Source organism: Pseudomonas sp. B21-048 (genome assembly GCF_024748615.1).
Taxonomy (GTDB): Bacteria; Pseudomonadota; Gammaproteobacteria; order Pseudomonadales; family Pseudomonadaceae; genus Aquipseudomonas.
In genome coordinates this window covers 3435762-3886794 of the sequence record NZ_CP087168.1, presented here as the reverse complement: position 1 = coordinate 3886794, position 451033 = coordinate 3435762, and the positions used below count along the sequence as shown (strand labels likewise).

Annotated in this window: 423 protein-coding genes, 12 tRNA genes and 22 pseudogenes (1 of these 457 running past the window's edge); 246 read left to right on the top strand and 211 right to left on the bottom strand. The window is 58.5% G+C overall.

Annotated features, from left to right (window positions below):
* The 13 genes from cobO to LOY56_RS18200 all read left to right on the top strand — a co-directional run.
* Positions 1 to 146: the 3' end of a cob(I)yrinic acid a,c-diamide adenosyltransferase gene (gene cobO, locus LOY56_RS18260; RefSeq protein WP_008071512.1), read on the top strand. Its footprint begins 466 nt before the window's first position; 146 of the gene's 612 nt are visible here — the last part of the coding sequence; its start codon lies beyond the left edge, outside the window; its stop codon occupies positions 144 to 146.
* Between the two features lie 10 nt (positions 147 to 156).
* A complete protein-coding gene (locus tag LOY56_RS18255) occupies positions 157 to 1482 on the top strand; it encodes a cobyrinate a,c-diamide synthase (protein WP_258616229.1) in 1326 nt (441 codons plus the stop codon).
* Positions 1479 to 2129, top strand: a complete 651-nt coding sequence (bluB, locus tag LOY56_RS18250) for a 5,6-dimethylbenzimidazole synthase (protein WP_258616228.1) — start codon at positions 1479 to 1481, stop codon at positions 2127 to 2129. The genes LOY56_RS18255 and bluB overlap by 4 nt, the downstream gene beginning before the upstream one ends.
* The gene (gene cbiB / locus LOY56_RS18245; protein ID WP_258616226.1) at positions 2126 to 3034 is read left to right on the top strand and encodes an adenosylcobinamide-phosphate synthase CbiB; all 909 of its coding nucleotides are present in this window, start codon (positions 2126 to 2128) and stop codon (positions 3032 to 3034) included. Before bluB ends, cbiB begins: the two co-directional genes overlap by 4 nt.
* Positions 3027 to 4019, top strand: coding sequence for a threonine-phosphate decarboxylase CobD (gene cobD / locus LOY56_RS18240; RefSeq protein ID WP_258616225.1), 993 nt, complete (start codon positions 3027 to 3029; stop codon positions 4017 to 4019). The genes cbiB and cobD overlap by 8 nt, the downstream gene beginning before the upstream one ends.
* An 8-nt stretch (positions 4020 to 4027) precedes the next feature.
* Entirely contained in the window at positions 4028 to 5488 is a 1461-nt protein-coding gene (locus LOY56_RS18235; protein WP_408980392.1) for a cobyric acid synthase, read from the top strand.
* Positions 5489 to 5650: 162 nt separating this feature from the next.
* Positions 5651 to 6172 (top strand): bifunctional adenosylcobinamide kinase/adenosylcobinamide-phosphate guanylyltransferase, encoded by a 522-nt coding sequence (gene cobU, locus LOY56_RS18230; protein WP_258616222.1) that lies wholly within the window; start codon positions 5651 to 5653, stop codon positions 6170 to 6172.
* Positions 6169 to 7224, top strand: coding sequence for a nicotinate-nucleotide--dimethylbenzimidazole phosphoribosyltransferase (gene cobT / locus LOY56_RS18225; protein ID WP_258616214.1), 1056 nt, complete (start codon positions 6169 to 6171; stop codon positions 7222 to 7224). The genes cobU and cobT overlap by 4 nt, the downstream gene beginning before the upstream one ends.
* Positions 7221 to 7796, top strand: a complete 576-nt coding sequence (cobC, locus tag LOY56_RS18220; RefSeq protein WP_258616213.1) for an alpha-ribazole phosphatase family protein — start codon at positions 7221 to 7223, stop codon at positions 7794 to 7796. Before cobT ends, cobC begins: the two co-directional genes overlap by 4 nt.
* 2 nt (positions 7797 to 7798) lie before the next feature.
* Entirely contained in the window at positions 7799 to 8536 is a 738-nt protein-coding gene (locus tag LOY56_RS18215; RefSeq protein WP_258616210.1) for an adenosylcobinamide-GDP ribazoletransferase, read from the top strand.
* 50 nt (positions 8537 to 8586) lie between these two features.
* On the top strand, positions 8587 to 8991 hold the full coding sequence (locus tag LOY56_RS18210; RefSeq protein ID WP_048394362.1) for a MarR family winged helix-turn-helix transcriptional regulator: 405 nt from the start codon (positions 8587 to 8589) through the stop codon (positions 8989 to 8991).
* 53 nt (positions 8992 to 9044) lie between these two features.
* Positions 9045 to 10253, top strand: coding sequence for an MFS transporter (locus LOY56_RS18205; RefSeq protein WP_258616209.1), 1209 nt, complete (start codon positions 9045 to 9047; stop codon positions 10251 to 10253).
* A complete protein-coding gene (locus LOY56_RS18200; RefSeq protein WP_007898919.1) occupies positions 10250 to 10372 on the top strand; it encodes a hypothetical protein in 123 nt (40 codons plus the stop codon). The genes LOY56_RS18205 and LOY56_RS18200 overlap by 4 nt, the downstream gene beginning before the upstream one ends.
* Positions 10373 to 10500: 128 nt before the next feature.
* Here the strand turns inward: LOY56_RS18200 and LOY56_RS18195 are convergent, their stop codons facing one another.
* The 3 genes from LOY56_RS18195 to LOY56_RS18185 form a co-directional block, all read right to left on the bottom strand.
* A complete protein-coding gene (locus LOY56_RS18195) occupies positions 10501 to 11772 on the bottom strand; it encodes an OmpP1/FadL family transporter (RefSeq protein ID WP_258616206.1) in 1272 nt (423 codons plus the stop codon).
* A 147-nt stretch (positions 11773 to 11919) separates the two neighbouring features.
* Positions 11920 to 12402, bottom strand: a complete 483-nt coding sequence (locus tag LOY56_RS18190) for a hypothetical protein (RefSeq protein ID WP_258616202.1) — start codon at positions 12400 to 12402, stop codon at positions 11920 to 11922.
* 275 nt (positions 12403 to 12677) lie between these two features.
* Entirely contained in the window at positions 12678 to 12902 is a 225-nt protein-coding gene (locus LOY56_RS18185) for a hypothetical protein (protein ID WP_007898912.1), read from the bottom strand.
* A 981-nt stretch (positions 12903 to 13883) separates the two neighbouring features.
* Here LOY56_RS18185 and LOY56_RS18180 point away from each other — a divergent pair.
* Positions 13884 to 14207: a sel1 repeat family protein gene (locus LOY56_RS18180; protein WP_258616201.1), complete on the top strand. Its 324-nt coding sequence runs from the start codon at positions 13884 to 13886 to the stop codon at positions 14205 to 14207.
* Between the two features lie 175 nt (positions 14208 to 14382).
* Positions 14383 to 15747 carry a DNA recombination protein RmuC gene (gene rmuC, locus LOY56_RS18175; RefSeq protein ID WP_258622766.1) on the top strand — a complete coding sequence of 455 codons (1365 nt, stop codon included), beginning with the start codon at positions 14383 to 14385 and terminating at the stop codon, positions 15745 to 15747.
* A 120-nt stretch (positions 15748 to 15867) separates the two neighbouring features.
* Here the strand turns inward: rmuC and LOY56_RS18170 are convergent, their stop codons facing one another.
* Positions 15868 to 19338: a PAS domain-containing hybrid sensor histidine kinase/response regulator gene (locus LOY56_RS18170; RefSeq protein ID WP_258616199.1), complete on the bottom strand. Its 3471-nt coding sequence runs from the start codon at positions 19336 to 19338 to the stop codon at positions 15868 to 15870.
* A gap of 173 nt (positions 19339 to 19511) precedes the next feature.
* Complete coding sequence (locus tag LOY56_RS18165; RefSeq protein WP_258616198.1) at positions 19512 to 20051, bottom strand: TetR/AcrR family transcriptional regulator; 540 nt, start codon at positions 20049 to 20051, stop codon at positions 19512 to 19514.
* A gap of 91 nt (positions 20052 to 20142) precedes the next feature.
* On the opposite strand from LOY56_RS18165, the gene LOY56_RS18160 reads away from it, so the two are divergent.
* The 4 genes and pseudogenes from LOY56_RS18160 (at position 20143) to LOY56_RS18145 (ending at position 24712) form a co-directional block, all read left to right on the top strand.
* Positions 20143 to 21336 carry an MFS transporter gene (locus tag LOY56_RS18160; RefSeq protein ID WP_258616196.1) on the top strand — a complete coding sequence of 398 codons (1194 nt, stop codon included), beginning with the start codon at positions 20143 to 20145 and terminating at the stop codon, positions 21334 to 21336.
* Positions 21337 to 21378: 42 nt separating this feature from the next.
* Positions 21379 to 21456 (top strand): annotated as a pseudogene (locus tag LOY56_RS18155) (cupin); the annotation flags it as partial.
* Positions 21457 to 21561: 105 nt separating this feature from the next.
* The gene (locus LOY56_RS18150; RefSeq protein WP_258616195.1) at positions 21562 to 22713 is read left to right on the top strand and encodes a TDT family transporter; all 1152 of its coding nucleotides are present in this window, start codon (positions 21562 to 21564) and stop codon (positions 22711 to 22713) included.
* 123 nt (positions 22714 to 22836) lie between these two features.
* Positions 22837 to 24712, top strand: a pseudogene (locus LOY56_RS18145) (MFS transporter).
* Between the two features lie 110 nt (positions 24713 to 24822).
* Here LOY56_RS18145 and codA read toward each other — a convergent pair.
* The 4 genes and pseudogenes from codA to queD form a co-directional block, all read right to left on the bottom strand.
* Positions 24823 to 26070: a cytosine deaminase gene (codA, locus tag LOY56_RS18140; protein ID WP_258616194.1), complete on the bottom strand. Its 1248-nt coding sequence runs from the start codon at positions 26068 to 26070 to the stop codon at positions 24823 to 24825.
* A 13-nt stretch (positions 26071 to 26083) separates the two neighbouring features.
* Positions 26084 to 26233: pseudogene (locus LOY56_RS18135) on the bottom strand (cytosine permease); the annotation flags it as partial.
* A gap of 179 nt (positions 26234 to 26412) precedes the next feature.
* Positions 26413 to 27243, bottom strand: coding sequence for an alpha/beta fold hydrolase (locus LOY56_RS18130; protein ID WP_258616192.1), 831 nt, complete (start codon positions 27241 to 27243; stop codon positions 26413 to 26415).
* Positions 27244 to 27504: 261 nt separating this feature from the next.
* Positions 27505 to 27861: a 6-carboxytetrahydropterin synthase QueD gene (gene queD / locus LOY56_RS18125; protein ID WP_017736453.1), complete on the bottom strand. Its 357-nt coding sequence runs from the start codon at positions 27859 to 27861 to the stop codon at positions 27505 to 27507.
* Between the two features lie 293 nt (positions 27862 to 28154).
* On the opposite strand from queD, the gene LOY56_RS18120 reads away from it, so the two are divergent.
* From LOY56_RS18120 to LOY56_RS18090, 8 genes and pseudogenes are all read left to right on the top strand, one after another.
* A complete protein-coding gene (locus tag LOY56_RS18120; RefSeq protein WP_258616188.1) occupies positions 28155 to 28460 on the top strand; it encodes a PepSY domain-containing protein in 306 nt (101 codons plus the stop codon).
* A 38-nt stretch (positions 28461 to 28498) separates the two neighbouring features.
* Positions 28499 to 28780 (top strand): PepSY domain-containing protein, encoded by a 282-nt coding sequence (locus LOY56_RS18115; protein ID WP_408980344.1) that lies wholly within the window; start codon positions 28499 to 28501, stop codon positions 28778 to 28780.
* 3 nt (positions 28781 to 28783) lie between these two features.
* Positions 28784 to 29452 carry a response regulator transcription factor gene (locus LOY56_RS18110; RefSeq protein WP_258616182.1) on the top strand — a complete coding sequence of 223 codons (669 nt, stop codon included), beginning with the start codon at positions 28784 to 28786 and terminating at the stop codon, positions 29450 to 29452.
* Positions 29449 to 30762, top strand: a complete 1314-nt coding sequence (locus tag LOY56_RS18105; RefSeq protein WP_258616177.1) for a sensor histidine kinase — start codon at positions 29449 to 29451, stop codon at positions 30760 to 30762. Before LOY56_RS18110 ends, LOY56_RS18105 begins: the two co-directional genes overlap by 4 nt.
* A 204-nt stretch (positions 30763 to 30966) precedes the next feature.
* Complete coding sequence (locus LOY56_RS18100; RefSeq protein ID WP_258622765.1) at positions 30967 to 32283, top strand: Na+/H+ antiporter family protein; 1317 nt, start codon at positions 30967 to 30969, stop codon at positions 32281 to 32283.
* Positions 32284 to 32353: 70 nt separating this feature from the next.
* Positions 32354 to 33172 (top strand): annotated as a pseudogene (locus tag LOY56_RS27060) (cache domain-containing protein); the annotation flags it as partial.
* Positions 33173 to 33208: 36 nt separating this feature from the next.
* On the top strand, positions 33209 to 34030 hold the full coding sequence (locus LOY56_RS27055; RefSeq protein ID WP_408980391.1) for a methyl-accepting chemotaxis protein: 822 nt from the start codon (positions 33209 to 33211) through the stop codon (positions 34028 to 34030).
* A gap of 96 nt (positions 34031 to 34126) precedes the next feature.
* Positions 34127 to 34285 (top strand): metallothionein, encoded by a 159-nt coding sequence (locus LOY56_RS18090; RefSeq protein WP_258616173.1) that lies wholly within the window; start codon positions 34127 to 34129, stop codon positions 34283 to 34285.
* A 69-nt stretch (positions 34286 to 34354) separates the two neighbouring features.
* On the opposite strand, the gene LOY56_RS18085 is transcribed toward LOY56_RS18090, so the two are convergent.
* Positions 34355 to 34582, bottom strand: coding sequence for a DUF6555 family protein (locus LOY56_RS18085; protein WP_258616172.1), 228 nt, complete (start codon positions 34580 to 34582; stop codon positions 34355 to 34357).
* Between the two features lie 270 nt (positions 34583 to 34852).
* On the opposite strand from LOY56_RS18085, the gene selD reads away from it, so the two are divergent.
* Together selD and mnmH are read left to right on the top strand one after the other, a co-directional pair.
* Positions 34853 to 35887, top strand: a complete 1035-nt coding sequence (selD, locus tag LOY56_RS18080) for a selenide, water dikinase SelD (protein WP_258616171.1) — start codon at positions 34853 to 34855, stop codon at positions 35885 to 35887.
* Positions 35887 to 36990, top strand: coding sequence for a tRNA 2-selenouridine(34) synthase MnmH (gene mnmH / locus LOY56_RS18075; protein ID WP_258616170.1), 1104 nt, complete (start codon positions 35887 to 35889; stop codon positions 36988 to 36990). Before selD ends, mnmH begins: the two co-directional genes overlap by 1 nt.
* 55 nt (positions 36991 to 37045) lie before the next feature.
* Here mnmH and LOY56_RS18070 read toward each other — a convergent pair whose 3' ends face one another.
* Positions 37046 to 37720: a histidine phosphatase family protein gene (locus tag LOY56_RS18070; protein ID WP_258616168.1), complete on the bottom strand. Its 675-nt coding sequence runs from the start codon at positions 37718 to 37720 to the stop codon at positions 37046 to 37048.
* A gap of 314 nt (positions 37721 to 38034) precedes the next feature.
* Here LOY56_RS18070 and LOY56_RS18065 point away from each other — a divergent pair, with 314 nt between their 5' ends.
* Positions 38035 to 38742, top strand: coding sequence for a glutathione binding-like protein (locus LOY56_RS18065; RefSeq protein WP_258616165.1), 708 nt, complete (start codon positions 38035 to 38037; stop codon positions 38740 to 38742).
* A gap of 152 nt (positions 38743 to 38894) precedes the next feature.
* On the top strand, positions 38895 to 39869 hold the full coding sequence (gene hemB, locus LOY56_RS18060; protein ID WP_258616162.1) for a porphobilinogen synthase: 975 nt from the start codon (positions 38895 to 38897) through the stop codon (positions 39867 to 39869).
* Positions 39870 to 40008: 139 nt separating this feature from the next.
* On the opposite strand, the gene LOY56_RS18055 is transcribed toward hemB, so the two are convergent.
* Entirely contained in the window at positions 40009 to 41538 is a 1530-nt protein-coding gene (locus LOY56_RS18055; protein WP_258616159.1) for an FAD-dependent monooxygenase, read from the bottom strand.
* 192 nt (positions 41539 to 41730) lie between these two features.
* Here LOY56_RS18055 and LOY56_RS18050 point away from each other — a divergent pair, with 192 nt between their 5' ends.
* Together LOY56_RS18050 and LOY56_RS18045 are read left to right on the top strand one after the other, a co-directional pair.
* Positions 41731 to 42825, top strand: a complete 1095-nt coding sequence (locus tag LOY56_RS18050) for a DUF1615 domain-containing protein (protein ID WP_258616158.1) — start codon at positions 41731 to 41733, stop codon at positions 42823 to 42825.
* Between the two features lie 121 nt (positions 42826 to 42946).
* Positions 42947 to 43567, top strand: a complete 621-nt coding sequence (locus LOY56_RS18045) for a glutathione S-transferase (protein ID WP_258616155.1) — start codon at positions 42947 to 42949, stop codon at positions 43565 to 43567.
* An 18-nt stretch (positions 43568 to 43585) separates the two neighbouring features.
* On the opposite strand, the gene LOY56_RS18040 is transcribed toward LOY56_RS18045, so the two are convergent.
* Entirely contained in the window at positions 43586 to 44026 is a 441-nt protein-coding gene (locus tag LOY56_RS18040; RefSeq protein ID WP_258616152.1) for a CBS domain-containing protein, read from the bottom strand.
* Between the two features lie 403 nt (positions 44027 to 44429).
* Here LOY56_RS18040 and truA point away from each other — a divergent pair, with 403 nt between their 5' ends.
* The 12 genes from truA to LOY56_RS17980 all read left to right on the top strand — a co-directional run bounded on the left by truA (position 44430) and on the right by LOY56_RS17980 (position 53872).
* Complete coding sequence (gene truA, locus LOY56_RS18035; RefSeq protein WP_258622764.1) at positions 44430 to 45254, top strand: tRNA pseudouridine(38-40) synthase TruA; 825 nt, start codon at positions 44430 to 44432, stop codon at positions 45252 to 45254.
* Between the two features lie 63 nt (positions 45255 to 45317).
* Positions 45318 to 45941, top strand: coding sequence for a phosphoribosylanthranilate isomerase (locus LOY56_RS18030; protein WP_258616151.1), 624 nt, complete (start codon positions 45318 to 45320; stop codon positions 45939 to 45941).
* 232 nt (positions 45942 to 46173) lie between these two features.
* Positions 46174 to 47094 carry an acetyl-CoA carboxylase, carboxyltransferase subunit beta gene (accD, locus tag LOY56_RS18025; RefSeq protein WP_056744405.1) on the top strand — a complete coding sequence of 307 codons (921 nt, stop codon included), beginning with the start codon at positions 46174 to 46176 and terminating at the stop codon, positions 47092 to 47094.
* Positions 47091 to 48398: a bifunctional tetrahydrofolate synthase/dihydrofolate synthase gene (folC, locus tag LOY56_RS18020; protein ID WP_258616148.1), complete on the top strand. Its 1308-nt coding sequence runs from the start codon at positions 47091 to 47093 to the stop codon at positions 48396 to 48398. The genes accD and folC overlap by 4 nt, the downstream gene beginning before the upstream one ends.
* Positions 48382 to 49044, top strand: coding sequence for an SPOR domain-containing protein (locus LOY56_RS18015; protein ID WP_258616147.1), 663 nt, complete (start codon positions 48382 to 48384; stop codon positions 49042 to 49044). Before folC ends, LOY56_RS18015 begins: the two co-directional genes overlap by 17 nt.
* A gap of 98 nt (positions 49045 to 49142) precedes the next feature.
* Positions 49143 to 49703: a CvpA family protein gene (locus tag LOY56_RS18010; protein WP_258616145.1), complete on the top strand. Its 561-nt coding sequence runs from the start codon at positions 49143 to 49145 to the stop codon at positions 49701 to 49703.
* Positions 49704 to 49744: 41 nt separating this feature from the next.
* Positions 49745 to 51250 (top strand): amidophosphoribosyltransferase, encoded by a 1506-nt coding sequence (purF, locus tag LOY56_RS18005; protein ID WP_007905939.1) that lies wholly within the window; start codon positions 49745 to 49747, stop codon positions 51248 to 51250.
* Positions 51251 to 51329: 79 nt separating this feature from the next.
* A complete protein-coding gene (locus LOY56_RS18000; protein ID WP_258616138.1) occupies positions 51330 to 52541 on the top strand; it encodes an O-succinylhomoserine sulfhydrylase in 1212 nt (403 codons plus the stop codon).
* Positions 52538 to 53314, top strand: coding sequence for an SDR family oxidoreductase (locus tag LOY56_RS17995; protein ID WP_258616136.1), 777 nt, complete (start codon positions 52538 to 52540; stop codon positions 53312 to 53314). The genes LOY56_RS18000 and LOY56_RS17995 overlap by 4 nt, the downstream gene beginning before the upstream one ends.
* 181 nt (positions 53315 to 53495) lie before the next feature.
* Positions 53496 to 53571 (top strand) — tRNA-Val (locus LOY56_RS17990).
* A 55-nt stretch (positions 53572 to 53626) separates the two neighbouring features.
* A tRNA-Asp gene (locus tag LOY56_RS17985) sits at positions 53627 to 53703 on the top strand.
* Positions 53704 to 53795: 92 nt separating this feature from the next.
* Positions 53796 to 53872 (top strand) — tRNA-Asp (locus LOY56_RS17980).
* Between the two features lie 240 nt (positions 53873 to 54112).
* Here LOY56_RS17980 and LOY56_RS17975 read toward each other — a convergent pair.
* Entirely contained in the window at positions 54113 to 55396 is a 1284-nt protein-coding gene (locus LOY56_RS17975) for an FAD-binding oxidoreductase (RefSeq protein WP_258616133.1), read from the bottom strand.
* A 183-nt stretch (positions 55397 to 55579) separates the two neighbouring features.
* Between LOY56_RS17975 and LOY56_RS17970 the strand changes: the two genes are divergently transcribed.
* Positions 55580 to 55656 (top strand) — tRNA-Val (locus LOY56_RS17970).
* 319 nt (positions 55657 to 55975) lie between these two features.
* Here the strand turns inward: LOY56_RS17970 and pbpG are convergent.
* Together pbpG and folD are read right to left on the bottom strand one after the other, a co-directional pair.
* Complete coding sequence (gene pbpG, locus LOY56_RS17965; RefSeq protein WP_258616132.1) at positions 55976 to 56914, bottom strand: D-alanyl-D-alanine endopeptidase; 939 nt, start codon at positions 56912 to 56914, stop codon at positions 55976 to 55978.
* Positions 56915 to 57148: 234 nt separating this feature from the next.
* Positions 57149 to 58003: a bifunctional methylenetetrahydrofolate dehydrogenase/methenyltetrahydrofolate cyclohydrolase FolD gene (gene folD, locus LOY56_RS17960; protein ID WP_258616131.1), complete on the bottom strand. Its 855-nt coding sequence runs from the start codon at positions 58001 to 58003 to the stop codon at positions 57149 to 57151.
* A gap of 278 nt (positions 58004 to 58281) precedes the next feature.
* Between folD and LOY56_RS17955 the strand changes: the two genes are divergently transcribed.
* The 3 genes from LOY56_RS17955 (at position 58282) to LOY56_RS17945 (ending at position 58614) form a co-directional block, all read left to right on the top strand.
* Positions 58282 to 58358: transfer RNA gene (locus LOY56_RS17955), tRNA-Arg, on the top strand.
* Positions 58359 to 58399: 41 nt separating this feature from the next.
* A tRNA-His gene (locus tag LOY56_RS17950) sits at positions 58400 to 58475 on the top strand.
* Between the two features lie 54 nt (positions 58476 to 58529).
* Positions 58530 to 58614, top strand: a tRNA-Leu gene (locus LOY56_RS17945).
* Positions 58615 to 58624: 10 nt separating this feature from the next.
* Here LOY56_RS17945 and LOY56_RS17940 read toward each other — a convergent pair.
* Positions 58625 to 59041, bottom strand: a complete 417-nt coding sequence (locus LOY56_RS17940) for a hypothetical protein (RefSeq protein ID WP_258616130.1) — start codon at positions 59039 to 59041, stop codon at positions 58625 to 58627.
* Here LOY56_RS17940 and tig point away from each other — a divergent pair.
* From tig to LOY56_RS17900, 8 genes are all read left to right on the top strand, one after another.
* Positions 59040 to 60350 carry a trigger factor gene (gene tig, locus LOY56_RS17935; protein WP_258616129.1) on the top strand — a complete coding sequence of 437 codons (1311 nt, stop codon included), beginning with the start codon at positions 59040 to 59042 and terminating at the stop codon, positions 60348 to 60350. The genes LOY56_RS17940 and tig overlap by 2 nt on opposite strands.
* A 93-nt stretch (positions 60351 to 60443) precedes the next feature.
* Positions 60444 to 61079: an ATP-dependent Clp endopeptidase proteolytic subunit ClpP gene (gene clpP, locus LOY56_RS17930; RefSeq protein ID WP_258616128.1), complete on the top strand. Its 636-nt coding sequence runs from the start codon at positions 60444 to 60446 to the stop codon at positions 61077 to 61079.
* Positions 61080 to 61191: 112 nt separating this feature from the next.
* Entirely contained in the window at positions 61192 to 62475 is a 1284-nt protein-coding gene (gene clpX / locus LOY56_RS17925) for an ATP-dependent Clp protease ATP-binding subunit ClpX (RefSeq protein WP_007901798.1), read from the top strand.
* 265 nt (positions 62476 to 62740) lie between these two features.
* Positions 62741 to 65137, top strand: coding sequence for an endopeptidase La (lon, locus tag LOY56_RS17920; RefSeq protein ID WP_258616125.1), 2397 nt, complete (start codon positions 62741 to 62743; stop codon positions 65135 to 65137).
* Between the two features lie 150 nt (positions 65138 to 65287).
* Entirely contained in the window at positions 65288 to 65560 is a 273-nt protein-coding gene (locus tag LOY56_RS17915; RefSeq protein WP_002552737.1) for an HU family DNA-binding protein, read from the top strand.
* A gap of 53 nt (positions 65561 to 65613) precedes the next feature.
* Positions 65614 to 65690 (top strand) — tRNA-Asp (locus LOY56_RS17910).
* 102 nt (positions 65691 to 65792) lie between these two features.
* Complete coding sequence (locus LOY56_RS17905; RefSeq protein ID WP_258616124.1) at positions 65793 to 67664, top strand: SurA N-terminal domain-containing protein; 1872 nt, start codon at positions 65793 to 65795, stop codon at positions 67662 to 67664.
* A gap of 185 nt (positions 67665 to 67849) precedes the next feature.
* Positions 67850 to 68683, top strand: coding sequence for a DUF2242 domain-containing protein (locus LOY56_RS17900; RefSeq protein WP_258616120.1), 834 nt, complete (start codon positions 67850 to 67852; stop codon positions 68681 to 68683).
* A gap of 347 nt (positions 68684 to 69030) precedes the next feature.
* On the opposite strand, the gene LOY56_RS17895 is transcribed toward LOY56_RS17900, so the two are convergent.
* Both LOY56_RS17895 and LOY56_RS17890 read right to left on the bottom strand, forming a co-directional pair.
* Positions 69031 to 70071: an AraC family transcriptional regulator gene (locus LOY56_RS17895; RefSeq protein ID WP_258616119.1), complete on the bottom strand. Its 1041-nt coding sequence runs from the start codon at positions 70069 to 70071 to the stop codon at positions 69031 to 69033.
* A 3-nt stretch (positions 70072 to 70074) separates the two neighbouring features.
* On the bottom strand, positions 70075 to 71205 hold the full coding sequence (locus LOY56_RS17890; protein WP_258616118.1) for a carbon-nitrogen hydrolase family protein: 1131 nt from the start codon (positions 71203 to 71205) through the stop codon (positions 70075 to 70077).
* A gap of 209 nt (positions 71206 to 71414) precedes the next feature.
* Between LOY56_RS17890 and LOY56_RS17885 the strand changes: the two genes are divergently transcribed.
* Both LOY56_RS17885 and LOY56_RS17880 read left to right on the top strand, forming a co-directional pair.
* Complete coding sequence (locus tag LOY56_RS17885) at positions 71415 to 73454, top strand: FAD-dependent oxidoreductase (protein WP_258616116.1); 2040 nt, start codon at positions 71415 to 71417, stop codon at positions 73452 to 73454.
* A 173-nt stretch (positions 73455 to 73627) separates the two neighbouring features.
* On the top strand, positions 73628 to 74554 hold the full coding sequence (locus tag LOY56_RS17880; RefSeq protein ID WP_258616113.1) for a 1-aminocyclopropane-1-carboxylate deaminase/D-cysteine desulfhydrase: 927 nt from the start codon (positions 73628 to 73630) through the stop codon (positions 74552 to 74554).
* A gap of 24 nt (positions 74555 to 74578) precedes the next feature.
* Here the strand turns inward: LOY56_RS17880 and LOY56_RS17875 are convergent, their stop codons facing one another.
* Positions 74579 to 75127, bottom strand: a complete 549-nt coding sequence (locus LOY56_RS17875) for a cytochrome b (RefSeq protein ID WP_258616111.1) — start codon at positions 75125 to 75127, stop codon at positions 74579 to 74581.
* A 180-nt stretch (positions 75128 to 75307) separates the two neighbouring features.
* Positions 75308 to 76732 carry a type VI secretion system Vgr family protein gene (locus LOY56_RS17870; protein WP_258616109.1) on the bottom strand — a complete coding sequence of 475 codons (1425 nt, stop codon included), beginning with the start codon at positions 76730 to 76732 and terminating at the stop codon, positions 75308 to 75310.
* Between the two features lie 232 nt (positions 76733 to 76964).
* Between LOY56_RS17870 and LOY56_RS17865 the strand changes: the two genes are divergently transcribed.
* On the top strand, positions 76965 to 77669 hold the full coding sequence (locus LOY56_RS17865; RefSeq protein WP_258616106.1) for a YebC/PmpR family DNA-binding transcriptional regulator: 705 nt from the start codon (positions 76965 to 76967) through the stop codon (positions 77667 to 77669).
* Positions 77670 to 77741: 72 nt separating this feature from the next.
* On the opposite strand, the gene LOY56_RS17860 is transcribed toward LOY56_RS17865, so the two are convergent.
* The 3 genes from LOY56_RS17860 to rdgC all read right to left on the bottom strand — a co-directional run bounded on the left by LOY56_RS17860 (position 77742) and on the right by rdgC (position 80714).
* A complete protein-coding gene (locus LOY56_RS17860; RefSeq protein ID WP_258616105.1) occupies positions 77742 to 79046 on the bottom strand; it encodes a leucine-rich repeat-containing protein kinase family protein in 1305 nt (434 codons plus the stop codon).
* Positions 79047 to 79241: 195 nt separating this feature from the next.
* On the bottom strand, positions 79242 to 79556 hold the full coding sequence (sugE, locus tag LOY56_RS17855; RefSeq protein ID WP_258616100.1) for a quaternary ammonium compound efflux SMR transporter SugE: 315 nt from the start codon (positions 79554 to 79556) through the stop codon (positions 79242 to 79244).
* A gap of 237 nt (positions 79557 to 79793) precedes the next feature.
* Complete coding sequence (gene rdgC, locus LOY56_RS17850; protein WP_258616096.1) at positions 79794 to 80714, bottom strand: recombination-associated protein RdgC; 921 nt, start codon at positions 80712 to 80714, stop codon at positions 79794 to 79796.
* A 159-nt stretch (positions 80715 to 80873) separates the two neighbouring features.
* Between rdgC and LOY56_RS17845 the strand changes: the two genes are divergently transcribed.
* The 4 genes from LOY56_RS17845 to LOY56_RS17830 all read left to right on the top strand — a co-directional run bounded on the left by LOY56_RS17845 (position 80874) and on the right by LOY56_RS17830 (position 81403).
* Positions 80874 to 80949: transfer RNA gene (locus LOY56_RS17845), tRNA-Val, on the top strand.
* Between the two features lie 18 nt (positions 80950 to 80967).
* Positions 80968 to 81044: transfer RNA gene (locus tag LOY56_RS17840), tRNA-Asp, on the top strand.
* A 187-nt stretch (positions 81045 to 81231) separates the two neighbouring features.
* Positions 81232 to 81307: transfer RNA gene (locus tag LOY56_RS17835), tRNA-Val, on the top strand.
* Positions 81308 to 81326: 19 nt separating this feature from the next.
* Positions 81327 to 81403: transfer RNA gene (locus tag LOY56_RS17830), tRNA-Asp, on the top strand.
* Positions 81404 to 81548: 145 nt separating this feature from the next.
* Here LOY56_RS17830 and LOY56_RS17825 read toward each other — a convergent pair.
* Together LOY56_RS17825 and LOY56_RS17820 are read right to left on the bottom strand one after the other, a co-directional pair.
* Positions 81549 to 82685 carry a catalase family protein gene (locus LOY56_RS17825; protein WP_258616092.1) on the bottom strand — a complete coding sequence of 379 codons (1137 nt, stop codon included), beginning with the start codon at positions 82683 to 82685 and terminating at the stop codon, positions 81549 to 81551.
* A gap of 3 nt (positions 82686 to 82688) precedes the next feature.
* Positions 82689 to 84521: a cytochrome c gene (locus LOY56_RS17820; RefSeq protein ID WP_258616088.1), complete on the bottom strand. Its 1833-nt coding sequence runs from the start codon at positions 84519 to 84521 to the stop codon at positions 82689 to 82691.
* A 269-nt stretch (positions 84522 to 84790) separates the two neighbouring features.
* Between LOY56_RS17820 and LOY56_RS17815 the strand changes: the two genes are divergently transcribed.
* The 6 genes from LOY56_RS17815 to LOY56_RS17790 all read left to right on the top strand — a co-directional run bounded on the left by LOY56_RS17815 (position 84791) and on the right by LOY56_RS17790 (position 88275).
* Positions 84791 to 85504, top strand: coding sequence for an FKBP-type peptidyl-prolyl cis-trans isomerase (locus LOY56_RS17815; RefSeq protein ID WP_258616085.1), 714 nt, complete (start codon positions 84791 to 84793; stop codon positions 85502 to 85504).
* A gap of 295 nt (positions 85505 to 85799) precedes the next feature.
* Positions 85800 to 86255: a YkvA family protein gene (locus tag LOY56_RS17810; RefSeq protein WP_258616082.1), complete on the top strand. Its 456-nt coding sequence runs from the start codon at positions 85800 to 85802 to the stop codon at positions 86253 to 86255.
* Positions 86256 to 86366: 111 nt separating this feature from the next.
* Positions 86367 to 86708, top strand: coding sequence for a helix-turn-helix domain-containing protein (locus tag LOY56_RS17805; protein WP_258616081.1), 342 nt, complete (start codon positions 86367 to 86369; stop codon positions 86706 to 86708).
* On the top strand, positions 86705 to 87076 hold the full coding sequence (locus LOY56_RS17800) for a hypothetical protein (protein ID WP_007898892.1): 372 nt from the start codon (positions 86705 to 86707) through the stop codon (positions 87074 to 87076). Before LOY56_RS17805 ends, LOY56_RS17800 begins: the two co-directional genes overlap by 4 nt.
* Positions 87077 to 87484, top strand: a complete 408-nt coding sequence (locus LOY56_RS17795) for a sel1 repeat family protein (RefSeq protein ID WP_258616079.1) — start codon at positions 87077 to 87079, stop codon at positions 87482 to 87484.
* Between the two features lie 71 nt (positions 87485 to 87555).
* The gene (locus LOY56_RS17790; protein WP_258616078.1) at positions 87556 to 88275 is read left to right on the top strand and encodes a hypothetical protein; all 720 of its coding nucleotides are present in this window, start codon (positions 87556 to 87558) and stop codon (positions 88273 to 88275) included.
* Positions 88276 to 88459: 184 nt separating this feature from the next.
* Here the strand turns inward: LOY56_RS17790 and LOY56_RS17785 are convergent.
* Both LOY56_RS17785 and LOY56_RS17780 read right to left on the bottom strand, forming a co-directional pair.
* Positions 88460 to 88981 (bottom strand): annotated as a pseudogene (locus tag LOY56_RS17785) (EAL domain-containing protein); the annotation flags it as partial.
* 131 nt (positions 88982 to 89112) lie between these two features.
* Positions 89113 to 91194: a carboxy terminal-processing peptidase gene (locus tag LOY56_RS17780; protein ID WP_258616077.1), complete on the bottom strand. Its 2082-nt coding sequence runs from the start codon at positions 91192 to 91194 to the stop codon at positions 89113 to 89115.
* 138 nt (positions 91195 to 91332) lie between these two features.
* Here LOY56_RS17780 and LOY56_RS17775 point away from each other — a divergent pair, with 138 nt between their 5' ends.
* The gene (locus tag LOY56_RS17775; protein ID WP_258616075.1) at positions 91333 to 92295 is read left to right on the top strand and encodes a zinc-binding dehydrogenase; all 963 of its coding nucleotides are present in this window, start codon (positions 91333 to 91335) and stop codon (positions 92293 to 92295) included.
* A 110-nt stretch (positions 92296 to 92405) separates the two neighbouring features.
* Here LOY56_RS17775 and LOY56_RS17770 read toward each other — a convergent pair whose 3' ends face one another.
* The 6 genes from LOY56_RS17770 to LOY56_RS17745 all read right to left on the bottom strand — a co-directional run bounded on the left by LOY56_RS17770 (position 92406) and on the right by LOY56_RS17745 (position 97774).
* Entirely contained in the window at positions 92406 to 93059 is a 654-nt protein-coding gene (locus LOY56_RS17770) for an HAD family phosphatase (RefSeq protein WP_258616073.1), read from the bottom strand.
* Positions 93060 to 93093: 34 nt separating this feature from the next.
* A complete protein-coding gene (locus LOY56_RS17765) occupies positions 93094 to 94098 on the bottom strand; it encodes an ABC transporter ATP-binding protein (RefSeq protein ID WP_258616070.1) in 1005 nt (334 codons plus the stop codon).
* Positions 94095 to 94895, bottom strand: coding sequence for an ABC transporter permease (locus LOY56_RS17760; protein ID WP_258616068.1), 801 nt, complete (start codon positions 94893 to 94895; stop codon positions 94095 to 94097). The genes LOY56_RS17765 and LOY56_RS17760 overlap by 4 nt, the downstream gene beginning before the upstream one ends.
* Positions 94882 to 95718, bottom strand: coding sequence for an ABC transporter permease subunit (locus LOY56_RS17755; protein WP_258622754.1), 837 nt, complete (start codon positions 95716 to 95718; stop codon positions 94882 to 94884). The genes LOY56_RS17760 and LOY56_RS17755 overlap by 14 nt, the downstream gene beginning before the upstream one ends.
* 5 nt (positions 95719 to 95723) lie before the next feature.
* The gene (locus tag LOY56_RS17750; protein WP_258616065.1) at positions 95724 to 96530 is read right to left on the bottom strand and encodes an alkaline phosphatase family protein; all 807 of its coding nucleotides are present in this window, start codon (positions 96528 to 96530) and stop codon (positions 95724 to 95726) included.
* Between the two features lie 179 nt (positions 96531 to 96709).
* Entirely contained in the window at positions 96710 to 97774 is a 1065-nt protein-coding gene (locus LOY56_RS17745; RefSeq protein ID WP_258616063.1) for an ABC transporter substrate-binding protein, read from the bottom strand.
* A gap of 349 nt (positions 97775 to 98123) precedes the next feature.
* Between LOY56_RS17745 and LOY56_RS17740 the strand changes: the two genes are divergently transcribed.
* Positions 98124 to 98837: a UTRA domain-containing protein gene (locus tag LOY56_RS17740; protein WP_258616060.1), complete on the top strand. Its 714-nt coding sequence runs from the start codon at positions 98124 to 98126 to the stop codon at positions 98835 to 98837.
* 28 nt (positions 98838 to 98865) lie between these two features.
* Here the strand turns inward: LOY56_RS17740 and LOY56_RS17735 are convergent, their stop codons facing one another.
* The 7 genes from LOY56_RS17735 to minC form a co-directional block, all read right to left on the bottom strand.
* Positions 98866 to 99042, bottom strand: a complete 177-nt coding sequence (locus LOY56_RS17735; RefSeq protein WP_258616058.1) for a hypothetical protein — start codon at positions 99040 to 99042, stop codon at positions 98866 to 98868.
* 127 nt (positions 99043 to 99169) lie between these two features.
* Positions 99170 to 100459, bottom strand: coding sequence for a M18 family aminopeptidase (locus LOY56_RS17730; protein ID WP_258616055.1), 1290 nt, complete (start codon positions 100457 to 100459; stop codon positions 99170 to 99172).
* Positions 100460 to 100535: 76 nt separating this feature from the next.
* Positions 100536 to 101642: a hypothetical protein gene (locus LOY56_RS17725; protein ID WP_258616054.1), complete on the bottom strand. Its 1107-nt coding sequence runs from the start codon at positions 101640 to 101642 to the stop codon at positions 100536 to 100538.
* 44 nt (positions 101643 to 101686) lie between these two features.
* Positions 101687 to 102322 (bottom strand): RluA family pseudouridine synthase, encoded by a 636-nt coding sequence (locus tag LOY56_RS17720; protein ID WP_258616053.1) that lies wholly within the window; start codon positions 102320 to 102322, stop codon positions 101687 to 101689.
* Positions 102323 to 102504: 182 nt separating this feature from the next.
* The gene (minE, locus tag LOY56_RS17715; protein WP_223487640.1) at positions 102505 to 102759 is read right to left on the bottom strand and encodes a cell division topological specificity factor MinE; all 255 of its coding nucleotides are present in this window, start codon (positions 102757 to 102759) and stop codon (positions 102505 to 102507) included.
* Positions 102759 to 103571: a septum site-determining protein MinD gene (minD, locus tag LOY56_RS17710; RefSeq protein ID WP_258616048.1), complete on the bottom strand. Its 813-nt coding sequence runs from the start codon at positions 103569 to 103571 to the stop codon at positions 102759 to 102761. The genes minE and minD overlap by 1 nt, the downstream gene beginning before the upstream one ends.
* Before the next feature lie 200 nt (positions 103572 to 103771).
* Positions 103772 to 104509, bottom strand: coding sequence for a septum site-determining protein MinC (gene minC, locus LOY56_RS17705; RefSeq protein WP_258616046.1), 738 nt, complete (start codon positions 104507 to 104509; stop codon positions 103772 to 103774).
* Between the two features lie 118 nt (positions 104510 to 104627).
* Between minC and LOY56_RS17700 the strand changes: the two genes are divergently transcribed.
* Entirely contained in the window at positions 104628 to 105560 is a 933-nt protein-coding gene (locus LOY56_RS17700; protein ID WP_258616045.1) for a lipid A biosynthesis lauroyl acyltransferase, read from the top strand.
* Positions 105561 to 105595: 35 nt separating this feature from the next.
* Positions 105596 to 106768 carry a patatin-like phospholipase family protein gene (locus tag LOY56_RS17695; RefSeq protein ID WP_258616043.1) on the top strand — a complete coding sequence of 391 codons (1173 nt, stop codon included), beginning with the start codon at positions 105596 to 105598 and terminating at the stop codon, positions 106766 to 106768.
* A gap of 118 nt (positions 106769 to 106886) precedes the next feature.
* Here LOY56_RS17695 and LOY56_RS17690 read toward each other — a convergent pair whose 3' ends face one another.
* The 6 genes from LOY56_RS17690 to puuE all read right to left on the bottom strand — a co-directional run bounded on the left by LOY56_RS17690 (position 106887) and on the right by puuE (position 112560).
* On the bottom strand, positions 106887 to 107672 hold the full coding sequence (locus tag LOY56_RS17690; RefSeq protein WP_258616042.1) for an outer membrane protein OmpK: 786 nt from the start codon (positions 107670 to 107672) through the stop codon (positions 106887 to 106889).
* 368 nt (positions 107673 to 108040) lie between these two features.
* On the bottom strand, positions 108041 to 109339 hold the full coding sequence (locus LOY56_RS17685; RefSeq protein WP_258616041.1) for a urate hydroxylase PuuD: 1299 nt from the start codon (positions 109337 to 109339) through the stop codon (positions 108041 to 108043).
* Positions 109340 to 109390: 51 nt separating this feature from the next.
* Complete coding sequence (locus tag LOY56_RS17680) at positions 109391 to 109894, bottom strand: ureidoglycolate lyase (RefSeq protein ID WP_258616040.1); 504 nt, start codon at positions 109892 to 109894, stop codon at positions 109391 to 109393.
* Between the two features lie 135 nt (positions 109895 to 110029).
* Positions 110030 to 111025 (bottom strand): allantoicase, encoded by a 996-nt coding sequence (gene alc, locus LOY56_RS17675; protein WP_030131652.1) that lies wholly within the window; start codon positions 111023 to 111025, stop codon positions 110030 to 110032.
* Between the two features lie 96 nt (positions 111026 to 111121).
* Positions 111122 to 111637, bottom strand: coding sequence for a 2-oxo-4-hydroxy-4-carboxy-5-ureidoimidazoline decarboxylase (gene uraD, locus LOY56_RS17670; protein ID WP_258616037.1), 516 nt, complete (start codon positions 111635 to 111637; stop codon positions 111122 to 111124).
* A complete protein-coding gene (puuE, locus tag LOY56_RS17665; RefSeq protein WP_258616035.1) occupies positions 111634 to 112560 on the bottom strand; it encodes an allantoinase PuuE in 927 nt (308 codons plus the stop codon). Before puuE ends, uraD begins: the two co-directional genes overlap by 4 nt.
* 435 nt (positions 112561 to 112995) lie before the next feature.
* Here puuE and uraH point away from each other — a divergent pair, with 435 nt between their 5' ends.
* A complete protein-coding gene (gene uraH / locus LOY56_RS17660) occupies positions 112996 to 113349 on the top strand; it encodes a hydroxyisourate hydrolase (protein ID WP_258616032.1) in 354 nt (117 codons plus the stop codon).
* A 187-nt stretch (positions 113350 to 113536) separates the two neighbouring features.
* On the opposite strand, the gene LOY56_RS17655 is transcribed toward uraH, so the two are convergent.
* Together LOY56_RS17655 and LOY56_RS17650 are read right to left on the bottom strand one after the other, a co-directional pair.
* Positions 113537 to 114163, bottom strand: coding sequence for a LysE family translocator (locus tag LOY56_RS17655; protein ID WP_095051883.1), 627 nt, complete (start codon positions 114161 to 114163; stop codon positions 113537 to 113539).
* Positions 114164 to 114242: 79 nt separating this feature from the next.
* Positions 114243 to 115592, bottom strand: coding sequence for an NCS2 family permease (locus LOY56_RS17650; RefSeq protein ID WP_408980343.1), 1350 nt, complete (start codon positions 115590 to 115592; stop codon positions 114243 to 114245).
* A gap of 270 nt (positions 115593 to 115862) precedes the next feature.
* Between LOY56_RS17650 and LOY56_RS17645 the strand changes: the two are divergent.
* A pseudogene (locus LOY56_RS17645) lies at positions 115863 to 116045 on the top strand (PLP-dependent aminotransferase family protein); the annotation flags it as partial.
* Positions 116046 to 116263: 218 nt separating this feature from the next.
* Here LOY56_RS17645 and LOY56_RS17640 read toward each other — a convergent pair.
* From LOY56_RS17640 to LOY56_RS17630, 3 genes are all read right to left on the bottom strand, one after another.
* A complete protein-coding gene (locus LOY56_RS17640; protein WP_048394407.1) occupies positions 116264 to 116635 on the bottom strand; it encodes a glutathione S-transferase N-terminal domain-containing protein in 372 nt (123 codons plus the stop codon).
* 101 nt (positions 116636 to 116736) lie between these two features.
* A complete protein-coding gene (gene folE / locus LOY56_RS17635) occupies positions 116737 to 117282 on the bottom strand; it encodes a GTP cyclohydrolase I FolE (RefSeq protein WP_123496264.1) in 546 nt (181 codons plus the stop codon).
* Between the two features lie 22 nt (positions 117283 to 117304).
* Complete coding sequence (locus LOY56_RS17630) at positions 117305 to 118081, bottom strand: site-specific integrase (protein ID WP_258616023.1); 777 nt, start codon at positions 118079 to 118081, stop codon at positions 117305 to 117307.
* On the opposite strand from LOY56_RS17630, the pseudogene LOY56_RS17625 reads away from it, so the two are divergent.
* Positions 118077 to 118519: pseudogene (locus LOY56_RS17625) on the top strand (glycoside hydrolase family 19 protein); the annotation flags it as partial. The gene LOY56_RS17630 and the pseudogene LOY56_RS17625 sit on opposite strands and share 5 nt — an antisense overlap.
* Positions 118520 to 118867: 348 nt before the next feature.
* Here LOY56_RS17625 and LOY56_RS17620 read toward each other — a convergent pair.
* From LOY56_RS17620 to LOY56_RS17610, 3 genes and pseudogenes are all read right to left on the bottom strand, one after another.
* Positions 118868 to 119083, bottom strand: coding sequence for a hypothetical protein (locus tag LOY56_RS17620; protein WP_258616022.1), 216 nt, complete (start codon positions 119081 to 119083; stop codon positions 118868 to 118870).
* 199 nt (positions 119084 to 119282) lie between these two features.
* Entirely contained in the window at positions 119283 to 119702 is a 420-nt protein-coding gene (locus LOY56_RS17615) for a trypco2 family protein (RefSeq protein ID WP_258622743.1), read from the bottom strand.
* Between the two features lie 93 nt (positions 119703 to 119795).
* Positions 119796 to 120012: pseudogene (locus LOY56_RS17610) on the bottom strand (hypothetical protein).
* Positions 120013 to 120230: 218 nt separating this feature from the next.
* On the opposite strand from LOY56_RS17610, the gene LOY56_RS17605 reads away from it, so the two are divergent.
* The 3 genes from LOY56_RS17605 to LOY56_RS17595 all read left to right on the top strand — a co-directional run bounded on the left by LOY56_RS17605 (position 120231) and on the right by LOY56_RS17595 (position 123466).
* Positions 120231 to 120716 carry an ATP-binding protein gene (locus tag LOY56_RS17605; RefSeq protein ID WP_258616018.1) on the top strand — a complete coding sequence of 162 codons (486 nt, stop codon included), beginning with the start codon at positions 120231 to 120233 and terminating at the stop codon, positions 120714 to 120716.
* Positions 120717 to 120843: 127 nt separating this feature from the next.
* Positions 120844 to 122217 carry a transposase gene (locus LOY56_RS17600; RefSeq protein WP_258615697.1) on the top strand — a complete coding sequence of 458 codons (1374 nt, stop codon included), beginning with the start codon at positions 120844 to 120846 and terminating at the stop codon, positions 122215 to 122217.
* 322 nt (positions 122218 to 122539) lie between these two features.
* Positions 122540 to 123466 (top strand): transporter, encoded by a 927-nt coding sequence (locus tag LOY56_RS17595; RefSeq protein WP_258616017.1) that lies wholly within the window; start codon positions 122540 to 122542, stop codon positions 123464 to 123466.
* 100 nt (positions 123467 to 123566) lie between these two features.
* Here LOY56_RS17595 and LOY56_RS17590 read toward each other — a convergent pair whose 3' ends face one another.
* Positions 123567 to 124265, bottom strand: coding sequence for a potassium channel family protein (locus LOY56_RS17590; RefSeq protein ID WP_258622742.1), 699 nt, complete (start codon positions 124263 to 124265; stop codon positions 123567 to 123569).
* An 891-nt stretch (positions 124266 to 125156) separates the two neighbouring features.
* On the opposite strand from LOY56_RS17590, the gene LOY56_RS17585 reads away from it, so the two are divergent.
* The 3 genes from LOY56_RS17585 to LOY56_RS17575 all read left to right on the top strand — a co-directional run bounded on the left by LOY56_RS17585 (position 125157) and on the right by LOY56_RS17575 (position 129810).
* A complete protein-coding gene (locus LOY56_RS17585; RefSeq protein ID WP_258616016.1) occupies positions 125157 to 125615 on the top strand; it encodes a hemerythrin domain-containing protein in 459 nt (152 codons plus the stop codon).
* A gap of 596 nt (positions 125616 to 126211) precedes the next feature.
* Positions 126212 to 128794 carry an EAL domain-containing protein gene (locus tag LOY56_RS17580; RefSeq protein WP_258616015.1) on the top strand — a complete coding sequence of 861 codons (2583 nt, stop codon included), beginning with the start codon at positions 126212 to 126214 and terminating at the stop codon, positions 128792 to 128794.
* Between the two features lie 251 nt (positions 128795 to 129045).
* Positions 129046 to 129810 (top strand): tetratricopeptide repeat protein, encoded by a 765-nt coding sequence (locus LOY56_RS17575; protein ID WP_258622740.1) that lies wholly within the window; start codon positions 129046 to 129048, stop codon positions 129808 to 129810.
* Between the two features lie 92 nt (positions 129811 to 129902).
* On the opposite strand, the gene LOY56_RS17570 is transcribed toward LOY56_RS17575, so the two are convergent.
* Positions 129903 to 130526, bottom strand: coding sequence for a glutathione S-transferase family protein (locus LOY56_RS17570; protein WP_095053261.1), 624 nt, complete (start codon positions 130524 to 130526; stop codon positions 129903 to 129905).
* Between the two features lie 156 nt (positions 130527 to 130682).
* Between LOY56_RS17570 and LOY56_RS17565 the strand changes: the two genes are divergently transcribed.
* Entirely contained in the window at positions 130683 to 132122 is a 1440-nt protein-coding gene (locus LOY56_RS17565) for an IS1182 family transposase (protein WP_258616014.1), read from the top strand.
* A gap of 199 nt (positions 132123 to 132321) precedes the next feature.
* On the opposite strand, the gene LOY56_RS17560 is transcribed toward LOY56_RS17565, so the two are convergent.
* Positions 132322 to 133209 (bottom strand): LysR substrate-binding domain-containing protein, encoded by an 888-nt coding sequence (locus tag LOY56_RS17560; protein ID WP_258616011.1) that lies wholly within the window; start codon positions 133207 to 133209, stop codon positions 132322 to 132324.
* A gap of 125 nt (positions 133210 to 133334) precedes the next feature.
* On the opposite strand from LOY56_RS17560, the gene LOY56_RS17555 reads away from it, so the two are divergent.
* On the top strand, positions 133335 to 133844 hold the full coding sequence (locus tag LOY56_RS17555; RefSeq protein WP_258616010.1) for a sugar ABC transporter: 510 nt from the start codon (positions 133335 to 133337) through the stop codon (positions 133842 to 133844).
* Positions 133841 to 134695: an MBL fold metallo-hydrolase gene (locus tag LOY56_RS17550; RefSeq protein WP_258616008.1), complete on the top strand. Its 855-nt coding sequence runs from the start codon at positions 133841 to 133843 to the stop codon at positions 134693 to 134695. Before LOY56_RS17555 ends, LOY56_RS17550 begins: the two co-directional genes overlap by 4 nt.
* Before the next feature lie 310 nt (positions 134696 to 135005).
* Here the strand turns inward: LOY56_RS17550 and LOY56_RS17545 are convergent, their stop codons facing one another.
* Both LOY56_RS17545 and LOY56_RS17540 read right to left on the bottom strand, forming a co-directional pair.
* Positions 135006 to 135572, bottom strand: coding sequence for a TetR/AcrR family transcriptional regulator (locus LOY56_RS17545; protein WP_258616007.1), 567 nt, complete (start codon positions 135570 to 135572; stop codon positions 135006 to 135008).
* A 106-nt stretch (positions 135573 to 135678) separates the two neighbouring features.
* Positions 135679 to 136626, bottom strand: a complete 948-nt coding sequence (locus LOY56_RS17540; RefSeq protein ID WP_258616003.1) for an AraC family transcriptional regulator — start codon at positions 136624 to 136626, stop codon at positions 135679 to 135681.
* Between the two features lie 190 nt (positions 136627 to 136816).
* Here LOY56_RS17540 and LOY56_RS17535 point away from each other — a divergent pair, with 190 nt between their 5' ends.
* Positions 136817 to 137860 (top strand): NADP-dependent oxidoreductase, encoded by a 1044-nt coding sequence (locus LOY56_RS17535; RefSeq protein ID WP_258615999.1) that lies wholly within the window; start codon positions 136817 to 136819, stop codon positions 137858 to 137860.
* Between the two features lie 36 nt (positions 137861 to 137896).
* On the opposite strand, the gene LOY56_RS17530 is transcribed toward LOY56_RS17535, so the two are convergent.
* On the bottom strand, positions 137897 to 138064 hold the full coding sequence (locus LOY56_RS17530; RefSeq protein WP_258615997.1) for a hypothetical protein: 168 nt from the start codon (positions 138062 to 138064) through the stop codon (positions 137897 to 137899).
* 468 nt (positions 138065 to 138532) lie between these two features.
* On the opposite strand from LOY56_RS17530, the gene LOY56_RS17525 reads away from it, so the two are divergent.
* Complete coding sequence (locus tag LOY56_RS17525; protein ID WP_258622739.1) at positions 138533 to 139180, top strand: glutathione S-transferase family protein; 648 nt, start codon at positions 138533 to 138535, stop codon at positions 139178 to 139180.
* A gap of 1080 nt (positions 139181 to 140260) precedes the next feature.
* Here LOY56_RS17525 and LOY56_RS17520 read toward each other — a convergent pair.
* From LOY56_RS17520 to LOY56_RS17510, 3 genes are all read right to left on the bottom strand, one after another.
* Positions 140261 to 140818 carry a Smr/MutS family protein gene (locus tag LOY56_RS17520; protein ID WP_258615992.1) on the bottom strand — a complete coding sequence of 186 codons (558 nt, stop codon included), beginning with the start codon at positions 140816 to 140818 and terminating at the stop codon, positions 140261 to 140263.
* Between the two features lie 75 nt (positions 140819 to 140893).
* Entirely contained in the window at positions 140894 to 141214 is a 321-nt protein-coding gene (locus tag LOY56_RS17515; protein WP_258615991.1) for a hypothetical protein, read from the bottom strand.
* A gap of 131 nt (positions 141215 to 141345) precedes the next feature.
* Positions 141346 to 141936 carry a cysteine hydrolase family protein gene (locus tag LOY56_RS17510; protein WP_007898815.1) on the bottom strand — a complete coding sequence of 197 codons (591 nt, stop codon included), beginning with the start codon at positions 141934 to 141936 and terminating at the stop codon, positions 141346 to 141348.
* Positions 141937 to 142175: 239 nt separating this feature from the next.
* On the opposite strand from LOY56_RS17510, the gene prmB reads away from it, so the two are divergent.
* Positions 142176 to 143084 carry a 50S ribosomal protein L3 N(5)-glutamine methyltransferase gene (gene prmB, locus LOY56_RS17505; protein WP_258615990.1) on the top strand — a complete coding sequence of 303 codons (909 nt, stop codon included), beginning with the start codon at positions 142176 to 142178 and terminating at the stop codon, positions 143082 to 143084.
* 160 nt (positions 143085 to 143244) lie between these two features.
* Here the strand turns inward: prmB and LOY56_RS17500 are convergent, their stop codons facing one another.
* A complete protein-coding gene (locus LOY56_RS17500; RefSeq protein WP_258615988.1) occupies positions 143245 to 144036 on the bottom strand; it encodes a hypothetical protein in 792 nt (263 codons plus the stop codon).
* Positions 144037 to 144135: 99 nt separating this feature from the next.
* The gene (locus LOY56_RS17495) at positions 144136 to 145134 is read right to left on the bottom strand and encodes an alpha/beta hydrolase (RefSeq protein ID WP_258615985.1); all 999 of its coding nucleotides are present in this window, start codon (positions 145132 to 145134) and stop codon (positions 144136 to 144138) included.
* Between the two features lie 85 nt (positions 145135 to 145219).
* On the opposite strand from LOY56_RS17495, the gene aroC reads away from it, so the two are divergent.
* From aroC to mtnC, 5 genes are read left to right on the top strand one after another with little or no spacing between them, the layout of a single operon-like run.
* A complete protein-coding gene (gene aroC / locus LOY56_RS17490; protein WP_258615984.1) occupies positions 145220 to 146311 on the top strand; it encodes a chorismate synthase in 1092 nt (363 codons plus the stop codon).
* Positions 146312 to 146339: 28 nt separating this feature from the next.
* Positions 146340 to 147491 carry an MFS transporter gene (locus LOY56_RS17485; protein ID WP_258615983.1) on the top strand — a complete coding sequence of 384 codons (1152 nt, stop codon included), beginning with the start codon at positions 146340 to 146342 and terminating at the stop codon, positions 147489 to 147491.
* On the top strand, positions 147488 to 148114 hold the full coding sequence (locus tag LOY56_RS17480) for a methylthioribulose 1-phosphate dehydratase (RefSeq protein WP_258615981.1): 627 nt from the start codon (positions 147488 to 147490) through the stop codon (positions 148112 to 148114). Before LOY56_RS17485 ends, LOY56_RS17480 begins: the two co-directional genes overlap by 4 nt.
* A gap of 20 nt (positions 148115 to 148134) precedes the next feature.
* Positions 148135 to 148680: an acireductone dioxygenase gene (locus tag LOY56_RS17475; RefSeq protein WP_258615977.1), complete on the top strand. Its 546-nt coding sequence runs from the start codon at positions 148135 to 148137 to the stop codon at positions 148678 to 148680.
* Positions 148681 to 148684: 4 nt separating this feature from the next.
* A complete protein-coding gene (gene mtnC / locus LOY56_RS17470; RefSeq protein ID WP_258615976.1) occupies positions 148685 to 149368 on the top strand; it encodes an acireductone synthase in 684 nt (227 codons plus the stop codon).
* Between the two features lie 105 nt (positions 149369 to 149473).
* On the opposite strand, the gene LOY56_RS17465 is transcribed toward mtnC, so the two are convergent.
* A complete protein-coding gene (locus tag LOY56_RS17465) occupies positions 149474 to 149752 on the bottom strand; it encodes a DUF3509 domain-containing protein (protein WP_007898807.1) in 279 nt (92 codons plus the stop codon).
* 351 nt (positions 149753 to 150103) lie between these two features.
* Between LOY56_RS17465 and LOY56_RS17460 the strand changes: the two genes are divergently transcribed.
* The 10 genes from LOY56_RS17460 (at position 150104) to LOY56_RS17415 (ending at position 159183) form a co-directional block, all read left to right on the top strand.
* A complete protein-coding gene (locus tag LOY56_RS17460; protein WP_258615973.1) occupies positions 150104 to 151942 on the top strand; it encodes a long-chain-acyl-CoA synthetase in 1839 nt (612 codons plus the stop codon).
* Positions 151943 to 152054: 112 nt separating this feature from the next.
* Positions 152055 to 152573, top strand: a complete 519-nt coding sequence (locus tag LOY56_RS17455) for an ankyrin repeat domain-containing protein (protein WP_258615972.1) — start codon at positions 152055 to 152057, stop codon at positions 152571 to 152573.
* 134 nt (positions 152574 to 152707) lie between these two features.
* On the top strand, positions 152708 to 153238 hold the full coding sequence (locus tag LOY56_RS17450; protein WP_258615970.1) for a hypothetical protein: 531 nt from the start codon (positions 152708 to 152710) through the stop codon (positions 153236 to 153238).
* Positions 153239 to 153321: 83 nt separating this feature from the next.
* Complete coding sequence (locus LOY56_RS17445) at positions 153322 to 153513, top strand: PLDc N-terminal domain-containing protein (protein ID WP_007902193.1); 192 nt, start codon at positions 153322 to 153324, stop codon at positions 153511 to 153513.
* A gap of 264 nt (positions 153514 to 153777) precedes the next feature.
* Entirely contained in the window at positions 153778 to 154653 is an 876-nt protein-coding gene (gene speE, locus LOY56_RS17440; protein ID WP_258615969.1) for a polyamine aminopropyltransferase, read from the top strand.
* A gap of 155 nt (positions 154654 to 154808) precedes the next feature.
* On the top strand, positions 154809 to 155042 hold the full coding sequence (locus LOY56_RS17435) for a hypothetical protein (protein ID WP_038979787.1): 234 nt from the start codon (positions 154809 to 154811) through the stop codon (positions 155040 to 155042).
* A 215-nt stretch (positions 155043 to 155257) separates the two neighbouring features.
* A complete protein-coding gene (locus LOY56_RS17430) occupies positions 155258 to 155599 on the top strand; it encodes a ribonuclease E inhibitor RraB (protein WP_008005633.1) in 342 nt (113 codons plus the stop codon).
* A 405-nt stretch (positions 155600 to 156004) separates the two neighbouring features.
* Positions 156005 to 157414 carry a circularly permuted type 2 ATP-grasp protein gene (locus LOY56_RS17425; RefSeq protein WP_258615967.1) on the top strand — a complete coding sequence of 470 codons (1410 nt, stop codon included), beginning with the start codon at positions 156005 to 156007 and terminating at the stop codon, positions 157412 to 157414.
* Between the two features lie 12 nt (positions 157415 to 157426).
* A complete protein-coding gene (locus LOY56_RS17420) occupies positions 157427 to 158377 on the top strand; it encodes an alpha-E domain-containing protein (protein ID WP_010456611.1) in 951 nt (316 codons plus the stop codon).
* Positions 158374 to 159183, top strand: a complete 810-nt coding sequence (locus LOY56_RS17415; RefSeq protein WP_258615966.1) for a transglutaminase family protein — start codon at positions 158374 to 158376, stop codon at positions 159181 to 159183. Before LOY56_RS17420 ends, LOY56_RS17415 begins: the two co-directional genes overlap by 4 nt.
* A gap of 125 nt (positions 159184 to 159308) precedes the next feature.
* Here the strand turns inward: LOY56_RS17415 and LOY56_RS17410 are convergent, their stop codons facing one another.
* Positions 159309 to 160130: a cytochrome c gene (locus LOY56_RS17410; RefSeq protein WP_258615965.1), complete on the bottom strand. Its 822-nt coding sequence runs from the start codon at positions 160128 to 160130 to the stop codon at positions 159309 to 159311.
* Between the two features lie 653 nt (positions 160131 to 160783).
* On the opposite strand from LOY56_RS17410, the gene LOY56_RS17405 reads away from it, so the two are divergent.
* From LOY56_RS17405 to LOY56_RS17390, 4 genes are all read left to right on the top strand, one after another.
* The gene (locus LOY56_RS17405; protein WP_258615964.1) at positions 160784 to 161989 is read left to right on the top strand and encodes an acetyl-CoA C-acetyltransferase; all 1206 of its coding nucleotides are present in this window, start codon (positions 160784 to 160786) and stop codon (positions 161987 to 161989) included.
* Positions 161990 to 162012: 23 nt separating this feature from the next.
* Positions 162013 to 164157 carry a 3-hydroxyacyl-CoA dehydrogenase NAD-binding domain-containing protein gene (locus LOY56_RS17400; protein WP_258615963.1) on the top strand — a complete coding sequence of 715 codons (2145 nt, stop codon included), beginning with the start codon at positions 162013 to 162015 and terminating at the stop codon, positions 164155 to 164157.
* A gap of 96 nt (positions 164158 to 164253) precedes the next feature.
* A complete protein-coding gene (locus LOY56_RS17395; protein WP_258615962.1) occupies positions 164254 to 164988 on the top strand; it encodes an amidotransferase in 735 nt (244 codons plus the stop codon).
* Positions 164989 to 165080: 92 nt separating this feature from the next.
* On the top strand, positions 165081 to 166331 hold the full coding sequence (locus LOY56_RS17390) for an IS256 family transposase (protein ID WP_258615961.1): 1251 nt from the start codon (positions 165081 to 165083) through the stop codon (positions 166329 to 166331).
* A 52-nt stretch (positions 166332 to 166383) separates the two neighbouring features.
* Here the strand turns inward: LOY56_RS17390 and LOY56_RS17385 are convergent, their stop codons facing one another.
* Together LOY56_RS17385 and LOY56_RS17380 are read right to left on the bottom strand one after the other, a co-directional pair.
* On the bottom strand, positions 166384 to 167355 hold the full coding sequence (locus LOY56_RS17385; protein WP_258615960.1) for a magnesium and cobalt transport protein CorA: 972 nt from the start codon (positions 167353 to 167355) through the stop codon (positions 166384 to 166386).
* 453 nt (positions 167356 to 167808) lie between these two features.
* Positions 167809 to 168150, bottom strand: coding sequence for a DUF3077 domain-containing protein (locus LOY56_RS17380; RefSeq protein WP_258615959.1), 342 nt, complete (start codon positions 168148 to 168150; stop codon positions 167809 to 167811).
* Positions 168151 to 168280: 130 nt separating this feature from the next.
* On the opposite strand from LOY56_RS17380, the gene LOY56_RS17375 reads away from it, so the two are divergent.
* Positions 168281 to 168946, top strand: coding sequence for a LexA family transcriptional regulator (locus LOY56_RS17375; protein ID WP_258615958.1), 666 nt, complete (start codon positions 168281 to 168283; stop codon positions 168944 to 168946).
* Between the two features lie 39 nt (positions 168947 to 168985).
* On the opposite strand, the gene LOY56_RS17370 is transcribed toward LOY56_RS17375, so the two are convergent.
* From LOY56_RS17370 to LOY56_RS17355, 4 genes are all read right to left on the bottom strand, one after another.
* Entirely contained in the window at positions 168986 to 170941 is a 1956-nt protein-coding gene (locus LOY56_RS17370; protein ID WP_258615957.1) for an acetyl/propionyl/methylcrotonyl-CoA carboxylase subunit alpha, read from the bottom strand.
* On the bottom strand, positions 170941 to 171756 hold the full coding sequence (locus tag LOY56_RS17365) for a gamma-carboxygeranoyl-CoA hydratase (RefSeq protein WP_258615955.1): 816 nt from the start codon (positions 171754 to 171756) through the stop codon (positions 170941 to 170943). The genes LOY56_RS17370 and LOY56_RS17365 overlap by 1 nt, the downstream gene beginning before the upstream one ends.
* Positions 171757 to 171883: 127 nt before the next feature.
* A complete protein-coding gene (locus LOY56_RS17360; protein ID WP_258615952.1) occupies positions 171884 to 173491 on the bottom strand; it encodes a carboxyl transferase domain-containing protein in 1608 nt (535 codons plus the stop codon).
* Between the two features lie 12 nt (positions 173492 to 173503).
* Positions 173504 to 174667 (bottom strand): isovaleryl-CoA dehydrogenase, encoded by a 1164-nt coding sequence (locus LOY56_RS17355; protein WP_258615950.1) that lies wholly within the window; start codon positions 174665 to 174667, stop codon positions 173504 to 173506.
* A 215-nt stretch (positions 174668 to 174882) separates the two neighbouring features.
* Here LOY56_RS17355 and LOY56_RS17350 point away from each other — a divergent pair, with 215 nt between their 5' ends.
* Positions 174883 to 176577, top strand: coding sequence for an AMP-binding protein (locus tag LOY56_RS17350; protein ID WP_258615947.1), 1695 nt, complete (start codon positions 174883 to 174885; stop codon positions 176575 to 176577).
* A 647-nt stretch (positions 176578 to 177224) separates the two neighbouring features.
* On the opposite strand, the gene LOY56_RS17345 is transcribed toward LOY56_RS17350, so the two are convergent.
* The 3 genes from LOY56_RS17345 to LOY56_RS17335 all read right to left on the bottom strand — a co-directional run bounded on the left by LOY56_RS17345 (position 177225) and on the right by LOY56_RS17335 (position 179738).
* The gene (locus LOY56_RS17345) at positions 177225 to 178124 is read right to left on the bottom strand and encodes a hydroxymethylglutaryl-CoA lyase (protein WP_258615946.1); all 900 of its coding nucleotides are present in this window, start codon (positions 178122 to 178124) and stop codon (positions 177225 to 177227) included.
* A gap of 191 nt (positions 178125 to 178315) precedes the next feature.
* Entirely contained in the window at positions 178316 to 178714 is a 399-nt protein-coding gene (locus tag LOY56_RS17340) for a MerR family DNA-binding transcriptional regulator (protein ID WP_258615943.1), read from the bottom strand.
* Between the two features lie 88 nt (positions 178715 to 178802).
* On the bottom strand, positions 178803 to 179738 hold the full coding sequence (locus LOY56_RS17335; RefSeq protein ID WP_258615940.1) for a LysR family transcriptional regulator: 936 nt from the start codon (positions 179736 to 179738) through the stop codon (positions 178803 to 178805).
* Positions 179739 to 179915: 177 nt separating this feature from the next.
* On the opposite strand from LOY56_RS17335, the gene LOY56_RS17330 reads away from it, so the two are divergent.
* Positions 179916 to 181145: an acyl-CoA dehydrogenase gene (locus LOY56_RS17330; protein ID WP_258615939.1), complete on the top strand. Its 1230-nt coding sequence runs from the start codon at positions 179916 to 179918 to the stop codon at positions 181143 to 181145.
* 184 nt (positions 181146 to 181329) lie between these two features.
* Here LOY56_RS17330 and LOY56_RS17325 read toward each other — a convergent pair whose 3' ends face one another.
* Both LOY56_RS17325 and xthA read right to left on the bottom strand, forming a co-directional pair.
* Positions 181330 to 182670 (bottom strand): phosphate ABC transporter substrate-binding/OmpA family protein, encoded by a 1341-nt coding sequence (locus LOY56_RS17325; RefSeq protein ID WP_258615938.1) that lies wholly within the window; start codon positions 182668 to 182670, stop codon positions 181330 to 181332.
* 192 nt (positions 182671 to 182862) lie between these two features.
* A complete protein-coding gene (xthA, locus tag LOY56_RS17320) occupies positions 182863 to 183675 on the bottom strand; it encodes an exodeoxyribonuclease III (protein ID WP_258615937.1) in 813 nt (270 codons plus the stop codon).
* Positions 183676 to 183977: 302 nt separating this feature from the next.
* Between xthA and LOY56_RS17315 the strand changes: the two genes are divergently transcribed.
* From LOY56_RS17315 to LOY56_RS17285, 7 genes are all read left to right on the top strand, one after another.
* A complete protein-coding gene (locus tag LOY56_RS17315) occupies positions 183978 to 184628 on the top strand; it encodes an N-acetyltransferase (RefSeq protein WP_258615935.1) in 651 nt (216 codons plus the stop codon).
* A 64-nt stretch (positions 184629 to 184692) separates the two neighbouring features.
* Positions 184693 to 186420, top strand: a complete 1728-nt coding sequence (locus tag LOY56_RS17310) for an autotransporter assembly complex family protein (RefSeq protein WP_258615933.1) — start codon at positions 184693 to 184695, stop codon at positions 186418 to 186420.
* A complete protein-coding gene (locus tag LOY56_RS17305; RefSeq protein ID WP_258615930.1) occupies positions 186417 to 190085 on the top strand; it encodes a translocation/assembly module TamB domain-containing protein in 3669 nt (1222 codons plus the stop codon). Before LOY56_RS17310 ends, LOY56_RS17305 begins: the two co-directional genes overlap by 4 nt.
* A 239-nt stretch (positions 190086 to 190324) precedes the next feature.
* Complete coding sequence (locus tag LOY56_RS17300; RefSeq protein WP_258615929.1) at positions 190325 to 190804, top strand: MarR family winged helix-turn-helix transcriptional regulator; 480 nt, start codon at positions 190325 to 190327, stop codon at positions 190802 to 190804.
* A complete protein-coding gene (locus LOY56_RS17295) occupies positions 190794 to 192263 on the top strand; it encodes an efflux transporter outer membrane subunit (RefSeq protein WP_258615927.1) in 1470 nt (489 codons plus the stop codon). Before LOY56_RS17300 ends, LOY56_RS17295 begins: the two co-directional genes overlap by 11 nt.
* A 15-nt stretch (positions 192264 to 192278) precedes the next feature.
* Positions 192279 to 193496, top strand: a complete 1218-nt coding sequence (locus LOY56_RS17290; RefSeq protein ID WP_258615925.1) for an HlyD family efflux transporter periplasmic adaptor subunit — start codon at positions 192279 to 192281, stop codon at positions 193494 to 193496.
* Between the two features lie 189 nt (positions 193497 to 193685).
* On the top strand, positions 193686 to 195215 hold the full coding sequence (locus LOY56_RS17285) for a DHA2 family efflux MFS transporter permease subunit (RefSeq protein WP_258615923.1): 1530 nt from the start codon (positions 193686 to 193688) through the stop codon (positions 195213 to 195215).
* 135 nt (positions 195216 to 195350) lie between these two features.
* On the opposite strand, the gene lpxH is transcribed toward LOY56_RS17285, so the two are convergent.
* Both lpxH and LOY56_RS17275 read right to left on the bottom strand, forming a co-directional pair.
* Positions 195351 to 196094, bottom strand: coding sequence for a UDP-2,3-diacylglucosamine diphosphatase (gene lpxH / locus LOY56_RS17280; protein WP_258615921.1), 744 nt, complete (start codon positions 196092 to 196094; stop codon positions 195351 to 195353).
* Positions 196091 to 196594 (bottom strand): peptidylprolyl isomerase, encoded by a 504-nt coding sequence (locus tag LOY56_RS17275; protein ID WP_258615919.1) that lies wholly within the window; start codon positions 196592 to 196594, stop codon positions 196091 to 196093. Before LOY56_RS17275 ends, lpxH begins: the two co-directional genes overlap by 4 nt.
* A 279-nt stretch (positions 196595 to 196873) precedes the next feature.
* Here LOY56_RS17275 and LOY56_RS17270 point away from each other — a divergent pair, with 279 nt between their 5' ends.
* Positions 196874 to 198571: a glutamine--tRNA ligase/YqeY domain fusion protein gene (locus tag LOY56_RS17270; RefSeq protein ID WP_258615918.1), complete on the top strand. Its 1698-nt coding sequence runs from the start codon at positions 196874 to 196876 to the stop codon at positions 198569 to 198571.
* 24 nt (positions 198572 to 198595) lie between these two features.
* Positions 198596 to 199978: a cysteine--tRNA ligase gene (cysS, locus tag LOY56_RS17265; RefSeq protein ID WP_258615911.1), complete on the top strand. Its 1383-nt coding sequence runs from the start codon at positions 198596 to 198598 to the stop codon at positions 199976 to 199978.
* A gap of 221 nt (positions 199979 to 200199) precedes the next feature.
* Here cysS and LOY56_RS17260 read toward each other — a convergent pair whose 3' ends face one another.
* A complete protein-coding gene (locus LOY56_RS17260; protein WP_258615909.1) occupies positions 200200 to 202077 on the bottom strand; it encodes a sigma-54-dependent Fis family transcriptional regulator in 1878 nt (625 codons plus the stop codon).
* Positions 202078 to 202449: 372 nt separating this feature from the next.
* Between LOY56_RS17260 and LOY56_RS17255 the strand changes: the two genes are divergently transcribed.
* From LOY56_RS17255 to LOY56_RS17230, 6 genes are read left to right on the top strand one after another with little or no spacing between them, the layout of a single operon-like run.
* Complete coding sequence (locus LOY56_RS17255; protein ID WP_258615907.1) at positions 202450 to 203544, top strand: ABC transporter ATP-binding protein; 1095 nt, start codon at positions 202450 to 202452, stop codon at positions 203542 to 203544.
* On the top strand, positions 203544 to 204641 hold the full coding sequence (locus LOY56_RS17250; RefSeq protein WP_201060932.1) for an ABC transporter ATP-binding protein: 1098 nt from the start codon (positions 203544 to 203546) through the stop codon (positions 204639 to 204641). Before LOY56_RS17255 ends, LOY56_RS17250 begins: the two co-directional genes overlap by 1 nt.
* Entirely contained in the window at positions 204638 to 205504 is an 867-nt protein-coding gene (locus LOY56_RS17245) for a carbohydrate ABC transporter permease (RefSeq protein ID WP_258615904.1), read from the top strand. The genes LOY56_RS17250 and LOY56_RS17245 overlap by 4 nt, the downstream gene beginning before the upstream one ends.
* Before the next feature lie 8 nt (positions 205505 to 205512).
* Positions 205513 to 206313, top strand: coding sequence for a carbohydrate ABC transporter permease (locus tag LOY56_RS17240; protein WP_007896138.1), 801 nt, complete (start codon positions 205513 to 205515; stop codon positions 206311 to 206313).
* A 10-nt stretch (positions 206314 to 206323) separates the two neighbouring features.
* The gene (locus LOY56_RS17235) at positions 206324 to 206596 is read left to right on the top strand and encodes a DUF2160 domain-containing protein (RefSeq protein WP_258622733.1); all 273 of its coding nucleotides are present in this window, start codon (positions 206324 to 206326) and stop codon (positions 206594 to 206596) included.
* A gap of 47 nt (positions 206597 to 206643) precedes the next feature.
* A complete protein-coding gene (locus LOY56_RS17230; RefSeq protein WP_258615903.1) occupies positions 206644 to 208386 on the top strand; it encodes an ABC transporter substrate-binding protein in 1743 nt (580 codons plus the stop codon).
* A 177-nt stretch (positions 208387 to 208563) separates the two neighbouring features.
* Here the strand turns inward: LOY56_RS17230 and LOY56_RS17225 are convergent, their stop codons facing one another.
* From LOY56_RS17225 to LOY56_RS17105, 25 genes are all read right to left on the bottom strand, one after another.
* Complete coding sequence (locus tag LOY56_RS17225) at positions 208564 to 208878, bottom strand: DNA-binding transcriptional regulator (RefSeq protein ID WP_030130910.1); 315 nt, start codon at positions 208876 to 208878, stop codon at positions 208564 to 208566.
* Positions 208868 to 209218, bottom strand: a complete 351-nt coding sequence (locus LOY56_RS17220; protein ID WP_258622731.1) for a type II toxin-antitoxin system RelE/ParE family toxin — start codon at positions 209216 to 209218, stop codon at positions 208868 to 208870. The genes LOY56_RS17225 and LOY56_RS17220 overlap by 11 nt, the downstream gene beginning before the upstream one ends.
* Before the next feature lie 355 nt (positions 209219 to 209573).
* Complete coding sequence (gene nuoN, locus LOY56_RS17215; RefSeq protein WP_008014910.1) at positions 209574 to 211037, bottom strand: NADH-quinone oxidoreductase subunit NuoN; 1464 nt, start codon at positions 211035 to 211037, stop codon at positions 209574 to 209576.
* Between the two features lie 7 nt (positions 211038 to 211044).
* Positions 211045 to 212577 carry an NADH-quinone oxidoreductase subunit M gene (gene nuoM / locus LOY56_RS17210; protein ID WP_258615901.1) on the bottom strand — a complete coding sequence of 511 codons (1533 nt, stop codon included), beginning with the start codon at positions 212575 to 212577 and terminating at the stop codon, positions 211045 to 211047.
* 39 nt (positions 212578 to 212616) lie between these two features.
* A complete protein-coding gene (gene nuoL / locus LOY56_RS17205; protein WP_258615900.1) occupies positions 212617 to 214470 on the bottom strand; it encodes an NADH-quinone oxidoreductase subunit L in 1854 nt (617 codons plus the stop codon).
* Complete coding sequence (nuoK, locus tag LOY56_RS17200) at positions 214467 to 214775, bottom strand: NADH-quinone oxidoreductase subunit NuoK (protein WP_007946416.1); 309 nt, start codon at positions 214773 to 214775, stop codon at positions 214467 to 214469. Before nuoK ends, nuoL begins: the two co-directional genes overlap by 4 nt.
* A gap of 2 nt (positions 214776 to 214777) precedes the next feature.
* Positions 214778 to 215281: an NADH-quinone oxidoreductase subunit J gene (gene nuoJ / locus LOY56_RS17195; RefSeq protein ID WP_007905076.1), complete on the bottom strand. Its 504-nt coding sequence runs from the start codon at positions 215279 to 215281 to the stop codon at positions 214778 to 214780.
* A gap of 9 nt (positions 215282 to 215290) precedes the next feature.
* Positions 215291 to 215836, bottom strand: a complete 546-nt coding sequence (gene nuoI / locus LOY56_RS17190) for an NADH-quinone oxidoreductase subunit NuoI (protein WP_198044941.1) — start codon at positions 215834 to 215836, stop codon at positions 215291 to 215293.
* Positions 215837 to 215848: 12 nt separating this feature from the next.
* The gene (nuoH, locus tag LOY56_RS17185; RefSeq protein ID WP_258615899.1) at positions 215849 to 216856 is read right to left on the bottom strand and encodes an NADH-quinone oxidoreductase subunit NuoH; all 1008 of its coding nucleotides are present in this window, start codon (positions 216854 to 216856) and stop codon (positions 215849 to 215851) included.
* Complete coding sequence (gene nuoG, locus LOY56_RS17180; RefSeq protein WP_258615898.1) at positions 216853 to 219567, bottom strand: NADH-quinone oxidoreductase subunit NuoG; 2715 nt, start codon at positions 219565 to 219567, stop codon at positions 216853 to 216855. Before nuoG ends, nuoH begins: the two co-directional genes overlap by 4 nt.
* Positions 219568 to 219705: 138 nt before the next feature.
* Positions 219706 to 221061, bottom strand: coding sequence for an NADH-quinone oxidoreductase subunit NuoF (nuoF, locus tag LOY56_RS17175; protein WP_258615896.1), 1356 nt, complete (start codon positions 221059 to 221061; stop codon positions 219706 to 219708).
* Entirely contained in the window at positions 221058 to 221555 is a 498-nt protein-coding gene (nuoE, locus tag LOY56_RS17170) for an NADH-quinone oxidoreductase subunit NuoE (RefSeq protein ID WP_030130919.1), read from the bottom strand. The genes nuoF and nuoE overlap by 4 nt, the downstream gene beginning before the upstream one ends.
* A gap of 2 nt (positions 221556 to 221557) precedes the next feature.
* On the bottom strand, positions 221558 to 223342 hold the full coding sequence (gene nuoC / locus LOY56_RS17165) for an NADH-quinone oxidoreductase subunit C/D (RefSeq protein ID WP_258615894.1): 1785 nt from the start codon (positions 223340 to 223342) through the stop codon (positions 221558 to 221560).
* Between the two features lie 72 nt (positions 223343 to 223414).
* Positions 223415 to 224089 (bottom strand): NADH-quinone oxidoreductase subunit B family protein, encoded by a 675-nt coding sequence (locus LOY56_RS17160; protein ID WP_258615892.1) that lies wholly within the window; start codon positions 224087 to 224089, stop codon positions 223415 to 223417.
* A gap of 10 nt (positions 224090 to 224099) precedes the next feature.
* On the bottom strand, positions 224100 to 224513 hold the full coding sequence (locus tag LOY56_RS17155) for an NADH-quinone oxidoreductase subunit A (protein WP_007905050.1): 414 nt from the start codon (positions 224511 to 224513) through the stop codon (positions 224100 to 224102).
* A 567-nt stretch (positions 224514 to 225080) separates the two neighbouring features.
* Positions 225081 to 226406 (bottom strand): isocitrate lyase, encoded by a 1326-nt coding sequence (aceA, locus tag LOY56_RS17150; protein WP_095053167.1) that lies wholly within the window; start codon positions 226404 to 226406, stop codon positions 225081 to 225083.
* Positions 226407 to 226920: 514 nt separating this feature from the next.
* A complete protein-coding gene (locus tag LOY56_RS17145) occupies positions 226921 to 227682 on the bottom strand; it encodes a secretin N-terminal domain-containing protein (RefSeq protein ID WP_258615890.1) in 762 nt (253 codons plus the stop codon).
* A gap of 133 nt (positions 227683 to 227815) precedes the next feature.
* Complete coding sequence (locus LOY56_RS17140; protein WP_007905044.1) at positions 227816 to 228241, bottom strand: GNAT family N-acetyltransferase; 426 nt, start codon at positions 228239 to 228241, stop codon at positions 227816 to 227818.
* The gene (locus tag LOY56_RS17135) at positions 228234 to 229403 is read right to left on the bottom strand and encodes a cupin domain-containing protein (protein ID WP_258615888.1); all 1170 of its coding nucleotides are present in this window, start codon (positions 229401 to 229403) and stop codon (positions 228234 to 228236) included. Before LOY56_RS17135 ends, LOY56_RS17140 begins: the two co-directional genes overlap by 8 nt.
* 86 nt (positions 229404 to 229489) lie before the next feature.
* Positions 229490 to 230860 carry an adenylosuccinate lyase gene (purB, locus tag LOY56_RS17130; RefSeq protein ID WP_123493780.1) on the bottom strand — a complete coding sequence of 457 codons (1371 nt, stop codon included), beginning with the start codon at positions 230858 to 230860 and terminating at the stop codon, positions 229490 to 229492.
* 127 nt (positions 230861 to 230987) lie between these two features.
* The gene (gene hflD / locus LOY56_RS17125; RefSeq protein ID WP_258615886.1) at positions 230988 to 231611 is read right to left on the bottom strand and encodes a high frequency lysogenization protein HflD; all 624 of its coding nucleotides are present in this window, start codon (positions 231609 to 231611) and stop codon (positions 230988 to 230990) included.
* The gene (gene mnmA / locus LOY56_RS17120; RefSeq protein WP_258615884.1) at positions 231608 to 232741 is read right to left on the bottom strand and encodes a tRNA 2-thiouridine(34) synthase MnmA; all 1134 of its coding nucleotides are present in this window, start codon (positions 232739 to 232741) and stop codon (positions 231608 to 231610) included. Before mnmA ends, hflD begins: the two co-directional genes overlap by 4 nt.
* A gap of 59 nt (positions 232742 to 232800) precedes the next feature.
* A complete protein-coding gene (locus LOY56_RS17115; RefSeq protein ID WP_258615881.1) occupies positions 232801 to 233247 on the bottom strand; it encodes an NUDIX hydrolase in 447 nt (148 codons plus the stop codon).
* A 215-nt stretch (positions 233248 to 233462) separates the two neighbouring features.
* Positions 233463 to 235688, bottom strand: a complete 2226-nt coding sequence (locus LOY56_RS17110; protein ID WP_258615879.1) for an NADP-dependent isocitrate dehydrogenase — start codon at positions 235686 to 235688, stop codon at positions 233463 to 233465.
* Between the two features lie 266 nt (positions 235689 to 235954).
* Complete coding sequence (locus tag LOY56_RS17105) at positions 235955 to 236182, bottom strand: hypothetical protein (protein ID WP_258615876.1); 228 nt, start codon at positions 236180 to 236182, stop codon at positions 235955 to 235957.
* On the opposite strand from LOY56_RS17105, the gene icd reads away from it, so the two are divergent.
* Positions 236181 to 237437: an NADP-dependent isocitrate dehydrogenase gene (icd, locus tag LOY56_RS17100; protein WP_007905029.1), complete on the top strand. Its 1257-nt coding sequence runs from the start codon at positions 236181 to 236183 to the stop codon at positions 237435 to 237437. The genes LOY56_RS17105 and icd overlap by 2 nt on opposite strands.
* 73 nt (positions 237438 to 237510) lie before the next feature.
* Here icd and LOY56_RS17095 read toward each other — a convergent pair whose 3' ends face one another.
* Entirely contained in the window at positions 237511 to 237792 is a 282-nt protein-coding gene (locus LOY56_RS17095; RefSeq protein WP_258615863.1) for a cold shock domain-containing protein, read from the bottom strand.
* A gap of 224 nt (positions 237793 to 238016) precedes the next feature.
* Here LOY56_RS17095 and clpS point away from each other — a divergent pair, with 224 nt between their 5' ends.
* Positions 238017 to 238400: an ATP-dependent Clp protease adapter ClpS gene (clpS, locus tag LOY56_RS17090; protein WP_258615861.1), complete on the top strand. Its 384-nt coding sequence runs from the start codon at positions 238017 to 238019 to the stop codon at positions 238398 to 238400.
* Positions 238401 to 238430: 30 nt separating this feature from the next.
* A complete protein-coding gene (clpA, locus tag LOY56_RS17085; protein ID WP_038982525.1) occupies positions 238431 to 240701 on the top strand; it encodes an ATP-dependent Clp protease ATP-binding subunit ClpA in 2271 nt (756 codons plus the stop codon).
* Between the two features lie 226 nt (positions 240702 to 240927).
* On the opposite strand, the gene infA is transcribed toward clpA, so the two are convergent.
* The 4 genes from infA to trxB all read right to left on the bottom strand — a co-directional run bounded on the left by infA (position 240928) and on the right by trxB (position 243750).
* Positions 240928 to 241146, bottom strand: coding sequence for a translation initiation factor IF-1 (infA, locus tag LOY56_RS17080; RefSeq protein WP_002553999.1), 219 nt, complete (start codon positions 241144 to 241146; stop codon positions 240928 to 240930).
* 100 nt (positions 241147 to 241246) lie between these two features.
* A complete protein-coding gene (locus LOY56_RS17075; protein WP_258615858.1) occupies positions 241247 to 241954 on the bottom strand; it encodes an arginyltransferase in 708 nt (235 codons plus the stop codon).
* Positions 241955 to 242041: 87 nt separating this feature from the next.
* Positions 242042 to 242722 carry a leucyl/phenylalanyl-tRNA--protein transferase gene (aat, locus tag LOY56_RS17070; RefSeq protein WP_258615857.1) on the bottom strand — a complete coding sequence of 227 codons (681 nt, stop codon included), beginning with the start codon at positions 242720 to 242722 and terminating at the stop codon, positions 242042 to 242044.
* Between the two features lie 68 nt (positions 242723 to 242790).
* Complete coding sequence (gene trxB / locus LOY56_RS17065; RefSeq protein WP_258615856.1) at positions 242791 to 243750, bottom strand: thioredoxin-disulfide reductase; 960 nt, start codon at positions 243748 to 243750, stop codon at positions 242791 to 242793.
* 306 nt (positions 243751 to 244056) lie between these two features.
* Between trxB and LOY56_RS17060 the strand changes: the two genes are divergently transcribed.
* The 6 genes from LOY56_RS17060 (at position 244057) to cysG (ending at position 251608) form a co-directional block, all read left to right on the top strand.
* On the top strand, positions 244057 to 246462 hold the full coding sequence (locus LOY56_RS17060; RefSeq protein WP_258615853.1) for a DNA translocase FtsK: 2406 nt from the start codon (positions 244057 to 244059) through the stop codon (positions 246460 to 246462).
* Positions 246463 to 246530: 68 nt separating this feature from the next.
* On the top strand, positions 246531 to 247154 hold the full coding sequence (gene lolA, locus LOY56_RS17055) for an outer membrane lipoprotein chaperone LolA (RefSeq protein WP_258615851.1): 624 nt from the start codon (positions 246531 to 246533) through the stop codon (positions 247152 to 247154).
* Positions 247155 to 247220: 66 nt separating this feature from the next.
* Entirely contained in the window at positions 247221 to 248543 is a 1323-nt protein-coding gene (locus LOY56_RS17050; RefSeq protein WP_258615848.1) for a replication-associated recombination protein A, read from the top strand.
* A complete protein-coding gene (crcB, locus tag LOY56_RS17045) occupies positions 248543 to 248917 on the top strand; it encodes a fluoride efflux transporter CrcB (RefSeq protein WP_258615847.1) in 375 nt (124 codons plus the stop codon). Before LOY56_RS17050 ends, crcB begins: the two co-directional genes overlap by 1 nt.
* A 15-nt stretch (positions 248918 to 248932) precedes the next feature.
* A complete protein-coding gene (gene serS, locus LOY56_RS17040; RefSeq protein ID WP_050682726.1) occupies positions 248933 to 250213 on the top strand; it encodes a serine--tRNA ligase in 1281 nt (426 codons plus the stop codon).
* Positions 250214 to 251608: a siroheme synthase CysG gene (gene cysG, locus LOY56_RS17035; protein WP_258615844.1), complete on the top strand. Its 1395-nt coding sequence runs from the start codon at positions 250214 to 250216 to the stop codon at positions 251606 to 251608.
* Between the two features lie 127 nt (positions 251609 to 251735).
* On the opposite strand, the gene LOY56_RS17030 is transcribed toward cysG, so the two are convergent.
* From LOY56_RS17030 to LOY56_RS16990, 9 genes are all read right to left on the bottom strand, one after another.
* Entirely contained in the window at positions 251736 to 252734 is a 999-nt protein-coding gene (locus tag LOY56_RS17030; protein WP_258615841.1) for a glutathione S-transferase family protein, read from the bottom strand.
* Positions 252735 to 252824: 90 nt separating this feature from the next.
* Positions 252825 to 253826, bottom strand: a complete 1002-nt coding sequence (locus LOY56_RS17025) for a glycosyl transferase family protein (protein ID WP_258615839.1) — start codon at positions 253824 to 253826, stop codon at positions 252825 to 252827.
* Positions 253823 to 254158 carry a TusE/DsrC/DsvC family sulfur relay protein gene (locus tag LOY56_RS17020; RefSeq protein ID WP_095053183.1) on the bottom strand — a complete coding sequence of 112 codons (336 nt, stop codon included), beginning with the start codon at positions 254156 to 254158 and terminating at the stop codon, positions 253823 to 253825. Before LOY56_RS17020 ends, LOY56_RS17025 begins: the two co-directional genes overlap by 4 nt.
* Positions 254155 to 254448, bottom strand: a complete 294-nt coding sequence (tusB, locus tag LOY56_RS17015) for a sulfurtransferase complex subunit TusB (protein ID WP_258615836.1) — start codon at positions 254446 to 254448, stop codon at positions 254155 to 254157. Before tusB ends, LOY56_RS17020 begins: the two co-directional genes overlap by 4 nt.
* Positions 254448 to 254810, bottom strand: a complete 363-nt coding sequence (gene tusC / locus LOY56_RS17010; protein ID WP_258615834.1) for a sulfurtransferase complex subunit TusC — start codon at positions 254808 to 254810, stop codon at positions 254448 to 254450. Before tusC ends, tusB begins: the two co-directional genes overlap by 1 nt.
* 1 nt (position 254811) lies before the next feature.
* A complete protein-coding gene (tusD, locus tag LOY56_RS17005; RefSeq protein ID WP_064621317.1) occupies positions 254812 to 255204 on the bottom strand; it encodes a sulfurtransferase complex subunit TusD in 393 nt (130 codons plus the stop codon).
* Between the two features lie 201 nt (positions 255205 to 255405).
* Positions 255406 to 256110 (bottom strand): YoaK family protein, encoded by a 705-nt coding sequence (locus LOY56_RS17000; RefSeq protein ID WP_258615831.1) that lies wholly within the window; start codon positions 256108 to 256110, stop codon positions 255406 to 255408.
* A 34-nt stretch (positions 256111 to 256144) separates the two neighbouring features.
* Entirely contained in the window at positions 256145 to 256474 is a 330-nt protein-coding gene (locus LOY56_RS16995; protein ID WP_258615830.1) for a DUF6388 family protein, read from the bottom strand.
* A 2-nt stretch (positions 256475 to 256476) separates the two neighbouring features.
* Entirely contained in the window at positions 256477 to 256731 is a 255-nt protein-coding gene (locus tag LOY56_RS16990; protein WP_258615828.1) for a hypothetical protein, read from the bottom strand.
* 160 nt (positions 256732 to 256891) lie between these two features.
* Here LOY56_RS16990 and LOY56_RS16985 point away from each other — a divergent pair, with 160 nt between their 5' ends.
* Complete coding sequence (locus LOY56_RS16985; protein ID WP_258615826.1) at positions 256892 to 257242, top strand: hypothetical protein; 351 nt, start codon at positions 256892 to 256894, stop codon at positions 257240 to 257242.
* A gap of 75 nt (positions 257243 to 257317) precedes the next feature.
* Here LOY56_RS16985 and LOY56_RS16980 read toward each other — a convergent pair.
* Positions 257318 to 257747 (bottom strand): annotated as a pseudogene (locus LOY56_RS16980) (GNAT family N-acetyltransferase).
* Between the two features lie 146 nt (positions 257748 to 257893).
* On the opposite strand from LOY56_RS16980, the gene LOY56_RS16975 reads away from it, so the two are divergent.
* The 6 genes and pseudogenes from LOY56_RS16975 to LOY56_RS16950 all read left to right on the top strand — a co-directional run bounded on the left by LOY56_RS16975 (position 257894) and on the right by LOY56_RS16950 (position 261580).
* Entirely contained in the window at positions 257894 to 258331 is a 438-nt protein-coding gene (locus LOY56_RS16975; RefSeq protein WP_258615823.1) for a hemerythrin domain-containing protein, read from the top strand.
* Between the two features lie 203 nt (positions 258332 to 258534).
* A pseudogene (locus LOY56_RS16970) lies at positions 258535 to 259007 on the top strand (hypothetical protein).
* Between the two features lie 12 nt (positions 259008 to 259019).
* A complete protein-coding gene (locus LOY56_RS16965; protein ID WP_253472245.1) occupies positions 259020 to 259262 on the top strand; it encodes a hypothetical protein in 243 nt (80 codons plus the stop codon).
* Between the two features lie 243 nt (positions 259263 to 259505).
* Positions 259506 to 260099 carry an NUDIX domain-containing protein gene (locus LOY56_RS16960; protein WP_258615822.1) on the top strand — a complete coding sequence of 198 codons (594 nt, stop codon included), beginning with the start codon at positions 259506 to 259508 and terminating at the stop codon, positions 260097 to 260099.
* 117 nt (positions 260100 to 260216) lie between these two features.
* Positions 260217 to 260756 (top strand): kinase inhibitor, encoded by a 540-nt coding sequence (locus LOY56_RS16955; RefSeq protein ID WP_258615821.1) that lies wholly within the window; start codon positions 260217 to 260219, stop codon positions 260754 to 260756.
* 5 nt (positions 260757 to 260761) lie between these two features.
* Entirely contained in the window at positions 260762 to 261580 is an 819-nt protein-coding gene (locus LOY56_RS16950) for a helix-turn-helix transcriptional regulator (RefSeq protein ID WP_258615819.1), read from the top strand.
* An 18-nt stretch (positions 261581 to 261598) separates the two neighbouring features.
* Here LOY56_RS16950 and LOY56_RS16945 read toward each other — a convergent pair whose 3' ends face one another.
* Positions 261599 to 262117 carry a methylated-DNA--[protein]-cysteine S-methyltransferase gene (locus LOY56_RS16945; protein ID WP_258615818.1) on the bottom strand — a complete coding sequence of 173 codons (519 nt, stop codon included), beginning with the start codon at positions 262115 to 262117 and terminating at the stop codon, positions 261599 to 261601.
* A 152-nt stretch (positions 262118 to 262269) separates the two neighbouring features.
* Here LOY56_RS16945 and ggt point away from each other — a divergent pair, with 152 nt between their 5' ends.
* Both ggt and LOY56_RS16935 read left to right on the top strand, forming a co-directional pair.
* Positions 262270 to 263997, top strand: coding sequence for a gamma-glutamyltransferase (gene ggt, locus LOY56_RS16940; protein ID WP_258615817.1), 1728 nt, complete (start codon positions 262270 to 262272; stop codon positions 263995 to 263997).
* 136 nt (positions 263998 to 264133) lie between these two features.
* Positions 264134 to 264667 (top strand): cysteine hydrolase family protein, encoded by a 534-nt coding sequence (locus tag LOY56_RS16935; protein WP_258615816.1) that lies wholly within the window; start codon positions 264134 to 264136, stop codon positions 264665 to 264667.
* Here the strand turns inward: LOY56_RS16935 and LOY56_RS16930 are convergent.
* The gene (locus LOY56_RS16930; protein ID WP_258615815.1) at positions 264657 to 264815 is read right to left on the bottom strand and encodes an MbcA/ParS/Xre antitoxin family protein; all 159 of its coding nucleotides are present in this window, start codon (positions 264813 to 264815) and stop codon (positions 264657 to 264659) included. The two genes, LOY56_RS16935 and LOY56_RS16930, sit on opposite strands and share 11 nt — an antisense overlap.
* 187 nt (positions 264816 to 265002) lie before the next feature.
* Complete coding sequence (locus LOY56_RS16925; protein WP_258615814.1) at positions 265003 to 265362, bottom strand: DUF6124 family protein; 360 nt, start codon at positions 265360 to 265362, stop codon at positions 265003 to 265005.
* Between the two features lie 467 nt (positions 265363 to 265829).
* Here LOY56_RS16925 and LOY56_RS16920 point away from each other — a divergent pair, with 467 nt between their 5' ends.
* A complete protein-coding gene (locus LOY56_RS16920) occupies positions 265830 to 266012 on the top strand; it encodes a hypothetical protein (RefSeq protein ID WP_258615813.1) in 183 nt (60 codons plus the stop codon).
* Between the two features lie 348 nt (positions 266013 to 266360).
* Positions 266361 to 267014 (top strand): peroxiredoxin, encoded by a 654-nt coding sequence (locus tag LOY56_RS16915; RefSeq protein WP_038982589.1) that lies wholly within the window; start codon positions 266361 to 266363, stop codon positions 267012 to 267014.
* A 188-nt stretch (positions 267015 to 267202) separates the two neighbouring features.
* On the opposite strand, the gene LOY56_RS16910 is transcribed toward LOY56_RS16915, so the two are convergent.
* Positions 267203 to 268063, bottom strand: coding sequence for a CAP domain-containing protein (locus LOY56_RS16910; RefSeq protein WP_258615812.1), 861 nt, complete (start codon positions 268061 to 268063; stop codon positions 267203 to 267205).
* 251 nt (positions 268064 to 268314) lie between these two features.
* Between LOY56_RS16910 and LOY56_RS16905 the strand changes: the two genes are divergently transcribed.
* The 3 genes from LOY56_RS16905 (at position 268315) to LOY56_RS16895 (ending at position 270636) form a co-directional block, all read left to right on the top strand.
* A complete protein-coding gene (locus LOY56_RS16905) occupies positions 268315 to 269127 on the top strand; it encodes an AraC family transcriptional regulator (protein WP_258615811.1) in 813 nt (270 codons plus the stop codon).
* Positions 269128 to 269223: 96 nt separating this feature from the next.
* Positions 269224 to 269610: a cupin domain-containing protein gene (locus LOY56_RS16900; protein ID WP_258615810.1), complete on the top strand. Its 387-nt coding sequence runs from the start codon at positions 269224 to 269226 to the stop codon at positions 269608 to 269610.
* A 204-nt stretch (positions 269611 to 269814) separates the two neighbouring features.
* Positions 269815 to 270636: a MinD/ParA family protein gene (locus LOY56_RS16895; protein ID WP_258615808.1), complete on the top strand. Its 822-nt coding sequence runs from the start codon at positions 269815 to 269817 to the stop codon at positions 270634 to 270636.
* Between the two features lie 58 nt (positions 270637 to 270694).
* Here the strand turns inward: LOY56_RS16895 and LOY56_RS16890 are convergent, their stop codons facing one another.
* Both LOY56_RS16890 and LOY56_RS16885 read right to left on the bottom strand, forming a co-directional pair.
* Positions 270695 to 271180, bottom strand: coding sequence for an adenosine-specific kinase (locus LOY56_RS16890; protein WP_258615806.1), 486 nt, complete (start codon positions 271178 to 271180; stop codon positions 270695 to 270697).
* 222 nt (positions 271181 to 271402) lie between these two features.
* Positions 271403 to 271987, bottom strand: coding sequence for a thioesterase family protein (locus LOY56_RS16885; RefSeq protein ID WP_258615799.1), 585 nt, complete (start codon positions 271985 to 271987; stop codon positions 271403 to 271405).
* Positions 271988 to 272098: 111 nt separating this feature from the next.
* On the opposite strand from LOY56_RS16885, the gene LOY56_RS16880 reads away from it, so the two are divergent.
* The 4 genes from LOY56_RS16880 to LOY56_RS16865 all read left to right on the top strand — a co-directional run bounded on the left by LOY56_RS16880 (position 272099) and on the right by LOY56_RS16865 (position 274811).
* A complete protein-coding gene (locus tag LOY56_RS16880; RefSeq protein WP_258615797.1) occupies positions 272099 to 273064 on the top strand; it encodes a GlxA family transcriptional regulator in 966 nt (321 codons plus the stop codon).
* A 110-nt stretch (positions 273065 to 273174) separates the two neighbouring features.
* Positions 273175 to 273807, top strand: a complete 633-nt coding sequence (gene yfcF / locus LOY56_RS16875; RefSeq protein WP_258615795.1) for a glutathione transferase — start codon at positions 273175 to 273177, stop codon at positions 273805 to 273807.
* Positions 273808 to 273961: 154 nt separating this feature from the next.
* The gene (locus tag LOY56_RS16870) at positions 273962 to 274351 is read left to right on the top strand and encodes a cytochrome c family protein (RefSeq protein WP_258615793.1); all 390 of its coding nucleotides are present in this window, start codon (positions 273962 to 273964) and stop codon (positions 274349 to 274351) included.
* Between the two features lie 124 nt (positions 274352 to 274475).
* The gene (locus LOY56_RS16865) at positions 274476 to 274811 is read left to right on the top strand and encodes a hypothetical protein (RefSeq protein WP_258615792.1); all 336 of its coding nucleotides are present in this window, start codon (positions 274476 to 274478) and stop codon (positions 274809 to 274811) included.
* A gap of 186 nt (positions 274812 to 274997) precedes the next feature.
* On the opposite strand, the gene LOY56_RS16860 is transcribed toward LOY56_RS16865, so the two are convergent.
* The 3 genes and pseudogenes from LOY56_RS16860 to LOY56_RS16850 all read right to left on the bottom strand — a co-directional run bounded on the left by LOY56_RS16860 (position 274998) and on the right by LOY56_RS16850 (position 276768).
* Entirely contained in the window at positions 274998 to 275303 is a 306-nt protein-coding gene (locus tag LOY56_RS16860; RefSeq protein WP_258615788.1) for a panthothenate synthetase, read from the bottom strand.
* A 176-nt stretch (positions 275304 to 275479) separates the two neighbouring features.
* A complete protein-coding gene (locus LOY56_RS16855) occupies positions 275480 to 275869 on the bottom strand; it encodes a VOC family protein (protein WP_258615787.1) in 390 nt (129 codons plus the stop codon).
* Between the two features lie 337 nt (positions 275870 to 276206).
* A pseudogene (locus tag LOY56_RS16850) lies at positions 276207 to 276768 on the bottom strand (YSC84-related protein).
* A 417-nt stretch (positions 276769 to 277185) separates the two neighbouring features.
* Between LOY56_RS16850 and LOY56_RS16845 the strand changes: the two are divergent.
* Positions 277186 to 278058 (top strand): DNA/RNA non-specific endonuclease, encoded by an 873-nt coding sequence (locus LOY56_RS16845; RefSeq protein WP_258615784.1) that lies wholly within the window; start codon positions 277186 to 277188, stop codon positions 278056 to 278058.
* Between the two features lie 88 nt (positions 278059 to 278146).
* Here LOY56_RS16845 and LOY56_RS16840 read toward each other — a convergent pair whose 3' ends face one another.
* The 9 genes from LOY56_RS16840 to bcsQ are packed head-to-tail and all read right to left on the bottom strand — an operon-like array spanning position 278147 to position 292858.
* Positions 278147 to 279328, bottom strand: coding sequence for an alginate O-acetyltransferase AlgX-related protein (locus LOY56_RS16840; protein ID WP_258615780.1), 1182 nt, complete (start codon positions 279326 to 279328; stop codon positions 278147 to 278149).
* Positions 279328 to 280737 carry an MBOAT family protein gene (locus tag LOY56_RS16835; protein WP_258615779.1) on the bottom strand — a complete coding sequence of 470 codons (1410 nt, stop codon included), beginning with the start codon at positions 280735 to 280737 and terminating at the stop codon, positions 279328 to 279330. The genes LOY56_RS16840 and LOY56_RS16835 overlap by 1 nt, the downstream gene beginning before the upstream one ends.
* Positions 280738 to 280755: 18 nt before the next feature.
* A complete protein-coding gene (locus LOY56_RS16830) occupies positions 280756 to 281430 on the bottom strand; it encodes an alginate O-acetyltransferase AlgF (RefSeq protein WP_258615778.1) in 675 nt (224 codons plus the stop codon).
* A complete protein-coding gene (locus LOY56_RS16825) occupies positions 281427 to 282095 on the bottom strand; it encodes an SGNH/GDSL hydrolase family protein (protein WP_258615777.1) in 669 nt (222 codons plus the stop codon). The genes LOY56_RS16830 and LOY56_RS16825 overlap by 4 nt, the downstream gene beginning before the upstream one ends.
* A gap of 16 nt (positions 282096 to 282111) precedes the next feature.
* Positions 282112 to 285975 (bottom strand): cellulose biosynthesis protein BcsC, encoded by a 3864-nt coding sequence (locus tag LOY56_RS16820; protein WP_258615775.1) that lies wholly within the window; start codon positions 285973 to 285975, stop codon positions 282112 to 282114.
* Positions 285951 to 287165: a cellulose synthase complex periplasmic endoglucanase BcsZ gene (bcsZ, locus tag LOY56_RS16815; protein WP_258615774.1), complete on the bottom strand. Its 1215-nt coding sequence runs from the start codon at positions 287163 to 287165 to the stop codon at positions 285951 to 285953. The genes LOY56_RS16820 and bcsZ overlap by 25 nt, the downstream gene beginning before the upstream one ends.
* 7 nt (positions 287166 to 287172) lie before the next feature.
* On the bottom strand, positions 287173 to 289437 hold the full coding sequence (bcsB, locus tag LOY56_RS16810; RefSeq protein ID WP_258622728.1) for a cellulose biosynthesis cyclic di-GMP-binding regulatory protein BcsB: 2265 nt from the start codon (positions 289435 to 289437) through the stop codon (positions 287173 to 287175).
* 20 nt (positions 289438 to 289457) lie between these two features.
* Positions 289458 to 291695, bottom strand: coding sequence for a UDP-forming cellulose synthase catalytic subunit (bcsA, locus tag LOY56_RS16805; RefSeq protein WP_258615772.1), 2238 nt, complete (start codon positions 291693 to 291695; stop codon positions 289458 to 289460).
* Complete coding sequence (gene bcsQ / locus LOY56_RS16800; RefSeq protein ID WP_258615771.1) at positions 291692 to 292858, bottom strand: cellulose biosynthesis protein BcsQ; 1167 nt, start codon at positions 292856 to 292858, stop codon at positions 291692 to 291694. The genes bcsA and bcsQ overlap by 4 nt, the downstream gene beginning before the upstream one ends.
* 566 nt (positions 292859 to 293424) lie before the next feature.
* Here bcsQ and LOY56_RS16795 point away from each other — a divergent pair.
* The 4 genes and pseudogenes from LOY56_RS16795 (at position 293425) to LOY56_RS16780 (ending at position 296084) form a co-directional block, all read left to right on the top strand.
* Entirely contained in the window at positions 293425 to 294120 is a 696-nt protein-coding gene (locus LOY56_RS16795; RefSeq protein WP_309474863.1) for a tRNA (adenine(22)-N(1))-methyltransferase TrmK, read from the top strand.
* Positions 294121 to 294275: 155 nt separating this feature from the next.
* Positions 294276 to 294869, top strand: coding sequence for a DUF4157 domain-containing protein (locus tag LOY56_RS16790; protein WP_258615770.1), 594 nt, complete (start codon positions 294276 to 294278; stop codon positions 294867 to 294869).
* 105 nt (positions 294870 to 294974) lie between these two features.
* Positions 294975 to 295589 (top strand): annotated as a pseudogene (locus LOY56_RS16785) (saccharopine dehydrogenase); the annotation flags it as partial.
* A 3-nt stretch (positions 295590 to 295592) separates the two neighbouring features.
* Positions 295593 to 296084, top strand: a complete 492-nt coding sequence (locus LOY56_RS16780) for a DUF2269 domain-containing protein (protein ID WP_258615769.1) — start codon at positions 295593 to 295595, stop codon at positions 296082 to 296084.
* Positions 296085 to 296123: 39 nt separating this feature from the next.
* Here the strand turns inward: LOY56_RS16780 and LOY56_RS16775 are convergent, their stop codons facing one another.
* Both LOY56_RS16775 and LOY56_RS16770 read right to left on the bottom strand, forming a co-directional pair.
* Positions 296124 to 296291: a DoxX-like family protein gene (locus tag LOY56_RS16775; RefSeq protein WP_408980342.1), complete on the bottom strand. Its 168-nt coding sequence runs from the start codon at positions 296289 to 296291 to the stop codon at positions 296124 to 296126.
* A 207-nt stretch (positions 296292 to 296498) separates the two neighbouring features.
* Entirely contained in the window at positions 296499 to 297395 is an 897-nt protein-coding gene (locus tag LOY56_RS16770; protein ID WP_258615768.1) for an NmrA family NAD(P)-binding protein, read from the bottom strand.
* An 80-nt stretch (positions 297396 to 297475) separates the two neighbouring features.
* Between LOY56_RS16770 and LOY56_RS16765 the strand changes: the two genes are divergently transcribed.
* Positions 297476 to 298396, top strand: coding sequence for a LysR family transcriptional regulator (locus LOY56_RS16765; protein WP_258622724.1), 921 nt, complete (start codon positions 297476 to 297478; stop codon positions 298394 to 298396).
* A 12-nt stretch (positions 298397 to 298408) separates the two neighbouring features.
* Here LOY56_RS16765 and LOY56_RS16760 read toward each other — a convergent pair.
* A pseudogene (locus LOY56_RS16760) lies at positions 298409 to 298586 on the bottom strand (DUF3363 domain-containing protein); the annotation flags it as partial.
* A gap of 381 nt (positions 298587 to 298967) precedes the next feature.
* Positions 298968 to 300405: pseudogene (locus LOY56_RS16755) on the bottom strand (IS1182 family transposase).
* A 178-nt stretch (positions 300406 to 300583) separates the two neighbouring features.
* Between LOY56_RS16755 and LOY56_RS16750 the strand changes: the two are divergent.
* The 3 genes from LOY56_RS16750 to LOY56_RS16740 all read left to right on the top strand — a co-directional run bounded on the left by LOY56_RS16750 (position 300584) and on the right by LOY56_RS16740 (position 303224).
* Positions 300584 to 300979, top strand: coding sequence for a GFA family protein (locus LOY56_RS16750; protein ID WP_258615765.1), 396 nt, complete (start codon positions 300584 to 300586; stop codon positions 300977 to 300979).
* A 31-nt stretch (positions 300980 to 301010) separates the two neighbouring features.
* Positions 301011 to 302165 carry a winged helix-turn-helix domain-containing protein gene (locus LOY56_RS16745; protein WP_258615762.1) on the top strand — a complete coding sequence of 385 codons (1155 nt, stop codon included), beginning with the start codon at positions 301011 to 301013 and terminating at the stop codon, positions 302163 to 302165.
* 378 nt (positions 302166 to 302543) lie between these two features.
* Entirely contained in the window at positions 302544 to 303224 is a 681-nt protein-coding gene (locus LOY56_RS16740) for an EcsC family protein (protein WP_258615760.1), read from the top strand.
* A 200-nt stretch (positions 303225 to 303424) separates the two neighbouring features.
* On the opposite strand, the gene LOY56_RS16735 is transcribed toward LOY56_RS16740, so the two are convergent.
* Together LOY56_RS16735 and LOY56_RS16730 are read right to left on the bottom strand one after the other, a co-directional pair.
* Complete coding sequence (locus LOY56_RS16735; protein ID WP_258622723.1) at positions 303425 to 303847, bottom strand: MAPEG family protein; 423 nt, start codon at positions 303845 to 303847, stop codon at positions 303425 to 303427.
* An 80-nt stretch (positions 303848 to 303927) separates the two neighbouring features.
* Positions 303928 to 304881 carry a diiron oxygenase gene (locus LOY56_RS16730; protein ID WP_258615758.1) on the bottom strand — a complete coding sequence of 318 codons (954 nt, stop codon included), beginning with the start codon at positions 304879 to 304881 and terminating at the stop codon, positions 303928 to 303930.
* Between the two features lie 198 nt (positions 304882 to 305079).
* Between LOY56_RS16730 and LOY56_RS16725 the strand changes: the two genes are divergently transcribed.
* A complete protein-coding gene (locus LOY56_RS16725) occupies positions 305080 to 306036 on the top strand; it encodes an AraC family transcriptional regulator (RefSeq protein WP_258615757.1) in 957 nt (318 codons plus the stop codon).
* A 163-nt stretch (positions 306037 to 306199) separates the two neighbouring features.
* Here the strand turns inward: LOY56_RS16725 and LOY56_RS16720 are convergent, their stop codons facing one another.
* Together LOY56_RS16720 and LOY56_RS16715 are read right to left on the bottom strand one after the other, a co-directional pair.
* Entirely contained in the window at positions 306200 to 306520 is a 321-nt protein-coding gene (locus tag LOY56_RS16720) for an isochorismate lyase (RefSeq protein WP_258615754.1), read from the bottom strand.
* 94 nt (positions 306521 to 306614) lie between these two features.
* Positions 306615 to 307133, bottom strand: a complete 519-nt coding sequence (locus tag LOY56_RS16715; RefSeq protein WP_258615753.1) for a hypothetical protein — start codon at positions 307131 to 307133, stop codon at positions 306615 to 306617.
* Between the two features lie 265 nt (positions 307134 to 307398).
* Here LOY56_RS16715 and LOY56_RS16710 point away from each other — a divergent pair, with 265 nt between their 5' ends.
* Positions 307399 to 308757 (top strand): MATE family efflux transporter, encoded by a 1359-nt coding sequence (locus LOY56_RS16710; protein WP_258615751.1) that lies wholly within the window; start codon positions 307399 to 307401, stop codon positions 308755 to 308757.
* Positions 308758 to 308773: 16 nt separating this feature from the next.
* Here the strand turns inward: LOY56_RS16710 and LOY56_RS16705 are convergent, their stop codons facing one another.
* From LOY56_RS16705 to LOY56_RS16695, 3 genes and pseudogenes are all read right to left on the bottom strand, one after another.
* Positions 308774 to 309523 (bottom strand): SDR family oxidoreductase, encoded by a 750-nt coding sequence (locus LOY56_RS16705; RefSeq protein WP_258615749.1) that lies wholly within the window; start codon positions 309521 to 309523, stop codon positions 308774 to 308776.
* 231 nt (positions 309524 to 309754) lie between these two features.
* Positions 309755 to 311548 carry an alpha/beta fold hydrolase gene (locus LOY56_RS16700; RefSeq protein ID WP_258615746.1) on the bottom strand — a complete coding sequence of 598 codons (1794 nt, stop codon included), beginning with the start codon at positions 311546 to 311548 and terminating at the stop codon, positions 309755 to 309757.
* 153 nt (positions 311549 to 311701) lie between these two features.
* A pseudogene (locus tag LOY56_RS16695) lies at positions 311702 to 311868 on the bottom strand (NAD-dependent epimerase/dehydratase family protein); the annotation flags it as partial.
* A 352-nt stretch (positions 311869 to 312220) separates the two neighbouring features.
* Between LOY56_RS16695 and LOY56_RS16690 the strand changes: the two are divergent.
* The 6 genes from LOY56_RS16690 to LOY56_RS16665 are packed head-to-tail and all read left to right on the top strand — an operon-like array spanning position 312221 to position 322406.
* Positions 312221 to 313012 carry a YfaP family protein gene (locus LOY56_RS16690; RefSeq protein WP_008008415.1) on the top strand — a complete coding sequence of 264 codons (792 nt, stop codon included), beginning with the start codon at positions 312221 to 312223 and terminating at the stop codon, positions 313010 to 313012.
* Positions 313013 to 313047: 35 nt separating this feature from the next.
* On the top strand, positions 313048 to 314760 hold the full coding sequence (locus tag LOY56_RS16685; protein WP_258615744.1) for a DUF2138 domain-containing protein: 1713 nt from the start codon (positions 313048 to 313050) through the stop codon (positions 314758 to 314760).
* Complete coding sequence (locus tag LOY56_RS16680; protein ID WP_408980341.1) at positions 314757 to 315395, top strand: DUF1175 domain-containing protein; 639 nt, start codon at positions 314757 to 314759, stop codon at positions 315393 to 315395. Before LOY56_RS16685 ends, LOY56_RS16680 begins: the two co-directional genes overlap by 4 nt.
* Complete coding sequence (locus LOY56_RS16675; protein ID WP_258622722.1) at positions 315392 to 319966, top strand: alpha-2-macroglobulin; 4575 nt, start codon at positions 315392 to 315394, stop codon at positions 319964 to 319966. Before LOY56_RS16680 ends, LOY56_RS16675 begins: the two co-directional genes overlap by 4 nt.
* Position 319967: 1 nt before the next feature.
* Positions 319968 to 321587 (top strand): DUF2300 domain-containing protein, encoded by a 1620-nt coding sequence (locus tag LOY56_RS16670; protein ID WP_258615741.1) that lies wholly within the window; start codon positions 319968 to 319970, stop codon positions 321585 to 321587.
* A gap of 3 nt (positions 321588 to 321590) precedes the next feature.
* On the top strand, positions 321591 to 322406 hold the full coding sequence (locus tag LOY56_RS16665) for a YfaP family protein (RefSeq protein WP_258615739.1): 816 nt from the start codon (positions 321591 to 321593) through the stop codon (positions 322404 to 322406).
* A 495-nt stretch (positions 322407 to 322901) separates the two neighbouring features.
* On the opposite strand, the gene LOY56_RS16660 is transcribed toward LOY56_RS16665, so the two are convergent.
* Complete coding sequence (locus tag LOY56_RS16660; RefSeq protein WP_258615735.1) at positions 322902 to 323513, bottom strand: TetR/AcrR family transcriptional regulator; 612 nt, start codon at positions 323511 to 323513, stop codon at positions 322902 to 322904.
* 85 nt (positions 323514 to 323598) lie between these two features.
* On the opposite strand from LOY56_RS16660, the gene LOY56_RS16655 reads away from it, so the two are divergent.
* On the top strand, positions 323599 to 323946 hold the full coding sequence (locus tag LOY56_RS16655) for a darcynin family protein (RefSeq protein WP_258615733.1): 348 nt from the start codon (positions 323599 to 323601) through the stop codon (positions 323944 to 323946).
* 180 nt (positions 323947 to 324126) lie between these two features.
* Complete coding sequence (locus LOY56_RS16650) at positions 324127 to 325086, top strand: IS5 family transposase (protein ID WP_258615731.1); 960 nt, start codon at positions 324127 to 324129, stop codon at positions 325084 to 325086.
* 147 nt (positions 325087 to 325233) lie between these two features.
* Here LOY56_RS16650 and LOY56_RS16645 read toward each other — a convergent pair whose 3' ends face one another.
* The 6 genes from LOY56_RS16645 to LOY56_RS16620 form a co-directional block, all read right to left on the bottom strand.
* Positions 325234 to 326172 (bottom strand): SdiA-regulated domain-containing protein, encoded by a 939-nt coding sequence (locus tag LOY56_RS16645; protein WP_258615730.1) that lies wholly within the window; start codon positions 326170 to 326172, stop codon positions 325234 to 325236.
* Complete coding sequence (locus tag LOY56_RS16640) at positions 326169 to 327689, bottom strand: glycosyltransferase family 39 protein (protein ID WP_258615728.1); 1521 nt, start codon at positions 327687 to 327689, stop codon at positions 326169 to 326171. The genes LOY56_RS16645 and LOY56_RS16640 overlap by 4 nt, the downstream gene beginning before the upstream one ends.
* Positions 327690 to 327692: 3 nt before the next feature.
* Complete coding sequence (locus tag LOY56_RS16635; protein WP_205889716.1) at positions 327693 to 327971, bottom strand: lipid-A-disaccharide synthase N-terminal domain-containing protein; 279 nt, start codon at positions 327969 to 327971, stop codon at positions 327693 to 327695.
* A complete protein-coding gene (locus tag LOY56_RS16630; RefSeq protein ID WP_258615722.1) occupies positions 327968 to 328708 on the bottom strand; it encodes a glycosyltransferase family 2 protein in 741 nt (246 codons plus the stop codon). Before LOY56_RS16630 ends, LOY56_RS16635 begins: the two co-directional genes overlap by 4 nt.
* A 49-nt stretch (positions 328709 to 328757) precedes the next feature.
* Complete coding sequence (locus tag LOY56_RS16625) at positions 328758 to 329735, bottom strand: NAD-dependent epimerase (RefSeq protein ID WP_258615720.1); 978 nt, start codon at positions 329733 to 329735, stop codon at positions 328758 to 328760.
* Positions 329736 to 329977: 242 nt separating this feature from the next.
* A complete protein-coding gene (locus tag LOY56_RS16620) occupies positions 329978 to 330766 on the bottom strand; it encodes an alpha/beta hydrolase (RefSeq protein ID WP_408980390.1) in 789 nt (262 codons plus the stop codon).
* A 316-nt stretch (positions 330767 to 331082) separates the two neighbouring features.
* Between LOY56_RS16620 and LOY56_RS16615 the strand changes: the two genes are divergently transcribed.
* A complete protein-coding gene (locus tag LOY56_RS16615) occupies positions 331083 to 331901 on the top strand; it encodes an aldo/keto reductase (protein WP_309474888.1) in 819 nt (272 codons plus the stop codon).
* Positions 331902 to 331927: 26 nt separating this feature from the next.
* Here the strand turns inward: LOY56_RS16615 and LOY56_RS16610 are convergent, their stop codons facing one another.
* From LOY56_RS16610 to LOY56_RS16595, 4 genes are all read right to left on the bottom strand, one after another.
* Positions 331928 to 333748, bottom strand: a complete 1821-nt coding sequence (locus tag LOY56_RS16610) for a HAMP domain-containing histidine kinase (protein WP_258615716.1) — start codon at positions 333746 to 333748, stop codon at positions 331928 to 331930.
* 184 nt (positions 333749 to 333932) lie between these two features.
* Positions 333933 to 335759 (bottom strand): ATP-dependent zinc metalloprotease FtsH, encoded by a 1827-nt coding sequence (gene ftsH, locus LOY56_RS16605; RefSeq protein WP_258615711.1) that lies wholly within the window; start codon positions 335757 to 335759, stop codon positions 333933 to 333935.
* A gap of 195 nt (positions 335760 to 335954) precedes the next feature.
* Entirely contained in the window at positions 335955 to 336500 is a 546-nt protein-coding gene (locus LOY56_RS16600; protein WP_258615709.1) for an Hsp20/alpha crystallin family protein, read from the bottom strand.
* A gap of 135 nt (positions 336501 to 336635) precedes the next feature.
* Entirely contained in the window at positions 336636 to 337532 is an 897-nt protein-coding gene (locus LOY56_RS16595; protein WP_258615708.1) for a DMT family transporter, read from the bottom strand.
* Between the two features lie 87 nt (positions 337533 to 337619).
* Here LOY56_RS16595 and LOY56_RS16590 point away from each other — a divergent pair, with 87 nt between their 5' ends.
* The 7 genes from LOY56_RS16590 (at position 337620) to LOY56_RS16560 (ending at position 344972) form a co-directional block, all read left to right on the top strand.
* Positions 337620 to 338951: a PLP-dependent aminotransferase family protein gene (locus LOY56_RS16590; protein WP_258615706.1), complete on the top strand. Its 1332-nt coding sequence runs from the start codon at positions 337620 to 337622 to the stop codon at positions 338949 to 338951.
* Positions 338952 to 339134: 183 nt separating this feature from the next.
* Positions 339135 to 339704 (top strand): YceI family protein, encoded by a 570-nt coding sequence (locus LOY56_RS16585; protein ID WP_258615705.1) that lies wholly within the window; start codon positions 339135 to 339137, stop codon positions 339702 to 339704.
* Positions 339705 to 339780: 76 nt separating this feature from the next.
* On the top strand, positions 339781 to 340491 hold the full coding sequence (locus tag LOY56_RS16580; RefSeq protein WP_258615704.1) for a GNAT family N-acetyltransferase: 711 nt from the start codon (positions 339781 to 339783) through the stop codon (positions 340489 to 340491).
* 318 nt (positions 340492 to 340809) lie between these two features.
* Entirely contained in the window at positions 340810 to 342444 is a 1635-nt protein-coding gene (mqo, locus tag LOY56_RS16575; protein WP_258615703.1) for a malate dehydrogenase (quinone), read from the top strand.
* Between the two features lie 554 nt (positions 342445 to 342998).
* A complete protein-coding gene (locus LOY56_RS16570) occupies positions 342999 to 343724 on the top strand; it encodes a formyltransferase family protein (protein WP_258615702.1) in 726 nt (241 codons plus the stop codon).
* Positions 343725 to 343981: 257 nt separating this feature from the next.
* A complete protein-coding gene (locus LOY56_RS16565; protein ID WP_258615701.1) occupies positions 343982 to 344311 on the top strand; it encodes a DHCW motif cupin fold protein in 330 nt (109 codons plus the stop codon).
* A 91-nt stretch (positions 344312 to 344402) separates the two neighbouring features.
* Positions 344403 to 344972, top strand: a complete 570-nt coding sequence (locus LOY56_RS16560) for a DJ-1/PfpI family protein (RefSeq protein WP_258615699.1) — start codon at positions 344403 to 344405, stop codon at positions 344970 to 344972.
* A gap of 218 nt (positions 344973 to 345190) precedes the next feature.
* Here the strand turns inward: LOY56_RS16560 and LOY56_RS16555 are convergent, their stop codons facing one another.
* The 6 genes and pseudogenes from LOY56_RS16555 to LOY56_RS16530 form a co-directional block, all read right to left on the bottom strand.
* Positions 345191 to 346564 carry a transposase gene (locus LOY56_RS16555; protein WP_258615697.1) on the bottom strand — a complete coding sequence of 458 codons (1374 nt, stop codon included), beginning with the start codon at positions 346562 to 346564 and terminating at the stop codon, positions 345191 to 345193.
* A gap of 192 nt (positions 346565 to 346756) precedes the next feature.
* Complete coding sequence (gene fabV, locus LOY56_RS16550) at positions 346757 to 347953, bottom strand: enoyl-ACP reductase FabV (RefSeq protein WP_258615696.1); 1197 nt, start codon at positions 347951 to 347953, stop codon at positions 346757 to 346759.
* Positions 347954 to 348165: 212 nt separating this feature from the next.
* Positions 348166 to 348345: pseudogene (locus tag LOY56_RS16545) on the bottom strand (integrase); the annotation flags it as partial.
* Positions 348345 to 349238, bottom strand: a pseudogene (locus LOY56_RS16540) (IS1182 family transposase); the annotation flags it as partial. The pseudogenes LOY56_RS16540 and LOY56_RS16545, both read right to left, overlap by 1 nt.
* Positions 349239 to 349719: 481 nt before the next feature.
* Positions 349720 to 350772 carry an alpha/beta fold hydrolase gene (locus LOY56_RS16535; protein ID WP_258615695.1) on the bottom strand — a complete coding sequence of 351 codons (1053 nt, stop codon included), beginning with the start codon at positions 350770 to 350772 and terminating at the stop codon, positions 349720 to 349722.
* A 526-nt stretch (positions 350773 to 351298) separates the two neighbouring features.
* Positions 351299 to 352621 (bottom strand): PLP-dependent aminotransferase family protein, encoded by a 1323-nt coding sequence (locus LOY56_RS16530; RefSeq protein ID WP_258615693.1) that lies wholly within the window; start codon positions 352619 to 352621, stop codon positions 351299 to 351301.
* 128 nt (positions 352622 to 352749) lie between these two features.
* Between LOY56_RS16530 and LOY56_RS16525 the strand changes: the two genes are divergently transcribed.
* Positions 352750 to 353160: a VOC family protein gene (locus tag LOY56_RS16525; RefSeq protein WP_258615691.1), complete on the top strand. Its 411-nt coding sequence runs from the start codon at positions 352750 to 352752 to the stop codon at positions 353158 to 353160.
* Positions 353154 to 353783 (top strand): LysE family translocator, encoded by a 630-nt coding sequence (locus LOY56_RS16520; RefSeq protein WP_258615688.1) that lies wholly within the window; start codon positions 353154 to 353156, stop codon positions 353781 to 353783. Before LOY56_RS16525 ends, LOY56_RS16520 begins: the two co-directional genes overlap by 7 nt.
* Before the next feature lie 181 nt (positions 353784 to 353964).
* On the opposite strand, the gene LOY56_RS16515 is transcribed toward LOY56_RS16520, so the two are convergent.
* Entirely contained in the window at positions 353965 to 355554 is a 1590-nt protein-coding gene (locus tag LOY56_RS16515; protein ID WP_258615686.1) for a winged helix-turn-helix domain-containing protein, read from the bottom strand.
* Positions 355555 to 355798: 244 nt separating this feature from the next.
* Here LOY56_RS16515 and LOY56_RS16510 point away from each other — a divergent pair, with 244 nt between their 5' ends.
* From LOY56_RS16510 to LOY56_RS16495, 4 genes are all read left to right on the top strand, one after another.
* The gene (locus LOY56_RS16510; protein ID WP_258615684.1) at positions 355799 to 356551 is read left to right on the top strand and encodes an SDR family oxidoreductase; all 753 of its coding nucleotides are present in this window, start codon (positions 355799 to 355801) and stop codon (positions 356549 to 356551) included.
* A 43-nt stretch (positions 356552 to 356594) separates the two neighbouring features.
* Positions 356595 to 357008, top strand: a complete 414-nt coding sequence (locus LOY56_RS16505; protein WP_258615683.1) for a cupin domain-containing protein — start codon at positions 356595 to 356597, stop codon at positions 357006 to 357008.
* A gap of 99 nt (positions 357009 to 357107) precedes the next feature.
* The gene (locus tag LOY56_RS16500; protein WP_258615681.1) at positions 357108 to 358205 is read left to right on the top strand and encodes an HlyD family secretion protein; all 1098 of its coding nucleotides are present in this window, start codon (positions 357108 to 357110) and stop codon (positions 358203 to 358205) included.
* Positions 358202 to 359797, top strand: a complete 1596-nt coding sequence (locus LOY56_RS16495) for a DHA2 family efflux MFS transporter permease subunit (RefSeq protein ID WP_258615680.1) — start codon at positions 358202 to 358204, stop codon at positions 359795 to 359797. The genes LOY56_RS16500 and LOY56_RS16495 overlap by 4 nt, the downstream gene beginning before the upstream one ends.
* A gap of 380 nt (positions 359798 to 360177) precedes the next feature.
* Here LOY56_RS16495 and aceE read toward each other — a convergent pair whose 3' ends face one another.
* Positions 360178 to 362847: a pyruvate dehydrogenase (acetyl-transferring), homodimeric type gene (aceE, locus tag LOY56_RS16490; protein WP_258615679.1), complete on the bottom strand. Its 2670-nt coding sequence runs from the start codon at positions 362845 to 362847 to the stop codon at positions 360178 to 360180.
* Between the two features lie 172 nt (positions 362848 to 363019).
* Here aceE and LOY56_RS16485 point away from each other — a divergent pair, with 172 nt between their 5' ends.
* A complete protein-coding gene (locus tag LOY56_RS16485) occupies positions 363020 to 363472 on the top strand; it encodes a MarR family winged helix-turn-helix transcriptional regulator (RefSeq protein WP_258615677.1) in 453 nt (150 codons plus the stop codon).
* Positions 363473 to 363483: 11 nt separating this feature from the next.
* Here the strand turns inward: LOY56_RS16485 and LOY56_RS16480 are convergent, their stop codons facing one another.
* Positions 363484 to 364587 (bottom strand): transketolase-like TK C-terminal-containing protein, encoded by a 1104-nt coding sequence (locus tag LOY56_RS16480; RefSeq protein ID WP_258615675.1) that lies wholly within the window; start codon positions 364585 to 364587, stop codon positions 363484 to 363486.
* A 98-nt stretch (positions 364588 to 364685) separates the two neighbouring features.
* On the opposite strand from LOY56_RS16480, the gene LOY56_RS16475 reads away from it, so the two are divergent.
* Positions 364686 to 365324: a glutathione S-transferase family protein gene (locus LOY56_RS16475; RefSeq protein ID WP_258615673.1), complete on the top strand. Its 639-nt coding sequence runs from the start codon at positions 364686 to 364688 to the stop codon at positions 365322 to 365324.
* 232 nt (positions 365325 to 365556) lie between these two features.
* On the top strand, positions 365557 to 366285 hold the full coding sequence (locus LOY56_RS16470; RefSeq protein ID WP_258615672.1) for a LuxR family transcriptional regulator: 729 nt from the start codon (positions 365557 to 365559) through the stop codon (positions 366283 to 366285).
* Between the two features lie 19 nt (positions 366286 to 366304).
* Here LOY56_RS16470 and LOY56_RS16465 read toward each other — a convergent pair whose 3' ends face one another.
* Complete coding sequence (locus LOY56_RS16465; RefSeq protein WP_258615671.1) at positions 366305 to 366934, bottom strand: acyl-homoserine-lactone synthase; 630 nt, start codon at positions 366932 to 366934, stop codon at positions 366305 to 366307.
* A 243-nt stretch (positions 366935 to 367177) separates the two neighbouring features.
* On the opposite strand from LOY56_RS16465, the gene LOY56_RS16460 reads away from it, so the two are divergent.
* The 8 genes and pseudogenes from LOY56_RS16460 to LOY56_RS16425 all read left to right on the top strand — a co-directional run bounded on the left by LOY56_RS16460 (position 367178) and on the right by LOY56_RS16425 (position 371938).
* Complete coding sequence (locus LOY56_RS16460; protein ID WP_258615670.1) at positions 367178 to 368353, top strand: aminotransferase class I/II-fold pyridoxal phosphate-dependent enzyme; 1176 nt, start codon at positions 367178 to 367180, stop codon at positions 368351 to 368353.
* Positions 368346 to 368864 carry a DUF6190 family protein gene (locus tag LOY56_RS16455; RefSeq protein WP_258615669.1) on the top strand — a complete coding sequence of 173 codons (519 nt, stop codon included), beginning with the start codon at positions 368346 to 368348 and terminating at the stop codon, positions 368862 to 368864. The genes LOY56_RS16460 and LOY56_RS16455 overlap by 8 nt, the downstream gene beginning before the upstream one ends.
* Positions 368854 to 369657, top strand: a complete 804-nt coding sequence (locus tag LOY56_RS16450; RefSeq protein WP_258615668.1) for a dihydrodipicolinate synthase family protein — start codon at positions 368854 to 368856, stop codon at positions 369655 to 369657. The genes LOY56_RS16455 and LOY56_RS16450 overlap by 11 nt, the downstream gene beginning before the upstream one ends.
* Positions 369654 to 370511 (top strand): iron-containing redox enzyme family protein, encoded by an 858-nt coding sequence (locus LOY56_RS16445; RefSeq protein ID WP_258615667.1) that lies wholly within the window; start codon positions 369654 to 369656, stop codon positions 370509 to 370511. The genes LOY56_RS16450 and LOY56_RS16445 overlap by 4 nt, the downstream gene beginning before the upstream one ends.
* The gene (locus LOY56_RS16440; protein WP_309474862.1) at positions 370495 to 370731 is read left to right on the top strand and encodes a Rieske 2Fe-2S domain-containing protein; all 237 of its coding nucleotides are present in this window, start codon (positions 370495 to 370497) and stop codon (positions 370729 to 370731) included. The genes LOY56_RS16445 and LOY56_RS16440 overlap by 17 nt, the downstream gene beginning before the upstream one ends.
* Positions 370732 to 370906: 175 nt before the next feature.
* Positions 370907 to 371093, top strand: a pseudogene (locus LOY56_RS16435) (IS5/IS1182 family transposase); the annotation flags it as partial.
* A 32-nt stretch (positions 371094 to 371125) separates the two neighbouring features.
* Positions 371126 to 371244, top strand: a pseudogene (locus tag LOY56_RS16430) (tautomerase family protein); the annotation flags it as partial.
* A 37-nt stretch (positions 371245 to 371281) separates the two neighbouring features.
* Positions 371282 to 371938 carry a VOC family protein gene (locus LOY56_RS16425; protein ID WP_258615664.1) on the top strand — a complete coding sequence of 219 codons (657 nt, stop codon included), beginning with the start codon at positions 371282 to 371284 and terminating at the stop codon, positions 371936 to 371938.
* A 17-nt stretch (positions 371939 to 371955) separates the two neighbouring features.
* On the opposite strand, the gene LOY56_RS16420 is transcribed toward LOY56_RS16425, so the two are convergent.
* Positions 371956 to 372447 (bottom strand): DUF2867 domain-containing protein, encoded by a 492-nt coding sequence (locus tag LOY56_RS16420; RefSeq protein ID WP_258622717.1) that lies wholly within the window; start codon positions 372445 to 372447, stop codon positions 371956 to 371958.
* Positions 372448 to 373016: 569 nt separating this feature from the next.
* Positions 373017 to 375305 carry a catalase/peroxidase HPI gene (katG, locus tag LOY56_RS16415; protein WP_258615663.1) on the bottom strand — a complete coding sequence of 763 codons (2289 nt, stop codon included), beginning with the start codon at positions 375303 to 375305 and terminating at the stop codon, positions 373017 to 373019.
* A gap of 453 nt (positions 375306 to 375758) precedes the next feature.
* On the opposite strand from katG, the gene LOY56_RS16410 reads away from it, so the two are divergent.
* Both LOY56_RS16410 and LOY56_RS16405 read left to right on the top strand, forming a co-directional pair.
* On the top strand, positions 375759 to 376130 hold the full coding sequence (locus tag LOY56_RS16410) for a hypothetical protein (protein WP_258615661.1): 372 nt from the start codon (positions 375759 to 375761) through the stop codon (positions 376128 to 376130).
* Positions 376131 to 376133: 3 nt separating this feature from the next.
* Complete coding sequence (locus LOY56_RS16405) at positions 376134 to 376310, top strand: DUF1289 domain-containing protein (RefSeq protein ID WP_038982653.1); 177 nt, start codon at positions 376134 to 376136, stop codon at positions 376308 to 376310.
* 19 nt (positions 376311 to 376329) lie between these two features.
* Here the strand turns inward: LOY56_RS16405 and LOY56_RS16400 are convergent, their stop codons facing one another.
* Positions 376330 to 377223, bottom strand: a complete 894-nt coding sequence (locus LOY56_RS16400) for a LysR family transcriptional regulator (protein ID WP_258615657.1) — start codon at positions 377221 to 377223, stop codon at positions 376330 to 376332.
* 128 nt (positions 377224 to 377351) lie between these two features.
* On the opposite strand from LOY56_RS16400, the gene LOY56_RS16395 reads away from it, so the two are divergent.
* The 3 genes from LOY56_RS16395 to LOY56_RS16385 all read left to right on the top strand — a co-directional run bounded on the left by LOY56_RS16395 (position 377352) and on the right by LOY56_RS16385 (position 380792).
* A complete protein-coding gene (locus tag LOY56_RS16395) occupies positions 377352 to 378773 on the top strand; it encodes an MFS transporter (RefSeq protein WP_258615656.1) in 1422 nt (473 codons plus the stop codon).
* A gap of 84 nt (positions 378774 to 378857) precedes the next feature.
* Positions 378858 to 379832 (top strand): quinone oxidoreductase, encoded by a 975-nt coding sequence (locus LOY56_RS16390; protein ID WP_258615648.1) that lies wholly within the window; start codon positions 378858 to 378860, stop codon positions 379830 to 379832.
* Between the two features lie 30 nt (positions 379833 to 379862).
* Positions 379863 to 380792, top strand: a complete 930-nt coding sequence (locus tag LOY56_RS16385) for a LysR family transcriptional regulator (protein WP_258615645.1) — start codon at positions 379863 to 379865, stop codon at positions 380790 to 380792.
* A 181-nt stretch (positions 380793 to 380973) separates the two neighbouring features.
* Here the strand turns inward: LOY56_RS16385 and LOY56_RS16380 are convergent, their stop codons facing one another.
* The 5 genes and pseudogenes from LOY56_RS16380 to LOY56_RS16360 form a co-directional block, all read right to left on the bottom strand.
* Complete coding sequence (locus LOY56_RS16380; RefSeq protein WP_258615644.1) at positions 380974 to 382437, bottom strand: GDL motif peptide-associated radical SAM/SPASM maturase; 1464 nt, start codon at positions 382435 to 382437, stop codon at positions 380974 to 380976.
* A 275-nt stretch (positions 382438 to 382712) separates the two neighbouring features.
* Positions 382713 to 383294, bottom strand: coding sequence for a DUF1842 domain-containing protein (locus tag LOY56_RS16375; protein WP_258615642.1), 582 nt, complete (start codon positions 383292 to 383294; stop codon positions 382713 to 382715).
* 54 nt (positions 383295 to 383348) lie between these two features.
* Positions 383349 to 383993, bottom strand: coding sequence for a DUF1842 domain-containing protein (locus tag LOY56_RS16370; protein ID WP_258615640.1), 645 nt, complete (start codon positions 383991 to 383993; stop codon positions 383349 to 383351).
* 41 nt (positions 383994 to 384034) lie between these two features.
* Positions 384035 to 384223, bottom strand: a complete 189-nt coding sequence (locus tag LOY56_RS16365) for a DUF1843 domain-containing protein (RefSeq protein ID WP_038982645.1) — start codon at positions 384221 to 384223, stop codon at positions 384035 to 384037.
* Between the two features lie 318 nt (positions 384224 to 384541).
* Positions 384542 to 384795, bottom strand: a pseudogene (locus tag LOY56_RS16360) (dienelactone hydrolase family protein); the annotation flags it as partial.
* A gap of 540 nt (positions 384796 to 385335) precedes the next feature.
* On the opposite strand from LOY56_RS16360, the gene LOY56_RS16355 reads away from it, so the two are divergent.
* The 3 genes and pseudogenes from LOY56_RS16355 to LOY56_RS16345 all read left to right on the top strand — a co-directional run.
* Positions 385336 to 385998: a DUF1906 domain-containing protein gene (locus tag LOY56_RS16355; RefSeq protein ID WP_258615635.1), complete on the top strand. Its 663-nt coding sequence runs from the start codon at positions 385336 to 385338 to the stop codon at positions 385996 to 385998.
* 372 nt (positions 385999 to 386370) lie between these two features.
* Positions 386371 to 390948: a hypothetical protein gene (locus LOY56_RS16350; protein WP_258615632.1), complete on the top strand. Its 4578-nt coding sequence runs from the start codon at positions 386371 to 386373 to the stop codon at positions 390946 to 390948.
* A 71-nt stretch (positions 390949 to 391019) separates the two neighbouring features.
* Positions 391020 to 391138: pseudogene (locus tag LOY56_RS16345) on the top strand (IS5/IS1182 family transposase); the annotation flags it as partial.
* 88 nt (positions 391139 to 391226) lie between these two features.
* Here LOY56_RS16345 and LOY56_RS16340 read toward each other — a convergent pair.
* The 6 genes from LOY56_RS16340 to LOY56_RS16315 all read right to left on the bottom strand — a co-directional run bounded on the left by LOY56_RS16340 (position 391227) and on the right by LOY56_RS16315 (position 399542).
* Entirely contained in the window at positions 391227 to 392792 is a 1566-nt protein-coding gene (locus LOY56_RS16340) for an amino acid permease (protein WP_258615628.1), read from the bottom strand.
* A gap of 105 nt (positions 392793 to 392897) precedes the next feature.
* Entirely contained in the window at positions 392898 to 394058 is a 1161-nt protein-coding gene (locus LOY56_RS16335; RefSeq protein ID WP_258615626.1) for an iron-containing alcohol dehydrogenase, read from the bottom strand.
* Positions 394059 to 394061: 3 nt separating this feature from the next.
* Entirely contained in the window at positions 394062 to 395453 is a 1392-nt protein-coding gene (locus tag LOY56_RS16330) for an aldehyde dehydrogenase family protein (RefSeq protein WP_258615624.1), read from the bottom strand.
* A gap of 9 nt (positions 395454 to 395462) precedes the next feature.
* Entirely contained in the window at positions 395463 to 396836 is a 1374-nt protein-coding gene (locus tag LOY56_RS16325; RefSeq protein WP_258615622.1) for a glutamine synthetase family protein, read from the bottom strand.
* A gap of 204 nt (positions 396837 to 397040) precedes the next feature.
* Positions 397041 to 398798, bottom strand: coding sequence for an L-lactate permease (locus tag LOY56_RS16320; RefSeq protein ID WP_258615621.1), 1758 nt, complete (start codon positions 398796 to 398798; stop codon positions 397041 to 397043).
* 102 nt (positions 398799 to 398900) lie between these two features.
* Positions 398901 to 399542 carry a TetR/AcrR family transcriptional regulator gene (locus tag LOY56_RS16315; protein WP_258615620.1) on the bottom strand — a complete coding sequence of 214 codons (642 nt, stop codon included), beginning with the start codon at positions 399540 to 399542 and terminating at the stop codon, positions 398901 to 398903.
* 100 nt (positions 399543 to 399642) lie between these two features.
* Between LOY56_RS16315 and LOY56_RS16310 the strand changes: the two genes are divergently transcribed.
* Positions 399643 to 400296 carry an NAD(P)H-dependent oxidoreductase gene (locus tag LOY56_RS16310; protein WP_258615618.1) on the top strand — a complete coding sequence of 218 codons (654 nt, stop codon included), beginning with the start codon at positions 399643 to 399645 and terminating at the stop codon, positions 400294 to 400296.
* Between the two features lie 283 nt (positions 400297 to 400579).
* Here LOY56_RS16310 and LOY56_RS16305 read toward each other — a convergent pair whose 3' ends face one another.
* The gene (locus LOY56_RS16305; protein WP_258615617.1) at positions 400580 to 401518 is read right to left on the bottom strand and encodes a class I SAM-dependent methyltransferase; all 939 of its coding nucleotides are present in this window, start codon (positions 401516 to 401518) and stop codon (positions 400580 to 400582) included.
* Between the two features lie 201 nt (positions 401519 to 401719).
* On the opposite strand from LOY56_RS16305, the gene LOY56_RS16300 reads away from it, so the two are divergent.
* Together LOY56_RS16300 and LOY56_RS16295 are read left to right on the top strand one after the other, a co-directional pair.
* Positions 401720 to 402133, top strand: coding sequence for a response regulator (locus LOY56_RS16300; RefSeq protein ID WP_258615616.1), 414 nt, complete (start codon positions 401720 to 401722; stop codon positions 402131 to 402133).
* A 52-nt stretch (positions 402134 to 402185) separates the two neighbouring features.
* Positions 402186 to 402854: an HAD-IA family hydrolase gene (locus LOY56_RS16295; RefSeq protein WP_258615614.1), complete on the top strand. Its 669-nt coding sequence runs from the start codon at positions 402186 to 402188 to the stop codon at positions 402852 to 402854.
* Between the two features lie 9 nt (positions 402855 to 402863).
* On the opposite strand, the gene LOY56_RS16290 is transcribed toward LOY56_RS16295, so the two are convergent.
* Positions 402864 to 403523, bottom strand: a complete 660-nt coding sequence (locus LOY56_RS16290; protein ID WP_258615613.1) for an isoprenylcysteine carboxylmethyltransferase family protein — start codon at positions 403521 to 403523, stop codon at positions 402864 to 402866.
* 234 nt (positions 403524 to 403757) lie between these two features.
* Here LOY56_RS16290 and LOY56_RS16285 point away from each other — a divergent pair, with 234 nt between their 5' ends.
* Positions 403758 to 404690 carry a pyridoxal-phosphate dependent enzyme gene (locus LOY56_RS16285; protein ID WP_258615610.1) on the top strand — a complete coding sequence of 311 codons (933 nt, stop codon included), beginning with the start codon at positions 403758 to 403760 and terminating at the stop codon, positions 404688 to 404690.
* 63 nt (positions 404691 to 404753) lie between these two features.
* Here the strand turns inward: LOY56_RS16285 and LOY56_RS16280 are convergent, their stop codons facing one another.
* The gene (locus LOY56_RS16280; protein ID WP_258615608.1) at positions 404754 to 405050 is read right to left on the bottom strand and encodes a DUF2388 domain-containing protein; all 297 of its coding nucleotides are present in this window, start codon (positions 405048 to 405050) and stop codon (positions 404754 to 404756) included.
* Between the two features lie 325 nt (positions 405051 to 405375).
* Between LOY56_RS16280 and LOY56_RS16275 the strand changes: the two genes are divergently transcribed.
* Complete coding sequence (locus tag LOY56_RS16275; protein WP_258615606.1) at positions 405376 to 405882, top strand: DinB family protein; 507 nt, start codon at positions 405376 to 405378, stop codon at positions 405880 to 405882.
* A gap of 46 nt (positions 405883 to 405928) precedes the next feature.
* On the opposite strand, the gene LOY56_RS16270 is transcribed toward LOY56_RS16275, so the two are convergent.
* Both LOY56_RS16270 and LOY56_RS16265 read right to left on the bottom strand, forming a co-directional pair.
* Positions 405929 to 407338, bottom strand: a complete 1410-nt coding sequence (locus LOY56_RS16270; protein ID WP_258615605.1) for a HAMP domain-containing sensor histidine kinase — start codon at positions 407336 to 407338, stop codon at positions 405929 to 405931.
* Positions 407316 to 407999: a response regulator transcription factor gene (locus LOY56_RS16265; protein WP_048397077.1), complete on the bottom strand. Its 684-nt coding sequence runs from the start codon at positions 407997 to 407999 to the stop codon at positions 407316 to 407318. Before LOY56_RS16265 ends, LOY56_RS16270 begins: the two co-directional genes overlap by 23 nt.
* Before the next feature lie 161 nt (positions 408000 to 408160).
* Between LOY56_RS16265 and LOY56_RS16260 the strand changes: the two genes are divergently transcribed.
* The 4 genes and pseudogenes from LOY56_RS16260 to LOY56_RS16245 form a co-directional block, all read left to right on the top strand.
* Positions 408161 to 408484 carry a hypothetical protein gene (locus LOY56_RS16260; protein ID WP_408980389.1) on the top strand — a complete coding sequence of 108 codons (324 nt, stop codon included), beginning with the start codon at positions 408161 to 408163 and terminating at the stop codon, positions 408482 to 408484.
* Positions 408485 to 408689: 205 nt separating this feature from the next.
* Positions 408690 to 409640, top strand: a complete 951-nt coding sequence (locus LOY56_RS16255; protein ID WP_258615601.1) for a hypothetical protein — start codon at positions 408690 to 408692, stop codon at positions 409638 to 409640.
* Positions 409641 to 410167: 527 nt separating this feature from the next.
* Positions 410168 to 410572 carry a TraR/DksA family transcriptional regulator gene (locus tag LOY56_RS16250; protein ID WP_007907888.1) on the top strand — a complete coding sequence of 135 codons (405 nt, stop codon included), beginning with the start codon at positions 410168 to 410170 and terminating at the stop codon, positions 410570 to 410572.
* Positions 410573 to 410720: 148 nt separating this feature from the next.
* A pseudogene (locus LOY56_RS16245) lies at positions 410721 to 410939 on the top strand (methyl-accepting chemotaxis protein); the annotation flags it as partial.
* Between the two features lie 30 nt (positions 410940 to 410969).
* On the opposite strand, the gene LOY56_RS16240 reads toward LOY56_RS16245, so the two are convergent.
* On the bottom strand, positions 410970 to 411209 hold the full coding sequence (locus LOY56_RS16240; protein WP_258615600.1) for a DUF2789 domain-containing protein: 240 nt from the start codon (positions 411207 to 411209) through the stop codon (positions 410970 to 410972).
* A 283-nt stretch (positions 411210 to 411492) separates the two neighbouring features.
* Here LOY56_RS16240 and LOY56_RS16235 point away from each other — a divergent pair, with 283 nt between their 5' ends.
* Both LOY56_RS16235 and LOY56_RS16230 read left to right on the top strand, forming a co-directional pair.
* Positions 411493 to 412125, top strand: coding sequence for a hypothetical protein (locus tag LOY56_RS16235; protein WP_258615597.1), 633 nt, complete (start codon positions 411493 to 411495; stop codon positions 412123 to 412125).
* Complete coding sequence (locus LOY56_RS16230; protein ID WP_258615595.1) at positions 412118 to 412696, top strand: hypothetical protein; 579 nt, start codon at positions 412118 to 412120, stop codon at positions 412694 to 412696. The genes LOY56_RS16235 and LOY56_RS16230 overlap by 8 nt, the downstream gene beginning before the upstream one ends.
* Positions 412697 to 412851: 155 nt before the next feature.
* Here LOY56_RS16230 and LOY56_RS16225 read toward each other — a convergent pair whose 3' ends face one another.
* Positions 412852 to 413082, bottom strand: coding sequence for a hypothetical protein (locus LOY56_RS16225; protein WP_258622716.1), 231 nt, complete (start codon positions 413080 to 413082; stop codon positions 412852 to 412854).
* Between the two features lie 126 nt (positions 413083 to 413208).
* Complete coding sequence (locus LOY56_RS16220; RefSeq protein ID WP_258622714.1) at positions 413209 to 413472, bottom strand: hypothetical protein; 264 nt, start codon at positions 413470 to 413472, stop codon at positions 413209 to 413211.
* Positions 413473 to 413870: 398 nt separating this feature from the next.
* On the opposite strand from LOY56_RS16220, the gene LOY56_RS16215 reads away from it, so the two are divergent.
* The 4 genes from LOY56_RS16215 to LOY56_RS16200 all read left to right on the top strand — a co-directional run bounded on the left by LOY56_RS16215 (position 413871) and on the right by LOY56_RS16200 (position 416318).
* Positions 413871 to 414341 carry a hypothetical protein gene (locus LOY56_RS16215; RefSeq protein WP_007907879.1) on the top strand — a complete coding sequence of 157 codons (471 nt, stop codon included), beginning with the start codon at positions 413871 to 413873 and terminating at the stop codon, positions 414339 to 414341.
* Complete coding sequence (locus LOY56_RS16210; RefSeq protein WP_258615591.1) at positions 414341 to 414544, top strand: hypothetical protein; 204 nt, start codon at positions 414341 to 414343, stop codon at positions 414542 to 414544. The genes LOY56_RS16215 and LOY56_RS16210 overlap by 1 nt, the downstream gene beginning before the upstream one ends.
* 119 nt (positions 414545 to 414663) lie before the next feature.
* On the top strand, positions 414664 to 415680 hold the full coding sequence (locus LOY56_RS16205; RefSeq protein ID WP_258615588.1) for an ABC transporter substrate-binding protein: 1017 nt from the start codon (positions 414664 to 414666) through the stop codon (positions 415678 to 415680).
* A 200-nt stretch (positions 415681 to 415880) separates the two neighbouring features.
* Complete coding sequence (locus LOY56_RS16200) at positions 415881 to 416318, top strand: DUF3995 domain-containing protein (RefSeq protein ID WP_048397043.1); 438 nt, start codon at positions 415881 to 415883, stop codon at positions 416316 to 416318.
* A gap of 202 nt (positions 416319 to 416520) precedes the next feature.
* Here LOY56_RS16200 and LOY56_RS16195 read toward each other — a convergent pair whose 3' ends face one another.
* From LOY56_RS16195 to LOY56_RS16165, 7 genes are all read right to left on the bottom strand, one after another.
* A complete protein-coding gene (locus LOY56_RS16195) occupies positions 416521 to 416883 on the bottom strand; it encodes a Na+/H+ antiporter subunit G (RefSeq protein WP_258615584.1) in 363 nt (120 codons plus the stop codon).
* Positions 416880 to 417158, bottom strand: a complete 279-nt coding sequence (locus LOY56_RS16190) for a K+/H+ antiporter subunit F (protein WP_258615582.1) — start codon at positions 417156 to 417158, stop codon at positions 416880 to 416882. The genes LOY56_RS16195 and LOY56_RS16190 overlap by 4 nt, the downstream gene beginning before the upstream one ends.
* Complete coding sequence (locus LOY56_RS16185) at positions 417155 to 417643, bottom strand: Na+/H+ antiporter subunit E (protein WP_258615581.1); 489 nt, start codon at positions 417641 to 417643, stop codon at positions 417155 to 417157. The genes LOY56_RS16190 and LOY56_RS16185 overlap by 4 nt, the downstream gene beginning before the upstream one ends.
* The gene (locus LOY56_RS16180; protein WP_258615579.1) at positions 417640 to 419325 is read right to left on the bottom strand and encodes a monovalent cation/H+ antiporter subunit D; all 1686 of its coding nucleotides are present in this window, start codon (positions 419323 to 419325) and stop codon (positions 417640 to 417642) included. Before LOY56_RS16180 ends, LOY56_RS16185 begins: the two co-directional genes overlap by 4 nt.
* A complete protein-coding gene (locus LOY56_RS16175; RefSeq protein WP_008029186.1) occupies positions 419322 to 419666 on the bottom strand; it encodes a Na+/H+ antiporter subunit C in 345 nt (114 codons plus the stop codon). The genes LOY56_RS16180 and LOY56_RS16175 overlap by 4 nt, the downstream gene beginning before the upstream one ends.
* Positions 419666 to 422596 carry a monovalent cation/H+ antiporter subunit A gene (locus LOY56_RS16170; protein ID WP_258615577.1) on the bottom strand — a complete coding sequence of 977 codons (2931 nt, stop codon included), beginning with the start codon at positions 422594 to 422596 and terminating at the stop codon, positions 419666 to 419668. The genes LOY56_RS16175 and LOY56_RS16170 overlap by 1 nt, the downstream gene beginning before the upstream one ends.
* A gap of 238 nt (positions 422597 to 422834) precedes the next feature.
* Complete coding sequence (locus LOY56_RS16165) at positions 422835 to 423842, bottom strand: DMT family transporter (protein WP_258622712.1); 1008 nt, start codon at positions 423840 to 423842, stop codon at positions 422835 to 422837.
* Between the two features lie 15 nt (positions 423843 to 423857).
* On the opposite strand from LOY56_RS16165, the gene LOY56_RS16160 reads away from it, so the two are divergent.
* The 3 genes from LOY56_RS16160 to LOY56_RS16150 all read left to right on the top strand — a co-directional run bounded on the left by LOY56_RS16160 (position 423858) and on the right by LOY56_RS16150 (position 426689).
* Positions 423858 to 424421 carry a helix-turn-helix domain-containing protein gene (locus LOY56_RS16160; RefSeq protein ID WP_258615575.1) on the top strand — a complete coding sequence of 188 codons (564 nt, stop codon included), beginning with the start codon at positions 423858 to 423860 and terminating at the stop codon, positions 424419 to 424421.
* A gap of 45 nt (positions 424422 to 424466) precedes the next feature.
* Entirely contained in the window at positions 424467 to 425888 is a 1422-nt protein-coding gene (locus LOY56_RS16155) for an FAD/NAD(P)-binding protein (RefSeq protein WP_258615572.1), read from the top strand.
* A gap of 441 nt (positions 425889 to 426329) precedes the next feature.
* Positions 426330 to 426689, top strand: coding sequence for a DUF6124 family protein (locus tag LOY56_RS16150; RefSeq protein ID WP_258615570.1), 360 nt, complete (start codon positions 426330 to 426332; stop codon positions 426687 to 426689).
* Positions 426690 to 426885: 196 nt separating this feature from the next.
* On the opposite strand, the gene ppnN is transcribed toward LOY56_RS16150, so the two are convergent.
* Positions 426886 to 428259: a nucleotide 5'-monophosphate nucleosidase PpnN gene (gene ppnN, locus LOY56_RS16145; RefSeq protein WP_258615569.1), complete on the bottom strand. Its 1374-nt coding sequence runs from the start codon at positions 428257 to 428259 to the stop codon at positions 426886 to 426888.
* 213 nt (positions 428260 to 428472) lie between these two features.
* Between ppnN and LOY56_RS16140 the strand changes: the two genes are divergently transcribed.
* Entirely contained in the window at positions 428473 to 429000 is a 528-nt protein-coding gene (locus LOY56_RS16140; RefSeq protein WP_258615567.1) for a DUF3087 domain-containing protein, read from the top strand.
* Positions 429001 to 429149: 149 nt separating this feature from the next.
* Entirely contained in the window at positions 429150 to 430727 is a 1578-nt protein-coding gene (locus LOY56_RS16135; RefSeq protein WP_258615565.1) for a sensor domain-containing diguanylate cyclase, read from the top strand.
* Positions 430728 to 430742: 15 nt separating this feature from the next.
* Here LOY56_RS16135 and LOY56_RS16130 read toward each other — a convergent pair whose 3' ends face one another.
* Both LOY56_RS16130 and dapA read right to left on the bottom strand, forming a co-directional pair.
* Complete coding sequence (locus LOY56_RS16130; RefSeq protein WP_258615562.1) at positions 430743 to 431129, bottom strand: DUF2784 domain-containing protein; 387 nt, start codon at positions 431127 to 431129, stop codon at positions 430743 to 430745.
* A gap of 60 nt (positions 431130 to 431189) precedes the next feature.
* Positions 431190 to 432065, bottom strand: coding sequence for a 4-hydroxy-tetrahydrodipicolinate synthase (dapA, locus tag LOY56_RS16125; protein WP_258615560.1), 876 nt, complete (start codon positions 432063 to 432065; stop codon positions 431190 to 431192).
* 393 nt (positions 432066 to 432458) lie between these two features.
* On the opposite strand from dapA, the gene LOY56_RS16120 reads away from it, so the two are divergent.
* The 4 genes from LOY56_RS16120 to LOY56_RS16105 all read left to right on the top strand — a co-directional run bounded on the left by LOY56_RS16120 (position 432459) and on the right by LOY56_RS16105 (position 434814).
* Positions 432459 to 433157: an AzlC family ABC transporter permease gene (locus LOY56_RS16120; RefSeq protein WP_258615558.1), complete on the top strand. Its 699-nt coding sequence runs from the start codon at positions 432459 to 432461 to the stop codon at positions 433155 to 433157.
* Complete coding sequence (locus tag LOY56_RS16115) at positions 433157 to 433468, top strand: AzlD domain-containing protein (protein ID WP_198537178.1); 312 nt, start codon at positions 433157 to 433159, stop codon at positions 433466 to 433468. The genes LOY56_RS16120 and LOY56_RS16115 overlap by 1 nt, the downstream gene beginning before the upstream one ends.
* 68 nt (positions 433469 to 433536) lie before the next feature.
* On the top strand, positions 433537 to 433695 hold the full coding sequence (locus LOY56_RS16110) for a hypothetical protein (RefSeq protein ID WP_007895518.1): 159 nt from the start codon (positions 433537 to 433539) through the stop codon (positions 433693 to 433695).
* Between the two features lie 219 nt (positions 433696 to 433914).
* A complete protein-coding gene (locus tag LOY56_RS16105; RefSeq protein WP_258615557.1) occupies positions 433915 to 434814 on the top strand; it encodes a polysaccharide deacetylase family protein in 900 nt (299 codons plus the stop codon).
* On the opposite strand, the gene LOY56_RS16100 is transcribed toward LOY56_RS16105, so the two are convergent.
* Complete coding sequence (locus LOY56_RS16100) at positions 434808 to 435710, bottom strand: LysR family transcriptional regulator (RefSeq protein WP_258615555.1); 903 nt, start codon at positions 435708 to 435710, stop codon at positions 434808 to 434810. The genes LOY56_RS16105 and LOY56_RS16100 overlap by 7 nt on opposite strands.
* Positions 435711 to 435837: 127 nt before the next feature.
* On the opposite strand from LOY56_RS16100, the gene LOY56_RS16095 reads away from it, so the two are divergent.
* The 8 genes from LOY56_RS16095 (at position 435838) to LOY56_RS16060 (ending at position 443277) form a co-directional block, all read left to right on the top strand.
* Positions 435838 to 436998 (top strand): muconate cycloisomerase family protein, encoded by a 1161-nt coding sequence (locus LOY56_RS16095; RefSeq protein WP_258615553.1) that lies wholly within the window; start codon positions 435838 to 435840, stop codon positions 436996 to 436998.
* A 10-nt stretch (positions 436999 to 437008) separates the two neighbouring features.
* Positions 437009 to 437299 carry a muconolactone Delta-isomerase gene (gene catC / locus LOY56_RS16090; RefSeq protein ID WP_007895545.1) on the top strand — a complete coding sequence of 97 codons (291 nt, stop codon included), beginning with the start codon at positions 437009 to 437011 and terminating at the stop codon, positions 437297 to 437299.
* Between the two features lie 55 nt (positions 437300 to 437354).
* On the top strand, positions 437355 to 438284 hold the full coding sequence (gene catA, locus LOY56_RS16085; protein ID WP_258615550.1) for a catechol 1,2-dioxygenase: 930 nt from the start codon (positions 437355 to 437357) through the stop codon (positions 438282 to 438284).
* A 119-nt stretch (positions 438285 to 438403) separates the two neighbouring features.
* Positions 438404 to 439363, top strand: coding sequence for an AraC family transcriptional regulator (locus LOY56_RS16080; RefSeq protein WP_309474861.1), 960 nt, complete (start codon positions 438404 to 438406; stop codon positions 439361 to 439363).
* Positions 439364 to 439605: 242 nt separating this feature from the next.
* On the top strand, positions 439606 to 440970 hold the full coding sequence (benA, locus tag LOY56_RS16075; RefSeq protein WP_258615549.1) for a benzoate 1,2-dioxygenase large subunit: 1365 nt from the start codon (positions 439606 to 439608) through the stop codon (positions 440968 to 440970).
* Positions 440967 to 441455 carry a benzoate 1,2-dioxygenase small subunit gene (gene benB / locus LOY56_RS16070; protein WP_258615547.1) on the top strand — a complete coding sequence of 163 codons (489 nt, stop codon included), beginning with the start codon at positions 440967 to 440969 and terminating at the stop codon, positions 441453 to 441455. The genes benA and benB overlap by 4 nt, the downstream gene beginning before the upstream one ends.
* 10 nt (positions 441456 to 441465) lie before the next feature.
* On the top strand, positions 441466 to 442479 hold the full coding sequence (gene benC, locus LOY56_RS16065) for a benzoate 1,2-dioxygenase electron transfer component BenC (protein ID WP_258615544.1): 1014 nt from the start codon (positions 441466 to 441468) through the stop codon (positions 442477 to 442479).
* Positions 442480 to 442503: 24 nt separating this feature from the next.
* Complete coding sequence (locus tag LOY56_RS16060; protein WP_258615541.1) at positions 442504 to 443277, top strand: 1,6-dihydroxycyclohexa-2,4-diene-1-carboxylate dehydrogenase; 774 nt, start codon at positions 442504 to 442506, stop codon at positions 443275 to 443277.
* Between the two features lie 42 nt (positions 443278 to 443319).
* Here LOY56_RS16060 and LOY56_RS16055 read toward each other — a convergent pair whose 3' ends face one another.
* Positions 443320 to 443682, bottom strand: a complete 363-nt coding sequence (locus LOY56_RS16055) for an NUDIX hydrolase (RefSeq protein ID WP_258615540.1) — start codon at positions 443680 to 443682, stop codon at positions 443320 to 443322.
* A 219-nt stretch (positions 443683 to 443901) separates the two neighbouring features.
* On the opposite strand from LOY56_RS16055, the gene LOY56_RS16050 reads away from it, so the two are divergent.
* Positions 443902 to 444120: an SPOR domain-containing protein gene (locus LOY56_RS16050; RefSeq protein ID WP_258615538.1), complete on the top strand. Its 219-nt coding sequence runs from the start codon at positions 443902 to 443904 to the stop codon at positions 444118 to 444120.
* Positions 444121 to 444196: 76 nt separating this feature from the next.
* On the opposite strand, the gene osmE is transcribed toward LOY56_RS16050, so the two are convergent.
* Both osmE and LOY56_RS16040 read right to left on the bottom strand, forming a co-directional pair.
* A complete protein-coding gene (gene osmE / locus LOY56_RS16045; RefSeq protein ID WP_258615536.1) occupies positions 444197 to 444559 on the bottom strand; it encodes an osmotically-inducible lipoprotein OsmE in 363 nt (120 codons plus the stop codon).
* 11 nt (positions 444560 to 444570) lie between these two features.
* On the bottom strand, positions 444571 to 444810 hold the full coding sequence (locus tag LOY56_RS16040) for a hypothetical protein (protein ID WP_258615535.1): 240 nt from the start codon (positions 444808 to 444810) through the stop codon (positions 444571 to 444573).
* A gap of 91 nt (positions 444811 to 444901) precedes the next feature.
* On the opposite strand from LOY56_RS16040, the gene LOY56_RS16035 reads away from it, so the two are divergent.
* The 4 genes from LOY56_RS16035 to LOY56_RS16020 all read left to right on the top strand — a co-directional run bounded on the left by LOY56_RS16035 (position 444902) and on the right by LOY56_RS16020 (position 447216).
* Entirely contained in the window at positions 444902 to 446128 is a 1227-nt protein-coding gene (locus LOY56_RS16035; protein ID WP_258615533.1) for an RtcB family protein, read from the top strand.
* 99 nt (positions 446129 to 446227) lie between these two features.
* On the top strand, positions 446228 to 446464 hold the full coding sequence (locus tag LOY56_RS16030; RefSeq protein ID WP_258615528.1) for a hypothetical protein: 237 nt from the start codon (positions 446228 to 446230) through the stop codon (positions 446462 to 446464).
* 75 nt (positions 446465 to 446539) lie between these two features.
* On the top strand, positions 446540 to 446875 hold the full coding sequence (locus LOY56_RS16025) for a hypothetical protein (protein ID WP_258615526.1): 336 nt from the start codon (positions 446540 to 446542) through the stop codon (positions 446873 to 446875).
* Between the two features lie 110 nt (positions 446876 to 446985).
* Positions 446986 to 447216, top strand: coding sequence for a hypothetical protein (locus LOY56_RS16020; RefSeq protein ID WP_258615518.1), 231 nt, complete (start codon positions 446986 to 446988; stop codon positions 447214 to 447216).
* 243 nt (positions 447217 to 447459) lie between these two features.
* Here the strand turns inward: LOY56_RS16020 and LOY56_RS16015 are convergent, their stop codons facing one another.
* Positions 447460 to 447654 (bottom strand): hypothetical protein, encoded by a 195-nt coding sequence (locus LOY56_RS16015; RefSeq protein WP_258615516.1) that lies wholly within the window; start codon positions 447652 to 447654, stop codon positions 447460 to 447462.
* Positions 447655 to 447843: 189 nt separating this feature from the next.
* On the opposite strand from LOY56_RS16015, the gene LOY56_RS16010 reads away from it, so the two are divergent.
* The 3 genes from LOY56_RS16010 to LOY56_RS16000 all read left to right on the top strand — a co-directional run bounded on the left by LOY56_RS16010 (position 447844) and on the right by LOY56_RS16000 (position 449001).
* Complete coding sequence (locus LOY56_RS16010) at positions 447844 to 448038, top strand: hypothetical protein (RefSeq protein ID WP_258615514.1); 195 nt, start codon at positions 447844 to 447846, stop codon at positions 448036 to 448038.
* Positions 448039 to 448158: 120 nt separating this feature from the next.
* Complete coding sequence (locus LOY56_RS16005; protein WP_258615513.1) at positions 448159 to 448464, top strand: hypothetical protein; 306 nt, start codon at positions 448159 to 448161, stop codon at positions 448462 to 448464.
* Between the two features lie 282 nt (positions 448465 to 448746).
* A complete protein-coding gene (locus LOY56_RS16000; protein WP_258615511.1) occupies positions 448747 to 449001 on the top strand; it encodes a hypothetical protein in 255 nt (84 codons plus the stop codon).
* Between the two features lie 147 nt (positions 449002 to 449148).
* Here LOY56_RS16000 and LOY56_RS15995 read toward each other — a convergent pair whose 3' ends face one another.
* Together LOY56_RS15995 and LOY56_RS15990 are read right to left on the bottom strand one after the other, a co-directional pair.
* Entirely contained in the window at positions 449149 to 449565 is a 417-nt protein-coding gene (locus tag LOY56_RS15995) for a CBS domain-containing protein (protein WP_258615509.1), read from the bottom strand.
* Between the two features lie 154 nt (positions 449566 to 449719).
* Positions 449720 to 450412: an SOS response-associated peptidase family protein gene (locus LOY56_RS15990; RefSeq protein WP_258615507.1), complete on the bottom strand. Its 693-nt coding sequence runs from the start codon at positions 450410 to 450412 to the stop codon at positions 449720 to 449722.
* 177 nt (positions 450413 to 450589) lie between these two features.
* Here LOY56_RS15990 and LOY56_RS15985 point away from each other — a divergent pair, with 177 nt between their 5' ends.
* Entirely contained in the window at positions 450590 to 451033 is a 444-nt protein-coding gene (locus LOY56_RS15985) for a CopD family copper resistance protein (protein ID WP_258615505.1), read from the top strand.

Below are 451033 nucleotides of genomic sequence, written 5' to 3'. Positions count from 1 at the left end.
CCCGTCCGCCGATGCAGCACGTGGTGGTCACCGGTCGTGGCGCCAAACCAGAGATGATCGAGCTGGCCGACACCGTCACTGAAATGGGCATGATCAAGCACGCCTTCCAGGCCGGAATCAAAGCGCAAAAAGGCGTCGAGTTGTGAGCTGCACTTTATGAATAGCCATCGTCAATGCCCGGCGGTACTGATCGCCGCGCCGGCCTCCGGTCAGGGCAAGACCACCGTCACCGCCGCGCTCGCTCGTTTGCATCGTAATCAGGGGCGCAAGGTTCGCGTGTTCAAATGCGGCCCGGATTTTCTCGACCCGATGATTCTCGAGCGCGCCAGCGGTGCACCGGTTTATCAACTTGACATGTGGATGGTCGGCGAGCAGGAAAGTCGGCGTCTATTGTGGGAGGCCGCGGGCGAAGCCGATCTGATCCTCATCGAAGGCGTCATGGGACTGTTCGACGGTACGCCGTCCAGTGCCGATCTGGCGCGGCACTTCGGTGTGCCGGTGCTCGGCGTGATCGACGGCACCGCGATGGCGCAGACGTTTGGCGCGCTGGCCCTGGGCCTTGCGCGTTATCAGCCGGATTTACCGTTTGCCGGTGTGTTGGCCAACCGGGTCGGCACTGTGCGCCATGCGCAGTTGCTCGAAGGCAGCCTGACTGAAGGCTTGCGCTGGTACGGCGCCTTGTCCCGGGAGACCGGGATCGAATTGCCGAGTCGGCATCTCGGCCTGGTTCAGGCCAGCGAGCTGAACGACCTGGATCTGCGCCTTGATGCGGCGGCCGATTCACTGGCCAGCAGTTGCGATGTAACCCTACCGCCGGCTGTGGAATTCGCCGCGCCTGAAATGATCGCCGCCGAACCGTTGCTGGCCGGTGTGCGGATTGCCGTGGCCCGAGACGAAGCTTTCGCGTTTACCTACGGCGCGAGCCTGGATCTGCTGCGGGCCATGGGCGCCGAATTGTCTTTCTTCTCGCCGATCCGCGACACTGAATTGCCGGAGGCAGACAGTCTTTATCTGCCCGGCGGTTACCCCGAATTGCACCATGTGGCGTTGTCACAAAACACGCCGATGCTGACCGCGATCCGTGCTCATCACGCAGCGGGCAAACCGTTGCTGGCCGAGTGTGGCGGCATGCTGTATCTGCTGGATTCCTTGACCGATGTCGAGGGTACTCGCGCTGAACTGGTTGGCTTGCTGGCCGGTGATGCGGTGATGCAGAAGCGTCTTGCCGCGTTGGCGTTGCAGGCGGTCGAATTGCCGGAAGGTTTGTTGCGTGGGCACACGTATCATCACTCGTTGACCAGCACTGAACTTGAGCCGATTGCTCGAGGTTTGAGCCCCAATGGCGGGCGAGGGGCTGAGGCGGTTTATCGGGAAGGGCGGATGACGGCCTCTTATGTGCATTTTTATTTTCCGTCCAATCCATCGGCGATTGCTGCGCTGTTTGTGCCTGACCGTGAAGCCGCCATCGCGAGCAGGCCATGACCGACAACACATTCAGTGATGCCGAACGCGCAGCCGTCTACCGAGCCATCGCCGAACGTCGCGACATGCGTCACTTCAGTGGCGGCTCGGTCGAGCCCGAGTTATTGAGGCGTCTGCTCGAAGCCGCGCATCAGGCCCCGAGTGTTGGCCTGATGCAGCCTTGGCGTTTTATCCGCATCAGCGACCGGGCACTGCGCGGCAAGATTCAGCAACTGGTGGAAGAGGAACGCATCCGCACCGCCGAAGCCCTCGGCGAACGCTCCGACGAATTCATGAAGCTCAAGGTCGAAGGCATCAACGACTGCGCCGAGGTGCTGGTTGCCGCGCTGATGGACGATCGCGAGCGACATATCTTCGGCCGTCGTACATTGCCGGAAATGGACATGGCCTCGCTGTCTTGCGCCATCCAGAACCTTTGGCTGGCGTCCCGCGCCGAAGGCCTGGGCATGGGTTGGGTATCATTGTTCGAGCCACAAGCGCTGGCGGACTTGCTGGGTTTGCCGGCCGGGGCCAAACCTTTGGCCATTCTTTGCCTGGGGCCGGTCGAGGCGTTCTATCCGGCGCCGATGTTGGTACTCGAAGGCTGGGCGCAAGTGCGCCCACTCAGCGAGTTGCTGTATGAAAATTATTGGGGAGTGAGTCAATGAGTGTGGCGTTGTTGAGTGTCGCCGCGGTCGCGCTGGATGCGCTGCTGGGTGAGCCCAAACGCTGGCATCCGCTGGTGGCGTTCGGTCGTTTTGCCGATCGCATCGAACAACGTTTCAACTCCGCTGGCCGTGGCTGGCGCAGTCACGGGGTTACGGCCTGGGTGATGGCGGTCGTGCCGCTGACCTTGCTGGCCACAGCGCTTTCCTGGGCGCCTTACGTTGGCTGGATCGTCGAGATTCTCGTGCTCTATTGCGCCCTCGGTATGCGCAGCCTCGGTGAGCACGTCGAGCCGGTGGCCAAGGCCCTGCGCAGCGATGATCTGATCGAGGCGCGCAAACGCGTCGGCTATCTGGTCAGCCGTCAGACCAGCGAGCTGGATGAAACCGAAGTCGCCCGCGCCGCCACCGAATCGGTGCTGGAGAACGGCAGCGATGCGGTGTTCGCTGCGCTGTTCTGGTTTGCCGTGGCGGGGGCGCCCGGCGTGGTGCTCTATCGTCTGAGCAACACCCTCGATGCGATGTGGGGTTATCGCAACGAACGCTTCGAGCGTTTCGGTTGGGCCGCGGCGAAGATTGATGATGTTCTGAACTACATGCCCGCACGCCTGGTGGCGTTGACCTACGCGCTGCTGGGCAAAACCCGACTGGCGCTGAAGTGCTGGCGTACCCAGGGCCCGACCTGGGACAGCCCGAATGCCGGGCCGGTGATGGCGGCCGGTGCCGGTGCGCTGGGCGTCGAGTTAGGCGGGGCGGCGATTTATCACGGTGAACTGCATCAGCGTCCGCAGTTGGGCGAAGGCGTGCCGGCGGATGCCGATTCTATCGACCGTGGCTGGCAATTGGTCCAGCGCGGGGTATGGTTATGGCTGCTGATTCTTTGCGTGGGGGCTGAGTTCTATGCTTGAGCACGGTGGTCGCTTGCGCAAGGCGGCGCTTGAATATGGCATTGCCGAAGCCGATTGGCTCGACCTGTCCAGTGGCCTGGCGCCTTGGCCATTCCCGGTCCCGGACATCCCGCTGCGGGCTTGGGCGCGGTTGCCGGAAACCGATGACGGGCTGGAGCAGGCTGCCTGCGACTATTACGGTGCGGTCCAAGTGTTGCCGGTGGCCGGCTCGCAAATGGCGATCCAGTTGCTGCCACGTTTGCGCCGGGCCGGCAAGGTCGGCGTGCTGTCGCCGTGTTACGCCGAACACGCCGAAGCCTGGCGTCGCAACGGTTACATCGTGCGTGAAGTGCTGGAGTCGGAAGTCGATTTCTTTCTCGACAGTCTCGACGTGCTGGTGGTGGTCAACCCCAACAATCCCACGGGGTTGAGCCTGACCCCGGCTCGCCTGCTGGATTGGCATTCGCGGCTGGCTCAGCGCGGTGGCTGGCTGGTGGTGGATGAGGCATTCATGGACAACACCCCGCATTTGAGTCTGGCGCCGTTCACCCATCAGATCGGCTTGATCGTGCTGCGCTCCTTTGGCAAATTTTTCGGCCTGGCCGGGGTGCGGCTGGGGTTTGTGCTGGCCGAGCGCAAGTTGCTCAAGCTGCTGGCCGAACAGGTCGGACCTTGGGCGGTCAGCGGACCGACCCGCGTGCTCGGCCAGGCGTGCTTGACGGATACCGAGGGGCACACGCGACAGCGCATTCGTACTGACGAGGCCGGCGAGCGTCTGGCGTTGCTGCTTGAACAGTATGGTTTCAAACCTCAGGGCGGCTGCGCGTTGTTCCAATGGCTGATTACCGAGCGTGCCGAAGCGCTGCATGAATTCATGGCCCGGCGCGGCATTCTGCTGCGGTTGTTCACCCACAACAGCAGCCTGCGGTTTGGCTTGCCCGCCGATGAAGCGGATTGGCTGCGTCTCGAGCAAGCGCTTGAAGCCTGTGTTAAGGAAGCGCAATGACTACGTTGATGGTGCAAGGCGCGACTTTGATGGTGCAAGGCACCACGTCCGACGCCGGTAAAAGCACGCTGGTGACGGCGCTGTGTCGCTGGGTCACGCGTCAGGGTGTGAGCGTCGTGCCGTTCAAGCCGCAGAACATGGCCCTCAACAGTGCGGTGACTGCCGACGGTGGCGAGATTGGCCGTGCTCAAGCGGTGCAGGCCCAGGCCGCTCGCCTCGAGCCGCACACCGACATGAACCCGGTGCTGCTCAAGCCCAATAGCGATACTGGCGCTCAAGTGATCATTCATGGGCGAGCGGTCACCACCATGAATGCCGTCGCCTATCACGACTACAAAGCCATCGCCATGCAGGCGGTACTGGCTTCCCACGAACGGCTGAGCGCAGCGTATCCGGTGGTGATGGTCGAAGGGGCGGGTTCGCCGGCCGAGATCAACCTGCGCGCCGGCGACATCGCCAACATGGGGTTTGCTGAGGCGGTGGATTGCCCGGTCGTGCTGATTGCCGACATCAATCGCGGTGGAGTTTTCGCGCATTTGGTCGGTACGCTGGAGCTGCTGTCGCCCAGCGAACAGGCACGGGTCAAAGGCTTCATCATCAACCGTTTTCGCGGCGACATCGCCTTGCTGCAACCAGGCCTCGATTGGCTGGAGGCGCGCACCGGCAAACCGGTGATCGGCGTTTTGCCGTATGTGATGGACCTGCATCTTGAGGCCGAGGACGGTCTCGATCAGCGTCAGACCGACAAGGCCGATCAAGTGCTCAGCGTGGTGGTGCCGGTACTGCCGCGCATCAGCAACCACACCGATTTCGATCCGCTGCGCCTGCATCCGCAAGTGAATCTGCAATTTATCGGTCCCGGCCAGACGATTCCGTCGGCCGATCTGATCATTCTTCCCGGCTCGAAAAGCGTGCGCAGCGACCTCGCGTATCTGCGGGCCAACGGCTGGGACGCGGCCATCTCGCGGCATTTGCGCTACGGCGGAAAAGTGCTGGGGATCTGCGGCGGTCTGCAAATGCTCGGCGAGCAGGTGCACGACCCGCTGGGCCTCGAAGGCGCGCCGGGTTCCAGTGCCGGTTTGGGCTTGCTGGCGTTCGAAACGCAGCTCGAAGAAGAGAAGCAGTTGCGCAATGTGCGTGGGCGCCTGTCGCTGGAGGATGCGGAGGTCAGCGGCTATGAAATTCATGCCGGCGTGACCACTGGGGCGGCGCTGGAAAACGCCGCGGTGCAGCTCGACGATGGTCGCTGCGATGGCGCGCAAAGTGTCGATGGGCAGATTTTCGGCACGTATCTGCATGGGCTGTTCGAGTCACCGGCGGCATGCAGTGCGCTGTTGCGCTGGGCCGGGTTGCAGGATGTGCAGGAGGTCGATTACCACGCCTTGCGCGAGCGCGATATCGAACGGCTGGCGGATCTGGTGGAGAAGCATCTGGATACCGGGTTGTTGCGGGAGCTCTGTGGGTTTTGAGGTGGCTGCACGGGCCCCATCGCGGGCAAGCCCGCTCCCACAGGTTTCGTGGGTGGACAAAAATCTGTGAACAGCCTCGATCCTTGTGGGAGCGGCGATGCGGCGATCCGACTTGCCCGCGATGAGGCCCGTCCCGACACCAAAGATTTTAAGGAATAGACCATGCTGCAACTGATCCTCGGCGGCGCCCGCTCCGGCAAAAGTCGCCTGGCTGAAAAACTGGCCTCAGACAGTCAACTCCAAGTCACCTACATCGCCACCAGCCAACCCCTGGACGGCGAAATGAACGAACGGGTGGCCCATCATCGCGCCCGTCGTCCAGTCGAATGGGCGTTGATCGAAGAACCGCTGGAACTGGCCCGCGTGCTGCGCGAAAACGCCCGTGCCGATCGTTGCTTGCTGGTGGATTGCCTCACGCTGTGGCTGACCAATCTGCTGATGCTAGACGATGCCGAGCGCTTGTCAGCCGAACGTGAAGTTTTGCTGGACTGCCTGGCATCGTTGCCGGGTGAGATCATTTTTGTCAGCAACGAGACCGGGATGGGTGTCGTACCGCTGGGCGAATTGACTCGCCGCTATGTCGATGAAGCCGGTTGGCTGCATCAAGCCTTGGCCGAGCGCTGTCAGCGAGTCGTCCTGACCGTCGCCGGCCTGCCCCTGACTTTGAAAGGAACTGCGTTATGACTCACTCCTGGTGGCTGAACCCATGCAAGCCAATCGACGCGCAAGCGGTCGAACAGGCGCAGGCGCGTCAACAGCAACTGACCAAGCCTGCCGGCTCGCTCGGCCGGCTCGAATCGGTGGCGGTGCAATTGGCCGGGTTGCAGGGGCAGGTCAAGCCGACGCTCGATCAGCTATGGATCGCGATTTTTGCCGGTGACCATGGTGTGGTCGCCGAAGGCGTGTCGGCGTTTCCGCAGGAGGTCACCGGGCAGATGCTGCACAACTTTGTCAGCGGCGGCGCGGCGATCAGCGTGTTGGCGCGGCAGTTGGGTGCTTCTCTTGAAGTGGTCGACCTCGGCACCGTCACGCCGTCGTTGAATCTGCCGGGTGTGCGTCACCTGAACATCGGCCCGGGCACGGCGAATTTCGTCCATGGGCCGGCGATGACTCAGGCTCAGGGTGAGCTCGCCTTGGAGGCCGGCCGCGACAGTGTGCAGCGCGCCATCGCGGCCGGCGCGCAGTTGTTCATCGGTGGCGAAATGGGCATCGGCAACACCACTTCGGCCAGCGCGTTGGCCTGTGCGTTGCTCGATTGCCCGGTGGTGCATCTGGCCGGGCCGGGTACCGGATTGAACGCGGCGGGTGTCAGCCATAAAGCCGAGGTCATCGAACGCGCCTTGGCGTTGCATGGCGCTCAACGTAGCGATGCGCTGCAGACCTTGTTCAACCTCGGCGGTTTCGAAATCGCTGCGCTGGTCGGCGCGTACCTGGCCTGTGCTCAGGAAGGTGTCGCGGTGTTGGTCGACGGGTTTATTTGCAGTGTCGCCGCGTTGGTGGCGGTGCGTTTGAATCCTGCCTGTCGTGAGTGGTTGTTGTTCGGTCATCGTGGCGCCGAGCCGGGTCATCGCCATGTGCTCGAAACCCTGAACGCTGAACCGTTGCTGGACCTCGGCTTGCGGTTGGGTGAGGGCAGTGGTGCGGCATTGGCCGTGCCATTGTTGCGTCTGGCCTGCGACCTGCACGGGCAGATGGCGACGTTCGCCGAAGCCGCGGTGGCGGATCGCCCGGCATGACTTTGCGCCTGGACCTGTTGCGCCACGGCGAAACCGAACTCGGCGGCGGTTTGCGCGGCAGCCTCGACGATGCGCTGACCGGCAAGGGCTGGGAGCAGATGCGCGCTGCGGTGATCGAGCAGGGGCCCTGGGATCGACTGGTCAGTTCGCCGTTGCAGCGTTGCGCGCGCTTTGCTGAAGAACTGGGGACGCAACTGGGTTTGCCGGTGCAGCTGGATAAGGATCTGCAAGAGCTACACTTTGGCGCCTGGGAAGGGCAGAGCGCGGCGGCGTTGATGGAAACCAGCGCCGAGGCGTTGGGCTTGTTCTGGGCCGATCCTTATTTGTTCACGCCGCCAGACGGTGAGCCGGTGGCGGACTTTTCTGCGCGAGTGCTGGCGGCCATCGAACGGCTGCACGCGGCCTATGCGGGTGAACGAATCTTGCTGATCAGCCATGGCGGCGTCATGCGTTTGTTGCTGGCTCAAGCACGCGGATTGCCACGCGAGCAGTTGCTCAGCGTTGAGGTCGGCCATGGCGCGCTGTTCTCGCTGTCGGTCGAGTCCGGTGTCTTGTTAAGGGAAGCGATTTGACCATGTTGCCGTTCTGGATCGCCCTGCAATTTTTGAGCAGCCTGCCGATTCGTCTGCCGGGCATGCCGGCGCCCGAGGAGCTGGGTCGGTCGCTGCTGTTTTATCCGCTGGTCGGTTTGCTGTTCGGCGCGATTCTGTGGGGGCTGAACTGGCTATTGCTGGGCACGCCATTATTGCTTCACGCCGCACTGCTGCTCTGTGTTTGGGTGGTACTCAGCGGCGCGTTGCATCTGGATGGTCTGGCCGATAGCGCCGATGCTTGGCTCGGTGGCTACGGCGACCGTGAACGCACCCTGACCATCATGAAAGACCCACGTAGCGGGCCGATCGCCGTGGTGACGCTGGTGCTGGTATTGCTGCTCAAGTTCGCCGCATTGCTGGCGCTGATCGAGCAGCAGCACAGCGTGGCCCTGATTATCGTTCCATTGATTAGCCGTAGCGCATTACTGGGATTATTCCTCACCACGCCTTATGTGCGTCCGGGTGGACTGGGGCAGGCGCTGGCCGATCATCTGCCGCGTTTAGCCGGCAAACAGGTGTTGGTGATCAGTGCGGTGGCTTGCGTGTTGATGGCTGGCCTCAGCGGCATAGGGGCGCTTGCGTTGGCGACCGCGCTGTTTGTCTGGTTGCGGCAAGTGATGGTGCGGCGATTGGGCGGGACAACCGGCGATACGGCGGGGGCATTGTTGGAATTGCTGGAGGTGGCGGTGCTAGTGGGGCTTGCACTGCTCCTACGGTAATATGTTTCAAAAAATTTGCTTTCATTTAACCGCGGGTATATACACGCATCATGCTTCCTTCTCAATGTTTGTGTACCAACCTGCGCCGCGCCGCTCGGGGCGTCAGCAGGCATTATGACGGCGCCCTCGACGGCTTCGGGATCAACGTTGCCCAGTATTCTCTGCTGTGCAATCTGCAGCGTCTGGATCAGCCGAGCATCTCGTCTCTGGCCGAGGCCATGGGCCTGGATCGCAGCACCCTTGGGCGCAATCTGCGGGTGTTGGAGGGCGAAGGCCTGGTGACGCTGGTCGAAGGCGAGGATATGCGCAACCGTATTGTCCTGCTCACCGAGACCGGGCGCGAACGTCTGGCAGCGGCCTTGCCGGCTTGGGAAGCGGCGCAGCAGCGGTTGATTGACCGTCTGGGTGCCGAGAAGCGTGAGACCTTGCTGAAACTGCTGGATGAACTGGCCTGAGGCCAGTTTTTTCGGTCTTTAAGCGGGTATATACCCGCTAACGGAGAACAAGAATGACATCAATGTGGCGTACATGCGGTTGGGTGCTGTTGGGCAGTGCGCTGATTCTGGCGTTGTCCCTGGGCGTGCGACACGGCTTCGGGCTGTTTCTGGCGCCCATGAGTGCCGAATTCGGCTGGGGCCGCGAAGTGTTTGCCTTCGCCATTGCCCTGCAGAATCTGATCTGGGGTCTGGCGCAGCCGTTCACCGGTGCGCTGGCCGACCGCTTTGGCGCCGCGAAAGTGGTGTTGATCGGTGGTGTTCTGTACGCCTTGGGTCTGGTGTTCATGGGGCTGTCCGATTCGGCGGTGACCTTGTCCTTGAGCGCCGGGGTGTTGATCGGCATCGGCCTGTCCGGCACCTCGTTTTCGGTCATCCTCGGTGTGGTTGGCCGTGCCGTGCCGCCGGAAAAACGCAGCATAGGCATGGGCATCGCCAGCGCGGCCGGTTCTTTCGGTCAATTCGCCATGTTGCCCGGTACGCTGGGGCTGATCGGCTGGCTTGGCTGGTCCGCGGCATTGCTGGTGTTGGGCCTGGTGGTGGCGCTGATCGTGCCGTTGGTGAGCATGCTCAAGGATAAGCCGCTGCCGGTTCTGGGGCACGAGCAAACCCTCTCTGAAGCGCTACGCGAAGCTTGTTCTCATTCAGGTTTCTGGCTGTTGGCGTTCGGTTTTTTTGTCTGCGGTTTTCAAGTGGTGTTCATTGGCGTGCATCTGCCGGCCTATCTGGTGGACCAACACTTGCCGGCCACTGTCGGCACCACGGTGCTGGCGCTGATCGGGCTGTTCAATATCTTCGGCACCTACACAGCAGGCTGGCTCGGCGGGCGGATGTCCAAACCGCGCCTGCTCACTGCTCTGTATCTGTTGCGGGCGGTGGTGATTGTGCTGTTCCTCTGGGCGCCGGTCACTCAGGTCACGGCTTATTTGTTCGGCATGGCCATGGGCTTTCTCTGGTTGTCGACGGTGCCCTTGACCAACGGCACGGTGGCGACCTTGTTCGGTGTGCGAAATTTGTCCATGCTCGGTGGGATCGTTTTCCTCTTCCACCAGCTCGGCTCGTTCCTCGGCGGCTGGTTGGGCGGGGTGGTGTATGACCGAACCGGGCGTTACGACTTGATCTGGCAGGTAGCTATTCTCTTGAGTCTGGTGGCCGCAGCCCTGAACTGGCCGGTGCGCGAGCAGCCGGTGGCACGTCTGCAAACCCGGATGAGTGCAGCATGAACAGTCTCTGGCCGCGGATGGCTGTCATCGCCATCGGCGTACTGCTGCTGGCCTTGGCGTGGTGGGGCTGGCATCAGGGAGGCCTGGCATTGATGCAGTTGGGCATGGGTGCTTGCTAGCGGTGCAGAGACTGCCAAAGCCCTCGCGTCGAAACCCTGATTGGCAGCCACTAAAAAGCCCCGCCTCTGTACAAGAGAGCGGGGCTTTTCGATTCAGGCGGCGAGCGAGTCAAGCTCGCCGCGAGCCATCAGAAACGATAGGTCGCGCCTACACCGAAACCGTTCGCCCAGTTTTCATACTTGGCGTTGTAAGTCTGGCCACGGTTGTTGCTGTTGTTGACCTTGACCGACTCTTCGCGCAGGTACGAATACGCAAGGTCGATAGTCAGGTCGTCGGTCGGGCTCCAGCCGGCGCCCAGGCTGAAAATCTTGCGATCGCCCGTCGGGATACGTGGGGAACGGTTGACGTTGTTGGTGGGAGCCTGGTCGAAGGACAGGCCGGTACGCAATACCCATTCCTTGTTCAGCTGGTAGGACGCGCCAATGGCGTGAGCCCAGGTGTCGTGCCAATTCTGCTCTTCGGTGATGGTGCCGAACTGGCCATTCAGGAGGCGTGGAACACCTTTGTTGTCGACGGAGATTTCTTTCAGGCGGCTCCAGCGCGTCCAGGTGCTGCCTGCGTAAAGCGTCCACTTGTCATCCAGTTGATGAGTGAGCGAGAGGTCGACCGACTCGGGCGTGGTCAGGTCCAGTGAGGCGTCGTACTTCTGGCTTGGGTTCTGGCCCACTGCCGCGAGAGCGTTGTAGTTCACCTTGGTGTCGCCTTCGAGCTTGTATTTCACTTTCGAGTGGTAGGTCAGGCCGACGCGGGTGCTGTCGGTGGCTTGAACCAGGATGCCGATGTTGTAGCCCAGTGCGGTGTCGTCGCCCTTGATCTTGACCTTGCCGTCCGGCGCGGCCTGGGTGATCGACAGGTTCGATTCCAGGGTGCCGGTAATGCGGTTGATGGTCGGACCGAAGCCGATCGACACCTTGTCGTTGAAGGCATAGCTGACGGTCGGTTGCAAGGTCATGACTTTCACCTCGCTCTTGCTGCCGAAATAACGGCCGGCAAAGCCGTTCTCGTAGTCGGTCACCAGCCCGAACGGGGCGTACATGCCAACGCCGAATGCCCAATGCTCATCGATTGGCTTGACGTAATAGCCCATTGGTACGGCAACGAGGGGAACCATGTCGCCATCGTTGCTGCCGCTGTTGGGTCTGGAGCTCGCGTCGCTGATGTCGGTATGTGCGTCAAGCAGTGCGACGCCGCCAGTTACCTGTTCGCGCTTGAGGCGAGACATGCCGGCAGGGTTGCCAAAAATGGTGCTTGCATCGTCGGCAGAGGAGGATCGCCCGGCAAAACCTGTACCCATACCGCTGATGCTTTGTTCGTTGATGGCAAAGCCACTTGCAAAGAGTTGAGTGGATGCCAAGGCAACGGCGAGGCTAAGGGTGGTTTTGAGCATTACTTTTTTCATTATTAGAACTCCTGGTGATCACCGGGGCGAAAATTACCAACATTTTTGTCCGGGCGCTATAGCCTGTTTCGCTTGAGTTAGAGCGGTTTTGTAGGACAATCCGACCAGAATCGCTACCTGTTGTGCGATATTCGAAAAACGGGTGGATCAGCAGGCGAGTTGATTCAATGACGACACGCAGGTTTGCCAGGCGCAGGTAAAATCTCGCAAACGTCCTTGGGGCTGAAAGGTCTGGCGCCAGATTCGGGCCATTCCCAGCAAGTCATCGGAAGCGGGGAGGGGCGTGTTCTGCTCTTCTACCAGCAGCCAGGCGATGGCGGTGGCGTAACGCAGGTTCACGGTCAATTCCAGGTGCGGGCCGCTGAGAAAAGCATGCTGGCTGGCCAAGCCGCGTACCAGGCTCGCCCGATCCGGGTCCAGGGCCAGGTAATGATCCCAAAGGGCTTGGTGGCGGGGTTCGGCGATTCGGTACAGGCCATGTCCACGACGGTCATGCAGGGCCGAACCAAGGGCAGACTGACTGGCGGCGATGCCCAGTAGCAGGGATTCGGCGGTCGCGCTGTGGCGTCCGAGGTAGATCAATGTCGGACGAATCACATAACGGCACAGTTCGCTGGCAGCGATACCCATAATGCCCTCGAATCTTGAAGTGATCGGCGATACCTGAAGGGGGCCTTGGCAGCAGTGGATCGATTCAGGCTCGCCGGAAGCGGATCAAGCCGCTTGAGTTGAAGTGTAGTGTCATAATTTTGCTGTAAAGGACTGTTTTTAAAATATTTCCAGCTTCGAGTTATAACCGTTATATCGGTTGGTGCTTAGCCGAATGCCATGAAATGAGAAATAACGGGCAATAAAAAGCCCCGCTTTTCAGCAGGGCTTTTGAGGTTTTCAGTCTTTCTGGCGTCTCAGGCAACCAGTGCCTGGCGAGTACGCTCGATCACAGCCTGCAGCGGTTCTGCGCTGGAGTATTGGTCGGGGTACAGGCGTTCGCTGTGACGAGCGATGCCGTGTTCGTTGACCAGCGTGAAGCTGAAGCAGCCTTTGCGAGCGGCCATGATCAGGCAGTTCATTGGAGCAAAAGCGTTGGTTAGGGTGCGAATGGCATCCTGGGTGTGGATTTGAGTGGACATAATGGGTGTTCCTACAAGCGACACGGATAAGAACCGTGCAAAGTTAAAACGTTCCAGTGACGACGACCACCATTGGTCGAACGAAGAACCCGACTGGAACAAAGCAGCCAGTTTGAAGCGCTGATAAGTTGGCGCGCTTGGGCTGGCAGGTAGGTACTTAGGAGGGCAGGCAACACATCAAGGGCAAAGGTTCTGGGCCCGGGGTGAAGATCCTGATCAATTTGCAGGCTGGTTCGGTCAGAGTAAGTGAGCTTGGCAACACCCTTTGCTTTCGATTCAAAGGCTGTGTTGGCGCAAGATTTACCTGGAAACCATCGAGGTGGTCGATCCCGTTTTTGTCGGTGGAGGCTTCTCTCAGAGAAGGCTGACCGGAGGATTTATTCGACCAGAATTGACTTTCAGCTTGGTACTAACGCCGCGGATACTAACGGATTGAAAGGCCGAAGGGAAGTCGATATGTAAAAAAAGGCAGAAGTGCCCGTCGACAAGTTTCGAGTGACCTCACGTAAGAGCAGACTAATGCCCCGTAATAGCGCGGTACCCCGACCAATGATCCACGACAAGGACAGAGCCAGGATCAATCGGTAATGCGGGTTGCCCGGGTTTTCCCCCGGATGTGACCGAAAAAAGCGCCGAAAAAGCGCACCGATATAACCGTCTCGTAGAGACTTGTGCACATAAGTTGCGCGGGCTGTCATCCCACTGTCATCCGCGTCTCAATGGGAGTGGGTGCCTGTAACGAAAATTTAAGTCAATGAAAAACATCGCTTTTTTTTACTGGTGAAAAAATCGTCAGTTTGACTGCGAGCCCCATTCCATAGGGCTTTGCGCGAGTTCAAAGGAGGTTGTCCACTGAGTTATCCACAGCTTCTGTGGATTGTCCCAAGCGCTTGCTCTAGGACGGGCGTGCAGGCTTTTTCGACTTTACCCGTACGAAAAAAGAGTAGAGTGGCGCGCCTTCCGATCTGCCCACAGTGCTTTATGAAGTTTCGTTCAGTATCAGCCTCTACTGCCTCGCCCCCCTCCAGTATTAACCCTCCCAAACGTTTTTCGATGCGCGTGGCCGAGTGGCTACTGGACAGCCCGCGCCTGGGTGAAAACACCAACGTCAAACACTTCGCCGGACGCTTGCTCAAGCAGCCTGCCCGTGAAGGTATCGTGGCTGCGCAAAGCCGTCTCGGGCAGCTGATGTGTCGCGAATGCGGGAACACCCGGGATCGCCGCATTGGCCAGGAGCTGTTGCGTCAGGCTGCACGTGCGGGCGACCGACGCGCGCAACAGGAACTCGGCCGGACCGAAGACTGAGCTGTCCAAGACCTGACGCCTTGGTTAACCTTCACGCCTTATTTAATCGGCAGGAGTGGCTATGGCTATGGACTTGACCAGCGCATTGCTGGGGCTGGCGGGCGCTGGGCTGCCGTTACTGGTATTGGCCTGGCAACTTCAGCGGCGGGCGAGCGCGGGACAGGCCAAGCGGGCGCTGCTGGAAGAGCGCCTCGCCATTGCCCTGCTGACGCAAGACGGTTTGAATGCTCAGCTTGACACTTGCCGTGATGAAGTCGCTGACCTGAGTCAGGCCAACGCCGCCAAACAGGCCGATCTGGCCGCCGTGCGTCGTGAAGTCGAGCTGCTCCAGATCGAACGCGACGATGCCCGCGACGCGGCCCACGCCTGGAATATTGAACGCGCCGGCAAAGAGGCTGAGTTGCGTCGCCTCGACGCTCAGGCCGCTTCCCTTAACGCCGAGCTGCGAGAGCAGCAGGAAGGCCATCAGCAGCGCCTCAACGACCTGCAAGGCTCGCGAGACGAGCTGCGCGCACAATTCGCCGAGCTGGCGGGCAAGATCTTCGACGAGCGTGAGCAGCGTTTTGCCGAAACCAGTCAGCAGCGTTTGGGGCAGTTGCTCGATCCGTTGAAAGAGCGCATCCAGTCGTTCGAAAAACGCGTCGAGGAAAGTTATCAGGCTGAAGCCCGCGAGCGCTTTTCCCTGGCCAAGGAACTGGAACGGCTGCAACAACTGAACCTGCGCCTGAGCGACGAAGCCACCAACCTGACGCGGGCCTTGAAAGGACAGAAAACCCAAGGTAACTGGGGCGAACTGATTCTCGAGCGGGTGCTTGAGCATGCGGGGCTGGAGAAGGGCCGTGAGTACCAGACCCAGGTCAATCTCAAGGGGCCGGACGGTGAGCGTTTTCAGCCGGATGTGATTATTTACCTGCCCGGCGACAAGCAGGTCGTGGTCGATTCCAAGGTCAGCCTCACGGCCTATCAGCAATATGTAGCGGCCGAGGACGATGCCATCGGCCAGATCGCCATCAAGCAGCACGTGCTGTCCCTGCGCACTCACGTCAAAGGCTTGGCCGGCAAGGATTACAAGCGGCTCGACGGCTTGCACAGTCTGGATTTCGTTCTGCTTTTCGTCCCGATCGAAGCGGCGTTTTCTGCGGCGTTGCAGGCTGAGCCGACGCTGTTTCAGGAGGCATTCGACCGCAATATCGTGATCGTCAGCCCAACCACGTTGCTGGCCACTTTGCGGGTTATCGACAGCCTGTGGAAGCAGGAGCGCCAGAGCCAGAACGCCCGGGAAATCGCCGAGCGCGCCGGTTGGCTGTACGACAAGTTCGTGTTGTTTATTCAGGATCTGGACGAGGTCGGCAACCGCCTGCAGCAACTGGACAAGGCCTACAGCGCTGCACGCAATAAGCTGACAGAAGGCCGTGGCAACCTGGTCAGTCGTAGCGAGCAGCTCAAACTGCTTGGGGCACGGGCCAGCAAGAATTTGCCGGCTGAGCTGCTGGAGCGAGCGATGACGGATGTCGATGGCTTGGCCGAATTGCCCGAATAAATTCAAAAGATCAAAAGATCGCAGCCTTCGCCAGCTCCTACGTTGACCGCGTGTAAACCCGATCCTGAGCTGCCGAAGGCTGCGATCTTTTCGAAGGCAACACAAACCTCAATCATCACCCTACAACGGCAAATGCCGACTCAACAACGCCCGCAACGCCGCCGGTTTCACCGGTTTGGCCAGATAATCCAGGCCCGCCGCATGCACCTGGGCTACTGTCTCCGGCCGTCTATCGGCACTGATCACCACTCCTGGCACCGGCTCGCCCAGCTGCGTGCGCAGCCATGCCATCAACTCGGTTCCGGTCTCGCCATCGTCCAGATGGTAATCCACCAGCGCCAATTGCGGACGCACCCCGTCGCCAAGCAGCGTCGCGCATTCCTCGCGGTTGCGCGCGGTCCAGACCTGGCAACCCCAGCGCGTGAGCAAACTGTTCATGCCGATCAGGATGCTGTCTTCGTTATCGATACATAGCACCTGCGCGCCGCTGAGCACATGGCCATTGAGTTCGGCGGTTTTGGCCTGCATCGTGGCTTGTACCCGAGCCAGCGGCACGCTGACACTGAACACGCTGCCGCGACCCGGCCAGGAGCGCACGCGCAAGGTGTGGCCCAATACGCGACACAGCCCGTCGGCGATCGCCAGGCCCAGACCCAGGCCTTTCTCGGCCCGGGTCTGGTGGCTGTCGAGGCGTTTGAACTCTTCGAAAATTATCTGTTGTTTGTCTTCCGGAATGCCCGGCCCGCGGTCCCAGACCTCCAGGCACAGCTCGCCATTGCGTCGCCGAACACCGAGCAACACCGGCCCTTTGGCGTAGCGGAAGGCATTGGTCAGGAAGTTCTGCAGAATCCGTCGCAGCAGTTTGATGTCGCTGTCGACGCGTAACGCGCTACCCCTGACGCGGAATTTCAGCCCCTGTTCTTGAGCCAGTGCCTTGAACTCGGCACCCAGTGTATGGAACAACGCATTGAGCTCGAAGGGCTTGCGATCAGGGTTGATCTTGCCGTTTTCCAGGCGGGAAATGTCCAGCAGGTCGCTGATCAGGTCTTCGGCCGAGCGTAGCGAACTGTCCAGGTGGTGAACCAGTTTTTGCGCCTCACTGGATAAGCTGTCCTCCTGGTGGGAGAGGGCGGCAGAGAACAATCGCGCAGCATTCAGCGGTTGCATCAAGTCATGGCTGACGGCGGCCAGAAAACGGGTTTTCGACTGGTTGGCCGATTCGGCGGTGCCTTTGGCTTCGGTCAGGGCAATGTTGAGTTGCGACAATTCGTGGGTCCGTTCGATGACCCGTTGCTCGAGGCCTTCGTTCGCTTCGGTCAGTGCCTGCTCGGCCTCGCGGAACGCGGTGATGTCGGTGAAACTCATGACAAAACCGCCGCCGGGCATCGGGTTACCGATCAGCTCGATCACTTGTCCATTGGGGAACAATCGTTCGGAGGTATGGGCGCGGCCCTGACGCATCCAGTGCAGACGACGGGCGACATGCACTTCGGCTTCGCCGGGGCCGCACAGACCGCGCTCGGCGTTGTAGCGAATGATGTCGGCAATCGGCCGGCCAACGCTGATCAAACCGTCGGGGTAGTTGAATAACTCAAGGTAGCGCCGGTTCCAGGCCACCAGTTTCAGCGACTGGTCGATCACGCTGATACCCTGGGTAATGTTTTCGATGGCGCCTTGCAGCAGGGCGCGGTTGAACTGCAGCACTTCCGAGGTTTCATCGGCAATCCGCACGACATCCTCTAGTTGCATCTCCCGACCTTCAATGGCGGCTTTTACCACCGCTCGGGTAGAAGAGGCGCCGAGCACACCGGCCAGCAAGCGTTCGGTATGGGCGATCCATTCGCTGTCGGCGTTCTGGTTCAGGTTGAAGCCTTTGCCCTCACGGTAGGCGAAACGGATGAAGCTCTGACGAGCGCGTTCTTCGCCGACAAAACGGGCGGCCAGTTCCAGCAAATCGTTGATTTGTACCGCCAGCATTGAACGGGCGTTGGGGCGGGCGCTGATTTCCTGGCCAATGAAGCGGCCGGCCTGCCAGTGCTCCGAAACCCGCGTGCGCGACAGCACCGAAACCCAGGCGAACAAGGTGAAGTTGCCCGCCAGGGACAGCACCACGCCTTGAGTCAGCGGCGTGATCGGCAGGTTCAACGGGTTGCCTTGCAGCCATGCCAGGCCCGGAAAACTGCTCAGAGGCAAGCCGAGACTATTGGCGGCGATCGGCAACACAAGGGTGTAGAACCACAGGAACGTGCCGGCGGCCAGTCCGGCGAACACCCCGCGACGGTTAGCCTGTTTCCAATACAGCGCGCCGAGCATGGCCGGGGCCAGTTGGGTCACGGCGGCGAAGGCGATCTGGCCGATGGTCGCCAGGCTCGCGGTCGAACCCAGCAGTCGATAACTGACGTAGGCCAGCAGCAGAATGATCACGATGCTCAGCCGGCGCACCGACAGCATCCACTGGCGGAACACTTCGAACGGCCGCTCGGCGTTGTTACGCCGCAGTAACCAGGGCAGCAGCAGGTCGTTGGAAAGCATGGTCGACAGTGCCACACTGGCCACGATCACCATCCCGGTAGCTGCCGAAGCCCCGCCGATAAACGCCAGCATCGCCAGAGCCGGGTGAGATTCGGCCAGGGGAAGGCTGATGACGAATGAGTCCGGCAACACCGAACTGGGCAGCAACATCTGACCGGCCAGCGCGATCGGCACGACAAACAATGCCGCCAGTGCCAGATAGGCCGGGAACACCCACTTGGCCAGGCGCAGGTCCTGGGGATCGATGTTTTCCACCACGGTCACGTGGAACTGCCGGGGCAGGCAGATGATCGCCATCATTGCTACACCGGTCTGCACCACCATTGACGGCCAGTTGATGGTTTCTTTCCAGTACGCTTCGAGGCGGGGGGCGAGCATGGCCTGATCGAACAGGTCGTCGAAACCGTCATACAAGCCATAGGTCACGTACGCGCCCACGGCGAGAAAAGCGAACAGCTTGACCAGCGACTCAAAGGCAATGGCCAGCACCATGCCGCGGTGGTGTTCGGTGGCGTCGAGGTTGCGGGTACCGAAAACGATGGTGAACAGTGCCAGCACCAGGGACACGATCAGAGCCGTGTCTTGCGCGCGCGTGCCCATGGCGTCGGCACCGGCGCCGATCAGCAGGTTCACGCCCAGCACGATACCCTTGAGTTGCAAGGCGATGTAGGGCAACACGCCGACCAGACAGATCAGCGCCACCACCACCGCCAGCGACTGGGATTTGCCGTAGCGGGCGGCGATGAAGTCGGCGATCGAGGTGATGCTCTCCTGTTTGCTGATCATCACCATTTTTTGCAGGACCCACGGCGCGCATACCAGCAGCAGGATCGGCCCGAGGTAGATCGGCAAGAATGACCAGAGTTGTTCGGCCGCCTGGCCCACGGCGCCAAAGAACGTCCAGCTAGTGCAATAAACGGCCAGCGACAGGCTGTACACCCAGGCACGCACCCGTGGCGGCAACGGCGTGCTGCGACGGTCGCCGTAAAAGGCGATAGCGAACAGGATGGCCATATAGGCCAGGGCGACGGTGGCGATCAACCCGATGGACAGCGACATGGGAACTCCAGACAAAAAGACATCCGGGACTCCGCCCGATCAGGACAGTCTCGCATGGCCGCTTGAGTTAGTCAGTGTCGACCAAGGTCGTGACGTGGTGGGGTGTCGCAGGTTGAGAGACCGCCAGATCGTTGGTGTCTGTGCGGCCTTTGCGAGCCTGCTCGCGATGGCGGTTACTGACTCAACGCAATATCAATCAACCGATGCAACTCTTCAACCTCCAGCGCCTTCGCCGCAAACAGGAGGCGAAACACCGTCGGCGCCACCACCATATTGATCAGCCGATCGACACTCGGCTTCGGCTGCCCGGGGTAGCGATCCAGAATCGTCTGCAATTGCCCGCCAATGATCATCACGCAATAGCCCGGCGTGGCGCTGGATTGCACGTCGCGCATCATGTTGCGCCCGGGCTCGGAACTCATTTCGTCCAGATACTGCTCCGCCCAGGCCCGCACATCACCGCGCAGGCTGCCGGTGTTGGCCGGTTCGCTGTCGGGGCGCATGCGGGCGAGGGCGACGTCGGCCAGTAGCGCCGACAGATCACCCCAGCGCCGGTAAATGGTCGACGGCGTTACCCCGGCCCGAGCAGCGATTTGCGGCACAGTCACGCTCGCGCGATCTTGTTCTTCGAGGAGCGCGCGGACTGCCAAATGAATCGACTCTTGCACCCTGGCGCTGCGGCCACCAGGACGTAAACCTTCTTTAATAGCCATACGGCGGACCTTAACACAAAGAATTTGCTTTAAGCGTTTACCAGTAGCACACTCCGCAAAAGCAAAAAATTAGCTTTTGCGGAGTGTGCTTATGTCCCGTCTAACGTCAAACCGTTCCAGCCTGTGGTTTCTGGCGCTCACCTTACTCAGTTTTCTCGCCGCTTCCACCGCGCCAACGCCGTTGTATCACTTGTATCAAGAACACCTGCAGTTCTCGGCAGCGACCCTGACCCTGATTTTCGGCGTTTACGCCCTCAGCTTGCTGGCGGCGTTGCTCTCGGTCGGTTCGCTTTCGGATTATCTGGGGCGCAAACCGGTGATTTTTACCGCCGTTTTGCTGAACATGCTGGCGATGTTGCTGTTCATCAACGCCGACAGCGTCGCCTGGCTGATCAGTGCGCGGGTCCTGCAGGGTTTTGCCACGGGCATGGCCACCGCCGTTTTAAGTGCGGCGCTGCTGGACACCGACCGTCAGCAAGGGCCAATGGTCAATAGCGTCGCGCCGTTGCTGGGCATGGCGCTGGGTGCGATGGGTTGCGGCGTATTGGCCGAGTTTGCGCCGCTGCCGCTGCAACTGACCTATTGGGTGCTGTTCGCGCTGTTTGTGATGCAAGCGCTGTACGTCTGGCGCCTGCCGGAAAGCGTCACCCGACAACCGGGCGCCTGGGCCTCGTTGCGCCCGACCTTGCATGTGCCGATTCAGGCGCGGCGTACGTTGTGGCGGGTGCTGCCGATAGATCTGGCGGTGTGGGCGCTCGGTGGTTTTTTCGCTTCCCTGGCGCCGTCTCTGGTGCGGACCGCCACTGGGTCCACCTCGAATCTGATTGGCGGGGCTACGGTGGCCGTATTGACGGTGACCGGTGCATTGATGATCTACACCTTGCGCAATCGGCCGGCCGACAAAGTCTTACTGTTGGGCGCGAGCCTGCTGCCTGCGGGCGTTGCGCTGATTCTGCTGGCGGTACACAGTGCCAGCCTGCCATTGTTTTTCTTCGGCACCCTGGTGGCGGGCGGCGGGTTTGGCGCGGGCTTCCTGGGTGCCCTGCGAAGCATCGTGCCGCTGGCCTTGCCTCATGAGCGGGCGGGTTTGATGTCGGCGTTTTATGTGCTCAGTTACCTGGCTTTCTGCTTGCCGTCGTTGCTGGCTGGCAGTCTGACGCGCACCTTTGGACTGGTGGCAACCACCGATGGTTATGGTGCAGTGCTGATCATCCTGTCGCTTGGTGCGCTGTTCGGGTTGATGCGTGAGCGGTCCGTCGAAGTCTGTAACGTCGATGTTCGATGACCGTTAGCCTTGGCAGCGCCATTCAAATCGACGGACCGACCGTCAGTGGGCACCGAGCATGTAGCTCATCCCCTCGGTGTGGCGCGGATATTGGTGATCGAGACCGAAGGCAGCGTCTGAGGCTATATCTGCAAAACAGATAACAGATAGTTATATTACCCGTTATATCGATATTCGATTCGGATCTACCATGAGCTCCACCTCACGAGAGGACAGGAGTTCACCATGACCTGCACCCATAGCGTTAAACCCGGTATCAAACCGCTCAGTCATTTGCAGCACCCTCGAGAGGCCATCCGCCAGTTCACCCCAAACTGGTTCGCGGCGACCATGGGCACGGGTGTATTGGCGCTGGCGCTTGCGCAATTGCCGGTGTCGAATCCCGGTCTGCATGCGTTTGCCGAAGCCCTGTGGCTATTCAACATCGCTTTGTTTGTGTTGTTCACGGCCCTGTATGCCGCGCGGTGGGTCATGTTCTTCGGCGAGGCGCGACGGATTTTCGGCCATTCCACGGTTTCGATGTTTTTCGGCACCATTCCCATGGGCCTTGCGACCCTCATCAATGGTTTTCTGCTGTTCGGTCTGCCGCGCTGGGGCGACGGTGTGATCCATGTCGCTGAAGTGCTGTGGTGGCTGGACGTGGCGATGTCGCTGGCCTGCGGCGTATTGATTCCCTACATGATGTTCACCCGCCAGGAGCACAGCATTGACCAGATGACCGCCGTCTGGCTGTTGCCGGTGGTGGCGGCGGAAGTGGCGGCGGCCAGCGGTGGCTTGCTGGCGCCGCATTTGGTCGATGCTCATTCACAACGGGTAGTGTTGGTGACCAGCTACGCGCTCTGGGCCTTTTCTCTACCTGTCGCGTTCAGCATTCTGACCATTCTGTTGTTGCGCATGGCATTGCATAAATTGCCCCACGAAAACATGGCCGCCTCGAGCTGGCTGGCCCTCGGTCCCATCGGAACCGGCGCATTGGGTATGTTGTTGTTGGGTGCCGACGCGCCGGCGATCTTCACCGCCAACGGTCTGCCGGGTATCGGTGAGATCGCCGCGGGGCTTGGGTTGGTGGCCGGCATCACGCTGTGGGGCTTCGGGCTCTGGTGGATGCTGATAGCGTTGTTGATCACCGTGCGTTACTTGCGCGCCGGTATCCCGTTCAACCTCGGCTGGTGGGGCTTCACGTTCCCGCTGGGGGTCTACTCCCTGGCTACGCTGAAACTGGCCAGCACCTTGAACCTGACGTTTTTCAGTGTCTTTGGTTGCGTGTTGGTGGCAATGCTGGCGGTGATGTGGCTGATAGTCGCCAAACGGACAGTGCAGGGCGCATGGCGAGGTGAGCTGTTTGTCTCGCCGTGCATCGCAGGATTAAAGAAATAACCGGCAAAGATTAGGTAATCTGTGGGCTGGATCGACGTTGGACATTCCAATAACAGTATCCACGTCACTCTTTACCTAAAAGCAGCTACCCACTCTCTACCCAACATCAGGGACACATGGAAGATGAGTCACCCCTCTCAGTTCACCTTGCTTCGCACTCGGCGCTTCCTGCCGTTTTTTGTCACGCAGTCACTCGGGGCGTTCAACGACAACATCTTCAAGCAGTCGCTGATTCTTGCCATTCTGTACAAGCTGACTATCGAGGGTGACCGTTCGATCTGGGTCAATTTGTGTGCGTTGCTGTTTATCCTGCCGTTCTTCCTGTTCTCGGCCCTGGCCGGGCAGTTCGGGGAAAAGTTCGCCAAGGACGCGCTGATCCGTCTGATCAAGCTCGGGGAAATCGTCATCATGTCGGTGGGCGCGGTCGGTTTCATGTTCGATCACCTGTCGCTGATGCTGCTGGCGCTGTTTGCCATGGGCACCCACTCGGCGCTGTTCGGGCCGGTGAAGTACTCGATCCTGCCGCAGGCGTTGCGCGAAGAGGAGCTGGTGGGCGGCAATGGTCTGGTGGAAATGGGTACCTTCCTGGCGATTCTCGCCGGGACGATTGGTGCCGGGATCATGATGTCCACCAGCAACTACGCTCCGGTCGTGTCCACGGCAATCATCGGTATCGCGGTGCTCGGTTACCTGGCCAGCCGCAGCATTCCCCGGGCCGCGGCGGCATCGCCGCAAATGCGCCTGAACTGGAACATCTTCAGCCAGTCCTGGGCCACCTTGAAGCTGGGCTTGGGGCAAACCCCTGCGGTATCGCGTTCGATCGTCGGCAACTCATGGTTCTGGTTTGTCGGGGCGATTTATCTGACGCAAATCCCGGCCTATGCCAAGGAATGGATGCACGGCGACGAGACGGTGGTGACGCTGATTCTTACGGTGTTCTCGGTCGGTATCGCACTGGGTTCGATGCTCTGCGAGAAACTCTCCGGGCGCAAAGTCGAGATCGGTTTGGTGCCGTTCGGCTCATTCGGTCTGACGGTGTTTGGACTGTTGCTGTGGTGGCATTCCGGCGGAATTCCGGACAGTGTTGCCGGCCATGGCTGGATCGAAGTCCTTGGATTCGGTCACGCCTGGTTGGTGTTGATCGACATTCTTGGGCTTGGGATCTTCGGCGGTTTTTTACATCGTGCCTCTGTATGCGCTGATCCAGTCGCGTACCGTCGAGAACGAGCGTGCGCGGGTGATTGCCGCCAACAATATCCTGAATGCCCTGTTCATGGTGGTGTCGGCGATTGTGTCGATCGTCTTGTTGAGCCTCGCCGAGCTGTCGATCCCGCAGCTGTTCCTGGTGGTGTCGCTGCTGAACATTGGCGTCAACGCCTATATCTTCAAGATCGTCCCCGAGTTCAGCATGCGTTTCATGATCTGGCTGCTTGGCCATTCCATGTACCGTGTCGAGCATCGCAATCTGCAGCTGATTCCCGATGAGGGTGCGGCACTGCTGGTTTGCAACCATGTCTCGTTCGTCGACGCGTTGCTGATTGGCGGTGCAGTGCGTCGGCCGATTCGCTTTGTGATGTATTACAAAATCTACAACCTGCCGGTGCTGAACTTCATCTTCCGCACGGCGGGGACGATTCCGATCGCCGGGCGTCAGGAAGACATTCAGATTTACGAAAAAGCCTTCACCCGCATCGCCCAATATTTGAAGGACGGCGAGTTGGTGTGCATCTTCCCCGAAGGTAAGTTGACTGCTGATGGCGAGATCAATGAATTCAAGGGCGGGCTGACACGGATTCTCGAAGAAACGCCGGTGCCGGTGATTCCGCTGGCGTTGCAGGGGTTGTGGGGGAGTTTCTTCAGCCGTGATCCGGACAAGGGCGTGTTTCGCAGGCTGTGGTCGCGGGTGACCCTGGTGGCGGGGCCGGCAGTGGCCGTTGAAGTGGCTGAACCGGCAACATTGCAAGGGTTAGTGGGGGATTTACGTGGGGCTGTCAGGTAGTGACGCACGACTTCGCTTCAGCGTCTGCTGAGCTGTTCAACCACCGGATGCGGCAAACCGCTCGTCCGGTGGGTGTGGGAGGAGCAAGCCCGTTGCCTCCAACCTGAACTTCAGCCCAGATCGCTGCTGAACGCCACTACCGGCATCTGCCGCTTCATCAATACCTTGCCGCCGCGAATCGAATACAGCGGCAAACCCTGGCTGCGGATCACCTCGTAATCGCTGTCCGCCGACAGAATCAACAGATTCGCCGGTCGCCCTTGTTCCAGCCCATATCGATCGCCCAACGCCATAGCTTTGGCACTGTTTTCAGTAATCAGATCCAGTGCACTTTGCAGATTGCGATAACCGAGCATATGGCAGATGTGCAACCCAGCCTCGAGCACCCGCAGAATGTTGCCGTTACCCAGCGGATACCACGGGTCGACAATCGAATCCTGGCCGAAACACACGTTCATCCCGGCTTCGAGCAACTCATTGACTCGGGTCACGCCACGGCGTTTCGGGAAGGTATCGAAGCGTCCTTGCAGGTGAATGCTTTCGGTAGGGCAGGAGACAAAGCTGATCCCCGAATGCCCGAGCAGCCGAAAGAGTTTGGCGCAGTAGGCGTTGTCGTACGAACCCATCGCCGTGGTGTGGCTAGCGGTAACGCGTGAACCCATGTCGCGGCTGCGGGCCTCTTCGGCCAGCACTTCAAGGAAGCGTGAGTGTGGGTCGTCGGTTTCGTCGCAATGCACGTCCACCAGGCAACCGGTGCGCTCGGCCAGGTCCATGAGGAACTTCACCGAACTGACGCCCTGATCCCGGGTGTATTCGAAATGCGGAATCCCCCCGACCACATCGGCGCCCAGGCGGATCGCTTCTTCCATCAGCTCCCGACCGTTGCGGTACGACTCGATGCCTTCCTGAGGGAACGCGACGATTTGCAGGTCGATCAGGTGGCGGCTTTCCTCGCGGACTTCGAGCATTGCCTTGAGCGCCGTCAGTTCCGGGTCCGTGACGTCGACGTGGGTGCGCACATGCTGAATGCCATGGGCGGCGAGGGTCTGGATGGTCTTCTTGGCGCGAGTCTTGGTGTCTTCCTGGGTGATGGTCGCCTTGCGCTCGCCCCAGCACTCGATGCCTTCGAACAGCGTGCCGCTCATGTTCCAGCGCGGCTCGCCGGCGGTCAGGGTGGCGTCGAGGTGAATGTGCGGCTCGACGAAGGGCGGCACCACCAGATTGCCGCCGGCGTCCAGGTCATCAGGCCCCAGGGACGGTGCTTCGGTTTGCCGGGCGATGCTGTGAATCAGGCCGTTCTCAAGGTGCAACTCATGCAGGCCTTCTTGGTTGCGCAGCCGGGCGTTGATGATGTGCATCAGGCGAATCCTTTTAGAGATCTTGGAGTGGTGCGTCGGCGGTACGGGCACCCAGTACCCCGGTCAATAGCACATACGTTAGCGCGGCAGCGGCAATCCCTACCAGCGGCGCGACCCACGGCGAGCTGAAGGCGGCGACTGTGCCGACCGCATATGCACATAAGCGTGCCCGGATCGTTCTGCGGCATGTGGCGTTCCTTGTTGAATGGACGACGCGGGGATGTTGCAGTGCTCGTGCCAATAGCGCGAGGGTGTTGTTATTTATAGTCGAGCAGGCGGATTTGGCCCGAGGAGGGACACGAAAGCGGTGCGCGTGAAGGAACACATGGAATACGGTTTTTTTCAGGGGGATTCGTGCTGCGGCAAAAACCGCAACAGCGCCGCCACAATCGCCTCCGGCGCATCCTCCTGAACCAGATGCCCGGCATTGGCAATGACATGAAACTGCGCTCCCGCAATCATCTGATGCAGCGCCCGGCCGCGCTCAATGGGAATCCACTGATCGTCTTCCCCCCAAAGAATCTGCACCGGGCAGCGAACCGTCGGGTACAGCGCTTCGACCTCGCGGGTAAAGCGTTCATCCATCTGTGCAATCTGCCGATAGAACGCCGCTTGCCCCGGATCCCCCAGCCAAGGCTGCACATAGGGCGCCAGTTCATGATCGAGAATCTCGCGCTTGATCGCGCCACGAATATAGGCAGGCACTATCGCCTGCTGAATGTAATCGGGCAGCCCACTGAACGCCGCTTCATGCTGATGCACGTGCTGCACGAACGGCGATCCCCAGGGCGACAGTGCCACTGGATCGATCAGCGTCAGGCTGCGGTAATCCTTGCCATTGAGCAGGTGCGCGCGCAACGTGGTGGCACCGCCGAAATCGTGGGCCACCACGTCTGGCCGCTCCAGGCCCCAGTGCTCCAGCAATTGCGCCAACAGTTGGTTTTGTACGCCCAGCGACACATCGCCGTCTGGCTGAGTGGATTGCCCGTAACCCAGCAGATCGAAGTAGTGCACCCGGTGCGTGGTGATGAAGTGCGGCGCAATCCGGTGCCACACATAAGAAGAGAAGGGTGTGCCGTGCACGAACACCAGCGGCGGGCCGTCGCCACGTACGGCGTAGCGAACGGAGTGCCCATTGAAGCGATAGGTCTGAGCCAGCGGCCAGTCAGCCATGGATGCGTCCTCTTGGCGTGTGCGAGCCAAAAAGCATAGGCATAAAAAAACAGCCATTGAAGGCTGTTTCTTTATTCTCTGACGAAACGCAGTTTCCCTGTGGGAGCCCTGTGGCGAGGGAGCTTGCTCCCGTTGGACCGGTCCGCGCTCGGGCGAAGCAGTCCCCTCTTTTTGGGGATAAGGGGGGCGCTTCGCGGCCCAGCGGGAGCAAGCTCCCTCGCCACAGGTCGCTCCCACAGGGATTTACATCTTTAGATCGGTTTACTCACCGCGATAAATGCAACCGCTGGTGCAGGTCTCATGGATACGAATCGCGCTGAGTTCCGGCAGCAGGGGCTTCAGTTCGGTCCAGATCCACTTGGCCAGCACTTCGCTGGTCGGGTTTTCCAGGCCGGGAATGTCGTTCAGATAATTGTGGTCCAGGCGCTCGTAGAGCGGTTTGAAAATCGCCTTGATTTCCGAGAAGTCGCGAATCCAGCCCGTATGCGGATCGAGGTCGCCGCTCAGGTGAATCGCTACTTTGAACGAATGTCCGTGCAGGCGACCGCACTTGTGGCCGTCTGGCACGTGGGGCAGGCGGTGGGCGGATTCGAAGGTAAATTCTTTGAAGATTTCCACAGTGATGTTCAGCTCTGTCAGGTGGCGATCGCCGCGGCGATGTGGGCAGGCGGGGAGTTTACCAGAGCGCCGGGCAAAACACTGACTAAAGGGTCAGCAAGCGCTCGCCGAGGCGACCATTGGCGGCCAGTTTGATGTGGTTGCGGTATACCGGTCTCGATGTCTGGCAGCTCAATCTGTAGGCGCAGTGATGTCACATTGCAACTGCTGATGATGGCAATTCAGTTTCAGTTAAGTTCGAATGACTAAGGTGACCCCCCGTAGCAACACATAAGAAAATACGGAGCCACCCCATGAAAATCCTGACTGCCCTCACCGCATTCCTCATCAGCCTGAGCGCCAGTATCGCCCACGCGCGCGACCTGGGTCCCGACGAAGCCCTGAGACTGCGCGACGCTGGTACCATTGTGTCGTTCGAGACGCTCAACGCCGCTGCATTGGCTAAACACCCCGGCGCCAAAATCACCGCAACCGAGCTTGCACAAGAGTACGGCAAGTACCTCTATCAGGTGGAACTGCGCGACCCGCAAGGCACGGAGTGGGACCTGGAACTGGACGCTGTCAGCGCGCAGGTTCTCAAGGATCATCAGGATACGTAATGAAGGTGTTTGGTTTAAATCGACGCGCCAGCAGTCGAATGGCGCTGGCGCTCCTGGCTTTTTGCTCGGTGGTCATGGCTCGCGACCTGGATCAGGACGAGGCCCTGCGCCTGCGCCAACAAGGTGTGATCCTGCCGCTGGAGCAACTCATGCAGCAAGCGCTGGGCCACTATCCCGGAGCCAAATTGCTGGAAGCCGAGCTTGAGGAAAAACACGACGTCTACATTTATGAAGTCGAACTGCTGACCGCCGAGGGCGTGGTGCGCGAGCTGGACGTCGATGCCACCACCGGCCGTTTACTGAAAGACAAGGAAGATTGACCGATGCGTTTACTCCTGGTGGAAGATCATGTGCCGCTGGCCGACGAGTTGATGGCCGGCCTCAACCGACAGGGTTATGTCGTGGACTGGCTGGCTGACGGCCGCGATGCGGTGTACCAGGGCAGCAGCGAGCCCTATGACCTGATCATCCTCGACCTCGGTCTGCCGGGTTTGCCGGGGCTCGAGGTGCTGGCGCAATGGCGGGCCGGCGGCTTGGCCACGCCGGTGCTGATCCTCACCGCGCGCGGTTCCTGGGCCGAGCGGATCGAAGGCCTCAAGGCCGGCGCCGACGATTACCTGACCAAACCGTTTCACCCCGAAGAGCTGCACTTGCGAATCCAGGCATTGTTACGCCGCTCCCATGGTCAGGCCAATCAGCCGACGCTCAAGGCCGCCGGTTTACATCTGGATGAAAGTCGCCAGTGCGTAATCCGCGACGGCGCCGATATCCAGCTCACCGCCGCCGAATTCCGCCTGCTGCGCTACTTCATGCTGCATCCCGAACAGATCCTTTCCAAAAGCCACCTCGCCGAACACCTCTACGACGGTGAAACCGAACGTGATTCCAATGTGCTGGAAGTCCATGTCAACCACCTGCGACGCAAGCTCGGCCGCAGCGTGATCGAAACCCGTCGCGGTCAGGGTTACCTGTTCGGCGGGCAAGCCCAGTGAGGTCGATCCAGCGCCGCTTGAGCCTGGGCCTGATCAGCGTGATGGTGGTCGTTGGCCTGGTGCTGGCGCAAACCAGTTTATGGCTATTCGAAATGGGATTGCAGCGCTACCTGGAAGCGGGGCTGCGCAACGACAGTGAAAACCTGCTGGTGGCGCTGGTGCGTGGGCCGCAGGGGGTGCAACTGGATGAGCGGCACTTGTCGCCAGCCTATAAACGACCGTTTTCCGGGCATTACTTTCGCATCGACTTTGCTGATAGCCATTGGCGTTCCCGCTCGTTATGGGATCAGGAGCTGCCGCTGCTAGGACACCCTGGTCTGCATAGCAATCTGCAATTGGGGCCGGAAGGGCAGCAGTTGCTGGTATTGCGTTCGGACTATCGTCGGCTGGGCCAGGCGATTTCCATTAGCGTCGCCCAGGACTACACCTCGGTACGCGAGAGCTTCCGGCGTATGCAACAGATCGGTCTGGGCCTGGGTTTGGCCGGGTTGCTGCTGATTCTGCTGTTGCAACGGCTCACCGTGCGTCGCGCCTTGCGCCCGCTGGAAAAGGCCCGCGAGCAAATCGCTCAGTTGCAGCAGGGCCAACGCTCGCAACTCGACGAAGAGGTGCCGGTGGAGCTGGAGCCGCTGGTGGCGCAGATCAACCATTTGCTGGCCCACACTGAAGACAGCCTCAAACGCTCGCGCAATGCCTTGGGCAATCTCGGCCATGCGTTGAAAACTCCGTTGGCGGTGTTGTTGAGCCTGGCTTGCAGCGAACAACTCGATGCTCACCCGCAGCTGCGTAAAGTCATGCAGGCGCAACTGGAACAGATTCAGCAACGGCTCAATCGCGAACTCAACCGGGCTCGATTGTCCGGCGATGCGCTGCCGGGGGCGCTGTTTGATTGCGATGCCGAGCTGCCTGGGTTACTGGCCACCTTGAACATGATTCACGGCGAACACCTCGACCTGAGCTACCGCGCGCCGGCCGGTTTGCAACTGCCATGGGATCGCGAAGATCTGCTGGAGTTGCTGGGCAATCTACTGGACAACGCCTGCAAATGGGCAGATGTCGAGGTTCGGTTGAGCGTGGTCGAAACAGCAGAAAGGTTTGAGTTGAGTGTGGAAGACGATGGCCCCGGAATTCCCGAAGACCAGCGCGCTCAGGTGTTCAGTCGTGGCACACGGCTCGATGAACAGACGGATGGGCATGGCTTGGGATTGGGCATCGTGCGCGACATCGTCGACACATGGGGCGGGGTGTTGAAGTTGCAGGAAAGCGAGTGGGGCGGCTTGAAGGTATTGATCGAATTGCCCAAGCGCTGACACCTGTCTGAAGCAAGCCGATTACCGCGTGGGAGCGAGCAGGCTCGCTCCCACGCGGGATCTTCAGTGGACGGCCGTTCACTTTGACAAGGAGACGATGCTGCGGCAAAGTGCGCGCCCTCTGATAAACCCCTTTCTTTAATCCGCTGGCGGCTCATGCAGGCTGCCGGCCGGACTCATTCCGTATGCCTTGAGGTAACGATGATTAATGCAGTAATTGCCGCGGTCGGCATCATGCTGATACTGAGCCTGTCCCGCGTGCATGTGGTAATCGCGCTGATTGTCGGCGCGCTGGTGGGCGGTCTGACCGGTGGCCTGGGTATCGACGCGACCCTTAAAGCGTTCAACAGCGGCCTCGGCGGCGGTGCGACCGTTGCGTTGTCTTACGCCTTGCTCGGCGCGTTCGCCGTGGCCATCGCCAAGTCCGGCCTGGCCCATGCGCTGGCCGACAAAGCCCTGGCCCTGGTCGATCGCCAGCACGCCAACGGTGGCGGCAATGTCAAATGGCTGCTGATCGGCCTGCTGTGGGTGGTCGCCATCGCCTCCCAGAACATTTTGCCGATTCATATCGCCTTTATCCCGTTGCTGGTGCCGCCATTGTTATATGTGCTGACCAAACTTCAGCTGGACCGTCGATTGATCGCCTGTGTCATTACGTTCGGTCTGATCACGCCGTATATGTTCCTGCCGGTGGGCTTCGGCAACATCTTCCTCAATGAAATCCTGCTGGCCAACGTCGCCCGTAGTGGCGTGGACATCAGTGGCATCAATGTCACCCATGCCATGGGCATTCCGGCACTGGGCATGGTGTTTGGCCTGGCGGCGGCGTTTATCAGCTACCGCAAGAAGCGTGTTTATGACCTCGAGAAAATCGAAAAAGTCGAACAGGTCGCGGTGCAGTACAACCCGATGAGCCTGATGATCGCCGGCCTGGCCATTGCCGTCGCATTCATTGTTCAGTTGCTGTTGGACTCGATGATTATCGGGGCGCTGGTGGGCTTCCTGATCTTTTCGGTGTCGGGCATCGTCAAATGGCGCGACACCGATGATCTGTTCACCGAAGGCATGAAGATGATGGCGATGATCGGCTTCATCATGATCGCCGCATCCGGGTTTGCCGAAGTCATGAAAGCCACCGGCCATGTGCAGACGCTGGTGGAGTCCTCGGCCTCGTGGATCAACCACAGTAAAGGCATTGGTGCGCTGTTGATGCTGCTGGTCGGATTGTTGGTGACCATGGGTATCGGCTCGTCGTTTTCCACGGTGCCGATTCTGGCGGCGATTTTCGTGCCGTTGTGCGTGCAACTGGGCTTCAGCCCGATCGCCATCGTGTGCATCGTCGGTACCGCCGGCGCGTTGGGTGACGCCGGGTCCCCCGCGTCGGACTCGACCTTGGGCCCGACCTCCGGTCTGAATATCGACGGCCAGCATCACCACATCTGGGACACCGTGGTCCCGACCTTCCTGCACTACAACCTGCCGCTGCTGGCGTTTGGCTGGGTGGCGGCGATGGTTCTTTGATGTTCAACTTTTGATCCGGCGTGCCGTTAAAGCCTTTAACCACGCCAATAAAACCAAAAGAGTGAACGTCATGAGCCTGAAGGCTAAAGTCCTGTCCCTTGCCGTCCTCCCGGTGTTGCTCTTTGCGCTGGTCATCAGCCTGACCACACTGTTCATTCTGCAAGAGCAGGCCCGCAAGGAAGTCGAGGAAACCCGTCAGCGACTGCTCAGCGATGCCAAGGCGACCCTGCAAAGTTATGTTGCTGTGGCCATGACCACGATCAAACCGCTCTACGACGCAGCCGCCCCCGGCGATGATGCGGCGCGGGCGCAGGTGATCAAGTTGTTGTCGAGCATCACCTACGGCAAGGACGGCTACTTCTTCGGCTACGACTCCAATACCGTGCGCCTGTTCAAGGCCAGCAGCCCCGAAGGCGTGGGCCAGAGCTTCAAGGACAACCGCGACCCGAACGGCGTCTACGTCAACCGCGATCTGGTGAAAGTCGCCAAGGACGGTACTCACTACCTGCAATACAGCTCGCCGCTGCCCGGCAACACCCAAGTGCTGGTGCCCAAACTCGGCTACACCGAATACCTGTCCAAGTGGGACATGGCGGTCGGCACCTCGATCAATCTCGACGGCATCGAAGCTCAAGTGGCGCTGGTTGAGGTCAAGGTCCAGGAACGCATGCAAGGCGTGGTGCTGAGCATTGTCGGGATTGCGGGGGTGGTGCTGCTGCTGATCGCCGCGGCCGGGATGTTGCTGGCCAACACCATTTTGCGTCCGCTGAACCTGATGAAAGCCAACCTCGATGACATCGCGGCGGGCGAGGGCGACCTGACCCGACGTCTGACCATCACCAGCCAGGATGAACTCGGCGAACTGGCCGGCTCGTTCAACCGTTTCGTCGACAAGATCCACGGCCTGGTGCGGCAGATCACTGAAATGACTTCGCAACTGACCGGGCTGGTGAATCAGGTGTCTGATCAGGCCCAGCGCTCGGATCAGGCCATGGAGCGCCAGCGTCACGAAACCGATCAGGTGGCCACGGCGATCAACGAAATGTCGGCGGCGGCCCAGGAAGTGGCCAAAAGTGCACAAAACGCGGCGGTCGCTGCCCAGCAGACCGACGAAGAAGGCCAGGCCGCCAAGCGCGTGGTGGCTGGCAGTATCGTGAAGATTCATGCATTGGTGAATGACATTCGCAGCAGCGGCGCGTCTCTCGACAGCCTGCAAAAAGACGTGTCGTCGATTGTCAGCGTGCTCGGGGTGATCCGTTCGATTGCCGAGCAGACCAACCTTCTGGCGCTCAATGCCGCCATTGAAGCAGCTCGCGCGGGTGAGGCCGGGCGTGGGTTTGCGGTGGTCGCCGACGAAGTGCGGGCATTGGCCAGTCGCACGCAAATCAGCACCCAGGAAATCCAGAGCATGATCGACCGCTTGCAGGCCGGCACTCAATCGGCCGTCGAGGCCATGCGCCGCTCCAGCGAGGCCGGCGACGGCACGTCGGCCCAGGCCAACGAGGCGGGGGCGTCTCTGGACGCCATGGCCCAGCTGATCGGCACCATCAACTCGATGAACGCCCAGATCGCCAGCGCCGCCGAGGAGCAAACCGCCGTGGCCGAAGAGATCAACCGCAGCGTGCATCAAATTGCCGTGGCCGTAGACAGCGTCGCCGACGAAACCCAGCTCGGCGCCCAGACCTCGCGCAGCCTGGCCGATCTGGGTCGGCGCCTGGGGCAACTGGTCGGGCAATTTCGTATTTGATGTCGTGAGCGGGGCAGGACTGATTCCAACTCCTACACTGGTATTACGGTGCGCCCCCGTCGCACCCGGACGACCCTAACCACGGAGTTCAGACTTATGAATGACGGTACCTGCGACTGCCCGAAATGCAACTGTAAGCTGGGTGAACACCCCATCGTGCGCCACGGCAAGCACTTTTGCTGTGAAGCCTGCGCCAAGCACCACGAACACGGCGAAGAATGCGCCACCAAAGGCTGCAAGTGTGCTAAACACTGACCGTTCAGCCAAAAAGTGGAGCCTTCCAGGCTCCACTTCGATTTGAGTCTTTCCCCTCCTTTTTGACGCTCAACTGGCCGGTCGCCAGGTCACATTCTCGATGCCGAATTTTTCCGCCAGCGGTTTGCTGGTCTTTTGCACCTGCTCACGACCAAAGCGCGGGATCCGGCCGACACCGGCGTCGCAACTTGCCCAGTGCCAAGCCTCTGCATTGTTCATTTTGTCCAGACGGATAATGAAAGACTTGGGCTGGCCATGAAGGGTGTATTCAATAACGAAAAGTTTTGCATTGTTCATAAAGCCAGTATTCCTCCCTGTAGTTATAGAGGGATCGCGAGGCTCGGGGAAAATTCAGTCGAATTGTCGGACGGTGACAGTGACTGGCGACAGCCGGACGCCTCGTAATCATAGAGCCTTCCCGGCCCCCAATGATCCTAGCTTAAGGCCCAAGGTGCGCCGGCGGAACCGTCACAGTCCGTCTCTATGTTGAATACTTCGGCCCTATCGCGAGTAGGCTCGCTCCGTTGCTGTAGAATCCTCGGCATTGACTTCACAAGGTGCCCCCCGATGAGCGAGCCGATTCGTCTGACCCAGTACAGCCACGGCGCAGGTTGTGGCTGCAAGATTTCGCCCCAGGTGCTGGAGGTAATTCTGGCCGGCAGCGGTGCGCAGAACCTGGACCCGAAACTCTGGGTCGGCAACGCCTCGCGCGATGACGCGGCGGTGTATGCCATCGACGAAGAGCGTGGCGTAGTATCGACCACCGACTTTTTCATGCCGATCGTCGACGATCCGTTCGACTTCGGTCGCATAGCCGCCACCAACGCCATCAGCGATATCTACGCCATGGGCGGCGATCCGTTGATGGCGATTGCGATCCTCGGCTGGCCGGTCAATGTGCTGGCGCCGGAGATTGCCCGGGAAGTGATTCGCGGCGGGCGTTCGGTCTGCGATGAAGCGGGGATCCCACTGGCTGGCGGCCATTCCATCGACGCGCCAGAACCGATCTTCGGCCTGGCCGTGACCGGGCTGGTGGAAAAGCGCCACATGAAGCGCAACGACACCGCCACCGCCGGTTGCTTGCTGTATCTCACCAAGCCCTTGGGCATCGGCATCTTCACCACGGCCGAGAAGAAGGGCAAGTTGCGCCATGCCGACATTGGCCTGGCGCGCGACTGGATGTGCACCCTGAACAAACCCGGCAGCCGTTTCGGCAAACTCGACGGCGTGACCGCGATGACCGACGTCACCGGTTTTGGCCTGCTCGGGCACTTGGTGGAAATGGCCGACGGCAGCAACGTGACCGCCCGCATCGAATATGACCGGGTGCCGCGCCTGCCGGGTGTCGAGTACTATCTTGATCAGGGCTGTGTGCCGGGCGGCACGCTGCGCAATTTTGACAGTTACGCCAACAAGGTTGGCCGGCTCCAGGAGTTGCATAAACGCGTGCTCTGCGACCCGCAGACCAGCGGCGGCCTGCTGATTGCTGTCACCCCTGAAGGTAACGAACAATTCCTCAAAATAGCCGCCGAACTCGGCCTGAGCCTTGAGCCGATCGGCGAACTGGTTGAGCGACAGACCAACGCGGTAGAGGTGTTTTGATGTCCATCGACTTCACCGATTACCGCGACATCTTTCTCAACGATCGGCCGATGATGGATACCCGCGCGCCGGTCGAATTCCTCAAGGGCTCATTCCCCGGCGTGGTCAACCTGCCGCTGATGAATGACCTCGAGCGGCAACGGATCGGCACTTGCTACAAGCAGCAAGGTCAGCAAGCGGCCATCACGCTGGGGCATCAATTGGTGTCTGGCGAGATCAAGGCCGAGCGCATCCAGGCCTGGGCCGATTTTGCCCGGGCGCATCCAGATGGCTATTTATATTGTTTTCGCGGCGGGCTACGTTCGCAGATCGTTCAGCAGTGGCTGAAGGACGAAGCGGGTATCGACTATCCGCGGGTCGGTGGCGGCTACAAGGCCATGCGCACCTTTTTGCTCGACACGCTCGATCAGGCCATTGCCCAGTGCGATTTCGTTTTGCTGGGTGGCATGACCGGCACCGGCAAGACCGAGGTGCTCACGCAATTGAACAACGGGCTGGACCTTGAAGGCCACGCCCATCATCGCGGCTCCAGTTTCGGCAAGCGCGCCACCGGCCAGCCCTCCAACATCGACTTTGAAAATCGCTTGGCCGTGGACGTGCTGAAGAAGCGCGCCCGCGGTATCGAACAGTTCGTGCTGGAAGACGAGAGCCGCGCGATTGGCAGTTGCGCCTTGCCGCTGCCGCTGTATCAGGGCATGCAGCAATTTTCGATGGTCTGGCTGGAAGACAGCCTGGAAGGGCGGGTCGAGCGGATCCTGCGTGATTACGTGGTGGACTTGTGCGCCGAGTTCATCGAAGTGCATGGCGATGAAGGCTTCGCGCTGTTTTCCGAACGTTTGCTGGCGAGTTTGAACAATGTCCAGAAACGGTTGGGTGGCGAACGTCATCAGCGGATGTTGATTTTGATGGAAGCCGCGCTGGCAGAACAGGCGAATAGCGGCGCGGTGGATTTGCACCGGGACTGGATCGAAGGGTTGCTGCGTGAGTATTACGACCCGATGTATGCGTTTCAGCGGGAGAAAAAGGGGACGCGGATCGAGTTTGTCGGGGAGCGGGGGGCGGTGCTCGAATATCTGAGAGCGCGAGGTAACCAGCGGGGTTAGGTGGCGGGTTTACTGGCCTCTTGCCCGCGAAGAGGCCTGACAGCCGCCCGACCGCTTACGTCGGACAGCTCTCCCGACCGTTATCCAACCCTTGCTTGTAGCTGTGGCTCTGCAGGCTGGCCTTGCCGTTGTGCCAGGTCAGCGTGAGCACGTACAGCGAGTCGTAGTCGCTCGATTCCCAGTCATCGGTGATGTTCTGTTTTTTGCCGACGGCTTCCCCGGCGACCTTGTTGATCAGTTCGGGTAAGTAACCATGGGACCAGGCCGTATAGATGACCGAGTTGTGATACTTGTCATGGAGCAGTTCATCCGCCAGATTGCTGGTGTCGTTAGCCGAGAAGTTGATGTTCACCGGCAAACCAAGCTTGATCGCGCTGGGACTGATGGTCATCAGGGGGCGGATGTAACTATAGGAATTATCCAGTTCGCCTTCCTCGACATTGCGCGTCGGGTTGGCGGCAAACACGTAGTTGGCCTTGCCGAATTTTTCCGGCAACAAGGTGGCCAGGTCAATGGCGCGGTTCAGTCCCTGACAATTGAGCTGACCCAGGCCGCCGGCGGGTTTTTCCGCGTGGCGCAGGAACACCAGCGTCTGGGTGCCGTCCGCCGGTTGGGCGCGGCTGTCACTGGACTCCAGCGACAAAAACAAGGCGCTGACCGCCAGCAGAGAGGGCAGGAAGACATAAGCACGATGTTTGAAGCGTTGGGCGAATTTCAATGGATTCATCATCGAATAGGTCTCTCCAGCGTATTCGGTTAAGGCTGACAAGCTTTCACACTGCGAGCGCCCGGCATCGAGTGTTTTCCATGTCGTTGCTCCGGTCCGTTTTCTAAAGGGCAATGCTCAGAGTCCTCTGAAGCCCTTTGGTTCGATCCGTGCCTGGAACTTTAGCCACCCTTGAACGGATTGGAGGAAAGGTTATCGACAAGATGTTGCGGATTTATGGACGAGGCATATTTCCTGTTACCCGGCTTCCTCGTAGGCGCAGCCTTCGGCAGCTCTACATTATGATCTTCGCTTCGATTTTTCCGTGGATGCCCCTTATGACCGATTTGTCTGCATTCCCCATCACCCGAAAATGGCCGGCACAGTACCCGGAGTGGATCCAGCTCTATTCCTTGCCAACGCCCAATGGCGTCAAGGTTTCGATCATGCTCGAGGAAATCGGGCTGCCCTACGAGCCGCATCGTGTGAGCTTCGACACCCATGATCAGTTATCCCCTGAATTTCTGTCGCTGAACCCCAATAACAAGATCCCGGCAATCCTCGACCCCCACGGTCCAGGGGACCAACCGCTGGCGTTGTTCGAGTCCGGGGCGATTCTGATTTACCTCGCCGACAAGAGCGGGCAACTGCTGGCGCAGGAATCGGCGGCGCGTTATGAGACCCTTCAATGGCTGATGTTTCAGATGGGCGGTATCGGTCCGATGTTCGGCCAGCTCGGTTTCTTCAACAAATTCGCTGGCAAGGACTACGAAGACAAGCGTCCCCGTGATCGCTACGTCGACGAAAGCAAGCGCTTGCTTAACGTCCTCGATGGCCGTCTGCAAGGGCGCGACTGGATCATGGGTGAACGCTATACCATCGCCGACATCGCGACCTTTCCATGGGTACGCAACCTGATTGGCTTCTACGAGGCCGGCGACCTGGTCGGTATCCAGAATTTCCCCAACGTCACCCGCGTACTGGAACGTTTCCTGGCAAGACCTGCGGTGATTCGCGGGTTGGAAATCCCCAAGCAACCTCTTTGAGCTATCCCACAGGGTTCTGTGCTGGATGCGGTGATTGTTACCAGTGCGGTAATGCAGCCTTGAGCGATCGAGGTTTGTGCCCAGCGCCGCACTGGGCATAAGCTTCGCCCCCTACGACTATTCTCTCATCCGCCGTTTTTTCAGGAAGACCCATGCCCAGTCAGTTCCCCGAAGCACGTCCACGCCGTCTGCGCCGCAATGCGAGCCTGCGCAGCCTGTTCCAGGAAACCGAGTTCAGCTTGAACGACCTGGTGCTGCCGATTTTCGTCGAGGAAGAAATCGACGATTTCGTGCCGATCAAGAGCATGCCCGGAGTGATGCGCATTCCCGAGTCGAAGCTGGCCGGCGAGATCGAGCGTTACGCTCGGGCCGGGATCAAGTCGGTGATGACGTTTGGCGTGTCCCATCATCTGGACAACAGCGGCAGCGACACCTGGAGCGACAATGGTCTGGTGTCGCGCATGTCGCGCATCGCCAAGGATGCCGTGCCGGACATGATCGTGATGTCCGACACCTGTTTCTGCGAGTACACCGACCACGGCCATTGCGGTGTATTGCACCACCACGAAGTCGACAATGACCAGACCTTGATCAACCTCGGCAAACAAGCCGTAGCGGCTGCTCGGGCTGGCGCCGATGTGATTGCACCGTCGGCGGCCATGGACGGGCAGGTCCAGGCCATTCGCCGGGCGCTCGATGAAGCGGGCTTCAGCCAGACCGCGATCATGGCCTATTCGACCAAATTCGCTTCGGCACTTTATGGCCCGTTCCGCGAGGCCGGCGGCAGTGCGCTGAAGGGCGACCGAAAAAGCTATCAGATGAACCCGATGAACCGCCGCGAAGCCGTGCGTGAATCTCTGATGGACGAGCAGGAAGGCGCCGACGCGTTGATGGTCAAACCGGCCGGCGCCTACTTGGACATCATCCGTGACATCCGCGAAGCCTCGCGTTTGCCGCTGTCGGCGTATCAGGTGAGTGGCGAGTACGCGATGATCAAATTCGCCGCCCAGGCTGGGGCAATCGATGAAGACCGAGTGGTACGTGAGAGCCTGGGGGCGATCAAGCGGGCCGGGGCGGATTTGATCTTCACCTACTTCGCGATGGACCTGGCCCTGGCCGGGATCTAACTGTTTTGAAAGATCGTTCCCATGCTACGCGTGGGAACGCCTCCTGTGACGCTCTGCGTCACGCTTGTTGGGACGCGGAGCGTCCCTGGCTGCATTCCCACGCAGAGCGTGGGAACGATCAGTCTCGGTAATCGTGGGTTCAGCCGAAGAACGGCCGAATCTCACGGTCCCGGAAATACCGCTCGATCACCTTCGGATCGGCGCTGTAGTCGGCAATCGCCACGTACGTATCCGGCCGCAGCAGGTAAAACCCGTTGCGCGCCAGCCCGACTGCTTCAAACACAGGCCGCCAGTCGAACACCTGCACCGGCAGGTGATGCTCGGTGCACCAGGCGATCATCTCGTCGCTGGTGTCGCCGTATACATGCACCTGCCAGGTCAGGTCCTTCAGCGATTCGAAATTGTCCCCTTCAGCGTCGTGGGCCCAGGGCAGACGATCACCGCCGTGAACATGGCCCGCAACCCCTTCGCTCAACGGCATGCCGCGATAGTTGAGGGTGGTCTGCGACACCGTGCGAAACATGAACTCCCTAACCGGTTCCAGCGAGATCATTTTCGGCATCAAAAAAGGTGCCACGCGCATACGCACTATGTCGGCAATTGGCCCATCGGCCGTAACGAAACTGAAGACCCGATCAGTGGTGGCTACCAGGCGCCGGGCAAAGGCGATGCGTTCGGTTTCATAACTGTCGAGCAGTTTGGGCGTGGCGCCGCCGCTCAACACTGTTGCGAGTTTCCAGGCCAGATTGATCGCATCGCCAATCCCGGTGTTCATGCCTTGGCCACCTGCCGGGCTGTGGACATGGGCAGCGTCACCCAATAGAAACGCGCGCCCTGTGCGAAAGTGATCCGCAACCCGGTGATGCACGTGGTAGGTCGAGAACCAGTTCACCTGATCTATCCGCAGCTTTAAATTCTCAATGGCCCGGCTGCTGACGTCTTCAAACTGGAGGGTTTCGGCGCGGTCGGCACGCTCGTCGCGAACCGTGCCGATCAGTCGGGCGCGACCTTCGCTGGACAAGGGGAAAACGGCGAGGAAGTCAGCTTCGTCGAGGTCTACATGCAGTTCACCGTTGAACGTGGGGCCGCGAGCCTGCACATCCGCCACGTAGAAAATCTGCTGGTAGGTGCCGCCCGGAAAACCGGTGTCCAGCGTCTTGCGCACAATCGACCGGGCGCCGTCGCAACCGGCGAGGTAACAGGCCTGGCAGGTTTCCTGCTGGCCATCAGGCAAGCGCAGTATCGCCGTGATGCCGTCGCCGGTTTCCTCGAAGCTCTGCAGTTCGGTGTCGCGCTCCACCGTAATACCGAAAGCCTCCAAACGTTCGATCAGCAGGCGTTCGTGCTCGTCTTGCGGATAGATTTCCAGAAACGCATAGGGCGTCAGACCCTCGCCGATGGTACTCAGTGGCAGGCGTGCGACCGGTTGGCCCTTGACCCAGAAATTCGCTGCGGCCACTTTATGGCCGTTTTGTACAACGGCGGCGCTGAGGTCGAGCTGGCGATACAATTCAAGCGTTCGAGCCTGCACTGCCAGTGCGCGCGAGGTGGTGCCGGGGGCCGACGTCTTGTCGATAATCCGCACCGCAATCCCCAGTTTGCTCAGCCACAGCGCCAGGACCAGCCCGGTTGGGCCAGCACCGATGATCAGCACATCGCTACGGTTCATGAGCCTGTTCCCTCCTGGGTGTCTGGATCAAGTATGGTTCAACCGGGATGCACCGGCCGCCCGGCTGCCCAACGGAAAACGTGGCTTGAGCACTACGGGGCGGGGGAACAGTCCGCGACCGTCACAGTCATAGCCTGCGCCATGCCATTGATCGTATGGTTAACCTGGCTCAACGGATTTTGATGGAGCACCATGCAAGCCAATCGATTGATCATGAGCCTCGCGGCGTTGTTGCTCCTGGCCGGTTGCGGTACCCAGCGCACTCAGGAACCGCCGGCCCGCAAGGCTGCCGAGGTCAAGGCAGAGATCCTGCGTCTGCTCCCGGCCAAGACAGTCGACCGTCAGGGTTGGGCCACGGATATTTACGCGGCGTTTACCGCGCAGAATGTTTCGCCGACCACACAAAACCTGTGTTCGGTACTCGCGGTCACTGAGCAGGAATCGACGTTTCAGGTTGATCCACCGGTGCCGGGCCTGGGCAAGATCGCCCGGGACGAGATTGACCGCCGCGCCGCCAAGGCTCACATCCCCAGCCTGTTGGTGAGCGGTGCCTTGCAGGTGAATTCACCCAATGGCAAAAGTTACAGCGATCGACTGAATGCCGCGCGCAGTGAAAAAGAACTCAGCGCGATGTTCGATGACTTCATCGGCATGGTGCCCATGGGGCGGACGCTGTTCGATGGTTTCAACCCAGTGCACACCGGTGGGCCGATGCAGGTCAGCATCGACTTCGCCGAGCAGCAGGCGCGCAATTATCCCTATCCGGTGGATGGCTCGATTCGCCGCGAAGTGTTCACGCGCCGTGGTGGCCTGTATTTCGGTATTGCCCACTTGCTCGGTTATCCGGTGAGCTACAAGCAACCGCTGTATCGCTTCGCTGATTACAACGCCGGTTGGTACGCCAGCCGCAATGCGGCATTTCAGAACGCGGTAAGTCGTGCGACGGGCATTGCACTGATGCTGGATGGCGATCTGGTGCGCCACGGCTCGATCATGCCTGACACCACAGAATTGGCGGTGCGCACGCTCGGCAAGCGATTGGACATGCGTAACCCGACCATTCGCGATCAACTGGAGGAGGGTAACAGTCTCGAATTCGAGGACACCAAGCTGTATCGGCGCGTGTTCGCCTTGGCCGAGCAGGCTGAAGGCCGGCCATTACCCCGTGCGGTGTTGCCAGGGATTGTGCTGCAAAGCCCGAAAATCACTCGCAAACTCACTACGGCGTGGTTCGCCAAGCGAGTCGATGAGCGTTATCAGCGCTGTATGAAGCGCGCGGGGATGTGACCGAGCCAGAAGGGGAGGTGTGGAAGCGGTGTACAAGCCTTGACTGACTGGCGCTGATAAGAGATTCGAACGCAATCTTCGGCAACTGCTACAAAGAAAGGGTCGCAGAGGAGATTTAGTCATGTATCAGCTCTATGGGCATCAAAACTCGGGTGCGGCCGCCATCGAAGCGGCGTTGGAACTGTGCGAGGTTCCTTATCGCTTCATCGATGTTTCATCGTCCCAGGAGTCGGTGCAGGCGTTGGAGAAGCTCAACCCGCTCAAGCAGATTCCCACCCTGCAATTGCCCGATGGCGGTGTACTCACCGAGAGTGCGGCGATCCTGATCCATCTGGGCCTCACGTTCCCTGCGTCGAACCTGCTACCGGAAAACCCGCTCAAGCGCGATCAGGTTATTCGGGGCCTGGTGTACATCGTCAGCAATTGCTATGCCGCCATCGGCATCATCGATTATCCCGAACGCTGGCTGGCCGAGGCGGACGAATCATCGAGGGAAAATCTAATGGCCGGTGCGCGCCAACGTCTGCATTGGAGTTGGGAAGTGTTTGCCGATCAGTTCGCCGGCAAGTTGTACCTGGGTGAGGGCGCGCCGGGCGCCCTGGATATTCTGGCGGCGGTGGTGACGCGCTGGGCGGGTACGCGGGAGCACTTGCGCACCGCGCGGCCGGGGTTCTCCGCCTGGCTCGAACGCTTTGACCGACACCCGGCATTGGCACCGGTTTTCGCGCGGCATTGGCCATAGGAACACATCGCCACAGGATCACTCGCCGCGAATGTACTGCTCCAACTGCCGAATCAGTTCAGCCTGTTCAGCGATGGCTTCCTTGACCAGGTCACCGATCGACAGCAGGCCTATCAATTCGCCGTTTTCCACCACCGGCAAATGTCGCAGGCGTTTTTCGGACATGATGCCCATGCAGGTTTCGACGGTTTGATGGGTGTCTACGGTGATGACCGGCGCTACCATGATGTCGCTGACCGGTGTGCCGACGGAGGAACGCCCCTTGAGCACCAGTTTGCGAGCATAGTCCCGCTCGCTGATGATGCCGACCACTTTGCCCTCTTTCACGACCGGCAACGCACCGACGTTTTTCGAGGCCATCACCATCAGCGCTTCCAGCACCATTTGATGAGGCGCAATGGTATGGACTTCCTGATTCTGTTGGGCCTTTAACTTGAGCAGTTGGGCGACGGTCTTCATGGCAGTTTCTCGGGTGTTTTCGTTGTTCTTGAAGGATCGTAGAGACACGCTTGCAGAGCAAGGCAGAAAGCGGCACATACCGCGTAAAAAGCGTCATTCAACGATTTTTTTGTAAAAAACCGACACGTATGGATGTGGGATGAGGGGGGCTTGCCCCAATACCAGGCAGTCTGGACGCGAAACCTGTGGCCGTTGGGTGGTCGGCATTATTTATGCTTAGCGCCAGTTTTCCGGTGGAACAAGCTTGCCTCCGTTCAACATTAGAACCGGCATTGCGCCGGTCGGGCAGGGCGGGGAAACATGCAGCGCTGGCGTCCCGGTCCAGCGGCCTTATAATGCCTGCCTTTGCGTAGATCAGCAGGCTGTCACCCCCTTGGCAAATATAGATAATCCGGCCGCCGAAATGGCGGCCGACGGCTTTTTCCGGATCGCGTTGGGCGTTGAATACAAAGGCTCGCGTTATCGCGGCTGGCAGCGTCAGGCCTCCGGTGTGGCCACGGTGCAGGAAACCCTCGAAAAGGCCTTGTCCAAAGTCGCCGACTCACCCGTGTCGCTGCATTGCGCCGGACGCACCGACGCCGGTGTGCATGCTTGCGGGCAAGTGGTGCATTTCGATACCCAGGTCGAGCGTTCGATGAAGGCTTGGGTCATGGGTGCCAACATCAACTTGCCGCACGACGTCAGCGTCAGCTGGGCCAAGGTTATGCCGGCGGATTTCCATGCGCGGTTCAAGGCCATCGCCCGGCGGTATCGCTACGTGATCTACAACGATCAGATCCGCCCGGCGCACCTGAACGAAGAAATCACCTGGAATCACCGTCCACTGGACGTCGAGTGCATGTCCGAGGCTGCTCAGTATCTGGTAGGCACCCACGACTTCAGCGCATTCCGCGCCGGCCAGTGCCAGGCCAAGTCGCCGATCAAGGAGCTGCATCACCTGCGCGTCACCCGCCATGGCAAAATGATCGTGCTGGATATCCGCGCCAGCGCGTTCCTGCACCACATGGTGCGCAACATCGCCGGCGTGCTGATGACCATTGGTGCCGGCGAACGTCCCGTGGAATGGATGAAGGAAGTGCTGGAAAGTCGTATTCGTCGTTCCGGCGGGGTGACGGCCCATCCGTTTGGCCTGTATCTGGTACAGGTCGAGTATCGCGACGAGTTCGAATTGCCCGAGCGTTACATCGGCCCACACTTCCTCACTGGTTTCTCGGAACTTGACGGCTGACGCCCTCGAACGCTTTTGTTACCATCCGGGACTTTCCCGGATTTGTCCTGAGGTTCTATCGACATGCCAGCCGTTCGCAGCAAAATTTGTGGGATTACCCGCATAGAAGATGCGTTGGCAGCGGTCGAGGCCGGGGCCGATGCCATCGGATTTGTGTTCTACGCTAAAAGCCCGCGCGCCGTGACGTTCCAGCAGGCGAGGGCGATCATCAAGGCTTTGCCGCCGTTCGTGACCACCGTGGGTTTGTTCGTCAACGCCAGCCGCTGTGAATTGGGGGAAATCCTCGATGCTGTGCCGCTGGACCTGTTGCAGTTCCATGGCGACGAGACCGCGGCCGACTGTGAAAGCTGGCACCGGCCTTACATCAAGGTGTTGCGGGTCAAGGCCGGTGATGACATCGCAGCCGCTTGCGATGCCTACGCCAGTGCCAGCGGGATCCTGCTCGACACCTATGTCGAAGGCGTTCCCGGCGGAACCGGTGAAGCCTTTGACTGGTCACTGATACCGCAAGGCCTGAGCAAACCGATCATCCTGGCGGGCGGCTTGACGCCAGACAACGTCGCCGAGGCGATTGCCCGGGTTCGGCCTTATGCGGTGGATGTCAGCGGTGGAGTGGAAGCGAGCAAGGGCATCAAGGATCACGCAAAGATTCAGGCATTCATCAAGGCAGTTATAGGCGCTGTGTAGAAGCGCCTACGTTGATGTGACGGCTGGCAGACTGCCGCCGTCCACTGCTCTGTGTAAAACAGGCGCACTTGCACAAAGCAGCAATGGCTGAGGATGTTTTGGGTTGTACGCAGGTCACCTCTCGCTGACCCGGCAAGCCATCGATCATCGCCACACACATGAATTTAGCTCAAGGGCATACGCGGGGCTGCGAACCAGAGCGTTCGGGCCGCCGGTACTGGAGAAAGAAAGCATGAGCAACTGGTTAGTAGACAAACTGATCCCTTCGATCATGCGTTCCGAGGTCAAGAAGAGCTCGGTGCCTGAAGGTTTGTGGCACAAATGCCCGTCTTGCGAGGCGGTGTTGTATCGTCCCGAGCTGGAAAAGACCCTGGACGTTTGCCCAAAGTGCAACCACCACATGCGTATCGGCGCGCGCGCGCGCATCGACATCTTCCTCGACGCAGAAGGCCGTGCCGAACTGGGCGCGGACCTGGAGCCGGTTGACCGTCTGAAATTCCGCGACGGCAAGAAGTACAAGGATCGCCTGACCGCTGCGCAAAAGCAGACCGGCGAAAAAGATGCACTGATCTCCATGAGCGGCACCCTGCTGGGTATGCCGGTGGTGGTATCGGCCTTCGAATTTTCCTTCATGGGTGGCTCGATGGGCGCCATCGTCGGTGAGCGCTTCGTGCGCGCCGCCAATTACGCTCTGGAAAACCGTTGCCCGATGATCTGCTTTGCCGCCTCCGGTGGTGCGCGGATGCAGGAAGCGCTGATCTCCCTGATGCAAATGGCCAAGACCTCCGCGGTGCTGGCGCGTCTGCGTGAAGAAGGCATTCCGTTCATCTCGGTACTGACCGACCCGGTCTACGGCGGTGTTTCCGCCAGTCTGGCGATGCTCGGCGACGTAATCGTCGGTGAGCCGAAAGCCCTGATCGGTTTCGCCGGTCCGCGCGTGATCGAGCAGACCGTGCGCGAAAAACTGCCGGAAGGTTTCCAGCGCAGCGAGTTCCTGCTGGAACACGGCGCGATCGACATGATTATTCACCGTCAGGAACTGCGTCCGCGTCTGGGCAACCTGCTGGCACAAATGATGGGCCTGCCGACGCCAAAGTTCGTCGCCGCGCCAATCGAGCCGATCGTGGTTCCGCCGGTACCTGCGAACATATGACCGAGCGTACCCTTGGCGAGTGGCTCGCCTACCTTGAACAGTTGCATCCTTCGGCCATCGACATGGGGCTGGAGCGTTCGCAACAGGTAGCGTCCCGCATGGGACTGGGCAAGCCGGCGCCTCGGGTGATCACGGTCACCGGCACCAACGGCAAGGGTTCTACCTGCGCATTCGTGGCTTCATTGCTGCGGGCGCAGGGCCTGAACGTCGGTGTCTACAATTCTCCGCACCTGCTGCGTTACAACGAGCGGGTGCAGGTCAATGGCGTCGAAGCGACTGATGCCGAGCTGTGCGAAGCCTTCGCGGCGGTCGAGGCCGGTCGTGGCGACACTTCCCTGACGTACTTCGAAATGGGCACCTTGGCGGCGTTCTGGCTGTTTCAACAGGCAGGGCTTGATGCGGTGGTGCTGGAAGTCGGGCTGGGCGGGCGTCTGGATACGGTCAACGTGGTCGATGCGGACATGGCGCTGGTCACCAGCATCGGCGTCGATCATGCGGATTACCTGGGCGATACCCGCGAATCCGTGGCTTTCGAAAAAGCCGGCATTTTCCGCCAGGGCGCGCCTGCGCTCTGTGGTGATCTGAATCCCCCTCAACCTCTGCTGGATAAAGCGCGCGAGCTCAATTGCCCGTTTTTCCTGCGTGGGCGTGATTTCGATCTGGGTGTCACCGATCACAACTGGCAATGGCGCGGCCTTGACGCTCAAGGGCGTGCGGTCGAGTTGCATGATCTGCCATTGCTCGATTTGCCAATGGAAAACGCCGCACTGGCCTTGCAGGCTTACCTGCTGCTCGGTCTGCCTTGGGTGGGTGCGCAGATTATTGAAGCGCTGAAAGCGACGCGGGTGGTCGGTCGTCTTGATCGCCGTCAGTTCGACTGGCAAGGCAGGCGACTGAATCTGCTGCTGGACGTGGGGCACAATCCCCATGCGGCGGAGTATCTGGCCCGTCGTCTGGCCAGCCGACCGCCGGCCGGCAGACGTCTGGCGGTGTTCGGGTTGTTGGCGGACAAGGATCTGGAAGGTGTTGTCGGTGAATTGAATGCTAGTGTTCAGCATTGGGCTGTCGCCCCGCTGGATTCGCCACGGTCGCGGCCCGTTGAGCCGTTGCACGCGGCGTTGCAGAGCCTTGGCGCCTCGGTAACGTCTTATGAAAGCGTGGCCGCCGCCCTGGAAGGGCAGTGTGCACAGGCGACGAGCGACGACGAGATTTTATTGTTCGGATCATTTTATTGTGTCGCCGAGGCCCTTGAGTGGCTGGCCCGGCACTCCACGGAGGAAGCGGCAAATGGCTTTGCTGGATAAGGCGTACAAGCAGCGCATGGTCGGAGCCCTGGTGTTGGTGGCGCTGGCGGTGATTTTCCTGCCGATGCTGTTTTCCCGTCAGGACGAACAGCGCCAGGTGAGGGTCGATGCTCCGGCTGCACCACAAGCGCCAGCCGTGCCGCACGTGCAGGTCGAGCCGGTGGTGGTGCCTGAACCGCAAGCCTTGCCGCAGGAACCGGTGCCAAGCGATGACGAAATTGCCGAGCAGCAAGCGCCGTCGACACCCATCGCACCAAGCGCTCCCGTTCCATCAGTGCCATCGGCAGCCAAACCGGTCACCCCCCCTCCGACGCCAGTCGCCAAGCCTGTGCCGGCCCCTGCCCAGCCGATTGCTGTCGCGCCGGGCAAGCCGGCCACCACCCCAAGCCGCGTCGATGCCAATGGCCTGTCGGTCAGTTGGTCGGTGCAACTGGCGAGCCTGTCGAGTCGTGAAAGCGCTGAAAGTCTGCAGAAAACCCTGCGTAGCCAAGGCTACAACGCCTATATCCGCACCTCGGATGGCAAAAATCGGGTGTTCGTCGGGCCATTGATCGAGCGCGCGGAAGCCGATCGTCTGCGTGATTTGTTGAGCCGCCAGCAGAACCTCAAGGGCTTTGTGGTGCGTTTTCAACCTGAGCGCGGCTAAAACTATCGCCCCGATTTGAAAAGCACTGACAATCTCAGCTTACCGACAGCCATGGGCTCTGCTAAAATGCGCCGCCTTATCCGTCTGTAGGCTGCACTGTGCCATTTACCTGGGTTGACTGGGCGATCGTTGCAATCATCGCCATCTCCGCTTTGATCAGTCTGAGCCGCGGCTTCGTCAAGGAAGCACTCTCGCTGCTGACCTGGATCATCGCAGGAGCCGTTGCCTGGATGTTCGGTGGTTCATTGTCCGAGTACCTCGGCGGATACATCGAAACGCCGTCGGCTCGTGTGATCACAGGCTGTGCCATCATGTTTGTCGCCACTTTAATCGTAGGCGCAATGATCAATTATCTTATCGGCGAATTGGTTCGCGTCACCGGGCTGTCCGGGACCGATCGATTCCTCGGCATGGCCTTCGGCGCAGCGCGTGGCGTGTTGCTGGTGGTTGTGGCGGTCGGGCTGTTGAGCCTGGGGCCGGTACAGCAGGACGGGTGGTGGCAACAATCACAACTCGTGCCAAAATTTCTATTGGTTGCAGACTGGTCCAAAAACCTGATCCTGGGGTGGAGCAGTCAGTGGCTTGCCAGCGGAATCAGCGTACCCGCTGATATACCGTTCAAGGAGCACCTCTTGCCGACGGCCAAAACGCCTCAGTGAGTTGTGTTCAGTTCAGATCCATTAAGTAGGGGTTGCGTCGCATGTGTGGCATCGTCGGTATCGTCGGTAAGTCGAACGTCAATCAGGCGCTGTATGACGCGCTAACCGTCCTCCAGCACCGCGGCCAGGACGCTGCCGGTATCGTGACCAGCCATGATGGCCGGTTATTCCTGCGCAAGGACAATGGCCTGGTACGTGACGTGTTCCATCAGCGTCACATGCAGCGCCTGGTCGGCCACATGGGCATTGGCCATGTGCGTTACCCGACCGCGGGCAGCTCGACTTCGGCCGAAGCTCAACCGTTTTACGTCAACTCGCCGTATGGCATCACCTTGGCGCACAACGGTAACCTGACTAACGTTGAACAATTGGCCAAGGAGATTTACGAATCTGACCTGCGCCACGTCAACACCAACTCCGATTCGGAAGTACTGCTCAACGTGTTCGCGCACGAGCTGGCCCAGCGCGGCAAGTTGCAGCCGACCGAAGAAGACGTGTTCGCTGCCGTCACCGACGTGCACAACCGTTGCGTCGGTGGTTATGCGGTCGTGGCGATGGTGACCGGTTACGGCATCGTCGGTTTCCGCGATCCGCACGGCATCCGTCCGATCGTCTTCGGCCAGCGTCATACCGACGAAGGCGTCGAGTACATGATCGCCTCCGAAAGCGTTTCGCTGGACGTGCTCGGTTTCACCCTGATTCGCGACCTGGCACCGGGCGAAGCGGTCTACATCACTGAAGACGGCAAGCTGCATACCCGTCAGTGCGCGACTAACCCGTCGCTGACTCCGTGCATTTTCGAACACGTCTACCTGGCGCGTCCGGACTCGATCATCGACGGCGTCTCTGTCTACAAGGCCCGTCTGCGTATGGGCGAGAAGCTCGCCGAGAAGATCCTGCGCGAGCGTCCGGATCACGACATCGATGTGGTTATCCCGATTCCGGACACCAGCCGCACCGCGGCCCTGGAACTGGCGAACCACTTGGGCGTCAAGTTCCGCGAAGGCTTCGTGAAGAACCGTTACATCGGCCGGACCTTCATCATGCCGGGGCAGGCTGCACGGAAGAAATCCGTACGCCAGAAGCTCAACGCCATCGAGCTGGAATTCCGCGGCAAGAACGTGATGCTGGTGGACGACTCCATCGTTCGCGGCACCACCTGCAAGCAAATCATCCAGATGGCTCGCGAAGCCGGCGCCAAAAACGTCTACTTCTGCTCCGCGGCACCGGCCGTGCGTTACCCGAACGTCTACGGCATCGACATGCCGAGCGCTCACGAGCTGATCGCCCACAACCGTTCGACCCAGGACGTGGCCGACCTTATCGGCGCTGACTGGTTGATCTATCAGGACCTGCCTGACTTGATCGAAGCGGTCGGTGGCGGCAAGATCAAGATCGAGAAGTTCGATTGCGCGGTGTTCGACGGCCAGTACGTCACCGGTGACGTCGACGAGGCTTACCTGAACAAGATCGAGCAGGCACGAAACGATGCCTCCAAGGTCAAGACCCAGGCAGTCAGTGCGATCATTGATCTGTACAACAACTGAGTAACTACCGGCCCTGAGGGGCCGGTTTTGTATCTACTGATTAACGCTCTATATCAAGAGCAGGGCTAGGAGTGACAGCATGAGTCAGGATTGGGATGCCGGTCGGCTGGACAGCGATCTTGAAGGTGTAGCGTTCGATACCCTGGCCGTACGCGCCGGTCAGCACCGCACGCCGGAAGGCGAACACGGTGATCCTATGTTCTTCACTTCCAGCTACGTATTCCGTACCGCTGCCGATGCGGCGGCACGCTTTGCCGGTGAAGTGCCGGGCAACGTTTACTCGCGCTACACCAACCCGACCGTGCGCGCGTTCGAAGAGCGTATTGCTGCACTGGAAAGCGCTGAGCAAGCCGTGGCCACCGCCACCGGCATGGCCGCGATCATGGCGGTGGTGATGAGCCTGTGCAGTGCCGGCGACCATGTTCTGGTCTCGCGTAGCGTGTTCGGCTCGACCATTAGTCTGTTCGAAAAGTACTTCAAGCGCTTCGGTATCGAAGTCGATTACGTGCCCCTGGCGGACTTGTCCGGCTGGGATGCGGCGATCAAGGCCAACACCAAATTGCTGTTCGTCGAGTCGCCGTCCAACCCGCTGGCCGAGCTGGTAGACATCAAGGCGCTGTCGGAAATTGCTCACGCCAAAGGCACGATGCTGGTGGTCGACAACTGCTTCTGCACCCCTGCGTTGCAGCAGCCGTTGAAGCTGGGCGCGGACATCGTTGTGCACTCGGCGACCAAGTTCATCGATGGCCAGGGTCGTTGCATGGGCGGCGTTGTGGCCGGTCGTAGCGAGCAGATGAAAGAAGTCGTCGGTTTTCTGCGTACGGCTGGGCCGACCCTGAGCCCGTTCAACGCCTGGATCTTCCTCAAAGGGCTGGAAACGCTGAGCCTGCGCATGAAGGCGCACTGCGCCAATGCCCAGCAACTGGCCGAATGGCTGGAGCAGCAGGAGGGCATCGAGAAAGTCCATTACGCCGGTCTCAAGAGTCATCCGCAGCACGAACTGGCCCAGCGTCAGCAGAAGGCTTTCGGTGCGGTCGTGAGTTTCGAGGTCAAGGGCGGCAAAGAGGGCGCCTGGCGCTTTATCGATGCGACTCGCCTGATCTCCATCACTGCCAACCTGGGCGACAGCAAAACCACCATCACGCACCCGAGCACCACTTCTCACGGCCGTCTCGCGCCGCAAGAGCGTGAAGCGGCAGGGATCTGTGACAGCCTGATCCGCATAGCGGTCGGTCTGGAAGATGTCGCAGACCTGCAGGCTGATCTGGCGCGCGGGTTGGCTGCTTTGTGATCGAGTTGTCGACGCCGACCACGGGCACCCATGGCCGCGTCGCGCTGGTCACCGGTGCTGCGCGCGGCATCGGTCTGGGGATTGCGGCTTGGCTGATCAGCGAAGGCTGGCAGGTGGTGCTGATCGATCTGGATCGTGAGCGCGGTTCGAAAGTGGCGAAGGTGCTGGGCGATAACGCCTGGTTCATCGCCATGGACGTCGCGAATGAAGCGCAGGTGGCACTGGGCGTGGCCGAGGTGCTAGGGCAATTCGGGCGTCTGGATGCGCTGGTGTGCAATGCGGCGGTGGCCGACCCGCACAACATCACCCTGGAAAGCCTCGATCTGGCCTACTGGAATCGGGTGCTGGCGGTGAACCTCAGCGGGCCGATGCTGTTGGCCAAGCACTGTGCGCCGTACCTGCGTGCTCACAGCGGCGCCATCGTCAACCTGGCCTCGACCCGTGCCGGGCAGTCGGAACCCGACACAGAGGCTTATGCGGCGAGCAAGGGCGGTTTGTTGGCCCTGACTCACGCCTTGGCCATCAGTTTAGGGCCGGAAATTCGCGTCAACGCGGTCAGCCCGGGGTGGATCGACGCGCGAGACCCGGCGGCACGGCGTGCCGAACCGCTGACCGATGCCGATCATGCGCAGCATCCGGCGGGCAGGGTAGGGACGGTCGAGGACGTAGCGGCAATGGTGGCGTGGTTGCTGTCGAAGAACGCCGGGTTCGTCACGGGCCAGGAGTTTGTGGTCGATGGTGGCATGGCCAAGAAGATGGTATATGAGCAGTGAAAAGCAGCTGTAAGCTGTAAGCTGCAAGTAGTGGCGGGACTGTACCAAGCCTGCTTATGCAAGTCCGCTTTTTCTTGCAGCTTAAAGCTTGCTGCTAAAAGCTATTTTTGAAAAAAATCCAATCCTGCTATTGACTTAGCTTCGGTACCTGCGTAAATTTCGCGGCCTCGGAGATGCAAACGGGTGATTAGCTCAGCTGGGAGAGCGTCTGCCTTACAAGCAGAATGTCGGCGGTTCGATCCCGTCATCACCCACCACTTCCGAGAGTCTTGCGAAAGCAAGATGGAAGCTTTTAAAAGCCTCCACCGACGCGCAGCGGTAGTTCAGTCGGTTAGAATACCGGCCTGTCACGCCGGGGGTCGCGGGTTCGAGTCCCGTCCGCTGCGCCATATTTTCCGAGTCAGATTCATCTGATTCTAGATTGAAAAGCTTCTGAGTTTTCAATCAGACGAGTTACTTGGGCGAAAGTCCAAAGCGATACGCAGCGGTAGTTCAGTCGGTTAGAATACCGGCCTGTCACGCCGGGGGTCGCGGGTTCGAGTCCCGTCCGCTGCGCCATATCTGCCTCAAGGCCCACTGAACGCCTTGAAGCTACGAAGCAAATCGCTGTAAAGCGAGTGTCTGCTTCGAGTCGATAGCAAAGACCCTGGTCGAAAGACCGGGGTTTTTTGTGTCTGTGATTTGGCTTTTTCTGCTCTCTCAAGCTCGTCTGTGCGCGGTCCGAACTGAGCGCGGCCTTCGGCGGTTGCTGTGGATCTCGTTTCGATTTGGGGTCATTGCCCGGGCGGGTTCTGTCGATCAAACGCCGAGCTTGTCCCGCAATCCGTAATACCATGCGCCCAGCGCGGCGAACGGTGTGCGTAGCAATTGCCCGCCGGGAAATGGGTAGTGGGGCAGGTCGGCAAAGGCGTCGAAACGCTCGGCCTGGCCGCGCAATGCTTCGGCCAGCACTTTGCCTGCCAGGTGCGTATACGTCACGCCGTGGCCGCTGCAGCCTTGGGAATAGTAGATGTTGTCGCCTAGCCGTCCGACCTGGGGCAGTCGCGATAGCGTCAGCAGGAAATTGCCGGTCCAGGCGTAATCGATTTTCACGTTCTTGAGTTGCGGGAAAGCCTTGAGCATCTTCGGTCGAATGATCGCCTCGATGTTCGCCGGGTCTCGCGCGCCATAGACTACGCCGCCGCCGAAGATCAGGCGTTTGTCAGCGCTCAGGCGATAGTAGTCGAGCAGGTAGTTACAATCTTCGACGCAGTAGTCCTGAGGCAGCAGATGTTTGGCCAAATCATCACCCAGGGGTTCGGTGGCGATCACTTGAGTTCCGCAGGGCATCGACTTGGCCGCTAGCTCCGGCACCAGGTTGCCGATATAAGCATTGCCGGCGACGATGATGAATTTAGCCCTGACCTTGCCCTGAGGTGTATGCACCGCCGGATTAGCGCCGCGCTCGATGCGCACCGCTGGCGACTGCTCGTAAATAGTCCCGCCCAACGACTCCACGGCTGCGGCCTCGCCCAGTGCAAGGTTGAGCGGATGAATATGGCCGCCGCTCATGTCGAGCATGCCGCCGACGTATTGATCGCAAGCCACTACGTTACGGATACGTTGCTGATCCAATAGCTGAAGTTGCGTATGACCGAAGCGCTCCCACAGACGCTTCTGGGACTCCAGATGCCCCATCTGTCTGGCGGTGATGGCGGCGAACACGCCGCCATCTTTCAGGTCGCACTGGATGTTGTATTTGGTCACCCGCTCACGAATGATCCGTCCGCCCTCAAACGCCATCTGTCCCAGTAGCTGAGCTTGCTTGGGGTCGACGCTGCGCTCGATCACGTCAATGTCGCGGCTGTAGCTATTGACGATCTGGCCGCCGTTGCGTCCCGATGCGCCAAAACCCACTTTGGCTGCCTCCAGAATGGTAACCCGAAAGCCGTTTTCCAGCAGGAACAGGGCGGAGGACAGGCCGGTGTAACCGGCACCGATCACACAGACATCAGTCTCTATATCATTCTGCAAAGTTGGGCGCGGTGACGCCGCATTGGCCGACGCGGCGTAATAAGACTCTGGGTAGGGGGTGTTCGCCATCCTGCAGCCTCTGTTTAATATATTTTACGAGTGTATCGATCCTACCCGAGTTAAAAATCGACCGCCAGCCAGCGGAAAATCTTCTTTGCCGCAGCAAAATTAAATATTTTGCATATTCATAGGGTTAGGTGAAAAAAAGGTGTTGACACCCCTTCGGAATTCCGTAGAATGCCGCCTCACAGCAGGCACGTAGCTCAGTTGGTTAGAGCACCACCTTGACATGGTGGGGGTCGTTGGTTCGAGTCCAATCGCGCCTACCAAACAAAATCCGCTCTGCTGGGCGGTGTGAAGGGGAATCCGAAAGGGTTCCCCTTTTTTCTTTGTCTGGAAAAAAGTTCGCTGACTCATTCGCGCATGAATGAAGATTTCCTTTGGGTTGTGTTCGCGCAAGCATCTGAGCGGCTCTACTGGCCTGTTGGGCGCAGCGCTCAAGCACTATCTTATCTGGATAGTGTTTATTGTCCTGTCCTTGCAATGGGCAGGCTCCAGCTGGTTGAGCTATCGACCGAGCGCTGACGGGCATGCATGTGAGGGGTGGCGGATTGAAAACCCGCCTCCGCTCATGCAGTTGTCACGACCTTACTTCGATGCTTCAACCACCCCGCTCTGGCGATGCTTGAGGTTCTTGTCGGACTTGTACTGCAGGGCTACAGACGGCACGTTGGCGCTCTTCCCGGTTTCGATCCAGTTGCGAATCCGGCCAGCATCGGCAAAGTGTGTGTACTTGCCAAAAGCATCAAGGATTACCAATGCAACCGGGCGATTACCCATGCTGGTTACTAATACCAGGCAGTGGCCGGCCTCGTTGGTGAAGCCGGTCTTGGTCAGTTTGATGTCCCAGTTCGGCTTGTTGACCAGGTGGTCGGTGTTGCGAAACCCAAGGCTGTAGTTGGGTTTACGGAATGAAACGGTTTTTTCCTTGGTGGTGCTCAGCTCAGTCAGTAAGGGGTGCTTGTGCGCGGCGACCAGCAGTTTGCTCAGGTCGCGAGCGGTGGACACGTTGCGAGGTGAGAGTCCCGTCGGTTCGACGAAATGGGTGCTGGTCATTCCGAGTGCCTTGGCTTTGGCGTTCATCGCGGCAATGAATGCGACGTAACCGCCCGGATAATGATGGGCCAGGCTTGCGGCGGCACGGTTTTCCGATGACATCAGGGCAATTAGCAGCATTTCCCGGCGCGACAATTCGCTGTTGAGTTTGACCCGGGAGAACACGCCTTTCATTTCCGGGGTGTCGCTGATGTTGACGGAAAGGTATTCGTCCATGTTTTGTCGGGCTTCTACCACCACCAGGCCGGTCATCAGTTTGCTGACAGATGCGATTGGCACTACGACGTCAGGGTTGCTGGCGTAGATAACTTTGTTGGTTTGCATATCCATCAGCAAGGCACTGCCGGAAGCGATCTTCAGTTGTGAAATGTCTCGGGGCGCCTCGGTGACTTCCGCGGCGTTGACCGTGGGTGTGGTGAAAGTCCCTGTAAATGCAAAAAACAAGCTCAGGATTGAAAGGCGGATTTTCACGCTGGCGGACTCATGAAGGGTGGATATGCCGTTTTGTAACGGGCTATTTCTTAAAAAGCGACGCATTTTAGGAGTATGGCTGAAGAACTGTCGATGGTTGAGCGATGTTCAGATGAAAGTGCGCGGGGGCCTGATAAAAACAGGCTTTTCCGGCGGATGGTCGAGATTTTTCCGCGGGCAAAAAGAACCCCGCGATTGGCGGGGTTCTTTTTATGCGGTGCTGCAAGCATCAATTCAGCCGTGCAGTGTTTCTGCGGCGTACAGTGTATTTTCCAGCAGGCAGGCGCGGGTCATTGGACCAACACCACCCGGTACTGGAGTGATCCAGCCGGCGCGGGGCAGGGCGGTTTCATGGATGACATCACCGACCAGCTTGCCGTCTTCCTGACGGTTGATGCCGACGTCGATCACGATCGCGCCTTCCTTGATCCATTCGCCTTTGACCAGGCCCGGCTTGCCGGCGGCAACCACCACCAGGTCGGCGCGACCGACATGGCCTGCCAGGTCCTTGGTAAAACGGTGGGTCACCGTCACCGTGCAGCCAGCCAGCAGCAGTTCCATTGCCATTGGGCGGCCAACAATGTTGGAAGCCCCGACAATGACCGCATCCATTCCGTAAAGATCGGCGCCGGTGCTTTCCAGTAGCGTCATGATGCCTTTAGGTGTGCATGGGCGCAGTAGCGGAATGCGCTGTGCCAAGCGGCCGACGTTATAAGGGTGGAAACCGTCGACATCCTTGTCGGGACGAATGCGTTCGAGCAATTTCGAGGCATCCAGATGTGCAGGTAAAGGTAGCTGAAGCAGAACGCCGTCAATCGCCGGATCGTCGTTCAGGCGGTCAATCAGATCGCTCAATGCTTCTTGAGTGGTTTGAGCAGGCAGGTCGTAGGCTTGGGAAAGGAAGCCGACCTCTTCACAGTCTTTACGCTTGTGCGAGACATAAACCTGAGAGGCAGGATCACTGCCGACCAGGATCACCGCGAGGCCGGGTGTGCGCAGGCCTTGCTGGCGACGCTCGGCGACTCGTTTGGCGATCTGCTGGCGCAGGCTGGCGGCGATCGATTTGCCGTCGATTAGTTGTGCAGTCATTGCGCGTGATTAACCATCGAGAGGGGGAAAAAAGAGAGCGCATTCTCGCATGTCATGAGGTGAGGGCAAAGGCGCTTGGTCTGCAAATTCCCCTAACCCCTTTAATTAAATGAATTTTTTTTAAAAAGAGTTGACGACCTTCAGGGTCACCTATAACATTCGTCGCACTTGTCGGGCACAGCCTAGCACTGGTTAAGAAGGTTGATCAGAATTGATGTTTAATTCGGTGAGACTGAAAGCACTTAGTTTGTAATCGTCCAAGAATACAGATTAACAAGGCGCCCGTAGCTCAGCTGGATAGAGCATCCGCCTTCTAAGCGGATGGTCGCAGGTTCGAGTCCTGCCGGGTGCGCCAATTAGGCAGCTTTGGCACAAGTAACGCAACATGGCAATATGGTGGGCGTAGCTCAGTTGGTAGAGCACGGGATTGTGACTCCCGTTGTCGAGGGTTCGATCCCCTTCGTCCACCCCATATTTAGAAAGGCGCCAGATTAACAGTCTGGCGCCTTTGCTTTAAAAGCTTGATGCGGATGTGGTGGAATTGGTAGACACACTGGATTTAGGTTCCAGCGCCGCAAGGTGTGAGAGTTCGAGTCTCTCCGTCCGCACCATTACAAACAGCTATTTAATAGCAGAAAACGGCGCAGCACCTGAAAAGGGCTGCGCCGTTTTTGTTTTAGGCGTCTGAATTTTCAAAACAACCGTATGTTCCGGGTTGAAAGGGCGGGTAGGGTCGTCGAATTTATGTATCTCGATGATGCTGATTCGCCCGTCGGTCCCTCTCGTGGGGTCGGCTGTCAGGGATGGATTGCCGATTCCTTCTATATATAGAAGGGATTGGTGCAGAGCCTTGGCATGACTGGCTGTATTTGCTAACAGGGCGAGGCACAACCGTTTGTCCTCGCCTATAAATTGCCTGCTGCTGTTTTTACCCGTTTTCAGTAGGGTGACTTCTTGAGTTTGACCCACTAGAATGCATGCCCTTGATTCTGGGGTCGGAAACGGCCGGCTAACGTCTGTGCAACGAGGAATATCCATGCAAGTTTCTGTTGAAAATACTTCTGCTCTTGAGCGCCGCATGAGCATCACCGTGCCGGCTGAGCGTATCGAGACTCAGGTCAACAAGCGTCTGCAGCAGACTGCCCAAAAGGCCAAGATCGCTGGCTTCCGTCCAGGCAAAGTGCCAATGAGTGAAATCAAGCGCCGTTTCGGTGCTGATGCACGCCAGGAAGCCGTGGGCGATGTGATCCAGTCTTCCTTCTACGAAGCTGTTGTTGAGCAGAAGCTGAACCCGGCTGGCGCTCCTTCGATCGAGCCTAAATCGATGGAAGCTGGCAAAGATCTGGAATACGTCGCCATTTTCGAAGTGTTCCCTGAGTTCACCGTTGCCGGTTTCGAAGGTATCGCTGTCGAGCGTCTGAGCGCTGACGTGGCTGATGCTGATCTGGACAAGATGCTGGAAATCCTGCGCAAGCAGAACACCCGTTTCGAAGTTGCCGATCGCGCTGCTCAAAACGAAGATCAGCTGAACATCGATTTCGTCGGCAAGGTCGACGGTGAAGTGTTCGCTGGCGGTTCCGCCAAAGGCACCCAGCTGGTGCTGGGTTCTGGCCGCATGATCCCTGGCTTCGAAGACGGTCTGGTTGGCGCTAAAGCCGGCGAAGAGCGCGTTCTGAACCTGACCTTCCCTGAGGACTATCAGAACCTCGACCTGGCAGGCAAAGCCGCTGAGTTCACCGTGACCGTGAACACCGTTTCCGAGCCAAAACTGCCAGAACTGACCGAAGAATTCTTCGCTCAATTCGGCATCAAGGAAACCGGTCTGGAAGGCTTCCGCACCGAAGTTCGCAAGAACATGGAGCGCGAACTGCGTCAGGCGATCAAATCCAAGGTCAAGAATCAGGTGATGGACGGTCTGCTGGCCACCAACCCGATCGAAGTGCCAAAGGCTCTGCTGTCCAACGAAGTCGACCGTCTGCGCGTGCAGGCTGTTCAGCAGTTCGGCGGCAACATCAAGCCTGACCAACTGCCGGCCGAGCTGTTCGAAGAGCAAGCCAAGCGCCGCGTTGTGCTGGGTCTGATCGTGGCTGAAGTGGTCAAGCAATTCGACCTCAAGCCTGACGAAGCCCGCGTTCGCGAGATGATTCAGGAAATGGCTTCGGCTTACCAGGAGCCTGAGCAGGTTGTGTCTTGGTACTACAAGAACGACCAGCAACTGAACGAAGTCCGTTCGGTTGTGCTGGAAGAACAAGTTGTGGATACTGTTCTGCAGAAAGCTAGCGTGACCGACAAATCGGTCTCTTACGAAGAAGCGGTCAAGCCGGTAGAAGCTCCACAAGCCGACTGATTGTTTTTGCGGTAAGAAGTACACACCATAAGCCAGCCTTCGTGCTGGCTTATGCGTATTCAAGACATAACTATTTGGGAGTGACTGCAGAGCATGTTCCGTAATTCGTATATTCAGCAGAACTCTGATATCCAGGCCGCAGGCGGCCTGGTCCCGATGGTTGTCGAGCAGTCTGCTCGTGGCGAGCGCGCCTATGACATCTACTCGCGCCTCCTCAAGGAGCGAGTGATCTTTCTGGTTGGTCCGGTAGAGGACTACATGGCCAACCTGATCTGTGCGCAACTGCTGTTCCTTGAAGCGGAAAACCCGGACAAGGACATCCATCTCTATATCAACTCGCCGGGCGGTTCGGTGACAGCGGGCATGTCGATCTATGACACCATGCAGTTCATCAAGCCAAACGTGTCGACCACCTGTATCGGTCAAGCGTGCAGCATGGGCGCGTTTCTACTGACGGCCGGTGCCCAAGGCAAGCGTTACTGCCTGCCGAACTCGCGTGTGATGATTCACCAGCCACTGGGCGGTTTCCAGGGCCAGGCCTCGGATATCGAAATCCATGCCAAGGAAATCCTCTTCATTCGTGAGCGTCTCAACACGCTGATGGCCAAGCATAGCGGGCGCACTCTTGAAGAAATCGAGCGCGATACCAACCGCGATAATTTCATGAGTGCAGAGGCTGCGCGTGATTACGGGTTGATCGACGAAGTGATCAACCAGCGCCCCGCTTAAAATAAGCAGCTCAAAATAAGGTGGGTCGGCGGGTCCGATCACCAGCGGGCTTGAAAAAGCCCGCAATAGCCTTCATCTTGTGTTGCAAGCCTATCGGATTTGGATCGAACGAATGACTGACACCCGCAACGGCGAGGACAACGGCAAGCTGCTCTATTGCTCCTTCTGTGGCAAAAGCCAGCATGAAGTACGCAAATTGATTGCCGGCCCCTCGGTCTTTATCTGCGACGAGTGCGTCGACCTGTGCAATGACATCATCCGTGAGGAGGTGCAGGAAGCCCAGGCCGAAAGCAGCGCGCATAAATTGCCTTCGCCTAAAGAAATCAGCGGCATCCTTGATCAGTACGTGATTGGTCAGGAACGTGCGAAAAAGGTTCTGGCCGTAGCGGTGTACAACCACTACAAGCGTTTGAACCAGCGTGACAAAAAGAATGACGACGTCGAACTCGGCAAAAGCAACATTTTGCTGATCGGCCCGACAGGCTCGGGTAAAACCCTGCTTGCCGAAACACTGGCCCGTTTGCTGAACGTTCCGTTCACCATCGCCGACGCAACCACCCTCACCGAGGCGGGTTATGTGGGTGAAGATGTCGAGAACATCATTCAGAAGCTGCTGCAGAAGTGCGATTACGACGTAGAAAAAGCCCAGATGGGTATTGTCTACATCGATGAGATCGACAAGATCTCGCGCAAATCTGACAACCCGTCGATCACCCGGGACGTTTCCGGTGAAGGCGTGCAGCAGGCCCTGCTCAAGTTGATCGAAGGCACGGTCGCTTCCGTTCCGCCTCAGGGCGGTCGCAAGCATCCGCAGCAGGAATTCCTTCAGGTCGACACCCGTAACATCCTGTTCATCTGCGGTGGTGCGTTCTCCGGTCTGGAAAAGGTTATTCAAAACCGTTCCACCAAGGGCGGCATCGGTTTCAACGCGGAAGTGCGCAGCAAGGAAGAAGGCAAGAAAGTCGGTGAGTCCCTGCGTGAAGTCGAACCTGACGATTTGGTCAAGTTCGGTCTGATCCCGGAGTTTGTCGGTCGTCTGCCGGTACTTGCCACGCTGGACGAGCTTGATGAGGCTGCGTTGATGCAGATTCTCACCGAGCCGAAAAATGCTCTGACCAAGCAGTATGCCAAGCTGTTCGAGATGGAAGGCGTGGACCTGGAGTTCCGGGCCGACGCGCTGAAATCGGTCGCCAAACGTGCCCTGGAACGCAAAACCGGTGCACGTGGACTGCGCTCGATTCTCGAAGGTGTATTGCTCGACACTATGTATGAAATCCCCTCGCAGTCCGAGGTGAGTAAAGTAGTGATCGATGAAAGCGTTATAGAAGGCAAGTCCAAGCCACTGTATATCTACGAAAACAGTGAGCCGACTGCCAAGGCAGCGCCGGACGCCTAAGCGTCAAACTGCTGAAATAAAGAAGGGGCCTTCGGGCCCCTTTGCTATTGTGGAAACTGGCTTGTCGGATCACCGCACCGCAGCGAGGGCGACCTGATGGCCGATCTGTTTTCGGATGTGTCCGGACCATCGTCGGCGCTGCCCTAAGCGGCGATATTTAAAGTGGTTCTTTTATCCGCTTGTTTTTTTTGAAAGCAGCCCCCATCTTGGTTTCAAGCTTACTTCCATCTGTTTACGGCCTTATGGCCGCCGTAGAGGCGAAATCATGAAGACAACCATCGAATTGCCTCTCCTGCCATTGCGTGATGTCGTGGTTTATCCGCACATGGTTATCCCGCTGTTCGTGGGGCGCGAGAAATCCATCGAAGCCCTCGAGGCAGCGATGACGGGCGACAAGCAGATCCTTCTGCTGGCTCAGCGAAATCCTGCTGACGACGATCCCGGCGAAGAAGCACTTTATCGCGTAGGCACCATCGCTACCGTTCTGCAGCTGCTCAAGCTGCCTGACGGCACGGTCAAGGTTCTTGTCGAAGGCGAGCAGCGGGGCGCCGTGGAGCGCTTCAGCGAAGTCGACGGCCACTGCCGTGCCGAAGTTTCGCTGATCGACGAAGCCGATGCGCCTGAGCGCGAGTCGGAAGTGTTTGTCCGCAGCCTGCTGGCTCAGTTCGAACAATATGTGCAGCTGGGCAAGAAAGTCCCTGCTGAAGTCCTGTCGTCGCTCAACAGCATTGACGAGCCAGGTCGCCTGGTCGATACCATGGCCGCGCACATGGCCCTGAAGATCGAGCAGAAGCAGGAAATCCTCGAAATTATCGATTTGTCGGCTCGGGTCGAGCACGTTCTGGCGTTGCTGGATGCCGAGATCGATCTGCTGCAAGTCGAAAAACGCATTCGCGGCCGCGTTAAAAAGCAAATGGAACGCAGCCAGCGCGAGTACTACCTGAATGAGCAGATGAAGGCCATTCAGAAAGAGCTGGGCGACAGCGACGAAGGTCACAACGAAATCGAAGAGCTGAAAAAGCGTATCGATGCCGCCGGCCTGCCGAAAGACGCGCTGGCCAAGGCTCAGGCCGAACTGAACAAGCTCAAGCAAATGTCGCCAATGTCCGCGGAAGCGACGGTGGTGCGTTCCTACATTGACTGGCTGGTTCAGGTGCCGTGGAAAGCTCAAAGCAAGGTGCGTCTGGATCTTGCCCGTGCCGAAGACATTCTCGATGCCGACCACTATGGTCTGGAAGAAGTCAAAGAGCGGATTCTCGAATACCTCGCCGTGCAGAAGCGCGTGAAGAAGATTCGTGGTCCGGTGCTGTGCCTGGTCGGTCCTCCAGGGGTGGGTAAAACTTCTCTGGCGGAGTCGATCGCTCACGCCACCAACCGCAAATTCGTGCGCATGGCCCTCGGTGGTGTGCGCGATGAGGCGGAGATTCGTGGTCATCGCCGGACATACATCGGTTCGATGCCGGGAAGATTGATTCAAAAGATGACAAAGGTGGGCGTCCGCAACCCGCTGTTCCTGCTCGATGAAATCGACAAAATGGGCAGCGACATGCGTGGCGATCCGGCGTCGGCGTTGCTGGAAGTGCTCGACCCCGAGCAGAACCATAACTTCAACGATCACTATCTGGAAGTCGACTACGACCTGTCCGATGTGATGTTCCTGTGCACCTCCAACTCCATGAATATTCCACCGGCGCTGCTGGACCGGATGGAAGTGATTCGTCTGCCGGGTTACACCGAAGACGAGAAGATCAACATCGCCGTCAAATACCTTTCGCCGAAGCAGATTACGGCTAACGGTCTGAAGAAAGGCGAGTTGGAATTCGACGCCGAAGCCATTCGCGACATCATCCGTTACTACACCCGCGAAGCCGGTGTACGCGGGCTGGAGCGCCAGATTGCCAAGGTGTGCCGCAAGGCGGTCAAAGAGCACGCGATGGAAAAACGCTTCTCGGTGAAGGTCACTGCCGACATGCTCGAGCACTTCCTGGGTGTGCGTAAATTCCGCTACGGTCTGGCTGAGTCGCAGGATCAGATCGGTCAGGTAACGGGCTTGGCGTGGACTCAGGTGGGTGGCGAGTTGCTGACCATCGAAGCCGCGGTCGTGCCGGGTAAAGGCCAATTGATCAAGACCGGTTCTTTGGGTGACGTGATGGTCGAGTCGATCACCGCAGCCCTGACCGTTGTCCGCAGCCGCGCGAAGAGCCTGGGGATCCCTCTGGACTTCCATGAGAAGCGCGACACGCATATCCACATGCCGGAAGGGGCGACCCCGAAAGATGGCCCTAGCGCCGGTGTAGGTATGTGCACGGCCTTGGTATCCGCATTGACTGGCATTCCTGTACGTGCGGACGTTGCCATGACTGGCGAAATCACCTTGCGTGGCCAAGTACTGGCGATAGGCGGGCTGAAGGAAAAACTGCTGGCTGCTCACCGTGGCGGAATCAAGACGGTGATCATTCCTGAAGAGAACGTACGCGATCTGAAGGAAATTCCTGACAATATCAAGCAAGATCTCCAGATTAAACCAGTGAAATGGATTGACGAGGTCCTGCAAATTGCGCTGCAATACGCGCCGGAACCCTTGCCGGATGTGGTTCCGGAGATCGTTACAAAGGATGAAAAACGCGAGTCTGACTCTAAGGAAAGAATTAGCACGCATTAGTACGCATTTGCCTGGGGGGCTTCCTTGACAGTTTTTTAGAGCCCTTGTTATAAAGCGGCTCTTTAGTGCCTGTAGGCCATTCAGCACTCGTTTTTTTGCTTTCACCAAAAAACTTAGAATCAAACTCAAATAGATATAAGGGGACTTAGAGTGAACAAGTCGGAACTGATTGATGCTATCGCTGCATCCGCTGATATCCCGAAAGCTGCTGCTGGCCGTGCGCTGGACGCAGTAATCGAATCCGTCACTGGCGCTCTCAAGGCTGGCGACTCTGTTGTTCTGGTTGGTTTCGGTACCTTCTCCGTGACCGATCGTCCAGCTCGCATCGGTCGTAACCCACAGACTGGTAAAACGCTGGAAATCGCCGCCGCTAAAAAACCAGGTTTCAAAGCCGGTAAAGCACTGAAAGAAGCTGTCAACTAAGTTCGATTCAGGTTTTTGCCCATCCGGGTCGGGGTCATACCTGACTTGGCAGCGGAGCGGTAGTTCAGTCGGTTAGAATACCGGCCTGTCACGCCGGGGGTCGCGGGTTCGAGTCCCGTCCGCTCCGCCAGTTACGAGAAGGCGCATCCTCGGATGCGCCTTTCTTCTATCCGGATTCTACCCACGCTCCACGGTTGCCTAATTTTGAAGTTCAACCGTTTCTGGGGGACGCATGCTGCAGAATATCAGGGACAATTCACAAGGCTGGATTGCCAAGACCATTATCGGGATCATCGTTGTACTGATGGCTTTCACCGGTATCGAGGCCATTTTCCAGGCGACGACCAACAGCCAGGATGCGGCCAAGGTCAACGGTGAAGAAATCAGTCAAAACGAGCTGAACCAGGCGGTTGATATGCAACGCCGTCAGCTCATGCAACAACTGGGCAAGGATTTCGATGCTTCCTTGCTCGACGAAAAAATGCTGCGCGAATCGGCCCTCAAAGGGCTGATCGATCGCAAACTGCTGCTGCAAGGCGCAGAAAAATCGAAATTCGCTTTCTCCGAAGCAGCGTTGGATCAGGTGATCCTGCAAACACCTGAATTCCAGGTGGATGGCAAGTTCAGCGCCGAGCGCTTCGATCAGGTGATCCGTCAACTCGGCTACAGCCGTCTGCAATTCCGCCAGATGCTGGCTCAGGAAATGCTGATTGGTCAGCTGCGCGCTGGCCTGGCCGGTAGCGGCTTTGTCACCGATGCACAGGTTCTGGCCTTCGCCCGTCTGGAAAAACAGACCCGCGATTTCGCCACCCTGAACGTCAAGGCAGATCCTGCGGCGGTGAAACTGACCGACGATGAGGTCAAGGCCTACTACGACGAACACGCCAAGGAATTCATGACGCCGGATCAGGTGGTCATCGATTACCTCGAATTGAAGAAGGCGTCCTTCTTCGATCAGGTCAGCGTCAAGGACGAAGACCTGCAAGCGGCGTATCAGAAAGAAACCGCGAACCTGTCCGAGCAACGCCGGGCTGCGCATATTCTGATCGAAGTGAACGATAAGGTGACTGAGGCGCAAGCCAAGGCCAAAATCGAAGAAGTGCAGGCGCGTCTGGCTAAAGGCGAGCAATTCGAGGCCCTGGCCAAGGAATTCTCCCAGGATCCAGGTTCGGCGAACAACGGCGGTGACCTCGGTTATGCAGGTCCAGGCGTCTACGATCCAGCGTTTGAAAAAGCCCTGTATTCGTTGGCCAAGGATCAGGTTTCGGAGCCGGTTCGCACTGACTTCGGTTTCCACCTGATCAAGCTGCTGGGCGTTGAAGCCCCTGAAGTGCCAACATTCGCCAGCCTGAAAGACAAGCTGACCCGCGAGCTGAAAACCCAGCAGGTTGAGCAGCGTTTCGTCGAGGCGACCAAGCAATTGGAAGACTCGTCGTTCGAGGCCTCCGATCTGGCCCAGCCGGCACAAGACCTGAAACTGACCGTCCATACCTCAGCGCCATTTGGTCGTGAAGGTGGCGAAGGTGTTGCGGCCAACCGTGCCGTGGTGACCGCAGCGTTCAGTCCTGAAGTGCTGGATGAGGGTGCCAATAGCACCGCCATCGAGCTGGACCCGGAAACCGTGATCGTGCTGCGCGCCAAAGAGCACCGCAAGCCTGAGCAGCTGCCGCTGGAAAGCGTGGCTGCCAGCATCCGTGCGCAACTGACCAAGGAGCACGCCAGTGCCGCCGCCAAGACCAAGGCTGATCAACTGATCGTCAGCCTGCGTGATGGCAAGACTGCGCTGGACAAGGCGATCGATGGTCAGAACTGGAAGGTGACTCAAGCGGCGACTCGTGCTCAGGAAGGGGTCGACCCAACTGTGCTGCAAGCGTTGTTCCGCATGCCCAAGCCTGTCTCCAAAGACAAGCCGACCTTTAGCAGCGTGACCTTGGCCGATGGTAGCCTGGTGATCGTGCGTCTGAATGGCGTGAACGAAGCCGCGGCGCCGACCGAAGAAGAGAAGACTCAATACCGTCGTTTCCTCGCCTCGCGCATTGGCCAACAAGACTTTGCGGCCTACCGCAAACTGTTGGAAAGCGAGGCTGAGATCAAGCGTTTCTGATGCTTGACTGAGTTTCCTGCAACATAAAAACCCTGGCCAGACGGCCGGGGTTTTTTTATCCGGGCAGGCTTTCTCCTTAGAACTCGGCTCAATAGGCCTGTAACCGTTTTAAGACACAATCGATGCTCCGCTAAGCATCGATCTGTTGCACAATACGCCCCGTACCGTTTTCCTCAGGATGTTCAATGTTTATATCAATTCCCATGCGTGTTGTCGGGCTGGCCTTGGTGCTGGCAGCCGCTGCCGGTTGTTCGTCGAAGAAAGCCGCCGTCTATGAGCATGAGAACTTCGACGATTCCGGAACGTTTTCGCGCAATTACCCGGTGAGCGATGCACAGACCTGCGAGGCCGCTCGTCGGGCTTTGCTCAGTCAGGGTTACATCATTACCAGTAGCGATCCAAAACTGGTCAGTGGGCACAAGAGCTTCCAGCAAACTGGCGAGACCCACATGGAGATCAGCTTCAGTGTGGTCTGTGCCGATGACGGCAGCGAGGGGCATCACGCGACGATGTTCGCCAACGCCTTGCAGGACCGTTATGCGCTGAAAAAGACCAACAACTCAGCCAGCCTTGGTGTCGGCGTGTTGGGCTCGGTATCGATGCCGATCGGTTCGTCCGACGATTCGATGGTCAAGGTCGCCAGCGAAACCGTGTCCTCGGCCAAGTTCTATGAGCGTTTCTTTGCGCTGGTCGAGTTGTTCCTGCCACCGGAAGCGAAGAAGGCAGCGCACATCACCGAGAAGCCGAAGACCGATCTGGGTGTGCCTGAAGCCAAGGCTGCGCCGGCTCAGTTGGCGCCGACCCCGGCTGCAGAACCTGCGCCTGTTCCAGCGCCGGGAGCCGAACCTGCTCCGGCTACTTCGGAGCCTGTTGTGCCGCCTGCTGAAACGGCACCGATTACCCCGGCGCAGAGCAGCGAGCCGAGTTCGTCCACGGAATCGGGGACTCCACCGGCGGATTCAAGCACCATGCCAGCGCCGACCGAGCCCATCTCGGCGATGCCTGTCTCCGGCCAGTAATAGGCTGCTGTTACGGATCGGGTCAGACGATTCCGATCCCGTAACAACGTCCAAGATTGATCCACATCAAATCGAGCTGTATTCCTACGGCTTGTATCGAAAAAATCCTGTGATAAATTCCTGACCACCTGCTACGTTTTATTAAGTAGCGACGTAGTGTCATGTCCGCGTCATTTTTCTTTCATGCGAGCACTTTATGCTCAGGGCGCTGATCATTTATTCAGACGATTTTTTCAATAGGCGATGGGGGTTTAATAATGGACGATTATCAAGAAGAACTGCTCGAATATCAGGCGTTTGAACTGGACCCGCTGGAACCTGCCGAAGACGCTACCGAATTGTAAACCTTACGCGGATTGGCGATGACTGCGGCGAAAATCCCCAGGTGTCTGGCCGTTCCAGCGTTTGAAAGCCCGTTGAAAGGCTTCGGCTGAAGCAAACCCCAGCAGGTACGCGATTTCGCCGAAAGCCAGTTCAGTGTCGCGGATGTAGGTCATGGCGAGGTCGCGGCGTGTGTCGTTGAGAATTGCACGAAATTGCGTGCCTTCCTCGGCGAGTTTGCGACGTAAGGTCCAGGTTGGCAGCTTCAGGCGTGCCGCCACTTCTTCCAGGTCGGGTTCCCGACCACCATTGAGCAACGGCCCCAGTAACTGAGTGATGCGTTCACGCAGGCTGCGGGTGCGTGTCAGTTGCTCCAGTTCCCGTTCACACAGTTGCAGCAGGTGCCGCCAGGTGCTCGGGCAGTGCTCCGGGTTGCGCTGGGCGAGGCTGTCCAGGCTCAGGCGCAGTTGATTCTGTTCGGCGCCAAACTGAATCGGACAATCCCCAAGCACGGCATACGCCTCGCGGTAATCCGGCGCTTGGAATTCGATTTCGATCCGTTCGGCGCGTAGCGGGGCAGGGCTTATGCTGGACAATTGCTGCAACCAGCCGGCGATGATCGAATCCACCACGAAGCGGTTGTAGGCGTTGTAGGGGCTGATGGAATAAAACCGTAGCCAAGCGCCTTGGGCGTCTTCGTGAAAGCTCGACTGGCCGCGATAGTTGGAACCGTACAGCGCTTCGAAGCGAATCAGGCAGCGCGCCGCTTCCCGCACGGTGGGGGCTTGGGCGGCGGTGACTCCGGCCAGGCCGGCCTGGCTCAGGCGACTGAGTTGGCCCATGCGCAAACCCAGTGCCGGGTCGTCGGTCAGTTGAATGGCGCCGTGACCCAGGCGCATGTAGCGCGGGATCGAAAGACGGGCGCCGGCCTCGGCCAGTCGCGCGGCGTCGAGGCTGTACTGTTCGAGCAGCGGTTGTGGGTCCAGGCCATGGCTGCGCACGGCATCGGCCAAGCTCTGGACGAAGCCCACCGACAGATCCCCGAGGCGCATCGGCTGTGGTTTCATCGCTTATAGCCAGAGGTTCAACAAACGCGCGCCCCGGGCATCGCCGTCGGCAAAATGCTGCCCGTTGTTGCTGAGGAAGCTTTGACCGGCGCTGCCCATATCCCAGAATTGACCACGCAGGAACACACTCATGCCGGCGATGGCCTGGCTGCCGGACGGTTGGGCGATCAGCGTCAGCCGATGCCAAGCCTGACCTTCACTGAGTTCGCCAGCCTTGAGACTCACAGAGTTCGGCGTGGACTGGCCTTTGTAGCCGGGCCACGGTTGATCCCAGGACCCGCGCCCGACGACGAACGCCGGGACCACCACCAGTTGCGCGCCTTGATCGTCGAGTTTGCGATAGTTGTCCGGATACCAACTGTCGCTGCCGATCAGCACGCCCAAGCGCCCGGCTGGTGTATCGACGACGTTGATCGTGTGCTCGGAATTGGCTTCGACAGTGTCGTGCCCAGCGAAAGTCGGGTGCATTTGCCGCTGAGGCTGGCCAATCGGCAAACCGTCGCGACCGAACACTACGCTGCTGTTGTACAGCGCGCCGCGGCCAATCTTCAGGGTGCCATCGCTGACACTCGGCTCGGGCAACACGATGGAGCCCGCCACCAGAGTGATGCGGAATTCTTTCGCCAAGCCGCCGAACAGCGCTTGGTAATTCTTGGCCATTTTCTTGGCCTTCATCCGCAAGTGCGCATCGTCGAGAAGGCTACCGCCCTCGGCACTGATCAGGGCGCGGATGAACTGCAACGGGTTGCTCACCGCCAGCCAGTTCATGGCTTCCTTGAGCGTAGTGGCCTGGTACAACTCGTCTTTCTCGCCGCTGATCATCAGCCAGGTGCCGACATGTTCGGGCAGTACGACGATGGTTTTTTCATTCAGCAGGCCCTGATCCTGAGCCTTCTGCAAGTAAGCGGCGAGCTTGCGGTGCAGGCGTTCGGGGCTTTGGTAGTCGGTGGGGAACAGCTCGGGCTGGATCCCCAGCAGATTGCCGCGATCGGCGGGAGTGCCCTGATCGACCGCGAGACTGATGCGCAGGTCCGACAGGTAATGACCCACCGGACGGTCCGCGGCCCACATCGCGTAGGTCGTGAGGGCGGCGATCAACGCCATGGAGAAGGTCAGGTACAAAAGTTTGCGCATGGGGAAACAGTCAACGGCCGTGTGCAGGGTTCGCGACTAGGGTAGGGCCCATGCCCGCGCTTGCCAAGGGGCGCTGCACATTTGGATCAATAAGTTGTCAGTTACGGTCATTGAGTGACAGCAGTGCGACTCTTAGTCTGTCGAACATGACTGACGGGGGCCGAAGAGCTCCTGCACTTTTTCCGTGATCGCTCGTTGTGGAGTTACCGATGGCCGCCGCTCATTACCCGCACCTGTTGGCCCCGCTGGACTTGGGTTTTACCACGTTGCGCAACCGCACCCTGATGGGCTCGATGCACACGGGCCTTGAGGAAAAGCCTGGCGGTTTCGAGCGCATGGCTGCGTATTTCGCCGAGCGTGCCCGTGGCGGTGTAGGCCTGATGGTTACCGGCGGTATTGGCCCGAACGATGAAGGCGGGGTTTACTCCGGCGCGGCCAAATTGACCACCGAGGAAGAAGCGCTCAAGCACCTGATCGTCACCCGCGCGGTACACGAGGCGGGTGGCAAGATCTGCATGCAGATTCTTCATGCCGGGCGTTATGCCTACAGCCCGAAACAGGTGGCCCCGAGCGCGATCCAGGCGCCGATCAACCCGTTCAAGCCTAAAGAGCTGGACGAGGAAGGCATCGAGAAACAAATCAGCGATTTCGTCACTTGCTCGACCCTGGCGCAAAAAGCCGAGTACGACGGCGTCGAGATCATGGGCTCCGAAGGTTATTTCATTAACCAGTTCCTCGCGGCCCACACCAACCATCGCACTGACCGCTGGGGCGGCGCATACGAAAACCGCATGCGCCTGCCGGTAGAAATCGTCCGTCGGGTACGCGAAGCGGTCGGCCCGAACTTCATCATTATCTTCCGCCTGTCGATGCTCGATCTGGTGGAAGGCGGCAGCAGCTGGGAAGAGATCGTGCAATTGGCCAAGGCCATCGAGCAGGCCGGTGCGACGATCATCAACACCGGCATCGGCTGGCACGAAGCGCGGATTCCGACCATCGCCACCAAAGTACCCCGTGCCGCATTCAGCAAGGTCACGGCCAAGCTGCGTGGCTCGGTGAATATTCCTCTGATCACCACCAACCGCATCAATACGCCGGAAGTCGCCGAGCAGATTCTGGCCGAAGGCGATGCCGACATGGTGTCCATGGCGCGGCCGTTCCTCGCCGATGCGGATTTCGTCAACAAGGCTGCGGCCGGTCGTGGCGATGAAATCAACACCTGCATCGGTTGCAACCAAGCGTGCCTGGATCACACCTTTGGCGGCAAGTTGACCAGTTGCCTGGTGAACCCACGGGCCTGCCATGAAACCGAACTTAATTACCTGCCGGTGCAGCAGATCAAGAAAATCGCCGTGGTTGGCGCCGGTCCTGCGGGGCTGTCCGCCGCGACGGTGGCCGCCGAACGCGGTCATCAGGTGACGTTGTTCGATTCGGCCAGCGAAATCGGCGGCCAGTTCAACATCGCCAAGCGTGTGCCGGGCAAGGAAGAGTTCTTCGAAACCTTGCGCTACTTCAGCCGCAAATTGCAGACCAGCAACGTCGAACTCTGCCTGAATACCCGTGTGGATGTGGCGCAGCTGGTTACGGGCGGTTACGACGAAATCATCCTGGCCACGGGTATTGCGCCGCGAGTGCCAGCGATTCCGGGTGTCGAGCACGCCAAGGTGCTGAGCTACCTGGACGTGATCCTCGAGCGAAAACCGGTGGGCAAGCGCGTCGCGGTGATCGGCGCCGGCGGTATTGGTTTCGACGTGTCGGAATTCCTCGTTCATCAGGGCGTGGCCACCAGTCAGGACCGCGAAGCGTTCTGGAAGGAGTGGGGCATCGATACACACCTCGAAGCGCGCGGCGGTGTTGCGGGGATCAAGGCTGAACCGCAGGCGCCGGCCCGTGAAGTGTTCCTGCTGCAGCGCAAGACATCCAAGGTTGGCGACGGTTTGGGCAAGACTACAGGCTGGATTCACCGCACGGGTCTGAAGAACAAACAGGTGCAGATGCTCAACAGCGTCGAGTACCTGAAGATCGACGACGAAGGCCTGCACATCCGCATCGGCGAAAGCGGCGAACCGCAGGTGCTGCCGGTGGACAACATCGTGATCTGCGCCGGGCAGGATCCGTTGCGCGAGTTGCAGGACGGTCTGGTCGAGGCCGGGCAGAGCGTGCACGTGATCGGCGGCGCGGACGTGGCGGCGGAGCTGGATGCCAAGCGTGCGATCAATCAGGGTTCGCGGTTGGCGGCTGAGTTGTAATACACATAGACCCTGTGGCGAGGGAGCTTGCTCCCGCTGGAGGCCGAAGGACTCCCTTTATCAGCGATGGTGCAGTGTCAGGTTAATCCGTCGCTGATTCTGTGGCTGCTGCGTAGCCAAGCGGGAGCAAGAGGGCTGCTAAGATGCTGGCTTTTCACCCAGAGCCGGCATCAATGCTTTCCCCACCAATAGACTGGCTACCCCAAGCCCCCCTCGAACCCCTTCACCTCGACTGGCTCACCACTGCCGGTATCGACGTGGCGATCCTGCGTCTGGATCAAATCGACCCGCTGATCAGCGGCAACAAGTGGTTCAAGCTCATTGAACACCTGAAAGCCGCCGACCAGAACGGCGCTGAAGGCATCATCAGCCTGGGCGGTGCCCATTCCAACCATCTCCATGCATTGGCCGCAGCGGGCAAACGCTTCGGTTTCTCCACGGTCGGCCTGCTGCGCGGGCATCTGCAAGACACGCCGACGGTGAAAGACTTGCAGGCGTTCGGCATGCAATTGCACTGGTTGGGTTATGGCGGTTATCGAGCGCGGCACGAACCAGGTTTCTGGGCGCCATGGCGGGAGCAATACCCCGAGCTACATCCAGTGCCGGAAGGTGGCGGCGGCTTGCTTGGGGCGAAGGGTTGCGAGCAATGGGTGGCACAGGCCCGCGAACAACTGAGTGGTCTGGGCTGGAGCAACTACGACGGCTGGTGGCTGGCCTGCGGAACGGGCACCACCCTCGCCGGTCTGGTACTGGCCGAGGCGGGCGAACATCCGGTGTATGGCGCGCTGGCGGTGCCTGACGATCATGGCGTGGCGCAGCAGGTCGAATCGATTATCCGCGAGGCAGATTTGCAGCAATCGGCTTATGAGCTATTCGACGCCAGCCGTGGCGGTTTTGCCAAAGTCGATCCGCCGTTGCTTGCGTTCATCGAGCAGACCGAACAGGCCAGTGGCATTCCTCTCGAACCGCTGTATACCGGCAAAGCGCTGCTGGCGCTCAAGCAGCGAGTCGAGGCGGGTAAATTTGCGCGGGGAACGCGCTTGATCTTCATCCATACCGGCGGCTTGCAGGGCCGCCGGGGTTTCAGTTCACATACCTGAAAGGTGCATTGATTTAGTAGCCGCTCAACCGCGCTTGGGCATCATCCGCAGCAAGGTGTTATCGCGCACCACATAATGGTGAAAAAGCCCGGCCACGGCGTGCAGGCCGATCAGCCAATAGCCGATCGTCCCACCCAGCACATGCCAGCCCTCGAATTGCTTGGCCAGCGGTTTGTTTTCTTCGATCAGCAAGGGCAGGTCGATGCCATAGAACATCACCCGATGCCCCTCGGCGCTGGTAATCAACCAGCCCAGAATCGGCATGGTGATCATGAAAATATACAGCGCCCAGTGCATCAGTTTGGCGAGCAGGGTTTGCCAGCGTGGCGAGGCAGGGAAGATCTGCGGTGCTGGCCCGAAGCTGCGGGCGAACAACCGTAGCCAGACCAGCACGAACACCGTCAGGCCTAGCATGAAGTGCGCTTCCTTGATCAATGTCCGGCCGCCACTGCCTTTGGGAAAGATCCCGCGCAATTCGATACAGGCGTAAACCGCTATTAATAGCACCAGCATTAACCAGTGCAGCGCGATCGATACGGTGCTGTAGCGTGATTCGGAATTCTTCAACGGCATACGATGTTTCCTCACAGGTCTGGTCTGAAGTCACCGTTCTTGTTCGACGGTGTGCCGTCACTGTAATCCTGTTTGGCGGGTTTTGCCTGCGGTCAATATTCCGTGCAATGCTCTGGATCAAGTGATCGGCCACAAAAAAGCGTCAGTTCCGTAAAAGGAGCTGGCGCTTTTTTATGAAGGTCAGGGTGCGAGATCCGGGCGGTTGATCAGCCAGTCGAGCAGCAGGTGGCCATCGCGGTGTGGCTCGGGAGCGGGCCGGGAAGGCTGGAGATGACTCATGCCAGCACACAGCACCGGTCGGTCCGGATCGCAGTCGAGAAAACTGATCAGAACCTCGGTGCCGGACAGGGGCAGCCTGGATGGAACGACACGACCGTCTGGCGTTGTGACGGCGATCGGCAGCCAGAGGCCAACGGATTCATCCGCCTCGAATGTCGGCGTCGACCATAACCTGACCTGTATCCGGCCCTGGTCATCGAGCGCCGCCGGTTGCCCGGTGGGGCCCAGCACTCGGCCGGTTTGATAGCCGGGGATGTTCGGCCTGGTCTGTTTGAGCGCTGGCCTGAATACCGTTGACCAGGGAATGGCGGTGAATTGATTGCTGTAACGTTGAGCAACCTCGAGCGTGTCGTTGGCGAGAATCGATGGCTGTTGTCCTTGGTGCTGGATGTCGGTGAGTAACCACTGATCGTTGAAACTCGAGAGCGGGTGTTCTGCCACTTGCAAAATCCGCCCACTGCCCAGCTCACTCTGGTTGCTTTGGCCGTGGATCTGCCGTTGCTGGCAACGCAGGCGTTCCAGCCGCCTGCGGCTGAGCTGGTCGCGATGAAGCTGTTCGGGCGCGGGACGTGCCGTCACCGGACCCGTCCTGGCAAGTATATGATTGGCCGCACCATCGCCAATCACCTGCGCGCCGCGGTTTCTGGCCTCCCATCGTGCGGGGACGGGGGCCGGGTCATGGCGCTGGTACAGTTCGCTGATCACCGGTAACACGGAGTCGTTGAATGCGTCGTCATGGAACGGCATCAGCAGCGGCTCCTGCGGGAAGCTCAGGCTGTCATCGGCCAGCACCCACACGTGCCCGTCGTGCTGATGTTCGAAGTGATAATGCAGGCCTTCTTCTTCACACAGCCGTTGCACGAAGGCCAGATCGCTTTCGTCGTATTGAATGCAAAAAGGCCGGGGCGGGTAGCACCCGTTTGCCAGTTCGAAACGGTAGCTGTGCTCGGGCAATTGATGCTCCTCCAGTAACTGGCGCACGATCGCGGGAACACTAAGACGATGAAACACCCGACGCGAGCGGTGTCGCTCCAGTCGTTGAAGATAAGGTGTCAGCACCAGCTGGTAGCCGATCCGGTGCGGGCCGCGATGTTCGCGACTGATGCTGTGGATCATGCCGTGAATGCCCTGATCACCCGCCAGCCTCAGGAACGCGGGTTGTTGCAGCCATTGGTCGAGGTGGATTGCCGGTGCGAGTCCGATCACTTCGACATTGAATCGATAGGGCTGGTTGAGGCCTTCACGGCCGCTGAACTGCAACACCTGAAAGCTCAAATCGCCGTCGAGCAGTGTCAGGGTGAAGGGACTTTCCTTGTCGTTGTGCATCGAACGCGCTTCTGCCAGGGAGGATGGGCGCAGAGGGTACGAAACCCTGATGCTGAAGCGTCACCGCAAATCGACATTTCAGAATTGCCCTACGAGCATTGGCGAATATGTGGATCCGTCGTGGGGATGAATATCCTGGAATTTTTGGTCGATTGGTACCTTTAGGCCGTATAAACTTGCGCAACGCGTCGGCCAATAGATGTCTCGGCGCCACAGATCAAGAGAGTGAGTAATGGGCGCACAGTGGAAGGTTAAACACAAAGAAGCGGCAGCCAACGCCAAGGGCAAGATCTTCGGCAAACTGGTGAAAGAAATCACCATTGCTGCGCGCAACGGTGCTGATACCGCCACCAACGCACACCTGCGTCTGGTGGTCGAACAGGCTAAAAAAGCCTCGATGCCCCGTGAAACCCTGGAACGCGCGATCAAGAAAGGCTCCGGCCAGCTCGGCGAAACCGTGCAATACCATCGAGTGACGTATGAAGGGTTTGCACCGCATCAGGTGCCGTTGATCGTTGAATGCATCACTGACAACATCAACCGCACTGTCGCTGAAATCCGCGTCGCGTTCCGCAAGGGCCAGTTGGGCGCTTCCGGTTCGGTGGCTTGGGACTTCAACCACGTCGGCATGATCGAGGCGTCCCCGGACAGCCCTGACGCCGATCCGGAAATGGCCGCGATTGAAGCCGGTGCCCAGGATTTCGAGCCAGGTGAAGACGGCGCGACGCTGTTCCTGACTGAGCCTGCGGACCTGGATGCGGTACAGAAAGCGCTGCCGGAACAGGGTTTCACGGTGTTGTCGGCCAAGTTGGGTTACCAGCCGAAGAACCCGGTCAGTGGTCTGAGCGACGAGCAGATGGCGGAAGTCGAAGCATTCCTGGAAGGCCTCGATAACCACGATGATGTGCAGGACATGTTTGTCGGGTTGGCGGGTTAAACGGCTCCGACAGTTTGTGATCTGACTTGTGGCGAGGGGGCTTGCCCCCTCGCCACAGTTTTTATAGTGCCGCTAGTTGAACACAGCCAACTCCCGCATAACCTCGCTGAACCCTGGCCGCGCCAGCACATCCGGCTGACAGCAGCGCTGCCATAAAGCTTCTAGCGCGACTCGCTGTTCATCACTCAACCCCGAGTCGATCCGCGCCAGCAATTCCCCCAGCAAAACTCCGAACGCCCGCACCTCAATCCGTTGCAGCGCGCGGCTTTCAAGGCTGTCCGAAGTGGCATGGAACGACGCCGCGCCAAAATCCCCCAACAGGCAATCACCCCGTTCGTTCCACAGAATGTTGTGACCATACAGGTCGCCATGAGTGATGCCTTGGCAATGCAGATGCTCGGCCACCGAGGCGATGCCATTGGCAATGCGCAGTGCTACGCCGGCGCTGAACCGGGTGTCGTCGGCGTAGACGTCGCGGGTGCAGGACGCCAGGCTCGGCAGCCCGGCCAGGTTGCGGTAACTCGGATCAATCAATTGCATCACCAGCCCGGCCTGCGCCTGCGGATGCCCGATGACCCGCCCTTCGACCCGGATCAGGTTGGGGTGGATGCCGGCAGTGATGCAGGCGTTCATTTCGTGCAACGGCGAGCCATCGCTGGTCATCTCGCCTTTGTAGAGTTTCACCGCGACCTGTTTCGTCTGTTCCCACAACGCCTGATGAATAACCCCCGACGCACCTTCACCGAGTTTTTTCTCCAGGTTCAGCCCGGACCAGGGAATGCTCGCCGTGGCGTCGAGAGCGGCGGCATCGGCTTCGGTTTCCAGCGGATTACCGGCGTATGCCAGCCAGGTCAGACTCGGCAAGGTCAACAGCCACTCGGGAAGTTCGGTGAGCTGATTGGCGGCAATGCGGACCAGTTCGAGTCGATGACAGTGTTTCAGGCTTTCGGGCAAGCACTGTAGCCGGTTGCCGGCGAGCATGAGTTTTTGCAGGTGCGGGCGTTTACCCAATTCGGTCGGCAGTTCCGTGAGGCGGTTGTCGGTCAGGATCAGCCAGCGCAACAGCGGCGGCAGCGCGGCGCCCGGCACGTTTTCGATGGCGTTGGCCTTGAAACCGATCATCGTCAACGCGCTGCACTGGCCGAGACAGGCGGGCAGTTCAGTGAACTGATTGTCCGAGCAGAACAGCACGCGCAAACGGGTCAGGCGGTGCAAGTCGTCCGGCAAGCTGCACAAGGCGTTGCCACTGAGGTTGAGTACTTCCAGCGAGTCCGCCAGGTCGAAGATTTCCCGGGGGAACTCGGTCAGGCCGCAGGACAGATCCAGGCGAGTAATGCCCGACAATTGGCCGGCGCGAAGTTGGGCGAGGGTATCCATGGGCTGGTTCGCTATTGATCAGGAGGAGGGCGTGGGGGACTGGAAATGGGCGACATGATAACGGGAAAGTTGGGGTGGCTGTCAGGCGGCCATCATCGCAAGCAGACTCGTTCCCACACAGGATCGCCACTGTTCGCGGATTTTTTAGCCGCTGGAAATCCAATGTGCGAGCCTGCTCGCGATGGCGGTAGAGGTCTAAGCGCTGATCTTGAGCCCAACCAACCCGGTAATGATCAACGCCACACTGGCCAGCCGAAACAGCGCCATGGATTCACCAAACAGAATGATCCCGGCGATCACCGTGCCCACCGCACCTACGCCAGTCCAGATCGCATAGGCCGTGCCCAGCGGCAATTCCTTCATGGCAAGGCCCAGCAGGCCAAGGCTGATCGCCATGGCGGTAACGGTCAGTGCGGTAGGAAGAGGGCGGCTGAAACCGTCAGTGTATTTCAGGCCAACTGCCCAGCCGACTTCGAACAGGCCAGCAAAAAACAGAATGATCCAGGACATAAGAGACCTCCATCGATGGATGGGGTCGTCCCCGGATTAATCACTCGATCGAGCCGCGAGGTCGTCCCCGCATTGGGCAATAGAGTGCCCATCATTAATCCGAGGATCAAGTTTGCGGCTCAATCCGTTGCCGGAAATGGGCGACCACGCTCAGGGCCACGCGCCACGGATCAATGTGGGAGCGGGCGAGCCAACTCCCACATTTGATCCGGTTCCTTCAAGGGGAACCGGTTGCTTTTAGATACCCTGCGGGATCTCTTCCCCACCCAACGCTTCAACCATCGACGGCAGGAAGTCGCCGAAGGTGAGCATCATCAGGGTGAAGCTGGCGTCCAGTTGGCCCAGGGCTTCGTCGCCACCGTCCTGTTCCGCCTGATCTTGCAGCAGGTCTTCGAACTTCAGGCGCTTGACCACCATTTTGTCGTCGAGCACGAACGACAGTTTGTCCTGCCAGGCCAGCGACAGTTGAGTGACCACTTTGCCAGTGCTCAGGTGCAGCTGGATTTCTTCGCTGGTCAGGTCCTGACGCTTGCAGCGCACGATGCCGCCGTCTTCGTGGGTGTCGCGCAATTCGCATTCGTCCAGCACGAAGAAATCATTCGCGGCTTTCTGGGTGGTGACCCATTCGGTCATGGTGGCGGTCGGCGACATCTTCACCGTCAGCGGACGCACTGGCAGCGAGCCGATCACTTCGCGCAGGGTAGACAGCAGGTCTTCGGCACGTTTCGGGCTAGCCGAGTTAACCAGGATCAGGCCCTGTTTCGGCGCGATGGCGGCGAAGGTCGACGAGCGACGGATAAAGGCGCGGGGCAGGAAGGCCTGGATGATTTCATCCTTGATCTGATCGCGTTCCTTTTTGTAGACCTTGCGCATTTGTTCGGCTTCGATCTCTTCGACCTTTTCCTTCACCGCGTCGCGTACGACGCTGCCCGGCAGAATGCGTTCTTCCTTACGGGCGGCGATCAACAGGAAGTCGCCACTGATGTGCACCAGCGGCGCGTCTTCGCCCTTGCCGAATGGCGCGACGAAACCGTAGGTGGTCAACTCCTGGCTTGCACATGGACGCGCCAGTTTGGTGGCCAGTGCAGTTTCCAACGCCTCGGCATCAAAAGGCAGATCTTGGGTCAGGCGATAGATAAGCAGGTTTTTGAACCACATGGGGTGAGTCTCTCCTTTATACAAAGGGGGCATTATTGTCCTCCGGGTGCCATAGGCCAACCCTTCTCTAAGCCTTTGGAAGGCCTGAGAAAATTAATTTAAAAAGTGCTTGCCAGAGTTTGGATCGCTCCGTAGAATGCGCGCCACACCGAAAGTGAAGGGTGATTAGCTCAGCTGGGAGAGCGTCTGCCTTACAAGCAGAATGTCGGCGGTTCGATCCCGTCATCACCCACCATTCGCTTTAGTGTTACGCGCAGCGGTAGTTCAGTCGGTTAGAATACCGGCCTGTCACGCCGGGGGTCGCGGGTTCGAGTCCCGTCCGCTGCGCCATATTCGGTAACCTGGAACGCTGAACGCCAGGTCACCACGGAAAAGCCCGCTAACGCGGGTTTTTTTCTGTCTGAAGTTCCTGCAGGGTGTGTCGTTTTATCGGTTTTCAGATTTTTTTGATTTTTTATCAATTAAATCAACACTTTATGAAAATCTGTGGCACAATGCGCCCCGCAACGAAGGTAAAGGGTGATTAGCTCAGCTGGGAGAGCGTCTGCCTTACAAGCAGAATGTCGGCGGTTCGATCCCGTCATCACCCACCACTTACTTTCAACGCTACGCGCAGCGGTAGTTCAGTCGGTTAGAATACCGGCCTGTCACGCCGGGGGTCGCGGGTTCGAGTCCCGTCCGCTGCGCCATATTCGGTAACCTGGAACGCTGAACGCCAGAGCACCACGGAAAGCCCGCTTAATGCGGGCTTTTTGCTGTCTGGGATTTGGCTTTGTGCTGGCCTTCCACTGAAAAAGCGACCTGTTCGGGTCGCTTTTTTCGTTTCTGCCTTGCCTATTGTTCGGCATTGCGACTGTGTCGATAGCCGCTGACGGCCTCATACACCGCTTTGCGCAACCGGTTGATCCCGCCAATCGGCCTATGGGCTTCAAGGCCGAACCATGGGTTGAACGACTGGTTGTCGCATTGCAGGTTCAGCGCCGGGGTGTCGAAATCCTGGGCAGGCAGTTTGATTTTGGCCACGGTTTCGAAGGGCGCGTCGCTTTCGCTCCACTCGATACTGGTGTCTTCGATCGGCATGTACTTGCCCGCATCCTGACGCTGGATCTGTAAGACGAAACACGCCGGTACCCGATCAGTCGATAACTGCTGGTTCAGCGCACTGCGCAGGAAATTCGGCAGGTTTTGATTTTGCGTGGGCAGCGTGTAGACCGGGCAGCTATCAGGATCCGGCATCACCCGGAATTTGGCATTGGCTTCACCAAACTTGTACGGCGAAACCGAAAAGTAAGTGGTCTGCGTCGGGCTTGCCGGGGCAGGGGAGAGCGTCGCCAGCGCGATAAACAGATGGCGAACCTGCCAGGTGCGCGGATCCCAGCCCGGGAAGAACGCCATCACCTTTTTGCCATCAGCCTGAGCGGCCACATTCTGACGATACTCGGCGACATCGCTGACAAAGAAGTTCGGATGGTTGAACATCACGAAATCCTGTTCGCTGCGCCCTTGCCGGTCGCTCAGCAACTGTTTACCAGGCACATCGAATAGTTTGATCGCCATGCCTCGGGCATCGCGGATGCTGTCGAACTGCGGATACGCATTGCCATTGGACAGCCGTATCGTTGCTTGCCAGGTTTTGCCGGGTTCGCTGAAGACGCCTTGACGTAACTGTGCCGCCAGATCCGGCAGCACCTGAACCTCGGCCTTCACGCAACCATGGGCCTTGGCATGGGCATCGCGCAGGTAGCGAGTACTTTCACGGTGTTGATCGACGATACGCACGGCCGTCTGAATGATGTCCTGAGTCATTGACGCCTCGCCGTCCGGAATCAGTTCTTCAGCCGATACCGGGCCGCGATGCTGCCAGGCGGACCAGGCCATGATCAGCGCCCAGCCGAGCAGGCTCAGACCCAGCAACCACAGCAGGGTTTTGCCGAGGAAAACGCCAAGGCGCAACCAGAGAGTAATCAGCATGGGTCAATCCTTTTGACTTAAGCGGCGGTCTGGCAATTGCGACTCCATCGGGCCGCCCAACACTTTCAGGTATTCCAGCAGCGCCCAACGTTCCTCCGGCTGCAGCAGACGACCAATGACGCCGTTCCCGCGCTCGCCTGCGCGGAACTCGTGACCGCTGTTGTGGTTGCCAGTAACGCGCGTGTCGAACACAAAACCGTTGGTGAAGGCTTCGGTGCGATAACCCAGATGTTTGGGGTCGTACTCGAAGGTGCCCTTGTAGAACGTGGTCGCGCGTTCATCCTGAGGCGAGAGCAATTGATAAATGCTTGGCACCGAACCGTTGTGCAAAAACGGCGGCGTGGCCCAGACGCCCGCCAATGGTCGGGCCTTGTAGCTGCGCAATTCCTGTACGCCGATCGGCAGGCCGAATCCGTCCAGGTTCGGGCGCTCTGCGGGTGTCACATTGGCCTCGCGGTAGGCTTGGTTGCTCACAAAAGCAGTGACGTAAGCCAGTCCCTTGGCCACTGACAACTGGCTCATATCCAAGGGTTCTGTGGGTTTTGGATGCAGTTGTACGTCCAGTTGCGCAAGTTCTGCCGGATCCCATTGCAAGGCCGTCAGATCGAAGCGATGATCGGCAATGTTATTGGCGGCGCCGGGGTCTGTGCCAATCACCTCCACAGGCAGCAATTTCAGATGATGCACCGGCCTGCCGTCGCTTTGGGTGACGCGAGGTACGTGGCACCCGGCGCAGTTTTCAGCAAACAGTTCGCGGCCTTTTGCGGCCAGTGGCTTGTCGATGTTGCCCAACAGGGCTTCTGGCCAGGCGGGCGGTTTGAGTCGTTGCAGGGTTTGCTCGATCCGGTGCAGATCGCGCACCCGGACGCTGGACGGGTAGCGGTCGTCGCCCTTGAGCGGCTGCCCGCTGCTGTCGAAGAAATTCAGCGTGGCGCCCACACCCAGTGCTTCACCGATATTGCGGGCCATCGGTTGCTGCGCCGAACCGTTCCATTGCACCCAGTCGAAGGTCCACATGTCCCACAGTTGCGGGTAGTCCACTGGCGCGTTGGCCACGCGATAGTTGGCGGGTGAAATTGCATCGCCGAAGCTGGCATTGGCAATGCGCCCGAAAGCATCGGTACGGCCGGGGCCTTCTTCGGTGGGGTAGAGGCCGCGATGGGTGTCGTTCCAGGCCACTTTCAAGAAGGTATCGAGTGAGACTTTAAAATCCTGGCGTAGCTGTTGATGCCGCGCGTCGTAGTCCTGACCCAGAACGTTGCGTGCGAAACGTTCGAATTTCCAGGGGTTGTAGTAAGTCGAGGCGAGACTGGCCACCAGTGCCTGGCCGAAACTGCCGCCGCGCAAGGTAGGAACACTGGACGGCAACACATGCTGGGCCGAGCCGCCGTCGATGCGTACGGCCTGGCCATTGAAGCGCAATTCGCCGGTGTGGCAGGCGGCGCAGGTGATGTCGAGAAACTCGTCCTGGCTGCCGGGGTTTTGATGGCGGGCAAAACCGACGGGCAGGTTACCAGGGTTGTTCGGCGTGGCTTTCTGGCTCGGATCGATCAGAAAACCAAAACGCGCGAGGTATTCAGGAGCAGCGAATCTTTTTTGCGAAAAGGGCAGTTCGAGAGCATTGAACCAGTCATAGCGCAAGCCTTTGACCTGGGTGCCCTGAGGCGTGAAGTAGTAAGCCTGGCGGTCAGCGGCGCTCCATTGCTCCAGGTAATTCACCTGTTGCGCCGGTGACCAGGACGGCAATTTAGGGTTGGCGACGTAATACAGCACCACCGTGAGGCCCAGCCCCAGTAATACGGCGATCAGAATCAGCAAGCGGAATATGAGGCGCAAGATAAACATCCTTGTCAATGTGTGGCTCCCTTATGCCTCAGCTGACGAGGTGCGGCAAGAGGCCATTACCCCAGAGGCTGTGGGAACAAGCATCCGGTTCTGTAAGCACCAGATGACAGAAGCTTCATCCCTCTATTGCTGAAATGCGTTTAAACACCTGAACTTATCGGAGGTTTCCTGCTCTCATGCCGGTAGCCATTGGTCGTGGCCGCCTGATAAGCTCGCGGCTTTACTCGATTGCCCTTTAGGCGCATGAACAAGGAAATAGCATGAAACAGCATCGGTTGGCGGCGGCGGTGGCCCTGGTTGGCCTGGTACTTGCGGGTTGTGATTCGCAGACCAGCGTAGAGCTGAAAACCCCGGCGCAAAAAGCTTCCTACGGCATTGGCCTGAACATGGGCAAAAGCCTGGCTCAGGAAGGCATGGATGACCTGGATTCCAAAGCGGTGGCCCAAGGCATCGAAGATGCCGTTGGCAAGAAAGAACAGAAGCTGAAGGATGAAGAACTGGTTGAAGCCTTCGCGGCGCTGCAAAAGCGTGCTGAAGAGCGTTTGGCCAAGATGAGCGAAGAGTCGGCAGCCGCCGGCAAGAAGTTCCTTGAAGAAAACGGCAAGAAAGCGGGTGTCGTTACCACGGCTTCCGGCCTGCAATACGAAGTGGTCAAGAAAGCCGATGGCGCACAGCCCAAACCGACCGACGTAGTGACTGTTCACTACACCGGTAAACTGACCAATGGCACCGTTTTCGACAGTTCCGTCGAGCGCGGCAGCCCGATCGATCTGCCGGTCAGCGGTGTGATTCCGGGTTGGGTCGAAGGCCTGCAACTGATGCACGTTGGCGAGAAGTACAAACTGTACATCCCTAGCGAACTGGCTTATGGCGCCCAAAGCCCAAGCCCGGCGATTCCAGCCAACTCGGTGCTGGTATTCGACCTGGAGCTGCTGGCCATCAAGGATCCAGCAAAACAAGACGCCACCAAGTAATCCGCGTCTGCTCGAAAAAACAACGCCTCGCTTATGCGGGGCGTTGTTGCATCTGGCGTTCAGTGGAGGTAAACAAAGCGAACGGACGCGGTGCGCTGAAGTCATAGCCAGTGAGGGCATCAGAGCTAGCCGGGCGGAAGCGCCAAGTCAATGAAATCTTGGGTTTTTTTATGTGAGTAAAAAACGCCCGATCTGAGTCAGGCCCTTATGAAACGGGGCTTTCAGCGGTGAAATGCAGCTCTGTTCACAAGGTTATCCACAATTTGTGTGGATAACATTTCAGTGGGAGGAATAAATGAAAATGCCCTGGAATTTCGCTCGTTTCCTGCCTCTGGCCGGACGCCTGCTCGCCCGTGGTCGTTTGCCAACCCTACTGTTTGCTGTTGCCAGCAAAGGTGCCAGCCAAGGCAATCGTCTGGGCAAGCTGAAAGACGATCTGCGCCTGTTGCAGGCACTCTGCCTCGCTTACTGGCGTGGCGAATACCGGGCCATCAGCCCGAAAGCACTGGTTTCGGTAGTGGCCGGCCTGATGTATTTCCTGAGCCCGGTGGATGCCATCCCGGATTTCATCCCGGTATTCGGCATGCTCGACGACATTGCCGTGCTGGCCTGGTTGATGAAAGTCCTCGATGACGAACTCAACGCCTTCCGTGCCTGGCGCAAGCGTCAGTTGCCGGAAAAACTCGCGGTGGTTGAACGCTTGCCTGATACCCCGGAACAACTGCAGCTTCAGGGCCCAAAAAAAACCTGAACCGATTCAGGATCATCCATATTCATACCCCCGCGACCTTGGCCGCTGTTAGGATTACACTTCTAGGGAAAAGCGCCGACTCGCTAAGTGTCGTTGTCCTACGGGGTAGTCATGGATATTCAGATAATTACACGCGAAGGCGAACCCGAATATGCGGTTCTGCCATGGGCTCAGTATCAGGCTCTACTGAAAGCAGCAGGCATCAAGCAACAACCACCGCGCGACGCCACAGTGCCTCCCGCGGCGGTACCAGACCAGATTCTTCCGGGTCTGGATCAACTACGCAATTTGCGCGAAGGGAAGGGCATCGCCATTGAGGCGCTGGCCCGCACGGTAGGCATCAGCCCGTCATATCTCGCCTTGATCGAAAGCGGTGAGCGTCAACCCGACGCTGCTATTCGCCGCAGCCTCGCCTGGGAATTGACGGTGCCGGGATGGAGGGATGAATCGTGAGCGTACGCATCAGTCGTCAACATTGGGATGGATTGCTGGGGGAGCTGGATCAGGCGCGTCGTCAGCGCCATCTTTTGACTTATCGGGCGTTGCTGGAGCGTTTGCAGCTACCCACGCCGGCCATGCAAACCTTGACCGCAGCCCTTGAGCACCTGGCCGCGCTGGATGCCAGAGCCGAGCAGCCGTTGCGCAGCTCGCTGGTGATCAGTCAGGGCGCCAGCCGCTTGCCGCGCACCGGTTTTTTCGAATGTGTCGAGCGCCTCGGGCGCTTCTCCGGACCATCCGATGGCGTGGCTGCCGCGTCCTGGCATGCCTCGGAAGTGGTGCGGGTGTTCGAATACGAGTACCCCGAGTCGGCGGAAGCCTGAGTGTTTTTACGACTCAAGGCGCGGGCCAGTTACTGGCTGGCCCGCCGGTTGTTCCACTGGTCGTGGTTTGTGCGTCAGCCGCGAGGCTGGAGTTGGCTCGAGGGCCAGTTCGCGCGTATGGCGAACCTGGGCGATGTCGGCGCCCAGAGCTTCTACGGCCACATTCTGACCTTTCGCGGCGTCGGTCTTGGGGCTCGCGAGGAGGGGGTGCGATTACTGCGCCTGGCCGCGTTGGCGGGGGATGGCAAGGCAGCGTATCAGGTTGGTGTGATCAGCCTGGCGGGAACGCCGAGCAAGGCACCGGATCCGGTGGAAGCGGCGCGGTTTTGGCGTATCGCTTTGAAGGCCGGGCATCCGTTGGCTGAGATCAAGTTGAAAGAGTTGGCGAGCGGCGATACTGATCAGTAGTTCGATGTCCTTCGATAAGCAAGCGTTGGAGAGAGGTCGCCTACTTTATAGATGCAGCACGAGGAGTAACGATGTCAGGAGGCAAACTACCAAATGAGATCAAGACACAGGCAATCGACTATGTCGCATCGGGTGCGAAGGCAGCTCTTGGCGTCGTGCCCTTTGCTGGTTCGCTTCTTGCGGAAGTCGCCGGTTCAATTATTCCGAATCAAAGAGTTGATCGCATAGCAGACTTCGTATTCAAGCTACAAGCAAGGATCGAACAGTTGGAAGAGGCGCAGGTTCGCTCGGAGCTTGATGACGAGGAGTTTACCGACCTGCTTGAGGAATCTTTGCGGCAAGCTTCACGCGCCACCAGTGAGGCGCGTCGTCGGTATCTGGCGTCCCTAGTGGCAAGTAGTCTTAGCTCGAACGCCGTAGAACATGCTGAGTCAAAGTACCTGATGCGTCTCTTTGGCGAACTCAGTGACGTTGAGGTTCTCTGGCTTCGCTTCTTCCACGAGCCCACCATCGAGGGCGATAAGGAGTTTCGCGAGCTTCACGCTGGAGTGTTTAGGTCTAAAGTGGTGACCATCGGCTCAAGCCAAGAAGAACTCGATGACCATGCGCTTCAGAAGAGCTACAAGGACCACCTCGTTCGACTTGGGCTTGTTAGCGAACACATCAGGAAGAAACGTGATGGAACGCCGGAATATGACAAGTTCACTGGAAAACCCGATGTGAGCCACCGTCAAGCGAGCCCGCTCGGGCGGCTGCTCCTTCGAAGTATCGGCATGATTGCCGACGAATGAGTTGCGCATCTAGCAATCCGATTGCAGTTTGCGTGGGTGGCGGTTGCGGGCTCGGCCTTCGGAGTAGCGCTACGCAGCCCAGCGCGAGCAAGCTCGCTTGCCACAGGAGACCGGGCAAGCCCCTTTGCCCCCAGGTTGTGGGATGGTTAGGAGGAGTGAGATCAAAAGATCGCAGCCTTCGACCGTCCGAGAGCGAATGCCGATGGACGATGCCGCAGGGCTGGCCTTGCTCGTCGAGCACCGCCAAGGAGTTCAGGTTGGCTTGTCGGCGGAAGGCTTCCAGTACGGTGGCGGTCGGGGTGTCGCTGGTCACCGCCGGTTGGTCGTTGAGCAGGGCGCTGAGGTCACTGACTTCATCATTCAGAGCCGCCGCAGTGCTGTCTTGTTTGGGCATCAAGGCTCGGGCATCGCGGGGCGGATGCTCCTGGGGCCGGCAGAGCAGATAACCCTGGACCAGATCGACGCCCATTTCGGTCAGCACGGCCAATTCTTCCGGCAATTCGATGCCTTCGGCGATCACTTTTGCCCGCGAAGCCTTGGCGATCCAACGGGGGAGTCGCAGCGGACTGTTGGACGGGCCACGGCTGAGGGCTTCGTAACCGATGATACGTCGTTCAGAGAGGGAAATGATCGGCTGGAACAGGCTGTGCAAACCGCTTTGAGTCAGTATTGAGCTCAAGGCACTCAGCTGTTCGGTCGTTGTCATGGCGTTCTCTGGCGATAAAAAAAGGACTGGGCGTGCTCTCGTTAAAGAGCACGCCCAGTCCTGCATTTCACGACAGAATGATGACTGTTTGATAACGCTCCGGGGAGCGTAAACATTAAATTGCCATCATCTTAATGCTTGGCAACCGCGGTGTTGAGTTTCAAGTAATCCAGCAGAATCCGCCCGGTTTCGCTCAGGTAGGCATCGTCTTCTGGCTTGGTCTTGTCCGGCTCGGCCGCGATGGCATCCTCGTCTTCTTTCTTCAGTTCTTTGAGCGGCTCTTCGCCCTTGGCCTTGCGACGGATGTTTTCCATGGCAAGTTGTTTGGCTTCGATATCGGCGTGTTGTGCACGACGGTCAACTTCATTGAGGCTGACGGTTTTTTCGCTCATCAACTTCTGCGCCAGGGCCAGCTTGTCGCGGATGAACACAAACTCCGCGTCCTTGGCCGTGCGCACGTCATGCTCTGACTGGAGCTGCGTGATATACGGTTTGAACGGGTCAAGCGCAGGCTTGATGGCCGCACGAATGGTGTCCCATGGCATGGCTTCCGGCAGGGCGCTTTCGCCGATTTCCTTAGTGTCGATGATCGACGGGTAATCGATGTCCGGCAGCACGCCCTGATGCTGGGTGCTCTGACCGGAAACCCGGTAGAACTTGGCCAGGGTCAGTTTCAGTTCCCCATGGTTCAGCGGCTGAATGGTCTGCACGGTGCCTTTGCCGAAGGTCTGGCCGCCGATGATCAGCGCGCGGTGGTAGTCCTGCATGGCGCCGGCGAAAATCTCCGAAGCCGAGGCGGACAAGCGGTTGACCAGCAACGCCATCGGGCCTTTGTAGAATGCGCCCGGGTTTTCGTCTTCCAGTACATCGACCCGGCCATCAGCGTTACGCACCAGGACGGTCGGACCTTTGTCGATGAACAGACTGGTCAGCTCGGTGGCTTCCTGCAAGGAACCGCCGCCGTTGTTGCGCAGGTCGATGACCACGCCGTCGACCTTGTCTTTCTGCAGCTCGGTCAGCAGCTTCTTGACGTCGCGGGTAGTGCTCTTGTAGTCCGGATCGCCGGCACGGAAGGCCTTGAAGTCCAGGTAGAAGGCCGGGATCTCGATCACGCCGAGCTTGTAGTCCTTGCCATCCTGCTTGAGGTTGAGGACCGACTTCTTCACCGCCTGATCTTCAAGCTTTACCGCTTCGCGGGTGATCGGCACGATCTTGGTGGTCTGGTCGTTCGGCGCATTGCTGGCCGGAATCACTTCCAGGCGTACCACGGTGCCTTTTGGACCACGAATCAATTTGACCACTTCGTCCAGGCGCCAGCCGACTACGTCGACCATCTCTTTATTGCCCTGGGCCACGCCGATGATCTTGTCGGCCGGTGCAACCTGCTTGGTCTTGTCGGCGGGGCCGGCAGGCACCAGGCGCACGACTTTCACTTGATCGTTATCGCTCTGCAACACGGCACCGATGCCCTCGAGGGACAGGCTCATGTTGATGTCGAAGTTCTCCGCGTTATCCGGCGACAGATAATTGGTGTGCGGGTCGTAGGACATGGCAAAGGTGTTGATGTACGCCTGGAAGATGTCTTCCGCACGGGTCTGGTCAAGACGCGTTAGCTGGTTCTTGTAACGCTTGGTCAGGATTTCCTGAATCTGCTTCGGCTCTTTGCCAGAGATCTTCATCCGCAGCACTTCGTCCTTGACGCGTTTGCGCCACAGGTCATCCAGCTCGGCGGTGGTCTTGAGCCAAGAGGCATCCTTGCGATCGACCAGCAAGGTTTCCTTGGTGGTGAAGTCGATCTTGTCGACGCCCTTGTTCAGCTCGGCAAGGGCAAAGTCCAGACGCGCCTTGACGCGGTCCAGATAGCGCTTGTAGATGGTGAACCCGGCGTTCAGGTCGCCGCTTTTGAGGAAGTCGTCAAACTGGGTTTTCCATTTGTCGAATTCGGCAATATCGCTGGCCATGAAGTAGCTGCGCGATGGATCCAGCAGCTTGAGGTAGCTGTCGTAGATGATCACGGAGCGTGCATCGTCGAGCGGTGGCTTGCTGTAATGGTGACGCTTGAGCAATTCGACGACGTTCAGACTGGCGATTACTTCATCACGATCGGGCTGAAGCTTGTCCCAGCTGTTGGCTGCGAACGAATTGCTCGACATCGGCAAAAGACCGAGGCCAATGACAAGAGCGAGGGCGGTGCTGGGGAGCAGATGCTTCATGCTGATTCGACGCGGGGACAATTGATAACGCATATTAGGCCGTCTTTGAAGTCGCCGGATCCACAAGGACCGGTCGCATAATGCAAAAAGCCCGGCGCTACAGCTTCGGGCTCAGTCCAGACTCACTATGGAGGCACTGTGAAAGCATTGCAAGGCGTTGAGGGGCGAGTGGAGTGGGTTGAAGAGCCGAGTCCTACGTGTGATGTAGGACAAGTTCGCATTCGAGTGGCGGCAGCAGGACTCAATCGCGCCGATTTGTTACAGAAAGCAGGACTTTACCCGCCACCGCCGGGGGCCAGTCAAGTACTGGGTCTTGAGTGTTCCGGGGTGATCAGCGAGGTTGGTCCGGGCTCTTCCTGGCAGCTCGGTGATCGGGTTTGCGCCTTGCTTGCCGGGGGCGGGATGGCCGAAGAGGTAATTGTCGACGGACGGCATGTGTTGCCGGTTCCCGAAGGTTTGTCCCTGGCCGAGGCGGCAGCATTGCCGGAAGTGTATGCGACCGTTTGGCTGAATTTGTTTCAACTGGCTGCGCTCAAACCGGGTGAGAAAGTTCTTCTGCACGCCGGGGCAAGTGGAATCGGTTCAGCCGCCATTCAGCTGTGCAAGGCGTTTGGTAACCCATGCTGGGTCAGCGTCGGGTCCGCCGAGCGTCTGGCGTACTGCGAAGCGTTGGGCGCACAGGGTGGTGTAGTGCGCAATGGCGATCTGGACAGCTTGAATGATCTTGCGCCGTTCGACGTGATCCTCGACCCGGTGGGTGGCAATTACGCGGCGTTGAACCTCAAGCTGCTGGCTCGCGACGGTCGTTGGGTGTTGATCGGTTTGATGGGCGGGCGTGAGGCCCAGCTGGATCTGGCGCAGGTATTGGCTAAACGGGTGCAACTGCTGGGTTCGACCCTGCGCAATCGCGACGAGCAGTTCAAGGCCGATTTGTTCAGTGATCTCGGTCAGCATGTCTGGCCGCTGTTTGCCGAAGGGCGTTTGAGCCCGCAACTGGCCAAGATGTTTGCGATCAAGGATGCCGAAGCGGCGTTTGCGGAACTGGCGACCAATAAAGTGTCGGGCAAATTGGTGTTGGTGATCGACGAGAGCCTGACCTAAGGACAATGCACTGAACCTGTGGGAGCGAGCCTGCTCGCGATTCAGGCGACGCGGTTCATCTGTAAGACCGCGTTATCGTTCATCGCGAGCAGGCTCCCACAAGGGTGGGGTTACTTCCAGATATGGATCGGCCAACCGGCCTTTTCGGCATGCTCAAGCAGCACCGGATCCGGGTTCACCACGTGTGGGAAATCCACCTTCAGCAGCAGCGGTAAATCGTTGCGTGAGTCGGAATAGAAACTCGCGCCTTCCAGGTTTTCCTCTTCGGCATCCAGCCATTCCAGCAACCGGGTGATCTTGCCCTCGCGGTAGGTCAGGGTGCCAACGGTGTGGCCGCTGTACACCCCGTGCGCCACTTCCAGCTCGATGCCGAGAATCTCGTCGATGCCCAGACGGTCGGCAATCGGCTTGACCAAATGCGTGCCCGACGCCGAGATCACCAGAATCCGGTCGCCGGCCTTGCGGTGGGCGGCAATGGCTTTGGTGGCGTCGCTGAAGATGATCGGCTCGATGAAGTCTTCCACCCAAGGTCCGACCAGATGGTCGACCTCTTCCGGCGTGCGACCGATCATCGGTTCCAGACTGAAGGTCATGTACTCCTCCATCCGCAACTTGCCATGGCTGTAAGCGTCCATCAGTTCGTTGTTCTGACGCATGAACGACTCGGGATCGACCCAGCCCAGGCGGCCCATTTGCTCGCTCCAGAGGGTGGCGCAGTCGCCATGGATCAGGGTTTCGTCCAGATCAAAAATTGCCAGGGCCATCAGTGCAGTTCTCTCTTCAACATCAGCAAAGTCATCAGGCTACCTCACACAAGGCCGTCGGATCGATGGAAAGCGCCAGGCGCTGACCATCGGGATGCAGGTCGGCCGCCGAACGGTTCAGCACGTCCACCACCAATTCCACGCCCCGGGCTTCGACCCGGTAGCGAATCACGTTGCCCAACAGGCTGTGGCTGCGAATCTGCGCGTCGAGTTCGCCGTTCAGGCTCAGCTCGATGGCTTCCGGGCGAATGGCGAGGCGATGGGTGATCGGTCGTTGCAACAGTTTCGACGCGCTGTCGGCGTCCAGCAGGTTGTAGTTGCCGATGAAGCCTGCGGCAAAAACATCGACTGGCGCGGTGTAAAGGGTTTCGGCATCGCCACTCTGTACGATCTTTCCCTCGTTCATCAGGAAGATTCGATCAGACATGGTCAGGGCTTCTTCCTGATCGTGGGTGACGAAGATCGTGGTCAGGCCCAGTTCGCGCTGGATCTGACGGATCTGTTCGCGCAGGTGCTTGCGAATCCGCGCGTCCAGCGCCGACAGCGGCTCATCCAGCAACAACAACCGAGGCCGGGTCACCAGCGAGCGAGCCAGGGCGACACGTTGGCACTGGCCTCCGGACAGTTGATGCGGATAACGGGCGGCGAAGTCATTGAGCTCCACCAGTGTCAGCACTTCGGTGACGCGCTTGTGGCTATCGTCGGCGTTGACCTTCTGCATGCGCAAACCGAAGGCGACGTTCTGCTCCACGGTCATGTTCGGGAACAGCGCATAACTCTGGAACACCATGCCGATCCCGCGTTTTTGCGGGCTCAGCGGGACGAGGTCCTGACCCTCCAGCAGAATCTTGCCGCCGTCCACCGAGGTCAGGCCGGCGATGCAACGCAGCAGGGTGGACTTGCCGCAACCGGACGGGCCGAGAAGGGTGACAAATTCGCCTTTCTTGATTTCGCAGTTGATGTCGCTGAACACGGTAGTGCCCGACTGCCCTATTTGAGAGTAGCTCTTTTGAAGATGTTGGACGCTGACATAGCTCATTCGCTTTTGTCCTTGTTCAAGATATTGGCAGCCCAGGTCAGAACCAGCACAAAGAAGAAGTAGGAGATCACCAGCGCACTGGTGAAGTGGCCGCTGCTGTTACGCATATTGTTGAGGTAGACCTGCAGGGTTTCGTAGCGGGTGCCGACCAGAATGTTGGCGAACACAAACTCACCGAACAGGAACGAGAACGACAGCAGCAACGCCACCATCAAACCCTTGCGCAGGTTCGGCAGCACCACCAGGAATGCCGCTTGCCAGGTGCTGGCACCGAGCAGTTGCGCGGCGTCCATCAGGTCGCGCAGGTTGATCGCTTGCAGGTTGTTGGTGATCGCCCGGTACATGAACGGCAGCGCCACGGTGAAGTAGCAACCGATCAGAATCCACGGCGTGCCGACCATCGCGAACGGCCCCGAACCGTAAAGCTGCAACAGCCCCACCGACGACACCACCGGCGGCACCGCGAAGGGCAGCAGGATCAGGATGTTCATCAAAGCGTCGAGTTTCGGGAAGTGGTAATGCACCACGAACAGCAGCGGCAGAATCAGCACCACCGACAAAATCAGCGAGCCGACGCAGACCAGCAATGATTGACCGAACGCCTCGAGAAAGCGCGGATCGCTCCACAGCTGGATGTACCACTTGAAGGTAAAACCGCTGGGCATAATCGTCGCGGACCAACTGCTGGAAATCGAGTAGATCAGCGTTCCAAGCAGCGGCAACAGCAGAATGGCAAACAACAAATACGCCACGACGCGGTGATAGACACCGACAGGCCCCAATTCAGCGCGAGACATGGTAGCTCCTCTTCAACAGCAACTGATGCACGATGGTCACAACGGTCATCAACGCCACCAGCACCACGGCCAAGGCGCTGGCCAGGTTCGGGTCGAGGGAAATGTCACCGGAGACCATCGCCGCGATGCGGATCGGCAACACGTTGAAGTTGCCGGTGGTCAGGGCGTAGACCGTGGCATAGGCGCCGAGGGCGTTGGCCAGCAGAATCACGAACGTGCCCAGCAACGCCGGCGTCAACACTGGCAAACCGATGTGCCGCCAGAATTGCCAGCCATTGGCGCCGAGCAACGCGGCGGACTCGCGCCAGTCTTCGCGCAGGGCATCGAAGGCCGGGTAGAGCAGCAGCACGCCCAGCGGAATCTGGAAGTAGGTATAGAGAATGATCAGCCCGGTTTTCGAGTACAGATTGAAGTCCTGAATGATCCCGGCCTGTTTGAGCATGATGGTGAAGGTGCCGTTGAACCCCAGCAAAATGATGAACGCGAAGGCCAGGGGGACGCCGGAGAAGTTGCTGGTCATGTTGGCGAAGGCGTTGACGAAGTTGCGCAGTTTCGAATCGACCCGTCGCAGGGAATAGGCCCCGAGTATGGCGATGATGATGCCGAACACGCTGGACCAGAAACTGATCTCGAGGCTGTACTGGATCGCCTGCAAATAGAACTTCGAGTTGAAGATTTTGCTGAAGTTGGCCAGGCCCCAGCCGAACTCCTCCGATTCCAGGCTGTTGATCATTATCCAGAGCAGCGGGGCGATCTGGAACACGAAGAAGAAAATCGCGAAGGGCACCAGGCACAGAGTGGCCAGCCATTTACCACGGGTCATGGCGTTCACTTGAGCAGCTCCCGGCACACAGGTTTGTCGTGGGGCACGCCCAGCAGTTCGCAGACGGCGCCGCAGATTTCGATCTGTTTCGGTGCGGCGTTTTGGTTGAAGCTGAAGGCATCGCCGAGGACGAACAGCGGCACTTCGCGTTCTTCGGGCAGCAAGCCGTTGTGCGAGCGGTCGTTGTTCATGCCGTGATCGGCTGTCACCAGTACCTGATAACCGGCGTCGAGCCAGCCTTGCAGGTAGTCAGCCAGGATGATGTCGGCTGAGCGAGCGCTATTGCGATACTGCGGGGTGTCGAGGCCGTGCTTGTGCCCGGCGTCGTCGATGTTCATGGGGTGGACCAATAAAAAGTTCGGCGCGTGGCGCAGGCGCAGGTTTTCCGCGTCGGCGAACAGGTGCGAGTCCGGGTAGTGGTCGCTCCAGTAGAAATGACCGTGCTGGATCGGCAGTTTGGGGTCATCGGTATGACGATCCCGGGCGACCACGAACGGCGAGCGGTTATACAACTCGCTGACCCAGTGATAGGCCGCGGCTGCGGTTGTAAGGCCCGCGTCGGTGGCGTAATGGTAGATGCTGCGCTGGTTGGACAGGCGCGAGACGTTGTTGTGAACGATACCGCTGACGATCGGCGTAACGCCGGTCAGGATGCATTCATAAAGTGGTCGGGACAGGGCCGGCAGTTCGCACTCCAGTTTGTAGAGTGCCGCGCGTCCTGCGCCAACGTAAGCCTGCAGATGCCCCATGGCATGGCGCGCGACTTCGTAATTGAGGCCGTCGAGCACGACAAGGATGACGTTGTGCTTCATAGGGCTGGGACTCCGCAAAAACAGATGATTCAAGTACGCAACCAATCCCCTGTGGGAGCGAGCTTGCTCGCGAAGGCGGACTGTCAGCCAACATCAATGTTGAATGTCAGTCCCTCTTCGCGAGCAAGCCCGCTCCCACATTGGATCTCCATCAGATCCCCGAATGGGGATCTACCGTGTTACGGCATGTTGATGATGACTTCTTCCTGCCACTTCTGTGGCAGCGACTTGGAGGTCTTTTCCCATGCGTCGGCGTCTTTGATCGGCGTGACCTTTTTGTACTGCTCGTTCGGCAGCAGTTTGGCCTTCACGTCTTCCGGCAGTTTGATGTGCTCGGCGCGGATCGGACGAGCGTTGCCTTTCGCCAGGTTGATTTGGCCGGCATCGCTGAAGATGTATTCGCGGGCCAGCTTGGCGGCGTTCGGGTTCTTCGCGTATTTGTTGATGATGGTGGTGTAACCGGAAATCACCGAGCCATCGGACGGAATCAGCACGATGTAGTCATCCGGATTCGCCATCTTGGCCTTGTAGCTCAGGCCGTTGAAGTCCCAGACCACACCGACTTCGATTTCACCCTTTTCCATGGTGGCAATTGTCGGGTTGGCCATCGACAGGCGGCCTTGCTTGGCGATGTCAGCGAACAGCAACAGGGCTGGCTGAATGTTTTTCTCGTCGCCACCGTTGGCGAGGGCGGCGGCCAGTACACCGTTGGCTGCCTGGGCCGCGGTGCTCACGTCACCAATGGAGACTTTGTACTTGCCAGTCTTGAGGTCGGCCCATTTGGTCGGCGCTTCAGAACCGTGCAGCAGTTTTTTGTTGACGATAAATGCGATGGTGCCGGTGTAGGCCAGCGCCCAGTTACCGCCCTTGTCCTTGGCCCAATCCGGGACCTGTGCCCAGGTAGTGGGTTTGTAGGGCTGCACCACGCCTTGCTTGACCGCGATCGGGCCGAAGGCGGCACCGACGTCGCCGATGTCGGCAGTGGCGTTGTCTTTTTCGGCGGCGAACTTGGCGATTTCCTGGGCCGAGCTCATGTCGGTGTCGATGTGTTTCAGGCCATATTTTTTGGCCAGGTCTTCCCAGGTGCCTTTCCAGTTGGCCCAGTCATCGGGCATGCCGACGCTGTTGACAGCGCCTTCCGCTTTCGCAGCGGCTTCCAGGGTTTTCAGATCATCCGCCGCCATGGCGGTGGTGCACAGGGCAATGGTCGAGCCTAACAGTGATGCCAGGAAAAACTGTTTCATCCGAAGCTCCTTTGGGCGTTTTCAACGCTGCGATTGCGGTTGTGTTGGTCTAGGTCAGCAATACCTGAGCCAATTTAGGCGGGCTGGATGACATTTTGATGTCGACGACCGGTCGGCCTGAATGTTCTGCGCTCGGATACGCGGGCTGCGAGATAAGCGTAGACCATGGCTAAAAGGTTGATATGGAAGGACTTGGCCATGAAATTGCAGGTGTCTGGCGTAACCGTTCGGCGGCTTTGTCATCTGTCAGTCATGTGCAGTGCCTAGGCTTGCAGGCAGTTGAAGGAACCCATTTGAATCACGGTTCTGCCCTGAATCAGTGCTGGTCTAGTCCAGATAGGTAACGTTGATGCGCATTGAGACCACCAAAGCGGTGACAGCCATCGGGCAGGTTCTGCAGGAACAGCTCGACCACGGCCTGTTGGCGCCCGGGAGCAAATTGCCGGCGGAGCGCAAGCTCAGTGAGTTGTTCGGTACCACGCGGATCACCGTGCGCGAGGCTTTATTGCAGCTGGAGGCCCAGGGCCAGATTTATCGCGAGGAGCGACGCGGCTGGTTCGTGTCGCCACCGCGGCTGGCTTATAACCTGATGCAGCGCAGCCACTTTCACGCGATGGTCAGTGCACAGGGTCGGGTGCCGTCCACCGAGGTGATCTCGGCGCGGTTGCAGCCGGCGTCGGCGGCGGTGTGTGCCTGGTTGCAGTTGCCGGCGCTGTCGAGCGTGATCCAGATCTGCCGCTCAAGACGGATTGACGGGCGATTGGTGCTGTATGTGGAGCACTACCTGAACCCACAGTTTTTTCCGGGGATTCTGGACTTCGATCTGAATCAGTCGATGACCGAACTGTATGCGCGGCACTACGACTTGCATTACGGGCGGGTGCGCTTCGAGATTGTGCCGACGGCGTTGTCGGTGGACGCGGCGGCGGCTTTACGGGTGTCGGTGGGCAGCCCGGGGTTGCGGATTGCGCGGGTCAATTACGATCAGCACGAGCGGTTGATTGACTGTGATCTGGAGTTTTGGCGCCATGATGCGATTCATGTCGGGGTGGATATCATTTGATTTTTTGATCTTCCTTGGACGCAAGGATTTATTCGTTGAGTTTGGCGAGAATCTTGTAGATCACGGTGGCGAGGATCATCAGCATGCCGACCCACATTGCAAACACACCGAGGTTCTTGTCGCGAAAGTTGAAGCCGACGGCCAGCATGATCATCCCGGAAAGAATCGGGATCAGCATGGCGTGAAACGAAGACATCGAGATCATGGTGACAGCCTTGTCGCAGAGGGGGTACTGCAAGTCTAGGCGGCTTTCGGATGAGCGGGGGTGATGTGTGTAGGAGCAGCCTGCGGCAGCTCCTACAGGGATCACTACAGGAGCTGATCTTTGAGGACTACGGCAATTCGCGGCAGGCGTAAAATGCGCTCAGCACTTTGACCAGATGCGCCAGGTCATGGCTGCCGCACAGTTCGCGGATCGAGTGCATGGCGAACGTCGGCAAACCGATGTCCACGGTGCGCACGCCCAAGTGGCTGGCGGTGATCGGGCCGATGGTCGAGCCGCAGCCCATGTCGCTGCGCACCACGAAGCTCTGCACCGGTACTTCTTCGGCCATGCATAAATGGCGGAAGAAACCGGCGGTTTCGCTGTTGGTGGCGTAGCGCTGGTTGCTGTTGACCTTGATCACCGGGCCGGCGTTGAGTTTCGGGCCGTGGTTGGCGTCGTGCTTGTCCGCATAGTTCGGGTGCACGCCGTGGGCGTTGTCGGCGGAGACCAGCAGGGATTTCTGAATGGTCCGGACGAATTCATCTCCTTCGGGCAACAGACGGCGCAATGTCTGCTCAAGCATTGGACCGTCGGCGCCACAGGCCGAGCAGGAACCGACTTCTTCGTGATCATTGCAGACCAGCACGCAGGTTTCGTCGGTTTCGGTCGTTAGCAACGCTTGCAGGCCGGCGTAGCACGACAGCAGGTTGTCCAGCCGCGCGCCAGCGATGAAGTCGCCATGCAGGCCGATGACCGCGGCGCTTTGGGTGTCGTAGAAGCTCAGCTCGTAATCGAGCACCACGTCGGCATTCAGGCCATGTTCACGGGCCAGTTGATCGGTGAGCACGGCTCGGAAATCCACGCGCTCGTCACCGGCGAATTGCGCGAGGATCGGCGGCAGTTCGGTCTGGGCGTTGATCGCCCAACCCATATTGGCTTCACGATTGAGGTGAATGGCCAGGTTGGGAATGATCGCGATCGGCGCCTTGAAATCGATCAACTGGCTCTCGACCTTACCGTCGCGACGGAAGGTCACACGACCGGCCAGCGACAGGTCGCGGTCGAACCACGGCGCCAGCAATGCGCCGCCATAGACTTCGACGCCCAGTTGCCAGAAACCCTGGCGTTGCAGTTCCGGCTGGGGTTTTACCCGCAGGCAGGGGCTGTCAGTGTGCGCGCCGACCAGGCGGATGCCACCATGCAGGGGCGAATGACGACCCATTTTGAACGCGACGATCGAGGAGTCATTACGGGTGACGTAGTAACGACCGTTGGCTTCGGTGCTCCACGGCTCGCGCTCGTCGAGGCGTACAAAACCTGCCGCTTCCAGACGCTGGACAAGGCTGGCGGTGGCATGGAACGGGGTAGGGGAGGCCTTGAGGAAGTCGATCAGGCCTTGGTTCAACTCTTCGCGCATAAGAAGCTCCAGACAGCAATGGGCGGGAGTTTAACGTATTGGCTGAGGGCTTTGGGCCTGACGTTAGCAGGTTATGTTAACGAGCTGCCGCTACCCTCTTCTTCAGGTAATTCATGATGATCCGTTCATCTTCTGGCTTTTCTGGTTTGGGCAATTGTTTGGGCCAGCCAGTCTGATGAGTGTCCAGGAGCTGTTTCTGACGGGTATGGTTCCAGCGAAGAATTTCCCGTGCGGCGCATTCCCACCACTCATGTCGGCAGACCGCGTAGTACGGATGATCCGGTGCCGCGCTGCCATACAACAAATCGCGACCGACTTTTCTCATGGCGCCGTTCTGGTTGCGCAATTTCCATTTGATTTTCAATCGTTGCCAGGCTGACGGGAAGGGTTTGATTCGCGGTACATCGCGGCACAGTTCCACCAGATTCTGGCTGAACTGCTCGCCATGTTGAGAGAAGAAATACGCTTGCATGGCATGGAAAAAGCGTTTTTCAGCGAAGTAGTGATAAATGTATTTTTTTGCTTCACGCACCGGTTTGTCACGCATCGCGAACGACAGGGCAATTTGCTCGATGGTGTGAATGTCGAAGCTGTCGCGGGTCCATTCGTCGATCAGCCGGATCGAGGTTTCGAACAGCGATGAATCACCGTCAGTCACGCCGCAGAGTCCGCTGTTATATAGCTTGAAACCGTTGTCCGCGGTGATGCCATGAGTGCGCAGGCATTCGCCGAGCTTCCTGTAATCATCGCGCTCGCAGACATCCTGCCAATCGTACTCAAAGCGGTCCATCAGGTAATGCCCAGGCTGAATCTGGTTGAAGATCCGACTTGGGTCGCTGATGAACAGGGTGTCTGTGTCGACGAATAAGGTCTTTTCTGCAAGCACAAGGCCGGCGGCCATCGCGCAGGCCTTGCGACGATGGTGATAGCCGTTTTCACCTTGCCACAGCGTCAGGGTTTCCTCGGTCAGGCACACGGTTTCAACCGGCCAGCCAGCGTAGTCATGCGGACGATCCGTCAGGACTCGGATGCAGGGAAGCTTGCCTTTCTTCGAATGGGAAAGCGCAGTCAAAATGCTGAACTTGGCTTCGCGCCGGTAAACGTCCTGGTTGCCGTAGATCAGATAAAGCAACTGGGTTCGGGTTTTCTTGACGGGCGTTGTCAAGGAGTCAGTAAAACTCATCCTGTTCAATCCTCGTTTTGAAGCGGTGACGCCATGTGGCAGATTTAAAACGGTGCCGGGCATTCGAAACGCAAGCGGTCGCCAGTTTGGGGGTGGGTAAAACTCAGCATACTCGCGTGCAGGCACAAGCGTGGCCAAGCAGCCAAAGCTTGCTCATGAGCGTAGAGCCCGTCGCCCAACAGTGGGTGGCCGATGGAGAGCATGTGCACGCGCAACTGGTGAGAGCGGCCGGTGATCGGCGTCAGCTCGACGCGGCACCAGTCGCCACAACGCTCCAGTACACGCCAGAAGGTCAGCGCATGCTTGCCAAACTCGTGGTCCACCACATGGCGTGGCTTGGTCGGCGGGTCGTAGCGCAGGGGCAAATCGATGCTGCCACTGTCCAGTTCCGGTTGACCCCAGCACAGGGCGGTGTAGGCCTTTTCGGTTTCTCGATCGTGAAATTGCCGAGACAGTTCGCGATGTGTATCCGGGTCACGAGCGAGCAGAATGATGCCGGAGGTTTCCCAGTCCAGCCGATGGACAATTCGCGCTTCCGGGTAGCCGTTTTCTTGCAGACGTGTGATCAGGCAGTCCTTGTTGTCATCGGCCCGGCCGGGGACGGAGAGCAACAGAGTTGGCTTGTTCACCACCAGTACGGCGGCGTCCTGATGGATGATATGGATGTTGGACAACGGCATTAAAACAGCCTCGTAACAAACGCCAACGGCGACTCAGACCCTCGCACCCTGTAGGCGCGAAGCTTGCTCGTGAAGCAGGCAACTCGGTTTATCTGATAAACCGAGATGATGCTTTCGCGAGCAAGCTTCGCGCCTACGGAGTGCGTAAGGGCCTGAGCCGCCGTGGCTCCCGCCGGATCGACTCAGCGATCTGGCAGGGTGATATTGAGTTCCAGGATCGAGCAGCTGCCCTGGTTTTCCAGAGCGACATGCACGTCATCGGACCCGATATTGACGTACTTGCGGATCACTTCCACCAGTTCCTTCTGCAGGGCTGGCAGGTAATCCGGCGTACTGCGCTGGCCGCGTTCATGCGCCACGATGATCTGTAGACGCTCTTTCGCTACCGACGCGGTGTTTTGCTTTTTGTTGGCACGAAAGAAGTCAAAAAGGTTCATTACCTACCTCCAAACAGGCGCTCGAAGAATCCCTTCTTCTCAACATCAAGGAACCGGTGTTCCACGGTTTTGCCCAGCAGACGATCGACGGCATCGCTGTACGCCTTACCGGCGTCGCTCTGGTCGTCGAGAATCACCGGCACACCCGAGTTGGAAGCCTTGAGTACCGCTTGGGATTCCGGAATGACACCCAGCAGGGTGACAGCCAGAATTTCCTTGACGTCTTCGACGCCGAGCATCTCGCCGTCATTGACCCGTTGCGGGTTGTAGCGGGTCAGCAGCAGGTGTTCCTTGATCGCGTCTTCGCCGTTTTCGGCGCGACGGGATTTGCTGGCCAGCAGGCCCAGCATGCGGTCCGAGTCACGTACCGAGGACACTTCCGGGTTGGTCACGACAATCGCTTCGTCGGCGAAATACATGGCCAGGTGGGCACCTTTCTCGATGCCCGCCGGGGAGTCGCAGACCACGAATTCGAAGTCTTCTTTCAACGCCATCAGGACTTTTTCCACGCCTTCAACGGTCAGCGCGTCTTTATCGCGAGTCTGACTGGCGGCCAGTACGTAGAGATTTTCCAGGCGCTTGTCTTTGATCAGGGCCTGTTGCAGGTTGGCTTCGCCGTTTACCACGTTGACGAAGTCATACACCACGCGGCGCTCGCAACCCATGATCAGGTCGAGGTTACGCAGGCCGACGTCGAAGTCGACGATAACTGTTTTATGGCCACGCAGAGCGAGGCCGGTACCGATAGCGGCGCTGGTGGTGGTCTTACCCACACCACCCTTGCCGGATGTAACCACGAGAATCTTGGCCAAGGTGTTTTACCCCTAAGGAAAAGGACGTTTAGCCCCTGAAAAACATCTCTTGAAAAACTACTGCAGTCGGACAGCCTTGGCTGGAATCCGGTTCTGAGCGGTGCTTACCCCCGGTAAACACTGCCTTTGGCCTTTTTCCTACTTCGTTTGAGCCGTTTTCGCTATGTTTTAGAGATGCTTGGAAAATGCGGCAGTATCCGTTAAAGCCGAATGATGTTCAACACGTCACCCGACAGGCTGACTTGTACGCCCGCGCCCCACAATGGATCACGACGTAAATCCTCGGAAACCTTGTAGTGGCCGGCGATGGAGACCAGTTCAGCGGTCATTTGCTGGCAGAAAATCCTGGCTTTCGTGTCACCTTTGACGCCGGCCAGGACACGACCGCGCATCGCGCCGTATACATGGATGTTCCCGTCGGCGAGAAGTTCCGCCCCCGGGCTGACCGACGAAATCACCACCAGATCGCAACCCTGGGCATAAATCTGCTGGCCGCCGCGTACCGGCGAGGTAATGACTTTGGTCGGTTTGATGGTCGGTTCCGGTGGTTTCTCCGGTTTTTTCGTCACGATGCCTTCGTTGGGATCGAGGGGGCGTTCCCGGGCGCCGGACGGCGGCAGCACCGGCAAATCGACGGCGATGGCGGCGGCAATGTCTTCGATGCGGCTGGCACGGATCGCCAGGGTGCGCAGGCCATGCTGGCGGCAGATGCGCATCAGCCCCGGCAAGTCGACCGAGCCTTCGCTGGCCGGGAGTTTGTCCAGGGCCAGCACCAGCGGCGCGTTGCTGAAGAAGTTGGGCGCCTGGGCGACCTTGGCGGCCAGTTGCCGATCAAGGTTCTCAAGGTCGTTACGGGCCAGTTCCAGCACCGTAATGGCGAGCATGCTGCCCTTCAACTGGAACACGGGATCTTGGTCTAGCGGTTCGGTTTGGCTCATGGTCGGCATACAACAGCTTGTCACTAAAAGTGCCGAGACTTATAACGAGAACGCCCGCGGGCCGCAAGCCGGGTCGAACGATGTAGAATGCGCGGCCACTGTCTTGACGGAACCTTTAATGGATCGCCCGCGTTTTCGAACAGCATTTCTTTCTCCACGTTTCTGGCCGCTATGGTGTGGCTTGGGGCTGTTGTGGCTGATAGTGCAGTTGCCGTATCCGGCATTGCTGTCGGTCGGTCGCGCCTTGGGCGCATTGATGTATCGGGTGGCCGGCGACCGACGGCGCATTGCCAAGCGCAATCTTGAACTGTGTTTCCCTGAAAAGTCCGCTGCCGAGCGCAAGCGCCTGCTCAAGGAAAACTTCGCCTCCACCGGCATCGCCTTCTTCGAGATGGCCATGAGCTGGTGGTGGTCGCGCAAACGTCTGGCGAAACTGGCTCATGTCGAAGGCCTGGAGCATTTGAAGCAGGCCCAGCACGACGGCAAGGGCGTGATTCTGATGGCCGTGCATTTCACTACGCTTGAGATCGGCGCGGCGCTGCTCGGTCAGCAGCACACCATTGACGGTATGTACCGCGAACACAAGAATCCGCTGTTCGACTACATCCAGCGTCGTGGCCGCGAGCGGCACAACCTTGACTCGCTGGCGGTGGAGCGTGACGACGTGCGCGGCATGCTCAAACTGCTGCGGGCAGGCCGAGCGATCTGGTACGCACCGGATCAGGATTACGGTGCCAAGCAAAGTATCTTCGTGCCGTTGTTCGGGATTCAGGCGGCGACCGTCACCGCCACCAGCAAGTTCGCGCGGCTGGGCAAGGCGCTGGTAGTGCCGTTCACTCAGCAACGTCTGGCTGATGGCAGTGGTTATCGGTTGACGATTCATGCGCCGCTCGAGGGCTTTCCCGGCGAGACGGAAGAGGCGGACTGCATTCGCATCAACCAGTGGGTCGAAAGCGCGTTGCGCGAATGCCCGGAGCAATACCTCTGGGCACATCGCCGCTTCAAGAGCCGTCCACCGGGCGAACCGAAGCTGTACGCCAAACGCGGTTGAGTCACCGATCCCTTTAAGCGCCATGGAGTGTTGCGATGCGTTCTGCTGAACCGGTTACAGGGTTGATACTTTCCGGCGGTGGGGCTCGGGCGGCTTATCAGGTGGGTGTGCTGGCGGCGATTGCCGAGCTGCTGCCGGTGGGGGCGGCGAATCCGTTTCCGGTGATCGTCGGTACTTCGGCTGGCGCGATCAATGCGGTCAGCCTGGCCAGCGGAGCAATGGACTTTCGTGGCGCGATTCAGCGTCTGACTGCCTTCTGGCAAGGTTTTCGCAGTCATCTGGTGCTGCGCAGCGACTGGCCGGGCGTGATCCATCAAGCCGCCCGCTTTGTCAGTCACAATCTGATGGGGGTTGGCGCTCCGGTGCCAGTGGCCCTGCTCAACAGCTCGCCGCTGCGCGGTTTGCTCAACGACAAACTGCACCTGCCCGGAATTGCCGAGGCCATCGCGCAAAAGCAATTGAAGGCGGTGGCGATCACGGCGTTTGGCTATGAATCCGGTCAGGCCGTCACGTTTTATCAGGGCGGCGGCACCATTGAGCCCTGGTTGCGTCATCGGCGAATTGGTGTGCCGACCCAACTGAGCATCGAACATCTGCTGGCCAGTTCGGCGATTCCATTACTGTTTGCGCCGGTGAGAATCGGCGAAGAATATTTCGGTGACGGCGCGGTACGCCAATCAGCACCGATCAGCCCGGCCCTGCACTTGGGCGCCAGCCGCGTGCTGGTGGTGGGCGTCAGCGGCAACCCGCGCGGGGTCGACCCGCAACAGCCGCTGCAACGTGCCTACACCGGTCAGCAGCCGACCCTGGCACAAATCGGCGGGCACATGCTCAACAGTACGTTCATTGACAGCCTGGAAAGTGACATCGAGTTGTTGCAGCGTCTGAACCAGTTCAGCCATCTGCTGCCCGACGGCGCGCCGAGTCGGGCATTGGGAGCAGCGCCGGTGGAGGTGCTGGTAATTTCGCCGAGTCAGCCGATCGATGAAATTGCGGCGCGGCATCGCCAGGAATTGCCGGCGGCCTTGCGTCTGTTTTTGCGCGGGCCGGGGGCGACCAAGACCAGCGGGGCAGGAGTGCTGAGTTATCTGCTGTTCGAGGCGGGGTATTGCGGCGAATTGATTGATCTGGGGCGGCGCGATGCGTTGGCCAAGCGGGATGAGCTGTGCCGGTTTCTGGGGTTGGTGGAGCCTGCGGTTTCGGCTTGAGATTTGCGGTGCGGTGGTTCGCGGGCAAGCCTCGCTCCTACAGGTCTTGAATTGTTCACATAACCGGTGAACGACACAAGACCTGTAGGAGCGAGGCTTGCCCGCGAAGCTTTTACGATTAGAAGTGGAGCTTCACCAGGAAGCTCGTGTTGCTTTGATCGGTCTTGAAGGCCTGGCTGTCCTTGATCCCGTACTTGTCTGACCAATAGTCGTACTCGACACCGACGTACAACTGTTTCTCGCCAATGCTCAGCGCTTTGCCCAAGTCATATTTGATCTGCGGGTTGAAGTGCAGGTTGGCGTGGTAGGTGCCTTTGCTGTTCTGGTCGTTGTCGACCACCCAGTCCATGAAGCCATCGATCAGGATGTTCGAATCGCCCACCGCAATGGTGTAGGACCAAACCGGGGTGATCTGCCAGACGTTATCACCCGGGCGACTGCCTTCGGTGTGACGCTGGTAGAAGTTCAGCTGGAAGTAGTCAAACCCGGGAATCGCCAGGTCGAAACCCGGACCGATCAAATAGGACTCGGTATCGCCTTCACCGAATTCGTACGTCATGGCCAGCAGCACGTCTTTGATCGGGCCGAATTCGATCTTCTGGTCGAGGACCTTGCCCAGCGAAATACGCGGCTGGAACTCCCCGTAATAGGTGTTTGGGCCGGCGTTAAAGTCCTTCTCGCCGTTGTAGAAAATCTTGTCGACGAAGAAGAAGTTATCCCCGTATTTCCAGGCATCGGCGTGCTCGAAGGTGACGGTTTGCTGAATGCGCGGGTTGACCTGGAAGTCCTTGCCATAGAGGTAGGTCAGGCTGTTGTTCTGCCATTGCAGCAAGTCGCCGGCCATGGTCTGGCCTCCGGCCAGCAAGGATCCCGCGAGCATCAGGCTGGTGCACGTACGTTTCATTTGGTTGCTCCCAAAAAGTAGGTGGTTCCACGTTATTTTTCTAAGGTCGGCGCTCTGGTGTGGCGCCTTTTCTTGCGGCGGTAAAAAATCATCCATTCGGTCAGCTTTTATGCTGATAGCAAGAGCTGAGCTAAGGCTTTCTAAAAGCAAAAAATGCCCGTTCGGCTGTTCAAAAACAGTCGATTGAGCGTCATTTCAGGTTGCCTTGGTACTGTCCAGAGTCGGGATAAGTTGGCGTTCTGGTCAGGAATTAAATCCGCGCTTTTTTAGAGCGGATTCGAGCGGCCCCACGATTGGACTGCTGCGCAGTCCAGCGGGAGCAAGCTCCCTCGCCACAAAAGCCTGCTTGTCACAGGCTTTTGTGTTGCTTATTGGGTTCGGGCTCCCTGAACAATCCACGCACCGATCAGGTCGCGCTCCTGCTGGGTCATCTGGGTGATGTTGCCCAGTGGCATGATCTGGCTGGCAACAGCCTGGGCCTGGATGCGCGGGGCCTGGAGCTTGATCTGCTCGGGGGTATCGAACATCACGCCAGCCGGCGCCGCACTGAATAGCGGACTGGTCGGTTTGGCCGAATGGCACACGGCGCAACGTTCCTGAATCACGCTGTGAACCTTGTCGAACGAGGGCCCCTGATTGGACGCCTGAGCCGGTTCAGCAGCCGGCGCCGTTTTTGCCGCTTCAGGTTTGGCACCACCACCAAGGGCGGTTTCCGGCAGTGGCTGGTACTCGATGGTCCCAGGCGCCTTGGCCACTTCAGGTGCGTTGGACATCGGCGCCGGCCCGGTCACGTAGGCCAGGCAGATCATGCCGACCGCCGCAGCGGGCAGGGTCCAGGCAAACTTGTGGCTGTCGTGACGGGTGTTGAAGTAGTGACGCACCAACACCGCCAGCACCGCGATCCCGGCCAGGATCAGCCAGTTGTATTGGCTGCCGTAGGTGCTTGGGAAGTGGTTGCTGATCATGATGAACAGCACCGGCAAGGTGAAATAGTTGTTGTGCCGCGAACGCAGCAAGCCTTTGGCCGGTAGCGCTGGATCGGGCGTGCGGTTCTCGGCGATCGCCGCCACCAAGGCGCGCTGCGCCGGCATGATGATGCGGAACACGTTGCCGACCATGATGGTGCCGATGATCGCGCCGACGTGCAGGTACGCACCACGACCGCTGAACACTTTGCTGAAGCCGTAAGCGGCGCCGATGATCAGCACGAACAGGATGAAGCCGAGCAGGGCTGGGCGTTTGCCCAACGCCGAGTCGCAAAGGAAGGAGTAGACAAACCAGCCGACGAACAGCGAACCGAGGCCCAGCAAAACACCTTCAGGGCCGGTCAGGCTGCTGCCCGGAGCCAGCAGGTACAGCGTCGGGTTGGAGTAGAACACCACGCACAGCAGCGCGACCCCCGACAGCCAGGTGAAGTAGGCTTCCCATTTGAACCAATGCAGGTTGTCCGGCATGGTCGGTGGAGCCAGTTTGTATTTTTCCAGGTGATAGATACCGCCGCCGTGGATCGCCCACAAATCGCCCGCCAACCCGTTTTTCGGATTGACCCGATTGAGGTTGTTTTCCAGCCAGACGAAATAGAACGACGCGCCGATCCAGGCCACGCCAGTGATCATGTGAACCCAGCGCACGCTCAGGTTCAGCCATTCCAACAGATGTGCTTCCACAGTCTTTACCTCTCGCCCGTCACTCTGTTGTCGAGTGATCGGACTCTTCTCTTATTGGTGGGGGGCAAGGATCAACCGCTCATCCTCTTTGAAAAAATGCTCATCGCAGTTATTGCCTGTGCCACTGCGATCAACCACCAGGAAGTCATCCCGCTTTTCGATCGTCAGCACCGGGTGGTGCCAGACGCCGCGATGGTAATTAATGCCCTGCCTGCCGTTGGTGACGAAGGCGCGGACCAAGCCTGATACAGGTTCATCGCCAAGTGGCGCGACCACGATCAGAAAGGGGTTGCCGAGCAGCGGAATGAACGCCTGGCTGCCCAGCGGATGACGCTCCAGCATGCGGACGGTCAGCGGCATGTCCTGCGCGTCGGCGCGGAAGATGCTGATGATCGCCTTGTCCTCTGGCGTGGCGGTTTCGACCACAGCCAGTTTGTGAAAGCGCAGGGTCGAACCGTTGTTGATCATGAAGTGATCGCTGCCGTCGGTTTCGATCACGTCACCGAAAGGGGCGAAGGCTTCTTTGGTCAGCGGTTCAATCGTCAATGTGCGCATGCTGGTCTTCTTAATCTTTTGAATTTGATCGTTCCCACGCTCTGCGTGGGAACGCCGACATGGACGCTCCGCGTCCACTGTGACGCGGAGCGTCACGGTATGCATTCCCACGCAGAGCGTGGGAACGATCGGGTGTTACTTCGCGACCTTGCCGAGGACCCGCAGGCGGCTCACGCCACCATCCGGGAACACGTTCAGGCGGATGTGGGTGATCGGGCCCAGTGCCTTGATCTGCTCGGCGAAGGTGTGTTCGGCGTGCATTTCCAGCTTCTGGCTTGGCAACAGTTCACGCCAGAACAGCGATTGGGTTTCGATCTGGCTGTCGGTGCCGCCCTTCACGAATGCACCCTGGATCGAACAAGTGTCCGGGTAGTTGCCTTTGAAGTGCAGGGTGTCGACGATGACTTTTTCGATCTCGCCGGCATGACCCAGCGCCACGATTACCCAGTCATTGCCCGGCGTACGACGACGTGCGGTTTCCCAGCCATCGCCCATGTTGATGCCACGGCCCGGGTTGAGGATGTTGCTCATGCGGCCGAAGTGTTCATCGGAGCAGGCCAGCGCGCGACCGCCATTCAGGGCAGCGGCCAGGTCAACTTGCTCGTTGTCGCCAACCGCCGACCAGTCGCGGAACGGAATGCCGTACACACGCAGACGGGCCACGCCGCCATCCGGGTAGATGTTGAAACGCAAATGGCTGAACGCCTGGTCGTTATTGATTTCGTGGTAGTGGTGGCTGTTGCCTTGCAACTCGACGGCCGACAGCACTTCAGTCCACTGAGTGTTTTCGTCGGGCTCGCCGGAGGCCAGGAAGCAGGCTTCCAGGGAAGCCGACGGCGGGAAGTTGCCGGTGAAGAATGAAGTGTCGATGTCCACGCCTTTGATCGAGCCCGGCACGCCCAGGCGGATTACCGCGCTGTCGTAGCCTTCGAAGCGCTTGCGGCGCGACTCCCAGCCGTCCATCCACTTGCCGTTGTCATCGAACACGCCCTCCTTCCACACGGCCGGGGTCGGTTGGAACAGACGGTTGGCGTCGGCGAACCAGTCATCGGTGACCGAGATGATTTTGGTGCCCAGACGGGCGTCGGCCAGGTTGACGAACTTCTCGAAAGGTACGGCGTAAGCTTTCATTCTTCTTGTCTGCCTTTAAATAAGTGGCTTGGGATGCTTGCAGTGCCCTTGGGTCTTCGCGTTTTAAACGCCCGGGCTTTTCACAAGGGCTGCTCGCTATAGGGTCAGTAATCGGAACAACGCGATCTTGTTGATCTGCGCCAGCGCGCATTTGAATTCGGTGTCGACCGAGTTGTGAATGCGCGTTTCGAACGCTGCGAGGATCTGATGCCGGTTGCTGCCTTTTACCGCCATGATGAAGGGAAACTTGAACTTGGCTTTGTAGGCGTCGTTCAGCTCGGTGAAGCGCTGGAACTCATCGCTCGAGCATTGGTGAATACCCGCGCCAGACTGTTCTTCAGTGCTGGCTGCGGTAAGTTGGCCCTGGACGGCGGCAAAGCCTGCCAGGTCCGGGTGAGCGTTGATCAGGGCCAGTTGGCTTGCGTGATCAGCGCTCAACAGGATGTCGCTCATACGCTGGTGCAGGGTTTCGATCTCGTCGATCGAAGCGTCCTGGCCCAGGTCGAAGGCCTTCTCGGCCACCCATGGCGAATGTTCGTAGATGTCGGCGAAGGCGGCGACAAACGCGTCGCGGCTCAGGGACGATGGTTTCAGGGTTTGGAAGCGGCTCATTTCGCGGCCCCTTGATACGGGTGGGTTTGGTGCCAGTGGCGAGCGATGTCGACGCGACGGCTGAACCACACCTGTTCATGACTTTTAGCGTATTCGATAAAGCGTTTGAGCGAGGCCAGGCGCGCCGGACGGCCGATCAGCCGGCAGTGCAGGCCGATCGACAACATCTTCGGTGCTTCGGCGCCTTCGGCATACAGCACATCAAACGCGTCTTTCAGGTATTCAAAGAAATCGTCGCCCTTGTTGAAGCCCTGGACCTGAGTGAAGCGCATGTCGTTGGTGTCCAGGGTGTACGGGATCACCAAGTGCGGCTTGCCGGTCGGGTTGTTCGGTTCCCAGTAGGGCAGGTCGTCGTCGTAGGTGTCGCAGTCGTAGAGGAAGCCGCCTTCTTCCATCACCAGCCGGCGGGTGTTCGGGCCGGTGCGGCCGGTGTACCAACCCAGTGGGCGCTCGCCGGTGATCTCGGTGAGGATGCGGATCGCTTCGAGCATGTGCTCGCGTTCCTGCGCTTCGTCCATGTACTGGTAGTCGATCCAGCGGTAGCCGTGGCTGCAGATTTCGTGGCCTGCATCGACCATGGCGCGGATCACGTCCGGGTGGCGCTGGGCGGCCATGGCCACGGCGAAGATCGTCAGCGGAATGTCGAATTCCTTGAACAGTTTCAAAATCCGCCACACGCCGGCACGGCTGCCATACTCGTAAAGGGATTCCATGCTCATATTGCGCTCGCCTTGCAGCGGCTGCGCCGAGACCATTTCCGAGAGGAAAGCTTCGGACTCTTTATCGCCATGCAGGATATTGCGCTCGCCACCTTCCTCGTAGTTGAGCACGAAGGACAGGGCGATGCGGGCATTGCCCGGCCAATGTGGGTGAGGAGGGTTACTGCCGTAACCGATCAGGTCGCGTGGATAGTCAGCGCTCACTGCAGTCTTCCTTCTTGTTCGTGTCGACTTGGTCAAAGTCAGGGTGTGTGTGGCGGCCTGGCGATGAGAGGGCAGGCTGGCGTCACAGCGATGGAATGATTGTATACAACTTTATATTCACTTTGTAAGCCTGATTTTTTGCATTTTTCACTGACTGTCCACTTTGAAGGGGCCTGCAAGAAACCTGCCTGAATGGTCAGCTAATGAATATAAGGTCCCCTGATCTCACGGTTCGGCGAGAGATTGGCTGGTAAACCTTGAATGACGGTGGTGGCGGTAAAAATGTCGTTTTTATTGTGTACAATTTTTATGAAAAATGTCTTAATCAATCGCTCGCCGCAGCTTTTCGTGCTCGGAAACGGTGCGGTCTCCTTTTCAACTGACTTCGGGAGGCGCGAGGCCTGACTGCTCCACGCAGGCAGGCGCGCAGAATCAATGGGACGTTTGACTACACACGTTTTGGACGCTGCACACGGTTGCCCGGGCAGTTCGATCAAAATCGAGTTGTACCGCGTTGAAGGTTCGCAGCTGGAATGGGTCGCCACTGCGATGACCAACAGCGACGGTCGTGTCGATTCGCCGCTGCTGCAAGGCGATGACTATCGGTCCGGGGTTTATCAGCTTCAGTTTCATGCGGGCGATTACTACCGCGCCCGTGGGGTTCAGCTGCCTGAGCCCGCGTTCCTGGATGTGGTGGTGCTGCGGTTTGGCATCTCCGCGGAACAGGATCACTACCATGTGCCGTTGTTGATTTCGCCGTATAGCTATTCGACCTACAGAGGAAGCTAGGACTTTCCCCCCAAGAATCCTGCGCATAGCTTCTTTGGTCTTTCGCCCGCTCACACTGCGGGCTTTTTTTTGCCTGATGGAAAGTCAAAAGATCGTCCGAACGCGGCCCGAACCTTCGGCAGCTCCATGGAAACGCATTCACCCCTGTAGGAGCTGTCGAGTGCAACGAGGCTGCGATCTTTTGCCCTCAGCGGCTCAACAACGACGCCGCACCAGCCCCACTAAACAACCCCGCACTCACCCGGTTAAACCAACTCTGCCCCTTGCCGCTGCGCAAATACCGCGCAGCGCCATGAGCCCCCAGCCCATAAGCCAATTTGCACAGCAGATCCAGTACAGTCCAGGTCACGATCATTACCAGCAACTGCGGCAGGAACGGTTGCTCGGCACTCAAAAACTGCGGCAGGAAAGCGGCAAAGAACAAAATATCTTTCGGATTACTCGCGCCGAGCATGAATGCGCGCCCGAACAGTGCGCGAAAGCGCGGCACCGGTGCAGCCTGGGGCACTTCGGCACTCTGGGATGGCTGACGCGATTGCTGCCAGCTCTGCCAGGCGAGGTAGAACAGGTACAGCGCGCCGACGATTTTCAGGGCGCTGAACAGCTGTTCCGACGCCAGCAACAAGGCGCCCAGACCCAAAGCCGAAGCACTGAGCAGGCAAATCGATGCGATCACACCGCCGAGAAACGCCGGGTAAGAACGGCGCAAACCGTAATTCAGACTGTTGCTGATCATCAGCAAAGACAGTGGCCCCGGGATCAGGATCACCACCAGCGCAGCGCCACTGAACAGCAGCCAGGTTTCCAGACTCATCACTTTCCTCCCTATATGCAAAAGCCCCACCCGACGGGGTGAGGCTGTTTTGAAACACTGTTTTTGAAACGTGTACGGCTTACAAGAAAATGAACTTGGCGATGAAGATCGCGCACAGCACCCACAGGCTGACGGAAATTTCCTTGTACTTGCCGGTGCCGGCCTTCAGCGCCACGTAGGTGATGAAGCCCAGCGCGATGCCGTCGGCGACCGAGAAGGTCAGCGGCATCATGATCGCGGTAACGATCGCCGGAATGCTGTCGGTCGCTTCGTCCCATTCGATATGAGCCATGCCGCCCATCATCAGCATCGCCACATAAATCAGCGCACCGGCTGTTGCATAAGCGGGGATCATGCCAGCCAGCGGTGCGAAAAACATCGCGGCAATAAATAGCACACCTACGGTCACAGCGGTAAGACCAGTCCGACCACCCGCTGCGACGCCAGCGGCACTTTCCACGTAGCTGGTGACTGGCGGAACACCGACCATTGCACCGAATACGCTGGATGCACTGTCGGCTTTCATGGCGCGGGAAAGGTTTTCGATTTTGCCGTCGGGGTTCACCAGATTGGCGCGCTGGGCCACGCCCATCAAGGTGCCGGCGGTATCGAACATGTGCACGAAGAGGAACGCCAGAACCACGCTGATCATGCTGACGTTGAACACGCCGGCGACGTTCATGGCCATCCAGGTCGGAGCCAGGCTCGGCGGCGCTGACATAATTCCTTCGTAATGCACCAGGCCCAAACCCCAACCAGCCAGAGTCACGGTGATGATGCTGATGAGAATCGCGCCGAACACTTTGTGGTAGCTGAGCACCGCAATCATCAGGAAGCAGATGGCTGCCAGCAATGGGCCAGGTTCGCGCAGGGAGCCGAGCTTGATCAGCGTAGCCGGGCTATCGACGACGATACCGGCGGTTTTCAACCCGATCAGTCCGAGGAACAAACCTACGCCGGCCCCCATGGCGAAGCGCAGGCTCACTGGAATGCTATTGAGCAGCCATTCGCGGATCCGTGAGAAGGTCAGAATCATGAACAACACACCGGAGACGAACACCGCACCGAGTGCGGTTTCCCAGTTGTAGCCCATGGTGCCGACCACGGTGTAAGTGAAGAACGCGTTCAGGCCCATGCCCGGCGCCAGGCCAACCGGCCAGTTGGCGTACAGACCCATCAACAGGCAACCCAGCGCGGCGGCGATGCAGGTGGCGACGAACGCCGCCCCATGATCGATGCCGGCATCCGCCATGATGTTCGGGTTGACGAAGATGATGTAGGCCATGGTGATGAAGGTTGTCAGACCGGCGATCAGCTCGGTCTTCACCGTGGTGCCATGCAAGCTGAGTTTGAAGATGCGCTCCAGCCAGCCATTGCGTAATGGCGGCGAGAGTTCCAGCGTCGAGGCTTCGGATTTGCGGCTTTCCACAGCGAGTACTCCTCAAGAGTTTTATTGTTATTTCCAGGGCCGGACCCATGAGGGTGGCAGCGACCCTTTGAGGTGCTTGCGAATTTGTTGACTTGTTGGTCAATAACTCGCACGAAGCGAATTATGCTTTTGTATACAAATAAAGCAAATAATGTTTTTGATTTTGTAGACGAAAAGTTTGTTGATTGGGATATATCGCCAGAAAGGACGCCTTCGCGGGCAGGCCTCACTCCTACAGGTGAGCGCATTCCCCTGTGGGAGCGTGGCTGCACGCTGCTCAAGGCCGCGCTGGCGGCGGGTGTGGCGTTTATGCCGGGCGAACCGTTTTTCCCAGAGCCGGACAAGAACCCCGGCCATCTGCGGCTGAACTTCAGCCACATCGACCCGGCACGGCTGGACGAAGGGCGATTGGCGACGGTGGTGCGTCAGGTCCAGGCAGCAGAAGCGGCCTGAGGGGAGGGTATAAACAACAAACCGGCCAATCGGCCGGTTTATTTTTGTCTGGGATTTGTTGGGCTTGTGCCGACGCCTTCGCGGGCAAGTCGGATCGCCGCACCGCTCGCTCCTACATTAGGGGCGAGGTGACCATTCGCACACACCCCCAATCCGTAGGAGCGAGCGGTGCGGCGATCCGACTTGCCCGCGAAGAGGCCATCAGCAACACCACACCATCAGGCAGCCGCAAACCGCTTATCCAGATAATCAATGATTACCTTGGACTCATACATCCAGGTGGTCTGGCCATTCTCTTCGATGCGCAGGCACGGCACCTTGATCTTGCCACCTTGCTCCAGCAGAGCCTGGCGATCCTGTTCGTTGTTCTTCGCATCGCGCAACGCCACCGGAACGTTCAGGCGGCGCAGGGTGCGGCGGGTTTTCACGCAGAACGGGCAGGCGTGGAACTGATACAGGGTCAGATCCTTGGCGGCCGTTTCGACCTGAGCCTGAGCGGCGGCGGGACGCTGCTTCTTGCCTGGACGAGTGATGAAGTCGATGAAGATGATCAGTTGGCCGAGGCCGATACGAAGCGCTTTAACGAACACGGGATAAGCCTCACAGGGCAAACAGAAGGCGCGCAGCTTACCTGATTTTTCGCAGGCGAAAAAAAACCGGCGATCAGTGCCGGTTTTCTTCGTGCTGCGAGTTACTTGATCAGGCTGAGAAACTCGCTGCGGGTGGCCGCGTTTTCGCGGAACTCGCCGAGCATCACCGAGGTGATCATCGTCGAATTCTGTTTCTCCACACCGCGCATCATCATGCACATGTGCTTGGCCTCGATCACCACCGCAACGCCCAGCGCGCCGGTGACTTGCTGGACCGCGTCGGCGATCTGGCGGCTGAGGTTTTCCTGGATCTGCAGGCGGCGGGCGTACATATCAACGATACGCGCGACTTTCGACAGCCCCAGAACCTTGCCGCTCGGGATATAGGCGACATGGGCTTTGCCGATGAACGGCAGCATGTGGTGCTCGCACAACGAGTAAAGCTCGATGTCCTTGACCAGCACCATCTCGCTGTTGTCGGAACTGAACAAGGCACCGTTGGTGACCTCTTCCAGTGTCTGTTCATAACCGCGGCAAAGGTACTGCATGGCTTTGGCGGCACGTTTTGGCGTGTCGAGCAGGCCCTCGCGGGAGGCGTCCTCGCCCAATTGGCCGAGAATCTCGGTGTAATTCTGTTCCAGTGTCACAGGGGCTGATTCCATAAGGGTTTCAGAGGGGTACTGTTTCTGCCTGTACCAATTTTGTACCAATCCAGCTGTTTTCGAGCTTCCCGAGTTCACCCCAGTCGGTGCTGGAGTTTATCCATCGGGCGTAGGTCGATAGCAGCATCTGAACGCTATGACCGAGCTGAGTGGCAATAAACGCAGGGTTCATCCCCGCCATGAGGCACATGGTAGCGTATGTGTGTCGGCAGTTGTATTGCCGGCGGGCGCGAAGCTTCAAATCGGTCAGCGCCGCCTGGAAGTGTTTGTCGGTCACACTCGACTGCTGGATGAACTCGAAGTTCTTGGTCGGCGGGAACACAAACGGCGACTTCGCCTGCTTGCGACGGCTCTGCTGTGTGCGTTGCTTGGCCATGCGCTCGGCTTGTTCTATGGCATGCAAAGCGCGACTGTTGAGCATGACCTGGCGGATATTGCGGGTTTTGGTCCGCTCCTCGATCTTGTAGTCCGCGACGATCCGACACACGTTGACCAGGCGCTTCTCCTTGTCGACCTCCTCCCAGCGCAGCGCTGCCATTTCACTCGGGCGCATGCCGGTATAGAAGGCGAACTCGAAGTACGCCGCGTAGATGCGCATCGAATGGGTCAGCGTCTTATATAGGTGATCGATGATCTTATTCGCCTCGTCGACCGTGAAGGGGTCGATTGGCTTCTTGCCTTTCGCCGGCAGTTCGATGGACTCAACCGGGTTGCGGGTGATCAGCCCGTCTTTCACCGCCGTACCAAACACCGTGGTCAGGCGCTGGATCGCTGAGCGCTTCAATACGCCGCAGCGGCAGGCCGCGTTCTTGGCCCAGGTCGGTCACGAGTCGGGTCAGTTGCAATACATCCGCGAACTGGGCGGCGATCAGTACCTGGGCAAGTACGATACCGGCAGTCTGGCGGTGAAGCTGGGCAACACCCCGGAACCGGATAGGGATGGCCAGCGTTATCGCGGTCGCGGCTTGATCCAGGTGACCGGCCGGAACAATTACCTGCGCTGCACCTGGCCTTGTTCGGCGACGAGCGATTGCTGCGCACCCCGGAACTGCTCGAGCTGCCGCAATGGGCGGCCGAGTCGGCGGCGTGGTTCTGGTGGGTGCGCGAGCTGAACGCCTTGGCGGATCGGGATGAATTCAATGCGATCACCCGCCAAATCAATGGTGGACTCAACGGCCTGAAGGATCGGCTGGCCCTCTACAATCTGAGCCGCTATGAATAATCCCAGCCCTAGCCCAGAGGATGCGCCTAGTCCTCCCTCAGCATAGCGGGAATAACATCTTTCCGAATTGAAGAGAGCAGACAATGCAGCGGGAGGAATTGGCTTTCCATGATTCTGTACGCAACTGGATGGATTCACTTTGAGTCGTTCAACATCCGTAATGTCTCGATGAACAACCTTAGAGGTCTCTTCCCAGCCGGCAAGAGCTCGACCAATCTGAACTTTGCTGTTTATGGTCGGCCTTGATTTAGTTGGATAGTAGGCCCAGAACTCCGACTGAATCCTCAGTCGGAGTTTTTCCGAATTCACTTCGGTATGAATGTCGGCAGGCCTTTGGTTTGTAATCGATTATCCGATGTCCAATTTCTTCAATCGAGCTAGGCCTTGTTTGATATGACCGGCGTTCTCTCTCATCGTCTCCAAGGCTCCACGGACATTTCCACCCACTTCCCGTGCTCCTTGCTCCTCAACCTGCAGAGTCAATTCCATAAGGGCCGTCTCTAAAGCCTCCTGGTTTTCGTACAGCCTTTCCAGTACATCCGACAGTGAATAATCGCTTGTCATAGTGCCGATTCCTTTTGAGAAATCCCCAGCATAGCAGCGGCAGTAATAAAAGGTTTAGGGCAAAATTAGGGCAGATTCAGGGCCGCCATAGACTATAGGAGGCCATGAGCAATTGACGAAAGTACCGTGTTTTGTGGCCTGAAGCGGTCTATGGGGACGCGAGAAGGGGTTCGAATCCCTATTCCAATAGCGGTATTCTCTAGCCGGCACGGGGGGAGGATTTCCGCAACACCATTGCGTCGCCTTTGTTGGCAGTTGGCGACTTTTTCGATTTTGTGTCTCCAGAACCCTCTCGACCCACGGCGATATGCATTTGCCCGGCGTGACGCCCTGATACGGTGCTTGTCCGGCCTTTATTGGGTTTAATTGTCACTTTAGAAACTACTTCTTCGACCTCCACAAAGGGATGAAGCTTCACCTTCACCTTATGGGGCTGCGTTGCTTTAGTCTCCCCACCAAAATCAGCTACGACCAGCTTCAGCCCAGCCTTTGCTGATGCGTCCAACGCGAAGGTAATCTCTAGTTCTACTTCTCCCATTTCAAAAAATGGATCTTCAGTATCAACAGCAGCACGAAGTTCTTGTTTTACCTCTTTTATGAAGTCGACCAGGCTAATCATTCCTTTCAATTTTTAATACTCCAAAAATATTCAAAAACCACGCCGATCAGCGATGTTTATGTTGTGAATCCATCCTAGAACTCGCTGAGACTATTACCTTAAACCCGTACTTCTAAGCCGTGCCAAGCCTTGTTTGATATGTCCCGCGTTTTCACCAATCGCGCTCCAGCGCCCCTCGAACGTTACCTCCCACTTCTGCGGAACCACGCTGTTCGACCCACAACGTTAGCTCCATTAGGGCAGCTTCCAGGGCCAGCTGGTTGTGGTACATTCTTTCCAGGACATCGGGCAGCGAATAATCACCTGACATGGTCGACTCCATTCGAGAAACCCCAAGCATAGCAGCGACAGTGCCCATAACAGGCACTACACAGACGATGCTTAAAATTTGCTACAAGGAGTGAGGGAGAGGGTTGAATTTCGGTGGTCGACTGGCAGCAGTCGACCCGAAGCTGACGCTGAATAACTTGCAGTTGCGCCAACACTGTTCGATAAGCATCATCAGAATTCGACATAAGGAAACGTCCCGTGCCAAAACCAATACTTCATTTAATGTCTGGCAAAATTGCATCCGGCAAATCAACGCTGGCTCGGTCTCTGGCGGCCGAGCAGTTGGCGATTTTGCTTAGTGAAGATTATTGGCTCTCACGGCTCTATCCGGACCAAATCAAGTCAGTGGCCGATTACGTGAGGCTTGCGCATCAGATTCGGGAAGTTGTGGGCCCGCTTGTCACCGATGTGCTAAATGCCGGCGTAAGCGTGGTTCTGGATTTTCCTGCCAATACGCCTGAGGACCGCCAATGGTTGCGCGACTTGGCTGACGCAGTCGAGGTTTCCCACTGCGTCCACTACATCGAGGTGGACGATGATACTTGCCGAGGCCGGTTGCATCTTCGTAATGGCCGCGCAGAGCATGAATTTGCAGCAACCGACGCTGAGTTCGATTTGATCACAAGCTACTTTCGGACACCCGAGGAGCAGGAGGGGCTCCAGATTAAAATTCACCGTCTCTGACGGCCAGTAATCGCCAAGGTAATGAGGTATCTGGAAGGTCTGCTATTGGCCGATTCTGTTGAAAAAGTAGCTCCCCTGACTGGCCTCCGGCAAAATCTCTTCATTGGCCGGAGGGGGATCACACAGCATGATGGGACAGTTATCGAGTGGGCAGGAGCGACTGTTTTACTCGTTCAACCTTGAAGATCACATCCCAGCGAATCACCTTCTGCGCAGCATTGATCGGTGTCTCGATCTGAGCGACCTGCGCCATTACCTCGCCGATTTCTATAGCCCGATTGGGCGTCCGTCGATTGATCCCGAACTGATGATTCGCATGCTGATCGTGGGCTATTGCTACGGCATTCGCTCAGAGCGGCGGTTGTGCGAAGAGGCCCATTTGAACCTGGCGTATCGCTGGTTCTGCCGGTTGAGCCTTGAAGATGAAGTACCCAATCACTCGACGTTTTCCAAAAATCGACACGGCCGTTTTCGGGACAGTGATCTGTTTCGCTGGTTGTTCAATGAAGTGCTGCGTCGCTGCATGGACGCCGGTCTGGTCAAGGGCGAAGGCTTTGCCGTGGACGCCAGCATTATCAAAGCAGATGCGAGTCGGCAGCGCGGCGTACCGGGAGATGAACAGGTCAACTGGAGCGATCCATCCCTGAGCACTCGCGCCGTGCGTGAGTACCTTGAAGGCCTCGATGAAGAGGCTCTGGCCGAAACGCTATCGAAGCGCCTATCGCTGACGGATCCTCAGGCCCGCTGGACCGCTGCTCCAGGAGGCCCAGCGTTCTTCGCCTATTCCACGAATTATCTGATCGATACCGAGCACGGCGTGATCATGGATGTGGAACCCACACCGGCTCATCGAACCGCAGAAGTCGAGAGCACCAAGACGATGATCGATCGGGTCGAAGCGCAGTTCGACATCAAACCGGAGCGCCTCATTGGCGACACCGCTTACGGTACCGCGCCGATGCTGGCCTGGATGGTGGAGGAAAAATACATCGAGCCACATGTGCCGGTGTGGGACAAAACTGAGCGCAAGAACGACAGCTTTTCGAGTAACGATTTCCACTGGAATGAAGAGGCCGAGGAATACCGCTGCCCGACCGGCAACCCATTGCGCAGCGAATGGCGAGCCTTCAAGAATGAGCGTTCACACGTCACCAAAGCCAACACCATCATCTTCCGATCCCGGCAGACCGACTGCGCTACGTGTCCGATGAAAGCCAAGTGCTGCCCGAACACTGCGTTCCGCAAGATCGCTCGCAGCGTCCATGAAGCCGCTCGCGATGTGGCTCGGCGCATTGCAGCAACGCCGGCATATCAGCGCTCTCGCCACGAACGTAAAAAGGTCGAAATGTTGTTTGCCCACCTCAAGCGCATCCTGAAATTGGATCGCCTGCGGCTACGTGGCATGAGTGGCGCGACGGATGAATTCACGCTGGCCGCTGCGGTGCAGAACCTGCGACGGCTGGCCAAATTTTCATCTCAAGGGCCACCAGTCACGGGATAGGTGCGCCTGCACCAAGCAAAAAACCTCAAATTAACCCAATAACAGAGCAGCAAAGGTCACCGAAGGGCCGAAAAACCACTCAATGTGGTGAGTAGGTTCTCCGGTGGTGGTCGTGCCTGGGTTCAGGCGATCTGAAAATCCGACTTTTTCAACAGAATCGGCCGTTTTCTGCCTCTCGCGATGGGCAGAAAACGGCCAGGAGTATCCGATCAAACTGTAAGTGCGACCATGCAGTGTTGGTGGCAGCTGCATGTGCCAAACAAATTCAGATGCGCTACAACTCATAGAACTCCGGGGTCCTCACAGAAGCGAGCGAATGTGGATGAAACACGATCTCTGCGTCGTCAGTCTGGTTCGGTTCGCATCCGCTTCGCTCATCATGCTAGCCACCGGTGCAGTGGCAGAGGATCTCGAGCCCAGGTCCTACGCCAATACACCGGTCGGTATCAATTTCCTGCTTATAGGCTACAGCGATCTCCATGGCAACGTGACGGCCAACCCCTCGATCCCGCTCGAAGATGCCAAGCTCAACATCAAGACGGTCGTGTTTGCCTTTGCCAGATCCCTGGACGTCTGGGGCCGCTCGGGGAAGTTCGATATCGTCGTGCCCGAGGCAAAATTGACCGGCTCAGCCTTGCTTGCCGGTGAACCCAAGGAGCGTAATGTCACTGGGTTGATCGATCCAAGATTTCGCTTCTCGGTCAACTTGTATGGCGCCCCGGCGATGTCCCTGGCTGAGTTCCCCAGCTACCAACAGGATGTAATTATCGGCGCCAGCCTGGCGATCACGGCGCCACTCGGCCAATACGACGACAGCAGGCTGATAAATCTCGGCAACAATCGCTGGTCATTCAAGCCTGAACTCGGGGTTTCCAAACGAGTAGGGCAAGTGACCCTGGAATTATCCGGCGCGGGAACCTTTTTCACCGACAATGACGAGTTACTCGGCGACCACGTGCTTTCCCAGGACCCGATTTACCAGATACAGGGGCATCTTATCTACGCCATCAGCAATGGCGTCTGGGTTTCGCTGGATGCGACCTACTTCGCTGGCGGCAGCAGCTCAGTCGATGGAGTCAGTAACCACGACTTTCAGGAAAACACCCGCTACGGATGCACCCTCACGCTGCCGTTGAACCGCAACCATTCGATAAAGTTGAATGCGAGCAATGGCGGACATACCCGCACGGGCAGCGAATACGATGCTGTTGGCATGGTCTGGCAGTATCGCTTCGGCGCAGGGCTTTGAAACATAGGATTTACGCTACGTTCCAACCATGCGTTCGTGGGACATTTGTCCGATGCTGGTTGCTTACCAATGCCCGGAGATGACTCAGACAAATCGGGCGTCACCTGGCCTGATGCGACGGATAAATACCGGCAAGCCGCGCTATCACGACCCCCACATAAAAGACGCCTGAAAACTCTTCCACCATCACCAGTGAGCGGGCGTGGTTGGTCAACGGGATAACATCCCCGTAACCGGTGGTCGTAAGCGTCGTGAAGCTGAAATAGATCAGTTTGAAGAAAGTGCCGGGTTGTCTGAAATCGAAGTTGCCAGGGCCGAATGAGCCAGCGGCGGAAATCTCGACCAGGGCATAGATGAAGGACCAAACGAAGGCCAGCATGATGTAGCCCGCAAGCGCGCCATGCAGCTTGTCGGCTGTAATTGGCCCGCGCTTGAGAAGGTAGCGAAGCACTCCGCTGAACGAAACCGCAAGAGACGCCGCATAGGTTATCCCGGCAAGTTCAAGAGTCGCGATACTCTCAGTCCACAAGGCCGCCCATTGCAGGCCAATCCCAAGCAACGCCAGGCACAGTTTGAGGATGAACCCCGACCGGGTCTGCCGGGTGGCGAAAGCGCCCACGAGCAGCACGGCCGAAAACAGAATGCCGAGCAACATGCGAGCAATCAAACCCTCCTCAAGAAAGGGAAACAGAAGGATCAACCCTAGTAAGAGCAGCAACAGATAAGTGCAGGGCCCCAGCCCTATCACCATCTGAGCTAAATCCGCGTCGGATTCGCCTTTATCTTGCGGATTTGTCATACCGGTTTCCCTGATGCCGAAGTAACGCTCGATACCTGACGTTGCACGGGTGAATTCTGATCTTGCTTCAGAATAGTTGGCAGTCAAACTCTAGTCGCGAATACCTGTAAGAGGATTCAACCTGATAGGCAGCTATGGGTCGAGGCTGTGTGAAAACATTTTTCAGCGCGACAGGTACTCAAAACCGTGCTGGAAATCGCGCGTCTACGCAAAATCCACATCTGCTGATGTGCCGATAAATTTCAGATTTAACGTAGACGCGCACACTGCAATTTTGGCGAAGCGTTTTTACACACTCTGGGCCAAAAGCTACCTGTCGGCTTTGCCTAAGCAATCACAGACGCTCCATCTGTCGCAGCTGGGCCTCATGTACCTACGAAACCCGGGGCGATTCAAAACAGCGCGATCGGCACCGGCATGCAACGAAAGCAATGATCCCGCGCCACTTGCCCCTCCAGTTGTGCTCAGGACACCAGCTGTTCAATGTCAGCCAGGAAGCGATCTTTGTGAGTCTGCTTTTTCTTGCCGGTGTATTTGAGTTCGGAGAAGGTCTTCTACATCGCGCGTAACAAGGCACACGAATAGGGTGGCTGGTTGACAGTGCTTGGCGTGCCAAGGGGGCAGCTAGCTATTTTTTTTAGCGTCGCCTTAAGTAAATCAAATAGCGTATATAAACATTCACTTGATATTTCAAATTCATCCAAAGGCGGCACATTTAGTGGGGCAAGAGTTTTGTGTCAGGCTATAATAAAAATGTTAAATACGCGCGGGCTAGTGTTTTGGGGTGGATGTATTAGAAGTTATGGAAATTGATATGTGCGGCTATCCTTGGAGGTTAGTGGTTAATAATATTTTTTCTGTGATGGTTTGGTGTAGTGGTGAGGATTTTATATGAACGTCTTGTTGAAAGAGCTGCACACCTATCATCATGAGGTGGCTATCAAAATTACTCAAATCAAAGGATTGCTGGGGAGGTTGAGGCATGAATCCGCTAGTACCGATGACTGCAAGCTGTTGTTTAAGCTGCTGGAAGCCTTGCATGGTGATGCAGAGCAACACCACCATGAAAATGAAGAGCTTATTCGGCGGGCCTTGCTAGCGACTGAGGCACCGATCCACCAACGGGTCAAGGATATCGAGCGAGATCATCAAGCATTTGGGCGCATTGCAGGACAGCTCAAGATGCTGGAGGACTCAACTCAGGAGGCGAGAGTAATCGCTGACACTATCGATGACTTTATCAAGAAATACTACGATCATATGGATGCTGAGGAGAATATTTTTTTCCCGGTGGCAAATAAGTGGTTGTCAGACATCCAGTGGCAGGAAATAAAGCGTCAGTGGCATTAACTGAAGCTTTAACCGTCTTACTTAATCAGGCTGCGACTTAATACTCTGTCTGACATATTTATTGCACTGGTGCCAAATTTTACACCGCTGGCTTGTAGGATTACTTATATGGAATTACAAACGAGATGAATTGTGAGCCTTACACCCACACATTCGCCAGACATGGAGTAAGCGTTGGGACTAATCGCATTATTTCGATTACAGATATCTAGCCGCCTACGGCGAATCTGGCCACGGGGTTATTGGGGCAACTGCGGGTAATGATGCAAATCTCTAGTGACCTCTAGTGACCATGCTTTAAGCAGGTGAGCCACCCCTGGTTTCGTTGGCTGATCAGAGGGCGCGCACACGGCTCAACAGGTAGCAGCGGTCCACCGGCAACTCTGGGTTGCCAGGAACCCTTCTCCAGTGGCAGAACTCGGCCAAGAGCGGTCGCTCGGAGTTGTCTACGAAACCAGGAGCAATTCATTTCTTGGGCAGGACCTAGCCATATCGGTGTTTCACACCGACCACAGAAAAATGAGCGCACTCACAGTTTCCTCAGCGCAGCCGATAGCGTTATGCAAACTACTTGTATCTGCGACCAGCAGGAAATTATGCCGAACAATCTCGCCTCCATCGTTACCCTCTCTAATCGCTCGAGCGTGTCGCTAGCACGGGCTTCTCTTTTCAAGTTTGTGGGCCTGTTGGCGGGTGTGTTTTTACTAGCCAGCGTTTCACTTATTTATCTTGCCCATGATTTAGACCGAACGGAGGAGGTCGAAAGCGCTTTTTACACCAAGAAGGCGATGCAATCGCTGGAAAAGTCGCTGCGCTCAACCGTCAAGGATTACGCATTTTGGGGTGATGCTTATAAGCACCTGCATACCGAAGTTGACCTAGACTGGGCCTTCGTTCGACAAAACGTCGGACCAACGATTTATAAGGACTTCGGCTTCCAGGGGCTGTTTGTCGTCAACGACGTCAATCGCACCGTTTACTCTGTGGTCAAGGGTGAGCTCAAATCCGTTGAAGTCTCTGAGTGGCTTGAGCAGTCCATTGCCGGGATTCTTGATAAGGCTCGTGCAGGCGCGGAAACAGAAACGCCAACCACTGCCTTTATCAATGTAAGTGGCGTACCCGCCCTCGTCGCGGCAGCAGCGATTACACCGGGCACCGACCCGTCGGTGGTGGCGGATGACAGGTCGCCGTCGGTGCTGATTTTTGTAGATGTTTTGAACCGCGCCAAGCTCGAGCTGATAGGCAACGATTTTGGAGTCGAGCGTCTGCATGTCGCCACAGCCGACGAAGCGGGCGCAACGTCACTACTGCCATTGGGTAATGACGGTGCTGCCGGTACGCTGCGCTGGAGCTCATCCAGGCCAGGCCTGCGTCTATTGGGGCTAGGGTTGCCATTGATCGGCGTTGCCTTGCTGTTGGTGTGCCTGATGACCTGGGCCATTTTGCGTCGCACCACCGCCGGGGCGCTGGTGCTTGACTCCAGCTATGCATCGCTACAGAGCAGCCAGGACGCCCTCGCCACCAGCGAAGCGCGTTTTCGCGACGTCGTTGAAACCAGCTCGGACTGGGTATGGGAAATAGATGCTGACTGGCGTCTGACCTTTTTGTCCGAGCGGTTTGAAGACGTGACGGGACTGTCCAGGGACGCTTGGATCGGCGCGGTGATCGACGATCTGTTGTGCACCGAATTGGGCACGTTATCCCAGTGGCTCAGCATCCCGAACCGTCGGCCGGATATCCGCGTTCAGTGCCGCTACGTCGATACCCAAGGTCGGGAGCGCATCACTCGCCTTTCGGCGCGCGAAATGGCAGGTGAAGGTTTTCGCGGTACGGCGACCGATGTGACGGAAGAAGTTGAAGCCCGTCGGCGAATCGAATTCCTCTCACAGCACGACGCCTTGACCGGGCTCCCCAACAGGAGACGTCTTCAGGCGTTTCTGGACGGCAAACTCAAGGCATTGCAGACGGCAGAGCAACCTCTGATCATGCTCAGCTTGGACCTTGATCGTTTCAAAGCGGTCAATGACTTGCTCGGGCATGCTGCCGGTGATTTGGTGCTGAAAGAAGTATCGAGCCGGCTGGCTGAATGCGTGCGCGATGGGGATCTGGTAGCTCGTATCGGGGGGGACGAGTTTGTACTGATCCTCACCGACATGAGCATCCAGGAACAAGTCGAGGCGCTCTGTCGTCGCCTCATCGAGTCCATCGAGCGGCCTATAGCGATCGATGAGCAGGAAGTGTTCGTCAGCACCAGTATTGGCATCGCGATGGCGCCAACGGACGCTTTCGAGGCCGCCGAGTTGCTTCGTTATGCCGATATTGCTCTCTACGAGGCAAAGGCCGGAGGTCGTAACACTTGGCGCTACTACGCGGGTGATATGAATGCCAGGATCATTGAACGCCGTCGTTTGGAAAGCGACCTGCGTTTCGCCATCAAACACGGTGAACTACGTCTGTATTTCCAGCCACGCTATCGTATAGCTGACGGTCAGATGGTCGGTGCCGAAGCGCTGGTACGCTGGCAACATCCTGAGCGCGGTTTAATACCACCCGACACGTTTATCCCAATTGCCGAAGAGGCTGGGCTGATTCTTACCTTGAGTAACTGGGTTATCAGTACCGCTTGCCGCTCCGCCGCGCAGTGGCCGGAAAGCTTGTTTGTCTCAGTTAACCTTTCACCCATTGAATTTAAGCGAGGCAACCTGGTCGAGCGAATTCAGAAAAGTCTTAACGACTCTGGAGTCGATCCTGCAAGGGTGGAGTTGGAAATTACCGAAAGTGTCATGCTTGACGGTGCCGCAGGCGCACTTGAGGTGATGCGAGCGCTCAAGCGCATCGGTGTGCGGATATCGATGGACGACTTTGGAACGGGATATTCTTCGCTGAGCTACCTGCGCGAATTCCCCTTTGACGGCTTGAAAATAGACCGCAGTTTTTTGAACCGGATGGGGGAAAACGAGGACGACACTGCCATCATCCAAGCTATCGTGGGTTTGGGGCGTGCATTATCCCTCATCGTCACAGCAGAAGGCGTTGAGACGGCCGATCACTTGGAATTGCTCAAAGCAGTGTCGTGCGATGAAGGTCAGGGTTATTTCCTGAGCCGGCCGCTTGATATTGATTCGTTCAACGCTTTGGTAGGGATAGTAGTAGATGTAAAGGAAGCTGGATTTAGATGACTAAATCGTCTCAGGGCTCATCGCCACATCGAATGACTGCTAATGGCCGCTTTCTGCCCTGCGTGAAGTGCAGCAACAGATCATGCTTAGATGTTGGGGTGGCAAAAAATGATACTGGTTGCGACGGCCGTTGCAGCAGGAACTTCAGGGTATTGGCCAAGGTCAATAGCGGCCCTGTATCGGAAATGCCGAGCAGCGCTGTGGTCTGTTTTACGGCAGTGCCGTCCGAGTCCAGTCGAGTCCGCTCCCTGATGCCAACCAAGAGTTTTCTGCCGGGCCTCATCCTGGTGTTCTGCGCCGCCGCGTCGTTTTGTTCTGTCGCTGCCGAGCGAAGAGCACCCGCGCAAAGCAACAGCGCATCAACCACCCTGATCGAAACAGCCTCGCGGCAGTATGAAAATGGTCAACTGGACCAGGCCGCCGCCACGCTGGAGCGTGCGCTGCATATCCAGCCGAACAATCCCGCGACTCTGCATTACCTTGGTGTGTTGCGTCTTCAGCAGGGGCAGTACCAGCAGGCTGAAACCTTGGCGGTGCGCTCGAACATGCGGGTTGGTCGCAACGTCGAGTTGCGCAACCGCAACTTCCAATTGATCCAGGCGGCGCAGCAGGCCCAATCTTCGGGTACCCCACCCAATGCCAAAGAGGACCTGATCGCAGTACAGAAGGGGCTGCAAGAGGAGACCCAAAGGCGCCGCGAAGCGGTAATGGCGGTTGTTGAGCAATCCACTCCGGACACTGGGCGCGACGCTGGTAACTTCGCCAGCGCAGAGGCAGATCGGGTTTCGGATGCACCGACGGCTGGCAGAGCCGGACCCGAAGGAAAATTGCAAATGAGTAATGTCGAGCCAGAGCGGGCGTACGCTGAGGTTGAAATTCCCCGCGGCCATATGCCGCCTCCGGGCAAATGCCGAATCTGGTTTCCTGATCGTCCGCCGGGGCATCAGCCTGCACCCGGCAAATGCAAGAAGCTGCGATATCGAGTTCCCTCAGGAGCCTACCTGGTGCGCGGTTGAGTTTCTGAATGTCCACTTTTGGCCGAAAGCTGGCGGTAGCGACAGGATGCTATCCACCCGTGAAGCGGACACAAAACTCCTCTGAGACCGTGTCATGGCGTCCCGTTTCTTCCGTACAGGCGGTAGCCTGGTCGACGACTCAAGCGTTCGTAATAGTCGCTCACGGCAGGAAAGTCCGGATGAGCAAGCGGTGTTTCAAACCACCGATTAACTGACAGGCCGATCGGTATATCTGCGAGAGAAAACTCATCGCCGCTGACGTAGGCCCCGGTTGAATCGAGCTGTCGATTGAGGATCTCCATGTACCTCGACCAGTTGTTGCACGCGGCCGCCAACGCACGGCTGTCCTGATGCTCAGGCGAATGCCTGACCAGCGACATGAAGGCATAACTCCACGACTTGTTGAGATCTGACGCTTGCCAATCGATCCATTGATCCACCCGCGCTTTGGCTCTCGCTTCAGTCGGGTAAAGGTGAACGCCGTTGTAGCGCGACGCCAGGTAGCGAATGATCGAGTTTGACTCCCAAAGAATGAAGTCGTCGTCCTGGATGACCGGCACCATGGCATTGGGATTCAGCGCCAGGAATTCAGGTGTGTGCGTCGATCTGAAGCCAGAACCCCAATCCACCCGCTCAAAGGGAATTTCAATCTCGGCGCAGGCCCAGAGCACCTTTCGTACATTGATCGACGATGCCTTACCCAATATGCGCAACATTCCATGTCCTTATCGTTCGGGGTAGTTGGTCTGAACTACTGACTCTATCGCCTTGTGGAGCGGATTGTCCAGAGTCTGCTTTTGGCCCAGAGTGTGTAAAAACGCCTTCGCGAACCCTTGCTATGATTTCTGAGGATTTCATCGCAGGGATCGCCCATGAAGCGCTTTATCCAAGGTGAACATCGAGGCCAAGGCACCTTACTTCCCGAGAGTCTCGACGACTACGTCAGCGATACCAATCCGGTGCGCGTAGTCGACGTCTTCGTCGACGAACTAGACCTGGTCAATCTGGGTTTTGAAGGTGCGATCCCAGCCGATACTGGCCGGCCGGCTTACCACCCCGCGATCTTGCTAAAGATATACATCTACGGCTATCTCAACCGCATCCAGTCAAGCCGGCGGTTGGAACGAGAAGCTCAACGCAACGTCGAACTGATGTGGTTGACCGGACGTTTGATGCCGGACTTCAAGACCATCGCTAACTTCCGAAAAGACAACAGCAAGGCCATCCGAGGCGTCTGTCGCCAGTTCGTTGTGCTGTGTCAGCAGTTGGGATTATTCGGAGAAAATCTGGTCGCCATCGATGGCAGTAAATTCAAAGCCGTCAACAACCGCGACCGCAATTTCACCAGCGCCAAACTGAAGCGGCGAATGGAAGAAATTGAATCGAGTATCAGCCGCTACCTGACGGCACTCGATGCTGCCGATCGGCAAGAACCAACAGCTTCCGAGCCCAGTGCCGTGCGGCTGGAAGAGAAGATCGCCAAGCTCAAAACTCAAATGAAAGAGCTTCAGGCGATCGAAATCCAGCTCAATGAATCGCCGGATAAACAGGTCTCACTGACCGATCCAGACGCCCGCTCCATGATGACGCGCGGCACGGGAATCGTCGGCTACAACGTGCAGACAGCGGTCGATACCCAGCACCATTTGATCGTTGCGCATGAGGTGACTAACGTCGGTTCCGACCACGATCAACTCAACTCGATGGCCAAGCAGGCCCGCGAGGCGATGGCGTCAGATACGTTGTCGGTGGTGGCTGACCGAGGTTACTTCAAAAGCGAACAAATCCTGGCTTGTCACGATGCCGGCATCACCGCCTATGTACCCAAGCCGATGACCTCTGGAGCCAAGGCTGACGGGCGTTTCAATAACGATGCCTTCGTCTATGACGCGGCAAAAAATGAATACATTTGCCCGGCAGGAGAGGCGCTGATCTGGCACTATTCCTACGTTGAAAAAGGCCTGAAGTTGCACCGGTACTGGAGTTCGAAATGCCAGGGCTGCGCGTTGAAATCGCAGTGCACACCGAGCACGGAGCGACGAGTTCGACGAGTTCGACGCTGGGAGCATGAAGCCGTGCTGGAGGAGATGCAGCTTCGGCTGAGCAAAGCCCCGGAGATGATGCGAGTTCGAAAACGGACGGTTGAGCATCCCTTCGGGACGCTCAAACAATGGATGGGTGCGACGCACTTCCTGACGCGGAAGCTGGCCGGGGTGGGTGCGGAGATGAGTTTAAATGTGCTCGCCTACAACATGAAACGGGTCATGAAAATCATCGGTGCTCACGGTTTGATGAAGGCGCTGTCGGCATAGAAAAAGGCTGATTTTGGCCCATTTCAGAGGCTGTAAAAACAACATTGAAGTGTTCCAGGTCGCGACCGATGCAACCCGCAACATTGACCGTGCGATCGCTCAGCCAACGGATGTCAATGCTCCACGACGATGAGGCCCATGAGCGTTTTTACACACTCTGGGCCAGAAGCAGACCCGGTGCTGGCACCTCCGCATGCCCCTACTTCACCTGCGCCTCCTCCAACAGCCAATGCGCAAATGCCTGGATGGGCGCGCGGCTCAGCTCAAGGGGTTCAGGTAACACGAGACAGAAGGTCTTGGCGACATTCTTCTCCTGCGGCCATGGCGCAACCAGCCGACCTTGCGCCAGCTCGGCTTCCACGTACAGGCGCGGTACGAGTGCCACACCGAGACCAGCCAGTGCGGCCTCAATCAACATCGCATGCAAATCGTAGCGGGCGCCCATCGCTGGGTTGCTCAGGACAATCCCGGTTTCCTGGGCATAGCGTTGCCACGCATCCGGGTTCTGTCGTCGGTGTAATCGCGGCAGTGAATCCAGAGCCGTTGCCTGGTTGCCCTGATTTAGGAGCTCAGGGTGACAAACCGGAATTAACACTTCGTTTAACAGGGGGTGCGTGTGCGTGCCTGTCCAGGCCGGGTGTTCAAAATGGATGGCGGCATCAAAGCCGCTACCGGCAAGCACGAACGGCTCCATGCGTTCCGAGAGGTGTACGCAGATATTCGGGTGTTGCTGGCTAAAGCCAGACAACCGAGGGATTAGCCAGCGCAGGGCAAAGGTTGGGCTGACGGCGATATCCAGGCTTGCGCCGTTTTTGGGCTGGCCCATCAAATACTGGCTGTCCCTGTCGAGGCGGTCGAGTAGTTCGCGCACTTGCGCCGCGTAGCGCTCACCGTTAGGCAAGAGCCGCACGCGGTTGCCAACGCGCTCGAATAGGGTGACGCCCAGAAAGGCTTCCAGGCGGCCTATCTGCCGACTGATTGCGCCCTCAGTCAAGGCCAATTCATTTGCGGCACGGGCGAAGCTGCCATGGCGGGCTGCTGTTTCAAAGGCAATCAGGGCAGCGTTACTAGGGAGCTTTCGACGCATGGACTTATTTCCTGGACTCAAGGCAGCCAGCTTGATGTTTAGTCACTGAAGGGTGCCGAAAAATCGTTTTATGGGGCACTACCGTGCCACTAGCATGATGGAACATCAATCCATGAAGTGACGTTATGATTTACACAGTCGAATGCAACTACGCTGACCTCGCCAGCGAAGCCGAGTGGAATGGGTTTTACAGCCTGGAAAAACTGCCGGCGCTGATCTCGGTGAGCGGTTTCAGATCCTCACAGCGTTTCAAAGCTTTGAGCGGCGCTTGCCCGGCTTATCTGGCCTTACATTCAGTCGACACCCTTGCCGTATTGCACAGCGACGAGTACCGCCAAAAAGGCGGGGGCAATTTTTCCCGCTGGCAGTCCCATATCACTGATTGGAGGCGCAATTTCTATGCAGGGCCGGACCGGGCAATTGCCGTGGGCGCGGACGAGTTCCTGTTGGTCAGTGAACAGGGCCCTCACGTGTTGATTGAGTTAGGCCTTACGCCTTTAGCGCTGCACGCCGTTGCTTTGGACAAGGCCCCTGCAAGCCGCTGGCTGGCTAAACTGGGCTGCGTTCAGGCCAGGGCCAGTAATCTGCAGGGGCTGAATGTATATCGCGCCATGACCGTGCAGTTACAGTCATGAGTAACGTGGACATACATCGCTGGAGACTCCCCAGCCAGCAAGTCGGCGAGTTTTCAATCACCGCCATCAGCGACGGCTACTTGGGGGCGAGCCTGGATTTTCTCGCCAACATCGCGCCAACGGAGGCGGTCCGACTCCAGTTAGCCGCCGGAATCAGCGAGCCAGCGTCGATCCATATCAATTGCTATCTGGTACGTGGGCGTGGCCGAACGATTCTGATCGACGCCGGCGCCGGCGGATTCAATCAATGGGGCGGCGAGTTGCTGGCCAATCTTGCATTGGCCGGCGTGCAGCCCGGTGACATAGATACGATTCTGCTGACCCACGCGCACCCCGACCACATCGGTGGCTTGTTGAACGCAGCGGGAGAAATGGCCTTCGCCAATGCTGAGTTGGTTGTGCATCAGCGAGAGCTAGCGTTCTGGGAGGACGATGGCCACCTTGGCCAGGCCAATGAACGCGCGCGTAGAAACTTTCTGTTTGCACGAAGGGTGTTCGAACGGTACCGGAAAAATCTGCGCCCATTCACCGCCAATGATGTCCTGCCGGGCATCAGTGCAATGCCATTGCCTGGGCATACCGTCGGGCATTGCGGCTACCGATTTGAGTCCGCGGCAGGCAGCCTGCTGGTGTGGGGCGATATTGTTCATTTTCCTCAGATTCAGATTTCGCGCCCCGATGTCACGATTGCCTTCGACCACGACCCACTGCTATCGGCGGCCACGCGAACGAGGCTGCTGGATGTTGCCAGTTCAGACAATTTGATGGTCGCTGGCATGCACTTGGGAGCGCTCGGCTTTGCTCATATCAAGCGCTCCGGGAACACCTACACCATTGCTTACGAAACGTGAGCCAAGTACAGGCAGCAAACTGTCTTTCGATAGTTTTTCTTCGCGCCTGAAAACTTGCCGGGAACGCTAAAGGGGGCACATTTGTTTGCACGACTCTGACGTCCGCTTCTGGCCGAGGCTGTGTAAAAACGTTTTTCAAGCACCAGCTTCGGACTAGAGCAGCTGAAAAATCTCGCTCCTACGCAAAATGCAGATCTCTGACTAAACGAGCTTTGGCAGATTTTACGTAGTGACGCACACTTCAAAATGGTGTTTGCGTTTTTACACAACCTGGACCCAATGCGGCCGTTTCGTTGCTTGCTAAGGCATGTCATAGCTCAACGAGCTGCAAACATCCCTGTTGACAGGCTGTGAGAATTTCTTGCGCCAATTGGTCATCGGCCACAGCTCGAGCTAGTGCCAAGCCCCCAACCATCCCTACGGCAATTTGCAGAGCATGCTGGCGTGTATCCGTCTCTGTCGTCGATTTCAGTCCGGACTCCAGGCGAGTGATGAAAGCTGCGAGCACTTGGGTGTAGCTCTCCTGGATGGCTCCGTCCTGCCGAGCAGCATCATTGACCATGAAGGCTAACGGACAGTGCATGCGGCTTGCATCCCGATGGTCCATGCGGAGATAGTCTTTCACTACCTGCTGCAAACCATCTTTACCAGCCTCTTCCAGTATCGCGCCCCCCGCGTTCGCGGCATTTCTAATAGCTTCGGTGTAAAGCGCCGTTTTGGATGCGAAGTGACTATAGAAGGCCCCTCGGGTCAATCCCGCACTCTCCATAATTGAATCGATACTGACTTTTTCGAAACCTTCTAGTGCGAAGAGTCGCGCTGCGCTATTCAGAATCATCTGTCGAGTGGTTGCGCGCTGCGTAGCGGGCCAGGGCATACGTCTTCTCCTCAGTAAAACGCCGAATTGCGATGTAAAAACTGGCTGAGTGCCACCCTCAACGGGCAGACGAAAACGGCGCGCATTTCGCCTACTCCATAGCCTGTCATTCTTTGCCGTTGACCTTCGGCCCCGCCACCGATTTCGCCGTGCGTCCGTAGTACCGCTCGAACGCCGAGCTGAAACTCGACAGGTGCTGGAAACCGACCTTATAGGCCACCGTGGACACCTGGAGTCCGGTTTCCAGCAGTTCCCAGGCCTTGGCCATGCGGATATCGGTAAGCATGCGGTGCGGGCTGGTCCCGAACAGGGTACGGAAGCCCTGTTTGAGCTTGAACTCGTTGGTACCGACGGCCGTGCACAGGTAACCGACGGTGAGAGGGCGGTCGTACTGGCTCATCATGATGCCCCGGGCGCGCATCATGATGTCCTGGTTCTGTGCATGGGCCATGGTCGTCGTCGGTTGCTGCGGGGTGAATGGGCTGATTTGCTCGGACAGTAGCCCGAGCGCGGTAATGTGGGTGTCCAGTAGGCTGCCGGCGTGGTCGTGCAGGTGGATCAACGATTCGGCCAGCCGTTGCGTCGCCGCACCGTGTTTGCCACAAAATAGGTGATGGGTCGATTGTCCTTTGGCGCCGCCCTCGAGCAGGCCCATCAGGCCGTATTTATGCAGCAGCGCTTCTTGGGCGATCAGGCGCACCTGGCGAATCGCCTGGTTGGCCGGATAATGGCGCTCGCCGTGCAAGCAGCCGTAGGCTGCGATAGTGCTATGCCCAGAGACGAAGTCGAACCGTTGGCCATTGGAGGCGGTGCTGCTCGACCGGCCGTCCAAGGCGATGGCCACGGTCAGGGCGCGTTGCCTTTCCTGGGTGCTGGTTTCCACCAGGTGATGGCGCGGGTGGTAGTTGGAATAGACCACCGATAGGCCATCCTCGAACAGCAATTGGTCGGTGAAGCAAGTGCCCAGTTCTTCTGGAAGCTGTGAGCGCAACCAGGGTGTTTGGCCCACTCGGGTGGGCGCCGACCGGTCCGCGGCCGTGAAGCGATAGCTCATAGAGACTCCTTTCTAATGCCGTCGGCTCAATTATTAGATCCAGGATCCGAAATGCCAAAGAGAGAATCCGGATCGCCTAAGAATCGAATGAAATATATCCGTGTTTATTTCCTATAGTGGCTCCGGCACAAGCGAGCCTCCCTCGCCGCATCTGGCGAGGTGTCTATACAGTGAAATAAGGAAATCAACGATGTTAGAAGAAATATGCCTTTCCCGTGAGGTCATTTTGATTGATCACACTACCGGGGAATTGGAGGCCAAACATTTTGCCATCGTAGAAACTACCGCCTCCGCTCCAGGCCCAGGTGAAGTGTTGGTGCGCAACCGCTGGTTTCGGGTATCCATTTCAACGCGCCTGATGGCAGAGCAGGGTGCCGAAGAGGTCAAGGGTATTCCCTTCCCGCCACTCAATCCCGGTGACACCCTGGCGGACGGGGCCATCGGCGAGGTGGTGCAGGCAGGCCGCGGCTGCGATCTGCGAGTCGGCAGTCTGGTCATGCACTCGCTGGGCTGGCGGGAGTACGCGGTGGTGCCGGCCACGCAATGCAAGGTCATAAACACGCCGACCGTCGACCCTGCCGCCTGGTTGGGGCACGGTTGGACCGCTTACGCAGCACTGACGCAATGCGTGCAGGTGCGTCCGGGCGACACGGTGTTCGTCACCAGCGGCGCTGGCGCCATTGGTTCGATGGCCGGGCAGATCGCACGGTTGCTCGGGGCCACGCGCGTTATCGGCAGTACCAGCGGCCAGGAGAAGGCGCAGTGGATGCAGACCGAACTGGGCTACGATGCGGTGGTGACCCGGGATGGCGGCTCGATCCGCGAACAGCTGGCGGCGGCTGCCCCAGACGGTATCGACGTGATCGTCGACATGGTCGGCGGCGAGCAACTGGCGGCGGCCATCGAGCAGACCCGGGAGGGCGCACGCTGCGTGTTGCTCGGTGCGCTGACGGCTGAATTGAACCCGCGCAACGCGACGCTGAAGGCGCTGGTGGAAGTGGACACTTTCCAGCTCATTCTCAAAGGCGTGACGGTGCGCGGTTTCAGCGCTGACGAGCATGCCCCGACCCTGTTCGATGCATGGTTGCGGCAAGTGGATACCTGGCAGCACGAGGGCCTCATTTGGCTGCCGCACACCACGATAAAGGGCCTGGATAACGCTCCGTATGCCCTGCAGGAAGCATGCGCCGGGAGGCTCAAAGGCCTGGTCATGGTTGAACTGGAGGCGCTATGAACAGGAAGGCCATAAGCATTCCCGACATCGCCGGTGCTACGAGCAGCCGCGGCTGCGCTGGTATCCCAACAATGGCTGCTGTGGGCCGGCTTTGCGCCTGATCTTCGCCACCGTTGGGCCGCTGCTGGCGACGCTGGAGCTGGGGTTTACCTCGACCTTGCTGGTAACCACCTTGCCCCCGGCATTGCTGGGCATCTTCTCCATTCCGGGCGTCCAATTGCGGAAACGGCTGGGCGAGGCGCCTTGTTTTAAAGCACTGGATTACAGCCTGAACGCTGGACGGCGCTATCGTGCTATCTCGATGACGGGGTACCTATTGACAATAATTGGGCGGAGTGCGACACGAATTCGCATACAGAAGTTGTTCCCACTTACAAGGGATCCACCCGTGTCACCGGGTGAATCTAGAAGGCTGAATCAAGAGCGCCTTTGACAATGTAACGAGGCACCGCAAGGTGCGGGGTACTAATCGTGAGAGGCCTGCCGACGCAACGGACAAGTGATATTGCGCAGTTGCTGCCGCATAACTGGCGACCGGTTTAGTTGCGCAAGACGGGATGCCCGGACGCGTACGTAAAGAGTGAGATGGAGTATGACAAAACGGGACTTTATGTTCTTGAACATAAAGTCATACCGACCAGAATTGCCGACTCTTCCCTCAAGGAACTACACATGAGATTGCACATACTGGGACCTGGATTTAGTACCTTCGTACGTAGTGTCAGACTTTACTGCGAAGAGAAAGCGCTAGATTACACACACGGGATGCACGTGGATGGTAAAACGATCACGCTCCACAACCCTGAACACAAGGCACTGCATCCTTTTGGCAAGGTCCCGGTATTGCTGCATGGAGAACGCAGCGTAATTGAAACAACCACTATTTGCCGCTACCTGGATGAAGCCTTTGCGCATATTTCTCTAAGGCCCGCTGACTTGGCCCAGAAGGTAAAGGTCGATCAGTGGTCCGCTGCTTTGGCGATGTATGCCGATGATCGACTGATACGTCGTTATCTTTTATTGCTGGTTTCACCCGCGCAGCCATCACGTCATATCGATAGAGAAGCTGTGGCTACCGCCGAGCCATTGGCAATCCAAACACTTGGGCTGTTGGCGAAGCAATTGGACGGGCAGCAATTTTTCTGCGGGGCGAACTACAGCATGGCGGATGCCATCCTGACGCCCATGCTCGATTATTTGGAACGCGTGCCCGAAAGTGCGCAATGGCTGAGAAAAACATCAAATCTTCGTGATTATCTTTTTCGCATGCGATTGCGCCAGTCAGGGCGCAACGTGTTGACCGAGCCGAACTTTAGTTAATGCAGAATATGCTGCACTTATCGTTTGCCCGAGGGCCGCTTTTGGCCGAGGCTGTGTAAAAACGTTTTCAAGCACCCGCTTCGGACTAGAGCAGCTGAAAAATCTCGCTCCTACGCAAAATGCAGATCTCTGACTAAACGAACTTTGGCAGATTTTACGTAGTGACGCACACTTCAAAATGGTGTTTGCGTTTTTACACAGCCTGGGCCGATTGCTGCCTGTTGCGAAGGACTGGCTTAGCCTCCAGGCCATGATTCGATTCACGCGGGATTACCTAAGAAAAGCCACGTGGGGAGCGCAGCTGCCTTCACCCTTGCTCGGGAGCGTGAAAAATGCGTGAGGGTTTGGAATGAAAAAAGCCCGGCCCCAGGCTGGGCTCTCTGTAAATGGGCCAAATCCCTTTGGCTGACTGCATTGATGCTGATTATGTGACTGTAACCACGGAACCCTCCCGATTACCTTAGTACTTGTTACTTTTCTGGTTTGTGAGTCGGTAGCGTCGGATGTTTCGGTTTGTTTGGAGGGTTAACGTGTTGCCTTCTGTCATCCTTTCCGTCTTCACGTTTTGGTTTTGGGCCTGGCTTTATGTGAGTTGACATACTTGTCTCGATATCCAAGTGATTAATTTTAAGGGGACAGCTAGCAACCGACGACATGGTTCCTAGCCGTGCACAGAAAAGTTAGAACAAATTCACGAGACTTCAAGGGGGAGGGCTAGACAGCGATCTTGTGCACGATGCTTTGATGGATCGACCGGTTGAATCGAGAGCTGCCTTTCAGCGAGCGTCAGCTCGAGGTGCAAAAAAGCCCCGCACGGGTACAGCCGGAGCGGGGCTTTTTATGTGTTGCGAGAGGAGGAAATCCCGTACCAATTTTTGTACCAATGACTGCGTTTTGGCGGGAAGTTCTGAGATGGCCTGGGCATTAAGTCCCTGATTTCATTGACCCTTACAACTTAGTAAGCACCCTTGAACATGTCGGTGTAATTCTGTTCCAGGGACATGAAACTACCTGTGGGATTTTACGCAAAGGGCAAGGGTACGGTGACGGACACGGCGCTGCAAGCGTGAAGCGGCGGCATTACTCGTCGCGACCTTCCATCATGGTGCGTTTGAGCATCACATAAACCGCTCCGGCGCCGCCGTGTTTCGGTTGGCACGAGGTGAAGCCGAGCACTTGTGAATGTTGACGTAGCCACGTGTTGACGTGGCTCTTGATCATCGGCCGCTTGCCATCCAGGCGAACCGCTTTGCCGTGGGTGACACGGACGCAGCGGATTTCGAATTTGGTCGCTTCGGCCAGAAAGGCCCACAGGGTTTCACGGGCCTTTTCCACGCTCATGCCATGCAGGTCGAGGCTGCCTTCGAACGGAATCTGTCCGATCTTGAGCTTGCGGATCTGGCTTTCCTGGACACCATCGCGGGCCCACATCAGCTCATCTTCGGGGCCGACATCAATGACGAACTGATCGGACAGCCCGTCAACGGTGGTGGCATCGGTGCGCACAGTGGCGGCCTGGCGCAGCTTGGCGATTTGCGCGCGGTCGGCCTTGGGTTTACCGGTTTCAGCGCGATCGTGCTTGATCGGCTTGACGCCTTGGATCGCGCTTTTGAACAGGGAAAAATCGTCGTCTTGCATGTCAGCCTCCGCGAAGGGCGGCCAGTTTACCCAAGTCGGGACGAATGGGGCGCGACAAAACGTCCGACGTTGGGCTCAGTCGTGTTTTTTCATCAGATGCGGTGCCATATTCAGCTCTTGCGACTGGCGCGAGCGGCGACGGCAGCGGCGCCACAACCACACACCGATGTACAGAACGAACAGGCCCACGGCCAGAATGATCACCGAGCCCAGCGGGCTGGCATTCAACTCGCCCAGCGCCGGTGGCCGGCCCAGCAGGCTGGCCGCGCCGGCCATCGCCAGCAACACACCACACGTCGCCAGCAAGGCTGCGAACGCTGCGCCGAAGCGAAAACGCCAGTTGCGTTGGCCTTTGGGCCGCAAGCGGCGTGCATCAAAACCATCGGATAACTTCATTCCGACCTTCCTCAATGGGTATCGGCCCTTCGACCGGGAGTTGACCGGGATGTTCCTGAGGCTAGGGCAATTACTGCCAATGAGAGGCTTTTGCGGATGAGCGGCGGCATGGACCGCTCATCGAAGGTCCATCAAATCAGTTCGCGGGTCAGGGCGAGGGTGGCGAAGTTGTCCGCCATGATCGCCATTTCGGTGTGCTGAACATGCTCGGCGCTCAGGACGCCACCCTTGTAGGGCAGGTCGCGAGTCGCGCAGGCGTCTTCAACCAATGTGCAACGAAACCCCAGGTTCTTCGCGGCGCGCACGGTAGTGCTGACGCTGGAGTGGCTCATGAAGCCGCAGACGATAAGGTCCAGCGAGCCGAGATTCTGCAGGCGCTCCAACAGTTCAGTGCCATGAAACGCACTCGGCAGCAATTTGCCGATGATGGTTTCGTCGCCCTGTGGCTCAAGCCCCGGGATAAACTCGCCGCGCTCGCCTTGCGGGTCGAACAGCCCACCGACGGTGCCGAGGTGGCGTACATGCACGATCGGCCGACCGGCTGCACGGGCAGCGGCCACCAGTTGCTTGATGTTCGCGACGGCAGCATCCATGCCGCTCAGTGCCAAGGGGCCGCTGAGGTATTCTTTCTGGGCATCGATGATGACAAGGGTCGCATGACCCAGATTGGCCGCTGCATAACCACGGCCGCTGAGTTGAAACATCGTTTTTGGAACGGACATTCTGGGGCTCCTTCGGGTGGGGCTTTTGCGACATTCTCCTCTGGCTGAGCGCTTCTGTGAATCGCTACCATCGTAGGCACCGCCGTTGTTGGGTCGCAGCCTTGTCAAGATACTCGTTCTGTTCAATAGCTTGCTGAAAAAATAGAAGAGTCCTACATCTGATCCGGTATTTTTCCTGCGTCGTCGCGGCGCCTTTTGGCTGTTAGAATCGTCAGTCGTTTTTTCTGGAGTTTGCCCCCGTGATCACTTCCCGACTTCGTACCCTGCGTGACCATATCCGTTGGGCCGTCAGCCGCTTCCATGGGGAGGATCTGTTTTTCGGCCATGGGACCGACAACGCCTGGGATGAAGCCCGTCAACTGGTATTGGGTGCATTGCACTTACCGTGGGAAATCGCCGACAGCTATCTGGACTGCCGTCTGGAAGACGACGAACTGGTCAATCTGCAACGCTTGCTCAAGCGCCGCATCGAAGAGCGCATTCCGACCGCTTACCTGCTGGGCGAAGCCTGGTTCTGTGGTATGTCGTTCATCGTCGATGAGCGCGTACTGATCCCGCGCTCGCCGATTGGCGAGCTGATTGAAAAGCGTTTTGAGCCGTGGCTCGGCGCCGAACCTGCGCGCATTCTCGATCTGTGCACCGGTTCCGGTTGCATCGGCATCGCCTGTGCTTACGAGTTTCAGAACGCCGAAGTGGTACTGGCCGATCTGTCGTTCGAAGCGCTGGAAGTGGCGAACCAGAACATCGAGCGCCACGGTGTCGATGAGCGGGTGTTCACCGTTCAGGGCGATGGTTTCGATGGCTTGCCGGGTCAACGTTTCGACCTGATCGTGTCGAACCCGCCTTACGTCGATGCGGAAGATTTCGCCGACATGCCGGATGAGTATCAGCACGAGCCGGAACTGGGCCTGGCCTGTGGCGACGACGGTTTGAACCTAGTGCGCCGCATGCTCGCCGAAGCGGCGGATCATCTGACCGAAAAAGGTTTGCTGATTGTCGAGGTGGGCAACAGCCAGGTTCACGTCGAGGCGTTGTACCCGGAAGTCGACTTCGCCTGGCTGGAGTTCGAGCGCGGCGGGCATGGCGTATTCATGCTGACAGCGGAGCAGTGCCGCGATCATCAGGCGTTGTTCGCTTCTCGCATTTAACGCCGATCCTTGTGGCGAGGGAGCTTGCTCCCGCTGGGCTGCGAAGCAGCCCTAAAACCTGATGCCACATTATTCCAGATACCCCGCGGTTGCCTGTTTTGCGACCGCTTCGCGCTCGAGCGGGAGCAAGCTCCCTCGCCACAATTGGGTTTGATGCCGGTTACCGGTGCGTAGCAATCCAGATCAATAACCCCGCCTGAAACACCGCAAACGCCACCAGACAGGTAATGGTAAAACGCAGCCCGGCATCTTCGCGTTTGTACTTGCTGACTTTTTCTTCGTGTTTCTTCAGTTTGACTTCCTGTTCCGCCAGGTTCTGCTCGGCTTGCTGGAGCATCTGCGCGGCTTCGAGGATTTCTACCTGCTGCAACTTTTCGCTGTTCCAGTCGCCGAGCAAATCACTGACCGACACCTCTTTAACGCTGCCCTTCAAATGCTGGGCGTCGGCGTAGACCACGTCAAAACCGTGCACCCGCAGAAAATGATCGCGGCGCAGGCGAGTGTCTTCGTTCAGCGCATCCTTGTTATTCAGATCAGTGCCGTCGACGGTGTAGGCGGGCCATTTCTTCTTCGCCCAGGTAATGCCCTGAGCTGCCATATAACGTCCGATGCCACGGTTCATCGGCTCGATCTGCAAGCCGCTTTCCGGGCCGAAATGTACGCGTTTGGTGGTGTGATCGACCCACACGTCCAGATGATTCTGTTCTTTGCGCACGCGCTGGCCCGGCAGCTTGATGGCCATGCGCATCAGGCTGCGTTCCTTGCTATTGCGTTCGGCGTAACCGAATTCGACAAAGCGCAACGGCCGTCCACCGGTGTTGCGGTCGGTTTGCAGCGGCGCCAGGCGGAGCATCTTGTGGTGCTCGACGTGGACGTCCGCCCACGGCAGCTCGACCGCTGTCGATGCGTCTTTTTCAGCGGTGGTGTCGGGTGAAGTCTGGGTATCAGTCATAACGGCGAGATCCTGTCCAAGCCCTGCTTGCCGCCAGCCAGTGCGCTGGCGACAAAGGCTTATCGGCCGTTTTTTTCAGGACTGGAGGGAAAACAGCGCTTAACTGGAGCGAAGTCCTTCAATAAACCCGAGGATTCGCGCGCCGAGTTCCGCCGCCAGCGGTAATTGCGGATCTTTATAGGAGGCCAATTGCCGCTTCACATCATTGGGCACGATGCGCAGCACGTGGTTCATGCCTTCGATCAGCACCAGTTCCGCGTCCGGTTTAGCGGCCTTGAGTGCCTTGGCGTCACCTACGCCGACCTGAATGTCGTTGCTGCCCTGGATGATCAGCGCCGGCATCTTCAACTTGGCGAAGGCCGCCGCCGGGTCTTGGCGGAACAGCGAAATCAGGTACGGCTGCACGCTGGGACGGAAAATCACCTGCAATTGCGGTGGCACGTTGTCGTCGGTGTGGCCGGCCTTGAGGCTGTCGAGCAGTTCATTACTGCGCAACATCAAGGGCGGCGGCAGGCGATTGCTCAATTGCTGGCGCAGGACCTGATCGATCGGCCGGGCGCTGCCGGACATGGAAATCACCGCTGCGGCATTGACGTTCGGCGCCGCCAGGCTGGCGATCAACGCACCTTCGCTGTGTCCCAGCAAAATCAGTTTGCCAAAGCGTGGATCGGCTTTGAGCTTCTGGCCCCAGGCTTCGGCGTCGGCCACATAGGCCTCCACCGACAGATTGCGTTCGTCTGGAGTCGCAGCCAGGCTCGCCGCCACACCGCGCTTGTCGTAGCGCACGCTGGCGATGTTGTGTTTGGCCAGCACCCAGGCCAGCCGTTTGAGGCTGTCGTTGCGTCCGCCGTCGGGGTTGTTTCCGTCACGATCCGTAGGACCGGAGCCGGAAATGATCAGGACAACCGGCACAGGCGTGTCGGACTTGGGCAGCAACAGCGAGCCGAAAAGCTCGTCGCTGCCCGTGTCCAATGTGATCGGGCGTTGCAGGACAGTGGCCTGTGCAAAGCCGGTAAACAAGGTAAGGCTCAAGGCTAGAACTCGCAGCATCATCACGCCATCATCAACAAGGTGCCGGTTGGACTCGCAGGCACCCATAAGGTTCGAGGATGAACTAGTCGGGTAGCCTGCGTATACTGGCGCGCATTACGTATTTTAGTTTCGATTTCACGGAGCGTCCCGCATGTCCGGCAATACCTACGGCAAGCTGTTCACTGTCACCACCGCGGGCGAAAGCCATGGTCCGGCGTTGGTCGCCATTGTCGATGGCTGCCCGCCGGGCCTGGAGATTTCCCTTGAGGATCTGCAGCGCGACCTGGATCGCCGCAAGCCCGGTACTAGCCGCCACACCACCCAGCGCCAGGAAGCCGACGAAGTCGAAATCCTCAGCGGCGTGTTCGAAGGCCGCACCACCGGTTGCGCCATCGGCCTGTTGATCCGCAACACCGACCAGAAGTCCAAGGACTATTCGGCGATCAAGGATCTGTTCCGCCCGGCCCACGCCGACTACACCTACCACCACAAATACGGCGAGCGCGATTACCGCGGCGGCGGTCGCAGTTCGGCCCGTGAAACCGCCATGCGCGTGGCGGCAGGGGCGATTGCGAAAAAGTACCTGGCCACCCAAGGCATCGTCGTTCGTGGCTACATGAGCCAGCTCGGCCCGATCGAAATTCCGTTCAAGACCTGGGATTCGGTGGAAGAAAACGCCTTCTTCAGCCCCGACCCGGACAAAGTGCCGGAGCTGGAAGCCTATATGGACCAGTTGCGTCGCGACCAGGATTCGGTCGGCGCGAAGATCACCGTGGTTGCCGAAGGCGTGATGCCGGGCCTCGGCGAGCCGATCTTCGACCGCCTCGACGCGGAACTGGCCCATGCGCTGATGAGCATCAACGCGGTCAAAGGCGTGGAAATCGGCGCCGGGTTTGCCAGCATCGCCCAGCGCGGCACCGAACACCGTGATGAAATGACCCCCGAAGGTTTTCTCAGCAACAACGCCGGCGGCATTCTCGGCGGCATCTCGTCCGGTCAACCGATCGTGGCGCATCTGGCACTCAAGCCAACCTCGAGCATCACCACGCCGGGCCGCTCCATCGACATCCATGGCAACCCGGTTGAGGTCGTCACCAAGGGCCGTCACGACCCGTGCGTGGGCATCCGCGCGACGCCGATTGCCGAGGCGATGATGGCCATTGTGCTGATGGATCACCTGCTGCGTCATCGCGGGCAGAACGCCGATGTGCGCGTGAGCACGCCGGTGTTGGGTCAGCTTTAATGGCTGTTCTTGAAGCCGCTGCAGTCTGATGGCCGTGGCGGCGCTGCCGTACTGGCGGCTCTCCAGTTTCTATCTGTTCTATTTCGCCTTGCTCGGTTCGACGGCGCCGTTCCTGGCGCTGTATTTCGATCACTTGGGCTTTTCCAGTGCGCGCATTGGCGAACTGGTGGCGATCCCGATGCTGATGCGCTGCGTGGCGCCGAATATCTGGGGCTGGCTCGGTGACTACACCGGGCGACGTCTGGCCATCGTGCGGTTCGGCGCGGTCTGTACGCTGCTGACCTTCTCACTGATTTTCGTCAGCAAAAGCTATGCGTGGCTGGCGATGGTCATGGCCTTGCACGCGTTCTTCTGGCACGCGGTATTGCCACAGTTCGAAGTCATCACTCTGGCGCATTTGAACGGCCAGACGTCTCGCTACAGTCAGATTCGCCTGTGGGGCTCAATCGGTTTCATCATCACCGTCGTTGCGCTCGGCCGGTTGTTCGAATGGCTCAGCCTGGACATCTATCCGGTGGCGCTGGTGCTGATCATGGCCGGGATCGTCGTCAGCAGTCTATGGGTGCCTAACGCGCAACCGATCCAGGGTGAACGGTTGGCGGGGGAGGGATTCCTCCAGCAATTGCGCAACCCCGGAGTGTTGGCGTTCTACGCTTGCGTGGCGATGATGCAGATGAGTCACGGGCCGTATTACACCTTTCTGACGTTGCACCTTGAACGACTCGGTTACAGTCGCGGGCTGATCGGCATGCTCTGGGCGGTCGGCGTGGTTGCCGAAGTCTTGATGTTTCTAGTCATGAGCAAGATTCTTGCGCGCTTCTCAGTGCGCCGGGTGCTGCTGGCGAGTTTCCTGCTGGCGGCCCTGCGTTGGTTGTTGCTCGGTTCGTTTGCTGAATTCCTGTGGGTGCTGCTGTTTGCCCAAGTGCTGCACGCCGCCACCTTCGGCAGCTTTCACGCCGCTGCCATCCAGTTCGTGCAACGTAGCTTTGGCGCGCGTCAGCAAGGGCAGGGCCAGGCGTTGTATGCCGCGCTGGCCGGCACCGGCGGCGCACTGGGCGCGCTGTATTCCGGCTACAGCTGGAATGCCCTCGGCGCCACATTGACTTTTAGTATTGCCAGTCTCGCAGCCTTCGCCGCTGCCATTATCATTGCCACACGTATGCAAGAGGACAGGCCATGAGCCTTACCCGTGAACACCTCGCCCAGGAAATCATCGACGCCGGGCGTTTTCTGTATGGTCGCGGCTGGTCGCCGGCCACCAGCAGCAATTACTCGACCCGCCTGTCGCCGACCGAAGCACTGCTGACCGTGTCCGGCAAGCACAAAGGCCAGCTGGGCATCGACGATGTGCTGGCCACCGACCTGTCGGGCAATAGCCTGGAATCGGGCAAAAAACCGTCCGCCGAAACCCTACTGCACACTCAGCTGTACAGCTGGCGCCCGGAGATCGGCGCGGTGCTGCACACCCATTCAGTCAATGCCACGGTGCTGTCGCGCCTGACGGCGGAAGACTTCATCGAGTTTGAAGACTACGAACTGCAAAAAGCCTTCAGTGGCGTCTCTACCCACGAGTCCAGGGTACGCGTGCCGATTTTCGACAACGATCAGGACATTGCGCGGCTGGCCGCCAAGGTGCAGCCTTGGCTCGACGCCCATCCTGATTGCGTCGGCTATCTGATCCGCGGCCATGGCCTCTACACATGGGGCGCGCGCATGAGCGACGCGCTGCGGCAGATCGAGGCCTTTGAATTTTTGTTCGAGTGCGAGTTGAAGACGCGCTCGCTCTCGAACCATAAAGCATGAACCGTTAAGGAGTTGCCCAGATGAGCAGCCTGTCCGTTTATCACGTCTCCAGCCCTGAAATACCGAACAAGGTCCTGACCCACCTCGAAGACATCGCCTCGACCCTGGCCGAACAGGGCGTGCGCTTCGACCGTTGGCAAGCCGCGGCGAAAATCCAGCCCGGCGCGAGCCAGGAAGAAGTGATCGCCGCGTATCAGGCGCAAATCGACCAACTGATGACCGAACGCGGTTACATCACTGTCGATGTGGTCAGCCTGAACAGCGATCACCCGCAAAAAGCCGAGTTGCGCACCAAGTTCCTCGATGAACACCGCCATGGCGAAGACGAAGTACGATTTTTCGTCGCCGGTCGTGGCTTGTTCACCCTGCACATCGGCGATTACGTCTACGCCGTGCTTTGCGAGAAAAACGATCTGATCTCGGTGCCGGCCGGTACACCGCACTGGTTCGACATGGGTGAAAATCCGCATTTCGTCGCGGTCCGCCTGTTCAACAACCCCGAAGGCTGGGTGGCCAATTTCACCGGCGACAACATCGCCAGCCGCTTCCCGCGTCTCGAGGACTGAGCCGATGCCGATCAAAGCGATTCTCACCGACATCGAAGGCACCACCAGCGCGGTGAGTTTTGTGTTCGACGTGCTGTTTCCTTACGCCGCCAAACACCTGCCGGACTTCGTTCGCGAAAACGCCGAACGCGCCGACGTTGCCGAGCAGCTCGCCGCTGTTCGGCGTGACAGCGGTGAACCGCAAGCCGACGTCGAACGGGTCATTGAGATCCTCTTGGGCTGGATCGCCGAAGACCGCAAGGCCACGCCGCTCAAGGCATTGCAAGGCATGGTCTGGGAGCAGGGGTATCAGGCCGGGCAGTTGAAAGGCCACGTGTACCCGGACGCCGTTGAAGCGCTCAAGCGCTGGCATCAGGAAGGCTATCAACTGTTTGTCTATTCTTCGGGCTCGATTCAGGCGCAAAAACTGATTTTCGGGTGCTCGGACGCGGGGGATTTGTCGCCACTGTTCAGTGGTTATTTCGATACCACTTCAGGGCCCAAGCGTGAAGCACAGTCCTACGAGCGGATCACCCAGGCGATTGGCCTCGAGGCGTCGCAAATTCTGTTCCTGTCCGACATCGTTCAAGAGCTGGACGCGGCGCGCACGGCCGGGATGGCAACCTGTGGCCTGGCTCGTGAGGGTGGGGAATTGGCGGGGCATGTGACCGTCGATAGCTTTGCGCGGATCAATCCTTTAGCCCTGTAAACCCCCGCATAACCTGTAGGAGATAGCGTAACGGCAGAAACAACTCAGGCCGTGAAGCGAAAGCGCTCACGGCCTGTTTGTTTGTAGCGCGTTTATTATCTGGATTTAAACCGAGTGATAGGTCGGCAAGGCAAACCGTTGCTGGCTTTGCAGCATGGAAATCTGCGGCAGTTCGCTGGCCTGTTCCGCGACATCACGGCGAATCGCGCTGATCACCCACGACAGCTGATCGCCAGCATGCAATTGCTGGTAGGAAATTGAACGTTTGAAGACTTTGCCGTCCGTACTGCGCAGGGTCAGCAGAATGCCGCCGTCAGGCCGTGGCTGGGTGGTCACTTCGAAATTGGAGAACAGCGACGAAAATTTTTCCTGGATCAGGCTCATGTCTATCGGCTCCGTGAGTGCTTTGAAGGGCAACATGGAGAGGTAGCTGCAGTGATTGTGCCAGCGCCTGTTTTTTTAAAAAGACATATAAATCAATAGGTTAACTTTTAAGTGTTTTTGCGATTTCGTGCAATCTGCATGAATGGCCATCGTGCATCCTGCATTTTGCGTGGTCGGTCGATTCGATTGAACCAATCACAACGTCAGGGTTCCGCTTTTCGATGGCAGCTCCGAACAGTTCGGTCGCGGATACAAAACATTTCAAAAACCGCGTGTACAGCTCAAGAACCGCTGACGTATTTTCGGCCTCAATCAACGCCACCCGACAATAAGAAGATCGACGGGAGCATCATGAGCCGCACGCTGAACGACACGATTACCTGGGGCATGATGCTCCGCAAGCTGCCTTCCATTGCCAGAGCCATTCCCCGTGTGGTGAAGGGCATGAAAGCCGCCTACGTCAAGGCCCCGACCCAATCGTGTGGCCTGGGCTGGAGCTTTGAGCAGGCGACGCTGCGTAATCCCGATGGCCCGGCCTTGCTGCAGGGCGAGGTGGTGCTCACTTACGCACAGGTCAATCAATGGGCCAATCGCATCGCTCATCATCTGCTAGCCCAAGGCATTCGCAAGGGCGATGTGGTGGCGATCTTTATCGAAAACCGTGTGGAACTGCTGGTGACGATATTAGCGGTGGCCAAAGTCGGTGCGATCAGCGCCTTGCTCAATACCTCCCAAACTCGCGATACCCTGGCTCACAGCCTGAGTCGGGTGGTGCCCGTGGCGATCGTGGTCGGAGAAGAGCTGGCTCCGGCCTTCAATGCGGTCCGCGAGCGGGTGTCCATCGACGCGGCGCGCACCTGGTTTGTCGCCGATCAAGACACTTATCGCCATCCGGGCAATTCGTCCGATGGCTTCATTAACCTGATGACGGTCAGCGCCGAAGCCTGCAGCGACAACCCCGTCAGCAGTCAGCAGATTTTTCTCGACGATCCTTGTTTCTACATTTACACCTCGGGCACCACCGGATTGCCCAAGGTCGGGGTGTTCAAGCATGGCCGCTGGATGCACAGCGCTGCCAGTTTCGGGCTGATCGCTTTGAATATGCGGCCGCATGACATCGTCTATTGCACCTTGCCGCTGTACCACGCCACCGGCCTCTGCGTGTGCTGGGGCTCGGCGATCAGCGGGGCGTCGGGGTTTGCCATCCGCCGCAAGTTCAGCGCCAGCCAGTTCTGGAGCGATGTGCGTAAATACCGGGCGACCACCCTCGGTTATGTCGGCGAATTGTGCCGCTACCTGGTGGATCAACCGCGCAGCCCGGACGACAGTCTGCACGGCGTGACAAAGATGATCGGTAATGGTCTGCGCCCCGGTGCGTGGCGCGAGTTCAAAACGCGTTTTGCCGTTGATCATATCTGCGAGCTGTACGCCGCCAGCGACGGCAATATCGCCTTCACCAACATCCTCAATTTTGACAACACCGTCGGTTTTTCCCTGATGGCCTGGGAACTGGTGGCATACGACCACGACAGCGGTGCCCCCTCCCGTGATGCCAGGGGCTTAATGCGCAAAGTGATCAAGGGCGAGCAGGGTCTGCTGTTGGCGAGGATCGACGACAAGGCGCCGCTGGACGGCTACACCGATCCGCAGAAAACCGCCAAAGTCGTGCTCCATGACGTGTTCGAGAAGGGTGACCGTTACTTCAATACCGGTGACCTGCTGCGCAACATCGGTTTTGGTCACGCGCAGTTTGTCGATCGCTTGGGCGACACCTACCGCTGGAAAGGCGAAAACGTCTCGACCACCGAGGTCGAAAACACCCTGCTGCAACACCCGCAGATCGCCGAAGCCGTGGCCTATGGCGTAGAAATCCACAACACCAATGGGCGTGCCGGAATGGCGGCAATCACCCCGGCTGAGTCCCTGGCGACCCTGGACTTCAGCGAGTTGCTGGCGTTCGCCAGGCAGCAAATGCCTGCCTATGCGGTGCCACTTTTCCTACGGGTGAAAGTGAAAATGGAAACCACCGCGACCTTCAAATACCAGAAGACCCGACTCAAGGACGAAGCCTTCGACCCGAACACCACCGGCGATGACCCGATCTACGCCTGGTTGCCGGGAACCCAGACTTACGTGCAAGTGACCGAGCAGGTGCTGGCGGATATTCACTGTGGCAGGTACCGCTATTGAATTTGGCTTTTATTGAATGTGGCTATGGCCATCCATGAGAAAAAAGAAGTGACAGGTTCGGGAGCGCTCGGGAAACTATCGGCTTTCCGATTGACCGAATGTGGAGTCCCCAATGTCAGACAAAAGCCGCCAGATGAGCCCCGAAGAGGCTGCTGAATTTGCCGAACAGGTGTTCAACAAAGCGCGCGAGGGCGATGCAGCCATGATGGCTGCGCTGCTGACCAAGGGCTTGCCGCCGAATCTGCGCAACCACAAGGGCGACACTTTGCTGATGCTCGCTGCGTACCACGGCCATGTCGAGACGGTAAAAGTCCTGCTCGAGCACAAGGCCGACCCGGAGATCCGTAATGACAACGGCCAGAGCCCGATTGCCGGCGCGGCGTTCAAGGGTGATCTGGCGGTGGTCAAGGCATTGATCGAGGGGGGCGCGCAAGTGGAAGGTTCGTCCTTCGACGGTCGAACTGCGTTGATGATGGCCGCGATGTTCAACCGCGTCGAAATCATTGACTACCTGATCAGCAAAGGCGCCGATCCGAAAGCCAAGGACGCCAACGGTGTGTCCGCGCTGGATGCGGCCAAAACCATGGGCGCGGTGGATACCACCGCACAATTGCAAAAACTCCTGGCCTGACCTCTGTGGTTACGGGGCTTTTGTGGCGAGGGAGCAAAGCTCCCTCGCCACAGGTTTATGCCTGGTCCCGTAATCCGTTTCCGAATGCGCTATCCTTCGCGCCCTCAAATCTCCCTCGCTACAGGATCCACCTCATGAAAGCCGCACTCATTGAACTCATCAGCAAAATCAGCTCCGGGTGCATGAGCGATGACGAAATTCTGAAAGTCGCTGACGAAGCGGCTCAGGCCTACGCCAATCCCGAGGCTTTTCTGACAGCTAATCCGGACATCAACTACGACGACACTTTTCCGATCCCGTTGGGCGAGTGGGTAGTCGTCGGCAGCTTGCCGGAAACCGTGCTGTTCCAGGCTGACACCTACATGGACCTGTTCGCGCAGATCGTCGCTTCGTTCGGTCCCGGCGTCGAGTTCAACATTAAACCTAAGCAACTGGCCAAGACCGATGCCCTGACGGCGCTCAATCGCATTCAGGTGCAGATGAGCAGCATGAACAAGGAAAACGGCGGTTACACGCTGCTGAACTTCAGCCAGTTGCTCGACGACGAGCTGCAAGTGGTGCTGGTCTACGGTAATGACATGCCACGGGTGCTCGAGTTGTGCGCCGAAGTTGGCATTGCCGCCGCGCCATCTCTGGAAGCCCTGAAAGTGGCGATCCACGTCTGAAAATCTCGACGACGGTAATAAAACGGAACCCGCACAAGGCCCGACTATCCTAAGACTGCACACCACTCTTCGGGAGCGTCACCATGGGTTCCACATTCAACAGCCTGGTTGGCCTGATTATTCTTGCCCTGGATATCTGGGCCATCATCAACGTGCTTAAAAGTGGCGCCGAGACCGGGATGAAAATCATCTGGGTGCTATTGATCCTCCTGCTGCCGGTCCTGGGGCTGATCATCTGGGCCATCGCCGGGCCGCGAGGTAATGTGCGGATCTGATCGGTTTCCCACAAGCAACACTGAACCTATAGGAGCGTGGCTTTCCCGCGATGCAGGCGCTGCGGTCGGGTCAGTTTCACCGCAGCGGTCCTATCGCAGGCAAGCCAGCACCCACAGAGGATTGTGTCGAACCATCAAGTGACGTTCGACCTGTCATGTTCCACAACGTAGAATGCGCGCCTTTCCCGGGCAATCGAGGCGATCGATTGGCCATCATGGGCGGGTAACCGTCCGTTGCCACCCGCATTCATCGGAGCACTTCCCATGAGCAATACCCCAACCAGCGAGTACCTGGAAACCCTCTACGAAGGCTATGGCCAGCGTTTTCGCATGGAAAAACTGCTGCACGAAGTGCGCACCGAACACCAGCATCTGGTGATTTTCGAGAACCCGCGCATGGGCCGGGTAATGGCACTGGACGGCGTGATCCAGACCACAGAAGCCGACGAATTCATCTATCACGAAATGCTCACCCACGTGCCGATCCTCGCCCATGGCACCGCCAAGCGCGTACTGATCATTGGCGGCGGCGACGGCGGCATGCTGCGTGAAGTGGCCAAGCACCGCAGCATCGAGCACATCACCATGGTCGAGATCGACGGCACTGTGGTCGACATGTGCAAGGAATTCCTGCCGAACCACTCCAAGGGTGCATTCGATGATCCACGCCTGAACCTGGTGATCGACGACGGCATGCGTTTCGTCGCCACCACCACCGAAAAGTTCGACGTGATCATTTCTGACTCCACCGATCCGATCGGCCCGGGTGAAGTGCTGTTCTCCGAAAATTTCTACCAGGCTTGCCGTCGCTGCCTGAACGAAGGCGGCATTCTGGTGACCCAGAACGGCACTCCGTTCATGCAAATCGAAGAAGTCAAAACCACCGCCGGCCGTCTGCGCAGCCTGTTCCCGGACTGGCACTTCTATCAGGCGGCCGTGCCGACCTACATCGGTGGCGCGATGACCTTCGCCTGGGGCGCAACCAATACCGCCTATCGCAAATTGTCCCGCGAAATCCTCCAACAGCGGTTCGCTGGCAGCGGCATCATCACTCGCTACTACAACCCGGAAATCCACATCGGTGCCTTCGCCTTGCCGCAATATGTGCTGCAAGCGGTGAACAAACCCAGCAACGACTAAAATGTACGCATAACCCCGGTAGGAGCTGAGCAAGCTCAGCCCCTACCGTTTCTATGCCTTTCATGCTTGCGCGTTGTAATCCGTTTGAACGATCACTCAGGGCAAAAGTCCAGATACTTGTAAGCCCATCCATGGGTTTTATCGAGGAGGCACCGATGCAAAAGTGGAAAATCACTTTCGTGGATGATCACGGTGAAACAGTGGACGAACTTTTCGAGTGCGAGGAATGCCCGAACAGCGAGCAAGCCGCCAAACTCATTCGCGCCCGGTGCCTGCCGGTCGCTGCCGAACTGGATCTCAATGATCTGGAGGGTCGTACCGACGATCCGACCGTCAAAAGTCTGAAATCCCAGAACAGCATTGAAATCATCAGTATTACCCCGATCTGATACACCCCCTGTCACATTCACAACCAGGCCTTGGCAGCGCCTCTGTCTTAAGGCTACTCTGCAAGCGAGATCAGCGAATGACTCGCTAAGGTCTGGTCTTGTCAGCTACATGCTTGTTTCCCGTCGGCAACCTCCGTTGCCGTATCGCTCTCACCCATCGGTTGAAAGTGCAGGGAATACGGAAAGTCTATCCATCAGTCTGAGGGGGACGTTTCATGAGCACAGCCTATCAAGAAGACATCAGCAGCAGCGTGCTGCGCCGCATGAAAGAAGGCGGTTTCGACTTTTCACGATTCCATCCCATCGAGTTCTACGCCATTTTCCCGGACGAGGAGCGGGCACGCAGGGCGGCAGGTCATTTCAGTGGTGAATCCTTGAATGCCCAGATCAGCGTGCGCGACGACGGCGCGTGGCATCTGGAACTGAGCAAAGTGATGTACGCCACCTACGACGGGATCGGCGACTTTGAACAGGACTTCGAGGCGGTGGTCGAGCCTCTGGGCGGTATCATCGAAGGATGGGGCGTCAAGCAGGAGGTACGAGGGTTACTCGCATAACTTTATGAACAGTGACAACACTCAGCAACGGCTGACCTTTGGGTTGGCCGTTTTCGTTCTCGCGGTTTGAAAAGGCCAAAGATCGTGTTTTTGATTCATAACGTTTCAAAAACGCAAAAAAAAGCCACCTAAACAGGCGGCTAAAAGGGAAGAGCGATAAGTTTTCCAGCGAATGCGCCGATTATCCGCATCGCCCCCGGGCAGTGAAATCAACTCTGGCTATGCTGCTGATAGGCGACAGCATTGCTTCGCCATGAGGCGGGGGCGATCAGGTTGGGGCATTTACCGCACAGGATTGGTGCGGTGCGTGCAGCGTCATTCTCCAACTGATTGATATCAAAGCGTTTATGCCGATGGCACGGGCCTTGCGAAGGCCTGGATGTCCGGAGTGACAAGGAGTACGGCATGATCCGCACCTATTTTGATGAGATGTACGATGCCGGCGGCCAGGTCCGCCCGCATTATCGGGAGTTTGCCCATTGGCTGGCCGAAACGCCTGACGAGCTTTTGGCACAACGGCGACGCGAGGCCGATCTGTTATTTCATCGTGCCGGGATTACCTTCACGCTCTATGGTGATGAGCAAGGGACAGAGCGCCTGATTCCCTTCGACACCATTCCCCGTAGTATCCCCGCCAGCGAGTGGCGGATTGTCGAGCGCGGCTGCATTCAGCGGGTCAAGGCATTGAACATGTTCCTTGCCGACCTCTATCACGAGCAGCGCATCATCAAGGCCGGCATCATCCCGGCCGAGCAAGTGCTGGCCAACGAGCAATACCAGTTGGCGATGCAAGGGCTGGATCTGCACCGCGATATCTATTCGCACATTTCCGGCGTCGACCTGGTGCGCGATGGCGACGGCACGTACTACGTGCTCGAAGACAATCTTCGTACACCCAGCGGCGTGAGCTACATGCTCGAAGACCGCAAGATGATGATGCGATTGTTCCCCGAGTTGTTCGCTGCCCAGCGCATTGCACCGATCGACCACTATCCGAACCTGTTGCTCGACACCCTGAAAAGCTCCAGCCCGATCGACAACCCGAGCGTGGTGGTGCTGACGCCGGGGCGCTTCAACAGCGCGTTTTTCGAGCATGCATTTCTGGCCCGGGAAATGGGCGTTGAACTGGTGGAAGGCGCGGACCTGTTCGTGCGCGATGACAAGGTGTTCATGCGCACCACGGACGGGCCGAAAGCCGTCGACGTGATCTACCGTCGCCTCGACGATGCCTTCCTCGATCCGTTGGCATTCAACCCGGATTCGATGCTCGGCGTGCCAGGTCTGCTGTCGTCCTACCGCTCCGGTAACGTGGTACTGGCGAATGCCATCGGCACCGGGGTCGCGGACGACAAATCGGTATATCCCTTCGTCACGGACATGATTCGTTTCTACCTGGATGAAGAGCCGATCCTGAAGAACGTGCCGACATGGCAGTGTCGTAATCCCTCGGAACTGTCCCACGTGCTGGCCAATCTTTCAGAGCTGGTGGTCAAGGAAACCCAGGGTTCCGGCGGCTACGGAATGCTGGTGGGACCGGCGGCGACGGCAGCGGAAATCGAATCTTTCCGTGAGCGGATCAAAGCCAAGCCCCACGCGTACATCGCCCAACCGACGTTGTCTTTATCAACCTGTCCGACCTTTGTCGAAAACGGTATCGCTCCACGCCATATCGACCTGCGTCCGTTTGTATTGTCTGGCCGCGAAACCCGGGTTGTGCCCGGCGGTTTGACCCGTGTTGCCTTGCGTGAAGGCTCCCTGGTGGTGAATTCCTCCCAGGGCGGCGGAACCAAGGACACCTGGGTGGTCGAGGATTGAAGGAAGCTTGCCATGTTAAGTAGAACTGCCTCGGATCTGTATTGGATGTCGCGTTACCTGGAGCGGGCGGAAAACCTCGCACGGATGCTCGATATCAGTTATTCGCTGTCCCTGATGCCTCAGGACGGTCGTGGTGATGGCTTGCATGAACTCGCCATGCCGTTGCTGATCACCGGCACTCTGGACGATTACCTGGAGCGTCACGGCGATCTGCATGCCGAACGGCTGCTGCACTTTTTCGCTTTGGATGCGGCCAACCCGGCGAGCATCTACAGCTGCCTCGGTGCCGCGCGCGCCAGCGCCCATGCGGTGCGAGGGCGAATCACCGCCGACATGTGGGAGAACATCAACGCTACCTGGCTGGAAATTCGCGGGATCGCCGAGCAGGGCTTGAGTCGCTACGGCATGAGCCGTTTCTGTGAGTGGATCAAGGAACGTTCCCACCTGTTCCGCGGCGCGTCCTACGGCACCATCATGCGTAACGACGCGTTCCGGTTCATTCGTCTGGGGACTTTTATCGAAAGGGCTGACAACACCTTGCGCCTGCTCGACGCCCGTTACGAAATGGCCGGCGATCAGGCCGAAGCGGTCAGCGACGGCACGGCCCACGCGTATTACCAGTGGAGCGCCTTGCTGCGGGCCTTGTCGTCGTTTGAGGCTTACACCGAGATTTACCGCGACGCCCCTGGCGCCCGGCATGTCGCCGAGTTGTTGCTGCTGCGCGCCGATGTGCCGCGATCCCTGCGTGCCTGCACCGAAGAAATCGACCAGATCCTCGCCCAATTACCGGGCGCCAACGGCCGTCCTGCCCAGCGTTTGGCGGCAGAAATGGACGCGCGCCTGCGTTACACCGGTATCAACGAAATTCTCGACGAAGGCCTGCACGCCTGGCTGACCGAGTTCATCCCGCTGGTGCGCCAGTTGGGCAACGCCATACACAGTTCCTACCTGGAGGCGGCATGAGACTTTCCATTAGCCACGAGACCACCTATCACTACGAAGATCAGGTGCGGGCCAGCATCCAGTACCTGCGACTGACCCCCCACGACAGCGAGCGCCAACACGTGCTCAGCTGGCAGCTCGACCTGCCACGCCCGGTGCGCTCGCAACTTGATCCGTTCGGCAATATTCTGCATGTGCTGACCCTGGACGAACCCCACGAGGCAATCATCATCGGCGCCCGAGGGCAGGTAGACATCGACGAACTGCGCGAAGCCGAGCATGAAAGCCAGTCGGCGCTGCCATTCCTGCGTTTCACGCGCCTGACCGAAGCCGACGAAGCCCTGCGCGCGTTTGCTCAGAAGTCGTGCAAACAACGCCGGGATCGTACGGCGCTGATCGATTTGATGCATGGCCTGAACCAGCACATGACCTACACGCCGGGTTCCACCGAAGTGGACACCAGCGCCGCCCAGGCTTTCGCCGGGCGTTCCGGGGTCTGCCAGGACCATACCCATGCGTTTCTCGCCTGCGCCCGCAGCCTGGGCATTCCCTCGCGTTATGTGTCGGGGTATCTGTACAGCGAGAACAGCGAACACCTGGCCAGTCACGCCTGGGCTGAAGCCTGGCTGGATGACGCCTGGTACAGCTTCGACGTAACCAACGAGCTGGCCCGCCCGGAGCGTCACCTGAAACTGGCCGTGGGCCTGGATTACCTAGACGCCTGCCCGGTGCGCGGCATGCGCCGTGGCGGTGGGTGCGAGCAGATGCATGCGAAGGTGTTTGTCTCGCCGACGCCTGCGCCGGTGATCTCCGTCCAACAGCAGTAACCTACCACCGATCGTTCCCACGCTCTGCGTGGGAATGCCTCCACGGACGCTCCGCGTTCGGCTTTGGATGTGACGCAGAGCGTCACGGGCTGCATTCCCACGCAGAGCGTGGGAACGATCACTGACTATGGTTTCACTTTCCGCCCCGCCATATGCTTCAAATACCCCACCAACAATTCCAGATCCTCCTCCGGCAACACCGTCGTGGCGAACGCCGGCATCTTCGCCTGTGGCCACTGGCGCAAGCTCTGCGGATCACGAATGTAGCGCTTGAGGAAATCCGCGCCGAAATACTCGGTCGGATTGAACGGAATATTCAGGTCCGGCCCGAACTGCGCATCGCCCGCGCCATTCAATCGATGACAAGCCAGGCAGTTCTTTTGAAATAGCGCAAAGCCCTTGTTCACCGGATCGTCCGCCTTCAGCGCAGGATCGGGCAGCAGGGCGGGGAAGCGCTCGGCCACCGGGGCCATGCGCTTGATGCTGGCGACTTCGAACGGCCATTGCTCGGGGCTGATATTGCCCGCTTGTGGATCGGTCCAGACCAGATAAAACGGCCCGGCACTGTGTTTGCCCTCGGACAAGGGCGGCCACGGCTGGGTCGGGTCTTCAATCGCCAACCAGGCCCGCGCGCCTTGGGTATTGAGCAACGGCGCGGCAGCCAGTTCGGCAGCAAAACCGTCCAGCGCCACAGCTTGCAAATGATCGTCAGGCTTGATGCCCGTCAACAACGCCGCTAACGGCACGGCGCGATAGCTCATGTCCCGTTTGTAGGAAACGTCGTTAGTGATGGTGAGGGTCTGAACCTGAGGATGCTTGAGCAATTGCTCGGTCTGCCAGGTGCGAGAACTCGCGCCCAGCTCCAGATTCAGCTCTGCGGCAGACAGGGGCATGCTGAGCAGCAAGGCCCCAAACAGAATGAGCGTTTTCAAGTAATCGCCGTCCATGTCGTAAAAGTGCCGCAAAGATTGGCACAGCCACGCTGACCCGGGTAGCGAGTCAATCACATTTTTATCAGGCGAAATGAAAACCCTGATGCTCGATCAGCCAATCACCTTGGTCAGGTTCGGCAAAATCAACAACAGCGTAGTGGCGAATAAAATGAGCCCGGCTTGACGAACTTTCGAATGCTTGAACATGGCTTGACCGCCTTTTTTGTTATTTCCTGATGCCTGCCTGCCTATATCCATGACGGCAGAGCGCTGCACTTCCTTGTAGGACGAGTGCCTCGGCAAAACCCGACGACAACTTCGTACAGGTTTACCTTAGGGCCCGCGTCACGCTTGGCTTAGATCCATTTCGTATGGATTTAGTACTCATCACTTTAAAAGTGTCATGAGGCTTATGGCCAGCTTCTTGGGCGCCCGTTGGCTAGACAGCTTGGTGACGTGAATCGATTTATCCGATAGCAGACTACCGTTCGTCTGAGCGTGACCGTCAATGCCGATGAGCACTGTGGTCATTGAATCCATGGCTGCTGCGCATAAGGTGAGGGGCATAAAGATCAGGATCACACAGTCTCCTGTAGGAGCTGCCGAAGGCTCGGGCCGCGTTCGGACGATCTTTTGATCTTCATCCACCATCAGGTTTCGAGGACGTCATGACCCAAGCTTTGATATTCGATGCGTTACGCACGCCCCGTGGTAAAGGCAAGGCCAATGGCGCCTTGCACAGCGTCAAGCCAGTGAACCTGGTGGCCGGGCTGCTGACGGCGCTGCAGCAGCGCACGTCCCTCGATACCAGTCAGGTCGATGATGTGGTGCTCGGCTGCGTGACGCCCATCGGCGATCAGGGTTCCGACATCGCCAAGACCGCCACGCAGGTGGCCGATTGGGACGTCAGCGTGGCTGGCATGCAGCTCAATCGCTTTTGCGCGTCGGGGCTGGAAGCGGTGAACCTCGGTGCGATGAAAGTGCGTTCCGGCTTCGAAGACCTGGTGGTGGTCGGTGGCGTCGAGTCGATGTCCCGCGTGCCTATGGGCAGTGATGGCGGCGCTTGGGCGCTGGATCCGGAAACCAATTTGCACAACCACTTCACGCCTCAGGGCGTGGGTGCGGACCTGATCGCCACGATTGAAGGCTTCAGCCGTCAGGACGTCGATGCCTTCGCGTTGCACTCCCAGCAGAAGGCTACGCGGGCGCGGGCGGACGGTTCGTTCAACAAGTCGTTGGTGCCGGTGCAAGACCAAAACGGCATCATTCTGCTCGATCACGATGAGTTCATTCGCGCCGAATCGACGATGGAGGGTCTGGGCAAGCTCAAGCCGAGTTTCGAAATGATCGGGCAAATGGGCTTCGATGCCACGGCATTGCGGGTTTACAGCCAGATCGAGCGGATCAACCACGTGCACACGCCGGGCAACAGCTCCGGGATTGTCGATGGCGCGGCGCTGATGCTGATCGGCTCCTCCGCCCGTGGCCGGGCGCTGGGCTTGCAGCCGCGAGCGCGAATCGTCGCCACGGCGGTCACCAGCACCGACCCGACCATCATGCTCACCGGCCCGGCACCGGCCACCCGCAAGGCGCTGGCCAAGGCCGGGCTGCGGGTCGAAGACATCGACCTGTTCGAAGTCAACGAAGCGTTCGCTTCGGTCGTGCTCAAGTTCATCAAGGACATGGCCATCGACCCCGACAAGGTCAACGTCAACGGTGGCTCCATCGCCATGGGCCATCCGCTCGGCGCCACCGGCTGCGCGATTCTCGGCACGCTGCTCGATGAACTGGAAGCCCGGCGCCTGCGCTATGGCCTGGCGACATTGTGTGTCGGCGGCGGCATGGGCATTGCCACCATCATCGAACGCCTCTGAGCCCCGATTTCAAGGAAATAGCCATGACCGAAGCCATCCGTTACGAAAAAGGTCAGGACCAGATCGTCGTCCTGACCATCGACATGCCAGGCCAGAGTGCCAACACCATGAACGCGGTCTACCGCGACGCCATGGCCACCTGCGTCGCCCGACTGGTCGCCGACAAGGACGCCATTGCCGGCGTGATCATCACCTCGGCCAAGAAGACCTTCTTCGCCGGCGGCGACCTTAATGAACTGATCAAGGTCGGCAAACCCGAAGCCAAAGCCTTTTACGACAGGGTGCTGACACTCAAGGGCCAACTGCGCACCCTGGAAACCCTCGGCAAACCGGTGGTTGCCGCCATTAACGGCGCGGCGCTCGGCGGCGGTTGGGAAATCTGCCTGGCGTGCCATCACCGCGTGGCGCTGGACCATCCGTCGGTGCTACTGGGCCTGCCCGAAGTCACCCTAGGCCTGTTGCCGGGCAGCGGCGGGGTAGTGCGCATGGTCCGCATGCTGGGCATTGAAAAAGCCCTGCCGTATCTGCTTGAAGGCAAAAAAATCCGCCCGCAACAGGCGTTACAGGCGCGTTTGATTGACGAGTTAGCCGCCGATCGCGATGAGCTGATGGCCAAGGCGCGGGCGTGGATTGTCGCTCACCCGGTCGCTGTGCAGCGCTGGGACGTGAAGGGTTATCAGATCCCTGGCGGCACGCCGTCGGATCCGAAGCTCGCACCGATGCTTGCTATCACGCCATCGATTCTGCGCAGCAAAACTGAGGGCTGTCTGCCCGCGCCGGAGAAAATTCTCTGTGCTGCGGTGGAAGGCGCCCAGGTGGATTTCGACACGGCGCACCTGATCGAAACCCGCTACTTCACCGAGCTGACAACCGGCCAGGTGTCGAAAAACCTCATTGGCACGTTCTGGTTTCAGCTCAATGAGATCAATGCCGGCGGCTCACGGCCCCAAGGCATAGCGCCTTACGTGACGAAGAAAGCCGGCGTGCTCGGCGCCGGGATGATGGGCGCGGGCATCGCGTTTGTCAGCGCATCAGCCGGCATCGACGTGGTGCTCAAAGACATCAACCTCGCCGCGGCAGAGAAGGGCAAGGCTCACTCGGCGGCGTTGCTGGACAAGAAAGTTGCGCGTGGTCAGTTAACCCGGGAGCAGCGCGAAGAGGTTTTGGCGCGAATCCATGCCACCGAAAACGATGCGGACCTGGCGGGTTGCGATCTGATCATTGAAGCGGTGTTTGAAGACCGCGAACTGAAGGCCAAGGTCTCTTCAGCCGTGCAAGCCGTCGTCGGCCCGGACGCGGTCATCGCCTCCAACACTTCGACCTTGCCGATCAGCGGCCTGGCCACGGCAGTGCCGGACCAGACGAAATTCATCGGCCTGCATTTCTTCAGTCCCGTGGAGAAAATGCCGCTGGTGGAAATCATCAAAGGTGTCCATACCAGCGACGAAACCCTGGCGCGCGGGTTCGATTTCGTCCTGCAAATCAAGAAAACGCCGATTGTGGTCAACGACAGTCGCGGCTTCTTTACCTCGCGAGTATTTGGCACCTTCACCAATGAAGGCATCGCCATGCTCGGCGAAGGCGTGAGCGCGCCGATGATCGAGACCGAAGCACGCAAGGCTGGCATGCCCGTCGGGCCTCTGGCGATCTCCGACGAAGTTTCCCTCAGCCTCATGAGCCACATCCGCGAGCAAACCGCCAAAGACCTGCGAGCAGAAGGGAAACCCCTGATTGAGCATCCGGCGTTCGCCGTGATTGACTTGTTGCTCAAGGAATACAAACGTCCGGGCAAGGCCGCTGGGGGTGGTTTCTACGATTACCCGGCCACAGGGCAGAAGCATTTGTGGCCTGAACTTAAAAGCCGTTTCGAGAAAGCCGATGGGCAGATTTCGCCGAAGGACATACGCGATCGACTGCTATTCGTCCAAGCCATCGAAACCGTGCGCTGTATGGAGGAGGGCGTGCTGACCTCGACGGCGGATGCCAACGTCGGCTCGATCTTCGGCATCGGCTTCGCGGCCTGGACCGGTGGTGCGCTGCAGTTCATCAATCAGTACGGCGTGCAAGATTTCGTCGCCCGCGCTCAGTACCTGGCCGAGCAGTACGGCGAGCGTTTCACACCGCCTGCGCTGCTGTTGGAGAAGGCGGCCAAAGACGCGTTGTTCTAAAGGGACCGATGACCCGTTCCGGGGCTTGCCTTGCCACCGTGTTTCAAGGCAGGCTCTGGGGTGTGCATTATTCCCTTCATGTGTCAGGTATTTTTTATGTCGTTACGCATCTGCATTCTGGAAACCGACATCCTGCGTCCGGAACTGGTCGATCAATATCAGGGTTACGGGCAGATGTTCCAGCGTCTGTTTTCGCAGCAACCCATCGCCGCCGAGTTCACCGTATACAACGTGATGCAGGGTGATTATCCCAGCGATGACCTGACCTTCGATGCCTATCTGGTTACCGGCAGCAAAGCCGATTCCTTCGGCACCGATCCGTGGATTGAAACCCTCAAAACGTACTTGCTGAGCCGTTACGAGCGCGGCGACAAACTACTGGGCGTGTGCTTCGGCCATCAATTGCTGGCGCTGTTGTTGGGTGGCAAGAGCGAGCGGGCGACCCAGGGCTGGGGCGTCGGCACCCACAAGTACAAACTCGCGGCCAAGGCGCCGTGGATGAGCCCGCTGAGGGAGGAACTGACGCTGCTGATCAGTCACCAGGATCAGGTCACCGCGCTGCCAAAAAACGCTACGGTCATCGCCTCGAGTGATTTCTGCCCATTCGCCGCATATCACATCAACGATCAAGTGCTGTGCTTCCAGGGGCATCCGGAGTTCATTCACGATTACTCACGGGCATTGTTGGATATTCGTCAGGAAGCGCTGGGCGAGCAGATTTATTCGAAAGGTATGGCGAGTCTTGAACATGAGCATCACGGCACTACCGTCGCAGAGTGGATGATGCGATTTGTGGCGCACAAGCCTGAGGGTGAGTCGGTTAAGCCTTAAAGGCGCCTGCGAATTTCGCAGACGCCTCGAGGGTGTCCTGAGGTTTGTGTAAACGGTCATTAGGCGCACACTGCCTTTCCCAAGGAGTCTCAATGACCGAGCCCAAGCGCACTAAACGAGTCAAACCCGATCCTGAACTGGTAAAGCTGGCCGACAGCCTGTTGGCCAACTACCGAAAACCCGAAGATCTGATCGGCGAAAATGGCCTGCTCAAGCAGCTCACCAAGATGCTCGTCGAACGAGCCCTGGAAGCTGAAATGACCGAGCACCTGGGGCATGACAAAAGCGCAGCCGTTACCAATGCCGAAGGAAATGCTCGCAACGGCCATAGCGGTAAGACGCTCAAGGGCGACTTTGGCGAGCTACCGCTGGAGATTCCCCGTGATCGCCAGGGAATGTTCGAGCCCCAGCTAGTTTCCAAGCACCAGACGCGTTGGACCGGCTTCGATGACAAGGTCATTTCGCTGTACGCCCGAGGGATGACTGTTCGGGAAATTCAGGGGCACCTGCAGGAGATGTACGGCACAGAGGTCTCTCCTAGCCTCATCTCGGCGATTACCGACGCCGTTAGCGAAGAGGTCAAAGTCTGGCAATCGCGTCCTCTGGACGAGCTCTATCCGATCCTCTACCTCGATTGCATTCACGTCAAAGTGCGCGACAGTGGCGCGGTCAGAACCAAGGCGGTTTACTTGGCCATTGGCGTCAATATGGACGGTCGAAAAGAAGTTCTAGGATTGTGGATCGCACAGACTGAAGGTGCCAAATTCTGGCTGCAAGTAGTCACAGAGCTTAAAACACGCGGGGTAAAAGACATCTTTATCGCCTGCGTGGATGGGCTCAAGGGCTTTCCTGAGGCGATCGAAGTGGTCTATCCGCAAGCCTCGGTTCAACTGTGCATCGTGCATATGGTGCGCAACAGCTTGAAGTTCGTATCGTGGAAGCATCAACGCGAAGCCGCTGCCGACCTCAAGCTTATTTACCGCTCGACGACGGTTGAAATGGCCGAGCAAAAGCTGACCGATTTCGAGGCCAAATGGGATGATCGATACCCTCTGATCAGCCAGTCATGGCGCAAAAACTGGGCGAGGGTCATACCTCTATTCGATTATCCACCTGAGATACGGACGGTGATCTATACCACCAACGCCATCGAGTCGATCAACATGAGCTTGCGCAAGGTCACCAAAAGCAGAGCCTCATTCCCGACTGATGACGCGGTTATGAAGCTCTTTTATCTGGCGCTGAATAACATCAGCAAGAAGTGGACAATGCCAATCAGGGACTGGGCGGGGGCCTTGAACCGGTTCAGTATCCAGTTCGAAGACCGGCTTTTGCAGGATTAACAGCAACGCCGTTTACACAGAATCCCGTACACCCCCGACGCCTCGGTCTTGACTACAACCACCCCGACCGCTTGAAACTCGCCCACAAACCGACACACCCAACGGTGATAAATCCCAGCACGGCGAAATACCCGTAATGCCAACTCAACTCCGGCATGTCATGGAAGTTCATCCCGTAAATCCCGGCCACCGCCGTCGGGAAGGCCAGAATCGCTGCCCATGCCGCAAACTTGCGTTGCACCACGCTCTGCCGTGATGCCTCCAGCAATACACCGACTTCGATGGTCTGGCTGGCAATGTCCGCCAGAGTCGTCAGGTCTTCCATCTGCCGCGTGACATGAATCTGCACATCGCGGAAGTACGGACGCATGTTCTTGTCGATGAACGGAAAGCTCAGCTTTTGCAATTCCTCACCGATCTCCACCATCGGCGCCGCAAACCGACGCAAGCGCAACACATCGCGGCGCAGGCTGTGGAGTTTCTGGATGTCTCGCTCGTTCAGGGCGCCACACATGACATTGCTCTCCAGCTCATCGATTTCGGCATGGATCGCTTCGCCCATCGGCTGGTAGTTTTCAATCACGAAGTCAAGGATGGCATAGAGTACGAAATCTTCCCCGTGTTCCAGCAACAGCGGTCGCGCCTCACAACGCTGTCGGACATAGGCGTAGGACGCCGAATGACCGTTACGCGCGGTAATGATATAGCCCTTGCCGGCGAAGATATGAGTCTCGATGAACTGCAATTTGCCTTCATTGCGGATCGGCGAATACGTGACGATAAACAGTGCATCGCCGAAGGTTTCCAGCTTCGGTCGGCTGTGTTTTTCCAGGGCGTCTTCGATGGCCAGTTCGTGCAAGTTGAACTGACGTTGCAGGTTGAACAGCTCCTCGGCGTTCGGCTCTTCGAGACCGATCCAGACAAAGTGGCCAGGCTTGGCAGCCCAGGCGGCGCCTTCGTCGAGGGTGATATTGGTGACTTTCTTACCGGCGCTGTAAACCGCAGCAGCAACGACTCTACCCATGATGGTGGTTCACTTCTTATTAGCCGCTTTCTATTGGTACAGACTGGCGGTGCCAGGCAGGATTCAGCTTAACCTTGTCTGCTGCTTGAGAGTCAGCAAAATCTGCAAAGTTCGCAGGATCGGCATAGGGGTGGCCTGCATAGGCCGCTTCCACCCTGCATGCTAGCCCGCACCAGGTGGCTTGAGAGATTGAGTTCGGCAAAGACGCGTTGGGCTTTCACCACAGAATTGCGCCCATGCTGGGCGCAAAAAAAAACCCGGCAAAAAGCCGGGTCAAAAACCGTGATTAGCCTGATGAGGAGATAGTCCATGAGACCGACCTAAGGTCCCTTGAGCCATCGGCTGATCTCGCGATCAGTTGCAGCAATAGTAATCATTATCATTTGCAAGTCAAATGTTTTTATCTGCTCAATTTGAAATTTTTTCCGGTTCTCCACCTGAGCGCCTCCTCCCTCAATCGTTCTGATCGCGCTCCAAAGACCGGTCGACCATCGCCTTGGCCATGTCGATCATGTGCACCGTCGAAAATGCCAGATCCCGACCTGTGCCCTGCAGTTGGTTGGCTGATTCATGTGCGGTGGCGGCGGCACATCGCAACAGATCCGAAGCATGGACCAGCGCCTCTTCGCTGCTGATGCTACGGTTCACATCAAAGAAACGTGCCTCGCTGGCCACTTCTGACACAGCTGGTTTCAAGTAATAGTCAAGCGCCCGCTGTGCGGCGGCAGAGCCTTTTGGCGAGCTGAGGGTGGTATCGAATTGCATGTCGGGCAGGGTATTGCTGGGGATGGTCATGACGATGGCAAGCTCCGTGATTAGATTGAAATCCGTGAGCTCAGCTTAGTACGTGCTGTAGTTGTTTCTTTAATTTAAATACTACAATTTGTGTTTTGATGCTCGGAGTACCCCACGTATCGTGCCGCACATGGATAAATGGATTGAATTGGTCAAGGCCAAAATGAGTGAACTCAAAGTCACTCAGGAAATACTCGCCGAGCGCATCGGAATGTCTCAGGGCGGCGTCGGCCATTGGCTGAATAAACGTCGTCAACCTGGCATCCAGGAGATGAACCGTGTCTTGCAGGCACTGGGGATGGACTATCTGGAAGTCGCGATGGTGATCAGGGAACCGCAGGTCTCACAGGATGAAGAGATCTCTCTGGCGCAGAAGTACAACCCGTACTTTCGCTACCCGGTCAGTGACTGGCGAAAAACCGGGGAGGTGCGTGACGGAGAGTTATCGCCCTATGGCGCCTCATCGGCGGTCAGCAAGCCGCGCTTCGAGCTGTCCGATTACCACGCACAGGGCGCAGCATTCTGGCTGGTGGTGGTCGGCGATGCGATGACCGCCCCCACGGGTGTGAGCATTGCCGCGGATATGTTGATTCTGGTGGACCCAGCCATTGTGCCGGAGCCTGGCAGACTGGTGATTGCCCAATGGCCCGGCAGCACTGAAGCGGTTTTTCGTAAATTGATCGAAGAGGGCGGGCAGCGTTATCTGGTCCCGCTTAATCCGACCTATCCGAAAGCGCTTTACACCGAAGAATGCCGAATCATCGGCGTGGTAGTTCAGGCAACCGCCAAATTTTAATCAGATCGGTCCTCGCGTAGCGTAGGACCGATCTTCATTTCACGCGTGTTCCAACTCCACCAACGCACTGCCTTCGCTGACCATTTCGCCTTCCTGGCAATACAATGCCTTGATCACTCCGGCGTGCGGCGCGCGAATGCTGTGCTCCATCTTCATCGCTTCCAATACCACCAATTGCGCGCCGGCGTCGACTGTTTGCCCGGCCTCCACCAGTACTCGCACGATGCTGCCGTTCATGGGTGCGGTGAGTCCGCCCTGATGGCTGTGACTGGCTTCGACGGCACCGATCGGGTCATACGACTCGATGCGGCGCAGCTCACCGTCCCATTGCAGATACAACGTGTCGCCACGGCGGATTGCCCGGTGCTGGCGGCGCAAGCCGTTGTGTACTGTCAGCAGGTATTCACCCTTGAGCTGCGCGGTATGAGCATCGGCAGCGCCGAGCGTCAGTGCCCGGTCTTGCCCTTCGCAACTCAAATGCAGAGTGATTTCAGGCGGCAATCCGGCACGCAAACCGTTGTTAATCGCCCAGGGCGAACCCAGGTCATCGGCGCGCGGAGTATTCGCCTGGCTTTGTGCAAACGCCTGGGCCGCCGCTAGCCAGAACTCATCACTCAGCTGTGCGGGTTCTGGCAGCAATTGTTCCTGATAACGCGGAATGAACCCGGTATCCAGTTCAGCCGCAGCAAACGCCGGGTGACCGATGATTCGGCGCAGGAAGTTGATGTTGGTCTTCAGTCCGCCAATGGCAAACTCATCAAGCATGCTCAGCAAACGCAGCCGCGCCTGTTCACGGTCTTCGCCCCAGGCAATCAGCTTGCCGAGCATTGGGTCGTAGAACGGCGAAATCTCATCGCCTTCTTCAACGCCACTGTCGACACGACGTCCTGGCCCTTCGGCGGATTCACGGTACAACGCCAGACGGCCGGTGGCCGGCAGAAAATCATGGCCCGGGTCTTCGGCGTACAGCCGCACTTCGATCGCATGGCCGATCAGCGGTACCTGGTCTTGAGTCATGGGCAGCGCTTCGCCGCGTGCCACGCGAATCTGCCAGGCCACCAGGTCGAGGCCGGTGATGGCTTCGGTGACCGGGTGCTCGACTTGCAAGCGCGTGTTCATCTCCATGAAGAAGAACTCGCCACGCGCATCCAGCAAAAACTCCACGGTGCCGGCACCGACGTAGCCGATGGCCTGTGCCGAGCGCACAGCGGCTTCGCCCATGGCCCGACGCAGTTCCGGGCTTAGACCCGGAGCCGGGGCTTCTTCGACGACTTTCTGATGCCGGCGCTGGATCGAGCAATCACGTTCGTTGAGGTACAGGCAGTTGCCATGCTGGTCGGCGAATACCTGGATTTCCACGTGGCGTGGCTTGAGCAGGTACTTTTCCACCAACATCCGCGAATCGCCGAACGACGACAGCGCTTCACGTTGCGCCGAGGCCAGGGCTTCGGCCAGTTGGCTGACATCCTCGACCACTTTCATGCCTTTGCCGCCGCCGCCCGCCGTGGCTTTGAGCAGCACCGGATAACCGATGCGTTCGCAGGCGTCGCGGAAGGTCTCGAGGTCTTGGGCTTCGCCGTGATAGCCGGGCACCAGCGGCACGCCGGCGGTTTCCATCAAGGCTTTGGCCGCGGACTTGCTGCCCATGGCATCGATGGCCGAGGCGGGCGGGCCGAGGAAGATCAGGCCGGCCGCTTCGATCGCGCGGGCGAACCCGGCGTTTTCCGAGAGAAAGCCATAACCGGGATGAATCGCCTGAGCGCCGCTGGCTTTCGCGGCAGCGATCAGTTTGTCGATTTGCAGGTAACTGTCGGCAGCTTTGCTGCCGCCCAGGTCGACGCGGATATCGGCTTCGCGGCTGTGCCGGGCGTCACGGTCGGTGGCGCTGTGCACGGCCACGGTGGTCAGGCCCAGCGCCTTGGCGGTGCGCATCACTCGGCAAGCGATTTCGCCGCGGTTGGCCACCAGCAAGGTGGTGAGAACAGGTGCGCTCATCAACGCGGCTCCTTGAGGGTGGTTTCGGCTTGCCAGTTCGGCGGGCGTTTTTGCAGGAAGGCGCGCAGGCCTTCCTGGCCTTCGGGACTGACGCGGATCCGGGCGATGGCATTCTCGGTGTAGCGCCGCAACGCCGGGGTCAGCGCGCCGTGGCCGACTTCACGCAGCAAATCCTTGCTGGCGCGCATGGCCGCCGGGCTGTTGAGCAGCAGGTTGTCGATCCACTGATCGACTTTCTGCTCCAGCTCAGCCATCGGGTAGCTCTCCGACAACAAGCCGATTTCCCGAGCCCGTTGCCCGCCAAAACGTTCGGCGGTCAAGGCATAGCGGCGTGCCGCGCGCTCGCCGATGGCTTGCACCACGAACGGGCTGATGACCGCTGGCGCCAGGCCGATGCGCACTTCCGACAGGCAGAACTGCGCGTCGTCGGCGCCGATGGCCATGTCGCAGCAGCTGATCAGGCCCAGCGCGCCGCCATAGGCCGCGCCTTGCACCACCGCCACGGTCGGGACTTTCAGTTTGGCGAGGTTGTACATCAATTCTGCCAGTTCCCGGGCGTCGTCGAGGTTGGTGTGGTAATCGAGTTCGGCCGATTGCTGCATCCAGGCCAGATCGGCACCGGCGCTGAAATGCTTGCCGCGACCGCGGATCAACAGAAAGCGCAGGCTGGGATCGCTCGATACTTTGTCCAGGGCGAGGATCAGTTCGCGGATCATTTCGGCGTTGAAGGCGTTGTTCTTTTCTTCACGGCTGAGCCACAAGGTCGCAAAACCCCTTGGATCGCTCAGCAGTTCGAGGGTGTTGAAGTCGCTCATATTCATCCGTCTCCACGGTCCTTGTGGGGGCGTGTTTGCTCGCGAACGCGATATCCGGTTTTACGATTGCTTCGCAATCGAACGGGGGCAAGCCCCCTCGCCACACAAGCCCGCACCCACAAAAAAATTACATCCGGAACACGCCGAAGCGGCTCGGTTCGATTGGCGCATTCAGCGACGCCGACAAGGCCAGGGCCAGCACGTCGCGGGTCTGCGCCGGGTCGATGACACCGTCGTCCCACAGTCGAGCGCTGGAATAATAGGGATGCCCCTGTTCTTCGTATTGATCGAGGATCGGTTGCTTGATCTCGGCTTCCTGTTCGGCGCTGAAACCATGGCCACTGCGCTCGGCCTGCTCACGCTTGACCTGCACCAGCACGCCCGCCGCCTGTTCGGCACCCATCACGCCGATCCGCGCGTTCGGCCACATCCACAGGAAGCGTGGATCGTAAGCCCGACCGCACATGCCGTAGTTACCGGCGCCGAAGCTGCCGCCGATGATCACGGTGAATTTCGGCACCTTGGCACACGCCACGGCGGTCACCAGTTTCGCGCCGTGCTTGGCGATGCCGCCGGCCTCGTATTTCTGGCCGACCATGAAGCCGGTGATGTTTTGCAGGAACAGCAACGGGATGCCGCGCTGGCAGGCCAGTTCGATGAAGTGCGCGCCTTTCTGCGCGGCTTCGGCGAACAGGATGCCGTTGTTGGCGAGGATCGCGATCGGGTAACCGTGCAGGTGGGCAAAGCCGCACACCAACGTCGTGCCGAACAAGGCCTTGAATTCATCGAGCACCGAGCCGTCGACCAGGCGCGCGATCACTTCGCGTACGTCGAACGGTTGCTTGGCGTCCGCCGACACCACACCATACAACTCGTCGCTGCTGTACAGCGGCGCGATCGGCGTGCGTTGTTGCAGTTCGCCGAGCTTGCGCCAATTGAGGTTGGCGACGCTGCGCCGGGCCAATGCGAGGGCGTGTTCATCGCTTTCGGCATAGTGGTCGGCGACACCGGAAATCTTGCAGTGCACATCGGCCCCGCCGAGGTCTTCGGCGCTGACCACTTCACCCGTCGCGGCTTTCACCAGCGGTGGGCCGGCGAGGAAAATCGTGGCCTGCTGACGGACCATGATTGCTTCATCGGCCATCGCGGGTACATAAGCGCCACCGGCGGTGCACGAGCCCATGACCACCGCAATCTGCGGAATGCCCATGGCGCTCATGTTGGCCTGGTTGAAGAAGATCCGCCCGAAGTGTTCGCGGTCCGGAAATACTTCATCCTGACGCGGCAAGTTGGCGCCGCCGGAGTCCACCAGATAAATGCAGGGCAGGCGATTTTGCTGGGCGATGGTCTGCGCGCGCAGGTGTTTTTTCACGGTCAGTGGGTAATACGAGCCGCCTTTCACGGTGGCATCGTTGGCGACGATCATGCATTCGACGCCCTCCACCCGACCGATTCCGGCAATCACCCCAGCGGCGGGAACGTCTTCGCCGTAGACCGCGTAGGCCGCCAATTGGCTGATCTCGAGAAACGGCGAGCCCGGATCGAGCAGGCGATTGATCCGTTCACGCGGCAGCAATTTGCCTCGCGAGGTGTGGCGTTCTTGAGCCTTCAGGCCGCCACCTTGCTGCACTTGCGCAAGCAGGGTGTGCAGGGCGTCGACCTGTTTGAGCATCGCCGCGCTGTTGGCCGCGAACTCCGCTGAACGGGGGTTGAGCTGGGTATGCAGGATAGCCATGTGCAGCTCCGTTTAGCGGGTTTCGTTGAACAGTTCGCGACCGATCAGCATGCGACGGATCTCACTGGTGCCTGCGCCGATTTCATACAGCTTGGCGTCACGCAGCAGACGACCGGCCGGGAATTCGTTGATGTAGCCGTTACCGCCAAGAATCTGGATCGCGTCGAGGGCCATTCGGGTCGCGCATTCGGCGCTGTAGAGGATGACGCCGGCGGCGTCCTTGCGCGCGGTTTCGCCGCGCTCGCACGCCTGGGCCACCGCGTAGAGGTAGGCGCGGCTGGCATTGAGTTGGGTGTACATGTCGGCGACTTTGCCCTGGATCAGCTGGAATTCGCCGATGCTCTGGCCGAACTGTTTGCGGTCATGGATGTACGGAACGATCAAGTCCATGCAGGCCTGCATGATCCCGGTCGGGCCGCCCGAGAGCACAACGCGCTCGTAGTCGAGGCCGCTCATCAGCACTTTCACGCCGCCGTTGAGCACGCCGAGGATATTTTCTTCCGGCACTTCGACGTCATCGAAAAACAGCTCGCAGGTGTTCGAACCGCGCATGCCGAGCTTGTCGAACTTGCTGCTGCGGCTGAAGCCTTTCGAGTCACGTTCAACGATGAACGCGGTGATGCCGTGGGGACCTTTTTCCAGGTCGGTCTTGGCGTAGATCACGTAGGTGTTGGCGTCGGGGCCGTTGGTGATCCAGGTTTTGCTGCCGTTGAGTACGTAGTGATCGCCGCGTTTGTCGGCGCGCAGTTTCATCGAGACCACGTCGGAGCCGGCATTCGGTTCGCTCATGGCCAGGGCACCGATGTGCTCGCCGCTGATCAGTTTCGGCAGGTATTTGCTTTTCTGTTCGTGAGTGCCGTTGCGGTTGATCTGGTTGACGCACAGGTTGGAATGGGCGCCGTAGGACAGGGCGACCGAGGCCGAACCACGGCTGATTTCTTCCATGGCGACGACGTGCGCCAGGTAACCCAGGCCAGCACCGCCGTACTCTTCCGACACGGTAATGCCGAGCAGGCCCATGTCGCCGAATTTGCGCCACAGGTCGGCGGGGAACAGGTTGTCGATGTCGATCTGAGCGGCGCGCGGCGCGATCTCTTTGGCGACGAAGGACTGAACCTGATCGCGCAGCATGTCGATGGTTTCACCGAGGGCAAAGTTCAGGGATGGGTAACTCATGGGGCACCTTTTAGCTTTTTTGTAGGGTGGGGAGAGCAGTGATTCGGCTCTCACCTTTACGTTAACGTAAGCTTGTGACGAATGGCTGTCAATCACCCTTTACGTTAACGTCAGCTTAGGCGAGAGTAGAGCAAGTTTTGAACGACTGTGGCGAGGGAGCAAGCTCCCTCGCCACACAAGCCTCGCTCCTACAATAAAGACAATAGGGGGTCGTCATGGATCAACCCAGTGCAAGCCCGCAGCGCAGCTATACCCGTGGTTCCCAGGACAAAGCCTTGCTGGCGATGACCATCGGTCAGGCGTTCGATAACACGGTCGCGCAATACCCGAACGGAGAGGCGCTGGTCGTGCGCCATCAACGGCTGCGTTACACCTGGCAGCAGCTGTCAGAGGCCGTCGACTTACACGCCAGAGCATTTTTGGCGCTGGGCTTGCAGGCCGGTGACCGGCTCGGCATCTGGGCGCCGAATTGTGCCCAGTGGTGCATCAGCCAGTTTGCCAGCGCGAAAATCGGCGTGATCCTAGTCAACATCAATCCGGCTTACCGCAGTTCCGAACTCGAATACGTGTTGAAGCAGTCCGGTTGCCAATGGCTGGTCTGTGCCGGGGCCTTCAAGACTTCCGACTATCACGCCATGTTGCAAGGGCTGGTACCGGAACTGGCGGAGCAATCCATCGGCCAGTTGCAGAGCGAACGCCTGCCGGAACTGCGCGGGGTGATCAGTCTGGATACGCAGCCGCCGTCGGGTTTCCTGCCGTGGTCGCAGCTGACCGATCTGGCGGCCAGCGTGTCGATCGAGCATTTGCGCGAACGCCAGGACAGCCTGCATTTTGACCAAGCGGTAAACATCCAGTACACCTCCGGCACCACCGGATTCCCCAAGGGCGCGACCCTCAGCCACTACAACATTCTCAACAACGGTTACATGGTCGGCGAAAGTCTCGGGCTGACGGCCAATGATCGGCTGGTGATTCCGGTGCCGCTGTATCACTGCTTTGGCATGGTCATGGGCAATCTTGGCTGCGTCACTCACGCCAGCACCATGATTTACCCCAACGACGCCTTCGATCCATTGCTGACGCTGAGCACCGTCGCCGAAGAAAAAGCCACCGCGCTTTACGGCGTGCCGACCATGTTCATCGCCATGCTCGATCAGCCCAAACGCGCCGAGTTTGATTTGTCGAGACTGCGCACCGGAATCATGGCCGGGGCGACCTGTCCGATCGAGGTGATGCGCCGGGTTATCAATGAAATGCACATGAGCGAAGTGCAGATTGCCTACGGCATGACGGAAACCAGCCCCGTGTCTTTGCAGACCGGTCCGTCAGACGAGCTGGAATTGCGTGTCACCACCGTTGGCCGAACCCAGCCGCAACTGGAAAGCAAAATCATCGACGAGGCGGGCAACCTGGTACCGCGCGGCACCATCGGTGAGCTGTGTACTCGGGGCTACAGCGTGATGCTCGGCTACTGGAGTAATCCGCAAGGCACCGCCGAGGCTATCGATGAGGCGGGCTGGATGCACACCGGCGATCTGGCGAGCATGAACGACGAAGGCTACGTGTGCATCGCCGGGCGTAACAAGGACATGATCATCCGCGGCGGAGAGAATGTTTACCCAAGGGAGCTGGAAGAGTTCTTCTTCACCCACCCGGCGATAGCGGATGTGCAGGTGATCGGCATTCCTTGCTCCCGCTACGGCGAAGAGATCGTCGCCTGGATCAAATTTCACTCCGGCCACAGCGCCACCGAGCAGGAACTGCAAGCCTGGTGCAAGGAGCGCATCGCACACTTCAAGACGCCGCGTTACTTCAAGTTCGTGGAAGAGTTTCCGATGACGGTGACGGGGAAGATCCAGAAGTTCCGGATGCGTGAAATCAGCATTGAGGAGCTCAAAGCGATGCGTTGAAGATCAAAAGATCGCAGTCTTCGGCAGCTCCTATAGATGTACACAAAACCATGTAGGAGCACCGAAGGCTGCGATCTTTTCAGGAAAAAACGGAAGGCCAGAAAGCACAAAGGGGAGCCGAAGCTCCCCTTTAATTTTGTCGTACGTGCTCTTTTTTTATTATTGAGGGGCGGTCTGTTGTTGTTTTTGGCAACCGTGGCCCTTTACCGCTGTTTTTGTCGATCCCCATCCGGGATCAAGAGCAAACGTATTTTTTTGAGCGCTGATCTACTTTTTCGCCAAGCGATCCAACCAGTTCGGGAGCTACCTGAAGGTAGTTTTATTGTTCTCTGCCCGGTTGCGGGTTACTTCGAAAAGCACCCTGAAAAGCACATCCTCTCCAAAAAAATCTGTTAGCTGCGTCTCTGCCGTGTTGTTCTTGTTATGTCAGAGTCGTTACGTCTTATTTTTGTTGGTTTGCAGTTTTTATTCTTGTTATGCCATAGAGATAGCAGAAGCCGTGCCAACTTTTAAAAACTCTTTAAATTCAATGCTTTGAGTTTTTCGTAGGATTTTTGATCCAGCCTGAACCCGACAATTTGTTTCCGTGTTACTCGTTTCCGCCCACGTTTCAGAACACGCGGTAACACCCGGACACATTCACACTGTCACTGTGCGCTGCGGGCTTTGGCCACGCGCGAACCGGTAGGGCGCCCCAGTACCGAGCAGATCTGCTGGCCGGCCCGAATCAAGGCGTCCAGGTCGATTCCGGTCTCGATGCCCAAGCCATTGAGCAGGTAAACCACGTCTTCGGTCGCGACATTGCCGCTGGCGCCCTTGGCGTACGGGCAGCCGCCGAGGCCGGCGATGGAGCTGTCGAACACCGCGATGCCTTCCAGCAGGCTGGCGTAGATGTTGGCCATGGCCTGGCCGTAGGTATCGTGAAAGTGCCCGGCCAGCTTTTCCCGCGGCACATCGGCCGACACCACTTCGAACATCTTGCGGGTCGCGCCAGCGGTGCCGGTGCCGATGGTGTCTCCCAGCGAAACCTCGTAGCAGCCCATCGCATAGAGCTCGCGAGCGACCCGGGCGACTTGTTCCGGTGCGATGTCACCTTCATAAGGGCAACCCAGCACGCAGGACACGTAACCGCGCACGCTGACGCCGTGTTGTTTGGCGGCGTCCATGATCGGCACGAAGCGCTCCAGACTCTCGCTGATCGAGCAATTGATGTTGCGCTGGGAAAACGCTTCGGACGCAGCGGCGAACACGGCGACTTCCTTGACCCCGGCGGCGATGGCGTCCTCAAAGCCCCGTAGGTTGGGGGCGAGGGCACCATAGGTCACGCCCGGCTTGCGCTGGATTTGCGCGAAGACTTCGGCGGAACCGGCCATTTGCGGCACCCATTTGGGCGAGACGAAACTGCCGACTTCTATATAACCCAAGCCTGCGGCGGTCAGTGCGTCGACCAGTTGCACCTTGTCCGCAACGCTGATGGGCTGGGCTTCGTTTTGCAGACCGTCGCGGGGGCCGACTTCGACCAGGCGTACGTGGGTGGGTAGGGACATGGGAATCGACCTGTGCTGATTGTCTGAATGTTCAGAGAACCCTGTGGGAGCGGGCTTGTGTGGCGAGGGGGCTCGCCCCCGTTGGGCCGCGCAGCGGACCCAGGATCTGCGAGCGCTGCGCACTCGAACGGGGCGATGCGGCGTTCCGACAAGCCCCCTCGCCACACAAGCCCGCTCCCACAATGGAATTGTTAAACCACTTGCTGGCTCTTGATCGTCTGCTCCAGCGCCTGGGTGCAGCGCTCTTCAGCCGTGTCGAGTTCCAGTTTCATCTGTTCGATGTCCAGCAGTTGCTGTTCGAGTTGTTCTCGACGTTCGGCGATTTTCGCCAGCATGCTGTGCAATTGCTTGGTGTTACCGCTGGAGGGGTCATAGAGCTCGATCAGCTCGCGGCATTCGGCCAGGGAAAAACCAATGCGTTTACCCCGCAGGATCAGCTTCAGGCTGACCTTGTCACGGGGCGAATAAATGCGTTCCTGGCCGCGACGCTCGGGGCTGAGCAGGCCTTGCTCTTCATAGAAGCGAATGGCCCGGGTGGTGATGTCGAGCTCGCGGGCGAGGTCGGAAATGCTATAGGTCTGGCTGCTCATGGAAGCGCTCGAAAAAGGTCATGGCGCTAAGCTAATGGCAGGTTGACGTTTACGTCAAGTGCCGAAGGCTGCGATCTTTTGATCGTCCTCAAACCACCTGTTTATCCAGCTTCTTCTCATTCGCCGTGACCTGCTGGCACAACTCGATCATCTGCTCGCGCATCCAGCGGTTGGCCGGGTCCTGATCAGTGCTTTCGTGCCAGTAGAGGTGGGTTTCCACCGGCGGAACTTCTTTGACCGGCAGGTTCACCGAGTACAAGTCATGGCGACGGGCGAAGCGTTCCGGCACGGTCATGACCATGTCGGTCTGCTGCAACACCTGGGAGGCCATCAGGTAATGCTGTGAGCGCAGGGCGATTTTGCGCTGGATACCCATTTTGCCCAAGGCCAGGTCGACATAACCCAGACCGCTGCGACGGCTGGAAATATGGATGTGGGTCAGGGACAGATAATCGTCGAGGCTGAATTTTTCTTTGCCCGCCAACGGATGGCCCTTGCGCATGGCGCACACGTAACGGTCCTCCATCAACTTGACGTGACGCACCTGCGGGTCAGTGTTGAGTGGCGCATCGACCGCGAAATCGAGACGTCCGGCCGCCAGTTCCTTGGTGGTCTCGCGACGTTTGGACAGGAAACTTTCGATGATCACCGTCGGCGCCAGGCGTCGCAGGCGCTGGAACAGCGGCGGCAGGATCACCGCTTCGGTGAGGTCGGTCATGCTGATGCGGTAGGTCTTGACCGCCTGCAACGGGTTGAAGATGCGGCTTTCCTGCACCGACACCCGCAGCAAGGAGAGGGCGTTACGCACAGGGCCGATAATGTTCTGCGCCATCGGCGTGGGCACCATGCCTTGGGCGGTGCGCACGAAAAGCGGATCGTTGAAGGTCTCGCGCAGGCGAGCCAGAGCGTTCGAGACCGCGGGTTGAGTAATGCCGACAATCTGACCGGCGCGCGTCAGGTTGGCTTCGGTGTAGATCGCGTCGAAGACGATGAAAAGGTTGAGGTCGACCTTGCTCAGATTCATTGCTTTGCGCTCTCTGCTTATTGTTTTAGGAGGTAGCTCGATCAGTCGATCATATATCGGTGATGAATGTTAATACACGCCGAGAATAGGCTAGGTAAATTATCAGCGCTGTTCTAGCATCGATTGCATGACCTGAACAACACCTCTGAACCCTCTGTTTAAAAGGTAGAGCTGCCCATGGATTTCGCGTATTCGCCCAAAGTGCAAGAACTGCGTGAGCGCGTGACCGCGTTCATGGACACCTACGTTTACCCCGCCGAAGCGGTGTTCGAACGCCAGGTCGCCGAGGGCGATCGCTGGCAGCCGACGGCGATCATGGAAGCACTCAAACTCAAGGCCAAGGCTGAAGGCCTGTGGAATTTGTTTCTGCCTGAATCCGAACTCGGCGCCGGCCTGACCAACCTCGAATATGCGCCATTGGCGGAAATCATGGGCCGCTCGCTGCTGGGCCCTGAGCCGTTCAATTGCTCCGCGCCAGACACCGGCAACATGGAAGTGTTGGTGCGTTATGCCAATGAAGAGCAGAAGCAACGTTGGCTCGAACCGCTGTTGCGCGGCGAGATCCGCTCGGCATTCGCCATGACCGAACCGGACGTGGCCTCATCCGACGCCACCAACATGGCCGCCCGCGCCGTACGTGATGGCGACGAGTGGGTGATCAACGGCAAGAAATGGTGGACGTCGGGGGCCTGCGATCCACGCTGCAAGATTCTGATTTTCATGGGCCTGAGCAATCCAGAGGCACCGCGCCATGCGCAGCACTCGATGATTCTGGTGCCGGTGGATACCCCGGGCGTGAAGATTGTGCGTCCGCTGCCGGTGTTCGGTTATGACGACGCACCTCACGGTCACGCCGAAGTACTGTTCGAAAACGTCCGGGTGCCGTACGAAAACGTCCTGTTGGGTGAAGGACGCGGCTTCGAAATAGCTCAGGGTCGCCTTGGCCCGGGCCGGATTCACCACTGCATGCGTTCGATCGGCATGGCCGAGCGTGCGTTGGAGCTGATGTGCAAACGTGCGGTTAACCGCACCGCGTTTGGCAAACCCTTGGCCCGCCTAGGCGGTAACATCGACAAAATTGCCGACTCGCGGATGGAGATCGACATGGCGCGCCTGCTAACGTTGAAAGCCGCGTACATGATGGACACCGTCGGTAACAAGGTGGCGAAGAGCGAAATCGCGCAGATCAAAGTCGTCGCGCCGAACGTGGCATTGCGGGTGATCGACCGGGCGATTCAGATCCATGGCGGGGCAGGGGTTTCCAACGATTTTCCGCTGGCCTACATGTACGCCATGCAACGCACCCTGCGCCTGGCCGATGGCCCGGACGAAGTGCATCGCGCGGCGATCGGCAAGTTCGAGATTGGCAAGTATGTGCCGAAAGAGATGATGCGCAGCGGGCAGTAACACCCCGTGGCGAGGGAGCTTGTCGGAACGCCGCACCGTCCCGCTGGGTCGTGAAGCGGCCCCAAATCAGGCAGCACGGTTGTTTCAGATGTACCGGGTTGTCTGATTTCGCGACTGCTTCGCAGTCGAGCGGGACGGTGCGGCGTTCCGACAAGCTCCCTCGCCACAATGGTCGGTGCTTACTTCAATACACCCAAACCTCAACCCGCCGATTCTTGATCCGCCCCTCATCCCCGCTGTTGGCTGCCACCGGCATTTCGGCACCAAAACCGCGAATCTCGCGAAACACCACGCCGCTTTTCACCAACTCTCGTCGCACCGCCATGGCCCGCAATTTCGACAGCAGGTCAGCCCGCGCCGGGTCGCTCTTGGCGTCGCCAAACCCTACCAGTGTCACCTGTCGGTTGGTCTTATCGTGCTGCTTTATATAGTCGAGCACCCGCACCAGGTCTTGTCGGGCCTTGTTGTCCAGCGTCGCGCTGCCTTCTTCGAAACGGAAATTCACCGTCAGTCGCTGGGCATGGCGGCTGAGCGCCTGATAGCCCTCGGGCATCAACGCATTCGGCGTGACCGCCATGGCCAGAACGGTCTGCGCGATAAAGCCATTGGCCGCGACAATCGCCTGGCCTTTGCTGCTTTGGGCAAACTTCACCAAGGCCTGGGCCCAAGGATTTTTCCCGGTCGGCGGCAGGTAAAAGAACAGCCTACGGGACAGCGGATAATCTTCCGTCGCGATCAGGCTGTTGAGCGGCAGCATGGCCTGGGAGTCGCCATCGACAATGGCCACGGCTTTGGCCTGGCGCACATAAGGCAGCCCGATGAAACCGATGCCTTGCGGGTCCAGACTGACTGCGTCGGACAATTGCTCGCTGGATTCGAACCGTTTCGCGTTGCCGCTCAGCGTTTTCCCACGCAGGTTGAGGACCAGTTCCTTGAACGTGTCATAGGTGCCCGATTGATCATCCCGCGCATAGAGATGAATTGCCCCACCGGTGCCGCCGAGTTCTTCCCAGGTTTTCGCTTCGCCGCTGAAGATTCGCGCCAGTTGTACGGTGTTGAGTTGCTTCAGCGGATTGAGCGGATGAAGGATGATTACCAGCCCATCGATGGCGATGACTTGCTCGGCAGCCGGGCTTTTCAGATCGCCCAGCGGCTCCAGATCCAGCCGTTCGCTGTTCTTGATCGGGCGCGAGGAGGCCGCGAGATCGGCAGCGGCATTTTTCAGGGCTTTGAATCCAGTGCTGGAACCGTGGGCCGCGACCTCCACTTCGACTCGGCGTCCGTGAACGGTTTCGCCGACGATGCGTTGTTCGTTGGCTTTGTCCGGGGTTTCACGGTGAACTTTGAGCAGGCCCTGTTCGTGCATCAAACCCTCGACTAGCGCTGGGCCCAATGCCGCGCCAATGGTGTTGGAGCCCTGGATACGCAGCACCGAGCCACGTTCGGGCGTCGGCAAATCGCTAGCCGACACCGTCAACGGCAGCAGAGAGGTGAGCATCGACAGAAACAACACGCGCAGCGTCATGCCGGCACCTGATAAGCCTGGGAAAGTGCCGGGAGAATAAGTCAGTAAGGTTTCTGAACGATGACAGTGATCGTTCCCACGCTCTGCGTGGGAACGCCGCCGGGGACGCTCCGCGTTCCGCTCTTGAATGTGACGCAGAGCGTCACGCGATGCATTCCTTTGCTGTGCGTGGGAACGATCAGCAAAACCGGATCAGCTCAACTCAAGCCAGATCGGTGCGTGATCGGAAGGTTTTTCCATCCCGCGCAGATCGTAATCCACGCCGGCATCCTTCACTCGCGGCAACAACCCATGGGACGCCATGATCAGGTCAATCCGCAGCCCGCGCTTGGGCTCATCTTCAAACCCGCGGCTGCGGTAGTCGAACCAGCTGAAACGGTCGGCAACGTCCGGGTTCAGGTGACGGAAACTGTCCACCAGGCCCCAATTCTTCAGGCGGGCCATCCATTCGCGTTCTTCGGGCAGGAAGCTGCATTTGCCGGTTTTCAGCCAGCGTTTCATGTTGTCCGGGCCGATGCCGATGTCGCAGTCTTCCGGGGAAATGTTCACGTCGCCCATCACCACAATCGGCTGATCGTTGCTGAACTGGCTTTCCAGCAACTGCTGCAAATCGCTGTAGAAACGTTCCTTGGCCGGGAATTTGGTGGGGTGATCGCGGCTTTCGCCCTGTGGGAAATAGCCGTTCATGATGGTCACCGGCACGCCATTGGCGTCGGCGAACGTGCCCCAGATGAAGCGTCGCTGGGCGTCTTCTTCGTCAGAGGTAAAACCTTTGTATAAGGCAATCGGTTCCTGGCGCGAGAGCAGGGCCACGCCGTAGTGACTCTTTTGCCCGTGGTAATACACGTGATAACCCAGCGCCTGAACCTCGGCCAGGGGGAACTGGTCGTCGTGGACTTTGGTTTCCTGCAGGCCGATCACGTCCGGTTGATGTTTCTCAATCAGCGCCGCCAGCTGATGCGGGCGAGCGCGCAGCCCGTTGATGTTGAAGGAGACGATCTTCATGGTCGGCAGTCCTGGCAAAAGTGCGATGCTAGCTGACATGTAGGAATGGGGCCAGCCTTGGGGTGAGGGGATTCGTTTTTGCCTGTCGGCTTTGTGTAGGCCGTTATAGCCTAATCGCGAGCAGGCTCGCCCCCACAGGTTATGAGTCTGGTCTATACCTTGTGGGAGCGAGCCTGCTCGCGATGACGGTTTAAGTACCACCACTGATTTCGGATCAGTCAGGAACTGTGCAAGCGCCAACACGCTCGTAACAATAAGAGCGCCGCCATTTTTGAGCCGCGCCCCAGGGGAGATCTACCGTTATGCCCGAAACCTCGACCGTCATCGCCGATATTCACATGCTCGACAGCGGCTATTCCCGCGAAGCACGCTCCCTGTTGTACCAGGCGTACCGGCACGAGCCGACGTTCGGCTATCTGTTCGAAGCCGAACGCCCCGGTTATGAACAACGAGTAAGGGCAACGGTACGCGAACTGGTCAAGCAACACTTTCTTCAGGATTTGCCGGCCATCGGCCTACTGGTGAATGACCGCTTGATCGGCATCGCCCTGATCGCGCCGCCGCAACGCCGGCTGGGCATCACCGAAAGCTGGGCCTGGCGCCTGCGAATGGTGCTCAGCACCGGGTTTCGTTGTACCCGACGCTACCTCGATTACCACGCCGCCGTGATGGCGTGCGTGCCGTCCGACTCGGTGCATGTTTTGCCTTTGCTGGGGATTCACCCGCAATTTCAGGGCAAACATTTCGGTGAACAATTGCTGCAAGCGGTGCATAACTGGTGCGCCGTCGATGAACACTCCCAAGGCGTGATCCTCGACACCGGCAATCCCCGTTATCTGGAGTTCTATAAGCGTCAGGGCTATGAGGAAATCGGCGAAGTAGCCGTAGGGCCGATTCGCGAGCATGTGTTTTTCCACGCCAACCCGCAGGTGTTACAAACGGCAACGGCATAACAGTAGAAATTTCGCGGCAGGTCAGGCTCTATCAGGCTCCCAAGCTCGTGATAGCATCCGCGCTATGAAGTTTTCCGGAAGATTTACCAGTGGCGTGTTGATGCTGATTTCCAGCTGTGCGGCACTGGCGCAAAGTGAATTGGATGTGCGGATCAAACCGTCCAACGATGAACTGAAGGCCAATATAGAAGGCTATATCGGTAGCCTCGGCGATCGCGATGAAGAAGCCTTGCAACGCTTCAGTCGCGGCGCCGAAGAACAGGCGCGCAAGGCCGCCCAGGCCTTGGGCTATTACCAGCCACAGATTGAAAGTGACGTGAAGGGCGGCAAGACGCCGCGCCTGGTGCTGAACATCGACCCCGGCGAGCCAATCCATTTGCGCAACGTTACGGTGCGCATCGATGGCCCCGCGGCCTCGTTCAAATCCTTTCGTGTACCGAAAAGCGACCTGCTGAAACCCGGCGCAGTGCTTAACCATGGCCGTTACGAAGACGCCAAGCGGCTGATCCAGAACCAGGCCTCGCGCTACGGTTTTTTCAGTGGGCGTTTCACCCGTCAAAAGCTGTTGGTGGACCCGCGTGCAGGCGTCGCCGATATTGAATTGATCTACGACAGCGGCCCACGCTATGCGCTGGGCAAGGTCAGTTTTGAAGGCGATACGCCGTTCGACGAAGACCTCCTGCAACGCATGGTGCCGTTCAAGGCCGGTGCGCCCTATGACTCTGAACTGATCGCCGAACTCAATCAGGCGTTGCAGTCGAGCGGTTACTTCGAGGGTGTACGCGTGGACGCAGCACCGACCGCGTCCAAGGACGATGTGATTCCGGTGGCGGTCAAACTGGAAACCCGCAAGCCACGGACCATGGGTCTTGGTCTGGGCTTTTCCACCGACGTCGGTCCACGGGTCAAAGCCAACTGGACTCGCCATTGGGTTAATCCTCAGGGGCACAGCTATGGCTGGGAGGCCGAAATTTCGGCGCCACGGCAGAACGTCGGGCTGTTTTACGACGTTCCGCTGGACCCCCCATTGACCGACAAGCTGCGCTTTGCCGGGGGTTATCAATATGAAGAAATCGCTGGCACCGACACCCTCAGTAAACTGCTGACCCTTGGCCCCGAGTGGCACAGCAAGTTGCCCAGCGGCTGGCAGCGGGTGGTGTCGCTCAAGTGGCAACGCGAGGAATACCAACTCGGTGACGATTCGGGGCTCAGCACCTTACTGATGCCCGGCGTGAGCTATTCGTACCTGAAAAGCGACAACCGCATCGATCCGCACAACGGCTATCGCCTGCAATTCGAAACCAAAGTCGCCAAGGAAGGATTGGCTTCGGACACCAATCTGGTCTACGGCACGGCGCTGGTCAAAGGCCTGACCACGGTCTTCGACAAACACCGCTTGCTCGGTCGGGTGCAGGTCGGCGGCAGCGCCACCAACGGCTACAAATCGGTGCCGCCGTCCTTGCGCTTCTTCGCCGGTGGCGATCAGAGCGTGCGCGGTTACGACTATCAGAGCCTGTCCCCGGAAAACTCCGATGGCGACCGTATCGGTGGCCGCTACATGGTGGCCGGCAGCGTCGAGTATCAATACTCAATCGCCGAAAAATGGCGGGTCGCTACCTTCATTGACCAGGGCAACTCCTTCAACACACTCGAACTGCCGAACCTGAAGACGGGTGTCGGTATCGGCGTACGCTGGGTTTCGCCGGTGGGGCCGATTCGCCTCGACCTGGCCCACGCGATGGACGATGACGGCGGCATTCGACTGCACTTTTCCATGGGGCCTGAGCTGTGAAGCGTGGTTTGAAAATAACGCTGCTGGCGATTCCGGCGCTGCTGATGCTGATCGTGCTGACGCTGGTCACCGTGCTGGGCACTCCGACGGGCAGTCGTTGGGCGCTCGGGTTTGTGCCGGGTTTGACCGTGGAGAATTTCCAGGGCCGTTTGGGTGGGCAGTGGAGCGCCGAGCATCTGGTGTGGCAGCAGGACAGCAGCAGGGTTGAGCTGAGCAAAGCGATTTTCGCCTGGTCGCCGCTGTGCCTGATGCGCATGGCATTGTGCATCGAGCAATTGCAGGCCGAGCAGGTCAGCCTGCAATTCCCGTCGGGCGTGGAAGAGCAAAGCAGCGGCCCGATCAGTCTCCCGGATTTGAAATTGCCGCTGGCCATCGAATTGGGCGATGTCAAAATCGGCCGTCTGCTGTTCAACGGCAGCGAAGAGCTCAAGGGACTGCAATTGGCAGCGCACTGGACCGAGAAAGGTTTGCAGATCGACTCGGTGCATTTACAGCGTGATGAACTGAGCCTGAACCTGTCCGGCCTGCTGCAACCTTCTGGCAACTGGCCGCTCAAAGCCGAGGGCAAACTGACCCTGCCGGCCCCCGAGCCTTGGGCTCTGGCCCTGAAAGTCGACGGCGATCTGCTGAAAACCCTGAACCTGAAAGCCGACAGCAGTGGCTACCTGAACGGGCAACTCACCGGCGAACTGCAACCGCTGGTGGAAAATCTGCCGGCCAAAGTGCGGATCACCGCCGACGGCTTCAAACCCAGCGCCGGGTTGCCGGATACCCTGCAACTCAATCAACTGGAACTCACCGGCGACGGCGACCTGAAAAACGGTTACCAGTTGCTAGGCAAAGCCACGTTACCCGCAGAGCAAGGCCCGGTTGCGCTGTTGCTGCAAGGCAAGGTCGACGCCAGGGGTGCGCAGATCGCCGGCCTTGACCTGACGGCCAACGACAAACAAAGCCTCAAGCTCACCGGGCTTGTGGACTGGAGTAAAGGCCTGAGCGCTGAGGCGAAAATCGATTGGCTGGATTTCCCGTGGCACCGTCTCTATCCGCTGATCGACGAGCCGCAAGTGGCGCTGCGCAGCTTCAATGGTGAAGTCTCCTACACCGACGGCAACTACATCGGTAATTTCAAAGCCGCGCTGGATGGCCCGGCCGGGGCGTTCAGCCTGAACAGCCCGTTCAGCGGCGACTTGACCAAAATTCACCTGCCGCAATTCAAACTCGAAGCCGGGCAGGGCAAGGCCGAAGGGCACCTGAACCTACAGTTTGCCGACGGTATCGCCTGGGATACGGCGCTGGACCTCTCGGCGATCAACCCGGCGTACTGGCTCGCGGAGCTACCGGGCTCGTTGGCCGGTCCCTTGCGCAGCAAAGGCGAGATGAAGAATGAAAAACTCAGCCTGACCGCCGACCTGGACCTGAAAGGCAAGCTGCGCGGGCAACCGGCCATATTGCAAGCCAAGGCCGATGGCGGCGGCGAGCAATGGAACCTCAGCGCGTTGCAGATTCGCCTCGGTGACAACAGCATCAACGGCCAAGGCAGCCTGCAACAGACACTCGCCGGCCGGATCGACATCAAGCTGCCGCGTCTGGCCCAGCTTTGGCCGCAACTGCGCGGTCAGCTCAATGGCCGGGTCGATGTCGCCGGCACACTCAAGGCGCCACAAGGCAAACTCGGCCTGCAAGGCACGCAACTGGCCTTCGAAGACAATCGCCTGCAAAGCCTCAATCTGGACGCCACCCTCGACAGCGCTCAGCGGGCGAAGATCGACCTCAAGGGCAGCGGCATTCAGACCGGCGACACGTCACTGGGCACGTTGACTGCCAGCGGTCAGGGCGACATCAAAAACCAGAAACTCGCCCTCGACCTGCAAGGACCGAAGCTGAAACTGGCGCTCGGTCTCGACGGCACGCTGGACAAGGGCAATTGGCGCGGGCGTCTGGCCAGTGGTGATATCCAGGCGGGCGGTCAGGACTGGAAACTGCAAAATCCGGCGAAACTCGAGCGACTGGCGGACGGCAAAATCACCTTCGGCGCCCATTGCTGGATGTCCGGCCCGGCCAGCCTGTGCGGCGAAGACCAGCGTTTGATGCCCGAGCCGAAGCTGCGTTACCACCTCAAGCAATTCCCCATCGACAGCTTGGCGCAATGGCTGCCGAAGGATTTCGCCTGGAAGGGCAAGCTCAACGCCGATCTGCAACTTGACTTGCCGGCCAGCGGTCCGAACGGTCTGGTCAGCATCGACGCCAGTGGCGGCACGTTGCGTATGCGTGAGAAGGAGCAATGGCTGGATTTTCCGTACCAGACCCTGAAACTCACCAGCAAACTCACGCCAAAACGCATCGACACCGACCTCAATTTTGTCGGCGGCAAACTCGGTGAACTGATGGTTCAGGCGCAGATCAATCCGATACCGAAGAACAAACCGCTGACCGGTTCATTCCGCCTCAGTGGTCTGGACTTGTCGGTGGCACGGCCGTTTGTGCCGATGGTCGAGAAACTCACCGGGCATTTGAGTGGCAGCGGCACATTGTCCGGCGGACTGCTGGCGCCGCTGGTCAACGGCAACCTTGAGCTGCGCGACGGTGAAATCTCCGGGCCTGAATTGCCGATGGCGCTCGAAGCCTTGCAACTTCAAGCCATGATTGCCGGCGAAACCGTGCAACTGAACGGCGGTTGGAAAAGCGGCAAGACCGGGCAGGGCAGCCTCAATGGCAACATCGCCTGGGGTCAGGCGCTGGTGGTGGATCTTGCGCTCAAGGGCTCGCACTTACCGGTCACCGTCGAACCCTACGCCGCGCTGGAAGTCGCGCCGGACCTGAAGATCTCCATGAAGGACGACAAACTGGCAATCGTCGGCAAGGTGCTGGTACCCAAGGGCGAAATCACCGTGCGCGAACTGCCGCCATCGACGGTCAAGGTTTCCGATGACACGGTGATCGTCGGTCAGCAGACCGAAGAGGGTAAACCGCCGATGGCCATGGCGATGGACATCGATGTGGTGGTGGGGGAGGACAAGCTGAGTTTTACCGGGTTTGGCCTGACCGCCAACTTGCAAGGTCATGTGCACATCGGTGACAACATGGATACTCGAGGCGAGCTGTGGCTCAACGACGGGCGTTATCGCGCCTACGGTCAGCGGCTGACGGTGCGCCGGGCGCGGTTGCTGTTTGCAGGTCCCATCGATCAGCCGTACCTGGACATCGAAGCGATTCGCCAGACCGACGATGTCATCGCCGGCATTCGCCTGAGTGGCAGTGCCGAGCAGCCGACCACGCAGATCTTTTCTGAACCGGCGATGAGTCAGGAGCAGGCGTTGTCCTATCTGGTGCTGGGCCGTCCATTGAGCGCTACCGGTGAAGACAACAACATGCTCGCCCAAGCTGCCCTCGGGTTGGGTTTGATGGGCAGTTCCGGGGTGACCAGCGGGTTGGCCAAGGACTTGGGGATTCAGGACTTCCAGCTTGATACCCAGGGCAGCGGCGCTAACACCGCCGTGGTGGCCAGCGGCAACATCTCGGAAAAACTCAGCCTGCGTTATGGCGTTGGGGTATTCGAGCCGGCCAACACCATCGCCTTGCGTTACAAGCTGAGCAAAAAGGTCTACCTCGAAGCCGCCAGCGGCGTGGCCAGTTCGCTGGACATCTTCTACAAGCGGGATTTCTAACCCCCAACCTGATCATTCCCACGCGCAGCAAAGGAATGCAGCCCGGGACGCTCCGCGTCCCTTCCCAAGCCGAACGCAGAGCGTCCGTTGAGGCATTCCCACGCAGAGCATGGGAACGACCAGCGGTGCACCATTTATCAACTAAATAGTAAGTAACCTAACTATTGCGTTGACATTCACTGCCTAGGCAGTAATATCTCGACATACATTCTCTGCCTAGGCAGCTAATCGGTGGTCAGATGAAACATTTCAATCCGGAAAATTTCCAGCATTGCCATCTCGGCCTCTTGCTCGGGCGCACCGCGCTGCTCAAGGACCGGATCATCGACACGCACATGGAACCCCACGGCATCACGGCCGCGCAGTTCAAAGTGCTGATTATCATGGCCCAGTTCGGCGTCGATACCCCGGCCGAATTGTGCCGTCACCTGTCGCTGGACAGCGGTTCGATGACCCGCATGCTCGATCGTCTGGAACAGAAAGGTTTCCTCGCCCGCCAACGTTCCGAAGCTGATCGCCGTCAAGTGCAACTGGTGCTGACTGAACAAGGCCAGCAGTTGACTGACCGCCTGCCGCAGATCGGCGCCGAGGCCATGAATGAACTGGCCGAGGCCATCACCCCGCAAGAGTTGAAAACTCTGGAACAGATCCTGAAAAAAATTCTGGTAGCCGCGGGTGACTCGATCACCCTGCAGCGGGTAGGTGGCCATGAACAGTAAAAACCTGCGAACCGGTCTGAGCCTGGTGCTGTTGGCCATGAGCCTCGCCGGTTGCGCCAGTTACAGCGGCCTGACCACCGAAGGCGTCAGCCTCGATGCGAAAAATCTCAAGGCCGGGCAATCCCTCAACGGCGTGACCCTGTCACCCGCCGCGTGGCCAAAAAGCGACTGGTGGAAAAGCCTTGGCGATCCGCAACTCGACGGTCTGATCCGCGAAGCCCTACACGACAGCCCGGACATGCAAATCGCCGACGCCCGCGCCCATCAGGCCAGTGCTGCCGCGTATGCCGTCGACGCTGCGCGTATGCCGACCCTCGATGCCAGCGCCGGCGTCAGCCGTTCGCGTCTGGCCCGTGATCAGGACCCGAGCGGGCAGGGCGGCACCTATTCCACCGTGCGTAATCTCGGTGCGAGTTTCAATTACAACTTCGACCTCTGGGGCGGTCAGCGCGATGCCTGGGAAGCCGCATTGGGCCAGGCCCGTGCCGCCGAAGTCGATCAGCAGGCGGCGCAACTGACCTTGTCCGCCGACGTCGCCCGCGCCTACAGCGATCTGGGGCAGGCGCACATCATCCATGACCTGGCCAGCGAAGACCTCAAGCGCACCCAACAAATGCTCGACCTGAGCCAGCGTCGCCTGAGCTCGGGGATCGACAGTCAATACCAGTTCCAACAGACCGAAAGCCTGCAAGCCAGCGCCGAAGCCAGCCTGATCGACGCCGAGAAACGCCTGCAAAGCGCGAAAATCGCCTTGGCGGTGCTGTTGGGCAAAGGCCCGGATCGCGGCAATGAAATCGCCCGTCCGAAAGTTCTCCAGGCCAGCGTCGTAGCACTGCCATCGGTTCTGCCGGCGGAATTGCTCGGTCGTCGTCCGGACCTGGTGGCGGCGCGCTGGCGGGTTGAAGCCGCGAGCAAAAACATCGCGGCGGGCAAGACTCAGTTCTACCCCAACCTCAACCTGAGCGCGGCGGCGGGTGTCGAGTCGTTGCTGGGCGATGCGATGTTCGGTTCGGCGAGTCGCTTTTTCAACGTCGCGCCGACGATCTCGGTGCCGATTTTCGACGGCGGTCGTTTGCGTGCCGACCTCGATTCTCGCGACGCCGACTACGACCTCGCGGTGGCGCAGTACAACAAAAGCCTGGTGAAAGCCCTGGGCGATGTCAGCGACACCATCAACCAATTGCACGATATCGGCCGGCAAATCGGCGCCCAGCAGCACGCCACCGACATTGCCCAGGATTCTTACAACACCGTGGTCCAGCGCTACGGTTCCGGCATCGGTAATTATCTGGACGTGCTCAGCATCGAGCAGCAATTACTCCAGGCCCAGCGTCAGCTGGCCAACCTGAATGCCGAGCAGATCGACCTGTCAATTCAACTGATGCAAGCACTGGGCGGCGGCTTTCAGGGCGAAACCCTGACCGCGGCCAACGCAACCCCAGCCACGCAGCACAACTAATTCAAGGTACTCGTCATGGCCACTGTCGATACAACCCCTGCTTCAACGGATAAAGCGTCTGACAACCCTCAACACGCTAGCAATCCACGCAAACGCAAAGTGATGCTGTTTGTGCTGACCATCGTGGTGATCCTCGCCGGGCTCGGCGTCTGGGGTTATCACGAACTCTTCGGTCGCTGGAATGAAAGTACCGACGACGCCTATGTGAACGGCAACGTGGTGGAAATCACCCCGCTGGTCGCTGGCACCGTGGTCAGCATCGGCGCCGACGATGGCGATCTGGTCCACGAAGGCCAGGTGCTGGTCAACTTCGACCCGAATGACGCCGAAGTCGGTTTGCAAAGTGCCCAGGCCAATCTGGCTCGCACCGTACGCCAGGTTCGTGGTTTGTACAGCAACGTCGACGGCATGAAAGCCCAGGTCAATGCGCAGCAGGCCGAAGTGCAAAAGGCCCAGGACAACTTCAATCGGCGGAAAAACCTCGCCGCTGGCGGGGCGATTTCCCAGGAAGAACTGTCCCACGCTCGCGATGATCTGACCTCGGCGCAAAACGCCTTGGCCAACGCCAAACAACAGCTCATGACCACCAGCGCGCTGGTGGATGACACCGTGGTGTCGTCGCATCCGGACGTGATGTCGGCCGCCGCGCAATTGCGCCAGGCCTACCTGAACAATGCCCGCAGCACCTTGATCGCGCCGGTCACCGGTTATATCGCCAAACGCACTGTGCAACTCGGTCAGCGAGTTCAGCCGGGCACGGCGCTGATGGCGGTGATTCCGCTGGATCAGCTGTGGATTGACGCCAACTTCAAAGAAACCCAACTGCGTGACATGCGCATCGGTCAGCCGGTGGACATCGAGGCCGACCTCTACGGCAGCGACGTCAAATATAGCGGCACCATCGACAGCCTCGGCGCCGGGACTGGCAGCGCGTTTGCTTTGTTGCCGGCGCAGAACGCCACCGGTAACTGGATCAAGATCGTCCAGCGGGTGCCGGTACGGATTCACATCAACGCCGAAGAGTTGGCCAAACACCCGTTGCGGGTCGGCCTGTCGACTCAGGTCGATGTGGACCTGCGCGACCAGAGCGGTCCGGTGCTGGCGCAACAGCCGCCGCAAAAGGCGTCATTCAGTACCAGCGTCTACGACCGTCAGTTGGCCGAGGCAGACGCGATGATCACCCAGTTGATCCACGACAACAGCGCTGCGGTCAATAAAACCGCGCAGCGCTGACACCGACCCTGGGAGCGAGCCTTTGTGGCGAGGGAGCTTGCTCCCGCTCGGCTGCGAAGCAGTCGCAAAGCTTTTGGGGTCGCTTCGCGACCCAGCGGGAGCAAGCTCCCTCGCCACAAAGGCTCGCTCCCACAAGGTCAGCTGCGTCAGTAACAGGCGCTGCGCCAATCAGGTTTCAAAGGATTTGCGATGAGCAATAACGCGTCTTTTACGCCGCCCAGCCTGCTGCTCAGCACCATCGGCCTGTCGCTGGCGACCTTCATGCAGGTGCTCGACACCACGATCGCCAACGTGGCCTTGCCGACGATTTCCGGCAACCTGGGCGTGAGTTCGGAGCAGGGCACTTGGGTCATCACCTCGTTTGCGGTGAGCAACGCCATTGCGCTGCCGCTGACCGGTTGGCTCAGCCGGCGTTTCGGTGAGGTGAAGCTGTTTCTTTGGGCGACGATGCTGTTCGTGCTGGCGTCGTTTCTCTGTGGCATCTCGACCTCGATGCCGGAGTTGATCGGCTTTCGGGTGCTTCAAGGCCTGGTGGCCGGGCCGTTGTACCCGATGACACAGACGCTGTTGATTGCGGTCTATCCGCCCGCCAGACGAGGCATGGCCCTGGCGTTGCTGGCGATGGTCACGGTGGTGGCGCCGATTGCCGGGCCGATCCTCGGCGGCTGGATTACTGACAGCTATAGCTGGCCGTGGATTTTCTTTATCAACGTGCCAATCGGGATTTTCGCGGTGATGGTGGTGCGCCAGCAACTGAAGGCGCGGCCGGTGGTGACCCGTTACCAGCCGATGGATTACGTGGGCCTGATCACTTTGATTATTGGCGTCGGCGTGTTGCAGGTGATCCTCGACAAGGGCAATGACCTGGACTGGTTCGAGTCAAATTTCATCATCATTGGCGCGGCTATTTCAGTGATTGCACTGGCGGTGTTCGTGATCTGGGAAATGACCGACAAACACCCGGTGGTCAACCTGCGGCTGTTCGCTTACCGCAATTTCCGTATCGGTACTATTGTGCTGGTGGGCGGTTACGCCGGGTTCTTTGGGATTAACCTGATCCTGCCGCAATGGCTGCAAACCCAGATGGGCTACACCGCCACCTGGGCCGGACTGGCGGTGGCGCCGATCGGTATTCTGCCGGTGGTTTTATCGCCGTTTGTCGGCAAGTACGCGCATAAGTTCGACCTGCGATTGCTGGCCGGTGGTGCGTTCCTTTGCATCGGTTTGAGCTGCTTTATGCGCGCCGGGTTTACCAACGAAGTGGATTTCCAGCACATCGCCCTGGTGCAGCTGTTCATGGGCATTGGCGTGGCGCTGTTCTTCATGCCGACCTTGAGCATTTTGATGTCGGACTTGCCGCCAAGCCAGATTGCCGACGGCGCAGGGCTGGCGACGTTCCTGCGGACCCTGGGCGGGAGTTTTGCCGCGTCGTTGACCACCTGGATCTGGATTCGCCGCGCCGATCAGCACCATGCGTATCTGAGTGAAAGCATCACCACCTATGAGCCGGCGACCCGGGAGGCGTTGAACTCACTGGGCGGGGCGGGCAATCCGGCCTACGCGCAGCTGGATCATGTGCTGACCAGCCAGGCGTACATGCTCTCCACCGTGGATTACTTCACGTTGCTGGGGTGGGCGTTCATGGGGTTGATTCTGCTGGTATGGCTGGCGAAACCACCGTTTGCGGCGAAGGCAGGACCTGCGGCAGCTGGGCACTAAGCCCGGACGATCGTTCCCACGCTCTGCGTGGGAATGCCTCAACGGACGCTCCGCGTTCGGCTTTGGAAGGGACGCGGAGCGTCCCGGGCTGCATTCCCACGCAGAGCGTGGGAACGATCAGGCAATCAAAAGGTTTCACTCTGCAGTCAGGCGCGGGTTACCAAAATCAAACGGCGCCAACGCATACCCTTGCTCATCGACCTGCAACGCCCAACCCTGACGATCCCAATCCCCCAGCACAATGCGTTTGGCCGCCTGCTCGCCAATCTGCAACTTGTGGATGGCGGGGCGATGGGTGTGCCCGTGGATCAAGGTTTTCACGCCATATTGCTGCATGACCTGCGGCACTTCTTCCGGCGTGACATCGACAATGTCATTGGCCTTCATCCGCGTCTGTGCACGGCTTTCGCTGCGCAGCTTGCGCGCCAGTTTATGGCGAGTACGCAAGGGCAGGTGCCGCAGAATGTACAGGGTGATCGGGTTGCGCAGGTAACGTCGCAGCTTCATATAGCCGACGTCACGGGTGCAGAGGCTGTCGCCGTGCATCAATAGCACTGGCTCGCCGTAAAACTGCACGACACTCGGGTCTTTCAACAACGTGCAACCGGCCTGTTTGCAGAAGGCCTGGCCAAGCATGAAGTCGCGATTGCCGTGCATCAGAAAAATGGCCGTGCCGCTGTCGCTAAGTTCGCGCAGGGCCTGGCAGATGGAACGCTGGAACGGCGTCATGGCATCGTCGCCAATCCACGCCTCGAAAAAGTCGCCCAGAATGTACAACGCACTCGCTGAGCGGGCACGTCCAGCGAGTAAATCCAGAAACGCCCGGGTAATGTCCGGGCGCTCCTCTTCCAGATGCAAGTCTGAAATCAGCAGTATCACTCAATGATCTCGGCTTTCTCGATGATCACGTCTTCTGCGGGTACGTCCTGGTGGCCGGCTTTGGAAGTCGTGGCCACGCCTTTGATCTTCTCGACCACGTCGGTGCCTTCGACTACTTTGGCGAATACGGCGTAGCCCCAACCTTGAGCGGTTTTGCCGCTGTGGTTCAGGAAGCTGTTGTCAGCCACGTTGATGAAGAACTGGGCGGAAGCCGAATGCGGCTCCATTGTGCGCGCCATGGCCACGCTGTACTTCACGTTCGGCAGGCCGTTGTCGGCTTCGTTCTGGATGCTTGGGCGCTTGTCTTTCTTTTCTTTCATGCCTGGCTCGAAACCGCCGCCCTGGATCATGAAGTTGCCGATGACGCGGTGGAAAACGGTGTTTTCGTAGTGACCGGCTTTGACGTACTCGATGAAGTTGGCCACGGTGATCGGGGCTTTCTCAGCGTTCAGTTCCAGGACGATGTCGCCATGGTTGGTGGTCAGTTTGACTTGGGTCATGATCATCACTCTTTATGAGGTAAAGCGTTTTCTATGAATTCGTGGGTTTCGGGGCGTTCAGGCCCTCAACCCGTCCGGCCAATGTCGGCCAAGGCAGGCAGTTTAGCGTGCCGGGCGCGAATTTCGAGGCTGTTTTTCATTGCTGGCCGATTAAATGCAACCGATTGCCGGCCTGCTCTGTCAGCCACTTGACAGCATCGGCTATGATAAGCCCCTTTGATTTATAACAGCCGCTTTGATTTGGCCAACTGGCCGCGCACTTGTACGTTCAAGGATCCTATGAGCAAGCCCACTGTCGACCCGACCTCGAATTCCAAGACCGGCCCTGCCGTGCCGGTCAATTTCCTGCGCCCGATCATCCAGGCGGACCTGGACTCGGGTAAGCACACGCAGATCGTCACCCGTTTCCCGCCTGAGCCCAACGGCTACCTGCACATCGGTCACGCCAAGTCGATCTGTGTGAACTTCGGTCTGGCCCAGGAATTCGGCGGCGTCACGCACCTGCGTTTCGACGACACCAACCCGGCCAAGGAAGACCAGGAATACATCGACGCGATCGAAAGCGACGTCAAATGGCTGGGCTTCGAATGGTCCGGTGAAGTGCGCTATGCCTCGCAGTATTTCGACCAGTTGCACGACTGGGCGGTTGAGCTGATCAAGGCCGGCAAGGCTTACGTTGATGACTTGAGCCCTGAACAAGCCAAGGAATATCGCGGCACGCTGACCGAGCCGGGCAAGAACAGCCCGTTCCGTGACCGCTCCGTGGAAGAAAACCTCGACTGGTTCGCCCGCATGCGCGCCGGTGAATTCCCGGACGGCGCACGTGTGCTGCGGGCCAAGATCGACATGGCCTCGCCGAACATGAACCTGCGCGACCCGATCATGTATCGCATCCGTCACGCGCATCACCACCAGACCGGCGACAAGTGGTGCATCTACCCGAACTACGACTTCACCCACGGTCAGTCGGACGCCATCGAAGGCATCACACATTCGATTTGCACCCTGGAGTTCGAAAGCCACCGTCCGCTGTACGAGTGGTTCCTCGACAACCTGCCCGTACCGGCGAAGCCGCGTCAGTATGAGTTCAGCCGCCTGAACCTGAACTACACCATCACCAGCAAGCGCAAGCTCAAGCAACTGGTCGATGAAAAGCACGTTCATGGCTGGGACGATCCGCGCATGTCCACGCTGTCGGGCTTCCGCCGCCGTGGCTACACGCCGAAATCGATCCGCAACTTCTGCGAAATGATCGGCACCAACCGTTCCGACGGCGTCGTCGATTTCGGCATGCTCGAATTCAGCATCCGTGACGACCTCGACCACAGCGCCCCGCGTGCCATGTGCGTATTGCGTCCGCTGAAAGTCGTGATCACCAACTACCCGGAAGGCCAGGTCGAAAACCTCGAATTGGCGTGCCACCCGAAAGAAGACATGGGCGTGCGCGTTCTGCCGTTCGCCCGTGAGCTCTACATCGACCGTGAAGACTTCATGGAAGAGCCGCCAAAAGGCTACAAACGCCTGGAGCCGAACGGCGAAGTGCGTTTGCGCGGCAGCTACGTGATCCGTGCCGACGAAGCGATCAAGGACGCCGAGGGCAACATCGTCGAACTGCGTTGCTCCTACGATCCGGACACCTTGGGCAAGAACCCGGAAGGCCGCAAGGTCAAAGGCGTGGTGCACTGGGTGCCGGCCGCGGCCAGCGTCGAATGCGAAGTGCGTCTGTACGATCGCCTGTTCCGTTCTGCCAACCCTGAAAAGGCCGAAGACAGCGCCAGTTTCCTGGACAACATCAACCCTGACTCGCTGCAAATCCTCACCGGTTGTCGTGCTGAGCCTTCGCTGGGCAATGCACAGCCGGAAGACCGTTTCCAGTTCGAGCGCGAAGGTTACTTCGTCGCGGATATCAAGGACTCGAAGCCAGGTGTTCCGGTGTTCAACCGTACCGTGACCCTGCGTGATTCGTGGGGCCAGTGATTCAGCGTTAAGGAAGGAGCATTCGTGCTTACGATCTACAACACGCTCACCAAGAGCAAAGAAGTCTTCAAGCCTCTGGATGGCAACAATGTGCGCATGTACGTCTGCGGGATGACCGTGTACGACTACTGCCACATTGGCCATGGCCGCAGCATGGTCGCGTTCGACCTGGTGACCCGCTGGTTGCGCTTCAGCGGTTATAACCTGACTTATGTGCGCAACATCACCGACATTGAAGACAAGATCATCAATCGGGCGAAGGAGAACGGCGAGCCGTTCGACGCGCTGACCGAGCGCATGATCACCGCGATGCACGAGGACGAGGCGCGCCTCAACATCCTCAAGCCGGATATGGAGCCGCGTGCCACCGATCATATCGCTGGCATGCAGAGCATGATCCAGACCCTGATCGACAAGGGTTATGCCTACGCACCGGGCAATGGCGACGTGTACTACCGCGTCGCCAAGTTCATGGGTTACGGCAAGCTGTCGCGCAAGAAGATCGAAGACCTGCGCATCGGCGCACGGATCGAAGTCGACGAGTCCAAGCAGGACCCGCTGGACTTCGTGCTGTGGAAAGGCGCCAAGCCGGGCGAGCCGAGTTGGTCTTCGCCGTGGGGTGACGGTCGTCCGGGCTGGCACATCGAGTGCTCGGTGATGTCGACCTGCTGCCTCGGCGAGACCTTCGACATTCATGGCGGCGGCAGCGACCTTGAGTTCCCGCACCATGAAAACGAAATTGCCCAGAGCGAAGCGGCGACCGGCAAGACCTACGCCAACGCGTGGATGCATTGCGGCATGATTCGCATCAATGGCGAGAAGATGTCCAAATCCTTGAACAACTTCTTCACCATTCGCGATGTGCTGGAAAAGTACCACCCGGAAGTCGTGCGTTACCTGTTGGTGTCGAGCCACTACCGCAGCGCGATCAACTATTCGGAAGATAACCTCAAGGACGCCAAGGGCGCACTCGAGCGTTTCTACCACGCGTTGAAAGGCCTGCCGAAGGTGGCGCCGGCGGGTGGCGAAGCCTTCGTCGAGCGCTTCACTCAGGTGATGAACGACGACTTCGGTACTCCGGAAGCTTGCGCGGTACTGTTCGAGATGGTCCGCGAGATCAACCGTCTGCGTGAGAGCGATCTCGATGCCGCAGCCGGTTTGGCGGCTCGTTTGAAAGAATTGGCCAGCGTGCTGGGTGTGTTACAACTCGAAGCCGATGACTTCCTGCAGTCTGGTGCTGAAGGGCGGGTCGATGCGGCTGAGGTCGATGCACTGATCCAGGCTCGTTTGACGGCTCGTGCCAATAAGGACTGGGCCGAATCCGACCGCATCCGCGACCAGCTCACCGCCATGGGTGTGGTGCTGGAAGATGGCAAGGGTGGTACGACCTGGCGTCTGGCTGACTGATGATCGTTCCCACGCTCTGCGTGGGAATGCCTCAACGGACGCTCCGCGTTCGGCTTTGGAAGGGACGCGGAGCGTCCCGGGCTGCATTCCCACGCAGAGCGTGGGAACGATCAGAAACAAAACCCGCCTTGTGCGGGTTTTTGTTTATGTGCAGGGCGAAAATATGGGAGGTTTTTGGCTGACGCCATCGCGAGCCGAACGCCGCCAGTGCGGCTCACTCGTCACTCAACCTGACGCAATCGCTTGTAAAGGGTGTTGCGACTAACCCCGAGCCTGCGGGCTAAATGGGAGATATTCCCCCCAGCCGCCTGCAATTGCCGATTCAATTCCTCGGCATCATTTAAATCAACCACTATCGGTTCCGGAGAATCCACCGGCTCCATCTCCAGATCGACAAAAAAATCATCCGGCAAATGCTCTGGCCGCACGGGTTGTTCCTCAGCCATGGCCAGCGCCACTTGCATTACGCTGCTGACCTGGCGCAAATTCCCCGGCCACGGATGGCGGCTGAACAGCTCCATCACTTCACGACTCAAGCCAGCCCATTGGCTCGGTTCGCGGTGCTGTTCCCACAGCCGTTTGAACAGCGCTTCCTTATCGCTGCGCTCTCTGAGTGGCGGCAGTTCCAGGGTCAAACCGCCGATGCGGTAATACAAATCCTCACGAAACCGCCCCAGCTGAACCTGCTCGCGCAACGAGCGGTTAGTCGCTGAAATGATCCGAATGTCCACCGGGAACAACTCGCTGCTGCCCACCGGTTGCACGCAACGCTCCTGCAACACCCGCAGTAGCCGAGCCTGGGTCGGCAGCGGCATGTCGCCGATTTCATCAAGGAACAGGGTGCCTTTGTCGGCCTTGCGGATCAGTCCGATGCTGCCTTTCTGATTGGCGCCGGTGAACGCGCCTTTCTCATAACCAAACAGCTCGGATTCCACCAGTTCGGCGGGGATCGCTGCACAGTTGACGGCAATGAACGGCTGTTTGCTGCGTGAACTAGCCTGATGCAGGGCTTTGACGAAGACTTCCTTGCCGACTCCAGTTTCCCCGTGGATCAACAGAGGAATGTCTTTTTCCAGCAAACGTTCAGCCTGGCGCACGGCTTTTTCCACGCGGCTGTCGCCAAAATGCAAAGTGCTGAGGCTGATCGCGGCGGGCGCCGCCACGCTGGGTTCAGCACTCTTGGGTTCAGCACTCTTTGTTTCAGTGCTCTTTGTTTCAGAAAGCAGCCGCGCCTGAATCGGCACTTGTTTTGGCCGTTTCAACAGGCATTGAAAACGGTTGCGCCCGGAGGCTTGTAAGGCAAACGGTAGGCCATCCGGCTGGTTCAGCAGTTCCAGCAATGAGACTTTGAACAGGCTCTCGACGCTGACCCGCGACAGACTGATGCCCAGCAGGTTGTCGGCGCGGCGATTGGCAGACAGCACCTGACCGGTCTCATCGAAGATCAGCAACCCGGCCCATTGGCTGTCGAGGTTGTTCAGCCCGGTGTTGAAGGTCAGTTGGAAATGCTGGCCGTGGAACAGGTTGAGAATCAGCCGGTTCTCCACGGTCTGGCTCATCATCTTGACCATGCCTAGGGTGTGCGATGGCGGCAGGTAGCTGTCGCTGGACACATCCAGCACCGCGATCACCTTGCGCTCGGCATCGAAAATCGGCGCGGCGGAGCCGGTCATGAAGCGGTTGGCCTTGAGAAAGTGTTCATCGTGCTCGATGTGCACTGCCTGCTCACAAGCCAAGGCAGTGCCGATCGCGTTGGTGCCGCTGCAACGCTCCATCCAGCTGGCGCCGGCGCTGAAACCGCGAGTCAGGCTCGGTTCGATGAAACGCTGGGTGCCCCAGGACGTCAGCACCTGGCCTTGATTATCGGCGAGCATGATCAGGCAATTGGAGTTGCTGAGGATGTTCTCGTAATACGGCAGAACTTCCTGATGGGTGGTCTGCACCAGTGAATGCTGGCTCTCCAGCAACTGGGCGATGCCATCGGCTGGCAGTTGATCGAACGCCGGCGCGCTCTGATGATCGAGTCCGAACGCGCGGCAGCGGGACCAGGAGTCCTGGATGATGGCGTCGTGGGAGAGCGGCGGGGCAGGTGCGGCCATGGCATTCAGCCTCTGAATACAGCTTTTTATTGTTGTTATAGGTTTTGCACACCACATACCTGTAGGAGCCAGGCTTGCCGGCGAAGGCGATTTCGATGACGCCTTCGTCGGCAAGTCGGATCGCCGCACCGCTGGCTCCTACGGGGTCAATGTGTGGCTGAAAACGTCTGTAGAGTGTTGTTCACATTTGTTCATTGTCAACCTTTGAACTGTTCAATTGTTCAGTCGTGGTTGTTCATTTCTGTTCAGCAACGAACGCGGTTTTCCCTTCTTTTTCGTATTTTTCAAGCCAGATCAACCCCTTGGGATTTCTGGCACGAATGTCGCTGTAGTGCTCCGGTCGCTTGACTCCAATAATAAAAAGGCCGAGCCATGTCACTCATCCTGGAGCACGTCAGCCGTACCGTCGAGGGTCAGACCTGGATCGACGATGCGTGCCTTAACTTCGAACCCGGATCGTTCAACGTTTTGCTCGGTCGCACGCTGTCCGGCAAAACCAGCCTCATGCGCCTGATGGCCGGTCTGGATAAGCCCGACAGCGGCCGCATCCTGATGAACGGCGTTGACGTCACCCAGCGCCCAGTGCGTTTGCGCAACGTATCGATGGTTTATCAGCAGTTCATCAATTACCCGACCATGACGGTGTTCGAGAACATCGCCTCGCCGCTGCGTCAGTCAGGCATTTCCAATGAGCTGATCCAGAGCAAAGTGCTGGAAACCGCGAAGATGCTGCGCATCGAGAAATTCCTCCAGCGCTATCCCCTGGAACTCTCCGGCGGCCAGCAACAGCGCACGGCGATGGCCCGGGCGCTGGTCAAGGACGCCGAGCTGATTCTGTTCGACGAGCCGCTGGTCAACCTCGACTACAAGCTGCGCGAAGAGTTGCGCCAGGAAATGCGCGAGCTGTTCAAGGCCCGGCACACCATCGCGATTTACGCCACCACGGAACCCAACGAAGCCCTGGCGCTGGGCGGTACCACCACGATTCTTCACGAAGGTCGGGTGATTCAGAGCGGCAAGTCCTCTGAGGTGTATCACCAGCCGCAAACCGTGCTGGCGGCGGAGTTGTTCTCCGAGCCGCCGATCAACCTGATGCCGGGGCGGATCGCCGGCAACGAAGTCAGTTTCGCCAATTTTGTGCACTTCCCGTTGAACGTCGATCTGCGACCGGTGGGCGAGGGCGAGTTCCGTTTCGGTGTGCGCCCCAGTCACATTTCGCTGGTGCCGAGCAACGACGATGACCTGGAGCTGGCGGTGACCGTCGAGGTGGCCGAGATCAGCGGTTCGGAAACCTTCCTGCACGTGCGCAATGAGTATTTCCTGCTGGTGCTGCACTTGCCGGGTGTTCACGAATACGACGTCGATGCGCCGATTCGCATCTATATCCCGACCCATAAACTGTTTGTGTTCGATATGCAGGGGCAGCTGGTTCAGGCGCCCGGTCGCCGTATTGCGAGGGTTGCCTGATGGCCGAAATCCGTTTGCAGAACCTTGCCCACAGCTACACCCCAACGCCGACCGGCCCTGAGGATTACGCGATCCGCGAGATGGACCATGTCTGGGAGCAGGGCGGTGCTTATGCGCTGCTCGGGCCTTCGGGGTGCGGCAAGTCAACCTTGCTCAACATCATTTCCGGGTTGCTCAGTCCGTCCCAGGGCCAGGTGCTGTTCGACAGTAAAGTGGTCAACGAACTGACCCCGGAAAAGCGCAACATCGCCCAGGTTTTCCAGTTCCCGGTGGTCTACGACACCATGACGGTCTTCGATAACCTGGCCTTTCCATTGCGCAATCAGGGCATGGACGAGGCGAAAATTCACACCAAAGTGCACGAAATCGCTGAAGTCCTCGACCTCCAGGCATTGCTGTCCAAGAAGGCGCGCAACCTCACCGCCGATGAAAAACAGAAAGTCTCCATGGGCCGTGGGCTGGTGCGCGATGACGTGTCGGCGATCCTCTTCGATGAACCGCTGACGGTGATCGACCCGCACCTGAAGTGGAAGCTGCGACGCAAGCTCAAGCAGATCCACGAGCAGTTCAACATCACCATGGTCTACGTCACCCACGATCAGCTCGAAGCTTCGACTTTCGCTGACAAGATCGCGGTGATGTATGGCGGCCAAATCGTGCAGTTCGGTACGCCACGGGAATTGTTTGAGCGGCCGAGCCATACCTTTGTCGGTTATTTCATCGGCAGCCCGGGGATGAACCTGATCGAGGTCCAGCCACAAGCCGGCGGTGTCGGTTTTGCCGGGACCCACTTGCCGTTGTCCGACGCGATGCAGAAACGAATCGCCGAATCCGAATGGACAACCCTGAAGGTCGGCATTCGTCCGGAGTTCGTCCATGTGTGGGACGAGCCCTTCGATGACGCGATGCAGGCACAGGTCGTACACGTCGAAGACCTGGGTACCTACAAGATCATGACCCTGAACCTCGACGGCGCGCCGCTGAAAGTACGCCTGGCCGAAGACAAACCGGTGCCCGAAGGCACGGCGTACATCAGTTTTCCGGCGCAATGGCTGATGGTCTATGCCGATGATTACCTGCTGGAGGTGCTGCCATGAACAAGGTGCAGAACAACAAAGCCTGGTGGCTGGTGTTGCCGGTGTTCCTGCTGGTGGCATTCAGTGCGGTGATCCCGATGATGACCGTGGTCAACTACTCGGTGCAGGACATCTTCGACCAGTCGAGCCGCTACTTCGTCGGTGCCGACTGGTACAGGCAGGTGCTGCTCGACCCACGGTTGCATGACTCGCTGCTGCGCCAGTTCATCTACTCCGGCTGCGTGTTGCTGATCGAAATCCCGTTGGGCATCGCCATCGCCCTGACCATGCCGATCAAGGGCCGCTGGTCGTCGCTGGTGCTGATTATTCTGGCGATTCCGCTGCTGATTCCGTGGAACGTAGTCGGCACCATCTGGCAGATTTTCGGCCGGGCCGACATCGGGTTGCTTGGTTCGAGCCTCAATGCCATGGGCATCAACTACAACTATGCGTCCAACACCATGGACGCCTGGGTCACGGTGTTGGTGATGGACGTGTGGCACTGGACGTCGCTGGTGGCGCTGTTGTGTTTCTCCGGCTTGCGGGCGATTCCGGACGTGTATTACCAGGCGGCGCGGATTGATCGGGCATCGGCCTGGGCGGTTTTCCGACACATCCAGTTGCCCAAGCTCAAGAGCGTGCTGCTGATCGCGGTGATGCTGCGGTTCATGGACAGCTTCATGATCTACACCGAGCCGTTCGTACTGACGGGTGGCGGTCCGGGCAATGCCACGACCTTCTTGAGTCAGACGCTGACCCAAATGGCCGTAGGGCAATTCGACCTCGGCCCGGCGGCGGCTTTCTCGCTGGTGTACTTCCTGATCATCCTGTTGGTGTCGTGGCTGTTCTATACCGCCATGACTCACTCTGACGCCAATCGGTGAGGCCCGCCATGAGCAAGAGAAAGCTTATCCCACTGCTGATCTACATCCTGTTCCTGCTGGTGCCGATCTACTGGCTGCTGAACATGTCCTTCAAGAGCAACACCGAAATCCTCGGCGGTCTGACGCTGTTTCCCCAGGATTTCACCTTCGCCAACTACAAGGTGATCTTCACCGACCCGAGCTGGTACACCGGTTATCTCAACTCGCTGTACTACGTGAGCCTGAACACGGTGATTTCCCTGAGTGTGGCGCTGCCGGCGGCGTATGCGTTTTCGCGCTATCGTTTTCTCGGTGACAAGCATCTGTTCTTCTGGCTTCTGACCAACCGCATGGCGCCACCGGCAGTGTTCCTGCTGCCGTTTTTTCAGCTGTATTCCTCGATCGGGCTGTTCGACACCCATATCGCGGTGGCGTTGGCTCACTGTCTGTTCAACGTGCCGTTGGCGGTGTGGATTCTTGAAGGCTTCATGTCTGGCGTTCCCAAGGAAATTGACGAAACCGCCTACATCGACGGCTACAGTTTCCCTAAGTTCTTCGTGAAGATCTTCGTCCCGCTGATCGGCTCCGGGATCGGCGTCACGGCGTTTTTCTGCTTCATGTTTTCCTGGGTCGAGCTGTTGCTGGCGCGAACCCTGACCTCGGTGAACGCCAAACCCATCGCGGCGGTGATGACCCGCACGGTCTCGGCGTCCGGCATCGACTGGGGTGTGCTGGCGGCTGCAGGGGTGTTGACCATCCTGCCGGGCATGTTGGTGATCTGGTTTGTTCGCAACCACGTGGCCAAGGGCTTTGCCCTGGGCCGGGTATGAGGAACTGATGATGGAATGGATGAGTTGGACTGGCCCCACGGCGGCGTTCTTCAGCGTCATTGCCTTGATCCTGACGGGCATGACGACCTGGGAATTACGTTCGCCGAGTGTCCCTCGGCGTGGTTTTTTGCCGATTGCCACCACCCGTGGCGATCGGCTGTTTATCGGTCTTCTCGGCAGCGCCTACCTGCATTTGCTGGTAATCGGCGTCACCGACTGGAGCATCTGGGTAGCGTTCGCGTTGTCCCTGGTGTGGCTGTTGGCTGTGATGCGTTGGGGCTAGTCGAATCGCTCGGCAATGTTGCTCCGAAACCTAAACAGGAGGTCTCTATGTTCGACAAAAACAATAAGCTGCGACATAGCATTTCATTGGCAGCCATGCTGGCACTCAGCGGTTTGAGCGCCTCGGCCTGGGCCGATGCCTATGAAGACGCCGCGAAGAAATGGATCGGCAGTGAATTCAAGCCATCCACCCTGACGGCCGATCAGCAGCTCGAAGAGCTGAAGTGGTTCATCAAGGCATCCGAGCCGTTTCGCGGCATGAACATCAAAGTGGTTTCGGAAACCATTGCCACCCACGAATATGAATCCAAGGTGCTGGCCAAGGCTTTCACCGAGATCACCGGGATCAAGCTGACCCACGACTTGCTGCAGGAAGGCGACGTGGTGGAAAAGCTGCAGACCCAGATGCAATCGGACAAGAACATCTATGACGGTTGGGTCAACGACTCGGACCTGATCGGGACGCACTTTCGCTACGGCAAGACCGAATCGATCACCGACCTGATGGCCAACGAAGGCAAGGCCTACACCTCGCCGACCCTGGACATTAAAGACTTCATTGGCATCTCGTTCACTACCGCGCCAGATGGCAAGGTCTATCAACTGCCCGACCAGCAGTTTGCCAACCTCTACTGGTTTCGCGCCGACTGGTTCGAGCGGGCGGACCTGAAAGCAAAATTCAAAGAAAAGTACGGTTATGAACTGGGCGTGCCGGTGAACTGGTCGGCCTATGAAGACATCGCCAAATTCTTCAGCGAAGACGTCAAGGAAATCGACGGAAAGCGCGTCTACGGCCACATGGACTACGGCAAGAAAGACCCGTCCCTGGGCTGGCGCTTCACCGATGCCTGGTTCTCCATGGCCGGCGCCGGCGACAAAGGCATACCCAACGGCTTGCCGGTGGACGAGTGGGGCATCCGCGTCGAGGACTGCCACCCGGTCGGCTCCAGCGTGACTCGCGGCGGCGACACCAACGGCCCGGCGGCGGTGTATGCGACCACCAAGTACGTTGACTGGATGAAAAAATACGCGCCACCGGAAGCGGCGGGCATGACCTTCTCCGAGTCTGGCCCGGTGCCGTCCCAAGGCAACATCGCCCAGCAGATCTTCTGGTACACCGCGTTTACCGCCGACATGACCAAACCAGGCCTGCCGGTGATGAACGCCGACGGCACGCCGAAATGGCGCATGGCGCCGTCGCCAAAAGGTCCGTACTGGGAGGAGGGCATGAAGCTCGGTTATCAGGACGCCGGTTCCTGGACGTTCATGAAATCCACGCCTGAGAAACAGAAACTGGCAGCTTGGTTGTACGCGCAGTTCGTGACCTCGAAAACAGTGTCGCTGAAGAAAACCATCGTTGGCCTGACGCCGATCCGCGAGTCGGACATCAACTCGCAAGCGATGACCGACCTGGCACCGAAACTCGGTGGTCTGGTGGAGTTCTACCGCAGCCCGGCCCGTGTGCAATGGACCCCGACGGGGACCAACGTGCCAGACTATCCACGTTTGGCGCAACTATGGTGGAGCCACATCGCGGAAGCCGCCAGTGGCGAGAAAACCCCGCAACAGGCACTGGACGGTCTGGCCAAGGATCAGGACGCAATCATGACCCGCCTGGAGCGCTCGAAGGCACAAGCCACCTGCGCGCCGAAAATGAATCCAGAGCGGGATGCGCAGTACTGGTTCGATCAGCCGGGTGCGCCGAAACCGAAACTGGCGAACGAGAAGCCTAAAGGCGAAACCGTGAGCTATGCCGAGCTGCTGAAATCGTGGGAGGCGGCGCGTAAATAATCCTCTGTAATGTGAAACACGAACGGCACTGAAGGGTGCCGTTTTTGTTTGTGCCTGTTCCACCGCCATCGCGAGCAGGCTCGCTCCCACATTGAACCGCATTCTTTCTGACAGAGCGTGGTCCCCTGTGGGAGTGAGCCTGCTCGCGATGGCGTCATTGAAAACGCCGCAAACACCTCAGGTCAGCGCCGCCAGTTGTTGAACCGTCTCCGGAAAGCGCTCAACCAGCCGGATCAGCGTTGTCGCCTGAGCATTAGGTTTCGCCCGTCCTTGCTCCCAGTTCTCCAGCGTCCGGGTGTTGGTGCGCAAGTACATCGCAAACACCGGCCGGGAGAGATTCAGTTGCTGGCGGATGCCAACCACTTCCTCTGCCGTAATCGGAGCCAGCTTGGCCAGTTTTACTTTGTGCGTGCGTAGAGTGACTTTACCTTGGCGCTCATCGGCCAAGGCTTCAAACCCCTCTACCAGCTCGGAAAAAATGTCACGTTTCATCGCTCGTTCTCGCTTTGATTTCTCGATAAAGCATTTCTTTAAGCAGTTTTTTCTGTTGTGGCGTCAGATCGTCCTGCTCGTTCTTGCCATACAAGGTAAAGAGCCAGAATTGGTCGAAACCGGACCACCAGTAATAAATTACCCTCAGCCCACCGCGCTTGCCCTTGCTTCGCCGCTCATCCACCACTCGAATTTTGCGCAGACCTCCGGTGCCTTCGACGACATCTCCCGCTTCCGGGGTTTGCAGCAGCTCCTGCTGGAACCGGTGAAACAGATCATCATCCAGGTAGTCACTTCGATGCTTTTGAAATACGGGTAATTCGATAAAAAGAGCGTCCATGTTCTGTACGTTATCTGCGTATATTTCTATCACAAGAATCGAATAGGTCAAGGCTTCTGTTCCTGCCCAATTAGGTCAAGTCATTACGTTAAAGTCGAAGGCAGGATCGGGATGTAGGACGCGGCTGATTCACCCGCGAGGCGATTCTGGATATCGGGGAGGAGAAGGGAGAGGGGGGCGGTTAAACCAAAATTGCTAAATCTGTGTACCTGGCCACCAATGGGTCGGCGGCGGATGTCAGCCAATGCTGATGTCTTCGCAGTCCCTTTCCGAGAAAGGGGAGAGCAATCCCCAAAACGCAAAAACGGCACCCGAAGGTGCCGTTTTTGTTTGTTACCGAGTATCGCTTAAGCGATCAACCCGCCAACCCCGATTGCTGAACCAGGTTCAGCAGCGGCTGTGGATACAGGCCGAGGAAGAACGCCAGTACGGCAATCGCCAGCAGCATCACGCCGCCTGCACGTTGTTCCCAGTGCAGTTGCGCATCGTGGCGACGCAGGTTCGGCTCCATCAGGTATAGGGTGACCATGACGCGCAGGTAGTAGAAGACGCCGATGGCGCTGCCCAGTACCAGGGAGCCGACCAGCCACCATTGGTGCGATTCGACACCGGTAGCGATGATGTAGAACTTGCCGATGAAGCCCGCGGTCAGCGGGATACCGGCCAGGGACAGCATCATCACGGTCAGGACGGCGGTCAGGTACGGACGGCGCCAGAACAGGCCGCGGTATTCGTACAGGGCATCCGCGTCACGGCCGTTGTACGGCGAGGACATCAGGGTGATCACGCCGAACGCGCCGAGGCTGGTGATCACGTAGGTGACCAGGTACACGCCGATGGCTTCCACGGCCAGGCCTTTGCTCGCCACCAGGGCGATCAGCAGGTAACCGAAGTGAGCGATGGACGAGTAACCCAGCAGACGCTTGAGGTTGCTTTGGGTCAGTGCCAGCAGGTTACCGAACAGGATCGACGCGATGGCAATGATGGTCAGCACGTCGCTCAGCACGCCACTGCTCGCCGCTGGCGAGATCTGGAACAGACGCACCATCACCGCGAACACAGCGACTTTCGACGCGGTGGCCAGGAACGCTGCCACCGGTGCCGGAGCACCTTCGTAAACGTCCGGGGTCCAGAGGTGGAACGGTACCAGCGACAACTTGAACGCCAGGCCGATCAGCATCATGCCCAGGCCCAGTTGAGCCAGAGAGCTTGGCAGACCGGTGGCCGCCAGGGCCTGACCGATGCCGTTGAAGCTCAGGCTGCCAGCGTCGGCGTAGAGCAGGGCCATACCGAACAACAGGAACGCGGAACCGGCGGCCGACAGCACCATGTACTTGATGCCGGCTTCCAGCGAGCGCTTGTTGAAGAAGGCGTAAGCCACCAGACCGTAAACCGGTACCGAGAGCAGCTCCAGACCGACGAACAACCCGGCCAGGTGCTGCGCGCTGACCAACACCAGGCCACCGGCGGCGGCCATCAGGATCAGCAGGTAAAGTTCTTCACGGTTGCCCGGGTAACCCGAACCGCCATCGCCGAGGTAGGCGTGGGCGAGGGTGACACAAGCGAGGGTGGCGACCAGGATCAGCGCCATGTACAAGCAAGCGAAGGTGTCGATCTGCAGCAATGGCGTCACGGCCAGCGGCGCGACTTTCAAGGCTGGGAGGATCGACAGCAGAGCCAGGTTCAGACCTGCCACCGACAGCAGGAAGGTCTGTGAGTGGTTGCGACGCCATGCGATAGCCAGCATCACCACGATGATCGTGGCGCTGGTGATCAACAACGGCGCAAGCGCGATAAAGTGTTGAGTCGTGAATTCCATAGCGCTCTTACCGGGCCGAAGCGAGTTGAGTGAAGGCGGTGCCGAGCCACTGCTGTACGCCATGCATCGTCGCGGCAGAGGTATCGAGGAACGGCTGCGGGTACACGCCGATGTAGATCAGCAGCGCCGCAAGTCCAACCACCATGATCAGTTCGCGACCGTCCATGCCATGCAACACCGCGTCCGATTTCGACGGGCCGAAGAAGGCACGGTGGACCATGATCAGCGAGTAGACCGAACCGAACACCAGACCGGATGTAGCGATCACGGTGACCCATGGAGCGCTGGCGAAAGTGCCGATCAGGATCAGGAACTCACCGACAAAGTTACCGGTCGCCGGCAAGCCCAGCGACGCGGCGGCGAAGAACAGGCTAAGGGCTGGCAGGTAGGCAATCTTCGACCACAGGCCACCCATTTCACGCATATCGCGGGTGTGGGTGCGCTCGTACAGCTGACCGGAGAGGATAAAGAGTGCCGCGGCCGACAGACCGTGCGCCAGCATCTGCATCACCGCGCCCTGCAGCGCCAGTTGGCTGCCGGAGTAGATGCCGATCAGCACGAAGCCCATGTGGGAAACGGACGAGAAAGCGATCAGACGCTTGATGTCGGTTTGCGCGAAGGCCAGGAACGCACCGTAGAAGATCCCGATCAGACCCAGGGTCATGGCGAACGGCGCGAACTCGGCCGAGGCATTCGGGAACAGCGGCAGGGCGAAACGCAGCAGGCCATACGCAGCAGTCTTCAACAAGATACCGGCCAGGTCCACGGAACCCGCGGTCGGTGCCTGGGCGTGAGCGTCAGGCAACCAGGAGTGGAACGGCACCACTGGCAGCTTGACCGCGAAGGCGATGAAGAAGCCGAGCATCAGGATGTACTCGGTGGTCATCGACATCTTGGTCTTCAACAGATCGGCGTAGTTGAAGGTAATCACGCCGGTGTCGTTGAAGTTGACCAGTACCAGCCCCAGGATCGCCACCAACATGATCAGGCCGGAAGCCTGAGTGAAGATGAAGAACTTGGTCGCCGCGTAGATCCGGGTTTTCTTGCCGTCCGAAGAACTGTGACCCCAGAGCGCGATGAGGAAGTACATCGGCACCAGCATCATTTCCCAGAAGAAGAAGAACATGAACAGGTCGAGGGCGAGGAACACGCCGACGACACCGCCCAGGATCCACATCAGGTTCAGGTGGAAGAAGCCCACATGACGCTGGATCTCTTTCCACGAGCAGAGTACCGAGAGGACACCCAGCAGACCGGTCAGCAGGATCATCAACAGCGACAGGCCGTCGAGGGCCAGGTGCACGTTGATGCCAAAGCGCTGGATCCAGACGTGTTTGAACTCAATCACCCACGTCGGATCGGCACCAGGCGCCGGAGCAAATGAATAGTCACCGTTGGCCCACAGCCAGAGGCCGAGGGAGAGCAGCAGGGACATGGTGATCAGCGCAATCCAGCGCGGGAGGGTAGCGCCGAAGCGCTCACCCATCCAGCACAGCAGGCCGCCGATGAAGGGGATCAGGATTAGCCAGGGCAGAATCATGACGGGCTCGTTTCCTTTCGCAAGTTCGCAAGGTTCATATCAGACCGCTACCAGCACGACGGCGCCGATTACCAGCACGGCACCAGCAGCCATCGAGGCGGCATACCAACGCAATTGACCGGTCTCGGTGCGGCTCAGGGCGGTGTGACCGCCTTTGGCCATACGCGGAATCAGACCGATGGTCTGGTCGAGCGGGTCTTTGCGCAGTACATGGCTGATCGCAAGGTAAGGCTTGACGAACAGTTTGTCGTAGATCCAGTCGAAGCCCCAGGCAGCGAACCACCAGGCCGAAAGGAAGCGGCCGATACCGCTGTTGGCGATGGCGGTGACGAAGCGGCGCTTGCCGAGGAACAGCAACGCGGCCAGCAGGATACCGGACAGGGCGATGGCGCCCGAGGCGATTTCCAGGCTGTGCTTGGCTTCGCCACCGGCATGGCCGACGCTTTCTGGCAGTACACCGTGCAGCGGCGGAACGATCATCGCGCCGACGAACGTCGACAGCACGATCAGCACCGACAGTGGCAGCCAGTGAGCAATGCCGTGACCCGCGTGCGCTTCGGTCTTCGCTTCACCGTGGAACGCGATGAAGATCAGGCGGAAGGTGTACAGCGAGGTCATGAACGCACCCACCAGCCCTGCGTAAAGCAGACCCTGGTTACCGCTGGCGAACGCTTCCCAGAGGATTTCGTCCTTGGAGTAGAAGCCCGCCGTCACCAGAGGCAAGGCCGCCAGGGCCGCGCCGCCGACGATGAAGCTGGCGTAGGCCAGTGGCAGTTTCTTCCACAGGCCGCCCATCTTGAAAATGTTCTGCTCGTGGTGGCAGGCAACGATCACCGAGCCGGACGCAAGGAACAACAGCGCCTTGAAGAAGGCGTGAGTCATCAGGTGGAAGATCGCGCCGTCCCATGCGCCTACGCCCAGGGCCAGGAACATGTAGCCGATCTGGCTCATGGTCGAGTAGGCGAGGATACGTTTGATGTCGGTCTGAACCAGTGCGGCAAAACCTGCCAGCACCAGCGTCACGCCACCCACAACACCCACCAGGTGCAGGATGTCCGGCGCCAGGGCGAACAGACCGTGGGTACGGGCGATCAGGTAGACACCGGCGGTCACCATGGTCGCGGCGTGGATCAGTGCCGAAACCGGAGTAGGGCCGGCCATCGCATCCGCCAGCCAGGTTTGCAGCGGCAGTTGCGCGGATTTACCGACAGCGCCGCCCAGCAGCATCAGGGTCGCCAGAACGATCCAGAAGTCACCGGCCTTGAAGTGCTCAGGCGCCTTGACCAGCAGCTCCTGGATATTCAGCGTGCCCAACTGTTGGAACAGGATGAACAGGCCGATGGCCATGAACACGTCGCCGACGCGGGTCACGATGAAGGCTTTGAGTGCCGCGTTACCGTTGTTGCGGTTGCTGTAGTAGAAACCGATCAACAGGTACGAGCACAGGCCCACGCCTTCCCAGCCGAAGTACACGAACAGCAGGTTATCGGCCAGGACCAGGAACAGCATGCTGGCGATAAACAGGTTGGTGTAGGCGAAGAAGCGCGAGTAACCGGCTTCACCGCGCATGTACCAGGACGCGAACAGGTGGATCAGGAAGCCGACGCCGACCACCACACCGAGCATGGTCAGGGACAGACCATCCAGGTACAGCGCGAAGTTAGGCGTGAAGCCTTCCACCGCCATCCACTGCCACAACACGTGGGTGTAGTGACCGCCTTCAGGTGGCGCAACGTTGAACTGCCAGATGATGTAAGCAGTGACGATTGCCGACAGGCCAATGGAGCCGACGCCGATCAGCGCCGAAAGGTTTTCCGACCAGCGACCGCGTGAGAACGCCAGCAGCAGAAAACCGATGAGAGGGAATACGAAAGTCAGATAGAGAAGGTTCATCCGCGCATCTCGCTGGCAGCGTCGATATCGAGAGTGTGGAAGCGGCGATACAGCTGCAACAGAATCGCCAGGCCAATACTGGCCTCGGCGGCTGCCAGGCTGATCACCAGAATGAACATGATCTGTCCATCCGGCTGCGCCCAGCGGCTACCGGCAACGATGAACGCCAACGCGGAGGCATTCATCATGACCTCCAGGCTCATCAGCACGAAAAGAATGTTGCGCCGGACCATCAGGCCGACCAGACCGAGGCAGAACAGGATGCCGGCAACCGCCAGACCATGCTCCATAGGGATAGCAGGCATCGTCATTGCTCCTTGGCTTCGTTGCGGCCCAAGTGGAACGCCGTGACGGCTGCGGCGAGCAGCAGCATCGAGGCGAGTTCGACCACCAGCAGGTAAGGACCGAACAGGCTGATGCCCACGGCCTTCGCGTCTACGGTGGTGTGGCCGATGGCCTGACCGCTGGCATCGCTGAACAACACGTACAGCAGTTCAACCAGCAGCAGGGTGCCGAGGGCGACCGGGCCCAGCCAGATGCCGGGTTTGAGCCAGACGCGCTCTTGCTGAACCGAGGCCGGGCCCAGGTTCAGCATCATCACCACGAACACGAACAGCACCATGATGGCGCCGGCGTAGGCGATCACTTCCAGTACACCGGCAAACGGTGCGCCGAGGGCGAAGAACGTCATGGCCACGGCGATCAGAGAAATGATCAGGTAGAGCAGGGCGTGCACGGGGTTGGTGTTGGTGATCACGCGAAGCGTGGACACCACAGCGATACCCGATGCGAAATAGAAAGCGAATTCCATCTTTCTTCCTTAAGGCAGCAAGCTCTTCACGTTGATCGGCTGGGCTTCATTCTGCGCGGAGCCCTTCGGCTTACCGGCAATCGCCATACCTGCAACACGATAGAAGTTGTAATCAGGGTTTTTGCCGGGGCCGGAGATCAGCAGATCTTCTTTCTCGTACACCAGGTCCTGACGTTTGAACTCGGCCATCTCGAAATCCGGTGTCAGCTGGATCGCGGTGGTCGGGCAGGCTTCCTCGCAGAGGCCGCAGAAAATGCAGCGCGAGAAGTTGATACGGAAAAACTCCGGGTACCAGCGACCGTCGTCGGTTTCAGCTTTCTGCAGCGAGATGCAACCGACCGGGCACGCCACGGCGCACAGGTTGCAAGCTACGCAACGCTCTTCGCCGTCGGGGTCGCGGGTCAGCACGATACGGCCACGGAAGCGCGGCGGCAGGTACACGGCTTCTTCCGGGTACTGCAGCGTGTCGCGCTTGCGGAAGGCGTGGCCGAAGATCATCACCAAGCTGCGAAGCTGGGTGAAGAAGCCATGCACGATGTCAAAAATGTACTTCATGATTCTCTATCCTCACTGAGCCGCGACGGCGGGCGTGTTGAGCAACACGACCGCAGCGGTCACCAGCATGTTGACGAGGGTCAGCGGCAGGCAGAACTTCCAGCTGAAATCCATCACTTGGTCATACCGTGGGCGCGGAATCGAGGCGCGCAGCAGGATGAAGAACATGATGAAGAACGCGGTTTTCAGTGCAAACCAGATGAACGGGATCTGCGGCAGAATGCCGAACGGACCGTGCCAGCCACCGAAGAACAAGGTCACCAGCAGCGCCGAAATCAACACGATGCCGATGTACTCACCGACGAAGAACATGCCCCATTTCATGCCGGCGTATTCAATGTGGTAACCGTCGGCCAGTTCCTGTTCCGCTTCCGGTTGGTCGAACGGGTGACGGTGAGTCACGGCGACGCCAGCGATGAAGAAGGTCAGGAAACCGAAGATCTGCGGAATGACGAACCACAGGTTCTGCGCCTGGTATTCCACGATGTCGCGCATGTTGAACGAGCCAACCTGGATCACGATGCCCATCAGCGACAGGCCCATGAACACTTCGTACGACACGGTTTGTGCCGAGGCCCGCAAGCTGCCCAACAGGGCGAACTTGTTGTTGCTCGACCAGCCGGCGAACAGCACCGCGTAGACCGACAGACCGGCCATGGCGAAGAAGAACAGGATGCCGATGTTGATATCCGCCACGCCCCAGGTCGGGGTGATCGGGATGATCGCAAAGGCAATCAGCAAGGCGCTCATGGCCACGACCGGCGCCAACGTGAAAATCACTTTGTCGGCGAACGGCGGGGTCCAGTCTTCCTTGAAGAACATCTTGATCATGTCGGCAGCGATCTGGAACGCGCCGAACGGGCCGACGCGGTTCGGACCGTAACGGTCCTGCCAGAGGGCGAGCAGACGACGCTCGACCCAGCTCAGCAGCGCGCCGCACACCACCACGGCGAGCAGAATCACGATGGCCTTGAGGACCGCGATGATGATGTCGATCACTTCAGGCGTGAACCAGGTCATAGCGCTGCCTCCTGCAGACCGTCAACGGATTTGCCAAAGATCGCGGGCGGAATGCCGGCGATACCGGCCGGCAATGCGACCAGACCGGCACCCAGCTCTTCGTTGATGCGCAGCGGCAGACGCAAGGTCTGGCCGGCCACGTTCAGGCTCAGCAGGGCACCGTCATTGACGCCCAGGCGGTCGGCTTCGGACTTGGCCAGCGACAGGTACGGGGCTGGAATGCGTTCTTGAACCGGCGCGGCTTTGGAAGAGTTCTCTTCGCTGCCGAACAGGTGGAAGAATGGCACGACCTGCCAAGTGCCCGGAGCCGGGTTGAACGCGCGCGGAACACTGGCGAACCAGTTCAGCGAATCACCGGTGCTTTCGATCAGGCGAGTGCCCGGGTCGCCCGCGCGGATGTGACCACCGACTTCGTCCTGGAACTTGTTCCAGGCTTGCGGCGAGTTCCAGCCCGGAGACCAGGCGAATGGCACTTGCTGACGCGGTTCGACCGAGCCCGAGTAACCTTCCATGGAGAACGAGAACGCGGTGTCGTTGTCCTGGGAAGTACGAGGTTCGTGCACGCTGATGTCGGCGCGCATGGCGGTCCGGCCGCTGTAACGCAGCGGTTCGCGAGCCAGCTTCAGGCCTTTGATACGGAACGCGGCGGACGGTGCGGCATCGACGATGCGCGCCAGTTGCGGTTTGCTCGCAGCAACGGCAGCGGTGACATGGTCCAGTTGGGTCCAGTCGATCGGCTGGTTCAGCAGGGTCGAACGCAGGGCATGCAGCCAGCGCCAGCCTTCGTGAACCAGAATGCTTGCGTCGAGGTAAGTCGGGTCGAAGACCTGGAAGAAACGCTGGGCGCGGCCTTCCTGGCTGACCAGCGTACCGTCGCCTTCAGCGAAGCTGGCGGCTGGCAGAACCAGGTGCGCGCGATCGCTGGTGGCGGTCTTCTGATGGTCCGCCACGATCACCACTTTTGCGGCGTTCAGGGCAGCATCGACCTTAGCGTTGTCGGTACGGGTGTAGAGATCGTTTTCCAGCACGACGATGGCGTCAGCCTTGCCGTCGATCACCGCTTGCAGGGCCGCGTCGACCGAGTCACCACCGAGCATGGCCAGGCCGAGGCTGTTGGCCTCTGGCACGATCAGGCTGATGGAACCGTTCTTCTCGCGCAGCTTCAGGGCCTTCGCAATGTTGGCAGCAGCCTCAATCAGTGCCTTGGAACCCAGCGAGGTACCGGCAATGATCAGCGGACGCTTGGCCGCGAGCAGGGCGTTGGCGATGCGCTGAGCCAGTTCGAGGGCTTCAGCGTCCAGACCTTCAACGGCCGGCGCGCTGGCATCGAGGGCGTGAGCCACGGCGAAACCGATACGGGCCAGGTCGTCAGGAGCGGCGTGAACGCATTCTTCAGCCACGTCGTCGAGCTTGGTTTCAGCCAGGCTGGCGATGAACAGCGGGTTCAGCGCATGCTGACCGATGTTCTTCACCGCGGCATCGAGCCACGGCTGAACGCGCATGGCGTCGGCCATGTCTTCGGCTTTGCCCTTGACCGATTGACGCAGGGCCAGGGCCATGCGCGCGGCAGTCTGGGTCAGGTCTTCACCAAGGACGAAAATCGCATCGTGATCTTCGATGTCGCGCATGTTCGGGATCGGCAGCGGGCTGTCTTTGAGCACCTGTACAACCAGACGAATGCGCTCAAGTTCAGCGGCTTCGATACCGGAGTAGAAGTGCTCGGCGCCGACCAGTTCAAGCAACGCGTAGTTGCTTTCGAGGCTGGCGCGTGGGGAACCGATACCGACGATGTTGCGACCGCGCAGCAGGTCGGCGGCTTTATCCAGTGCTTCGTCGAGGCCCAGCTTGGCGCCGTCTGCCAGCTGTGGCTGGCGCGGGCGGTCTTCGCGGTTGACGTAGCCATAGCCGAAACGGCCACGGTCGCACAGGAAGTACTGGTTTACCGAACCGTTGAAACGGTTTTCGATGCGACGCAGTTCGCCGTAACGCTCGCCCGGAGAAATGTTGCAACCGCTGGAGCAGCCATGGCAGATGCTCGGCGAGAACTGCATGTCCCACTTGCGGTTGTAGCGCTCGGAGTGAGTCTTGTCGGTGAACACACCGGTCGGGCAGACCTCGGTGAGGTTGCCGGAGAACTCGCTTTCGAGGGTGCCGTCTTCAACGCGACCGAAGTACACGTTGTCGTGAGCACCGAATACACCGAGGTCGGTGCCGCCGGCGTAGTCTTTATAGAAGCGCACGCAGCGGTAGCAAGCGATGCAGCGGTTCATTTCGTGGGAAATGAACGGGCCCAGTTGCTGGTTCTGGTGAGTACGCTTGGTGAAGCGGTAACGGCGCTCGTTGTGGCCGGTCATCACCGTCATGTCTTGCAGGTGGCAATGACCGCCTTCCTCACAGACCGGGCAGTCGTGAGGATGGTTGGTCATCAGCCATTCAACAACACTGGCGCGGAAGGCCTTGGATTCTTCATCTTCGATGGAGATCCAGGTGCCATCGGTTGCAGGGGTCATGCAGGACATGACGATGCGACCACGGGTGTCGTTTTCGTCGGTGTACTGCTTGACCGCGCACTGGCGGCAAGCGCCAACGCTGCCAAGGGCTGGGTGCCAGCAGAAATAAGGGATATCGAGGCCTAGCGACAGACATGCCTGTAACAGGTTGTCTGCCCCATCGACTTCGAGCTCTTTGCCGTCTACGTGGATAGTGGCCATGGTTCAAAGTTCTTCGTTGGCCCGGTGTCAGCGGGCGTGGCTAATGGAATCTTGTTATTCGTCCGAATCCAAACAGCCTCGAAAGGCGTCATCGGACGAAAAGGCGAAGGGCACGGACCCTTCGCCTTTTTTAAGCGTTTACGCGCCGACTACGATCGGCTTTGCCAGAGGCGGGACGACGGCGCTGGTGGGCGCGATGCCGGCTTCGAACTCTGGACGGAAGTATTTGATGGCGCTGCCCAACGGCTCCACGGCACCCGGTGCGTGTGCACAGAAGGTCTTGCCCGGGCCGAGGAAACCGACCAGACCCAGCAGGGTCTCGATATCGCCGGGCTGGCCTTCGCCGTTCTCGATGGCCATCAAGAGCTTGACGCTCCATGGCAAGCCATCGCGGCAAGGGGTGCAGAAGCCGCAGGATTCGCGAGCGAAGAACTGCTCCATGTTGCGCAGCAAGGACACCATGTTGACGCTGTCGTCCACCGCCATGGCCAAGCCGGTACCCATGCGGGTGCCCACTTTGGCGATGCCGCCGGCGTACATTTGTGCGTCCAGGTGTTCTGGCAACAGGAAACCGGTACCGGCGCCGCCTGGCTGCCAGCACTTGAGCGTGTAACCGTCGCGCATGCCGCCGGCGTAGTCTTCGAACAGCTCGCGACCGGTGACGCCGAACGGCAATTCCCACAGGCCAGGGTTCTTGACCTTGCCGGAGAAGCCCATCAGCTTGGTGCCCATGTCTTCGCTGCCTTCGCGGGCCAACGATTTGTACCAGTCCACGCCGTCGGCAATGATTGCCGGCACGTTGCACAGGGTTTCGACGTTGTTCACGCAGGTCGGCTTGCCCCACACGCCCACGGCGGCAGGGAAGGGTGGCTTGGAGCGCGGGTTGGCGCGGCGGCCTTCGAGGGAGTTGATCAGTGCGGTTTCTTCACCGCAGATGTAACGCCCGGCACCGGTGTGCACGAAGAGCTCGAAATCAAAACCCGAACCCAGGATGTTTTTACCCAGCAGGCCAGCAGCCTTGGCTTCTTCCACGGCACGGTTCAGGTGCCTGGCGGCGGTGGTGTATTCGCCACGCAGGAAGATGTAGCCACGGTAGGTTTTCAGCGCGCGAGCACTGATCAGCATGCCTTCGATCAGCAGATGGGGCAGTTGCTCCATCAGCATGCGGTCTTTCCAGGTGTTCGGCTCCATCTCATCCGCGTTGCACAGCAGGTAGCGGATGTTGATGGATTCGTCCTTGGGCATCAGGCCCCACTTCACGCCCGTGGGGAAGCCTGCACCGCCGCGGCCCTTGAGGCCGGAGTCTTTCACGGTCTGGACGATGTCGTCCTGGGCCATGTCGGCGAAGGCCTTGCGCGCAGCGGCGTAACCGTTCTTGGCCTGGTATTCGTCGAGCCATACGGCTTCGCCGTCGTCACGCAGGCGCCAGGTGAGCGGATGAGTCTCAGCGACACGCTTGATGCGGTTGGCTGGACCGAAGGAAGTCAGGGTCATACGTAGCCCTCGAGCAATTTGGCAACGCCGGCAGGCTGCACATCACCGAACGTGTCGTCGTCGATCATCAGCGCTGGCGCCTTGTCGCAGTTGCCGAGGCAGCAGACCGGCAGCAGGGTAAAGCGACCGTCGACGGTGGTCTGACCCAGGCCGATGCCCAGTTTGCTCTGGATTTCGCTGACCACCGACTCGTGGCCGCCGATGTAGCAGACCATGCTGTCGCAGACGCGAATGATGTGACGGCCCACGGGCTGACGGAAGATCTGGCTGTAGAACGTCGCCACCCCTTCAACGTCGCTGGCCGGGATGCCGAGGATCTCGCCGATGGCGTAGAGCGCGCCGTCAGGCACCCAGCCACGTTCCTTCTGGACGATCTTCAGGGCTTCGATCGACGCCGCGCGCGGGTCTTCGTAGTGATGCAGCTCGTGCTCGATGGCCGAGCGCTCGGTTTCGCTCAGGGCGAAACGGTCTGTCTGGATAAGCGGGCTGTTCATGCTTAGCGGTCCACGTCGGCCATAACGAAATCGATACTACCCAGGTACGCGATCAAGTCCGCGACCATGCTGCCTTTGATCACCGAAGGGATCTGCTGCAGGTGCGGGAAGCTTGGAGTACGAATCCGGGTGCGGTAGCTCATGGTGCCGCCATCGCTCGTCAGGTAATAACTGTTGATGCCCTTGGTCGCTTCGATCATCTGGAAGGATTCGTTGGCCGGCATGACCGGGCCCCACGAAACTTGCAGGAAGTGCGTGATCAGGGTCTCGATGTGTTGCAGCGTGCGCTCTTTGGGTGGCGGCGTGGTCAGCGGGTGATCCGCCTTGTACGGGCCTTCCGGCATGTTGCGCATGCACTGCTCGATGATCTTGAGGCTCTGGCGCATTTCTTCGACGCGAACGATGCAACGGTCGTAGGCATCGCCATTGGCCGCCAGCGGGATTTCGAATTCGAAGTTTTCGTAGCCGGAGTAAGGGCGAGCCTTACGCAGGTCGAAATCGCAACCGGTCGAACGCAGGCCAGCACCGGTGACACCCCATTCCAGGGCTTCTTTGGTGTTGTAGGCGGCGACACCGATGGTCCGGCCACGCAGGATGCTGTTGTCCAGTGCGGCTTTCTGGTATTCGTCCAGACGCTTTGGCATCCACTCGACGAAATCCTTGACCAGTTTTTCCCAGCCGCGCGGCAAGTCATGAGCGACGCCACCGATGCGGTACCAGGCCGGGTGCAGACGGAAACCGGTGATGGCTTCGATCACCGTGTACGCCTTCTGGCGGTCGGTGAAGGTGAAGAACACCGGGGTCATGGCGCCGACGTCCTGGATGTAAGTCCCCAAGAACAGCAGGTGGCTGGTGATCCGGAAGAACTCGGCCATCATGATGCGGATGACGTCGACCTTCTCGGGCACCTTGATGCCGGCCAGCTTCTCGACCGAGAGCACGTACGGCAGGTTGTTCATCACGCCACCGAGGTAGTCGATACGGTCGGTGTACGGAATGAAGCTGTGCCAGGACTGACGCTCGGCCATTTTCTCGGCACCACGGTGGTGGTAACCGACGTCCGGTACGCAATCGACGATCTCTTCACCGTCCAGCTGCAGAATGATGCGGAACGCACCGTGCGCCGAAGGGTGGTTGGGACCTAAGTTGAGGAACATGTAGTCCTCGTTCGCACCTGAACGCTTCATGCCCCAGTCTTCAGGCTTGAAGCGCGCGGCTTCTTCCTCAAGCTGTTGCTTGGCCAGGGTCAGGCTGAACGGGTCGAACTCGGTGGCACGGGCCGGGAAATCCTTGCGCAGCGGGTGACCTTCCCAGGTCGGCGGCATCATGATGCGGGTCAGGTGCGGGTGACCGGCAAAGTTGATGCCGTACATGTCCCACACTTCACGCTCGTACCAGTTGGCGTTCGGCCAGATGCTGGTGACGGTCGGCAAGCTAAGGTCGCTCTCGGACAAGGCGACCTTGATCATTACGTCACTATTACGTTCGATCGACATCAAGTGATAGAACACAGTGAAATCGGCGCCGCTTGGCAGCCCTTGACGCTTGGTGCGCAGACGCTCGTCCACGCCGTGCAGGTCATAGAGCATGACGTACGGCTTGGGCAGGTTGCGCAGGAAGGTCATCACTTCGACGAGATTGGCGCGGGCAACCCAAAGCACCGGCATGCCGGTGCGGGTAGGCTGGGCGGTGAACGCCTCCGGGCCAAAACGATTGTTCAGTTCGACGACCACATCCTGGTCGTCTGCCTTATAAGGCGGGATGTACAGAGCACTGCCTGTAGTCATGGTTATTTATCGCTTTCGGTCAACGTAAAGAATGAAGCCAGTGTCTCGTTTCTTTGTAAGAACAGATCTGGATCAGACTTCGTCGGGGCTGCGCAGGTTGGTGACTGCGATTCGCTGTTCGCGGCGCGCATCCTTTTGCGAAGGCATCTCGGCGCGGTACACGCCTTGATCGCCAACGACCCAGGAAAGTGGGCGACGCTCCTGTCCAATCGACTCTTGCAAGAGCATCAAGCCCTGCAGAAAAGCTTCAGGGCGGGGCGGGCAGCCAGGCACGTAGACGTCCACGGGCAGGAACTTGTCCACCCCTTGAACGACGGAGTAGATGTCGTACATGCCACCGGAGTTGGCGCACGAACCCATGGAGATGACCCACTTAGGCTCGAGCATTTGCTCGTAGAGACGCTGAATGATCGGCGCCATCTTGATGAAGCAGGTACCGGCGATAACCATGAAATCCGCCTGACGCGGCGATGCCCGGATCACCTCGGCGCCAAAGCGCGCGATGTCGTGGGGCGCCGTGAAGGCGGTGGTCATTTCCACGTAGCAGCACGAAAGACCGAAGTTATACGGCCACAGGGAGTTCTTGCGCCCCCAGTTGATCGTGCCGTTGAGCACGTCTTCGAGCTTGCCCATGAAAATGTTTTTGTGGACTTGATCTTCTAACGGATCGGAAACGGTTTCCCGTTGGCCAATCGGATACTGCTCGTTAGGAGCATCGGGGTCGATCCTGGTGAGATTGTATTGCATTGCCAAAGCCTCATTGTTTCAGCTTCGCTTGCCGCTTACGACGAGCTTCCGGAGCCCAGTCAAGGGCGCCCACTCGGAATAGGTAGACAAGACCTGCCAACAGAATTGCTATGAAAACGAGAGCTTCGACGAATCCGGTCCAGCCGCTTTCGCGGACGGACACAGACCAGGCAAAGAGAAAAAGGGCTTCGATATCGAAGATCACGAAGAGCATCGCGACCAGATAGAATTTGGCTGAGAGCCGCAAGCGGGCGCCACCGGTAGGTAGCATGCCGGACTCGAACGGTTCGTTTTTGCTGCGGCCCCAGGCTTTTGACCCGAGGAGGCTGGATACGCCGAGCATGAAGGCGCAAAGGCCGCCGACACCCAGAAGGAAAATGGCAAAGCCCCAGTTGTGGGCCATGAGTCCGGTCGCTTCGGGCATGCTGGTAATCCTTGACAGAGAGCAAAGGTCTCTGAGCTTGAAAAGAAACAAAGCAGTGACGATATGTCGCAGCAATCAATCGCGGTGATTTTATGGCTAAACACCGAGCAAGTAAAATTCAGATAGCGAAATTATTTACAAGAATAAGGACATAGCACGCCTCCAAAGCCCTGTAGCCCATGCCACTCGGGCATTAGCGGGGGTTTTGTCAAATATGTTTTGTAGGGAATGTAACGAACATAGTTCTCGCTAAATGATAATCAATATTATTTGTCGCAGTTTTCAAACTGTTTATCGGGTGGGTGGCCGGGAAGTTGTCTTATATACGCGTTACTGCAAGTAGCGAGCGTGGTCGTTTTACCTGATTTTCCGGGTCGGGAAACTGCTCTGGATCAATGTGTTTCGCAGAGTTTTGTAGGTTGACGCGTTCCCTGTGGGGGTCGGGTTTCTTGGTGGTCGATAAATGGCAGGAAAAAAAAGCCCCGAACCAGTCGGGGCGTCAGATGAGCGGCTTTGCGGTTAGCTTTTTATTCGGTCCGCAAGGGCCGTTTGCTTAAGCGAAGCAGATCAGTGGAACTGTTCTTCTTCGGTCGAACCCGTCAGCGCGGTTACCGAGGACGTGCCACCTTGAATCACGGTGGTCATGTCGTCGAAGTAGCCGGTGCCCACTTCCTGCTGGTGAGCCACGAAGGTGTAACCCTTGGCAGCGTCAGCGAACTCTTGCTCTTGCAGTTTCACGTAGGCAGTCATGTCGTTGCGGGCGTAGTCGTGCGCCAGGTTGAACATGCTGTGCCACATGTTGTGAATGCCGGCCAGGGTGATGAACTGGTGCTTGTAACCCATGGCGGACAGTTCACGCTGGAACTTGGCGATGGTCGCGTCGTCCAGGTTTTTCTTCCAGTTGAAGGAAGGCGAGCAGTTGTACGACAGCAGTTGGTCCGGGTATTCCTTTTTGATCGCTTCAGCGAAGCGACGAGCCTCGTCCAGATCCGGCTTGGCGGTTTCGCACCAGATCAGGTCGGCGAATGGTGCGTACGCCAGGCCGCGAGCAATGGCCTGGTCCAGGCCGGCACGCACTTTATAGAAGCCTTCCTGGGTGCGTTCGCCAGTCACGAATGGCTGGTCATATGGATCGCAGTCAGAGGTCAGCAGGTCAGCTGCGTTAGCGTCGGTACGGGCCAGAATGATGGTCGGAGTACCGGCAACGTCAGCTGCCAGACGAGCAGCGGTCAACTTCTGCACAGCTTCCTGGGTAGGAACCAGTACCTTGCCGCCCATGTGGCCGCATTTTTTAACGGAAGCCAATTGGTCTTCGAAGTGAACGCCGGCGGCGCCTGCTTCGATCATGCTCTTCATCAGTTCGTAAGCGTTCAGAACGCCGCCGAAACCGGCTTCGGCGTCAGCCACGATCGGAGCGAAGTAGTCGATGTAACCTTCGTCGCCCGGGTTCTTGCCGGCTTTCCACTGGATCTGGTCAGCGCGACGGAACGAGTTGTTGATGCGCTTGACCACGGTCGGAACCGAATCCACCGGGTACAGCGACTGATCCGGGTACATCGATTCGGCGGAGTTGTTGTCCGCAGCCACTTGCCAGCCCGACAGGTAGATCGCCTGGATACCAGCCTTGACTTGTTGCACAGCCTGGCCGCCGGTCAGGGCGCCCATGCAGTTGACGAAATCTTTCTCAGGACGGAAGGACGGCTTGGCACCCTGGGTCACCAGGTTCCAAAGCTTCTCGGCGCCCATTTTTGCAAAGGTGTGCTCAGGTTGAACCGAGCCACGCAGACGGACGACGTCAGCAGCGGAGTAATTGCGTGTCACGCCTTTCCAGCGCGGGTTTTCAGCCCAATCTTTTTCGAGGGCTGCAATTTGCTGTTCGCGTGTCAGTGCCATGGAGATAAACCTCGTCGCGTCTTTTATGAAAAGTCATCTTGGGGTGGAAAATTACGGCTCCAGCCAAGTACGCGTTTCAAGAAGGGCGTAAGAGGCTGCTCGCTGACCAGAAGCTTAGGCGGTCAAGTCGGGTTCGGCGGGGATGGCGACGGGATGAACGATGGGCTCGAGGGGAAGTGAGCAGGTAAGGGCGAACTGGCGAGCGCATTCAGGCGTCGTGGGCCTTGGTGCGAACTTCAGTGTGGAGCCGGGTTACCTAATTACGCTTCCGTCCCTCGGGACAACTTCGTTCCAGTCGGCAACCTCGTCAAACACACCTTATGGGCGGTACAGACACGAATCGGCTCGCGGGGTAGGTGCGAACAGCGACTCGAAAGCCCTTGCCAGGGCCTCTGATTAGCGGGAGCGAGGCCATCATGCCTTTGCTTTTTTGGCTCGTCAAACGTTTTGTAGTGCTTTTTTTCAAGCACTACATCTTTGGTCTAATACGACTAATCAGTCAGTTTTTGGTGCTTTAGTCCAACGTATCGACTTTCACTCGCAGAGTCATGTCATCCCGGCCCTGAGTCGAGTAGCTGCGGGTCGGGCCCTGTTTGTCGGCCTGAGTCTGGCGATTTACGCCGGCCAGGGTGATCCACTCGCCCAGTCGGCCGCTGACCGTTGTGTCGGTGCTTTGCACGTTCACTACATCGGGACGTTCCTGGCTCATCCGGTCACGGTTAGTACTGATTGCCAGATGAACGATGTCGCCGGTAACGCTGGCGGTGACGTAGAAGCCTTGGGTGACATTGCGGTATTCGGTCTGGCTGCGCAGGTCACCATAGCTGTCAGTCTGGGTGTTGGTGAGCGGCACGCTTTGGCCGACCTGGATCAGCGCCGGTGTGCCTTCGCTGGTCTGAACCTGCTGGATACCGCCGTCGCGGCTGTCGGTGCTGTGGTTGATGATGCGAGTCTGGCTCGGCTTGGCACCGTTCACCGAGTAACCCTGATCACCCTGGAAGTTGTTTTCGCTGGTGTCGACGGTGATCAGCAAGCGCTTGGCGGCCACGTCGAGTTGGTTGATCAAGGCCTTAAGTTCGTCGATCTTGCGCTGTTCTGCATTGACGATCAGCTGATTGCCATAGGCGCTGACCTTGCCATCCTTGCCGATGAAATTCTGCGCCACCGGCAGCAGATCGGCGCTGGTGCGATAGTTCAGGGGCACGATCTCGGTGGCGGCCATGACCGAAAAACTGCAGGTCAGCAGCAGCGTGGTGAGCAGGGTGCGTAGGGACATATCCGTTATCTCCGCCTTCAACGTCTTGATATTGCCAGTTTGTCGGCCCGGGGTGGGGCAAGTTGAGTCGTAGACAGCAAAACGCCCCGGCATCCGGGGATGGCGGGGCGTGGGAACGATCAGTTACAGGGTCTCAGGCGGAGTGCCGCACCATGTCCACATGCGGAATCCCGGCTTCCAGGAATTCCTCACTGACCATGCTGAAACCCAAACGCTCATAGAACGCCGTGGCCTGCACTTGCGCGCTCAGCATCTGCTGCTTCAGTCCGCGCTCCTCGGCTTCACCGATCACCGCTTGCATCAGCGCATCGCCGACTTTCAAGCCGCGCCAGTCCTTCAGCACCGACACCCGGCCGATGTGACCATCTGGCAGCAGGCGGGCGGTGCCGATCGGGAAGTCGCCTTCAAAGGCCAGAAAGTGGACTGCCGTTGCGTCATCAGCATCCCATTCCAGCTCGGGCGGAACGGATTGCTCGGCGATGAACACCGTCTCACGAATGCGCCGGATCTCGGCGTTATCCTTTTGCCAGTCTGCGACACGTACGTGAATTTTATTCATCGGCAAATCCCAGGCTTCCTTGCTTGATCAGCTCGCACAGCAGGCCGCGGCCGTCTTCATCGCTCAGCCATTGGCCAAGGTTGTCGACATGCAGCGCGTCGGCGGCGCAGATCATTTTCAGCAACTCGCGCAGTTTGCCCGGCAGGTAACGGCTTTGGCCGCTGGCAAACAGCAGCAGGTCGTCATCGACTTCCGACCAGGCCAAGCGTGCGCTTGGGTTGCGGATCAGCACCGCGCCTTGCTCGAGGCTGGCGAGCAGGTCGTCTTCTTCGACTTCCTCTGGGCCAACCACCAGTTCCGGGTAGCGCGGCTCAGTCATGAACTGGCCGAACCAGGTCAGCAGCAGGCGCTCGTCGCTCATGTGCTCGGCCAGCAGACTTTTCAGGCGATCGAGGGCGTCGTGCTGGATCTGATGAGGATCGACCGCCGGCAGTGCGTCGGCGTCGGTGTAACGCTCTTCGTCCGACAGGAACTGGCTGAGGAAATCGGTGAAGTGAGTCAGCACCTCAGCGGCGCTCGGGGCGCGGAAACCGACCGAGTAGGTCATGCAGTCGTCAATCGCGACGCCGCAATGGGCCAGGCGCGGCGGCAGGTAGAGCATGTCGCCCGGTTCCAGCACCCACTCATCGGTGGCTTCGAAATCAGCGAGGATGCGCAGGTCGGCGTGGGGCAGCAGCTTGCTCTCGGAATCGCACATCTGGCCGATTTTCCAGTTGCGCTTGCCGTGACCTTGCAGCAGGAACACATCGTAGTTATCGAAGTGCGGGCCGACGCTGCCACCCGGGGCGGCGAAGCTGATCATCACGTCGTCGACGCGCCAGCTCGGCAGGAAGCGGAAGTTCTCCAGCAGTTCGCCGACTTCTGGCACGAACTGGTCGACTGCTTGAACCAGCAGGGTCCACTCGGTCTCCGGCAGTTTGCTGAACTCGTCTTCAGCGAACGGGCCGCGGCGCAATTCCCATGGGCGCTCGCCGTGCTCGATCACCAGGCGCGACTCGACTTCTTCTTCCAGCGCCAGTCCGGCCAGTTCGTCGGCGTCGATCGGGCTTTCGAAATCAGGGATCGCCTGGCGGATCAGCAGCGGTTTTTTCTGCCAGTAGTCACGCAGGAATTCGCGCGCCGTGATGCCACCCAGAAGTTGAAGAGGAATATCAGGATTCATGTGTAACCTATTGAAAAAAAGCACTTTTCAGACGGGAATAAAAACGCCCGGCGCTGCCGGGCGTCTCAAACGGGTAAAGCGGTCGATCAGATGCGTTTGGCTTGCGCTACAGCGTTGCCGATGTAGTTTGCCGGGGTGAGCAGCTTCAGCTCAGCCTTGGCTTGCGCAGGCATGTCCAGGCCGTCGATGAAGGTCTGCAGCGCTTCAGGGCTGATGCCCTTGCCGCGAGTCAGCTCTTTCAATTTCTCGTACGGGTTTTCGATGTTGTAGCGGCGCATCACAGTCTGGATCGGCTCGGCCAACACTTCCCAGCACGCGTCCAGGTCAGCAGCAATCTTCTGCTGGTTGAGCTCCAGTTTGCTGATGCCTTTGAGGCTGGCTTCGTACGCGATCACGCTGTGGGCGAAGCCGACACCGAGGTTGCGCAGTACGGTTGAGTCGGTCAGGTCACGCTGCCAGCGGGAGATCGGCAGCTTGCTCGCCAGGTGCTGGAACAGTGCGTTGGCTATCCCTAAGTTGCCTTCGGAGTTTTCGAAGTCGATCGGGTTGACCTTGTGCGGCATGGTCGACGAACCGATTTCGCCAGCGATGGTGCGCTGTTTGAAATAGCCCAGGGAGATGTAGCCCCAGATGTCGCGGTCGAAGTCGATCAGGATGGTGTTGAAGCGCGCGATCGCGTCGAACAGCTCGGCGATGTAGTCGTGCGGTTCGATCTGCGTGGTGTACGGGTTGAAGCCCAGGCCCAGCTCGTCTTCGATGAAGGCGCGGGCGTTGGCTTCCCAGTCGATCTCAGGGTAGGCCGACAGGTGAGCGTTGTAGTTGCCGACAGCGCCGTTGATTTTGCCCAGCAGCGGAACGGCGGCGACTTGAGCGATTTGACGCTCCAGACGGTAAACCACGTTCGCCAGCTCTTTGCCCAAGGTGGTCGGCGAGGCCGGTTGACCGTGGGTACGCGACAGCATCGGCACGTCAGCGAAGCGGATGGCCAGCTCGCGGATGGCTTCGGCGGTCTGGCGCATCAGTGGCAGCATCACATCATCACGGCCTTCGCGCAGCATCAGGGCGTGGGACAGGTTGTTGATGTCCTCGCTGGTGCAGGCGAAGTGGATGAATTCGCTGACGGCAGCCAGTTCTGGCAGCTTGGCCGCTTGCTCTTTGAGCAGGTATTCGATGGCTTTGACGTCGTGGTTGGTGGTGCGCTCGATCTCTTTGACACGCTCGGCGTGCTCCAGAGAGAAGTTTTCCGCCAAGGTGTTCAACACCGCGTTGGCTTCGGCGGAGAACGCCGGCACTTCGCTGATGGCAGGGTGAGCGGCCAGGCGCTGGAGCCAACGCACTTCAACCAGAACGCGAGCACGGATCAGACCGTATTCGCTGAAAATCGGGCGCAGGGCCTGGGTTTTGCCGGCGTAGCGGCCGTCAACAGGGGAAACCGCAGTGAGCGAAGAGAGCTGCATGGGGTGTTCTCGGACAGTCGGGCAACGAAATGGGGCGCGTATCATACATGAAAAAATCCGCCGGTCCGTTGCCAACTGACCGGCGTATTACGCGTTACTGACTACAAAGCGGTATTGCGGGCGCGGTTCAGCTGCTGCGCATCAGCGGATAAAGCTCTTTAAGCAGCTTGCGCCGGCTGATCACCAACTGCCAGCGATGGCCGCCCAACTGCCGCCACAGGCGGGCTGAACGGATGCCGGCCAGCAGCAGCGCGCGAATCTTCGAAGCGTTGCTCGGTTGCTGCAGGTTGCGCATGTCGCCATGCACTTGAATCCGTTGGCGCAGGGTGCTCAGGGTGTCCTGGTACAGCGCGCCACAAGCGGCAATCACGTTTTCGTGAGCTGGGCCGAAGTGTTCGACCTGGGACTGAATCTGCGGCAAACGCTTGCCGATCACTTCCAGCATGTCTTCCCGCTTGGCCAATTGACGCTCCAGCCCCAGCATTGACAGGGCGTAGCGCAGCGGTTCGCGCTGAAGGGTGCTGGGGTCGCGCTCCAGGGCACCGATCAACGCGCGGTAACCTTCACGCAAGTTGATGTCGTCACCGCCATAGACTTCCAGCGTGTCCTTGGGGTCGCGAATCAACAGGCTGCCGAGCATGCAGGTCAGGCCGGCTTCGCTGGTCTGGCCGCTCTTGGCGATCTTGTCGACCAGCACGGCGGCGAGAAACACGCCGCCCAGGGCCGTCAGCTGCTCCTGAGTCGGGCTCATGAACGCTGACCCTTGCTGGTCCAGGGTTCGGCCACTTCGATCACGCCGCCGCCGAGGCAGATTTCGCCGTCGTAGAACACCACGGATTGGCCTGGGGTGACCGCGCGTTGCGGGTCATCGAAGGTCGCGCGGTAGCCGCTGGCGGTTTTTTCCAGCGTGCAAGGCTGGTCGCTCTGGCGATAACGCACCTTGGCGGTCAGCTTGCGCGGCTCGGTCAAATCGATCGGGTTGACCCAATAGATGTCCGAGGCGAGCAGGGCACGGGAGAACAAATAAGGGTGATCATTGCCCTGTCCGACGATCAGCTCGTTGTGTTCCAGGTCTTTGATCAACACGTACCACGGCTCGTCGCTGGCATCTTTCAGGCCGCCGATGCCCAGGCCCTGACGCTGGCCGATGGTGTGGTACATCAAGCCGTGGTGACGGCCGATGACTTCGCCTTCGGTGGTCTTGATCTCGCCTGGCTGGGCCGGCAGGTATTGCTTGAGGAAGTCACTGAAGCGGCGTTCGCCGATAAAGCAGATTCCGGTGGAATCCTTTTTCTTCGCGGTGGCCAGGTCGTGTTTCTCGGCAATCGCGCGCACTTCGGGTTTTTCCAGCTCGCCGACCGGGAACAGGGTCTTGGCGATCTGTTCGCCGCCGACGGCGTGCAGGAAGTAGCTCTGGTCCTTGTTCGGGTCCAGGCCCTTGAGCAACTCGGTACGACCATCGATGTCGCGGCGGCGCACGTAGTGGCCGGTGGCGATCAGGTCGGCGCCGAGCATCATGGCGTAGTCGAGGAACGCCTTGAACTTGATTTCGCGGTTGCACAGGATGTCCGGGTTCGGCGTGCGACCGGCCTTGTATTCGGCCAGGAAATGCTCGAACACGTTGTCCCAGTACTCAGCGGCGAAGTTGGCGGTGTGCAGCTTGATGCCAATCTTGTCGCACACGGCCTGAGCGTCCGCCAAGTCATCCATGGCGGTGCAGTATTCCGTTCCATCGTCTTCTTCCCAGTTCTTCATGAACAGGCCTTCCACCTCATAACCCTGCTCGATCAGCAGAAGAGCGGAAACGGAAGAGTCCACGCCGCCGGACATGCCGACAATGACGCGCTTCTTTTGTGTGTCAGAAGGGGCTGGATCACGCATAGGGATTCAATGAGTGTCTTGAAAAAGGACGCGATTCTAGCAGGCTGGAGCCCGCAAGGCTAAAGAGAAGGACGGATCAGCTCGAGGCTGAAGTGTTTGCCGTCCAGATAATCATCGATACAGCGGATGATCAGCTCACTGCGCCAGTTTGCGCGCTGTTGCAGCAGTTCGTCACGCGTCAGCCATTTTGCGCCGACGATACCGTCGTCCAGCTGATAGTCCGGGTGGTGTTTGAGCGGTTTTGCGCTGAAGCAGACCCGCTGGTAGGTCACGCCGTTGCTCGGGGCGGTATAGAGATAAATGCCCACCACGCCGGTCGGCTCGACGTCCCAGCCGGTTTCCTCAAGGGTTTCGCGCACGGCGGCTTCGATCAGGGTTTCGTCCGGGTCCAGATGGCCGGCCGGTTGGTTGAGCACCGTTTGTCCGTGCTTGAGCTCTTCGACCATCAGGAAGCGACCATTGTCTTCGACGATGGTGGCGACGGTGATGTGGGGTAGCCAATCCATGAAGCTTCCTCGAATTTTGAATATTGAAACATGGTCAATGTGGGGGCGGGCTTGCTCGCGAAAGCAGTGGGTCAGCCAGCATGAATGTTGAATGATAAACCGCATTCGCGAGCAAGCCCGCTCCCACATTGGTCCAGTGTTCATATTGGAAGTGTGTGAACGCCAGAAACAGAAACCCCGGCGCAGGGCCGGGGCTTCTTTGCATCCTTACAACCTTAAACCAGCGCAGCGATCGCGGCGTTGAAGGTGTTGCTCGGGCGCATGGCCTTGCTGATCAGCTCGGCATTGGCGTGGTAGTAACCGCCGATGTCCACTGGCTTGCCCTGAACGGCGTTGAGCTCGGCAACGATGGTTGCTTCGTTCTCGGTCAGGGTTTTGGCCAGTTCGCCAAACTGCGCTTGCAGTGCAGCGTCTTCGGTCTGGGCGGCCAGGGCTTGAGCCCAGTACAGCGCCAGGTAGAAGTGGCTGCCGCGGTTGTCGATGTTGCCGACTTTGCGCGATGGCGACTTGTTGTTGTCCAGGAACTGGCCAGTGGCCTGATCCAGGGTCTTGGCCAGCACCAGCGCCTTAGGGTTGTTGTAAGTCACGCCCAGGTGCTCAAGGGAGGCGGCCAGGGCCAGGAACTCACCCAGGGAATCCCAGCGCAGGAAGTTTTCTTCCAGCAGCTGTTGAACGTGCTTCGGTGCCGAACCGCCAGCGCCGGTTTCGAACAGACCGCCGCCGTTCATCAGCGGAACGATCGACAGCATCTTGGCGCTGGTGCCCAGTTCCATGATCGGGAACAGGTCGGTCAGGTAGTCGCGCAATACGTTGCCGGTCACCGAGATGGTGTCCTTGCCTTCGCGAGTGCGCTGCAGGGTGAACTTCATCGCGTCGACTGGCGACATGATCTGGATGTCCAGACCGGTCGTGTCGTGATCCTTCAGGTAAGCCTGAACTTTCTCGATCACTACGCCATCATGGGCGCGCATTGGGTCCAGCCAGAAAATGGCCGGAGTTGCGCTTGCACGGGCACGGTTGACGGCCAGTTTGACCCAGTCCTGGATCGGCGCGTCTTTGGTCTGGCACATGCGGAAGATGTCGCCGGCTTCAACCGACTGTTCCAGCAGAGTGCGGCCAGCGCTGTCGGAAACCCGAACCACGCCGTTTGCCTTGATCTGGAAAGTCTTGTCGTGGGAGCCGTACTCTTCGGCTTTTTTCGCCATCAGGCCAACGTTTGGCACGCTGCCCATGGTGGTCGGATCGAAAGCGCCGTTAGCTTTGCAGTCTTCAATCACTGCCTGGTAGATGGTGGCGTAGCAGCGATCCGGGATCACAGCCTTGGTGTCGTGCAGCTGGCCGTCAGTGCCCCACATTTTGCCGGAGTCACGGATCATCGCCGGCATCGAGGCGTCGACGATAACGTCGCTCGGCACGTGCAGGTTGGTGATGCCTTTGTCGGAGTTGACCATGGCCAGCGACGGACGAACGGCGTAGACCGCCTGGATATCCGCTTCGATCTGCGCTTGTTGCTCGGCAGGCAAAGCCTTGATACGAGCGTACAGGTCGCCGATGCCGTTGTTCAGGTTGAAGCCGATCTGTGCCAGCACGTCAGCGTGCTTGGCCAGTGCGTCTTCATAGAACTCGGCAACGATCTGGCCGAACATGATCGGGTCGGAGACCTTCATCATGGTGGCTTTCAGGTGAACCGACAGCAGCACGCCTTTGGCTTTGGCGTCTTCGATCTCGGCCGCGATGAAGCTGCGCAGCGCGTTTTTGCTCAGAACGGCGCAATCGAGGATCTCACCGGCTTGCACGGTGGTTTTTTCTTTCAGGACGGTGGTGGTGCCGTCTTGAGCGATCAGTTCGATTTTGACGGCGTCAGCGGCGTCGATCAGGGCGGCTTTTTCGCTGCCGTAGAAATCGCCGGTGCTCATGTGAGCGACGTGGGACTTGGAGTCTTTGGCCCATGCGCCCATTTTGTGCGGGTGCTTGCGCGCGTAGTTCTTGACCGACAGCGGTGCGCGACGATCAGAGTTGCCTTCGCGCAAAACCGGGTTAACGGCGCTGCCCTTGATCTTGTCGTAACGCGACTTGGCGAGCTTGTCGGCATCGCTGGTCACGGTTTCCGGGTAGTCCGGCAGTGCGAAGCCCTGGGCTTGCAGCTCTTTGATCGCGGCCTGCAGTTGCGGAACCGAAGCGCTGATGTTCGGCAACTTGATGATGTTCGCTTCAGGCGTAACGGCCAGGTCGCCCAGTTCGGCGAGGTGGTCGGCTACGGCTTTGTCACCCAATTGCTCGGGGAAGCTGGCCAGAATGCGCCCTGCAAGAGAGATATCGCGGGTTTCAACGGCGATATCAGCCGAGGCGGTGAAAGCCTCTACGATAGGCAACAGAGAATAGGTGGCGAGGGCTGGGGCTTCGTCGGTGAAGGTATAGATGATCTTCGAGCGGGTGGGCATATTCGGATTAACTCTCTCTTCTTTGCTAAAGCGTGCGCAGAAACTCAAGGGGCGCCGGTAAGCGCGTTCGTTCAAAGTCATCCATGAGCCGAATGTCGAGATTTCTTCGCGGTGATGTTGGGTGCATCAGTCGAGCGTCAAGCGGGTGGACTGCGGTAGCAATCCGGCTTATTCGGGCCCGACGTCCTGTGATAGAGCGGTCGGCCGTCGTGACTCTGTGGTCAGCGGCGGCATTATACATAGGTAGCTGGCAATCTGCCGATGGTTCATAGGCAACGTTTTTCGTCCATTGGTCTAAAGGTCGCAGGGGTGTGCGGGGCGTAGAGTCGTTCGCCGTGCTTGAGTTTGGCGCTTTTCCCTTTGCTTTCAAGCTTGTACGTCGCGAACTGTGCAGCTTCGCGGCCGATGGGCGGAACATAGGGTTTGCGCGCCGATTTAACTGGGGTACGCTCGAACGCAGCCAGATGTTCAATCCAAACAATGGAGTTCAGCATGGGATACAAGAAGATTCAGGTTCCAGCCGTCGGCGACAAAATCACCGTCAACGCGGACCATTCTCTCAATGTTCCTAACAACCCGATCATCCCCTTCATCGAAGGCGATGGTATTGGCGTTGATATCAGCCCGGTCATGATCAAGGTTGTCGATGCTGCTGTTAAGAAGGCTTATGGCGGCGAGCGCAAAATTTCCTGGATGGAAGTCTACGCCGGAGAGAAAGCGACTCAGGTTTACGATCAGGACACCTGGCTGCCTCAGGAAACCCTGGATGCGGTCAAGGACTACGTGGTTTCCATCAAGGGTCCTCTGACCACCCCGGTTGGCGGCGGCATCCGTTCGCTGAACGTGGCCCTGCGTCAGCAGCTCGATCTGTATGTGTGCCTGCGCCCGGTGCGCTGGTTCGAAGGCGTACCGAGCCCGGTCAAGAAGCCTGGCGACGTCGACATGACCATCTTCCGTGAAAACTCGGAAGACATTTATGCCGGTATCGAATGGAAGGCCGGTTCGCCGGAAGCGACCAAGGTCATCAAGTTTCTTAAAGAAGAAATGGGCGTCACCAAGATCCGTTTCGACGAAAACTGCGGTATCGGTGTCAAGCCGGTGTCCCTGGAAGGCACCAAGCGTCTGGCGCGCAAGGCCCTGCAGTATGTGGTCGATAACGACCGCGACTCGCTGACCATTGTGCACAAAGGGAACATCATGAAGTTCACCGAAGGTGCCTTCAAGGAATGGGCCTACGAAGTGGCGGCTGAAGAGTTCGGCGCGACCCTGCTCGATGGCGGTCCGTGGATGCAGTTCAAGAACCCGAAAACCGGCAAGAACGTCATCGTCAAGGACGCCATCGCCGACGCCATGCTCCAGCAGATCCTGCTGCGCCCGGCCGAGTACGATGTGATTGCGACCCTGAACCTCAATGGCGACTACCTCTCCGACGCCCTGGCGGCTGAAGTGGGCGGTATTGGTATCGCGCCGGGTGCCAACCTGTCCGACACCGTGGCCATGTTCGAAGCGACCCACGGGACTGCGCCGAAATACGCCGGCAAGGACCAGGTCAACCCAGGTTCGTTGATCCTGTCTGCCGAGATGATGCTGCGTCACATGGGCTGGACCGAAGCGGCCGACCTGATCATCAAAGGCACCAACGGCGCGATCTCCGCGAAAACCGTGACCTATGACTTCGAACGTCTGATGGAGGGCGCGAAACTGCTGTCGTCTTCCGCGTTTGGTGATGCGCTCATCTCGCATATGTAAGCCGCACATGTAAACCAGCTGACAAAAAAACCGCCTTCGGGCGGTTTTTTTATGACTGGATGATGGGGTGGCGTCAGCTCGACACTGTTTCTTTCCGGCTGTCGGGGGCGGTCTGTTCGGTGGGTGATGCGACAGATGCGATCTTTACTGCATGCAGCCCTTTGGGGCCCTGGATGATCTCAAAGCTAACAATTTGCCCAGCCTTGAGGGTTTTGTATCCGTCCATCTCAATGGACGAAAAGTGGGCAAAGAAATCGACATCTTTGCCATTCTCGTCGCGACCTTCTCTGGCGTCGGTGTTAATGAAACCGAACCCCTTGGCATTGTTGAACCATTTCACCTTACCGACAGCCATACCCATATCCCTCTGCAACAGACTCCATCACTGGAGTATCATCCAGTTATCCGCAGTCTAATCTTGTAATTAAGATTGACTCCGCGGACCTTTTTTACCCACTGTGGGCTCTATTGTTTGTAACACCGATTTACCGATAGTCAAGGTGACCGGGCAGTCGGAGTTGAAAACGTTCATGAGCGCCCCCACCACTGTATTTGCACAACTGACGAACCTTTCTTTCCATGCATGCAATCAGCCAGATTCGACTAACATTCAATCAGGATCGCCCGGCTCTCCAAAAAGATTACCCGGAGGAACACGACGACGATTCCGCAGGCATTGCTGTTCAGGAGGCGAAGCCTGCTTTACAGGCGCCACCGATGTACAAGGTGGTTTTGTTCAACGATGACTACACACCGATGGATTTCGTCGTCGAAGTGCTCGAGGTGTTTTTTAACCTGAATCGCGAGCTGGCGACCAAGGTCATGCTGGCCGTCCACACAGAAGGACGGGCAGTATGTGGAGTGTTTACCCGCGACATCGCCGAGACCAAGGCCATGCAGGTCAACCAGTACGCCAGGGAAAGCCAGCATCCGCTACTCTGTGAAATCGAGAAGGACGGTTAATCGCCGACCACTTGGGTATGAGGTGAAGCTATGTTAAACCGCGAGCTCGAAGTCACCCTCAATCTTGCCTTCAAGGAGGCTCGCTCGAAGCGTCATGAATTCATGACCGTCGAGCACCTGCTGCTGGCCCTATTGGATAATGAGGCTGCCGCCACCGTTTTGCGTGCCTGCGGCGCAAACCTCGACAAACTCAAGCATGATCTGCAGGAGTTCATCGACTCCACCACGCCATTGATCCCTCTTCATGACGAGGATCGTGAAACCCAGCCAACCCTGGGCTTCCAGCGTGTATTGCAGCGTGCTGTCTTTCATGTACAGAGCTCGGGCAAACGCGAAGTGACTGGTGCTAACGTGCTGGTCGCAATCTTCAGTGAGCAAGAGAGTCAGGCAGTGTTTCTGCTGAAACAGCAGAGCGTTGCGCGCATCGATGTCGTCAACTACATCGCCCATGGCATTTCCAAAGTGCCGGGGCATGGCGATCACTCTGAAGGTGAACAAGATATGCAGGACGACGAGGGCGGTGAGTCTTCCTCTTCAGGCAATCCTCTGGATGCTTATGCCAGCAACCTCAATGAACTCGCGCGCCAGGGTCGTATCGATCCATTGGTGGGTCGTGAACTGGAAGTCGAGCGCGTCGCGCAGATCCTCGCGCGTCGCCGCAAAAACAATCCGCTGTTGGTGGGCGAGGCAGGCGTGGGTAAAACCGCGATTGCCGAAGGCCTGGCCAAACGCATTGTCGACAACCAAGTGCCGGACCTGCTGGCCAACAGCGTGGTGTATTCCCTCGATCTGGGGGCTTTGCTGGCCGGGACCAAATACCGCGGCGATTTCGAGAAGCGCTTCAAGGCGCTGCTCAATGAGCTGAAAAAACGTCCGCAGGCGATCCTGTTCATCGACGAGATCCACACCATCATTGGTGCGGGCGCTGCGTCCGGTGGTGTCATGGATGCGTCGAACCTGCTCAAGCCATTGCTGTCTTCGGGCGATATTCGCTGCATCGGTTCGACCACGTTCCAGGAATTCCGTGGGATCTTCGAGAAGGACCGTGCTCTGGCTCGGCGCTTCCAGAAGGTCGATGTCTCGGAGCCTTCGGTGGAAGACACCATTGGCATCCTGCGTGGCCTGAAAGGGCGTTTCGAAGCGCACCACAACATCGAATACAGCGATGAAGCCCTGCGCGCCGCGGCTGAACTGGCCTCGCGTTACATCAATGACCGGCACATGCCGGACAAGGCCATCGACGTCATCGACGAGGCGGGCGCCTATCAGCGTCTGCAACCGATCGAGAAGCGCGTGAAACGCATCGAAGTGCCTCAGGTCGAGGACATCGTCGCGAAAATTGCGCGAATTCCGCCAAAGCACGTCACCAGTTCCGACAAAGAGCTGCTGCGTAACCTTGAGCGTGACCTGAAACTCACGGTATTTGGCCAGGATGCGGCGATCGACTCGCTGTCGACCGCGATCAAACTGTCCCGTGCCGGCCTCAAGTCGCCTGACAAGCCCGTCGGTTCGTTCCTGTTCGCAGGGCCGACCGGTGTTGGTAAAACCGAGGCCGCGCGGCAATTGGCCAAGGCGTTGGGAGTCGAACTGGTTCGCTTCGACATGTCCGAGTACATGGAACGCCACACCGTATCTCGTTTGATCGGTGCGCCTCCAGGCTATGTCGGGTTCGATCAGGGTGGTTTGCTGACCGAAGCCATCACCAAGCAGCCTCACTGCGTGCTGCTGCTCGATGAAATCGAGAAGGCGCATCCGGAAGTCTTCAACCTGCTGTTGCAGGTCATGGACCACGGTACGCTGACCGATAACAACGGGCGCAAGGCGGACTTCCGTAACGTGATCGTCATCATGACGACCAACGCCGGTGCCGAAACTGCAGCGCGTGCTTCGATCGGTTTCACCTATCAGGACCACTCGTCCGATGCGATGGAAGTGATCAAGAAGAGCTTCACGCCGGAATTCCGTAACCGTCTGGACACCATTATCCAGTTTGGTCGCCTCAGTCATGAGGTCATCAAAAGCGTGGTGGACAAGTTCCTTACCGAACTTCAGGCGCAGCTGGAAGACAAGCGTGTGCTGCTGGAAGTCACCGACGCTGCTCGCAGCTGGCTGGCGGCCGGTGGTTACGACTCGGCAATGGGCGCTCGTCCAATGGCGCGTTTGATCCAGGACAAGATCAAGCGTCCACTGGCCGAAGAGATCCTCTTTGGCGAGCTGGCCGAACATGGCGGTGTGGTACACATCGACATCAAGGACGGCGAGCTGACCTTCGAGTTCGAGACCACGGCTGAAATGGCCTGACGTTAAACCGCAACAAAGCAAAAAGGCGCCGAAAGGCGCCTTTTTGCTGTCTGCCATGATCGTTCCCACGCGCAGCAAAGGAATGCAGCTCGGGACGCTCCGCGTCCCTTCAAAAGCCGAACGCAGAGCGTCCGTTGAGGCATTCCCACGCAGAGCGTGGGAGCGATCGGTAGAACCCATACAAACAAAAACGCCCGGCATGGCCGGGCGTTTTGTATTGACTTGATTAGCGAGCGCGGTAAGTGATGCGCCCTTTGCTCAAGTCATAGGGCGTCAGCTCGACGCGCACTTTGTCGCCGGTAAGAATACGGATGTAGTTCTTGCGCATCTTGCCGGAAATATGCGCGGTTACGACGTGCCCATTTTCCAACTCCACACGAAACATGGTGTTGGGCAGGGTGTCGACGACAGTGCCTTCCATTTCGAAGCTGTCTTCTTTCGACATGCAGTAAAGCCCTCGGTGTCCAATGAATGGCCCGGTGCAACTGCGCCAGGCAAAAGCGGCGTGCATTGTGCCCGAAAAATGGGGTTTAAGCCAAGGGGTTCTAGCTCAGGATGACCCAGCGTTGATTAATCAGCAGTTCGATAGGGCGATATTGGGTCTTGTAGCTCATTTTTTTGCAGTTTTTGATCCAGTAGCCAAGATAGACCGCTTCCAGGCCAACACGCCGGGCTTCGGCAATTTGCCAGAGAATCGCATAACGTCCCAGGCTGCGACGCTCCTCACCGGGCTCGTAGAAGGTATAAACCGCCGACAAACCGTTGGGCAGCAAGTCGGTGACAGCCACTGCCAGCAGCCGGCCTTCGAGACGGAATTCGTAGAAGCGAGAGAACGGCAGGTCGCGCACCAGGAAGGTCGAAAACTGGTCGCGGCTCGGCGGATACATATCGCCGTCGGCGTGACGTTGTTCGATGTAGCGCTGATAAAGGTCGAAATACTCTTCGCTGAATTTTGGTCTGGCCGGACGTACCTGCAAGTCGGCATTGCGTTTGACGATGCGTTTCTGCTGACGGTTGGGGGTAAATTGCGCCACGGGAATGCGCGCCGGTACGCATGCATTGCAATGCTGGCAATGGGGTCGGTAGAGATGATCGCCACTACGACGAAAGCCCATTTCCGACAGGTCTGCATAGACATGCACATCCATGGGCTGGCTAGGGTCGAGGAACAGCGTGGTGGCCTGCTCCTCGGGCAGATAACTGCAAGAGTGAGGCTGAGTGGCATAGAACTTCAAACGCGCCAACTCGGTCATGATCAACCCTCGGGATAAGCTTTTGATTAGGGGGCGTTCTCAATTCGTTTCCCCGCATTAAGTGTAAGCCACGCGCGCAAAAGTCGCTCAGCAAACCCAAGTTGCATGGCCCGGTTGATCCAGGTGCCGCGCAAGGTAGACGGCAAATTCGCGGCGGGGAATCGCTCGGGCACCCAAACTGTGCAGATGATCGGTAGGCATCTGGCAGTCGATCAGCACAAAACCTGAGTCTTTCAGGTGTCGCACCAGTGTGGCGAAGCCATATTTGGAGGCGTTGTCGGCGCGGCTAAACATCGATTCGCCGAAAAACAACTGCCCCATGGCCAGGCCGTAGAGCCCGCCGACCAGCACGCCTTCGTCCCAGACTTCCACCGAATGGGCGTAACCACGCCTGTGCAGCTCGACATAGGCATCTTGCATCGCTTGGGTGATCCAGGTGCCGTCAGCGTACTCGCGCGGTGCGGCGCAGGCGCGAATGACCGCGGCAAAATCCCGATCGAAGGTCACTTGGTAGCGCTGTTGGCGCAGCAGTTTGTTCAAGCTGCGGGAGACATGCAGTTCGTCGGGAAACAGTACGGTGCGTGGATCCGGCGACCACCAGAGAATCGGCTGGCCCTCCGAGAACCACGGAAAGCAGCCGTGACGATAGGCTTGAATCAGGCGATCGGCGGACAAATCGCCTCCCGCGGCCAGCAGGCCGTTGGGGTCGCGCATGGCTTTTTCCAGCGGCGGAAAGGTCAGGCTATTGCGTTGTAACCAAGTCAGCATGGCATCCGGGCTTACAGAAGGGGAGGGCGGTGGCGGGCCGTTGAGCCCGCCTGAAAGAAGGTTAACCGTCAAACACTGGGGATGTCATCGAGATACTTCTCGGCGTCCAGTGCGGCCATGCAGCCGGCCCCGGCGGAGGTCACGGCCTGACGGTAAATATGGTCGGCCACATCCCCGGCGGCGAACACGCCTTCGATGTCGGTGGCGGTGGCGTCGCCTTCGCTGCCACCCTTGACCAGCAGGTAGCCGTCACGCATTTGCAGCTGGCCCTGAAACAGGTCGGTGTTGGGTTTGTGGCCGATGGCGATGAATACGCCGGCCAGCGGCAATTCATTGGTTTCGCCCGTCTGGCTGTGCCGCAGACGGGCGCCAGTCACGCCGCTGGCGTCGCCCAGCACTTCATCCAGATTCTGGTTCCAGTGCAGTCGGATATTGCCGTTGGCGGCTTTTTCGAAGAGTTTGTCCTGGAGGATCTTCTCCGAACGCAGTTTGTCGCGTCGGTGAATCAGGTGGACTTCCTTGGCGATGTTCGACAGGTACAACGCCTCTTCAACGGCCGTGTTACCTCCGCCGACCACCGCGACCACCTGGTTGCGGTAGAAGAAGCCATCGCAGGTGGCGCAGGCCGAAACCCCTTTGCCGGCAAAGGCTTCTTCCGATGGCAATCCCAGGTATTGCGCCGAAGCGCCGGTGGCGATAATCAACGCATCGCAGGTGTAGGTGCCGCTGTCACCGATGAGCTCGAATGGGCGCTGTTGCAACTTGGCCGTATGGATGTGGTCGTAAACGATCTCTGTGTCAAAGCGTTCGGCGTGTTTTTGCATGCGTTCCATCAGTACCGGGCCGGTCAGGCCTTCGACGTCGCCGGGCCAGTTGTCGACTTCGACGGTGGTGGTCAGCTGGCCACCTGCCTGTATGCCGGTGATGACAACGGGTCTGAGGTTGGCGCGAGCGGCATAAACGGCTGCGCTGTAACCGGCAGGGCCGGAACCCAGAATAATCAGGCGGGAATGCTTCGCTTCAGTCATAAAAACACCTCATAAGCCTTTGTCACAAAAGACAATGCATGCTCAAATTGGACGGCGCGTACTGTGCTGTTGGCTAGGCTGGAGCCAGGGGGCTCAAGCATGGCATCGGGCGAACAAACCCGTACAATGCCCGCTTGCAACAGTGTTTGTATCAAAAAAGCGCTGCTCGCCGTATTTCGAAAAACCGGGGTGCAGTGTTAAAAGTAGTCTCAGTTGCGCCTGTTAACTTTTTTACCTGCCTGGATTGGGCGGTTTTTATAGTCATTCAACAGATGGACGCGCCATGGGCGCAGGAAAAGAAGCGTTTTGAAGAAATCCACCGCAGCACCTAAAACAGTCGTCCCGCTCTGGCGCCAGCAATTGCACTACCGGCTCAAGGAAGGTGCATTGATCGCCATCGGCGCCTTGTGCCTGTTCCTGATGATGGCCTTGTTGACCTACGGCAAGGACGATCCGGGCTGGAGTCATAACAGCAAGATCGATGATGTGCAGAACTTCGGCGGGCCGGCTGGCTCTTACAGCGCCGACATCCTGTTCATGGTCCTGGGTTACTTTGCCTACATTTTCCCGTTGCTGCTGGCGATCAAGGCGTATCAGATCTTCCGCCAGCGTCACGAACCGTGGGAGTGGAGCGGCTGGCTGTTCTCCTGGCGCCTGATTGGCCTGGTGTTTCTGGTGTTGTCGGGCGCGGCGCTGGCCCATATCCATTTCCATGCGGCCACCGGTCTGCCGGCCGGCGCAGGTGGCGCTTTGGGCGAAAGCCTCGGCGATCTGGCCCGGAATGCGCTGAACATTCAGGGCAGCACGTTGTTGTTCATCGCGCTGTTCCTGTTCGGCCTGACAGTGTTCACCGACCTGTCGTGGTTCAAGGTGATGGACGTCACCGGCAAGATCACCCTTGATCTGTTCGAACTGTTTCAGGGCGCGGCCAATCGCTGGTGGGCGGCCCGTATGGAACGCAAGCAACTGGTCGCCCAACTGCGTGAAGTCGACGATCGCGTACATGACGTGGTTGCGCCGACCGTCACCGACAAGCGCGAGCAAGCCAAGGTCAAGGAGCGTCTGATCGAGCGCGAGCAGGCCCTGAGCAAGCATATGTCCGAGCGCGAGAAACAGGTGCCGCCGGTGATTGCCCCCGCGCCGCCAAAACCGGCCGCTCCGAGCAAACGCGTGGAGAAAGAGAAACAGGCGCCGTTGTTCGTCGACAGCGCCGTGGAAGGCACCTTGCCGCCGATCTCGATTCTCGACCCCGCGGAAAAGAAACAACTCAATTATTCGCCTGAATCCCTGGCGGCCGTCGGCCACTTGCTGGAAATCAAACTCAAGGAATTCGGTGTCGAAGTCTCGGTGGATTCGATTCACCCGGGCCCGGTCATTACCCGTTACGAAATCCAGCCAGCCGCCGGCGTCAAAGTCAGCCGCATCTCCAACCTGGCGAAAGACCTGGCCCGTTCCCTGGCCGTGACCAGCGTGCGTGTCGTGGAAGTGATTCCGGGCAAGACCACGGTCGGTATCGAGATCCCTAACGAAGACCGGCAGATCGTGCGGTTCTCCGAGGTCTTGTCGACCCCCGAGTACGATAACTTCAAGTCCCCGGTCACCCTGGCCCTGGGTCATGATATCGGCGGCAAACCGGTCATCACCGACCTGGCGAAAATGCCGCACTTGCTGGTGGCCGGTACGACCGGTTCCGGTAAGTCGGTGGGTGTGAACGCGATGATCCTGTCGATTCTGTTCAAGTCTGGCCCGGAAGACGCCAAGCTGATCATGATTGACCCGAAAATGCTTGAGCTGTCGATCTACGAAGGCATTCCGCACCTGCTGTGCCCGGTGGTCACCGACATGAAGGACGCCGCCAATGCCTTGCGCTGGAGCGTCGCCGAGATGGAACGGCGTTACAAGCTGATGGCGAAGATGGGCGTGCGTAACCTGTCGGGCTTCAATGCCAAGGTCAAGGAAGCCCAGGACGCCGGCGAGCCGTTGAGCGATCCGCTGTACAAGCGTGAAAGCATCCACGACGAGGCACCCCTGCTGCAAAAACTGCCGACCATCGTCGTGGTTGTCGACGAATTCGCCGACATGATGATGATCGTCGGCAAGAAGGTTGAAGAGCTGATCGCCCGTATCGCCCAGAAGGCTCGTGCGGCCGGTATCCACTTGATCCTCGCGACCCAGCGTCCTTCGGTGGACGTGATCACCGGTCTGATCAAGGCGAACATTCCGACCCGTATGGCGTTCCAGGTATCGAGCAAGATCGATTCGCGGACCATCATCGACCAGGGCGGCGCCGAACAACTGCTGGGCCACGGTGATATGTTGTACATGCCGCCGGGCACCAGTCTGCCGATTCGTGTTCACGGCGCGTTCGTGTCCGATGACGAGGTTCACCGCGTGGTTGAAGCCTGGAAACTGCGCGGCGCACCGGAATACAACGATGACATCCTCGCCGGTGTCGAAGAGGCCGGTAGCGGCTTTGAAAACGGCGGCGGTGGCGGTGACGACGATGCCGAAACCGATGCGCTCTACGACGAAGCGGTGCAGTTCGTCCTGGAAAGCCGTCGCGCGTCCATCTCCGCGGTTCAGCGTAAACTGAAAATCGGCTACAACCGCGCGGCGCGCATGATCGAAGCCATGGAAATGGCTGGGGTCGTGACGTCCATGAACACCAACGGTTCGCGTGAAGTCCTGGCTCCTGGCCCGGTGCGCGACTGATCCGGTTTTGAAAGGGGCGGTGTCTTGAGGCGCCGCCCGCACTCCCACGAATGTTTATGAGGACTCCCATGCGTCTTATCCGCATGCTGTTGCTGCCGGTACTGGCTTTGACCACGCTCTCGGCCCACGCCGATGACAAGGACGTGGCGCGTCTGACTCAACTGCTGGAAAAATCCCAGACCCTGACCGCGCGTTTCTCCCAGCTGACCCTCGATGGCAGCGGCACCCAGTTGCAGGAAACCGCCGGTGAAATGTCCTTGCAGCGTCCTGGCTTGTTTTATTGGCACACCAACGCGCCGGCCGAACAAACGATGGTCTCCGACGGCAAGAAAGTGACGTTGTGGGATCCGGACCTTGAGCAGGCCACCATCAAGAACCTTGATCAGCGCCTGACTCAGACGCCGGCATTGCTGCTGTCGGGTGACGTGTCCAGGATCAGCCAGAGCTTCGACATCAGCGCCAAGGAAGCCGGCGGCGTGATCGACTTCACCTTGAAGCCGAAAACCAAGGACAGCCTGTTCGACAGCCTGCGTCTGTCGTTCCGCAACGGTCTGGTCAATGACATGCAGATGATCGACAGCGTCGGTCAGCGCACCAATATCCTGTTTACCGGTGTGAAGGCCAACGAGCCAATTCCGGCGTCCAAATTCAAGTTCGACATCCCCAAGGGTGCCGACGTGATCCAAGAGTAAAATGCAAACCTGTGGGAGCGGTGTCCAAATTATTGACTGATAGGCAGTGAGGTTTCGCAAGTAGTGATGGACCTGTTTCGCAGCGCCCCGATTGCTCAGCCCTTGGCCGCACGCCTGCGCGCGACCAATCTGGACGAGTACGTCGGTCAGGAACACCTGCTCGCTCGCGGCAAGCCTTTGCGCGAAGCGCTGGAGCAGGGTGCCCTGCATTCGATGATTTTCTGGGGCCCGCCGGGGGTGGGTAAAACCACGTTGGCGCGGCTGCTCGCGGAAGTCTCGGATGCGCACTTCGAAACGGTTTCGGCGGTGCTGGCTGGCGTAAAGGAAATCCGTCAGGCGGTGGAAGTCGCCAAACAGCAGGCCGGGCAGTACGGTAAACGCACCATCCTGTTCGTTGACGAAGTGCATCGCTTCAACAAGTCCCAGCAGGATGCGTTCCTGCCGTACGTTGAAGACGGCACGCTGATTTTCATCGGCGCGACCACCGAAAACCCCTCGTTCGAACTCAATAACGCACTCCTGTCCCGGGCGCGCGTCTATGTGCTCAAAAGCCTCGACGAAACGGCCTTGCGCAAGCTGGTGCACCGCGCGCTGACCGAAGAACGTGGGCTGGGCAAGCGGCAACTGACGCTCAGCGATGAAGGTTTCCAGATGCTGTTGTCCGCCGCCGATGGCGATGGCCGGCGTCTGCTCAATCTGCTGGAAAACGCCTCGGACCTGGCCGAAGACAATAGTGAGATCGGCGTCGATCTGCTGCAAAGTCTGCTCGGCGATACCCGCCGACGTTTCGACAAGGGCGGCGAAGCCTTCTACGACCAGATTTCCGCGTTGCATAAATCGGTGCGCGGCTCCAATCCCGATGGCGCGCTGTATTGGTTCGCGCGGATGATCGACGGCGGTTGCGACCCGCTGTATCTGGCCCGGCGCGTGGTGCGCATGGCCAGCGAAGACATCGGCAACGCCGACCCTCGCGCTCTCAGCCTGTGTCTGGCGGCGTGGGAAGTGCAGGAGCGCCTCGGCAGCCCCGAAGGTGAATTGGCGGTGGCCCAGGCCATTACGTATCTGGCCTGCGCGCCGAAAAGCAACGCGGTGTACATGGGCTTCAAAGCCGCGATGCGCAGCGCCACCGAACACGGTTCGCTCGAAGTGCCGCTGCACCTGCGCAACGCGCCGACCAAGTTGATGAAGCAATTGGGCTATGGCGACGAATACCGTTACGCCCACGATGAGCCGGATGCCTACGCCGCTGGCGAAGACTACTTCCCGGACGCGCTCGAACCGCAACGGTTTTATCAACCCGTGCCCCGTGGCCTGGAGCTGAAGATCGGCGAAAAGCTCAGTCACCTCGCGCAGCTTGATCGTCTAAGCCCACGGCAGCGGAGAAAATAGTGATTGCATTGATCGTTGCCGTTTCTGTCGGCGGTGTCGCCGGTACGCTATTGCGCTTCGTCACCGGTAACTGGATCAACGCGAATTGGCCGCGGCACTTCTATACCGCGACGCTGGCCGTTAATATCGTGGGCTGTTTGCTGATCGGCGTTCTATACGGTCTGTTTTTGATGCGCCCGGAGGTACCGTTTGCGGTGCGCGCCGGGTTGATGGTCGGCTTCCTCGGGGGGCTGACGACTTTTTCATCCTTTTCACTGGATACGGTGCGCCTGCTGGAAACCGGGCAAGTGCCGCTGGCTTTGGGCTATGCGGCGATCAGCGTATTCGGCGGGCTACTTGCCACTTGGGCCGGCCTGTCCTTGACCAAACTTTGATAACGAGAAACCGACATGCTCGATTCCAAACTGTTACGTAGCAACCTTCAGGACGTAGCGGACCGCCTGGCATCCCGTGGCTACACGCTGGATGTTGCACGCATCGAAGCGCTGGAAGAACAGCGCAAGACCGTCCAGACCCGCACCGAAGCACTGCAGGCTGAACGTAACGCGCGCTCCAAGTCCATCGGTCAGGCCAAGCAGCGCGGCGAAGACATCGCACCGCTGATGGCGGACGTCGAGCGCATGGCGGGTGAGTTGAGCGCCGGTAAAGTCGAGCTGGACGCGATCCAGACCGAGCTGGATTCGATCCTGCTGGGCATTCCAAACCTGCCGCACGAATCGGTACCGGTCGGCGATGACGAAGAAGGCAACGTTGAAGTGCGCCGCTGGGGCACGCCTAAAGCCTTCGATTTCCCGGTTCAGGACCACGTGGCCCTGGGCGAGAAGTTCGGCTGGCTGGACTTCGAAACCGCCGCCAAGTTGTCCGGCGCCCGTTTCGCCCTGCTGCGGGGCCCGATCGCCCGTCTGCACCGTGCCTTGGCACAGTTCATGATCAACCTGCACATCAACGAACACGGTTACGAAGAGGCTTACACCCCGTACCTGGTGCAGGCGCCTGCGTTGCAGGGCACCGGTCAGCTGCCGAAGTTCGAAGAAGACCTGTTCAAGATCAGCCGCGAAGGCGAAGCCGATCTGTACCTGATCCCGACCGCTGAAGTGTCGCTGACCAACATCGTTGCTGGCGAGATCGTCGATTCGAAACTGCTGCCGATCAAATTCGTGGCGCACACGCCGTGCTTCCGCAGCGAGGCTGGTGCATCGGGTCGCGACACTCGCGGCATGATCCGTCAGCACCAGTTCGACAAAGTCGAGATGGTCCAGATCGTTGAGCCATCGACTTCGATGGAAGCGCTGGAAGGCCTGACGGCCAATGCTGAAAAAGTCCTGCAACTGCTGGAACTGCCGTATCGCACCCTGGCGCTGTGTACCGGCGACATGGGTTTCAGCGCGGTCAAGACCTACGACCTGGAAGTGTGGATTCCGAGCCAGGACAAATACCGCGAAATTTCGTCGTGCTCCAACTGTGGCGACTTCCAGGCCCGCCGCATGCAGGCGCGTTTCCGCAACCCGGAAACCGGCAAGCCTGAGCTGGTTCACACCCTGAACGGTTCCGGCCTGGCGGTCGGTCGTACCCTGGTGGCGGTGCTTGAGAACTACCAGCAGGCCGACGGTTCGATCCGTGTGCCTGAGGTGCTCAAGCCGTACATGGGTGGCCTTGAGGTCATCGGCTAAATGGACTATCTGCCGCTGTTTCATAACCTTCGCGGCAGTCGTGTATTGGTCGTCGGCGGAGGGGAGATTGCCTTGCGCAAATCCCGCCTGCTGGCCGAAGCCGGTGCGCTGCTGCGGGTGGTCGCGCCTGAAATCGAACCGCAACTGCGCGAGCTAGTGGTCGGCAGCGGTGGTGAGTGCCTGTTGCGTGGCTATGTCGAAGCAGACCTGGACGGTTGCGGGCTGATCATCGCCGCCACCGACGACGAGCCGTTGAACGCGCAAGTCTCCGCCGATGCCCATCGGCGTTGCGTGCCGGTCAACGTGGTGGACGCGCCAGCCCTGTGCAGCGTGATCTTCCCGGCGATCGTCGACCGTTCTCCGCTGATCATTGCCGTGTCCAGCGGTGGCGATGCGCCGGTGCTGGCGCGGTTGATTCGCGCCAAACTGGAAACCTGGATTCCTTCCACCTACGGTCAACTGGCTGGCCTGGCGGCGCGTTTTCGCACTCAGGTCAAAGGCCTGTTTCCGGACGTGCAGCAGCGCCGGGCGTTCTGGGAGGATGTATTCCAGGGCCCGATTGCCGACCGGCAACTGGCCGGGCAGGGCGCCGAAGCCGAGCGCTTGATGCTGGCGAAAATCAATGGCGAAGCCCCTGTCGCGACCGGCGAAGTTTATCTGGTGGGCGCGGGGCCGGGTGACCCCGACCTGTTGACCTTCCGCGCCTTGCGTCTGATGCAGCAAGCCGACGTGGTGTTGTATGACCGTCTGGTGGCGCCGGCGATTCTGGATTTGTGCCGTCGCGATGCCGAGCGGGTCTACGTCGGCAAGCGCCGCGCCGATCACGCCGTGCCTCAGGAGCAGATCAACCAGCATCTGGTGGATCTGGCCAAGGCCGGCAAGCGCGTGGTGCGCTTGAAGGGCGGCGATCCGTTTATCTTCGGGCGCGGCGGTGAAGAGATCGAAGAACTGGCGGCCCATGGCATTCCGTTTCAGGTCGTACCGGGCATCACCGCCGCCAGCGGTTGCGCGGCGTATGCCGGGATTCCGCTGACTCACCGCGATTACGCGCAGTCGGTGCGGTTCGTCACCGGGCACCTCAAGGACGGTTCCACCGATTTGCCGTGGGCCGACCTGGTCGCGCCGGCGCAAACCCTGGTGTTTTACATGGGGTTGGTGGGCTTGCCGATCATCTGCGAGCAGTTGATCAAGCACGGTCGCGCGGCCGATACCCCGGCGGCGTTGATCCAGCAGGGCACCACGGTCAATCAGCGGGTGTTTACAGGCACCCTGGCCGACCTTCCACGGCTGGTGGCGGAGCATGAAGTACATGCGCCGACGCTGGTGATCGTCGGGGAAGTGGTGCAACTGCGCGAGAAACTGGCGTGGTTTGAAGGGGCTCAGGCGCAGGTCTGATTTTTGTGTTTGATCGTTCCCACGCTCCGCGTGGGAATGCCGCCAGGGACGCTCCGCGTTCCGCTTCGGATGTGACGCAGAGCGTCACGGGATGCATTCCTTTGCTGCGCGTGGGAACGATCATTTGTCAGGCCTTGCGCCAAACCCCTTTGCCATTCAACCGCGCCCGATCATGAGCCGCAGTGAAATCCTGCGCAGGCCCTTTCGGCACGATCCCGGTCGGATTGATGGTCTTGTGGCTGCCGTAGTAGTGGTTCTTGATGTGTTCAAAACTCACCGTCTCGGCAATCCCCAGCCACTGATAAATCTCCCGTAGCCAGTTCGACAGATTCGGATAATCGGCAATCCGTCGCAGGTTGCACTTGAAGTGCCCGAAGTAAACCGCATCGAAGCGAATCATCGTCGTGAACAGCCGAATATCCGCTTCCGTCAGGTATTCACCCGTCAGGTAACGATTTGCACCCAGCAACTGCTCCAGCCGATCCAGCTCACCAAACAACTCATCGAACGCTTCTTCGTAAGCCTGCTGCGACGTAGCAAACCCGGCGCGATAGACGCCGTTATTCACCGCTGGATAAATCCGCTCGTTCAGCGCATCGATCTCGGCCCGCAATGGCGCCGGGTAGAAATCCAGGTCATTGCCGGTCAACTCATCAAAAGCGCTGTTGAACATGCGGATGATCTCCGCCGACTCATTGTTGACGATGCGATTTGTCTGTTTGTCCCAGAGCACCGGCACAGTGACGCGGCCGGTGTAGTCGGCGGTATCGGCGGTGTAGCGCTGGTGCATGAAATTGAAGTGATCGAGCTTGTCGCCGGTTGAGCCCCGATTTTTATCAAAGGTCCAGCCGTTTTCCAGCATCAGCCAACTGACCACCGACACATCGATCAGGCTTTCGAGACCTTTGAGTTTGCGCAGGATCAATGTGCGATGAGCCCACGGGCAGGCGAGGGATACGTAGAGGTGATAGCGACCAGCCTCGGCGGCAAAACCACCGACACCGGTCGGGCCTGGCTTGCCGTCGGCGGTCAGCCAGTTGCGACGTTGCGCCTGTTCACGCTGAAACGTGCCGTCCTTGCTTTCATACCACTGATCTTGCCAGCGGCCTTCGACTAACAAACCCATGTTCAAAACTCCTCAATCGATAAGCGTTGGAGAGGAGTCTATGCGCATAGGTTCGAACAAAAAGCGCAAAGGTTGGGCGTATATGATCGGTTAAATCGATCGGTCCCTTGCATCCCAATACTGCTGGGCGGTTTCGAACGCTTGCTCGCGGGTCTGGCCGAGGCCGCGCAACGCCAGGGCCATGGTCGAGATCAACGCCATTTGCGGGTAGCTGTCGACCACGTCTCCACGCCACACCGCTTTCAAATGCTCGGGATCAAGGCTCGCCGGTTTTACGTGGCGCTGGGTCGACAGCTGTGGCCATTCTTCATCCCAGCTTTCGCCGCCGGTGGTGCCATACAGGTGACTGTCGGCGTCCGGATTGATCTCGATTTCACCGCCGTCGCCCTTGATCACGATGGCGGTGTCGCCCAGCAAACCGCTGGCATCGCGATGCACGGCCTGATAGCCGGGGTGGAAAATGCTTTGCAGACCGCAGCGAGCGCCCAGCGGATTGAGAATCCGTGCCAGAGAATGGATCGGCGAGCGCAGGCCCAAGGTGTTGCGCAGGTCAATCATCCGCTGAAGTTGCGGAGCCCAGTCCATCAATGGCATGAACGCCAAACCGCCCTGATCGAGCGCCGCGCCGACCTGCTGCCAGTTTCGGCACAGCGGAATACTCAGCGTTTCGAGCAGTTGTTCGCTGTACAGCCGACCGGCCGTGTGCGCGCCGCCGCCATGCATGAAGATGCGCACGCCGTTTTGCGCCAGGCACTTGGCCGCCAGCAAATACCACGGCAGATGACGCTTCTTGCCCGCATACGTCGGCCAGTCCAGATCGACCGCCAGCGCCGGTGGATTCAGGCGCTCACGCAAGGCTTCGGTGAACCCGGCCATCTCCTCGGCGCTTTCTTCCTTGTGCCGCAACAGCATCAGGAAGGCGCCGAGCTGGGTGTCCTCGACCTTGTCGTCGAACACCATGCCCATGGCCTCGCGGGCTTCCTCTCGGGTCAGGTCGCGGGCGCCGCGTTTGCCTTTACCAAGGATCCGCACGAACTGGGCGAACGGGTGCTCGGCGGGCGTTTCGAGGGTCAGTGCTGGATAGTCGGTCATAAGCAATTCGTCGGTTTGGGCAGGCCCGCCAGTTTCGCGGCGAGTTTGGCAGGGGTGCCTTTGAACAGTCGGTTCAGGTGCAGGCTGTTGCCCTTGTCGGGACCGAGTTTCAATGCGGTGTACTTGATCAGCGGGCGGGTCGCCGGGGACAGCTGGAATTCGTCGTAGAAACGGCGCAGCAGTTCGAGGATCTCCCAGTGTTCCGGGCTCAACTCGATGTCTTCGGCCGCGGCGAGGGCGGCGGCCACTTCGGCAGACCAGTCACTCAGTTCGACCAGGAAACCGTCCTTGTCCAGTTCAATGGCGCGTGCGCCGACCGTCAGGGATTTCATAGCCAACTGTTGACCTTGTCGTAGTGAATCGACAGTTCGACGAAGGCCGGGTAATCGATGGCCTGGGCCCAGTCCGGGACTTGCAGAGCCCGTGCTTGAGCATCTTCGGCCAGCACGAACAGTTTCAGGTTGCGAGCCTGCAGCGTACCGAACGGCGCGGTGCCTGGCTGCAAGGCATAAGCCGCATCGCCACTCAGCAGCAGCGCATCGTTGGCGCCGATCACGCGCAGGCAACTGCTCAGGCGGTCGTCGCCGAAAGGGGAATGAGACAACACATGCAAAGTCGACATTAGAGGGTGATCACCTGGTCGTAACGGTCAATAAGGGCGGTGATTTCCTGGGCGGCCAACACCTGGGCTTCTTCAAGCGACAGACCTTTTGGGTCCAGACCACGGGCCGCGGCGCTTTCACCGCACACGAACAGGTCATCGACACCAAACATCGGCAAGGCTTGCAGGTTGGCGCTCAGGTCTTTCTGTTGCAACGCCTTGGCGTCCTGTTTCGTAGCGAGCTGGAACACGCCGTCATCGAGAAACAGCAGGCCGATCGGCAGATCGAAGGCACCGCCGGCCAGCACGATGTCCAGCGCTTCCCGCGCATTAGGCCCGGACCACGGCGCCTGACGGCTGATAATCAGCAAGGATTTAGCCATCTCACGCGCCTCCGAAACAGATCAAACGGTCAGCGTCCTGCACCGCGTCATGCAACTGGCCGAGGCCGGACAATTCCCATGGCGCGCCCACCGCTACCGCTTCACGCTGATAGCGCTGGGCCTCTTCCTCGTTCAACACTCCACGGCGCAGGGCGGCGGCGATGCAGACCACGCCATCGAGTTGATGCTCGCTGACAAAGTTGCGCCATTGCTTGGGTAAATCCTGCTCGTCCTGAGGCGTGACCACGCTGCCGGACGCGTTGTAGACGCCATCCTGATAGAAAAACAGCCGGACAATCTCATGCCCGCCGGCCAGCGCGGCCTGGGCGAACAACAAGGCACGGCGCGAGGAGGGCGCATGGGCGGCGGAAAACAGCGCGATGGCAAACTTCATGACGGACTCGATCAGCAAAACTGCGGCCATGATAAAGCTTTATCGGCGGGGCGGCGAAGGGCTTTGCCTGTCAGGTGCCCCCCCATCCAACCGTAGCTGCCGAAGGCTGCGATCTTTTGACTTTGCCTTTTTAAAACAAGATCAAAAGATCGTCCGAACGCGGCCCGAACCTGCGGCAGCTTCTACAGGGGGATCGAGGTGTTAACGGGGCATGTAACCCAACTGCCAACGCCGCGGTATCTTCAACGACAGCAACCCCAGCCCCCCGGCCAGCAGCCCGCTGACAAACAGCGCCTTGAGCCCAAGGTGATGCTCCAGCAAAGCCCCAATCACCGCGCCGGCAAACATCCCGGTCCACGGGATCAATTGCACCCGCCAGCCATTGCGCCGCTCACCAAGCATCCACCGCCCCAGCCCCCGACCAAACCGCGACAACGCACCGGTGACATAGGTCAGGCCAACCGGCAGTCCATTCACTTCTTCCACGGCGGCATTGAGCATGCCCATGGCGATGATCGTCGCCAGCAGCGCTGGCAATTGCGTTTCGTAGGGCCAGGCTGCAGCGCCGCAGAGCAGGGTGGCGATGCACAGCAGCAACGGCAACGCCCGTCGGCCACCGAAACGGCTGACGACAATGCCCAAGGCGTTGCCGGCGACAAATGTGGCCACGAGGATTACCAGGCGCAGGGTCAGCCCGAGGTCGCCATCGCTGATCGCCACGGCCAGACGGGTGGTGTTGCCGCTCATGAAGGACACGAAGTCGCCGCTGGCCATGAAGCCGATGGCATCGGTCATGCCGGCGAGCACCGACAGACTGGCGACCATCGACAGGCCGATGCGCCCGCGCCATTTATGGGTATGCAAATGGCCCGGTGTGGCCCGGGTACTTGAGGGCGAAGGCAGCATCGACGAAGGCTTCCTTGAGCTTGAGCAGCGATGATTATTTGGTTAACCCATATAACTCGCAATACTCCAGCCAGTCCATGCCGGCCATCTCCGCGACTTCCTTGTGCACCTCCAGGCGTTGGGCCTGGTAATCCTCAGGCGTGGCGGCAGTCAGTTGTAGCGTAAGCTCCCAGGCAAACAAACCCAGGCGCTCGGCCTCGGCTTCAAACGCTTCATGCAAACGCTCGTCGCGGTACTGCGCCACTGTTTCGCCTTTGGCTTGGGCCAACAGTGGATTCAGGTTGTCCAGTTCGATGCGCAGTTCAGGACGCTCATCGAGAAACTTTTTCAGCGCCTGCTCGTGTTGCTGTTCGGTTGCCGCCATGGTCACTCCTTAGAAGACTGCTTTTTGCTCGCCTTGGCGGCCGCGGCCAGACACTCCAGAGCAAACTGCTCGGGGTAGGTCATCTGGATGGGCGTGGTTTCGCCTTTGACGGTTCTTTCGCCATCGAGAATGTAACGGATCCGCTTGTCGGTGACGCCAATTCGCTTGGCGATCCAGGAAGGTGTCTGACCGATCTGGCTGATCAGCTTGTCGGCATATTCGGTGGAAGGTTTGTAGAACTCGGCGTTGGGAGTCATGGTGTTTCCAGAAAATGAGCCCGGAAAATGGGCGATGCGGCGTTAATGGCGCGACAGGGTGCGCGAATCGTTACGCGGTGTCGCGGTATAAATGAAGTAAAGCAGAACGATACGCCGCGCCGCGGTGATACAGTCCGCTTTTTCCTGATGAGCGAACGCAATGCGAATTCTGATGATGGCGCTGGCCGCAACCTTGCTGGCGGGCTGTGCCGGATCGGCGATGAACGACGCCCGCAGCAAAACCCCGTACAGAACCCTGACCTCGGACAAACCGGAAAAAGTCGTCGCCCAGTGCGTGCAGTTTGCCTGGCAGGACGAAGCGGTATTCGGCGTCGATGCGAGCGCGTACTTGCAGCCGGGCAAAAAGGGTGGCTCGACGGTCTACACCCGTTCGGCCGAGTTCTTCGTGGACGTGACCACCGATGCCTCGGGTACATCGTTGAGCTACTACGCGCAGCATGACGATTTTATCGCCAAGCGCCGATTGGCGGCGTTGGCGACCTGTTTGTAAGCAAGATCAAAGGATCGTCCGAACGCGGCCCGAGCCTTCGGACGATCTTTTGGTGGCACCCCCGAAAATCGCAGGTTACAAATCCACCAAACGCTTCTGAAAAAAGAAACGCTTATGGCCCGGCGGATAATCGGCGATGTGCCCCAACTCGCTGTAGCCGTGCTTTTTGTAGAACTCCGGCGCCTGGAAGTCGAAGGTGTCCAGCCAGATCCCCACGCATTCCTTTTCCCGCGCCAGGTCTTCGGCCATCTGCATCAGCTTCGAGCCCATCCCTTGTCCCCGGGCCTGCTCCGGCACCGACAACAACTCAATGAAAAACCACTGGTAAAACACTCGGCCATACAGCCCGCCGAGAATCTCGTCGCTGTCATTGCGTACCAGCAAAGCAATCTGCTCCGACACCGTGGTTCCAACCTTTGACGCGTTGTAAGCGCGCAGGGGGGGGGACGATCGCCTCGCGCTCTTCCTGGGTGGCGCTTTTCGACAATTCGATTCGCAAGGTCATAGGCAACACATCCTTATGGCAGTGAACACGGAGCCTATCCCGGTTGCGGCGATTGTTCTATCCCCGCAGCCCAAGGAACCCCAGGGGCCCCGGTAATGTCTAGCCTGAACAGCATCATTGCTGAACGTACCCAGTGAGGACAGCCCGTGAACATTTTTGAAGCCTTGCGCGAAAGCCACGACCGTCAGCGCCGCTATGCCGATGCACTGATTCAAACCAGTGGCGACACCCCGGAACGGGTCGAGGCTTACAAACGGCTCAAATCCGAGCTTCAGGCCCACGAAACCGCTGAAGAACGCCATTTCTACATGCCGCTGATGGCGTTCGACAATGGCGTGGATCTTAGCCGCCACGCCATCTCTGAACACCACGAAATGGACGAGATGATGGAAGCGCTGGATGCGACCGAAATGTCCAGTCCATCCTGGTTGGCAACGGCGAAAAAACTCTCGGAGAAGGTCCATCACCACCTCAAAGAGGAGGAGCAGAAGTTCTTTCAGATGGCCGGCAAGTTACTCGACGACCAACAGAAAGAAACCCTCGCCGGGCAGTATCAGAAAGAATACAAGGCGCAACTTTCCTGAGGATGAAAGCGCCGCAATGCTGTTCACTCAAGAGAGTCTGGAGTCACTAAGAACTTGTGGCGAGGGAGCTTGCTCCGTAAGTGCCCGGCCAACACACCTTGCCAGCAAGGTGAAATGATTTGAATCCAATGCGCTCCTTGTAGAGAATCGCCATCTTTGCCTCGAAAGGATGCGCGATGAAGTTCGAAGGGGCTTACCAATAAATGGGCAATCACGGGATCGTCTTCAACGTCTCGCAGATCACCTCACCGACAGCGAACGCGGACGCCTGCGCGAGCTGCATTTTGGCGAGGCGAAAAGCGCCCACTATGAGGTCAACAGCAAGGTCGTTGAGGTGTACGACAAGATGCAGGCCAAGAGCCTGCCGTGCCTGATGATGATCGGCATCTCCAAGCCGCTGACCCGGCAACAGGGCGATGCCCTCAATGCTCAACGCACCAAGGTCGCCAACCTTGCCGCCTCCGCCTTCGGTGGCGCTGCCGGTACTGTGGGCGGTTTAGCCGGACCTGCAGGCAGTGTCGCCGCAGGTACTGTTGTAACGGCGGGTGTGCGCTCGTACGTCAATGACGCTCTGCCCACCTACCATGCTGGCGACGTAATCGTCAGCATCCAGGCGCAGGTCAATGGTGGGATTGGCCCACAGCGCTCTTCCGAATCCCTGATCATCAAGACCTGAGTGGGGCTGCACATGTCCGAAATTACCCAGACGGTCATCGTTGTGGCGCTGGCCTTTCTACTTGATCGGTTTCTTAAGCCGTACCCGCTGCGCAAGTGGCTAGGGGTGACGCTGGTGGTGGCAGGCGCAATCGGCTGCGTTGCAGTGAGCCAGACCCAGTTGCTGGGCTTTGACTTGGGATTGATGTCGGTCCTTGCCGTGCCGGTGGGCGCGGGGCTGTTCGTGACCAGGCGGCGGTTCGAGCAGATTGACTGAAGGTCAGGAAGGTGTGTTGGCCGGACGGATGCCTTGCTCCCGCCTGAGTGCGTAGCGCTCACAAAAATCGCAATGGTTGTCAGATTTTTGGGGCCGCTACGCAGCCCAGCGGGAGCAAGCTCCCTCGCCACAGGTTTCTCTGAGTCCAGATTCTCTTAAATGAACAGCATTACGGCAGTCGCCGGGCTTTTCTGTTTTCGCCTAACATGGGCGCTTTCTGACGAACATAAGGATGGGATTGTCATGTCGAACACAGCCGAGCGGGTCAACATCATCGAGTCCCAGGTGCTGTCCCACGACTGGTATCTGCTGAAGAAAATCACTTTCGATTATTTGCGCAACAACGGCGACTGGCAGCGCCAGACTCGCGAAGTCTACGACCGGGGCAATGGCGCGGCGATTTTGCTGTTCAATCGCGAGAAGAAAACCGTCGTACTGACCCGCCAGTTCAGGCTGCCGGTGTTCGTCAACGGCCATGATGGTTTGCTGATTGAAGTGGCGGCGGGGCTGCTGGAAGGCGTTGCGCCCGAAGAGCGCATTCGTGCTGAGGCCGAAGAGGAAACCGGCTATCGCGTCCACCATGTGCAGAAGGTTTTCGAGGCTTACATGAGCCCCGGTTCAGTGACCGAAAAGCTGCATTTCTTCATCGCCGAGTACGACGCCTCTTCGAAGGTCAGCGATGGCGGCGGGCTTGAGGAAGAAACCGAAGAACTGGAAGTGCTGGAGTGGAAGTTCGACGACGCGCTGGCGGCGTTCTATCGCGGGGAGATCTGCGATGCCAAGACCATCATGCTGCTGCAGTATGCAGCGATGAAGGATGTCTTCGGACCGGTTTGAGCCGGTTCGTCTGATTCGAGAGAGCGTTCAGGCACAATGGTCGAGCATTTCGGCACAGTATCCAGCCTTCGCGCTCTCTAGACTCGTACCTCACGCCAACACTCAGATGAGGTCACGATGAACATCAGAATAATCCTATCCGCATTGTCCATGGGGGTCGTCCTCTCGGGACACGCTGCCGACTTCTCGCTGACGAGCCAGGATATTGCCGAGAACCGCCCGCTGACCAGTCGCGAAGTGTTCCAGGGCTTTGGTTGTGAAGGGGGGAATACTTCTCCCGAACTTTCCTGGCGCAACGCCCCGGCGGGCACCAAAAGTTACGCGATCACGGTCTACGATCCTGATGCGCCGACCGGCAGCGGCTGGTGGCATTGGACGGTGGTCAACTTACCCGTTTCAACCAGCAGTTTGCCAAGAGGGGTCGGCTCGAACCTGCCTGCCGGTGCAGTACAAGGGCGAACCGATTATGGCCAACCGGGATTTGGCGGGGCTTGCCCTCCTGTAGGGGATAAGCCGCATCGCTATCAATTCACCGTATGGGCGTTGAAAGTCGATAAGCTACCCCTCGACAACCAGGCCAGCGGAGCCTTGGTGGGCTATATGCTCAATGCTAACGCCTTGGCCAAAGCGACCATTACTTCAACTTACGGACGTTAAGAACGATGCGCCCTTGTGTCGGCATACAGCACCGCGAAAATATTATCGATGCGTGTGTCATACGGGCGCGACAGCCCCATACATTGCAACGGGTGCCGATATTCGCTACCGCCTTGTGTCGAGTGCGGCAGGGGGAAAAACTGCTGCAATGGGATGACCGGCAGATGCGTGCCGGGCCGCAACATCTGATTCTGATGCCGGCCGGGCGCGAGCTTGGCATCTCAAACTTCCCCGGCCTTCACGGTCACTACATCGCTGATGTCGTGACCTTTCCCGGTTCGACTCTGCGTAATTTCAGCAGCCGATATGGCCAGCAGATCATGAGTCATCGCCGTGCCCTGAAGACCGATCTATGTGTCCCTCTGGACAGGCATACAACGCAGGCATGGGATCAGTTGTTGGCCTCCATCAATGCGGATGCTCCAGATGCATTATGCACCCACTATGGGGAAGCGGTTCTTCTGAGCCTGTGCCTTGGCGGCCAGGCCGGGCCGCTGCTGATGGATCGCAACGATCCACTGTGCGAACGGGTGCAGCAGCTGGTAATGGGCAGCCCGGAGAGAGACTGGACTGTTGCGCACGTTGCGCAACACCTGAACCTTGGTGAGTCGACTTTGCGTCGCCAATTGGCCAATGAAGGGGGCAGTTTCAGGACTATTCTGGAACGTGTTCGACTGGCTACGGCGCTGCAATGGCTGCAAACCACGTCTCGTCCCATCGGTGAAATTGCCGGTGCCAGCGGTTACGCCTCGGCCTCACGTTTTGCAGTGCGCTTTCGCTCACACTATGGCTTGTCGCCACGGGAATTGCGGGCGGCGATTTAGGCCGCTTGTGTGAGTCTGTTAGATAAACAAATCGTCCATCGTGCCGGCTCCGTGGCACTCGTACCCCTCCAGCGTCAGCAACCGCTCTTTCGCCTCAAGCCCACCGGCAAACCCCGTCAGTTTCCCCGACGCACCGATCACCCGATGACACGGCGCGACAATCGAAATCGGATTCTTGCCATTAGCCGCGCCCACCGCCCGAACCGCACTGGGATTGCCGATCTGCCGGGCAATCTCGCTGTAGCTGCGCGTTTCGCCAAACGGAATGGTCAGTAACGCCTGCCACACCTTCTGCTGAAAGTCCGTCCCGGCAAAATCCAGCTCCAATTCGAAACGGTTGCGCGTGCCGGCAAAGTATTCCTGCAGTTGCTGTGCGGTGCGCACCAGGATCGGGTTGTCCGCCGCTTCAGTCATTGGCCCCAGCCTTACCCGGCCCGACTTGTCGTTTTCCCAGAGGATGGCCGCCAGTCGCGCGCCTTTCGCGACCAGTTTCAATTTGCCGACCGGAGACGCCAGGGTGGTGAAGGTGTAAGTCATGCCGGCGGACTCCGTAAAAGTGCTGAACAGGGGGGCCCAGCATACTGCCTCGTCGGGGAGGCGCAATACGCAATCCCAGCCATACTTGCCTACTGCTCTTGAACCGTTCCCTCTGTTTTTGACAGAGCCTAAAAACAAAAAGAGACCGACTCATGAAGTTCGAACCTTTTACCCAATCGCTCGTGGCAACCGCATTGGCGCTGAGTTGCCTGACGGCCCACGCGGCCTCCGTCGCCCCGGTCGCAGCCGAAAACGGTATGGTCGTCACCGCCCAGCATCTGGCCAGCCACGTCGGCGTCGATGTGCTCAAGAATGGCGGCAACGCCGTCGATGCCGCCGTTGCGGTGGGTTATGCGCTGGCGGTGGTGTACCCCGCGGCGGGCAACCTGGGCGGCGGCGGTTTCATGACGATTCAATTGGCGGATGGGCGCAAGACCTTCCTCGATTTCCGTGAAAAAGCTCCGCTGGCCGCGACCTCCGACATGTACCTCGACAAAGCGGGCAACGTCATCCCGGACCTGAGCACCCGCGGCCATCTTGCCGTTGGTGTGCCGGGCACCGTTTCGGGCATGGAACTGGCCCTGAAGAAATACGGCACCAAACCCCGCAAGGAAGTGATCGCCCCGGCGATCAAGCTTGCCGAAGACGGTTTTGTGCTGGAGCAGGGCGATGTCGACTTGCTGGAGTACGCCACGGACGTCTTCAAGAAAGACATGCGCGACTCAGGCTCGATCTTCCTGAGTAATGGCGAGCCGATGCAGGTTGGCCAGAAACTCGTACAAAAAGACTTGAGCAAAACCCTGCGGGAAATTTCCGAGAAGGGCGCCGACGGTTTCTATAAAGGCTGGGTGGCCGACGCCATCGTCACCTCCAGTCAAGCCAACAAGGGCATCATCACCCAGGCCGACCTCGACAAATACCAGACCCGCGAACTGGCGCCGATCGAGTGCGATTACCGTGGCTATCACGTGGTCTCGGCGCCACCGCCAAGCTCAGGTGGCGTGGTGATCTGCGAGATCATGAACATCCTCGACGGCTACCCGATGAAAGACCTGGGCTTCCGCTCAGCGCAGGCGATGCACTACCAGATCGAAGCCATGCGTCACGCGTATGTGGACCGCAACAGCTACCTCGGCGACCCGGACTTTGTGAAAAATCCGATCGCTCATCTGCTGGATAAAAACTACGCGACCAAAATCCGCGAAGTCATCGATCCGCAGAAGGCTGGCGTATCCCGCGAAATCAAACCTGGCGTAGCGCCCCACGAAGGCAGCAATACCACCCATTACTCGATCGTCGACAAATGGGGCAACGCGGTGTCGGTGACCTACACCCTCAACGACTGGTTCGGCGCCGGCGTCATGGCGAGCAAAACCGGGGTCATCCTCAACGATGAAATGGACGACTTCACCTCGAAAATCGGCGTGCCGAACATGTACGGTCTGGTGCAGGGCGAAGCCAACGCCATCGCCCCCGGCAAAGCGCCGCTGTCGTCCATGAGCCCGACCATCGTCACCAAGGACGGCAAAGTCGTCATGGTTGTCGGCACGCCCGGTGGCAGCCGCATCATCACCGCAACCCTGCTGACCATCCTCAACGTGATCGACTACGGCATGAACATCCAGGAAGCGGTGGATGCGCCGCGTTTCCACCAGCAATGGCTGCCGGAAGAAACCAACCTGGAGAACTTCGCCTCCAGCCCGGACACCAAGAAAATGCTCGAAAGTTGGGGGCATAAATTTGCCGGGCCGCAGGACCCGAACCATATCGCCGCTATTCTGGTAGGTGCGCCTTCACTGGAAGGCAAGCCAGTGGGCAAGAACCGCTTCTATGGAGCGAACGATCCACGGCGTAATACCGGGTTGTCACTCGGTTACTAAAGCAGGCGATCAGCGGCTACCTGAACTCCCCGGGTGGCCCCGATCTCCGATCCTCGAACGCAGCCTCGACAGCTGCTACAGACCAGAAAGGGAGTTGTAATCCATCGTTCTACCGACCTATCTAAGGAAGGAAGCCATGAGCACCGCACTCCTGATCATTGATGTCCAACGCGCGCTGTGCACCGGCGAGTATGAATGCTTCGACATCCAGCGCGTCATCGACACCATCAACGACCTCAGCACCAGAGCTCGCGCCGCCGACATTCCGGTCATCCTGATCCAGCACGAAGAAGAGGGCGACCTGCTGCAATACGGCAGCGAAGGCTGGCAACTGGCCGACGGTCTGAAGACTTCACCCCAAGACCTGCGGCTGCGCAAAACCACCCCGGATTCGTTCTACCAGACCCACTTGCATGAACATCTGCAAAAAGTGGAGGCCGACCGCCTGATTATCTGCGGCCTGCAAACCGACTACTGCGTCAACGCCACCGTTCGCCAGGCGCATCAATTGGGCTACGACGTCGTGCTGGTGGCCGACGCCCATTCCACCATCGACAACGGCACGATGAGCGCCGAAGACATCATCGCCGAACACAATAAGGATCTGGCGCACTTGACCGGCTCCGTGGCGCGGATCGATGTGATGCCGGCCAGCGAAATCAACGTCTGAAAACACCGTCAGACGAGCGAGCTCCCGAATTTGAAATCAGGTCGATGGGTACCTCACCATCAAGGCCCCGTGCAGGTCTGATCATCCACTGCTCGGCAAGCTCACGCGAACCCAGTGCATCCGTGCCTTTTCCAGGACCTACGATCATCGCTATTTTTTCCAGAAAGCAAGACAGCAACCATGGGGGGGCACGTGACTCTCCAACAATATTTGCCTACAACGCATCCAGAAACCTGTGGCGAGGGAGCTTCCTCCCGCTGGGCCGCGCAGCGGACCCAAAAAAGGATCGCTGCACAGCCCAACGTCAGGGATCCACTCACCACAGCAAACTGCACCTACTTGGGTAGATCAATTTTATCCAACACTCGGTTCGCCGTGATCTCCGCCACCATAATGCTGTTCGAAATACCCAGCAGGGCATGACGAGACTCCCCCTCCAGATGATCGACCAACTGATGGACCATCACATCGACCGAGGCTAGCGTCTCGACCAAAAAAACCGCCAGGGTTTCGGTAGTCGCCTCTGGGTCCACGGAAAACAGTTTGCTAGGTTTACGCGCAGTGGCTTTGATGTCGGCATTCGACGGAAAGTGGAAGTCGAGGGCCCGTTCGGCGGCCTCGTTGAGCTTTCTTGAATCGGGTTCGTAAGGGGATATCGGATCGGTGTCTGGTGGGTTTGGCGTTACTTTGAACATGGTGACTAACCTCTAGTGAGGCCGCAACCATCTCGCTGCTAAACGAAAGGGTGGCAGCTGTGCGCAAGTTAGCAGACCGGTAAGTCACCCAAAACCCGGCGCACCCGAAGGTGCCATGCGCACAGCCACCATCAAGTGCAGGCGAATGCCTGACTGGATAAGACATGTGCAACCGTGGATGACTAGCCGGGCTGCTAAACCCGATCACTGGGAATCAGTGATGCGAATCAAGTTACCGGCGGAGCACCAAGCGCACAAGCCGGCGGATTCTGGCGCGGCCGTAGGCAACGGCGCAAGGTTTTGTAGCTTTCAGGAAGTAACTTTGAGGGCGCTTAAACAAGGAACATCTGGCGATGTTGAATTCTCTTGTGCGCGAGCCGTACAGGCAGGCGGATGGTCTAGAGGCGATCTAAATGTTAGGTTGAACCATCCTGAGCTTATCGAGTTCCTAACCGAGGCAGAGAAAAATGAGTGCAGCTAAGACCGGAAAATCCAGTCCTTTGGCTGAATTTTTCTGCAAGGCTTCCCCCGAGACCAAGCGGGATGTATTTATAGTGGCGATGTCTAAAGCGATCGCCTCTCAGCGTGACGTGCTGGATAAGGCGGAAGCTATCAAGATGGCGCGAAAAGCCGAGAAGGCTTCTGTCTAAGCGAATGTGTCATTGACGAAAAAGCCCAGCTATCCGCTGGGCTTTTTCATTTCTGGGGATTCGTACAGGCGCAAGGGTCAGACCAAGCCTCGGCCAGAAGCTTCGCGAGGAAGGGAAGCTCTCTACAGCAGACCTCATCAATCTGCTCGCGGACGTGATCATGTGTTGAGCTATCGTGCAGCTTGAATACCTTGTTGTTCAAGGGCTGCAGAGTAGGTGCGTCGATAGCTACCTTGTGTTCAAGCGTCTCCTATACTGATTCGCGTTGACAGGTTCAACGCAGATCCTGAATGCCGTTGGAGCAGCAGCCAGTGGCTTCCCTGTGACTCAACTGTAAGGAGAACGAACATGGCAATCCGTATTGGCGACGAAGCACCGGACTTTACCGTCGAAAGCACCGAAGGCCCGCTGCATTTCCATGAATGGATCGGCGACAAGTGGGCGATTCTGTTTTCGCACCCCAAGGACTTCACCCCGGTGTGCACTACTGAGCTTGGCTACATGGCGGGGCTCAAGCCTGAGTTCGATAAACGCAACACCAAGATCGTCGGGCTCAGCGTCGACCCGGTCAGTAACCATCAGACCTGGGCCAAAGACATCGAAGAGACTCAGGGGCATGCGGTCAACTATCCGATGATCGGCGACGAGAACCTGGTGGTGGCGAAGCTCTACGACATGATTCATCCAAATGCCAGTGGCGGCGCACGGACTGCCGTGGACAACGCTACGGTGCGTTCAGTGTTCATTATCGGCCCGGACAAAAAGGTCAAGGCGATGCTGATCTACCCGATGAGTGCCGGGCGCAACTTCGATGAAGTGCTGCGTCTGCTCGATTCCCTGCAGTTGAACGCCAAGCACACCGTCGCCACCCCGGTGAACTGGCGTCCGGGCGAAGACGTGATCATTCCCACTTCGGTCTCCGATGAGGACGCCAGGAAGAAGTATCCCGATGGCTTCAAGACAGTGAAACCTTATTTGCGCACGGTGGCGCAACCGAAGTAAGCCATTTGTTGGGAGGCCACCAGGGTCGGCCCGTCGCCTTGCCGGGTCAGCCTTGCCCAATGTCAGTTGAACAATCTCAACCGCGACGCATTGTTTGTGATCTCGGCGGCCTCAGGCGGTGCTGCCGAAGGCTCGGGACGCGTTCGACAGCACAGGTTAGCGCTTTTCCTCCAGCAGGCTTTCCTCACTCAAGGCGCGCCAAACAGCATCGTCCAATAAACCCCCTTATTACTGCGCGAGTCTGCGGCATAGGCCGCGCCAACCTGGGTAAACATCGGGTTCATCAGGTTGGCGCAATGCCCGGGGCTGGCCAGCCAGCCGGCCATCGCCTTGCTCGGTGAACCTTGCCCGGCGGCGATGTTCTCGCCAATCTGCCGGCCGCGGTAGCCGGCGGCTCTGGCTCTATCCGCCGGCATATCGCCGTCGGGGTCTTGGTGGGCGAAGTAATCGCCGTAGGCCATCGCTTTGCTGTGGCCTTGCGCGGCGGCCCCCAGAGAAGCATTCCAGGCCAATGGTCGCGCGGCGGCGAATCGCTGGCGCCCACACAGGCGAGGCCTGGACCGTGCCGCGTTGACCTCGGCCAGCAACGCCTTGCCCGCTGCTCGCGAATCGCCGATACGCCCATCGAGCACCGGTTGTGCCAGCACCACTTGCCATTCGCTGCGGGAGCGAGTGACGCCGATGTCGGCGAACTGGGCATCGAGCAGCGCCCCGCAGTGGTCGCTCTCAAGCATGTCAAACGCTTCGTCGGCATCTTGCGCGCCGACCACGCGAATGGTGCGCACCGTTACCGCTTGATAGCCGTTGGCTTTCAAGGCGTTTCGCAAACCGCCGCCATAGCCGACCGGCAAGGCCAGGTTCGATTTCAGCGACAGCGGCCGTAACGGCTTGACCGCACGTCCCGCGCAGCGATCGGGGTCGGCGCGATAGTCGTTGATGACCTCCACCAGTTGCCGCTCCCCACTGGCATGGGCGGGGCTGGCGAGTAGTGGGAGCAAAGGCATCAGGCACAGAGAAACAAAGCGACAGCAGCGGACGGTTGGGCGCATGAACGGACAGCTCTGATGAGATGACGACGATAGGGGGGGGCAGGAACGAGCAATGACCGTAGGAGCGCTTCGTTGGATGAGCTTCTTTTACGGCACGGCTAAGACTGCGGGTCTGAAGACTGGTTCACGAGGGAAAGAAACAAATTTAGCGATGACACCGTGGGGGAATCTGGCTTGCGCCAGCCAGTCACTCAAGGACATCAGACGCTCGGACTGGTACCGTACTGACATCAGTCGGACGGTACAGGAACATGACTAAAACCAAAGACGACAAAGACTGGGTAAAGCGCTCGGCTCAGCCGTTGAAGATCGAGCGTATCGAAGCCTTTTTCGGCGGCCATGGGTTTACGCCGCATCGCCACGATACGTACGCCATCGGACGAACGTTGTCGGGTGTACAAAGCTTCCAGTACCGCAACACCCAGCGTCACAGCCTGCCTGGGAAAACTGTCGTTTTGCATCCGGACGAGGTGCATGACGGTGAAGCTGGCACCGAAGCGGGTTTTCATTATCGGATGATCTACATCGAGCCCGCTTTGATTCAGCAAGTATTAGGCGGCAAGCCCTTGCCCTTCATCGAGGGTGGTATATCGAGCGATCCACGGCTTTATGCCGCGACCCAGGTGCTGCTGCAAAACCTCGACGCTTGCATCGAGCCCCTGGAAGAAGACGATGCCATTTACGATCTCGCGCAGGCGCTGGATGTGCTCTCTGGTCAACGCGGGCGACGCAAGTCGTTTGACTTCGCAGCGGCCGAACGCGCGCGTGCGCTGATTCATGAGTCGCTGGATCGAGTCATTACTCTGGATGAATTATCGCAGGCGAGTGGTCGAGACCGCTGGAGCCTGAGCCGTGATTTTCGTGCGCTGTATGGTACGAGCCCTTATCGATACATGACTCAACGACGTCTCGATCTGGCAAGAGCACTGATGTTCGGGGGCCACTCGATGGCGGAGGCGGCCGTATCCGCGGGCTTTTTCGATCAAAGCCACATGACGCGCCAATTCGTCCAGACCTATGGCGTCTCACCCGGCCGGTGGATGAAGCGGCTGGGCCTTGCTTGAGGATGTTCTTGGGCTACTTGCACAATCATGCAATACGCAGCGTTGAGTCGTCTCTAAAGTCAGGACTCGATATTCTGGCTAATAAGGGCAACTCAAATGAATTCCCAACCCGGCGTGACGACCAGCAACGCGATTAACTTTGCCGAAAAATTTGCTTTGTTCAGCGAGCAATGGGCGCCCAAGGTCATTGCCGAAATGAACGACTATCAGTTCAAGGTAGTGAAAATCGAAGGCGACTTTGTCTGGCATTCCCATGCCGACACCGATGAAACCTTCATCGTCCTCGAAGGCGAGCTGCGCATTGATCTTCGAGAGGGGGCGGTTGTGGTCAGGCAGGGAGAAATGTACGTCGTTCCCAAAGGTGTCGAACACAAGCCTTATGCGGCGCGAGAGGTGAAGATGTTATTGATCGAGCCGCGTGGCGTGCTCAATACCGGGGATCAGGAGGGAGAAAGAACTGCAATCAATGACGTCTGGATTTAGACGTCCGGGCAGTTTCTCCAGCCCTCATTCTCTGAGTCCATGGAGCGCGCAAGCGGCGTTTTCGTTGAAACGGCTCGATGGCAGGAGGCGAAATGCCTCTTGTCGGAAGACAACGCTGCTATTTCGCGCTTTTCAGCTATTCTTGCGGCAACAGGATGGTGCCATTACGTACTGGCACACGATGCGCAAGAAAGGGAAGACAAAATGGATGATGTGCATTGCGTGCAAGTTATCGCTGTGACTGGCGGCAAGGGTGGCGTGGGCAAGACAACGGTGGCGGTTAACCTTTCGTTGGCGCTGGCAAAAATGGGGCGGCGGGTCGTGTTGCTGGACGCCGATCTTGGCCTGGCGAATATCGATATTCTGTTGGGGCTGATTCCGCGCTACACACTGGCCGATGTCATCGAAGGGCGTTGCGAGTTGTCCGAGGCGCTGGTGCCAGGGCCTGAAGGCATTCGTGTCGCCCCGGCCTCTTCTGGCTTGCAGAGCATGATTCATCTGGAGCCGGCGCAATACCGTGCGCTGATCCAGTCGTTTAGCGATATTGGCGACAAGCTGGATGTGCTGGTCATCGACACGGCCGCCGGTATTGGTGGCTCCGTGGTCAACTTCATCCGCGCGGCGCAGGAAGTGCTGGTGGTGGTGTGCGATGAACCTACCTCAATCAGTGGTGCTTACGGGCTGATCAAATTACTCAATCTGAATTACGGCATGCACCGTTTTCGAGTGCTGGCCAATATGACGAGCAGCCCGGCGGAAGGGCGCAATCTGTTCGCCAAGCTGGAAAAAATTACCGATATGTTCCTGGACGTCTCGCTGCAGTACGCCGGCGCGGTGCCGAACGACGAGTCCGCGCACAAGGCCGCGCAGAAAGGGCGGGCAGTGTTTGCAGCCTTTCCCCGTTCCAAGTGCGCTCAAGCCTTCCAGGCCCTGGCTCAAAACGTCGACACCTGGCCATTGCCGATTCATCCGAGAGGGCATGTGGAGTTTTTCGTTGAGCAGCTTGTGCAGAATTCTGGCAGGTGAGACTGCTCGATTTCCAAGGCCCGTCCTGTGCGGGCTTTTTCGTATCCGTAGGTTCAACTCACTGCTTGTAGCCGATCTGTCGCAACAGATTCTTGCGCCACAGGATATCTTCATCGCTTTCAATGTCTTTGGCACAGCAGCCATCCACCACGCCCAGGATCGCTCGCCCCTGTTTCGTCTCAGCAAGAATCACTTCGGTGGGATTGGCTGTTGCACAAAAAATACGGCACACCTCTGGGACCATTTTGACGGTGTTCAACACGTTCAGCGGATAGAAACCGTCACCCAGAAAAATGATGAAGCTATGGCCCGCGGCAATGGCCTGCGCATTTTTCTGCGCAAGTTCGATCATGTCGGTATCGGTGCCGGACCATCGCACCAGGCATTTGCCGGAGGCTTCACAAAAAGCCACACCAAACTGGATACCCGGCACGGCGTTAACCAACGCTTCGTGAATGTCTTCGACGGACTTGATGAAGTGCGTTTGACCCAAAATGAAGTTCGTCGCTTCGGGCTTATCGATTTTCAGCGTGATGAATTGCATCTCCAACGCCTCCTGTCACGAAGTTGCGATCTCTATTCGAGCCGGGACGGTGTCTTGCTCAGCTGGCGGAGTCTCGGTGTAAACGCGAGTCTCCCCTGGTTTTTAGCTGATTTTCTCGAAATCCCGGGCACTGATTTCATGTTCGATCTGCAACTGAACGATCATGCGATTCCGGCTCATGGCTTGCAGTCCTTGGTAGGGAGATCAGGTGAATATTAGCTACTATTCGGCCGCCTGTTTGGGTTCAGAGACAGGAAGCTGAATCGCCAGAGCTTCTTCCCCTCGCAGCTGGCGGCTCATGTCGTCGCAGCTCTGCGACCAAGCCGTCAACCACGTCGCCATCTCGGGTGATTGTTCGGCCAATCCCAGTTCCCGGACAAACTCAACAGGTGCCACCGTGCCCTTAGCCGCGCGGAACACCCCCCGCATGATGACGACGCCAATCACCCGCCCTTTGCTCACGAAGCGGTGTTCCATAAAACTCCATTTATCGTCCCAGCCGAGGATTCGGGTATGAATCTCGAACGATTCGAACAGCTTCAGCTCGCGACGAAACTTGCCCCAGGTATCCCCGACGATCGGCACCGCTCTATGGCGCAGGGCTACGCGGTAGGCGCCGCTGCGCAGGACGAAATCCATGCGGCCTATGTCGGCCAGGGTGAAATAGCGGCCATTGGTGACGTGTCGGTTGAGGTCGAGATCGAGCGGCCAGACGCGCATGCGGATGACGGTGGTGGCCAATGCATCGACCGGCTTGCGCCACGGGCGACGAAACAGCATGAGGAACAGTCGAAACCAGAGATTCATAAGGATGCCGAAGGCTGAGTAGAGCGGTGCACTTTAGGGGGGAGAAATCGGATAAGGTAGGTGCACAAATGACTTTTTTCATGCGAAAAGCGCAATCTGGATCGTTCATTCATGCACGTGACTCTGCTACTGGCTGATCAATGTTCCGCCGCCAGCGCCACCTTGGCGCAGGAAGTGCTCAGTGCCGCCAACCTGTTCGCCAACACCACCCGCGCGCCGTTTGATGTGGTCGTGGCCTCATTGGATGGCGGTGACGTCGCCGCGTGGGGCGGGCAGACGTTACGCGTGGACCGATCCGTCGACGAGATCTGCCGAACCGATCTGGTGGTGATCCCGGGATTCCTCTTCACGCTGAAGGACGCCTTGCCTGCTTTTCCAGGCTATGGGCCGTGGCTGCGCCAACAGCACGCGCAAGGCGCAGTGGTGGCTTCAATGTGTACAGCGGCGTTCATGCTGGCCGAAGCGAGTATGCTGGATGGCATTCGTGCCACCACACACTGGGCATTTGCCGATCTGTTTCGCCGCCGGTATTGCGCAGTTTGTCTGGAGGAGGAGCAAATCCTTTGCGAGGACAATCGCATCATCACTTGCGGGGGCGCGAGTGCTGCCATGGATCTTTTGCTGCACCTCATCCGTCGGTTCGCTTCACTGGAGCTGGCGCAGAAGTGTGGCAAATACTTACTGGTCGACAACGTGCGCAGCGAACAATCGGTGTATGTCATGTGGTCACTGCCGAAGAACCATGGGGATGGCGATATCCTGCGCGTTCAAGACTGGCTGGAGGACAACTTCCATCAGCCACTGTTGATCAATGACGTGGCCCAGCGATTCGGGTTCGGCATCAGGAACTTCAAAAGGCGTTTCAAGGAAGCCACTGGGTATACGCCGCTGACCTACCTGCAAGCGCTACGCGTGGAGAGGGCAAAGCAGCTTCTTGAATCAACACGAATGACGCTGGACAGCATCACTTACAAAGTCGGTTACGAGGATGGCAATTCCTTTCGCAGGCTTTTCCGGCAGCGAGTGGGCCTGCTTCCAGCGGCTTACCGGAAGAAATTCCAACCGAGTGTGAACTGAGCGGCGGTCAATCGCAGGTATTCCGCTGAAGAATGCCTCCATAAAAAACATGCATTTTCTTTATGGCATGGGATCTCGTAGCGTGTCTGCTCACCCTATGGAGATGACCCGTGAATAATTCCCGCCTGCGCCTGTACGTTGATGCTCAATTCACCAGCCCCTATGCCCTGTCGGTTTTCGTGGCCCTTCGCGAAAAGGGCATCGAATTCGAACTGAGCCCGCTGGACCTCGACGCATTCGAAAACCAGTCAGAAGACTATGCCAGCCTCTCGCTGACCCAGCGCGTACCGACGCTGGTGCATGGCGATTTTGCCTTGTCTGAATCGTCGGCGATCACTGAATACCTGGAAGACGTTTTTCCCCAGACGCCGGTTTACCCGCAAGACCTGAAGCAACGCGCGAAGGCACGACAAGTCCAGGCGTGGCTGCGCAGTGACCTGCTACCTATCAGGCAGGAACGATCCACATTGGTGGTGTTTTATGGCCGCAAATCAGCGCCCTTGTCGCCCGCTGCCGAGTCGGCCGCACGCAAGCTGATCGGTGCCGCCCAAGCGCTGCTGGCTGATGGGCGCGAGAACTTGTTCGGCCAATGGTCGATCGCCGATGTGGACCTGGCCTTGATGCTCAACCGGCTGATACTCAACGGCGACGCCGTGCCATCCGCGCTGGCGGAATACGCGCAACGTCAATGGCAGCGGCCTACGGTGCAGGAGTGGGTCAAACTGCAACGTCCTGCGCTGTAGCGGTGTGGAATCAGGTCACCGGCGCTCAATAAATTGCGCGATGACCTGATTGACGGTGATCCTGCAGCCCACGCGACTGCGCCGAGTGACTTACGTTGGCATGAAAGCAGACAATGCCCGGGCCCACGCCTGAGTCTCGGAAAAAGAGCACCACATGAAAAACGTCGCTGTCCTTACCTTCGCCTTGATGCTCAATACCGGATTATTCAGCCTGCCAGCAGAAGCGGCGGGGGATGTGGACGCAGGCCAGAAACTATTTAACCGCATTTGCGGCGGCTGTCATCAAGTAGGGACTGCGGCACGGGGCTCTTTTGGTCCGCAACTCAACGCCATCTTCGGACGCCCTGCGGGAAGCACGACGGACTATCAGTACTCAAACGCGATGAAATCATCAGGCGTCGTCTGGACCCGCGAAACACTCACCGCCTACATCGAAGCGCCAAAAGAAGTCGTCCCCGGAACCCGGATGATTTTCTGGGGCCTCAGCGATCCGCAGAAGGTCGAAAACCTGCTGGCCTACCTTCAGACATTCCAGCCGCAATAATCTGTGCCTCATCAAAATGTTTGCCGCGTCAAGGCTGTACAGGCGATATCAATGAGCTATTTCATCCGCGAAAGTATGCCCGCCCGAGAGACGGATCCCGGGTAATTTCTAATGGAGTGACTCAGTGAATTATCTCAGCAAAGTTGTTGGCGTAGCCCTGTTCGGTCTGGTTCTGGCGGGTTGCACCGGTGCCCCGATGAAGACGCAGCAGTACGACAGCAGCCAGTACACCGTTGTCGGCCACAGTGAAGCGACCGCCACTGGCCTCCTGCTGTTTGGCGTCATCCCGATCCAGCAGAACAACCGTTTCATCCGCGCTCAGAACGCCGCGATCAAGGCCAAGGGTGGCGACGCCATGATCAACACTCAGGTGCAGGAAAACTGGTTCTGGGCTTGGGTCCTGACCGGTTACACCACCACGATCTCCGGTGATGTGGTCAAGCTGAAAACCGTTCAGTAAGCGACATACGCTGCCTGTGGGGCGAGCGAGCTTGCTCCGGGCGGCGTTCCGACGCTGGGCTGCGTAGCGGCCCCAAAAATCCGACAGCAACTGCCGATTTTTGTGAGCGCTACGCACTGGAGCGCCAGCCCGGTCAAGCCGCAGCGAGCTCCCTCGCCACAGGTTTTCTCACTCATCGATGGCTCCTCATCCCCAGGCTTTTCCGAGCTCCTCAAGACCTGCGTCTTGCAGGTTCTGCGCACTCATGACCACACGCAGTTTGCAGTTGGCCTGAAAGTTGAGAAAGAAAGGTTCCGCATAGCCGGGAATTTCGGAAGGGTCTTCTATATCGATCAGAAAAATCCCGCTTCGCATACCGTCGTGCTCAGTGAAATATGTCGCCTCCGGCTTAATGGTTTCCAGGACGCGGTTCATGATTTCGCCGACCTTCCCCGACCGGACAAGCGCGTTGAAAGGCTCATGGGGAAACTCGACCATCAGTAGCATTTTCATTATTCGATACTCTGTTGAAGTGGCGCGCTCCTTAGCCGGATCCTTACTCCTGACGATGATACCGCTAGCCGTGCGTTCGGCGGGGCCAGCGGTGGTGTGTGGTTAAGAATAGCGAAGGGTTAGAGGCTGCCGGGGCAGAGTTACAGACGGTCGTTTTTGAAGGGGCAGCCCAATGACTACTGTACCGGTGTGCAGAGTTCAACCAGTGTTCCGTCAGGGCATCGAACGTAGGACACGATTTGTCCCCAGGGTTTGGCGTTTGGTGCGCAGATTTCAGTGGCGCCTGCCTTCAACGCTTTGGCATGCGCCGCCGGAACGTCCTCGGTCACCAGGCCGACTTCGATTCCGAGTGGTTTTGCGGAAGAGTGCGCCGAGACATGGCCGGTGCTGAAGTTCATCGCGGCGAGTTCATCGGCGGCGAATGCCAGCGCGGTTTCTCCCGTTTCGAGTTCGCCATAGGTATTGGACTCGTGGAGGAAGCGAACACTCAGCCCGAAGGCTGACGAAAAGAACTGGAGGGAGGCAACAACGTCCGGGACGTAGATGATCATGTAGCCAAATTTCATGAGCGAGCATTCCGTGTCATGTCAATTGAGTGGCAGATTGAAGCCAGGTGTTTTTTTCGGATGCCTGCTTCGACCAAGGGGCACCCATACGCTGGAGCCCGCATCCTATGTTACTTCAGGCGAGCATCAACAATAATTTTTGACGATCCGGTCGGGCAAAAAAACGCATGAAAAAAAACCGGCTGATGAGGCCGGGTTTTTTTGGTTGAGTGTTGCGGTAAAGCCACTCATTCATGCCGCACGATTCTGAGTCAGACGATCCGAGCCACCTTCGATGCACTGAGCCATCAGATTAGAAAAGGCAGACTGGCGCATCCGTGCGCCAAGCGACTGGTTTTTAGCGCTTGATGTGGGAAATCTTGGTGCCTTCGATACTGACCCCGGCCATTAACCCCTGCTGGTCAAAAATGAACGCATAGGCATCGCCCTTCAGCGTCGAACTGGACAGATTCTTCGCCACCCCTTCATCAACCACAACAATTGTGGGGCCTACGCCGATTTCCCAACCCTTGGTTTTTACGTAGATAGTTCACGGCTTTATCGGTCATCAGGAAAACCGCATAGCCATACGACTGGGCGCCTGCCTGCAGCCCCCATGACCCAGTGACGGAGTTGTAATAATCCTCAACTTTTTTGCCTTCAAACAACACGCCTTCGCCATAACTGCCGCCAAACACAAGGCCCGCCTTGATGATTTTCGGGAAGACAAGAATCGCTTTGGCGTTGTGCGAAATGCTTTCGGCAAAGGGCGTGGCTTTGTAGAGAGTTTGTAACGCTTGCCGAGAGTCGACATTCAAATCTTCGGCGGTTGCCGCACCTGCAGTGTTCAGGAAGCTCGCCGATGCCAGAGAGGCTGTCGCAAGGACGATCGATAGGAAGAACCGCATTGACTGAGTCACTTTAGTACTCCGATACGGGAACATCGGATGCGAGCCGCAGTCAGGACCTGCCCCTGGCAGAATCCGGGCCTGCTTAAATTATCCGGCGCACCCTAAAGTATGTGAGCTACTGACTTCGCCCTTGAATGAAGCAGGCCGCAGGCCTTTGTTCATTGGCGACGTCATCACTTGCTTTGACCTCTGTGTATGAGCCGGGTTCGTCATAAGCTGCGAGGGCCGTAGATACTATTAATTCTGTGGAAAGTTGCAGGTAATGGGGAAGTCCGAGCAATGGCGAGTCGAATGTAAACGCCGCTCAGCACTAATGTGACGTGCAATGGTCAATAACTCCCGCACGACCATTGGCGGTCGCCTGGGTTCCGTGAATCGGGACTCGCCGTACGTTTACCCCTCCCTCTAAATTCGAAGATTTAAAGCATGCACTTACGCAAAATTGCAGTTGGGCTGTCGGCCCTTGTTTTGCTCTCGACCGGGGCAGAAGCCCGCAGTCTGCTGGATTTCATCAAACCGCCCACCCAGCATCAGGAGCACGTGTCCCGTTCGGGCTCGATCAGCCAGAACGCGGCCCTGAGCCTCTATTCGAACAAACAGAAACAGGCATCGTTTGATGGCTGCGCAGATCTGTTCCCGGCTGCGAAGCCCATCAACCTGGCCACTGTGCCTGCAACCATGAAACCGCTGGCCCTGTGTTCCGACAACTTTGCAGTGCTGTACTCACAAACCAGCAAGACGCCGTTGGTCGTGGTCGAACGCCTTGATGCGGCCCAACTACAGGATGCCAAAGGCGAGGAGCGCACCAACCAGTTCTACCCGGACCCACGCATCCCCAAGAATGGGCGGGCCGAGTTGAGTGACTATCGTAGCCAACATCCGGCTGTGGACCGTGGCCATCAATCCCCGGCAGCCGATGCTCCGAATCCCAATGCAATGGCTCAATCCTTTGCACTGTCGAACATGGTGCCGCAAGACCCAACCAACAACCGGAAGATCTGGAGCAAGGTCGAGTCCGATGTCAGAAAGTTCGCCAAGCGAGCCGATGGTAATGTTTTTGTCTTTACCGGCCCGCTCTTTGACTCAGGCCACACCACCATCGGCGACAACAAGGTCTGGGTGCCAACCCGCCTGTTCAAGCTGGTTTACGACGCTTCGTCCAAACGTGCCTGGGCCTACGTCCTGCCCAACGCTGAAACCCGTATCGAAAGACCGATGGACTATGAGGCTTTCGTGAAGAGTACCGGGCTCAAATTGCTGGGGAATCTACCGGTCACAGGTTCCGTAGGGCGCTCTTGATGGCTTGATGAATTGCACCCCAAAGGATGCAGCCGATGGGGTGTTTCATTCCCGGATAAATAGCGCGTAAAGATGGGCGACCGGTTGTTTAAGGTTCCAATGCAACTGCGCCGCCTGGGTAGAAACGGGCAATATCAATGGGGTCGGTGTAGGCCGTTTGCAGGTCTCGTTCCGGAATTTCCCAGATGATCAATTTCGGCGGTGTTTCTTTGAAAGCCGGGTTGTCGATGTAGCTGTTTGCGGCGCCGGAGAAAGCGCCTCCCTCTTTTGCGAAATTACCCACCGGGGCCCCCAGTGCTTGTTGCAGGAACCCTGCGAAGTTCGAGTTGCGCGAAAATGAGGTTCCGATCAGAGCGGTGCTGGGTAAATCGGCGTCGCCAAAAAGGTCGCTTTCATTCTCAGGGCTGTCGGCCGACACGTCAGGAATTTCGCGCAGGCTGGTCTGGGCGATCCATTCGGGTGCGGGTTGCCATCTCAGCGGCAGCCAATCGATGCCCGCCAGGCGCACCAGATCGCCAGGCCGTAGTGCGACCGGGACGTGACTTTCGCTGAACGATCGGCGTGGTGTTGCGGTGATGCCCAGGGTTTTCAGGCGCTGCGCAATGGCCTCGGCCGCAGCCTTGGCGCCGGATTCGCTCCAGTGCGTATCGGTGCGCAAATAGGCTTGGGGTCCTAGTGGCGCCAGTGCATCGCTCAGGTCCAGATTCGCCAGCCCGGCCGCATTCAGCCTCGCCGTCCAGGACTGGATGCGTCCTTCGAAAGAAGCCGGGCGATACAGTGAGCAACGTTGTGCAGAAGCGATGCGGCTCTTGTCTGGAACGATGACCACCAGCAGGCTGATGTGTCGTTGAGAGAGCCGTTCTTTCAGATCGATCACGGCCTGAAGCTTGGCATCGGCATTACGTTGCGCTTGATGATGGACCGTTAGCTCATCGGCCAGAAACAGCCAGTCAGTGCAGCCTGAACGAACCCTGAGCCCGGTGTCATTGAGCAGGAGCCAGCTGGCACCGCGCGCAAATTTGGCGAACGTGGTGGGGATGATGGCTTTCGACAGCTCCTTGGCGATTTTATGGGTGATAGCTCCGTCAAGCATCTGCGTGGCCAATAATTTCGGCGGTAGCCGCTCTATTTGCCCTGACCCGATCAGCCAGCCAGAGGACAGTAGCCCGACGAATAGGAATATCAGCAGAGACGCGCCGGCCAACGGACTGGCGTGTGCGACCGGGGCGTCAGGTTGCGCAGGCGTAGTGATGTGCTCTTGAGTCTTCATCAGAATTGAAAGTACAGAAAGGGTACGGTTTCGCGACTGGCGGTCAGTGCGAACGACAGCATGAAACCGGCAATGGGCCAAAGGGCGGCGGTGCAGAGCGCCAGGCCGACCCGGTGTTTTTCAGCGTAAGGGCGTAGCAGCGGCGCGACGATAACCAGCACCCCCAACAAGCCCGCGAGGCCATGCACCGGGCGCAGGATCGCGGACAGTTCCTCACCGAGGGCGAAGCCCTGCAACCCGAATTGTCCGGCGTACAGATTCAGTGCGCTATGAAAGTCGGGGGCGCGGAACAGTGTCCACGCCAGGCAGACGAACAGCAGTGTCAGCGCATGGGAAAGCACGGGCGGCACAGGGGGCAGGGAAGCGCGGTTCCAGGCACGATCAACACATAACGCAATGCCGTGGGCGCAGCCCCACAGTAGATAGTTCCAATTGTCGCCGCCGTGCCAGAGGCCGGCGATGGCCATGATCAGGAACAGGTTGCGATAGGTTTTCCAGGCGCCGTTACGATTACCCCCCAGCGGGATATACAGATAGTCACGCAACCAACTGGACAACGACATGTGCCAGCGGCGCCAGAAATCCTGGATGCTGTTGGCCAGATACGGGCGGTTGAAGTTCTCCGGAAAGTGAAAGCCCAACATCAGCCCCAAACCAATGGCCATGGCGCTGTAGCCGGCGAAGTCAAAGAATAGTTGCAGGGAGTAGGCGAGGCAGCCCAGCCAGGCGTCGGAAAAACTGGGGTTCTGCACACTGAACGCCACGTCGACCACGGGTGACAGCGTGTCGGCCACCAGAACCTTCATGCACATCCCGAGCATGAACCGGCGTGCGCCCAGCGAAAAGTTCTGCGCGTTGAAGTCACGCCGATGCAACTCGCGCCGGACCCAGTCATAGCGAATGATGGGGCCGGCGACCGAATGGCCGAACATCGAGATATAGGTCGCGTAATGGATGAAGCTGCGCTCGACCGGCACGGTGCGACGATGCACATCCACCAGGTAGGAAATTGCCTGCAGCACCACAAATGACAATCCGGCCGGCATGATGACGCGTTGCCAGGACAGGGGCGCGGCTCCGGACCAGATAATCGCTTCGTTCAAGGTGTCGACGACAATGTTGGCGTACTTGTACCCGCAGAGGATGGCTGTGTTGAGCACGATCAGGGCCACCAGTATCCGCACACGGCCCTTGCTCTCCTGTCGCCAGGCGTCAATCAATAAGCCACCCACCCATGCCGTGATCGTCAGCATCACATGCACAGCAAGGAATCGTGGGCTCAACCAGCCATAAAACAGCCAACTTCCGATCAGCAGCGTGACGTTGCGCCTGTCGGCTGGGCACAAGGCATAGGCGAGCAGGAACAGTGGCAGGAACAACGTTAGAAATTCGAGAGAGGCAAAAACCATGGTGGTGGCGCGATCCGATCAGTGGGCCAGGACGTCCGTCGCGAGCAACAGGTAAGGGCCAGTTTCGCCAGGTAACAGCACGACGCTATAACGCTCGCCGGCCTTGAGCTGGCCCAAGTCAAGCGGGGCCCCGACGTTGGTTTGAGCGCAGACCAATTGAACCGACAGGCTGACCGGGTTGATCGCGCGGCGTTGCACGCTGCCATCGGCCACCTCCTTGAACAGATCGGCGTTCTTCCCCGCCGCGCGCAAACCGGCCTGGGTGCACGCGGGATCGGCGCTGATAAACGCCAGCGAGGCTCTCAGGCTATTGAAGTCGTCGGGTTGCTCACGGATGACGACCTGGCGAATACCTTGAGCGCTGTCTGGCAAAGCGATCACGCTGGCGAATTCGCCTGCTGCCACCTGGATGTCCAGCGGCTGGCTTTTGCCGTTGCGTTCCAGAGTGCCCTTGATCGGCTGGTTGGCGGGCACAGGCAGGTAGTCGGACACGGCATTCGAACCCTCGAGTCTGAGGCTGGCCCGCGAGCCTTCGGCCAGCAGCTGCAAGGGGCGGTCGGCGGCGTTGATAAAACGCAGGAAAGCCGAGTCCTGATCCGGGCCCGTCGGGTACAGGGCAATGTCGGCAGCCTGGGCGTGCAGGCTCAGCATCAAGGGCGCTAACAGTTTCCAGCCACAGGCGGATCGGCTCATTTGCCGGCTCCTGCGCTGCTGACGCGCTCGGCGGGCAGTTTGGCCAATGCACCGCCAATCGCAGTGCCCCATGCTTGATAACCGGCGACGGTGAAGTGCTGCCCGTCGGTGGTGACCCACTGCCCGGGTTTGGAGAACGTCAGCGAATCGATGTAGGTGCAAGGCGCCACGTTCGCGGCCAAAAACTGCGACATCAACTGGGCGCGGGCATCATTCTTCTGGTACATGCCACCCGCTTTGCCCCAGGCCGGGCCTACCCAGGCGCAACGGGTGCCAGTGGCGGCGATGGCCTTGGCCAGGCCGGTGACGCTTTGCCAGGCCCAGGCCTTCGGAAACACTGGCTTGTCATAGGACGCCATGGTGTCGCCGATGACCAATACCACCAGGTCGGGTTTGTCGGCGGCGATCAGGTCCTGGATCGGTGTGGTGGTTGCCTCGCGCCCTTTGATCACGATCTTGTCGTTGCCTTTGCGCTCGGCGCCGCAGTCGACCTTTTTGCTGATCAGCCAGTCGCCGGCGCTGGCACCGCAGGCACCGATGGAATGAACCTGCGCGCCTTGGCGAGTCAGGTTGTCGTGCAGCGGCTCCAGTAAATGATCCGCAAGGCTCATATGGCTTTCCCCAAGAACAAGGAGAGTCAGACCGGCAAGGGCAGAAGTGGGCATCGAAAGCTCCAGATGATCAGTTGGAATAAGGTGAGGTGTAGGGGCTGACCGGCAGGCTCATGGGGCCGCTGATCTCCTCGAACTGGTAGCGCAAAGACAGGGCGCCGCTCAGTTGTTGGTAGTCGCGGGCGTTGTCCAGGCCCAGGCTGGCGCCCAGCAGGAAGTTCGAAGCGACCTTGTATTCAGCCGCCGCGGCAACGCTGTAGCCGATCCCGGTTTTGTTTTGCCCTTCGTAGCGCAGGCCCGAGGCCGCTTGCAGGGCTTTGTCGTTGGGGAAATAGTCGGCGCTGTCCTGCTCGAAATGCTGCACGCCGACCGAGCCCTTGACTTGATACGTCAAGCGCCCGGTGCGTTGTGCCCAGGTCACCGGCACGCCCAGGGCGAAGAACGTCTGCGGGCTGAAATAGCCGCCGTGGCCATAGGTGAAATAGTCCTGATTGTTGGCGTAGCTGATGCCGGTCATGCTCAGACCGACGGTCAGCTTGCTGTCCGTTGCATTTTGCAGGTACCAGTACACACCGCTGCCCAGTTCACTGCGGTTGTTGGACTGGACATGGTTGCCCAATAGCTGGTGCCAGGAGGCGTAGCCATAGACGCCGACTTCGTTGTCATCAAAGCTCAACTGGCCACGCCCGCCGTTAGCGGTCACGCCGCCCCAGGACTGCCCGCTGCGTTTGTCCGTGGTGCCGGCAAACGAGGTGACGCTGTCAGTCACCGGGCGCCGGGAAACGCTCACGCCATAACGGACATTAGAGGAGTCGCTCACCGGGCGATCAATGCTGATGCCGCCGGTGGCGGTGGTGTATTTGAAGCCGAGCGGGGTGGTGCCGAGATCGGCTTTGAGTCCATCCGCGGGTCGTTGGATGGCGACGGAAAGGCCGACACCCTCGGCTTTTTGCGAGCCGGCGCTGCCACTCTGGGCACCGTTACCGAAACGCGACAGCGCCTCGTCGCTGACACTGCCAGCGTTCAGCGAAACCGGCGTCACGCGCAGGGCGATGCGGCTTTCATCCAGCGGAATATTGATTTCCAGCGGTGTTTCAACATCGGTCAGTTTGCTCAACCCTGACTCGCTGTTGTTGCTGCGAATGCTTACGCCTTGGGTGACGTAGGCACTGCGCTCCTGAAGGATTTTATTCAGAGCCAGTTGCGCGGGGCTGATGTCCTCGCTCACCAATGCGGCGCGCGGCAGCTGCGACTCGAATGGATTGCTCGCCTGCTGCGGCCTTGGCGGGGCGTCGATGCCAAAAGGGGCGTGAGACCTCGCGTTGCCCGGCATCTCCTGAGCCGGTGGCGGGATCGCTGCCAGCAAGGTGTCGCGACTGACCTGGCTACCTGCTCCCGACACCCCCGCAAAAGGGTTGGACGCCGCCGTCGAACCGGCGAGCTGGTCGCCCTGGTTTCTGCGTTTCTCGTTCTGTTCAATGGCCACTGCTTTACGCAGCAGATCGGTCGCCGTGCCGGTCTTGCCCATGCTCTGGTAGAGGCGGGCGGCCTCTGTCAGCGTTTGAGGGTTACCGGATTCGGTCTTGAGCAGCTGTTGCAGTGCCTGTTCGGCAAAGGCAGTGTCATGTGCCAACACCGCCGCGTTGGCGGCACCCAACAGCAGTTGCGGGTCGTTTGGCTGACGTTGTAACAGCGGTTTGTAGAGTTCGAGGGTTTTTGCCGTGTCGCCGTTGGCCGAGTACATCCGCGCTAGCGCCGCGACGGCAGCGCTGTCACCGGGACGTTGCGCCAGTGCGGGCGCTAGCGTGTCATAAGCGCTGGCCAGATTGCCTCGTTCACGCAGCTGGTCAGCCTGGCGGATGCGATAGAGATAGAGCAGGTCGTCGAAACGCTTGCGAGCCGGCGCGTTCAAGGGCCTGTTCTGAAGGTCGCGCAGAATCTCGTTGACCTGTGCGTCTTCGCCGGTTTTAAGCAGGACAGCGGCGTATTGCAGGATGAAGTCCGCCGAGGGCGCCGTGGTGTTTTGCAACTGGCCGCGCATGAGGGCCAGCGCACGGGTGGGCTCGCCGATGTCGACATAGGCCGAGGCCAGGCTCGCCGTGCGATCTGGACTGTTGGTGGTCATCGGCTGAATACGATCGAGCAAGGTCAGGGCTTCCTGGCGCTGTCCGCGCTTGCCCAACTCGATCGCCTGGCTGAGTTGCAGGTTGAGGCTGACATCAGCGGCCAATGCGTCCATGTCCGGGGTGCGCTGGTCGGGGCGCAAGCGTCCCAACGTTGTCTGGGCGGCTTTCCACTCACCCATCTGGACCGACAGCAAGGCGCTGACGTAAAGCGCATCGGCATTGTCGGGATGGGCCTGGAGCATGGCGTTGATCAGGTCCCGAGCCTTTTGCGGTTCGCCCATCGCCAGGTTCAGGCGGGCCAGGGCGAAACGTGTCCAGACGTTATCCGGCTCAACGCGCAGCGCATCTTGCAAGGCGTTGCGCGCAGCGGGCAGGTCGTTGCGTTGTTCGGCGAGGGCGGCCAGTTGCGTCGCGCGCAAGGCTTGCAGGCGCGCGGACTGGCCGATCTTTGCCTGTCCGGTGGCGGGCAGGCTGTTAATCAGTTGCAGGGCTTCATCGTTCTTGCCGCTCTTGAGCAGCACATTGACCAGCCCTTCCTGTGCTTGAGGGTCATCGCGGCGCTGGTTCAAAATCTGCCGATAGGTGCGCTGAGCGTCATCGAACTGGCCCGCGCTGGCCTGAATATCCGCCAGGGCGAGGCGCGCATCGACCCCGTTTGGATTCAGCCGTAGCGCCTGGTTGACCAAGACCTGTGCCTGGGCTGTCTGGCCTTTGGCCTGGGCGTCGCGGGCCTGCTGCAACGCCGACCAATAGCGCACTTCGTTCAGCGCAACTTGCCAGCGGCTGCCGTCGTTTTGTCGCGTGGCCTGACTCAAGAGCTTTTCCGCTTCGGCCAGTCGGTGTTGCTGCTGGCGAATAACCCCAAGGCCGCCCAGCGCGTCAGCATCATCGGGCCGGGTTTTCAAGCGTGCTTGAAAAGCCTGTTCGGCGGTGGCCTGATCGCCTTCTTTGAGCGCCTTCAGGCCGCGCGCGACTTCGGCAGGCGGTTGCCATTCCTTGCCGGCCGTCGTTGCCACCTGTTGCTTGCCCTTGTTCATCTGCGCCCGGATTTGCGCGTCATCCGGATGCGTCTTGAGGTACGCCTCGAACAACGGCACTTGTGCCGGATTGGGCGGACCGATCCAGGTCAGCGCCAGGCGCCAGCTTTCGTCGGCATCACCGGCAATGTCGGCACGCTGGGTCAGCGCGGCCAGGGCGCGGATGCCCTCGGCACGGCTGTCTTCACGGCGGACCAGATGCTTGGCGTAAAACAGCGCGACGATCGAGTCGTTGGGCATCTCGCGTTGCAGGCGCTGAAATCCGTTGCGTGCTTCAGTCCAGTCAGCCTGGTTGAAGGCAAGGTTGTTGTAATACTCGCGGCCGATCGTACCTTGAGGTGGACGGCCATCGAACAGCGAGCGAAACACTGCAGTCGCCTTGTCACGCTCACCGGCATCGACGAGGCGCCGAGCCTCTTCCAGACGCTGCTGGTTCTGCGTTTGGGCCACGCTGATGTCCTGCGCCAATTGCAGTGCCTGCCGAGGCGGTGGCTGGATGGCCTGCAAGCGGGCGAGGTATTGCTGCGCCTGTTGTGGCTTGTCCTGTTGCAGGCCGATCAAGCCCAAGCCATACAGTGCGTCAACCTGGACCGGGTCCAGCAGCAGGACTTTCAGCCAGACTTCCGCAGCGCGTTGAGGGTTGTTGTGTAACTGCCAGTACTGCCCTTGCTCGACGAGTAATGTCTGCGGCGTCGGGCTTTGCGCGTGGGCAGCTGTGGCTGTCAACGCGCTCATCACGGCGATGGTTAGCGTGCGGTGGTGCGCGTGCATGCGGTCTCCCAGGAGAGTTTCAGTGTTCCGTCTTCCCGGAATCGATAGTGTTTGTCCGCCCAGCCGAGCGCGAACAGACTGAGCATGAAGTTGTAGTAGCGAGGCGGGCCTGCGCTGGCATCGGGTCTGGCCATGGCCTCGCGCAAGGCTTGCTCGGTGCGCTGACGCAGTACGAGGGCGACGCTCGATTGGCCCTTGGCATGAAAGTAAGGCATCAGTGCCGCGCTGAATCCGAAAGGGCCTTGGCCCTGAACATTACCTTGCAGAACCTGAACGGTTTCCGGCGGCAGATCGGTCGCGGCAGTGAGGCGGGCCATGCCGTCGAGTTGTTTCAACAGGGGCGCCGCCAGCGGTTCCCTGGCGTCGCTCATGCCCAGCCAGAGGTAGACGCGAATGGCGTCGTAACTCCCTGTCTCACCCTTGATCGGGTCACTGACGAAGCCCCCTGATTGATAACCGACCCAGTCAGCCACGAAGCCGTGGGGGCTTGATTGGCTAATCATCGTCGCCGTGTTATCAGCAATGGCTGACCAGGGGCCGGAAGGTGCTTCCTTGGCCAACCGCCGCAGCACGGGAAGTGGCAGATAACTGGGATTCAGCCGCCAGAGCGGGCCTGGCAGGATAAAACCCTCTGGCCCGGACAATAGCATCAGGCCCAATCCAGGCAGATCAACGACCAACTGCGCTTCGAGGGTTGCCATCAACCGAAGAGCGTCCTGGCGATAGTCCGGCCGATGCCACAAGCGAGCGGCTTCGAGCAGGGCGTAGGCGAACCACAGATCGGCGTCGGAGGCGGAGTGGCTGTCTTGCAAGCGCCATTGACCGTCCTCGCCTTGCCCCCATAACCAACCCGGCAGGCGTGTGCCAATGGCGGACCCGGCGAGGTTTGTGGCGGTCCAGCGCCACAATTCGTCGAAGCGTTGCGGGTCATTGCCGATAAGGGCGAAGAGCATGCCGTAGGACTGACCTTCCGATGTGCTGTGGTTGGTCTGCAGGCTGGACTCCAGCACCCGGCCATCGGCCTGGACGAAGCGCGATGCATAGGCCTGCCACAGCGGCCATGCCGGCTCCGGGCACGGTGGGCGGGCCGCCATCGCGGGCGTCACCAGCGCCAGTGCCAGCAAAACGCTCAACCCGCGCAAACACTGACGAAGTGACAGGCCACGACAGTCCATGGTCAATGACGGCATGCGCGACTTACTGACCAAGACGACGTTTGGCCCGCATGCGCAGGGACAGGTAGGCCAACGAAGCCAACAACAGGACCCCGATCAGCGTGACCGAAACGAATGCCAGTACGTTTTGCGAGAGGTGCCACTGTACAAAGCGCCACGGACCCAAACGCCCGACGTAGTAATCCTGTTCGGCCACCAGCGACTCAACCTGCTTGCCCTTGATCACCACCAGACTGCCTTGCAGTGTGTGGGTGTTTGCTTCGGTGCTGAGCAGGGCATCAGTCACCTCGGCGAGACCACTGGGCTGCGCGCTGGCGATGAACACCACGCTGCGTCCGCTCTTGAGCGGTGATTCGAACCCCGTCAGATAAGCACTGCCGTCCTCAGCGGAAAACCTGAGGCTGTTACGCGCCTTGCGCAGATTGCCTTGGGTGTCCGGGCTGAACCAGTTGCGTACGCGCAAGGGCAGGTCCGACAGCTCGACGTATTGCTCATCGCCTTGTGTCCTGGCCGGCAGCAGGCCCTGCCATTGTTCTAGCAGCGGTTGGTTTTTGCCTGAGGCGAGGACCAGCAAATCCCGATCGCGCTGCTCGGCCAACTGGTCGGCGTGGACCACTTTCACGCCGGTGGCCGGGTAGCCGGTGGAATCGCCAAAGCGACCGAGCAGGGTCAGGTAGGCGCCGAGCTCGGCCGGGCCAGGGTCATTGGGCAGGATCACTGCGGTTTCAGAAAGATCGGCCATGCGCGTGAACGGAAAACCACTGTCCTTGAACACACCCAGATTGGGCATGGCCATAAAGTGGTCGTAATGGCTGACGTCTAGCGTTGAGTCCGGGTCGATCGCACCGCGCATGTTGTCGATGATGATGTCGCGGCAATCGCCCTGCTTGATGTAGTCATACATAAAGCGAAATTGCAGCCGCGATTGCAGGGCTACCGAATTCAGCGGCAACAACATGCGCGATGTGCGGGCCAGGCTGTCGTCGGTCTTGAGCATCGCCAGCAGGCTATCGCTGTTGCCGAGCTTCTCGACGGAAGGCAAGTCGATCGACTTGATGAACATGTCGTTGAAGCTGACCAGCAACGAGGAGTTGGTGGCAATCGGTTGAGGCGTATAGCGGTATTTCAAATCCAGTTGCGCACCGGGCTCGCGCCAGTTGAACAGGTCCGGGGGCAAACGCAGGGCTACCGTCATTTGCCCAGGGTTGTAACCCGACACGTTGAGCTCGGCCGCTTTGGCCAGTTCACCCAGGCGCACCGGGCGATCAGAGGGCAACCAGTTGGGCGCATCGTAGGGCTGGCGTGGCTTCATCGCATCGATACGATCAATCGCCACACTTTGCCCCGAAAAGGTTGAACCGCCGAGTGCCAGTGCAGTGGCGGCGATTTTCAGATCGGCGCCATCACGCCCGGAAACGACCAACAGCTTGCCTTGAGGGTCATTCGGGTTGCTGACCATCGTCAATCGCGGCCCGGTGGCCTCTTTGATCTTGAGACCATTCAACGTCGCTGCTTCATTGTTGCTGACAAACACCACGGCGTTGCCGGTGGTCGGCAGTTGGGCGTTGACCGCAAAGGTCGCGCCACGGTAGCTGGCCAGGGCGCCGAACCAGGAGGACAGAACACCGGCGGCCTCCAGCCCGGCGTTGTCAGGGCGTGAGATGAACACGAAGGGCAGCTTTAAGGGCAAGGTGTCTCGTGGATCGAACAGGGGCAGCGGCAATGCGGAAAGATCATTGGGCTGTGGCACCGAAGACACCTGGAGGCTCAGCTGGCTGGTGTTATCGATCCTGGCCCAGAGACTGGAGTGCAACGGATCTTCGCATTGCATCGTGTAGTGACCGATGAACTGCAGACTGAGCCGGTTGAACTCGGTAATCATCTGCGGCGGGATCTGCACGGTCTGGGTCTGCAATCGGCCGGCGGCATCTTTGGGCAGGGGCAGGCTGGCGGCCACCTGATCATTGATCAATACGTTGATCTGCGAAAGGTCGGCCAGCAGTGCCGGTGAGTAGCTGTACTGCAGCGTGACCTGCGCCGCCGTCACGACTTCATCGGCCCGCACATTGAAGTTCACGCTGTCCGTTGCCTCCACACCCTTGAGGCTCATCGAATAGTTCTTTCCCAGTTCCTTGAGCGTGCGGGTGTAGCTGTGGGTCGACGCATCGGTCAGCGGCGGCGATGCGATCGCCACCGTTGTGGCACTGATTGGGTCGGCAACACACAAGGCCGCATTACCCCAACCCAATAATGAGCAGGCGATAAACAGGAGTGAGCGACGAGGCATAGAGGTCTGGCGAGAGCGGTTCAAGATCGGGGCATTTCCGCAGTAGGGTCAATAGAGGATGGCGTGTTCGAACGTTTGCGCAGCAGCGCTCGGCCGTCTTTAAGGGTGACCATGAACAAGCCGAGAATGGCGCGCAGGCCGATGCGGCTGACGTCCCTGAGGGCCGACATTGGGGCATCGGGACGGCCGTTACCCCAACTGCTGGCCCAGGTATCGGCGCGTGAAAACGTCAGTCGAACCAGTTCACTCTGCAGACGCAGTGGCATGGCATCGAATTGCACACCGACCACATTGCCGTGGCTGAACATCGCCGTTGCAGGAAAAAGGCTGGAGGGAGGCGTGCGCAGAATGCTCAGTTGCAGCGTCTCTTGGGGGCAGAGTCGAATATCGTCTGGCAGGTTGAGACCCACGCCTTGTTGCGAGAAATTCTGGGTAGTGCAATCGAACCAGGTGCCATCTTGACGGTAGATGCGCACAGGCAGATCGGCGGGAACCCTGGGTTCGGAGCGCACCTCGGAAGATTCACTGGCAACCGCGACAGCGGTACTGACGATGATGATGTTGTAAATAGTCCACACCAGGTTGATCAACAAGGTCGCGACCTCGGCCGAATCACTCCCTATCAGCTTCACCGAACCGATCCCCAGACCGAGCATGTTCAAGGTGAGCAACACGATGTAGGGGCGCGCGAGCTTCCAGTCGAAATAATTTTCTTCGATGGTGCCGCCCTTATCGGTCACGTTGAACGTTCCCTGTGACGGTTTGATCAGGGCGAGTAGCACGGGCCGCATGATGTACCAGGCCAAAACCGACTCATAGACTTCGTTCCAGAACGAATGACGGAATCGCCCCTGGATGCTGGAGTTGGTCAGGCTGGAATGGACAATATGGGGCAGTACATAGACCGCCACCATCAACGCCGAGGCGTGGAATATCTGCGCGCCAAAAATCAGGTAGGCCAAGGGTGCGGTCAAAAACACCAGGCGAGGTAGGCTGTAGAAAAAATGCATCATGGCGTTGAGATAACAGATGCGCTGGCCCAGGTTCAGACCTTTGCCAAGCAGCGGGTTGTCGGTGCGAAAAATCTGCGCCATGCCCCGCGCCCAACGTATGCGCTGACTAATGTGACGAGAAAGGTTTTCCGTGGCCAGGCCGGCTGCTTGTGGAATGGCAAGGTAGGCGGTATTGAACCCCCGGCGATTGAGCTTGAGCGCCGTGTGCGCATCCTCGGTCACGGTTTCGGTGGCGATGCCGCCGACTTCCAGCAAATGAGTGCGCCGCATGACTGCGCAGGAGCCACAGAAGAAGGTTGCGTTCCAAAGGTCGTTGCCGTTCTGCACCAGGCCGTAGAACAACTCACCTTCGTTGGGGACCGAGCGAAACGTATCGAGGTTTTTTTCGAATGGGTCGGGTGAGTAGAAAAAATGCGGCGTTTGCAGCAACGCCAGGTTCGGATCCTTGAAAAACCAGCCCATAGTGACTTGCAGAAAGGAGCGGGTGGGGACGTGATCTGCGTCAAATACGGCAATGAACTCGCCATCGGTCACTTTCAGCGCTTCGTTGAGGTTGCCGGCCTTGGCATGCTGATTGTTGTCGCGGGTGATGTAGTTGACGCCGACCTGTTCGCAGAAAATCCGGAACGCTTCCCGACGTCCGTCATCGAGTACATGCACACGCAACTTGGCTTCGGGCCAGTCAATGGATTGGGCGGCGAGCACCACCAGTTTCACGATGCTCAATGCTTCGTTGTAAGTGGGGATAAAGATGTCGACCGTTGGCCATTGATCCGGCGCCTGCTGCAAAATCTGTGGCTTGCGGTGCAGCGGCCAGGCGGTCTGGACATAACCGAATACCAGGACGAGCAAGGCATACAGCTCTGCCAGGACCAACCCATAGCCAAATACGGCATCCTGCCAGTTGTCGAAATCCAGCGTGTCGGACAGGCGCCAATACATATAACGTAACGATGCGATCAACGAGAGGGTGATCAAGGTCAGGATCGCCAGTCGCCCGGATTGTTTGCGGATGAACAGGCTGACGGTGAAACACGCTGCGGCAAACCCTGCCTGGGAATACAGATCCAGCGGTGCGGTAAGGATGCCCAGCGCCAATAATGCTGCAATCAGCCCTGCCAGGATTTTCAGGGCTTGGCGATAACGCTCGGGCCATCGATTGAAGCGAGCCTGGAACGTATCCAGGAACACCTGCAATCGCCAGGTCCGCGAGGAGGGGGAGGGGGTATTGAGCTGGGCAGTCATGGCGCGACGTGCTCGTCAATAGCGTCCGGGAGCAGCAAGGCGTGAACTGCGCGCGCAAGTGAAAGGATGTCCTGACAGCCAATGGAGTCCGGTGCGTGCTGCAGTGGGTCCTGGTTGTAGGCCAGCGATTCGTTGAGTTGGTGATCGAGTCGTATCGTCTTGATCAGATCACTGCCGAGACGGCGCTGGAACAGCAGACTCATGTCCCGGCTGAATGAGCGCGAATCCTCCTGTTGGTTAAGCACATACCTGTGAACTTGTGCAGGTCTTGCGCGGGTTTCCAGCCACTGCGCCATGGTGTCCAGCGCCAGATAGGCGGCCGCGTCGGCGACGGTGATGACGAGCACCAGATCGGCGGCATCCAGCGCTTGTTGCGAATAGATGTTTGCGCCTGAAGGGGTGTCCAGGATCACCGTATCGTTTTCACCGAGGTTCATCGACACAAGGTGTCTGTTCAGCCAGTTGGTATCGTCAAGCATCTGCTGCTTGAGCGATCTGAGATCATCGACGTTGCCCGTGCCAAAGGGCAGGAGCTCGCTGTCGCAATAGCCCGGCTGACAATGGGCGCTCCAGTCGGTATCGGGCTGTTTCAGCTGGATCAGTCCAGCCCCCTGTTTAAGGGTGCCCAAATGACTGGGCAGGGCGTTTTGAGGGTCCAGATCAATCGCTATGGTTCGCCCGCCAAGACGCCTGAGAGCCTTTGCCAGCCCGGCCACGACAGTGCTTTTCCCCACGCCGCCATTTGCCGAAACGACAGCGATGACCTTTGCTTCGGTTTGTTTTCGAGGCGTTGGCAGACCGTCTCGACGAGTCTGTTTCAGTTCGCGCAACAGTTCGCTCAATCGCGGGTGGTCACCCGTTAGGGGGGCCGCCATTGACTCACTCGGCAGAGGGGCGGTTTTCGGTGAAGGCAGCGAGATGACAACGTTTTTTGCACGTGTCACTGGCGGGCCAATCAGTAATAAGGGCGCGGTTTCTTCAAGTGGAAACTCGGCGGTAATGGCTTGAGGCAACGCCGCGTTTAAATCTGGCTGAGTGATCGATGTTGTCGGCGAGGTCAGGTTATCTTTGAAGTCGTTATAATTGGGTTGTATTTCCTGGTAACTACCTGCGGCTTCGCCAAAGCTTGCGAAAAGCTGAGTAACGTCATCTACATATTTCATGCGTTATACCGGGATTTAAATAACTCAGGAGTGCAGAGTTTATTAACCTGACGAGGTTGATGTTTTGGATGATGGCAATGTGGCGCCATCATCTGGCGTCTGTGCCTGAGTGTCAATGATTGTTAGAAATTGTCAGAGAGTGGGCGGTACTTCGTTGAGGTGTTTGATGCAATGCTGAGCAACTAACGTTAATGCCGTAAACCTTGGGGTAGAGGCTGCACTGTGAACTTTTCCTGAATATTCTGGCGTTATTTTTTTGACGATTTGGCAAGTGCGTTATATAGAAGAAGTTCTCATGATGATGTTGCTGGAGTGCGTAAATAACAGTCTAACAATATGCGTGGCTTGTTGAGTAAAGAGTCTGTCTTGTCGTTAAGTTGATAGTGTATGCCTGACGTCAAAACGCCAGGCCATTGTTCTGGGTGAAAGCCTCTATCTCTACGGCAGTGAATCCAGCCGCCAGAAAATCCTGGCTGGCGCTTTACCCTGCCTCCAACACCCAGCATTATGGGCCGCTTGCACTTATATCAAAGGTGCCGGACATTCGTGGTGAATAGGAACTGCCGTTGAACGAACAGACATTGTCCATGCGCCTGGAGCGCGTGGCGGCGCATGTGCCAGCCGGTGCGCGCTTGGCCGATATCGGCTCGGATCACGGCTACCTGCCGGTGGCGTTGATGCGCCGTGGCGCCATCACGGCGGCAGTGGCCGGCGAGGTGGCATTGACGCCGTTCCGCTCGGCCGAACGCACCGTGCGCGAGAACGGCCAAGACCTGCGGATCACGGTGCGCCTGGCCAATGGCCTGGCAGCGATCGAGCCGGAAGACGGGATCACGGCGATCAGCCTCTGTGGCATGGGCGGCGAGACGATCCGCGACATCCTCGACAGCGGCAAGGCGCGCCTGAGCGGTCAGGAACGCCTGATCTTGCAGCCCAACGGCGGCGAGCAGCCACTGCGCCAATGGCTGATGGAAAATGGCTACCGCATCCTCTGCGAGGAGGTGCTGCGGGAAAATCGCTTCGACTACGAAATCATTGTCGCCGAGCGCGCGGGGCCGGTGAGGTACACCGCTGAGGAGTTGTACTTCGGCCCGCTGCAGATGCAGACACGCAGCCCGGCGTTCCTGCTCAAATGGCAGCGTCTGCTGCGCCAGAAGCAGAAGACCCTGACCCACTTCGCCCGGGCGGGGCGGGCGGTGCCCGAGGAGAAGGTGCAGGACATCACTCGACAGGCCCGGTGGATTACCGAGTTGCTGGCTTGAGCACACGGTTTTGAGGGTTATATGAGAAGTCGCCGAGGGGTGATCAGGCAAACCGGATTATCGTCGGCGCCTGGTTCAGGACTACGCTAAAGCCATGCGGGTCGTCGATCCATTGTGACCCACTGTTCGCGCTGCGTCCGTCCCTGGAGCGCCCAATGCTGCCCAACACCACGCGCCTGATGGCGCTGTTTGTGCTTTACCTGACGCTTGAAGTGCCAGCCCAGACCAACGCCTGCCCACCTGGCGAGAAACAAGTGTGCCTGGACGGCTGCATCTGCCTGCCCGACCCGGGACAACTCGGCTCCCTGCCTGATGGCATCTACCAGATCGCGGCACCTGCCCTGGCGCTGTGGCTGACCCAAGCCCGCGCTGAAGCAGCCAGCGCCGGCATCCAGCCCATTCCTGCGCACATCCGGGAGCAACTGCTGCGTTGGTACGACCCCAGCGTCCTCGATACCGCGCGCTACAAAGTTAGCGACAACGGCCAATTCAATGCCGCCACTGCCATGCTGCAAAACCCCGATGTCGGTGCCGTGACGCTAATCGACATCATTCTCTTCCGGGACGCTCAAACCGCAGAACAGAACACCGCGCTCTGGGCTCACGAATTAAAGCATGTGCAGCAGTTTCAGGCGTGGGGGGTAGAAGGGTTTGCCCAGCGATATACACAAGATTCCAATGCGGTGGAGGCGCCGGCTTATGCCATACAGGCTGAGGTCAGACGGTCGGTGCGGGAAGGGACTTATTGAAGAGTGGCGAAGTTGCTGCGTATCGAGCACGATCGACGCACCCAGTCGACCGGCGTTGAAGGCGATTTCGTCGTAGCGTGTGGTCAGGGTCGGATCGACAATCAACTGTCTACTGTCCAAGGCGTTCTCGCCTATGCAGGCAAACCAATCAAGCAACTCAAGAATGGCCAGGTGCATGAAGTGTTGGGCTGGCAGGACCTGAAGCTTCGCAAGATGCAATATCTGGGCACTCGGCTGCTGGCCAATGTCGACGTGCCGGACATTGATATCTTCGCCAGCCGCTATGGCGCCCAAACCCTGAGCTTCAAGGCAGGTGCGGGCCTGAAGCTCGGCGGTGCCGCCAACTACCTGCTTGCCCAGGCACTGAGGACAGGGATGGTCCGTGACCATGCCCCTTGGGCCGCAAGACTTCATCGGTGGGGACTGTGGTTCGAACGATTTGGCGATGGCAAAAGCGCAATGTACATCGACGTTCAGGGCATCGGTGCCGAAGGAGAACCGCTGTCCATGACCGTGCAGCTGACCGCTATGAATGACAAGGGCCCGGAAATCCCAAGCTGTGCAGCCGTTACCTTGGCCGCAAAAATCGCCCAAGGGTATTTGCCCGAACCCGGCGCCCGGGCTTGCGTGGGCGAAATCACCGTCGACGAATACATAGCCGCCATCAACGATCCGGAAAATTTGAGCATGTCCGTGTACTTCTCTGGCGAGCAGAGCTGACCGATGCTCTATCTGTGCCTGAAATACATTCACGTCATAGCCGCTATTTTCCTGTTTGGATTCGGCATGGGGTCCTACCTCTACCTGATCGCCGTCAGCCGCACGGCCAACCCTCAAGTGATCGCGCATGTGGCCAGAATGGTTGTGCGGTTCGACACCTGGATTACCACACCGGCAGGCTTTATTCAGATAGCGACGGGCTATTGGCTGATGAAGCTTGCCGGGCTTCCCCTGACCACGGAGTGGGTTTTGACGTCGTTGATCATCTTCCTTTGCGTGGGTTCGCTTTGGCTGCCGGTATTGGTGCTTCAGAAGCGGTTGTACGTGATGGCTTCGAGCGCGGTTGAGACCGGAAAGGGGCTCGATGATGAATACCGGTCCGTGTACAAAAAATGGCTCTGGATGGGTGTTTTCGGATTTATGGGGATGTTTGTGATTGTAACGATTATGGTGACGAAGATGACGCCGGGGCGGTTGGTTGAGCTATTGGTGTAGGAGGGGAAGACTTAGTCACTTCTGCGAGCTCACTTTTGCTCAAGCCTTGGTGTTCCAGGCAACTGCGCACAGGGCAAGTCGGGCCACATTTAGTGAGACGGGATTGAAGGCATCCCTAAGCATCGATGGATTGAAAATCGCCACATCCAGTAGCAGGCCGAGTAGCGCCGTCGCGGGCGTCGCTAACGACCCTGACCAAAAGGACATTCATGCCTGGACTCCGCCTAGGGGTTGGCGAAGTAGGGAGAACTGAGGGTTACATGGAAGGGAACCGCACTGGGGCTGCAAGTATGCGTCCAGTCAGCACCGTCTAGACCGTAGTCCCCACCCAATTTTAGTGGGGACTATCTTGGGGCAGAGTTGGCCTGGCCGGTTCCTTAGCCGTTTGGCGAAGCCGAATATCCCTGCTGGCCTTTAGCGCTGACGCTGTGCCAGTTCGGCGATGACTCGTTCCAGCGGAGTTGTTCCTGCCCACTCTATTGCGCCGGGATCGCTCTTGAGGTCGATATGCGAGCAATTGAGGCCACGGGTCATTTCGGTGAAACCAGCAAGGGCGGCCTTTGAGAAATGGGCATCCGCCAGCGCTTTGGGCCACTCAGCTTCCAGAAGGACTGCCACGTCGACAGGCTTATCGAGCGTGGCGGAAACGATAGCGGCGATATCGTTCGGGGCATAGTCTTTGGGCCCCGAGAGTGTGACAACAGAGGTCCCCGTCCTTTCTTCCTGCAGCAAAGCAGCTGCGGTGCTGCCGACATCCACAGTCGCCACCATCGGGAGAGGGCGCTGTGGTGGTGCCAGAAACGTCGGGAGGGTGCCGCTACGCACGGCCTGTCCGACCATCGGCATCCAGTTCTCCATGAAATAAGCCGCGCGCAGGAAGATGGTCGAAACACCGGTTTCACCTAAACGCTGCTCGAACATGCGGTTCATCCTGATCCATCCAGTTCCGCGTTCACGGTCGGCACCCACCGAGGAAAGAGCCACAAGCCTGGGCACGTCCGCCGCAACCGCAGCGCGCGCCGTGGTATCGGCAATCAAGTCTGCCCTCTCGAACAGATCTTCACGGTTGTAGTGCTGAGGGCTGACGACATAGGCACCCTGGACCTGACTGAGCGCCTTGATCATAGAGGCGAGGTCTGTCAGATCGGCTACGGCAACCTCTGCGCCGCGTTGGGCCCACGGCCGACCCTTGACTGAGTCACGCACCACGACGCGCACTGGGTGGCCGGAACGCAAAAGTGCATCGGCAGCAGCGGCGCCGGTACGGCCGGTTACGCCGAACACAACGTAAGGGAGCGAGGAAGCAGTCATACAAGAATCTCCTGTTCAGATGAACCGGAATGGTGCATGGTTGCTCGATATGCATCAATGACATGAAAGTAATAGTGAAAATGCACCAAGTGGATTTATCTACAGTCGACCTCAACCTGTTAAAGCTATTCGAAGCACTCGTTCGGGAGCGAAGTGTTACCCGGGCGGGCCTCCGCTTGGGCTTGAGCCAACCGGCTGCCAGCCGCGCGCTGGGGCGACTGCGCACGATGTTGGGTGATCGCCTGGTGGTCCGCGGCAAGCTCGGGCTGGAACTGACGCCACGCGGTGAAACGCTGGCAGGTCCAGTGGCCAGGCTGCTGGACGATGCCCGAGGCATCGTCTCGCCTGCCGTCTTCGATCCCGCGTCTGCAACGGGTCGGATCACGATCGCCGCGCACGACCACCTGAGTCTGGTGGTCCTTTCCGGTTTGATCGCCCGCTTCGAGCGCCTTGCCCCTGCGCTAAGTCTCCATATCGCGCAACCTACTGGGGACAACGTGCGGCTTGTCGAGCAGGGGGGCGCAGATCTGGCACTGGGCATTTTCGAGGCACTGCCCGGCAGTCTCCATCGGCGCGGCCTTTACGCCGACAGCTTGGTGTGCGTGGTGAGGTCCGATCACCCAGGTGTGGCAGACGGACTCAGCCTGGAGCGTTATGTGACCTTGCGCCACGTTACCGTGACCATTTCCGGCGTGGGAGAGAGTGCGGTTGACATCGCCCTCTCGACACTGGGACTCACTCGCCACGTCGCGCTGCGAGTTCCCCACTTTCTTGCTGGTGCGATGTTGGTGGCGGATAGCGACATGATTCTCACGTTGCCAAGCCGTTTGGCGCGCCGACTTGCGGAAAGGCTCCCGCTCGCGCTCCTGGATCTGCCGCTACAAGTTGCTCCTTTGTCGCCAGCCATGATTTGGCACGAGCGCTTCCATGGCGACCCTGCCCATGTCTGGGTCAGGCAACAGCTTGTCGACGTCGTTGCGTCATTCAATACGGTCGGGTAAATACCGCCGACTTCATCCCACGTATACTCCGCGCTGCCGCCCGGCCTCCTGAGATACCCCATGGTTACGTACCGTCGCGGCGATCTGCTGCCAGCCGCTACTCGATCACCGGCTTCCACGGCACCAGGCTGAACCGCACGCCGTCTTCGAGCATGGCATAACGCGAACCGGCAAGCATGATGCTGCGGCGCACACGCTGCCATCAGCCACTGGCCGAGGCTGTGTAAAAACGTTTTCAAGCACCCGCTTCGGACTAGAGCAGCTGAAAAATCTCGCTCCTACGCAAAATGCAGATCTCTGACTAAACGAGCTTTGGCAGATTTTACGTAGTGACGCACACTTCAAAATGGTGTTTGCGTTTTTACACAGCCTGGGCCATTAGCTGCCGTTCGTGACGGGCAGCTATCGACCCAGAGTGTGTAAAAACGCTCATGGGCCTCATCGTCGTGGAGCATTGACATCCGTTGGCTGAGCGATCGCACGGTCAATGTTGCGGGTTGCATCGGTCGCGACCTGGAACACTTCAATGTTGTTTTTACAGCCTCTGAAATGGGCCAAAATCAGCCTTTTTCTATGCCGACAGCGCCTTCATCAAACCGTGAGCACCGATGATTTTCATGACCCGTTTCATGTTGTAGGCGAGCACATTTAAACTCATCTCCGCACCCACCCCGGCCAGCTTCCGCGTCAGGAAGTGCGTCGCACCCATCCATTGTTTGAGCGTCCCGAAGGGATGCTCAACCGTCCGTTTTCGAACTCGCATCATCTCCGGGGCTTTGCTCAGCCGAAGCTGCATCTCCTCCAGCACGGCTTCATGCTCCCAGCGTCGAACTCGTCGAACTCGTCGCTCCGTGCTCGGTGTGCACTGCGATTTCAACGCGCAGCCCTGGCATTTCGAACTCCAGTACCGGTGCAACTTCAGGCCTTTTTCAACGTAGGAATAGTGCCAGATCAGCGCCTCTCCTGCCGGGCAAATGTATTCATTTTTTTTGCCGCGTCATAGACGAAGGCATCGTTATTGAAACGCCCGTCAGCCTTGGCTCCAGAGGTCATCGGCTTGGGTACATAGGCGGTGATGCCGGCATCGTGACAAGCCAGGATTTGTTCGCTTTTGAAGTAACCTCGGTCAGCCACCACCGACAACGTATCTGACGCCATCGCCTCGCGGGCCTGCTTGGCCATCGAGTTGAGTTGATCGTGGTCGGAACCGACGTTAGTCACCTCATGCGCAACGATCAAATGGTGCTGGGTATCGACCGCTGTCTGCACGTTGTAGCCGACGATTCCCGTGCCGCGCGTCATCATGGAGCGGGCGTCTGGATCGGTCAGTGAGACCTGTTTATCCGGCGATTCATTGAGCTGGATTTCGATCGCCTGAAGCTCTTTCATTTGAGTTTTGAGCTTGGCGATCTTCTCTTCCAGCCGCACGGCACTGGGCTCGGAAGCTGTTGGTTCTTGCCGATCGGCAGCATCGAGTGCCGTCAGGTAGCGGCTGATACTCGATTCAATTTCTTCCATTCGCCGCTTCAGTTTGGCGCTGGTGAAATTGCGGTCGCGGTTGTTGACGGCTTTGAATTTACTGCCATCGATGGCGACCAGATTTTCTCCGAATAATCCCAACTGCTGACACAGCACAACGAACTGGCGACAGACGCCTCGGATGGCCTTGCTGTTGTCTTTTCGGAAGTTGGCGATGGTCTTGAAGTCCGGCATCAAACGTCCGGTCAACCACATCAGTTCGACGTTGCGTTGAGCTTCTCGTTCCAACCGCCGGCTTGACTGGATGCGGTTGAGATAGCCGTAGATGTATATCTTTAGCAAGATCGCGGGGTGGTAAGCCGGCCGGCCAGTATCGGCTGGAATCGCACCTTCAAAACCCAGATTGACCAGGTCGAGTTCGTCGACGAAGACGTCGACTACACCGGATTGGTATCGCTGACGTAGTCGTCGAGGTTCTCGGGAAGTAAGGTGCCTTGGCCTCGATGTTCACCTTGGATAAAGCGCTTCATGGGCGATCCCTGCGATGAAATCCTCAGAAATCATAGCAAGGGTTCGCGAAGGCGTTTTTACACACTCTGGGCCAAAAGCTGCCCTTCGTCCATCTGAGGTACCTGAAGTTTTGGTGAAACACTCTTTCAATAAGTACTGTGCTTATGTACAGTACTTATTTCAATTTGAGAGAAAACCATGTTTAAAGGTAGTTGTTGCTGCGGAGCAGTGAAGTTCTTGGTGTCGAGTCCTCCAACAATGATGGGAACATGTCACTGCTCTCGTTGCAGAAAGGTCGGAGCAAGTACCTTCGTCTTCGTAAATCGCTCATCGTTCGAGCTGATTTCCGGCGCGGATTCCATCACCACCTTCAAGCCTGAAGCACCTTACAAGTACAACCGTTGCTTCTGTTCGCACTGCGGAACAGCATTGGGCGAGGTGACGTCAACCGCCGAGTCGTTTCCCGTGGCTGCGAACTGCATCGATGAGGCATTGACCATCACCAATCTCTTCCATGAGTTCGTCAAGGAAAAGCCAAGCTGGTACGACATCTGCGACAGCGCCAAGCAGTTTCCGGAACATCCACACCGATAAGACGGTACACGCACTCCACCCAGGTTTGAACGTGGCAACTCAATCTAATCCAACTTATTGGCGACGACTGGCTCTGGATCATCAAGGACTAGGTTCGAGCAAGGCATTTGGCCATGGTCTTGAAGGCACGCTCCGCGCGATAGAGCATTTAGGTTATGTGCAAATCGACACGCTGTCTGTCGTTGAGAGAGCACATCATCACATCCTGTGGAGCCGCGTGCCCGGGTATTCCTTGGACTGTCTCAACCAGCTGACGTGTGCCGGGCGGGTTTTTGAGTATTGGTTTCACGCTGCCGCTTATCTGCCGATACAAGACTACCGTTTTGCATTGCCGCGCATGCTGTCTTTCCGGCGTGGTGAGAGCCCCTATTTCAGGAATGTCGATGCCAAGTTGATGACGGAAATCCTGGACCGGGTGCGAGGTGAAGGCACGCTGCGCACACGCGACCTCAGAGAGTGCTGCAAAGGCAAGGGTTCATGGTGGGACCATGGGCCTGGCCGACGCGCGCTTGACAAGTTGTTCATGCAGGGCGATTTGATGATCCGCGAGCGCAGGGGCATGGAAAAACTCTATGTGTTGCCTGAACAATTGTTGCCAGATGGCCTGGATCTTCGAGAACCGTCAGCCGGTGAGATGGCTGCCTATCTGCTTGACACCGCAGTCCGTGCCCATGGAGTCGTCACCTGGAAGCAGCTGATGCACTTGCGCACCGGACAACCATTGCGCAATGCAATGCGAGAACTATTGCAGGCCCGTGTGGAGACAGGCGAATTGGCTCGCGTGAATGATCCAACGATGCCCGACGCCTATGTCATCGCACAGGAGGGCGCGGGGTGTGATGCTAAAACCAGTGCGGAAGTCCATCTGCTCTCGCCGTTCGACAACGCTGTGATCCATCGAGAACGCTTGGTGCAATTGTTCGGTTTTGACTACCGGCTCGAAAGCTACGCTCCTGCGGCTAAACGGGTATACGGTTATTTTTGTCTGCCGGTCCTTTGGCAAGGAAATTTTGTTGGTCGAGTCGACTGCAAAGCTGACCGAGCTGCAAATCGCTTTGAGGTCATCAGCCTGCATTTGGAGCGTCGTGCAATGCATGCCGCGCGGCTTCCCGCATTGCTGAATGACGCATTAAACAAGCTTGCCAGCTTCTGTGGCTGCGCTTATGTGCCGCGCGACTTTAGATGAAGGGCTCTGATGGTTTTACCTTGGGAGTGCCACGGGCAGCTTTTGGCCTGAAAGCAGTCGTCCACAAAGGGCCATTTCCGGCCATTCCGTACATTGCTAGTGCGTAGGAGGTAATGCCTCAAATGCGCCGGAAAAACCCACCACAGAAACGGTTGAAAGGTCTGCCCATCGGCCAAGGTCTTACCCTGCGGGCTGCGCTCGCTACACATGTGGTTTAAAAGGCTCCTTGCCAGGCCTCTGTTCAGAAAACCCTCGATCACTTGGCGGCGCAAAAAGTCATGAGTGTAATGTTATTTTGATATCAATTATGCCACTCTTCCCATCAGCGCTCAGCCTCGCAAAGGCTGCTGATAAACAATCTCTCGAACGGAATCTGGCATGACCACAGGAACAGACGAAAGCAGCTCTTCATTGATGAAGATGGTGGAAGCCATCGCCATTAGCCCGCAGGATGCCCGTGAACTTGTTGCCCAGTACGAAAGCCAGGCACGCAGCTCGGCGCCGTCCGCTACAGGCGAAAAGATTCAAGACGCAGTTGTCGACAAAATCATCAGCCGCTATTCAAAGCTGGCCGCGACGTCTGGCGCAGCCACTGCTCTTCCGGGTGTCATTCCCGGTATCGGCACTGTGGTAAGCGCTGTGGGCGGAGGGCTGGCGGATATCTCGGTGTGCATGAAGCTGCAGATCGACATGACCATGTGCCTGGCGGTGGCCATCAACGGCAAGATGTCCAACGAAGATGCCAAGCACATGTCGTACATCATCGCGCTGTACGGCTCCCTGGAGCAGATGGGGTCTTCCAGCGCCACCAAAATCGCCAGCAAGGCCGGCGTGCGCATGGTGCATCAGTATTTGAAGGGGCCGACGCTTCAGATCATCAAGGAATTGTTCGCGAAAATCGGCATCTCGTTCACTCAGAAAGCCGCGGCAAAAGTGATCCCGTTCGGAATCGGAGTCATTGTCGGCGGAACGGCGAATTACGCGCTCACCACTTACGTGGGAAAAACCGCTCGCGACACTTTCCGTCTGAATCTGAAAGAAGAGGCGACCACGGAGTAACTGCCAGCGTTAACAGTGCCGTGCAGGCGGCCCAATCGAGTTAACGTGGCTTTTCAATTGGCCGCTTCTGCCCGTTTTTCTACCGGTCGCGCTGAAGCGTTGTCTGGATTGAATCTAACCACTGAATCGCCAAGGTGCGCGTCCGAACGAAAACTTGATTCGCAGGATCAGGCCTGGATTCATCTCTCTATTTAAGAGACTCATACGCCATAACAAGTGGCTATAACAATGAGCGCGAGAAAACAGACCAACTGAACGAAAAAGAAGGCAAACCGAATCGCCACGAACGTATTGGTTTGCACATGGGATACGTGAACCAGTGACTGGCACACGCGTGCAATCAGGATGATTACGGACAAGTAACTCACTGCAGGATCGTCGATACCAAGGGTTGAAATCACCCACACGATGGCGCCCAAGACAGGCAGATTTTCCACACAGTTCGCGTGTGCTCTTATCCCGCGCCGATACCAATCCTCGCCTTCGAGCTGATCGCATCGGAAAGAGGCAATCGGAACATTCGAGAACAAGATTCTGGCCCAGCGATACACACCGACGGTTGCCATCAATAGCAGCAAAGTCCAGGTCGCAAATCCAAGCAACATCCACATCGGTATTGTCATGGCTGCCAGCCCCGATAAATCATACTCAGCACTCATCCCACCGCCGCGCGGCCGACGCACGGTCGGCCGCAGCCTGTCGATCAATTGTCCATGATGGGCGTCAGCGCGGTCTGAATCGTGGACATCTGTGCGGGTGTTGTCATGTGCGTAAGCAGCCGGCCAAAGTGGGGATGCTCCACGCCCGAGATAATGTATTGCCAGCGGTAAGCGCTCAGCATGCAGGCGTTGATTTGCGCTGTCTCATCGACACTGAATGATCGTGAAACATTGCGAATAAAGTAGTCGGCATCGGCTGCCGATTGTGCCTGCAGGATTGCGTCGACGGCCGCCACCAGCGCAATCAGATCGTTCACGGCCTGGTCGCGCTCGATTGGCGAAAGTTTCGCGTGCTCCGCCTTCCACTCCAGTTCATCGAGTACGACGTGCCGGCTTTCATCCTTCCAGTGAAACTTGAAAACGTCCTTGAATAGCGGGCACAACTCCTCACGCGGGGCGATGCTTTGCACGTAGTGCGCCTGAACAAACAGCTCGATATGACAGGTCAGCGCCAGCACCGACCAAGTGCTGGCCGCAAGTACCGAGCGCGCCACATCGTTTGGATCGGCCACTTGACGATATCCCGCTGGCAATTGCGAACCCATCATCGTCTCCATGCGCCGGAACAGCTCCTGGTGCTTGATCTCGTCGTTAGAAAAGCGCACCAGCGCTTCGAGTGCGAGCTGATCGTCAAAGACATGGGCCCGACCTTGATCGAGCATTTTGGCGCTAATAAAACGCTCGACCAAGCCAAAGATATACGCATAGGTTCGGCCCTGAATCTGACTGAGCAGGCGCGCCTCGTCCGCGGCGAGAAAGGTCAGGCGGTCGATTCGCGACAGCCCGTCGGGCAAGAATTTGCGCGAGAAGTCGAAACTCCGGTCTTGCAGCAAATCACGTTCGATCTGCCATTCCGCTTTCTTCGATGATCTGACCAGTTGAGCATAACGGGCGGCGTTGTCCGAATCTGAGCGGGGTAGGGTAGCAACGGTGTTCATATCGATCTCCTGCTTGCCTGGTCGAGTTGGAATGGGGCAATTACGGTTAACGTCGGGCGAATGACCAGCGGTGAAGCCTCTGGGGACAGTCTCGATCGCTGAGTCCGCGTTGGTGCTAATCTAGGCCTCGCCGTTCAGGCGATGAATGACCGGTCCGCCTGATTACATGCTCCGGACTCCGGAAAGGAGGGCTGGCAATTGTTGGATGCGTTTTCTGATGTGTTGCGTGTGATTCGGCTGTCTGGAGGGGTCTTCCTCGAGTCGGAATTCACTGCGCCCTGGTGCATCAAGGGAAGAATCTCGGCGGACGATTGCAAACCGTTCCTGGCGGCACCTCGACATATCATTGCGTCGCATTTTGTCGCCGCGGGGCATATGCAATTACAAGTCGACGGTGGTGACGCCATTGACGTGCGGGCAGGCGAACTCGTTCTGCTTCCTCACAATGACGCTCATTCTTTTGGCAGCGACCTGAGCATTGCGCCCATGTTGGCGGGCGACGTTATTCAGCCGCCAGAAGTCGGCTCTATTTCACGAATCAAGTACGGGGGGGGCGGCGAGGTCACGCAGTTATTGTGCGGATTCCTCGGCTCTGAAACACCCTTCAATCCGTTGCTTTCGTCGCTACCATCCTTGTTGAAATTAGACTTGCGCGCGACGGCCTCGGGAGCCTGGATTGAAAGCTCATTCCGTTTCGCTGTCAGCGAGATTGCGGCGGGGCGCCTCGGCTCGACAACGGTCATCGCCAAGCTCTCCGAATTGCTATTCGTCGAAGCCGTCAGCCAGTATGTCGCCAGCCTCCCCGCTGAGCGGCGCGGGTGGCTGGCGGGTTTGCGAGATCCGCATATCGGGCGCGCACTGGCGCTGCTTCATGCCCGTCCAACCGAGGGCTGGACTGCAGAAGCCCTGGCGCTTGAAGTGGGCATGTCGCGCTCGGTATTCGCGGAGCGATTCACGGCATTGGTCGGACAGCCACCGATGCAATACCTGACGCTCTGGCGTATGCATGTGGCGGCTCAACAGCTGCGCGAAGGTCGCGGTAATGTGGCGCAAATCGGCTTTGCCGTTGGCTACGAATCCGAAGCTGCGTTCAGTCGCGCATTCAAACGCCAGTTCGGCACATCCCCCGGCACTTGGCGCAGACAATCAGCCTGAGAAAGTGCGGTGCCGATGGATCCATGGAAATTACCCAATAAGCGCTCCTTCCGGCGTGTGCCGATAGGTGATCGATCCGCATAGGAACAACAGCAGTTATCGTCTACTGTCCGCTTCTGGTCGTTGAATCCACAACCCAAAGCGGACAGCCTGGACACCAGAATCAGGTTTCGGCTTGATGAGCCGCCCAGTGTTTCATCTCTTCGGCAATGAAATGGTTCACCAGGTCGCTGTACATCTTTTCGATTGCATCCGGGCTCAGGCCCTCGGCCTCGGCCCACTCACGACGCGTCGCCAGCATCGCCTTGAAACGCTCCGGCGCACGCACCAACGTCGCCGAGGTCTTGAACTTCGAGGCCGCCAGCACGTACTGAAAACGTTTGCCCAATAGCTTGATAACGGCCTGATCAAGGGCATCGATTTCGCGTCGGATATCCTCCATGCCTGCGCACTCTGCGGGTTGCAACTGATTGATGACTTCCATGCAAGTGACTCCTTTTTCTGAAAAAAATGGTGGGCATTCGGAAGAGACATCGGTGGGTGATCTTCCGTGAGTGACCCCAAACAAACTATTGCACTTATTTGACGAATCTAAGGCAGGCAAAACCCGTCTTGATGCGCAGCTGTTGAATGGGTTCGACGCTCTCCTGATCTCCTAATTTTTTGACTACACCAATTCCGCAGTAATATTGGTCGCTGTTAAAGATGGGAAGGATGCCTGTCTTGGTCTCACCCCAGAAACCGGACTTCAAGGTGTAGGTGGCGCCGTCCTGCGGCGTAAAAGAAAAGGGTATTTGGCACTGTCGACCTCCGACTACCTGTCGGTAAGTCAATACCAGCTCTTTACCCACGGCAATCGGCGATTCGATAAAGTCGCCGGTATAGGACAACGGCGTGAATCCCGCGTAGCAACCTTTTTCATTGAAGGTCATGGCATCCAGCGTAGTGCCACGTTCATATTTAAGGCGAACCGTAGCAGAGGGTTCATCCGGACGGGGAAAGACATACTGCTTGCCCTGAAGCAATGAAGTGCAACCACTGAGCACTACCGCTCCTGCCAGCAGAGTACACCAGCCAAACTTGTGATTTCCGTACATCAACCGCTCCCTGATTACCGTCGGCTTCCCCTGTAAATCTCAAGGGCCGAACTTACTGGAAAGTGGCGTTATGGTACTAGATATTGTGAAGGCCAAAACAGCATGTGCAGGGTGGAGGAATTTGGGCCAGAAATGGAGGCCAGAGGTATTTACCGGCCCGATGCAGTCGTGGCCTGGGCTACCCACACAAAACAGGATCACGTTGTTCCCGGTTCCGTAGCGTAGAATTTCCACACTGCCAGCCCCCACCCGAGACGGACCCTCAATGCAAACCCCCACCCAATCCCACCCCCTCTGGCAAACCTACCTCCTGTTCCTCGCCCCCATGGTCCTCTCCAACTTCCTTCAATCCATGTCCGGTACCATCAACAGCATCTACATCGGCCAATTACTCGGCACCCAAGCGCTCGCGGCGGTATCGGGCATGTTTCCCGTGGTGTTCTTCTTCATCGCCCTGGTCATTGGCCTCGGCGCTGGCGCCGGGGTGTTGATCGGTCAAGCCTGGGGCGCTCGCGAGTTGCATTTGGTGAAGGCGATTGCCGGTTCGACGTTGCTGTTGGGGGCGATGATCGGGTTAGCGGCGGCGGTGTTGGGCAGTGTATTTGCCCGGCCGGCGTTGCAGGGTTTGGGCACGCCGGCGGATGTGCTGGACGATGCGGTGGCGTATGCGCAGGTGATGATGTGGATCTTGCCGTCGCTGTTGGTGTTTGTGTTGTTCACGCAGTTGCTGCGAGGGGTGAGCGACACGCTGTCGCCGTTGTTGGCGCTGGTGGTGTCGACCTGTGTCGGGCTGGCGCTGACGCCGGCGTTGATTCTTGGGTGGTTGGGGCTGGCCCCGATGGGGATTCAGAGTGCGGCGTGGGCGGGGTTGGTGGGCAACCTGTCGGCGATGGGATGGTTGGCGTGGCGGTTGATTCGCAAGGGGCATCCGTTGGCGCCGGATCGGGAGATGTTTGCGTCGATGCGGCTGGATCTGGAGATCCTCGGCAAGGTGTTGCGCATCGGGCTGCCGACCGGGTTGCAGATGGTGGTGCTGTCGTTGTCGGAGCTGGTGATTCTGGCGCTGGTGAACCAGCACGGGTCTCAGGCGACGGCGGCGTATGGGGCGGTGACGCAGATCGTCAATTACGTGCAGTTCCCGGCGCTGTCGATTGCGATCACGGCGTCGATTCTCGGCGCGCAGGCTATCGGGGCCGGGCGCATCGAGCGCATGGGGCCGATTTTGCGCACCGGGTTGTTGATCAACGTGTGCCTGACTGGCGGTCTGGTGGTGTTGGGTTACCTGCTGTCGCACTGGTTGCTGGGGTTGTTCCTCACGGATGATTCCACGCGGGCGATGGCCGAACACCTGTTGCACATCATGCTCTGGAGTCTGTTGGTGTTTGGCTTTCAGGCGATTGTCGGCGGCATCATGCGCGCCAGCGGCACGGTGTTGGTGCCGGTGGCGGTTTCGATCGTTTGCGTGGTCGGGGTGCAGTTGCCGGTGGCGTATCTGCTGGATGCGCGCTTTGGGCTGCAAGGTGTCTGGATGGCGTTCCCGGTGGCGTATCTGGGCATGCTGATCCTGCAGACGCTGTATTACAAAATGGTCTGGCAGCATCAGAAGATTGAGCGGTTGGTATAGGGGCCTCGTGTGAGTATCAAGCGCTGCTCTTGAGCCAGGTCTCGAAACGCGTCGGCCCGATGATGGGGTGCTCTCCCGGCGTAAGCGAGTGGTCATCGATTGGTGCACCGAAGTAGGGGACCGTGTCGTCCGCTTGGGCTTGGCGCGGGTCGTTGGTGTGTTGCAAAAACAGGCGCACGAATTCCACCAGCGGCCAGCGCTCTGGCCCGGCCACTTCCAGGGTTTGATTGCTCGGTGCTTGCACGGCGATCTTCGCCAGCGCCGTCGCGACATCGACCGCGGCAATCGGTTGCAGTTCGGCGGAGGTCAGGCGCACGGTATCGCCGTCCTGAACGCCCGAGTTTGAAATGGCCCCGATGAATTCGAAGAACTGCGTCGCCCGCAAGAGGGTGTAGGGGATGCCAAAGTCCTTGATGAGTTTTTCCTGCGCTATTTTCGCCCGGAAGTAACCGCTGTCGAGCATGCGCTCGGTGCCCACCACCGACAGGGCGACATGGTGTTTGACGCCGGCGGTTTTCTCGGCGGCAAGCAGGTTGCGCCCGCAGGTTTCGAAGAAATCGAGCACGGCAGCGTCTTCGAAGGAGGGCGAGTTGGCCACATCGACCACCACGTCGGCGCCTTGCAAGGCCTCTTGCAATCCCTCGCCGGTGAGGGCGTTGACGCCGGTGCTCGGTGATGCGGCCAGGGTTTCATGCCCCAGGGCTTGCAGGTTTTTGCACAGGTGTCTGCCGATCAGTCCGGTACCGCCAATGACGACGATTTTCATGTTCGGTCTCCCGATGCGTGCGCGGTGGGTTGCGGTGCGTCAGCCCCGTTGGATGTTGTGCTTCTGGACGGATAGAGGGCTGGTTTTTATCCTGGAGCCATTAAAGACCCGGAATGTTGGTTCGTTTCGATCGGTTTGGTCGAATCGAGAATGACTGGTTCACCGGGGCTGTCCACCCCGATGCCAGAGTCCATGCGGAGATTGCCGACCTCATTAAGTAAATCAAATCGTTCAAAGCCATGTCAGCACTTTCCACACCCCCAACACGTACAGCATGAACGCAATCATGCTGTACCATTGTCCGCGATCCATGGCCAGCAACGGTGCGAGAAGAAGGTATCCACCCAAGGCAACCAGGAACAGCACCAACAGCATGAGTTGAGGTGCATAGTGTCCGAGTTCTACTGTCCAAGAAGCCCTTTCATGGGCAAGATCGGGTTCCGAGGGCTTGTTTCCATCGAGAATGAAAGAGGCGATGACGTCCCAGTTTTCTTCCCTTAACGCCGCGCTGTGACCTCCTTTCACATATTCCGATTCGAAGAGTTCTTTGTTTTCTTGCTCGAAACCGTCATGGCCAGCGCTGCCAAGATCCTGCAGCCTGAGCATTTGGAAGGTGCGAGGAAAAATGGCAACGACCCAATCAGCACTGGCAACGAAGTTCACGACGCCTTTGACCCGACCCAAACCGGTCAAGGTCTTCCAGTCATAATTGACGTTCACAACACTTCCGGCGAAAGCAATGTGTTTGAAACGCAAGCACGAGTAAGTACTGAGAGCTTTGGCCAGCATGTAGGTACCGTGGCTGTGGCCAACATAGGAGAATGCGGCATTAGGGTAGACCGCTTTGTTTTCCGCGTAGCGATCCATCAACCACTCGACTCGTTTTCGCCGAATATTGGGTAGCAGAAAGGGTAGCATGGCGAAGTATCCGTAACTGGATGTCTCGGTCTTGATGATTTGTTTTTGTGGTGTCGGCCCAACGATATCGGCGGCGATATGACGGTCAGTTATCTTGTTCCGTTGGCGAGCCAAGGCAACAATCCGTCGGGCGATTTTCTGCGTCCAGTAGCCTTGGTCACGGATTCCATGAATGACAAACACAACGTCGGTGATGGTGTTGTCGGGTTTTGGCAGGTCCTGATCTGTCGGAAGAATAGATAAATCACTGAGCTCCTGCGGGGATGAGTTGATGGCTTTAATGATCACTTGTCGCCGTAGATGACCCGCCGCGGTGTCATCAGCGTCAACTACATTGACATGACCAGACTTGGGTACGTCGAGATAATAGAAGTCATCTCCGGCGACAAGATCAATGTTGTCCTCAGGAGAAACCAGGTCATCGGTGGAACCCAGCAATTGAACGGTGATGGCGGATGTTGTTGATTCACTTTTGGCTTGCCTGCGCATTGCCATCCACTGAAGACGCAGCTGTGTCAAGAAGGGAGCACCGTGATGAGTAGTGAAGGCTAGGGGCGTTAATCGGCCCAAGGTTATCGCCATTACCGTGTTACCAAGCACAACACCGGCCCCCCACCGTAGAAAATTACTAATGGAAAGGTGGGGAGTAAGACGCCAGCCTCGATTGGTCGCTGCAAACAGGACCACCCGCTTGACGTGTGAGGCCCACGTGCGTTTTACAGAGTCTCTCAGTTGAGGCTCAAAAGGCGCTTCTAAAGTTTCTCCGCAGGCGCATACATACACCTTGCGTGCTAGCAGTGCGCCCATGCTGTGTCCAACCAGGTAAATACCTGAAAAACCGTGCTCCGAGTTCTGCCAAATGCTATCGATTTGTTCCATTACCGATAGCGCGATGTCGCAAGGATCAGCGAAAGACAAGGTTCCTATCGGTAAGTCCGGAATGAAGACAATCGGCGCTGGAGCTTTACGCTGCTCCCACGCTTCCAGAACAGCGGCCTTAAGATGTTGCAATTGTTTTTCGGAACCGCCCATGGCATGAAACAGCACAATCAGATCCTTCTGTTCCTCTAGACCGGTGACTTGGTCATTGTGGGTAATCTGCACCATATAATCTCCCTGATTCTAAGTGTGCTAGAGCGGTTACGTGGGTATCGAGCTGGAAATATAGCTAAGAATTTGATTTGTTTCTGTGAACCTATAGTCGCCAGATTCGCTTATGAACTCGGAGAGTTAGTTATTTTTTCACTTTTAGGTGTTGTCCATCACAGCATTCGAGAAAGACGGCAAGTTGGCCACGTCGACCACCACCTCACGCCTAGCAAGCCGGTGCTGGGTGATGCGGCCAGGGTTTCATGCCCCATGTCTTGCAGGTTTTTGCACAGGTGTCTGCCGATCAGCCCGGTACCGCCCATGACGACGATTTTCATGACGAATCTCCCGATGCGTGTGCGGTGGGTTGTGGTGGCTTGAAATCCTGCAACCATTAAAGACCCGGAATGCGTTAGATGGCAGTGGGCGCGACGATCGGGGTATTGGGCAAAAGACCGTCTGGTTCACAAAAAGAGCGGAAAATTGCACGGCTGGCAATGTTATATTTGCCGGCCTATGGCGTAATGCCAGTCAGTTTAAGTGCGCAGCTTGTGGGCTACAGTGTTCAAGTCCTGAATTGACTGGCATTGAGCATCTGGCCGTCTCATTTTTTGAAAGCCCAGCAATCAGATCAAATACCGCGCCGAGGATCGGGCGCCAGGTTTCGTTATGCATGGCAGGAGGCGTTACATGCGTTGTGTTCTTTCACTGCTGATCACGCTGGTCTGCGCCCAGGTGGCATGGGCCGAGCCCACGGCCGAGTTGTCGGAACCGGTGGGCGGCTGGCGCTATCACGGGCTGCTGGACCGCAGTGAAAATCCTCGCGTCGCCTATCCCACGCCGCCCATCGATCGGGGCGTGCAGCGCAATCGCACGATGATCGAAGGCCAGCTCAAGGCCCTCGGCACACTCCGGCCGCCGCACAGCCTGGCGGTCAACGGCAATCCCCTGAATTTGTACACTGACGACCAAGGGCGTTTTGCCCGGCCGTATGCGTTTGGCGCCGGGTCCAACAGCGTCGAAGTGCGCAGTTCCGAGGGCAAGTCACTCAAGCGCGTTCAATTCTATGAAGCCAACAACCTGCGCACGCCGGCGCGAATTCGCGTGGTGCTGGGTTGGGACGACCCCAAGGCCGAACTCGATCTGCACATTATTACGCCCGACGGCCAGCATGCATTCTGGGCTCGCCCGGCGATGAGCAATGGCGGCGGCCTGGACCCGGACGGGGTCGATGGCCCCGGTCCGGAAATGTTCACCATGACCGCGCCGATGCATGGCACTTATCTGGTTTACGTGAACTATTGGGGCAACTTCGGCAGCGGCGGCTATAACTTCGATGAGACCAGCAACCAGAACGAGGTGATCACCTCGCAAATCAATCTGGTGCTCAACGAAAACACCGTCGACGAAAAACGCGAGACCTTCATCGTGCCTTTGCGGGCGATCGGCGACCTGCTGCTGGTCAAGACTTTCAACTATTAAACATCCCGCACCACGGATGAATTGGGTTTGTGAACATGAGTGATAACACTGCTTCTCCGGCCGCCGACGCACCTGCTGCCAACGTTTCCCGTCGCTGGCCGGCGCTGCTGGTCGGGCTGTGCCTGGTGGCCGGTGTGGCGGGAGGGTTGGGGTGGTTTCTGAACAAACCCAAGGCTCCGCCCGCTGAGTTGGCCAGTGACAAACTGGGCATGAGCCGGCCGGACGGTTTGCTTGAAACCCATTCCTTGAGCCAGTTGCCCAAGGATTTGCTGGCGGTGCCGTTTCTCAAGGAAACCCTGACTGAAGATTTCGTCTTCTATTACGAAGCTCACTCCGACCGTCTCGGCTTGATTGGCAGCCTGCGGCGGATCATTTACGAGCATGACCTGAAGTTGCAGGACAGCCTGATCGAGCAGCTGTTCGATCAACCGGCGGATGTGGCGCTGTGGCGCGGGGCGGATGGGCGTCTCAAGGATTTCCTGTTGGTGATGGATCGCGGCGGGCTGGCCAAGGTGCTGGAGCCGCTGGCGAAAGTGGCGCTGGATGATACGCAGCTGAGCAAACTCAGCGAGGTGAAGGTCGGCGCCGACGCCGTCACGCTTTATCAGCTCAACTACAACGCCAGCAAGTCATTGGTGTTCGCCTCCCACGGCGACAAACTGGTGGTGCTGTCCAATCCGGCCAAGCTCTACGATCCGGAAAACGGCGCCTCGGAGGACACCGGCAGCGTTTCGACCAAGGCCATCGCCGCCTTGCTCAACGGCGACAAACTCTTCCCCGAAGCCTTCGGCCTGCCACCGCGTACGCCTGAGGTAAAACAGCGCCTCTCGGTCAATTTCAGCGTTTTGGCCATGGGTTACCAGCGCTTCATCCCGAATTTCGCCGGCCTGCGTTTCGACATGGACGACAAGGGCTGGCACAGCTTCCTGGCCATGGACGAACTGGAAAACCAGCCGGACTTCGACTTCAAACCGATCTGGCAAGCCATGCCGATGGGCGCCAGCGCCTGCGTCGCCTTGCCACTGGCCGCCGAACAACAGAAACCGTTGCTGGTGAAACTCGGTGCTGACGACGCCGTGGCCCAAGCCCTGACTGAACACATGGCCGGTGCCGCCGGCCTGTGCTGGTATGCCGATTCGCGGCTGTACACGCCGCTGCTGGTGGCCAGTCTGAATGACGATGACAGCGCCAAACTCGACGGCGACCTGGGCAACTTGTTCGGTTCGATGGTCGGTGCCTATGAAGGCAAAGTCCCTGATCAGGCGTTCCCGGTGGTCGAGAAGCAGGAAGGCCAGACCCATCAGTGGCAGCGCCAGGTCAGCTCCAATTTCGGTCCCTATAAGGCCAAGGATGCCGAGCACCCCGACGCGATCACCGGCAAAGCCTTTATGCGCGTAAGCCTGGCGCGTCACGGTTCGACGCTGCTGTTTTCCCTCGACGACAAACTGGTCGACAAAGCGCTGGGCACCTTGGACAAACGCTTCCCACCGCTGGCTGACGTACTGCCGAAAGACCTGCTGATGCCGATCTATTTCGGTCCGGATTCCATGGCGCAACTGATGCAGCAGGAAACCCTCGACAGCTTGCCGCAGGACATGGAACCGGTGTTTTACAACGCCGCGCAAACCTACCTGATCCCGAAACTGCGCACCCTCGGTGGCTACGGCAAATACGCCCTGATCTTGCCCAAAGGCAGCGAGCCCGACGGCCATTGGCAGTGGCTGCCGCTGGAGTGGAAAGCCCTGTGACCGCACTCTTCCGAGGCCTCGGCCTGTTGGCGTTGTTGCTGGGGACTCGCACCTTTGCCAGCGAAGCCCCGGCGCTCGACCCGCAGCAATCCCAGGTATTCCGCGCCTGGTTCGTGCGCATCGCCCAGGAACAACTGACCCAAGGCCCGAGCCCGCGCTGGTATCAGCAGGACTGCGCCGGGCTGGTGCGGTTTGCCGCCAACGAAGCGCTGAAGGTTCATGACGACAAATGGCTGCGCAGCAATGGCCTGTCCAATCGCTACCTGCCGCCGGAACTGCAACTGAGCGATGCCCAACGCGGCCTCGCCCAGCAATGGCAGCAGGGCGGCGGCAAGGTCGGGCCTTACGTCAACGCGATCAAACTGATTCAGTTCAACAGTCATCTGGTCGGCCGCGATCTGGCCCAGGCCCGGCCCGGCGACTTGATGTTTTTCGATCAGGGCGACGACCAGCATCTGATGATCTGGATGGGCCGCTTCATCGCCTATCACACCGGCACTACCACCCCCACTGACAACGGCATGCGCTCCGCAAGCCTGCAACAACTCATGACATGGAAGGACACCCGATGGATACCCGACGCAGCCAACCCCAACTTCATCGGCGTCTATCGACTGAACTTCCTCTCCCAATGATCGGTGCCCGCATGCTGCGCATTTGCTCTCGAATTCCACTGCTGCTGGCTCTGCTGGCGCCTTTAACCACGGTCAATGCCGAAGACACCGTCGAGCCGAGCGGCTACACACCGGTGGCCGGTGAAAGTTTCTTCCTGCTGGCCGACAGCAGTTTCGCCAGCGACGAGCAGGCGATGGTTCGTCTTGAAGCGCCGGGCCGCGATTACCGCCGGTTCCGCATGGAGCCTTACGGCGGCGCGGACATTCGTGTGTATCGCATCGACAAACCGCTGGATTTCCTCAAGCGCCAGAAGAACCTGCACCGCGTGGTCAGCGATGGCCAGTTCAAGGGCGAAGGCCTGTCGAACACCCTCGCGTACCTGTGGGACAACTGGTACCGCAAATCCCGTCGAGTAATGCAGCGGGCGTTTTCCTATGAGTCGCGCAAACAAGTCACCGAGGAAGTGCCGGAACTGAAGATGGGCACCGCCATCGCCGCGCCAACGCCCTACGACGCTCAGCCGCAGTTCGCGTTGATTCCGGGCCTGCCGGTGGTCAGCCAATTCCGTTATCCGCTGTGGCAAGCCAAACCGATCCAGCCGCCTGAGGGCGTGAACCTGGCCGGTTCTTCCAGCGAGTTCGTCAGTGTCTCGCCGGGCAACGTGTACATCCCGTTGGGCAACCTGAAACCAGGCCTGTATCTGGTGGAAGCGCTGATCGGCAAGTACCGCGCGACCACCATGGTTTTCGTTTCCAACACCGTGGCCGTGAGCAAGATTGCTGGCGATGAATTGCTGGTGTGGGCTGCGCGCAAACACGAAGGCAGTTCGGTGCCCAAGGTCAATGTGCTGTGGACCGACGGCCTGGGCGTGATGAGCAGTGGCGCTACTGACGCCGACGGTTTGCTGCGTCTGAAACACGTCAGCCCGGAGCGTTCATTCGTGATCGGCGAAGACGAAGAGGGCGGGGTGTTCGTCTCCGAGAACTTCTATTACGACAGTGAGATCTACGACACCAAACTTTATGCGTTCACCGACCGGCCGTTGTATCGGCCGGGGGATTGGGTGTCGTTGAAAATCGTCGGCCGCGAGTTCAAGAATGCGCGGGATTCCGTGGCACCGACCGCTGCCGACGTCAACGTCACTGTGCTCGATGCCACGGGTACCGCACTGCAATCGCTGGCGTTGAAGCTCGATTCCAAGGCCGGTACTCAGGGCCGTTTCCAGTTGCCGGACAACGCGGTGGCGGGCGGTTATGAACTGCGTTTCAACTACAAGGATCAGGCCTACAGCAGTGCCTTCCGTGTCGCTGAATACATCAAGCCGCACTTCGAGATTTCCCTCAACCTGGCCAAGCAGGATTACCGCACCGGCGAACCGGTGAAGGGCAGTCTTGTATTGCTGTACCCGGACGGCAAACCGGTGGCCAACGCCAAGTTGAGCCTGAGCCTGCGCGCCCAGCAACTGTCGATGGTCGATAACGAGCTGCAATACCTCGGGCAATTCCCGGTGGAGCTGACCAGCGCCGAACTGACCACCGACGCCAAGGGCAACGCGAGCCTCGATCTGCCCGCCGCCGAGAAACCGAGCCGCTACATGCTCACCGTGTTCGCCAGCGATGGCGCGGCGTATCGGGTCAAGACCACCAAGGAAATCCTCATCGACCGTGGCGCCGCCAGTTTCCGCCTGAGCGCGCCGCAGCGGTTCAGCGCGGTGGGCGGCAAGGTTGCATTCAGCTATGCCAACGAAGGTGGCAGCGAGCAGAGCAAAGCGGTCAACCCGAGCAGCTACAGCTGGGTGCGACTCGAAGATCAGACCACTGGCGAAGGCAAACTCGCCGCCAAAGATAAAGGCTTCACCCTGGCCTTCGACCGTCCGGGCACTTACAACCTGACGCTGAAGGATGATCATGGCCGCGTGCTTGGTGCGACCGGCCATTCGGTCACTGGCGACGGCGTCAAAGCCGTGCCCGGCACCGTGGAAATCGTCCTCGACAAACCCGAGTACAAGGCCGGCGACGAAGCCCTCGCGTTGATCACTTTCCCCGAGCCGATTATCGATGCGTTGTTGTCGCTTGAGCGTGACAAGGTCGAGGCCACTGCGCTGCTGTCCAAGGGCAGCGATTGGCTGAAGATGGAAAAACTCAGCGACACCCAATACCGCGCGCGCATCCTGGTGAAGGACAACTTCGCACCGAACCTGACCTTCTCCGTGCTCTACACCAAAGGTGGTCAGTACAGCTTCCAGAACGCCGGCATCAAGGTGATCGCGCCACAGATCGACGTGGCCATCACCACCGATAAAGAGGCGTATCAGCCGGGCGATACCGTGTCGGTTGACCTGACCACGCAGTTCGCCGGCAAGCCGATTCCGGCGCACCTGACGGTCAGTGTGGTCGATGAAATGGTCTACGCGCTGCAACCGGAAGTCGCGCCGACCATCGACCATTTCTTCTATCACCCGCGCCGCAACAACGTGCGCACCAGCGCCAGTTTGTCGTTCATCAGCTACGACGTGGCATTACCGGGCAGCCCAGGCGCACCGGGCAAAGCCAACCGCAGCGAGCGCGGCGTCAAAGTGTTGGAGCGGCCACGTCGCGAAGACGTCGACACCGCCGCGTGGCAGCCTGAACTGATCACCGATGCGAATGGCAAAACCCGCTTTACCTTCAAAATGCCGGACTCGCTGACCCGCTGGCGCATCACCGCCCGTGCCATTGCCGATGACGGCCAGGTCGGGCAGAAGAAGCAATTTGTTCGTTCGGAAAAACCGCTGTACCTGAAGTGGAGCGGCCCGACCAAATTCCGCAACAGCGACAAACCGGATCTCGGTGTGTTCGCCTTCAGTCAGGCCGAGAAACCGGTCAAGGCTGAGCTGGTGATTCATTACGGTGGCGCCGAACAACGGGTGCCGGTCACGTTGAACAACGGCATCAACTACATCGCATTGCCAGCGTTCACAGTGGCCAATGGCGAGTGGACCGCCGAGCTGGTGCAGGACAGCAAAACCGCTGATGCCCTGGCGGTGCGCCTGACCGCGACCGGCGAAGGCTGGCAGGTAACGCAAAGCCAAAGCCTGGACGTGGCCAGCGGTGATACGCCGCTGACCTTGCCGGCAGACGCCACGGATATTCGCCTGCGTCTGGACGACAGTCCGCAAGCGCTGTTCCGTTCGGCGCTTGATGATCTGCTGAGCTATCCGTACGGCGGTGTTGAACAGACCGCCAGCCGTTTGCTGCCGCTGAGCATCGCTTATCCGACCTTGTCGTCGAACCCGCAGATCCGCGATCGCTTGCGTTTGATCATGCAGAACAGCCGCCTGCGCTTGGTGCAAATGGCCGGCCCGTCGGCGAGCTTCACTTGGTGGGGCTATGACGGTGAGCCGGACGCGTTCCTCACTGCTTACGCCTATTACGCCGACTGGCACGCCAGTAAAGCGCTGGAACTGAGCCTGCCGCCGGAGCATTGGCAGCGGGTGCTGGAGGTGTACGCCAAGCAGTCGCAGAACACGCCGCTGTTGCAGCGGGCGTTGATTCTGTCGTTCGCCAAACAGATGCAATTGCCAGTGAACACACTGCTCAGCGGTTTGATCGACGACCTGGTGAAAGCCGGCGAAGGCAACGCGGCGAGCATGATGGACGATGGCGCAGAGAGTCTGGTCATGAGCGACCCGGATTCGGCGTTGGGCCTGGCCAGCGCTCGAGTGCTGACCGCATCGATGGCGCGTCAGGCCAAGGTCAATCTGCCGTCGGCGTTCAACGGTCAATTGGAGGCTGCGCAACAACAAGTGGCCGCCAGCTCTCTACCGTTTGTCGAGGCGCTGAACCTGTCGCTGCAAGCCTTCGATCAGGCTCACGCTCAAGCATTGTTGCAACGTCTGTTGCCACAGCAATCGACTCTGGAACGTGCCTTGGCGCTGACCTGGCTGCAACGCAGCATCGAACAGGCATCGCCGACCATCGCACTGGCGCCGGGTGAAGGCTGGAAGAAAAAGTACGGTGATACTGGTGAGATGTATTGGACGTGGCAGGGTGCTGCGCCCGTGCCGACAGTGTTGTCGCTGACCGGGGAGCAAGAACGCCCGCTTCGCGCCGCGTTGAGCTTCCAGAGCAAGCAACCGCCAGTGGACCCGATGGCCGTGACCATCACTCGTCGTCTGTCGCGTCTGGTGCCGGGTGACGAAGCGTTCGAATTCAAACTCGAAGCCGTCGGCAACAAACCGTTGTCCAGCGACAGCCTGTACCTGGACGAAGTGATCATCACCAGCAAAGCCGCGAAACCGCTGCGCTACGGCATGCTCGAAGTGCCGCTGCCACCGGGCGCGGACGTCGAGCGCACCACGTGGGGCATCAAGCTGATGGGCAAGGCCGGCACCGAGCCGACCTCGCTGGAGAAGGCCCGTTTCGAACCGGGGCAAATGGCTTACGCGATCCCGGTGGATGCCTTGAGCGGTGAATTGCGCCTGCGTCATCTGGTGCGTTTCTCGCAGAAAGGCCAGTTCAGCCTGCCGCCGGTGCGTTTCACTCAAGTCTATGCGCCACAGCATCAGGCCCAGGAACAGAAACCGGCGCTTGGTCAGGTCACGGTTAACTGACATGACCCGGCGTCTGGTCTGGTGGCTGTTGTGTTTGATGCCTGCGCTGGCGACAGCGCAGGACGAGCCGTTGCACTTGGGTTTCAAGGATGAATGGCTTTCATTGAGCCGGACTCAGGTGATTTCACGTGAGCCGTTGCCTGCTGATCTGCAGACGCCGCTGGGCAGTGTGTGGAAGCTGTTTGTCTACGGTTGGTTGGTGGACACTGGCGCGCGTGAATCGGCTTATGAGTGTCGCGGGCAATCGAAGGAAGAAGTGTATTGCTGCACGGCGGGTGGCAAGATTGAGCGCGACCAGGCGCTGGTGAAGTCCTGCGGTTTGTATTTCGAGCCTGCGCGCCTGGGCATTGCCGGCGCGCAGTGGCGTGAGTATTGGCTGGCGAGACAAGCGCCCGCGTGGTTGCTGGATTTGCCGTCGTTGCAACCGCAGACCCGGGTTTCGGTGGCTGAGTTGTTGAAGGCATTGGCCGTGATGCCGGCGCAGGATCAGGCACGGCGGGTATTGCTCGATGTGGTGCTGAATGCGGCTGACGGCAATGTCGTCGGTGAACTTGGCGGCCGGTTACGGGTGAAAACCTGGAGCTGGTTGGGGGATCAGGATCCTTCGTCGCGCCAAGGCGGATTCGCTGGCTGGACGGCGGACGGCACGCCGATCTGGGCCGGTGGGCGCGGTACCAGTCAAATGGTCTTGCGCAATTACGGTCAGGCACTGGCGACGGTGTTGCCCTCGTCATGGCCAGCCGAGGCGGGGAAGTGCGTCGAGGTCGGCCTGTTCGCGCGTTATCCGCTGAAACGCGTACTCTCGGGGGATCGCGTGTTAACGCCCGGGCCTTTGCAAGGTGACTATCGTGTCGAGTTCGCCAATGGCAATCAACTCGATATCCATAGCGACGGCGAGTTGTTCTTGCTCAAAGACAAACTGGTCGCCCGTCTGGACCGCGAAGAGTACGTCGCCCGCGTCCTGCAGCGCGAAGCCAGACCAGAACCTGCCGAAGCCGCCAAAGCCCTGAGCGTCGCAATCCGCACCTACCTGCTGCAAAACGCCACGCGCAACGGCGACTGCCTGAGCATCGACGACAGCAGCAGCCGACAGCGCGTCGCCCCACGCCCGGCCGCCACCGAATCGCGCAACATCGCCGCGTGGACCAGCGATCTGGTACTCGCCGGCAGCAACGTCACCTATCACTCCGACCAACCGGGGCCGGACAAGCTCTCCTGGCTGCAAGCCGTCGAACAGGCCAATGCCGGTCAACGTTACGACGCCATCCTGCTGCACGCTTATCCGCGCGCCAGCCTCAGCCGCTGGGACAATCCCGTCGCTTCCTGCGACGCATTGCCCGCCGCGCAAGACTGGCTGAAAAAGCAACGCCGCGGCTGGCGACCACGGCTGGAAAGCGAAGTTGGTTACAACGAAGTCAACACTTTCGCCGTCTGCCGCCTGGCCTTCGGCCGTCCTTTTGTCGATCGCGAACGCCAGCGAATCTACGTACGCGGCGTGCTGTCGCTGCAAGACCGCCTCGACCTGACCCACGAATACCTGCACCTGGCCTTCGAAGCACACCCCAACGGCCAGGATGAAACCTACATCGAAGGGCTCGCCCGCCACCTCTTGCTGGAATAGGCCATGAAACTCCGTTACCCACAGGTCCTCCTGTTCCTTTGTTCTTTTTGCGTATGGCCGACCGCGTTCGCCATCGATAGCGCGGTCAAACTCGACACGCCCGTCGGCGGCTGGCGCACGGGCGCGTCCGAAGGCGAAGGCGAAAACTTTCGTCAGACGGTTAATTACCCGGCTTCCTCGGTCAACACACCGGTGGGGCAGGCCAACACTGCTCGCATTACCGGTCAGATCAAGTCCGCGCCCAAGGGCAATGAGCCCGGCAAGCTGATCGTCAACGGCGTCAGCATGCCGCTGAAAATTGACCCCACCGGTCGCTACGATCGCCCGTTCTCATTCCCCAACGGCAGCAACAGCGTTGAAGTCCGCAGCCCCGATGGTCAACAGCGGCATCGCACGCAGTTCCTGAACGCCAGCGGCGGGGCCACTCCGGCCAAGTTGCGGGTATTGCTGGCCTGGGACAGTGACGGCACCGACCTCGACCTGCACCTCGTCACGCCTGACGGTGGCCACATCTGGTACGGCGACCGCGTCGCGGCCAACGGCGGCGCACTCGACGTCGACGTCACCACCGGCTACGGCCCGGAAATCTTCGCCATGCCGGCGCCGATCAAGGGGCAATACCTGGTGTACGTGAACTACTACGGTGGTGGGTATCGCAGAGATGAGGAGGGGCAGGAAGAGGCTGCTCAGCCCCTGACTACGGCGCAGATTACGGTGATTACGGAGGAGGGGACGCCGAACGAGAAGATGGAGACATTCCTGGTGCCAATGCGGGCGGTCGGGGAGTTGACGTTGGTTAAGGGGTTTAGTTATCCGTGAGTAGTAATAGTCTCAGCAGTGCTGAGACTATTAGTTTGGCATTTGTCGCAGCGGTGCTGCGACAAATCAAATTGTTCAGGATCTGACCGATTGTGAACGTGCCAGCACGTCTGAGCTACAAAAAATGAGGCGATATGGGCCACGGGTACAGGCTGTAGGATCTGCTTAAGCTAATCGCCCAAAAGCACATCGGATGTCCCCCCGGCGAAATCGAGTTCAACGCTATAAAGCAACGACCAAATCTTTCCCATGCTGCTGAAAACACGTTGATCAGTAAGGACGAAATAAGCATCTGAAGACGTTAGGGGAATTCTGAAAAAGACTTCCTGATTTTGGCAAAATGTCCGGACTTCCCCCTCCGGTCTTCCAGAGAGCTCCGATAGCGCTACCTCTCGCCCACCGTTCCAGTCAGAGGTTCGCCGAGCACAATCGATCACCACCCTTACGCCATCCGGTCTTGTCTCCTGGCCGCCAAGAGCCGGCCCAGATAGCCCACTACCCGCACAAAAAACCCACCAACGCTCGCATCACCCGTCCTTCCAAACTCACCGCATCCGTCTCCCCCCGCTCCCCCGCCGCATCGATCATGCCGTGGGCCATCGCCAGCAGGTCTTGCGCGGTCTCCAGTACATCGGCGCAGCCCCACGGGGCTGACGGAAGGGCCAGCGCCGCTATCAATTCGGCATGAATGACGTTGGCCACGCGCTCATGGCGCTCTTGCAGCGGTAAGCGGCGCTCTTCGAAGTCGATGATTCTGGCCAGTTCCGGGCGCCGTAGCTGGTGGGCGACGGAGGCCTGGACCAGTGCGCGGATGCGTGCGAGGGCGTCGTCGTGTTCATGGACGTGCTGGACGTCATCGAGCAACTGAGTGGTTTCGCGTTCGATCAAGGCGACGGTCAGGGCGTCGCGGTTGGGGAAGTACTGGTACAGCGAGCCGATGCTTACGCCGGCGCGCTGCGCCACGGCGTTGGTGGAGCAGGCGGCGAGGCCGTCGGTTTCGAGAATGCGAGCAGCGGCTTCGAGAATGGTGTCAACGGTGTTGGCCGAACGGCGCTGGGTCGGGAGTTTTCGGGGGGTTAAGGGCGGCATTTCGCGGTGTTTGGTCATGATCGGGATGCGAGTTTTAAATATGAGTTATGACTCGTATTCTGGATTGGCTTTCCCCACTCTTCAACTACCAGGAATCATTATCATGGCAACGACATCACTGAGTGTTTTCATGTTGGTCAAGACCACCCAGGAATGGCTGGGGTTTTCAGTCGAGCATCGCTTTGAGCTGATGCGCACGCAGATGGAGCCGATTTTGCGAAAGCATGCGGCGCAGGTCTCGATGCGGTTTTTCGACATCGAGTTCTATTCGGCGCGGGTCACCGATCTGTGGTTGTGGGAAACCGACAGTCATCATGCGTATGAACTGCTGGTGGAGGATCTGCGGGAGACGCCGTTCTGGGATCGGTATTTCACCATCGTCGAGATTTTGCCGGGGGTGGAGAATGCCTATGCCAAGAATTATGATCAGGCGCCGTTGTTGAGTGCGTAATGGGGTTTCGTGTAGCTGCCGGCGGGCGGCGTCCGGGCGCACCACCGTAGCGTGCCCGGACGCCGCCTCACGGGCCGCTGCGGTACGACAATGAACTAACCGCTCAAGCCCCTAGAGAAACCCTCAAAAAGACTTCCTGATTTTGGCAAAATACCCTGACTCCACCCGCCGAGTTTTCCGATGAAGCAAATGACTTTCGCCGATGCCGAGTACGCCGGAAAACGCAAGCAGACCCGTAAAGAGTTGTTCCTGATCGAGATGGAACGGGTGGTGCCGTGGAAGGGTTTGATTACTCTGATCGAGCGGCACTACCCGAAGGGTGATGGTGGTCGTCCGGCCTATCCGCTGATGGCGATGCTACGTGTCCATCTGATGCAAAACTGGTTCGGCTACAGCGATCCAACGATGGAAGAGGCACTGTACGAGACTACTATTCTGCGCCAGTTTGCTGGGCTGAACCTGGAGCGCATTCCCGACGAAACCACCATCCTCAACTTCCGTCGCCTACTGGAAAAGCACGAGCTGGCGGCGGGGATTCTGGGCGTGATCAATGGCTACCTGGGTGATCGCGGCCTGTCGCTGCGCCAGGGCACCATCGTCGATGCCACGCTGATTCATGCGCCGAGTTCGACCAAGAATCAGGACGGCAAGCGCGACCCGGAAATGCACCAGGCCAAGAAAGGCAATCAATGGTACTTCGGCATGAAGGCCCATATCGGTGTGGATGACGAGTCGGGCCTGGTGCATAGCGTGGTGGGCACGGCGGCCAATGTGGCAGATGTCACGCAGGTCGATAAGCTGCTGCACGGCGACGAAAACGTGGTCTGTGCCGATGCCGGTTATACCGGAGTGGAGAAACGCCCAGAGCATGAAGGTCGCCAAGTCATCTGGCAGATTGCCGCCCGGCGCAGCACCTACCAGAAACTGGGCAAGCGCAGCGTCCTGTACAAAGCCAAGGCGCAGGTAAGGGCGAAGGTCGAGCACCCGTTCCGGGTGATCAAGCGCCAGTTCCGTTATGTGAAGACGCGCTTCCGTGGCCTGGCCAAGAACACGGCACAGCTGGTAACGCTGTTTGCGCTGTCGAATCTGTGGATGGCCCGCCGACATTTACTGGGCGATACAGGAGAGGTGCGCCTGTAATGTGGGGGAATAGCCGCCGGGAGGTGCTCGCAGCGGCTAAAAAGACAGGAATGAGTGAGTGACCTGAGCGTTTTGGATCGACTCGCCACCTTCAAAATCGGCGGTGGCCGAAGTCAGCCAGAAATACGTGGCTACTTCAGACCATCCTTAACGCTTCTGCTGACTCTCCGCCACAGCGGCCTCTGACTTAGTGAACCGATAAAACAGATTAGGCTCACTCACAACGTAAAGCTCGCCGTCGGCGTCCATGGTCATGCCTTCGGCTTGCGGTATGGTTTTTTCGAGATCATCTGTCAGGCCGAGCAGGGAGCGGATGCTGAGGAAGTTACCTTTCTCGTCGAGTTCGGTCAGGTTGGAGGACTGTTCGCTCAGTACCAGCAAGTGACCGGTCCTCGGATCGTAGTAACCCTCGGAAAGATCCATGCCGAAGACGCTGCGGTCGATCCAGCTCGTCAAATCCTTGATGCGCACCTGCAACGAGCCGTCGATGGAAGCCAGCATGCCGGTGACCGAATACAGCTGGCGCGGATCACGTTCCTTGAACGCGAAAATACGATCATTCGCGGCATCATAGGCCACGCCTTCAAAGCCCTTGTTGTGTTCGCTCAGGTTGATCTCGATGGCGACAAATTGGGCGTTTTCCATCTGAATGGGGCCGGGGCTACCCGGCAAGGTCAGGACATACAGTCGTTGTAATACTTCATCGGCGATTACCACGCGCCCATTGCCTATGTAAGCGATGCCTTCGGTGTCCTGGAAGCCAATCAACGGATAACGTTCGAGCAGATCACCGTTACGGCTCATTGCCACAATCTCCATGGGAACACCATTGGTGATCCCCAGCAGACGATCGTGGTCCGGGTCGTAGGCGATGCCGGACAAGTTAGTGACGCCCGCGACGGGCTTGGCCTGGATTACGGCTTTATAGTCCGGCAGCCAGATGTTTTTGTCAGGCGCCTGATTGCCATGCCAGAAGTTTTGCCAGTGCGCATACAGCTGCCGGTGGACCATGAAATGTGCGGAAACCGCGTAGGCGCCCAGTAGTACAACAACGAAAAATATCCCCCATTTCCATTTCTTGCTCATGACTTGTCCTTGTTCCAGCTGAAGCGATAGACCTTGGCAGGTTGTCCGGGTTGGCATTGGCCGTTGTCGGCATCGGCGCCGACGATCGACCACTGCGCACGAGATGTTTCGCCCAGCTCATGGGCGGCCTGGGGATTGAAGCACTGACTCAGCACTTCGTCGGGGACCAAGGCGTAGGCGTCACGGTGTTCGCGCAGCCACAACGCCGCTTGCTCGACCGTGGAGTTGCTCATGCCGAAATGCACGATCGGCTGCCGGGAGAATAACCAGTGGCCCTCGCGCCAATTGACCAATACCAGGTCGGCATCGTGGGTCATGGTCGCCGCCTGCGCCATGATCGCTTCATGAGGGTTGGGGCCGTCCTTGATTGGCTCGATGAAGCCGCGGGCGAACCACAACACAAACCAGCTCACCGCCAGCACCTGGAATACCCGTCGACCGCGCGGGCGCTGACTGAACCAGCGCTTGAGCAGCCAGGGAATCAGCGGTGCCGCTATCAGCACCAGCCCTGGTAACGCCGGATAGATGTACAACTTGCGTTTGCCGCTGCTCAGGCAGAAAAACAGCACCACCAACACGACCCAGCCCAGCAGCACCAGCACTCGACCGTCGTGTTTGCGCAGTTGCCGGCGCCAGGCCGGCACCAGCCACGGCAGGGCCAGCACCAATGGCAGCCAATATTGCGGGATCACGTTGACGAAGAAGTACCAGAACGGTTCGCGATGGTCCCACGCGGCGGCATAACGTGCTGCCGTCTGGCGCAGCAGGATCTCTCGGGCGTAGGCGATATCCTCCGCCGTGCCATTGAGCACAATGGACAGTGCCAGGGGCAGTAGCCAGATGGCGATGGCGCCGAGGGCGACCAAAAATCCCAGGAACCACTTGCGTGCCTCGCCCGGCATGGCCACCACACCGGACCAATTTTTGCGCACCGCGTAGGCATATGGAATCAACATCAGAACCGGGACGAAGCCGACCCCTTTGGTGATCACGCCAATGCCCATGGCGGCGCAGCCCACATAGAACCAGCGCCACGCCGGCCCGAGCAACAAGTGCCGCGCCAATCCATACAGGCCCAGCGACGTGAACAGAATCAACAGGCTGTCGATCTGCCCGGTACGCAGGATGCTGTATGTCTGATACGTGGCCAGGTACAACAGCGCTGCCGTCCGACCGATACGCTGATTCCATAGCCTGCGCCCCAGATCGTAGACCACCGCCGTGACCGTCGCGGCCGACAAAAGCCCTGGAACATAAAGGGCGAGGGCGGGCAGGCCGGTGAGCCACGCGAAGAACGCCACCGTCCACATGAAAATCGGCGGTTTATCGCCGTAGATCTCCGCGGCGCGGTGGGGAATGAACCACGCGCCGTTGTGCAGCATTTCCAGTGCCACGCCGAGGAAACGTTCCTCGTCCACATTCTGCGGTTGACGCAGCCCCAATCCGGCGCCGATCAATAGCAAGGCAAGCAGCATCAAGCCCAGGCATTCGATGCCAGGCGACAAGGTTTTGCGCATGGCTCAGTCCTTCAAGTGTTTGCTGCGGGCAATCAATTGCAAGTTGCGCAAATAGACGATGGAGCCAAAGGCCTGACCGACAATGAAGACCGGGTCTTCGCGGTAAATGGCATAAGCGAACAGCAGGGTGCTGCCAACGATACTCAGGTACCAGAAGCTCACCGGGATCACGCTGCGTTTCTTGTATTCGCTGTACAGCCACTGCAAGACGAAGCGACCGGTGAAGGCGATCTGGCCACCGAAGCCGATCACCAGCCACAGGGTTTCGCGGGAGAGGTTCATCCTTCGATCTCCTGTGCGTTGGTGTTCAACCGTGTGCGCTTGATCAGCCACCACACGCCGAACAGGTCGAGAATGCCCACCAGGGCACGGTCGATGTTGCCGTATTTGGACACCCCGGCGGTGCGGGGGCGGTGATTGACCGGGTGGACGATCATGCGGCCGTTGTGCCGCTGGATCAGGGCGGGAATGAACCGATGCATATGATCGAAGTACGGCAAGCGCAGAAACGCCGCGCGCTCGATCAGCTTCAGCCCGCAGCCGGTGTCCGGGGTGGCGTCGTTAAGCAGGCGACTGCGCAGGCCGTTGGCGAAACGCGAGGCCCAGCGCTTGCTCGCGGTATCGCGGCGGTTGACCCGGTGTCCGGCCACCAATTGAACGTCGACCAGACCCTGTTCACCGCGCACCAGCGCCAACATCCCGGGGATGTCCGCCGGGTCGTTTTGACCGTCGCCATCGAGTGTTGCCAGCCATTGCCCCCGGGCGTTGAGCGCCGCGTGATAGAGCGAGGTGCTTTGCCCCAGCGAGCGCTCATGACGCAGGATGCGCAATGTGTTCAGGCCGCTGCTTTTCATCTGCCGCAGTTCATGCAAGGTGGCATCGGTGCTGCCATCGTCCACGACAATGATTTCGTAGGCCTCATCGGCCATTGCGGTGCGGATTTCCTCAAGTAACGGTTTGAGGTTGTTCGCTTCGTTCTTTGCTGGAATCAATACAGATACAAAAATGTCTTGGCTCATAGAGTCCTCCCCCTTGCTCCTTGGTCTTTTATTATCAAGGGCTCACGTTTCATATCTGGTAGAAGTGGCGATACCACTTCACAAACTCCGCCACGCCTGTCTCAACCGGCACTTGAGGGCGGAAGTCGACCCACTCGGCCAGTGCCGAAATATCGGCCCAGGTCTTGACCACATCGCCTGCCTGTAGCGGCATGAAGTTGCGTTGGGCTTTGACGCCCAGCGCCGCTTCCAGGCAATCGACGAACTCCAGCAGTGGCACCGGCTGGCCGCGGCCTATGTTGAATATTCGGTTTACGCCGGCGTCTGGCGCATTCGGCACCGGTGGCTTTGGACGCAGGCGAGCGATGCTTTCGACGATGTCGTCGATGTAGGTGAAGTCGCGCGACATCTGGCCATGGTTATAGATGTCGATCGGCAAGCCTTTAAGGATCGCCTCGGTAAACTTGAACAGCGCCATGTCGGGGCGCCCCCAAGGCCCGTAAACGGTAAAAAAGCGCAGGCCGCTGGCCTTCAGGCCATAGAGGTGGCAATAGCTGTGCGCCAACAGTTCATTGGCCCGTTTTGTGGCGGCATACAGCGAAATGGGATGATCGACGGCGTCTTCGACGCTGAACGGCATTTTGCGGTTGGTGCCGTACACCGAGCTGCTCGAGGCATAGATCAGATGCGCGGGGCGATGGTGCCGGCAGGCTTCCAGCACATTGAGAAACCCCACCATATTGGACTGCGCATAGACGTCCGGGTTGTCCAGCGAATGGCGAATGCCCGCTTGGGCCGCCAGGTGCACAACCTCGGTGAACGCATGGTCTTCGAACAACGCCATCAAGGCCGGTTTATCGACAATGTCCAGCTGCTGGAAACGAAAGCCCGGCAAGGATTCCAGTTCCTTGAGCCGTGCGTGTTTGAGTTCCACGCTGTAGTAGTCGTTGAGGTTGTCGATACCGACCACTTCAATGCCTTCGCGACACAAACGCTTGACGGTGTGATGCCCGATGAAACCGGCGGCGCCCGTGACCAGAACCGTCATGAAGCCTGTACCTGCGCGCGACAAATCCCCGTCCTGCACAACGGATGCCTTTGCATGACAATCACCCTCGAGTGCGCGCTGATCAGCGTATTTTTTTGGGTCGATACCACCGTTGGCTCCTTGCCTTGCTTCATTGCACTGTCAATAAGGCTTATACCCTGCCTGCTCAAATGTAAAAAAATGTTAAGTATTGATGTCGATTGTGTGACGGCCTTCCGATGCGCCTGCGGGTGTGCGGCCCTTCACAGCGCGGAACCCAGCAGCTTGAGATATTGGGGGCTTTCGGATATCGAATTGTGGCCCGTGCCCGGTATCACCTGCAGCGTGGCCACGCCCTTGGCGAAATGGGTGTAGAGCTTTTCTGTGCTTGAACGCGGTATGACTTCGTCGTGCTCGGCCGCGATCAATAGCGTCGGTACGCTGATGTGAGCGGCGTATTTCCATGATTCGAACCTGTCCTGAAGCAGCCATTTCACCGGGAACCAGGGGAACTGGCGTACGGCAAGGTCTTCAAGGCTGTTGTAGGGCGTGATCAGGATCAGCCGCGAGGCCGGGCGTTGGCTGGCCAGGCGCACGGCGACGCCCGAGCCCAGGCTGCGTCCGACCACGGCGATAGTGGGGTGGGTGTTGAAAACCATGTCGAACAAGGTCATGGCATCGCGCTGAATCGCCTCCTCGGACGGCGACCCGGAACTGCCGCCGTAGCCTCGGTAATGCAGCAAATAGATCGCATGATCGGCAAAGGCCTGCGAAAACCCGGGCAGGCTGCGGGAAACATCCTCGGCATTGCCGCCGAAGTAGATCAACGCCTTCGGGCCGTCGTGGGGCCTGACGGTCACCAGCACCTGCGCGTCGGCGACTTGCAACATCAGCAGTGTTTCGGGGGCGTCGATGGCACGTGGCTGCGGGTAGTAGATAAGCGCGCGTTGAAACACAAACAGCGCGGCGCAGAGCAGCAGGTACGCAACGACAACAAATGCGAAGAGAGACACCAGGCTTCGTGACATTCGGCTAAGTTTAGTGGACGACATTGACTGCTTTGGGCCTTGAGACAGCGATTGCTTGAGTGCCGCCAAAGTGTAGTTCACTGATTTCAGCTGTACAGGAGAGGTGCCCAATGCCAGTCAGTCAGAAAATAGAACAAGCAATGAATTACCTGTTGCGAGGGAGCAAGCTCCCTCGCAACAGGTTCAGTATCACGCTTGACTGACTGGTATTGGCCCATGCCCGTGGTTGTTTTCACCCGCAGTAGAAATACTCACGCTGGCTGCCGGTGTTTCGGTGGTCTTCACCTTCTATCCGGCCTTTGCTGCATCGGTGCCGTCGATGGAAACAGGAGGCAAGAACATGCTGACCCGAGCGATTCCCTCCAGCAACGAACCATTACCCATCGTCGGATTGGGCACTTATCGTGGCTTTGATGTCGAGCCCTCAAGTCCCGCTTACAAGAGCCTGCCCGCCGTTCTCAATGCATTGTTCGATAAGGGTGCAAAGCTGATCGACGTCTCGCCCATGTACGGTCGGGCCGAGCAGACGACCGGTGAATTGCTGTCGATCCATCGGCCTCGTTCGCCAGCGTTTCTGGCCACCAAAGTCTGGACTCAGGGTCGGGAAGAAGGCATCGCGCAGATGGAACAGTCCTTCAAGCTATTGCAGACAGACCGTATCGATCTGATGCAGATTCACAACCTGCTGGACTGGAAAACCCACCTGTCCACTCTGCGCCAATGGAAGGCAGAAGGGCGCATCCGCTACATCGGCATCACCCATTACACAGCGTCGGCCTATGATGAAGTGGAGGCGGTGTTGAAAGCCGAACCGCTGGATTTTTTGCAGATCAACTATGCCCTGGATGACCGCGGCGTCGAGAAACGAATCCTGCCGCTGTGTCGTGAACGCGGAGTGGCAGTGATCTGCAATCGGCCTTTCGGCGGCGGTGGCTTGCTCGCTCGATTGAAAGGCAAACCGCTGCCGGGATGGGCTGCGCAAGTGGGGGTCAACAGTTGGGCGCAACTGGCGCTCAAGTTCCTGCTGGCTCATCCGGCGGTGACCTGCGTCATCCCAGGCACGAGCAACCCGCGCTACATGGCGCAAAACGCCGGTGCCGGTTTCGGCCCGATGCTCACGGATGCGCAGCGCCAGCAGTTGATGGCCTTGGTGGGGTAATTGTGAAAGCCCCATGGGTTCTGCGCTTAACTGACTGACATTCCAGCGGTCGGCAATGCCTCGGCTGTCTCCAGCGGAATCTCCAGGGTGAAAAGCGCTCCCTGGCCTCGTCCGTCACTATGGACGCGAAGGTGCCCATTCATCTCCACCGCCGCGAGTGCGCAGCTGTGCAGGCCGAATCCATGGCCTTCCTTGCGCGTGGTAAAACCGTGATTGAAGATGCGGGTCAGGTTCTCGGCGGCGATCCCTTCACCCTGATCCTCTACACTGAAGCGCAGCGTGGCGTTATCGATAATCTTGATGCCCAGCGTCATATGGCGCTGATGATCACTGACCTTGGTCATCGCATATTTGGCATTACTGATCAGGTTAATCAGGATCAACAGCAGCCGGTGTTTATCGCCAATGATGGTCGGTGTCGCCTGGTAGTCCTTGGTAACCGTGACATGGTGTCGACTCAGAGCACCGGAATTCATGCGTAACGCATCCTCGAACAGATCGACGACGTTCAACGGCTCGACCAGCCTGGCGGCGCCGGCATAGGCTTGTTGGGTGGCTACGATGTCCTTGATGTGATCGATGCTTTTGGTGAGTTGCGCCAGTTCATCAACGATGCTCGATTGCTCGGCCGCAATGGAGTCGACCAGTTGATTGAGGTAAACGGGAAGCAGTTTGCCTTTTTCATCGTGCATCATGAACTGCCCCAGGTCTTGGGCATGCTCGTTCATCATGTTCACTGCTTTACCCAAGCCAAGGGTTTTGCTGGCCGCCAATTTGCGGGTAATCAAGTCTGCCGAGACGTTAACGCTGTTCAGCACATTGCCTACGTTGTGCAACACGTTGGTTGCGATCTCCGCCATGCCGGCCATCCGCGCGGCATCGACCAGTTCGCGCTCGGCTTCCAGCAGTTCGCGGGTGCGCTCCTCGACCCGTTGTTCCAGCCGTTCGTTTGCCATTTGCAACTCATTGTTCATCTTGTTGATCACGGCATAACTGCGAATCAGGCGAACGGCCAGGTACAACAACAGCAGCGCCATGATGCCGGCGCATATTCCCAGATAAAGGTGATATTGGCGGTCTGTCGCGCCGGTGCGCCGTTGTGTCTCGTTCAATAACTCGGTGATGCTGTCGAGCTGCCGTGCGACCGGAATCACACTGATGCGATCAAGCAAGTCATTGACGATGGGTTGCTCTCGAACGATGGCATTCACAGCCCCTACAAATGCCGTGAAAGGCGGGCGCTGTTCCGGTAGCAGTTGATTGATGTATCCATTCAGGTCTTTCAGATGTCCGGAGATTTCCTCAGCCCTTTCGGTGGAAACATAGAGGGCGTATTCAAGGGTGTCCAACGTAAGATCGAATACCAGTGAGGCCGCCTCGGCATGCAACAACGGGTGTTTGACGTTGAAATCTTCCCGCAGCGACTGAATGTTGTCTTCCAGCTCAGGCAGGGCATCCAGTGACGTACGCAACACCGTATTGTGTTGTTTGAATTGCTCAACCAACCGCGTTTTGTTTTCTACCGCATCCAGATAACCCTGGCGTCGGGTTTGCCAAAGGGTCGAGAGAGGGCCAATCGCATTGAGGTTGTCGATCTGCGCCCATCGCTGTTCTGCTTCAGCGGGCGTCCCCAGAAACAAATTGTTGTTCAGGCCGATTTTGGCTCTCAGAATCTTCACGTTCCAATTGGCATCGTACTGCTTGAGTTGGCGCACGAAGTCGCGCGATTCGAAGTAGGTCGACGTATCGTAGGAATAGGATTTGATCAGCAAAAATATCAGTACGCTGAAAAGGGTCAGCGCAATGGCGCCCAAGGCAGTCCATTTGTAATGATTGGAAAGCTCCATTGCGGCATTCCTCCCTGGGCCATCCTGAGAGAGAGACTGCCAACGGTTAATGAGTTCCATTTTTGCGCTCCCTGCAAAATGGCGAATAATCACCACATCGTTTGTAAGCCTAGCGCTGTTGGTGGACAGTGTCGGAAAAAACACCGAATGGGGATGGATACCATCAGCGGATTGATCAGTAGCGTCACGGTCGCGGCAATGCCGGGGCTGGTTTCAACGGTAGTAGTGGCGGGAATTCCTCAGGCGTGAGCGTTTCTTTTTCCAGCAACAGGCGGGCCCCCTCATCCAGGTCGGCCCGACGACTCGCAAGCAATGCCTTGGCCCGTTGGTAGGCTTCATCGAGCAGGGCGCGAATGCCCAGGTCGATTTCCCGGGCGGTTTGTTCTGAATAGTCTTTCTCGCCCACCGTGGCCATGCGGTCCCCCAGGTACGTTGCGTTTTGCCGCTCCAGCACCGACTGTCCGAGTTCGGGGCTCATGCCGAACCGGGTGATCAGTTGCCGGGCGATATCAGTCGCGCGACCCAGATCATCGGCGGCCCCGGTGGATATCTGGCCATAGACAAGGTCCTCGGCGGCGCGCCCGGACATCAGCACGACAATCCGGTCCTTGAGGGTCTGGCAACTGATCAGGAAATGATCCTCGGTCGGTCGCTGCAGGGTATAGCCGAGCGAGCCTATGGCGCGGGGCACGATCGACACTTTATGCACCGGGTCCATCGCCGGCAGCGTGCTGGCGGCCAGGGCATGCCCCATTTCGTGATAGGCCACCACCCGGCGCTCGTCGGGATCGAGCAGGTTGCTCTTGCGTTCGAGCCCGGCGATGAGGCGTTCTACTGCCGCGGTAAAATCGTCCAGGTTGACCGCTTCGGCGTCGCGACGGGTGGCGACAATGGCTGCTTCGTTAACCAGGTTGGCCAGGTCGGCGCCGGTGAAGCCAGTGGTGATCTCGGCAATACGCGCACCATCGAGCCCTGGCTCCACGGTGATTTTCTGCAGATGAACCTTAAGGATCGCCTCCCGTCCTTTGCGATCGGGGCGGTCGATCAGAATCTGCCGGTCGAAGCGGCCGGCCCGCAACAATGCCGGATCGAGGACCTCCGGCCGGTTGGTCGCCGCCAGCAACACGACGCCCTCACGAGGATCGAAGCCATCCAGTTCAGCCAGTAACTGGTTGAGGGTCTGTTCTTTTTCGTCATTGCCACCCAGCGTACCGACGCCGCGCATCTTGCCCAGCGCGTCGAGTTCATCGATGAAGATGATGCAGGGCGCCGCCTGCCTGGCCTGTTCGAACAGGTCGCGGACCCGGGCCGCACCGACGCCGACGAACATTTCGACGAACTCGGAGCCCGAGATTGAGAAAAACGGTACACCGGCTTCACCGGCGATGGCTTTGGCCACCAGCGTCTTGCCGGTGCCTGGTGGGCCGACCAGCAAGGTGCCCTTGGGAATGTGCGCGCCCAGGCGTGCGTATCGGGCCTTGTCCTTAAGGAACGAGACGATTTCCACCAGCTCGGCCTTGGCTTCGTCGATGCCCGCGACATCGGCGAAGGTCACCCCGGTGTCGCGTTCGACAAAGATCCTGGCCCGTGACTTGCCGACATTCATCAGCCCGCCAAGGCCTTGTTTGTCCGCCATCCCGCGAAACAGGAAATTCCAGAACACCATGATCAGGACAAACGGCAACAACCAGCCCAGCAGGCCGTTCATAAAGGTGTTTTCAGTGATTCCAGTAAATCCGACACCCGATTGAGAGAGTTCCGTGGCCAGCGCCGGATCGACCCTCACCGTGGAGAACCGATCGTGTCCGTCGATGGGCTCTTGCAACTTGCCACTGATCTGGTCCTTATCGACCCGCAAATCGCTGACTTTCTGCTCGTTCAACAGTTGCAGGAATTGGCTGTAGGGGAGGGGCTGCACGGCTTGGCGCTCGCCAAAGAAAACCTGCATGAGGCTCAACACGATAAAAGCGATCGCGAAGTAGGACAGGTTCCACTGTTCGTTCTTTTTCATGGCCTTGGCTCAGCGTGGGAACGTAGAGTCGTTCATAACGAGCCGCGCCTGTAAACCGCTTCTTGTAGAAGCCAGCGGTGCCCTTAACTGATTGGCATTGGCCGCGTCTGCCCGGTTATTTGTTAGACCACGACAAAAAAGCCCCGTGCCGGCTTCCCGACAAGGGGCTTTTTTGCGCTAAGGGCTGTCTCGGGTTCAGCTGGATTTGATTTGCACCTTTTTGTCCGCGTTTATGGCTTCGGGTTTTTTCGGCAACGAAATACTCAGCACACCTTTGCTGAAGTTCGCTTCGATTTTGTCGGCATCAACGCCTTTGGGCAGGCTGAACGCTCGCTGGAAAGAGCCATAGTGACGCTCTGACAGGTGATAGCCCTTTCTTTTCTCTTCCTTGTCCTCTTTCTTTTCACCTTTGATGATCAGATTGCCGTTGGACAATTTGATGTCGATATTGTCCTGATCCATGCCTGGCAGTTCAGCGGTGATTTCGAAGCTTTCATCCTTCTCGGTAATGTCCACCGCCGGCAGGCTGCGGCCGATAAATTCCCGACTCCAGAACGGTTCGACATCAAACAGCCCGCGCCGGAAAGGCGTCAGCCCCGACCCACGATTGAAGTCTTCGAACAGGTGATCGACCTGTTGGCGCAGTCTATCCAAGGGCCGCCAAGGGTCTGTCGCCATCGGTTGCTGATTGGTTTTTTCGTCGTCGGTGTGCACCGGCATTTTCTTCTCGACATTGGCCATTTTTCATTCCTCCTATCGAGTACGGCGGTGGGCCGGAAACATCTCGGAGGCCGGTCCACCACGACAGATTCAGGCCTTACCTTAAAAGATTAGTCTTCCTGCGGTGCCGAAGCCAACCTGCAGACGGAACGCGATCTACTTCGAAAACGTTCGTGCTCCGACCACGCAAAGGATTACCGCAACCGTCACACCCAACATGCCCAGGCTGACGTGTTCATGCAGCAGCGTGGCCGCCAGCGCCAGGCCAAAAAACGGCTGCAGCAATTGAAGCTGACCGACGGCGGCAATTCCGCCCTGGGCCAGCCCGCGGTACCAGAACACGAAGCCGAGAAACATGCTGAACAGCGAGACGTAAGCCAGGCTGAACCATGCGGTCGGCGTTATTTCCGAGAGCGAAGGCGGGGCCAGGTACCAGGTCAGCGGGATCATGACGGGCAATGACAGCACCAGGGCCCAGGAAATCACCTGCCAGCCGCCCAGCGTTCTTGAAAGCTTCGCACCTTCTGCATAGCCCAATCCACACGCGAGGATGGCCAGCAACATCAGGATGTCCCCCGCCGGAGAAGCCGTCAGGCCTTGGGAAACGGCAAACCCCACCACCAGCAGGCTGCCCAACACCGAGAAGAACCAGAAAACCGACCGGGGACGCTCTCCACCGCGCCAGACTCCGAAGGCTGCCGTGGCCAGTGGCAGCAGGCCGACGAAGACGATGGAATGCGCAGAGGTCACATATTGCAACGCCAGCGCCGTCAGCAGCGGAAACCCGAATACAACGCCCAGCGCCACGATTGCCAGGGAGAGAAGCTGACGCTTGGCCGGTCGCTTTTCATTGAAAAGCAGCAACATGCACAATGCCAAAATGGCCGCGATGCTGGCCCGGGCCACCGTCAAAAAGACCGGGTCAAACTCCAGAACGGCCACCCGCGTCGCAGGCAGCGAGCCGCTGAAGATGAGCACGCCGATGAACCCATTGAGCCATCCGCTCGCGGTCTTTTCCGTGGTGTGGTGTTTCAGGTTCGATGTGCGTTCCATTGAGCACTCCCTTATGTGGGTTGCATGGGGGGCATCGTATGGATGAAACTCAATACAATCAAAATATTGTCATGGATACACTTGCGCATGCCTCGTTCACGCTACAAATCACTGGTGGATGAATTTGCAGCCGCTATCCGCTCTGGACGACTGTTGCCCGGCACGCGCTTGCCGACGCACCGTCAGTTGGCGGCAACCGAAGGGCTGGCTTTGGTGACGGCAACCCGGGTCTACGCGGAGCTGGAAGCCATGGGGCTGGTCAGCGGGGAAGCGGGGCGGGGGACATTCGTCAGGGAAACCTCGTGGTCACCCAACCAGGCTATCGACCAGCATGCCGTTGCCACTGGCATGACGGACCTGAACTTCAACTATCCGGCGCTTCCCGGACAGACAGAACTGTTGCGCAATGCGCTGCGTCAGCTCGCATCGGCCGGCGATCTGGAATCACTGCTGCGCTATCAACCACACGCGGGGCGCCCGCATGAACGCGCCTCGGTGGCGCGCCATCTGCGCGTGCGAGGTCTGACGGTCGAGGCGGAGCAGGTGCTGATCGTCAACGGTGCCCAGCAGGGGTTGGCCGTGACGATGATGGCGCTGTTGCAACCCGGTGATGTGATTGCGGCGGATGCGTTGACCTATTCAGGATTCAAAGCCCTGGCCGACTCATTGCACCTTGAAATCGTGCCCGTTCCGGTGCTCGATCACGGACCTGATCTGCAGGCATTGGAAAGCCTGTGCCGGCATCGACGCGTGCGGGCCGTGTACACGATGCCGACACTGCACAATCCGCTGGGATGGGTGATGAGTGCCGATCAACGGGAATACCTGGTCACGATTGCGCGTCGGCATGGGCTGCTGATCATCGAGGATGCCGCTTACGCCTTCCTGGCGGAAAATCCCCCCGCACCGCTGGCGGCACTAGCCCCCGAGAGGACGGTCTACGTGTCAGGCCTCTCCAAGAGTGTGGCCACCGGACTGCGCGTCGGCTTCGTCGTCGCCCCCCTTCAACACGTGCCCGTGCTGGAGCGCACGATCAAAGCGACCACTTGGAATACCCCGGGCGTGATGACGGCAATCGCCACTGCATGGCTCGACGACGGCACCGTCCTGCAACTGGAAGCCGAAAAACGCCGCGACGCACAGGCCAGGCAAGCCGTGGCCACCGAGGTCCTGGCGGGGCTGCGCTGCATTCGCCATCCATCGTCGTATTTTCTTTGGCTGCCGTTGTCGGAAGACGCAAGGGCTGACCAGATCGCCATGGCGTTGATGCGCGAAAACGTGTCGGTTTCCACCGCCGAACCCTTTGCCACCTCGGCCAACGTCCCGCATGCGTTTCGCTTGGCGCTGGGCTCCGTGGAAATGGGCGCATTGCGCGAGGCGCTGGAAAAAGTGAAGTGGATGGTTGGGGCTTATTCGTAGTCAGCCCCTACAGACGAATCCTTAAGTTGTCATGGGATCTGTAGCGGCGGGCTTTGCCAACGGCTACAGACCGCATTTATCCCCGCATCTAGCGTAACCGGCGAATATTTGCTTAAGTCCAGCTATCGCAGCCAAACGGGTGTGGTACTTAATCCCTGAAGGGCGCTTCAACCAGAGAATCCCATGACCCCTCGATTCACGCGTTTCGCCACGTTGCTCGCCATCCTCACAGTCGGCACTTTGCCCTGCGCCCACGCCGTCGAATACACCCAAGTGAACACCACCGCCAGCAAGATATCGTTCACCTATAACCAGTTCGGCTCCCGGGCGTACGGTACGTTTGGCAAGTTCGACGCCACGCTCGATTTCGACACGGCGAACCCCACCGCAGCCCACGCCAGATTGACCATCGACCTTGCCAGCATTGACGCCGGGGGCAGTGATGCAAATACCGAGTTGCAAAAGCCCGCCTGGTTCAACACGGCGGACTATCCGGTGGCAACCTTTGAATCGACCGGGGTGAAAGCACTGGGCGACCACCGTTACTTGATCACTGGCAACCTCTCGCTCAGAGGCATGACGAGCGAGTTGCAGGTGAAGGTGCAGTTGAAGCCGGAAAAGGCCATCGGCATCTTCGATGGCGACATCGTTGTGAAACGCAGGGACTTCAAGATCGGAGAAGGGGAGTGGGGTGACACGGTTGTCTCCAACGACATCAACATCCGCTTCCGCATCGTCGCGCCCGAGCGGTGATTTTCCTGCGAGGGGCTCGATCTGTGACAATAGCGGGCTGATGCTCAGCAAGCCTTAACCCGGAGTCTGAAACGCAATGCCCCAGCTCACCCACTTTGCCACCCCGTGCCCGGAGCCCATCAACAACCAGATCCTGCAGATGGTCGTCGACAACCTGACTGACATCAGCATGGTGGGCATCGCGCCGAGCAACCCGTTGTACAACGTCTATCAATACACGGTGGGTTACGAGGTTCATCTCTACCTCGAAGCGCTCGGCGGCGCCAAGGGCGTTGCGGTCGAGCTGATCGTCGCAACGGACGATGAAGACCCTGCGCGGGTGGTTGGCTTTCTGCTGTACCTCCCAGTCAAGGACGATCCCGAGGCGTGCGGCGTGGCGTACATGGCGGTGCAGGCCAGCCACCGGCGGCAGGGTGTCGCCCGGGCGATGCTGCAAGACATGCTCAGCCGTTACTCGCATGCCGAACTGACCTGCACCGTCGCCAAGGTGCCCTGGTTCGAATCGATGGGCTTTCAAGTGTTGGGCGTGCGCGGCACTCAGGTGCTGATGAACACCCGTGATCACGGCACCGAAGGCTTGATGGGCTTATTAGATGTCACATCTATCTACAGTTCTTTAGAGGTGCGGCAGATACATACGTATCTGCTGCAGAAACACGGCAAGCGGGCGATGATCGATGCAGAGAAGCAGCGCGACCGACATCTCGACCAGATGACGCGCAACGCCAAGGCGTTTGTGCTGGAACGTTTGAGCAAAGACGCCGGTCGCGGACCCCGTCCCGTCTAGACTGTTGGGTCCTTTCGGGCGCGCAGGCTGGCCGTGGCGTGATATTCTGTCGCATTAATTTGGTTTGACTTATTCGGTTCGTACGTCCACAGACGTCCGACAGAATCAATGTCGCTCAAAGTAGCTGAGCCAATAATGATAAAAATCAGTACGCGAGGGACATATAACTGAGGTCGATGGAGACACGTCGGCCTTGTGTGCCCACCTTCAAATCCTTGTACATGCAGGAACCCACGGCACGCTGCCTGCGTACCCGTACACTTGGGTTGCTCATGATTGAGGATTGGGGGCGGATGGCGTTTATCATAGGTGCTACAGATGTTTAAGAAACTGAACACAGCCCTGCTGGGGCTGGCTTTGTCGATGGGGATCACGTCCGCCTACGCGCAAGAGACAAATAAAGTCGATGTGCTGCTCATTGGCGGCGGCATCATGAGTGCAACACTGGGTGTATGGCTCAATGAGCTGGAACCCGACCTGTCGATGGAAATGGTCGAGCGCCTCGACGGCGTCGCCCAGGAAAGCTCCAACGGCTGGAACAACGCCGGTACCGGTCACTCCGCCCTGGCCGAGTTGAACTACACCCCGGAAGACGATAAGGGCAACGTCCAGATCGCCAAAGCCGTTGAAATCAACGAAGCCTTCCAGATCTCCCGTCAGTTCTGGGCCTGGCAAGTTCAGCAAGGCGTGCTGAAGAACCCGCGTTCGTTCATCAACTCCACGCCGCACATGAGCTTTGTGTGGGGCGATGACAACATCAAGTTTCTGAAGAAGCGCTACGAAGCCCTGCAAGCGAGCCCGCTGTTCGCCGGCATGCAGTACTCCGAAGACCCGGCTGTGATCAAGAAGTGGGTTCCGCTGATGATGGAAGGGCGTGACCCGAACCAGAAAGTCGCGGCCACCTGGAGCCCGCTCGGCACCGACATGAACTTTGGCGAGATCACCCGCCAGTTCGTCGCGCACCTGCAAACCACACCGAAGTTCGACTTGAAACTGTCTAGCGAAGTGCAAGACATCACCAAGAACGCAGACGGCAGCTGGCGCGTCAGCTACAAAAACCTGAAAGACGGCACCAAAACCGAAACCGACGCCAAGTTCGTCTTTATCGGCGCGGGCGGCGGTGCACTGCACCTGCTGCAGAAGTCCGGCATTCCTGAAGCCAAGGAATACGCAGGCTTCCCGGTTGGCGGCTCGTTCCTTGTGACGGAAAACCCGACCATCGCCGAACAACACCTGGCCAAGGCCTACGGCAAAGCCTCCGTTGGCGCACCGCCAATGTCGGTTCCGCACCTGGACACCCGTGTACTGGACGGCAAGCGCGTCATCCTGTTTGGCCCATTCGCGACCTTCAGCACCAAGTTCCTGAAAGAAGGTTCGTACTTGGACCTGCTGACCACCACGACCACACACAACGTGTGGCCAATGACCAAGGTCGGCATCAAGGAATACCCGCTGGTCGAGTACCTTGCAGGCCAACTGATGCTGTCTGACGAAGACCGCATGAACGCCCTGAAAGAATACTTCCCGAACGCCAAAGCCGAAGACTGGCGCCTGTGGCAAGCCGGCCAACGCGTGCAAATCATCAAGCGTGATGAAGCGGCGGGTGGCGTGCTGAAGCTGGGCACCGAGATTGTTGCTTCTGCTGACGGCACTATTGCTGGTCTGCTGGGCGCATCGCCAGGCGCTTCGACTGCTGCACCGATCATGCTGACCGTGCTGCAGAAAGTGTTCAAGGACAAGGTTGCGACCCCAGCCTGGCAGGAAAAGCTGCATCAGATCGTGCCGAGCTATGGCACTCAGCTGAACAGCAACCCTGCGAAAGTGGCTGAAGAGTGGGCTTACACCGCCAAGGTGCTTGAGCTGACTCCGCCGCCGGTGATTGGTCAGGTGGCGGCTCCGGCGGCTCCGGCTAAGGCGCCGAAGGCTAATGCTGCGACTGATATGGCTTTGTAAGTAGAAGCGTAATCGGAAAGCCCACTGAACCGGTGACGGTCAGTGGGCTTTTTTGTGCGTGGGATTCAGTGCAGATGATTCGCGAGAGTCGCTAAAAGGAAATGCTTTTGTGGCGAGGGAGCTTGCTCCCGTTGGGCTGCGGAGCAGCCCCAGCGCGTGATCGGCGGTTTGCTGGTCATGCTTCTACGACATGCGGGGCGGTTCACCTTTGCACCTGCAATGGGCTGCATATTAGGTCACACGATTGTTGAGCCGCCTGCCCACCTCACAGGCGAGAAGTACAAGAATCCAAAAGCCCAGAATAGCTATTACCGAAGTTCACATTGCCCAGGATGAACTAACCCGATATTTTGTGAGCGTTCTGCAAAAAATCAAAAGCACAAAAAAGGCCCACCTTTCGGTGAGCCCTTCTAGATCGCCCAGCAGAGCGTATATCGTTTGTAGCCGCGATGGCCGCCATACCCCTATCCTGTCAAGAAAGGGGGCGAATCGCTATGGCTCTCTGGTGAACAGTTTCACGGCTGCAAGGCTTCGGAGTCTCATACCGATTACGCATGCGTCAGACACCTCAAGCCAAGTCACATCAGAATAGCTCTCATCCACAAACCAACCTAGCGGTACGCGTTATGAGCAACGAACAAAAAAAAGAATCAGCGCAAAGAGTAGTGAGTCCGAGACTTGTAAGGCAAGTGCCGAACCCAAAGTCGAAAGTTTTGTTTCTTGGATATCCGGAAGAAAAAACAAAACTCATCGGCGATCTTATTGATTTTGACTGTGAGGTTTGGCACACAGAAGAAAAAATTAAATCCACCTCTGGTTATGACACAATAATTAGTTACGGATACAGGCACATTCTTAAGCAAGACATCATAGAGAGCTCTCCGGTGCCTATAATTAATCTACATATTTCATATCTGCCGTGGAATCGGGGGGCTCACCCAAATTTTTGGTCTTTTTATGACTCCACTCCAAGCGGGGTGTCGATTCATCTGATTGATGAAAACATAGATACAGGACCTATCCTGTACCAAAAATACGTAAATTTTGGCGCCGAAGAAATAACATTTACTCAGACATACAATAGATTAATACAAGAGATGGAACAGCTTTTTAGAGAAAACATTGAGAGCATAGTAATGAAAAAATTCATCGCCATACCGCAAAGAAGAAAAGGATCTTATCATGGTGTATCTGATTTGCCCGAAGATTTTAGCGGTTGGGACTCCAATATCCAAATCGAAGTGATGCGGCTGGACAAGATTTTGTTGGGGGAAAAGTAGGTGTTATATGATCAAAATTGACAATAGAGAGATTGGCGAAGCTACACCCCCTTGTATTATCGCTGAGCTGTCTGCTAATCATAACGGTTCCATAGAGCGGGCTAAACACTCCATCAAGGCAGCGCTTGCCGAGAGCTTCCTCTGGCTTTCACGCTTGAGCGGGCGCCTGTATCTCATAAATGCGGGGAATCTGTGTCTATCGAAAAGATCACTGGATGGGTACGGTCCACAGACACCCTTTCATTGATGAGGCAACCATGTACCTAACCGATGTTCCCTTTGGTACGACCGATTGGTCGACTGTCGAACCTCTGGAGTATGTTGGACAGACGGGTACCGCCTATTGGCGAACCTGCCAGTTCGGTTCGACGCGTGTGCGGATGGTTGAATACAGTCCTGGCTATCTGGCCGATCACTGGTGCTGGAGAGGTCATATCCTGTTGTGCCTGGAAGGCGAGTTGCACACGGAGTTGGAGGATGGTCGTCAGGTCACACTCACCGCGGGGATGAGCTATCAGGTGGGCAGCAACGCTGAGGGGCATCGATCTTTCAGCACGACGGGTGCCAAGTTGTTCGTAGTGGATTAACGCTGGAATTGACCGCTATCGATCCAAAGCAGCTGTTGAGATCTATTTGTTATCGCTTTATGTTGGTCGTTTTCATGGAGGATTCTAACTGATGGCACGCGTGGGCTTGATACTGACACCCGGTTTTGCGGACTGGGAATACGCTTTCATTGCAGGGACCGCGTCCCCGTTTTACGGGATCGACGTCAGGTTTTTTGCCTCTGCTACGGGGCAGTTCCGCTCGCAGGGTGGATTGGCTGTAACTGTGGATAGCAACTTGCAACAATGCCTGGACTGGAAGCCCGACGTTGTTGTCGTCATCGGTGGAATGATTTGGGAGCATGCAGATGCACCGGACATTCGGGACTTTCTTCATGCTAGTCGTTCAAGTGGAGCGACAATTGCCGGTATCTGTGGGGGAACACTGGCACTCGCGAGGGCCGGGCTTCTCGACTCGGTTTTTCATACCTCGAACAGCGCTGACTTCTTACAACAGAATGCCGTAGGTTATGAAGGCACCACGCTTTATCGAAGCAGCCAAGTAGCTGTGGTTGCCGACCGCATCATAACTGCTCCAGGCCCTGCACCCGTTAGCTTTACCTGCGCCGTGTTCGAAGCTGCCGGACTCTCTTCAGAGATCGTTTCGCAGTTCAGGTCATTGTTGGCAGCGGAACACGGGTAACCGCTTCGCCCTACAAAAATAGCCGATCAGGTGATGCGTTCGAGTGTCCGTTTCTGGCTGATTCTGTTGAAAAAGTCGGATTTTCAGATCGCCTGAACCCAGGCACGACCACCACCGGAGAACCTACTCACCACATTGAGTGGTTTTTCGGCCCTTCGGTGACCTTTGCTGCTCTGTTATTGGGTTAATTTGAGGTTTTTTGCTTGGTGCAGGCGCACCTATCCCGTGACTGGTGGCCCTTGAGATGAAAATTTGGCCAGCCGTCGCAGGTTCTGCACCGCAGCGGCCAGCGTGAATTCATCCGTCGCGCCACTCATGCCACGTAGCCGCAGGCGATCCAATTTCAGGATGCGCTTGAGGTGGGCAAACAACATTTCGACCTTTTTACGTTCGTGGCGAGAGCGCTGATATGCCGGCGTTGCTGCAATGCGCCGAGCCACATCGCGAGCGGCTTCATGGACGCTGCGAGCGATCTTGCGGAACGCAGTGTTCGGGCAGCACTTGGCTTTCATCGGACACGTAGCGCAGTCGGTCTGCCGGGATCGGAAGATGATGGTGTTGGCTTTGGTGACGTGTGAACGCTCATTCTTGAAGGCTCGCCATTCGCTGCGCAATGGGTTGCCGGTCGGGCAGCGGTATTCCTCGGCCTCTTCATTCCAGTGGAAATCGTTACTCGAAAAGCTGTCGTTCTTGCGCTCAGTTTTGTCCCACACCGGCACATGTGGCTCGATGTATTTTTCCTCCACCATCCAGGCCAGCATCGGCGCGGTACCGTAAGCGGTGTCGCCAATGAGGCGCTCCGGTTTGATGTCGAACTGCGCTTCGACCCGATCGATCATCGTCTTGGTGCTCTCGACTTCTGCGGTTCGATGAGCCGGTGTGGGTTCCACATCCATGATCACGCCGTGCTCGGTATCGATCAGATAATTCGTGGAATAGGCGAAGAACGCTGGGCCTCCTGGAGCAGCGGTCCAGCGGGCCTGAGGATCCGTCAGCGATAGGCGCTTCGATAGCGTTTCGGCCAGAGCCTCTTCATCGAGGCCTTCAAGGTACTCACGCACGGCGCGAGTGCTCAGGGATGGATCGCTCCAGTTGACCTGTTCATCTCCCGGTACGCCGCGCTGCCGACTCGCATCTGCTTTGATAATGCTGGCGTCCACGGCAAAGCCTTCGCCCTTGACCAGACCGGCGTCCATGCAGCGACGCAGCACTTCATTGAACAACCAGCGAAACAGATCACTGTCCCGAAAACGGCCGTGTCGATTTTTGGAAAACGTCGAGTGATTGGGTACTTCATCTTCAAGGCTCAACCGGCAGAACCAGCGATACGCCAGGTTCAAATGGGCCTCTTCGCACAACCGCCGCTCTGAGCGAATGCCGTAGCAATAGCCCACGATCAGCATGCGAATCATCAGTTCGGGATCAATCGACGGACGCCCAATCGGGCTATAGAAATCGGCGAGGTAATGGCGCAGGTCGCTCAGATCGAGACACCGATCAATGCTGCGCAGAAGGTGATTCGCTGGGATGTGATCTTCAAGGTTGAACGAGTAAAACAGTCGCTCCTGCCCACTCGATAACTGTCCCATCATGCTGTGTGATCCCCCTCCGGCCAATGAAGAGATTTTGCCGGAGGCCAGTCAGGGGAGCTACTTTTTCAACAGAATCGGCTGATTGCTGCCGCTCACGAACGACGCTTTCGGCCAGAAGCAGACATCCATTTACAGCCCCTCCACGACAGCAGCTGCCTCAGAGGCGTCGAGGCAGCTTTCCACACTTGCGACCTAAGCCTGAACCAGGTTGGAGATCTTGACGTCCGGATCGACCTCAGCCTCGTAGTCCACCCCTTCGATCCCGAAACCGAAGAGACGCAGGAACTCCGTCTTGTAACCGAAAAAGTCAGTAAGTTCATAAAGGTTGTCATTACTGACCTGATCCCAGAGTTGCTTGACGCGATTCTGGATTTCGGGAGCGAGCTCCTTGTAGTCCGCGCGCAGGCGACCCTCTTGATCCATAACTGGAGAATGGCCGTACAAGCTGTCTTTGTAGAGCGCGTAGACCTGCTCGATACACCCCTCGTGTGTGCCCTGCGCCTTCATGACTTTGAACAACAATGACAGGTACAGCGGCATGATCGGGATAGCGGAACTTGCCTGGGTAACCACCGCTTTTAATACCGAGACCCGCGCATCGCCCCCCAGCACAGCCAACCGTTCACGGATACCAAGGACTTTCTGATCCAGGTCCTTCTTGGCCACACCAATGGAGCCATTCCAGTAGATGTCATGAGTCAGTTTTTCGCCCAGGTAAGTGAACGCGGTCGTTTTCGCCCCATCAGCCAAAACACCCGCTTCGTGCAGGGCATCGATCCACATCTGCCAGTCTTCGCCGCCCATCACGGCCACCGTGCCATCGATTTCGCTTTGGGTCGCGGGTTGTAGCGTGGTGTCCTTGACCACTTCCTTATCAGTATCCAGGCCCCGCAAGGTCACGGCCTTGTCGAGCGGCTTGAGGGTAGAACTGAATACTTCACCCGTCTTGGGGTGTGTCCGGCGCGGCGCGGCAAGACTGTAAACAACCAGGTCGACCTTCCCGAAGTCGCGCTTGATAACGTCGATAGTCTTCTGTTTGATCTCATCGGAAAAAGCATCGCCATTGATGCTCTTGGCGTAGAGGCCGTCGGACTCGGCAAACGTGTGAAAGGCCGCTGTGTTGTACCAGCCGGCGGTGCCGAGCTTGCCCTCATCGCCTTCACGTTCGAAAAACACACCGAGAGTATTGGCGCCACAACCAAAAGCTGCCGTTATCCGTGCAGCAAGTCCGTATCCGGTCGATGCACCGATCACGAGTACGCTCTTTGGCCCCCCGGTGATCAATCCTTTCGTAGTAACGTAATCGATCTGATTCTTGACGTTGGCTTCGCAGCCAGTGGGATGGGTAGTCACACAGACAAAGCCGCGAACGCGCGGTTTAATGATCATAAAAGTTCTCCCTCTTTCAGGATGAGAGCCAACCTTGGCTACAAAGTTATAGACGCCTGGAAAGCTGGAACGTCACGATGGAAGATCTGCAGCGATTGGTGCCTCGCCAAGCAATGCTTGAACAAATCCTTCCTTCTGGTCATATGGCATTGCCCGATCTCGAGCCGGGCAAGAGACTGCGACGGTCTAGCCTCGACCGTTGCAGTGGGTGGTCAGACGTCCGTCTGTTCCGCCATTTCCAGGGCGTCATCGACCTCGATCCCCAGGTATCTGACGGTACATTCGAGCTTCGTACGGCCAAGCAGGAGTCGTACTGCTCTCAGGTTCTTCGTCCTGCGATAGATTAGCGATACCTTGGTTCTCCGTAGCGTGTGGGTACCGTACATGGTTGGCCTCGGTCAGCCACCACCGACAACGTATCTGACGCCATCGCCTCGCGGGCCTGCTTGGCCATCGAGTTGAGTTGATCGTGGTCGGAACCGACGTTAGTCACCTCATGCGCAACGATCAAATGGTGCTGGGTATCGACCGCTGTCTGCACGTTGTAGCCGACGATTCCCGTGCCGCGCGTCATCATGGAACGGGCGTCTGGATCGGTCAGTGAGACCTGTTTATCCGGCGATTCATTGAGCTGGATTTCGATCGCCTGAAGCTCTTTCATTTGAGTTTTGAGCTTGGCGATTTTCTCTTCCAGCCGCACGGCACTGGGCTCGGAAGCTATGGGTTCTTGCCGATCGGCAGCATCGAGTGCCGTCAGGTAGCGGCTGATACTCGATTCAATTTCTTCCATTCGCCGCTTCAGTTTGGCGCTGGTGAAATTGCGGTCGCGGTTGTTGACTGCTTTGAATTTACTGCCATCGATGGCGACCAGATTTTCTCCGAATAATCCCAACTGCTGACACAGCACAACGAACTGGCGACAGACGCCCCGGATGGCCTTGCTGTTGTCTTTTCGGAAGTTGGCAATGGTCTTGAAGTCCGGCATCAAACGTCCGGTCAACCACATCAGTTCGACGTTGCGTTGAGCTTCTCGTTCCAACCGCCGGCTTGACTGGATGCGGTTGAGATAGCCGTAGATGTATATCTTTAGCAAGATCGCGGGGTGGTAAGCCGGCCGGCCAGTATCGGCTGGGATCGCACCTTCAAAACCCAGATTGACCAGGTCTAGTTCGTCGACGAAGACGTCGACTACGCGCACCGGATTGGTATCGCTGACGTAGTCGTCGAGACTCTCGGGAAGTAAGGTGCCTTGGCCTCGATGTTCACCTTGGATAAAGCGCTTCATGGGCGATCCCTGCGATGAAATCCTCAGAAATCATAGCAAGGGTTCGCGAAGGCGTTTTTACACACACTGGACCAGAAGCTGCCTTTCACCTCTCCACAGACACCTGAAGCTGAGCCTGTCATCGCGATCCATCACAAACAGCCCAGACCAGATAGCCAACCAGAATTGAGCTGTCACAAGCGGGGGTAGCGCCATGACCCGCCCAATACCTCGAAGAAGTGTCTGTATGAGTGGTTTGCGACGTGGGCTTGTTGCGTAAGGCGAATACACACGACTTCTGGAAAGCCCAAAGCACAAACGCCAATACATGGCGATTTCTCCCTTAGCAAACTTTATCGCATTACAGTTCCACCAATGCCCCCACTGATACACCCATTCATCACTCATGAGCCAACTTTGGGAGAGGTATGAACGCATAGAGTTATAAGCTGGCAGAACCTCACCGCTCGAAAGTCTTACAACATACAGCCGTAACACGAGCTTACAAACTGTCCTCTTCGTAAATAGAAGACTGAAGAAACTCTGCTATCAACGATGCAATCTGCTGTTGAATCACCTCGCGCGGGCGAGCGCTGTCGCCATCCTGGCAAATGATGCCATCGCCTGGTACGTCTTCTTCCAGCATTTCCTGCGCGCCAGGTTTGCACACCGACAAGAAGCTGAAATGGCTGGCGTCGCTGATTTCGACGTAACGGCTTGACGCCGCAGGCAGGCGTTTGGCCAGGTTGGCAGACTCCAACTCAGCGGGAAGCTCGCGCGACGGTACGCCGGCGGCGATCACCAGCGCTGGTACCGGCAGCGCGGCCAGGCTTCCATCGGTCAGGCCCCGTGAAAGGCCCAGGTCCAATGTAACCACAGCAGTGACGCGTTTATCGCGCAAATCGGCGGCTAACGCGGCCTTTGATTCTGAGGTGCTTGCGGGGCTCATCTTTCCATAGATGGTGCAACTTGATAACTGCGGGTGGGCTTTGCAGTCATGGGCGAAGCGGTCTGGATCGAAACGAGCGCCGGCGATCTCCAGGGCGGTCCAGCCGCCGAGTGAATGGCCCACTACTGCAATTCGGCCATTGGCGACCAAGCCGAATTTTTCAGGTTGAGTCGTGACCGCATCAATGACTCGGCGCACATCAACGGGCCGCTGCCACAACTGCGCCGCTGCCTTAGGGCTACGGTCATGGGTCGTGGTGCCAGGGTGATTGATTGCGGCGACGATGTAACCCCGATGGGCCAGAGCACTGGCAAGCCAGATCTGGTTGCTCCAGTTCCCCCTGTATCCGTGGGAGAGCACCAGCAATGGATGCTTGCCACCAGCGGGGGGCGCGTCACGAACGGCGGAAGCACCGACAAACGCCGCATCATCGCCGATCAATTGCGTGGCTGCGGTCGTTGCACTGGGGTACCAGACGACCATCTCCAGTGAGCGGTCATTGTGCGAGTCCGGCAGTGTGGAAGATTGGAAGCCGACAGGGTTCTCGTCAGCGAGTGCGAGAGTCGTCAGCCAGGTCAACAATAGGGCGCCGAAAGCTATTTTCAATGTCGTTTCTTCCTTGATTGGATAAGGGCATGGCAACCTGAACCCGCCGTTAGGCGCATTCATCTTCGTACGGAATCGAAGCTAATGTGGCTGCCTATAAGCACGGACATTAAAGCCCACATTCGAACCGCCGCGCATAACTTTCATCGTTAACTCTGTTCGCGGTTTTTTGTGAGAAAGCCGAACTCCATGACCCACGGATGGTGCTCTTCGGCCTGTTCGCGTTCGCGGCGGTGGGCTCGGCATCAGCAACACAGATGAAAACCTCAACCCCTGTTTTCGCAACTGAAGTCACAGCCGTTCAGGCGCCGCTACTACCGTCGCTAGTGCGAAGCCACGGGATCAATTCGCCGTGCAACACGGGCGATATTCCACCAACCTGCGAAACCCGGACTAAAACCGGCCCGAAATAGCAGTGCTCGCCCACTAGGTTGTAGAAAATCATGCTGAAAACATCGACGAGGTACGATCGGATATTTGCTCCGCGCCAAGTGAAATCTGACATGTGATGGTATGAAAACTCAAACTAATAGCCGCAGGCAACTCTCACTTTTTTCAGGGCGAGTTCAAGCGTTTCAACAGGCACCGATCCCAGCGCCACGCGCAGCGCATTAGGCGCATGGGATGCAGCAGAAAACGGCTCTGCTGTCGTGACCAAAATGTTGTCGCGCCGCAATGCAGCAGCAATGCTCTCGGCCCGCATGTCTTCGGGCAATGGTAGCCACAGGAAGTAGGCGTTTGGATGCGCGATCAGGTTGATGCCGCCGAAAATGCGGCGGGCAAGTCGTTGTCTATTCGCGGCGTCTTTGCGCTTCAATTCTTCCAGGTCATCCACCACGCCTTCTTCGATCCAGCGACACCCCAGTTCGACGGTGATCGATGGCGAACTCCATGTGGAGGCTCGCACGGCTTGCTCGAGCGCAGGGATGAGCGATACAGGCGCTGCGATGAATCCGATTCGCAAGCCCGAGGCGACGCTTTTGGAAAGGCCGGAAACGTAGATCGTGCGATTCGGTGCGAGCATGAACAACGGCTTCGGCGCCGGCTCGGCTAGAAACGCATAGGCGCCGTCCTCGATCAGCGCAAAATCGTGTTCCTCGGCCAGCGCTACCAAACGCTTACGTTCGGCGGCCGGCATGATCGATCCCAGCGGATTGTGTAGGGTTGGCATCGCATAAAACGCGCGTACCGGACGCCGCTTGCAACTTGCCGCGAGCGCATCGAGATTGGTCTTGCCATCAGCCAACGGTATAGGCAGAAGCTCAATGCGATGGACGACGGCCAGCGCTTTGATGCCCGGATAAGTGAGCGCGTCGACAGCGAGTACGTCGCCCGGCTTGAGCATCGCCATCATCGCGAGCGCCAGCCCTTGCTGCGCGCCATTGACGATCAACACCTGCGATCCGGGGACTCGAATCCCTCGATTGCGAAGATGTTTCGCAGCGATTTCTCGTTCATGCGGACGCCCGCCATGGGGGGCGTTGCGCAACAAGGCGTCCAGATCGCCCGACGATGCGATGCTGCGCAGTGCCTGCCTCAGCATCTCTGCTTGCCCGGGAACCGCTGGATTATTGAAGGTCAGGTCAATTATTCCAGCTTCGGATGCCGGTTGCAGACCGAGGTCGCGTGGAAGGGATGTGTCGCGCACAAAGGTGCCACGCCCCATTTCACCCACCACCAGGCCCATCGATTCCAGCGTGCGGTAAACGCGAGCTGCTGTCGCAAGCGCAATGCCATGTTCGTTCATCAATGTGCGTACTGTCGGGAGTTGGGTTCCAGGGCGCAAACGTCCGCTGCGAATGTCTTCCGCTACCTGGTCAGCAATGGTTTTGTACCGTGGCATCGTCATTGAATGTACCTAGAACAATTCTTTGTGTGTATCAAGTGGCGAGCGTAGGCTCCACTACCTCACAAAACAAGGAGGCGAGCTCGGCGCGCAGGACGCAACCGTTCCAGTGGCGTCGAATCGATTGAGACATGTTCAGTCACGTTACTGTGGGATGCACCGACCTCGAAAGAGCATCGGCTTTTTATGACGCCGTGCTTGCGCCACTCGGGCTGATCCGCCGCGCGGTGACTCCGGATGGAGGTCCCGCCTCGGCTTGCTGGGTCCATCCGACGCTCACACTGCCCAGGTTCTATGTCTACTTGCCGCGTAATGGTCTTGCGGCCACGCCGGGCAATGGCAGCATGCTCGCGTTTCATGCCGAAACGCCCGACATCGTACGCGCGGCCTACACAGCGGGGATTCTGAAGGGCGGTACTGATGAAGGCACTCCGGGTGAGCGGCCCTGGTATGGCGAGGGCTACTACGGTGCCTACCTTCGAGACCCTGATGGCAACAAGCTTCACATCGTCTATCGCGGCGATCTGGAGCACACATGGTAGAGCCATCGACGCTACTGCTGTTTGCGGGGGCGGTGTTGCTGTTGCTGATGTCTCCCGGCCCCAACATGGCCTTCGTGATTGCGCACGGCGCGAGCTACGGCTGGCGTGGCGGCGTCGTTGCTGCATTGGGAATTGGCGCAGCTGACCTCGTATTGACCGCGCTCACCGCAGCCGGTCTCACGGCCGCAATAGCGCAGTGGCCACCGTCGTTCGACCTGATCCGCTGGACCGGTGCGTTCTATCTGCTCTGGATGGCCTGGAAGGCCATACGGGTTCGTGCCGGACTTCCACTCCACTCCGCCATCCAGGCCTCGCTGATGTCGGTGTTCATACGTGCGATGCTGAACTCTTTGCTCAACCCGAAAGCGCTGCTGTTCTTCATGGTGTTTTTGCCGCAGTTCGTTGTTCGGGGCAGTTCTCCGGTCGCACAGCAAATCGTGACGCTGGGGCTGGTGTTGACACTGATCGCGGCCTTTTTCCACGTCGCGCTGGGCCTGGTGGGGGGAATCATCCGGGGTTACGCGTCCCACAAAGGCGAGTCCGCGAAGTGGCAGTCGCGGGGCCTGGCATTCGTATTGGTGTTGCTTGCGGTTCGCCTGGCGTTCACGTCGCGGCCGGCATGAATTCTGAGTCGGACAGGGATGAGCCCATGTAAAGCCTTAACATTAAGCATACTGACAGGAGCTGGGCATAGCCGTCGGGTGGGGAGCTGAGGGCGAACACGACTTTCTTCGGCAGCTCCGGGAGCCAGGTCATCGCATGCGTTGGCTTTAGCAAGCAATTTCGCAGTTCACCAGACCACAGTCACTCCGGCAACCCAGCCAGCCGCAACCCATCAGCAAACCGCGCAAAATCCTCAGGACGCTGGATTGGCAACCACTCCTTCAGGTTAGAAATGCGCAAAGACGGATCCAGCTCATGCAAACGCTGCATCGCTTGCTTCGCTTTGTCCATGCGTCCGCTGAGTGCATGACTGGCCGCCATCAGGGCAACCGATATCAGAAGGCAGGGCAGGTTACCCAGCGCCTTTTCCGCCCAAGCAGCAGCGGCATCGAAGCGCCCGGCGACGAAGTGGGCGAGCGCCATCCCGACCTGCATTCTGAACATTTCCGGATCCAGCGGGCTCAAGCGAACGGCATGGGTCAGATGCTCGATGGCGGCGTCTGTTTCGCCGCGCAGCGCGCGCAGGATCCCGCCGAGGAACCACGCGGGGGCGAGGTTGGGGTTGAGCAGGCGTGCCCTGTCGAGCAGGGCAATGCCGCCATCGACATCGCCGGCGAGATGGGCAAGTGCATGTCCGCCTCGCGTCAGCGCCACCGCATCATCCCGGCCGAGTTCCACCGCCAGACGCGCAAGCCGTGCGCCCTCGGCGATTTCTTGAGGCCGATCGGTCATCCAGCCATTCAACTTGCGCCAGAAGTGGCACCAGGCTGCCATGCCATAGGCCGATGCGAATTCCGGATCGAGCTCGATGGCCTTGTAGAACAACGGCAGCGCTTGCTCGATGGCTTCGCGGGTGCCGTTGTGCAGTTTCGGCATTGCGCGCAGGTAATAGTCGTAAGCGTCCAGGCTTTCCGTCGGTTTGCGCTTGGCGCGCTCGATTTCCGCCCGTTCCAGCTGCGGTGCTATGGCGCCGACGACGCTTTCGGCGATTTGATCCTGCAGCTCGAAGATGTCGTGGAGCATTCCTTCGAAGCGCTCCGCCCAGATATGCATCCCGGTCGTCGCGTCGATCAGCTGCCCGGTGATGCGTACCTTGTTCCCGGACTTGCGCACGCTACCTTCCAGCACGTAGCGCACGCCGAGTGTCTGGCCAACGCCCTGGACGTCCACGTCCCGTCCCTTGTAGGTGAAGCTTGAATTGTGTGCGATGACGAACAGCCAGCGGATACGCGACAGGGCGGTGATGATGTCCTCCACCATGCCATCGGCGAAATACTCCTGCTCCGGATCGCCGCTCAGGTTTTGAAAGGGCAAGACAGTAATGGAGGGTTTGTCCGGCAGGACGAGGGTGGGTGGAGGCGTTTGCTTCAGGTCCTCGGGAGTGGGCTCTTCGATGTCAGGCTGTCGCGTTTCCCCGACCTCATCCACCTTGATCTCGCCGACGAAGCGGTAGCCCTTACGGGCGACTGTGCGCACCAAGCGCTGTTCTTCGCCGGTATCGCCGATGGCTTTGCGCACCGCATTGATGTGGCTGGTGATCGTCGATTCCGAGACGATCCGACCGCTCCACACGGCGCTGAGCAGGTCGTCCTTGCTGACGACGCGATCGCGGTTGCTGACGAGCTGCAGCAATAGATCGAAGACCTGCGGCCCGACAGCCACGACTTGCCCGCGCAAGGTCAGTTCCCGGCGCTGCTGATCGAGCACGTAGTCTTCAAACACGAATGGCAAGGTAAGAATCCCCTGGTCGAGCGCCCCCGACTCCGTGTCTGAGCAGGCGATTAGTAAGTGGTATCGAATAATACGACAGCGTGTAACCCGCTGCACCGTCCAGCGAGGGACGCCAGTCTTTGGACGAAAAACCAAGCTTGCCTGAAGGCAAACCCAAGGCCGGCACAAGGACTTCCCTGATACGCGCTGGCACTCTCGATCTACATCGACGGCAATGGTTGCCGTCGAGAAGCGGAGAGAAACCATGAAGATCGTCGTCATTGGAGGCACCGGCCTCATCGGATCGAAACTTGTGAAGATCCTCCGCGAGCGCGGCCACGAAGCGCTCGCAGCCGCCCCCAGCACGGGCGTGAACAGCATCACTCGCGAGGGCCTGGCCCAAGCGATGGATGGCGCCGATATCGTCGTCGACGTGGCGAATGCGCCCTCATGGGAAGACCAGGCCGTGCTCGAGTTCTTCGAAACATCGAGCCGTAACCTGCTGGCTGCCGAGGCGGCCGCTGGCGTTCGCCATCACGTTGCCCTGTCGATCGTCGGCAGTGAACGGCTTCCCGAAAACGGCTATTTCCGGGCCAAGGTCGCGCAGGAAAACCTGATCAAGGCGTCCGGCATCCCTTACACCATTTTGCGTGCCACACAGTTCTTCGAGTTTGTCGGCGGCATTGCGCAGGCGGCCACCGTTGGCGAGGAGATTTGCCTGTCACCGGCGCTGATCCAGCCGATGGCCTCCGACGACGTGGTGGCGGCGCTCGCCGAGGTCACGCTAGCAACGCCGGTCAATGGCACGGTCGAAGTCGCCGGTCCCGAGGCCATGCCACTCGACGAACTGGTCAGGCGCTTCCTGCGGGCCACTCAGGACACGCGCAAGGTCGTGCCGGATGTGCACGCGCGCTACTTCGGTTCGGTGCTCGACGATCAATCGCTGACCCCCGGCAAGAACCCACGCCTGGGCGCGATCCGCTTCGAGGACTGGCTCGGTCAGTCGACGGCTCGGTAACGGGCCGCGCCATCACAACACATACGCATAAAGGAGAATTGCCATGTTTACCCGATATCTCTTGGCCGCTGCCTTCGCAGCGCTGTCGATCACCGCAGCGTCGGCCGCCGAGCCGCCCGCAGGCAAGGTGTCGGTCGTATTTGACCGGCCCATTCCCAACCTCCCTGGCAAAAGCATGAAGGGCGTGCTGGTCGAGTACGGGCCGGGCGCCGCGTCGCCGTCCCACACCCATCCGAAAACGGCCTTCATTTATGCAACGGTCCTGGAGGGCTCGTTTCGCATCAAAGTCAAAGGCGAGCCGGAAAAGATCTACAACGTCGGCGAAAACTTCGTAGAGGAGCCGGGCTCCGTGCACGAAGTCAGCGCCAACGCCAGCGACACGAAGCCCGCACGCCTGCTGGCCGTGTTCGTCCTCGACAGCAACGAAAAGGAGCTCGTTACACCTATTAAGAAGTGAGCCGATCAACGCGCTCATCGACGCTCAACAGCCGGGCGGCAGGTCACTGCCGTCCTGCGGTTGTTGCAGGTCCCTTGGCATTGAACAGGAAACAAGAACATGAACTCGCTTCAGGACAAGGCCGCCATTGCCACCAGCGCAAGCGATGAGATCCCTGTCGTGGTGGCGCGGCAAAGCAAGAAAAAGACGATTGGCATCCTGCTGTGCATCGGCGCCGTGGCGGTCTTGGCTGGCGGATGGGCCATGGCGTTTTCGAGTGGTGCGACCTCCACCGATAACGCTTATGTGCGCGGCGACCTCACCTCGCTCGCCGCCAAAGTTGCCGGCTATGTCACGGCGGTAGAGGTCGAGGACAACCAGACCGTCCGTGCGGGGGATGTCCTGTTCCGGATTGACGATAGGGACTATCGAGCGCGACTTGCTCAAGCAGTGGCCAATGTCAGCGCTGCCCAGGCGCGCCTGACCCATGTCGATGCCGAAACCCAGCTTCAGCGTAGCCTGATTCGACAGGCCGAAGCCCAGCGCCGCTCGGCCTCCGCCGAGATGAATCTGGCGACCAAGACCCACGATCGCAGCCAAAAACTTATCGTCAGCAACGCGGTCAGCCAGGCCCTCGTCGATGAAACCGGCACGGCACGCTCCAGAGCCGAGGCGACGGTATCGGCGGCTTCGGCAACGGTCGAGGCTCAACAGCAACGCATCACCGTCCTTGTGGCCCAGCGAGAAGCTGCCGTTGCTGCTGTGGCGCAGGCACAGGCCGCGCGCGATCTGGCCCAGATCGATCTCGACAGCACCGTGGTACACGCGCCTGTTGATGGCGTTGTCGGTAACCGTCAGGTCCGCGTCGGCCGGTTCGTTACGCCGGGTGGGGCCTTGCTCGATATCGTGCCGGTCAATGATGTGTGGGTCGTGGCGAATTTCAAGGAGACCCAGCTCGAACATATCCGCCCCGGTCAGCGTGTGCGCATTACGGTCGACGGCTACCCGAACGAGGCACTTGAAGGCATGGTCGACAGTTTTGCACCGGGCAGTGGGTCGGCGTTCAGCTTGCTCCCCACAGACAATGCAACAGGGAACTTTGTGCGTGTCGTGCAGCGGGTTCCGGTAAAAATCCGGCTTGCCCACAACCCGTTGCCGGGCCGCATCGTGCCTGGCTTGTCCGCGCGGGTCGAGGTGGCGCAAGGGGGCGGCTCATGAACACGGTTGCCAGTGCCACGCGGAGCAACGCCAGCGCTACGACCGGTGTCCTGCTCATTGCCGGCATTGTGCTTGCCACGCTGACGGAAGCGATTGCCAGCACCGTTCTGTCGCTCGGACGCAGCGACATCATCGGCGACACCTATGCAACGCCAGATGAGTTTGCCTGGTTGGATATTGGCTACATTGCGCTCAAGCTGATCGGGTTCATGACCGCTCCTTGGCTGATAAACCGTTTCGCTGCGCGTCATGTGATCATCAGCTCGACCCTGGTCATGGGCCTGGCGTGTGGCATTGCCGCCATTACCGCTCGGCTGGATCTGCTGGTTGCACTTCGGGTGATTCAGGGCTTCGCCGGCGGCACGCTGCTGGTCGGGGGGCAGGCGATGATATTTCGCGCTTATCCGCGGTCCCGTCAGCCCATCCTCCAGGCCCTGTTTGCCATGGGCTCCGTTGTCGCGCCCGCGACGCTCGCCCCGGCGCTTCAAGGGTGGTTGATCGATAGCCAATCCTGGACATGGATTTTCTTCAGCGTTGTCCCGATTGCTTTGGCGGCTACCGGACTTGTGCTGATCGCGGACGGCCCAATGCCCGTCAAGGTCCGGCATCGTCCGTTTGACTGGATCGGCTTCTCGCTGATCTCTGCCACCTTGTTCTGTTTCACCTACGTTCTCAGCCAAGGCAGCCGATGGGACTGGTTCGAGGAGCCTCACATCCTGTGGCTAACCGTGATCGGCGCAGCCGCTCTGCTGGCATTTTTCGGTCAACAAGTGTTGGCCAAAGGGCAGGGGCTGCTGGACTTCACCCTGTTCAAATCGAGCGATTTTTCTTTCGCCTTTATCGTCAGTTTTGTTGCCGGCGCCGCCTTGTTCGGCAGCGCGTTCCTGATTCCGGCGTTCGCCCTGTCGGTCCTCGGGTTCACGCCTACCGATGCCGGTCGGCTCCTGTTGCCCAGCGGCGCGTTTTTTGTCGGCGCGCTGCTCATATCGGCTTGGCTCATGCAGGCCCGCCGCGTTGCGCCGTTCGCCACCGTGCCCTTTGGCATCCTGATGATCATGGTGGCGATGTGGATGCTGTCCGGTTCTACCAGCGAAAGCGGCGCGGACGACATGATGGCGGCTATCCTGTTGCGCGGGTTGGGGCTTGGCTTTCTGTTTTTATCGATCACGCTGATCGCCTTCAGCCACCTCAACAGCCGAAACCTCGCCAGTGGAATAGGCCTTTTCAATACGGGTCGCCAACTAGGTGGCCTCATTGGAGTCGCAGGGCTCCAGACACTGATCGACCATAACGTCGTCACCAATGCCGTGGTCCTCGGCGCCAACGTCACCCCAGGCGGGGCCGCGGTCATCGAGCGAATGACGACCACGACTGCCATGCTGAGCGCGAAAGGAATGGATACAACGGCCGCTAGCCGGGCAGCGATGAGCCTTCTGGGCCGGTCAGTGACAATTCAGTCCACGGTGATTGCCTTCGACACAGCGTTCATCGCCGTGGCCCTGCTTTTTGTAATCGCCGCCCCCATGCTAGTCGGCATCAAGATCGGATTCTCGCGATACGAGAAAGTGCGCGCTTTACGAGCAGTAGCGTGAGACATCCCCGGCGAAACGGACGATCGTATTCGGCCGTTTATCTTAGTTATCTGCGAGGCGATACAGTGCTTGGGCATGAGATGTCGTCAACCCGGCGCAGTTCATCTTCGTCGATCAGGATGCGATCCCAATCGAAGTCAGGGTTCTTGGAAATGGCGTAACCAGGGTAAGGGTTTATCGAGATCGAAGTGGATCGAGTACGCGAACAACGGAGATTCCCACGGCATGTGGTTTTCGCACAACCGCATCAGTCGGGTTACGCCGAGTTCCTTGAAGAGAAATAGCAGGGGAGTTAATAGAGTCCATAAAAAGGCCGCTGTAAACACAGCGGCCAGAAGCTGTCTCCCTCCTTATTGGGAGGTAGTTACAATAGATAAGACTCAAACTTTCGCTGGGTTCTGCTTCTCCGGGTCAATCCCATAAAGTGCAATCGCCTCAGCTACTTTTTCCCTAGGCACACCTCCGTCATCGGCCAGCGCCTTCAAGGCCGCCAACGCAATGAAGTGACGATCCACTTCGAAAAACCTGCGCAACGATTCCCGGGTATCCGATTGACCGAAACCGTCGGTGCCTAATGCCACAAAGCGCCGCTTGGGCACGAACGGGCGGATCTGGTCGGCGAATATCTTCATGTAATCAGTCGTTACCACCACCGGACCCTGTTTATCTTGCAGGCAACTTTCAACGTGACCGATACGGGGTGGCTGCTGGGGATGCAGCAAATTCCAGCGTTCGGCATCCTGTCCATCGCGACGCAGTTCGGTCAGGCTGGTGACGCTCCACACTTCGCTGCTTACACCGAAGTCCTGCTCCAGCAACTGCGCGGCGGCGATGACTTCTTGCAGGATCGAACCACAACCCATCAATTGCACGTGCTTGCCTTCGATTGGCTGCGCCGATGTTGAGAGCCGATACATACCTTTGAGAATGTCCTGCTCGACACCTTCGGGCATGGGCGGATGGGCGTAGTTTTCGTTCAGCAGTGTGATGTAGTAATAAATGTCTTCGTTTTCGACATACATACGCCGCATGCCATCCTGGATGATCACGGCCAGTTCATAGGCGAACGTCGGGTCGTAGGACACACAGCACGGTACGGTAGAGGACAGCACATGGCTGTGACCATCGTCATGCTGCAGGCCTTCGCCCATCAGCGTGGTCCTGCCGGACGTGGCGCCCAGCAGAAAACCTCGGGCGCGTGCATCGCCCGCCGCCCAGGCCAGATCGCCGACGCGCTGGAAGCCGAACATCGAATAAAAGATGTAGAAGGGTACCGTCATCACGCCGTGTGTACTGTACGAAGTACTCGCTGCGATCCAGGAAGAAATTCCGCCGGACTCGTTCAGCCCCTCCTGCATGATCTGGCCATCCCGTGCCTCCTTGTAATAACTCAGTTGGCCGGCGTCCTGAGGTGTATACAACTGGCCGACGTGGGAGTGGATCCCGATCTGGCGGAACAGGCTCTCCATGCCGAAGGTGCGTGATTCGTCCGGGACAATGGGCACAATCAGCTTGCCGATGCTCGGGTCCTTGAGCAAAGTGCCGAGGATGCGCACAAACGCCATAGTGGTGGAAATTCCGCGCTCGCCGGTACCTTTGAGCTGGCTGTCCAGGGCCGACAATGGCGGGATCTGCAACGGCTCCACCGCACTGAAGCGCGCAGGCACGTAACCGCCCAGTTGGGTGCGCCTGGCTTGTAGATAAAGGGCCTCGACACTGTCCGCCGCCGGTTTGAGGTAGGGCATATCGCCCAATTGATCGTCGGTGAGGTCCAGCCCGAAACGATCACGGAACGCTTTGACAGCGTCCTCACCCATCTTCTTGAGTTGATGGTTGATGTTCTGGCCTTCGCCTGCTTCGCCCATGCCGAAGCCTTTGACGGTTTTTGCCAAAATGACTGTTGGTCCGCCGCTGTGGCGCATGGCGGCGGCGTAGGCATTGTAGACTTTTTCCGGGTCATGGCCACCGCGTGAGAGCTTCCAGATTTCGTCGTCGCTCAGGTCGCTGACCAGTTCCAGCAGCTCAGGGTATTTGCCAAAAAAATGCTCACGTACATAAGCGCCGTTCTGGGATTTGTAGTTTTGATAGTCGCCGTCCACGCATTCCATCATGCGCTGACGCAACAGGCCGCTTTTGTCCTTTTCCAGCAAGGCATCCCAACCGCTGCCCCAGATCACTTTGATGACGTTCCAGCCGGCCGCCCGGTACAGGCTTTCAAATTCCTGGATCACCTTGCTGTTGCCGCGCACCGGTCCGTCCAGGCGCTGGAGGTTGCAGTTGACGACAAAAATAATATTGTCGAGCTTCTCCCGACCTGCCAGGGAAATTGCCGCCAGCGATTCCGGCTGGTCCATTTCGCCGTCACCGAGAAACGCCCACACTTTGCGCCCTTGATGTTCTTTCAGGCCACGGTCTTCGAGGTAGCGCATGAATCTGGCCTGATACGCGGCGGTGATCGGTCCGAGTCCCATGGACACCGTCGGAAACTGCCAGAAGTCCGGCATGAGCCTTGGGTGCGGATAGGACGAGACACCGTCGCGGTCGGTCTCACGGCGGAAGTTATCCAACTGATCTTCACTCAGTCGTCCCTCCAGATAAGCGCGCCCGTAGATGCCCGGCGAAGAGTGGCCCTGGATATACACCATGTCGCCACCAAACTGCTCGGTGCGCCCACGGAAGAAATGCTCGAAGCCGACGTCGTACAGAATGGCCGCCGAGGCATAGGAAGCGATGTGCCCGCCCACGTTCGAATGTTTGCCGGCGCGCAGCACCATGGCCAAAGCGTTCCAACGGATATAAGCATTGATCCGGTGCTCTATCGTCAGGTCGCCGGGGTAAGGCTGCTGACGGTCGACCGCAATGGTGTTGACGTAGGGCGTGGTGACGCGCCCGTAAAAATTACCATGGCGGTTGGCATCGAAATCCAGCATCTGATCGATCAGATAGTGGGCGCGAGGGCGCCCTTCGACGCTCGCCACCGATTCAATGGATTCGAGCCATTCGCGAGTTTCTTGTGGATCCTCGTCGAAAAACAGGGGTTGTTGTGCCATCGTCGTCTCCTGGACAGTGCAGCAGCACCGAGTCGTTTGGTGCTTAGCTAAGGGGCGTGGGTCGACGCCAACCTTGAATAATATATGTGGTTGCAACTGCAACTACATGCGAGAACTTAGCCTGCTGCACGCTACAATTGCAACTAAATAGATTTCATGAAATGGGTGATGCATGTCTTCAAGCGATCCGGATACCTGGTTCAGATTCGTCAGGGCTCACCGCTGCCTGATCCGGGAAATCGAGCGTCGGCTGGCGGCCGCCGGACTGCCGGCTTACGCGTGGTACGACGCGCTATGGGGCCTGGAAAGCGGCCCTGACGGCACCCGGCGCATGAACGAATTGGCTGACGTGATGGCGATCGAGCGTTACAACCTCACCCGGTTGGTGGACCGTCTGGAGGCCGAAGGCTTGGTTACACGCAGCCGTGCCAGCGATGACGGCCGTGGTGCGTATGCCGCCATTACCGAGAGCGGGAAAGTGCTACGTAAAAAAATGTGGCAAGTCTATGAAGGGGCGGTGGACGAGTTGTTTTTGTCGCAATTCGATGTCGAGCAACAGCGGTTTTTCAGTGACGCGCTTGAGCGAGCCGCAAGGGCGGCGCGCAACAGTGGGCGAGCGAGTTGACCGTTGTCCGGTCATTGCAGCAGATAGCGGCCGATGGCCTGTTCGACGCGCGTCTGCGCGATAGCACCTTCCTCAGCCAAGGCGCGCAGAGCGAGGACCACAATCCAGCGTTTATCCAACGATTTGCCCGGCGGTGTTTCGGTTGAGTCAGCGCCGAGCGCCACGAATCGTGACTGGATATGCGCACCGATCTGATCGGCGACATGCTGGGCATAACCGGTCACCGCGACCACCGGGCAATCATCGGCGCTCAGGCAGTCGAGCAAATGTGAAGACCGCCGCGGCATATGCGGATGCATCCGGTTCCAGCGTTGTGCCTTGTCTGCATCCCGGGCCAGGCGAGTGTAGCTGGGGCAGCTCCAGAGTTCACTTTCGACACCCCAGTCATCACGCAATATCTGCGCTGCTGAGACCACTGACTGCAAGGCCAGCCCCGCGCCTAACAAGCGAATCCGAGGTTGCCCGGCATCTGTATCTATCTCGTTGAGCTTGTACATGCCCTTAAGTGCCTGGCTCGCACTGAGTTGGCTGATAGGGGCGATGAAATCATTGGGTTCATCGTGAAGCGCCATGTAATAGAAACCGTCATTGCCTTCCACATACAAGCTTTGCAACGCAGCAAGCGCAATGGCGTGCGCTTCGGCACCGCTGGCGGGGTCGAAGGGCAGGCATTGCGGATTGGCGGCCAGCCAGATCGAGACCCAAGGGTGGGCGCCCTTCGGCCAACGAGAGGGCAGGGTTTCTATGTCATTGCACAGAATGCCTCTGTGGGCGGATTCGTTCGAAAGTGCGCAAAGTTCGGCCGATGTCGCAGAACTGGTCAGGTACAACAGCGGTTTTTCGCTGGCACGGGCTGCAGGGCTAAAACGCAGTGGCCAGGCGTTGATACGTGGGTGACAACTATCGATTTGAGATTGGTTGTTGGACCGGATGACCCAGATATGTCTGGCCGTTCCAGGATCCCTTTCCAGTCGATTGGCGATATCAATCATGGTGTAGAGCGGCGAGGAAAAACCAGCAGTGTATTGCTGTGCCAGGTTTCGTATTTTATCGATGCAGGCCTGAGCGGCAAGAGTGGTCTCTGGTGTCTTATTGAAGCTGGAAAAGCCGATCATATCCTGAAATCTCCGTGCGTTCCGTCGTACTTGCACCATACTGCACGCCTCAATATGATTGCAAATGCAATGACATTACCCTGTATTGGAGTTCCCTAATGAGCGCGCCTTACCCCATCACGTTGTATACGGCCGATACACCGAACGGGCAAAAAATCAGTATATTCCTCAAAGAAGCTGCAATTGACTGTGAAAAGGTGAAGTTCAACTTGTCCAGGGGGCGGCAGCACTCACCGGAGTTTCTACGGATAAACCCCAACGGAAAAATCCCTGCCATCGTCGATCATCAGGCGGGCATTTCGGTTTTCGAATCTGCTGCCATCCTGAGCCACCTGTCGCAGAAATTCGATCGTCTGCAGCCTGGTTCATCTGCCGAACAACTTGTGGTTCAACAATGGCTTTTCTTCCAGGTCGGGGCCATCGGTCCGATGCTGGGCCAGTTGTGGTGGTTCTTGCACGGCACCACGACGCGCAATGAGGAAGCTATCGCGCGTTACCGCAAAGAGGCGCTGCGGATCTATGGCGTGGTGGACAAGCAACTGAGCGAGCACACTTACCTGGCATCCGACCAGTATTCCATCGCCGATATCGCGGCGTTTCCCTGGCTGCGCACCTATGAGGAGCTTGACTTGGATATCACACCTTTTACGAATGTATTGCGCTGGCTGGCGGTAATTGAATCTCGTCCTGCCGTGCAAGCCGGGCTCGCGGAATCCCGCGATGGCCCTGCTGACTGACGCGGCTTCTGAATCACGCTGGATGACACAAGCCGCTTGACTCCACAGAGGAGGGCGGCTTTTCGATAGGCAGGTTATATATCGTCAGCTTCAATAAGTGATTCAATAGCCATCGCAACATGTGTAGTGGTGATTTGTCTTTACTACGGATTCAGACTTGGATTGAATAACCCCATCACTTGAGATGCTGCAGGGCAAACTTTAAACCGCAACCATAAAAAAGGGAGTTTTTATGAGCACTCAATATTTGAAAGGCGGGGGAGTGGTAAGTGCCGAGTCTGAATTGGATGAACGACTCAGAAGTGAGTTTGAGAAATGTCTGCAACCTCTAGAGGGCTGTCATTATGCTTATTTCATCACTTGCAAGGGACGTGAGGTCAAGCCAAGAATTTTCTCCAACTATCCGAAGCGCTGGCTCGATGTATATAAAGCTGAGGGTTATCATCTTATAGACCCCGTCATCAAACACGGCATGAAATGTATAGCACCGTTCTTTTGGCGTGAGGCACTTGAATCCAGGGAACCGGGGCAAGGCCAGGAAGTTTTTGCGTCCTCGGAGAAGTATCGAATATCCGATGGTTTGACTTTTAATCTGCATGATGCTAATGGCCTTTTCGCCGCCCTGAGCATCAGCAATACCGACCGTCGTAACGACTTCGAGCAGTTCATGATGCGTAGGGCGGCGGAAATTCAGATGACGCTCGTTCAGTTTCAAAGCAGGTTGACGAATTGTTTTTCCCTCAATGAGCTTTTTCCCGAGCGGGATGAGACTGGGCTCTCGGATCGCGAACTAGGCGTGCTCAAGTGGGTTGTCATGGGCAAGGCTTACAGGGAAATCGCCGCGATTTATGCCATTTCCGTGCGCACCGTGAAATTCCACATGGCGAATGTAGTAAACAAGCTTAGGGTCTGCAATGCCAAGCAAGCCGTGTACAAGGCTGTCAGTTTGGGACTGGTCTGAATTAATGCCGGAGTCATGTTCAACAGTTGATTTCGAGCAACTTGTGCAAAGGATGATTGTTCTTTGAATTGATCACTTCTTTAAGCCGCCAATCGTTTTCAGGACGAATGGGCATATTCAGCAACAGTACTTTCTCTCCTGGTGAAGCTTCGCCTGTATCCAATATCTCGTAATGCCATCCTGCCCTGAGGACGATGCGTGACATGGCTTGGCTGACCACCGTTATGATCGAGTCCAGACCCAGGCGAGCGGCATGGCTGTGCATCGCCAGAAGCAACATCTCAGTGATCGGCACTCGAGTCAGCGCAAAAGCCCGTGAGCGGGTCTTGTCCACGAAAAAGCGGCTGGACTCAGCGATCAGCTGGTTTTTGGGTAACACGTAGTTGAAAAAGCCGCGAAAGGGTCCCTCTGCCATATAGGGGTTCAGCGTATTGATCAGGCGCAGGCTGGCCAAGGGTATGCCTGCATACATTCCTACCAGATACGTTGAGAATGCGTTGTCATACTCGTCAATTTCCCTGCCTTCGTTAACGATGACGCGCCAGTCCAACCGGTCGGCGAATATTTCTTTTCTTAAGCAGAATAGATTGCCCATTAGTTCTGGTGAGGCATCTGAATAATCGACGCTGTAAAAGCTGACCTTGTCCATGCGTTTTATGACTTCCGTCCGTGTACTACAACGTGGATTGATTTTGAACGCGCGAGCAGGATGGCGCTTGAGTATGCAGAAAACAACTGTACCTAAAGACAGGTTTAAAAAAAACACAAAACTGCACTCAGGTACAGTTGTAGAGCAATAGGGCAGCGTTAACTATTGAACCGGGTTTGTCTGCGGCTCCGTGAGCTGACTATCTCCGTAGATAACTAAGTTAACTCCTACAGGAATAACAATATGAGTGTTGTAGCCCGTCACGACGTTAAAGAAGATATTACCCAGCATGAAATTTCTGCCCTGAAAACACGCTTCAATCTGGCCGATGCCCATACGCACCAGGACCAGAGCATCACTCAGCGACAGATCGTCGAGCGCCTACCCGAACTCTGGTATCGCGCCCAAAGCCGTAGTCAGTACCAGAGTGAGCAAGAGTTCATTCAGGCGTTTTTCTCCTTTCATGGTCAAGAGCACGCGCTCAAGCGACATGATGAAATTTACCTGGTCTATGCAGCTTCAATTGCGATGCACATCACCGCAACCTATCTGCGCAAACGCAACATGAGCGTGGGGCTGATCGAGCCGTGCTTCGATAACCTGCATGACTTGCTCAAGCACATGGAAGTGCCATTGATTGCGCTGGACGAGAGCCTTTTTCAGTCTTCAGCAAACGTCTATGCAAAACTCCAAACGGCGGCAGCTAATGTCGATGCGATTTTTCTGGTGGATCCCAACAACCCGACCGGTTCGAGCATGTTTGCTAAAGGCGCCGATACTTTTGTGGAGGTGGCGCGTTACTGCAAGGACCACGGCAAGCTGCTTATTCTGGACTTTTGCTTTGCTGCGTTTTTCAAGATCGCAGGGGGCAGCCGATTCGACGCTTATGCGATCCTGGACGACATCGGCACCCAGTACATAATCATGGAAGACACCGGCAAAACCTGGCCGCTGCAAGACACCAAGTGCGCAACGATCATGTCCAGTCAGGCCATTAACGCCGATATCTACAGCATTGTGACGAGTGTTCTGCTGAACGTCTCGCCATTCATTCTTAACGTGGTGACCCAATACATTCGAGACAGCAGCGAAGACGATTTCGAGTCTGTCCGTTGCGTGCTTGAAGTCAATCGAACAGCCGCCAGGCACCACTTGGAAGGTGATTTTTTAAGTTACGTGTTACCCATGGTCGAGACCAGTGTCGCGTGGTTCGAAATCCTGCGCGAGGGTGTGACGGCCGATGATTTGCAGGCGTATCTGATGGGGTTCGAAGTGTACGTGTTGCCAGGCAAGTACTTTTATTGGAGTCAGCCGCAGGCGGGGCAGAAGTACATTCGTCTGGCATTAGCCCGCAAACCCGAAGAGTTTGAACAGGCGGTCAAAACCATCGCCCTTGCACTGGAGCACTATCATGACTGATGGCGCCATTCCTGTTATCGATGCCTCTGTTTTCATGGGCATGCACCATAGCGATCCAGATGTTCGCGCAAAATCTCTGAGTTTTTTCAGCGCATTCTATTCGCGTCAGGTGCTGATGAGTTTCGGCCAGATCGGGATATGCGATGCCATTATCTGGAAGAAGAGTCGCCATTTGCAGGATGTCTACTACCCCTTCATGGACGTCCTCCATACAGACATGAACATCCAGCGCCAGGGCTACTGCAATAAAGTCTTGAAGCGCGCTTGCCAGGAGACTGACTGGGCCCATCTGAGTGTCGAGAAAAAATTATTGGCTGCCCAAGTGGTCGAGCATCAGCGCCCATTTTTCACCCACGATGATTCGTTGCGCGAGTTGAGCGCGTTGAAGCCTTTCCTGCAATCGTTCCCGCCATCGATTTCGAGCCCCGCATTTCCCGAGAAACTGCAGAGTCTGTACGAGCAGTCCCGTGAAATGTCGATTGAGCAGGAGGACTTCCAGTATGTCCGGTAAGAATATTTTCGTGCCTCTGATCTCTCCCCTCGATGAGCAGTCGCGCATCTGTGAAGCCAGTGTGCACCGGCTATTGCATTGCTCGCGGCCGTTTGTCGATGGGTACATACCTTGTTTGACATCCGGTGAAGGCTGGCGGCTGGGGAGGGAGGACTGGCGGCGTATGCTGGAACTGACATTGGCCCATGCGCAGGATAAAACGGTGATTGCTGGCATCGAACGTGCTACGACGGCCGAGGTGATCGAATATGCACTGCAGGCCCAGGAATTGGGTGCCCAGGCGGTCATGTTTACTTCGCCTTTTGCTTCAGGCACAAGCCAGCAAGATATCATTGAGCATTACCGCGCAGTACATGACGCCATTTCCCTGGACATTTTCATCTACAACGAGTCGGCGTTATCCGGTAACGAGAAGACCTTCGAGACCTTACTTGCCATTGCCCAGTTACCCAGGGTCATCGGCATCAAGGACTCGCCCTCGCAGCCGCGCGTTCAAAGCGAGATCAATCAACTGCGCAATGAAGGTCTTGATTACTTCATCGGCTGGGAGATGCTTCTGGCGAAGGATCTGGAGTCCGATGGCAATGTCGTGTCGTTGGCCAACCTGGAGCCCGCGCTCTGTCGCCTGGCGATCGGTGCACGACAAACTTCGGTAGGCACTCTGGTGGAAACGCTCAATGAGCATTTCGAACTGGGCGCAGACGATTGGTACGCTCAGGTCAAAAAGGAACTCAAGGCGCGAGGCATTATCACCACGGACAGAGTGTTTGCAGAAGAGGAGGCCATGGCATGAGCGGTTTGCAAAAAGATCTGTTCTTGGCCAATCGCTCCTGTATCAAGCAGCTCAAGCCATTGCCGAGCCACATTCTGGAGTTCGAGCGTGACTGGATCGATTCGACTATCAGTAAAACGCGCACCGCCAACCCGCCAACCGACCTTGCCGCATTGCGCAAGCAACTGGCCGAACTGGTGGATTTGGAGCGCAGCGTAATGCCGCCCAGCGCGGCCTATGTGGGCGATCATATGACCCGCGAAGAATTCAAGATCCTGGTGCAAGAATTTGCTTTGGATGGCTTGACCGAGGCACAGGTGTTTTATCACTTAATGCCCCGACTAAGCCTGGCCGCTCAGATGCCGATGTTGCGGATGATGATTGACGAATTCGGATCCGGAACTCTCAAGCGTTCTCATACCACGTTGTACATTGACCTGCTTAACGAGCTGGAGATGCCTACCGACCTGGCGTTCTACATCGACGTCAACGCTTCGGCCGGATTCTCGTTTCCCAATATGTTCTGCTGGCTGACGATGCGGGCGGATGACCCATCGTATTTTGCAGGGGTCATTACTTACTTCGAAACCGTCGTGCCGTTTTTTTTCGAATGCTATACGTCGATATGTTCGCGTTTGCAAATCAAGGCCCATACCTATTATTCCGAGCACGTGCACATCGATGTATTCCACGCTATTGAAGGCCAGCGCTTGCTCAAGGCGATGGATGCGGCGGGAGATCTGAACCCGGTCAAAGCGTGGGAAGGTATCTGTATGGGGCGCGAAATCACCAATGCTGCTTTTGATGCTGCCGTCGAGAAGGCAAGGCACCAGAAGAACTTCGACAAGGAGCGAGTGAGTGAGCGAGCCATCTGAATTTTATCGCCCAGGCACATTCGCCGTCGTAATTGGTGATCAACATTTTGAAGTGCCGCACACGTGTCCGCACCGCGCAGGGTGGTTAGAGCACGGGGTGGTCAATGAGCAGCGCAAAAGCATCACGTGCCCATTACATTTCTCAGTGTTCAGTCTGGAAACCGGTGAGCAACTGAGCGGCCCACCTTGTGGGCGCCTTGAGGTTAAACGCTTGAGTTAGGGGCGTTAAATAGCGATCGTGCGATCTATTTACCGCCGCTTACTTCCGAGGAAGCGGCGTTTTTTATGCACAGCATACAAGGAGGTATCGGTATGACTTCAAATTCGTCATGACCCGAACACAGTCCTTCGATTATTTTGTCATCTCCCAGTGCACAAATAACGAGCGGTTGGTGATGCGTATATGCTTTATCCAAGGTGAACATCGAGGCCAAGGCACCTTACTTCCCGAGGGCCTCGACGACTACGTCAGTGATACCAATCCGGTGCGCGTAGTCGACGTCTTTGTCGACGAATTCGACCTGATCAATCTGGGTTTTGAAGGTGCAAATTCCAGCCGATACTGGCCGACCTGCTTATCACTCTGTCAGTGGGTTTTTCAGGAGTAGACCGTTATGCCATTTGCACGTATTTCATTGCACCGGGAAATTCTGGCGAGTATTTACAGGCCCTCTCACAGGGGCTGCACGACGCGTTGGTAGAAAGCTTCGAAGTGCCGATGGCCAACCGGTTCCTGGTCAGTGGGCGAACTGGTATTTGGGGAATTAACAATGGAAATAGATCACATTTTTATTTGTGTGAATGATGACGGTCGAGGCGCTGACGCTCTGAAAGCCCTCGGGCTTGCTGAAGGGACGCCAAACGCACACCCAGGCCAAGGCACTGCCAATAGAAGGTTCTTCTTCCGAAATTCTTTTATTGAGCTTTTACATCTCACCGATGAGTTAGAAGCTCAAAGTCAGTTAACAGCGCCAACCCAGCTCTTTGACCGCCTCAAGTGCGCAGATGGAGTGGCCGCGCCCTTTGGAATTTGCTTCAGACCATCCACCGTAGGCGAGAAGCCAATATTTCCGGTCTGGGAGTATCGACCTGTTTACTTACCCGCTGCCCTGAAAGTCGACGTGGGACATGCGCCTATATCCGAACCGATGTGGTTTTTTCTTTCGTTTGCCAAGAGGCCGGATGAGGCTCTGATTGAGCGAGCGCAGCCGTTTGAACATCCCAACGGCTTTCGCGACATTACATCTTTACGAGTTACCACTCTCAACAGCCAAGCTTTTTCTACCCCTGCCAACTGCGCAAACCAGCTGAAAGAATTTGAAATTGTTCATGGTGATGAGCATCTGGTCGTATTGGAAATCGATTATGGCGCAAGCGGCCAGACACACGATTTCCGCCCTGGGTTGCCGATGATTATAAATTGGTGATGCATTGGCCTAACCGTTCAGGATGCCATCCCTTCCAGTTTTCGTTTCAGTCGCCTGAGATCTCTATTGACGATCAGCTTATGCATTGGACCGACCGGTAACATATAGAAGCGCCCAAAGGCGTTATGCGTGACGACAGAGGATGTGATCATGAGCACGCGATCTGTTATCGAAAGACAAATCATGACATCCAGGTGCCGGTCACGCTCGGTCAGAACCAGCAGGTCGGGGGTACTCTGTTCCACCAGAAAGAAATCCAGCCGTTCGCCCACTTGCGCTGTCGCTCGCCTGACGCCGGAGAACCCGCCGATACGCTTCACGCCGAATAACGAGGAAATAGCGTCCCTCGTCCGGAAAGCTAGCCGCATGAGCAATCCCGATTCGGCCGTCATGATGTTCCAAGCCTCAAGCACGGTGATTTCAGCAGGGAGCGAAAGCGACCTGCTGTCATAATAATCAAGTTCGGACAGCGTACGCAGCGTGTGAGCAGGTGATGTGGTAGCCAACATTATCTCCCCGGCTTTTAAGCTTTTTTCCATGCAATAAAGCAGCGCCTCTGTGGCCCGGCCGCGATGAAAAGGCTGAAATGCTCTTTTGCTGTTCTTGAAACGCGACGGCGTAACCGTCGAGGGTTGACAGGGTAGCGCAATGGGATGGACTGAAAGATCAAAAGATCGTCCGAACGCGGCCCCAGTCTTCGGCAGCTCCTGCTGGCTGCTCGCGGTCTGCGACATTCGGGGGAGGCTGATACGGTGTTTACGTTGTTATCTGCATCTTTAATGGCATCAGCCTCCGGCCCACAATGACAGCACGGTCGGCAGTTGCGTTAGCCACTGCGCGCAAACTTATAACGTAGGAGGCCCAATGGGTAAGATGGCATTTTTCCTGGGTGGATTTCTGGTGTTGACCATTTTGATTGGTGCACTTGCCACGATTTCTCCGGTGTAAGGAGGGGTTGTTGGCTCCTATATCCAGCGAATTGCACAGCAACAAGCCCCGTCCCGTTTTTAGGGGGATGGGGCTTTTCCGTTTTGAAGATCTAAATCATCCGGGCGCGTTTTCAGCAATGCTGCTCAGATCATCTCAAATCAAACCGATCCAGATTCATCACCTTGACCCAAGCGGCGACGAAGTCTTTCACAAACTTCTCCTTAGCGTCGTCGCAGGCATAGACCTCAGCCAGTGCCCTCAACTGCGCATTCGAACCAAACACCAGATCAACACGCGTACCCGTCCATTTGAGGTCGCCGGTTTTCCGATCGCGCCCTTCAAACTCCTCGTTGTCGTCCGAGACCGGTTTCCATTCCACGCCCATGTCGAGCAGGTTTTTGAAGAAGTCGTTGGTCAACGCTTCTGGCTGTTGGGTGAAGACGCCATGCTGGGTTTGTCCGACGTTGGTATTCAACACACGCAGGCCGCCGATGAGCGCGGTCATTTCTGGCGCGGTGAGTGTCAGCAGTTGCGCCTTGTCGATCAATAAGGCCTCGGCCGGTACGCTGTATCGGGATTTTAGGTAGTTACGGAAGCCATCGGCGGCGGGTTCGAGGAACCCGAAGGATTCAACGTCCGTTTGTTCTTGCGAGGCGTCCATCCGTCCTGGCGTGAAAGGCACAGTCACGGTATGGCCGGCATTTTTCGCCGCTTGCTCGACACCGGCGCAACCGGCCAGCACGATCAGGTCTGCCAGCGAGATTTTCTTGCCGCCATTGTTGAACTCGTTCTGAATGCTCTCGAGTTTCGCCAGTACGCTTGCCAGTTGCTCAGGCTGGTTGGCTTGCCAGAATTTCTGCGGAGCCAGACGCAGACGTCCGCCGTTGGCGCCGCCGCGTTTGTCGGAGCCGCGGAAGGTGGAGGCCGCCGCCCAGGCAGTTGATACAAGCTGCGAGACAGTCAGGCCCGAGGCGAGGAGTTTGCCCTTGAGTGCGGCGACGTCGCTGTCGTTGACCAGGGCATGGTCGACCGCCGGGATCGGGTCTTGCCACAGCAGTTCTTCGTTGGGCATTTCCGGGCCGAGGTAGCGGGAGAGGGGGCCCATGTCACGGTGGATCAGCTTGAACCAGGCGCGGGCGAAGGCGTCGGCCAACTGGTCCGGGTTCTCAAGGAAGCGCCGTGAAATCGGCTCATAGATCGGATCGAATCGCAGGGACAGGTCCGTGGTCAGCATGGTCGGATTACGCCGCTTCGACGGGTCGTGAGCATCCGGAATGATGCCCGCGCCAGCACCGCCTTTCGCCGTCCACTGGTTGGCACCCGCCGGGCTCTTGGTCAGTTCCCACTCGAAGCCGAACAGGTTTTCCAGGTAGTTGTTGCTCCATTTGGTGGGCGTGGTGGTCCAGGTCACTTCCAGGCCGCTGGTGATGGTGTCGCCGCCCTTGCCGCTGCCGAAGGTGCTCTTCCAGCCCAGGCCTTGAGCTTCGAGGCCAGCGGCTTCGGGCTCGGCGCCGACGTTGTCGGCAGGGCCGGCACCGTGGGTCTTGCCGAAGGCGTGGCCACCGGCGATCAGTGCCACGGTTTCTTCGTCATTCATCGCCATGCGCCCGAAGGTTTCGCGGATGTCCACCGCAGCGGCGAGCGGGTCCGGGTTGCCTTCCGGGCCTTCCGGGTTGACGTAGATCAGGCCCATTTGCACCGCGGCGAGCGGGTTTTCCAGGTTGCGTCCTCCGTCGGTACGGCTGTCCTCATTTTCCCCCGGCTCAGCAACGAGTGGGCCTTCGCCGGGTTCTTGCATGGGTTCCTTTTTGTCTTTTTCGTAGCGGGTATCGCCGCCCAGCCACTTATTTTCCGAGCCCCAGTAGACGGCCTCATCCGGTTCCCAAACATCTGGCCGACCGCCGGAAAAGCCGAAGGTCTTGAAACCCATGGATTCCAGCGCGACGTTGCCGGTGAGCACGATCAGGTCAGCCCAGGAGATGTTCTGACCATACTTTTGCTTGATCGGCCAAAGCAGCCGGCGTGCCTTGTCGAGGCTGACGTTGTCTGGCCAACTGTTGAGCGGCGCAAAGCGCTGCTGACCGGAGCCGGCCCCTCCGCGACCGTCCCCGATGCGGTACGTGCCGGCGGCGTGCCAGGCCATGCGAATAAACAGCGGCCCATAGTGACCGAAGTCCGCCGGCCACCAGTCTTGCGAATCGGTCATCAGCGCATGCAGGTCTTGTTTGACCGCCGCAAAGTCCAGTTTTTTGAACGCTTCGGTGTAGTTGAAGCCCTCGTCCATGGGGTTAGACAGGGACGAATTCTGGTGCAGGATCTTCAGATTTAGTTGGTTGGGCCACCAATCGCGGTTCGTCGTGCCACCACCAGCGGCGGCGTGATTGAACGGGCATTTCGATTCATTTGCCATGTGTGCGCTACCTTTGGTCGTATTCATCCGGCTATCCGGCCCGGGGTGGGCGCGCAATAGCGACGAGCGAAATCAATGACATAGGCTGTAGCCGTTCGATCAACCGATCGTCGTGGTCACACGGGAAATCTGGAGAACAGCAATCGAGTTGCCAGCACGGTGGCCCACGGCAAGCCTAGTACGCTTCTGACTCATTCGTATCTTTTATCAAGTCTCAACCGGCCGGCTAACGCCAGCGCTGCATTAAGGTTAGACGCCTATAAAGCAGTCAGCTAATAGGTGGAGTATTGGGGGGTGATAGGCGTTTTCTTTTATCTGGCCCCTCGCAATATTCATCATCGGTGTTCCAGGGGTGGGATTTGCAGTGTGTGTTCGGGCCTCATCCGCGAAGACGGCAGCACAGACGCAGCAACTCTCGGATCAGCCCGGTATCGTATGATGCGCCCCTTCCATCGACGCCCAACCAAGGACCCTTACCCGATGTCTTTAAGCAAACGCGATCAGGCCCACATCGAACGTCGCCTGGTCACCACCCTGACCGAGGCGTGTGAAACCGCTAAAGCGGAAATAGTCGGGTTCTGCTGGCTGACCCACGAAATCGACTACGACGTCTTTCCTTCCAGCCTGCGGGTGATCTGGGTCTTCGATACGCAGGCCAACAAGGATCAGGCGCTGGCGAGCGGGCAGGGCGAGCGCATGGTCGAACTGACGGCCATGGCGTTAAGTGAAGCGGACGTTCTCGTCAGCCCGGTAGCGGCCCATGTGCAGTTTGATTCTGAAGAACAATGTCAGCGCGCCAATGCCGGCAACTGGCAGCAACGCCTGGCGCCCAAGCGCTCGACGCGGGGTTGAAACGTGGCCAAGGATATCGAAAATCCGTGTGTTTCCATTTGCCAGCTGAGTGGCGAGCTGTGTGTCAGTTGTGGCCGCACCAAGGACGACATCAGAAAATGGAAACGCATGAAGCGTCCGGAAAAAATGGCGGCGGTACAGCGGGCGAGTTTGCGGTTGAAGGGGCTGCAGAAAAAATGAAGCGGTCAGGTCTGAAATTCTAGGGCTGCGCACAAACCTCTCGAACACAACCACGCAACCACCGATGCGCTGAATCGGCATCCATCCGTGGGTGCCAGAGCATCGAAATGGTGATCGGCGGCAGGTCGAACTGAAGGTCAAAACTGTGCAGGCCGGCGCGCAGGTTTCGGGTGTGTTGCGCGGGCACGGTGGCAATCAGGTCGGAGGCGCGAGCGAGCGCCAGCGCGGCCGAGAAGCCGCCGACGATGGTGGTGATCTCCCGCTCTAGCCCCAGTGCTTCCAAGGCTTCATCCATCGGCCCCTTATCGAGCCCGCGCCGTGAGACCAGGATGTGTTTGCCAGCGGCATAACGGGAAGCGGTGACCTGACCCTGGTTCAGTGGATGCCCCATACGCACGACGCCGATGAGGCGATCTTCGAACAACGCCCGGCTGCGCACTTCCGGGCTCGTCGTGCCGCCGACCACGCCAGTTTCCAGGTCGACCGAACCGTCGCGTAGCGCGGCGCTGTCTTTGTTCAGCTTCTGCACAAAGTGCAAGCGCACGCCGGGCGCTTCCTCACTGACGCGAGCTATCAACGCCGGGCCGAAGTTTTCGACGAAACCGTCGCTGGTGCGCAGGGTGAACGTTCGCACAAGTTGCTTGAGGTCGAGTTGTTCGGCGGGGCGCAAAACGGCTTCTGCGTCTTGCACCAAGCGACTGACATGTTCGCGCAGTTCCAGCGCCCGGGGCGTCGGCACCAGCCCGCGTCCGGCCCGGACCAGCAGCGGGTCGCCGGTGGTTTCGCGCAACCGCGCCAGCGCCCGGCTCATGGCCGACGGGCTCAGCCGCAGTCGTTGAGCGGCGCGGGCGACGCTGCCTTCGGCGAGCAGCACATCCAGGGTAATCAGCAAATTCAGGTCGGGAGTCGTCATGCCTCAACGTTAGCACGGTGTGTGGGTGACATGGCGTCAAACGCATCTAACAAGTGCAAGTGGTGCGTCTTCCGCCATGTCACGGCCAGGCATACGCTGCTGATCTACCTTTCAGACGTGGCCAAACCATGAAACTCATCACTCAATCAGGCTCGGTCCGCTGGGCACTCGTCAGCCTTTCGCTGTCGATGTTGATGCCCTCACTCGATACCAGCATCGCCAACGCGGGATTGCCGACACTGGCCGAGGCGTTCGATGCTTCCTTTCAGCAAGTGCAGTGGATCGTTCTGGCATATCTGCTGGCGATCACCACGCTGATTGTGAGTGTCGGACGACTCGGTGACCTCGTCGGCCGTCGACGTTTGCTGCTGGCGGGCATCGGCATTTTCACCCTGTCATCGCTGGCGTGTGGTGTCGCGCCGTCGCTTTGGTGGCTGATCGGTGCCCGGGCGGTGCAAGGGCTCGGGGCAGCCATCATGCTGGCGCTGACCGTGGCGTTTGTCGCCGAGACAGTGCCGAAAGCGCAGACCGGCAGGGCCATGGGATTGCTCGGCACGATGTCGGCGATCGGCACCACGCTGGGGCCGTCGCTCGGTGGGATGTTGATCGCAGGCGCAGGCTGGCAGGCTATTTTTCTGCTCAACGTGCCGCTGGGTGTTCTGAATTTCTGGCTCGCGTATCGCTATTTGCCCGCGGATCCTCAGCGGGTGAAAGCGGGGCGGGTGGGTTTCGACAAGGCAGGCACGTTGCTGTTGGCGCTGACGCTTGCGGCGTATGCGCTGGCCATGACGATCGGGCGCGGTGATTTTGGTCCGCTCAATATCGCGCTGCTGCTGACGGCTGTTTTCGGCGTTGGGCTTTTCATCTTCGTAGAGGCCACGGTTGCATCACCACTGATTAAATTGGCGCTGTTCCGGGAGCCGGGATTGAGCGCGAGCCTGGCCATGAGCACGCTCGTTTCGACGGTGATGATGGCGACGCTGGTGGTCGGGCCGTTTTATCTTTCGGGTGCGCTTGGGCTCGGTTCGGCGCTTGTCGGCCTTGCCTTGTCGGTCGGCCCGTTGGTGGCGGCGCTGACCGGGGTGCCGGCCGGTCGTCTGGTGGACCGTTTTGGTACTCGGCGCATGACCCTTGTCGGGCTCGTCGCAATGGCGCTCGGCACGGGTGCTTTATCGATGATGCCGGCGAGTTTCGGCATCCTCGGTTACCTCGCGCCCATCGCGGTGATCACTGCCAGTTACGCGTTGTTCCAGGCGGCCAACAACACCGCGATCATGACCGACATCCGCCCGGACCAGCGTGGCGTGATTGCGGGGATGCTCAGCCTGTCGCGCAATCTCGGACTGATCACTGGGGCCTCAGTCATGGGCGCGGTGTTTGCCTTTGCCTCGGCGACGGCAGACATCAGCACAGCATCTCCCGCAGCCATCGCCAACGGTATGCGAATAACGTTTGCCGTCGCTGCGCTGTTAATCGTTCTGGCCCTCGCTATTGTGCTGACGCTGCGAGTTTCACACTGCTGCACTATGTGCAGTAATGAACTGCAGTGAAGCTGTATTGTTCACCTGAAATCGAATACCGATACTTCCCGCACATGGCGCAGATGGGCTGCGCTGAAGTGAAGGAGTCTGGCAATGGTTTCTGTCGTTCGTATCGCACACACCGGCGCACCTGAGGTGATGACCATTGAGCAAGTGTCGGCGCGTGAGCCGGGGCCGGGTGAAGTCTGGCTGGAGCAGGAGGCGATTGGCGTCAACTTCCTCGATGTGAGTCAGCGCAAGGGCGCCGTACCGCTGCCATTGCCGTCGGGTCTTGGCCTTGAAGGGGCGGGCCGGGTTGCCGCCATCGGCGCGGGAGTGAGCAACGTCAAGGTGGGTGATCGGGTGGCCTACGCAACAGGGCCTATCGGCGCTTACGCCAGTGCGCGCCTGTTTCCGGCCGACCGGCTGGTGTCGACTCCCGATGCGTTGACGGCTGAAGAGGCCGCCGCGGTGTTGTTCAAGGGCATTACCGCGCAGTACCTGCTGAAGACGACGTATCCGGTCGGCCCCGGTACCACCCTGGTTCTGTATGGCGTCGCGGGCGGCCTCGGGCAGATCATGGCGACGTGGGCCAAACACCTGGGGGCTTTTGTCATCGGAGTTGTATCCCGGGCCGAAAGTGTCGAGACCGCCAAGGCGCTGGGCTGCGATGCGGTGCTGGTGTTCAATGCACAAACATTGGCCGCGGATGTCGCAAAGATCACCGACGGCAAGAAAGCCGATGTGGTCTACGATCCCATCGGGCGGGTGTCGTTCGAAGCTTCGCTCGACTGCTTGCGACCGCGTGGGTTGATGGTGTCTTTCGGGGCATCCTCCGGGGCGCCGACAGCGGTCGAACTGGCGACGCTCAATGCCAAGGGCTCGTTGTTCCTGACCCGTCCTTCACTCGCCGCGCACACTGCTGACATCGCTGAATACCGGCAACGGGCCGAGGATGTACTGGCTGCGGTCGAGGCGGGCATAATCAAGCCCGGCATCTGGGGCCGCTATGCATTGGCCGATGTGGCCAAGGCTCATGCCGATCTGGAAGGTGGTCAATCTCGCGGAGCGATCGTCCTCAAGCCCTGATCGTTTTTTACCTGAAGAAAAGAGTGTTTCGTGAACCCACTGGACAGCCGCCACATCGATGAAATTGCAGCGCTTCTCGCGGTCGCCTCGGCGCATTCGTTCGTGGCTGCCGGACGTCTGTTGCAACGCCATCCGACGGTGATTTCAAAGCGCCTGGCAGCCATGGAAAAGCGCTTGGGCGTGCGGCTGATGGAGCGTACGACGCGACAAGTGCGGTTGACCGATGCCGGCAGCCGTCTCGTCGAACGCCTGCGCTCCGCCACGGGTTTGATCATCGAGGCTGAACAGGAAGCGTCACTGGGCGCGGCGCAGGTTCGTGGCGTTTTGCGCCTGGCTTTTCCTGCTGCGATGGGGCGCCTGTGGCTGGCGTCGATGTTGCCGGAATTTCTGGCGGCTCATCCACTGGTCTCCGTCGAGGTGGACTACAGCGATCGCGTCGTCGACATCATTGGTGAAGGATTCGATGCAGCGATTCGTATCGGCGAATTGAACGATAACCGCCTGGTCGCGAAGAAACTCAGCGAGCATCGCCGCATTCTCTGCGCTTCACCGAGTTACATCGAACAGCACGGCTTACCGACCCGTCCGAAAGAACTGACCGAGCACAACTGCCTGGGCTTTACCGGCCTTGCGGCGTTTCCTGAATGGCGTTTGTCGAAGGGTGATCGGCAGGATAAGATCATCACCCGGGGCACCTTGACCTCGAACGATGGCGAGGCATTGCTCGCCGCGGCCAAGGCTGGTGTCGGTATTTTGGGCGCCGGTGAGTGGCTGATGAGCCGGGAAATCGCCAACGGCCAGATGGTTCGCGTTCTGCCGGAGTGGGATCTGGATGCCCAGGGCGGGATTTATCTGGTGCGAGCATCCGCTGCGTTCACACCGGCGACGCTCATGGCATTCAAGGAATGGCTGGAGGCCAGATTTGCGCAAGGACCGCCTTGGCAAATGGCAGTCAGTTAAGCGTTGCCTGCCCCAAAAGATCGCAGCCTTCGGCAGCTCCTACAGGTGTACGCAAATACTGTAGGAGCTGCCGAAGGCTGCGATCTTGGCGATCTGATACGCACCGAATGTCTCTGTCTTCGATTCGCCAATGCACAAAACGCCATTCCCAGAATGGCGTTTTTTTGGTGCGTGACAAAGGTCACATCAAGGTATTTTGCGGCATCCCCAGCAGGCCGGTCAGGGTGTTGATAATCGCTTGTTGCCGGGCACGGTCTGTCTGGTGCACGGCTTCAGCGGCGGCGACATCGGCGTCGCAGTGAGGGCAGGTCACTTCGTGTGCATGGATGTACTGCAAGCAACCGCGACACAGCGCCAGCTGCGGTGGAATACGTCCTTCGTCCGGCGATTTCTGGCCCTGGTTTGCCCAGGCCAGTTTGATCAGCTGGCCGCTGTCGCTGACGCTATTGACCTTCTCGCCGGTGTCGATGCGTTCGGTGATCAGGTCAAAACGTCCGACGGCGAAGGAGGTCTTTGCCGCGTCTTCGAGTTTGACGATGCGCTCGCGCAACCCGCGTTTTTGCAGGTCCAGCGCGCGGTAATGGCAGTAGGGGTTGTTGCCGGGTTTGCCGAGCAGGGAGTGTGACGTCCAGGTGCAGCCGCCACGGCAGACGTCGTTGTAGTAACAGCTTCGGCAGTAACCCCACAGGTCTTCGACGCCGCGCAGTCGGCCAAAGTGCATACCTTCGCTGTAGTGCCAGATATCGTGCAGGCTCATGGTCCGTACGTTGCCGCCCGAAAACCCCACCGTTGCCAATGACGGGCAACCCTTGACGGTGCCGTCGGCTTCCAGCGCCAGCACGGTCTGGCCGGCGGCGCAGCCGCTCCAATGCACGCGCTCGTCGCCGAAACCACGCCACATGTGTTCATAAGGGCCGTAGTAACCAATGTTGTTGCCCACGTTCATCAGCAGGCCGCGGTCGACACCTTCGCGATACAGACGCGCCAGCAACGGCATCACTTCCAGCAGTTGATAAGGCTGCAGTAACAGCTCCGGGTGATCGACGGCATTGCCCATCGCGACCGTCAGCTGGATCTGCCAGTGAGTGGCGCCGAGGCCGATGATCAGGTCCATCAACTCGGGCAGATCGGGCAACGTGGCCGCGCCGATCTGGGTGTTGACGCTCACCGCAAGTCCGGACTGTTTGGCCCGTCGCAAGGTGTCTACCGCCTTGTCGAAGGAGCCCGGAACATTGCGCACCGCGTCATGCAGCGGGGCCAATCCATCCAGTGAAACACCGACGCCATTGAGCCCGGCATCTACCGCTGCCTGCATTTTCGCCGGTGTCAGGTTGCGTCCACCGGTTTGTATGGCGCAATACATGCCGTGATCGTGGATGGCCTGGATCAGTTGCGTCCAGTCCTTGCGTAAATAGGCTTCACCACCAATGAGCGTGATCTCGCGGGTACCGAGGGCGGCCAGGGAATCGATGACGTCCAGGCATTCCCGGGTGTTCAATTCATCGGGGCGTCGATGGCCGGCGCGTGAGCCGCAGTGCAGGCATTTGAGATCGCAGGCCAGGGTGATTTCCCAGACCACATGCACTGGCACGTAGCGTTTGAGGTCGGTTTCACTGAGGTAGCGGGCAGGGCGACTGTCTGACATGGAAAATCCTTGCGCACAACGCGTGCGCGGCACGAATCCATCGAAGTGTTCGCGCCTTCCCTGTGTCAGTGGCGCGACCGGATTTACCTTTTGTTATTGAAATGAGCCGGGCCAGTCAGTTAAGCGCGGAACCCTGTGGGAGCGGGCTTGCTCGCGAAAGCGGTGTGTCAGGCGACATTAATTTTGACTGTGCTGCCGCCTTCGCGAGCAAGTCGAATCGTCGCACCGCCGCTCCCACATGGATTGTGTTTGCCTGACTGGCATTGGCCGACGGGTTAGCGGGCCTCCAGCCGGGCGATTTCAACGTTCAACTGATCCAGTGCATTACGCAATGCACCGCTGTGGGCCAGTTGCTGTTCACCCTGGCTGACCACGGCTTTCAGTTGTGCCAGGTCACCGCTGGTTTGCGCTTGTTGGACCGCGACGGCGTAGAGCGGCACCGCATGATGCGGATGCTCTGGGCGCACAATAACGGGAGCCTGGCTGACCGCTGCGTGTTTCACGTAATGCCATTGACCCTGATTCTCGTACTTGTAGTCGGCATAACCGCTCGCCCAATCGCCGCCTAAAATGCCCTTCAGACCGAAGGTCTGGGCGATCTGGCTGAGAGGGCCGCTCGGGCTGCCGGCCAAGGTGAGGATGATGTGGTTCTCCGTCGTCGGCACAAGTTTGGCCTCGGAGTATTCACCCCATACACGGGCACGGAAGTTCAGGGGCGGGTAGGTGCTTTGGGAAATACTGGCAATCCCGCTGACTTTTTTCTTTACGGTGTCGACCAGCAGATCCAGGGTTAAAACCGGTGCGCCGAGCAGGTGATTACTGACATTGAGGCGGGTATGAAAAAGTCCGATTGACATGGTGCTACTCCCTTATTTGTATTCAAGACAAGTCGGGCATATTTCGTGGTCGAGTCAGCGGCGTTCCTGCCGGCTGATTTCTTCCTTGGCCGTTTCAAGCGCCGTCTGCAGTTGGGGTTGCTGATCCAGTTGCTGCTGGGCCAGGCGCGACAGGTTTTTCATCTGGGCCAGGTCACCGCTGGCCATTGCACTTTGAATCGGTGCGGCATACAGCGGCATGATTGGCGGATAAGACGACTCCGGCGGAATCACCGGGCCGGGTTCCAACGGCGGCAAGGAAACGTGGGACGGCACCGCCTCAATGAGATGGGCGGGAGCATTGTTGACCTCGACCCACTGCTGACCATTCAAGTACGAATAGTTGGCGATACCTTCTTTCCAGTCGGTGCCCACCACCAGTTGCAACTTGAAATTCACGATGGAATTCGAGCCCGGGCCGCCGTGATTGCCTTGTGCGGTGATCAGGATTTTGCTGACGCCGGGTGACATGACCGTCAGGTAGGTGTATTCGCCCCAGACATCGGAGTGCACATCCAGCGGCGGGTTGGTCGCCTGAGTGATTGCAGCGGTGCCGTTGACAGTCTCATCAGGGGTAAAGACTAGAATATTGAGTGCCAGAGTTTGTGCACCCGGCATCGAAGTACCAATTCGGTAGGCGAGTGGGAACAAACCGACAGATTGCTGATTAGAACCAGACATGGTTATTGCCTCCATTGCAATAAGGGGAGCGGAAATAGCTGTTAATGCTTTTCCAGGCGTGCGACTTCCTTAGCCAATTGCTCGTAAGCGGTACTTAGCTCTTTGTTTTCAGGTGTGGATGCATCGCGTTGTTTCAACAGCGTCTTCATTTGCGGCAGGTCGCCGGTCTTGATCGCGCTTTGGATGGCCACCCCATAGGGGGGCATGCTATGGCGAGTTGAACTGCTCATAACGATTCCTTCCGTGGTGTTTTGCGGGCACTGCTGTCATCAGCAGTTTTTGCAGTTAAGCAGGCGCGGATAAATATGCAATGGGCAATGGAAGAGTAATTTTTAATATTATTTTATTAATCGCGATTGGTTAGAAGGCGCAGGTTTCAATCTTAAGATTGGCGATGAAGAAAGATAGGTTAAGTGACTTCTTCATAAGCGTTAAGTTCGTTATCGCCATTATTCACACATTTAAATCAGGTAACGCCGAAACCAGGCCAGTGTCCCGTCCCAGGCAAGCCTGGCGGCGGCATCATCGTATCGAGGCGTGGAGTCGTTACGAACCTGCCCGTGACCCTTGGGTGAGGGTAAGTGATGTACTCGGCGGTGATGTCCGGGTCGGTAAATTGCACCTGTTCGGCCAGCGCATAATTCGGGCTCAGGGCGGCGAGGAGGGCTGTGGCTGTCAAGCCGCCCAAGGTGAACAGCGCCGCACGATCAAGAAACTCTCGCCGGTTGATTTTGCCGTGGGCGTAGTAGTCGTAGAGTTCGAGCAGTTCAGGGGCAAAATCTTTCGCTGTGATACGGTCCATCTGCGTGCTTCCCTTTGGTTGATCCGGGGGTTGCCCAATATCCCGGACAAAACTGCGATCCGGATTGAAGGCATATACGCGCAGTAACCTGATATAGCCTAGTGCAGTGGTGGGTGCCACTGCCTTTTAACAAATCAACACCATCAAACTTAACTTAATCAGGGTGAGGTCTGGACTTATGTCGGGGTGCTCATCACGGCGCCGAATAGAGGTCTCGTGCATTTTAATTTCGTAATGTTATAAGCGACTTTTTCGGGCTGTACTAGCCTTGCTTAGCGTTTGATCTCGCAGGGGAATTCTGAAGGAGATTTCCTGAGCCTCTGAAACTCGCGGCTCTCGTTTCCTAGCCTTTTGATGAACCAGATGAACGCGCCGAATGTCCCGGATAAGCCCGCCTACCGAAGGAAGGAAACCCTCTCGGCGGCGGCTTGCACTGTTCACGCCGTCGGGCCTGGAGGGCTCAGCGATAGTGATTGGGGGCATTCCAACAGCACAAAGAAATAGCGACTTTCAATTACCTTAAGGAAGAGGAAATACACGATGTCACTTTCCGGAAATATCCAAAGCGCTCCAGCCAACTCCCGCGGATTTGACGCTGATACGGTGATTTCATCCGCCACAGCTCAGCAATTCGCGGCGCAGGGCTACACATTCTGCATCCGCTATCTATCTCTCGGTGACAGCCAGGGTGCAGGGGATCTGTCATCGAGCGAGGCCAATGACATTCTGGCATCAGGACTCGCCTTGATGGTCGTTCAGCACGTCGACGCCCCTGGCTGGTCTCCGTCCCAGAGCGTCGGGCAGACTCACGGCAACAACGCTGTGACTAACGCCGATACCATCGGCCTGCCACCGGGCTTGAACGTGTGGTGCGACCTTGAGGGGGTGGCGGCCAGCGTAACTGCACAGAACGTCATTAATTACTGCACGGCCTGGTACAACGCAGTATCGGCTGCTGGCTATGTGCCGGGGCTGTATGTCGGCGCTAATGCTGTGTTGAGCGGGCAACAGCTCTACGATTTGCCTTTTGAACACTATTGGCAGTCCTGCAGCGAGGTGCCGACAGTTGCTGTGCGGGGGTATCAGATGGTTCAAACCCTTGTTCAAAATCCCGTGAATGGCATCGGTATCGATGATGACATGACGCAAACGGATCTGTTGGGTGGACAGGCACTGTGGTTGACGCAGAGCAGCGCAGTGTGAGAGCTGAGTTTCATCGATAAGTTTGACTCTACATGGACGCAACGCCGTCCATTCATCACGGATGTGCCCTCAATTAGATACATCCATCATCTTCAAGGGGAACTTTATGAGCGCCACTATGGACGCTTATCTGGCCCCTACGGACAAGGACTGTGCATTTGGATCGGTAAAAAAATAGGAAATGCGATCGGGCAGCTCATTTGAAAACCCGTTTGGCAGGCGTTCGTGCCCATCAAATCATGAACAGCCCGCTGACGGTCGGCCTGTGACAACACGATGTATGCGTTTTGTCCAGGCACATGACCTGAATTCACACCTGACCCGCATTTTTAACCGATGGCAGTCATTCTCCAGAACAGGTCGAGGAACGTTATGCCTATCATCTACAAAGCAGTCAAAGACACCCTGGAGGCCGTTAACTATGGCATCGCTATAGGGACAGGGGAGAAAGGGTGGTCCGACATGGCGTCGGATTTTTTCGGCAATGTGGTTAGTGATGCTATCGCTGGAGGTGTTAATCAGCTGAACACTACGATGTATTGGTCGCCATATGCGAGTGTGCCCAATGTTGGCAATGTCTATTCATTGCCATCCGTTGTAGTGGACGGGAGCACAATGTACAGCTTCTATCAGGGGCAAGCACTGTACACATCGACGGGCGGAACGGGCGGTTATCCCTACTATACCGCGAGGATATACGGCACCGTCGGAGCGGATCAGCTCTGCGAAATGACACCGTCTCCGCCACCCCCCCCTGTGCAAGGTCCCAGTGTCGCCCCTACCGCTATCTCGGCGGTCATGTTCGGCGGCAAAGTGTACGCTTTCTATGGCGGTGCACCGGGTAACGTTGGGCAAACCGGACAGATCTGGTACACCACGTTTGATGGCACTGCATGGTCGCAGCTCACATTGTTGCCCGATGTCAATACCACTCTCATGGCCGATGCGGGCGCCTACACAGGGCTTGAGGTCAGCACGGGTGGAGGAACATGCGGAGCCTATCCGGTCGTATTCACGCCGCCCGACGCGCAAACAGAACAGCTTTTTGTGTTCTATCCCAAGGCTGGCAGCGGCGTGCAATACTCCTCGGACATCGGCTGCGTAGCCACGGTAGACGGCCAGACATGGGTTGATATCGCCCCCGAAGGCTTAGGTGCCGCTGTAGGCGAAATATCCGTAGCATTATCACCCATTGTGTATGCGGCACCTGGGGCCAGCTCAGAGCAGATCTATATCTTCTATACGGCTAGTTGGGCTTCCACGGAGAGTGGCTACTCACAATCAAGTTACATAGTCTACCCCGACCAAACAGGGGGATTTAGTGCACCTGTGACGGTCCCCAATGTGCCGCTAGGTGTGTACACGACTAACGCCATTGTCCAAACACCATCCAATGCTACCGATCCACTCGTTTATCTTTTTTTCGAAATGCGGAATGACGCGGGTAACTGGGACATTTCGTATACCACGTTCGACGGCAACACTTGGACGTCCCCCGTGCCGCTGCCAAGTGTCAGTACCCTCGATGGAAGGTACGGAACGACTCTTGCCGTATTTCCGCCCGAGTCGTTCAACAACACCCTGACGGCCGTCCCGAACATTTATTTCAGCACTGTGAATTCCCCAGGGAGCAGTTCCCCGGGCGACACTATCACTGCGGCGTTTGTTTCATCCTTGGGCGAAGACGCGTGCCCAATCTCGCAGGCAACGCCCTTCCCACCCGAGGACGAATGGGTTCAATATCAAAATACCGGGGTCTTTGGTGCATTCCTGCTTGCGGTTGATCTGCCGGGCTTTGCAGCACCCCAGCCCTGGCTTTTCTATTTATCCTATACGCCCAACTCCTCGGAGTTTCAGTACGCAGTCTACGAGGGGGGGAAGTGGACTAGCGGCAATTCGCTGCCAACTCCAGTCTCGGAGACAGTGCCATCCACCGCCCCTCCTTTTGTCGCGTCGACAGGTTCACCTGCCGTGCTTCCGGTATCGATAGACAATCCCGGCATTCCCTCAGGGGCGATCGTGGCCTTCAATTCATCGCAAGGCATGTTTGCGAGTGGCGGAGGGCCAGTTGGCTGGAACTTCCCCAGCGAGCCGACCCCGATTCCCGGCGTCATTGCAAGTGGTTCACCGTCCATGGCGTTCTATGACAGCCAGGTTTTCCTGTTCTATCAGGATTTCGAGAGCAGCGGCCTGTACTGCACGAAGTGCGCCGATCCGATGCCAGCGGGTTCTATGGAATGGAGTGAACCTTTCGTACTAAGTGATGCGCTGCTTTCCGGATCGCCTTCGGCGGTGGTGTTCAACAGCGACCTTTATGTCTTCTACCAAGGGGGCGGTGATTGCGGCACGCTCTGGTACTCATGCCTGTCGGGCTCGAACGGCACCTGGTCTGGGCCCACCCAAGTGATTCCAGGTGGCCTGATGTCCTCGAGCGTCATCATGTCCGGTTCTCCGTCAGCGTGCGTCGTCACTGACTCATCCGGCAACAGTCAGCTGTTCGTTGTATATGCCGGCGCCGACACCGGCAGTGGTATGCCGCTGATGTATTGCACTCTGGGCGCCGACGGCACCACCTGGACGCAGGCCGCAGTGTCTGGCATTTTCGTCACCGACTCACCCTCGGCCTATGCGGTGTCAGATACCGGTAAGCTCAACGTCTTCTTCCAGCTGGCTTCGAATCCGGGAGAGCTGCTCTACTGCGTCTACGATTCCGATCATTCGCTCTGGTCGCCGATGGGAACGACAACGGTCACGACGCTCGACGGCTGGGTGAGCGCGATGATGTACCTGGACGACAACAACGATGCTTGGCTCTATCTGTATCACAACAACAGCGGCGCCAATGTGGGACAGATTGGCTACTGCGTCAGCTCGGTCATGAGCACGGCTCAAGGGAGCTTGTTTGAGGGGGCTGTTACCATTTACAACACAGATGGCACGCCTGAATACTACCCGGCCATGATCGGTGCGCCTAGTGCAACGATCGCTAACGGAAACATCTGTCTGTTCTACAATGGCACCAGTTTAGAAGACACTGGCTACGTAGGTGGCACTCTTTCCTACATGCAGATTCCACTGCCTTCTTCCGATTCTGAAGATCCGGGTCTGGGATACCATTCGGCGACGGCTGTGGTTGTTGGTTACGATGATATGACTCAAATTGGGGGTTACGTTACCGTAGCCAACTCGCCAGCGGCAGCCACCTTGCAGGGCGTGCCCTATGTCTTCTACAACACTGGAAGTAACGAAGTCGCCTACAGCGCTTTCACGGATCCTGCGTCGGTGAGTGTGCAGACATTGCCGGGTTCCCTCGCCAGTAACTGTTCACCAGCGGCCGTGGTTTGCAATGACGCGCTGTATGTCTTTTGGGTTGGAGCTGGCAACAACAATCAGGGTTCGCTCCAATGTCAATACACGATCGATGGTGCGTCGTGGGCGGCCCTTGACCTGAGCCCATGCCCCATGGTGAACACCCTGGGCGTCATCGCCAGTGTGTGCAATGGCCAGATCTACCTGTTCTACAGTCAGAATGATCTCAACTATTACACCATCTTCCCACAGGTTACTTCCCCGACCGCGGAAACGGTGACGCTTTCGCCCGCTACTCCGATCAGCCGCATGAACTGCAGCACAGGCCCATCCGTCGCAATTTTCAATAACGATTTGTGGTGTTTCTCACAAGGCGTTCAAGTACCCGGCTTTACAGAAAAGAATGGATGGCAGATTAACGCCACCGGTTCACCATTTTACTGCCATACACCCGACTCGAAGTGCTGGACCTGGAATACCGGCATCACCCCGTCGGGGGAAGGAGCAACGATTTTGCCGAATGCAGTGCCCATGGCCACGGCGTTCTCATCCTCGGCAACGGGCAATCTCCTCTACGTATTCTGGCCTGATTCGACGAACCAGATTCGCTACGTCACGACCGACGGCACGTATTATGCGCCCAGCAGTAGCGCATACGGTTTGGAGTGGTCCGGGCTGCAAACAATTTCCGGTGCCACCACAATGTCCAACGTCTCAGTGGCTTCCATGCCACCACTGGATTCAGCCGGTGATCCGGATCAACTGTATGTCTTCTGGCAGGGCAACGATTCTGCGGGCGTGCTCTATTACTCGATGATGGGATCGTCCGGCTGGAGCGCTCCAAGCCAAATCATACCCGCCGGCTGTTCAATTCCCTTCATGACGCAATCGCCCTCGGTGGTGTCCTATGCCCCCGAAGGGGCGACCGCGCAGGCCTACGTGTTCTATCAAAAAAACGGAAGCTCGGGATCGCAATCGGACAGGCCCAACACTTATCTGGAGTATTGCGTCTATTCCGGAGGGGAGTGGAGCCAATCGCAAGTGCCAGTCTCCTACACCACGCCCTCCACTACTACAACGGGGCTTCAGGTTTCGCAGACAACGTTCCATGGTATTGATTCCGCCACACCGCCGCAGGCGATCGTATTCAACGGTGAACTGTACGTTTTCTATATTCAACAAACGACGGAATGGTCGGAAAACAACCATGAATGGGTAAATCTCCGTCCGGTTAGCTATAGCAAATACGATGGTGCAAGCTGGTCCAGTCCCGTCAATATTTTTTCGACCGCGCCCTGCAACTCGAACTCCATGCCAATCGTATGGCCCCAGGTTGCGCAGTTTGTCTATCCGGTTGTGTCTGACGGCATACTCTATGTGTACTACATGAACGTTGGGGGCCCCAATGAAACTTCGGTTCCTCCTGGCGGGATCTACTATATCTCCACTGCGAATGGGAACTCCTGGTCAAGCCCAGCGGCGACGACCAATGTGCTCTATGTGCCCGGTGGCTCAACCACGTTGAGCACCGGCACGGAGATCAACGACACATTGGCGGCCGTGAATGGTGCATTGCAGTTCATTGGGCTTCCAACCACGAGTGATATTCGAAACGATATAGCCAAAGGGATGTTCTTCTAGCGCCCTCCGTGTATCTGGGCGAAGGAGCACAGTAGAAGCGGCTGATAGGGCCGCTTCTACTGTATGGCGCTTTGCCCACCATGAAGCGTAAACCCACGCCTGGCTAGCCAGGCTGTTCGACAAGCCCAAGTACCGGCAGCGCAATATCATCGAGCGCAAGTTTGGCTGGCTGCAGGAGAACCGCCGGATAAGACTTGGTCGCCAACCGCCTGAGATGGGAGCATTGAATTCCATGAACAGCTGGGCGCTCAATGCCCCGCTGTTCATGGTTGTCGCAATCAGCTCCCAGCCTGTTTGTTCAACGCCTCTTCCGTCGCTGCGATTTCTGCCTGACGCTTGATGATCATGTCGCCCACTGGCGGGCCCTGGAAGCGTCGGGTTTCAAAGCCGAACCAGACAATCGCCGTCAGAATCAGAAAACCGAGCGTGATGTACAGCGCCCAATCGTTCGGTGGCTGGATGCCGATGGCAAAGATCAGCACCATCGAGAGGATCGAGAGGATGGCGAACAACGAGTACAACCCGCGCCCCATGTTCCATGGCCCCATGTGTGGCCACTTCGAGGTCCCGTAGGTAAACAGGCCCAGTACGATGGGAATGATGAAAGAGAAGAACAGGAAGATCACCGTGCAGGAGACCACGATCGTGTAAACCGGCGTTTCGCCGATCGATACCAGGGACGATCCCCACACGAACAACACCGCGAGCGTGGCTCCGGTCCAGATCGCCTGCACGGGGCTGCGATGGGTCGGTGAGACCGAGGCCAATGCTTTGGAGAAGGGCAGGCCGCCGTCACGGGAGAACGCGAAAATCATGCGCGAAACCGAGGTCACGGTCGCCAGCCCGCAGAGCACCTGCGAGATGAAAATCGCCAGGTAAAGCGCCATCTTGATCGCCGGGTTTACCTGAGTGTCCATCGCCCAGAAGAACACATTCCAACCCTGCTTCGCCGCTTCGTCCATGCTCGGCAGCATCAGTACAAACGAGCAGAGCATGACCCAGCCGAACAGCAACGACCAGGCCACCGAGCTGACCATCCCGACCGGTACCGACACGGATGCCTGATGGGTTTCTTCGGACGTATGCGCCGAGGCGTCATAGCCGGTGATGGTGTAGATCGGCAAGAGCAGGCCGAGCATGAAAATCCAGCCGTTCGACACCTGTGGCCAGACGTTGCCGCCGGCCTCACCGGAATAGTTGCTGAAGGTCACCAGCCGGACGAACTCATAGCTGGGCGCGGCGATCAGGCAGACGATGGTCAGCGCGAGCGCCGTGGCGAAGATCAGGTAGCCCGAGAAGTCGGTGAGCTTTGCCGTCAGGCCGATGCCGAAGTGGTTACACAAAGCCTGGAGGCCAGTCAGGATCGCCAGGAAAGTGATCCGTGTGGTGATGGTGTCTTCCATTCCCAGGGCCGGTCCGAAGGCACCGAAAAAGAAGTAATAGGTACCGACGTTGATCGCGCCGAGCACCGTGATCAGCCCCAACAGGTTGAACCAGGCCGTCAGCCAGCCGGTGAAGCGGTTACCGAGAATCGAGCCCCAGTGATAGAGGCCGCCAGCGGTGGGATAGGCCGAGGAAATCTGCGCCATGGCCATGGCGAAAACCCCGGAGATCAGGCAGCCGAGTGGCCAGCCGATACCGATGGCTGCACCGCCCGCACCCGAGGTGCCTTGTGCCAGCGAGTTGATGCCGCCCGAGAGGATGCAGATGATCGAAAAGGAAATGGCAAAGTTGGAGAAAACGCCCATGCGTCGCGAGAGTTGCTGGGCATAGCCCATGTTGTGCAACACCTTGAGGTCGTCGTCTTGTGGCGCGGTGGCGCCGGGTTGGCTTACTGGACTCATAACGTGTGCTCTTGTTCAGGTTTTGATCCACATCCATCCGCGTGGTGCGTTGCCGAATGGGTTTGTCTTCAACCCCCTGTCGTACTGCTCCTGCCTCTAACCCGCTTAAAGGCGGCCGTGAAACGCCGCGTCGAAAATTTCTGCCGCGCCAGTTCGTGTCAACGGCAACGGGTTGCCACCGGCGCAGGGGTCGACAATCGCCATGTCCGCGATCAAATCGGCCTGCTTGTCATCCACCCCCAGTTCAAACAGCGTATGCGGCACGCCGATGTCTTTGCGCAGCTTGAGGACGAAGGCCAGAAAGCTGTCGAAGCCCGGGGAGGGCAGACGCAAATAAGCTGCCAGGCGGGTGATGCGTTCTTCGATGGCCGGGCGATTGAACTTCAACACGTAGGGCATGAAAGTGGCATTGGTCATGCCGTGGTGGGTGTCGTACAGGGCGCCCACCGGATGCGCGAGTGCGTGCATGCCACCCAGACCTTTCTGGAAAGCGGTAGCGCCCATCGCCGCAGCCGCCAGCATTTGCGCGCGCGCGTCGAGGTCGGAGGGGGTGTGTACGGCGCGTACCAGCGCATTGGCCACCAGTCGCATGCCTTCCACCGCAATGCCTTCGGCCATCGGATGAAAACCGGGAGCGCAGTACGATTCCAGGCAATGGGCAAACGCATCCATGCCGGTGCCGGCGGTGACTTTTGCCGGCATGCCGATGGTGAGGGCCGGGTCGCTGATGACCACCCGCGGCATCATCTTCGGGTGGAAGATGATGCGTTTGGTGTGCTTACGTTCGTCGATGATCACCGCCGCACGGCCCACCTCGGAACCAGTGCCCGCGGTGGTCGGCACCGCAATGACCGGGGCGATGCTGCTTTCGTTGGCGCGTGTCCAGTAGTCGCCGATGTCTTCGAAATCCCAGACCGGTCGGGTCTGGCCGCTCATGAACGCGATGAGCTTGCCCATGTCCAGGCCACTGCCACCGCCAAAGGCGACCACGCCATCGTGTTTGCCGGCGCGCCAGGCGTCGAGTCCTCCTGCCAGATTGGCTTCAATGGGATTGGGCTTGAGGTCGCAAAACAGCGCGACACCGAGGCCAGCAGCGCGCAAGGATTCCAGCGCCGCCGTGGTGATCGGGGCACGCGCCAGGCCGCTGTCGGTGACCAGCAACGGTCGCTGGATCCCTTGGCTGCGGCAGACCTCGGCCAATTCGGCGATGCGGCCGACGCCAAAGCGGATGCTCGTGGGGTAGTTCCAGTTCGCGGTCAGGCTCATGGCTCAGATCTCGTGGCGCAGATGGAAGGATTTCGCGCGGGTCAGGTGTTCATAGCCAAGACGCGACAGCGTTACGCCGCGCCCGCTGTTTTTCACCCCGGTCCAGGCCAGGGCCGGGTCCAGATAATCGCAGCGGTTCATGAACACGGTGCCGGTGGCGATCTCGTCGCCGATGCGTTCGGCGGCGCCGAGGTCTTGCGTCCAGATAGAAGCGCTGAGCCCGAACTCACTGTCGTTCATCAAGGCGATGGCTTCGTCGTCGCTGGCCACCGGCATGATGCCGACCACCGGGCCAAAGCTTTCCTCGCGCATCACTGACATTTGGTGAGTGACGTCCACCAATACCTGCGGCGCGAGGTAGGCGCTGCCTGGCGCATCAGCAGGAAAGTCCTTTGGATCGATCAACGCCCTGGCCCCTTGTGCCAGCGCATCGGCGATCTGCCCGCGAACGAATTCAGCGGCGCTCGGAGTGATCAGCGGGCCGAGGGTGGTGGCTTCGTCCAGTGGGTTGCCGAGTACATATTGGCGGGTCAAGGCGACGAAGCGCTCGACAAAGGCCGGGTAGATTTTTTCATCGACATAGATACGTTCGACGGCGCAACAGCTTTGCCCGGAGTTGAAGAAACTGCCGTCCACCAGGTTTTCTACCACATGTTCAAGGTTGGCATCTGCCCGGACGTAGGCGGGGTCTTTGCCGCCAAGCTCCAGGCCCACGCCGAGGAAGCATCCAGTGGCGGCGCTTTCCATGGCCTTGCCGGCATCGACTGAACCGGTGAAGTTCACCTGCTGCACGCGTCCTGAAGCGATGATCGCGGCGGTCTGTTTATGATCGAGCAGCAAGTTGTGGAACAGGCCTTCGGGCAGATGGGCGCGGCGAAACGCCTCGGCGAACCGTTCGCCCACCAGCAGCGTTTGCGTGGCGTGTTTGAGAATCACGCTGTTGCCCGCCATCAGCGCCGGAATGATCGTATTCACCGCCGTCAGATAGGGGTAATTCCACGGCGCGACGACCAGCACCGTACCCAGCGGTTCACGTTTGATACAGCGCCGAAAACCGGCGACAGGCGCAGGTTCAATGGCTGCCAACGCTTCAGGCGCAATGGCGATCATGTGCCGCGCACGTTCTTCAAAACCGCGCAGTTCGCCGGCACCGAAGCGTACCGGGCGGCCCATCTGCCAGGCCAGTTCCGGCACGATCTCGTCTTTCATCGCGAGCATCGCGTCCACGGCGGCATTGCACAATGCGGCGCGTTCACTCAATGGGCGGCGCTTCCATTGCGCCTGGGCGGCTGCGGCCGCCGCCAGAGCCTGTTCGAGCTGCGCCGCATCGGCACGGCGGCGTTCGGCGTAGACCCGGCCATCGACCGGGGAGATGAGTTGAACGATCTCAGTCATGGTGTGTGCTCAATAGCGCTCGAAGCCGCGCTGCAGTTCCCAGTCGGTGATTCGCCGGTCGTACTCTTTCTGCTCCCATTCGGCGGTGTGCACGTAGTGGTCGATCACTTCATCGCCGAACGCTTCGCGCAACATGCTCGACGCCTTGAGCGCGGCGCAGGCTTCGCGCAGGGTTTTCGACACTTCAGGCAAGTGCTCGTCGACGTAAGCGTCGCCCTCGAAGGGCGGCGCCAGGCTGAGTTTCTCGTCGATACCGGCAAGGCCCGCGGCGATCAACGCGGCGAAGGCCAGATAGGGGTTGAGGTCGGCGCCACCGATGCGACATTCGATGCGGATGGCCTTGCTGCCTTCCGCGCACAAGCGAAAGCCTGCGGTGCGATTGTCCCGGCTCCATACGGCCCGCGTCGGCGCGAAAGTGCCGGCCTGGAAGCGCTTGTACGAATTGATGTAGGGCGCGAGAAAACAGGTGATGTCGTTGGCGTATTTGAGCTGCCCGGCCACCCAGGAGCGCATCAGCTTCGACATGCCAAACTCCGCCTTGGGATCGAAGAAAAGTGATTTTTTACCATTCTTGTCCCACAGCGAATTGTGCACATGGCTGCTGGAGCCAGCGGCGTCATAGCGCCACTTGGCCATGAACGTGATCGCCTTGCCCTGCAATTGCGCGATCTCTTTGCAGGCGTGTTTGATGATCACGTGGTGATCGGCCATGGTCAGGGCGTCGGCATAACGGATGTTGATCTCTTCCTGCCCCGGCCCCCATTCACCCTTGGAGTTTTCCACCGGAATGCCGCAGGCCTGCAGGTGTTTGCGAATCGCCCGCAGTACCGGCTCCTCGCGGGTGGTCTGGAGGATGTTGTAATCCTCGATGTAATGGCCGGCGGTCTTCGGCTTGTGGTAGTTGCGCTCGTGGATTGCCTCATAGCTCTCGTCGAACAGATAAAACTCCAGCTCCGAGGCGAACATGCCGGTATAGCCACGTTCGCGCAGGCGCTCGACCTGCTTTTTCAGAATCGCCCGCGGGCTGTGCGGCAGATCCCTTCGGTGGTGATGATCGAGCACGTCGCAGAGCACCAGCGCCGTGCATTCCAGCCAAGGCACGCGACGCAGTGTGGCCATGTCGGGTTTCAGGACAAAGTCGCCATAGCCTTTGCTCCAGCTGGCCGCGGCGTAACCCGGCACGGGCTCCATGTCGATGTCGTCGGCCAGCAGGTAATTGCAGCAGTGGGTTTCTTCATGGCCGCTGTCGATAAAAAACTCGACCTGGAATCGCTTGCCGACCAATCGTCCTTGCATGTCGACCATGCAGACCAACACGGTATCGATCTCGCCTGCGGCAGCGGCGCGCTTGAGTGCATCAAAGCTGAGGAGGGGCTCGGTCATCACGTCAGTCCTGCGTGAAAAGTTTGGGCCTGTCTGAAATAGCTGTTGCAGACGCTCTCCAGAAAAAACCAAAACCTGCAGAATCGAGCATCGTGAGCAATGAGCTGCTGAAAGCTTAGCCTACTGTTGCTATGAGCAAGTTTCGGCCTGATGTGAACGGCCCGGGCTGTGCCCCCGGGCCATGGTTGACAGCATTCGCCTCGATCAATGCCCGACCACCACCATATGGCTGAACGGCGCCACATACGCCTGCAACGTCACTAGCCCGCCGACCAGAATCGCCAGCACCACGGAATGGAAAAACACGTAGCGCAGGATTTCCCCTTCATGGCCGTACCAGCGAGTGGCGGTGGACGCGACCACGATCGACTGGGCGTCGACCATCTTGCCCATGACCCCACCGGAACTGTTGGCCGCGGCCATCAATACCGGGCTCAGGCCCAATTGCTCGGCCGTTACCCGTTGCAAGCCGCCGAACAGCACGTTGGAGGCCGTGTCCGAGCCGGTCAGGGCAACGCCGAGCCAGCCGAGCAGCGTGCCGAACATGGGGTAGAAAATGCCCGTTGCGGCGAAGGCCAGACCCATCGTGGCGTCGAGGCCCGAGTAGCGGGTCAGGAAGCCCAGGGCAAGCATGGCCACAATGGTGATGAGCGAGTAGCGCACCACCCATATCGTTCGCAGGTAATGGTGCAGCAGCTGCGGGATGGAATAACCCATCAGCAGCCCGCCGAGGATCGCCGCCAGCAAGATGCCGCTGCCGGTGCTGGTGAACCAGTTGAACTTGTAGACCGCGTCCTCGGTTTTAGCCACGGGCACCACGGGCGGGACCTTCTCGATCTGTTGGTGAATGGTGGTGAAGGTCAAGGTCGGGGCAAAGATCGGGTTTGCCTCGCGCATTGGCTTGCCCTGAGGATCGAGCTTGGCCGAGCTGGTTAGCGGATCTATCGCCGGGCGGGTATCGAACAGGTTCTTGAAGCTTTGAGTGCCCCAGGCAAACACGAAGACCGTGAGGATGATCCACGGCATCCATGCGCGCATCACTGCGGGTTTTGCATCGCTGGCAAAGGTCGCGCTGGGTTGTTCGTCCGGGTCCGCATCCACCCTGGAGGTGTCGGCGCGGCCTGACAAGGCAGCGGAGGTATGCACAGTGGCCGGCTTCCAGACCTTGAGGAAACCGGTCAGGCAGGCCATGGAAATCAGCGCGGCGATTACATCCACCAGCATCGGCCCGTGGTAGTTGGACACGAGGAACTGCGGTATGGCGAAGCTGACTCCCGCGACCAGAATCGCCGGCCAGATTTCCAGCATCTTGCGCCAGCCGGCGAAGGCCCAGATCAGCCAGAACGGCACGATCACCGAGAAAAACGGCAGTTGCCGGCCGACCATCATCGACAGCTCCATTTCATCCAGCCCGGTCACTTTGGCCAAGGTGATGATGGGCGTGCCCAGGGCACCGAACGCCACGGGCGCGGTATTGGCGATCAGTGCCAGGCCAGACGCGGCCAGGGGCGAGAAGCCCAGCCCGATCAGAATGGCCCCGGTCACCGCCACGGGGGTGCCGAAACCGGCGGCGCCTTCGAAGAAAGCACCGAAGCAGAAGGCAATCAGCAGCAGTTGCAGACGTCGATCGTCAGTGATGCGCGCCAGTGAATCCTGCAGCACTTTGAACGAGCCGTTTTCGGTGGTCAGCCGATGCAGGAAAATGATGTTAAGCACGATCCAGCCGATTGGCAGCAGACCGTTGGCGGCACCGTAAAGCGCGGCCGAGCCCGCCATGTTCGCCGGCATACCGAAGGCGAAAATCGCAATCAGCAAGGCCGAGCCCAAGGCCAACAACGCCGCCAGGTGCGCCTTGATGTGGAAAAACGCCAGGGAGACCAGCATCACCACCACCGGCACCGCCGCCATGATGGTTGATAGCAACGGGTTGCCAAAGGGGTCGTAGATTTGCTGCCAGACCATGTTCCACCTCTGCTTTTTATTGTTGGTAGCGCAGCCCCCCGTAGGGGAAGGTGGTTTGGAGTATAGGTGGCATTACGCTGCTATCCTGGCGGGGCCAGCCGTTCAGGTTTCGAGGCCGACTCCAGTGCGTGCGCTCCTTTCGACCATCGCCACGATCGTTGCGAAAAGTTCCTCCTGTGCCTGCACGGGCGTGATCTCGCCAGTCGCGGCGGCATGGGACAGCGCCTCGGCTGCACCGAGCATCGCCCGAAGACTCGCCGGCGCGATATCACCCGTTCCGGCGAAGAGGAGAAGGGCGTTGCGGCACTTGTCCATGAAGATCGCTTCGTACTCGCGCTTGATCTTTTCCAACTCGGGCGAGCTGGTCAACGCGGCGATCACGCCGGGTATCTCGCGGCCCTGAAGCAGGACGCAATCGACATAAGACGAGGCGATGACCATTGCCTTGCTGGCCAGGGTCGGTTCACTGGTTTGAAGCGCGGCGTCCATGAGCGTGGTCTGACGCGCGTCGAACTCCTGATAAAGCGCCGCCAGCAACCCGGGGCGGGTGGTGAAATGGTCGTAAACCACCGGTTTGGTCACCCCCGCCTGTTCGGCGAGCCGGCCCAGAGTCAAGGCTTCCGTGCCTTCCTCTCGAACCAGCTGCCAGGCGACATCCAGCAACTGGCGCTGGCGCTCATCCCGCGACATCCGACGGCGCGGTGGCGGGCTGGGATCCTGCTCGGGTGTTTCGGTGCTTGACATGCTTATGTACCAAAAGTAGCTTACTGATCATAACTTACCATGAGTATATAAGGCTCGCTTCTAGCCCTCAATCATTCATTCCGTAGCAGGAGTTTTCGACATGCATGCACTCATCGTTGTGGCTCACCATAACCCTCAGTCGCTCACCCATAGCCTGGCGAGGCACATCGCCGAAGGTGTATCCGGGGCCAATCCAGACAACTCCTTCGAAATCGCAGACCTCTGGGCGCAAGGGTTTGATCCGAGGTTCGGCGCGGCCGATCTCGCCGTCCATCACCGGGAAGCCCCACCCCCTGCCGACGTGGTCGCCGAGCAGGCGAGGATTGATCGCGCCGATGCGCTGGTGCTGGTGTATCCGGTTTATTGGTGGTCGATGCCGGCGCTGCTCAAAGGCTGGATCGATCGGGTGTTCGCCAATGGCTGGGCATTCGATTTCAGTGCGGATGCCAAGTTGGAGAAGAAACTTCGCCATCTGCGGGTTCACCTTGTGGGTGTCGGCGGCGCCGACGCGGGAACCTATGCGCGCCACGGTTATGCCGACGCCATGAAGACGCAGATCGACCATGGGATATTCGATTATTGCGGCGCCTGCGTTGTGACGTCCGAGCTGTTGTTCGACTCGGAAATTCAGGCGCCGACGGTTCATCTGGAGGCTGCGCGGGTGATTGGTCGTGATCTTTTCGGTGCATCCGGGCGCTGCGACGCGGCTCAGGCTATTCACCTTTGCCGACCGGTCAGCGCCGATGCTTTTTGAGACAAAAAAAGAGCCTCGAAGCTCTTTGATGGGGAGGAAGTAGAGCCCAGAGGCTCAAGATGCGCATGAAACAAGTGGTGAGCTTATTGGGGTTCAGTTCACTCATCACCTACGCAACGGCCTTAAACCTCCAACCGCTACGTATAACCATCGTAAGAAGGCGGTGGCTGGCACTCAAGTACCATTAGTCTAATCCCCCCGGCCAACTCAACATCAAAAGATCCTTCGGCAGCTTACGGGTGTACACAAAACTCTGAGCTGCCGAAGGCTGCGATCTTTTGATCTAGCCCTGTTTGAACACCAACGCCTTCAACCCGCACTCAACATCGGCGTCGGGAAACTCCGGCGGATTCTCCAGCCGCTGCTCAAACCGCAGGCTCGGCGCTTCGCGGGTGACGCCGTCGATGAGGAAGTCCGCACCGAAAGCCGGATCGTTCATGCAGGCCAGCACCGTGCCCTGAGGGCTGAGCAATTCCGGCAAGCGGCGCAGCACGCGCTGATAATCCTTGGTCAGCAAGAAACTGCCTTTCTGAAAGGACGGCGGGTCGATGATCACCAGGTCGTAAGGACCGCTATTGATGACTTTTCCCCAGGACTTGAACAGGTCATGGCCGAGAAAACTCACCTTGCTCAGGTCATGCCCGTTGAGCCGGTGATTGTCGCGGCCACGGCTCAGGGCCGAGCGAGCCATATCCAGATTGACCACATGCGCAGCGCCACCCGCGAGGGCGGCCACGGAAAATCCGCAGGTATAGGCAAACAGATTCAACACCCGCTTGCCATCAGCATTGGCCCGCACCCAATCGCGGCCGTAGCGCATGTCGAGGAACAGGCCAGTGTTCTGTTTGCGGCCCAGGTCGACCCGATACTGCAGGTCGCCCTCGGTGATCGTCATCTCGTCGATCGGCTCCCCGAGCAGCCATTCGGTGGTGCTTTCCTGCAGGTATCGATGTTGCAGCAGCAGGGTATGCGCGCCGGATGTCGCCCATGCAGGCGATTGCGTGATTGCCAGCAGCCGCTGCTTCAAATCATCCAGGTGAGACGCTTGCGGCTCCTTGAACAGGCAGACCAGCACCACGCCCTGCAACCAGTCGACAGTCAATTGCTCCAGCCCCGGCCAGCAGCGGCCTCGGCCATGGAACAAGCGACGGGTTTCTGCAGGGGTAGCCGCGAGCGCTGTCAGCAGATAGTCGTGGAGGACGGAGAGGGCGTCTGGGTTCATCGGGCAAGGTCGGCCATGCAGAGGGGGGCGGCATTTTAACCACAATTATGGGCTGACAAACGGTCGTATTGATCAGGCCGGACGGAGAATATCCAAGTCGGGTGTATCAAAAATGAATTTCCGCGAAGCCCGCTGCTCATAAGTGATAGGTGGCGGATGTGAGCCTGCGAAATCATTTTGCGATCAGGGAGCAGTACAGTCATGAGTCCAGTATCAACGGCGGGCGCGCATTTGTCTGACAGTTTGATTCTTGTGGTTGAGGACGACCCATTGATCCTGGAGTTTCTTTGCGAAATTCTTCAGGAGGAAGGCTTTGCGGTTGAACCAAAGGTCAGCGCGGACGCCGCGTCGCAGTTTCTCGAGCAGCATGCGCCGCAGGTGGGACTGTTGCTGACGGACATCACCATGCCGGGCAAGCTCAATGGCGCGGATTTGGCCAATCAGTTTGGCGACCGTTGGCCGGACAAACCGATCATGATCATGTCTGGCTTCGAAACCCCGAAAAGCTCCGGGGTCAAGCATCCGGTTGCGTTCATCAAGAAGCCTTGGGCGGTGGGGCAGTTGCTCGATTGTGTGCAAAACGCTTTGCAGTCGAGCCGACCCCAGCAGGGCTGATGTACATTACTTGAAAATATTCATCTGGTTCTTGTGAAAGGAAGTCCGCCCTTTGTCCGTTAAAGCCTCCGTGTTCAACGCTTCGTACCGCGCGTTCCTGTTCGATATGGACGGAACCGTCCTCAATTCCATCGCGGCCGCCGAGCGGATCTGGACCACCTGGGCGCTGCGTCACGGCATCGACGTCGACACCTTCCTGCCGACCATCCACGGTGTTCGCGCGATCGACACCATCAACCGTCTGGCCTTGCCGGGGGTGGACGCTGAAGCTGAAGCTGCGTGGATCACCGAGGCGGAAATCGAGGATGTGCAAGGGATTGTCGAGGTAGTCGGCGCGGCGAATTTCCTCAACTCGCTGCCCACTAAGCAATGGGCCATCGTCACCTCCGCGCCACGGGCGCTGGCCTTGCGCCGAATGGCGGCGGCAGGTATACCCGAACCTGGGGTGATGGTCACCGCCGAAGACGTCAGCGTTGGCAAACCCGACCCTGCGGGCTATCGGCTGGCCGCTCGTCGGTTAGGGGTCGAACCCACCGATTGCCTGATTTTTGAAGACGCCGCCGTGGGGATTCGCGCAGGCGAAGCGGCGGGTGGTCACGTCATGGTCATCACCGCGACCCATGTTCATCCGCTCCAGACCCCGCATGCCACTTTGGCCAGTTATCACTCGGTCGAAGCGCGAGTGGATCTTCACAGCCAAATCAGCCTGTACCCACTTTAATGTGGGGTATCAGTAGATACCGGGAATCAATCGCCAGCTACGGGCGCAGTAAGCCTCATATTCATGGCCGAATTGCGCGCGTAACAACGCTTCTTCGGAGCGAATGCGAGCGATCAACGGGATCAACGTCAGCGCCACCAGCAGCAACCCGACCCCGGAACGAAAGGCCAACGCCCAACCCACGCCATTGATCAGCAGTCCCAGATAACTGGGATTGCGCAAGGTCCGATAAACCCCGTCGGTGACCAGGCGGTGCCCCGGCTGAATCGCCACCAGGCCGCTGAAGCGTTTGCCCAGCACAAACACCGGCCACATCCGCAGCGCGCCGCCGCCGATGAAAAGCAGCGCGCCCAGCCAACGCACGCCCTCGCCACCGAAGGCCCAGAAATCGATCCGGTCGGTGTAGGCCGGCAGATACCCGCTCAACAACCCAAGCACGCCGAAAACTGGCAGCACCCAGCGATTGCCCCGATCTTCACGTTCGCCGGCGCTCAGGTTGCCCTCGCTGAACAATGACACGATCGCCATCACCAGGGTGGCAAGCGCAATGATCACCAGTGGCGGGTGCGAGAAAAAAGCTGCCAACCCGCCCAGTCCGAACACCGCGAGAGCGAGGTAGGCAAGGGTGCTGACGAGGGTGAAAAACGCGAGTTTGGCCGAGATTTTCATGACTGACTTCGCAAGGACGTAAAACCAGTGTAGAAGCTAGCGCAGGCTGCATTGAAAGATCGCAGCCGCGGCAGCTTCTGCATGGTTGTTCGGTCATTCGACGCGGCATCGTGTCATGGCCAGGACGATAGCCACAGGGCAGGGTGAACTAAGCTTGGATAAAGCTGATGCTATCTATTCACTCTCTGTTTGTTGAAAATCTCGACGAACCGGGAGTACCACAAGGATCACACAATGCTTCACATCAGAACGCCCCTGATTCTGCACCCCGACCTGTCGACCCCGGCCCGGCGAATCTGGCTCAAGCTGGAAAACCTGCAACCCAGCGGTTCATTCAAACTGCGCGGCATGGGCTTGCTGTGCAGTCAGGCAGCGGAGCAGGGCAAACGTAAAGTCGTCTGTCCTTCGGGTGGTAATGCCGGTTTGGCCACCGCCGTGGCCGCTGCCAGCCTTGGGCTGAAAGCTTGCATCGTGGTGCCGAACACGACCCCGGAAACCACTTGCGCCCGGATCAGGAAAACCGGTGCCGAAGTGATCGTCCACGGCAAGGTCTGGGACGAAGCCAACCAACGGGCGAAAGAGCTTGCACAGGGTGCGGACACCGAATACGTGCCAGCCTTCGATCATCCGGTGTTGTGGGAAGGGCACAGCACGATGATCGATGAAATCCTCGAGGACTGTCCTCAGGTCGATGCGTTGGTAACGTCAGTGGGGGGCGGCGGTTTGCTGGCGGGTCTGCTCACTGGACTGATTCGTCATCAGCGCATGGATTGTCGAATCGTGGCTTGCGAAACCCAGGGCGCGGCGTCTTTCGCGGCCGCCGTGAGTGCTGGTCACCCGATCCGATTGCCGCGCATCGATACCGTCGCCACGTCACTCGGCGCGGCGCAAGTGGCGGCCTGGCCAGTACAGCACATCCTCGATTTTGCACACGAATGCGTGGTGCTCAGCGACGATGAAGCGATCATGGGCGTGGTTCGTTACGCCAACGACCTGCGTCAGTTGGTCGAACCGGCGTGCGGCGTTTCATTGGCGGTGGCGTACCTCGACCATCCGGCCATTGCCAAGGCCCAAGATGTGGTGATTGTGGTGTGCGGCGGCGTCAGCATCAGTGCCCAGCTGGTTGCCGACTGGGCGCGCTTGCCCATCGGGGCGCAAGCGATATAGGGCCCGAACACGATCCGGTGTTGCGAGCCCCACTGCCGACTTTTGCGGCTTGGCGGCTGGACCTTACTGAGCGAGGATCGCTCTGGCCAGATCTTCATCGCTGGCCTTGAGGTCAGGATGATTGAGTCGAATTTCCTTCAACACCGACTCCAGGTAAACGCCACGAATCGTGCCGCCACTTGCCACGAAGCTAGAGGCGTCATCCCGTGCGGGAATCACGATTTTGTCATCCTTGAACGTCGAGTACAGCGATGCGGAGACCCCGGCCGAGGTGGCGACATCTTTTGCATCTACATCGGCCATGGCCGAACCAACGGGCAAACAAAGCACTAGTGAAGATATGAGCAACAGACGGCGCATGACGGCGTCCTCCGAAAGCGTAAAGGAAGTAACACATAATTTAGGATGCCTGGCAGCGCTCAGGAGTTCCCTGCCGATTCGACATAGGCACCAGCGACTGCTCAGAACCGCACGTTAGGCGCTTAGGCACTGGCGAAAGCGGATCAGAATCAAAAGATCGGGCTTCGCCATCTATCGTGATCTGCTCTTCGAGAGTGGGGGCAGGTGAGCGTTGATAGCGAATGCCTGATGACCACCTACGGCGTGACCGATGATCAGCGTTTATGATGCTGCCAGCCGCGAAGGCTATTCTTGGCAATGCGCCCATCGTCATGGGAGACCTCTGATGATAAATGTACGCACTGCCCGCCTGCTCGCCGATTACAGGCGCTGGGCCGATCAGCGACTCTTCGACAGCCTCATGGCGCTGCCCCCGGAAGAGCTCAATCGCAAACGGGTGTCGGTGTTCAACAACATCATCGGCACCTTGAACCACATCTACGTGGTCGACTGCATCTGGCAAGCGCATCTGGAGGGCCGAGGTCATGATTTCAAAACGTCCCATGACCTGCTCCATACCGAACTCAATGAGCTGCGAATGGCGCAACAGGAGATCGATCAATGGTTCTGTGGGTGGAGCTCGGCGCAGACTGATGACTCGTTGGATAAACCCATCGAATTCACCTCTGTCTCGGGGGAAAGCGGGGTCATGAGCGCTGGCGCGATGCTGTTGCATGTGATCAACCACGCCAGTTATCACCGCGGTTGGGTGGTCCAGATGTACTTCGAGATTCCGGCCATGCCGCCGATCACCGATTTACCGGTGTTTCTGCGCGATGTTCCAGGGTATTGAATCCAGTTTCCCGGCCCAAGCCCGCTCCCACAGGTTATGTGTCAGTTCAGGATATTTTGGGTAAGGCCTCGGGAATCAGGTTCTGCCTGCAATCCAGCACTAACAGCGCACCACCTAGTTCGCTACTGCCGACTTCCAGCGTAAACCCATGCAGGCTGACAATCGCCGCGACGATCGACAACCCCAGCCCGAAACCGCTTTTCGGGCTACCGCCCTCGGCGCGATAGAAACGCTGAAACACCGCCTCACGTTCGGTCAGCGCAATGCCAGGGCCGGAGTCGAGTACTTCAATTCGCGAATGCCCAGCGTCATTCAACCCACGCAAAATCACCTCGCCACCTGGCGGTGTGAATTTGATCGAGTTGCTCAGCAGATTCGCCAAGGCCTCGAACAGCAACGCCCGGTCGCCGTTGAGTTGGGGCAGGGACTCGGGCAGTTGCAGTTCAAAGGTCAGTTCGCCTTCTTCGGCCAGTGGCAGATAAAAGTCGTGCAGCTCTTGCAGCAACGGCACCGGGTCCAGTTGCACAAAGCCTGAACGGCGCTGGCGATCCTCCAGCTCGGAAATTCGCAGCAAACCGCGAAAACGCGCCATCAAGGTATCGGCCTCGCCGAGCACGCAATCCAGTTGCACGGCCAGCGTCGAGCCGTCGTCAGCCTGCTGTTGAATCCGGTACAACTGCGCCCGCAGGCGCGTCAACGGTGTGCGCAGGTCATGGGCGATGTTGTCGCACACGCCCTTGACCTCGTTCATCAAGCGCTCGATGCGTTCGAGCATGGCGTTGACGATGGCGGCGAGCATGTCCAGCTCGTCACGGCGGTTGGACAGCGGCAGACGCCGGGTCAGGTCGCCGGCGACGATGGCTTCGGCGCTGGCCTGGATCGCCCGGATCCGCCGCAGTGGGCGCCGCCTCAATAAGTGCCAGCCGGCGATGCCGGGCAGAATGGTCAGCGACACGCCCCACAGCAGCGCGTGCAGGATGATCCGGGTCACGGCAAACAGCGAACCGTTGTCCCGCACCAGCACCAGCCAGCGCCCGTCCAGGGTCCGGGTCGCCACGGCGTCGCAACTGTCGGCGGGCAGGGTCGGGTCGTCGGCGTCGACGCAGTCGCTGAGGATGTGAATCTTGCCGTCCAGCGGCAGGCCTTGGGGGATCTGGCGCAAGGGGCCGATGAGGTAGCGCTGCTGATCATCGAACAGGCCATAGGCATCGATGCCGCGAACGTCGAAGGTCACGCTGGCGGCGAGGGCGTCCTCCAGTTGCTCGCCCTGGAAGCGGGAAAACAGATGCTGGCGTTGCATCAGCGAATGCTTGGCCAGGGTGTCCAGGTAGCTGGACACCTCGTAATACATGACCCCCATGAGAATCCCGCTCCAGGCCACGAACAGCGAACTGTAGAGCGCCAGCAAGCGGCTGCTGGAGGAACGCCAGCCTTTAGAGGGGTTCAGCAATGACATAACCCGAGCCTCGCACCGTCCGAATCAGTGGGACTTTGCCTGGCGGGTCGATCTTTTTGCGCAGACGGCCGATGTGCACGTCGATCAGGTTGGTGCCAGGGTCGAAGTGATAACCCCAGACCTCTTCGAAAATCATCATCCGCGACAGAATCTGCCCGGTGTTGCGCATCAGAAATTCCAGCAACTTGTACTCGGTGGGCAACAGCGTCAGCAACTGGCTGTCGCGGCTGGCTTCGTGGCTGATCAGGTTCAGCTCCAGATCGGCCACGCGCAAGGTGGTGGCCTGGGCGGTCACGGTGTTCTGCCGGCGCAGCAAGACTTCGACCCGGGCGGCCATTTCATCGGTGGCGAACGGTTTGGTCAGGTAATCGTCGCCGCCGGCGCGCAGGCCGCGCACCCGTTCATCGACATCGGAGAGGGCGCTGATCATCAGGATCGGCGTGGCAACCCCCATGGTGCGCAGGGTGGTGACGATCGCCAGACCATCGAGCTCCGGCAGCATGCGGTCGAGGGTGATCAGGTCGTAGTCGCCGCTGACCGCGCGCGCAAGGCCTTCACGGCCATTGTCGACCCAATCCACGTCGAGGCCGTGGCTACTCAGTTCGGCGACGATTTCCCGGGCGGTCACAGCGTCGTCTTCGATGGTCAAGATGCGGGTCATAGGGCTTGCCTGATAATCGGTTCAATACGAAGTGGGGCTCATTTTGCCAAGAATTACGCGCGGCTTTTTAAAATAACTTTCATGTTGCGTCGTGAGTCTGCCTGGAACATTGATATCATCCGGCCATGACTCTAAAGGGAAGCTGCACTATGCGCACTTTAATGGTTCGTGGCGGGATGCCAATGTTTCTACTGTTGTTGTGCGTGTTTGGCTCATCCGCCTGGGCTGCCAACACGCCATGTTCGGGGAAGAAGGGCGGCATCGATCGTTGCGACGGCGATCTGTTCCTGTGCAATGACGGCTCCATCAGCGGTTCGAAGAAAAGTTGCTCGGCGATGTTTGGCAGTAAAGACCAAGCGCGACCGCAGACGCTGCTGCAGGATTCCGATGGCTGCGCCTGCGGCACCGGCACGTTCTGCACCGGGCCAAGAGGCGGGGTGTATTGCCTGACGCCCAGCGGCAACAAGAGCTACAAGCGCAAGTAATTCGTTTGCGGCCCCAACTCAGCGCGACTAACGCAATGCATAAAACCCGTCGATTAGACCTGCTCCTTGCAAACTGCATGACCCCTGAGAAGTTCATTGTTTTCAAATCATTGAAATAGAACGATTTATTTCAGTGGCGCGACTGGCACGTTGGCTGCAATTACTCGTTTGACGAGTTGTAACACCTGCCTGGAGCACTACAACAATGAACAGATCCTCTGATGGTTTTTATCCTGCCGCAGATGAGTTCAGCACGCTCTCGGGCGTGTCCTGGGCGGCTATCTTCGCCGGGGCCGCAGCGGCTGCGGCATTGTCGCTGATCCTCGTGCTGCTTGGGGTCGGTCTGGGTTTTTCGGCCGTTTCGCCGTGGGCCCATGAAGGCGTCAGCGCCAAGGGCCTGGGTATCTCGACGATTGTCTGGCTGGCGTTCACCCAAATTGTCGCGTCCGGACTCGGTGGTTACATCGCCGGTCGTCTGCGGGTGAGGTGGGCCTACATGCACAGCGATGAAGTCTATTTCCGTGACACGGCCCATGGCTTTCTGGCTTGGTGTGTCGCGACACTGGTCACTGCGACCCTGGTGGTCGGTTCGGTCAGCAGTATCGTCAGCGGCGGCGTGCAGGCCGGGGCGACGGTCGCCAGCGGTGCCGCCAGCGCCATGTCCCAAGCCGCCGGCAATGCTGTCGGCAATACCGACAGTGATCCGTACGGGTACTTCATCGACAGCCTGTTTCGCGATGATCGGCCAGTCGCGGTCAGCGATGATGCCGTCAATGCTACCGTCACCCGGATCTTCGCGCGCAGCCTGAGCAACGACGGTCAACTGGCGGCCGAAGATCGGGCCTACCTGACGCAATTGGTCGCGCAGCGGACCAACCTCACGCAAGCGGACGCCGAGCGTCGAGTCGATGAAGTCTATGCGCGCACCCAAAAAGCCGTCGCCGACGCCAAACTGGCCGCGCAACAAACGGCTGACACCGCCGCCAAAGTCGCAGCGGTGATGGCGTTGTGGATGTTCGTCACGTTGCTGGCCGGTGCTTTTTTTGCCAGCCTCGCCGCGACTTTCGGCGGTCGTCGTCGGGATGCCGTGGAGTATCTGGAAGCCGATACCTACGTGACCACCACCACAACCACGACGCTGCCACCTGTTCGTTAACCCAGGAGAACCCCAATGCGCTCATTACTGCTGTTCTTTCTCGGTGTACCGATCCCGATCATCATTCTGATTGCCTTGCTCACGCACTGACGCTGTTCAGACACTGCTACGCCGCTTTACCTCAGGTAGAAGCGGCGGGCTGATGAGGGTGGCGCGGTGGTCATTGACCCATACCGCAACACGCGCAAACTCAAGCGCTGAACCGGATGAAATGCGTAAATGCGCCACGCCTGATCCGCGTGGCGCGGCCGTTTGTCTTCTATATACAGCCGTGCGACTGAATTTCTTGCTATAAACGCACTCCGATAAGCGCCTTAAAGCCTGCCATAGCGCACTTTCAGGGCTTTGTCGCACAAATTTGCTGTCTTTTCAGTTGCTGAGGCCTCAAGTCGGCCTTAGACTGCCGCCCCTCGTAAATTGAGTGCCGGGTGGCGCTTGGAATAAACGGCGCCTTTCCAATGACCGCTAAAGGTTCAACGGATCGCTCCCTAATTCGCCTTAATGCACGTTTTTTTATAGAGATATCAATGACAAAGGACAAGTTGCTGGCCATGCCGGCGGATGACTACATGAATGCCGAGCAACATGCTTTTTTCTCAGAGCTGTTGCAGAACATGAAAGTCGAAACCCACGAGCGCATCGAACAGAATCGCATCGCCATCGAGAGCCTGGACACCCCGGCCGATCCGGCTGACGCGGCTTCCGTCGAAGAAGAGCGCACCTGGCTGGTGAACGCGATCGATCGCGATCAGCGCATGCTGCCTCAGTTGGAACAGGCCCTGGAGCGCATCAAGGAAGACAGCTTCGGCTGGTGCGATGACAGCGGCGAGGCCATTGGCCTGAAACGCCTGCTGATCAGCCCGACCACCAAGTACTGCATCGAAGCCCAAGAGCGTCACGAACAGATCGACAAGCACCAGCGTCAGGCCTGATTTCGTAGCGCCCCCTTCGCGGGCAAGTCGGATCGCCGCACCGCTCGCTCCTACAGGATTACGTGAACCCTGTAAGAGCGGTGCGGCGATCCGACTTGCCCGCGAAGCTTTTTTTCGTCCGAAAAATCTCACTCACTTCGATTGATCTACCGGTGATGTGCAGGTCGATACCTTGCAAAACCGCACCAAACGCAAATTCGCCGACCGCACCGTGATCCGCTGTGGCAGCCATCAACAGGCCGTGTTGTTGCAGACTTACACCCGCGACACCGGTGAACTGATGCACGACCTGTCGGTGCCGATCATGCTCAAGGGCCGCCATTGGGGTGGTTTGCGCTTGGGTTACAAACCAGAGCGTCCTCGGTGAGAGGTCCGACAGCCTGCATTGAGTCCCGGGCTAATGGATCTGGTGCATGCGCAGGTTCAGGTCGTCGACCACATGCGCCCAATCGGCGTCTTCACGCAGTTGTTCCTTGAGGAAGCCTGCTTGTTGTGGGGTCCAGAACTCGGCGTCGATGAGTTTCTGGTCATCGGGCAAGGGGGAATGACGGGCAATGAAATCGTCGATGGCTTTTTCGCTGGAATCCAGGCCGAGCTGGTCGAACAGGCCTTTCAAATCATGAGTGGGTGAATCCATCTTCATCTCCTTGCCGATAATCCGTCGCGCCTAGAGTTCGATAGGGGTTTAGCAGCTTTTTCAGAATTTGCCACCAGTGATGGCAACGAGCAATTGCCTGTCGTTGTTCCAGCGATTACGATGCGGTCGCGTTTCTGGCGTCACCAAGGCGCCATTCAAAGAGTCCGTACATGGATGTCGTCGTCTCAAGTTCAGCGCCTTGCGGTGCCGATCCGCCCCATCCGTTGCGTGATCTTCTTTCAACTCGACCCGCCCCCGATCCCGCATGAAAAGGATGTAAGCAGTGAAGCGTCTTGTTTATCTGATGGCCATCGCACTTGGCCTGTCGTTGACCGGCTGCGTGTCTTTCACGCCGCTGGGTCCCATTGGCGAGCCCTTGAAGCCCGCGTCTTCCACCCTTGATCGTAGTGCCGAGATCAGTGACGTGGTGATTTCCGCCCCCGAGCTGGATGACAAGGTGCGTGTCGCCGGCAGCCGACAACTGACCGAGCAGGTCAGCGCCTATGTCGATAAAAGCGACTACTTCAAGCGAATCGTGGTATTCCCGGTCAAGGCTGGCGAAGACGACGTGGTGCTCAAGTTCAACCTGACCTCACTGGCAGGCAAACGTACCGTGCACCCGGCTTACATCCCCGGAGCGCTGGTGACGTTGACCCTCTGGATCTGGGTTGATGGGCCGATTTACGTCGACAAATACGACCTCGCCGGCGAACTGATCATCGAAGACCGTCAGGGCAAGCAACTGGCCAGGTCGGTCGAGCAGGTCAAGCTCGACAAAAATGTCGGCATGTGGAACGCCGACTACCTCAATCCGCGTCTGGGCGGTTCCCAGTTGCGCGACTTGATCGCTCAATTACTGGCCAGTGCCACCCCTCAATTGCGTACACCGTCAAAGGAACTGGCTGCACATGAATAAGTACCTATTGTTTTTGCTGTTTTTGGTCAGCAGCACCCTGACGGGCTGCATTTCTTACTCCCAGCATGAGTTGGCGCCGGTGGATCAGTGGCCACTCGTGCAAGCGCGGCAGGACAAGCCCATTGCTTATCTGCACGTAACCACCCAGCAGCAATTCAACGGCGAACTGTCAGGTGGCGTCGGCAATGCGGCGCTGGTGGAGCAGAAGATGCTGGAAACCTTCAAGGAGTCCGGGCAGTTCAAGAGCGTGACTACGGACAAGGTCGACTCGAGCCTGTACGTGACGAGTACTTTGACCAATAACGAGCAGGGGAATATCGCGAGTGCCTGGCTGACAGGCTTCACGCTCTTCGTGATTCCGACAACGTTCAGCAACACCTTCACGCTGGAAACGGTGTTCAAGGATCGGGAAGGCAACGTGTTGGGCAAAATCGTCAAGCAGGAGAGGACTCGTACCTGGATGCAGGTTTTGCTGATTGTCGGCTTGCCGTTCAATGAGCGTGGGGACGCGGTGCTCACACACCTGACCCAGAGCACGCTTGATGAAGCGGTCAAACGCAAGCTGATCTGACCCGTTGTCGAGATAAAGGCGTGCTATCTGTGCAGGACTGGCACGCCGCAGACATCTCTCAGGCCGGGAAATAGGCTGTTCCCTGTCTCGTTGCACTGGCGGCCATGCACATCGCGCTGTCCCCGTTTGTACCTGGCTGTGTGTCCACACCCGTCTCAGGCGTTCAATGCCCCTTCATCGACGGCAAGCTTCAGGGCTTTTGCGGCTTCCTGGGCAGCGACGGTCGCGACATCCGCAGTCTTGAACCAGCGATCCTTTTCGACCTGGTGATACGTCACAGTGGTCAACGGCGGTTTGGCACGCATGATAATGACTGCCTGGAATTCGCCTTCGACTTCTCTGGCTTCGCCCCGGATAAAAAATTCACCGATATCAAATTCCGTCACGTAGCAGTCTTCCCTTGGAAACAATTGTGGTGAAACGCCGCCCCGGGGGGCGGGTTTCATGGGGCGGGCAGTATGGCAGTAGTTGCCTGCCGGCGGCTGAGTTAAGTCGCCGGTGTGACGAAACGTCTATGGAATGAAGGGCCAGCTACGTGCCTCGAGTGAACGGGCAAGGGCGCAGGCTTCGTTATGGTTGCCGCGGAAACCTCTTACACATCCGGTGGATATTTCTCTGATGTGGAAAAAGGCAGTGCCGGCCAATACCACCTGAAAACGTGGGAGTAGAGGCTCTTCAGGCAGGAAGTCCTGCTTGTGGAGCCCCATCGAATGCAGAGGAGATGAGCCGTTTGTCTGCCGTGTGTAAGGCTGGACGAAATGAGTCAGTGTGCACATATGAAGTCCTTTTCGTGGTTTTACCGACGTGTGTACGTTGTTTTGGGTAGTCTCGTTGAGCATGGCTGCTCTAGAATCGTCATTAACGGTTGGCGTTTGCTGCCCATCTAAAGCAATTTTTTACTGGCGATATGTCGGAAAAGTGCTTTTTTTAAAGAGATTTTTCCCTAAAGTTAGTAATCCGGTTTTCTCTGGCCGTCAGAAGGGACTTTTCCTTCAGTATCTGACGACCGCCAGGCAAGACGACGTGAGGCATGTTCCAGTAACCTTCTCAACCTCGCGATGAATGGGCCCTCTGCTCATTCCCGGATTATCTGGCTATACCTCGGCATTGCCGCTTTTTTCTGTTGTGCGCCTTTGCGGCGTACGACGTCATTTTCAGATGTGGGGATGGTTCCTTGGCAGTAAGTAATCTCGATATGCATGCTTTGTTCGTACTGGGCGATTTGCGCGCAAAGCTGGTTAAACAGTTTCAGTCACGTTTCGTCTACATCACCGAACAGAACGCCGAAGGCATTTACATTGCCGAGCTCGACACCGAATCAGCGCTGGTGGTGGATGACAAACCAGGGCTCAAACTCAAGGTCGGCGATCATTTCAGCGCCTCCGTATTGCCCAGCCGCGAAGGCGGCAAACTGGACATCAAGTTCCGCGAAATCAAGCTGACGGTGTATGGGCTGGGGGATTACGCGTTCGTGACCACCGCGGACGGTCACGGCATTGTGTTCAAGGAAGGTCATAGCGTGGTGATGGTGTTCGCGGCCCATCAACAATTGCAGGAAGGCCTGACCAAAACACTGAAAGCCGTGACCGCCAAGGCCGCCAAGTGGCGTAAAGGTGAACTGGTGACCTTCAAGGCCAGCGAGTAATGACCCTGACCCGCGCTGATTTCCACGAACAGAACCAGGCCAGTGCCCACGCCGAGGCGCAGCGCTTGTTGGCGCAAAAGGCCGTTCTGCAGGGAGCCTGGCTGAGTTGGGTGGCGTCACAGATCTACCTGTTGCGTCCGGCGGCGTACGCCGGCATGGTCAGAAGAGAGCTTGCCCGCTTGCAGGAACTTTCCGAAAGTTAATCCTCGCCCCTCGAAAGCAGGAACCTCAACTACAGTCAGATGACTGAGTATTCAGAGGCTTGCGGTCTTCTTTGTCAGGCCATCCTGCTATTGCTGTGAACAGCACGAGGTGCAAAAGCATGAAGGGATTTCGACGGTTGCTGGCCACTGTCCTGGCCACGTTTGGTTTATTGGCTTCACCCGTTCCGGTATTCGCTGCCCAGGCACCGATTCATTTCGCCGATCTGAACTGGGAAAGCGGCAGCCTGATCACCGATATCCTGCGGATCATCGTCGAGAAGGGCTATGGGTTGCCGACCGACACCTTGCCGGGGACGACCATTACCCTGGAGACCGCACTGGCCAACAATGACATTCAGGTCATTGGCGAAGAATGGGCCGGTCGCAGCCCGGTCTGGGTCAAGGCTGAAGCCGAGGGCAAAGTCGCGAGCCTGGGCGATACGGTCAAGGGCGCCACCGAAGGCTGGTGGGTGCCGGAGTACGTGATCAAGGGCGATCCGGCCAAGGGCATCAAGGCGATGGCGCCGGACCTGCGCAGTGTCAGCGATCTGCCGCGCTACAAGGACGTGTTCAAAGACCCGGAAACCCCGGGCAAGGGGCGCTTCCTCAACAGCCCGATCGGCTGGACGTCGGAGGTGGTCAACAAGCAGAAGCTCAAGGCGTATGGGCTGGACGACAGCTACGTGAACTTTCGCAGTGGTTCGGGGGCGGCGCTGGACGCAGAGATCAGTTCGTCGATTCGTCGCGGCAAGCCAGTCCTGTTCTATTACTGGTCACCGACGCCGTTGCTCGGCCGTTTCAAGCTGATTCAGCTGCAAGAGCCGCCGTTTGACGGCGAAGCCTGGAAAACCCTGACAGACGCCGACAACCCCAATCCGAAACCGACACGTTCGTTGCCCTCGAAGCTGTCCATCGGCGTGTCCACGCCATTCCAGAAACAGTACCCGCAGATTGCCGAGTTCTTTACCAAGGTCGATTTACCGATCGATGCGTTGAACAAGGCCCTGGCTGACATGAGTGAAAAACACACCCCGCCACGTCAAGCGGCGCAGGCCTTCATGAAGGCGCACCCGGACGTGTGGCAGGCCTGGGTGCCGAAGGATGTGGCAGACAAAGTCTCTGCCGCCCTGAAATAAACCCCGTAGGAGCTGCCGCAGGCTGTGATCTTTTGACCTGGCTTGAAAAAAAAGATCAAAAGATCGCAGCCTGCGGCAGCTCTTACGGGGGAGCGCTTTTAATCGCGTTTGCAGCAGAGCTACCGTCTATAGCGAATACCCTTACAAAAACGCGCAAGGAAGTTCATCCTGCTGCGACATTTCACGCTGGATCTCTGAATATGAGCCTTTTGGTCGCGCAATGGATTGCTGCAATCTTCTTATTGATCAGCCTGGTGCATCTGTACTGGGCGGCAGGTGGCAAGTGGGGGAGCGAGGCGGCGGTGCCGCGCGTGCCCGGGGAGGGCGGTGAGGCATCAAGGCCCGCGTTCAAGCCGTCAGGCTTTGCCACGTTGCTGGTGGCGGTGGGTTTACTGCTGATCGCGATGCTGGTGTGCCTGCGGGTCGGGCTGTATCTGCCCACGGTGCATCATTGGTCGCTGCAATGGGTGATCAGCGCGATCGCGATGCTGATGTTCGCCCGGGCGATAGGCGATTCGAATTTGGTGGGGTTCTTCAAGCAGGAGAAGGGCTCGAGGTTTGCCCGGCTGGATACGTGGGCGTATTCGCCGTTGTGTGTGGTGTTGGGGGCCGGATTGTTGGCAGTGGCCTGGATTTAAGGTGACACGACTGTCGCCTTCGGTGGATCCGGATCGTTTATCGGTGCTGGAAGACCTGCACCGTGTACGACGAAAAGGCTTATTTACAGGCCTTGCTCCGGCACGGCTCGCCTTTGACCAGCGAGCCGGACACAACAAAACCGTGTTGACGGAAAGGCTCAGGGCGTGAAGAGGCCCTGCCATTCAACACAAACCCGCGGATTTAACTCCCCGTTTCCGTCCGCCGACTACTCACCTCAGCCGGCACATCATCCCCCGCCATGCGCTTGCGAAACAGCGCCGCCCGGGCCAGCAGCAGTGTGGTCACCGGCACGGTGATCGCCAGCAGAACCGGAATCAGCCAGGCATGCAGCACCGGCGTCGAGTTGAGCGCCGAAAAGTAAATGACCGAAGCCAATGCCACGCACCACGCGCCCAAGGTCGAGGCCAGCGCCGGCGGGTGCATGCGCTGGAAATAATTCTTCATCCGCAGCAGCCCAACCGCACCAATCAGCGTAAACAGGCTGCTGAGCACCAACAGAATCGCCACCGCGATTTCCACCCACAGAGACAGTTCAGGCCTCATTCGATCACCTCGCCACGCAGCAGGAATTTGGCCAGGGCAAACGAGCCGACGAAGCCGAACAGGGCGATCAGCAGCGCCGCCTCGAAGTAAGTGTCACTGGCATAACGAATGCCCAGTGCGAGCATCATCAGCATGGCGACGATGTACAGGTAATCCAGGGCCAGAACCCGATCCTGAGCCGACGGGCCCTTGAATAGCCGGATCAGGGTCAGAATCATCGCCATCGAAAAGAGGAACAGGCTCAGCAGGATCGCATTCGACAGCAAGGCGCTCATTCGAAGATCTCCATCAAGGGGCGTTCGTAGGTCGTCTTGAAGTGCTGGATGAATTGGCTTTCGTCATCCAGATCGAAGACGTGCAGCAACAGAATGCTGCGATCCAGCGCCAGCTCCGACCAGACCGTGCCGGGGACCACCGTGCAGATCATCGACAGCGCGGCCAGGCCGTTGGCATCGCGCAAATCCAGCGGCACCTTGATGAACCGCGAGCGGGGCGCACGACGGCCCGCGTTGAGTACGCCCCAGGCCACGGCGAGGTTGGACACGAGCACGTCGCGCCCGACCAGCAAGAACAAGCGCAGGATCACCCCGGGTCGACGAATGCGGATCGGCAGCGGCCGTAGCTTACGCATCATCAACGGCGCGCAGAACCCCAGCATGGCGCCCAGCAGTAGATTGCCGGGGCTCATCGACAGGTTCAACACCAGCCACAGCAACCACAATGCCAGCGACAACCAGGGTGCAGGAAACAGACGCTTCATGGTTGCACCTCCAGCAGCGCTGTCTTGGCTTGCGGGCCTGGAATCACACGGGTGCCGAGCACCGCCATCACGTATTGCTGCGGGTTGTTCAATGCATCGGCCGCCGCTTGGGTGTAGCGCAGCAGCGGTTCAGCCTTGAACGTCAACGCAATGCTCAGCCCCAGCAGAATGACGATCGGCACGCATTCCAAGCGGCGCAGCAAGGGCGATGGGCGCTCTTGCGGGGTCCAGAAACGCTGGATGCCCAAACGCGAAAAAGCGATCAGCGAGGCCAGCCCGGACAGAATCAACAGGACGAGCAAACCCCACGCGCCATTCGATATCGGTTCGTCGCTGCCATTACCCAGACCCAGCGGATTGAGCAGGGCGCTGAGCAGACTGAGTTTGCCGATAAACCCGGAAAGCGGCGGCATGCCGATGATCAGCAGGGCGCAGGCGATGAAGCTCAAACCGAGGAAAGCCATGGTCCAGGGAATCACCTGGCCGACCACGGCTTTGCGGTCGTCATCGAGGTTGAAGCCTTTGGGTGGCTGCAAGGCTTCCAGGGGTCGTGGCAGCAGCTCGCCGTCATCGAACAGTGGCATTTCGTTGGCCGAACGCGAGCGCTCGATCAATTCAGCCAGCAAGAACAGTGCGCTCAAGGCCAGGGTCGAGCTGACCAGATAGAACAACGCCGCGCCGATCAGGTTCGGCTGGGCGAAACCGATGGCCGACAACAGAATGCCTGCCGACACCAGAATGCTCAGGCTGGCCATGCGTTCGAGGCGTTGCGCGGCGAGGATCGCCACGGCGGCGCAGACGATGGTCGCCATGCCGCCGTAGATCAGCCAGTCGCCACCGAAGTACGCGGATGCCCCGGCCTGCCCGGAAAACAGCAGCGTCCACAGGCGTAGCAAGGTGTAGACGCCGACCTTGGTCATGATCGCGAACATCGCCGCCACTGGCGCGCTGGCCGCGGAGTAGGCCGGCACCAGCCAGAAATTCAATGGCCACATCCCGGCCTTGGCCAGGAACGCCACCGCCAGAATGGCCGCGCCGGCATGCAGCAAGCCGCGATCGGCTTCCGGCACCAGCGGGATTTTCAGCGCCAGGTCGGCCATGTTCAGCGTGCCAGTAACGCCGTAGATCAACGCCGCGCCAATCAGAAACAGCGACGAGGCCAGCAGGTTGATCGAGATGTAATGCAGCCCCGACGACACCCGCGCCCGGCCCGAACCGTGCAGCATCAGCCCGTAGGAAGCGGCCAGCAGCACTTCGAAAAACACGAACAGGTTGAACAGGTCCGCCGTCAGGAAGGCGCCGTACAGGCCCATCAACTGAATCTGAAACAGCGCGTGAAAACTCGAACCGGCGCCGTCCCAGCGGGCCATGGCGAACAGCAACGCGCTGACGCCGATGATCCCGGTCAGCACCAGCATCAGCGCCGACAGACGATCGACCACCAGCACAATACCGAACGGCACCGGCCAGTTGCCCGGCAGGTACACGCCTATGGAACCGGGTACGCCGGTGGTTTGCGTCCATTGCAGCAACATCACGGCAATGCCCAGCCCCAGCAGGCTGGAGAGCAGATTGATTTTGGCTTTTAACGGACGGTGTTTCTCGCCGAGCATCAGCATCACCGCGGCGGTCAGCAGTGGCAGCAGAATGGGGGCTGCGATCAGGTGCGCCATCGGATTCATTCTTTAGGCTCCCGGCCATCCACATGGTCGGTACCGGTCAGGCCCCGGGAGGCGAGCAGCACCACCAGGAACAGCGCGGTCATGGCGAAGCTGATGACGATCGCGGTTAGCACCAGCGCCTGCGGCAATGGATCGGTGTAATGCAGCAAGTCCTGAGGCACGCCGTCCTTGATGTTCGGCTCCTTGCCGATGAACAGGCTGCCCATGCTGAAGATGAACAGGTTGACGCCGTAAGACAGAAGGCACAGGCCCATGACCACCTGGAATGTCCGTGGCCGCAGTACCAGCCACACGCCGGAGGCGGCCAGCACACCGATGGCGATTGCGATGACTTCTTCCATCAGATGGCTCCTTGAGTGACAACGGCTTTGGCCACGGGCTTGGGTTGCGCGCTGGTTTTATGACCGCGTACCGATTGGTGGGCGAGGGCGGTGAGGATCAATAGCGTCGAGCCGACCACCACGGCGTACACGCCGATGTCGAAGAACAGCGCGCTGGCGATGTGAATATCGCCCAGCAGCGGCAATGCGAAATGCCAGGTGTGGGTGGTGAGGAAGGGATACCCAGCCGTCATCGCCCCAAGCCCGGTGACCGTGGCGAACAGCAGCCCGGTGCCCATCCAGCGCAGCGGTCGCAGGCTCATTTGCGCCTCGACCCACTGGGTGCCGGCGACCATGTATTGCAGGATGAATGCCACCGACATCACCAGACCTGCGACGAAACCGCCACCGGGTTGATTGTGCCCGCGCATGAACAGGTAGACCGACACCACAAACGCAATCGGCAGCAGCAGACGGACCAGCACCGCTGGCACCATCATGAAACCGAGCGCGGTGTCGCTGGCGTGACGCGGGTTGACCAGGTCGGTGACCACGTCGGGCGCCAGCAAGCGCTGTTGGGCCGGCAGCTGCAGGCTTTCTTTCGGCGGGCGGAAGCGTCGCAACAGGGCGAACACGGCCAGGGCCACCGCCACCAGCACGGTGATTTCGCCGAGGGTATCGAAGCCACGGAAATCCACCAGCATCACGTTGACCACGTTGCTGCCGCCGCCTTCGGGCAGGGCGCGACTGAGGTAGAACGATGAAATGTCGTTGGGCGTCTGACGGGTCAGCATGGCGTAGGACAGCAGCGCCATGCCGCCACCGACCACAATCGACAGCGCCAGGTCGCGAACCCTTCGAACCCGTGCCTTGCGCAGGCTGCTCGGCAACGGCGAGACCTCTTCGATCCGTCGCGGCAGCCAGCGCAGGCCGAGGAGGATCAACACCGTGGTCACCACTTCCACCGCCAGTTGCGTCAGCGCCAGATCCGGCGCCGAGAACCAGACGAAGGTCACGCAGGTCATCAGGCCGCAGACGCTGACCATGGTCAGGGCCGCGAGCCGGTGATACTTGGCTTGCCACGCCGCGCCAAGGGCACAGGCAATCGCCAACAGCCAGAGGATCACGAACACGATCGAGCCCTGAATTTTCGGCCGGTCGCCCCAGCTCAGGCCGCTGTTCAGCATCGGGATCAACCCGGCCAGCACCGCGGTGAGCACCACCAGAAACAGCTGGGTTTGCAGGCGCCGGGTGTTGATCAGTCGCTCCAGACGTCGAGCCAGGCGCATCATGATCACCAGGCTGCGCTCGAACAGGCGCTTGCCATTGAACCGGCCAATGATTGGCGGATAGACGAAGCGCCCGCGCTTGAGCTGATTACGCAACAGCAGATAAAGCACGACGCCGCAGGACATGGCGATCAGGCTCATGATCATCGGTGCGTTCCAGCCGTGCCAGATCGCCAGGCTGTATTCAGGCAGCGTGCCGCCCACCACCGGCAATGCCGCCGCCGCGAGCAACGGGCCGACCACTTGCGCCGGGAAAATCCCCACCACCAGGCAGGTGAACACCAGCAATTCCACCGGCACGCGCATCCAGCGTGGCGGCTCGTGCGGGGTGTGCGGCAGGTCAGTGGCGGTCGGGCCGAAGAACACATCGACGGTGAAGCGCAGAGAGTAGGCGACGCTGAACGTCCCGGCGATGGTCGCGACGATTGGCAGGGTCATCTCGATCCAGGCCGTCGCGTTGATGAACACGGTCTCGGCGAAGAACATCTCTTTTGACAGGAAACCGTTGAGCAGCGGCACGCCGGCCATGGAGGCACTGGCGACCATGGCCAGGGTGGCGGTGAACGGGATCAGTTTGATCAGGCCGCTGAGTTTGCGAATGTCCCGGGTGCCGCTTTCGTGGTCGATGATCCCGGCAGCCATGAACAGCGAAGCTTTGAAGGTGGCGTGGTTGAGAATGTGGAACACCGCGGCCACGGCGGCCAGCGGACTGTTCAGCCCCAGCAGCAAAGTGATCAGGCCCAGGTGGCTGATGGTCGAGTAGGCCAGCAGGCCTTTGAGGTCGTTCTGGAACATCGCGCAGTAAGCGCCGAGCAACAGCGTACAGGCGCCGGCGCCGCTGACGATGTAGAACCATTCTTCACTGCCGGAGAGCGACGGCCACAGGCGTGCGAGCAGGAAGACCCCGGCCTTGACCATGGTCGCCGAGTGCAGATAGGCAGAAACCGGTGTCGGCGCCGCCATGGCGTGGGGCAGCCAGAAGTGGAAGGGGAATTGCGCACTTTTACTCAGGGCGCCGATCAGGATCAGGGGAAGCAGAATAGGGTAGAGGGCATGTGCGCGAATCAGATCGCCGGCGGCCAGGACCTTGTCCAGGTCATAGCTGCCGACCACATGGCCGAGCAGCATGACCCCCGCCAGCAAACACAAGCCGCCGGCACCGGTGACCATCAACGCCATATAGGCGCCACGTCGCGCATCGGCGCGGTGGTGCCAGTAGCCGATCAACAGGAATGAGAAGAGGCTGGTCAGTTCCCAGAAAAACACGATCTGGATCAGGTTGCCGGAAATCACCAACCCCAGCATGGCGCCCATGAACGCCAGGAAAAACGCGAAGAAACGCGGCACCGGATCGTCCGGTGACATGTAATAACGGGCGTACAGAGAAACCAGCGTGCCAATGCCCAGCACCAGCATCGAGAACAGCCAGGCGAAACCGTCCAGGCGCAGAACGAAGTTCAGGCCAAGGCTCGGTAGCCAGAAAAACTCTTCGCGGATCACGCCGCCATGGGCGATTTGCGGGTACAAGAGGGCGACCTGGATGGTGCCGATCAGGGCCACCACGCCAGCCAACAGCGATTCGGTATTACGCGCGTTGTGCGGCAGCACCGCTGCCAGACAGCTGCCTATGAAAGGCAGAAGCAGTAGAACTATCAGGGACATAGGCTTCTAATCTGCGGAAGTTTGTTAAGCATCATACGTGCCAGCTCCCGGATCACCAAACGCCAAGCTGTCGCAGAAATCCTACGAGGTAAACAGAAAACTCCTGCTTCACATTGTTTCAACGGTCCGGTTCGATCGTTCCCACGCTCCCGCGTTGAATGCCTCAATGGACGCTCTGTGTCCGCTCTTCGGACGCGGAGCGTCCCGGGCTGCATTCCCACTCAGAGCATGGGAACGATCAGTGCTCGGCTTCGCGATCCAGATCGTCCTCAACCTCAAGAACCGCCTTACCCTTGGTCTTCAACTCACTGACAATCACCGCCGCCACAATCAATCCCGCCCCCACCAACGCAATCGCCGGCAACCGCTCCCCGGCAATCCGCCCGGCAATCCCGGCCCACACCGGTTCACCGGCATAGATCAGCGTCGCTCGCGTCGGCGACACACTTTTCTGCGCCCAGTTCATCGCCACCTGAATCGCCGCACTCGCCGCGCCCAGCCCCAGCGCGCTGCACAATAACAACCAGGAGAACCCCGGAATCACTTCCTGAGTCGGCACCACCATCAAAAATGCCAGCACCGACGTCACCGCCAGTTGCACCACCGTCACCCGGCGCACATCGACCTGGCCGGCATACGTGCTGATCAGAATGATCTCTGCCGCAATCGCCACGGCGCTGATCAATGTAGCGATTTCACCGGGGCTGAAATTGAGAGCCGCACCGGCAGGTCCCGACAGCAGCATCAACCCGGTAAAGGCCAGCATGATCCCGATGCTCGGCATCAACCCCGGACGCCGCCCCAGCACCAGCCATTGCAGCAACGGCACGAACGGCACATACAGCGCGGTAATGAACGCCGACTGACTGCTGGGGATGCTCTGCAAACCCACGGTTTGCAAGCCATAACCGAGCATGATCGCCACGCCGATAAACGCCCCAGCCTTGAGTTCGAACAAGGTCAGTTCGCGCAGATGACGCCAGGAGAACAGCGCCACAAGACTCGCCGCTGCCGCAAAACGCAGGCCGACGAAAAACATCGGCCCGCTGACGGTCATCGCATGCTGCACTAGCAGAAAGGTCCCGCCCCAGATCATGGTGATCAGCACCAACACGCATTCAGCTTTACTGAACCGTGAGAAACGGGAGGAAGCAGGGGAGGAGTTCACCGACGTCATGACCTTGCGCGCTACCTGAGGGAGACGCACAATGCGCCGGAAGTTGGGCAGTATACTGCGCAATACCATCAAGTGAGCAATATAGTGCACAAAGATTCCACCCAACGGGCGTCGGTCCTCCAGCACGTCAGCCAGAACGTTCGACGTCTGCGTCACGCCGCTGACATGAGCCAGAGCGCCCTGGCCGAAAAGTCCGGGGTCAGCCGTCGTATGCTGGTAGCCATCGAGGCCGGCGAGAAGAATGTCAGCCTGACCACCCTCGATCGCGTGGCCGAAGCGCTGGATGTAGCCTTCAGCGACCTGATCCAGGCCCCGGATGCCCGCGACCCGAGCCGCATCAACGAACTGGCCTGGGCTGGCACCATTCCTGGCAGTAAAGCGGTGCTATTGTCGAAAGCCACCGCCACCCGCGAAGTTGAACTGTGGGAATGGCGCCTGGAACCGGGCGAACATTATCCCTCGGAACCGGATGCGGAAGGCTGGAGCGAACAGCTCTATGTGTTCGAAGGCTGCCTGACCCTGATGCTCGGCGATCAGCCACAGAAAATCGCAGCCGGTGAGTTCTTCATGTTTGCCAGTAATCAGCCGCATTCCTATCACAACGATGGGGCGGTAGTGGCGCGGTTTGTGCGTAATGTGGTGATCTGACAATTTGCTCGCCAACGCAGGTAAACACTGATCAATGAGAACGCCATGACTGACACCCCAAACGGGCAGGCGACCATCCGACACGCGGACATCCTGATCATCGGCGGCGGCCTCAGCGGCACGATGCTGGCGGCGCAGTTGTTGCGTTTGCCGGGCAAGCGTGTGGTGCTGGTGATCGAACCCCGGGCTGAACTGGGTCGGGGCGAGGCCTACAGCGCGGTGGAGTTGGGCCATACGCTCAATGGCAATGCGGCGCGGATGAGTGTCGATCCCGACAATGCTGATGATTTGACCCAATGGCTGGCCGAGTACATTGCGGCCGGCGGTTGGCCGGAGTCGGATCAGCAAGAGGTGCCGATCAGCGAATTATTTCCGCCGCGCGGTCTGTTTGGCGTTTATGTGCAGCAGCGTCTGGACGAGGCGCAGGTGATGGGCGCGCGGTACGGCTCGACGGTGGAGCACGTGCGCGCGGAAGTGGTCGAGGTGCAGACCGATATCGATTCGGTGCGCCTGACTTTGAACGATGGCCAATGTTTGCAGGGCGCCTATACGGTGCTGGCCACTGGCATGTTCCCCGCCGCGCGCACGCCGCAAACCGAACCCAGTGGCTTGAACGCCGCGGCGTTCGATCCGTGGGATGTGACCGCCATGCGTCAGCTTGATCCGCAGTCGACGGTGCTGATCATCGGCTCGGGCTTGACGATGGTCGATGCCGTGGTGTCGCTGGAACAGGCCGGGCATCGCGGGCAGATCGAAGTGTTTTCCCGGCATGGTCTGCTGCCGCATGTGCGACGACAGCCGCCGGCCTGGGCGGATTTCCTGGCCGAGGATCACAGCATTCGCACACCGCGTCAGCTGCTGCGCGAACTGCGTCGGCACTGTCGGGACGCCATCGCCCAGGGCATCGATTGGCAAGCGCCACTCGACACCGTGCGGGCGCACATTGGGCGGTTGTGGAGTCAGGCGACGGATATGCAACGTCGGCAGTTTGTACGGCATGTGCGGCCGTGGTGGGAAAGCCATCACCACCGCTCGCCGCCGTTGAGTGCCGAGTTGGTGGCGCGGCTGCACGGGGAAGGGCGGTTGCGGATTCATGCTGCGTCGTTCAAAGGGTTGGAGCCTTCGTTGAACGGGGAGGTCAGCATTCGCATTCGTCGGCGTGGCGAGGCCGAAACCTGCGTGGTGCAGGGCGCTGCGCTGATCAACTCCAGTGGCATCGAATACGACTGGCGACGAGTGGCGCGGCCATTGCCGCAGCAGCTGTTGGCATGCGGGCTGGTGCGGCCGGGGCCATTGGCGTTGGGCATCGCCGCCGCGGATGACGGCGCGGTGCTAAGCGCCGATGGGCAGGTCGCCAGCCGTTTGTTCGCCATGGGCCCACCGTTGCGCGGGATGTGGTGGGAGAGCACGGCGGTGACTGATGTGGCGAGCCAGGCCAAGTTTCTCGCGGCGCGATTGGTGGATTGACAGATAGTTGGTGGCTGTACTGGCCTCTTCGCGGGCTTGCCCGCGATGAGGCCAGTACAGCCACCACAAGGCTCGGTGTCAGACTGATAAACAAGCACTGTTTAAACGACACTTCCAGATACTCACTCAGGCTACACAACCTTGCGCCGTTGCCTACGACTACGCCAGAATCCGCCGGCTTGTGCGCCTTGAGGCCGGGCTCTATCGTTTCCGGGTCGCTGACGAATCCGCGATCGGGTCTCGCAGCCCGTGTATCTCTAGACGCACAACATCCTCCGTTCGTGAACAGGTACGCCTGTCCGTTCATGTTATGGCGGCTGTACGTGGGAGACCTTCGGGTCTGCCGGTTCTAGAGTCTCGGTCTGCGACCTGCGTATAGCTGCCACCTCTTTTCGTCTCGCAGCGAACAGTGGCTGCTCCATGACTCTAGGAGCTTCATCGATGATCAAACCGACACCCAACCCACCGGAAACCGATCCAACATCCCCCTACGATTCCCTCGATTCAAAAAAGCTCAACGAAGCCGCCGACCGCGCCCTCGATCACTACCTCAAGCCGCCCATCCCCAAAGACACCAAGCGCAAACCCAGCACCATTTACCATGTGGGTGCGAAGGTCGATAACGAAACCCTGCTGGTCAACGCCTGCGAATCCCTGGCGTCAGCGAGCATGATGCTCAGTGAGTTCGCCGGATTGATGGACATGCCACATCGCAACATGATGTTGGGGATTCAGCAGGTGGTCATGCTGGGTGAGTTGGCAGTCAATCGGGTGCTGGATAATCTCGACCCGCGAGGCTAGCGACGATCAATATGCGGTGTGCCTGCATAAATGCGGTTGCAGGATTTGGGCCGCTTCGCAACCCAACGGGAGCAAGCCCCCTCGCCACAGAGCGCTCCATAGACCCAGTCCCCAAATGCAAGAACCCCGCATTACGCGGGGTTCTTGTTTTCAGTGGTTTAAACGGCAACTCAAGCCCGCACACAGGGTTTTGCTACTAAGCCACCACCTGATAACACGGCACATATTCCGCGCCGCCCGGCAGTTTCATCCGGTGCTGGGCGACGAAGGCTTTGAGCAACTTGTCCAGCGGTTGCATGACGGCGGCATCGCCACGGATCTGGTACGGCCCGTGTTCTTCGATCAGGCGAATGCCCTTGTCCTTGACGTTGCCGGCGACGATACCGGAGAACGCTCGGCGCAGGTTGGCGGCCAGTTCGTGCGAGGGCAGGTTGCGGCTCAGTTGCAGGTTGGCCATGTTGGCGTGGGTCGGGTCGAAAGGGCGCTGGAAGCCTTCGTCGATCTTCAGCAGCCAGTTGAAATGGAACGCGTCGTTGCGCTCGCGACGGAACTGTTTGACCTCTTTGAGGCCCTGAGTCATTTGCCGCGCTACTTCAATCGGGTCGTCGATGATGATCTCGTAGTGCTGCTGCGCGGCTTCACCGAGGGTGGCGCCGACGAAAGCGTGCAATTGCTCCAGATATGGCGCGGCGCTTTTCGGCCCGGTGAGGACCACCGGGAAGGGCAGGCCTTCGTTGTCCGGGTGCATCAGGATGCCGAGCAGGTACAGGAATTCTTCGGCCGTGCCCGCGCCGCCCGGAAAAATGATGATGCCGTGGCCGACGCGGACGAAGGCTTCCAGACGTTTTTCGATGTCCGGCAGGATCACCAGTTCGTTGACGATCGGGTTCGGCGCTTCGGCGGCGATGATCCCGGGTTCGGTCAAGCCGAGGTAGCGGCCGCCGTGGATGCGCTGCTTGGCGTGGGCGATGGTCGCGCCTTTCATCGGGCCTTTCATCACGCCCGGGCCGCAACCGGTGCAGATGTCCAAGCTGCGCAGGCCGAGTTCGTGGCCGACTTTCTTGGTGTATTTGTATTCTTCGGTGTTGATCGAGTGGCCGCCCCAGCACACCACGATTTTCGGTTCGACGCCGGGGCGCAGGGTGCGTGCGTTGCGTAGCAGGTGGAAAACGTAGTCGCTGATGCCTTGGGAGGTGCTCAGGTCGATGCTCAAGGCGTCGAGTTCGTTTTCGGTGTAGACGATGTCGCGCAGGGCGCTGAAGAGCATTTCGCGGGTGCTGGCGATCATTTCGCCGTCGACGAAAGCATCGGCCGGGGCGTTCAGCAGTTCCAGGCGCACGCCGCGGTCTTGCTGGTGAATACGGATTTCGAAGTCTTTGTAGGCTTCCAGAATGGTCTTGGCGTTATCGACGTGGGCGCCGGTATTGAGGATGGCCAGGGCGCACTGGCGAAACAGCGTGTAGGTGATTCCGGTTGAGGCTTGGCTCAGTTGCTGTACTTCACGTTGGGACAGTGTTTCCAGGCTGCCTTTAGGGCTGACCGAGGCGTTGATTACATGTCGTTGGGTCATTCAATGATCCTTAAAACGATGTCACCCGCCGGCAGGCGCATGGCATCCGAATAGTGTGTATCCATGATGAAGATGGCACGAACTGCGCTGTATCGCCATGTTCCCCGTTTGACGATGAAAAGATGTAAAGGCGCTCCAGCATAGCTAAATCTTTCGGGGAGGCGATAATGCCTTGCGCTCTTTTTGCTCACACCCCCAAGGAAGCCTGCCGCGATGTTCGAAATCCAGCCGATGAATGCCCAAACCTATCGACGCCAGACGCGGCGCAGCACGGTGATCATCGCCCTGATGTTCCTGGCGCTGGCGATGGCGCTGTCCACGGCGGCGGTGGCGCTGTTCGGTGAGCCCGGTGGCGACAATCTGCGTTTTAACGTGGGCGGCGTGTTTGCCGCGGTGTTGCTGATGGCGGCGCTGCTGCGCGGCACGTTCTGGACCCAGGAATGGATGGCGCCAGCGGTTTATGGTTGGCAGCTCAAACGCAATCTGATGAGCATTACCAACGTCATGCACCGGGTGACGGCGGCGGTGGAGAAGGGCGATCCGATTGCCATGAAGTTGCTGCGTTTTTATCATCTGGGGCTGAGCCAGATGCACCAGTTGGACGGCAACTCCAGCGACCATAGCCAGTTGACCCGTGAGATGGACCAGCACAAGGCACGGATGCAAGCGCTGGGCATCGAGACTGAGCAAACGCAATTGAATCCGGCCTGGCTTGAGGCGATCAAACAGACGCCGCAATAACCTTGCAATTGCTGACGATGAGCGTTTTCGTGCAAATAACCTATCGTATCGTTGTCGGGTTGTAATGATCAGAGCGCCAGCCACGGCAGGCTGGCGCTGAAAGGGCGAACGGGAAAGTTCGCCATGACATAAGGGATTCAGGGAGCGTCATGGGTCATCCGTCCGTCAAAGATCGTATTGAAAGCGCCAGGCTCGCCCCGCCTTTGGTGCCTGAGCCTGTTGGATCAACGCTCAAGGTTCGATACGCGGTCTTTCTGCTCGTTGCGGTGTGTCTGTCCATGACGGCGATTGTGATCGGGGAGGGCTGGAACGCGCGTCAGTATCATTTGCGCGGCAGCGAAGTGGCGATGTCCAACCTGGCGCAAACCCTGGCTTCACAGACGCAGGCCTCGATCAAACAGGCCGACACGTTGCTGTTTGCCTTGGTGGATCGCCTCGAAAACGATGGCATGGAACCGGCGAAATTTCCCCGATTGCAACGTTTGCTCCAGGCCCAGCGCAGTGAGCTGCCACAAATCCACGGGTTGTTCGTTTTCGACGAAGAAGGACGTTGGCTCGCCAATGCCATTAACATTGTGCCGCCCAATGCCAATAATTCCGACCGTGAATATTTCATCTACCACCGTGATCATCCCGACCGTGGTCCTCATATCGGTCCGTCGATAAAAAGTCGCTCCACCGGCGAATGGATCATGACCGTGTCACGCCGAATCAATCATGCCGATGGCCGGTTTGCCGGGGTGGTAGTGGCTTCGATCTACCTCAATCATTTCCTGGACCTGTACAACAGCATCGACATGGGTAACAACGGGGTGATCAACCTAATCGCCGATGACGCCAGCATCGTCGTTCGCCGCCCGTTCAACGAAGCCGACATTGGCACCAGCGTCGCCAAGGGGCCGCTGTTCACCCAACTGTTGCCCAAGGGTGATTCCGGTACGGCAACGGTCAAGTCCTACGTGGACGGGGTGGAGCGGGTGGCAGGGTTTCGGCGGGTCCAGGGTTATCCGCTTATTGTCTTTGCCGCGCTCGACAAGAATGAAGTCCTGGCCGGCTGGAAGCAGGAGTCAATACGCAGAGCAGGCATCGTGTCATTGCTGCTGGGGTTTCTGGGCTTTCTCGGCTATCGCCTGATCCGCGTCATGAAGCAGCAGAATCATATTCAGAGCGAGTTGCTGGAGGCTCAGGAAAAACTTATCGAGGTCAACCACAGCCTTAAGTTGCTGGCGATGGAAGATGCGCTGACCGGGCTTTCCAATCGGCGTCAATTCGATTTGTTCATCCTGGCGGAAATGGGCCGCGCCAGGCGTACCCACACCAGCCTTGCGTTGCTGATGATCGATGTCGATCATTTCAAGGTTTTCAATGATCGGTATGGTCATCTGGCGGGCGATGAGTGTTTGCGCAAAATCAGCGCCATCATCACCGACAACATCAAGCGCCCCGGCGATCTCGCTGCGCGCTTCGGTGGCGAGGAGTTCACGGTGGTGCTGCCGGGTACCGATTACGTGGGAGCGTTTCTAGTCGCCGAAAAAATCCGTCGCGCGGTTCAGCAAATTGACATCAAGCACAGTGGCAGTCCCGAAGGCGTGGTCACGGTCAGCCTGGGGGTCTGCGCCTATAACCAGATGGCGCAGACCCAGCCCGAGGACTTGATCGGCGCGGCAGACAAGGCGCTGTATGTGGCCAAGGCCAGTGGCCGGAACATGAGCGTCATTGCCAACTGAGTTCAGCCCGACTGGTCACTGCCCTGAACGAGTCGAGTGTCGCAGCTTCCATAAGCGAATCAGCCGCAGGTAAATCAGCACGTTGAGCGCGAGCACCACGCTGCCCAGCGCCAGCTGGATCGTGGGTGTCAGCCCGGCCGGATAAATCATCGGCCACACGTAACGTTCAATAAAACCGCCGCTGTAACCGGTTTGCCCGGCCGCATGGCGCATGAGGTTTTCCCATTCGGTGAGTGGGCACCTCAGGTGGAAAACTTCCACGATCACGCCCCATGCGGCGGCGGGCAGGTGCCACCAGACCAGGTGGCGCCATTTGAGCACCAGCAGCCCGCCGAACAGCACGAACAGAATGAACAGCAAGTGAGACAGCACCAGCCCGTCGGCGGCGATTCGGTAAAGCATGTCGACTCCCTGACGCGTTATGTGAATCGCTCCATGGTACTCGGGCTGGGCGCGTGTGCTCTATCGATTGCTGTTTTCGAGCACTGCCAGTACTTCTTTCAAGCGCGCCGTCGTGGCTTCGCTGCTGCATTGCATCGGCGCGCGCAGCTCGTCGTGGATCAACCCTTCAAGGGCCAGGGCGGTTTTCACCGGGGCGGGATTGGGCTCGATGAACAGGCTTTGAATCAGCGGCAGCAACTGGAAGAAGGTCGTTCGGCCGGCCGCTAACTGGTTGTCGCGGATGTGTTGATACAACGTCACGAACAGCTCGGGATGAACATGGGCCGAGGCGGCAATCGCGCCTTTGGCACCCAGACACAAAGCGCCGAAGATCTGGTGGTCTTCACCGCACAGCACGTCGACTTTGCCGCTGGAGAGCAGCGCAAGCGTGGTGGCTGGATTGCCGCCGCAGTCCTTGATCGCGACGATCCGCTCGTGGGCGACGATCCGGAGCAAGGTTGCCTGCTCAAAGGCTATGCCGGTGCGATAGGGAATGTCGTAGAGAATGACCGGGACGCTGGAAGCATCGGCGACGGTCTTGAAAAAGGCTTCAAGGCCGGCCTGGGACGGGCGGATGTAGTACGGCGGTGGAACCAGCAAACCCGCCAGAGGACGTTTCAGGATTTCACTTTGAAATTGCAGCAACTCGGCAAGGTTGTTGCTGGCCAGGCCCATAACCACACGTTCTGGCGAAACCTGTTCCAGCACCGCATCGAGCACGGCCAGTTGCTCCTGTTTGCCCAGCGCCGCGGCTTCCCCGGTGGTGCCGCAGACCACTATGCCATCGACGCCTTTTTCCAGCAGATGACTGACCAGCCGACGCAACCCGGCGAAGTCGATCGCGCCATGGTGAAACGGCGTAACGATGGGAACCCAGATACCTTGAAACGATGACATGCACTTTCTCCTGATGGTTGACCGATGTCGTCACCGTCAGCAGCGTAGAAGGAAGTCAGCAAGAAGGAGGGAGTGTCCGCCGCGCTCAATGTCCTGTCAGCTCATCTGACGGGACAGCGCGCCCCGGTCACATGAGCGACTGTTTCTTCGATTTAAGGGCGTGCGCAACGCAACCTTGCGCCTTGGCATTCAAGCCAATGACGACAGTGTTGAGGTTGAAGGTTGCGGACATGCTTGCTGACACCCTGAATGAGGTGCTCAGTTTTAAAAGTCGGCGCGATGTTTGTCAATCTCGAAAATCAGCAGCGGTTGCGGGCAAGTGCGCAAGATTGTTCAAGCCATCCATCGCGACTGCTGGCACAGTCTGGGGTCTTTCCCTGTTTGTAGAGCGTTATGTCCAACTCACTCATGCCGCGCAGTGCATTCCTTCGCGGTGCCGCGGCCATCATGCCGTTGTCCCTGGCGACCGCGCCTTGGGGGTTGCTGGCCGGCTCCATGGCCATCGAGGCCAATCTCACACCGCTGCAAGGCCAAGGGCTGTCGAGCATCGTGTTTGCCGGCGCGGCGCAATTGGTCGCCATCGGCATGCTCAAGGGCGGCGCCGGGGTCTTTTCGATTCTGTTGACCACGCTGTTGCTGACCTCCCAGCATCTGCTTTACGGGATGAGTATGCGTTCGGCGATTTCCCCGTTGCCGGGCCGCTGGCGTGTGGGCCTGGGCTTTTTGCTCACCGACGAGTTGTTCGCTCTGACCAGTCAGCATGACAAACAGCAGTTCAACCGCTGGTACGCCTTGGGCGTGGGCCTGACGTTTTATATCGCGTGGAACCTCTTCACCCTGGCGGGCATTGTGCTGGGCAGCAGCATTCCGGGCCTTGAACACCTGGGGCTGGATTTCTCCATCGCGGCGACCTTTATCGCCTTGATCACGCCGGTGGTGCGTAACGTTCCGACAGTGGTTTGCGTGGCGGTCTCGCTGTTCTGTTCGGTGCTGTTCAGCTATTGGCAATGGGGCTCGGCGCTGGTGTTGTCGGGGTTGGCGGGCATGACCGCAGGCTTTATCTGCAACAAACTCTATGTGGGGCGCACATGATGGTCTGGGCTGTGATTATCGGGATGGGCCTGCTGGTGTTCCTCAACCGCTACGTGTTCCTCGAGCCTCGGCTGCCGGTGCGCTTGAGCAGCAATGCCCGGCAGTTCCTCGGTTTCGCGGTGCCGGGCATGCTTACAGCAATCTGCGGGCCCATCGTGTTCATGCCTGACAAGCAGTTGAATCTGCAGTGGGACAATCCGTACCTGATCAGTTCGCTGGTGGCCGTGGGCCTGGTGCTTTACACCCGCAACACCCTGCTCAGCATGTTGTTGAGCATGGGGTTCTTCTTTTTCCTGCGGTGGTGGCTGTGAGTCGTCCCATCCGAAACTGTTCTACGCTTAAAACAGATGACTAATCCTTTGAGGAAGGAGGTGTGGACATGGCCACTGAACCAAAGCGTCCGGACCCGGATGAGGACATCGATGAACCGACGGAGGAAGAACTCGAGCAGCAGAGGCGTTCGACGCCGGACTGGAAGCACCCTGATGACGGTAAAGAGCTGTCGGACCGCGACCAGGAGCGCCCGCTGAAACCCTGATCGGGTCGCACATCCCCAAAAGCCCCGCCATGGATAGCGGTTTTTTTTAGTGTCCACTGCCTGAAATGCATCACCTGTACAAGCGAGCGCTGGAACCAAACACTGTGTACCCTTATCCAACCTCGGCTCGCAGCGATCTGCGGGTCGGTCGAAGGATGAATGGGCGAGGGAATTTTGCCATTAAACATGATGACCGCAAGGTCTGGTCCAAGGCAAAACATGAAGCAGTTGGTCAAGGTTTTCTCCGCATTCGCCATTGCAGTCGGCCTGTTTGGCTGCATCGCCGCGCCCATTGAAATGACGCCGCAGACACAACAACGTTTGCGCGCGCAAGCACCTATCCGCTTTCTGCTGACCTTTGATGACGGGCCCAGCGCGTCCGGCTTTTACAACCCGACCGTCACCGTACTCGACAGCCTCGCGCGTAATCCGCTGCAATCGGACATTAAAGCGGTGTTTTTCCTGCAGACCCGGGCATCCGCAGCCGGTGGCAGTGACATGGGCCGGCAGATCATGCGTCGCGAGCATACCGAAGGTCACCTGTTGGGCTTCCACACCGCCACGCCCCATCACACCAATCATCGTTCGCTGGACCCGGAAGAACTGGAACAGTCGCTCAGCAACGGCAGCGCAGACATTGCCGCGATTACCCAAGCCTCGCCGACCCTGGTGCGTCCGCCCTTCTGGAATTACGACAAGCGCACCTTCGCGGCCTATCAACAACATGGCATGCACGTGCTGCTGACCGACCTGAGCGCCAATGACGGCAAGATCTGGGGTTTCAACGCCAGCCCTCGTCGCAGGGCCAATTTGCTACGGCAACTGTCCGAAGTCCGCGAACGCATCGCTCTTGGCGAGTTGCCGGTGGTGGATGGGGTGATTCCGGTGGTGGTGACCTTTCACGACCTGAATCGTTACACCGCCCGGCATACCCGCGAATACCTGCAAATCCTCCTCGACAGTGCCAATGCCGCAGGTCTGGTCACGGCGCAGAAAGCATTTTACGACGACACGGCAGCGCTGCAGCGGGCGGCCATGGCGCGTACGGTCCGTGACAGTTCCGAGGCGGTTGAGTTGCCAGGGATCTGGAACTGGTTGTGGGACGGGGATGCTCACTGAACGATGCCGGACGATTGATTGGGCAGCAGTTCATCGATCATCTGCAAACAATGATTCAACCCCGGCGATACATCGCCCACGCGCCGGCTGAGGATGATCGGCGAAGTGGCGTTGTCTTCCCGCACCGGGGTGAAGCCGATGTCGTCGCGGTGCAGCAATTGTACTGACGCCGGTACCAACGTCACCCCGATTCCCGCACCTACCAAACCGATTGCTGTTTGCAGCTCGTTGGTCCATTGCGCCACCTTGATGTGCACGCCATAGGATTCGAATAACGCGATCACGTGGTCGGCGTAGCTGGGCCGCGGGTTGCCGGGGTAGAGCACGAAGGGTTCTTTTGCCAGGTCATGAAGGCTGATCGGCCCGGCCAGTAATGGATGACCGGCGGGCAGGGCGGCGACCAGCCGGTCTTCAGTCAAAACAGTCTGGATGATTGCCGGGTCGTCGATGCGGATTCGCCCGAAACCAATGTCGATGCGCCCGGCCTTGAGTGCTTGCACCTGTTGCAGCGTGGTCATTTCCGAGAGCCCCAATTCCAGCGCCAGCGGCTCGCCGCTGCGCAGTCGGCGAATCAGTTCCGGCAGCACGCCATAGAGTGTCGAGGGCGCAAAGCCGATGCCCAGCCAGGTTTTTTCGCCCAAACCGATCCGCCGTGTGTTGTCACAGACCTTGCCCAATTGTTCGAGCAGGGCGGTGGAATGTTCATGGAAAAAACGCCCGGCGTCGGTCAGCTTCAGCGGTCGGCCGCGCTCCAGCAGAAGCACCCCGAGTTCGTCTTCCAGCTGCTGAATCTGCCGGCTCAGCGGCGGTTGGGCGATGTGCAGCAGTTCGGCGGCGCGAGTGAAGTTGAGGGTTTGAGCCAGCACCTGAAAATACCGCAGATGACGCAGTTCCATGGAGCCTCCGAACGTTGATCTGTTAAATACCTTTAAGGTATCGAGCCAGACCAATTCTATATTGGCCGCCCGGAAAAAGCCGTACGAGAATCCGTTCCAGAACTTTAAGAACCTGACGGGTATCGACATGCGTGCAACTGCCATTGAATCGATCGAAACGATCATCGTCGATCTGCCGACCATTCGCCCGCACAAGCTGGCGATGCACACCATGCAGAACCAGACCCTGGTGATCATTCGTGTGCGCTGTGCCGACGGCATTGAAGGGGTTGGCGAGTCGACCACCATTGGCGGTCTGGCTTATGGCAATGAAAGCCCGGACAGCATCAAGACCAACATTGACAAACACTTCGCGCCGCTGTTGATTGGCCAGGACAGTGGCAATGTGAATGCTTCGATGTTGCGTCTGGAGCGCAGCATTCGCGGCAACACCTTCGCCAAATCGGGTATTGAAAGCGCCTTGCTCGACGCCCAAGGCAAGCGCCTGGGTCTGCCGGTCAGCGAACTGCTGGGTGGCCGTGTTCGCGATGCGCTGCCGGTGGCCTGGACGCTGGCCAGCGGCGACACCGCCAAGGACATCGCCGAAGCGGAACAAATGCTTGACCTGCGCCGCCACCGGATCTTCAAGCTGAAAATTGGCGCGGGCGAGGTCAATCGCGACCTGGCCCACGTCATTGCGATCAAAAAGGCGCTGGGTGATCGCGCCAGCGTGCGGGTCGATGTCAATCAGGCCTGGGACGAAGCGGTCGCCCTGCGGGCCTGCCGGATCCTCGGCAGCAACGGCATCGACCTGATCGAACAACCGATCTCGCGCAATAACCGCGCCGGCATGGTGCGCCTGAATGCCGTGAGCCCGGCGCCGATCATGGCCGACGAATCCATCGAGTGCGTGGAAGATGCCTTCAACCTGGCCCGCGAAGGCGCGGCTTCGGTATTCGCTTTGAAAATCGCCAAGAACGGCGGCCCACGCGCCGTGCTGCGAACCGCCGCGATTGCCGAGGCGGCCGGTATCGGCCTGTACGGCGGCACCATGCTCGAAGGCGGTATTGGCACGCTGGCCTCGGCCCATGCTTTTGTCACGCTGAACACACTGGGCTGGGACACCGAATTGTTCGGCCCGCTGCTGCTCACCGAAGACATCCTCAGCGAGCCATTGGTCTACCGCGATTTCCAACTGCACGTGCCGCAAACACCGGGGCTGGGTTTAAGCCTGGATGAAGAGCGCCTGGCGTTTTTCCGTCGGGACAAAGTATCCACCGTCCTATCCACTGCCGTTCATCCAGCCTGAGGAGGGCATCATGCTGTTTCACGTAAAAATGACTGTGAATTTACCGGTCGACATGAACCCGGAACGTGCCGCTCAGCTCAAGGCCGACGAAAAAGCCCTGGCCCAGCGCCTGCAAGAGCAAGGCAAGTGGCGTCATCTGTGGCGCATCGCCGGGCTCTACGCCAATTACAGCGTGTTCGATGTCGACAGCGTTCAGGAACTGCACGACCTGCTGATGCAATTGCCGCTGTACCCGTACATGGCGATCGAAGTCACCGCGATGTGCCGGCATCCTTCTTCCATTCGCGAGGATGACCGCTGAACCCAGCCTGTTCAGTTCGCTAGGCTAATAATGACAAGATGAGGAACCCACCAAAATGAACGTCAAGATTTCCCACACTGCCAGTGCCCAGAAGTTTCTCGAAGACGCCAGCGGTCTGCATAACGAAGCCGGCGATCCACGGGTCAAGGCGCTGATTTACCGCATCCTGCGCGATTCGGTGAACATCATCGAAGACCTGGCCGTAACCCCGGAAGAATTCTGGAAAGCCGTCAACTACCTCAACGTGCTGGGTGCGCGTCAAGAGGCCGGGTTGGTGGTGGCCGGGCTCGGTCTGGAACATTACCTCGACCTGCTGATGGACGCCGAAGACGAGCAGGCCGGTAAATCCGGCGGCACACCGCGAACCATCGAAGGGCCGCTGTATGTGGCCGGTGCGCCGCTGTCGGAGAGCGAAGCGCGGCTGGACGATGGCGTCGATCCGGGTGTCGTGTTGTTCATGCAAGGCCAGGTGCGCAATACCGCTGGCGAACCGCTGGCCGGCGCGGTGGTGGATGTCTGGCACGCGAATACCGGCGGCACCTATTCGTACTTCGACACCACGCAATCGGAATTCAACCTGCGTCGTCGTATCGTCACCGATGCCGAGGGGCGTTATCGTTTTCGCAGCATCGTGCCGTCGGGCTACGGTTGCCCGCCGGACGGTCCAACCCAGCAATTGCTCGATCAACTGGGCCGTCATGGCCAGCGTCCGGCGCATATCCACTTCTTCATTTCGGCAGCGGATCATCGTCACCTGACCACCCAGATCAACCTCGATGGCGATCAGTACCTGCATGACGATTTCGCCTATGCCACCCGTGATGAGCTGATTGCCAAAATCACCTTCAGCGATGATCCGCAGCGTGCGGCGGCCCATGGCGTGAGCGGTCGTTTTGCCGAAATCGATTTTGACTTCACGCTGCAGTCGTCTGCCCAGCCTGAGGAGCAGCAACGCCACGAACGGGTTCGCGCGCTCGAGGACTGATTTCCTCGACCAGCCGAACCGGGCCACGAGATAACCGACCGTTTATCTTGTGGCCTTCTGCGTTTCGGCCAAGACACTAGAATGGCGGCGCCACCGATAACAACAATGAGAGTCATCCGATGATGCAAGCGCAATGGTTGAGTCATCGCAGCAGAATCTTCGACCACGCCGACCCCTACGCGGTATCGGGCTACGTCAATCAGCATGTCGGCAATCATTGCCTCCAGATGCCCAGGGCCGGCCGGCCGCTGGCCAGCCTCGATCATCGCAAGTTCGCCAGCCTTGACCTGTGCCGCATCAGTTACGGCGCCAGCGTGCGGGTCACGTCCGGCGCGCTGGACAGCATTTATCACTTGCAAGTGCTGCTGCGCGGCAACTGTCTGTGGCGTAGCCATGGTCAGGAACACTGCTTCGCGCCCGGCGAGTTGTTGCTGATCAACCCCGACGATCCGGTGGATCTGACCTATTCCAGTGATTGCGAAAAATTCATCCTGAAAGTCCCCTCGCGGCTGCTGGAGTCGGTGTGCGAAGAGCAGCGCTGGCGGTATCCGGGGCAGGGCGTGCGGTTTCTGGAGAACCGATATCAGCTCAACGAGTTGGAAGGTTTTGTCGGTCTGCTGGCGATGATTTGCCAGGAGGCGGAAGCCACCGAGCGGATTCCCCGCGTGCAGGAGCACTACGCGCAGATCATTGTCAGCAAAATGCTCAGCCTGATGAAGACCAACGTCGTCCGCACCGATCCCGGCTCGCCCTCGGCCACGTTCGAGGCGCTGGTCGATTACATCGCGTGCAACCTCAAGCAGGACATCGACAGTGAAGAACTGGCGCGCCAGGCGCGGATGAGCCTGCGTTCGCTGTATGGGCTATTCGAGCGCAACGCGGGGGACACGCCGAAAAACTACATCCGGCAGAAAAAGCTCGAACGTATTCACGCCAATCTGAGCGACCCGACCTGCAACGTGCGCAACGTCACGGAAGTGGCCATGGATTACGGCTTTCTGCACTTGGGCCGGTTCTCCGACAGCTACCGCAAACAGTTCGGCGAATTGCCATCGGACACCCTCAAACGCCGCCATTGACCTCGCAAACGCCACCCACCGTTTGATCGTTCCCACGCTCTGCGTGGGAATGCAGCCCGGGACGCTCCGCGTCCCTTCCAGAGCCGAACGCAGAGCGTCCGTTGAGGCATTCCCACGCGGGAGCGTGGGAACGATCATCACTCTGCACAAAACGGATACAGGTCTGCACCCGGCGGATAGTCCGCCCCATCCCCTCGTCCTAGCATGGTCCTGCCTGAACAAAAACAATGGAGGCGGCGGCCATGACCCTGCGACCCGAATACCTTCACTCCCTGCTTGAAGAAGACCCTGAGCAGGGCATCTATCGCTGCAAGCGTGAGATGTTCACCGACCCGCGGCTGTTCGACCTCGAGATGGAACACATCTTTGAAGGCAACTGGCTGTACCTGGCGCACGAAAGCCAGATCCCCAACAACAACGATTTCTACACCACCACCCTGGGGCGTCAGTCGATCTTCATCGCGCGCAACAAGGACGGTGAATTGAACGCCTTCATCAATGCGTGCAGCCACCGTGGCGCGATGCTCTGCCGGCACAAGACCGGCAACAAGAGTTCGTATACCTGCCCCTTCCACGGCTGGACCTTCAACAACTCCGGCAAGCTGCTCAAGGTCAAGGACCCGGCGGCGGCCGGCTACCCGGCGAGCTTCAATTGCGAAGGTTCCCACGACCTGACCAAAGTCGCGCGTTTCGAATCCTATCGCGGCTTCCTGTTCGGCAGCCTCAAGGCCGATGTCGTGCCGCTGGTTGAGCACCTGGGCGAGTCGGCGAAGATCATCGACATGATCGTCGATCAGTCCGCCGATGGCCTGGAAGTGCTGCGCGGCTCCTCCAGCTACCTCTACGAAGGCAACTGGAAACTCACCGCCGAAAACGGTGCCGACGGTTATCACGTCAGCTCGGTGCACTGGAACTACGCCGCGACCCAGAACCAGCGCAAACAGCGCGAAGCCGGCGATTGCAATCCGACCATGAGTGCCGGCACCTGGGCCAGGCAGGGCGGTGGTTTCTATTCCTTCGACAAGGGCCACATGCTGCTCTGGACCCGTTGGTCCAACCCCGAGGACCGTCCGCTGTACGAGCGTCGCGACGAGTTGGCCCGGGACTTCGGTCAGGCTCGCGCCAACTGGATGATCGAGAACTCGCGCAACCTGTGTCTGTACCCGAACGTGTACCTGATGGATCAGTTCAGCTCGCAAATTCGCATCGCCCGGCCGATCTCGGTCAACCGCACCGAAATCACCATTTACTGCATCGCCCCCAAAGGCGAAAGCGACCACGCCCGTTCGAGCCGAATTCGCCAGTACGAGGATTTTTTCAACGTCAGTGGCATGGCCACCCCGGACGATCTGGAAGAGTTTCGCTCCTGCCAGACGGGTTACCAGGGCAGCGTCACCGCGTGGAACGACATGTCCCGTGGCGCCGAGCACTGGGTGGAAGGCGCCGATGACGCGGCCAAAGAGATCGACTTGCATCCGCTGCTCAGCGGCGTGCGCACCGAAGACGAAGGCCTGTTCGTGCTGCAACACAAGTATTGGCAGCAAACGATGCTCAAGGCGTTGGCCGCTGAACAGTCCGGACTGATTGCAGTGGAGGCCGTGCAATGACCATTACCTATGACGCGGTGCGCGATTTTCTGTACCGCGAAGCACGCTACCTCGACGACAAACAATGGGATGACTGGCTGGAGTTGTACGCGCCCGACGCAACATTCTGGATGCCGTCCTGGGACGACAACGACGCGCTGACTGAAGACCCACAACGGGAAATTTCGCTGATCTGGTACGGCAACCGCACGGGCCTGGAAGACCGCATCTTCCGCATCAAGACCGAACGCTCCAGCGCCAGCGTGCCGGACACCCGCACCTCGCACAACCTGAGCAATATCGAGCTGATCGAACAGGCCGACGGGCTGTGCAAGGTGCGCTTCAACTGGCACACCCTGAGCTTTCGCTACAAGACCGTCGACAGCTATTTCGGCAGCAGTTTCTACACCCTGGACGTGCGCGGTGAAAACCCGTTGATCAAAGCCAAGAAAGTGATCCTGAAGAACGACTACGTTCGCCAGGTCATTGATGTTTACCACCTCTGAGGCGGCCGTCATGACTCATTCCATTGCGTTCAATTTCGAAGACGGCGTCACCCGATTCATCGACGCCAATGCCGGGGAAACCGTGGCCGATGCCGCGTATCGCCAGGGCATCAATATTCCACTGGACTGCCGCGACGGCGCTTGCGGCACTTGCAAGTGTTTCGCCGAGGCTGGCCGCTACGACTTGGGTGAGGACTACATCGAAGACGCCCTCAGCGCCGACGAAGCGCAACAGGGTTTCGTCCTGACCTGCCAGATGCGGGCGCAGAGCGATTGTGTGGTGCGGGTGCCGGTTTCATCGGATGTCTGCCGTACCCGTCAGGCCAGTTATGACGCGACCATCAGCGCCGTGCGTCAGTTGTCCGACAGCACCATCGCGCTGTCGATCAAGGGCGAAGCCCTGAGCAAGCTGGCGTTCCTGCCGGGGCAGTATGTGAACCTCGGGGTTCCCGGCAGCGAGCAGACCCGCGCTTATTCGTTCAGCTCATTGCAGCGTGACGGCGAAGTCAGCTTTCTGATTCGCAACGTGCCCGGCGGCTTGATGAGCAGTTTCCTGACCGGCATGGCCAAGGCCGGCGATAGCATGAGCCTGGCCGGGCCGTTGGGCAGCTTTTATCTGCGCGACATCCACCGGCCATTGTTGCTGCTGGCCGGTGGCACCGGTCTGGCGCCGTTCACCGCGATGCTGGAAAGAATCGCCGAACAGGGCAGCGAGCATCCACTGCATTTGATCTACGGCGTGACCAACGACTTCGATTTGGTGGAACTCGATCGACTCGAAGCCTTCGCCGCACGCATTCCGAACTTCAGCTTCAGTGCCTGCGTGGCCAATCCCGACAGTCGGCACCCGCTCAAGGGCTATGTGACCCAACACATCGAGCCACGGCATTTGAACGATGGCGACGTCGACGTCTACCTGTGCGGCCCGCCGCCGATGGTCGAAGCGGTCAGCCAGTTCATCCGCGAGCAAGGCATTGCGCCGGTGAACTTCTACTACGAGAAATTTGCCGCCAGCGCGGCCTGAGCCGCGCTGTTGTGGGAGAGAGACATGAACAGATTCCACGAAAAAGTCGCGCTGATTACCGGTGCTGCCCAAGGCATCGGCCGGCGCGTGGCTGAACGCATGGCGGCTGAAGGTGCGCGGTTGATTCTGGTCGACCGCTCCGATCGGGTGTTCGACGTGCAGCAGCAGTTGGCGGCAACCAGCCAGGTACTCGCAATGACCGCCGACCTTGAGCAGTACAGCGAATGCAGCCGTGTGATGCGCACCGCTGTCGAACGTTTTGATCGCCTCGATGTGCTGGTCAACAATGTCGGCGGCACGATATGGGCCAAGCCTTTCGAGCACTATGAAGAGGCGCAGATCGAAGCCGAAGTTCGCCGTTCGTTGTTCCCTACACTGTGGTGTTGCCATGCCGCGCTGCCGTTCATGCTCGAACAAGGCAGTGGCGCCATCGTCAACGTTTCCTCCATTGCGACCCGTAGCGTCAATCGCGTGCCATACGGTGCGGCGAAGGGTGGGGTCAATGCGCTGACTGCTTGCCTGGCATTCGAAACGGCCGGTCGTGGCGTGCGGGTCAATGCGACCGCCCCCGGTGGCACCGAAGCGCCGCCGCGGCTGATCCCGCGCAACAGGGCGGAACAAAGTGCTGAGGAAAAGCTGTGGTATCAGCAGATCGTCGACCAGACCCTCGACAGCAGTTTGATGAAGCGCTATGGCACGCTGGATGAGCAGGCAAGCGCTATTCTGTTTCTGGCCAGCGACGAAGCCTCCTACATCACCGGCATGATCATGCCGGTCGGTGGCGGCGATTTGGGTTGATCGGCGCGCCGTGGCGTCGTTTAAAGCCTGGCTAACGGTGATTTACAAACGACGCACAAACGCTTTGATGATTCTGAGCGTGGCGTCGCTTGTTTTCAGGTTGTGGACGGCGTCCAGCGGGTGCCAGATGCAGTCGAAGATTTCATTCTGTGGCCGGGCTTCCGCCAGGTTTACGACCGACGCCTCGTAAACATGGTGCCGAGTACTGGCCGTTTCCAATTCCATCAAGTACAGCAGGCCATCGACACCAAGCCCTGTTTCTTCGTAAAGCTCGCGTGTGGCCGCGCCCGCAATGGTTTCGCCAGGCTCGACTTTTCCGCCTGGCAAGGTCCAGCGAGACTTGGGCTTGCGCACCAGGAGGATATGCCGATCCTGCTCGCAAATGACGGTAGCGCGTACTTTCATGTGTTATCCGACGATGCTTGTCATAAAACAGTCATAAAACTGCAATATTCAGGCCGCAACCCGCAAAAGCTCTGCCTAAAGGGTTTGAGTTGAACGTTCGGTTGAAAGTGCAATGAAATGCCGGAATCCTGACGCGACGTCTGGTTGGCACTTCAATGAAAGTCGGGTGTAAGGTAGTTGCGTCGATCCCGAACCTTACTGCTGAAAAGGAGGTGACCCATGAGCGTTTCGATGCTGACCAAAATGCATATGAACGGCTATGACGTACTCAGCGTGAACAACGGCCCCTGGTGGGTGTGCACCAAAGGTGACCGGCTTGGAGCCTTTGGCAGCAGAGAAGAAGCATTGGCCTATGCGGCTTCGCTTCCCGCTTACAGAGGCCGATCGGGTAAATCGTCACGTAGCCACAAATCAGAAAGCCAGACATCAGACAAATAGTGCACTTGAAGCCCCGGTTCGCCGGGGCTTGTACCCATTTGTAGCCGCTGCCGAGCCTGCGAGGCTGCTACAGGCGTCAGTAACCGCCGCCACCCATCCAGCCAGTGGAGGGGGAATACTCTCTGGCTTTTTGTTGGGCGCGACTCCATTGCGCACAGGTCATGAAACTTTTGTGGTCGACCTTGCCTGTGCCATCGAAACTGACGTTATACGGCTGCTGATGGCCGGCCTGGGTCAGCTTGTAGTCGAAGCAGGTGCCAGGTTCCACTGTGCGCTGCGTTATCGATAAAGGCTGGCCGCCAATCTGCTGGACCTGTTCCTTGCTCATGCCGGTCTCGACCTTGGCGACCAGCGGTTGGTCTCGATAAATGTGTGATTCCGTGTTGCAGCCACCTGATGCCGCCAGCACGGCGATCAGCGCGCATAGACGCTTGTTCATGGCAGCGCTCTCTAGTGAGCTTTCGTTCGACTGATGGATTTTGCTTTCACTTCTTCAGCATAGCCCGCCAGTCGCTCTTCATCGCCCTGGAGCAGCGCGCACAGCCTTAGCGTTGCCTCTGCGTCTACATCATTGCCGGCCAGGCGCAACTGCTCGGCAATGCGCAAAAGCTCTACCGCCGACCACCTCAAATCCGATGCCACGCCTTGCAGGTCGCGTCGAAGTTGCTGTTCATATTCATTTAGCCACATGATGACCTCCTGCAATTCCCCGCTACGAAATAGTAGTCCTATTTACTGGCATGGAGCGTTATGTTCGTCTGATCGCAAGAGAGTCGAAATCATGCAACAACCTGCCTACCAACTGCTGGAAGTCGCCAATGGCAAGCCGATCAAACTCTGGACCGAAGGTGTTCCGGTTGAAAGCGAAGCCCGGCAGCAATTGATCAATATCGCAAAAATGCCGTTCATCTTCAGGCATCTGGCGGTGATGCCGGACGTGCATCTGGGCAAAGGGTCCACCATCGGCAGCGTGATCCCCACCGTGGGCGCGATCATTCCGGCGGCCGTGGGCGTGGACATCGGCTGCGGCATGATTGCCGCGCGCACTTCGCTGACCGCCGCCGACTTGCCGGACAACCTGCACGGCCTGCGCAGCGCCATCGAAAAGGCCGTGCCCCATGGCCGCACGTTGAGCCGTGGCCGCCGCGATGAAGGCGCCTGGAACCATGTCCCACAGCAGGCCGATCAAGCCTGGTCGGCGCTGAGCTCACGGTTCAAGGCAATCACCGACAAATACCCGAAACTTGCCAGCACCAACAATCGTCAGCACCTGGGCACCCTCGGTACCGGTAATCACTTCATCGAGGTCTGCCTGGACGAGGCCAACCGCGTCTGGTTCATGTTGCACAGCGGTTCTCGCGGCGTTGGCAATGCCATCGGGACCCTGTTCATTCAACTGGCCCAAGCAGACATGCGCCAGCACATCGCCAATCTGCCGGACCGCGATCTGGCCTATTTCAAGGAAGGCAGCCGGCATTTCGATGACTACGTCGAAGCGGTGGGCTGGGCTCAGGACTTCGCCCGGCAGAACCGCGCGTTGATGATGCAGGCGGTGATTCAGGCAGCGCGGCAAATGATTCGCAAACCCTTCGAGGTCGCGCTGGAGGCTGTCAACTGCCACCACAATTACGTCCAGAAAGAGCGGCATTTTGGTGAAGACATCCTGGTCACCCGCAAAGGCGCCGTGTCGGCGAAGAAGGGCGAGTTGGGGATCATTCCTGGTTCCATGGGCGCCAAAAGCTTCATCGTTCGCGGCCTCGGCAATGAGCAATCGTTCTGTTCCTGCAGCCACGGCGCCGGTCGGACCATGAGCCGCACCCAAGCCAAAAACACCTTTACCGTCGCAGACCAGATCCGCGCAACCGCTCACGTGGAGTGCCGCAAGGATGCAGCGGTCATCGATGAGATTCCGATGGCCTACAAGGACATCGACAAAGTGATGTACGCGCAGCGTGATCTGGTGGAAGTGCTGCACACCTTGCGTCAGGTGGTCTGCGTAAAGGGATAGAGATGGAAGGTGCTTCCACTGGTCGGGAACATTAACGCGAATGAACAGCTCTGCTGTCGTATTGAGGTAATGATTTATTCGCTAGGGAGGCCATCTCGAATGACGACTACCGATGATTTCAGACACCACGCGCGTGAGCTGATCGTCGACCTGGATGCGGCAACCACTGAAATGATGAAACTGATCTCGGCCCATCAGTTGAGCGGCCCGGAATGGGAGCGGGTCACGAAATGGCAGCATGAAGCGTACGAGCGATGGATGACGTACCTGAATGCGAGGTCGTATCCCGATTCCGCCTCGGGGCCCGAACCGGGGCAGGGCGAAGCCCCGTTATAGACATCGTTGTTTGTCCGCTGGATGTCTGTGCAAGTACAGGCTACATTTCCCGTTTTTTCAGAATGGGAAAGTGTCATGCGCATGTTGATAGCGGCAGTAACGGTGGCTGTGTTGGCGGGCTGTTCATTACCCGCATCCGTTGTGCCCGGCGAGCCCAATGTCAGCAAATACAGCGATAAGGCGCCCAAGGAGTATGCCGCGTGTGTATTGCCGTTGTGGCGTCAGGACATTGCGGGATCGACACAATCGGCGATTTCCAATGGCTACCGGATCACCGCCCCCAGCATCATTACGGCTGACGAAATTCTGGTTATCGTGAAATCGAAGGATGGCAGTCAGGTATCGCTTTACCAAGGGCCACCATGGGCCAAGTCAGGGGCGCTGCGCCAAGCCGTCCGGGATTGTTTGTAGCGGTCGCTTTGTTCGAATTTCGAGTTGTAAGTGCCGGCCGTATGTCGGAGCCGAGGAACGGTCATTCTTGAATCAACTTCCAACAGCTGACAGTGCTTGGGAGTTTGGCTATGACTGATGATCACAAAAAGGCAGCCCTTGATGCCTGGTACCGATTCTTGAGAGAGCCGGAGCCCGGGGTGGATTGTGAAGAACATTACGACAAACTGTTGAAGGCAGCGGATAAATTGGAAGGAGCCGGGCTCATCAACAACGCCGAATGGCGCGAGCTGGTGCGCGATGCACGGGGGGCTTTTTCCATTGGAAACGAAGGTGCCGGCAACGAAACAATGAGTGGATGACTTAAAAATAGTGTGGATATTTAAGAGGTTAGGAGATTTAGTAACTGGATAGTGAGTCAGAATATCTTGTTACAAGTCGCGCGACTTGGTAATATCGTCCCGCGTTCACCACCACGGTTTATGCATTTTTAAAGCCCAGGCGTCCATCAGCTGCCTGGGCTTTTTTTTGTCTGGAATTTGCCGGCTGAGCGCCAGCAGCGTCGGTGATGGGCGTGGATGTACAAACGTTACTGATGCCTGTCGCTATGTAGCCGGATCAGCTTTACGCCGATCGCTGCCGGATGGGTTTCCAGTGTCAACAAGCCTCCTCTCCACCAGGACATTTTGCAGGGCCTGGCGTGCCGAAGGGCTCAGCTGATGTTCTCTCTCCTTGAGTTCAAGCAAGATAGGGTTGGACCAACCACGATAGGTTTGCTCGGAAATACGAGTAGATGTCATCTATCTCTCCTTTGATGAGTCGCCCGACCACACAGTGGGCGAAGTCCTGTGCGATAAAAATCCTAGTTGAGGAAACGATTTGTCGCCAGCAATGGGCAGTGCAATGAGATGCCGATCATCTTCCGCAACGCGGGTTGTTCACGATTAGGGCGTAAACTGAGAACGCTAACTCATCAAAAGGAGGCGCGTATGATTGCCGATCAAATGAACAGACAGGTGTCGGAGCAAAGCGCTGTTTGGGATCAATACTTCTGTGCTGCGTTGATTGCCGAAAGCAATCTGACGGCACCGGTGGTTGGAGAAGCCACCCACGAAGACAGGCAGAATCTGTTAATCCAAAGGGCCAAAGCACTCGCCGACAAGATGCTGGAAAACAGAAGATAACCGGAGCCCAGCCATTGCGCTGGGCTCTTCACTTTTTGATGTTCTTATCTTTCTGCCAAGTGAACGCTCCTTGGTCGCGGATCGTCTACAGTTGGTAATTCATGGATACGGAGATCGAACATGAAGTGCCTAATCTGTCAGGCGGCCTCTAATACTGTTCACGCGGCTGGAGACTGGTCAGAAGTCAAATGCCCGGCCGGATGTGGACGCTACAAGGTCTCGGCGAACCTTGTGGCGAAAATGAAATGCAAGAACGAATTCTTTGACATCGAACGCACAAGACGATGGCTTGAGATGTCTCGCATCGATGAGCCGGTGCCGTTGATATCCACCTATGACTACTACGTTTCCTTATTGCATCGCGACACCGTGGAGAGGCCGGTCATCGCGCCGAGTCGCTCCAGGCAGCCGCTGACTTCGGATTAGAATCCGCCTGTCCTGGCTGAAACACCGTCCCCTGGAGCTGCCGAAGGCTGCGATTTTTTGACCTTCAGCGGCTCCTGAAAGATCAAAAAATCGCAGCCTTCGGCAGCTCCTACAGGGCTCACGCAGGTATTGCTCGATCTATCGACAAAAAAACAAGCAACCTCCATGGATAGCCCCTGTCGATATCAACATGTCCCCGCTATTTTCGTCATCACACCCTACCCAGGTTGTCAGCATTTATGGCGGGCTGAAAGCGGCTAACTGAATGATCGGGAGGTGACTATGAACTGTCCGCTGTGTGGAAACACCAGTGCGCTGGAGGATCTTTCATTCGGGGGCGGATTGCGCATCTATTGCGAACCGTGTGGTGGTTTCTATCGGATTTCATCAACCCTGGGTACCTTGGCTGAAGGAAAAAACTATGACACCGAGCGAGCTCGAAACCGGCTGAAAAAGAAGCGTGAAACCGGCAGATTGGAAGATCAAGAGCCGGCGCTCGGCCCGGATGACAAAGACCTGCTCATCGAGCCGGACTGATGTGTCGCGCATCTCGGCGAGACGGTTGCAACGGATGTTTGCAGAAGGACTCGCCTGACCCTGACCGGGTTTCGAACGGGATTCCAGGCCAGGCGAGCGTGCCAGATCCATGCGAGCTTTAATCCTGATGAACGCTTATCGGCCCGGTTAATGATGAGCCTGTGCCACTCCGCGCAAAACCGTCGCAGCGGCGGATTGAGATCGAGTGCTGGCGATGTTTCCCAGCGATACGACGCCCACCAGACGCTTGTCTCGGTTGAGCACGGGCAGGCGACGCAGTTGCACGTCCGCCATGTTTTTTGCCACATGCTCTATGTCTTCATCCTCAAAGCAATAACGGATACCGCCCGTCATTATTTTGCTGATAGGGGTTTTGCCGGTGAGTCCTTCGGCTACGGCTCTAATGGCTATATCCCGGTCCGTGATCATGCCAACCAGACGCTCTTGCTCCTCAACCATGATTGCGCCGCTATCGATCCTGGCCATCATGTTCGCGGCCTCCTGGATCGTCTGGTTTGGCTTGGCTGTTAAAACGTCTTTCGTCATAACTTCCGAAATCTTCATGAAAAGACTCCTTCAAAGTGATGTTGCAATGAATCAAGGCTGCAATTTTTTCGACTGGGAGGGGGCGTGCGGGTTCAGATTGTTTTATCTCCGCTCGTCATGGTGGCGGGGTGTCACAGGAGATTCAGGCGCGGCGAGTCCGGGGAGAGGTTCATCAAGTACGCAGGTCATCGACGGGCTCTATCAGTTCAGAACCCTGGTTCCTCACATTGCCCACGGCCATGTCCACTTTGAACCATTCGAAAGCATCGCAAGGTTCGCGTTGCTGCAGGAGTATCTGTTCGGCACGCTCCTTGGGCGTGTAGGGATCAATCCATTCCCGTGCGAGTTCGGGATTGAGCGTCACTGGCCGACGGTCGTGAATATCCACCATGCCGCCTTCACTGTCCGCGGTGATGATCACGAAGCCGTCATGCTCGTCCGGTTCATTTTCGTACCTTGGATACTGACCAATCGCGGCGCACAGGATCGGCGCACGATCCTTGCGACGGATCAGGTAGGGCTGTTTCTTCGGACCGCCCTCATAAACCCACTCAAACCAGTTGTCGATGGCAATAATTGCCCGGTGCGGCCATATCTCCTTGAAGAATGGGTCGTGGGCGACTTTCTCAACCCTGGCGTTGATCGGTGTCGCGTGATCCCTGGCCCAGTGCGGTCGCCAGCCCCAGCGAACCCTGTCGGCGTGCAGCATGCCGCTTTCCTCGTGGAACAGGGCGAGCTGAGTCGACGGCGCGGCGTTGTAGAGCTCAAGCGGCTGATCGCCAGCATTGTTGACCAGGGCGTTGGGCATACTCAGCGCCGCCACGAACTCGTGAATGCCTCGATACTGCGAAAGTCGTCCGCACATGGCTGAGCCCTCATGCTGAAGCTTAAGCTTAGACAATAGTTTCAAGGTGATCGTGTTCGCAACCCGCGGCCAGGGCTTATCCGGGATTCGCGGGTTTCTTGATTGATGTCAACCGCATGAGTCGACCCGCTCTGTACTCTTCGTAGAAACCGACAGCTGAATCGAGGGCGAACATTCATGCTCTATCCGCTGTTTCTAACCTTTCATCTGTTTGCCGCCCTGATCTTTATCGGCACGGTGTTTTTCGAAGTCCTGTTCCTGGAGAACATCCGCAAACAGCTGCCCGCCAAAGTGATGCTGCTGGTCGAGGAGGGTATTGGCCGCCGAGCCCGCACCCTGATGCCGTGGGTGCTGTTGGTATTGTTCGGCGCAGGGCTGGGCATGGTCTGGTTGCGCTATTTGCCCGTCCTTGCAACGCCAATGGCCTCATCGTTCAGCATTTTGTTGCTGGTGAAAATCGTGGTCGCCGTGAGCGTGCTGCTGCATTTTCTGGCCGCCATGTTTCTGTTCAAAAGCGGCCGAATGAACGCTCGATACCTGCACTTCATCCATGGCAGTGTGTTCTGCCATATGGTCGTCATCGTACTGTTGGCCAAGGGGATGTTTTACCTGACGTGGTGA

Excerpts from the sequence above, each read along its gene's own strand:
- LOY56_RS17075 (WP_258615858.1), bottom strand. The coding sequence starts at position 241,954 with ATGACCGAGTTGGCGCGTTTGAAGTTCTATGCCACTCAGCCTCACTCT.
- LOY56_RS16505 (WP_258615683.1), top strand. The coding sequence starts at position 356,595 with ATGTTTACCCGATATCTCTTGGCCGCTGCCTTCGCAGCGCTGTCGATC.
- fabV (WP_258615696.1), bottom strand. The coding sequence starts at position 347,953 with ATGATCATTAAACCGCGCGTTCGCGGCTTTGTCTGTGTGACTACCCAT.
- LOY56_RS17115 (WP_258615881.1), bottom strand. The coding sequence starts at position 233,247 with ATGGATTGGCTACCCCACATCACCGTCGCCACCATCGTCGAAGACAAT.
- LOY56_RS16995 (WP_258615830.1), bottom strand. The coding sequence starts at position 256,474 with ATGGCGGCAACCGAACAGCAACACGAGCAGGCGCTGAAAAAGTTTCTC.
- LOY56_RS16040 (WP_258615535.1), bottom strand. The coding sequence starts at position 444,810 with ATGTGGCTAAATGAATATGAACAGCAACTTCGACGCGACCTGCAAGGC.
- folD (WP_258616131.1), bottom strand. The coding sequence starts at position 58,003 with ATGACTGCACAACTAATCGACGGCAAATCGATCGCCGCCAGCCTGCGC.
- LOY56_RS17235 (WP_258622733.1), top strand. The coding sequence starts at position 206,324 with ATGGAATGGATGAGTTGGACTGGCCCCACGGCGGCGTTCTTCAGCGTC.
- LOY56_RS16705 (WP_258615749.1), bottom strand. The coding sequence starts at position 309,523 with ATGAAAATCGTCGTCATTGGCGGTACCGGACTGATCGGCAGACACCTG.
- cobC (WP_258616213.1), top strand. The coding sequence starts at position 7,221 with ATGACTTTGCGCCTGGACCTGTTGCGCCACGGCGAAACCGAACTCGGC.
- LOY56_RS18030 (WP_258616151.1), top strand. The coding sequence starts at position 45,318 with ATGCCAGCCGTTCGCAGCAAAATTTGTGGGATTACCCGCATAGAAGAT.
- LOY56_RS17325 (WP_258615938.1), bottom strand. The coding sequence starts at position 182,670 with ATGACGCTGCGCGTGTTGTTTCTGTCGATGCTCACCTCTCTGCTGCCG.
- clpP (WP_258616128.1), top strand. The coding sequence starts at position 60,444 with ATGTTCCGTAATTCGTATATTCAGCAGAACTCTGATATCCAGGCCGCA.
- LOY56_RS18130 (WP_258616192.1), bottom strand. The coding sequence starts at position 27,243 with ATGGCTGACTGGCCGCTGGCTCAGACCTATCGCTTCAATGGGCACTCC.
- LOY56_RS17395 (WP_258615962.1), top strand. The coding sequence starts at position 164,254 with ATGTCGTTACGCATCTGCATTCTGGAAACCGACATCCTGCGTCCGGAA.
- LOY56_RS16860 (WP_258615788.1), bottom strand. The coding sequence starts at position 275,303 with ATGAAAATGCTACTGATGGTCGAGTTTCCCCATGAGCCTTTCAACGCG.
- LOY56_RS17270 (WP_258615918.1), top strand. The coding sequence starts at position 196,874 with ATGAGCAAGCCCACTGTCGACCCGACCTCGAATTCCAAGACCGGCCCT.
- LOY56_RS17250 (WP_201060932.1), top strand. The coding sequence starts at position 203,544 with ATGGCCGAAATCCGTTTGCAGAACCTTGCCCACAGCTACACCCCAACG.
- LOY56_RS16105 (WP_258615557.1), top strand. The coding sequence starts at position 433,915 with ATGAAGCAGTTGGTCAAGGTTTTCTCCGCATTCGCCATTGCAGTCGGC.
- LOY56_RS18210 (WP_048394362.1), top strand. The coding sequence starts at position 8,587 with ATGCTTCCTTCTCAATGTTTGTGTACCAACCTGCGCCGCGCCGCTCGG.
- LOY56_RS16855 (WP_258615787.1), bottom strand. The coding sequence starts at position 275,869 with ATGAAATTTGGCTACATGATCATCTACGTCCCGGACGTTGTTGCCTCC.
- minE (WP_223487640.1), bottom strand. The coding sequence starts at position 102,759 with ATGAACCTTTTTGACTTCTTTCGTGCCAACAAAAAGCAAAACACCGCG.
- LOY56_RS16000 (WP_258615511.1), top strand. The coding sequence starts at position 448,747 with ATGAACTGTCCGCTGTGTGGAAACACCAGTGCGCTGGAGGATCTTTCA.
- LOY56_RS18055 (WP_258616159.1), bottom strand. The coding sequence starts at position 41,538 with ATGAACCGTAGCGATGTGCTGATCATCGGTGCTGGCCCAACCGGGCTG.
- LOY56_RS16830 (WP_258615778.1), bottom strand. The coding sequence starts at position 281,430 with ATGAGCCGATCCGCCTGTGGCTGGAAACTGTTAGCGCCCTTGATGCTG.
- LOY56_RS17415 (WP_258615966.1), top strand. The coding sequence starts at position 158,374 with ATGAGACTTTCCATTAGCCACGAGACCACCTATCACTACGAAGATCAG.
- LOY56_RS17345 (WP_258615946.1), bottom strand. The coding sequence starts at position 178,124 with ATGTCCCTACCCACCCACGTACGCCTGGTCGAAGTCGGCCCCCGCGAC.
- LOY56_RS16740 (WP_258615760.1), top strand. The coding sequence starts at position 302,544 with ATGACCACAGGAACAGACGAAAGCAGCTCTTCATTGATGAAGATGGTG.
- uraH (WP_258616032.1), top strand. The coding sequence starts at position 112,996 with ATGGGACGTTTGACTACACACGTTTTGGACGCTGCACACGGTTGCCCG.
- LOY56_RS18040 (WP_258616152.1), bottom strand. The coding sequence starts at position 44,026 with ATGAAGACCGTCGCCCAACTGCTCAAGTTAAAGGCCCAACAGAATCAG.
- LOY56_RS16820 (WP_258615775.1), bottom strand. The coding sequence starts at position 285,975 with ATGCACGCGCACCACCGCACGCTAACCATCGCCGTGATGAGCGCGTTG.
- rdgC (WP_258616096.1), bottom strand. The coding sequence starts at position 80,714 with ATGTGGTTCAAAAACCTGCTTATCTATCGCCTGACCCAAGATCTGCCT.
- clpX (WP_007901798.1), top strand. The coding sequence starts at position 61,192 with ATGACTGACACCCGCAACGGCGAGGACAACGGCAAGCTGCTCTATTGC.
- nuoL (WP_258615900.1), bottom strand. The coding sequence starts at position 214,470 with ATGAACCTTCTCTATCTGACTTTCGTATTCCCTCTCATCGGTTTTCTG.
- serS (WP_050682726.1), top strand. The coding sequence starts at position 248,933 with ATGCTCGATTCCAAACTGTTACGTAGCAACCTTCAGGACGTAGCGGAC.
- nuoJ (WP_007905076.1), bottom strand. The coding sequence starts at position 215,281 with ATGGAATTCGCTTTCTATTTCGCATCGGGTATCGCTGTGGTGTCCACG.
- LOY56_RS16665 (WP_258615739.1), top strand. The coding sequence starts at position 321,591 with ATGAAACTCCGTTACCCACAGGTCCTCCTGTTCCTTTGTTCTTTTTGC.
- LOY56_RS18165 (WP_258616198.1), bottom strand. The coding sequence starts at position 20,051 with ATGGCTATTAAAGAAGGTTTACGTCCTGGTGGCCGCAGCGCCAGGGTG.
- LOY56_RS16370 (WP_258615640.1), bottom strand. The coding sequence starts at position 383,993 with ATGTCTGGTTCTAATCAGCAATCTGTCGGTTTGTTCCCACTCGCCTAC.
- aceA (WP_095053167.1), bottom strand. The coding sequence starts at position 226,406 with ATGGCACTGACACGCGAACAGCAAATTGCAGCCCTCGAAAAAGATTGG.
- LOY56_RS17330 (WP_258615939.1), top strand. The coding sequence starts at position 179,916 with ATGGATTTCGCGTATTCGCCCAAAGTGCAAGAACTGCGTGAGCGCGTG.
- LOY56_RS16580 (WP_258615704.1), top strand. The coding sequence starts at position 339,781 with ATGCCCCAGCTCACCCACTTTGCCACCCCGTGCCCGGAGCCCATCAAC.
- LOY56_RS17220 (WP_258622731.1), bottom strand. The coding sequence starts at position 209,218 with ATGGACGCTCTTTTTATCGAATTACCCGTATTTCAAAAGCATCGAAGT.
- LOY56_RS16670 (WP_258615741.1), top strand. The coding sequence starts at position 319,968 with ATGACCCGGCGTCTGGTCTGGTGGCTGTTGTGTTTGATGCCTGCGCTG.
- LOY56_RS18180 (WP_258616201.1), top strand. The coding sequence starts at position 13,884 with ATGAAGTTTCGTTCAGTATCAGCCTCTACTGCCTCGCCCCCCTCCAGT.
- LOY56_RS17700 (WP_258616045.1), top strand. The coding sequence starts at position 104,628 with ATGGATCGCCCGCGTTTTCGAACAGCATTTCTTTCTCCACGTTTCTGG.
- LOY56_RS16570 (WP_258615702.1), top strand. The coding sequence starts at position 342,999 with ATGCGTCAGACACCTCAAGCCAAGTCACATCAGAATAGCTCTCATCCA.
- LOY56_RS17755 (WP_258622754.1), bottom strand. The coding sequence starts at position 95,718 with ATGACCCGTGGTAAATGGCTGGCCACTCTGTGCCTGGTGCCCTTCGCG.
- codA (WP_258616194.1), bottom strand. The coding sequence starts at position 26,070 with ATGCACATCATCAACGCCCGGCTGCGCAACCAAGAAGGCCTGCATGAG.
- LOY56_RS17335 (WP_258615940.1), bottom strand. The coding sequence starts at position 179,738 with ATGAATCTGAGCAAGGTCGACCTCAACCTTTTCATCGTCTTCGACGCG.
- LOY56_RS17555 (WP_258616010.1), top strand. The coding sequence starts at position 133,335 with ATGATTTACACAGTCGAATGCAACTACGCTGACCTCGCCAGCGAAGCC.
- LOY56_RS17815 (WP_258616085.1), top strand. The coding sequence starts at position 84,791 with ATGAAACAGCATCGGTTGGCGGCGGCGGTGGCCCTGGTTGGCCTGGTA.
- LOY56_RS16715 (WP_258615753.1), bottom strand. The coding sequence starts at position 307,133 with ATGTACGGAAATCACAAGTTTGGCTGGTGTACTCTGCTGGCAGGAGCG.
- LOY56_RS16660 (WP_258615735.1), bottom strand. The coding sequence starts at position 323,513 with ATGACCAAACACCGCGAAATGCCGCCCTTAACCCCCCGAAAACTCCCG.
- LOY56_RS17050 (WP_258615848.1), top strand. The coding sequence starts at position 247,221 with ATGGACCTGTTTCGCAGCGCCCCGATTGCTCAGCCCTTGGCCGCACGC.
- LOY56_RS16645 (WP_258615730.1), bottom strand. The coding sequence starts at position 326,172 with ATGAGCAAGAAATGGAAATGGGGGATATTTTTCGTTGTTGTACTACTG.
- LOY56_RS18000 (WP_258616138.1), top strand. The coding sequence starts at position 51,330 with ATGAGTCAGGATTGGGATGCCGGTCGGCTGGACAGCGATCTTGAAGGT.
- LOY56_RS16480 (WP_258615675.1), bottom strand. The coding sequence starts at position 364,587 with ATGATCGGCTTTTCCAGCTTCAATAAGACACCAGAGACCACTCTTGCC.
- LOY56_RS17890 (WP_258616118.1), bottom strand. The coding sequence starts at position 71,205 with ATGCGCAAACTTTTGTACCTGACCTTCTCCATGGCGTTGATCGCCGCC.
- LOY56_RS17135 (WP_258615888.1), bottom strand. The coding sequence starts at position 229,403 with ATGAATCCTGATATTCCTCTTCAACTTCTGGGTGGCATCACGGCGCGC.
- cobU (WP_258616222.1), top strand. The coding sequence starts at position 5,651 with ATGCTGCAACTGATCCTCGGCGGCGCCCGCTCCGGCAAAAGTCGCCTG.
- LOY56_RS16210 (WP_258615591.1), top strand. The coding sequence starts at position 414,341 with ATGACCCTGACCCGCGCTGATTTCCACGAACAGAACCAGGCCAGTGCC.
- hemB (WP_258616162.1), top strand. The coding sequence starts at position 38,895 with ATGCCCAGTCAGTTCCCCGAAGCACGTCCACGCCGTCTGCGCCGCAAT.
- trxB (WP_258615856.1), bottom strand. The coding sequence starts at position 243,750 with ATGACTGAAGCGAAGCATTCCCGCCTGATTATTCTGGGTTCCGGCCCT.
- LOY56_RS16080 (WP_309474861.1), top strand. The coding sequence starts at position 438,404 with ATGATGCAAGCGCAATGGTTGAGTCATCGCAGCAGAATCTTCGACCAC.
- mnmH (WP_258616170.1), top strand. The coding sequence starts at position 35,887 with ATGTCCATCGACTTCACCGATTACCGCGACATCTTTCTCAACGATCGG.
- LOY56_RS16025 (WP_258615526.1), top strand. The coding sequence starts at position 446,540 with ATGCGCATGTTGATAGCGGCAGTAACGGTGGCTGTGTTGGCGGGCTGT.
- LOY56_RS16825 (WP_258615777.1), bottom strand. The coding sequence starts at position 282,095 with ATGCCCACTTCTGCCCTTGCCGGTCTGACTCTCCTTGTTCTTGGGGAA.
- nuoG (WP_258615898.1), bottom strand. The coding sequence starts at position 219,567 with ATGGCCACTATCCACGTAGACGGCAAAGAGCTCGAAGTCGATGGGGCA.
- LOY56_RS17370 (WP_258615957.1), bottom strand. The coding sequence starts at position 170,941 with ATGAGCGCACCTGTTCTCACCACCTTGCTGGTGGCCAACCGCGGCGAA.
- clpS (WP_258615861.1), top strand. The coding sequence starts at position 238,017 with ATGCATGCAATCAGCCAGATTCGACTAACATTCAATCAGGATCGCCCG.
- LOY56_RS17655 (WP_095051883.1), bottom strand. The coding sequence starts at position 114,163 with ATGAGTCTGGAAACCTGGCTGCTGTTCAGTGGCGCTGCGCTGGTGGTG.
- LOY56_RS16445 (WP_258615667.1), top strand. The coding sequence starts at position 369,654 with ATGAGCGGTTTGCAAAAAGATCTGTTCTTGGCCAATCGCTCCTGTATC.
- LOY56_RS17225 (WP_030130910.1), bottom strand. The coding sequence starts at position 208,878 with ATGAAACGTGACATTTTTTCCGAGCTGGTAGAGGGGTTTGAAGCCTTG.
- dapA (WP_258615560.1), bottom strand. The coding sequence starts at position 432,065 with ATGTCATCGTTTCAAGGTATCTGGGTTCCCATCGTTACGCCGTTTCAC.
- LOY56_RS16890 (WP_258615806.1), bottom strand. The coding sequence starts at position 271,180 with ATGCAATTCATCACGCTGAAAATCGATAAGCCCGAAGCGACGAACTTC.
- LOY56_RS17510 (WP_007898815.1), bottom strand. The coding sequence starts at position 141,936 with ATGTCCGTTCCAAAAACGATGTTTCAACTCAGCGGCCGTGGTTATGCA.
- LOY56_RS16100 (WP_258615555.1), bottom strand. The coding sequence starts at position 435,710 with ATGGAACTGCGTCATCTGCGGTATTTTCAGGTGCTGGCTCAAACCCTC.
- LOY56_RS16985 (WP_258615826.1), top strand. The coding sequence starts at position 256,892 with ATGCGAATTCTGATGATGGCGCTGGCCGCAACCTTGCTGGCGGGCTGT.
- LOY56_RS17110 (WP_258615879.1), bottom strand. The coding sequence starts at position 235,688 with ATGCCCACCCGCTCGAAGATCATCTATACCTTCACCGACGAAGCCCCA.
- LOY56_RS16870 (WP_258615793.1), top strand. The coding sequence starts at position 273,962 with ATGAAAAACGTCGCTGTCCTTACCTTCGCCTTGATGCTCAATACCGGA.
- mtnC (WP_258615976.1), top strand. The coding sequence starts at position 148,685 with ATGCCGATCAAAGCGATTCTCACCGACATCGAAGGCACCACCAGCGCG.
- LOY56_RS16950 (WP_258615819.1), top strand. The coding sequence starts at position 260,762 with ATGCGCCCTTGTGTCGGCATACAGCACCGCGAAAATATTATCGATGCG.
- LOY56_RS17745 (WP_258616063.1), bottom strand. The coding sequence starts at position 97,774 with ATGAAACAGTTTTTCCTGGCATCACTGTTAGGCTCGACCATTGCCCTG.
- LOY56_RS17290 (WP_258615925.1), top strand. The coding sequence starts at position 192,279 with ATGGCCACTGTCGATACAACCCCTGCTTCAACGGATAAAGCGTCTGAC.
- LOY56_RS16115 (WP_198537178.1), top strand. The coding sequence starts at position 433,157 with ATGGTCTGGGCTGTGATTATCGGGATGGGCCTGCTGGTGTTCCTCAAC.
- LOY56_RS16915 (WP_038982589.1), top strand. The coding sequence starts at position 266,361 with ATGGCAATCCGTATTGGCGACGAAGCACCGGACTTTACCGTCGAAAGC.
- LOY56_RS16240 (WP_258615600.1), bottom strand. The coding sequence starts at position 411,209 with ATGGATTCACCCACTCATGATTTGAAAGGCCTGTTCGACCAGCTCGGC.
- LOY56_RS16750 (WP_258615765.1), top strand. The coding sequence starts at position 300,584 with ATGTTTAAAGGTAGTTGTTGCTGCGGAGCAGTGAAGTTCTTGGTGTCG.
- LOY56_RS16920 (WP_258615813.1), top strand. The coding sequence starts at position 265,830 with ATGAGTGCAGCTAAGACCGGAAAATCCAGTCCTTTGGCTGAATTTTTC.
- LOY56_RS16270 (WP_258615605.1), bottom strand. The coding sequence starts at position 407,338 with ATGTCATTGCTGAACCCCTCTAAAGGCTGGCGTTCCTCCAGCAGCCGC.
- nuoC (WP_258615894.1), bottom strand. The coding sequence starts at position 223,342 with ATGACTACAGGCAGTGCTCTGTACATCCCGCCTTATAAGGCAGACGAC.
- LOY56_RS16380 (WP_258615644.1), bottom strand. The coding sequence starts at position 382,437 with ATGTCAGACAGTCGCCCTGCCCGCTACCTCAGTGAAACCGACCTCAAA.
- LOY56_RS17750 (WP_258616065.1), bottom strand. The coding sequence starts at position 96,530 with ATGAAGCACAACGTCATCCTTGTCGTGCTCGACGGCCTCAATTACGAA.
- LOY56_RS16530 (WP_258615693.1), bottom strand. The coding sequence starts at position 352,621 with ATGACGATGCCACGGTACAAAACCATTGCTGACCAGGTAGCGGAAGAC.
- LOY56_RS18215 (WP_258616210.1), top strand. The coding sequence starts at position 7,799 with ATGTTGCCGTTCTGGATCGCCCTGCAATTTTTGAGCAGCCTGCCGATT.
- LOY56_RS16475 (WP_258615673.1), top strand. The coding sequence starts at position 364,686 with ATGAGCGCGCCTTACCCCATCACGTTGTATACGGCCGATACACCGAAC.
- LOY56_RS17530 (WP_258615997.1), bottom strand. The coding sequence starts at position 138,064 with ATGGAGAAGATGCCCAGCAATGCCGGGGGCAAGGTGGTTACCAGCAAG.
- LOY56_RS17740 (WP_258616060.1), top strand. The coding sequence starts at position 98,124 with ATGCGCATTGAGACCACCAAAGCGGTGACAGCCATCGGGCAGGTTCTG.
- LOY56_RS16330 (WP_258615624.1), bottom strand. The coding sequence starts at position 395,453 with ATGACTGAGATCGTTCAACTCATCTCCCCGGTCGATGGCCGGGTCTAC.
- ftsH (WP_258615711.1), bottom strand. The coding sequence starts at position 335,759 with ATGAAAAAGAACGAACAGTGGAACCTGTCCTACTTCGCGATCGCTTTT.
- LOY56_RS17285 (WP_258615923.1), top strand. The coding sequence starts at position 193,686 with ATGAGCAATAACGCGTCTTTTACGCCGCCCAGCCTGCTGCTCAGCACC.
- LOY56_RS16310 (WP_258615618.1), top strand. The coding sequence starts at position 399,643 with ATGCATGCACTCATCGTTGTGGCTCACCATAACCCTCAGTCGCTCACC.
- LOY56_RS16320 (WP_258615621.1), bottom strand. The coding sequence starts at position 398,798 with ATGGTCTGGCAGCAAATCTACGACCCCTTTGGCAACCCGTTGCTATCA.
- LOY56_RS16765 (WP_258622724.1), top strand. The coding sequence starts at position 297,476 with ATGCACCAAGTGGATTTATCTACAGTCGACCTCAACCTGTTAAAGCTA.
- uraD (WP_258616037.1), bottom strand. The coding sequence starts at position 111,637 with ATGAGCCGCTTCCAAACCCTGAAACCATCGTCCCTGAGCCGCGACGCG.
- LOY56_RS18045 (WP_258616155.1), top strand. The coding sequence starts at position 42,947 with ATGTATCAGCTCTATGGGCATCAAAACTCGGGTGCGGCCGCCATCGAA.
- LOY56_RS17690 (WP_258616042.1), bottom strand. The coding sequence starts at position 107,672 with ATGAAACGTACGTGCACCAGCCTGATGCTCGCGGGATCCTTGCTGGCC.
- LOY56_RS17595 (WP_258616017.1), top strand. The coding sequence starts at position 122,540 with ATGAAACACGATCTCTGCGTCGTCAGTCTGGTTCGGTTCGCATCCGCT.
- LOY56_RS15990 (WP_258615507.1), bottom strand. The coding sequence starts at position 450,412 with ATGTGCGGACGACTTTCGCAGTATCGAGGCATTCACGAGTTCGTGGCG.
- LOY56_RS17975 (WP_258616133.1), bottom strand. The coding sequence starts at position 55,396 with ATGGCGAACACCCCCTACCCAGAGTCTTATTACGCCGCGTCGGCCAAT.
- nuoE (WP_030130919.1), bottom strand. The coding sequence starts at position 221,555 with ATGAACAGCCCGCTTATCCAGACAGACCGTTTCGCCCTGAGCGAAACC.
- LOY56_RS16990 (WP_258615828.1), bottom strand. The coding sequence starts at position 256,731 with ATGACTCCCAACGCCGAGTTCTACAAACCTTCCACCGAATATGCCGAC.
- LOY56_RS17480 (WP_258615981.1), top strand. The coding sequence starts at position 147,488 with ATGAGCCTTACCCGTGAACACCTCGCCCAGGAAATCATCGACGCCGGG.
- bcsQ (WP_258615771.1), bottom strand. The coding sequence starts at position 292,858 with ATGAAATATGTAGATGACGTTACTCAGCTTTTCGCAAGCTTTGGCGAA.
- LOY56_RS16845 (WP_258615784.1), top strand. The coding sequence starts at position 277,186 with ATGCACTTACGCAAAATTGCAGTTGGGCTGTCGGCCCTTGTTTTGCTC.
- LOY56_RS17340 (WP_258615943.1), bottom strand. The coding sequence starts at position 178,714 with ATGAGCAGCCAGACCTATAGCATTTCCGACCTCGCCCGCGAGCTCGAC.
- LOY56_RS16050 (WP_258615538.1), top strand. The coding sequence starts at position 443,902 with ATGAGCGTTTCGATGCTGACCAAAATGCATATGAACGGCTATGACGTA.
- LOY56_RS18200 (WP_007898919.1), top strand. The coding sequence starts at position 10,250 with ATGAACAGTCTCTGGCCGCGGATGGCTGTCATCGCCATCGGCGTACTG.
- aroC (WP_258615984.1), top strand. The coding sequence starts at position 145,220 with ATGTCCGGCAATACCTACGGCAAGCTGTTCACTGTCACCACCGCGGGC.
- LOY56_RS17300 (WP_258615929.1), top strand. The coding sequence starts at position 190,325 with ATGAAACATTTCAATCCGGAAAATTTCCAGCATTGCCATCTCGGCCTC.
- LOY56_RS17545 (WP_258616007.1), bottom strand. The coding sequence starts at position 135,572 with ATGCCCTGGCCCGCTACGCAGCGCGCAACCACTCGACAGATGATTCTG.
- LOY56_RS16130 (WP_258615562.1), bottom strand. The coding sequence starts at position 431,129 with ATGCTTTACCGAATCGCCGCCGACGGGCTGGTGCTGTCTCACTTGCTG.
- bcsZ (WP_258615774.1), bottom strand. The coding sequence starts at position 287,165 with ATGCCGTCATTGACCATGGACTGTCGTGGCCTGTCACTTCGTCAGTGT.
- LOY56_RS17825 (WP_258616092.1), bottom strand. The coding sequence starts at position 82,685 with ATGCTGATTACTCTCTGGTTGCGCCTTGGCGTTTTCCTCGGCAAAACC.
- LOY56_RS17260 (WP_258615909.1), bottom strand. The coding sequence starts at position 202,077 with ATGGCCGCACCTGCCCCGCCGCTCTCCCACGACGCCATCATCCAGGAC.
- LOY56_RS16565 (WP_258615701.1), top strand. The coding sequence starts at position 343,982 with ATGTACCTAACCGATGTTCCCTTTGGTACGACCGATTGGTCGACTGTC.
- LOY56_RS16610 (WP_258615716.1), bottom strand. The coding sequence starts at position 333,748 with ATGGAGCTTTCCAATCATTACAAATGGACTGCCTTGGGCGCCATTGCG.
- icd (WP_007905029.1), top strand. The coding sequence starts at position 236,181 with ATGGGATACAAGAAGATTCAGGTTCCAGCCGTCGGCGACAAAATCACC.
- LOY56_RS17500 (WP_258615988.1), bottom strand. The coding sequence starts at position 144,036 with ATGACTGATACCCAGACTTCACCCGACACCACCGCTGAAAAAGACGCA.
- LOY56_RS15985 (WP_258615505.1), top strand. The coding sequence starts at position 450,590 with ATGCTCTATCCGCTGTTTCTAACCTTTCATCTGTTTGCCGCCCTGATC.
- LOY56_RS16400 (WP_258615657.1), bottom strand. The coding sequence starts at position 377,223 with ATGACGACTCCCGACCTGAATTTGCTGATTACCCTGGATGTGCTGCTC.
- ppnN (WP_258615569.1), bottom strand. The coding sequence starts at position 428,259 with ATGACCCAACGACATGTAATCAACGCCTCGGTCAGCCCTAAAGGCAGC.
- LOY56_RS17940 (WP_258616130.1), bottom strand. The coding sequence starts at position 59,041 with ATGGATATTCCTCGTTGCACAGACGTTAGCCGGCCGTTTCCGACCCCA.
- LOY56_RS17550 (WP_258616008.1), top strand. The coding sequence starts at position 133,841 with ATGAGTAACGTGGACATACATCGCTGGAGACTCCCCAGCCAGCAAGTC.
- LOY56_RS17875 (WP_258616111.1), bottom strand. The coding sequence starts at position 75,127 with ATGCCGTTGAAGAATTCCGAATCACGCTACAGCACCGTATCGATCGCG.
- LOY56_RS17905 (WP_258616124.1), top strand. The coding sequence starts at position 65,793 with ATGCTGCAGAATATCAGGGACAATTCACAAGGCTGGATTGCCAAGACC.
- catC (WP_007895545.1), top strand. The coding sequence starts at position 437,009 with ATGCTGTTTCACGTAAAAATGACTGTGAATTTACCGGTCGACATGAAC.
- benC (WP_258615544.1), top strand. The coding sequence starts at position 441,466 with ATGACTCATTCCATTGCGTTCAATTTCGAAGACGGCGTCACCCGATTC.
- infA (WP_002553999.1), bottom strand. The coding sequence starts at position 241,146 with ATGTCGAAAGAAGACAGCTTCGAAATGGAAGGCACTGTCGTCGACACC.
- katG (WP_258615663.1), bottom strand. The coding sequence starts at position 375,305 with ATGAATACGACCAAAGGTAGCGCACACATGGCAAATGAATCGAAATGC.
- bcsA (WP_258615772.1), bottom strand. The coding sequence starts at position 291,695 with ATGACTGCCCAGCTCAATACCCCCTCCCCCTCCTCGCGGACCTGGCGA.
- LOY56_RS16410 (WP_258615661.1), top strand. The coding sequence starts at position 375,759 with ATGTCTTTAAGCAAACGCGATCAGGCCCACATCGAACGTCGCCTGGTC.
- LOY56_RS16390 (WP_258615648.1), top strand. The coding sequence starts at position 378,858 with ATGGTTTCTGTCGTTCGTATCGCACACACCGGCGCACCTGAGGTGATG.
- LOY56_RS16300 (WP_258615616.1), top strand. The coding sequence starts at position 401,720 with ATGAGTCCAGTATCAACGGCGGGCGCGCATTTGTCTGACAGTTTGATT.
- LOY56_RS16590 (WP_258615706.1), top strand. The coding sequence starts at position 337,620 with ATGCCTCGTTCACGCTACAAATCACTGGTGGATGAATTTGCAGCCGCT.
- LOY56_RS16015 (WP_258615516.1), bottom strand. The coding sequence starts at position 447,654 with ATGACATCTACTCGTATTTCCGAGCAAACCTATCGTGGTTGGTCCAAC.
- nuoI (WP_198044941.1), bottom strand. The coding sequence starts at position 215,836 with ATGAAGTACATTTTTGACATCGTGCATGGCTTCTTCACCCAGCTTCGC.
- LOY56_RS17425 (WP_258615967.1), top strand. The coding sequence starts at position 156,005 with ATGATCCGCACCTATTTTGATGAGATGTACGATGCCGGCGGCCAGGTC.
- xthA (WP_258615937.1), bottom strand. The coding sequence starts at position 183,675 with ATGAAGATCGTCTCCTTCAACATCAACGGGCTGCGCGCTCGCCCGCAT.
- LOY56_RS17880 (WP_258616113.1), top strand. The coding sequence starts at position 73,628 with ATGCTTTCCCCACCAATAGACTGGCTACCCCAAGCCCCCCTCGAACCC.
- LOY56_RS16905 (WP_258615811.1), top strand. The coding sequence starts at position 268,315 with ATGACTAAAACCAAAGACGACAAAGACTGGGTAAAGCGCTCGGCTCAG.
- LOY56_RS16205 (WP_258615588.1), top strand. The coding sequence starts at position 414,664 with ATGAAGGGATTTCGACGGTTGCTGGCCACTGTCCTGGCCACGTTTGGT.
- alc (WP_030131652.1), bottom strand. The coding sequence starts at position 111,025 with ATGAAAGCTTACGCCGTACCTTTCGAGAAGTTCGTCAACCTGGCCGAC.
- LOY56_RS17515 (WP_258615991.1), bottom strand. The coding sequence starts at position 141,214 with ATGAAGTTATCCGATGGTTTTGATGCACGCCGCTTGCGGCCCAAAGGC.
- LOY56_RS17560 (WP_258616011.1), bottom strand. The coding sequence starts at position 133,209 with ATGCGTCGAAAGCTCCCTAGTAACGCTGCCCTGATTGCCTTTGAAACA.
- sugE (WP_258616100.1), bottom strand. The coding sequence starts at position 79,556 with ATGTCCTGGATCATTCTGTTTTTTGCTGGCCTGTTCGAAGTCGGCTGG.
- LOY56_RS16965 (WP_253472245.1), top strand. The coding sequence starts at position 259,020 with ATGTCCGAAATTACCCAGACGGTCATCGTTGTGGCGCTGGCCTTTCTA.
- LOY56_RS17900 (WP_258616120.1), top strand. The coding sequence starts at position 67,850 with ATGTTTATATCAATTCCCATGCGTGTTGTCGGGCTGGCCTTGGTGCTG.
- LOY56_RS16780 (WP_258615769.1), top strand. The coding sequence starts at position 295,593 with ATGCTCTATCTGTGCCTGAAATACATTCACGTCATAGCCGCTATTTTC.
- nuoN (WP_008014910.1), bottom strand. The coding sequence starts at position 211,037 with ATGGAATTCACGACTCAACACTTTATCGCGCTTGCGCCGTTGTTGATC.
- LOY56_RS17025 (WP_258615839.1), bottom strand. The coding sequence starts at position 253,826 with ATGACCGACTATCCAGCACTGACCCTCGAAACGCCCGCCGAGCACCCG.
- LOY56_RS16500 (WP_258615681.1), top strand. The coding sequence starts at position 357,108 with ATGAACTCGCTTCAGGACAAGGCCGCCATTGCCACCAGCGCAAGCGAT.
- cbiB (WP_258616226.1), top strand. The coding sequence starts at position 2,126 with ATGAGTGTGGCGTTGTTGAGTGTCGCCGCGGTCGCGCTGGATGCGCTG.
- LOY56_RS17495 (WP_258615985.1), bottom strand. The coding sequence starts at position 145,134 with ATGGGTGCCTGCGAGTCCAACCGGCACCTTGTTGATGATGGCGTGATG.
- nuoM (WP_258615901.1), bottom strand. The coding sequence starts at position 212,577 with ATGATTCTGCCCTGGCTAATCCTGATCCCCTTCATCGGCGGCCTGCTG.
- tig (WP_258616129.1), top strand. The coding sequence starts at position 59,040 with ATGCAAGTTTCTGTTGAAAATACTTCTGCTCTTGAGCGCCGCATGAGC.
- LOY56_RS17460 (WP_258615973.1), top strand. The coding sequence starts at position 150,104 with ATGAGCCGCACGCTGAACGACACGATTACCTGGGGCATGATGCTCCGC.
- LOY56_RS17020 (WP_095053183.1), bottom strand. The coding sequence starts at position 254,158 with ATGAAATCCCTGACGGTCGGCGCACGCGCCATTGAACTGGACAAGGAC.
- tusD (WP_064621317.1), bottom strand. The coding sequence starts at position 255,204 with ATGAAGTTTGCCATCGCGCTGTTTTCCGCCGCCCATGCGCCCTCCTCG.
- mnmA (WP_258615884.1), bottom strand. The coding sequence starts at position 232,741 with ATGCGTGATCCAGCCCCTTCTGACACACAAAAGAAGCGCGTCATTGTC.
- LOY56_RS16485 (WP_258615677.1), top strand. The coding sequence starts at position 363,020 with ATGTCTTCAAGCGATCCGGATACCTGGTTCAGATTCGTCAGGGCTCAC.
- LOY56_RS18205 (WP_258616209.1), top strand. The coding sequence starts at position 9,045 with ATGACATCAATGTGGCGTACATGCGGTTGGGTGCTGTTGGGCAGTGCG.
- LOY56_RS16250 (WP_007907888.1), top strand. The coding sequence starts at position 410,168 with ATGACAAAGGACAAGTTGCTGGCCATGCCGGCGGATGACTACATGAAT.
- LOY56_RS16350 (WP_258615632.1), top strand. The coding sequence starts at position 386,371 with ATGCCTATCATCTACAAAGCAGTCAAAGACACCCTGGAGGCCGTTAAC.
- LOY56_RS17360 (WP_258615952.1), bottom strand. The coding sequence starts at position 173,491 with ATGGCTATCCTGCATACCCAGCTCAACCCCCGTTCAGCGGAGTTCGCG.
- LOY56_RS17275 (WP_258615919.1), bottom strand. The coding sequence starts at position 196,594 with ATGACCCAAGTCAAACTGACCACCAACCATGGCGACATCGTCCTGGAA.
- LOY56_RS17245 (WP_258615904.1), top strand. The coding sequence starts at position 204,638 with ATGAACAAGGTGCAGAACAACAAAGCCTGGTGGCTGGTGTTGCCGGTG.
- LOY56_RS18115 (WP_408980344.1), top strand. The coding sequence starts at position 28,499 with ATGGCGCTGGCGCTCCTGGCTTTTTGCTCGGTGGTCATGGCTCGCGAC.
- LOY56_RS17765 (WP_258616070.1), bottom strand. The coding sequence starts at position 94,098 with ATGAGCTATGTCAGCGTCCAACATCTTCAAAAGAGCTACTCTCAAATA.
- LOY56_RS16315 (WP_258615620.1), bottom strand. The coding sequence starts at position 399,542 with ATGTCAAGCACCGAAACACCCGAGCAGGATCCCAGCCCGCCACCGCGC.
- LOY56_RS17565 (WP_258616014.1), top strand. The coding sequence starts at position 130,683 with ATGAAGCGCTTTATCCAAGGTGAACATCGAGGCCAAGGCACCTTACTT.
- LOY56_RS17380 (WP_258615959.1), bottom strand. The coding sequence starts at position 168,150 with ATGACCATCCCCAGCAATACCCTGCCCGACATGCAATTCGATACCACC.
- LOY56_RS17535 (WP_258615999.1), top strand. The coding sequence starts at position 136,817 with ATGTTAGAAGAAATATGCCTTTCCCGTGAGGTCATTTTGATTGATCAC.
- LOY56_RS16840 (WP_258615780.1), bottom strand. The coding sequence starts at position 279,328 with ATGAAGACTCAAGAGCACATCACTACGCCTGCGCAACCTGACGCCCCG.
- LOY56_RS17375 (WP_258615958.1), top strand. The coding sequence starts at position 168,281 with ATGGATAAATGGATTGAATTGGTCAAGGCCAAAATGAGTGAACTCAAA.
- LOY56_RS17400 (WP_258615963.1), top strand. The coding sequence starts at position 162,013 with ATGACCGAAGCCATCCGTTACGAAAAAGGTCAGGACCAGATCGTCGTC.
- LOY56_RS16470 (WP_258615672.1), top strand. The coding sequence starts at position 365,557 with ATGAGCACTCAATATTTGAAAGGCGGGGGAGTGGTAAGTGCCGAGTCT.
- LOY56_RS17580 (WP_258616015.1), top strand. The coding sequence starts at position 126,212 with ATGCCGAACAATCTCGCCTCCATCGTTACCCTCTCTAATCGCTCGAGC.
- cysG (WP_258615844.1), top strand. The coding sequence starts at position 250,214 with ATGGACTATCTGCCGCTGTTTCATAACCTTCGCGGCAGTCGTGTATTG.
- LOY56_RS16060 (WP_258615541.1), top strand. The coding sequence starts at position 442,504 with ATGAACAGATTCCACGAAAAAGTCGCGCTGATTACCGGTGCTGCCCAA.
- LOY56_RS18185 (WP_007898912.1), bottom strand. The coding sequence starts at position 12,902 with ATGTCCACTCAAATCCACACCCAGGATGCCATTCGCACCCTAACCAAC.
- aat (WP_258615857.1), bottom strand. The coding sequence starts at position 242,722 with ATGCTGACTTGGTTACAACGCAATAGCCTGACCTTTCCGCCGCTGGAA.
- LOY56_RS18255 (WP_258616229.1), top strand. The coding sequence starts at position 157 with ATGAATAGCCATCGTCAATGCCCGGCGGTACTGATCGCCGCGCCGGCC.
- LOY56_RS27055 (WP_408980391.1), top strand. The coding sequence starts at position 33,209 with ATGACTTCGCAACTGACCGGGCTGGTGAATCAGGTGTCTGATCAGGCC.
- LOY56_RS16630 (WP_258615722.1), bottom strand. The coding sequence starts at position 328,708 with ATGAGCCAAGACATTTTTGTATCTGTATTGATTCCAGCAAAGAACGAA.
- LOY56_RS16495 (WP_258615680.1), top strand. The coding sequence starts at position 358,202 with ATGAACACGGTTGCCAGTGCCACGCGGAGCAACGCCAGCGCTACGACC.
- folC (WP_258616148.1), top strand. The coding sequence starts at position 47,091 with ATGACCGAGCGTACCCTTGGCGAGTGGCTCGCCTACCTTGAACAGTTG.
- LOY56_RS16930 (WP_258615815.1), bottom strand. The coding sequence starts at position 264,815 with ATGATCGTAGGTCCTGGAAAAGGCACGGATGCACTGGGTTCGCGTGAG.
- LOY56_RS17420 (WP_010456611.1), top strand. The coding sequence starts at position 157,427 with ATGTTAAGTAGAACTGCCTCGGATCTGTATTGGATGTCGCGTTACCTG.
- LOY56_RS17695 (WP_258616043.1), top strand. The coding sequence starts at position 105,596 with ATGCGTTCTGCTGAACCGGTTACAGGGTTGATACTTTCCGGCGGTGGG.
- LOY56_RS16375 (WP_258615642.1), bottom strand. The coding sequence starts at position 383,294 with ATGTCAATCGGACTTTTTCATACCCGCCTCAATGTCAGTAATCACCTG.
- LOY56_RS16260 (WP_408980389.1), top strand. The coding sequence starts at position 408,161 with ATGGTTCGTGGCGGGATGCCAATGTTTCTACTGTTGTTGTGCGTGTTT.
- LOY56_RS16770 (WP_258615768.1), bottom strand. The coding sequence starts at position 297,395 with ATGACTGCTTCCTCGCTCCCTTACGTTGTGTTCGGCGTAACCGGCCGT.
- LOY56_RS16460 (WP_258615670.1), top strand. The coding sequence starts at position 367,178 with ATGAGTGTTGTAGCCCGTCACGACGTTAAAGAAGATATTACCCAGCAT.
- LOY56_RS16165 (WP_258622712.1), bottom strand. The coding sequence starts at position 423,842 with ATGGTATTGCGCAGTATACTGCCCAACTTCCGGCGCATTGTGCGTCTC.
- benB (WP_258615547.1), top strand. The coding sequence starts at position 440,967 with ATGACCATTACCTATGACGCGGTGCGCGATTTTCTGTACCGCGAAGCA.
- LOY56_RS17455 (WP_258615972.1), top strand. The coding sequence starts at position 152,055 with ATGTCAGACAAAAGCCGCCAGATGAGCCCCGAAGAGGCTGCTGAATTT.
- LOY56_RS16885 (WP_258615799.1), bottom strand. The coding sequence starts at position 271,987 with ATGAATCTCTGGTTTCGACTGTTCCTCATGCTGTTTCGTCGCCCGTGG.
- LOY56_RS16195 (WP_258615584.1), bottom strand. The coding sequence starts at position 416,883 with ATGAGGCCTGAACTGTCTCTGTGGGTGGAAATCGCGGTGGCGATTCTG.
- LOY56_RS17575 (WP_258622740.1), top strand. The coding sequence starts at position 129,046 with ATGCCAACCAAGAGTTTTCTGCCGGGCCTCATCCTGGTGTTCTGCGCC.
- mqo (WP_258615703.1), top strand. The coding sequence starts at position 340,810 with ATGTTTAAGAAACTGAACACAGCCCTGCTGGGGCTGGCTTTGTCGATG.
- nuoH (WP_258615899.1), bottom strand. The coding sequence starts at position 216,856 with ATGACCTGGTTCACGCCTGAAGTGATCGACATCATCATCGCGGTCCTC.
- LOY56_RS16420 (WP_258622717.1), bottom strand. The coding sequence starts at position 372,447 with ATGTTGGCTACCACATCACCTGCTCACACGCTGCGTACGCTGTCCGAA.
- LOY56_RS18190 (WP_258616202.1), bottom strand. The coding sequence starts at position 12,402 with ATGGGTATCGCTGCCAGCGAACTGTGCCGTTATGTGATTCGTCCGACA.
- LOY56_RS16685 (WP_258615744.1), top strand. The coding sequence starts at position 313,048 with ATGAGTGATAACACTGCTTCTCCGGCCGCCGACGCACCTGCTGCCAAC.
- LOY56_RS17760 (WP_258616068.1), bottom strand. The coding sequence starts at position 94,895 with ATGTCTCGCGCTGAATTGGGGCCTGTCGGTGTCTATCACCGCGTCGTG.
- LOY56_RS16510 (WP_258615684.1), top strand. The coding sequence starts at position 355,799 with ATGAAGATCGTCGTCATTGGAGGCACCGGCCTCATCGGATCGAAACTT.
- LOY56_RS17390 (WP_258615961.1), top strand. The coding sequence starts at position 165,081 with ATGACCGAGCCCAAGCGCACTAAACGAGTCAAACCCGATCCTGAACTG.
- LOY56_RS16790 (WP_258615770.1), top strand. The coding sequence starts at position 294,276 with ATGCTGCCCAACACCACGCGCCTGATGGCGCTGTTTGTGCTTTACCTG.
- LOY56_RS15995 (WP_258615509.1), bottom strand. The coding sequence starts at position 449,565 with ATGAAGATTTCGGAAGTTATGACGAAAGACGTTTTAACAGCCAAGCCA.
- LOY56_RS16935 (WP_258615816.1), top strand. The coding sequence starts at position 264,134 with ATGAGCACCGCACTCCTGATCATTGATGTCCAACGCGCGCTGTGCACC.
- purB (WP_123493780.1), bottom strand. The coding sequence starts at position 230,860 with ATGCAGCTCTCTTCGCTCACTGCGGTTTCCCCTGTTGACGGCCGCTAC.
- LOY56_RS16835 (WP_258615779.1), bottom strand. The coding sequence starts at position 280,737 with ATGGTTTTTGCCTCTCTCGAATTTCTAACGTTGTTCCTGCCACTGTTC.
- LOY56_RS17790 (WP_258616078.1), top strand. The coding sequence starts at position 87,556 with ATGTCAGGAGGCAAACTACCAAATGAGATCAAGACACAGGCAATCGAC.
- LOY56_RS16525 (WP_258615691.1), top strand. The coding sequence starts at position 352,750 with ATGTTCAGTCACGTTACTGTGGGATGCACCGACCTCGAAAGAGCATCG.
- LOY56_RS17435 (WP_038979787.1), top strand. The coding sequence starts at position 154,809 with ATGCAAAAGTGGAAAATCACTTTCGTGGATGATCACGGTGAAACAGTG.
- LOY56_RS16700 (WP_258615746.1), bottom strand. The coding sequence starts at position 311,548 with ATGGTGCAGATTACCCACAATGACCAAGTCACCGGTCTAGAGGAACAG.
- LOY56_RS16615 (WP_309474888.1), top strand. The coding sequence starts at position 331,083 with ATGCTGACCCGAGCGATTCCCTCCAGCAACGAACCATTACCCATCGTC.
- LOY56_RS16520 (WP_258615688.1), top strand. The coding sequence starts at position 353,154 with ATGGTAGAGCCATCGACGCTACTGCTGTTTGCGGGGGCGGTGTTGCTG.
- LOY56_RS16140 (WP_258615567.1), top strand. The coding sequence starts at position 428,473 with ATGTTCGAAATCCAGCCGATGAATGCCCAAACCTATCGACGCCAGACG.
- LOY56_RS17865 (WP_258616106.1), top strand. The coding sequence starts at position 76,965 with ATGGGCGCACAGTGGAAGGTTAAACACAAAGAAGCGGCAGCCAACGCC.
- LOY56_RS17445 (WP_007902193.1), top strand. The coding sequence starts at position 153,322 with ATGGGTTCCACATTCAACAGCCTGGTTGGCCTGATTATTCTTGCCCTG.
- minC (WP_258616046.1), bottom strand. The coding sequence starts at position 104,509 with ATGAGCCAAACCGAACCGCTAGACCAAGATCCCGTGTTCCAGTTGAAG.
- LOY56_RS16635 (WP_205889716.1), bottom strand. The coding sequence starts at position 327,971 with ATGAACCTCTCCCGCGAAACCCTGTGGCTGGTGATCGGCTTCGGTGGC.
- LOY56_RS16325 (WP_258615622.1), bottom strand. The coding sequence starts at position 396,836 with ATGACCGAGCCCCTCCTCAGCTTTGATGCACTCAAGCGCGCCGCTGCC.
- LOY56_RS16290 (WP_258615613.1), bottom strand. The coding sequence starts at position 403,523 with ATGAAAATCTCGGCCAAACTCGCGTTTTTCACCCTCGTCAGCACCCTT.
- LOY56_RS16355 (WP_258615635.1), top strand. The coding sequence starts at position 385,336 with ATGTCACTTTCCGGAAATATCCAAAGCGCTCCAGCCAACTCCCGCGGA.
- LOY56_RS16395 (WP_258615656.1), top strand. The coding sequence starts at position 377,352 with ATGAAACTCATCACTCAATCAGGCTCGGTCCGCTGGGCACTCGTCAGC.
- LOY56_RS16265 (WP_048397077.1), bottom strand. The coding sequence starts at position 407,999 with ATGACCCGCATCTTGACCATCGAAGACGACGCTGTGACCGCCCGGGAA.
- LOY56_RS16620 (WP_408980390.1), bottom strand. The coding sequence starts at position 330,766 with ATGTCGTCCACTAAACTTAGCCGAATGTCACGAAGCCTGGTGTCTCTC.
- LOY56_RS17160 (WP_258615892.1), bottom strand. The coding sequence starts at position 224,089 with ATGCAATACAATCTCACCAGGATCGACCCCGATGCTCCTAACGAGCAG.
- LOY56_RS17030 (WP_258615841.1), bottom strand. The coding sequence starts at position 252,734 with ATGGGTTTGTTAGTCGAAGGCCGCTGGCAAGATCAGTGGTATGAAAGC.
- osmE (WP_258615536.1), bottom strand. The coding sequence starts at position 444,559 with ATGAACAAGCGTCTATGCGCGCTGATCGCCGTGCTGGCGGCATCAGGT.
- LOY56_RS16005 (WP_258615513.1), top strand. The coding sequence starts at position 448,159 with ATGAAGTGCCTAATCTGTCAGGCGGCCTCTAATACTGTTCACGCGGCT.
- LOY56_RS16425 (WP_258615664.1), top strand. The coding sequence starts at position 371,282 with ATGGAAATAGATCACATTTTTATTTGTGTGAATGATGACGGTCGAGGC.
- clpA (WP_038982525.1), top strand. The coding sequence starts at position 238,431 with ATGTTAAACCGCGAGCTCGAAGTCACCCTCAATCTTGCCTTCAAGGAG.
- LOY56_RS16720 (WP_258615754.1), bottom strand. The coding sequence starts at position 306,520 with ATGGAAGTCATCAATCAGTTGCAACCCGCAGAGTGCGCAGGCATGGAG.
- LOY56_RS16735 (WP_258622723.1), bottom strand. The coding sequence starts at position 303,847 with ATGACAATACCGATGTGGATGTTGCTTGGATTTGCGACCTGGACTTTG.
- LOY56_RS16650 (WP_258615731.1), top strand. The coding sequence starts at position 324,127 with ATGAAGCAAATGACTTTCGCCGATGCCGAGTACGCCGGAAAACGCAAG.
- LOY56_RS18050 (WP_258616158.1), top strand. The coding sequence starts at position 41,731 with ATGCAAGCCAATCGATTGATCATGAGCCTCGCGGCGTTGTTGCTCCTG.
- LOY56_RS17585 (WP_258616016.1), top strand. The coding sequence starts at position 125,157 with ATGAACGTCTTGTTGAAAGAGCTGCACACCTATCATCATGAGGTGGCT.
- bcsB (WP_258622728.1), bottom strand. The coding sequence starts at position 289,437 with ATGCCTCGTCGCTCACTCCTGTTTATCGCCTGCTCATTATTGGGTTGG.
- LOY56_RS16150 (WP_258615570.1), top strand. The coding sequence starts at position 426,330 with ATGATCAAACCGACACCCAACCCACCGGAAACCGATCCAACATCCCCC.
- LOY56_RS17620 (WP_258616022.1), bottom strand. The coding sequence starts at position 119,083 with ATGACAAGCGATTATTCACTGTCGGATGTACTGGAAAGGCTGTACGAA.
- LOY56_RS17355 (WP_258615950.1), bottom strand. The coding sequence starts at position 174,667 with ATGAGTTACCCATCCCTGAACTTTGCCCTCGGTGAAACCATCGACATG.
- LOY56_RS17350 (WP_258615947.1), top strand. The coding sequence starts at position 174,883 with ATGGATCAACCCAGTGCAAGCCCGCAGCGCAGCTATACCCGTGGTTCC.
- LOY56_RS16010 (WP_258615514.1), top strand. The coding sequence starts at position 447,844 with ATGATTGCCGATCAAATGAACAGACAGGTGTCGGAGCAAAGCGCTGTT.
- LOY56_RS17095 (WP_258615863.1), bottom strand. The coding sequence starts at position 237,792 with ATGGCTGTCGGTAAGGTGAAATGGTTCAACAATGCCAAGGGGTTCGGT.
- LOY56_RS16560 (WP_258615699.1), top strand. The coding sequence starts at position 344,403 with ATGGCACGCGTGGGCTTGATACTGACACCCGGTTTTGCGGACTGGGAA.
- LOY56_RS16585 (WP_258615705.1), top strand. The coding sequence starts at position 339,135 with ATGACCCCTCGATTCACGCGTTTCGCCACGTTGCTCGCCATCCTCACA.
- LOY56_RS16710 (WP_258615751.1), top strand. The coding sequence starts at position 307,399 with ATGCAAACCCCCACCCAATCCCACCCCCTCTGGCAAACCTACCTCCTG.
- LOY56_RS16945 (WP_258615818.1), bottom strand. The coding sequence starts at position 262,117 with ATGACTTACACCTTCACCACCCTGGCGTCTCCGGTCGGCAAATTGAAA.
- LOY56_RS17230 (WP_258615903.1), top strand. The coding sequence starts at position 206,644 with ATGTTCGACAAAAACAATAAGCTGCGACATAGCATTTCATTGGCAGCC.
- selD (WP_258616171.1), top strand. The coding sequence starts at position 34,853 with ATGAGCGAGCCGATTCGTCTGACCCAGTACAGCCACGGCGCAGGTTGT.
- LOY56_RS17155 (WP_007905050.1), bottom strand. The coding sequence starts at position 224,513 with ATGCCCGAAGCGACCGGACTCATGGCCCACAACTGGGGCTTTGCCATT.
- LOY56_RS17430 (WP_008005633.1), top strand. The coding sequence starts at position 155,258 with ATGAGCACAGCCTATCAAGAAGACATCAGCAGCAGCGTGCTGCGCCGC.
- catA (WP_258615550.1), top strand. The coding sequence starts at position 437,355 with ATGAACGTCAAGATTTCCCACACTGCCAGTGCCCAGAAGTTTCTCGAA.
- LOY56_RS17405 (WP_258615964.1), top strand. The coding sequence starts at position 160,784 with ATGACCCAAGCTTTGATATTCGATGCGTTACGCACGCCCCGTGGTAAA.
- LOY56_RS17805 (WP_258616081.1), top strand. The coding sequence starts at position 86,367 with ATGGATATTCAGATAATTACACGCGAAGGCGAACCCGAATATGCGGTT.
- LOY56_RS16200 (WP_048397043.1), top strand. The coding sequence starts at position 415,881 with ATGAGCCTTTTGGTCGCGCAATGGATTGCTGCAATCTTCTTATTGATC.
- LOY56_RS16455 (WP_258615669.1), top strand. The coding sequence starts at position 368,346 with ATGACTGATGGCGCCATTCCTGTTATCGATGCCTCTGTTTTCATGGGC.
- cobD (WP_258616225.1), top strand. The coding sequence starts at position 3,027 with ATGCTTGAGCACGGTGGTCGCTTGCGCAAGGCGGCGCTTGAATATGGC.
- LOY56_RS16640 (WP_258615728.1), bottom strand. The coding sequence starts at position 327,689 with ATGCGCAAAACCTTGTCGCCTGGCATCGAATGCCTGGGCTTGATGCTG.
- LOY56_RS16305 (WP_258615617.1), bottom strand. The coding sequence starts at position 401,518 with ATGAACCCAGACGCCCTCTCCGTCCTCCACGACTATCTGCTGACAGCG.
- LOY56_RS16230 (WP_258615595.1), top strand. The coding sequence starts at position 412,118 with ATGAATAAGTACCTATTGTTTTTGCTGTTTTTGGTCAGCAGCACCCTG.
- bluB (WP_258616228.1), top strand. The coding sequence starts at position 1,479 with ATGACCGACAACACATTCAGTGATGCCGAACGCGCAGCCGTCTACCGA.
- LOY56_RS16730 (WP_258615758.1), bottom strand. The coding sequence starts at position 304,881 with ATGAACACCGTTGCTACCCTACCCCGCTCAGATTCGGACAACGCCGCC.
- LOY56_RS18015 (WP_258616147.1), top strand. The coding sequence starts at position 48,382 with ATGGCTTTGCTGGATAAGGCGTACAAGCAGCGCATGGTCGGAGCCCTG.
- LOY56_RS16255 (WP_258615601.1), top strand. The coding sequence starts at position 408,690 with ATGAACAGATCCTCTGATGGTTTTTATCCTGCCGCAGATGAGTTCAGC.
- LOY56_RS17720 (WP_258616053.1), bottom strand. The coding sequence starts at position 102,322 with ATGCCGTTGTCCAACATCCATATCATCCATCAGGACGCCGCCGTACTG.
- truA (WP_258622764.1), top strand. The coding sequence starts at position 44,430 with ATGGCGGCCGACGGCTTTTTCCGGATCGCGTTGGGCGTTGAATACAAA.
- LOY56_RS17870 (WP_258616109.1), bottom strand. The coding sequence starts at position 76,732 with ATGCACAACGACAAGGAAAGTCCCTTCACCCTGACACTGCTCGACGGC.
- LOY56_RS17385 (WP_258615960.1), bottom strand. The coding sequence starts at position 167,355 with ATGGGTAGAGTCGTTGCTGCTGCGGTTTACAGCGCCGGTAAGAAAGTC.
- LOY56_RS17475 (WP_258615977.1), top strand. The coding sequence starts at position 148,135 with ATGAGCAGCCTGTCCGTTTATCACGTCTCCAGCCCTGAAATACCGAAC.
- LOY56_RS16555 (WP_258615697.1), bottom strand. The coding sequence starts at position 346,564 with ATGATGGGACAGTTATCGAGTGGGCAGGAGCGACTGTTTTACTCGTTC.
- LOY56_RS17570 (WP_095053261.1), bottom strand. The coding sequence starts at position 130,526 with ATGTTGCGCATATTGGGTAAGGCATCGTCGATCAATGTACGAAAGGTG.
- LOY56_RS17885 (WP_258616116.1), top strand. The coding sequence starts at position 71,415 with ATGGCCGCCGCTCATTACCCGCACCTGTTGGCCCCGCTGGACTTGGGT.
- lolA (WP_258615851.1), top strand. The coding sequence starts at position 246,531 with ATGCGTCTTATCCGCATGCTGTTGCTGCCGGTACTGGCTTTGACCACG.
- LOY56_RS16600 (WP_258615709.1), bottom strand. The coding sequence starts at position 336,500 with ATGGCCAATGTCGAGAAGAAAATGCCGGTGCACACCGACGACGAAAAA.
- LOY56_RS16175 (WP_008029186.1), bottom strand. The coding sequence starts at position 419,666 with ATGGAAGAAGTCATCGCAATCGCCATCGGTGTGCTGGCCGCCTCCGGC.
- LOY56_RS16135 (WP_258615565.1), top strand. The coding sequence starts at position 429,150 with ATGGGTCATCCGTCCGTCAAAGATCGTATTGAAAGCGCCAGGCTCGCC.
- LOY56_RS16110 (WP_007895518.1), top strand. The coding sequence starts at position 433,537 with ATGGCCACTGAACCAAAGCGTCCGGACCCGGATGAGGACATCGATGAA.
- LOY56_RS17255 (WP_258615907.1), top strand. The coding sequence starts at position 202,450 with ATGTCACTCATCCTGGAGCACGTCAGCCGTACCGTCGAGGGTCAGACC.
- LOY56_RS16595 (WP_258615708.1), bottom strand. The coding sequence starts at position 337,532 with ATGGAACGCACATCGAACCTGAAACACCACACCACGGAAAAGACCGCG.
- lon (WP_258616125.1), top strand. The coding sequence starts at position 62,741 with ATGAAGACAACCATCGAATTGCCTCTCCTGCCATTGCGTGATGTCGTG.
- LOY56_RS17000 (WP_258615831.1), bottom strand. The coding sequence starts at position 256,110 with ATGCTGCCTTCGCCCTCAAGTACCCGGGCCACACCGGGCCATTTGCAT.
- cobT (WP_258616214.1), top strand. The coding sequence starts at position 6,169 with ATGACTCACTCCTGGTGGCTGAACCCATGCAAGCCAATCGACGCGCAA.
- LOY56_RS17525 (WP_258622739.1), top strand. The coding sequence starts at position 138,533 with ATGAGATTGCACATACTGGGACCTGGATTTAGTACCTTCGTACGTAGT.
- LOY56_RS16340 (WP_258615628.1), bottom strand. The coding sequence starts at position 392,792 with ATGAGTCCAGTAAGCCAACCCGGCGCCACCGCGCCACAAGACGACGAC.
- LOY56_RS16170 (WP_258615577.1), bottom strand. The coding sequence starts at position 422,596 with ATGTCCCTGATAGTTCTACTGCTTCTGCCTTTCATAGGCAGCTGTCTG.
- LOY56_RS17540 (WP_258616003.1), bottom strand. The coding sequence starts at position 136,626 with ATGAGCTATCGCTTCACGGCCGCGGACCGGTCGGCGCCCACCCGAGTG.
- aceE (WP_258615679.1), bottom strand. The coding sequence starts at position 362,847 with ATGGCACAACAACCCCTGTTTTTCGACGAGGATCCACAAGAAACTCGC.
- LOY56_RS16190 (WP_258615582.1), bottom strand. The coding sequence starts at position 417,158 with ATGAGCGCCTTGCTGTCGAATGCGATCCTGCTGAGCCTGTTCCTCTTT.
- LOY56_RS16285 (WP_258615610.1), top strand. The coding sequence starts at position 403,758 with ATGCTTCACATCAGAACGCCCCTGATTCTGCACCCCGACCTGTCGACC.
- LOY56_RS16035 (WP_258615533.1), top strand. The coding sequence starts at position 444,902 with ATGCAACAACCTGCCTACCAACTGCTGGAAGTCGCCAATGGCAAGCCG.
- LOY56_RS17410 (WP_258615965.1), bottom strand. The coding sequence starts at position 160,130 with ATGGACGGCGATTACTTGAAAACGCTCATTCTGTTTGGGGCCTTGCTG.
- LOY56_RS17615 (WP_258622743.1), bottom strand. The coding sequence starts at position 119,702 with ATGATTAGCCTGGTCGACTTCATAAAAGAGGTAAAACAAGAACTTCGT.
- LOY56_RS18150 (WP_258616195.1), top strand. The coding sequence starts at position 21,562 with ATGACCTGCACCCATAGCGTTAAACCCGGTATCAAACCGCTCAGTCAT.
- LOY56_RS17600 (WP_258615697.1), top strand. The coding sequence starts at position 120,844 with ATGATGGGACAGTTATCGAGTGGGCAGGAGCGACTGTTTTACTCGTTC.
- LOY56_RS16450 (WP_258615668.1), top strand. The coding sequence starts at position 368,854 with ATGTCCGGTAAGAATATTTTCGTGCCTCTGATCTCTCCCCTCGATGAG.
- LOY56_RS17680 (WP_258616040.1), bottom strand. The coding sequence starts at position 109,894 with ATGCGCACATTGACGATTGAACCGCTGACCAAAGAAGCCTTCGCCCCT.
- LOY56_RS17450 (WP_258615970.1), top strand. The coding sequence starts at position 152,708 with ATGAAAGCCGCACTCATTGAACTCATCAGCAAAATCAGCTCCGGGTGC.
- LOY56_RS17310 (WP_258615933.1), top strand. The coding sequence starts at position 184,693 with ATGAAGTTTTCCGGAAGATTTACCAGTGGCGTGTTGATGCTGATTTCC.
- LOY56_RS16955 (WP_258615821.1), top strand. The coding sequence starts at position 260,217 with ATGAACATCAGAATAATCCTATCCGCATTGTCCATGGGGGTCGTCCTC.
- LOY56_RS18170 (WP_258616199.1), bottom strand. The coding sequence starts at position 19,338 with ATGTCGCTGTCCATCGGGTTGATCGCCACCGTCGCCCTGGCCTATATG.
- LOY56_RS16335 (WP_258615626.1), bottom strand. The coding sequence starts at position 394,058 with ATGAGCCTGACCGCGAACTGGAACTACCCCACGAGCATCCGCTTTGGC.
- LOY56_RS17895 (WP_258616119.1), bottom strand. The coding sequence starts at position 70,071 with ATGAAACCACAGCCGATGCGCCTCGGGGATCTGTCGGTGGGCTTCGTC.
- LOY56_RS17810 (WP_258616082.1), top strand. The coding sequence starts at position 85,800 with ATGAAAATGCCCTGGAATTTCGCTCGTTTCCTGCCTCTGGCCGGACGC.
- LOY56_RS17590 (WP_258622742.1), bottom strand. The coding sequence starts at position 124,265 with ATGACAAATCCGCAAGATAAAGGCGAATCCGACGCGGATTTAGCTCAG.
- LOY56_RS18160 (WP_258616196.1), top strand. The coding sequence starts at position 20,143 with ATGTCCCGTCTAACGTCAAACCGTTCCAGCCTGTGGTTTCTGGCGCTC.
- LOY56_RS16030 (WP_258615528.1), top strand. The coding sequence starts at position 446,228 with ATGACGACTACCGATGATTTCAGACACCACGCGCGTGAGCTGATCGTC.
- LOY56_RS16655 (WP_258615733.1), top strand. The coding sequence starts at position 323,599 with ATGGCAACGACATCACTGAGTGTTTTCATGTTGGTCAAGACCACCCAG.
- LOY56_RS17465 (WP_007898807.1), bottom strand. The coding sequence starts at position 149,752 with ATGAGCCTGATCCAGGAAAAATTTTCGTCGCTGTTCTCCAATTTCGAA.
- LOY56_RS17770 (WP_258616073.1), bottom strand. The coding sequence starts at position 93,059 with ATGGCCCTGGCAATTTTTGATCTGGACGAAACCCTGATCCATGGCGAC.
- LOY56_RS17780 (WP_258616077.1), bottom strand. The coding sequence starts at position 91,194 with ATGAAGCATCTGCTCCCCAGCACCGCCCTCGCTCTTGTCATTGGCCTC.
- LOY56_RS18070 (WP_258616168.1), bottom strand. The coding sequence starts at position 37,720 with ATGATGAATCCATTGAAATTCGCCCAACGCTTCAAACATCGTGCTTAT.
- LOY56_RS18090 (WP_258616173.1), top strand. The coding sequence starts at position 34,127 with ATGAATGACGGTACCTGCGACTGCCCGAAATGCAACTGTAAGCTGGGT.
- ggt (WP_258615817.1), top strand. The coding sequence starts at position 262,270 with ATGAAGTTCGAACCTTTTACCCAATCGCTCGTGGCAACCGCATTGGCG.
- LOY56_RS18085 (WP_258616172.1), bottom strand. The coding sequence starts at position 34,582 with ATGAACAATGCAAAACTTTTCGTTATTGAATACACCCTTCATGGCCAG.
- LOY56_RS17145 (WP_258615890.1), bottom strand. The coding sequence starts at position 227,682 with ATGTCCCTACGCACCCTGCTCACCACGCTGCTGCTGACCTGCAGTTTT.
- LOY56_RS17365 (WP_258615955.1), bottom strand. The coding sequence starts at position 171,756 with ATGAGCGACTTCAACACCCTCGAACTGCTGAGCGATCCAAGGGGTTTT.
- tusB (WP_258615836.1), bottom strand. The coding sequence starts at position 254,448 with ATGTCGACTTTGCATGTGTTGTCTCATTCCCCTTTCGGCGACGACCGC.
- LOY56_RS17295 (WP_258615927.1), top strand. The coding sequence starts at position 190,794 with ATGAACAGTAAAAACCTGCGAACCGGTCTGAGCCTGGTGCTGTTGGCC.
- purF (WP_007905939.1), top strand. The coding sequence starts at position 49,745 with ATGTGTGGCATCGTCGGTATCGTCGGTAAGTCGAACGTCAATCAGGCG.
- speE (WP_258615969.1), top strand. The coding sequence starts at position 153,778 with ATGAGCAATACCCCAACCAGCGAGTACCTGGAAACCCTCTACGAAGGC.
- tusC (WP_258615834.1), bottom strand. The coding sequence starts at position 254,810 with ATGGCTAAATCCTTGCTGATTATCAGCCGTCAGGCGCCGTGGTCCGGG.
- LOY56_RS16880 (WP_258615797.1), top strand. The coding sequence starts at position 272,099 with ATGCACGTGACTCTGCTACTGGCTGATCAATGTTCCGCCGCCAGCGCC.
- LOY56_RS17735 (WP_258616058.1), bottom strand. The coding sequence starts at position 99,042 with ATGATCTCGATGTCTTCGTTTCACGCCATGCTGATCCCGATTCTTTCC.
- LOY56_RS16925 (WP_258615814.1), bottom strand. The coding sequence starts at position 265,362 with ATGTTCAAAGTAACGCCAAACCCACCAGACACCGATCCGATATCCCCT.
- LOY56_RS16185 (WP_258615581.1), bottom strand. The coding sequence starts at position 417,643 with ATGAAGCGTCTGTTTCCTGCACCCTGGTTGTCGCTGGCATTGTGGTTG.
- LOY56_RS16055 (WP_258615540.1), bottom strand. The coding sequence starts at position 443,682 with ATGAAAGTACGCGCTACCGTCATTTGCGAGCAGGATCGGCATATCCTC.
- LOY56_RS16120 (WP_258615558.1), top strand. The coding sequence starts at position 432,459 with ATGTCCAACTCACTCATGCCGCGCAGTGCATTCCTTCGCGGTGCCGCG.
- LOY56_RS16220 (WP_258622714.1), bottom strand. The coding sequence starts at position 413,472 with ATGTGCACACTGACTCATTTCGTCCAGCCTTACACACGGCAGACAAAC.
- LOY56_RS16180 (WP_258615579.1), bottom strand. The coding sequence starts at position 419,325 with ATGAATCCGATGGCGCACCTGATCGCAGCCCCCATTCTGCTGCCACTG.
- LOY56_RS18235 (WP_408980392.1), top strand. The coding sequence starts at position 4,028 with ATGGTGCAAGGCGCGACTTTGATGGTGCAAGGCACCACGTCCGACGCC.
- LOY56_RS17860 (WP_258616105.1), bottom strand. The coding sequence starts at position 79,046 with ATGGATACCCTCGCCCAACTTCGCGCCGGCCAATTGTCGGGCATTACT.
- LOY56_RS16690 (WP_008008415.1), top strand. The coding sequence starts at position 312,221 with ATGCGTTGTGTTCTTTCACTGCTGATCACGCTGGTCTGCGCCCAGGTG.
- nuoF (WP_258615896.1), bottom strand. The coding sequence starts at position 221,061 with ATGACCCTGACTTCCTTCGGTCCAGCCAACCGCATCAAGCGTGTCGCT.
- LOY56_RS18195 (WP_258616206.1), bottom strand. The coding sequence starts at position 11,772 with ATGAAAAAAGTAATGCTCAAAACCACCCTTAGCCTCGCCGTTGCCTTG.
- LOY56_RS16910 (WP_258615812.1), bottom strand. The coding sequence starts at position 268,063 with ATGCGCCCAACCGTCCGCTGCTGTCGCTTTGTTTCTCTGTGCCTGATG.
- LOY56_RS16275 (WP_258615606.1), top strand. The coding sequence starts at position 405,376 with ATGATAAATGTACGCACTGCCCGCCTGCTCGCCGATTACAGGCGCTGG.
- LOY56_RS16155 (WP_258615572.1), top strand. The coding sequence starts at position 424,467 with ATGACTGACACCCCAAACGGGCAGGCGACCATCCGACACGCGGACATC.
- LOY56_RS18065 (WP_258616165.1), top strand. The coding sequence starts at position 38,035 with ATGACCGATTTGTCTGCATTCCCCATCACCCGAAAATGGCCGGCACAG.
- LOY56_RS16960 (WP_258615822.1), top strand. The coding sequence starts at position 259,506 with ATGTCGAACACAGCCGAGCGGGTCAACATCATCGAGTCCCAGGTGCTG.
- hflD (WP_258615886.1), bottom strand. The coding sequence starts at position 231,611 with ATGAGCCCGACTCAGGAGCAGCTGACGGCCCTGGGCGGCGTGTTTCTC.
- LOY56_RS16895 (WP_258615808.1), top strand. The coding sequence starts at position 269,815 with ATGGATGATGTGCATTGCGTGCAAGTTATCGCTGTGACTGGCGGCAAG.
- LOY56_RS16095 (WP_258615553.1), top strand. The coding sequence starts at position 435,838 with ATGCGTGCAACTGCCATTGAATCGATCGAAACGATCATCGTCGATCTG.
- LOY56_RS16280 (WP_258615608.1), bottom strand. The coding sequence starts at position 405,050 with ATGCGCCGTCTGTTGCTCATATCTTCACTAGTGCTTTGTTTGCCCGTT.
- LOY56_RS16900 (WP_258615810.1), top strand. The coding sequence starts at position 269,224 with ATGAATTCCCAACCCGGCGTGACGACCAGCAACGCGATTAACTTTGCC.
- LOY56_RS16020 (WP_258615518.1), top strand. The coding sequence starts at position 446,986 with ATGACTGATGATCACAAAAAGGCAGCCCTTGATGCCTGGTACCGATTC.
- LOY56_RS17140 (WP_007905044.1), bottom strand. The coding sequence starts at position 228,241 with ATGAATAAAATTCACGTACGTGTCGCAGACTGGCAAAAGGATAACGCC.
- LOY56_RS16775 (WP_408980342.1), bottom strand. The coding sequence starts at position 296,291 with ATGTCCTTTTGGTCAGGGTCGTTAGCGACGCCCGCGACGGCGCTACTC.
- benA (WP_258615549.1), top strand. The coding sequence starts at position 439,606 with ATGACCCTGCGACCCGAATACCTTCACTCCCTGCTTGAAGAAGACCCT.
- LOY56_RS18110 (WP_258616182.1), top strand. The coding sequence starts at position 28,784 with ATGCGTTTACTCCTGGTGGAAGATCATGTGCCGCTGGCCGACGAGTTG.
- LOY56_RS17315 (WP_258615935.1), top strand. The coding sequence starts at position 183,978 with ATGCCCGAAACCTCGACCGTCATCGCCGATATTCACATGCTCGACAGC.
- LOY56_RS16465 (WP_258615671.1), bottom strand. The coding sequence starts at position 366,934 with ATGGACAAGGTCAGCTTTTACAGCGTCGATTATTCAGATGCCTCACCA.
- LOY56_RS18120 (WP_258616188.1), top strand. The coding sequence starts at position 28,155 with ATGAAAATCCTGACTGCCCTCACCGCATTCCTCATCAGCCTGAGCGCC.
- LOY56_RS17725 (WP_258616054.1), bottom strand. The coding sequence starts at position 101,642 with ATGAGTTTTACTGACTCCTTGACAACGCCCGTCAAGAAAACCCGAACC.
- LOY56_RS16625 (WP_258615720.1), bottom strand. The coding sequence starts at position 329,735 with ATGACGGTTCTGGTCACGGGCGCCGCCGGTTTCATCGGGCATCACACC.
- LOY56_RS17105 (WP_258615876.1), bottom strand. The coding sequence starts at position 236,182 with ATGCTGAACTCCATTGTTTGGATTGAACATCTGGCTGCGTTCGAGCGT.
- LOY56_RS16675 (WP_258622722.1), top strand. The coding sequence starts at position 315,392 with ATGATCGGTGCCCGCATGCTGCGCATTTGCTCTCGAATTCCACTGCTG.
- nuoK (WP_007946416.1), bottom strand. The coding sequence starts at position 214,775 with ATGCCTGCTATCCCTATGGAGCATGGTCTGGCGGTTGCCGGCATCCTG.
- LOY56_RS17240 (WP_007896138.1), top strand. The coding sequence starts at position 205,513 with ATGAGCAAGAGAAAGCTTATCCCACTGCTGATCTACATCCTGTTCCTG.
- LOY56_RS17520 (WP_258615992.1), bottom strand. The coding sequence starts at position 140,818 with ATGCAAGACGACGATTTTTCCCTGTTCAAAAGCGCGATCCAAGGCGTC.
- LOY56_RS16365 (WP_038982645.1), bottom strand. The coding sequence starts at position 384,223 with ATGAGCAGTTCAACTCGCCATAGCATGCCCCCCTATGGGGTGGCCATC.
- accD (WP_056744405.1), top strand. The coding sequence starts at position 46,174 with ATGAGCAACTGGTTAGTAGACAAACTGATCCCTTCGATCATGCGTTCC.
- LOY56_RS17485 (WP_258615983.1), top strand. The coding sequence starts at position 146,340 with ATGGCCGTGGCGGCGCTGCCGTACTGGCGGCTCTCCAGTTTCTATCTG.
- LOY56_RS17730 (WP_258616055.1), bottom strand. The coding sequence starts at position 100,459 with ATGCGCGAAGAGTTGAACCAAGGCCTGATCGACTTCCTCAAGGCCTCC.